This window comes from Streptomyces sp. NPDC090083 (genome assembly GCF_044747445.1).
GTDB lineage: Bacteria > Actinomycetota > Actinomycetes > Streptomycetales > Streptomycetaceae > Streptomyces.
In genome coordinates this window covers 459,976-917,545 of the sequence record NZ_JBIVED010000004.1, presented here as the reverse complement: position 1 = coordinate 917,545, position 457,570 = coordinate 459,976, and the positions used below count along the sequence as shown (strand labels likewise).

The following is a 457,570-nucleotide window of genomic DNA, read 5'->3' as shown; positions in this document are numbered from 1 at the left end:
GCAGCGGTCCGGCGGGGCCGAGGAACGACTCCATGACCGCCCGGTGTTTCTCCCGCAGCAGGTGGTTCGCCTTGTACTCCTCCGCGGGCGAGCGGATCCGGCGCCGGATCTCCCGCACATACTCGGCGGCCGTCTCCTGGGGCAGCCGCACACTGGCGTGCGCGAACACGTCCGTGTTGCCGCCGGTGAGGTTCTCGCCGTCCGAGCCGGACTCGTCGCAGGCGATCTCCGTGACCACGCCGTTCTCAGGACTCCCGGTCATCGCACATCCCCTCGGTCGTGCCTCATGACCAGCATCCCGCAGGACCCGACCGGTGAACCGGACCGCCGCCGCGCCCACCGTGTCATGGACATCCGGCCCGGCTGCCATGATGACCTCATGCGCGTGCTGATGCCGGTCCCGGACCACGACTTCGACGTCACCGAGGTCGCCGTGCCCTGGCGAGTGCTCACCGACGCCGGGCACGAGGTGGTCTTCGCGACCGAGCGGGCCGGGACCCGGCCCGCCGCCGACCCCCGGCTCCTCACCGGCGTCCTCTTCGGACAGCTCGGCGCCGAGGACGAACCCCAGCGGTTCTACCAACAGCTCACCCGGGCACCGGAGTTCGGCGCCACCGTCGCGTGGGCGGACCTGGACGTCACCGGCTTCGACGGGCTGCTGCTGCCCGGCGGACACGCGCCCGGCATGCGCCAGTATCTGGGTTCGCCCGAACTCGCCGCCGCAGTCGGGGAGTTCTGGACGCTCGGCCGCCCGGTCGGCGCGATCTGCCACGGCGTCCTCGTGCTCGCCCGCACCCGGGACGCCGCCACCGGCCGCAGCGTGCTCGCCGGACGCCGTACGACGTGCCTCCCCAAGTACATGGAACGCACGGCCTACGTGACCACCGCCTGGCGTCTCGGCCGCTACTACCGCACCTACCCGGCCTACGTCGAGGACGAGGTGCGGGCCGCCCTCGACGACCCGGGAGCACAGTTCGAGCGCGGCCCCAGGGAGCTGACCCGGCGCGGCACCGCGAGCGACGACACCCACGCCTTCGTCGTCCAGGACGGCGGCTATCTCTCGGCGCGGTGGCCCGGCGACGCCTACCTTTTCGCCCGTCGGTTCCTCGATCTGCTGCGGGACCCGCCGGGTGCTTAGACTGCCGACCATGGACGAGACCCCGCTGGACCGGCTCGGCGCAGGCCAGTACCTGCTGATCACCAGCTACCGCAAGAACGGCACCCCGGTCGCCACCCCGGTATGGGTCGTGCGGGACGGAGACACCCTCGGGGTGTGGACGGTCGCCGACTCCTGGAAGGTCAAGCGCATCAGGGCCCGCGCCGACGTCCTCGTCGGCCCCTGCGACCTGCGCGGCAACCCCACGGGCAGCCCGGTCTCCGCCACCGCCGAGATCGTCGACGCCGGGACCACCGCCCGCTACCGCGCCCTCATCAAGCGGAAGTACGGCGTCACCGGCCGGATCACGCTCCTCGGCAGCCGTCTGCGCCGGGGGCTCGACGGCACGGTCGGCATCCGCGTGACCCTCGCGCCCTGACGGCGTTGCCCTCACCCACCGACAGCAGGGAGCGGTCGTGGACCCCGCGCTGAACCCGGACAACCTGCGGCTGCGGCAGGAGCGCGTCGTCTTCGCCCGGATGCGCGGTACCCAGGACCGGGTCGCCGACGCGATCACCGCCTTCGCCGGCACCATGCTCTTCGTCTACATCCACGCGTTCTGGTTCGCTGTCTGGATCGCCCTCAACGAAGGACTCCTCGGGCAGGCCGGGATCTTCGACCCGTACCCCTACGGGCTGCTCACGATGATCGTCAGCCTGGAGGCGATCTTCCTGTCGACCTTCGTCATGGTGAGCCAGAACCGTCAGGCGGCCCGCGAGAACGTCCGCGCCGACCTCGACTTCGAGACCAACGTCCGCTCCGAGGTGTGGTCTGCCCACATCGGTGCCGCGCTGGGCCTGGACCCCCGTGAGATCGAACAACGCGTCCAGGAACTCCTCACCGAGAACCGGGCCAAGATGAACGGCGGCCCGCAGAAACCGGGTTGAGCACGGACGCGCCGAGGCCGGCCGCACGGCGAAGGGGCCGCGGCACTCACGCCACGGCCCCTTCACTTCCCACGGCGTCCCGGCGGACGATCCGCCACGACCTTCCGCTACGACGCGTCGAGCACCGTTCCGGTCAGCTCCGGTCCGCCGCTCTGCGGGTCGCCGTTCTGGTCCACGGCCACGAACCGTACGGACTCGGGCTGTTCCGTCACCTGGTCCGTGATCGTGGGCACGCTGATGTCGCTGCTGAGCCGCCCCGCCGGGACCGACGCCCAGAGGTACAGGCCCGGCACCCTGGACAGGGCCCGCTCGGGGGCGGGTTCCTCACCGGAGGTCTCGCTGAACCACGTCGGGTCGACGTCCAGGGTCGACAACTCCGGCCCCGGGGTGACCGGTTGGACGACGAACGACGGGTTCAGCTCCACGTCGGCCGGTGCGGACAGCGTCACCTTCCACATGAGGGGCCGGCCCTCGGTGACCCGGTCCGCGACCGGGGCGACCTCGAACGTCGGCATCGGGTCGTCGTTCTCGGTGGTCACCCCGCCCCGGTGGGCGCCGACGACCGCGCCGTGCACCGCCTTCACGAAGATGTCGTGCCGGACGCCGTAGTCGAAGCGGGTGTTGCCCCGCACCGTCACCGGTACGTCGATGGTGTCGTGGCCGGGCCGCACGGTCACCAGCCGTGACGTGTCCTCGTTCGTGAGCGGGTCGCTGACATACAGCCGGACCTGGCCGCTGCCCCGGCCGGAGACCCGGACGGGGACGCGGTACGTCCTGACGCCCGAGTCGCCCTCCTTGACGGTGAGCCGGCCGATGTCGACGCGGGGGAGCGGAGCCGGGACGGCCGCCGGGGTGCCGGGGCGCCAGCCCCAGGCGTCCATCAGCCAGGCCCGGCCCGAGCCCGAACGCGCCGTCAGATCAAGGGACATGACGTGCCGCAGGTCGAGCCCGGCGCGGGTGGCGGCGGTCAGCGGCACGCGGACCTCGCGGGCCCAGTACGAGGCCGTGCGCTCGGTGCCGGGGAGGCCGTCGACACGGACCCGGCCGAGGGTCGCGCGGTGTCCGGCGGTGTCGGTGACGGACACGTCGAACCGCGTGCCCGTCGTGTTCGGCGGCACGATCACGCGCAGGGCGAGATCCCTGTCCCCGCCCAGGGAGACCGGCGTGCCCGGACGCACGGTCGCCTTCGAACCCGCGGCGGACCAGCGCAGGGCCACCGCCCGGCGGCCCGCCTCCTTCGAGGTCTCCCAGGTCGCGAAGTGCGGGGAGCCGCCCCTGGTGTCGGGGCCGAGGCAGGCGACGGCCGGGTCGGGGTCCACCGCGGAGCACAACCTGCCACCGGAGACGGCGACCCGGTCGTCCGGCAGGAACCCGGCGTCGCGGTGCGCGCCCACGGCGTGGGTGAGGACCCGCGCGGGGTCCGCCGAGGGGGCGCGGCGGCCGGAGCCGTCCAGCAGCTCGCGGGCGCGGTCGTCCCCGGCGACGAACAGCCGTGCCGCCGTGGCGATGTAGGTGGAGCCGGCCCGGTGCTGCTGGTCGGCGGTCAGCCGGGTCGCGGCGCCCGGCGAGCACACCGGGTCCCGCTGGTCGGGGTCGTCGTAGAAGTCGTCGGACGCGGGCGCCTGGGCCTGGCCTGGCGTCCACTCGGTGTTGAAGAAGTTGTGGTCGGCGCCTTCGACGTAGACCGCGCTGTGCAGGGCGGTGCCCTTGCTGACCCCGCGCGTGCCGTCGACGTACACCTCGCCCTGGAGGTCGGAGACGTCACCGTCGCAGCCGGGCAGGATCGTCGCCGACGGGACGTCGGCCACCGGGTTCTGGCCGAAGATCGTGGGGCCGATGAGGACGGTGCCGCGGATCTTCCAGCGGACCGGGCCGCGGTAGCCGTCCTGGGCGGCCGGCGGCGGGTAGAGGCTGTCCATCGCCGCCCGGTTGACGCCCTCGCCGCCGCGCGAGTGGCCGACCAGCAGGACGCGGGAGAGGTCGGCGCGGGGCGCGCCGCGGACGACCGCCGGGGCCGTCCCCGGGTGCGCGGACCACGCGGCCCAGCGGGCCAGGTGCAGCCGGACCAGCGAGGAACGGGCCTGCGCGCCGGCGTCCTCGACGTCGGCGTCCTGGGCGTTGATGCCGTTCGCGGAGATCGACACCGTCACATAGCCCTGGGAGGCGAGGAGTCGCTGGTCGCGCAGGTAACCCCGGTAGCTGGGCACCGACGTGAGGCCGGCGGGGCAGGGCCAGTCACCGGTGACGTCCTCGGTGCCCGGCTTGTAGCAGGTGTAGTGGCGGCCGTGCAGGAACAGGGCGAGGGGCCGCTTGCCGGTGGCGCCCTTCGGCGCGACCACGACGGCCCGCATCTCGACGGGTGCGGGGAACCCGGGCAGTTTCACCGGGTCGAGCGTGTACTCGCCGGTCGTCGTGCGGTACGAGCCGGGCCTGCCGGGGTCGATCGCACCGGCCGGGAGCGGGGCCGCGGGCCGTGCGACGGCTCCTGAACGTCCCGTGCCGGAGCCGGTGTTGTCACCGGCCGCGTCCAACCGGCGGCCCGCGGACAGGACATGAAGGTCCGTCAGTTTTTTCGGCGGAACGGCGCCGAGGCCGAGCCGGAACGTGTGTCCGTCCTTCGCCGGTCGCGGCACACCGAGGAGTCGGTCACCGGCGTGGAACTCCACCCGGGCGTCCCCGATGGGAATCCGGGTGTCCGAGCGCCAGACCAGTTGCTGCGCGGAAGCCTTCCCCGTGATCCGCCAACCGGGCGGGAGCGTACCGTCGGCTGCCGCGGTCGCCGTGACCGGACCGGCGTCCGAGGCAGGCACCGCCTGCGCCGGTCCGGACATCCCTCCCGCCACCGCGAGCACCGTCGCGGCCGTGACCCATATTCGCCGGGCACGGAACAAAGTGTTCTCCTCCTCTGACCCCAGGCTCAGGCGTCCCGTCGATCACGGGAGCCTCTCGCGCCCCGGAGGACGGAGCGCGGAGCCTGTGGGTTGCCTGTGAAGGAGGATCGGTCCGATCTTCGTCGGCCCGGCGTGAACTCGTCCCCGCGTCAGGGGCGTTCGGGGCGCGCCCGTGGGGCGACGCGGACCGGGGCGGTCAGTGCCAGGCCCGGTACGGCTCGTCGATGAGCTGGAAGACCGGCTCGCCCCGCACCGGGTCCTTCGCCGTGGACAGCCGGACGCGGTCGCCGCTGTGGATGCCGATGGGCGGGCCGATGACCCGGCCGCGCACCACGAAGCCCTCGGCCATCTCGACCAGCGACACGTTGCGGGCGGCCGGGGTGTTGCGGTGCACGATCGTGGAGTGGCGGACCGTGCCGGTGCCCTCGCTGCGCTCCGTGTGCAGGTCGCCGCCCTGACAGACCGGGCACAACAGTCGGTGGTACATGGCCGTTCCGCACCAGGTGCAGCGCTGGAAGTGGATGGTGTCGTCCGCGGTGTGCGCGTCGAGCACGCCCGCCGGGGAGCCGCCTGCCGGACGGGTCGCGAATCCTGAGTGGTGGTACACGCTGTCAACTCCCTGCGCTCGGCCGGAATCCCGCGTGCGCGGCCGAGCCGGGCACGTAGGTGCGCGGTACGCCGTGCGACCGTGCACGACCTCAGCGTATGGCACTCAGTGCCAGGCGTAAAGATACTGCGTACCCTTGGATGTTCCGATTCCGGCCGCTCTCTAGGGCTGGTCGAGCGCGGTCTCCAGCTCCTGGACGACCCGCCACAGCGGGGTGCCGCGCCGGGAGACGACCACCACGACGTCCTCGGGGCCCTGTTCGGCGACGACGGGCGGTGCCGCCCGCTGTCCGAAGGCGGACTGCACGTACCCGAGCGCGTGGTCCACCTCGGCGCCCGCGTCGCGCTCCCCGTCCGAACGCAGCCAGGAGCGCAGGGCGTTGTTGTGCGCGGCGACCACGGCGGCGGCGACCACGTCGGCGTGCAGGGTGCCGTCCGGCCGCCCGGCGAAGCGTCCGCGCAGATAGTCGGCGAGGGCACGCTCGTAGCGCCAGACGACCGAGAGTTCGTAGGCGCGGAGCCCCGGCACCTTCTTGGTGAGGCGGTACCGCTGTACGGAGAACGTCGGGTTCTCGTTGTACATCCGCAGCACGAGCCGGGCCGCGTCGCAGACCCGGCGCACGGGTTCGTGCTCGTCGCCGGAGGAGGACAGGAAGGCCGTCATGTCGGCGAGGCAGCGTTCGTGGTCGGGGAAGACCACGTCCTCCTTGGAGGGGAAGTAGCGGAAGAACGACCTCCGGCCGACCCCGGCCAGCGCCACGATGTCGTCGATGGTGGTCTGTTCGTAGCCCCGTTCCAGGAACAGCTGGAACGCGGCCGCCACCAGGGCGTCCCGCATGGGCGGCTTGGAGCTCATGGACGGGAACGTAGCACCAGGATGACACGGATGGCACTGAGTGCGCCGGCGTCGGGGAACTGAGTTCCCTCGGAGGGGCCTGGCGGTAGCTGATCGACGGGTCGAAACGATCGAGACGGTCGATACGATCCGCGGCATAGAGTGACCGCGACCGGCACGGCTCTCAGGGGGACCCATGCGACTCCACGTCGACCAGCGCCATGAACGGGTGCTCGCACTCGTCCGCGAGCGCGGCAGCCTGCGCGTCGCCGAACTCGCGGCCGAACTCGGCGTCTCCGCCGTCACCTTGAGGCGGGACGTGGAGGCGCTGGCCGGCCAGGGCCGGGTGCGGCGACTGCACGGCGCGGTGGTCTGGCCCGGCGACGGGACCACCGCGGAGACGCGGGCGCGGCGGGAACCCGCCGCGGAGAACGCGGGAGCCGCGCGGTCCGGGTCCGTCGCGGGCGTCGTGATCGGAATGATCGTGCCCACCACCGCCTCGGCCTTCGCCGACCTGGTGCGCGGCGCCCGCGAGGCCGTGGCCGCGCAGGGCGGCCGGCTCGTCCTCGGGGTCTCCGGACACGTCGACACGGAGGACGCCGTCCAGGCCGGGCATCTCCTCGCGGGCGGCGCCGAGGGACTGCTCGTCGCGCCGAGCTGGTCCACGGGCGCGCCCGTCGACGGCCAGGAGCGGTGGCTCCTCGAAAGGGAGGTGCCCGTCGTCCTCGTCGAACGCGCCGCCCCGCCGGGCAGCCCCGCCGCCGCCCTCGACCGGGTGCGCACCGACCACGCCCACGGAGCCGCCGTCGCCGTCGGCCACTTCGCCGCGCTGGGCCACCGCAGGATCACCGCCGTACTCCAGGAGGGCCCGCACGCCGACCGGATCCTGAAGGGCTACCGGTCGGCCGTGCGCTCTCTCGGTCTCGACGACATCCGGGACGCCCCCTCCTTCCCCGAACACGGCGACCACGAATCCAGCGTCGAGCACCTGGTCGACGCGGTGCGCGGACGCGGAGTCACCGCCGCCCTCGTGCACGGCGACGAGGACGCGATCGTGCTCGTGCCCCGCCTCCAGGCCCGCGGCATCCGCGTCCCCGACGACCTGGCGCTCATCGCCTACGACGACGAGGTCGCGGGCCTCGCCGACGTCCCGCTCACCGCCGTCGCCCCGCCGAGGCGGTCGGTGGGGGAGGAGGCCGCGAAGCTCCTGCTGCGCCGCCTCGCCGAACGCGGCAGCGGACAGGCGCCGGCCCCTCGTCAACACATCGAGCTCCTCCCCGAGTTGAGGATCCGCTCGTCCTGCGGAACAGGATCACGCGCCCGGTGACCACGGGCCGACCGTTTTGATCATTCCGTTCTGATCATTCCGCGCGAACGCTCTCGACCAAGGAGAACCGGCATGCCCACCAGACCCCCCGCCCGCCCCCACGTCCTGTACGTCACCGACCTGGCCTACCCGGCCCGCGGGCGCCGCTACTGCGACGAGGACATCCACCTGGCCTCCCGGCTGCGCGAGGACTTCGACCTGGCGCTGTGCCATCCGCTCGACGCCGCCGCGCTGATGGACGGCTTCGACGCGGTCGTCGTCCGCAACAGCGGGCCCGTGCTCGGATACCGGGCGGAGTACGAGGCGTTCCGCGAGCACGCGCTGCGCACCGGAGCCCGCGTCTACAACCAGCTGTCGGGCCGCGCGGACATGGCGGGCAAGCAGTACCTCCTCGATCTCACCGCCGCCGGGTTCCCGGTGATCCCGACCGTCGACCGGGCCGAGGACCTGGACCGGCTGCCCCGCACGGACCGCTACGTGGTCAAGCCCAAGCTGGGCGCCGACTCCATCGGCCTGGAGATCGTCCCGGCCGGCCGGCTGGCCGCGTCCGCCGACGGAAGCGTCCTGATCCAGCCGTGCGTCGACTTCTCGTACGAGGTGTCCTTCTATTTCGTCGACCACGACTTCCAGTACGCCCTCCACGCCCCGGACACCGAGAAGCGCTGGCAGCTCGAACCCTATGAACCCGGCCCCGGGGACCTGGAGTTCGCCCAGCGGTTCATCGACTGGAACGGCATCGGCCACGGCATCCAGCGCGTCGACGCCTGCCGCGCCCCGGACGGTGAGCTGCTCCTCGTCGAACTGGAGGACCTGAACCCGTACCTCTCCCTAGACGCCCTCGACGACGTCCGGCGGGACGCGTTCGTCGCGGCGCTGAAGGCGTCCCTGCACCGGTTCGTGCGCGGGTGACGCCGCACTGAACCACCGCGGCCGTCCGCGCGTATCTCTTGCGGGGGACCGTGGACGTCCGTGCGCGCGGAACGGAAGGAGAGCAGTGTGTCTACACCGCCCGAACCGGGATCCTCGTCAGGCGGCCCGGTCCTGGAACCCGCCCGAGTGCTGCGCCGCCGCCGCTCCGACAACCTCGCGGCGCTGATGCGGGAGCCCCGCCGGGACTCCTCCGTCTTCGAGTCGGTGCCGGTGCACAGACCGTTGTTCGGCTCGGAGGCCGAGACACAGGAACTGCCGCCCGTACCCGCCGAGTCGCACCCGCTCCCGACCCCGACCGCCTTCGGTCCCGGGCTGCGCCGGGCCGCGATCGTGGTCGGGGTGAGCGCCGCCGCGCTGGTCGGCTTCGCCTGCGCCCTGCTGCTGCCGGGCAGGGGCGAGGCCAGCACGGCGCAGCCGGTCGGCACGCCCACTCCGGTGACCTCCGCCCCGGCCGCCGGCCCGGCCACCACCCCGGGGACCACCGACCCGGACGGCCCCGGCACCCTCCGCGAGGGCGACAGCGGCCCCCAGGTGACGGAGCTGGAGCAGCGCCTCCTGCGCATCCCGAACGTCTACGAGAACGGCTCGACGAGCGGCCGGTACGACGCGACGCTCACGGCGGCGGTCGCCCGCTTCCAGCTCTGGTACGGCATCCGGGGTGACGAGAACGGTGTCTACGGCGACGACACCCGCAAGGACCTGGAGTCCCGCACGACGCTGGGCGACGGCCAGTAGGCGACCGGGGTCCCGACTGCGTGGCAGGGCCTGGCCAAAGCCGCTGCCGGAGGGGCGGTGAAGCCTCATCATGGACAGCGCGGCGCCGCAGGTCGGCGGTGTCGTGCCCGTTCCGAACCGAAGGCCACGCCGATGAGCGGCTCGCGCGTCCCGGGTCTGATCCTGCCGGGAGTCCTTCTGCTGGCCCTCGTCGTGGGCGTGTTCTGGTACTGGCGGCACCGCGACGACGACTGACGTCGACCGGAGCCGGGTCAGCGTCCGGTGCTGTGTCCGACCAGGGCCTCGGTCACCGCGCGGACGCTGCGCGCGATGTGCTGGAGCTGGAGGACCTCGGCGGCGTACAGCTTGATGGTGTGCTCGATGACCGACTCGGGGAGGCCGATGCCGGGCAGGTCGGCGCGTGCGGTCTGGAGGGCGGTGCGGGCCACGCGGATCTCGTGCTGGACCTGGATCTGCGCGTGCCGGGCGAGCAGGACGGGGTGGCGGATGAACGCGGGGTAGCTGGCGTAGCGGGCCGGCACCAGCTCGCGCAGCCACTTGGCCGCCGAGCGCTCCCAGTCGTAGCTGCCGGGTGTCTTGACCTGACAGGGCCAGTCCTGGCTGATGCGCGTGGTGGTCAGTTGCATGTCATCGCTTCCCGGGGTGCGGCGTCGCGGGGGTGGGTCGACGGTGTGAGGCGGCCCCGGCCCAGGGGATGACCGAGGCCGCCTTGGGCGCTCGCGGAGGCGATGCCCTACCGAACACGCCCGGCGCCGAGGCGGGTAGGAATCGACGGCGGGGAGTGTTCGTGCGAGAGCCCCGGGAGGCGGTGGTCGCCGGCGCGGCGGGTCGAGCGGAGATGCGCATGGGCGGACCGGGCTTTCTCGGGGCGGGTGCGATCCGTGAGCAGTATTTATATATGCCGTCCGCTTTGCAAGGCGTATGAAAACATTCATGCGCGCAATGGGTGGAATCGCCCCCATGCGTATCTGTATGAGGGGGGAGTGGCGGGTCAGTCCCGCATGAAGAACTGGTGCTGCTCGGCGATCTGCTCGTAGTCCTCCAAGCGCGCCTGCGTCCGCTCGGGATCGGCGTCCGTCATGGCCTGGAGCAGGGCGGAGGCCATCATGCCGGGGGCCGCGTACGAGTCGAAGACCAGGCGGGAGCCGGTACCCGTGGCAAAGGTGACGTCGGCCTCGTCGGCCAGCGCGCCCAGCGCCAGATCGGTCACGAGGGCCACCTTGAGCCCGGCGCTGCGCGCCACCCGGATCGCGGTGAGCGTCTCGTGCGCGTGCCGGGGCATGTCGAACGCGAGCAGCCAGGTGCCGCCCGCCTCGCGGGACTGCAGGATCGCGTCGTAGGCGACGCTGCCGCCCCGGGTCACCAGCCGTACGTCCGGGTGGATACGGCGTGCCGCGTACGCGAAGTACTCGGCGAGCGAGACGGAGATGCGCAGGCCGAGGACGGTCAGCGGGGTGGACGCCGACAGCTCGCGGCCGACCTCGATCAGCCGGTCGGGGTCGGCGAAGTCCCGGCGCAGGTTCTCCAGGTTCTCGATCTCGGCGTCGACCGCGGCCTGCAGTTCGTTGCTGCGGTTCACCTCGGCCGCCGCCGGGCCGCCCGCGAGGGTGCGCAGGGCGATCGCCTGGAGCCGCTCCCGTAGCGCCGGGTAACCGCTGAAGCCGACCGCCGCCGCGAACCGGGTCACCGAGGGCTGGCTGACGCCGACGCGCTCCGCGAGATCGGTGATGGAGAGGAACGCGGCCTCGGTGATGTGCTCGATCAGGTACTGGGCGATGCGCCGCTGACCCGGTGACAGCCGTGGCCTGTCGAAGAGTTCCCTGAGTTGGGACGTCGGTGCCGCGCCGACTTCCGGGTCGGTTCTGCCCGAGGTGATCGCCGATGCCTGGGCGCGTGCCTGCTGCGGCGATGGCACCGGTGCGCCTCCTTTGTCTCCCACAGCCACTCAACATAGCTCACAGAGCGTTGTGACCAGAGAGTGATCAGCGGCGGTAGATGGTGATCGAATGACCGACTTGATCGATCGGACGACTGCTGTCGATCAACTCGGCCAGTTTCCCCTGTGCCTTGTCGATCGCGGTGTCCGAGACGACCAGCAGCCCGTGCACCTCGCGCGCTCCCGCCCTGCGCGGATCGGACGACTCGATGCCGTAGTACGACGGCACCCCGCTGCCCTTGTAGACGAGCCAGACCCGCTCGCCCGGGTACCGCTCGCGCAGCCGGTCGGCGAGGCGGCCGAGGTCCTGGCCCCAGTCCACGTTGGAGTCGTGCAGCCGCAGATAGGTCTTCGAGGGGCCGCCGAACGCCTCGTTGGAGTACGGCAGGTAGTAGGGGAACGTCCGCAGCGAACTGACCGCGACGAACGCCACCAGCAGCCCCGTCGACAGCGGAGCCCACCGCCACCACGACCGCAGCGCCGGCACACAGGCCGCCGTGACCGCGAGGAACATCGGCACGAAGATCGCGTACCGCGTCCCGAAGTCCCGCGAGCCGTCCATCGCCGTGGCCAGCAGCACGGCCGTCGGGACCAGCAGATACGGCGCCGCGGGCCGCGACCGCCGCACCGCCACGACCGCGACGGCACCCGCCGCCCACAGCGCGAGCATGCCGAGCGGTGTCTTCACCAGCAGGGCCGCCGGGAGGTAGTACCAGTGCGACCCGGTGTAGAGGTGCCCGAACAGGAAGCCCTGCCACGGGTAGTCCTCCATGCCGAACTGGATGAGCATCCCGTCCCGGAACGGCCGCGGGAACGGCAGCAGCGGCACCAACTGCCCGCGCAGCCCGTGGATCACGGGCACCGCCGTCGTGGACGTGAACCGCAGCCGCGGATCGACGACGAGATACGACGCCCATACGACGGCCAGCGCGACCACGGCCACGACGGCCGCGCCCGCCGTCCCGAGCGCCAACGCCCTGAGCCGGGTGGCGCGTTCGGCCGGGCGGCGGGCGGACCACACCGACGCGACGGCGAGCAGCATGAGGACGGGCACGGCGGGCAGGGCGCTCATCTTCGTCGCCACGGCGGCCCCGAGCGCGGCCCCCGCGAGCGGCAGATACAGCGTCGGCCGCCCTCTGGCCCGCCACAGCAGCCACACCGACGTCAGCAGAAAGCCCGCCTCGGGCACGTCGAGCGTGGCCAGCGAGCCGTGCGCGATGATGTCGGGCGAGAACGCGTACAGCGCGAGCGCGATCAACCCCCGGGCGGGTCCCACGAGTTCCCGCGCGAAGGCGAACACGACCAGCCCGAAGAGCAGGGTCAGGACGATCACCGGCAGACGGGCCCAGAACATCAGCCGCCAGGGGTCGTTGCCCGACTCGTAGAGCAGATGGCGCCCCAACGCACCTTGATTTCCTTGGTAGTCGGCGTCGAAGTGCGGGTCGGCGACGGCGATCCCGGCCGCGATCACCAGCTTCCCGAGAGGCGGGTGCTCGGGGTTGTAGTCGAGGCTGTGCTCCCGCAGGTAGACGGTGGCCGTGGCCACGTACACCGGCTCGTCGATGGTCGGTGTCTGCTGCACGGCGGTCGTGATCATCACGGCGGCCATCTGTGCGAGGAGCACCACCACGAGGAGCGGCAGCAGCCATCGCTTGCGGTGCCGCAGCCCGGCGTACAGGCGTGCCGACCGGGAGCCGACGACGCGTGGCGGAGCGTCCCCGCCGCCCGTGTCGTCGAGCGTGCCGGGGTCGAGGACCGAGTGCTGTTCGCGCGCCATCATCCGCCCTGCGGTGAGGCCGGCCGCGTGGTGGCGGGAGCGAAGCGGAGCCGGGGCATGGCCCTACTGTCGCACCGCTCCCGCCACCTGGGGCGTCACCGCTTCAGGAGTCGTACCGACAGACCTTCCGCCGTATACAGCGGTACGGCCCGCAGCGTGTCCGAGTTCACCGTGACGCGGTCGAACTGGCCGCGCAGCGAGGAGGCGCCCAGGACCCGCACCGTGGAGCCCGCGGCCGGCGGGTGTCCGGCGTCGAACCGCAGGGCCAGCACGCTGCCCCGGCCGAGCGTCGCGCGCCGGGTGACCTCGACGGCGGGCTGGTGGCCCGAGCGGAGCGTGACCTCAAGGGTCGCGGACTGCTGGGTGTAGGAGCCGTGGATCTGCGCGGACTCCGCCACCCGCAGCGAACCGCCGAGCACGCTCACGTCGCCGTGGCCCAGCGCGTGTGCCGAACCGGCCACCAGGACACCGGACGTGAGGAGGGTCCCGCCGGTGTACGCGTTGTGGCCGGTCAGGGTGAGGGTGCCGGAGCCCTGCTTGGTGAGGCCGCCGCAGCCGTCGATGTCGTTGCGCCAGGCGTCGGCCGCGCCGAAGCCCCCGGCCGCCGCGTCGAGGGCGACGACGACATCGGAGTCGAAGGAGCCGTAACCGTCCGCGGCGGCGAAGAGGTTGAGGCGGCCCCACTGCTCGAACCCGTCGAGCAGGACGTACCCGGACGGCAGCGCGGTGGTGCGCAGCACCTCGCGGCGCTGGGCCGCGGAGAGGTACGGCAGCCGGGTCTCCAGCAGCACCTCCGCGCCCTTGGGCACGGTGAGCGCCTTGTCACGGCCGCTGCGGGGGAGCACGTAGGTGAACTTGTCGCGCACCAGACGGGAGTTGGCGGTGCGGTCCGCGTACGGGTCGGTCGCGGTGGTCGCCGCGTGGGCGTAGGCGTACAGGGTGTCCGCCGTCGTGCCGGTCCGCGCCTCGAAGTAGGCGAGTGCCTGGGCGCGCGCCGCGGTCTTGAGCGCCGCGTTGGCCGGGTCGGCGAGCGTGGCGGCGGCCAGCGCGGTGGCCATGACGCGGCCGCCGATGACGTCGACCGTCGAGTGCATGCCGGCCATGATCCGGGTGTGGCTCAACTCGAAGGTACGGGTGACCAGTTCCTGGAAGCGCTCCGGTACGGCGTACGCGTAGGCGAGGCCCGCCAGGTGGAAGGCGTTGGTGTGACCGCTGGGGAAGCCGCCGTCGTCGACCGGTGACGTGCTGCGCTGGCGCAGGAGTTGAGGGGCGACGACGACCTTGGAGTCGTAGACCGGGTAGCCGAGCGAGTCGACCTCGCCGGTGTCGACGACCTCGCTCCGCTCGTTCATGCGCCACGGACGCGGGTACTGGTAGGCGTACTTGGCGGGGTTGCCCGAGGCGTAGTTGCCGCGCACGGTGTCGACCAGTTCGGCCACCTTGCCGAGCACCGAGTCGTGCGAGCCGGCGCCGAGCGCGGCACCGGCGGGCGCGTCGGCGGGGACGGCGTCGCTGATGGTCGTCGCGGGCGTCCCTTCGGGGGCGCTGGTGATCGAAGTGACCGCCAGGGCACCGGACTTGTAGAGGTCGGCCAGCGGACCGAGGCCCGCGATCATCGCGTAGCTCTGGTGCTGGCGGTCGTAGAGGAACGCCTCCTTCGCCTGTGCCTGGGTGCGCCGGGTGGTGAGGTCGGCGCAGTACCGCATGTTGGCGCGCAGGATCTCGGGGCGCAGCGGTGTGCCGGTGTTCCAGGCGGCGCCGGTCTTCCATGTCAGCGCCATGCCGCCGAGGACGCGGACCACGGCGTTGGTCTCGGGCGTGAGGTTCGTGCTGACGTTGCTCTTGTAGTCGTCGACGAAGGGCAGCGGGGACGTGCCGGCCTTGGCGTCCGCGGCGGCCAGCCAACTGACCAGCGTGGGCGCGGCGACCACGGCGGCCGAGGCGCCGAGCGAGGTCTTGAGGAAACCACGTCTGTTCACGGCGGGTCGAACGTCGTTCGTGCGCTGCCCGGCGGGTGACGGCATGGGTGTGCCTCTCTTGAGGTCTGCGGCGGTGAGGCCGGTGGGGTCGTGCGATCGGCTGTGGTGCGCGGTGCGACGCGAGAAAGCGCATACGTCGGGTGATGCGTACGTGCGAAGATTTGCGGCGGGCCGTGTCCCGTTGGAAGGGGTTCGGCGTCCGTCACATGGCCCCCGGGTGAACGGGGGCCGTGCGGTTCACAGGATCGATCGGGCCAGCGCCACCGCGCCCTCGACGGGCGGCACTTGGATCGGCTGGGGTCGCGCCCCCGGCAGCCGCTCGGCGAGCGCGGCGGTGACCGCGTCGTACAGCCTGGGCTGGGCGAGGATGGTGCCGCCCGAGACCACCACGTCGTCGACGGGGACGCCGCGTTCGGCGAGCCGTACGACGAGTGCGGCGAGGGACCGGCCGGCCTCCGCTATCACCTCGCGCGCGAGGAGCGAGCCGGCGTCGGCGGCGGTGAAGACGACGCGGGCGTGACGGCCCCAGTCGGCGGAGACGTCGGAAGCGCTTTCCAACGCGTCGCCCAGCGCGGGGACTTCGGCCACGGCGAACGCTTCGACGAGTCCCTTGGCGAGGTGGTCCGGGGCCTCGCCCCGGTCGTGCGCGGCCCAGGCGGCGCGGGCCGCCTCGCGGACGAGTCCCGCGGCGCCGCCCTCGTCGCCGAGCACCGCGCCCCAGCCGCCGACCTGGAGCCGGCCGCCGTCCGCGAGCAGGCCCACCGCGACGGAGCCGGTGCCGGCCACGAGGCCGACACCCTTGTCCAACCCGGCGGCGGGGACGAGGAGTTCGGCGTCGCCCACCACGAGGACGGGAGTCCCGAGACGGTCCTCCAGCGCGGCACGGATCCCGGCGCACTGCCGGGGTGTCTCGCAGGCGTGTCCGCCCACGGCGACCGCGGCCGGGCGCGTGTGCGCGGGCAGGACGTCGTGGACGACGGCGGTCAGCCAGTCGGCGGCGGCCACGGGGTCGTGCGGCCGCCAGCCGCTGCTGGTACGGATGTGGTCGGCGACGACATCCGTACCCGCGCAGGCGCGCAGATGTGTCTTGGTGCCACCCACGTCGATGCCGACCACGAGGGGCGTGGAGTCCTGCACGGAACCTCTTTCGTCGTTGCGCGTGCTGCGACGGTGGGCGAACCGTGTCCGCGGGAGCGGTGGTTGGAGCACTAGGGAAGCCCCGGGACGGGCTTCTGACGGACCACGGCAGGCGAGTACCGTGACGTTCGTTAGGAAGTTAACTAACGAAGTACAGTGCGTCAAGAGTCATTGCGAACTCGGTCACGGGCACCGCCGCCCGGGCCCGCGTGACGTCAGGACATCCCATCGCCGCGCCCCACGGACACCCCGCCGGGCGCGGCCAGCGAACTGGGGGAAGCGTGGAACACGTCGTGGCGCAGGAGTCCCGGCTGACCGAGAGCGCGAGCGCGGTCTTCGAGGTGCTGGCGCGAGCCGGCAGTGCCACCCGGCCGCAGCTGGCCAGCCTGGCCGGCCTGTCCAAGCCGACGGTGTCCTCCGCCGTCGTGGAGCTGGAGCAGGTCCGGCTCGCCGCCCACTCCGGCACCGCCTCCGGCGGCACGGGACGCAACGCGGCCGTCTACCGGCTCGGCCCGGCCGCGGGCGCCGTACTCGCCGTCGATCTCGGCCCGGCCCTCACCCGGGTCCGCGGCTGCGCCCTGGACGGCACCCCGCTGGCCGAGGCGACCGGCTCCCGGGAGGACGCGGCCGATGCCGTCCGGGAGGCCCTGGACGCGCTGCCCGCGGGCACCCCGCTGCGCACGGTCGTCGTCGCCGTCGGTGATGTCGCCGCACGCGACCGCGCGGGCGCCGGCATGCGCCCCGCGACCGCCAAGGCGGGCCCGGTGTTCGACGCCATGACGGTCGCCCTGCCGCCGGGCGTGCCGGTCCACCTGGAGAACAACGTCAACTGCGCCGCCCTCGCCGAACTGCACGAGGGCGCCGCCCGGGGCCGCACCACCTTCGGCTATCTCCGCATCGGCGTCGGCATCGGTCTCGGCATCGTCGTCGGCGGCCATGTGCTGCGCGGCGCGAACGGCGCGGCCGGTGAGCTGGCCCGGCTGCCCTACCCCTGGCACGACGCCGTGGAGCCCCGCCGTGAGGCCCTGGAGGAGTACGTGGGCGCCCGCTCGCTGCTGCGCCGGGCCGCCGCGGCCTGGCAGGACACCGACGGGCCGCGGCCGGGCAGCGCGGACCGGCTCTTCGCGCTCGCCCGCCAGGGGCACGGCACGGCCGCCGCGCTGGTCGGCCGGCACGCCGCCGACGTGGGCCGGCTGGCCGCCGCGGTGGCCGCCGTACTGGACCCGGGACTGATCGTCCTCGGGGGCAGCACGGGCACGGACCCGCAGCTCCTGCCCGGTGTGCGGGCCGAGCTGGAGCGGCTGAGCTGGCCCACCGAGGTGGTCAGCAGCACGGTCGGCGAACTGGGCACCGTGGTGGGCGCCGCCCGGCTCGCGGTGGCCAGAGGAGTCCAAACCGTGACCGATGGTGCGGGGGTGAAGGATTGACGGCCTCCGACTTGGTCTGCCAATGTCCGGACAAGCGCTTTCTAAGTCGGCCGGGACGCCGACTTGGGGTGAGCCTCCCAGCCCGTACGCGACGTACGGCAACCGCATGAGGGTGTGCTCGTGCGGTGACGGCCACGACGGCCGGGGACCTCGCCCCGTGCGGATGACACGGCCGGGCGAGGCCGCGCCCCCGGAAAGCGAACTTTCTTGCAAAATGCACCCGTGCCGCATCGGTCGGCGCCGTGCTCCGTCCCCTACGACGAAAAAGGGATCGAAGATGACCACTGTGGGTGTGCGGCGCTCCAGCCGACTCGGCCGCGGCGGCATGCGCCGCCTTGTTCCCCTCGCTGCCGTTGCCACGGCAGGTGCCCTGCTGCTCTCCGCCTGCGGATCGGGCTCCGAATCGGGCGGCAACGCGAAGTCGCTGACGTTCTGGATCTCCACGGTCCCCGGACAGGACGCGGGCTGGAAGAAGCTGGTCGCGCAGTACAAGAAGGAAACCGGCGTCAACGTCAAGCTCGTCAACATCCCCTACGACGGGTACCCGACGAAGCTGCACAACGCGGCGCAGGCCAACTCGCTGCCCGACGTGGCGGACGTCCCGGCGCTGGACCCGATCTGGTCGAGCAAGCTGATCGACCTCAGCTCCATCGCCAACAACAAGAGCTACAACATCAACTCGAACTTCCTCGCGAAGGACTCCTCGGGGAAGGTGCTGTCCATTCCCTCGGACGTCACCGCCTCCGGCCTGTTCATCAACAAGTCGCTCTTCGAGAAGGCCGGCGTCGCCGTCCCCGCCACGCCCACGGACACCTGGACCTGGACCGAGTTCATCGCCGCGGCCAACAAGGTCCGCGAGAAGACCGGCGCCAAGTACTCCCTGACCTTCGACCAGTCGCCGTCCCGGCTGCGCGCCATGGTGTACGAGATGGGCGGCAAGTACGTCCACGCGGACTCCTCCGGCAAGTTCTCGGTGGACGACGCCACCAAGAAGGCCGTCAAGTACTTCGTCGGTCTGAACGACGACAAGGTCATGCCCAAGTCGGTGTGGACCAGCGGCGCCGACCCGTCCGCCATGTTCCAGAGCGGTGACGTCGTCGCCTACTGGTCCGGCGTCTGGCAGGTCGCCTCCTTCGCGGACAGCGTCAAGAAGTTCGAGTGGGCGAGCGTCCCCACCCCGGCCCAGCCGGTGCAGGCCAGTGACGTCAACAGCGGCGGCATGATGGTGGGCTTCAACAACAACAGCGCCGCGGCCACCGCCGGGAAGAAGTTCATGTCCTGGGTGTACGAGCCGAAGAACTACACCGAGCTGGTCGAGACCTCCGGCTTCCTCCCGGTCGAGAGCGGCCTGAACCCGAAGTACCCGTTCAAGTCGGCGGCGGCCCAGGCGGCGTTCAAGCTCTACAACCAGGAGATCCCGCTGTACGCCCCCATCTCGGGCTACTTCAACAACGCGCAGACGGCCTGGGTGCTGAAGGGCAAGAGCCTCACCACCGACCCGACCAAGACGGAGCTCGGCAAGGCGATCAACGGCCAGCAGTCGGTCGACAAGGCCCTGCAGAACATCGTGGACGGCTACAACCAGGCGGTCGGCGGCTGATCGTGGGCCACGGGGCCGGGCGGCGGGAGCCGGACGCCGCCGCCCGCCCCGGGCACCCACGTCATGCCGGGCTCACGGCGTGAGCCACAGCGATCCATTCCACCAGTACGGAAGTCAGGAAGATGACACATAGCGCCGCGGACGTGTCCGTGAGGCCGCCCAGGAAACGACGTAGCACCTACACCCTCGCGCCGCTCGTCCTCATCGCGGCCAATGTCGTGCTCTTCGCGCTGTTCTTCGTGTGGCCTGCGGTGATCGGGCTCGTGTACTCGTTCACGAACTACACCGGAGTGGGGGCCTTCCAGTTCATCGGACTGGACAACTACCAGCACCTGTTCGGGGACTCCACCTTCTACGACGCGCTGTTCCGGACGCTGCTGTACACCGTCCTCGTCGTCCCGCTGAACTTCGTGCTGTCGCTGTTCATCGCCAACCTGGTGGTGAGCAAGCAGGCCAAGGGTGCCTCCGTCGCGCGTGTCGTCTTCTTCGTCCCGTGGCTCATCTCGCCCATCGTCGTCGGTGTCCTGTGGCGGTGGCTGTTCGGCGAGAACTTCGGACTGATCAACTACGTCATCGAGAAGCTCGGCGGGCACGCCATCGCGTGGCAGTCGAACGCGGACCTGTCGCTGGGCGTCGTGGTCATGGCCGGAGCCTGGTGGGGAACCGCCTTCTCGATGCTGCTGTTCATCGCCGCGATCAAGAACGTGCCGGTGTCGTACTACGAGGCGGCCTCGCTCGACGGCGCCGGTCCCTGGCGCCAGTTCAGGAGCATCACGCTGCCGAGCATCGCGCCCACCTCCTTCATCGTGATCCTGCTCAACACGATCAACGCCATGAAGGAATATCCCCTGTTCGTCTCCCTCAACAACGGCGGACCGGGCACCTCGAACAACCTGCTGGTCCAGTACATCTACGAGACCGGCTTCAACCGGGGCCAGATCGGCTACGCCAGCGCCGCGTCGTTCGTGCTCATGCTCATCCTGATGGCCGTCGCGATCATCCAGCTGGTCGTCAACCGACGGGTGGAGAACCGATGACAACCACCGACACGCCGCGTCCGGTCGACCCCCGGCCCGTCCGGACCCGCACCAGGAAGCAGCGCCGCAACGGCCGCGACGGCGGACTCCGGAGCGCGGTCCCCGCGACGACACTGCTGTGGATCCTGGCCGCCCTCTACGGGCTGCCGGTCGCGTGGTTCGTCCTCAGCTCCTTCAAGCCGGCCGGGGACCTGTTCTCCCTCCCGCTGACGGTGCTGCCGCACCACCCCACCGTGTCGGGCTACAAGGCGGCGTGGGACAGCGCCAACTTCTCCCAGTACTTCATCAACACGGCCCTCGTGTGCGTGATCACGACCATCCTCACGGTGGGCGTCAGCTGCTGCACCGGGTACGCGCTGGCCAAGTACGACAACCGGTGGCTGAAGTTCTTCTTCCTCTGCATCCTGGCCACCACGATGCTGCCGTCCGAGGTCATGCTCGCCCCCGAGTTCCTGGTGGTCCGCGACCTCGGCCTCTACAACTCGTTCGCCGGCATCATCCTCCCGGCCGTGCTCACCGCCACCGGCTGCTTCATGTTCCGCCAGTTCTTCCTGACGGTCCCCGACGAACTCGTCGAGGCCGCACGCATCGACGGCGCCCGTGAACTGTCCATCTTCCTGCGGATCATGGTGCCGATCTCCCGGCCGATCATGCTGACCCTCGCCATCCTGTCCTTCCAGTGGCGGTGGAACGACTACATCTGGCCGCTGCTGATGCTGAACGACCCGAACAAGTTCACCGTCCAGATCGGCATCCAGAGCCTCGTCGGCGCGCAGAACATCAACTGGTCGGTACTGCTGGGCGGTTCGGTCATCTCGATGATCCCGCTGATCGCCATCTTCCTGGTCTTCCAGCGGTACGTCATGAGCGCCGACATCAACGCGGGACTGAAGGACTGACTGTGCCCACCGCGCTCGACCACGCGTTCGTCCGGTCGGTGGCCCGCGCCGCCGACCGGACGGCCGTCCCCCTGGCGGCCGTCCCCGACGAGGAACCCGCCGGTGTCACCCATCGCGTCCTGGCGCGCCGGGTGAAGACCCTGGTCGCGGCGTACCGTTCGCCGGACTCGGCCCTGCACGGCAGCGGTCGGGCCGTCGCCGCCGCGCTCACCCACCTCCGCGCCCTCCGGGCCGCGCAGACCGGCACCGGTCTGTTCGCGGGCGGCGACAACGTGCAGTCGCCGCCGGACTCCGCGTTCACCGTCAACGACGTGTGCGACGCCCACGTCCTCGCGGTGGCCGCCGGTCCGGAACTGCGCGCGGTCGCCGCCGCCCTGGCCGAGATCGCCGGCGCCGCCTCCGGGAGCCTCCTGACCGGCGGGGTGCACACCCCGAACCACCGCTGGGAACTGAGCGCGGCCCTGGCCCGGCTGCACCGGTCGTTCCCCGACGGCCGGCTCCTCGACCGCGTCGAGCAGTGGCTCGCCGAGGGCATCGACATCGACGCGGAGGGCCTCTACTCGGAGCGCAGCGCCGTCTACGCCTCCCATGTGTCCAACCCCTCGCTCCTGCTGCTCGCCGACGTCCTCGGCCGCCCCGCCCTGCGGGACGCCGTGGAACGCAACCTCACCGCGACCCTGGACCTCATCAGGCCGGACGGCACGGTGGAGACCGTCCACTCCCGGCGCCAGGACCAGAAGCACCCGTTCCCGCTGGCGCCCTATCTCGCGCACTACCGGCTCCTCGCGATCCGCACCGGCCGAGGCGACCTCGGCAGGGCGGCCCGGCAGGCGGCGGCCGACGGCATCGACGACCCGAACCTCCTCGCCGAGACCCTCCTCGCCCCCGACCTCTGCCGCGAGCTGCCGCCGCCGGAGCCCGAACTCCTGCCCCGCGACCGCTACTTCACCACCGCACGCCTCGCCTCCCACGCCTCCGCCACCGCGCACAGCGTCCTGTACGGCGGCTCGGACGTGCCCGGACACCGGCGCATCCGCTCGGGCCTGGCCTGCAACCCCACCTTCCTGCGCCTGTTCGCGGGCGCCGCCGTCCTCGACGCGGTCCGCCTCTCCCGGGGCTTCTTCGACCTGGGCCCGTTCCGCGCCGCCGACACGCAACGCCTCGCGGACAACCGGTACCGGCTCACCGAGACCCAGTCGGCCGCCTACTACCAGCCCCTCCCGCCGGACCAGCGACGCTACGACGCCGTCTACCGCCTGGAGGACGAGGGCCGCTTCTCCGCCGCACTGTCCTTCGCGGACCGCCCCCGGGAAGAGGTCTCCCAAACGACCCGCGTCGACGTGGAGTTGCTGGACGACGGCGCCGACCTGCGGATCGACATCAGCGGCCCGCGGGTGCCCTGGTCCCTCGAACTTACCTTCCGCCCCGGGGGTGTCGTGGACGGGGCCGCGCCGATCGGCGACACCCGCTGGTGCCTGACGACCGGCCCGATGACCTACCGGGCCGGTGACGACGAGATCCGCGTCGAGGCCACCGTCGAGGCGGGCGAACCACTAGCGGGACCGGACCGGGAGGACGTACTGCGGTACGACCCGGGGCAGGACCTCACCGTGGTCGGCGGCACCGACGCGACGTCCGGGAACCGTGTCCACCTCGGTGGACACGGCCCGCAGACCCTGACCGTCGCCCTGCGTGCCCGCCGTCCCGCACCCGCCTCCTGACCCGACGACCCACGCCATGGCCACCTCAGGCACGAAGGGCTGACCCACCCGTGCACCTCCTCCACCAGCGCGGCCCGCTGCACCACCTCCCCGACACCCCGGAGGCCTACGACGCGGTCCTCGCCGACGTCGCCGAACAGGCCCTCCGCCGCATCACCCCCGAGGGCAACCTCGAACACCCCGACTGCCAGGACGACATTGGGGACACCTCGCTCGGCCTGACGTCCCTGCTCGCCCTCGCCTGGCAGCGCGGCAAGGACCCGCGGCTGCCGGAGGCGGTACGGCGCAGCCTCGCCTTCCACCTCCGCGAGCGCGTCTACACCGAGGACAACCCCGGCTATCCGAACCTGAAGGTCCGCGACTCCGGCCTGCCGTACGCCCGTTACGTGCTGGAGGCGGGCGCGCACCCCATCGGCGACTGGCCGAGCACGGCATGGGCGCTGCTCCAGGCGGTCAACGTCCTGGACGCGACGGACGGCCTCGTCGACGACGAACAGCGCACCGCCCTGGCCGAGTTGGCGCACGGCTACTGGCGCTGGCTCACCGAGGCGACCTTCTTCAACCCGCAGGAGGCCGGCAACCAGGCCATCGGCTGCGTGGTCGGCGGCCTGATGCTGGCCCGCCATCTCCCGCCGGAGGAGGGCGAGTCGGTCCGCGCGCGTGCCCTCGGCGTGTACGCCGACGAGATCCGCGCCCACCGCGTGAGCGACCGCGGCGCCCTCCTCCCGCCCGAGCACGGCGGCGCCTACGACAACAACTACGGCCCGATCTCCCTGTCGTTCCTCGCCCAGGCCCACATCGTCAGCGGCGAGGACGTCTTCGCCGAGGACGGCGAGGCGCTCGCCCGCTACATCGACGCCCGCCTCACCAACGGCGGCTTCGACAACGGCGGTCCGCGCTACAGCGAGCAGCACTCCGGCTTCGAATCCGTCCTGGGCCTGCGCTACTTCGGCAGCCGGATCGGCTCGGACATCGGCCGCTACCGGGGCGACAGCCGCTGGGGCCGGCACGCGGTCAAGCCGGACGGGGGAGTGGACGGCCACTTCGCGTGGATGCTGGTCTGGCAGATCCAGGACGGCACACCGTGGCACCGCACACCGTCGACGGTGCCGGCCCGCCACCAACTCCGCGCCGGTACCGTGTCCGTGGCCTTCGACGACAGGATGACCCCGGCGGTGGTCGAGGCGGACGGCACGTACTACCTGCCCGCCGCCGTGAACCGGCAGCACGGCTTCGGCCCGGTGCTCGACGGCTTCCTGCTGTGCCGTCCGATGGGCGAGGTGCGGGTCAGGGACGTCCGGGCCGACGGCCTGACCGCCAAGCTGGTCACCAAGCCGGTCGTCGGCCGCGACCACGTCCTGCGGCACATCCGGTCCCTGTACGTCACCGACGGCACCCGGCTCTGGACGACCGTGGCGGTCGAACGGCTCGACGGCGCACCGTACTTGCTGGCCGGGCTGCCCTACGCGGCGGACGACGGCGAGCGGGTGCGCAGGACGGCGGAGGGCGACGTCACCGCCGCGGGCACCCTGCGCCTCACCCACCCGACGGCCGAGGACGCCGAGCACTTCGACGCCCGGTCCGAACTCACCCAGGAACAGGCCGCGTTCGCCCTCGCCGCCGACCCGCGCGGCTACGGCAACCCCGACGAGGGCTGGCGCCACCTGGTCGGCTCCTCGGCACTGGAGGCCGGACCGGCGCCGGGCGCTCCCGAGGACCTGCACGTGTTCGCCGTACGGTACGGACCCGGCGACGCCGCCTTCACGCCCGCGTTCGAGCCGGGTGAGGACGGCCTGACCGTGCGCACCGAGGCGTTCACCGCGGTGATCGGGCACGTGGCGGGCGGCCCCGACGCCGAGCCGGAGCTCACCCTGCGCGCCTGAGGGTCCTCAACCGCCTGCCCGCGCCGCCGAGTTCCGCTCCGGCGCGGGCAGCGCACCGGCCGGCACGACCAGCTCCGCCCGTTCCCGTGTCGTCGCCACCAGGTCGGCGTTGTGCTGGTCGGTGCCCGCCACCCATGCCACCGCCGTGGCGTGGTCCTTGCCGAACTCCTCGTGCCGGGCGACGAGTCGGCGGACGCGCTCGTCCTCGTCGACCTCGCAGAACCACACCTCGTCCAGGCACGGCCGTACCCGCGCCCATGAACCGGCGTGCAGGAGCAGGTAGTTGCCCTCCGTCACCACCAGCCGGGCCGTGGGCGGCACCGGGATCGCGCCCGCGATCGGCTGCTCCAGCACCCGTTCGAAGCCCGGCGCGTACACCACCTCGCCGGTCTCCTCGCGCAGCCGCCGCAGCAGCGCCGCGTAACCGGCCGCGTCGAAGGTGTCGGGCGCGCCCTTGCGGTCGCGGCGGCCGAGGCGGTCCAGTTCGACGTCGGCGAGGTGGAAGCCGTCCATGGGGACGTGCGCGACCCACGGCACCCCGCTGCCGTTCAGCTCCCGCACCAGGCGCTCGGCGAGGGTCGTCTTGCCCGCGCCGGGACTGCCGGCGATCCCCAGGACGGCACGCCGGCCGGGGGCGGTGAGCGCGGTGGCGCGGGCGAGGAGGTCGTCGAAAGTCAGCGGCACACGGAGAGTGTGCCATCCGTCCCGGCCGTCCGGCCGGGGCGATGGTGTGCCGAAGATCGGGAAGGCGACCCGGCGGAGAGACCATGGACTGGGGGACAGGAACAGGAGCCGACGCCATGTCCGACGACGTGACACAGATCCGTACCCTCATCACCGGCTGGGCCGAGGCCGTCCACCGCGGCGACCTCGACCGCGTCATGGCGGACCACGCCGAGGACCTGGTGATGTACGACGTCCCGCCCCCGCACGCGGGCATCCACGGCCTCGCGGCCTACCGCGCGACCTGGCCGCCGTTCTTCGAGTGGCAGGCCCAGGGCGCCCGCTTCGACATCGACTCCCTCGACATCACGGCCGGCACGGACGTCGCCTACGCCCATGCCCTGCTCCGGTGCGGCACTCCCGAGGAGTTCGCCGAACACCCCACCCTGCGGCTGCGGCTGACCTTCGGCCTGCGCAAGGAGCGGGGCCGGTGGCTGGTCGCCCACGAGCACCACTCGTTCCCGCACGACTGACCCGCTCAGCCCGCCTCGCGGACCAGCTCGTCGGCGACCCAGTGCGCCACCCCGTCGGGGTACGGCGAGGGGAGCCCGAGCACGATGTGGGGGAAGCCCGCGTCGAGCGCCTCGCGGATCGCCGCGCGGGTGGCCTCGGGGCGGTCGTAGGAGACGGAGAGGTGGATGGAGCGGGTGATGGCGGCCGGGTCGCGGCCGATGTCGGCGCAGTAGCGGTCGAGGAGGGCGCTGCGGGCGATGGCGTCGGTGATGTCGCCGCCGGGGATGTTCCACAGGTCGGCGTGCTCGGCGACCACGCGGAGCGTCGCGGCCGAGCGTCCGCCGATGAGGATCGGCGGGTGGGGGCGCTGGACGGGTTTCGGATTGCCGAACGCCCCGGTCAGCCGGTGGTGGGTGCCCTCGAAGTCGAACGGCTTCTCCTCCGTCCACAGCCGGCGGATCAGCGTGCAGGCCTCGGCGAGGCTCGCCACGGCGTGCGCGGAGTCGTGGAAGGGGAGGCCGTGTGCCGCGTACTCCCGCCGGGCCAGCGGATGATCCGGGCGTGAGCCGACGCCGATGCCGAAGTCGAGCCGTCCGCCGGAGACGATGTCGACGGTCGTGGCGATCTTCGCCAGCAGCGCGGGCGGCCGGAAGCGGTTGCTCGTCACCATCACGCCGAGCCGCAGCCGCCGGGTCTGCGCGGCGAGGGCCGACAGCAGTGTCCAGCCCTCGAAGGCCGGACCGTCCGGGTCACCGCCGATCGGCATGAGGTGGTCGAAGAGCCAGGCGTGCTCGATCTCCGGGACGGTGTCCGCCTCGCGCCAGACACGGAGCAGGTCGTCGTAGCCGACCTGCATGGGGGCGGTCATGATTCCGAAGCTGGGGCGGGGGGCGTCGGGCATGGTGTCGTCCGTTCCTCGACAAGGCGGGCGGCGGGCACGGCGTGGTCGGCCGGCCTCCGCTCTGGCATCATGGGCAAGCGGAACCTTGTTCCGGAAACGATACGGAACGCTGTTCCGTTTTGGCAAGTCGCGAGATGGAGGAGTTGCGCGGTGAGTGAGAGCGGTGCGGACGCGGGACCCATGGCCCCGGCGAAGGCGGCGGACGGCCCGTCCAGGCGTGCGGACGCCCGGCGCAACAAGGAGACCCTTCTCGACGCCGCCGCCAAGGTCTTCGTCGCGTCGGGCGTCGACGCCCCGGTGCGTGACATCGCACGCGAGGCCGGAGTCGGACTCGGCACCATCTACCGGCACTTCCCGACCCGCGCGGATCTCGTCATCGCCGTCTACCGCCACCAGATCGAGGCCTGCGCCGAAGCCGGCCCGGCGCTGCTGGCGAGCAGCGCGACGCCGTACGCCGCGCTGCGCGAGTGGATCGATCTCTTCGTCGACTTCCTGGTCACCAAGCACGGCCTCGCCGCCGTGCTGCGGTCCGACACGGCCGGTTTCGAGGCGCTGCACGGCTACTTCCTGGAACGCCTGCTGCCCGTGTGCGCCGAGCTGTTCGACGCGGCGGTCGCCGCCGGCGAGGTCCGGTCCGACCTGACCGCCTACGAGATCATGCGCGGCGTCGGCAACCTCTGCGCCGGCGTGGAGGGCGACGACCGCTACGACGCGCTCCGGCTGGTCGACGTCTTCGCCGCGGGCATGCGTCTGCCCCGCTGACGGGTCGCCGCCCGCGTTCATGGACGGGTCGCCGGAGCGTCGTCTCCCGGCCATCCGGCGCTGAGACGTTCCCTCTGTCGATAAAGTTGGCTATACAACTTGGCGAGAGAGTGATGGCGATGTCACCGTCCGTAGAAGAACTGCCGCTCACCTGGCTGCGGGACAACTGTCCCTGCCCCCGGTGCCGCGACCCGCGCAACGGCCAGAAGCTGTTCCAGATCACCGACCTGCCCACCGACCTCGCGCTCGGCGCCGTACGGCCGGCCGCCGACGGCGTCGAGGTCGACTGGGCACCCGACGGACACCGGTCCGTGTACCCCACGCGCTGGCTCACCGCCCACCGCCCCGGGACCGGCGGCGACCCCGGTGACCGGCGCGGCGAGAACGGCAAGACCCTGTGGACGGCCGCCGACCTGAACGGCCGTCTCCCCGAGGCCGGTTGGGCCGAGTACCAGGGTGATCCGGCGGTCAGGGCGCGCGTACTGGAGTCGGTCGTCGGGCTCGGCTTCGCCGTGCTCCGCGACGTACCGTGCCGCCCGGGACAGGTCCTGGAGGTGGCGGAGACCTTCGGGTACGTCCGCGAGACCAACTACGGGCGGCTCTTCGACGTACGGGTCGAACCGGACCCCAGCAACCTCGCCTTCACCGGCGCCCGGATCACCCCGCACACCGACAACCCGTACCGCGACCCCGTCCCCACCCTCCAGCTCCTGCACTGCCTCACCAACGCGGCGACCGGCGGGGGCTCCGGACTGGTCGACGGGTTCAAGGCCGCCGCACTGCTGCGCGCCGAGAACCCGGAGGCGTTCGGCGTGCTGACCCGCACCCCCGTCCCCTTCCGCTTCAGCGACGCGCACACCGCGCTGGCCGCCGACCGGCCGCTGATCGACGTCGACGGACACGGCCGGATCCGCGAAGTGCGCTTCAACAACCGCTCCATAGGTACCCTGTTGCTCCCCGCCGCCGAACTGGAGGCCTTCTACCGGGCCTACCGCGCCTTCGCCGAGATCACCCTGCGCCCCGAACTCCAGCTGGAATTCAGGCTGTTGCCCGGCGACTGCCTGATCTTCGACAACGTCCGGCTGCTGCACGCGCGCACCGCCTTCGAGGAGAGCGGCGCCCGCCACCTCCAGGGCGCCTACGCCGACATCGACGCACTCGCCGGCACGCTGGCCGTCCTGCGCCGCGAACGAGCCGTGGCCGCGGGGAAGTTCGTGGACGAACTGGCCGGACTCTTCGCGGGCGAGGGCGCGAGCGCCTACCTGGGGGAGGAGGTGACGATGGCCCAGCACATGCTCCAGTCGGCCGCGTGCGCCGAACAGGCCGGTGCGCCCGACGCGTTGGTCGCCGCCGCACTGCTGCACGACCTCGGACACTTCCACGGACCGGTCAGCGGCGAGGAGTTGATGCAGGGCACCGACAACCGGCACAGCCACACCGGGGCGGACCGGCTGGCCGAGTGGTTCGGACCCGAGGTCACCGAGCCGATCCGGCTGCACGTCGCGGCCAAGCGGTATCTGTGCGCGGTCGAACCCGGCTACTTCGACCGTCTCTCCCCGGCGTCGGTGCACACACTGGAGGTGCAGGGCGGCCCGATGTCCGAGGCCGAGGTCGCCGCGTACGAGGCGAACCCCTACGCGGCCGACGGGGTCGCGGTGCGCCGCTGGGACGACGAGGGCAAGGACCCCGAGGCGCCCACCCCGGACTTCGGGCATTTCCGGCCGCTGCTCACGGCCCTGCTGCGGACCGGCTGAGGTCAGGCTCCGTCGGCCGGGCGGCGGGCCAGCGAACCGGCGGCGGCCGAACTGTGCACCGTGAAGGCCACCGTCTCCGGGAGATACCGGTCCTCGGACCACTCGACCGGGATGCCCGCCGGATCGGTGCTGCACCGGCGCTCCCGCAGCAGCGGATCGCCGGGCCGGCAGCCGAGCAGCCGGGCGTCCTCCTCGTCGGCCCGGCACAGGTCGATCGTGTGCTGGGCGTCCGCGATCAGCACGCCCGACTCCTCCAGGGCGACGGTGTGCGACACGGTGTCGGTCGGCAGCCCGGCGATCAACTCGCCCACGGCGGGCGGATACACGGTCCGCTCGATCATCACCGGCCGCCCCGAGAGCGTGCGCAGCCGCCGTACCTCGTACACCTCATCCCCGGCCGCCAGCCGCAGTTGTTCGCGCTCGGCCGGGTCGGCGGGTCGGGTCTCCACGGCGACGGTCCGGCCGCCGGGCTCCTCGCCCGTCGACCGTGCCCAGCGGGTGAAGCTGAGGAGTTCACCGAAGCTCTGCGGCCGGGGCGAGCCGATCACGACCCGGCGGGTGCCGCGCCGGGAGGCGATCAGGCCCTCGGTGCGCAGCAGCGCCATCGCCTGGCGGACCGTGCCCCGCGAGACGCCGTAGCGCTCGGCGAGTTCGCCCTCGGCGGGCAGCCGGCCGCCGGAGCCGTAGCGGCCCTCGCCGATCTCCCGGCCGAGGTCGGCCGCGACCTTCCGGTACATCGCCGGGGGTCTCCCCGTGCCGGCCGGGCCGTCCGTCACCGCGTGGCTCTCCGTCCTGAACGCTTCGGTCCCGCGGCCGTCAGCCGTTGCCGGCGTTCCCGGCGCTCTTCTTGTTCCTGATCCGCTCGGCTTCCTTGCGGACCCCGGCCTGGGTGGCGCGCTCCTTCTCCAGCCACTCGGGCCCGTCCGTCTTCAGCGCCTCGATCTGCTCGGTGGTGAGCGGCTCGGTGACCCCGCCGCGCGCGAGACCGGCGATGGAGACGCCGAGCCTGGAGGCGACGACCGGGCGCGGGTGCGGGCCGTTGGCGCGCAGCTCGCGCAGCCACTCCGGCGGGTTGGCCTGCAGCTCGTTCAGCTCGGTGCGGGAGACGTCACCCTTCTGGAACTCGGCGGGGGTGGCCTCGAGGTACACACCCAGCTTCTTCGCCGCCGTGGCGGGCTTCATGGTCTGGGTGGTCTGGTGCGACTTCATGCGGTCAAGAGTATCGACCGCGTTCGAGACCGCCGACCACGGCGGGTAACCTTGCGGGGTGACAGGCTCGGAGGCATCCCCCACGTTCCGGCTCGCGTACGTCCCCGGGGTGACGCCCGCCAAGTGGGTGCGGATCTGGAACGAGCGCCTGCCCGACGTCCCCCTCGTCCTCGTCCCGGTCCCGGCGGCGGACGCGTCCGACGTGCTGCGGCGCGGCGAGGCCGACGCCGGACTCGTACGGCTGCCGGTCGACCGTACGGTCCTCAGCGCGATCCCCCTCTACACCGAGGCGACCGTCGTCGTCGCCCCGAAGGACCATGTCGTGACGGCGGCCGAAGAGGTGTCCCTCGACGAACTCGCCGACGAGACCGTCCTGCACCCCCTCGACGACGTCCTCGGCTGGGAACAGCCGCCGGGGGAGCCCGCGTTCGAGCGTCCCGCGACCACCGAGGACGCCGTCGAACACGTGGCGTCGGGCATCGGCCTCCTCTACGTCCCGCAGTCCCTGGCCCGGCTGCACCACCGCAAGGACCTCACCTACCGGACCGTCCTCGACGCCCCCCAGTCGGACGTCGCCCTGTCCTGGCCGGAGGACGCGACCACCGACCTCGTCGAGGACTTCATCGGCATCGTGCGCGGGCGCACGGTCAACAGCACGCGGGGCCGTACACCGACGCCCCCGCAGCCGAAGACCAAGGCGAAGCGGCCCGACACCCCGGCCAGGCGCAAGCCGGCGGCGGGGAAGGCGGGTGGCAAGACGGCCGGCAGGAACCCCCGCGGCTCCTCCGGCGGCGCGAAGGGCGCCAAGCGCGGCAAGCCTCGCGGCCGCTGACAGGGACGTGTCCGCGGTCCGTGGACCGGCCGACCGCCGCTCAGCCTCCGGCGAGCAGATCGCGCAGGGCCCGTTCCTCCTCCGGGCTCAGCCCGGTCACGAACTGCTGCAGCGCGGCGATCGGATCCGGACCCCGGTCCAGCGCCTCGTGCATCGCCTGGGCGGTCGACTCGGCCGCGTTCTTCGCCGGCCGGTACGCGCCGCGCCGCCCCTCCGCGTCCCGCAGGACGAGCCCTTTGTCGTAGAGCCGCTTGAGGATCGTGTGCACGGTGTTGTACGCGAGGGGTCCGTCGATCCCGGACTGGATCTCGGCGGGTGTCAGAGGGCGGTCGGTCGCCCACAGCGAGGCGAGGACCTCGCTCTCCAGCGCACCGGCGCTGCGCCGCTCGGCCCGGGTCCGCGGGTCTGTGCCAGCCATGCTCCTCACCTTACAGCGTGTAGGGCGGGGCTTGACCAGCATCTCCACTCTGACCAGGGGTTTTGCCCTGGTTGGGGCCCGAACCGGCCTGTCCTGTCAGACCGACTCGCGGGCGACGACCCGCGCGGGCCGGGGCTCCAGGGTGCTGGTGTCGAGTCCCAGAGCGAGTCGGGCGCTGAGCCGGCCGTGGACCTCGCCGTCGACGTCGATCGTGGTCAGCGAGGGGACGACGTGTTCGCCGTAGCCGTTGTCGTCGAAGCCGATCACGGCGGTGTCGGCCGGTACCCGTCGGCCAAGGTCGCGCAGGGCGGTGAGGACGCGCAGGGCCACGTCGTCGTTGAAACCGGCGATGGCGGTCACCTGGGGATCCTGGGCGAGGAGCGCGGCGACGGCGTCCGCGCAGGCGGACCGCGGGCGAGGGGCGACGAAGGACACCGGAGCCGGGATGCCGAGGCCGCGCGCGGCGTCCCCGGTGAAGCGCAGGCGGGCCTCGGCGAGCGGTGACCCGGTGTCCGGCAGCGCGAGGGCGATGCGGGTGTGACCGTGGTCGACGAGGTGGCGGAGCTGGAGGGCGGTGTGGGCGGCGAGACCGCCCCGCCAGCCGCCTCCCAGGTCGTCGAGGACGTGACCGGTCAGGTATGTCTCGCCGAAGCGGATCACCGCGCGGGGCACGATGGCGTCGAGGACCTGCTGGGTGGACTGCGCGGTGTGCCGACCGTGCCGGACCAGCAGGACGTGGTCGTGGGCGGCCAGCTCGGTGTCGAGTCCGTGGATGTAGCCGCGGGAGTACGCGCCTTCCATGCCCGCGTCGATGTTCAGGACGACGACCCGCGAGGTTCCCTCGCGCAAGGCCCGTGCCACGCCGTGCGGAACGTAGCCGAGCGTCCGGGCCGCTTCCTTGACCCGGTCACGGGTGGCGGCGGAGATGGTCTGGTGAGGGTCGTCGTTGAGAACGAAACTGACGGTGGCGCGAGAGACACCGCTCGCCGCGGCCACGTCGTTCAGCGTGACTCTTCTGGACGTCCCCATCACCTCTGCTCCGACGCTGTCGTGCCCACCCGAATCCCAGGGGGCACGGCGTCCGGCCATTGTAAGGAGGCTGAGGACGCCCAGGAGGCGGACGGGAGCCGAGTCGTCCCGGGGAAAGGCGCCGCACGGGTCTCGCCAAGCTCCGATCCTGTCTGCTAGCTTGCGCTAGATCGTTCTAGTGATTCTGGCGATCTCCTTTTCCTCCCGAAGTGCGTCGACTGGGACGAGCCGCGTCACTAGATCGATCTAGCGCTTCAGGGGATGGCTTTGAGAGGAGCCGCAATGGCAACCCCCAGTCTTCAGGACGGCATCGACAAGGCCGGTTCGCCCATCGGTCTGCTGTGGCGGCCGAACGCCGAGCCGTGGACCCCGGAGGTGATCGACCGGGAGTACGTCGGCTGGCGCCAGGAGCAGGCGGCCTGGCACGAGGGCGTCGCACTGCTCAACCTCTCGCACCACATGTACGACATGTGGATCGAGGGCCCCGACGCCACCCGCGTACTGGCCGATTACGGCGCCAACAACTTCGAGAAGTTCGCGATCGGCCAGGCCAAGCAGTTCGTGCCCGTCACCCGCGACGGCAAGATCGTCACCGACGGCATCCTCGCCCGGCACGCCGAGAACAAGTACCTGCTCAGCGGCGTCCCCGCCGCCCAGCACTGGGTGCGGTACCACGCGGAGAAGGGCGGCTACGACGTCGGCTTCGAGACCGACGCGTCCTCGGCGTTCCGCCCCGGCGGCGGTGACCCCAAGCTGTTCCGCTACCAGATCCAGGGTCCGCTGGCGCTGGAGCTCATCGGAAAGGTCTTCGGCGGTCCGCTGCCGGGGACCAGGTTCTTCCACTCGACGCCGGTCACGCTCGACGGCCGCTCCTTCGAGGCCCTGCGCCACGGCATGGCCGGACAGGCCGGCTACGAGTTCATCGGCCCCTGGGAGCACGCGGCGTACGTGCACGAGGCATTCCTCAGGGCCGGCGAGCCGCTGGGCCTGGTCCAGGTCGGCGCGCTGGCGTACGCCACGCCGAGCGTCGAGAGCGGTTGGATCCCCTCCCCGGTGCCGGGCATCTACCTCGACCCCGACCTCGCGGAATACCGCGCATGGCTGCCCCTGTTCGGCATCGAGGGGAAGCGTCCCCTCAACGGCAGCTACTTCTCGGAGGACATCGCCGACTACTACGTCTCCCCGTACGAGCTGGGCTACGGCAGGCTGATCCACTTCGGCCACGACTTCCACGGCCGTGACGCCCTGCTCAAGGCCAAGGACGAACCCCGTCGCACCAAGGTCACGCTGGTGCTCGACGCGGACGACGTGCGCCGGGTCGTGGGCGGGGGAGAGGACCCCGGCTTCGTCCTCACCTACGCCCGCCACCGGGTGGAGACCTCGGCCGGACTGGTCGGTACGACCATGCAGTCCGCGTCGATCGACCCCGTCGGCTCGGTCCTGGCGCAGACGCTGATCGACTCGGCCCACGCCGAGCCCGGCACCGAGGTGACCGTCGTCTGGGGCGAGCACCCGGGACCGGGTACCGACCCCGAGGCCGACCTCGGGTTCCCGCGCATCCGCGCGACCGTCCAGCCGAGCCCGTTCGACCGGCACGCGCGCACCGAATACCGGCGCGGGTAGCCCCGCCGGCTGCCGGTGAGCCGGCTGCGGGTCCGCAGGGGCCGGTCGCGCGGTTCCCCGTCCCGTCGGGGTGCGACGGACATCGCCGGAACTGCTTGCGCACCGCCCCTGCCCCGCCCGTTTCCCTCTTTCCCCATCGACTTCCCCATCGACGAGGAGCACGATGAACCCCCTCAGCACGGCCCCGGCGGCGGTGAGCACATCGCTGCTGGAGGACTTCTCCCTGGAGATGACAGGCAAGGACGTCCCGAAGCTGGAAGAGGCCCGGGACACCATCCCGCAGGGCACCCGCATCAACGTCACCTTCCTCGGCAACGAGAACCTGGAGATGCGCCTGGCGGCATCCCGGGCCGTCAAGCGCCTCGGTTTCGTGCCCGTGCCGCACATCTCCGCCCGCCGGCTCGCCTCGCGTGGCGAGTTCGAGGAGTTCCTCGCCGCCCTGCGGGCCGACGGCACCGGAGCGAACGTCTTCACCGTCGGCGGAGATCCCACTCGGCCCGAGGGCCCGTACGAGGACTCGCTCGCGCTCATCGAGACGGGACTGCTGCGGGAGTTCGGCGTCCGGCACGTCAGCATCAGCGGTTACCCCGAGGGGCACCCCGCCATCGGAGGCGACGCGCTGTGGTCCGCGCTGCGCGACAAGAGCGCGTCCATCGCCGGGCAGGAACTCGACGGCGGTGTCATCACACAGTTCGGCTTCGACGTGGACCCCGTCCTGGACTGGCTGGAGCAGGTGCGTGCCGAGGGCATCGCGCTTCCCGTCCGGATCGGCGTCCCGGGCCCAGCCGGTGTCCGGCGACTGATGTCGTACGCCGCCCGGTTCGGCGTCGGCACCAGCGCCTCGATCGCCAAGAAGTACGGCCTGTCCCTCACCAACCTGATGGGTACCGCCGGTCCCGACAGGTTCCTGCGGGCGCTCGCCGAGGGATACGACCCGGCCCGCCACGGAGACATGAAGATCCACTTCTACACCTTCGGCGGGCTGCGGGCCACGGCCGAATGGATCGCCCGGTTCCGGAAGGACAACCTCGTATGACCGTCACGCGGACCGCCCCCGACACCGTCACCCCGAAGACCGGGGGAGCGGGGCACCAGGCGTCACTGATCGTCCAGGGCGCCGACGCCACCGGCATCGTCGCGGCCGTGACCTCGGTCCTCGGCCGGCACGGCGCCAACATCGTCTCCCTCGACCAGTACTCCGACAACCCGCAGGGCGGCGCCTTCTTCCAGCGCACCGTCTTCGGACTGGACGGTCTGCGGGCCGAACTGCCCGGTCTGCGCGCCGACTTCGACAAGGAGCTGGTGAAGCGGTACGGCCTCGGCTACACCCTGCGCGACCTGTCCGTGCCGAAGCGGGTGGCGATCTTCGCCTCCAAGTCCGACCACTGCCTGCTCGACCTGCTCTGGCGCCACCGGCAGGGTCAACTCCCCGTCAGCATCGCCATGGTGATCTCCAACCACCCCGACACGGCCGAAGAAGTACGGTCGTTCGGCATTCCCTTCTTCCACGTGCCCTCCATGGGCCCGGACAAGTCGGCCGCCGAGGCCGAACACCTGCGGCTGCTCAAGGACAACGTCGACTTCGTCGTCCTGGCCCGCTACATGCAGATCCTCTCCGGCGACTTCATCGAGCGGGTCGGCGTGCCGATCATCAACATCCACCACTCCTTCCTGCCCGCCTTCATCGGCGCCGGCCCGTACGCCAAGGCCAGGGAACGCGGCGTGAAGCTGGTCGGCGCCACCGCCCACTACGTCACCGAGGACCTCGACGAGGGCCCGATCATCGAGCAGGACGTGGTGCGCGTCAGCCACGCCCACACCGCCGCCGACCTCACCCGCCGCGGCGCCGACGTGGAACGCGCCGTCCTCTCCCGCGCGGTGCTGTGGCACGCCGAGGACCGGGTCATCCGCGACGGCAAGCACACCATCGTCTTCGCCTGAGGCGCGCGTCGGCCCAACGCCCGCACCGCGAAAGGCGGTTGTGCCGGAGCTGGTGCCGGACAGCCAGCCGCATTCCGCTGATCCATCCGTCCGCACGTCCGCACGTCCGCGCGTCCGCCCGTCCCCCCGTGCATCCGCCGGCCCTCACGTCCGCGGTCGGTCCGCCACGACCCGGCGGGCAGTCCTTCGCGCCGGGTGAGGAGTCCACCAGCAGAGAGCGGTTCACCATCATGACAACCACCATCGACGGGGCCCGGATCGCCCGTGACATCCGGGCCCGGGTCGCTCAACGGGTCGCCGAGGCCGCGGCCCGCGGCCGGGTACCGGGGCTGGCGACCCTCCTGGTCGGCGACGATCCGGCCAGCGCCGTCTACGTCGCGGCCAAACGGCGCGCCATCCGCGAGGCCGGCATGCGCGACTTCCACCGCCACCTCCCCACGCACGCCCGCCACGAGGAAGTCGCCTCGCTCATCGACGAGTTGGCGGCCGACCCGGACGTCTCCGGCATCCTCCTCCAACTGCCGCTGCCGGCAGGCCTGGACGCAGCGCCCCTGATCGACCGGATCCCCGCCGCCAAGGACGTCGACGGACTGACCACGGCCAGCGCCGGCCGACTGGCGCGCGGGGAAAGGGGGTTGCGCCCCTGCACCCCGAGCGGGGTCGTCGAACTCCTCGACGCGGAGGGCATCGGGATCAAGGGCGCGCGCGTCGCGGTCGTCGGCTGGGGCGAACTCGTCGGCCGTCCTCTGGCCCACCTGCTGCTGAGGCGCGGCGCCACCGTCACGGTCGCCCACGAGTTCACCGCCGACCTGGCGGCCGTCACCCGCCCCGCCGACATCGTCGTCGTCGCCACCGGCGTACGGGGACTCGTCGGCCCCGAACACGTCAAGCCCGGCGCCACCGTCATCGACGTGGGCATCCACCGCACCGCCGACGGCCTGACCGGCGACGTCCGCGCCGCCGAACTCGACGGCATCGCCGGCCGCATCACCCCCGTACCGGGCGGGGTCGGCCCGATGACCATCGCCATGCTGATGGTCAACACCCTCCGCGCGGCCGAGTGGAACACAGAGAAGGAGCTGCCGCCTCATGTGCGAACCCCTCGGTGAGCCGCCGTCCCGCCGGACGATGCTGGCCGCGATGACCGCTGCCGCTGCCGCTGCCGCTGCCGCTGCCGCCGTCGCCGTACCGCTGCCCGGCGCGGAGCAGGCCGCGGCCGTGACGGACACCGGACCCGCGCCCTCGGCGACGGGCCTGTCCGTGACGCTGCTCGGCACCAACGGCGGGCCGCCGCCCCTGCCCGACCGCTACGGCATCTCGTCGGCGCTGACGGTCAACGGCCGGACGTATGTCGTCGACTGCGGACGCGGAGCGGTCACCCAGTACCTGCGCGCCGGTCTGTCGATGCCGTCGCTGGCCGGGATCTTCCTCACCCACCTGCACGCGGACCACGTCGTCGACTACTACTCCTTCCCGCTGCTGTCGGCGGGCGCCGCGGGCACGCAGGGCTTCCAGAACCCGATCGAGGTCTACGGCCCCGGTTCCGCCGGTGTCGCGTCGACCGTCGCCGGGGCTCCCGGGACCGTGCCGGGCACCGTCGGGATGACGAGGCTCGCGGGTCGGGCGTACGCGGCGTCGCCGACCTTCTTCATGGCCGAGCACGCGGGCATCGACCCGGCGACCCTGCTGCGCGTCCACGACGTACTGCCACCGTCCGGCACGGGCGCGTCCGCGACGGACCCCGCGCCGGCCATGGCGCCGTTCACCGTCATGGAGAACGACGACATGAAGGTCACCGCCGTCCTCGTCCCGCACGGCGCGGTGTTCCCCGCCTACGCGTACCGCTTCGACACCGACCACGGCAGCGTCGTCTTCTCCGGCGACACGGCACCGACCCCCAACATCATCAGGCTCGCGGCGCACGCGGACGTCCTCGTCCACGAAGCCCTCTACCCGGCGGGCCTCGCGCGTCTCGGTCTGCCCCGGACGCTGATCGACCACATCACCTCGGCCCACACCGACGTGGCCCGACTCGGCCGGATCGCGGCCGAGTCGGAGGCCGGGACGCTGGTGGCGACCCACCTCGGACCGGGCCGGCAGGCCGTGGTGCCCGACGCGACCTGGCGGCGGCTGCTCCACGACAGCGCCCGCCGCGCCGACTTCGGCGGACCGACGGTGCTGGGCACGGACCTGATGCGTCTGCCGGTACATCGGCGCGGGCCCCGCCGGTCCTGAACCACCCGGTGTTGCGCGGACGTTCGGCATTGCTTGCGCCCTGGGACCGGTCTCCGGTCCGGCACGCCTCTCGCCCCGACCCGGAACGCCTGTTACCGTCCGACTTAATCGATCTAGCCCAAGTTGCCGCTCCAGACGGCACCCTGGACGACCGCCACTCGACGGAGAGTGAAATGGACCTTCTCTCACAGCAGCGCGGTACCTATGAAGCGGTCCTCCGGCTGCACGACGCACCGCTCGTCACCGAGCGCCCGGCGATGTTCAGCCCGGCCGCCGCGGCCCAGGACGAGGGCAACACGCGGGGCACCTACGGTCGCTTCGCGCAGATACTGCTGCCCGAGGAGTACTCGGACTGGGCCGAGGAGAGCGCCGCCCATGTCGGCTCGTGCTACCTCGGCGACTGGACCTCGCTGCACAAGGTGAAGGTGCACGGCCCGCAGGCGCTCGCGTTCCTGAGCCGGCTGGGCATGCGGGACCTGTCCCGCTTCGAGGCCGGGCAGATCAAGCACCATGTGCAACTCGACGACAACGGCTGGATCGCCTCCGAAGGCGTGCTGTGCCGGCTCGGCCCCGAGGAGTTCGTCTACACCGCGGGCAGCTGCGACTGGCTGCTGTGGCAGCTGAGCCGCGGCGGTTGGGACGCGGCGGCGACCGACATCAGCGCCGACCGGTTCGTCTTCGGCGTCCAAGGACCGGCGTCCCTGGCCGTGTTGGAGAAGCTGACGGGCGACGACCTCCGCGACATCGGCTTCAGCCGCAGCCGCATGACGACGGTCGACGGGGTCCCGGTACGGGTCCTGCGCACCGGCATCTCGGGTGAGCTCGGGTACGAACTGCACGGGCCGACCGAGCATGCCAACGAGATCTGGGCGGCGGTCGTGGCGAGCGGCCAGGACGCCGGTCTGCGTCAACTCGGCTTCCGGGCCCAGCCTGTTCAGCACATCGAGGCCGGGATCGCGACCAACGGCCTCGACTATCTGCCGGCGTCGATCCTCACCCCGGGTGCGCCGAGGCAGTTCCGCAAGGGCGTGCCCACCGGAAGTTACGTCCCGACCGGCGGGATCACCGACTACTTCCGCAAGCCGGCGGAACTGGGCTGGGGCTTCCGCAAAGGTGTACCCGACCGCGACTTCATCGGCCGGGACGCTCCGCTCGCGGACGCCGAAAAGGGCGCTCCAGGACGGCAGTTGACGGGTCTGCGCTGGAACAGTCAGGACGTCGCCGCCGTCCTGACCTCGCTCCTGAGCGAGGCCGAGCTGCCCGACCAGATGGAGTTGCCGCGCGCCCGCGGCCCCCACTTCGACCAGGTGCTGGTGGCCGGCGCTCCGGTGGGCGTGGCGACGGGCCGCACCGTGAGCCCGACCCTGCGGGCGATGATCTCCCTCTGCGTGCTCGACCTCGCGCACACGGCGCCCGGCACCGAGGTCACCGTCCTGTGGGGCCGGCCGGGCACCCCGCAACGGGAGATCCGCGCGACGGTCACCGCACTGCCGTTCAAGCCGGACAACCGCCGCACCGACGTCACCGCACACTCCTCGCTCCACCCTGTGCGCCCCCGCCCTCAGCGGTAAAATCCAATCAAACCGGACAGGTGCGGGATCCTCGGCGCACGCGCGTCGACGGCCGCCGCAGGGACAGCGAAGGGCAGCACCATGGAGCGCTCGGAATCCGGAGACCGGCCCGGGGGCGACCTGGGACGAGGGGCGCCGGGGGTCGCGGCGCGCGGACGGGGGCCCAACCGGCCCGGGGACATCTCGCAGGAGGACGACACCGCGCCCTCGGCGGGGTGGGGTGCGGCGCGGAGTGTGACGCGGGTGCTGGCCAGGACGCGCGAGCCGGTCAGCGGGCCGCGGGCGATCATGAGGATGAACCACGAGAACGGCGGGTTCGACTGCCCGGGGTGCGCATGGCCGGACGACCGCAAAGGCCTGCATCTGGACATCTGCGAGAACGGGATCAAGCACGTCACGTGGGAGATGACCCGCAAGAAGGCCGGCCGGGAGTTCTTCGCCGCGCACACGGTCACCGAGCTGGCGGGCTGGTCGGACCACGCGTTGGAGGACCAGGGCCGGCTGACCGAGCCGATGGTCTACGACGAGGCCACGGACACGTACGTCCCGATCTCCTGGCCGGACGCGTTCGCGCTGGTCGGGCGGACACTGCGTGACCTGGAGAGTCCCGACCGGGCCGCGTTCTACACGTCCGGGCGGCTCAACAACGAGGCGACGTTCCTCTACCAGCTGTGGGTGCGCGAGTTCGGCACCAACAATCTGCCGGACTGCTCGAACATGTGCCACGAGGCCTCCGGCCGCGCGCTCCAGGCCGCCCTCGGCACCGGCAAGGGCACCTGCGACATCGCCGACTGGGACGCGGCGGACCTGCTGTTCGTCATGGGCGTGAACGCGGCGTCCAACGCCCCGCGGATGCTCACCACCCTCGCCAAGGCGCACCGGCGCGGCGCCCGGATCATTCACGTCAACCCGCTCCTGGAGGCCGGCGCGCGGCGGACCATCGTGCCGCACGAGTTCGCCGCCATGGCCGCCTTCCACGCCACCGCGACCGGCGACCAGAACGTGCAGGTCGGCATCGGCGGCGACCTCGCCCTGCTGCGCGGGGTCGCCAAGGCGGTGTTCGAGCGGGCCGAGGAGGATCCGGCGGCGCTCGACACCGACTTCATCGAACGCCACACCGCGGGCTTCGCGGCGTACCGCGACCTGGTGCGCGCCACCGACTGGGCCGAGCTGGTACGGCAGTCCGGGGTGAGCGAGCGCGAGATCCGCCAGGTCGCCGACCGCTACCTGGCCGCCGACCGCACCGTCATCTCCTGGTGCCTGGGCGTCACCCAGCAGGACCACGGCGTGGACACCGTCCGCGAGATCGTGAACCTGCTGATGCTGCGCGGCAACCTCGGCCGCGAGGGCGCCGGCCCCTCGCCGGTGCGCGGCCACAGCAACGTCCAGGGCAACCGCACCTGCGGCATCGACCACCGCCCCACGCCCGAGTTCCTCGACGCGCTCGACGAGGTGTGCGGGATCTCCGCGCCCCGGGAACACGGACTGGACACCGTCGGCACGATCAAGGCGATGCGGGACGGCCGGGTCGAGGTGTTCGTCGCGATGGGCGGCAACTTCGTCCTCGCCGCCCCCGACACCGACGCGACCGCCGCCGCGCTGCGCACCACCGAACTGACCGTGCAGGTCAGCACGAAACTCAACCGCAGCCATCTCGTCCACGGCCGCCGCGCCCTCATCCTCCCCTGCCTCGGACGCACCGAGAAGGACACCCGGGCGACGGGCGAGCAGGGCGTGAGCGTCGAGGACGCGATGAGCGAGGTGCATCTCTCCTTCGGCATGCGCAGACCGCCTGCCGAGACCCTCAGGTCCGAGTGCGCGATCGTCGCCGGCATGGCACGGGCGACCCTGCCCGACTCCGCGACACCGTGGGAGTGGTACGTCGAGGACTACGACCGGATCCGCGACACCATGGCCCGCGTCCTCCCGGGCTTCGAGGACTTCAACCGCCGCGTGCGGGAACCGCTCGGCTTCCGTATCGCCCAGCCCGCCCGCGAGCGCGCGTTCCGCACCGCCTCCGGCCGCGCCGAGTTCCACGCGAGCGAACTCCCCGACGTGCGACCGCCGGAGGGCATGCTCGTCCTCTCCACGATGCGCTCGCACGACCAGTGGAACACCACCGTGTACTCGGACGACGACCGCTACCGCGGAATCAAGAACCTGCGCACGCTCCTCTTCATGAACCTTGAGGACATGGACGCGCGGGGTCTCGTCGAGTTCGACCTGATCGACATCACCAGCCACGCCCGCGACGGCAGCACCCGCTCGGTCCACGGCTACCGCGTCATCGCCTACGACATCCCGGCCGGCAGCGTCGCGGGCTACATGCCCGAACTCAACATCCTCTGCGGGCTCGACGACTACAGCAGACAGAGCGACCAGCCCCTGATGAAGCACCAGCTCGTCACCGTCACCCCGGCGCAGGGCGGTTGAGGAGCGGCTGACCGCGCGGCCGGTGGAAGCGGCGCCGGGCGAACACTATGAACTCAATGATCGACGGGTGGTCACCGCACGCGGCGGTTCCTAGCATCACGGTTCGCAGGGCAACCTCGCACAGCGAACGCACAGGAGCCGCTCCCATGACGACACCCGACGCGCCCGAACCGGTACGCAGGAGACGCCCGGCCATCCGCCACCGCCGGGCCGTACTCGCCGCAGCCGTGGCCGCGGCACTGCTCGGCACCCTCGGCAACGCCCCCGCGCCCGGGGCGCGCACCGAGCCGCCCGTCGTGGCGCCGTGCCCGCCCGACCTGCTGGGGAAAGCCACGTGCTACACCGGCAAGGACACCAACGGGGCGTACTACACGATGGCCGTCCCGACCCGCTGGAACGGATCCCTGGTCGTGCACGCGCACGGCGGACCCGACCTCGGCGACTCCTCCGACCCGGCCCGCAGCACCGACGATCTGAACCGCTGGGCGGTGATGGTCGAGGAGGGCTACGCCTGGGCCGGCTCGTCGTACCGCCGCGGTGGCTACGGCACGCGGATGGCCGCCGCCGACACCGAGAACGTACGGAAGCTGTTCGTCGCGGAGTTCGGCAAGCCGAAGCGGACGTACGTGCACGGCCAGTCCTGGGGCGGCGACGTGGCCGCCAAGGTCGCCGAGACCTACGGCCGGCGCCCCGGCGCCTACGACGGCGTGCTGCTCACGAGCGGTGTCCTCGGCGGCGGGTCACGCGGCTACGACTACCGCGTGGACCTCCGGGTGGTCTACCAGTACTACTGCCACAACCACCCCCGTCCGAGCGAGCCGCAGTACCCGCTGTGGGAGGGCCTGCGCGCGGACTCCACCATGACGAGCGCCGGTCTCCGCGCCCGCCTCCAGGAGTGCACGGGATTCTCCTCCGCGCCCGCGGAGCGGACCGCGCTCCAGCAGCGCAACCTCGACGACATCCTCGCCGTCACCCGCGTCCCGGAGCGCGCCCTCGAATCACATCTGCGCTTCGCCACCTTCACGTTCCGGGACATCGTCTCGACCCGCCTCGGCGGCCGCAATCCCTTCAGCAACCAGGGCGTGCGGTACTCGGGTTCACACGACGACAAGGCGCTCAACGCGGGCGTCGAACGCTTCTCGGCCGACCCCACCGCACGCCGGGACCTCTCCTACGACAGCGATCTGACGGGCAGGGTCTCCCTCCCGGTCCTCACGCTGCACGCGATCGACGACCCGACGGCGTTCGTCGAGCACGAGGCGGCCTACCGCGCCACGCTCCAGGGCGCGGGCCGGGGCGGCAACCTCGTCCAGACCTTCACGAAGGAGACCGAGCACAGCGCGCTGAGCGACTCCGAGTACGCCAACTCCCTCGCGGCGCTGGACGCGTGGGTGCGCCACGGGCACAAGCCGACCGCGCCCTCGCTCGCGGCGTCGTGCGCGGCCTTCGACCGCAAGTACGCCGGAGGGTGCTTCTACGACCCGGCGTTCCACCCCGCGCCGTACGCCTCACGCGTCCGCCCCCGGCCGGGCGGGCTCGTCTGGCCCGCCATGACCGCGGCGCAGGAGCGGGCGTGGAGCCGGATCCCGGGGGTGGGGATCGCTCCCTAGCGGCCGGCCGGGACCGGGCTGGTCCTGTCGGACCAGCCCGGGAGGCTCACTGGGTGTAGGTGTAGTGCGGGCTGTCGTACTGGGGTCCGTTCTTCTCGTAAGTGAACCAGTAGGTCAGGGTGGAGCCGGCGGCGAGGGAGACGTTCTGCGTCCAGGTGCCGCCGCTGTTGGTCATCCGGAAGTTCTGCTGGCCCGCGCCGTTGACGAGGTAGTGCACGTCGACGTAGGCCGCGGGTGTGGTCGGGGTGAACGTGATCTGTGCCTGACCGGCGCTCACCCGCGTCACCCCGGCGGTGTAGTCCGGCGTCGTCGTGGTCCCGCCGGTGCTGCCGCCCGTCGTACTGCCGGTGGTACTGCCGGTGGTGCCGCCGGTCGTCGTGCCGCCGGTGGTGCTGCCGCCCGGGTTCTGCTGGTAGACGGCGAACCAGTCGACACTCATCGCGGCACCCGATGTGATGCTGCCCGCCTGCGCGGCCGAGCTGCAGCCGCAGACCTTGTCCGGATAGGAACCGGCGATCGCCAGGTCGAAGATCGCCATGAACCCGTGGTCGACGGCCGCCTGCCAGGTCGCCACCGACACCTGGTTCTCGTTCACGGTGAAGGTCAGGGTGCCGTCGAGGTAGAAGCGCAGCTGCTCCGCGGCCGTGTTCGTGCGGTCGATGATCGCGGAGTACGTGTGGTAGCCGGTCTGACAGCCCGCACACGGCTGGAGGTTGCTGGTGATGCCGTCGGGGTCGTGGCACTCGCCCGCCCACACACCGCAGTGGAAGGTGGTGGAGTGCTGGCTCAGCGCGTTGACGTCCTCCATGATGTCGAACTCACCGATGCTCGGCCAGTTCGTCGCGCCGACCGGCCGGGCCGCGCCGCCCATCGCCCAGAACGCGGGCCAATAGCCCAGTCCGCTCTGCGGGTTGGGCTGCAGGATGGACGCGCTCATCTCCAGCTGTCCGCCGGCCGGGGCGGCGAAGTCGGTGCGCTGGGTCTCGATGCGCCCCGAGGTCCAGTGGCCCGACCCGTCCCGGATCGCCTTGATGACCAGGTGGCCCTGGCCGTCCTGGTAGACGTTGTTGGTGGAGTCGGTGGCCGATTCGATCTCGCCCGTGCCCCAGTTGGCGGCACCGCCCGCGTAACCGGTGCCCAGGTCGTACAGCCAGTCGGACCGGTTCAGCGCGCTGCCGGACGCGCCGTTGAAGTCGTCGGAGAAGACGGTGGTCCAGCCGGTCGGAGCGCCCGGCACGGCGGCCGAGGCGCTGCCGCTGGTACCGATCAGGCCCGCGAGAGCGCCGATGAGCAGCAGCAGGGCGCTGCCCAGGACGAGGGGGACGGTTCTCTGTCGGCCGGCCGGCGCGAGGGCGGGCGGCGGGGAGGTGGTCATCGTGGTGGTTCTCCCTGTCAGGCTGGCGGGTGGGGAGTGCCGCAGGGGCCTGGCTCCTGGTGGGGCCGGGGGTCAGGTCGTCTCCGCCGTTCGTCGAGTGCCCCGGGACATGCGGGCGATGGCGTCAGCGGGTCCTGTCGGCACGGTCTGCCGATGCGTGTGAGAGCGCTCTCAGGAGGATCATGGGTTCGCGGTGTGCGCTGTCCTCCTCGGTGTCGGTGCCGCCGCACGGTGGATCCCGGTGGTGCGCGCGGCAGAGTGCCGACGATCCGTCATCTCGTCCGGGAATGAACCGAGTTGGCCGTTCGCCGGGCAGGGATCGCCGTGTCAATGCAGGAGTGTCCGGCGCGGTCGTTCATGCGTCAATGGCTTCAACGTGATCCGTTGAACCGCGGACCCACTGGCGACGTCCTTTGGAGCCCCGGAGCTGGTCCGAACCGGGCTCCGCCGCGTCGCGGAGCGCTCTCAGGAGGCCGGTCGGGCGCGGCTCCGTCCGGTTGAGCTGCGGTTCTGCGCAGAGGGTGCCGGAGAGCGGGTCCGGCCGCCCGGCCGACGGCCGTCGCTGCCGCCCGCGGATCTCGCGCGGCGGCTTCAGGAGTCGAAGATGGGCGGGCGGCCCGGAGTCCGGCGGACCGCGGGAGACCGCCCCGGGAACGCGTCGCCGTCGTCGGGGGCCGTCATTCGCTTGGCCGAATCAGAGCCCCCGGCCCCGCCCGTCGCGCGGTAATTTGTCCGTGTTTCCACAGGCTCCCGACGTCGCCGCTCCTACGCGCTGTAGGGTGCTGGAAACCCTACAAACTGTAGGGGGAGGGGTGGGCAATGTCCGGCAGTGCGTACGCCACACTCGCCGGGACGCGACGGATCGGACCGCCGACCGCGTCCCGCCGATCGGAGTACCCGCGCGTCGCGGGCCCCCTCGCGGCGGTCGCCGGAGCCTTCACCCTCGCCCAACTGGTGCTCGTACGCCCCGGACTGGGCCTCGGCTGGGACGAGACGGTCTACGTCAGCCAGCTCAGCGCGCACGCCCCCGCCGCCTTCTTCAGCGCACCCCGTGCCCGAGGCATCTCCCTCCTGGTCGCCCCCGTCACCTCCTGGTCCTCGTCCACCCCGGTGCTGCGCGTGTACCTCGCCGTCCTCGCGGGCCTGGCCCTGTACCTCGCCCTCCGCGCCTGGCGCGGCCTGTTCCCCGTCCGCGTCCTCGCCCTGGCGGGCGCCCTGTTCGCCTCCCTCTGGGTGACCCTCTTCTACGGCCCGCAGGCCATGCCCAACTACTGGGTCGCCGTCGGCGCCCTGGCCGCGACCGGCTGCTGTCTGCGCGCCTGGGCCGACCGCTCCGACCGGGCCGCGCTGTGGGGCCTCGCGGCGAGCGCGTCGCTGATGGCGTGGATGCGGCCGACCGACGCGGTCTGGGGGACGCTGCCCCTGCTCGTCCTCGCCCTGACCGTCCGCCACTGGCGCCTGCTCGTCGCCCTCCTCGCCGGGCTCGCGTCCGGCGCCCTGGAATGGGTGATCGAGGCGTACGTCAGTTACGGCGGCCTGACCGAGCGCCTGCACGCGGCCTCGGCGATCGAGGGCGGTCTGGGCTGGCATGTCGCCGTCGTCGACCAGCTGCGCAGCCTCGGCGGACGTGTGCTGTGCCGCCCGTGCACCGGGGCGATGCCCCACCCCGCGGTCGACCTGTGGTGGCTCGCGCTCCCCGTGCTCGCGGTCGTCGGCCTCGTCGTGGCGGTCCGCGCCCGGCGCACGGCGGCCACCCTCGTCCCGCTCGCGGCCGCCGCGACGGCCGCCTTCCCGTACCTGTTCATGATCGGCTACGCGGCCCCGCGCTTCCTCCTGCCCGCCTACGCGCTGGTGGCGATCCCGGTCGCCGACGGCCTGGTCCACCTGGTCACCGCGCCGGCCGGGGCGTGGCGCCGGGTCGCCGTGCCCCTGCTCGTGGTGGGTCTCGCCGGGCATCTGGCGGTCCAACTCGCCGTCCTGGAGCGCACGGTGAGCCGTGCGAACGCCCAGCACCGCGCCTGGTCCCGCACCGCCGCCGAACTCCACCGCCTCGGCGTGCGCAGACCCTGCCTCCTCACCGGCCAGGACGCCATCCCGATCGCCTTCTCCGCGGGCTGCGCCTCCGCCGCCGTCGGCGGACACAACGCCAACACGACCCGGACGGCCATCGACCGCACGGCCCACCGCATGCCGGTCGCCGACCTCACACCGGCCGGCAGCCGCCCGCCCGCCTACGCCCACGACTGGCCCGCCCACCGCTACGACGGCCTCGACCTCCGCGTCGCCCCGCGCACAGGGGGCGGTGACGGCGGATGACCGCAGGCTCCCTCACCGTCCCGACGCCGGCACACGGGCATCCCAGCCCCCACGGCATCACCCCCGCCCCGGCGAACGGCGGTCGCGCATGACGGCGCCGCCCGCCCTCACGCCCGCATCCACCCGCAAACGCGCCTACTGGCAGGCCGCGTTGACGCTGGCCGTCCTCGTGACCGTGGTCTGCCTGGTGCGAAGGCACTGGCCCGTTCTCGCGAGCGGGGCCGGGCGGCTGGCCGCCGCCGACCAGGGATGGATGCTGGTGGCGGCGACGGCCGCGCTCGGGACATGGGTGTCGTCGGCGCTCGCCCAGCAGGGCGCCGTGCCCCAACGGCTGCCCGGTGGACGGCTGGTGGCCGCACAGCTCGCCGCCTCGGCCGCCAACCACGTGCTGCCCGCAGGACTCGGCGCCGGTGCCGTCAACCTGCGGTTCCTGATGCGCTGTGGGCTGCCGGTCGGCCGCTCGGCCAGCGCCCTCGCCGTCAAGGCGACGGCAGGCGTGGTCGTCCGGATCGTGCTCATCGGTGTCCTCGCCGCGGTCTGTCCCGGTGTGCTGCGCGTCCCGCCCGTCTCCGTGGGCGTGCTGGGTGCCGTCCTCGCGGTCGTCGTCCTCGTGACCGTGCTGCTCAACTGCCCGCTGTGGCCCCGCTGCCGGCGCGCGCTCGGCACCGTCCTGGGCGACATCCGGGCCGTGCACGCCCGGCCGCACCGGGCGGTCGCCCTGTGGGGCGGCTCGCTGGCCTTCGCCGCGCTGCACTCCCTGGTGCTGATCTGTGTCACACAGGCCGTCGAACTCCCGCTGTCCCCGGCCCGGGTGGCGCTCCTGTACCTCGCCGCCAGCAGCGCCGCGGCCCTGCTGCCCACGCCGGGCGGTATCGGCTCGCTCGACGCCGCCCTGGTCTTCGCGCTCACCGAGTCGGGGACCACGGCGTCGGCCGCCGCTTCCGTGGTCATCGGGTACCGGCTGCTGACCGTGTGGCTGCCGCTGGTCCCGGGCCTGCTGGTGCTCGGGATGCTGGTCCGGCGCAAGTCGCTCTGACCTCCGCCGCGTTTCCGGTGCGGCGGGTTCAGGTAGGACTCCGGTATCCGTCCACGGGCGAGGGGGAGTCGCATGACAGAGCACGACGACAGCGGCCGGCTGCCGGACGAGTTCCTCACCCCCGGCACCTCGTCCTTCACCGAGTTCCTGGCCGCGCACCGGCCCGCGCTGCTGCCCACCCGCCGCCCCTTCCCGGCCGGTGTCCGCGCCGGAGCCGGCCAATTCCCGCACGGCACCACGGTGTTGGCGCTCACCTACCGGGACGGCGTGCTGATCGCCGGCGACCGCAGGGCCACCATGGGCAATGTCATCGCCCAGCGCGACCTGGAGAAGGTGCACCCCGCCGACGACTACACCGCGGTCGCCTTCGCCGGGACGGTCGGTCTCGCCGTCGACATGGTGAAGCTCTACCAGGTCGAGCTCACGCACTTCGAGAAGATCGAGGGCACTCCGATGACCCTCGCCGCCAAGGCCACCCGCCTCGCGGGCCTGCTCCGCCAGAACATGGACCAGGCCATGCAGGGCCTCGCCGTCGTACCGCTCCTCGTCGGCTACGACCCCGCGGCCGAGGAGGGCGCCAAGGGCCGGATCTTCACCTTCGACGTCCTCGGCGGCACCTACGAGAAACCGGACTTCCACGCGGAGGGCTCCGGTTCCCCCTACGCCCGGGGCGCCCTGAAGAAGCTGTTCCACCAGGACATGACCCGGCGCGACGCGGCCCTGACCGCGCTCCAGGCGCTGTACGACGCGGCCGACGACGACTCGGCCACCGGCGGCCCCGACATCAACCGCCGTATCTTTCCCATCGTTTCGGTCATCACCGAGGACGGTTTCGAACGGCTCCCGGAGTCGGAGACCGAGGCCCTGACCCGGGAGATGGTCGAACACCGCCGCAGCCGTCCGGACGGACCGACCGTCGCGCCCTGAACCCGGTCGACGGCGTGGGACCGGGTGGTACCGAGGTGGCGAGGATGTCCCGGAAGGGGAGAGCGCGTTGACCGGTGTCGTAGGAGCGGTCGAGGGGTCCCGTATCTGGTCGCACGCGGCGCTCGGACTGCACGCCGTCGTCGATGCCGCCGGAGCGGTCCGGCTGGGCGCGCCCGGCCGGGACCGGGGCAGTCTGGTGCCGCTCGTCGAGGTCACCGCCACGGGACACGGACGCCTGTGGTCGGGGGAACGGTTCGTCGAGACGGCCATCGGTGACCGTCTCGCCTATCGGGACCACGAGACCGTGCGGGACGGGGACGGCGACCGTACGACGATCCGGCTCACGGACCCCGTGACCGGACTGCTCGCCGAGGTAGCCCTGGAGACCCGCGTCGGCGCGGGCCATCTGCGCTCACGGGTGCGGCTGGTCAACGAGGGTGTGGAGCCGCTCCGGCTGGAGAGCGTGACGACCCTGACGCTCGGCGGGATCACCTCGGCCACCGCCGAGGACGGGCTCGACAGATGGACCCTGCACTGGGCGGACAACGACTGGCTCGCCGAGTGCCGGTGGCGGCGCGCCGAACTCCGCGACCACGTCGTGCCGTTGAGCCGGTCCGCGCACGGGCACGAGGGCCGCGGCTGCTTCGAGCGCCACTCGCAGGGGAGTTGGTCCACCGGCCGGCACCTCCCCGTCGCCGCCCTCACCGACCGGGAGGGCGCCGCCTGGCTCTGGCAGATCGAGTCCAGCGCGGGCTGGCGCTACGAGATCGGCGAACGCGACGGCGCCGCCTACGTCGCCCTGTTCGGCCCGGACGACGCCCACCACCAGTGGCACCAACTCCTCCACCCCGGGGAGGAGTTCACCACCGTCCCCGCCGTCCTCGTCCGGACCGGGAGCGGCGGCCTCGACGCCGCGTTCGGCGTCCTCACCGACTACCGCCGGAGCATCCGCCGCGACCACCCCGACCACCGCGCTCTCCCGGTGATCTTCAACGACTACATGAACACCCTGATGGGCGACCCCACCACCGAACGGCTCCTGCCCCTCGTCGAGGCCGCGGCGGCCGCGGGCGCCGAGGTCTTCGTCATCGACGCCGGATGGTACGACGACGACGCCCAGGGCTGGTGGGACTCCGTCGGCGCGTGGGAGCCCGCGGCCCGCCGTTTCCCGGGCGGCATCCAGGAAGTCCTGGACGCCATCACGAAGCACGGCATGACGCCCGGCCTCTGGCTCGAACCCGAAGTCGTGGGCGTCCGCAGCCCGTTGGCCGACACCCTGCCGCCCGAGGCGTTCTTCCGGCGCGGCGGCCTGCGCGTCACGGAACACGGACGACACCATCTCGACCTGCGCCATCCGGCCGCCCGCGCCCACCTCGACGAGGTCGTGGACCGGCTCGTCGGGGAGTGGGGCGTCGGCTATCTGAAGCTCGACTACAACATCAACATCGGCCCGGGCACGGAGAACGGCACCGAGAGCGCGGGCGCCGGACTGCTCGGGCACCACCGCGCCCACCTCGGCTGGCTGGCAGGACTCCTCGACCGGCATCCCCGACTCGTCCTGGAGAACTGCGGCTCCGGCGGTCTGCGCATGGACTACGCCCAACTCGCCGTGGCCCAAATCCAGTCCACCAGCGACCAGCAGGACCTGCTGCGCTACCCGCCCATCACCGCGTCGGCCGCCACCGGCGCGACGCCGGAGCAGGCCGCGGTGTGGGCGTATCCGCAGCCGGACCAGACGCTCGACGAGATCGCCTTCACCCTCACCGGCCCGCTGCTCGGCCGTGTCCATCTCTCCGGCTTCCTCGACCGCATGGACGACGCCCGGTTCGCGCTCGTCCGCTCGGCGGTCTCCGTCTACAAGGAGATCCGGGGCGGGATCGGCACGGCGCATCCGTTCTGGCCGCTGGGTCTGCCCGGGTGGGAGGACGGCTGGATCGCGCACGGGCTGCGGGGCGACGACGTGTCGTACGTGATGGTGTGGCGACGGGGGTCGGACGACACCGGTCGCCGGCTCACGATCCCCCATCTGCGGGGTGCCGCCGTGCACGCGACCGTGCTGTATCCGGGGACCTCGGACGCGGGCGCCGAATGGGATGCGGCCGAGGGGCGGTTGGCGGTGTCGCTGCCCCGCGCGAACACCACCGCGCTGGTCCGTCTGAGCGCCGCCTGAGTCGCACATCCCGGCTGAGTCGTACGGCCGGTGGAGTCCTGCTGCCCGGTGGGCCGGGGGACTCCCGTGCCGTGGGTGCACGCCTGATCCATGGGTGATCGTGGCGCGACGGATTTCGTGCATGTCCGGTCGGAAAAGTACCTTCAGGTGGCAATGCCAGGCTGCGGATGCTTCGTCCGCGTCCCGCGCCTACAGTGCACGGAGTCCACTTTCGGAGGCGGGACCGATGGCGCGGGTATCCGTGACAAGGCAGCGCGTCGGCCCACCCGTCAGGCTGGCGCGTTTCGCCGGCCGCCGTCGGGAGAGCGCCGAGGCGGGGCGGCCGGCGGTCGCCCGCCGACTGGTGAGGCACGGCCGGTGGACGGGCTGTGGCAGACCCGTGAGCGCCACGAGTTCGTGGAGCCGCGGTCCGGTGACGGTCCGAAGGCGGGGTGGACCGTCCGGACGAAGACGGCTCTCGCGCCGGCAGGTCGACGAACCGGCCCACGCATTCGGGTAATTCCCCCCGCGCCCCGAAGGGCAGGGCGGACGCATGGTGGATACGAGGCCGGGTCCTACGGCGGAGCCGGCCTCGCCTCTCGCGAGTCGAACGCCCCAGGGCCGAAGGGAAACGACCATGCCGAACGACCGTCCACGAGGCCTGCCGCCCGTGGGCGAGAGCCGCACCGCGATCCTGGGTCCGGGAGAGTCCTCGGTCCGCCGGGCCAGGCGACTCGTCCGCGAATGGTTCGCCGAGTACGGCCTCCACGACTTGGTCGACATCGCCGAACTGCTGGTCAGCGAACTCGCCACCAACGCCGTCGTGCACGCGGGCGGACGCTACCGGCTCACCCTGTCCCTCCGCGCCGCCACCCTGCGCTGCGGGGTCGCCGACGAGCGCCGGCGCCTGCCCCGGCCGCCGCACCGGCAGTCCGGCGACGACGACCGCCTCGACGTCGACCCCGACAGCGAGAACGGCCGTGGACTGCTCCTGGTCGACGCGCTCGCCCATCGCTGGGGCAGCCGCCTCGTCGACGACGGCAAGGAGGTCTGGTTCGAGCTGGACCGCGGCACACCGGACGGCACCGGCGAGACGGCGGAGGACGTACACCTTCCGGCCCCGCCCCGGTCACGGGCCCCGGAGCCGCACGGTCGCACCGAGCCACCTCCTGAGCGGGCCGAGGCCACCGAGCGGGAGCGTGCGGGCCGTCGGTCACCGTCTCCCCTTGAACTCGGCTACAAGTGGGCGCGGTCCCCCGATATTCGGGACCCCTCGGACATCAGGCGCGTCGGCACCCACCAGGCCGCCGCGCACAGGCACACGCCGAGCCAGCCGACGGCGAACAGCCAGCCGCCGACGACGTCCGTGAACCAGTGCACGCCCAGATACACCCGGGTCAGCCCCACCAGTACGCCCCAGCAGCCGACGGCCAGACAGAGCGGGGTTCTCCCGTGCGGGGAGCGCACGCGGATCGCGAGGATCACCAGTCCGGCGGTGAGGGCCGCCGTCGTGGTGTGGCCGGAGGGGAAGGACCATCCCGAGGCGCTCCCCGCCCAGTCGCTCACCGGCGGGCGCGGGCGGGAGATCAGGGTCATCACGCCGTAGCGAAGGGCCTGGCCGGTGGCGAGGCAGGCCGGGGCCAGGGTCGCGGCGAGGACGCGTTGGCGTGTGGTGCGGCCGGTGAGGAGGGCCGCGAGGATCACCAGCGCGTACGGGACGACGCCCGTGCCGGTCGCGGTCAGGCCCCGGGCCAGCGCCGGCGCGATGTCCGGGCGGTGTGCGACGGACCAGGACAGCGCGTCCTCGTCCCCGAACAGCGGGGTGCCGTCGTGTCCGATCACGACCATGCTCAGTACGCCGAACGCGGTCCAGGCGCCGAGGCCCACGCTGCCCGCCAGCTCGGAGACGTCCTTGCGCTTCATGACACCAGCAGGGGTCGCAGCCGGCCGGCCGTGATCCGCCGGGCCAGGGACTCCGGTCGCCGTCCGAGCAGCGTCATCGCGCCGAGAGCCAGGAGCGCGCCGACCGCCAGGCCCGCGACGACGTCGTGCGGATAGTGCACCCCCACCCAGACCCGGGAGAGCGCCATCGCGAGCGCGGCCACGGCGGCGACCGCGCCGAGGCGGCGGGAGACGAAGAACAGGGCGACCGCCGCCGCCGCGGCGATCGTGGCGTGGTTGCTGGGGAAGGACCAGTCGCCCGACGCCGGGCACGCCTCCAGTGTCACCACCCGAAGACTCTGGCAGGGCCTGCTCTCCCGCACCGCCGACTTGAGCAGCGAGTCGATGCCGTACGCGGCGACCACGACCACCGGCACGGCCAGCGCCGTCACGGCCGCCTCCGCGCCGGTCCGGCGCGCCCGCCACCAGCCCACGACCATCAGCACGGCGAACACCGCGAGCCCGTACGCCGACCACACCGACACCGTGCTGTCCAGCCAACCGGGCGCCCGGTGGGCCGAGTCGACCAGGTCCGTGTAGGCCTCGCCGTCGATCGACGACCCCTGGAAGGCGACGAGGATCATCCGCACACCTCCCCGCCGGGCGCGCCCGCCGTGGCCGCGACGAGCAGGGGCGCCGGGTCCAAGAGTGTGGTCATCGTCGTGAACCCCTTCGCCAGTATGACTACAAATCTGTAGACGGTCTACTCAACTGTAGACGATGGGCGCGAGAGGAAAGTTCCGCGGTTTTGCCCGTCCGTTGCCACTTCATGACTGACCGACTACACGCATGTAGTCATGATGGTCCGCGAAGTAAGGCATGCCTGCACTAACCAGGAGGGGTCGCACCCGATGTGGGACGACGCGTTTCCGAGTTTTCTGATCGGGCTGCGGGAGGGGCTGGAGGCGGGACTCATCGTTTCCATCCTGATCGCCACCCTCGTCCGCGCCGACGCCAAGTCCCGTCTGCCGCAGGTGTGGACGGGCGTCCTGGCCGCGATCGCCCTCGCGATGAGCTTCGGCGCCGTCCTCACCTTCACCGCGGCGAACCTCACCGCCACCGCTCAGGAGGCCTTCGGCGGTCTCCTCAGCGTGATCGCGGTCGCCTTCGTCACCGCGATGGTGTTCTGGATGCGCCGCTCGGCCCGCACCTTCTCCGGTGAGATCAAGGAGAAGGTGACCGGCGCGCTCACCATGGGCGCGGGCGTGCTGATGCTCACCTCGTTCCTCGCGGTGGGCCGCGAGGGCCTGGAGACGGCCCTATTCCTGTGGACCACCGCCCGCGCGGCGGGCGAGTCCTCCGGCCCCCTGACCGGCGCCGCCATCGGCCTCGTCCTCGCGACGGTCCTCTGCTGGGGCCTGTACCGCCGGGTCCTCAGGATCAACCTGACGAAGTTCTTCACCGCCACCGGCGCCGTCCTCATCGTCATCGCGGCCGGTGTCCTCGGCTACGGCCTGCGCGACCTCCAGGAGGGCGGCGTCCTCCCCGGCCGGACCGCCTACGCCTTCGACCTCGGCAGCAGCGTCGACGCGGGCTCCTGGTACAGCACCCTCGTCCAGGGCGTCCTGAACCTCATGCCCACGATGACCTGGCTCCAGGTGATCGGCTACGTCGGCTACCTCGCCGTGGTGATGCCCCTGTTCCTCCGCGGGGTGAAGGCCGAGCCGGCCGAGCCCGCGGCCTCCGAGGCGCGCGAACCCGTCCCGGCCCCGCGCGGTCGCCCCGTCTGGGTGCTCCCGGTCGCCGTGGTCGCCGTACCCGCCGTCGTGGCCGGTCTCGTCGTCGCCGTCTCCCGCCCCAAGCCCGCGGGTTCGCAGACGGTGGCCGTCTCCGAGACGGAGTGCGGCAAGGGCTTCACCGCGCCCGACACCGGGCGGCAGACCTTCCAGATGCACAACACCGGCGACAAGACCGCCGAGGTGTACCTCATCGACCCGACGACCAGCGCCGTCTACGGCGAGGTCGAGGGCCTCGCACCCGGCACCACCCGGGACCTCGTCGCCACCGTCGCGGGCGGCTCGTACGCCTGGCGCTGCGTGCCCACCGGGGCGAAGGCCGTCACCTCCGCCACGGTCCACGTCAGCGGCGCGGGAGGCGCGGTGAAGGCGGTCGTCCCCGTCTCCGAGAGCGACCTCGCCGCACCGCTCAGGACCTACAAGGTGTACGTCGACCAGGGCCTCGCCACCCTCGTCACCCAGACCCGGCGGCTCAGCGCCGACATCGCCGGCGACCACCTCGCTGCGGCACGCACCGACTGGCTCACCGCGCACCGCACCTACTCCTCCCTCGGCGCGGCCTACGGCACCTTCGAGGACTTCGACCAGAAGATCAACGGCCGCGCCGACGGGCTGGCCGGGGGAGTCCAGGACAAGGACTTCGCCGGGTTCCACCGCATCGAGTACGGGCTGTGGCACGGGCGGTCCGCGGGCGAGTTGACGGCGCCCGCGCAGCAACTCGCCGCCGCTGTCGTGGGGTTGCGCAAGGCGTTCCCCACCCAGGACTTCGACCCCGGTGACCTGCCGCTGCGGGCCCACGAAATCCTGGAGAACGCCCTGCAGTTCGAGCTGACCGGTGACACCGACGAGGGCAGCGGCACCAACCTCGCGACCGTCGACAGCAACCTCGCCGGCACCCGCGAACTGCTCACCGTACTCGCGCCGCTCCTGACCAAGGAGTCCCCGAAGCTGCTCCCCGGCATCGACGCGGACATCGCCCGCCTTCAGAAGCTGCTCGACTCGGCGCACCGGGGCGGGAGGTGGACACCGGTCGAGCGACTGGACGGCACCGCGAAGGCCCGACTGGACGGCGCCACCGGGCAGTTGCTGGAGGATCTGGCGCCGGTGCCGGACCTGCTGGAGATCAGGAAGTCGGCCTGATGGGCACCGAGAACACGAGTGGCGCCCAGAGCACGAGTGGCGCCGACCGCACGCCCGGCGCCGGGAACACGCGGAGTGCCGACAGCACCCGCGTTCCCCACCCCCACCCCACCACCCAGAACCCCCGCAGTGAAGGGACCCCTCCGATGTCGTCCGCCGAAACCCCTCGCTGTCCTGCCGGAGCCGGTCGCCGTTCGTTCGTCCGGACGGCGCTCGGTGCCGGGGCCGCCGGGGCGGTGCTGGCGGGCGGGGCGTTCGCGCTCGCCGAGACCGGCGGGAGCACGCAGGCGCGCGCGGCGGACACGGCGAACGCCGGCGAGATCCCCTTCCACGGCACCCACCAGGCCGGCATCCTCACCCCCGCCCAGGCCGCCGCGACCTTCGTCTCCCTCGACGTCATCGCCGACAACCGGGCCGAACTGACCGACCTGCTGCGGACGATCACCGAACGCGCCCGCTTCCTCACCTCCGGCGGCACCCCCGCCGACCTCGGCGTCGGCGCACCGCCCGCCGACAACGGCATTCTCGGGCCGGACGTACCCGCCGACGCCCTCACGGTCACCGTCGGCGTGGGCGCGTCCCTCTTCGACGACCGCTACGGACTCGCGAAGGCGAGGCCGCGCCGGCTGACCCCGATGAGGACCTTCCCGAACGACGACCTGCGCGCCGCAGAGTGCCACGGCGACCTGTCGCTCCAGGTGTGCGGCGCCCGCCAGGACACGGTGCTGCACGCGCTGCGCGACATCGCCCGGCACACCCGCGGCGGCATGCAGATCAAGTGGCGCGTCGACGGCTTCCAGAACACCCCGCGCCCCACCGGCACCCAGCGCAACCTGCTCGGTTTCAAGGACGGCATCGCCAACCCGGACGTGAAGTCCGCCCGCGAGACCGGCCGGCTGATCTGGGTCGGCGACGGCCAGGGCGAGCCGGCCTGGGCGAGCGGCGGCAGCTACCAGGTGATCCGGATCATCCGCATGCTCGTCGAGTTCTGGGACCGGGTCTCGCTGAGCGAACAGGAGCTGATGTTCGGCCGCCGCAAGGACACCGGCGCCCCGCTGGACGGCGCCCGGGAGACGGACATCCCGCACTACGCGGCGGACCCCAAGGGCACGGCGATCCCGCTCGACGCCCACATCCGCCTCGCCAACCCGCGCACCGCCGCCACCGACTCCTCGCGCATCCTGCGCCGCGGCTACAACTACGACCGGGGCGTCGACGCCGTCGGCAACCTCGACATGGGCCTGGTCTTCTGCTGCTACCAGCAGGACGTGAAGCGGCAGTTCGAGGCGACCCAGACCCGGCTGATCGACGAGCCCCTCGTCGACTACATCTCCCCGACGGGCGGCGGCTACTTCTACGCGCTGCCGGGTGCGAGGGACGCCAAGGACTGGCTCGGCCGGGGAATGATGGCGGTCTGACCAGTCGCTTTTCCCGTCTTTGGGCAAGACCTGCCGTGGACTTTACCGACCGTTACTGCGAACGGGTTGCAGGTACGGGAGGATGGCACAAGGTTGCTCCCGGCAACCGCGCAGCCACCCCCGTACCCGGAAGAAAGACCCTCCCAGATGACGGCCGCCCCTGAATCCACGCCGACCCTCCCCGCCACGGCCGGCGCGAAGCCCTCGCTCTGGTTCCGCGTCCGTACGTCCATGACGCGCCAGGAGTGGACCAGGGTCGGCGGGATGGCGGCCTTCGTCCTGGGCCTGCACGTCATCGGCTGGTTCACGCTCGTGTGGATCGTCGCGCCGGGGCACTACAGCGTCGGCGAGAAGTCCTTCGGCATCGGCATGGGCGTGACCGCGTACACACTCGGCATGCGGCACGCGTTCGACGCGGACCACATCGCGGCGATCGACAACACGACCCGGAAGCTGATGAGCGAGGGCAAGCGCCCGCTGTCGGTGGGCTTCTGGTTCTCGCTCGGCCACTCCAGCGTCGTCTTCGGCCTGACCCTCCTGCTCTCCCTCGGCGTCAAGGCCCTCGCCAACCCGGTCCGCGACGACGACTCCCAGCTCCACGACGTCACCGGCCTCATCGGTACGACCGTCTCGGGCACCTTCCTCTACGTCATCGCCGGCATCAACCTCGTCATCCTGGCCGGCATCTGGAAGGTGTTCCGCGAGATGCGCTCGGGGCACTACGACGAAGCCGCGCTGGAGGAGCAGCTCAACAACCGCGGCTTCATGAACCGCATCCTCGGCCGCTTCATGAAGTCGATCACCAAGTCCTGGCAGATGTATCCGCTGGGCCTGCTGTTCGGCCTCGGCTTCGACACGGCGACGGAGATCGCGCTGCTGGTGCTCGCCGGTTCCGGCGCCGCGTCCGGCCTGCCCTGGTACGCGATCCTGTGCCTGCCGGTCCTGTTCGCCGCCGGAATGTCGCTGCTCGACACCATCGACGGCACGTTCATGAACTTCGCCTACGGCTGGGCCTTCTCCAAGCCGGTCCGCAAGGTCTACTACAACCTCACGATCACCGGCCTGTCCGTCGCCGTCGCCCTGATCATCGGCACGGTCGAACTCCTGGGTCTGTTCGCCGAGAAGCTCGACCTGCATGGCTTCTTCTGGGACTGGGTCGCGGGCCTCGACCTCAACATCATCGGCTTCGTCATCGTCGGCCTCTTCTTCGCGACCTGGATCGTCGCCCTCCTGGTCTGGAAGTTCGGCCGCATCGAGGACAAGTGGACGGCGAGCCTGGCCCGGCCGGCGGAACAGCCCGCCGAATAGGGCTCCTCAGGCCCGCATCCCCAGGTCCTTCCGCCACTTCACGATCTGCTTGCCCGCGTCCCCCGTGTACGACCACGGAGTCGGAGTCGCCCGGCGGCCCATCATCCCCAGCACCGCCGACGAGATGTCCGTGGTGCCCGCGTGACACGCCGCGTGGGCGAGGTGGTTGAGGTCGCGGAGCTCGCCGGGTTCGACGGGGCCGTCCGCGCGGCCCGCGATCCAGCGCTGCCAGGTGCGGCGGACGTCGCTGACCGCAGCGTCGTGGATCCAGTGCTGGCCGAGGCCGACCGCCGCCTGCCTGCCCTGCGCGGCGTCGAGGGCGTAGCGGTACTCCTCGACCCGGGCGTACTGCACCAGGACCGGCAGGGCGCAGCCGGGTGGTGCGACGCCCGCCGCGTCGCGGGCGAAGTCGTACATCAGGCCGTGGCTGCCGTGCCAGCGGGACGAGTAGTAGTGCAGGACCTGGAGATGGCCCTCGACGCTGTACGGGTCGCGCCGGTGCAACTCGTCCCACCAGCGGGCGAGTTCCTGGCGTCGTACGCCCGACGGATAGAGGCGGGCGACGGAGATCAGGGAGATCCAGGGGGTGGGGTCGTCCGGGTAGGACTCCGACGCCTGGAGGCAGGCCATGACGGCCGAGTCGATGCGGTTGCGGTCGATCGGCACGCCCCGGCCCGCCGCGATGGCCATGGTGAACGCCCGCGCCGTCTCCGTCGCCGCCCGCAGGGTGAGCGCGTCGGCGCTGTGCGGTTCGGCGGCCAGCCAGGACTCGACGGTCGAACTGCCCGCGCAGGCCTGGGCGAGCGTCCGGACCCGGTGACCCCGGCCCAGCCAGTGGGCGCCGGTGTCGCGCAGCAGATCCCGCAGGCCCTGCCAGCGGCCGATGACGATGTCGTGGCGGGTCGAACTGAGGGGCGCGTCCCCGCAGTCGGGGTCGAAGTCGGGGGTGAAGCGGTCTCGCGCCATCGGGTGCCCCTCAGAAATCGGTCGGGAGACCCTGATGGACCCGGGACCCTTCGGCCACGAAGTCGTCGGGGACGTAGTCCGTCTCGACGGTGTGCGCCGCGTCGAGGCGCGAGGGCCGGTAGTAGTCGCTGCCCCGCTTCCAGTACCAGAGCATCGGGATCAGCCCCACGGCCAGGCCGCCGATGCCGATGGTGATCGCCGCGTCGCTCAGGTCGCCCAGCGACTCGACGAAGATCCAGAACATGAACAGCGCGCCGAACAGCGGCCACAGCCCGCCGAAGAGGAAGTTCCCCGCGGACTTGAAGAGCATCCTGCGGTAGGCGACGACGACCGCGAGGCCCGCGAGGCCGTAGTACACGGCGATCTGCAGACCGATCGCCGAGATCGCGTCGGAGAGGATCTCGCCCACCGAGCCGAGCGCGTTGGAGGCGATGAACATCGCCAGGGCGACTCCGCCGACCACGGTGATCGCGACCCAGGGCGTGTTCCAGGTGCGGTGCACCCGGCCGAGCGCGGCCGGCATCGTACGGTCGCGGCCCATCGCGAACAGCGAGCGCGTGACCTGGATGAGGGTCGTCTCCAGGGTGGCGATGGTCGACAGCATCACCGACACGATCAGCAGCCTGCCGCCCCAGCCCGGCCAGATCTCGTCGCCGAGCACGGCCAGTACGTTGGCGTCGTTGCTCTCGATCTGCCGCGAGGAGAGGATGACGTTCACCGCGATGGTGAACACCTCGAAGAGCAGGAAGACGATGCCGACGCCGATCAGGCCCGCGAGTCCGGTCGTACGACGGCTGTTGCGGGTCTCCTCGCTGAGGTTGCTGGTGACGTCCCAGCCCCAGTAGTAGAACGCGGCGATGAGCGCGCCCGACGCGAAGCCCGACACCCCGTCGAAGTGACTGAGGCCCAGCCAGGACCAGTCGAAGGCGCGGGCGTTGCCGGTGTGGACGACGGCGAGCACGGCGAACAGCGCCAGGATCCCCAGCTCCACGCCCGACATGAGGATCTGCGCACGGACGGTGAGCCGGGCCCCGCCGAGCACCACCAGCAGCATGACGATGAACCAGGCCGCCCCGACCACCGTCGACAACGCCGTGTCGTCCGCGAGTCCCTCGTCGAAGAGGGACAGCGTCATCGACCCGGCGGGCAGCGACCCGGCGACCATGAAGATGGTCGCGGAGACCACCAGGGCCCAGCCGCTGATGAAGCCGAGGAAGGGGTGCAGGGTGCGGCCCACCCAGGAGTAGCTCGCCCCCGCGTTCACGTCGATCCGGCCGAGATAGCTGAAGGCGAGCGCGATGCCCAGCATCGGTATCGCGCAGTAGAGGAGGGCGGCCGGACTGGCCAGTCCCACCGCGCCGACCAGTACCGCGGTGGTCGCGGCGATCGAGTACGCCGGGGCGCTGCCCGCCACGGCCATCACCACGGTGTCGAACGTACCGAGGGCATTGGCCTGCAGCCCTCTGCCCCTGTTGTTGCTCATGGATGCGCTGCTTTCCGTCGTGCACGACGTGGGGGGTTGAGCGGACCGGCCCCGGACCCGGAGAGGGATGGCCTCGGGACAGGGACCGGTCGGAACAACACCTAGGGACGGGTGGACACCCGTTCAACCGCTGCGTCGGCGGACGGTCACACCGTGTGTGGGTGTGATGATAGCCGTACCTTTTGGCCTTTCAAGATTGACCAGCCAGTAATCTCCTGTGAACGGTCAGTCGCCGAGTCGGTCGATCTGCCGCAGTTTGTTCGTCGCGTCGAGGGCGGCGACCTTGTAGGACTCGGCGAGCGTCGGGTAGTTGAAGACCGCGTCGACGAGATAGTCGACCGTTCCGCCGCAGCCCATCACGGACTGGCCGATGTGAATGAGTTCCGTCGCGCCGGTGCCGAAGCAGTGCACGCCGAGCAGGGTGCGGTCCGTGGGGGAGACCAGCAGCTTCAGCATGCCGTGCGAGTCACCGATGATCTGGCCGCGCGCCAGCTCGCGGTAGCGGGAGATCCCGACCTCGAACGGCACGCACTCCTCGGTGAGTTGGTCCTCCGTCTTCCCGATGAAACTGATCTCCGGGATGGTGTAGATGCCGATCGGCTGCCGGTCGTCGATCCGGTGCACCGGCTCACCGCAGGCGTGGTACGCCGCCGTACGGCCCTGCTCCATCGAGGTCGCCGCGAGGGCCGGGAAGCCGATGACGTCGCCGACGGCGTAGATGTGCGGCACGGAGGTGCGGAAGTTCTCGTCCACGTCGATCCGGCCGCGCCGGTCGGCGGACAAGCCGGCCTTGTCCAGGTCGAGTTCGTCGGTCAGCCCCTGCCGGCCGGCCGAGTACATCACGGCGTCGGCCGGGATCTTCTTGCCGCTCTCCAGCACGGTCAGCGTGCCGTTGGCGTGCCGTTCGACGGCGGCCACGGTCTCGCCGAAGCGGAAGGTGACGGCGAGGTCCCGCAGGTGGTACTTGAGCGACTCGATGACCTCCAGGTCACAGAAGTCGAGCATCCCGGCGCGCTTCTCCACCACGGTGATCTTGCTGCCGAGCGCCGCGAACATCGAGGCGTACTCCATGCCGATCACGCCCGCGCCGACGATGACCATGGACCGCGGGACCTTGGGCAGGTCCAGGACGTTGTCCGAGTCCATGATGGTCCGGCCGTCGAACTCGACGGTGTCCGGGCGGGCGGGGCGGGTGCCGGTGGCGATGACGATGTTCTCGGCGGTCAACAGCCGTTCGTGACCGGTGATTTCCGTCAGCGCGACGGTGTGCGGGTCGACGAAGCGGCCCGTGCCGGCGAACAGGGAGACCTGGTTGCGGGACAACTGGCTGCGGATGACGTCCACTTCACGGCTGACCACGTGCTGCGTGCGCGCGGTGAGGTCGCCGACGGTGATGTCGTCCTTGAGGCGGTAGCTCTGGCCGTACAGATCGCGCTGGGTGAGGCCGGTGAGATACAGCACCGCCTCGCGCAGCGTCTTGGACGGGATGGTCCCCGTGTGGATGGAGACGCCGCCGACCATGTCGGGGCGGTCGACGACGGCGACCCGGCGGCCGAGCTTGGCCGCCGCGATGGCGGCCTTCTGGCCACCCGGTCCTGAACCGATGACAAGCATGTCGAAGTCGGGCACCTCCGGAGTCTGTCAGCCGGGGTGCCGTCTCCGAAAGGGTGAACGGGTAACCAGGTGCCGACAGAACGCCTAAGGCAGCAGTCTGTCCAGCGCGGCAGCCCCCTCCGCCGCGATCCTCCGCCGGGCCCACTCCAGACTCTCCGGCGTCACGTCCCGCCCGGCCGCCAGCACCACGTCCTCCGGCGTCACCTCGGTCCCGGTCCGGGCGTGCAGCAGGTCGTCCGGGGTGGCGCGGTCCTCGGGCGGTACGGACGCGTCCGACTCTGACATCGACATGGAGCCTCCTCCTCGGGACCGGACCCTTCGGGACCGGCCGGCTCACCGGCACCGCACGAGTGCCGTGGGTCCCACTCCCACGATTCCCCGCCCGGCCCTTCGCTGCATCCGGAAGAGTGGCCGATCCAGAACCTGAACCTAAGCTGGAAGCGGCCCCCGCGGGCCGAACCAGGGAGGCTGCCGCGATGGTCGAGACCCCGCCCCAGCAGGACACCCCCACCGGACCCGGATATCTGCCCATCGCCGAGCACGGACTGATCGGTGATCTGCGGAGCGTGGCGCTGGTGGGGACGAACGGCACGATCGACTGGTACTGCTGCCCGTCCTTCGACGCCCCCAGCGTCTTCGCCGCCATCCTTGACGCCGAGCGAGGCGGCTCCTTCGAACTGGCCGCCTCCGTGCCGGCCCGCACGAAGCAGTTCTACTTTCCCGACACCAACGTCCTGATCACCCGGTTCTTCACCGAGGACGGCGTCGGCGAGGTCCAGGACTTCATGCCGGTGACCGGCGAGTCGGACGAGTCCGCACGGCACCGGCTGATCCGGCGCGTGGTGTGCGTGCGCGGCTCGGTGCCGTTCCGGACCCGGGTCGCCCCGAGGTTCGACTACGGCACCTCCCCGCACACCGCGCGGATGACCGGCGACGTCGCGCTCTTCGAGTCCGCCGACATGTCCCTCGCGCTGACCGCGACCGTCGCCCTGGAGTGCGACGACGTCGACGTGTGGGCCGACTTCAAGCTCGACGAGGGCGAGTCCGCGGTGTTCGCCCTCGACCAGGTCGACGGCGAGGTGACCTCCCGCCCCTGCGCCCGGCAGGAGGCCGAGGACGAGTTCGCCGCCACGGTCGCCTACTGGCGGCGCTGGGTCTCCCAGTCCCGCTACCGGGGCCGCTGGCGCGAGATGGTCCACCGCTCCGCCCTCACCCTCAAGCTGCTGACGTACGCGCCGACCGGCGCGATCGTCGCCGCCCCCACCACCAGCCTCCCCGAACAGCTCGGCGGCGAGCGCAACTGGGACTACCGCTACGTCTGGATCCGCGACGCCGCCTTCTGCGTCTACGCCCTGCTGCGCCTCGGCTTCACCGGCGAGGCCGAGGCGTTCATGAAGTTCGTGACCCGCTACATCAGCCCCGGCGACGGCAACCCGTCGGGCCCGCTCCAGATCATGTACGGCATCGACGGCCGCACCGCACTCACCGAACGCGAACTCCCGCACCTGGAGGGCCACCGGAAATCCGCCCCGGTCCGCGTCGGCAACGCGGCGGCCGATCAGCTCCAACTCGACATCTACGGCGCCCTGATCGACTCCATCTACCTCTACGACAAGTGGGCCCAGCCCATCTCCAGCGCCCAGTGGGACGACGTGTGCGCCCTCGTCGACTGGGTCTGCGCGCACTGGGACCAGCCCGACGAGGGCGTCTGGGAGACCCGCGGCGGCCGCAAGAACTTCCTCTACTCACGGCTGATGTGCTGGGTCGCGATCGAGCGCGCGATCCGCCTCGCCAACCGCCGGGGCCTGCCCGCCGACCTTCCGCACTGGCTGAAGGTCCGCGACACCATCTACCGCCGGATCATGGACCGCGGCTGGTCGGTCAAGCGCCAGGCCTTCGTCCAGTACGAGGGCAGTGACGTCCTCGACGCCGCCCTGCTGATGATGCCGCTGGCGAAGTTCATCGCCCCCACCGACCCCAAGTGGCTCTCCACCCTCGACGCGCTGACCGAGGAACTCGTCTCCGACTCCCTCGTCTACCGCTACAACCCGCAGGCCAGCCCCGACGGCCTGCGCGGCGACGAGGGCACGTTCTCGATCTGCTCCTTCTGGTACGTCGAGGCCATGGTCCGGGCCGGCCGCGTCGACGAGGCCCGCCTCGCCTTCGAGAAGATGCTCACCTACGCCAACCATCTCGGCCTGTACGCCGAGGAGATCGGCCGCACCGGCGAGCAACAGGGCAACTTCCCCCAGGCGTTCACCCATCTCGCCCTGATCAGCGCCGCGTTCAACCTGGACCGCGCCCTGGGCTGACCGGCCCGGGTCCGTGCCGGTCCCGCGACAAGTGTCACCGCGGTGTCACAGCACACCGGGGCACCACAACTCCCGCCCCGCGTCCCGTGTCGAACCCCCTGACCGCACCACCTATGCAGCACGGGGGAACACACCATGAAGAACGTGTCACGCAAGAAGGTCTCCACCGCCGTCGCGTCCGCGGCCTTCCTGCTCCTGGCCGGCGCCGGCATCGTCGCCGCACCGGCCAGCTACGCGGGCGTCCCCGGCGGCACCAGCGCCGTCGACCGCAACAGCGACTTCAACGGCGACGGCTACGACGACGTCCTCATCGGCGCCCCGGACGGCACCGTCGACGGCAAGCAGGGCGCCGGCTACGTCACCGTCCAGTACGGCGCCCCGAACGGCATCGCCACCAACACCACGGTCCCCAAGGGCCACACCGCCGTCATCAGCCAGTCCACCCCGGGCGTCCCCGGCGACTCGGTGGCCTACGACTCCTTCGGCCAGGCCGTCGCCACCGGTGACGTCAACGGCGACGGCTACGACGACGCGCTCATCGGCGCCCCGGGCAAGGACGAGGGCGGCGCCGAGAACGCCGGGCGCGTCACCGTCCTCTACGGCTCCAAGGCCGGACTGGGCGCCGAGGCGAACACCTCCTTCGCCTCCACCAGGCCCACCGCGGGCGCCCGCTTCGGACAGGCCCTGGCGGCGGCCCGCTTCACCGGCGCCACCGACGCCGACGAGATGGCCGTCCTCGACAACGACGGCGCCCAGATCTTCGCCTTCCACACCGACATCCTGCACCTGATGGGCACCCTGAACACGACCACCCGGCCGGGCGGCCACCGCATCCAGCCCGCGTACCTCACGACCGGCGACTACGACCGCAACGGCTTCGCCGACCTGGTCGTCTCCGGCTACAGCCCCGACGACGACTACCAGCAGGGCTGGTCGGCCCTCTACGCGGGCGGCGACACCCAGTTGACGTACCGTCAGGACCTGAACGGCGGCCTCGGCACCGCCTCCGGGGACATCAATGGTGACGGCTACGACGACCTCGTCGTCGGCCAGCGGAGCAGCGCCGACGACCAGGCCGAAGGTGACGACGGCGGCAAGATCGCCGTCTACTACGGCAGTGCGCGGGGCGCCACCGGCCCGGCGGACTGGTGGTCGCAGAACTCCCCGGGTGTCCCCGGAGCGGCGGAGCACGGCGACGCCTGGGGCAACGACCTCTCCGTCGGCGACGTCGACGGCGACGGCTGCGCGGACATCGCCGTCGGCGCGCCGGGCGAGGACATCGGCACCGTCCGGGACGCGGGCGCCGTATGGCTGTTGCGCGGTTCGCGCGCAGGCGTGACCGTGACCGGCGCCCAGTCCTTCGACCAGAACACCGCAGGCATCCCCGGCACCGCCGAGACCGACGACGCCTGGGGCTCCCAGGTCCGGCTGGCCGACACGGACGCGGACGGCCGCTCCGAACTGGTCGCCTCCGCCCCGGGCGAGAACTCAGGTGACGGCTACGTCTGGCTGCTCCCGGCCGGTCCCGACGGCCTGCTCGCCCAGGGCTCCTCGCTGTACGGCGCGGCGGACCTCGGCGGTGCGCCGAAGGGGGCGCGCTTCGGGGCCGCGATTGACGAGTAGAAGGCAGGGCGGCGCCCGTACCGGCTCGACGGCCGGTGCGGGCGTCTCCCGTGAACGGGGCCGCTCACAGCGCCTGTTCGGCCCAGATGACCTTGCCCGCCGGGGTGTACCGGGTGCCCCAGCGCTCCGACAGCTGGGCCACCAGGAACAGGCCCCGGCCGCCCTCGTCCGTCATCGCCGCGTACCGCAGATGCGGCGAGGTCGTACTGCCGTCGTAGACCTCGCAGATCAGGGTGCGGTCGCGCAACAGGCGTACGCGGACGGGGTCGTTGCCGTAGCGGATGGCGTTGGTGACCAGTTCGCTGAGGACGAGTTCGGTGGTGAACGTCAGCTCGTCCAGCCCCCAGTGGGTGAGCTGGCGGGTGACCGAGGAGCGCATGTCGGCGACGGCCGCCGGGTCGGACGGGACGCTCCACTCCGCGATGCGGTCGGCGCCGAGTGCGCGGGTGCGGGCGACGATCAGGGCGATGTCGTCGCTGGGCCGTACCGACAGCTCCGAGTCGAGGACGGCCCGGCAGGTGTCCTCGGGGGAGTCGCCGGAGCGGGTGAGCGCGGTGCGCAGCATCTCCAGGCCGACGTCGATGTCCCGCTCGCGGTCCTCGACCAGACCGTCCGTGTACAAAACCAGCCGACTGCCCTCGGCCAGCTCCAACTCGGCCGTCTCGAAGGGGAGTCCGCCGAGACCGAGCGGAGGTCCCGCCGGGACGTCGGGGAAGTCGACGGTGCCGTCCGGCCGGATGACCGCGGGCGGCGGATGTCCGGCGCGGGCGACGGTGCAGCGCAGGGTCACCGGATCGTAGATCGCGTACAGGCAGGTCGCTCCGGTGACCGGGGAGACGCTGTCCTCGGTCGTCTCGTCCTGGTCGATCCGGCCCACCAACTCGTCCAGCAGGCCCAGGAGTTCGTCCGGGGGAAGGTCGAGCGACGAGAAGTTGTGGACCGCCGTGCGCAGGCGTCCCATGGTGGCCGCCGCGTGCAGACCGTGGCCCACGACATCGCCGACGACCAGGGCGACCCGGGCGCCGGACAGGGGCAGGACGTCGAACCAGTCGCCGCCGACCCCGGACTTCGCGGGGAGATAGCGGTAGGCGACGTCGAGGGCGGTCTGTGCGGGCAGGCGGCGCGGGAGCAGGCTGCGCTGGAGGGTGACCGCCATGCCGTGTTCGCGGGTGTAGCGGCGGGAGTTGTCGATGGAGACGGCCGCGCGGGCCACCAACTCCTCGGCCAGGGCGAGTTCTTCGGTGTCGAAGGGGTCCGGCTTGTCGGCGCGCCAGAAGTTGACCACGCCGAGGACGAGGGGACCGGCCCGCAGCGGCACGGCGATCAGCGAGTGGATGCCGTACTCGACGACCTGCGCGGTGCGTTCGGGGTCCTGGGTGAGCCAGCCGGGGGCCTCGCTGAGCCGGGGTTCGACGACGGCCTCGCCGGTGTCGAGGCTGCGGGCCTGCGGGGAGGACGGGATGAACTGGATCTGCTTGCCGACGGGATAGAGCGGGACGTCGTCCCGGACCCCGCTGGAGGCCGTGCGCCGCAGCTCGGTGCCGGGCTGGGGCTCCTCGCCGCTCAGGACCGCTTCGTAGAGGTCGACCGTGACGAAGTCGGCGAAGCGGGGGACGGCCAGCTCGGCGAGTTCCTCGGCGGTGCGGGTGACGTCCAGGCTGGTGCCGATGCCCACTCCGGCGTCGTAGAGCATGTCGAGGCGTTCGCGGGCGACCTCGGCGCGGCCGGAGAGGGCGCGGAGCTCGGTGGAGTCGCGGAGGGTGGTGACGCTGCCGGGCGGGCCGCCCTTGAGGTCGGTGGGGCGCTGGTTGACGGCGAGCAGCCGGTCGCCGACGCGGTGCACCTCGTCCGTCGCGACCCGCGCGGAGGCCAGCAGCGCGGTCATCTCGGCGTCCAGTCCGAGATCGAGGACGAGGAGTCCCTCGGCGTTCTCGGGCAGGTCGAGCAGCTGGCGCGCCTCGTCGTTGGCGAGCAGCAGCCGGCCCTCGCCACCGACGATGATCACGCCCTCCCGCACGGCGTGCAGCACCGCGTCGTGGTGCTCGTACATCCGGGTCATCTCGTTCGGGCCCAGGCCGTGCGTCTGGTGCTGCAGCCGTCTGCTGACCAGGGCCGTGCCTCCGGTGGCGAGGAGCAGCCCGGCCGCCGCCGCGGTCAGCAGGAGGGGCAGCTGCTGGTCGGCGGCGCCTCCGACGTTCGCCTTCGTCACGCCGGCCGAGACCAGGCCGACGATCTTGCCGCCGGTGCCCCGGACGGGGACCACGGCCTGCACCAGCGGGCCGATGGTGCCGGTGAGCTCCTGGGTGACGACATGCCCGGCGAGCGCGGGGGCGATGTCTCCGACGAACTTCTTGCCGATGCGGTCCGGCTTGGGGTGGGTGTAGCGGATGCCGTCGGTGTTCAGGACGACGATGAAGTCCACCTTGGACGCCTTGCGGGCGGCCTCGGCGCGCGGCTGGAGGATCGCCGTCGGGTCGGGGCTGTGCAGGGCGGCAGCCGTGCCCGGCGCGTTGGCGAAGGTCTCGGCGACGGCCACCGACCGGTTGCGGGCCTCCTGCGTGCTGTCGCGCCGCACCTGGAGGACCTGTGCCACCACGGCCGACACGACCAGCAGCAGCACGATCACCACCTGCAGCATGAACACCTGCCCGGCGACGCTGCGCCCGCCCAGCCTGCCGCCCAGCGGGACGCGCCGGTGTCCGCGCGCCCGACGGGCACGGTCGTACGGGCGCTGCGCACGCAGACCGTCGGGGCGGTGGGTCGGCCGGGCCCCTCGCCGACCCGTCAGGCGGACCATGAGCCCATGTCTACACTGCCCGACCTCTTGAGGCGAGGGCCGTCACAGGCGGTGACAGGCCGTGCCCCGCCGCGGGTCACGGGTGCCGTCCGGGCTTGGTGCGCCGGGCGGCGAGCAGCAGCGCGATGTCGTCGGGGCGGTCGGCCGCGTGCCGGGCCGCCGTGGTGAGCCGGTCGGCGACACCGGCCAGGGACCGTCCTCCGGCCCGTGCGGGCCCGGCCGCTTTGGCGAGGGCGACCCGCAGGGCGGCGATCCCGTCGTCGATGTCGACACCCGGGCGCTCGACGAGACCGTCGGTGTAGAGCGCGAGGATCGAGTCCGGCTCCAGCCGCAGTTCCGCGACCGGGTACTGGGCGTGCGGGTCCACCCCGAGGACCACCCCTCCGGGGATGTCCCAGACCCGGGTGCGGCCGTCCGGGGTACGGATCAGCGGCGGCGGATGCCCGGCCCTGGCGACCCGGACCAGCCCGCTGGCCGGGTCCAGCCGGAGGTAGCAGCAGCTCGCGAACTGGCCCGGATCGAGGTCGATCAGGAGGTGGTTCGTGCCGCTCATCACCTCGTCCGGCGGTCGGTCCCCGAGCGCGAACGCCCTGACCGCACTGCGGAGTTGGCCCATCGTGGCGGCGGCCTGCACGCCGTGCCCCTGGACGTCGCCGATGACCAGCGCGAGTCCGTCCCCCGCCTCGACGACGTCGTACCAGTCGCCGCCCACCTCCATGCCCTGGGTCCCCGGCAGATAGCGCCCCGCGGTGTCCACCTGCGGGTGCGCGGAGAGCCGGCGGGGGAGGAGGGCCTGCTGGAGGCCACGGGCGAGGGCGGCCTCCGAGTCGTAGCGCTGGGCCTTCTCCATCGCGTGGGCGATCAGGCCGGCGAGGGCGGTGAGCACCGCGCGTTCCTCGGTGCTGAAGCTGCGGGAGCGGTCGAAGCCCAGGATGCAGGAGCCGACCGGACGGCCGGACGCGATCAGCGGCAGGAACGCGCGGGCGCCCTCCTCGGCGTCCAGGGGAATGCCCGGGTAGGCCTCCGCGAGCTGCTGCATGGAGTCGAAGAAGAGCGGGCGCCCGCTGGTGAGGGTCTCGACACCGGGGATCCGCGCGTCGAGGCCGACGCCGTCGAAGGGGGTGAGGAAACCCTGCGGGAAGCCGTTCTCCCAGGCCAGGTACAGATGCCGGTCCTGGAGCAGGTAGATCGCGAGCCGCCGGCCGCCGAACGCGGGCAGCAGCTCCTTCATCACGACCGCCGACACCTGCCGGGCGGTGACCGCCTCGGTCAGCGCGATGGCGAGCACGATCGGCCGGTACAGCGGGGCCAACGAGGTGACACCGTCCGCCGCCGCGCCGTTTCCGTCGGCGTGCGCGGGCAGCACCGGCAGCGGCGGCCCCGACACACGGTTCGACGGGGCCACCGTGCAGGTCAGACCGTCCCGGCCGGGATGGACGGCCATCGAGAGCCAGTCGCCCCCGTACGGCTCTGTCCGCCGCCCCGGGTCGTCCGGGCGCCGGACGTGGAAGTGCACCGGCTCCAGCGACAGCAGGGCGCCGCGCAGCTGGTCCTCGCAGCCGATCTGGTTCAGCCAGGGCACGCCCTCCCACAGCGGGCGGCCCAGCAGTTCGTCCCGGTCCCGGCCCAGCAGCCGGGCGGCGCGCGGATTGGCGTAGGTGACCAGGCCCATCCGGTCCAGGCAGAACACCCCCTCCGGGAGCAGGTCGGCCGCGCTGTCGTACGTCGACGCGGCGCCCGGGTCGAGGACGACACCGCTGACCGGAGGACCGGCGCCGGGCGGGACCGGGCCGGTCGCAGGCGTCCACAGGTCCAGCAGCCGGATCGAGCCGTCCGCCGCCCGCACCCGCAGGGGCAGCGGCGGCGGCTTCCCGGCGGCCGTGGCCCGCAGCGCGGCCATGACCTGGTAGGTGTCGCCCGGTGCCACGATGTCCGCGATGGCCTGCGCGCTGTCCAGCGCCGTCGCGGGCTCCACGCCCAGCAGCGCGTGCAGGGCACCGTCCCCGGTCACGGCCGTCGTCACCGGATCCCAGACGAACCGCGCCATCCGGCCCTCGGGCCGGTACGTGGCCGTCGCCTGGACGCACACGGCCTCGCCGTCCCACACGACGAACGGGCCGTCGCCGTCCTCGCGGTCCTTGTGCTCTTCCTCCAGCTCCCGCAGCGCCGTGCCCAGCTCCTCGGCCAGCCGGGTCATGCGGTCCAGGCCGGCCAGCACCTCGGTGGCGTCCGGGGCGGAGGGGCGCAGCACGGTCAGCACGCCGTACGTCGTCGGGCCGCTGCTGACGGGCACGTACAGGGAGCCGAACTGGAAGGGCAGGCTCGCGGCGAACTGGGGGTAGCGGCGCATGCACTCCGTGGCGTTCGGCAGGACCACGTGGACGCCGAGGCGGTAGGCGTCGGCGACGGGGAACTTGCTGTCGGCGTGCAGCCGGCCCCAGGGGCGGAACAGCGGCCCCGGCAGCCCCGCCAGCACGGCGAGCCGCAGCAGTCCGGGCGTGTTCGATCGCAGGTAGACGCCTCCCGAGTGGCCGCCGGCCGCGTCGATCGCCTCCGTCGAGGCGTCGATGAGCAGCTCGGCGAGCCGTCCGGGCGTCCCCTTCTCGCGCTCGGCACTCCCTGTCATCGGGGCCCTACCTCGTCCCTGTGGCACCTGGTGGGTGACACAGCAAGAATGCGCCAGGACGCGGCCGGGGTCACCTGGGCGGACGGGACGGACTGGAGAGGCACGGGTATCGCGGGGCCGCCGGTGTCTGATGAAGTGATCAAGAGTGACTCAAGGGTCGATGTCGGGTGCTGGGTGCGGTGCGGTGTCGCCGGCTCAGGACGAAGGCCCCTCGGCGCGGGTGCCGGGGGCTTCTCGTGGGTCAGGCGACGAGAGCGAGCGGACCGGCACCGGAGCGGTGCGCGGGTCCGCCGGAGGCGGTCCTGCCCGGGAGGCCGCCGGCCCCCGCGCGGTCGGTGAACCCATGGCCGGTCGTCCCCGGTCCGGCGGAGCCGACGGAGCCGGCCGTGCCGGTCGCCGCGCCGCGGTCGTGCGTCGTCCGGCCGGTGCGTTCGTGCACGGCGAACGGCCTCCCGGCGGACTGGGATGTGGCCATGGGACGGTGCCCTTTCGGAACGACGCGTCGAGTGGGCAGGCGGAACAAGGGAGTTGAGGCCGACCCGCGTCCGTGGTCGGTCCCCGCCCCGTGCCGTTCAGGATGGCGCAAACTATGCCTCTCGCGGGGCGAATTCGATCTGTTGCCCTCACCGATCCCGGCCGCCCGCCCACCGGACCCGGCGACCGCACCCTGCTCACCGGCACCCCCGGCCCGATTGTTAGCCTCGCTCATGGCCACGTTCCCCCCGCCCCGACATGGAGTAGTGCGATGAGCACGGTCGCCGCCGCCTCCTTCCCGCTCGGTGCGGGGACGACGCTCGCCGAACTCGCCCAGGACCCGCACGCACGGCTGGCGCGGCTCCGGGAGAGCGAACCCGTCTCCTGGCTGCCCGAGTTGAACGGCTGGCTGGTGACCCGGCGCGACCTCGCGCTGGGCGTGATGCGGGACGCGGTCACCTACACCGTGGACGACCCGCGCTTCTCCACCGCCCAGGTCGTCGGCCCGAGCATGCTGTCCCTCGACGGAGAACGGCACGCCCGGCACCGCGAACCCTTCACCGCCCCCTTCCGGCCACGCGAGGTGCACGACGGCTTCGCCTCGTTCATCGAGCGCGAGACCGACCGCCTCGTCACCGCGCTGCGCCCGGCCGGCGCCGGTGAACTGCGCCGCGCCTTCGCGGGCCCGCTCGCGGTCGCCGTCGTCACCGAGGCGCTCGGCCTCACGGGCACCACCCCGGACACGGTCCTGAACTGGTACGACGCGATCGTACGGTCGGTCTCGGACATCACCGCCGGGCACGAGGCCGGAGCCGCCGGCACCCGGGCCTACGCCGAACTCCGCGCCTCCGTCGAAGCCACCGTCGCCGACCGCACCGCGGCCTCGCTCCTCGTCTCCGCCGCCGGACAGCTCACGGTGCCCGAAGTGGCCTCCAACGCCGCCGTGTTGATGTTCGGCGGCATCGAGACCACCGAGGCGATGATCACCAACGCACTGCTGCACCTGCTCCGGCACCCCGGCCAACTCGCCCTCGTCCAGGCCGACATGGGCCTGCTGGACGGCGCGATCGAGGAGTCGCTGCGCCTCGAACCCGGTGCCGCCGTCGTGGACCGCTACGCCACCCGCGACACCGTCCTCGGCGACGCGACGATCCGCGAGGGCGACCTGGTCACCGTCTCCCTCACCGGCGCCAACCGCGACCCGGCCGTCTTCCCCGACCCCGACCGCTTCGACGTCCGCCGCGCGAACGCCCGCCTCCAACTCGCCTTCGCCCACGGCCCGCACTACTGCCTCGCCGCCCACCTGGCCCGGCTGGAGACCCGTATCGCCCTCCGGCACCTCCTCGACCGCCTCCCGGCCCTGCGCCTCGACCCGGACCACCCCACCGCCCCGCACGGCCTGGTGTTCCGCAAGCCACCGACGCTGCACCTCCTGTGGGACGCCACGGCCTGACCCGCACGCGACGCGACGGGCGCCGATCCGAGCGGAACGGGAGGTTCAGGTCAGGGCCGGCCGGGGCGTTCGGCAAACATGGCGCGAGGGCGGGCTGAAACCCGAAGTCGGGGGCACTCGGTCTGTGCGGCACCGATGGGCGTCGCTCCCCGAAGGAAAAGAGATAACCGTGTACATCGGTCTCGGTACCGTCGTCCTCATCATCGTCATCGTCGCCGTCGTCATGATGCTGCGCCGCGGCTGACCCGCGCTCCTCGCACAGCACGCACGGCATGCTCAGCCATGACCACAGCCCGCCCTGGATCGCCTGTTCCGGATCCCGTGGCGGGCATGGGCACATGCGGCGCGGCACGCGCCGGGTGTCGGGATCGGTCGGGAAACCGCCGTCATCCGCCGCTTCGGTCAGGGAAGAAACACAGAAACCATCACATCCGGGATGACCCGGATTTTTCCTCCGCTCTGCCCCTAACTTCGATCCCTCGGCGCCGAGGCCGTACCGGCACCGGCGCGAGGGGGGCGAAAGAACAGTGGGCGAACGGCTCCACGGGATGGACCCGTTGTTCGACGGGTTGGTGCCCGACCTGGTCGGCCTTGACCGGAACGGCGGCCGACGCACCCGCGCGGCCACCCCCGGCGCCATCCCCGTCATCGAACTCGTCGGCGGCCGGTGCAGCGGCAGGACCACCCTGCTCGCCACCCTGTCCACCGACTACACCCCCCTCGTCCCGCTGGCGCGCGCGGACCTCGCCGAGCCCGGGTTCGGGGACCCGCTCCTCGCCGATCTGCCGGATGACCGCCCCGACGGCTCCCATCTCACCGACCTGCTCTACCTGCTGTCGTACCGGCTCGGCCTGCGCGTCCGCAGGACCGTCCAGCCCCTGCGGTTCCCCCGGCTGTCCCTGGGCCTGCTGGTGGTGACGGCATGGCGCGCGGACGAGACGTCCACCGCCGCCACCGCGGTGCCGCCGCAGGACCTGCGCCGCGCGGAGCAGCGCCTCCGCGAGGTCATCAGCGGCAACGGCGACGGCGAGACGGAACGCCGGGTACGGCTCGCCGAGTGGATCGAGGCCCACGAACGGGACCTTAGCGACGGGACGTCCCGGCGCGGCCCGCTGAAAGGTGAGGGCCGGGCCGCACTCAGGACCTCGGCCCCCCGCCTGCTGCCGTCCCGGGCGAACCGCGGCGCACTGCGCTGGTGGGACGACCGCCTGCGGCACGAGCAGGGCGACGCCGTACAGAAACTCTTCGGATTCGTACGGGACTTCCGCCGCCCCGGCGGCAACCGCCTCCCCCTGGAGGCGAGCCTGATCGCCGCCTTCCTCGCGGACCTCACACACCACTACGGCCGCCTGCGCCGCAGGAACGAAGTCCCCCCGCCCCTGATCCTCCTCGACAACACCCACGCACCCATCGGCGCCCGCCTCCTCGGACCGCTGCGCCGCGAGGCCCTCGGCAAGGACGCGATGGGCCCGGTCGTGGTGGCCGCCCGGCTCGGTGACCCGACGGCCCACAGCGCACTGCGCGAGGTCGGCGACACATCGGACGCCTTCGGGCAACTGGCCGACGGCGTCCTGCGGTTGGGCCTGCCCACACTGGAGCGCGGGGACATCGACCGCGTCCTTGGCACCGCGGACCGGCCACCGTACCTGCCGCTGCTGATCGACCGGTTCGCAGGCGGCCGGCCGGGCAGCGCCCGGACCCTCGCCCGGGCGGCGGCAGCCGTGGCCCCCGACCACGCGCCCGACGCGCACCCGGCGGCTCCGCTGCTCGACGCCGTCCGGGCGGACGGCGGCGGTTCCACGGTGGACGGACTGCTGGCCGCGCTGCTGCCCGAGCCCGCCCAATGTGACCGGCTGGTGGAGCTGGCCCCGGCACTGGACATCGCCGCCGCGCGCCGGCTGTGGAGCGGACTGCACCCCGAGGACCCCCTGAAGGGGCGGATGGAGGAGGCGCTCGAACTGCTGGAGGGCATCTGCTGGGCGCCCGGGTCCTGGCCGGGCACCGCCGGTTCCGTGCCCCTCATCGCCGACCCGGCCCTGCGGATCCTGCTCCTCCACCGCCTGCGCACACGGACCGCGCCCGAAGAGTGGCGCGAGATCCATCAGTACCTGCGGAGCGGCTACCCACCGGACGGCGCGGCGGGGTCGGTCCCGGCCGCGTACCTGCACCACACCCTCGCCCTGGGGCTCACCGACGAGGTCGTCCGCTCCCTGCACCACTGGCTCGCCCACAGCACACCGGCCGTGTGGCTGGCGTCCCTCAACATCGTCTGCGCCGCGCCGCATCCGCCGGCGGCATTCGAGGCCGTACCCGTCGACGGACCGTGCGGCGGCTGCCGTCAGGACGCGTCGCCCGCGCGGGCCGAGGTCGTCCACCGCGCCGTGGCCCGGCTGCTGGAAGCCCTGTGGGAGCAGTCCGACCCGCTGAACGCGCCCTGCCCCGACCGTATCGACCAAGTGGAGTCCGCGTTGCGCACGTTGTACGACCACGAACCCACCGACGCCTACCGGCAGGCGTTCCGGCACTGGTCCGCGCGGCTGGGCGAGGGCGTCCAGGCCCCGCACCTGACCGTGCGGGAAGGGACCGGCCGATGACGTTCCGCAGGCCGGGCCGCCTGACCCGCCAGGCACTCTTCGTGGTGCTCCTCCTCGTCGTCTCCCTGGGCGCCTGCTACGGCTACCGCGCCTACCGGGACGACTCCTGCGGCGCCGGGGTGCACGAGGCGTCGCCCGGGCACGAGTGCGTCGGCGTCACCGACGGCAGCGTCAGCTTCGACCCCGCGCTGGACCAGGTGTCCGCCCGGATCAAGGCCGAGAACGACAGGGTGGCCCACTCCGGTGACCCGTACGCCACCATCGCGCTGATGATCCCGATGGACTTCGCGGAACAGACGAGCGCGGTCGACCGGAAGCACGCCCTGTGGGAGGTGCAGGGCGCCTACTTCGCCCAGTACCGCGCCAACCACCAGGAGAACCGCAGGGCACCCGCGATCCGCCTGATGCTAGCCAACCCCGGTGTGGGGGGCCTCCATTGGCGCCGCGTGGCCGATCAGCTCGCGGACATGGCGGCCTCGCCCGCGCACCGGCTGCGCGCCGTCTTCGGCTTCGACATCAGCATTCCCACCACCGAGCGGACCGTCGCCCACCTGACGAACGACCGGAAGATCCCCGTCGTCGGCGGCGCCCTCACCGCCGACGACATCGCCAACACCCCCCGGCACCCGCACGCCTACGAGGGGCTGGTGCGGGTCAACCCCAGCAACACCGACCAGGCCGCCGCGCTCGCCCACGCCGACCGGGGTGTCGAGGCGCGGCAGACGGTGCTGGTGGAGGACGCCCGGGACGACGACAACTACATCACCAGCCTCCGGAAGGTGTTCGAGGCACGGACCGCGGGAGCGCCCCTGGCCCCCGAGCAGTACCGGTCCCCGAAAGACATCGGCGCGGCGGGCACGACCTCGAACGACTTCCGGCAGATCGTCGCCAACATCTGCGAATCCCCCGCCAAGGAGATCTACTTCGCGGGACGGCCGGTCCAGCTGCGCCAGTTCCTCAACGAACTCGGCCGCCGCGGCTGCCACACCCACTCCTACACCGTGATCACGGGTCCGGCCGCCAACGCCCTGCCCCTGGACGACCAGCTGGAGTGGGACACCCTGCGCCACGGCGTCACCCTGGAGTTCACCGCGTCCTCGCACCCGGACGCCTGGACCGGCCCGCACGTCCCGTCGACCGGCGGCTCACCGGAGGCCTTCCGGACACTGGCCCGGCTGACGAACCCTCAACTGACCGGCCCTGTAGGCCCGGTGGACCTGACCGACTCCCGCGCCATCATCACCTACGACTCGGCCTGGACCGCCATCCAGGGCATCCGCGACGAGGCCGTCGAAGGCCACGCCGTCCCCTCCACCGACGCGGTCCGCGACGCCTGGCTGCATCTGCACGGCACCGGCCGCGTCGAGGGCGCCAGCGGCTGGATCTGCCTCGACAACCAGGGCAACCCCTACGACAAGGCGGTGGCCGTCGTCCGCCTCGACCCCGCGACCCGCACGGACCGCTTCGTCACCCTGTCCTGGCCGACGGGCCGGCCACCGACGGCGAACTGCACGGCACCGCGCACGCCGACGCCCTGACCCCGGTCCGGCGGAGGACATCGTCAACAGCCCTCCGCCGTCCGGGACATCTGCCTCTCGGCCTCACGCCGGGTGTTCGGCGCACAGGCAGCCGACTCCCTTGTCGATCCAGTCCCGTTCGGCCCAGTCCGGATGCCGCTCGATCATGACCGCCCTGACCTCCTCGACGATCGTCTCCTCGCTCATCGCCGAGTCGCGCCGCACCCAGGTCTCGTCCCGCAGCAGCCTCAGGTAGTCGCCGACGTCCGCGAGCAACTCCGGCCCGCCGACGGCACCGTGGCCCGGTACGACGACCCGCGCCCCCTCACCCGCGAGCCGCTCCATCACCGCGATCCAGCGCGTGCCGGAGACGTCGGTGTCGTACGGCGGGAACCACGGGAAGATCGCGAACTGCCCCGCCTCCACCAGGTCCCCGGTGAACAGCACGCCCGCGTCCGGCACCCGCACCACCTGGTCCCCCTTGCTGTGCGCCCGACCGGTGGCCCTCAACTGCACGACCCGGCCGCCGAGTTCGAGGTCGTAGGCATCGTCGTAGACAAGGTCGGGCTCCGGCAGGACCACCCCTTCGAGCTGTCGGGCGACCGGTTCGCCGAGCCCACGGAACATGTCGAGATAGCCCGAGCCCTTCACCTTCAGGTCCTCGGCCTGCGCGCGGTTCACGAGGAACGTCGCCTCGCCCGCGAACTCCTGCGCCCCGAAGGCGTGTTCAGGGTGGAAGTGGGTCATCGTGAGATAGATCCGGCGGCCCTTCGCGTACTCGGACGCGAACGCCAGGACCTTCTCCGCGTTCCGCGGCCCCAGACCCGTCTCCACGACGAGCACCGCGTCCCGGCCGCCGATGACCCCGATATTGGGCACCAGCTGCACTCTCCGGTCCGGTACGACCACCAAGTCACGGTCCAGTTCCCGGACTTCGGTGATGCGCACGACAGGGTCGTGCGACACGCGGTCGGCCATGATGACTCCTCAGCGGTACGGCGGTCTCGTCCGCCCACCACTCCACCGCCGCACCCCCGAGGGTGTCCAAGACCGATCCTGTACGGCCGATACCGGGTCGGTATCATCCCCGGTCATGGAGCTACGCACGCTGCGCTACTTCGTGGCGGTCGCCGAGGAACTCCACTTCGGCCGGGCCGCCGCACGGCTGCGGATGACCCAGCCGCCGCTGAGCCGGGCGATCAGACAGCTGGAGACCGACCTCGGCTGCGTCCTGCTGCTCCGCTCGCCGACCGGGGTGGCGCTCACCCCGGCCGGTGTCCTGCTGCACGAGGAGGCGTGCGCGCTGCTCGCGCAGGCCGACCGGACGCGCGAGCGCGTGGCCGAGCTGGCCGGACCGGTCACGCTGACCCTGGGCACCCTGGCCGACAGCGCGGAGTGGTTCGGGACCCGGCTCGCCGCCGCGTACCGGCAGCACCATCCCGCGGCCCGCGTCCTCATCCGCGAGTCCGACCTGACCGATCCGACCGCGGGACTGCGCGCCGGGCTCGTGGACGTGGCGCTGACCAGGGCACCCTTCGACGACACCGGTATCGCCACCCGCACCCTGCGCTCGGAACGCGTCGGCGTGGTCCTCCGCAAGGACGACCCCCTCGCGCACCGCGACAGCCTGCGCCTGGCCGACCTCGCCGGGCGCCGCTGGTTCCGCTTCCCGGACGGCACGGACCCGGTGTGGCACGCCTACTGGACGGGCTCGGCGGACGGCGGCCGACGCCGTGACGGGCCCGTCGTACGGACGGCCCGTGAGTGTCTCCAGTCGGTGCTGTGGAACGACTCGGTGGGGCTGATGCCGCTCGGGCACGATCTGCCGGACGGGCTGACGGTGGTGCCGTTGACCGACATGGCACCGAGCCGGTTCGTCATCGCCTGGCGCGCCGCCGACACCGGTCCGCTGATCCGGTCCTTCGTCCGGATCGCCGAGAGCGTCCACCGCGGCACCGGTCCATCGGCGTCGGCCTCCTGGAGTCCGCCGCGGGGCACAGCGGGGTGACCCGTTCCCGGTCTCCGGGATGTCCGGTGACCGGGACTCCCGCATTCACCGGAACGCGTGCACCACCCGGATCTGCCCGACGATGTGGGCGTTGAACTCGTCCAGCTCCCCGGCCGGGACCCACAGCTCCAGGATCGTCCGGCCGCCCGCCTGCTGGACGGGGTAGCGCGTCACGAACTCCGCGTCCACGTCCAAATCGGATTCGCTCTCTGCGGAGGGGCCATGCGACCGGATCGGTGGATTGGTTCGGGGGACCGGATCAAGGGTCCGGATCAGGGGATCGAACCGGACGGTATCGGCGGTGCGCGCCACCCGGCCACGGATTTTCGCCCTCCCCGGAACCAGCCCCTCGCGCCGACCGATCCCGTCTCACCACGGGTCGCTACCGCCCGAACGCCCGCGCGGGTGCTGGGATGGGGGCGGCAGAAAGGGACGGCTGTGGACGGCGACAAAGTTGACGGGTCAGAGGAGGGTCAGGCGGATCGGTTCGTGCTCGCGGAGCGGGCCGTCTCCGCCATCGGGTCGACGCTCGACGAACGCAGGACGGCGGCGGAGTGCGCGCAGTTCCTGGTCGACGGGCTGTGCGACGCGGCGGCCGTCGACCTGTTCGCGCAGGACGAGGCCCGCCCGGCCCCGCACGGCATGCTGCACCCGATGGCGGGCGAGGGCGACAAAGAGCTGCTCGACAGCCTCCGCACCGCGCCCCGCGAGGACGTCATGGTCCGCGCCCTGGACGCGGGCCACCCGATCACCACGTCGTTCACCACGAGCGACCACGGTGTCATCGCCGCCCTCTCCGTCCCGCTGACCGCCTGGGGCAAGGCCTACGGCGCCCTCCTGGCGATCCGCGCCGGCCGCGCCTTCACCGACGCCGAGGCCGCCGCCGTGCACTACGCGGCCCGCCTCACCGCCGCCCATCTGCACCACGCCGTCGAACACCACCGGCTGCGCACCACCGCCCTCAACCTCCAGCAGGTCCTGCTCACCGAACCCAGCCGCCCGCACCCCAACGTCGACATGGCCACCCGCTACCTCCCCGCGGGCACCGGAACCCTCGTCGGCGGCGACTGGTTCGAGGCCGTACGGCTGCACTACGGCCGCACCCTCCTCGTCATCGGCGACGTCATGGGCCACGGTCTCGACGCCGCCGTCGACATGAACGCGTACCGCTCGATGCTGCGCTACGTCGCCTCCACCGACCTCCCGCCCCACCGCATCCTGCGCCAGATGGACACCGCCATGTCCGAGGAGCACAACCGCCGCCCCGCGACCTGCCTCCTCGCCCTCCTCGACCCGGATCGCGGCACGGCGGCCTTCGCCAGCGCAGGCCATCTCCCGCCCGCCGTCTTCCACCGCGACGGCACCGGCGAACTCATCCCCGTCCCCGTCGGACCGCCCCTCGGCACGGGCCTCGCCGACTTCGAGATGACCACGCTCACCCTCACCCCCGAGGACACCCTCGTCATGTTCACCGACGGCCTGGTCGAGCGCCGGGGCGAGGACATCGACGTCTCCCTCGCCCGGCTGGCCCGGCTCCGCCTGCACCCCGGCCAGGGCGTCTCCCGCCTCCTCGACGACATCGTGCTGCGCCTCCACGTCCAGGAGGCGGAGGACGACGTGGCGGCCATCGCCGCCCGCCTCCGGCCGAGAAGTCCGGCTTAGCGCCCGGTACGGGCCGCTTCCCGCCGATCCACCCGATCTTTCCGTACGTGCATCCGTCTCCTCGTACGGCCGTGCGCGCGGGGGCGGTTCGCGGTGGCCGGCGGACTTCGCACACGGGAAACGATTCCGGCGCCGGAACGGCCGGGTCCGCCGGCTCACGCAGGAGCCACCCGTCCCTCAAGGTTTGGCAACACCCGGGCAACGCCCCGGTGTTGCCGGTCACGGCTTGGCCAACCCCTTTCCGCACGTTGGCCGCAAATTCACCGCACGCCCCTGACAGCCCCTACCGAATTGGGCGGAGAGTGATCCGAGGTCTGGTCCGCGAGATCCCTCGAAGCTCTTCAAGAAGGGGCAATCATGGCCGAGTTGACACGTCGCAGACTCCTGGGTTCCGCCGCGGGCGCGGTGGGCGGCGCCGCGGCACTCTCCCTCCTCCCGCCGAGCGTCCAGAAAGCCGTCGCCGCCGAACCGCCGAAGAACGGCTCGCTGCGCGACATCGAACACGTCGTCATGCTGATGCAGGAGAACCGGTCGTTCGACCACTACTTCGGCACCCTGTCCGGCGTTCGCGGCTTCGCCGACCCGCACGCCCGCAGGCTCGACACCGGGCGCAGCGTCTTCTACCAGCCGGACGCGGTGAACCCGAAGGGCTACCTCCTCCCGTTCCACCTCGACACCCACACCTCCAGCGCGCAGGCCATCCCGTCCACCAGCCACGCCTGGTCGGTGCAGCACCAGGCCTGGAACAACGGCAAGATGGACCAGTGGCTGCCGGCCCACCGTGCGGCCGACGGCGTCAACGGCCCCTACGTGATGGGCTATTACACGCGCGAGGACATCCCGTTCCAGTTCGCGCTCGCCGAGACCTTCACGATCTGCGACAACTACTTCTGCTCGGTGTTCGGGCCCACCTGGCCCAACCGGCTGATGTGGATGACCGGTTCGATCGACCCCGGCGGCACGCAGGGCGGCCCGATCATCAGCAACGTCGCGCCGACGCCCTACCGCTGGACGACGTACGCGGAGCGCCTCCAGAACGCCGGCGTCAGCTGGAAGGTGTACCAGGAGGAGGACGACTACGGCACCAACATGCTGGAGCAGTTCGCCTCGTTCAAGAACGCGCAGCCCGGCTCCGACCTGTACGAGCGGGGCGTACGCCCGCAGCCGCACGGGACGTTCGAGGACGACGCGCGCAACGACCGGCTGCCGACGGTGTCGTGGATCTGCCCCACGAGCTACCAGTCCGAGCACCCCGACTACCTCCCGGCAGCCGGAGCCGACTACGTCGCGTCGAAGATCGAGGCCATCGCGTCCAATCCGAAGGTGTGGCGCAAGACCGCGTTCATCCTCAACTACGACGAGAACGACGGCCTGTTCGACCATGTCGTGCCGCCGACGCCGCGCGCGGGCACGAAGGACGAGTTCATCCAGGGTCTCCCGATCGGCGGCGGCTTCCGCGTCCCCGCGATCATCATCTCGCCCTGGACCGTGGGTGGTTGGGTCGCATCGGAGGCCTTCGACCACACGTCGGCACTGCAGTTCCTGGAGCGCTTCACCGGCGTCGAGGAACCGAACGTCACCGACTGGCGCCGCGAGACCTTCGGCGACTTCACCTCCGCGTTCCGCTTCCGCGACGCCCGCCCGCGCTCGCCCCGGCTCCCCGACGACACGGCGGAACAGCTGGAGAAGGCGAAGGAGGAAGTGGCGACCCTCCCGAAGCCCACCCTCCCGGGCGCGGACCAGAAGTTCCCGCACCAGGAACGGGGCCGCCGCCCGCACGTCTGATCCGAGGGCTGTGGTGGGCGGCCCCGGCCGGGTGCATCCGGCCGGGGCCGCCTCAGCCCGAGAGAGCCCCGCGCGCCGCGGCCACCGTCCGCTCGGCATAGCCCCGCCCGAACAGCACCACATGCACGAGCAGCGGAAACAGCTGGTGCAGCCCGATGCGGTCGGCCCAGCCGGGGGCGAGCGGGGCGGCCTCCTGGTAGCCGTCGAGCACGTCGGACAGGTGCGGGCAGCCGAAGAGGCGCAGCATCGCGAGGTCGGTCTCCCGGTGGCCGCCGTGTGCGGCCGGGTCGATCAGCCGGACGTGGCCGTCCGCGCCCCAGAGCACGTTGCCGTCCCACAGGTCGCCGTGGAGTCGCGCGGGCGGCTCGGCGGGACCGGCCAGTCGGGGCAGCCGTTCGCAGACCGCCTCCACCGCGGACGCCTCGGCGGGCCGCAGGGTGCCCGCGTCGACCGCGCGCCGCAGGTAGGGCGCCACCCGTTGCCCGGCATACCAGGTGGGCCAGTCGTCGGCGGGCACGTTGCGCATCGGCGCGAGCCCGATGTACGCGTCGGAGGGGCCGCCGGGCGGGGGCGCCCCGAACGCGGGTGCGCCCGAGGCGTGCAGCGCGGCCAGGTCACGGCCGAATCGGACGGCCGCCCGCGCACTCGGCGGCCCGGTCCGGACGAGGTTGGTGACCAGCCAGCGATCGTCCGCCCCGCGCACGGCGGGGACGCGCACCGCCCCGGCGTCCGCCAGCCAGCGCAGCCCGGCCGCCTCCGCGGCCACCGCGCCCGGCGCGACATCGCCCTTCACCACCACCGACTCCCCACCGTCGAGGGCGACTTCGGTGACCGACCCGGACAACGGACGCTCACCGCTCACCGCACCCCCGGTGAGCCGGGCAGCCGCGCCACCCGCGCTCTCGCCGTCGATCACGATGCCGGCGCGGGAGCGGACTTCGGGCGTACGTGAGCGCACGGTGCGGCGCGGAGCCCGGACTCGTGCAGCACCCGGTCGACGGTCTCCTCCGGCGCGCTCGCCGCCGGGACCACCGTCTCGACACCGCCGGGCAGCAGGTCCAACGGCGTGCACCACTCGCGGAGTTGGTCCTCGGTGACCTCGTCGGCGATGGGCTTCGTGGCGTGCCGGGCCAGGGTCTCCTCGAACGGTACGTCGAGGTAGGAGCAGTGCGTGCGGCCCGGGTGGTCGGCGAGGAGACCGGCCGGCATCCCGCCGTAGTGACGGAAGCAGGGGATGCCTTCCAGCACGGTATGGAAGCCGTGCGCCAGGGCGTGCCGGACGGTCAGCCGGGTCGGGGAGGGAGGCGAGGTCACCGAAGTACCCTATCCGCGATGTGGCACTGAGTGACCGGATGACCGCAAAGTGGCCCCTGAGGTGCATCCGTTCTGTCTGTATCGTATGAAAATGATGCGATAGTGGCGATTGGTGGCAGGGCCATGACGGACGCGGAGATCGACTACGCGGCGGTGTTCCAGGTGCTGCCCGGCATGGTGGCCCTGCTCACCCCCGGCCTGGTGTACGCGGACGCCAACGAGGAATTCCTCCGCATGTCCGGCCGCACCCGCGAACAGGTCGTCGGCCGCTACCTCTTCGACGTCTTCCCCGACAACCCGAACGACCCGGCCGCCACCGGCATGCGCAACCTGGAGACCTCGCTGCGCCGCGTCCTGTCCACCGGGGAACGCGACGTCATGGCCCTGCAACGCTACGACGTCGAGTCGGCGGCCCGTCCCGGGGAGTGGGAGCAGCGCTACTGGAGCCCGGTCAACGTCCCCGTCGTCGGCCCGGACGGCAAGGTCGTCCTCCTCGTCCACCGGGTCGAGGAGGTCACCGAACTGATCCGGGCCCGCGCCGGATCCGGCGGCGGACGCACCCGCGTGCTGGAGGCCGAGCTGTACACCCGCGCCCGCGAACTGCAGGAGGTCAACGACCGGCTGCGCAGCGCACACGCCCGCGAACGCGAGGTCGCCCTCGCCCTCCAGGACGCGATGCTCCCCACCCGCCGCCAGCGGGCCCGCCACCGGATCGCCGTCCGCTACCGGCCGGCCGTCGGCTCCCTGAACGTCTGCGGCGACTGGTACGACGTCGTCGACCTGGTCGGCGGCAACCGCATCGGCGTCTCCGTCGGCGACGTCGTCGGCCACGGCCTGGCCGCCGCCGGAGTCATGGGCCAGCTGCGCAGCGCGCTGAGCGCCACCTCCCGCGTCGCGGACGGCCCGGCCGAGGCCCTCGACGTCCTCGGCCGCTACGCCAACGTGGTCGACGGCGCCGAGTCCGCCACCGCCGTCACCACCTTCGTCGACTTCGACCGCCTCACCATCACCTACAGCAGCGCCGGCCACCCACCGCCCGCCCTGGTGCACCCCGAGGGCCGCGTCGAATTCCTGGACCGGGCCACCGACCCACCGCTCGACGCCCGACCCGACCCGATGCCCCGCCCCCAGGCCCACACCGCGTTCTCCCGCGGCTCCACCCTGGTCCTCTACACCGACGGCCTCGTCGAACGCCGCCACGAGGACATCGACACCGGGCTCGCCCGCCTCGCCGACTCCCTCCTCCGCCACCTCGACACCGACCCCGAGATCCTCGCCGACGCCGTACTCCTCGAACTCCTCCCGCACGGAGGCGCCACCGACGACACGGCCCTGATCATCGTGCGGCTCTGAGCCGCGCAACGACGGAGCGGGTCATACGACGATGGAGGTGATCGCCGCCCACAACAGCGGCGCGTGCTCGACACGGCCCTCCGCACGCCAGCGGTCCAGCTGCGCGCGCTGCCAGCCGCCGAGGCTCAGCACCGGGTCCTCGTGCTCGTGCGCGGTGTCGACGGCGATCACCGCCTCCGTCAACGGGCGCACGGAATCGGGCAGTTGAGCCAGCCGGTGGAAGGCGAAGCTGGTCGGCAGGGCCCAGCGGGTGGCGGTGACCAGTTCGGCGCCGTTGTGCAGCATCGCGGTGGCCAGGCCGAACGACTCGGCGAACCGCAGATCGCCGCCGCTCTCGCAGCCGATGAGGGCGACCCGGGACGGCGCGGGCCAGATCCGCGCCCCCGGCTCACCGTCCGCGCGCAGCGGGAGCGAGCCCAGCAGGAGGTCCTTGGCGGAGAGCGGGCGGTGGGTACGGAGAGGTTCGGCGAGCCCGGTGGAGTCCGCGTCGCAGCACAGATGCAGGGTGCCGTCCTCGCTCTGGCCGCCCTCGACCGGCGCACCGCTGACATGGCCGACGTACAGCAGCCTGCGCGCACCCCCGCGCAGCACGTCGCCCAGCCAGTCCCGGTCCAGATCGGTGCGGCGGAAGGCCTCGGCCGGGGTGGCGACGGACGGGACGACGGGCCCCGCGTCGAGACGGGTCCGGACCATCGACGACAGCGCCGGGTCGGAGCCGGGCGGCCCCAGGACCGAGCCGAGCGCGGAGTCGGCGCGGAAGCCGGGGACCCGGGGGTCGAGGACGAGGACGACCGGGCCCGCGTCGGCGCCCGGGGGCCGAGGGGCCGCCGGAGTCCGTGGCCGCAGGGACGCCGGTGCGGTGGTCACCACATCCGCGAGATCGATGAGCCGTACGTCCGTGTCGGCATCGACGGCGAGCAGTTCCCAGGGGATCTGCGCGACCCGGGGCGAGGGCTGGATCCGTACCAGGGGACGGCCCGCCCGCTCCGCCACCTGGCGTATCTGGTCGGTCAGTTGCTCCGGCCACAGCGCCTCGGCCAGCGCCCGCGCGAGTCGGCGCTCCCTTCCGCGATCGGTCAGCGCTCCCGTGCCGAAGGCCCGCCGCATGCCCTCGGCGCCGTCGCCCGCCCCCGGCAGCGCGTCCGCCAACTCCCGTACCGCCTGGTCGACTTCGGCGCCCGGACCGTGACCGGTGCCGAAACCCCTGGCCCCGCCCGCCCACGTCCAGGTCATGAACAGATCGCCTGCGTCGACCAGCCGGACCTGGACCACCGGGCGGCTCGTCATGTCGTCGGTGATCCAGAACGGCACCTCCTCCTCGTGCACGATCCGCCGGCGGTACCGGAACTCGGCCGCCGCGATGTACTCCTGGAGCGCCACACGGCCCGGGCCCGACGGCGCCGGCATCCGCACCTTCGTCGGCGGCGCGACCCGCAGCCCAGCCGAGGCGGCGGCCTCCGCCGCGACACCGCCGAGCGCCGTCGCGCTCTCGTGCCCGGGGTGCCCGTACGCCTTCATGGCCGCGCTCGGGAAGACCGACGCCGGGTCGTCGGACGGCCGGGCGGGCGCCGTGTGGTGCAGCGCCAACGAGGCGCCCGCGCAACGGTGTTCGGCCAGTTCGAAGAGCAGGCCCTGATCCTGGCGGCGGACCGCCAGGCGGAACACCAGCCGCATCGCCTCGTCCGTGAGGTGGAGCCACTGGCTGCGCGCGTGGGCGGTCGTGAAGTCGTAGCGCGCCGCCTCCAGGGTCAGGGCGGCGGGCAGGGCGAGGGAGAGTGCGGTGTCGACGGACCTCCGTTCGTGGTCGCCGTGGTCGGCCCGCCCGAGACTGTCCTCAAGGGCGCGTGCGAGCATGAGGTCGACCTGCGCGCACCGCTCGTACACCTCCCGCTCCTGGTACACGTCACGGGCGCCCTGGGCCAGCCGCTTCATCTCGTCGATGTCGCCCCGGTCGTACGCGTGCTGGGCGCCCAGCAGCATCGTGTCGGCCGCGGCGATCGAGGCACCGAGCCGCTCGAACCGGGCCAGGCTCGCCGCCAGCAGGTCCTCCGCGCCCAGCGCGTCACCGCGCCGCCCGGCGAGGAAGGCGCGGGCCTGTTCGCACACCGCCAGATCGCCGAACCACCGCTGCCGTTCGAAGAACGCGGACGCCTCCGCGAACAACCGCTCCGCCAGGCCGAGTTCACCCCGGTGCAGCGCAGCGTACGCCCGGTGCGCGAGCAGGGTCCGCTCGCCGCCGGTGTCGCCGACCGCCCGGAAGTGGTCCTCCGCGCGGGCGAAGTAGTCCTCGGCCGCGTCGAACCGCGCGGTGGAGGAGCAGATCAGTCCCAGGGCCACCAACAGCCTCGGGACGGTCTCCGCGGCGGTCGTCGGCGTGGTCGACAGCAGCGCCGACGCCTGGTCCTCGGCGGCGCCCCACTCACCGCGGTCCATCAGCAAGTGCACGCGGTTCAGGCCGAGTTCGGAGGTCCGCAGTCCGTCGGGATCGTCGAACCCGGGCAGTCCGAGCGCCGCTTCGTCGAGACAGGCCAGCGCCTCGTCCAGCCGTCCGGTCCTGCGCAGGAGGTCGGCCCCGGCGATCAGCGCGCGCAGCAGCATCTCCCGCCACAGCTGACGGCCGCGCGGGCCCATCGGAGCCGAAGCGACGCCGTCGAGCAGGGCACGGGAACGCCGGTTGGCGTCCTCCGCGCCCACCAGGTCCGACGTGGTGAGGCGGACACTGGTGATGTCCGACAGGAGGTGCGCCCGCAGGAACCGGACGTCGGGGGAGTCGTCGAACGACTCGGCGAGAGCGAGCAGTTCGTCGAGGACGGCGAGCGCGGCGGTGAGGTCGGCGGCCAGCTGGAGCCGCCCGGCGCGGGCGAAGCCGCTGTCGAAGGGCTCTCCGTAGAGATGCGTCACCCCGGCGGCCGTGGTGGGATCCGCCGCCTCGTCCGCCGTGCGGTCAGCGCCGTCGCCCACCGCGCTGTTTCTCTCGTCCGGCATCCGTCAGTAGTCCTCGTCGGTGGTGGCGGCGGCGAGTTCGGCGAGGAACGGTGCCGAAGTGCCGTCCCGCGGCGGTGCGTCGGGTGCGTCGGGCCGGTCTGCCACTGCCGCTGTCGCGAGGCGTCGCCGGACCAGGGCCCGGACCGCCTCGCGTTCGGCGCCGCCGTCGGGACCCGGGCCCGGGTCGAAACCGGGCAGCAGCAGGCCGAGTCCGACGCGCGGTCCGGTCGCGCCGGCCGGGAGATCCAGGTCCGCCCGACCGGACCACATGTCGACCCGGCGGGAGAGGTGCACCCGGCTCAGGGGACCGTCGTTCACCCGGACCTCCGCCGCGAGGGGCACCGCGGTGACCGGTGCCGCGATGTGCGCGACGACCTCCACCTCGATCTGTCGCCGCGCGCCGAGCGCGCGGGCGGTCCAGGACACGGCGCTCTCGGAGGCGTCGACGAAGCCGGGCGGGTAGCGCCGCCAGTCGTTGGTGCCCGTGCCCCGTGCGAGCACCCGGCCGCCCGTGACGAGAGGTTCGCCCGCGGCGAGGGCGTAGTCGCCGTGCCGTGCGAACAGTTCGGTGACCTCGGCAGGAGTGCCGTCCGGGCGCGGCCGATCCAGAGCCGCGCGGAGGTGGCGCAGCGCCTCACCGTCCAGCCCGGCACTGTCCGCCGCGTCGTCGACCGTCCGCAGGACGCTCTCCAGCCGGCGTGCCGTGCCACTCGATGCCGGTGCGCTGTGCCACCACCGGATCAGCGCATCGAGGGCGGACCCGTGGTCGCCGATCAACTCGGCCGCACAGTCGTCGGGTTGATCGTCCTCGGCGTCGAACAGCTGCTGGCAGATGTGGGTGAGCGCGGCCAACTCCAGTCCGAGCACGTCCGGTCGGAGCGCGGGGATCCCGTCCAGGTGCGACGCGGGCCACCACCGCGCCGCCCAGTGCCCGAGGCCGAGCCGGGCGGCGCCGCCCGCGAGCGGGGCCGGCTCCGCGACCACCCGCGCACCGGCCGACTCGCCGACCGCGCAGGCGTGCACCGCGGCGGCGACCTCCTCGCCGTAGAGCGCCCACAGCCACTGTTGCGCCCGCCGCACGTCATGGATCTCCGCCGTGGGCAACGGCGCGTCCCCGAGAACGGGCCAGGCGAGCACCGCCCCGGCGACGTCGAGGACCGCACGGGTGACGTCGGGGACGGCGGCACCACCGTCGGAGTCGCGGAACGGTGACTCGGAGCCGACGGCAGGATCACCGATGACGCGAACCGTGCCGTCCGCGCCGCGCGAGACAACGACCTCGGCCTCGCGCCCGTCCTCGTCGGCGCCCGGCGCCATCACGCGCTCCTCGACTCGGCCGCAGGCTCAAGATCAGGCGCCACCACCGGCCCCACCGACCCGGCCGACAAGGACCTCAACGCCGCCCGCACCCGGGCCCGATGGTCCATCATCACGGACCGGGCCACCCCGTCGAGCACGGTCCAGGCCGCCTCCGCGTCGTCGAGCGCCGCGTCCCGCACGTCCCGCCCGTGCAACCGCACCCAGAGCCGCCGCATGTACGCCGTCCAGGGCGTCCGGAGATCCTGGGCGAGCGCGTCCAGGGCGCCGCCGTCCGGATCGGGGCGCGGTGAGACGGTCATCCGGCGGGCGCGCAGGACCGAAGCCTCCCTGCGCCAGCGGCTGTTGACGGCCCGGTGGGCCGAGGTGAGGTCCGGTGCGGGCTCCTCGATCCCCAACGGATCGAGCCCGACGGCGAGTCGGCCGCCGAGGAGGACGGCGACGCGCAGACTCTCGTCGTGCAGCCCGAGCGGTGCGCACCCGCGGCCGACCTCACGCCCGACGAGTTCCGGCACGGTGGGCAACTCCTCGCGCCGGGCGGAGGATTGGAGGACGACGAAGAGCCGCTCGAAGAGCGTGCGGTCCAGCGGAGCGGGCAGCGTGGCCGTCGAGGCACCCCGGCCGACCCGTGGACGCGGCGGCAACCGCCGTTCGGTCAGCCCGAGAGGGGACGGAAGATCGGCACGCCCCCAGAACCCGTCCATCTGCGCCCACAGGGCCCGCCCGAGCAGCCCGCCGTGTCCCGCCGCCACCATGGACGCGTACGCCGGTGAGTCCCGAGGCCCCTCCGCCCGGCCGCAGGCCTCCAGAACCTCACCGGCCAGCGCGACCGCAGTGGCCGCACCGGCGACCGGAGCCGAGGTCCGCCCGGACCACGCGACCGCCAACTCCCGCTCAAGCCGGTCAAATTGCTCCGCGTCGGCGAGATACCGCTTCAGCGCGTCCACCGTACGGCCGCCGTCCGCGTCCGCGACCTCCTCGACGACCGCCCTGGCCAGCGCGCCCGAGGCGGGGCCGGGTCCGCCGTGCTCGGCGGCCAGTTCGAAGCACCGCTGGAAGTACAGATCCTGGGGATGGCCCGCGACGATGCCCAGCGTCCGGCGGGTCCGCTTGAGCAGGGTGAACCACTGCGCCGTCGCGACGAGCCGCGCGCCCGACTCCCGTATCAGCGCGTCGAGACGGGCGGTCGGTTCCGGTCCGAGGAAGTCCGCCGCGAGGTCGGGGTGCAGGGCGGGCCGCACGACCAGCGGCAGCAGGATCAGCTTGACCGTCCGGGTCAGTGGGGCGCCGCCGGGGCCGCTGAGCGATTCCAGACCGGGGCCGAGCGCTCGCCACGCGCCGTCGATGACCATGGCGCGCGGTCGGCGCTCGCCCGTCGGCTGGCTGAGAAGCGGCATGTCAGGAGCGTACGTCGTCCGAGTTCGGGCGGGCGAACCTGGGATCGGTAGGCGTTCTGTGCCGCCTAGCGTCCACAGGGACAGCGGGAGACACAAACATCCGCCCTCACCAGAAGGAGCAGTCGTCATGGGAATCTTCGGGCGCCGCAAGAGCCGCGAGGAGCGGGCTGCCGAGATCGCGGGCCAGGTCGCCGACGGCAAGGGTTTCTACGGCCGGGCCACCCGCGCGTTCCTCGGCAGCGAGGACTTCGCGAGGGTCCAGCAGTCGCTCGGCGCCTACAACTCGGGCCTCGCGGTACAGCAGTTGCTCGCCGCCGGAGCGCCGACCATCACCGCCGTCGTCGTCTCGATCGGTGACACCGGTCAGCTCGTGAACCACGACCCGGTCGTCGACCTGGTCGTGGAGCCGGCCGGGCGGACCGACCGGATCGCCCTCCGGACCGTCGTGTCGAAGCTGCGCATCCCCCGGACCGGCGACCAGGTGCTGCTGGTGGCCGACCCGGCCCACCCCGGCGCCTACCTCTACGCAGGCGACGGAGTCACCCCGTGACCCGGCGTCCGCGGAGATCACCGACCTGACCGGCTTCGACCGGAACGGAGAGGAGTCCGGCGGCCGGTTCCGCGTCGACCTGTGAGCGAGCCCTTGAGGGAGAGAGGGAGAAGGAGAGGGCATGCGTAGCTATGCGAGGGTGTTGGTGGGCCAGTTGCTGCTCTCCACGGTCTGCTGTGCGGCGGGCCTGTTCTTCCTCCTCGTCGGTTTCTCCGCGTGGAGCGACGCTCCCGGCTGGAGCGGGTCGGCGCTCCTGCTGGCGTCCGGGCTGGTCATCACGGTCGTGATCCCCGTCGCGGCCACCATCGCGACGCGCCAGATGTTCCCCCGGATCACGCGCAGGGACCGCGTGAAGGGCGGGCGCACCCCGTACCGGGACGACACCTTTGTGATGTGGGCACCCACGTCCCGACAAGGCACCGCGCAGGCGCGGTTGGCGCGGGCGGATGTGCTGGAGGCGTCGCTGTCCCGGTACAGCCCCGACGGCGAGTCGACCTTCACGACCCACTACGGCGACTACACCCCCGACGAGTTCACGCCGTTGATCAAGCTGAGACTGCGGGTGCACGACCCCGAGGACACCGACCCGGCCACCGGCTTCGAGGTCACGGGGGAGTCGCGGGTGCCGTCCCTGTGCCTCTCGGCGATCACGGCCGGCCGTCTGGTCGTCCGCGTCGGCCCCGCCGCTCCCGAAGGCGGCCGGACGGCCATACCGGACTGGCCGGGCAGCGCCCTGCTCGCCGGTACGCGCACCTGCCGGGTGACCGGCCTCGACGGCCGAACGACGGTCGTGACAGCCCGAGTCGACCGCCAACTCCGGCAGCTGCGCATCTCCCAGGAGGCCGGAGGGATCGCGATGAACGGCGACACCATCGACCTCCGGCGCCTGGACCCGCACACGGCGTCACGCTACGCCGCCCTCGCCGACCGGGACCGTACCCACCCCGAGGAGCGGGCGCCGGTGAGCGAACCGGCCGAGGAAGCGCGCCGACTGGCCGACCGACTCCCGGGTGAGCAGGGGGCGTTCGGCTCGGTCGGCCGGCGGTGGTCGCGGCGCGGCGGTGTCCTGGTCCGCGCCCGCTTCCTGGAGATGCGGGCCAGGACCACCTTCCAGGACCACGGCCCCGTCCTGGACACGATCCTGCGCATCCAACCCCCGGACGGCTCACCCCCGTTCGACGCGGCCCGCCGTCTGACGGTCCCGATGAACTACCTGACCGCCCTCCACCGCACCAAGGAGGTGGTCCTCGGCGTCAGCCCCGACGGCGCCTCGTACGACGTCGACTGGGCCCGCACGAACCTCCTCGCGGGCGTCACCGAGGCCAAGGTCATCGCCCCGGACGGCAGTGAACTCCCTCTGGAGAGAGGCTCCGACACCATCTGGGCGCTGATGAACCTGCTCGTCTCCCACGGCCTGTCGAACCCGGGTCCGGTCCTCGATCTGCGCCGTCGCCGGATGAGAGCGGCGGCGGGCATCCTGATGGACGCGTGTGCATGATGGCGCTGTGGACGGTGAGAACGGACAGCGACAGACCAGAACGGGCCGACCGCCCGCCACCTCGCGCGCCGCGCTCGAACGGGTGGGCTTCGAGCTGTTCGCACGGCGGGGCTTCGACCGGACGACCGTCGACGACATCGCCGCCGCGGCCGGCATCGGCCGCCGTACCTTCTTCCGCTACTTCGCCTCCAAGAACGACCTGGTGTGGGGCGACTTCGAGACCGAACTCGTCAAGCTGGAGCGCCTGTTGGCGGCGGCCGACCCGGACGTCCCGATGATGGACGCGCTGCGCGGCGCGGTCGTCGAGTTCAACCGCTTCGACCCGGCGGCGGTGCCCTGGCACCGGCAGCGCATGGCGCTCATCCTGCGGGTCCCCACCCTCCAGGCCGACTCGACCGTGCGCTACGCCTCCTGGCGGACCCTCGTCACGGAGTTCGCGGCACGACGTACCGGCCGGGCGGCCTCGGACCTGCTGCCCCGGCTGATCGGCCACACCGTCCTGGCCGCGTGCATCGCCGCCTACGAACACTGGCTGACGGACGAACAGGCCAGCCTGGGCGGCCTGTTGGACCGTGGCCTGCGGCAACTGGCGATCGGCTTCGACGGCCCCGCCCCGCCCTGACACGAACCGGGCCGCTTTACCACGGGCGGGATCGCGTCACTTCAGGCCGCGCCGCATGGCGTCGGCGACGAGTTCGCCGATCAGGACGGCGGTGGCCGCGGGACCGCGCGACGGCGGAGTCGGCAGGATCGACGTGTCCGCGACGCGCAGCCCGGCGACACCGTGCACGCGCCCGTAGTGGTCGACAGCGGCCCCGGGATCGTCGGCGGGACCCATCGGCACCGTGCCGCAGGTGTGGTGCGAGGTACCGAGCCGCGCCTCGATCCACCGGTCGAGCAGCCGGTCGTCCGACAGCATCTCCGGTCCCGGTTCCACGAGCCCGCGCGAGACCTCCGCGAACGCGTCGGTGGCGACCAACTCGGCCGTGGCACGCGCTGCTTCACGCAGGAGACGCCGGTCGGCGGCGGTCTCCAGATAGCCGTAGTCGATACGCGGGGGAGTGGCCGCGTCGGCGGAACACGTGCGCAGGCGTCCGCCGAGCCGGGGTGTCAGGACGGACGTCAGGAACGCGAGCGGCGCGCCGGGCACGGACACCGTTCCGCCGGCCAGCCCCGCCATGGGGACGAGCGACTGAAGGATCTCCAGGTCACCCGCCTGGTCACCGTCCGAGGACGACAGATGGAGCACACCGCCCAGCCAGGAATCCGCGGGCTCGGGCAACGGCCGCCGGGGCTGCCACTCCAGCACCAGCTGCGGATGGTCACCGAACCGGGCTCCCACCGCGGGAGAGTTCACGACCTCCGGAAGTCCCGCGCGCCGCAACTCGCCGCAGGGGCCGATGCCGGAGAGGTGCAGCAGATGCGCGGAGCCGAACGCCCCGGCGCACAGGACGACTTCGCCGCACCGGAGCGTCGTAGGGCGTCCCGCGCGCTCGACGACCACACCGGTGGCCCGGCCGCGCTCGATCACGACCCTGCGCACCGAACATCCGCCCTCCACGGTGAGGTTGGGCCGGGGGAGTGCGTCCAGGAGATAGCTGACACCGGTGTTGACGCGTGTCCCGTCGACGGAGTTGGACGGCACGGGCCCGAACCCCGGCACGCCCTGGGCGTTCTTGTCGGCCTCCTCGGGATGTCCCAACTCCTTTGCCGCCGAACGGAAAGCCCCGGCGGCGGGGTGCCGCAGACCCACCCGCCGGATCCGCACCGGACCCCCGCCCCCGTGCACCTCGTCGGCGCCGTGGTCGAGATCGGTCTCCAGCGAACGCAGCAGCGGTAGCACCCGGTCGTACGACCAGGCGGCGCCGCCCGCGACCGACCAGCGCTCGAAGTCCGCCCGCCGGGCCCGTACGAAGGAGCCGCCGTTGACCGTGGTCGACCCGCCGAGGCAGCGACCCCGTACGACGGTGTACGGGTGCCGCGGGGTGAGATGTACCGGGTACGGCCGGACGGCGGGATGGCCGGGCTGCGCGCCCGGGACGCGTCGCGCGTCGAGCAACTCCGCCGTGAAAGAAGCGCGTTGACGCGGAACGGGACCCGCTTCCAGCAGCAGCACACGGCGGTCGTAGTCCTCGCTGAGCCGTGCGGCCAGCGGGGCGCCGCTGCCGCCCGCACCGACGACGATGACGTCCGGGCGGCTCAAGCCGACCCCGGAAAGCCCTTGGACCGAACGGTCGAAAGAATCATGGTGGCTCCCTCTTCACTTTCGGCACCGGGTGCCATTAATGTCGGGCGCGCAGTCACCCGTGTGCCCCGCCGGATGCCCAGGGAGAGTCGCATGAACGAACTCCGGTCCGCACCGACCGTCCCGGCCAACGAGAACGCTGCCGAAGAACCCGTCACGGAACAGCAGTTGATCGAGGCCGACGACCTCATCGAGGAGATCTCCATCGACGGCATGTGCGGCGTCTACTAGGCCACCCGCGTGACCGCGCGGACGCTCGACCTCGCCCTCGGCCTGCATCCCCAGGTGTCGGTGCGGCCCGAACCGTTCGGGGCGCTCCTCTACCACTTCGGGACCCGCAGGCTGACGTTCCTCAAGGACCGCAGACTCCTCGCCGTCGTCCAGTCCCTCGCGGACGCCCCCACGGCCCGTGCCGCCTGTGTCGCGGCCGGTGTCCAGGAGGGCGAACTGCCGCGCTAAGAAAGGGCGTTGGCCGCGCTCGCCGAGTCGTCGATGCTCGTCGGAAGGACCCCATGACCGCCACCGCCGGCACCGCACGGCTGGTCGACCTCTTCGAGACCGGACTCGACGCGCCGATCTGCCTCACCTGGGAACTGACCTACGCCTGCAACCTCGCCTGCACCCACTGCCTGTCCAGCTCCGGCCGCCGCGACCCGCGCGAGCTGAGCACCGCCGAAGCCAAGGCGGTCATCGACGAGTTGGAAGCCATGCGGGTCTTCTACGTCAACATCGGCGGCGGAGAGCCCACCGTCCGCGCCGACTTCTGGGAACTCCTCGACTACGCCACCGCCCACCACATCGGCGTGAAGTTCTCCACCAACGGCGTCCGCATCACGCCCGAAGCGGCCCGCCGACTGGCCGCCGACGACTACGTGGACGTCCAGATCTCCCTCGACGGCGCGACCGCCGACGTCAACGACCGCGTACGCGGCGCCGGTTCGTACGCGACGGCGCTACGGGCGATGGAGAACCTCGCAGCCGCCGGCCTGCGCGGCTTCAAGCTCTCCGTGGTCTGCACCCGCCACAACATCCCCCAACTCGACGCCTTCAAGGCCCTCGCCGACCACTACGGCGCCCAGCTCCGTCTGACCCGGCTGCGTCCCTCCGGCCGCGGAGCCGACGTCTGGGACGACCTCCACCCGACCGCGGCACAGCAACGCCAGCTGTACGACTGGCTGTTGGCCCACGGTGACAACGTCCTGACCGGCGACTCCTTCTTCCACCTCGCCGCCTACGGCGAACCGCTGCCGGGCCTCAACCTGTGCGGCGCCGGGCGCGTCGTCTGCCTGATCGACCCGGTCGGCGACGTCTACGCCTGCCCGTTCGCCATCCACGACGACTTCCTCGCCGGCACCGTCCGCGCACCCGGCGGCTTCACCGAAGTGTGGCGCGGCTCGGACCTGTTCGCGCGCCTGCGCACCCCGCAGCACGGCGGAGCCTGCGCCTCCTGCGCGTTCTACGACACCTGCAAGGGCGGCTGCATGGCCGCCAAGTTCTTCACCGGACTCCCGCTGGACGGCCCCGACCCCGAGTGCGTTCAGGGCTACGGCGAGGAACGGCCGGCCCGGCGCTCCGAGGCCGGGGCGGACCTCCCCAAGCCGTCCGGGGACCACTCCCGCCGCCGGCCCGTGGACCTCGTCCTCACCCGGCGCCCGGACCTGGAACGCCCCCCGGCCGGCGACTGCGTGGAGGACCCCCTGGCGGGCCCGCGCCGCGGCCGGCCGTGACACGACAGCATCGACGAAGGGACACGGCACATGGGCGGGAACCCCTGGTTCGAGACGGTCGCCGAGGCACAGCGCCGGGCCAGGAAACGACTGCCGAGCACGGTCTACGGCGCGCTCGTCGCGGGCTCGGAGCGCGGCCGTACGATCGACGCCAATTCGGCGGCCTTCGCCGAACTGGGCTTCGCACCCAGGGTCGTGGGCCATCATGCGGAGCGCGACCTCTCCACGACCGTGCTCGGGGTGCCCCTCTCGTTCCCCGTCCTCATCTCGCCGACCGGCGTCCAGGCCGTGCACCCCGACGGCGAGGTCGCCGTGGCCCGCGCCGCGAAGAGCCGCGGTGTCGTCATGGGCCTGAGCTCCTTCGCCGGCAAACCGGTCGAGGAAGTGGCCGACGCCCAGCCGGACTTCTTCCACCAGCTGTACTGGAGCGGCACCCGCGCGACGATGACACAGCGGATGGACCGGGCCAGGGCGGCCGGTGCCAGGGCGCTCATCGTCACCCTCGACTGGTCCTTCTCCCACGGGCGGGACTGGGGCAGCCCCGCCATCCCCGACCGGCTGGACCTGAGGACGATGCTGCGGTTCGCGCCCGACGTGCTCCCGCACCCCCGATGGCTGCTCAGGTACGCCAAGTCCCGTACCCTGCCCGACCTTTCGGTCCCCAACCTGCGGCCCCCGGGCGGCGAGTCCCCCACCTTCTTCGGCGCGTACGAGGAGTGGATGCGGACCGCACCGCCGACCTGGGAGGACGTCGAGTGGCTCCGCAAGGAGTGGGGCGGCCCCTTCCTGCTCAAGGGAGTCACCCGCGTCGACGACGCCAAGCGGGCCGTCGACGCCGGGGTGTCGGCGCTGTCCGTCTCCAACCACGGCGGCAACAACCTCGACACCACCCCCGCCACCGTCCGGGTGCTCCCCGCCATAGCCGACGCGGTCGGCTCACAGATCGAGGTCCTCCTCGACGGCGGCGTCCGCCGGGGCGGCGACGTGGCCAAGGCACTCGCCCTCGGCGCCCGCGCCGTCCTGATCGGCCGCGCCGCCCTGTGGGGTCTCGCGGCCAACGGGCAGGCCGGCGTCGAGAACGTCCTGGACATCCTGCGCGGCGGCCTCGACTCGGCGGTCCTGGGCCTCGGACACTCCACCGTCCACGAGCTGACGCCCGACGACCTGGTCATTCCGCCTGGTTTCCCGCTCGTCCTGGGCCGCGCCGCCCCGGTCGCCTGACCGCCGTGCGGGACGACCCGGCGAACGAACTCGCCTACGCCGCCTGGCCGGACGTGCCGTCCGGCGCACTGGTCCTGCTGCCCATCGGGTCCACCGAACAGCACGGCCCGCATCTGCCGCTCGACACGGACAGCGTCATCGCGCACGCGGTCGCCCGCCGAGCGGCGGTCGCGCTGCCCACGGCGCTGGTCGCCCCCGTCCTGCCCTACGGCGCCAGCGGTGAGCACGCGGGCTTCCCCGGCACCGTCTCGATCGGCCACGAAGCACTGCGCGCGGTCCTCGTGGAAGTGGTGCGGTCCCTGTCGCTCTGGGCCGGACGGATCGTCCTCGTCAACGGCCACGGCGGCAACACCGCCACCCTCGACACCGCCCTCCGCCTCCTGCGCGCGGAGGGCCACGACGTGGCCTGGACCGACTGCTCCGTCCCCGGGGCCGACGCACACGCCGGCCGTACCGAGACCTCCGTGATGCTCCATCTCGCCCCGGAGCGGGTGGAGTCGAAGGCGATGACCGTCGGCGACACACGGCCCCTGGCGGTCCTGCTCCCGGAGCTGATGGCGCGCGGTGTCCGCGCCGTCTCCCCGTCCGGAGTCCTCGGCGACCCGACGGGCGCCTCCGCAGAGGAGGGGCACAGGACGACGGACGCGATGGTGTCCTCCGTCGTCGCCCGGATCACCGCGTGGACGGTGGACGGGCGGTGCCGTCTCGTCGACCCCGAACACCAGCCAGGGACAAGGCAGTTGGACGACGAGGCCGTACGGTCATGACCCTGCCCGTCGGCTTCGAGGTCGCACTCGACCGGTACACCCGGATCGTGGACGGCGGCCGAGCCCTGGTCGGAGGGTTCCCGACCCGGCTGGTCCGACTGACCACGCGGGCCCAACGCCTCCTCACCGGGCGGACGTTGCGTGTGCGGGACACGGCCGGCGCGCTCCTCGCGGACCGGCTGCTCGACCTCGGCATGGCCAATCCCGTCGTCCACTCGCTTCCCCCGCCCGCCGACGCCCGGTACACGGTGGTCGTGCCGGTCCGTGACCGTCCGCGCCAACTCGCCCGCCTGCTCGGCAGCGTCGGCGGGACCCATCCCGTGATCGTGGTCGACGACGCGTCCCGGCACCCGCGGGCCGTCGCCGCTGTGGCCGCCGCACACGGTGCCTCGCTCGTCCCCCTGACCACCAACATCGGCCCGGCCGGCGCCCGCAACGCCGGACTCCGCCTCGTCACCACCCCCTTCGTGGTCTTCGCCGACTCCGACATCGTGCTCGCTCCCGACACCGTCCCCACCCTGCTGCGGCACTTCGCCGACCCCGCCGTGGCCATGGCCGTACCCCGCATCACCGGGCTGCCCTCGGCCGCCCCGACCTGGATCGAGCGGTACGAGAACGCCCGCTCCTCCCTCGACCTGGGCGCCCACCCGGCCGGAGTGCGCCCCGGCAGCCCCGTCTCCTGGGCCTCCACGGCATGCGTCGTGGCGCGCGTGGACGCCCTGGGCGACGGCTTCGACCGGCTGATGCGGGTCGGCGAGGACGTCGACCTGTGCTGGCGGCTGCTCGAACAGGGCCGACGGGTGCGCTACGAACCGGCGGCCGAGGCGGCACACGAGCACCGGGCACGCCTCGGCGACTGGCTGCTCCGCAAGGCCGTCTACGGCACCGGCGCGCATCCCCTCGCCGCACGCCACCCGACGTTCATCGCCCCGGCCGTGTTCGCCCCCTGGAGCGTCGCCTTCGTGACCGCGCTGCTCGCCCAGCGCCGCTGGTCGGCACCCGTCGCCGGGGCCGTCCTCGGCTGCGTGACCCTGAGGATCGGCCGCAGACTCCACGGCACCCGGCACCCCCACCGGCTGGCCGCGCGCCTCACGGCCAACGGCGCCCTGGCCGCCCTGGCCCAGACCTCCGCCCTCCTCAACCGGCACTGGTGGCCCCTCACGGTCGTCGGCTGCGTGACCTCCTGCCGGGTGCGCCGGGCAGCGGCGCTGGCCGCGCTGACCGACATCGCCCTGGAGTACCGGCGCGACCGCGCCCACCTCGACGCGGTCCGCTACGGCGTCGCCCGGCGCCTAGACGACCTCGCCTACGGGTCGGGCGTGTGGCTGTCCGCTCTCCAGGGCCGTTCCACCGCGGCCCTGAGGCCTCGCGTCACCCGCTGATCCGCAAAGGTCCCGGTCAGCGGAACGCGCCCAGCGGCCGGCCGCCCCGGAAATGACACTGGGGATCATCCCGCCGCGGTGCGCGGCACATGCTCGGAGACACTCAGCAGGAGGTGTGCGGCGTGACGCACGAAGTGGTCAACCGTGTCGGGGACCTCGGGTCCGAACTGGCCGCACTCGCCGAACAGAACGAGAAACTCGGCAGGTTGAGCGACCGGACCGTCGAACTGCTCCGCTCGGCGGGCGTGATCCGCCTCCTCCAGCCCAAGGAGTTCGGCGGCCACAGCGCCCACCCCCGGGACTTCGCGGAAGCGGTGATGGCCGTGGCGGCGCACGACGGGGCCGCCGGCTGGGTGTGCGGTGTCGTCGGCGTACACCCCTGGGAACTGGCCCAGTTGGACCCCCGGCTCGCCCATGAGGTGTGGGACGAGAACCCGGACACCTGGATCGCCTCGCCCTACATGCCGAACGGCATCGCCGACCCCGTGGACGGCGGATACGTCCTCAGCGGGCGCTGGCCCTTCTCCTCCGGGAGCGACCACTGCGAGTGGGACTTCCTCGGCGCACTCGTCGGCGACGGCAGAGGAAAGCCGGCCGGCCCGATCTCCGTGCTCCACGTCGTACTGCCGCGCTCGGACTACGAGATCATCGACGGCACCTGGGACGTCATCGGCCTGGCGGGCACCGGCAGCAAGGACGTCGTCGTCGACAAGGCGTTCGTCCCCGCCTACCGCACCATCCGGCAGGAGGCGGTCCAGGAGGGCACTGCCGCCGAAGCGGTCGGACTCACCGACACGCTGTACAAGCTGCCCTTCAGCTCCATGTTCCCCCTCGGCATCACGGCCGCCGTCATCGGCATCTGCGAGGGCGCGCTCGCCCTCCATCTGTCCCAGCAGCGCGACCGGGTCGCCGTCACCGGGGTCCAAGTACGCGACGACCCCTACGTGTTGTACGCCGCCGGTGAGGCCGCCGCCGAGATCGCCGCCTCACGGGTCCAACTCATCGACGGCATCAGCCGGTTGTACGACCAGGTCGAGGCCGGAAAGCCCGTGTCCGTCGAGGACCGCTCCAACGTCCGCCGCAACCAGGTCCGTTGCGCGTGGCGCGCCGTCTCCGCCCTGGACGAGATCTTCGTCCGGTCCGGCGGGAACGCGATCCGCCGCGGCAATCCGATCCAGCGGTTCTGGCGGGACGCGCACGTGGGCCTTCAGCACATGATCCACGTCCCCGGGTCGGCGTACCACGCCAACGCCCTTGCCCGGATGGGACTCGAACTGCCCGAGGCGATGCGCGTCCTGATCTGACGGGTCGTGAAAGCGGGTCGTCAAAAGGGCGCGAGAACAAGGAGGGGCTGTGACGGACGCGGTCGACGGGCGCACCTTCCGTGACGTACTGGGGCACTTCCCCACGAGCGTGGTCGCCATCACCACGACGGACGCCGGCCGGGAACCCCGGGGAATGATCGTCGGAACCTTCATGTCGGTGTCCCTGGAACCGCCCCTGGTGTCCTTCCTGGTGGACGGTTCCTCCCACACCCTGCGGACGGTCCGGACGGCCGGGCGATTCTGCGCCAACGCGCTCGCGGGCAACCAGGAGCGCCTCTCCCGGCAGATGGCCGGCGGTCCGCACCGCTTCGAAGGCGCCGTATGGCAGGAATCCCCGCTCGGCAATCCCGTGCTGAACGGAATCGTCGCGTGGGTCGACTGCACGGTCGAGAAGACCGTCGAACTCGGCGATCACCACCTGGTCGTCGGACGCGTCCGCACCCTGCGCGTCGAGTCGATGAAGACCCCACTGCTCTTCTTCCGCGGTGGCTACGGCGACTACCTGGCGAGCGCGACGCTGCTGCTGGACAGGCTCGTCGGCTGGTAGCGGGGACACATGAGCCGCGAGATCACGAGATCGAAGGAGAACCGTTGATGCGACAAGACCTGCACTTCAGACTGGAGCGCGTCTCCGCGTGGTGCGGATTCGTGCTGCTGCTGGGGTTCGCCGTGGCCTTCTCCGTCGGCCATCTGATCACGCCGATGGACCCGACGGAGAACGCCCAGGGCGTCGTCCGATTCCTCACCGACCACCGGAGCGGCATTCTCGCCTGTGCCACGATCATGGTCCTCGTCGTGCCGTTCGAGTACCCGTTCGTCGTCGTGACCAGCATGCAGATGCGCCGGATCGAAGGCGGCTGGGGCCTGCTGTCCATGATCCAGCTGCTCACCGGTGTCGTGGCCCCGATCGGCTTCTTCTTCCCGATCGCGATCCTCGCCGCGGCGGCCTACCGGCCGGAAAGCCACTCGCCCGACGTGCTCTATGCCATGTCGGACGTCTACTGGCTCATGCTGGTCGGCAACGCCTGCATATTCGTTCTCCAGGTCTGGTCGATCGGATACGCGGCCCTCGTCGACAACCGGGCCAAGCCCGTGTTCCCGCGCTGGTTCGGATATCTCAACCTGGTGCTCGGAGTGCTGCTCGTTCCCGGCGCCTTCGTCTTCCTCACCAAGACCGGACCGTTCGCCTGGAACGGACTGCTCGCGAACGTGCTCCCCACGGCCGTCTACTTCATCTGGAAGATCGCCACCCCGATCGTGCTGCTGCGCGCGGTGACCTCCGAAGAAGAGGAGGCCCGGACGGAGGCCGTGGCGCCCTCCGAGCCGGCCCGCACCTAGCATCGTCTCCTCGGCGGAGCCGCCCGCCCCGGCGGCATGCGTCCGGCGGCCACGCGATCACCGTGGCCGCCGGAGAGACGCTAGACCGACAGCGCGAACCCGCCCGTCACCCGCAGCGTCTCGCCCGTGACGAACGACGACCGCGACGAGACCAGATAGAGCAGCGCCTCGACGATGTCGCCCTCCTCGCCCTCTCGTTGGAGGATCTGCTCGCCCAACACCCGCTTCGCCTCGGCCTCGTTGAGGTCGGCGCGGACCGTGTCGGTGAGGATCAGCCCCGGGGCGATGGCGTTGACGCGGATGCCGTCGGCGGCGAACTCGCGCGCGAAGGACACCGTCAGACCGCGCACCGCGAGCTTGGAGACGCCGTAGACGCTGCGGTTCGCGTAGGCCGCCGACGAGGAGATGTTGACGACGGCGGCACCGGGGCGCCCGCGCATGGCCCGCTGAGCCGCGAGGGAGCAGATGACGACGCCCATGACGTTGACGTCGAGCACCCGTCGCACCTTGGTGAGGCCGAGTTCGGCGAACGGCTTGTTGTACGCCGCGTGCAGGCCCGCGTTGTTGACCAGGATGTCGAGGCCGCCGTGCCGCTCCGCGACCTCGTCGACGACCGCCTGGACCGCCGTCTCGTCGGCCACGTCACAGGTCACTCCGGTCACGCTGCCGCCCGCGGCGGTGAGTTCGGCGGCGGCGGCCTCCGCCGCCGCGCCGTCGATGTCGGCGAGCACGACGTGCGCGCCCCGCGCCGACAGCGCGGCGCCGAACGCCCTGCCGAAGCCGCGTCCCCCTCCGGTGATGAACGCGACCCTGCCCTGGTGCTCGTCGTGGTCCGGCATACGGTGCTCCCGTCGTCGTCCTGCTTCCAAGAGGCGCCCCGCACCGGTCACTTGGGGGCGAAGCGTTGTCCCGCGTCGAGCCGCAGGCACTGGCCGTTCAGCATCGGGTTGTCGACGACGGCGAGCGCCAGCTTCGCGTACTCCTCCGGCCGGCCCAGGCGCTTGGGGAAGGCCGCGTCCTTGACCAGGACGGCCCGCGCCTCGGCCGGGATCTTCTCGACCGCCCCGGTGTCGAACAGGCTCGGCGCGATGGCCAGGACCCGGATGCCGAGCGTGCCGAGGTCGCGCGCCATGGTGAGACACATTCCGGCGATCGCCGCTTTGGCCGCCCCGTAGGCGACTTGGCCCACCTGGCCCTCGAACGCCGCGATCGAGGACGTGTTGATGATGACGCCCCGTTCGCCGTCCGCGTCCTCGGGCTCGTTGCGGCTCATGTGCGCGGCGGCGAGGCGGCTGACGTTGAAGGTCGCGACCGTGTTGAGGTCGAGCACCCGGCGGAAGGTGTCGAGGTCGTGCGGCCCGCTCCTGCCGAGCGTCCGCATCACCGTGCCGCCGCCCGCGGTCGTGATCGAGACGTGCAGCCCGCCCAGGGACTCCACGGCGGTGGCGAGCGCACGCGCCGTCGCCTCGAAGTCGGTGACGTCGACCGGCTGGAAACGCCCGCCCAGCGCCGCCGCGACCTCGGCACCGGCCGACGCGGGACGATCGAGTACGACGACGTCGGCACCGCGCGCCGCGAGCAACTCCGCGCTGGCGCGCCCCATTCCGGAGGCTCCGCCGAACACGACGGCCTTCTTGCCCTTGATCTCCATCGGTCGACTCCCTTTCGCTCGGCTCAGGCGGACACGGACGCCCGCTCAAGGAGGGCGCACAGCCGCTCGCGATGGACGGCCGTATCGCCGTGGAGCACCCGGTCGGCCCGGGCCCGGCGCAGATGGAGATGGAGGTCGTGCTCCCAGGTGAAACCGATGCCGCCGTGCAACTGCAGGGCCCGCGCGCCGACTTCGCCGGTGCCGGCCGTGGCGTAGGCCGCGGCGGCACAGGCCGCACGGGCGGCGTCGTCGGTGCCGGCATCGGCGGCCATCGCCGCGTGGTAGGTCGCGGCGCGGGTGCCGTGCACGATGAGGGCCATGTCGGCGCACGCGTGCTTGACGGCCTGGAATCCGCCGATCGGCTGCCCGAACTGCACCCGGTTCGTGGTGTGTTCGACGGTCAGCTCCAGCATGCGCTCCATCACGCCGAGCGCGTCGGCGCAGCGCAGGACGGACGCCTCGTCGAGGAGGGCCTGAATGGCGGCGGGCCCGTCGTCGAGACGGGCGTCCGGCGGAACGCGTACGGCATCGAGACGCACCTCGTGGAACGCGCGGGTGAGGTCCAGGACGCGCTGTCGCCGGACCCTGACCCCGGGAGCGGCGCGGTCGACGACGAACGACGCCGGTTCGCCCTCGTGGCAGGCGGTGACGAGGAGCCATCGTGCACCACCGGCGTCCTGCACCGCCGTCTTGACACCGTCGAGGACGATCCCGTCGCCGTCCGTACGGGCGGTGGCGCGGACCCCGTCGAGGGTCCAGGGCGCGTGCGGTTCGGCGAACGCCCAGGTGGCCCAGCCGTCCCCGGCGGCGAGCGCGGGCAGCATCTCCGCGCGCAGCCGCGCGGAACCGCCGTGGGCGACCGCCCGGCCGACCACCGCCGTGGGGAGGAACGGGCCGCGGCCGAGCGCGCGGCCGATCTCCTCGGCGAGCAGGGCGAGTTCGACCAGTCCCTGACCGGATCCGCCGTACTCCTCGGGCAGTGCGAGGCCGGGCCAGCCGAGGTCGGACGTCAGTCGCCACATCTCCGGGTCGATGTCCTCCGAGCTGTCCGCCGACGCTCGTACGACGGTCATCGGGGCGCGGCCGGACAGCAGGGCGCGCGAGGCCTCGCGGAGCATGGCCTGCTCCTCGCTGAGTTCGAAGTTCACCAGCCACCACCCGGTCCACGGCGCTTCGACGACAGATCAACAGCCGGTCCATCACACAGGAAGAAGGTATCCTCTATTCGGCGATCGGTCGAGATCCAGGCCCGGATACGGGCATTTTTTCGCACCCAACCGCTAGTTGAGTATCATTAATTGCATGACCGATGCCCTTCTGCTCGCCGCCTGCCGCACCGCGATCGGTACCGCCCGGAGGGGAACGCTGCGGGACACCAGCGCCTTCGACCTCGCCTCCGTCGTCGTGGGCGAGGCGGTGCGGCGCTCCGGGGTTCCGCTCGACCTGATCGACGACGTCGTCCTCGGCGAGACCCTGGCCGGCGGCGGGGACATCGCCCGCCACGCGGCCCTGGACGCGGGGTTGACGCATGTGCCCGGCCTGGCCCACAACCGGCACTGCGCCTCGGGTCTGGCCAGTGTGGCGACGGCCGCCGCGGGCGTACGCGCCGGGATGGACCGCGTGGTCGTGGCCGGCGGGACCCAGTCCTCCTCCACGGCACCCGTGTCCCGGCGCAGGATTCCCGGCACCGACGACTGGCAGGACCCCTGGATGTCGCCCTCGCACACCCCGACCCGCGAGGCGCCCCACGACGACATGGCCACGCTCGTCGGCTGGAACACGGCCCGGCTCACCGGCACCTCCCGTCAGGAGATGGACGGATGGGCGCTGCGGTCGCACCAGCGGGCCGTGCGGGCGATCGACGAGGGGCGGTTCGCCGACGAGATCGTCCCCGTGACGGTCGTCGGCCGCGACGGGACGACGTCGGTGTTCGCCGCCGACGAGCATCCGCGCCGCGACACCAGCGCCGAGAGACTCGCGGCCCTGAAGGTGCTGCACCCCGAGATCGAGGGCTACTCCATCACGGCGGGCAACTCCAGTGGCGTGAACGACGGTTCGGCCGCGGTCGTCGTCGCCTCCGCCGAGGTCGCCGCCGCGCACGGACTCACCCCGCTCGCCACCGTCCGTTCGTGGGCGAGCGTCGGCGTCGACCCCGTGCGGACGGGACTGGCGCCGATCGCCGCCATCCACAAGGCACTTGACCGCGCCGGGCTGCGGATCGAGGACGTCGACCTCTTCGAGATCAACGAGGCCTTCGCGGCGGTGGCCGTCGCCGCCACCCGTGAACTGGGCCTCGACCCCGAGCGGGTCAACCCGTTCGGCAGCGGCTGCAGCCTCGGCCACCCCATCGCCACCACCGGCGCGCGCATGGTCGTCACCCTGGTGCACGAGCTGCGGCGACGCGGGGGAGGAGTGGCGGTCGCGGCCCTGTGCGCGGGCGGCGGGATGGGATCGGCCATGGTGCTCACCGCGTGACGGGCGGGACACGCCTCAGCGCGCGGCCCAACTGACCGTCTTCGTCTGCAGATACTCGTCGAGCCCGAACCCGCCCCACTCCCGGCCGAGTCCGCTCTGCTTGTAACCGCCGAAGGCGGCACGGGGGTTGACACCGGCGCTGCCGCCGTTGATCGTGACCCCGCCGGTGCGGAGCCGGGCCGCCATCTCGTACGCGGCCACGGTGTCGGCGCTCCAGACGGCGCCGCCGAGGCCGTAGGGACTGTCGTTGGCGATGCGCACCGCCTCCTCGTCGGTGCGGAACGGGATGACGACGCCGACCGGTCCGAAGAACTCGGTCCGGGCGATCGTCATCGCGTTGTCCACGGCCGCGAAGAGCGTGGGTTCGAGGAAGTAGCCCCTGCCGAGGCCGTCCGGTCGCCTGCCGCCGCGGACGATCCGCGCGCCCTCCTCCTCTCCGATCCGGATCAGCTTCTCGACCTTGTCGCGCTGGGCCGCGCTGATCAGCGGGCCCATCGTGGTGGCCGGGTCCGTGGGGTCGCCGACCCTGACCCCGGCGAGGGCCGCGCTCAGCCGGTCGACCACCTCGTCGTGGACGGACTCGTGCACGAGGGTGCGGGTCAGCAGGGAACAGCCCTGTCCCGCATGGGTGGTCATCCCCGCCAGCGCGGAGCGGACCGCGCCGTCGAGGTCGCCGTCGGCACGCACGATGTTGGCCGACTTGCCGCCGAGTTCCAGGACGACCTTCTTCATGGAGGCCGCGGCCTGCGCGTACACCGTGCGGCCCACCGTGTCCGACCCGGTGAAGCTGACGAGGTCCACCATCGGGTGGGTGGTCAGCTCCCGGCCGGCCTCGACATCACCGGTCACGATGTTCAGCACGCCCGGCGGCAGCCCGGCCGCGTCGGCGAACTCGCCGAGCAGCAACGAGTCGAGCGGAGTCTGCGGCGCCGCTTTGAGGACGGCGGTGCAGCCCGCGGCCAGCGCGGGGATCACCTTCATCATGCTCAGGAAGAAGGGGAAGTTGTACGCCGAGATCAGCGCGCACACCCCGAACGCCTCGCGGCGCAGCACCCCTTGGAAGATCCCGATGCCCGGCGTGACCGTGGGATCCATCGGGCGCTCCCAGGCGAAGGCCGGGATCACCCGCTCGGCCATGTCCCGCAGATGCGCCACCGGGACCCGGGTCTGGAGCGTCTCCGCCAGTGCCCGCACCGAACCCGCCTCGGCCATGTTGACGGCGACCAGCTCCGGCAGCCGCCTCTCCAACTCCTCGGCCAGGCGCAGCAGAACGGCACCGCGCTCGGCGGGCCTCATCCGCGGCCACGGCCCCTCGTCGAAGGCCCGCCGCGCCGCTTCGACCGCGCGCCGCACATCCGCGGGCGAGGAGTCGGGAACCTCGGCCAGGACCTCCTCCGTCGCCGGATTGCGTACGACGATCCGCGCGTCCGAGGTGCCGTCGGTGTGCAGCCCGTCGATGTAGAGCCGGGAAGAGAGCGAGTACGTCGTCGTCATGTGCCGTCTCCTCAACAGTGTGATCCGTGTTGAGTGTACTGAATTAGGGATGCCGGGTCATGAGTGTGCGTCTTTTATTGACTCGACCGGTCGGTACAGCTAACTTCGCAGATATCTGGGGGTCGGCCTTCTGGCTACGGACGACGGAGTTCGAAGAGAGGTACCGCCTGTGTTCAAGGAATTTGTCGTGTCCGGCGATTCGCACATCATCGAGCCGGTCGATCTGTTCAAGACCCGCCTGCCCAAGCAGCTCCGTGAACGCGCGCTGTGGGAAGAGGAGTTCACCCTCGACGAGCCGATCGTGCCGGGCGGGCACACGGAGTTCAAGAAGCTCCACACCATCGGGTTCGACGGCTGGACCATCTCCAAGTACCGCCAGACCGGCGGGGAGACCCCGGACGGCGATCCCGACCACATCATCCGGGACATGAACTTCGACGGCGTCGACGCCTCGGTCATGTTCCCCAACCTGTCGCTGTTCGTCCTGTTCACGGACGACCACGAGCTGTCGATGGCCCATGCGCGGGTGTGGAACGACTACCTCGTCGAGCGCTACCTCCCCTACAAGGACAGGCTGCGCCCCACGGCCGCGATCCCGATCACGGACGTCCCCGCGGCCGTGGCCGAGATCGAGCGGATCGCGAGGCTCGGCCTCGGCGCGATCCTCCTCCCGGAGATCCCGCCGATGCCGTACTACGCCCGTGACTACGACCCGATCTGGGCCGCCGCCCAGGCGCACGGCCTGCCGGTCTTCATCCATGTCGCCACCGGCGGGGTCAAGGTCAAGCAGGAGATCTCCGGCACGGCGCAGACCGTCCGGGGCCTGATGACGTCCATGAACATGGGCAAGGGCAACCTGACCGACGACATGGTGGCGGGCCGGACCATGGGCTTCGCGGCCGGCGCCGGCGTGGCCGGTCCGCAGGGCATCATCGCCAGCCTGGTCGGCGGTGGAGTCTGCGAGCGCTTCCCCGACCTGCACTTCAACCTGATCGAGTACACCGCGGGCTGGCTGGTCTCCTTCATGGGCTACATGGACAAGGCGTGGAAGACGGGCACCGGCCAGGACCCCGACTGGTGGCTCGGCTTCTGGGACGACAGCCGTCCGGCGACCGAACAGCCCTCCATGGGGCGGCTGTTCGCGATCAACGACAAGTGGCCCTACCCGCTCAAGCCCACCGAGTACGTCCGGCGCCAGATCCACGTGCAGTTCGCCGACGACCCCACGGCCGTCAAGGCCCGCCACATCACCGGCCTGTCGACGGTCATGTGGGGCAACGACTACCCGCACGCGGAAGGCACCTTCCGCAGCAGCGCCGAGTGCATCGCGGAGAACTTCGAGGGCGTGAACGACGAGGACCGGGCGGCCATCCTGGGCGGCACCCTGGCCGACGTCGTGCACTTCGACCGGAGCAGGAAACTCGCCCCGGTCACCGAGAGCGCCTGACGGGAGAAACGGCGTTTCAGGGTACTGAAACGCGACGGCAGCGGCGGGCGGCCCGAGGGTGCCGCCCGCCGCTCCCGCTCATGGCGCGGGCAGTTCGCCGATCAGGGCGAGCGAGGCGCGGGCGTAGGCGGCCCGGCGCCGCGGGCTCACCAGGAAACTCGGGGGCGCGAAATAGCCGACGTCACGGGGCAGCGAACCGGCGCGACGGGCGAGCGTGCCCTTCGCGTCGGCCGTCGTCCCGCACACGGCGATCTCCGTCAGCATCTCGTCGGTGACGGCGGCGGCCATCGCGTCGGTGTCCCCGGCCCGGAACGCCCTGCGCAGCCGGGCCACCGGTCCTTCCCAGCCGTGGTGGGCCACGAACGGGTCGTACGTCCGCACCGTCAGATAGAACGCGATCATGCGCCGGGCGTCGGCGACGGCCCGCTCGGGGGCGGTGTCGTCGACCGCCGTGATGACCCAGCCGTGCTCCAGGAGGGGCTCGGTCCGGCCGGCCTGCGCCGTCCCGTGCCCGGCGGAGGGGCGGACGACGTCCTGCCACCAGGAGCGGGTGAAGAGGCCGTGCCCGATGACGCCGTCGGCCACCCGGCCCGCGGTGGCGGCCATGCGGGTGTTGAACGCGGCGAGCAGGACGGGGATGTCGAGGCGCCCGAGCACGGGGGCGCGGACGTCGGCGTCGATCGAGTGGAACTCGCCCGCGTAGCGGACCTGCTCGCCGTTCTCCGCGCGCAGCCAGGCGCGCACGGCGCCGACGGTCTCCGCGATCCGGGCCACGGGCCGGTCGGCGGGCACGTCCAGCCAGTCGCGGTTGATGCGGAACGCGGCGCTGCCCAGGCCGAGGAAGAGCCGTCCCGGCGCCTGGGCGTGCAGGTGACGCAGCGCGGTGGCGTGCGCGTACGGGGTGCGGGCGAAGGCGTAGGCGATGGCGGGCCCCGCCAGGGCGTGCTCGGAGTGGGCGACGATCTCGGCGAGGGTGAGGTAGGCGTCGTGGTCCACGAACTCGCCGGCGCAGAAGGCGCCCGCGCCGGCCTCCTCGGCCTCATGTGCCACATCCCGGCCCGGCCAGGGCATGCCAAAGCGCATCGGAGCCAGCCCTCCATGGAACTTCGTAAAAAAGGATACTGTTTTATGGAGCGTAGGGGAGCGTCAGCGCAGTGTCCACCGCCCGCGGGGCACCGCCGCGCGGTCCACCTCCGCCTTGCCGACCGGGTTGCCGATCTGGGTGTACGACAGCCCGGTGCGCAGCGCCTGGGTGCGGGTCGCGTCCAGGGACTCCCAGATCGCGCGGACCGTGCCCTGGATCGCGGCGGGCGGCTTGGCCGCGATCATGCGCGCGATCTCGTCCGCCCGGTCCCAGAGTTCGCCGGCCGGCACCACCTCGCTGACCAGGCCGATCTGCAGGGCGCGCGCGGCCGACAGGCGTTCGTCCAGGCCGAGCAGCGCGATGCGCAGGGTCTCGCCGAGCGGGATGCGGCGGGCCAGCCCGATCGGTTCGAGCGCCGCGGTCAGCCCGTAGCTGACGTGGGGGTCGAAGAAGGTCGCGTCCTGCGAACAGATCAGGATGTCGGCCTCGTTGAGCCAGTAGAACGCGCCGCCTGCCGCCATCCCGTGCACCGCACAGACCAGCGGTTTCCACACCTGGTTCAGCTTCGGCGACAGGAACGCGCCCGGGTCGGTCTGCGACCACGCGTTGGGATGCCGGTCGATGCCCTCCTTCACGTCCATGCCGGTGCTGAAGGCCCGGTCGCCCGAGCCGCGCAGTACGACGACACGCACCTCGTCGTCGGTCCTGACCCGGTCCCACAGTGCGGAGAAGTCGTCCAGCATCGGCTGGTTGAAGCTGTTCATGGCCTGCGGCCGGTCCAGGGTGATGGTGGCCACATGATCGGTCACCTCGAACAGGACGGTCTTGAGTTCCATCCGTCGACTCCGTTCCTCATCTCGACGCGATCGAGGTAAGTAGTATACTTTTTTCTGGTCTTCGGGCGCCCTGGACGGAACGAGATCCGCGGAGGAACCTGCGATGAGGCCACGAGTGGGACAGATGCTCGCCAGCACGGTGGACACCACGGCGGTGATCGTCGTGCGGTGCCCGGACGGCGAGGTGGACATCGCCTGCGGCGGTGCCGCGATGACCGAGGCGACCGCGCCGGGCACCGCCACCGGCACCCCCGACCCCGACCTGATGGACGGCACCCTGCTCGGCAAGCGCTACGCCGACGAGGAACTGGGCCTCGAACTCCTCTGCACGAAACAGGGCGAGGGCACCCTCGCGGCCAACGGCGTCCCCCTGCCGGTGAAGAGCGCCAAACCACTGCCGGCCTCGGACTGACGGACGGAAAAAGCGACCGACGGGAAGCGGGAAGCGCGCCGATGAACGTCTCGATGATCCTGGACATGGCCGCCGACGGATTCGGCGACCGGGTGGTGATCGGACCCGCACAGGACGGCCTCACCCCCGTACGACTCCGCGAACTGGCTGTCGGCGGGGCCCGGTTGGTGCGTGCGGCCGACGCCGACGCGATCCTGTACCTGGCCACGAACGGCCCCGCCTTCGCGGTCGCCCAGTTCGCCGCCGCCCGCGCCGAGGTCCCCCTCGTCCCGGTCAACTACCGCCTGGGCGACGAACAGTTGGACGCCCTGCTCGCCAACCACCCGCACGCCCTGGCCATCGCCGCCCCCGACCAGGACGCGGCCCTGCGCCGAGCCGGACTGCCGGTGCACCGCCCGGCGGCCTGGCTCGCGGAGGCCGCCGCGCACACCCGCGGCGACGGCGGCCACGAACCGCCGCCGTCACCCGGCACCCCGGCCGTACTGATCTACACCAGCGGCACCACCTCCGCCCCGAAGGGCGTGATCCTCCGCCACCACAACCTCGTCTCCTACGTGCTCGGCACGGTGGAGTTCGGCGCGGCCGACCCCGCCGAGGCGGCGCTGATGTCCGTGCCGCCGTACCACATAGCCGCCGTCTCGAACGTGCTCACGAACCTCTACGCCGGGCGGCGCACCCTCACCCTCGACCGGTTCACCCCCGAGGGCTGGCTCGCCCTCGTCCGGGAGCAGCGGATCACCCACGCGATGGTGGTCCCGACCATGCTCGCCCGGATCATGGACACGGACGGCCTCGACCGCTCGGTGCCCGCACTGCGCTCGCTCGCCTACGGCGGCGCCAGGATGCCGGTGCGGGTGATCGAGACGGCGCTGCGCGCCTGGCCGGCGGTGGACTTCGTCAACGCCTACGGCCTGACGGAGACGTCGTCCACCGTCGCGGTCCTCGGCCCGGACGAACACCGGGCGGCGGTCGCGAGCGGCGACCCGGTGGTGCGCGCCCGGCTGGGCTCGGCGGGGCGGCCGGTGCCGGGCATCGAGCTCGAAGTCCGCGACGGGAGCGGCGCGTTGCTCGGCGCGGGCGAGACCGGGCAGATCTGGGTGCGCGGCGAGCAGGTCTCGGGGGAGTACGCGGGACAGGGCTCCGCGGTCGACGAGCGGGGCTTCTTCCACACCCGCGACCGGGGCCGCCTCGACGCCGACGGCTTCCTCCACGTCGAGGGCCGGTCCGACGACACGATCATCCGGGGTGCGGAGAACATCGCGCCCGCCGAGATCGAGGACGTCCTGCTGCGGCACCCTGACGTGCTCGACGCCGTCGTGGTCGGCGTGCCGGACGAGGAGTGGGGACAGCGCGTCGAGGCCGTCGTCGTCGCACGCGACGGAGCCGAGACAGACGCCGGAGCACTGCGCGCCGCCGTACGCGGCACCCTGCGCGGTGCGAAGACCCCGGACCGCATCACGTACTGGACCGAACTCCCGCGCACGGTGACCGGCAAGCTGATCCGCCGCGACATCGTGACGGCACTGACCGCGTCCGCGGACGGGACGAAAGGGCAGCCATGAGCGTCGCCGCCACCAACAGCCCCTCCCCGACAGGAGAGTTGGCGGAGCGCACGGCCGCCGCGGTCGGCGGCTGGATTCCCGGGGCCACGGTGGACGGCGTCGAACCGCTCACCGGCGGTACGTCGAGCCTGACGTACGTCGCCGCTCTCTCGGGTGTCCCGGCCGGCTACGAACGCGTCGTCCTCAAGGTGGCTCCTCCCGGACTGCCCCCGGTCCGCAACCGGGACGTGCTGCGCCAGGCCCGGCTGATGGCGGCCCTGGCCGGACAGCCCGGCGTACGGGTACCGAAGGTGCTGTTCCGCGACGCGGGCGCGCCTCCGACGGTCCAGCCCTTCGTGGCGATGGAACTCGTACCCGGCGCATGCGTGGAACCGGTGCTCGTGCCCCGCGGCACCCTCCCGCCGGACCAGGTGCGCTCCCGCGCCCTCGACGCCGCCCGGATGCTCGCCGACCTGCATCGCGTGGACCCCCGGCGCACGGCGCTCGCCGCGGAACCGGCGGTCACCCTGCACGCCGAGATCGACCGCTGGACCCGCGCGTTCGGCACCGTCCCCGACGATCTACGCACCGGCCACGAGACGGTCGCGGAGCGGCTGCACGCCACGGTGCCCGCCGCCCTGACACCGGTGTTCACCCACGGCGACTACCGGCTCGGCAACACCCTCTGCGAGGCCGGCGCGGTGACGTCGATCATCGACTGGGAGATCTGGTCGCTCGGCGATCCCCGGGTCGACATGACCTGGCTGACCTTCTTCACCGACGAGGCCCGCCATCCCGCCGCCCCGTCGGACGAGCCGACCGGTATGCCCTCCGGGGCCGAACTCGTCGACGCCTACGAGCGGGCGCGGGGCGAACCGCTGCGGGACCTGTGGTGGTTCGAGGCGCTCACCCGGTACAAGGAGTCGGCCGCGACCGCGCTGCTGATCAAGCGGGGCCGGAAGGCCGGGCAGGTGACCGACATGCACCGTCGGATGCTGCCCGCGCTTCCCGAACTGCTCGACGGGGCACTGGAGTTGCTCGGCTAGTACAGTCCGCCGTCCACTCGGATCAGCGCCCCCGTCGTATAGCTGGACGCGTCGCTCGCCAGGTACAGCGCGGTGCTGACGATCTCCTCCGGCTGCCCGGGGCGGCCGATCGCGCTCCGCGCGGTCCGGCGTTTCTCCGCCGCCCAGGACGTGGAGACGTCCGTGAGGAAGGGACCGGCCGAGATCGTGTTGACCCGGACGGCCGGGCCGTACTCCAGGGCGAAGACCGTGGTCAGGGCGTTGAGCGCGGCCTTGGCGCCGGCGTAGGGCCCGAAGCGCGGCTGGGGCATCAGGGCACCGGAGGAGGAGACGTTGATGATCGAGCCGCCGTCCCCGTCGGCCATCCGCCGCCCGATCAACGAGGCCAGGCGGAACGGGCCCTTGAAGTTCACGCCGATCACTTTGTCGAACAGTTCCTCGCTGGTGTCGGCCGAGGACGGGGCGAGCGGGGACATGCCGGCGTTGTTGACCAGGACGTCGACCTTCCCGAACTCCTCGTAGGCCGCGTCGGTGAGGCGCGCCAGGTCGTCCCAGTGGCCGACGTGCGCGGGGACCGGCAGGGCGCGGCGGCCGAGGGCGCGGATCTCGGCCGCCACGGTCTCGCACGCCTCGCCCTTGCGGCTGGCGATCACCACGTCGGCGCCCGCGGTGGCGAAGGCGCGCACCATCGCGAGGCCCAGGCCCCGGCTGCCGCCGGTGACGAGGGCGACCTTGCCGGTGAGGTCGAACAGGTCGGCCGGGGCAAGGGACTTGGTGTCGCGCCCGGCGCTCATGCCTGCACCCGGCCCGTGAGGCTGTCGTCGTCGATGACATGGGCGTAGCGCTTGCGGGCGGCCTCCAGCTTCGGCGGGATGTGCTCACTGGGGAACAAGCCCTCGGCCGGGCGCCGGTTCCTCAGCAGTTGTCTCGCGATCGTGGTGCGGTGGACCTCGGTGGGGCCGTCGGCGAGGGCGAGGTTCGGCGCGGCCATCCACCAGGCCGCGAGCGGGAGTTCGTTGGTGGTGCCGAGCGAGCCGTGCAGATGCAGGGCGCGCTGTATGACGTCGTGCAGCACCTTCGCCGTCTGGACCTTGCACATCGCGATCTGGGTGCGGGCCGCGCCGTGCGGCTGGGTGTCGATGATCCAGGCGGTGTGCAGCACCAGCAGCCGGAACTGCTGCAACTCCACCCAGGAGTCCGCGATGAACTGCTGCACCGCCTGCTTCTCGGCGAGAAGAGTGCCCTGAGTCCGGCGGGACAGCGCACGCTCGCACATCATGTCGAAGGCGCGGGCGCACTTGCCGACGGTCCGCATCGCGTGGTGCACCCGGCCTCCGCCGAGCCGGGCCTGGGCGACCTGGAAGCCCTCGCCGGGGCCGCCGAGCATGGCGTCGAGCGGGACCCGCACCTGGTCGTAGCGGATGTAGGCGTGGATGCCCTCGTCGAGGGAGTCGCGCTCGTCCATCGTGCCGACGTTGCGCTTGATCTCGATGCCGGGCGTCTCCGCCGGGACGATGAACATCGACATCCGGGCGTGCGGCGCGGCGTCCGGGTCGGTGACGGCCATGACGATGAGGAAGGACGCGTACCGCGCGTTGGAGGAGAACCACTTCTCCCCGTCGATCACCCACGCGTCCCCGTCGCGCCGGGCCCGGCACACGAACTCCTTCGGATCGGCTCCGGCCTGCGGTTCCGTCATCGAGAAGGTGGAGACGATGTCCCCGTCGAGCAGGGGCCGCAGATAGCGCGCCTTCTGCTCGTCGGTGCCGAACATCGCCAGGATCTCGGCGTTTCCGGTGTCCGGGGCCGCGGTGCCGAAGACGGTCGGGGCCCAGTAGGAGCGGCCGAGGATCTCGTTGAGGTAGGCGAGCTTCACCTGGCCGTAGCCCGCGCCGCCGAGTTCGGCGCCGAGATGGCAGGCCCACAGGCCCTGGGCCCGGACCTGTTCCCGGAGCGGTCGGAGGATCGCGCGCGCCTTCTCGTTGCGCGTGTCGTACGGGTCGCCGCTGTGCGGGAACAGCAGATCGAGCGGCTCGACCTCCTCCCGTACGAAGGCCGTCGCCCAGTCCAGCTTGGCCTGGAACCCGGGTTCGATCGAGAAGTCCAGCATCGGCCCTCCGGAAGGTGCGGGTCGGTCGGTGACGGCAAAACAGTATACTTTTTAGCGGGGTTCGGTCCATACTCGGAGCGCGTGACGGCGGAATGAGTATGAGGAGTTGGTCGATGCGCAGGCCGATGGAGGGCGTACGCGTTCTCGAAGTAGCCCAGTTCACCTTCGTCCCGGCGGCGGGCGCCGTGCTCGCGGACTGGGGCGCCGACGTGATCAAGATCGAACACGCCGAACGCGGCGACGCCCAGCGCGGGTTGGTCCGGGTCCTCGGCTACGAGGCCGCCAGCAAGGGGTCCTCGTTCTTCCCCATAGTCGAGGGCCCCAACCGGGGCAAGCGCAGCGTCGGCCTCGCCCTGGAGAAACCCTCCGCCCGCAAGGTGTTCGAGGACCTCGTCCGCGCCAGCGATGTCTTCCTCACGAACTTCCTGCCCGAGGCACGCGTGAGACTGCGCATGGACGTCGAGGACATCCGCGCGGTCAACCCGGACATCATCTACGTGCGCGGCAGCGGCTTCGGACCTCGGGGTGACGAGGCCACCAAGGGCGGCTACGACAGCACCGCCTTCTGGGCACGCGGCGGCAGCGCCGCCGGCGTCACCCCGCAGGGCGCGGACCGGATGACCCGCATGCCCGCCGGAGCCTACGGCGACTCGATGGGCGGGATGACCATCGCCGGTGGCATCGCCGCCGCCCTCTACTCCCGCGCGACGACCGGCGAACCGTCCGTCGTGGACGTGTCGTTGCTCGGCGTCGGCGCCTGGGCCACCCAGTTCACGGTCAACCTGGCGCTGATGAACGGCGGCCCGCTCCCGGTGAACGTCCAGCCCCGGCACGGATCGCGCACCAACCCGCTCATCGGCGCCTACCTCACCGCGGACGGACGCTGGATCGAACTGTCGATGCTCCAACCCGGCCGCTACTGGGCCGAGTTCTGCAAGCTCGCCGGCCGCGAGGAACTGGGCACCGACGAACGCTTCGACAGCACCGAGAAGCTGATGGCCAACGCGGCCGAGGCCGCCGGCATCGTCGCCGGTCTCCTCGCGTCCCGCCCCTACGCCGAGTGGGTCGAGATCCTCTCCCGGGGAGAGGGCCAGTGGGCGGCCGTGCAGAACGCCTGGGAGGTCGGCCAGGACACCTCGCTGCGCGCCAACGGGCTCATCGCACCGGTCGTCGACGCCGACGGCGTGGACCGTGAACTCGTCGCCAGCCCTGTCCAGTTCGACGAGACACCGGTCGGCCTGACGAGGGCGCCCCAATTCGCGGAGCACACCGACGAGGTCCTGCGCTCGCTCGGCCTCTCCGACGAGGAGCTGATCGCGCTGAAGATCGACGGTGCGGCGACATGAAGGCCGCAGGACACGAACGGACCGTGCGGAAGGAGCCGTCATGAGCGCGCCCCTCGAACCCGACGGGACCCACCGGGGCGTCCCTGCCTACGACTTCGACAACCGCCTCGGCGGCCCGGTCCTCAGCCATCAGGAACGCTGGGACGAGATGGCCCGCACCCACACCGGGTTCCGCAGCACCATCGCGCGCGGCTACTGGGTCGTCACCGAGGGCGAGGCCGTGCAGAAGGCCCTCCAGGACTGGCGGACCTTCTCGAACACCTCCGTGACGGCGCTCGACCCCGACCCCGCGTTCCTGTGGATCCCCGAGATGCTCGACCCGCCCCGGCACACCGCGTGGCGGAAGCTGCTGGGCAGCGCCTTCTCGCCCAAGACCGTCGCCGCCCGGGAACCGGAGATCCGGGAGGTCGCCTCCGGTCTCGTCGACGAGCTGAAGGACAGGGGACGCGCCGACGTCCTCGACGCGTTCGCCCGCCGCTTCCCGACCCTGATCTTCATGCGTCTGATGGGACTGCCCGAGGAGGACCTCGCGCGGTTCCTCGACTGGATCCACGAGCTGCTGCACCTGTCCCACCGTGAAGACCCGCACGGCGAGCGGCAGTTGAGCGCCATGCGCGCCGTGTCGGAGTACTTCGACGAACAGATCGCCGTCCGGCGCGACGCGCCACGCGACGACCTGCTGTCCCGCGCGATGACCTGGACGATCGACGGCGAACCGATCAGCGACCGGGACATGCACGCCTTCTGCGTCCTGCTGTTCCAGGCCGGCTTCGACACCGTCCCGATCTCCATCGGCTGGGCCCTCTACCACTTCGCCACGCATCCCGAACAGCGAAGGGCGATCGTCGGGAACCCCGCGCTGATCCCCACCGCGGTCGAGGAGATCCTGCGCGTCTACTCGTTCGTCGTGCCCGCCCGCAAGGCGACCCAGGACGTCGAGATCGGCGGCTGCCCGGTCAGGGCGGGGGAGATGGTGATGCTCCCGCTCGCGGTCAGCAACCGCGACCCCGAACGCTTCGAGCGCCCCCTCGACGTGGACCTGGGACGGAAGGCCGGCAACCACATCGCGTTCGGCTCCGGCCCGCACCGCTGCCTGGGCTCGCACCTCGCCCGCCTCGAACTCACCGTGGCCGTCGCGGAATGGCACCGGCGCATCCCCGACTACCGGATCACCCCCGGCCAGGACCTCGAACAGCACGGCAACATGTACGGCATCAAGCAGCTCCGGCTGGAGTGGTGAGCGCCCCCATGACACCGCCGCTCAGCCCGACAGACCTGTACCACACGGGAATCGTCGTCCCCGACATCGAGGCCTGGAAGACCCGGCTGACCGAGGTCGCGGGCCACCGCTGGACCGACACCATGGCCGCCGACCTCCCGGTCCGTCTCGCCGACGGCGAGCGTGTGCTCCCGCTGCGCTACGCGTACTCACTCGACGCCCCGCACATCGAACTCGTGCAGGAGATCCCGGGGACACCGTGGACACCCGCCGCACATCTCGCCACCCACCACCTCGGCTACTTCTGCGACGACCTGGAGACCACCTCCGCACGGCTGGAGAAGGCGGGTTTCCCGCTGGAGGCCTGCGCGACGGCCGACGGCTCGATGTCGGTCTTCGCCTACCACCTCGACCCCTGGGGCGTCCGCATCGAGATCGTGGACCGTACCCGCATCCCCGACTTCCCCGCCTATCTCCGCTCCAAGGCACCGCAGTGGCACTGACGTTCACCGAGGAGCAGGAACAACTCCGCGCGACATTGCGGCGGTTCCTCGCCGACAAGGCGCCGAGTGCGGCGGTGCGCCGCGCGATGGACTCCGCCGAGGGGTACGACCGCCGGCTCTGGCGACAGATGGCGGACCAACTGGGCCTGCACGCAGTCGCCTTGCCCGAGGCGTACGGCGGCTCCGGCGGCGGCCCGGTCGAGTTGGGCATCGTACTGGAGGAACTGGGACGGGTCCTGCTGCCGTCGCCGTACTTCGCGACCGTGGCCCTCGCCGGCCAGGCCCTCGCGGCCTCGAACGACGAGACGGCGAAGGCACGTTGGCTGCCCAGGATCGCCGACGGCTCGATGACGGCCACGCTGGCGCTCACGGAGATGAGCGGGTCCCCGCATCTCGACGACGTGGAGACGACGGCCGCGCACGGGACCGTGTCGGGCACCAAGATGTTCGTCGTCGACGGCCACACCGCCGACCTGATCCTCGTCGTGGCGCGCACCGGCCCCGGCATCGGACTGTTCGCCGTCGACGCGGACGCTCCCGGGGTCGGAATCACCCGGCTGGAGACCCTCGACCCGACCCGGCGGCTGGCACGCGTCGACCTCGACGCCGCCCCCGCGTACCGGGTCGGCCCCGACGGCGACGCGTCCGCCCGGCTGCGGACCGTGCTCGACCTGGCGGCCGTGGCACTCGCCGCCGAGCAGGTCGGCGGAGCGCAGGCCTGTCTGGACGCGGCCGTGGCGTACGCGAAGGTCCGGGTCCAGTTCGGGCGGCCGATCGGGTCGTTCCAGGCGGTCAAGCACATGTGCGCCGACCTGCTGGTCCAGGTCGAGGGCGCCCGCTCGGCGGCCTACCACGCGACGACCGTGGCCGCCGAGGGCTCGTCCGGACTCCCGGTCTCCGCCGCGCTGGCCGCGGCCTGCTGTGCGGACGCCTTCACCCACGCGGCCCAGCAGAACATCCAGATCCACGGCGGCATCGGCTTCACCTGGGAGCACGACGCGCACCTGTATCTCAAACGCGCGAAGTCGTCGGAGCAGTTGTTCGGGGGACCGGCGACACACCGGGCCCGGTTGGCCGACCTGGTCGGAATCTGAGACCGGCGTCCTGTCGAAAGGCTGATCACGTGGGAATCCGCGACCGCCTGTCCCGCCTGCTGGCCGAAGCGCCCGCGGCCGCCGAGGCGATCGAGTACGACCAGTGCTGGTGGACCTGGGGGCAGGTCCAGCGGACCGCGAAGGAGCTCCACGAGACGCTCGACGCGATGGGCCTGCACGCCGGAGCCCGCGTCGGCGTCGTCCTGGAGAACCGGCCCGAACACGTCGCCGTGGTCGCCGCGGTCATCGCCTCCGGACGCTGCCTGGTCATGCTCAGCCCGCTCCAGCCCGCCGCACGCCTCGCAGCAGACCTCACCGGCTGCGCGCCGCCCGTCGTGGTGGCCGGAGCCGAGGTTCTGGCCCGCGAGGGCGTCCTCGACGCCGTGACCACGCACGGAGCAGCCCTCGAACTCGGCGCCGACGGCACTCCGCGTCCCCTCGGCGGCACGGCACCGGCCGAGGCCTCCGCCCGCCCGGGCATCGCGGTGGAGATGCTCACCTCCGGCACCACCGGCCCCCCGAAACGCGTCCACCTGCGCATCGGCCAGCTCGACCAGGCCCTCGTCTCCGGCGGGCAGACCCCGAAGCCGACCAGGCTGCTGTCCGAATCCGCGTCCCTCGTGGCCACACCGCTCGTGCACATCGGCGGACTGTGGCGCGCGCTGGCCTGCCTCGCCACCGGACGCCGCATGCTGCTGATGCCGAGGTTCGCCGTCGAACCCTGGGCCGCTGCCGTCGAACGCCACCGGCTGCGCGCGGCGAGCCTGGTACCGGCCGCGCTGCGCGCCGTACTCGACGCGCCCGTACCGCGGGAACGACTAGCGACCCTCCAGGTCGTCACCTCGGGCACGGCACCCTGCCCGCCCGAACTCGCCGACGCCTTCTACCGGACCTACGGCATCCCCGTCCTGATGACCTACGGCGCGACGGAGTTCGCCGGGGCCGTCGCCGGCTGGACCCTGCCGCTGCACGACCGCTGGTGGCGGCGCAAGGCGGGCAGCGCCGGACGCGCCTTCGCGGGCGTCGAGTTGAGGGTGACCGGCGACGACGGAGCCGAACTGCCGGCCGGTCGGACCGGACGCCTCGAAGTACGCACCGAGCAGAGCACCCACGGCGGTCGCACCTGGGTGCGGACCAGCGACCTGGCCCGGATCGACGCCGACCGCTTCGTGTGGATCGAGGGCCGCGCCGACGACGCGATCATCCGCGGCGGCTTCAAAGTACGGCCGGAGACGGTCAAGCGCGTCCTGGAGACCCATCCGGCCGTACGCGAGGCGGCGGTCGCCGGGCTGCCCGACCCGAGGCTGGGCGAAGTGCCGGTCGCCGCCGTCGAGTTGGGGCCAGGACAGCCCGCTGTCGACCCGGCCGAACTGACCGCCCTGTGCCGGGGTCGGCTCACTCCGTACGAGGTGCCGGCCCACATCGTCGTCGTCGACGAACTGCCCCGCACACCGTCGAGCAAGGTGAGCCGCGTCGAACTGCTCGACCTCGTAAGGGCACGGAGCGCCGAGCAGGCCGAGGCCCCACCCGGCGAAGAACGAACTGCCATGAGCAGCACAGAGGTTGAGCGGTGAGCGGCACCGGAGAGAAGGCGGCCGAGCGGTTCGGCATGCTGACGGACGAGGCGGTCGAACGCTCCCGGCAACGCCTCGGCGTACCCCAGCCGCAGCACAACCCGCCCCACAACCACGAGGTCACCTGGGACGGCTCGCGCCACTTCGCCTACGGCTACGGCGACGCCAACCCGCTCTACTGCGACCCCGCGTACGCGGCGGAGACCCGCTGGGGTGCCCTCGTCGCACCCCCGACCTTCCTCTACACGATGGGGGAGGACGCGGCCCCGGCACCGGACCCGGAGACCAGGGCACTCCTCAAGGGCGACCCTTTCGCGGGCCTCGGTTCCTACCAGGCGGTGATGGAGTTCGAGTGGTGGCGACCGCTGCAACTAGGCGACCGCTGCCGGGTGTTGCAGACCCAGGTCGGGGTGCGGCTCAAACAGAGCAGCTTCGGCGGACGCACGGCACACGTCGTCCGCGACTACCTCTACGCCAACGGGCGCGGCGAGATGCACGCCCTGCGGCGCGGCACCTGGATCAACGCCGAGCGGCACACGTCGAGGAAGCGGGCCAAGGAGGCACGCGAACAACCGCCGTACACGCCCGGCCAACTCGCCGAGATCGACGCGGCGTACGCCGCCGAGACCCGGCGCGGCGCCGAACCCCGCCACTGGGAGGACGTCGAGATCGGCGACGTCCTGCAACCCCGGGTGAAGGGCCCGCTGACCACCACGGACGTGATCGTCTGGCATCTCGGCTGGGGCATGCAGCTCACTCCGCCCGGCGCGTTCGGCATCGCGGCGGCCGTACGGCGCAAAGCGCCCGGACTCTACCCGCCCAACCGGCTGGGCGTCCCCGACACCGTGCAGCGCCTGCACTGGGAACCCGAACGGGCCCGCGAGCTGGGCCTTCCCCATCCCTACGACTACGGCGGGATGCGCGAGACCTGGCTCTGCCATCTGCTCACCGACTGGATCGGCGACGACGGCTGGCTGTGGCAACTCCGCTGCGAACACCGCAAGTTCAACTACCTCGGCGACACCACGTGGGTGCGCGGCACGGTCGTCGACAAGCGACGGGTGGACGGGCGGGCCGAGGTGCACATCGAGGTGCGCTGCGAGAACCAGCGCGGCGAGGTCACCACACCGGGAACGGCGGTCGTGCTCCTGCCGACCAGGGACCGCGCCGTCGAACTCCCCGTGCCACCGGCCGAGGACCTGGACGGCATGGTCGCCCACGAACTGGAGCGGTTCGCGGTCGGCGGCAGGTGAAGGGCAATCGAGGATGACGACTCAGGAGGCAAGGGTGTCGGACGAGGTGCTGGTGGAACGCCGGGGCGCGGTCCAGGTCATCACGATCAACCGTCCCGCGGTGAGGAACGCGCTGGACGCCGGGGTGGCCGCGGGTGTCGCCGCCGCCGTGGACGAACTGGACGAGACGGACGACCTGCGGGTCGGCGTGCTCACCGGCGCGGGCGGCACGTTCTCGGCGGGGATGGACCTCAAGGCGTGGCTGCGCGGCGAGAGCCCCGCGATCGAGGGCCGCGGACTGTGCGGGATCACCATCACCCCGCCCCGCAAACCGCTGATCGCCGCCGTCGAGGGCTGGGCGCTGGCCGGCGGCTTCGAGCTCGTCCTCGCCTGCGACCTCGTCGTGGCGGCCCGCTCGGCGCGGGTCGGCGTGCCGGAGGTCAAGCGGTCCCTGGTCGCGCGGGCCGGGGCCGCGCTGCGCCTGCCCGGGCGCATCCCGTACGCCGTCGCGCTGGAGCTGCTGCTGACCGGCGAGCCGATCACCGCCGAACGGGCGGCCGAGGTCGGACTGGTCAACCGGCTCACGGACGAGGGCGGCGCGCTCGCCGGCGCCCTGGAACTGGCCGGCACGATCGCGGCGAACGGCCCGCTCGCCGTCGCCGCGACCAAGCGGATCGCGCACTCCGCCGCCGACTGGACGTCGGAGGAGGGCTGGACCCGGCAGGCCGAGATCGCCTCGCCGGTGTTCTCGTCCGAGGACGCGCGGGAAGGGGCCGCCGCGTTCGCCGAGAAGCGCCCGCCGGTCTGGCGCGGACGCTGAGGACGCCGCAGCGCGATGAGTGACCTCGATGGGGGCCGTCAGGGAGGGTGTCGATGACCTCAGGACCGCTGGCCGGATGCCGTGTGGTCGAACTCGGTGGCATCGGTCCGGGACCGTTCGCCGGCATGTTCCTCGCCGATCTCGGCGCGGAGGTCGTCCGGGTGGACCGGCCCGAGCGGGCCGACGAACCCGACGCGGGCGGCCCCGCGGACGTCCTCAACCGTGGCAAGCGGTCGGTCGTCCTCGATCTCAAGCACCCGGCAGGACCCGCCGCACTCCTCGAACTCGCCGCGCGCGCCGACGTGTTGATCGAGGGCTTCCGGCCCGGCGTGACCGAACGGCTCGGCATCGGACCACACGCCTGCCTGGCCCGCAACCCCCGGCTCGTCTACGGCCGGATGACCGGCTGGGGCCGGACCGGACCCCTCGCGGAGACCGCGGGACACGACCTCACCTACATCGCCCTCACCGGCGCGCTCGGCGCGATCGGGGACGCGGCCGGTCCACCGCAGATACCGCTCAACCTCGTCGGCGACTTCGGAGGCGGCGGCTGCTACCTCGTGATCGGTGTGCTGGCGGCCCTGCATGCCGTAGGACGCACGGGAGTCGGCCAGGTCGTCGACGCGGCGATCGTCGACGGGACCGCCCACCTTCTCGCGAGCACCTTCGGCAAGCTCGGGCGCGGCGCGTGGACCGACGAGCGCGGCATCAACCAACTCGACGGCGGCTGGCCGTTCTACGCCGTCTACGGGACCAAGGACGGCCGCCACATGGCGGTCGGCGCCCTGGAACCGAAGTTCTACCGGTGCCTGATCGACCTGCTGAAGCTCGACGTCGACCCGGAGCGCCAGCACGACCGGACCACCTGGCCGGACATGCGCCGCCGGCTGACCGAACGCTTCGCGGAACGCACCCGTGACGAATGGGCCGCCCTGTTCGCGGGGACCGACGCCTGCGTCGCCCCCGTCCTCGGCCTCACCGAGGCGGCGGCCCATCCCCAACTGGCCGAACGTCGCAGCCTGTTCACCCGCGACGGGGTGGTCCAGCCCGGCGCGGCACCGCGCTTCTCGGCGACACCGTCGAGCCCCGGACCGGCAGCACCGCCCGTCGGCGCCGACACACGCGCCGTCCTCCGGGACTGGCTGATCGCCGGTGCCGACGAGTTCGTCGAGAGCGGCGCCGCCGTCCAGTTCCCCCACTGACCCGAGAGGACCCTGCCATGCCCGAAGCCGTCATCGTCGACGCCGTCCGCACCCCCATCGGCAAGCGCAACGGCTCCCTGGCCGCGGTGCACGCGGCGGACCTGTCCGCGCATGTGCTCACCGCCCTTGTGGAGCGCACCGGCATCGACCCCGGCACCGTCGACGACGTGATGTGGGGCTGCGTCACCCAGATCGGCGATCAGTCGAGCAACATCGCCCGGTTCGCCGCACTCGCGGCGGGCTGGCCCGAGCATGTGCCCGGAGTGACGATCAACCGGGCCTGCGGTTCGAGTCAGCAGGCCGTCGACTCTGCCGCGCACGCCGTGATGGCCGGGCAGTACGACCTGGTGGTGGCGGGAGGCGTGGAGACCATGACCAGGGTCCCGCTCGGCTCGCACCGCACCACCGGACAGCCGTACGGACCCGCGGTGCTGGCCCGCTACGACGGGTTCCGGTTCAGCCAGGGTGTCGGAGCCGAGCTGATCTCCGAGCGGTGGGGGCTCAGCCGGACCCGGCTCGACGAGTTCGCGTCCGCGTCGCACGCCAAGGCCGCGGCGGCGATCGACTCGGGGATCTTCGACGACCACGTGGTGCCGCTCGTCGTCGACGGCACCAAGGTCACCGTCGACGAGGGCCTGCGGCGCGGCACGTCGGTCGAGACCCTCGCGAAGCTCAAGCCGTCGTTCAAGGAGGACGGCGTGATCCACGCCGGGAACGCCTCGCAGATCTCCGACGGCGCCGCCGCCCTGCTCATCACCACCCCCGAACGGGCCCGGGAGCTGGGCCTCAGGCCGATCGCGCGCTACCACTCGGGCGCGGTGAGCGGCGCGGACCCGGTCATGATGCTCACCGGCCCGATCCCCGCGACCGAGAAGGTGCTGCGCCGCTCCGGCCTGACCATCGACGAGATCGGCGCGTACGAGGTCAACGAGGCGTTCGCGCCGGTGCCGTTGGCGTGGCTGGCCGAGACCGGCGCCGACCCGGAGCGGCTCAACCCGCTCGGCGGCGCCATCGCGGTCGGTCACCCGCTCGGCGGTTCCGGCGCCATCCTGATGACCCGGCTGCTCGCCCGGATGCGCCAACGGAGCCTGCGCTACGGCCTGCAGACGATGTGCGAGGGCGGCGGCACCGCGAACGCCACCGTCATCGAACTGCTCCTGTGACGTGTTCCGGAAGGTGGGATCACCAGGCCACCGGCAACTCGTAGATGCCGTAGGCCTGGGAGTCCTCCTTGAACGTCAACTCCGAGACGTCCGCGGCGAGTCGGAGGGTCGGGACCCGGCGGAACAACGTGCTGAAGACGACGTGGAGTTCGATGCGCGCGAGCTGCTGCCCCACGCACTGGTGCGGGCCCCAGCCGAACGCGTGGTGGTGCGCCGCGGGGCGGGTGAGGTCAAGTGTCCCGGGGTCGGGGAAGGCCTGCGGATCCCAGTTGGCGGCCGGCAGTGAGGCGATGACACCCTCGCCCGCGCGGATGACCTCGCCGTCGATCTCGATGTCGTCCAACACCGCGCGGCGGGCCAGCAGATGGGGGATGGTGAGGTAGCGCAGCAGCTCCTCGACCGTGCTCGTCACATAGGCGGGGTCGTCCGAGTGCGCGCGCAGGCCCGCGAGTTGGCCTGGGTTCTCCAGCAGCAGCGCGGTGCCCAGCGTGATCATGTTCGCGCTGGTGTCGTGCCCGGCGACCAGCAGGATGTGTCCCAGGGGCGCGGCCTCCTCCATGGACAGCTCGCCCGCCTCGATGCGCGCGCCGAGGTCGGAGAGGACGTCCTCGCCGGGGTCGGCCATCTTGGCCTCGATGAGCCCGGCGATGTAGCGACGCACGGTCGCGGTGCTCTCCGCCGCCTTCTCCGGGGTCTTGAAGCGCGCGTTGGTGACGCCCGCGTGCTCCTGGAAGAAGTCGTGGTCCTCGTACGGCACCCCGAGGAGTGCGCAGATCATCAGGGACGGCAGCGGGAGCGACAGCGCCTCGTTGAGTTCGGTCGGGTTGGGGCCCGCGAGCATCCTGTCGATGAGGTCGTCGGTGATCCGCTGGATCTCCGGACGGATCCGCTCCATCCGGTGCCGGGTGAACGAACTCGTCAGCATCCGGCGCCAGCGGGTGTGTTCGGCACCGTCGGTGTTGTTGATCGACGGCTGGATATGGGCCGCGTGCGCCTTCATGGCCTCGGTCGTGTGCGGATATCCGGGGGCCCCGATGTTCGCGCTGAGCCGGGGATCGGTCAGCAGCTTCCGCTGGGCCGCGTGCGTGGTGACCACCCACGGGGTCGTACCGTCCCAGGTCCGCGCCCGGACGACAGCCCTGCCCGTGTCGTGCAGTTCCAGCAGCCCCGGCGGCGGAGCGAACGGACACGCGCCCGATCGGGGCGAGGGGTACTCCGGCAGTTCCTCGGAGACGTCGGTTCCGGCCACGCTCTCGGTCATGGTTCTGTCGTCCTCTCGTCGGGCCCGCACCTGACGAAACCATACGTCGACCGATCGGTACAATCAATCGTCCGGAAAGCGCGCGAAGGCTTTCCGGCGTTCGGGTGGGAAGCGTGGGGTGTACGTATCGACCAAGTGGTCTATTTGTGTTTCGGGGCCGGTCCGCGAGGCTCGCGCGGCATCCCGAGCCCCCGTTCCGCGACCTGGGTGCGCAGCACCTCGTTCGCCCCGCCCGCGATCGTGTACGCCCGCGAGTACAGATGCGCGTCCTGCCACCAGCCGTCCGCCACGGCGTCCTCGTCGCCCTCGACCAGCAGCCCGTCCGTGCCCTGCAGGCCGAGGCCGAAGTCGACCAGGTCGTGGTTGAGTTCGCTGAAGAAGATCTTGCCGAGGAGGGCGTCGGCGGGCTGCTCCGTGCCGTGCAGCATCCGTGACTGGGCGAGACCGAGCAGTGCGGCGTTCACCTGCACCCGCGCGGCCAGTTCGCCGATCGCCTGCCGCGTCGCCGAGTCGTCCAGCGCGGGCCGCCCGCCGACCGGCGCACGAGAGGCCAGCCGCACCAAGTCGTCGAGTACGGCGAAGAGTTCGACCCCGCGTGCGCCCACGCCGGAACGCTCATGGCCCAGGCTGCTCATCGCCACCCGCCAGCCGTCGTTCACACGGCCGATCACCTGTGTGGCGGGGATGCGGACGGCGTCAAGGAAGACCTCGTTGAAGTCGGTCGTGCCGGTGATCTCCCGCAGCGGCCGGATGTCGACGCCCGGGGTGCGCAGGTCGAGGGCGAACGCCGTGATGCCCCGGTGCCTGGGGGCCTCGTGATCGGTGCGGGCGAGCAGATAGCCCATGTCGGCGTGCTGGCCGTTCGTCGTCCACACCTTCTGGCCGTCCACGACGAACACCGCGTCGTCGCCCTCGCCCTCACGGACCGCCCGGGTCCGCAGCGCGGCCAGGTCGCTGCCCGCCTCGGGCTCGCTGAACAGCTGGCACCACACGTCCTCGCAGGAGCGGATGCGGGGCAGGAACCGCGCCCGCTGCGCTTCGGTGCCGAACTCCAGCAGGGCGGCCGAGGCGAGCGACGCGGCGCCGATCGGCTGCCAGGTCCGGGCCCGCGCGATCTCCTCGGCGACGACGAACGGCTCCAGGGGATGCGCGTCGGGCCGGCCGCCGTACTCGGCCGGCCAGTCGATCCCGAGGAACCCGGCCTCGTACAACCGGGCGGTCCACGCGCGGATCGCGGGCATCAGTTCCGGCTCCGGCGCGCGAACCCCCGCATGGGACTTGGTGCCCGGGGCGTGCTCCGCGACGAAGGCGCGCACCTTCCTCCGGAACGCGTCGAGCTCGGGCGTGGACTCCGGTCGCATCGCTGGCGGCTCCCTGCTCTCGTGGCACGGCCCGGAAATGAGGTCACTTTAACCGGATCGGTCGTCCTACAGCCAGTGCCGAACCGCCTAAAAAGTGACCTCATCTGGGTGCTGAGAGGGTGAAGCGCCCGCCTCCGGGCCTGGTGGCGAATAGACTGGGGATCCGCAATATCCGCCCCAGAGGAGTTGGCCATGGCGACTGCCGTCGACCGCGAGCCCGCCGACGGCGAGACCGGTGTCCCGGTCGGCAAGCTGGCCGCGCAGACCGCCCGCCGTATCGAGGCGACCGTGATCCGCCAGGGCTGGCCGGTGGGCGAGTCACTGGGCTCCGAGGTGGACCTGCGGGAGCGGCTGGGCGTGAGCCGGGCCGTGCTGCGCGAGGCCGTACGGCTCGTCGAGCACCACCAGGTCGCCAGGATGCGGCGCGGCCCGAACGGTGGCCTGATCGTCTGCGCGCCCGACGCCGGCCCGGCCACCCGCGCCATGGTGATCTACCTCGAATACGTCGGCACGAGCGTCACGGACCTCCTCCAGGCGCGCCTCCTCCTGGAGCCGATCGCCGCCGGACTCGCCGCCGAGCGGATCACCGAGGAGGGCATCGAGACCCTCCGCACGGCACTTGAGGCCGAACTGGCCCACTGGGACGACCCGGGCGTCCACTCGCAGGACCCGCTCCACCCCGTGCTCGGCCGGCTGTCGGGCAACCCGGTGCTGCACCTCTTCGTCGACGTGCTCACCCGGCTCACCGCACGCTACGCGCACACCTCCCGACGGATCTCCAAGTCCGAGATGCACGCGGCGAAGGACACCTCGCACCGTGCGCACCAGGCCGTCGTCGACGCCGTGATCGCCGACGACGGAGCGCGCGCCCAGACCGAGTTGACCGCGCACCTGGAGTCGGTGGCCGGCTGGATCGAGAAGCACCGGGTGCGGCGCGGACAGCGGATCGCCGGCACCGTGGTCGAGCCCGAACTGGTCGAGGGCCCGCGGGCCAAGCTCGCCGAGGTGGTCGCCGCCCGGATCCACGACGACATCGCCGCGCGCGGCTGGCAGACCGGCATGGTGCTCGGCTCGGAGGCCGATCTGCTCGCCCGCTACTCGATCAGCCGGGCCGTACTGCGGGAAGCCGTGCGGCTGTTGGAGTACCACTCGGTCGCCCGGATGCGTCGCGGACCCGGCGGCGGACTGGTCGTCACCGAGCCCGAACCGCAGGCGAGCATCGACACCATGGCGCTGTTCCTGGAGTACCAGGGCGTCACGGCCGACGACCTGCGGATCGTCCGCAACGCCATCGAACTCGGCATCGTCGCCCGGGTCACCGCCCGGGTAGCGGAGGGCGACACGGAGGTGGCCGAGCGCCTGGGCCGGGCCGTGCGGTGGAGCACGGAGGGTCCCGCCGACGACCCGCGCAAGGCCGACCTCTTCCACACGGAACTGGCCGCGCTGTCCGACAATCCGGTGCTGTCGCTGTTCCTGTCGATCATCACCGAGCTGTTCCGCCGGCACGCCTCCGGCCATGACCGGCCGCTGCCGGGCGACACGGCGGCGCAGGAGGTCCAGCACGTCCACCAGCGGATCCTGGACGCCATCGTCGAGGGCGACGCCGGGGTGGCCCGGCACCGGATGCGCCGGCACCTGGACGCGCTCATCCCCTGGTGGCACTGATTCCCTGACACTCGACCGGCAGCGCCCCGTGCGGCATTCCGCCTCACGGGGCGTTCTGCTGTACGGCGCGTTCTGCCGTACCGGGCTCTGGCGCGCGAGGCCAATTAGGTATACTAAATAGGTCGAGCCGAAGGAGATCCGATGCGCCGGGCCCTGTTCGAAGAGACCCACGAGGACTTCCGTCTGCTGGTCCGTGGCTTCCTCGCCCGCGAGGTGGTCCCGTCGTACGAGGACTGGCGGCGCGCCGGGCTCGTCCCACGCGACCTGTTCACCGCACTCGGCGAACTGGGCATCATCGGCACGTCGATCCCGGAGGAGTACGGCGGAGGCGGCCAGGACGACTACCGCTACAACGTCGTGCTCCAGGAGGAGTGCGCACGCGCCGGCGTCACCCTCGGCGGACTGCGCACCCATCTGGACATCGTCGTCCCGTACTTCACCGGCCTGGCCGACGGCGGACAACGGGCCCGCTGGTTACCGGGGTTGGCCTCGGGCAAGCTGTACACCGCGATCGCGATGAGCGAACCCGGCACCGGCTCCGACCTCGCGGGCATCACCACCCGGGCGGTCCGCGACGGCGACCACTTCGTGCTGAACGGCGCCAAGACCTTCATCACCGGTGGCCACCACGCCGACCTCGTGATCGTGGTCGCCCGCACCGCCACCGACCCCGCCGACCGGCGTGCCGGGCTGTCCCTCCTCGTCGTCGAGAAGGGCATGCCCGGCTACACGGTCGGGCGCAGGCTGGAGAAGATCGGCCTGGCCGTCCAGGACACCGTGGAACTCGCCTTCACCGACGTCCGCGTACCCGCCGCCAACCTCCTCGGCGAGGAAGGCGCGGCCTTCACCCTCCTCGGCCGCAACCTCGCCCAGGAACGCCTCGCCATCGCGGTCGGCGCGGTCGCCCAGGCCCGTATCGCGATCGACCTGACCGTCGCCCAGGTCCGCGACCGGACCGTGTTCGGGAAACCGCTGGCCCAGTTCCAGAACACGAAGTTCGAACTCGCCGCCCTGGACGCCGAGTCGACCGCAGCCCAAGCCCTGCTCGATGCCTCGGTCACCGCGCTCGTCGCGGGCGAACTGGACCCCGCGGACGCGGCCAGGACCAAGCTGTTCTGCACCGAGACACAGGGGCGCGTCATCGACCGCTGTCTCCAACTGCACGGCGGCTACGGCTACATCCTCGAATCCCCGATCGCCCGCCTGTACGCGGACGCCCGCGTGACCCGCATCTACGGCGGCACCAGCGAAGTCATGAAGCTCATCATCAGCAAGTCCCTCGGCCTGTGATTCCCCGGGCCTGTGATGTCCCGGGCCTTCGAGTCCCCGTAGACCATGAGGAGTTGGGTGTGAACATCGACGGTTCAGCGGCACTCGTCACCGGCGGCGCCTCCGGGCTCGGCCTAGCCACCGCGCGCCGCCTCATCGAACGCGGCGGACGTGTCGTCCTCGCCGACATCTCCGAGGAACAGGGCGTCAAGGCCGTCGCCGACCTCGGCGAGGCCGCACGCTTCGTGCGCACCGACGTCACCGACGCGGCCGAGGTCGGTGCCGCCCTCGACACCGCCCAGCGGCTCGGCACGCTGCGCCACGTCGTGCACTGCGCCGGACGCGGCGGCGACCGCACCCGCATCATCGACCGCGACCGCAGGCCCGGCGACCTCGACTCCTTCGCCGAGGTCGTACGGGTCAACCTGATCGGCAGCTACAACGTGCTGCGCCTCGCGGCCGCCCGCCTCGCCGCCAACGACGTCGTCGACGGCGACCGGGGCGCCGTGGTGCTCACGGCGTCGGTCGCCGCGTTCGACGGCCAGATCGGGCAGACCTCGTACACCGCGGCCAAGGCCGGGGTCCACGGCATCACCCTCGTCGCCGCCCGCGACCTGGCCAGCTGGCAGATCCGGGTGAACACCATCGCCCCCGGCATCATGGACACCCCGATGCTCGGCCGTCTGCGCGCCGACATCCGCGACGGGCTCGCCGCCACGGTGCCGCACCCCAAACGCCTCGGCGACCCGGACGACTTCGCCCGCCTCGCCGTCGAGATGCTGGAGAACCCGTACCTCAACGGCCAGACCGTCCGCCTCGACGGCGCCATCCGCATGGCCCCGCGATGACGCCGGACGACACCGACGAGCGGTTCCGCGCCCGCCTGCGGACCTTCCTGACGGAGCGTCATCCCGGGCGCCGCCCCAAGGACCCCGTCGAACGGATCGCCTGGCAGAAGAAATGGCTCGCCACCCTCTACGACGCCGGGTACGCGGGCCCGGGTTGGCCGCGCGCGTACGGCGGCATGGACCTGTCCTTCGCCCGCCAGGTCGTCTACCAGGAGGAGTACGCGCGCGCCCGTGTCCCCGGCCCCCTCGGCACCGGAACGGGCATCGCCGCCCCCACCCTCATCACGTACGGCACGCCCGGGCAGAAGGAGCGGCACCTTCGCCCCATGCTGCGCGGCGACACGGTGTGGGCGCAGGGCTACTCCGAACCGGAGGCGGGATCGGACCTTCCCGCGCTGCGCACGACCGCACGGCGCGAAGGGGAGGAGTACGTCGTCAACGGGCAGAAGGTGTGGAACAGTTCGGCCGACATCGCCGACATCCTCTTCACCCTCGTCCGCACCGGCCCGCCCGACTCCCGCCAGGACGGCATCAGTTACCTGCTGATCGACGCGCACGCCCCGGGCGTGACCGTACGGCCCCTGCGCGATCTGACCGGCGACGCGCACTTCTGCGAGATCTTCCTCGACGGCGTCCGGGTGCCGGTGGCCGACCGGATCGGCGAGGAGAACGGCGGCTGGCCGCTGGTGCGGACGAGCCTGGGGCACGAGCGCGCGGCCGGGGCGATGAACCAAGCGGCCCTGTACCGGCGGGTGTTGGACGAGCTGATCCAACTCGCCCGGGAACGCGGGGCCACGGCCGACCCGATCGTCCGCGACCGGCTCGCGGACTTCGAGATCCGGGTGCGCGTCATGCGGCTCACCGGCATGCGCACCATCGCCGACATCATGACCAAGGGTGAACCCGGACCGGCCTCCTCGACGGCACGGCTGTCCATCGTGACCTTCGAGCAGGAGCTGCACGAGTTCGCCCTCGACCTGCTGGGACCCTACGGAATCCTCGGCCGCGGCGACCCGCATGCCGTCCAACGCGGGCGCTGGGTGTGGGGGTTCCTCCGCACCCGGGCCTCGTCGATCGGGGCGGGCACCGCCGAGATCCAGCGCAACACGATCGCCGAGCAGGTGCTGGGCCTGCCCCGTGACCCGGCGATGCCGACGACCGCGGAAAGGGCGCGATGAGGGCCGCACGCTGCACGGAGTACGGTCCGCCCGGAGGCCTCTCGGTCGTCGAACTCGACGATCCCCGGCCCGGTCCGGGCGAGGTGCTGGTCCGGGTGCACGCGGCGGCGGTGAACTTCCCGGACGTGCTGATCGTGGCCGACCGCTACCAGGTGCACGCGCCGCCGCCGTTCACGCCCGGCAGCGAGTTCGCCGGTGTGGTGGCCGAGTTGGGCCCGGGCGTGGCCGGCCCGCCCGTCGGCTCGCCCGTCGCCGGAGCGGTGCTCACCGGCGCCTTCGCCGAACAGGTCGTCGTACCCGTCGCGAGCCTGCGCCAGGTGCCCGAGGGCCTCGACATGGTGCACGCCGCCGCGTTCCACGTCACGTACGCCACCGCCTACCACTCCCTCGTCACCGTCGGACAGGGCGGCGCGGGGGAGTGGGTGGCGGTGCTCGGCGCCGCGGGCGGGGTCGGTTCGGCCGCGGTCGACATCGCGACCCGGCTCGGGATGCGGGTGGTCGCCGCCGCGTCCGGCCAGGAGCGGCTGGCCGTCGCCCGCGAGCTCGGAGCCGAGGCCGGCGTCGACTACGTCCGCGAGGATCTCAAGCTCCGCACACGGGAGTTGACCGGTGGCGAGGGCGTCCACCTCGTCGTCGACCCGGTGGGCGGCGACCACGCGGAGGCCGCGCTGCGGGCACTGCGCCGGGGCGGCCGGTTCGTCACGGTCGGGTACGCCGACGGGAGGATCCCGCGGATTCCGCTGAACCTGGTCCTGCTCAAGGACCTGGTCGTCCGGGGCTTCGAGATCCGTACGGTCCGCCAGTACGCCCCGGAGGCGGTGGCCACCGCCGACCGCGCCCTCGCCGCGCTGGTCCGGGACGGGATGCGCCCGCTGGTCTCCCGCGTGCACCCGCTCGACGACGTCGCGACCGCCCTGACCGACGTCGCCGGGCGCAGGACCACCGGCAAAGTGGTCCTGGACCTCGTCTCCTAGGAACGGCCCTCAGAACGTGGGGAGTTGGGGACGCTTGCGTACGTAGCCGCCCGCGTCGACCCGCATCTGCATCCCGGTGACGTAGCGGGACTCGTCGGAGACGAGGAAGAGCACGGTGTCGGAGACGTCCTCGGGCTCGACGTAGGGGATGTCCATGCCGGTCGTCGCGGGGAACGACAGCAGGGCGTCCTCGCGGGTCGGGTTGTCGAGGTCGGGCCGGAACGAGCGGTACATGATGTCGCTGTTCAGCATGTCGGTGTTGACGTTGGTGGGGTGCAGCGCGTTGACCCGGATCCGCCTGGACAGCAGCACCGTCGCCAGGTCGTGCACGAAGGCGGCGACCTGTCGCTTGGCGAAGGAGTAGCCGAGGCCGCCGGGGCCGTTGGAGGGGTTGTCGACGGTCGCCGGGGTCAGCGCCGCGATGGAGCCGGTCGCCACGATCGAGGCGCCGTCGGGCAGATGGGGCAGCGCGGCCTCGATGGCGTGGACGACCCCGTTGAAGTCGACGGTGACCGCGTCGATGAAGGCCTGGACGCCCTGCCGAGGGCCCAGCGGGGCGATACCAGCCTGGGCGACGACCGCGTCGAGCCGCCCCAGTTCGGCCACTCCGTCGGCCACGGCCGCCTTGAGCGCCGCCGGATCCCGCACGTCCGCCGTGCGCGCCACGACGCGACGGCCGAGCTTCTCGACCCGGCGCGCGGTCTCGTCGAGATCGTCCCGGGTGGCCAGCGGATACGCGTTCGTGGCGATGTCCTCGCACAGGTCGACGGCGATGATGTCGGCGCCCTCCGCGGCCAGCCGGAGCGCGTGGGCGCGGCCCTGTCCGCGCGCGGCACCGGTGATGAAGACGACCTTGTCCTGTACTCGGCCCATCGGGGGACTCCTTCCGCCGGAGATAAAAGAGTAGCCTGAATATTGCTGGAGAAGGCTGCTCGCGGTCCATGATCGGGGTCAACTGGGGCAGTGGGTGGCCTGTTTCCGTTCAGTGGGACACGAACAGTGCACACAATTCAGCCGATGCTAGAGAGTCCATGAGATCGAGGGAGCGCATCGATGCCATTGCAGCCATGGATGAAGTTGCTGTCGACCGACGACCACCTGATCGAGCCGCCCCGTCTGTGGGCCGACCGCCTGCCCAGGAAGTACCGGGACGTCGGACCGCGGATCGTGGAACAGCCGCGAGGGGAGGGCCAGGCCCCGGCCGAGGTGTGGAACTACGAGGACCGCATCTACCCGTACATCGGCCTGAACGCCGTCGCGGGCAAGACGCCCGAGGAGTTCGGCCTCGAACCGACCCGCTACGACGAGATGATCCCGGGCTGCTACGACCCGAAGGCCCGGCTGCGCGACATGGACCTGGACGGTGTCTGGGGAGCGCTGTGCTTCCCGTCGTTCCCGCGCTTCGCCGGCACGGTCTTCCTGGACGGCCGGGACCGCGAGCTGGCCCTGCTCTGCGTCCGGGCGTGGAACGACTTCGTGCTCGACGAGTGGTGCGCCACCGCACCCGGCCGGCTCATCCCGCTGGTCATCCTGCCGCTGTGGGACGTCGACGCCTGCGCCGCCGAGATCCGGCGCACGGCGGCCAGGGGCGCCAAGGCGATCTCGTTCCCGGAGAACCCGGTACCGCTGGGGCTGCCGTCCTTCCACACCGGCCACTGGGACCCGGTGTTCACCGCCGCCGTGGAGACCGGCATGCCGTTGTGCCTGCACTTCGGCACCTCGGGCGCCGCACCGAAGACCGCCCCGGAGGCGCCGTTCGCGGTGACCATCTCGCTGTTCGGCTGCAACTCCATGTACGCCACCGCCGACCTGATCTTCTCCCCGGTGTTCCACCACCACCCGGACCTCAAGGTGGGGCTGTCGGAGGGCGGCATCGGCTGGATCCCCTACCTGCTGGAGCGGATGGACGGCACCTGGGAACGGCACCGCTTCTACCAGAACGTCAACCAGACCGTGCGGCCCTCGGAGCTGTTCCGCCGGCACATCCACGGCTGCTTCATCGACGACCGGTTCGGCGTGGACGTACGCCACCACGTCGGCGTCGACAGGATCACCTGGGAGTGCGACTACCCGCACTCCGATTCGTACTGGCCCAAGAGCCGAGAGTACGCGGCCGAGGTCCTCGCCGACGTACCGGACGACGAGGTCCACAGGATCGTGGAGCTGAACGCCCGCCGCCTCTACAACCTCCCCGCATGAGCGGGCGCCCGGAGTCCGAGCGCTCCGACTGGACCGACCTGGACCTGCTCACCCGCGACGAGGCGTACGGCCGGCTCCAGGAGGAGATCGCCCTGACCGGCCGACGCCTCGCCGCACTCGGCGCGGACGACCGGGCCGAGCGCGACCTCCTCGACACCCGGCTGCGCGCCCTGCGCGAGGCCGCCGAGGACCTGAATGTCGGCTGAGCGAAGGGGAGTCGGCGTGGGACGGGTGCGGGACAAGGTGGCGCTGGTCACGGGAGCGGCCCGGGGTCAGGGGCGCTCCCACGCCGTGCGGCTGGCGGAGGAGGGAGCCGATGTCGTGGTCACCGACGTGTGCCACGACATCAGCGACGAGCTGCCCTACGCGCTGGCGTCGAAGGAACAGCTGGAGGAGACCGCGGAGTTGGTGCGCGGGACGGGCCGGCGGTGCGTCGCGGTGCAGGCCGACGTCCGGTCGGTGGCCGAGATGCGGGGTGCCGTGGACGCGGCCAGGGACGCGTTCGGGCGGCTCGACACGGTCGTCGCGAACGCGGGCGTGATGAGCATCGGCGCGGCCTGGGAGCTGACCGAGGAGGCCTGGGACGTCGTCATGGACGTCAACCTCAAGGGTCCCTGGAACACGGTGCGCGCCGCGATCCCCTGGATGATCGAGGCCGGGCGGGGCGGGTCAGTCGTCATCACCAGTTCGGCCGCCGGTATCCGCGGCCATGTGCCGTACGCCCACTACGTGGCCGCCAAGCACGGTGTCGTGGGCCTGATGAAGGCGCTCTCCAACGAACTCGCCCCGCACCGCATCAGGGTGAACACCGTGCACCCGACCGGCGTCAGCGACACGGGCATCACCGTCGGCGTACCGATCGAGGAACTCGCCGCGCGGGAACCGCTGTTCGCGCTCGCCGCCATGAACCCCCTCGCCCCGTACGTCGAACCGCGGGACGTGTCGAACGCCGTGCTGTTCCTCGCCTCGGACGAGGCGCGGTACGTCACGGGTCTCCAGTTCACCGTCGACGCCGGCTCGACGAACAAGCCCTAGAACGGAGTTGCGCATGAAGATCACGATCGACTCCTCGCTGTGCTCCGGGCACGCGAGGTGCGCGGCGGCGGCACCGGAGGTGTTCCGGCTCGACGACGACGGTTATGCGCTGCCCTTCGACAGTGAGGTGCCGGCCGAACTGGAACAGGCCGCCAGGGAAGGGGAGTTCGCCTGTCCCGAGCGGGCCGTCACCGTCGAGCGCTGACACGGAGCAGCCCCACGGCCGGACACCGTGGGGCTGCTCTCGCGCGTGGCCGGTTCAGCCGGCGGGCTGCGGCGGCGGGGTGAAGTGGTGGCCCCAGAACGCGCCGTCGGTGATCTCGTAGACCGGCACCGGCTCGGGCACCTTCAGGCCGTTCCAGCCGAACTCGACGGCGTAGTTCTCCGGCGACCACACGTAGAACGACACCATGTGGTCGTTCGTGTGCTTGCCGAGCGAGTGCATCATCGGGACATCGAGCTTCGCGGCCCGGTCCAGGGCACGCCCCACGTCGTCCAGGGTCTCGCCCTCGACCATGAAGTGCAGCAGCCGCCCGGGGCCCGGCGCCGGGGTGACGCCCAGGGTGTGGTGGCGGGGGTTGCAGCCCATGAACCAGGTCGTCCCGCCCGGTGACCGCATCGTGTTGCGCTCGACGAAGCCGAGGACGCCGACGTAGAAGTCGAAGGTGCCGCGCGCGTCCTCGGCGGAGACGATGGCGTGCCCGAAGCCCATGTCGCCGGTGAGGAACTTCGACACCAGGGGCGTGTGCACGGGGACGTGGTCGAGGATCGCGCCGTAGAACAGCTCGACCGGGTTGCCGCCCGGGTCGTTGAACCTGACGAAGCCGGTGACCCGGCGTTCCGCGGCCTCCTCCTCCGTGCCGGGGGTCACCTTGATGCCGGTCTTCTCGACGTCGGCGACCAGCCTCGCCAGTTCCCGCTCGTCGATCACCTCGAAACCGAGGGCGGTCATCCCGCTCTGTGAGCCGGGGGAGACCACGATGCGGGCCGGATAGTCGTCCATCCGGAAGTACAGGGACTCCGGGTCGCCGCCCTCGACAGGCATCAGGCCGAGGAAGTCCGCCCCGAACACCTTCCACTTCCCGATGTCGCCGGACTCCAGCCGTACATACCCGAGTGAGCGCACACCCATCAGGTTCTCCCCTCAATGTCGTCAACTCCTGGCAGCCCGACGCTAATCAGCACCGCTGACCCGGGTCCGGGAACGTCCCACTGATCGGGAACGGCACGGCACCCCGGCCGGGCCCGGTGGCACGGTGACAGTCGCCTGTCACCCCGCGACCGGAGGCCACGCACCGCCATGACACTCACCGCTGAGGACACCCTGCGCGAACTGCGCACCGACGAGGGCACGTTGCGCTATCACGAGGCGGGCGACGGGCCGCCCCTGCTCCTGCTGCACGGCTCGGGTCCCGGGGTCACCGGCTGGCGCAACTACCGGGGAAACCTCCCGGTGTTCGCGAAGCACTTCCGCTGCCTCGCCCTGGAATTCCCGGGGTTCGGGGTCAGCGACCCGACCGACGAGAACCCGATGGCGGCGGCCCCCAAGGCCGTCCTGCGCTTCCTCGACGGCCTCGGGCTCGACCGCGTCGACGTCATCGGCAACTCCATGGGCGGCTTCGTCGCGGCCGGACTCGCCGTCGCCCACAAGGAGTTGTTCCGCCGGGTCGTCACCATCGGCGGCGTGGGCCGCACCATCCTCTCGCCCGGCCCCAGCGAAGGCCTCAACCTGCTGGTCGAGTTCGCGGAGAACCCGACCCGCGCGAACCTGGTCCAGTGGCTGCGGTCGATGGTCCACGACCCCGCCCTCCTCACCGAGGAACTCGTCGAGGAGCGCTGGCGGACCGCCACCGAGCCCGCGACACTGGAGGCCTCCCGCCGGATCTACGGCCGGCAGGCCATGGCCGCCCTGCAGGCCGCCCAGGCCCACTCCGACCAGCCCCTCTGGGCCGCCCTGCACAGGATCACCGCGCCCACCCTGCTGACCTGGGGCCGCGACGACCGGGTCACACCGCTGGAGAGCGCGCTGATCCCGATGCGTACGATTCCGAAGGCCGAACTGCATGTGCTGCCCGACTGCGGACACTGGGCCATGATCGAGCAGAAGGAGGCCTGGGAGAGCACCGTGCTGGCCTTCCTGACCCGCCCCGAGGCATCCTGAGCGTCGGCGGGAGCACCGGACGACATGGGGGACGACGTGGCGAGACCCGCTGAGGGACGGCAGCCGGCGGCCCCGGTCTCGCGCGGTCAGGTCGCCCGCCGGGTCCGCATCCTCCGCGCCGCCTCCGAACTCGGCGCCCGCGAGGGCCTCGCCAGCGTGCAGATGCACGACGTGGCCAAGGAGGCCGGCGTCGCCATCGCCACCCTGTACCGCTACTTCCCGTCGAAGCCCTACCTGTTCACGGCGGTCCTGGAGTGGCACATCGAGCAGTACCTCGGCGGCCACCACGACGGTCGCACGGACCCCGCGGGCGCCGGACGGACGGATGCCGCCGCCGGACGGACGGACGCCGCCGCCGAGGTCGCGGACCTGCTCATCACCCTCAGCGTGAAGCTGCTGGACAGCCCGCTGCTCGCCTCGGCCGTGGCGCTGTCCTCGTTCACCGAGTACACGACCGCCGTCCCGGCCCGCATCGACATCGTCGACAGCGCCCTCGGCCGGGCCATCCTGCGCCTCCTCGGCGCCGACCAGGCGTCGGAGACCGACCGCGGCAGGGCACGGCTGCTCATCTACGGCTGGTGGGGCCTGTTCGTGGCCATGCTCACCGAGGAGATCTCCACCGCGGAGGCGGAGACCAACATGCGCCTGGCCGCCCGGCTGCTCCTCACGCCGTAGCGGGCCGGTGCCCGCGACCAAATGTGATGCATTCCTTACGTCCTCCCGTCGAGCGGTTATCCCCCCGTCTCCCGTAGGTAAGTTGGTTCCGTCGGCGGCGGCCAGTTCCCGTTGCCGCCGAATCCAGTGGAATCAAGAAGAGGAAGATGTGGCATGCGGAAAATCGGGTTTGCCGGCGTTGTTCTCGTTGCTCTTTCCTTCACGCTCACGGCGTGCGGCGGCTCCGACAGCAAGGACTCCTCCTCGAAGGCGGCGGCCTCCATGCCGGCCTCCCAGCAGGCGATGAAGTCGGCAGACAAGACGGGTATGTTCGCGGGGCTCAACGGCAAGAAGGTGACCGGCTCCGCGAAGGTGGGCGCCTCGGGCGTCACCCTGTCCGGTTTCTCCTCCGACGAGGGCCCGGACCTGCATGTCTACCTCACCAACGGCACCGATGAGGCCGCCGTGTCGGCGGGCAAGCAGCTGGGGGCCGTCAAGTTCGACGAGAAGTCCCAGATGTTCGCGCTCAACGGGGCCGACGCGGCGATGTACAGCACGGTCGTCATCCACTGCGACAAGGCGAAGGCGGTATTCGGCGCCGCGAAACTGTCATGAAAAGGTTCTTTTCCCGGCCGACCCTGATCGCGGCTCTCGTCGGCGCGATCAGGGTTTCCCTCGGAGTTCTCTGGCTCCATGAGGGCACGTTGAAATACCGGGCGCATTTCGGTGCCGCGGACATTCTTCTGGTGGCGAACAGTGCGAAGTCGAACAGTCGAGTTCCGGGGTTCTTCAAAAGCTTCGCGGATGTCGCTCTCGCGAGCTGGCCGCATTTCTTCGGCTTCGCGATGCCGCTGCTGGAGACGGCACTCGGGGTCGTTCTCGTGCTGGGGGTGCTCTCGCTGCCCGCGTCCCTGATGTCGGCCTTCACCCTGCTGACGTACTGGAGCGCGGACCAGCTCATCACCGAGTATCCGGTGATGGCCGCCCTCTCGATGGCCGTCATCGCCTGGCCGCTGCCGGCCGCACGCTTCTCCGTGACGACCCTCGCGGAGCGGGCGGTGGGCCGGAGGCGTCCCCAACCGGTGCTGTTCCAGGAGCCGTTCCGCCGCTGGCTCTGACGGGTCAGTCCGTGCCGCCCGCGATGTCCAGCACGGCCAGACAGGAGAACGCGACACTCGAACCGATCGGTGTTCCCGCGCCCGGGTACACGCGTCCCGACATCGCGGCGGCCGTGTTCCCAGACGCGTACAGGCCCTCGATCGCGGTGCGGTCCGGGCGCAGCACGCGCGCGTGCTCGTCGATCCGCAGTCCGCCCTTGGTGCCGATGTCGGAGGGGAGGATGGTCGCCACGTAGTAGGGCGGGGTGTCGAGCGGCAGCAGCAGGGGGTTGGGCCAGTCCGGGGTGGGCGGTGCCGGGTGGTTGAGTTCGGGGAGGGCGGGGAAGCCCAGCACATGGTGGGCGATCCGGTCCCACGGTGTCTCGCCGCGGTGGAACCGCTCGTCGACCCCGGTGTGCGCGTAGCCGTTGAACTCCTCGATGGTCCCGCGCAGGGCGTCGAGCGGTACGTCGATCAGCTTCGCCAACTCCTCAAGGGAATCAGCCCTCTTGAGCGCGCCCGACGCGAACCACTCGGCGCGGACCGGCTGGTCGTGGGGTCCGCCGAAGCCGTCCCGGTCCAGCTGCCGCTGGTCGATGATCCAGTGGGCGGGGATGTGCGAGACCCCCGTGGTGGTGTGCAGGCGGACGATCTCGCGGCCCGCTTGGTCGTAGGGCCGGGCCTCGTTGACGAAGCGTTCGCCCGCCGCGTTGACCCAGATGCCGCCCCGGGTGCCCGTGTGGAAGAGCGGGAGGCCGTCCGGCCACACGAGGCCCGGCACGCACCAGGCCGCGTCGAGCAGGTCGGTCGCGGCGCCGACCGCGATCCCGGCCCGGAGCGCGTCGCCCGTGTTCCCCGGCGCGCCGTGGCTCCACTCGCTCGCGCGCTCCGGGACCGGCTGGTGTTTCGCGCGCAGCTCCTGATCGCGCTCGAAGCCGCCGGCCGCGAGGAGCACCCCGCCCGTGGCGCGGAACGTGACCCGCTCGCCGCCGCTGACCGCCTCCACGCCGACGACCCTGCCGTCCTCGACGACCAGGCTGTCGAGCGCGGTGCCGAGCCGGAGCGAACCGTGGCCCGTCTCCAGGAAGGCCGCGAGCGTCCGGCCGATCAGCGCGCGGCCGCCGCTGAGGACCGGGCCCTCGTCACGTCCCCATCGCTCGGCGGGCAGGCAGGTGCGCACCAGCGGGGCGAGCTCGCCGAGTTCGGCGACGGTGACCTGCGGCGGGAAGACGGTGTGGCCCGCCGTGGAGGCGCCGGCGGCTTCCGGGTAGTAGTCGGGCACCGGTCCGTACGTGAACGACCGGAACCACGGGTTCTGCTCCAACTCGTCGATCACCTGCGCCCCGGCCCGCAGATAGGCGTCCTGCAGAGGCTCCCGTGACGGGTCGTCGACGGTGGCGCGCAGATACGTCCTGGCGTCCTCGACGCTCTCGTCCAGACCGGCCCGCCGCAGCGGAGCGGAGCCGGGAAACCACAGACCCGCGCCGGAGTAGGCGGTCGTGCCGCCGACCCGGTCGGTCTTCTCGAGGACGAGCGTGCGCAGGCCGCGTGACGCCGCGACGTAGGCACCGACCAGACCCCCGCCCGACCCGACCACGATCACGTCGTAGACGTCCTCGTTGCTGGTCATCCTGACCTCCTCAGGTGTGCTGACGAACTCGACGGCCGAGCGCGGCTCGACGCCACCACCTCTCGCGATGTGCCGGCGACGGTATCGAGCCACATCGACGGCTCCCGCCGGTCATCTCGCTGAGCGAGACCCGCTGTCCACGCCCGGAGCGAGTCCCGGTGAGCGGAACGCGCGGGACCGCGATCGGGCACGGATGCCCAGGCTGGAGGCCATCACGAGGTGAGGATGCGCATGACCGACGTTGGGGAACCGAGAACCGTGGCGGACCGTGAGGCGGCGGTGGCCGAAGCGGTCGTACGACTCACCCGTGCCGCCCGTGAGCGCAGGCCCTGCCCGCCCGTACGGGACGTGCTCGGCGCGAGCGACATCCGCCTCGCCTACGCCGTCCAACAGCGCGTCGTGGCCGACCGGATCGCGGCCGGAGCACGGGTCGTCGGCCGCAAGATCGGACTGACCTCCGAGGCGGTACAGCGCCAAGTGGGCGTGGAGCGGCCCGACTTCGGGGTGCTCCTCGCCGACATGGACGTCAGCGCGCTGCCGGCCGTGCCGAGCGGGCGGCTGCTGCAGCCCCGGGTCGAGGCGGAGATCGCGTTCGTCCTCGCCGCCGACCTCGACGACGACGGCCTCGACATCGAGCGGGTCCGCTCCGCGGTGGCGTACGCGGTCGCCGCGCTGGAGATCGTGGACAGCCGGGTCGCCGGATGGGACATCGCGATCACCGACACCGTGGCCGACAACGCGTCCAGCGGTCTGTTCGTACTCGGCGGCCGGCAGGTCGGGTTGACCGCGTTCGAACCCCGGGACGTGACCATGCGGCTGTACGCCGACGGGCAGCTCGCGTCCACGGGCGACGGCACCGCCTGCCTGGGCGACCCGCTCGCCGCGCTGCTCTGGCTGGCACGCACCGCCCGCGAGTTCGGCGACCCGCTGCGGGCCGGCCAGACCGTGCTCTCCGGCGCGCTCGGTCCGCTCGTCCCCACCCCGCCAGGAACCACCGTACGAGCCGAACTGACCGGCCTCGGAACGGTGTCCGCGACCTTCTCACCCAAGGACCGAGGATGACGAAGACCAAGGTGGCCGTCATCGGCTCCGGCAACATCGGAACCGACCTGATGATCAAGGTGCTACGGCTGTCCGACAGCCTGGAGATGGCCGCGATGGCGGGCATCGACCCGGAGTCGGACGGCCTCGCCCGCGCCGCGCGGCTGAAGGTGCCCACCACGTACGAGGGCGTGGAGGGGCTGATCCGGATGGACGGCTTCGACGACATCGGGATCGTCTTCGACGCGACGTCCGCGAAGGCGCACGTCGAGAACGCCAAGCGCCTCGCCCCGTACGGCAAACGACTCGTCGATCTCACTCCCGCGGCCGTCGGCCCCTACGTCGTGCCGCCGGTGAACCTCGACGAGCACCTCGCCAACGACGTCGGCAACCTCAACCTGGTCACCTGCGGCGGCCAGGCCACCATCCCGGTCGTGCACGCGGTCAGCCGGATCACCCCGGTGCCCTACGCCGAGATCGTCGCCTCGATCGCCTCGAAGTCGGCCGGTCCCGGAACCCGTGCCAACATCGACGAGTTCACCGAGACCACCTCCGCCGCGATCGAGAAGGTGGGCGGTGCCCGTCGGGGCAAGGCGATCATCGTGCTCAACCCGGCCGAGCCGCCGCTGATCATGCGGGACACCGTGTACTGCCTGATCGGCGACGCGGACCAGGAGCAGGTCCGGGCCTCGGTCGAGGGCATGGTGGACGCGGTCGCCGAGTACGTGCCCGGCTACCGGCTGAAGCAGACGGTGCAGTTCACCCCGGTACCGGCCGGCGATCCGGTCCACACGCTCGTCGCCGGGGACGTCTCCGAGGTCACCACCAAGGTGTCCGTCTTCCTCGAAGTGGAGGGCGCCGCCCACTACCTGCCCGCCTACGCGGGCAACCTCGACATCATGACCTCGGCCGCCCTGCGGGTCGCCGAGCGCATCGCCCAGCGCTTCGCCACGGAGGTGACCCGGTGACCCCGAGGCTCTACGTCCAGGACGTCACCCTGAGGGACGGCATGCACGCGATCCGGCACCGGATCACGCCCGCGAACGTGGCCGCCGTCAGCGCGGCCCTGGACCGGGCGGGCGTGGACGCCATCGAAGTGGCCCACGGCGACGGCCTGTCGGGCGGCAGCCTCAACTACGGCCCCGGCAGCAACACCGACTGGGAGTGGATCGAGGCCGCGGCGGGCGCCGTCCACCGGGCGACCCTGACCACCTTGCTGCTGCCCGGCATCGGCACCATCGCCGAACTCAGGCAGGCGTACTCCCTCGGCGTCCGCTCCGTCCGCGTCGCCACCCACTGCACCGAGGCCGACGTGGCGGCCCAGCACATCGCCACCGCCCGGGAACTGGGCATGGACGTCTCCGGCTTCCTGATGATGGCCCACATGACCGAACCCGCCGAACTCGCCCGCCAGGCACGGCTGATGGAGTCCTACGGCGCGCACTGCGTCTACGTCACCGACTCCGGCGGCCGGCTGACCATGGACGGTGTGCGTGACCGCGTCCGCGCCTACCGCGACGTGCTCGACCCGGACACCCAGATCGGCATCCACGCGCACGAGAACCTCTCCCTCTCGGTCGCCAACTCGGTGACGGCGGTGGAGGAAGGCGTGACCCGGGTGGACGCGTCCCTGGCCGGACAGGGCGCCGGCGCGGGCAACTGCCCGATCGAGCCGTTCGTCGCCGTCGCCGACCTGCTCGGCTGGGAGCACGGCTGTGACCTGTTCGCCCTCCAGGACGCGGCCGACGACCTGGTGCGCCCGCTCCAGGACCGCCCGGTGCGCGTCGACCGGGAGACCCTGACCCTCGGCTACGCGGGTGCCTACTCCAGTTTCCTGCGGCACGCCGAGACGGCGGCCGGACAGTACGGCCTCGACGCCCGCACGATCCTGCGGGAGGTCGGGAGGCGGGGCCTGGTCGGCGGGCAGGAGGACATGATCGTGGACATCGCGCTCGACCTGACACGCGGCTGCTGACCGCACATCCGCGCGGTGCCGCCCCCGGTCCCTGGACCGGGGGCGGCACCGTTGCGCATTGTTTGGACCGGGCGTACCAATAAACTCGTGCACGCCTCTTGGCCGGCCTCCGATGCCGTTGATACGTTGACGCAGGCGCCGAACTAGAATTGATTTCAGTTTGAGCAGAGAGGCATCGACGATGACGTCTGCCCTTCGCCTGGACCCCCGACCAGAGGCCGAACGGCACGCGCTGCCGCCGTCGATGATGGAGCGCGTGACGCTGATCATGGACCTCTTCGAGCGGCCCCAGACGCATCTCACCCTGGAAGTGGTGTCCCGCCGGACCCGTCTCCCGCGCTCCACGACCCACCGGATCCTCGACCAACTGGTGCGCCTGGACTGGCTGCACCACACCGTCGCCGGGTACGCGCTCGGGCCGCGCGCGCTCGGCCTGGGCGGACGGGAGATCGGGCACGGCACGCTGCGTGCCGCGGCGGCGCCCCAACTCCTCGACCTGGCCGTCCGGACGAAGATGGTCGTCCATCTCGCCGTCCTCGACGGTCCGGAGATCTACTACCTCGACAAGGTGGGCGGCCGGGCCGCGGTCGACATCCCCTCCCGGGTCGGCGGGCGGGCGGTCGCCCACTGCACCGGCCTCGGGAAGGCGATGCTGGCCTGGCTGAGCCCGGAGGAGATCGACACCCGCTACCAGAAGGCGATGGAGTGCCGCACCTCGCACAGCATCGGCCGACTCGACCTCCTGCACCGGGAGTTGGGCACGGTACGCCGCCGCAACGGGCTGGCGATCGACCGGGGTGAGTGCTTCCCCGACCTGGGATGTGTGGGTCTCGCCCTGCGCGGTCCCGACGGTCCGGTCGGCGCGATCTCGGTCGTCGGGGACGGCCGCGCCCCGCTGGAACTGGTCGCTCCGCTGGTCGTCAACGCCGTCCGGGCCGTGTCCGAGGAGTTGTTCGGGGGCGGGGAGGCGTACCGGCGCGAGGTGGTGGGGGCGGTGACCTCGTAGCCGGGCGGGCGGGTCAGGCCGCTGCGGGGTGCGCGGAGAGCAGGTCCGTGAGGCCGACGCGGGTCAGGAACTCGCGGCGGATGCGGTCGGCCACGACGGAGACCACCTCGGAGCCGTCGTCGGCCGGGTCGATGTGCACCCGGTACGGACGCTGCCCCGGGGGAAGCGCGACGATGCGGGCGATCTCGTCCGAGACCGACGAGGCGTCCGCGCCCTCGGGCGCCAACGCGGCCAGTTTCTCGGCGACTTGGCTCATCAGACCGGTGTACCGCGTCTCGTACTCCGCCTCGACCGCGGCGTCCGCCGGGTGCCCGGAGTGGGCGAAGTGGTTCGTGCCGCTGGTGAACGAACCGGGCACCACGATGGACGTCTCCACACCCCAGCGGGCCAGCTCGGCCGCGTAGCTCACGGCCAGGGAGTCCATCGCGGCCTTGGCGGCGAAGTACGGCGCGAGATAGGGCGGGGTGCCGCCCTTGACGCTCGAACTCGACACCCAGATCACCAGGCCCCGGCCGGCCTCGCGCAGATGGGGCAGCGCGGCGCGGTTGACCCGCTGGGTGGAGAGGACGTTGACGTCGTACAGCTCGGCGAGCTGTTCCGGCGTGAAGGCCTCGGCCGGTCCGGTGGCCATGTGGCCGGCGTTGTGGATCAGGACGTCGATACGGCCGTGCGCGGAGACGATCTGGTCGATCGCCGCGTCGACGGAGGCCTGCGCGTTCACGTCGAGTTCTATGGAGCGCAGGTCGACGCCGTGCTCCTTCGCGTACGCGGCGGCGGCCCGGACCTGGGGCGCGTTACGGGTCCCTGTCTCACGCATGCCGGCGTAGACGGTGCCGCCCCGGTGTGCGAGCGTGCGGGCGGTGAGGGCGCCGAAGCCGCTGGAGGCGCCGGTGATCACGACGATGTCGGGCATGGGGTTCTCTCCTTGAAGAGGGGGTGGCTCAGGCCAGCCCGCCGTTGGCGTACAGCACCTGGCCGTTGATCCAGCGGGCCGGGCCCGCGAGGAAGGCGACCGACTCCGCGATGTCCTCCGGGGCGCCGAGGCGCTCCAGCGGGGCGGCCTTGGCGAGGTTCTGGATCGTCGCCTCGTCCTTGCCGTCGAGGAAGAGGGGCGTCGCGGTGGGGCCGGGGGCGACCGTGTTGACGGTGATGTCCTTGCCGCGCAGCTCGCGGGCCAGGACGAGGGTCATCGCCTCGACGGCGGCCTTGCTCGCCACGTAGCCGCCGTACGTCGGGAACTTGGTGCGCATGACGGTGGTGGAGAAGTTGATGATCGCGCCGCCCGCGCGGACCCGGCGGGCCGCCTGCTGGGAGACGACGAACGTGCCGCGGATGTTGGTGCGGTGCATGCGGTCGAGGTCGTCGAGGTCCATGGTGGCGATGGGGGAGAGGACCATGATCCCGGCGGTGTTCACGACCACGTCGACGCCGCCGAACTCCGCCTCGACCGCGTCGAAGGCGGCCGCCATCTCCTGCTCGTCGGCCACGTCGCCGCCCACCGGGAGAGCCCGGCCGCCGGCCGCCGTGATCGCGGCGACCGTCTCGTCGGCGCGGGACTTGTTGCCCGCGTAGTGCACGCCGACGGCGATGCCGTCCTGGGCGAGGCGCTCGGCGACCGCGCGGCCGATGCCGCCGGAACCGCCGGTGACCAGGGCGACGCGGGTGGGGGTGTGGGTGTCAGTCATGGTGGGGGCCCTTCGTGGTGGTGGAGGTGGGGATCTGCGTGAGCCACTGCCCGAGCAGGGCGGACTCCGCGGAGGTGAACGGGTCGGGGGTGAGGTCGTCCAGCGACGCGAGCAGCGTGGTCGCGGCCGCGGCGCGGGTGTCCGCGGCCGTGGTGTCCGCCGCGGGGTCGAGCAGGATCGCCTGGTGGATCGCGTCCCGGACCAGCCTCGACAGGCCGGCGTCCGGATACAGCGTGGGACGGGTGATCAGGGCCAGGGACACGCCGGTGTTGGCCGACATGACCATGCGGGCCGCGATCTCCGGTGCGATGCGGAGACGCCCCTGCGCCGCGAGCCGTTCGAGGTCCTCGCGGAGGATGCGCATCGCCTCCTCCGCCGCCGCGGGCACGGAACGGAGCGCCGGGGCGAACATCAGCTTGTAGGCGTTGGGGTGTGCCAGCGCGAACGCGGTGTGACTGTCCCAGCCGGCCCGGAGGTCCCGCAGCGGGTCCTCGGACTTCTCGGCGGCCCGCTTCGTCTCCAGGTACTGGTCCCAGACGTGGTCGACGGTCGCCGCCAGCAGTCCGTCCTTGTCGCCGAACAGCCGGTACAGCACGGGCTGTTGGACCCCTGCCGCCTCGCACACCGCACGCGTCGAGACCTCGCCGCCCGGCGACTGGGCGATCAGCTCCGCCGCCGCCTCGATTATCAGCGATCTCGTGTTCATGTAATCGACGATAACAGGGATTCGTATCGCTGACAACAGTCATATGTTATCGGTGACAACGCAGGCGGAAGCGGAGAAACGAAGGGGCGCCCCCGCCGTGTCTCGTGGACACGGCGGGGGCGCCCCTCGGCGCCGTGCGGACTCAGGACTGCACGGCGAGCTGGAAGGACTGCGCGGTGGAGCTGTCACAGGTCCGCTGGGTGAGCTGGACGCTGTTGGTCGCCGCCGTGGGTGCGGTCAGGCACTTGCCGCTGTGCCGGGCGACGAAGTGGTAGCGCCCGCTGCTCTCCTTCACGGGCTGCCACTGCTGGTTCGTGCCACCGGAGTAGGCCCACAGCTGCAACGGCGCGTTGTCCGCCGTCGAGCGGTCGGTCACGTCGATGACCTGTGCCGGGTTGCCCCGCGCGGTGATCTCCATGTACCCGCTGTCGGTGGAGCGGAACTGGTACTGCTGCGCCGCCGTGCCGTTGCAGGCGTACTGCTGGATCGCCGTCCCGTTGGCCGTGGCCGCCGAACGGGCGTCGACGCACGTGCCGTTGCCGCCGTTCTGCACGGAGTACCAGGAGGTCTCGGAGATCGGGGTGTCCGTCGGAGGCGTCGACGTGCCGCCTCCGCCCAGCCACTTGAGGCCGTTCAGCAGGAACTGGTTCTGGGTCGCGCTCGCGAACGTCGACGACAGGCGCGTGTTGGTCGTGTAGTTCATCGCGTTGTGGCCGAAGTTCGCGTACAGCATCTTGTACTTCGTGTTGGTCCAGATGATCGGGTAGTACCCGCTGTACCAGGACTGGTTGGGATCCGTGCCGACCGGGAAGCTGCTCGGGTCGATCGACGCGAGGATCTTGATGTCCGGGTTCTTCCGCAGGTCGTTGGACCAGCTGTACCACTCGCTGACCGACGAGGTGAACGTGGCCGGCAGACTGGCGGTGGGCGGGATCGAGTGGTCCTCCACCTTCAGGGTCACCGCGGTGGGACCCCAGGTGTTGGACACGAAGTTCCCCGAGCCGAGGAACGTGTTGTGGTACCAGGACCAGCTGGCCGCGTCCGTGGTGAAGGCGGAGACATGGAAGCCCATGAAGCCGCCGCCGTTCCTCATGTACGTCTCGAAACCACTGCGTTGGGCGGAGGTCTGCGGCAGGTCGTCGAGGAACAGCACGACTTGGTAGGCGTTGACCCCGCCGTTGGCGAGCAGGTCCCAGTTGGTGCTGGACGTGTAGGTGAACCCGTTCGCCGCGGCCTGCTGCGGGAACCAGACGTTCGCCTCCTTCTCGAAGTCGATGTGCGCCGCGTCATACGTGCCGCTGTACAGGCCGAGAACCTTGAACGGCGTGGCCGCGGCGCTCGCGTGGGCGGCGGGCGGTGCCACCGCGAAGCCCAGCACCGTCGCGAGGAGGAGCAGGACCCGCAGCGCCACGCGGGTGGAACCGGATCTGATGGTGGTGTTCATGGGGCGGTCGATCCTTTCCGTGCGGTCTACGGGAAGTTGGTCAAGTAGGCGACGTTGTTGCTGGAGTTGGACGGTCCGCCGGTGTTGTTGATGACGTGGCTGATCGTGCCGACCCCGCCCAGCGAGACGGTCACCATGTCGTGGAACTTGACCCCGGACACGCTCGGCACCTCGAAGGAGCGGTCGGCGACCACGCTCGAATTGCTGCTGAAGTAGCAGTAGCTGCCCAGTCCCCACGCCTCATGACTGGTCACGCCCGCGGCGACCTTGTAGGCGGGGTAGCCCTTGCCGCTGCCGTTCATCCACGCGGCCTGGTTCGGCGGGTCGTAGGGCATCTCGTTCTGGAAGAAGTAGGTCCGGCCGCCGTTGCCGTTCCAGACGACCTGGGTCTTCTGGAAGTGCTCGACGAACAGGCCGTACGCCGTGACGTTGGCGCCGTTGACGATCAGCCCGGTGTCGGCGGTGTTGGTGGTCCAGCCGACCGTGCCGGAGTTGCCGTGGTCGGCCCGCCAGATCCAGGTGTGGTCGATGATCGTGTTCGAGCTGTTGACCACAAGGGAGTTGGTGGCCTTGCCGACGGTGGCGCCGCCGATGCGGACGAAGACGTCGGACAGCTGCGTCGGGTCGGACGCGTGGGAGGCGGTCGAACCGGACGGGCCGATCTGCACCAGCGTCCCGGAGTTGGTGGTGCCCGCGTCGACCAGCAGGCCCGCCAGCTGGATGCCGTCCACGTCGGCGGTCGAGATCGCGGTGATCCCGCCGTCCGGCACGAGGGTGGCGAGGCCCATGCCCAGCACGACCGTGTCGGGGCGGGTGATGGTGAGCGTCTGGTTGAGGTGGTAGACGCCGGGGGTGACCAGCAGGTTCTTGCCGGCCGCGAGGGCGCTGTTCATGTCGGCCGCGGTCGCGCCCGGCTTGACGATGTAGAACTGGTCGATCGGCAGGGACTTGCCCGCCGGGGTCTTCCCGCTCCACGTCGTGCCGACGGCGTTGGACTGCAACCCCGGTACGAACACCTGGTAGTTGCCCGCGCTGTCGACGTACAGGAAGGGCTTCTCGCGGATCGTGGGGGAGCTGGCGACGGTGGTGTACGTCGGGAAGGACTGGGCGGGTGCGCCCTGGTCGCCGACGAAGACCATGTTCCAGTTCGAGCCGGACCAACTGCCCATCGTGGAGTTCCTGGTGAGGAACTGCTGCTGGGAGCCGGACTGGATCTGGCCGTCGACCTTGGTGTCGGAGATGAAGCCGCCGCTCGACCAACCGCCGTCGTCCAGCGCCAGGTTGCCGCGCACGTGCATGCGCCGGTACGGGGCGGCCTGCGAGACGGCCCAACGGTCGGTGCCGCCCGTGGGGTTGACCGACAGGTTCTCGGCGTCGCGCCAGAAGTTCTGCGTCGCGTTGCCCTGGAACCAGTCGGCCTCCGCGTGCACCGCGCCGTTGATGGTCACGTCGTCCGGCGAGAGGCCGAGCCCGGCGACCTGGGTGTAGAAGCCGACGTTGGCGTTCGCGCTGTACGTGCCCGGCTTGAACAGCAGGGCCTGGCGGGCCGAGCCGAACTGGTTGGTCTCCTGCTGCGCGAACACCGAGTTGAGCTTGGACTGGATGCTCGACGCCGACATCGACGGGTCGAACACCGTCACGTTGGGGCCGAAGTCCGGGGTGCCCGGCGGGTTCGTCGTACCGCCGCCGCCCAGCGTGAACGACTGCGCGGCGGTGCCGTTGCAGGTGTACTGCGCGAGCTGCACGCTGTCCGCGGTCGACGCGCTGGGCACGTCGAGGCACTTCCCGCTGTTGCGGTTCACGAAGTGGTAGGAGCCGTCGGCCTCGGCGACCGGCAGCCACTGCTGGTTGGCGCCGCCGGAGTAGGTCCACAGCTGGACGGGCGCGGAGTCGGCGGTCGAGACGTCGGTGACGTCCCAGGCCTCGGCGCCGTTCAGGTTGCTGTTCACGCGGTAGTAGCCGCCGCTGGTGGCCGTCAACTGCCAGTTCTGCGCGGTGCTTCCGTTGCACGCGTACTGCTGGACGACGGTGCCGTCGGCACTCGCGGCCGAGCGGGCGTCGACACACTTGCCGCTGCCCTTGTTGATCACGGTGGTGTAGCCGGTCGGGAGCGCGGCGGCCGCGGTGCCCGCCGCGCTCGCCGAGGCCTGTGCGGCGAACTCGATGCCGGTCACGGTGGTCGCCACGAGCGCGATCGCCGTGAGCGCTCTCGGAACGGGATGGCGTACGGACAGTCTCTTCCGTAGGGGCACGGATTCTCCTGTGGGGATGGGGGGTTGGGGCAGGAAGGTCGGAGGGGGCGTCCGTCAGCCGGTGTACTTGGCGAAGATGCTGGTGAACTGCCAGTTGCTCTGGCTCACGCCCGAGCACGTGTCGTCGTTCGGGTAGGCGCCGGGGCAGGGCCGGTCACGGTTGGCCGACCAGAACGTCAGCCGCGCGAGGTGGTGGGCCTGCGCGTAGCCGAGGATGGTCTGGAAGTCGGCGGTGGTGACGGTCTCGTTGTCGTCGGTGATGCCGTTCATGGACGAGATGCCCATGTCGCGGTAGGCCGCGTCATCGCTGTAGCCGTACGCGTTCTTCAGCGCCGTCTTCAGGCCCTCGGCGGCCCGCTGGGTGAGCGTGCCCATGTTCTGGCCGGCGCCGCCGAAGTCGAACGGCATGATCGTCCAGGCGTCCACGGTCAGCCCGGAGGACGCGGCGCGGTTGATGAGGCTCGTGTCCGGACCGCTCTGGCCGGTGCCGATGGTGACGTACACCTTGATGCCCGGGTTGTTGGCCTTGACGGTCTTCAGCGCGTCCACGGTCCGCTGCTGCACGGTCCCGTTGCTGTACGCGTCGGCCTCGATGTCGATGTCGATGGCCTTGAGCGAGTAGGCGTTGATGACCTTCTGGTAGGCCGCCGCCAGTTCGCCCGCGCTGGAGCAGGAGCTCTCCAGCTTGTTGCCGCTGTAGCCGCCGAAGGACGGGACCACGTCACCGCCGGCTGCCCGCACGGTGTTGATGGTCTGCTGGTCGACACCGCCGGTCAGCGCCCGGCCGCCGTCCCACTGCGGGTTGCAGTAGCCGTTGCTCAGCACGAACGCCAGCGTGAACCACTTCACGCCGGTCGCGTTCATGACAGTCGTGGGGCTGGGCGGGTTGCCCCAGCCGTTGTACAGGTAGGGGGCCACGGCCATCGGGGAGTTCGCGGGCGGGGTCGTGCCGCCGCCGGAGGGAGCGGTCCACTTCTGGTTGGCGGCGCCCGTGCAGCTCCAGATCTGGGTGCGGGTGCCGTTGGCCGTGGAACTGCCCGTGACGTCAAGGCACTTGTTGGCGGCTGGGTTCACGATGTCGCGCGCGGCGGACACGGTCCACTGCTGGTTGGCGCCGCCGCCGCAGGTCCACAGCTGGAGCTGGGCGCCGTTCGCCGTCGAATTGCCGGTGACGTCGAGGCACTTGCCGAGGGCTCTGATGGTTCCGTCGGACCCGACCGTCCACTGCTGGGCGGCCGTTCCGTTGCAGTCGTAGGTCTGTACGGCGGTTCCGTCGGCGGAGCTCGCCCCGGCGACGTCGAGACACTTGCCGCCGAGGCCGGTGATGGTGCCGGTGGCGGCCGAGGCGGAGGGTGCCGCGAGGGTGCCGACGGCGGTGAGGCCGAGGGAGAGCGCGAGGGCGCAGCGCAGGGCGAGGCGTTGCATGACGAGGGGCCTTTCGTCCTGGGGTGGGGGGTGGACGCCGCCGGCTGGAGGGCGGTGAGAGGTGAACACGGTTGTTCACGTATGTGATCGCGATGTGCATTCATGGGAGGTCCGCTGGCTGGTGAACCTAAAGGTCTGCACCAAAGCCGTCAAGAGATGCGACCGGATAAGTCCTTGAGGGCGAGGGTGAGTTGAGAAGTTGTAGGCGAAGGAAAAGAAATCACCAGGACCATTGAGCGGCCGGTTCCCACAGGTCACACTGTGCAGGCTTCGCGATGATCGTCGGGACGTGCGGGGGAGGAACCATGAGCGCAACGGGGACCGCGGAGGTCGCGGTCCGGCACATACTCAGCGACCAGGTCACGGGCGGGCTCCTGAAGCCGAGGACGCGCACGATCACCTGGTCCGCCGCGCACTACACGGTGAAGCGGCCCCCGTCGGGCAAGCACACGGTGGAGCTGACCTGCACCGAGTGCTCGGCGTCCCTGCTGGCCGAGGTGCGCGACCAGGCCACCACCCGCAGGCTCGGGACCGTCCTGCGCGTCGTCGCGGCCGTGTGGTTCGTCGCCTTCTTCGCCGCCCTCGCCTACGCCGTCCACGAGGGCGGCAAGACCCTCCCCGAGGGCCAGTCCCTCCCCGTCCTGTTCCCGATCAGCGTCATCACCGTCTTCGTGGCCTTCGTCGCCGCGCCCACGTTCTGGGTCCACGGCCGGAACTACAACGGCGTCAGCATGCTCGACGCCCCCAAGCCACGCCGCGGCCACCAGATCAGGCCCGTGCGGGCGGGACGGTCGCGCGTACGAACTCGCCGATGAGAGAGGCCAGTTCGGCGGGCTGGTCCAGCGGGAGCAGCGTGTAGCCGTCGGCCACCTCCACCAGCCGTGCCTGGGGCAGGAGTTCGGCCAGCCGGTGCCCGTGACCGGGTGGCATCACGCGGTCCTCGCTCGCCCACACCACGAGCGCGGGACGGTTGAACTCCGGTAGCCGCAGGGCGGTCTGCTCCAGCAGGCGGCGCCCGTCCGCCGCCGCGGCCCGCAGCATCCGTACGGCGTCACGGCGGATCTCCGGCTGCCGTCGGACCGGCTCCGTCCAGCGCGCGGTGACCGCGTCCCCGCGTTTGGTCAGCCACCCGAACGCGAGCGGGAGGCGGCGCAGCGCGCGCACCCGCAGCTGCCGCATGAACTGCCCGAACAGCCACGGCGAGAGGCGCCCCGCGAGCACGAGCGTGCGGCCGGTCGCCCCCGGCGGGAAGTTGTCGAACGCCTCGGAGGAGACCAGCACCGCCCGGCCCACCCGCGCGGACCCCTCCGCCATCAGCAGCTGCACCAGCGCGCCGCCGGTGTCGTTCCCGACCAGCGTGACGTCCCGCAGGTCCAGCCGGTCGAGGAGTTCGGCGACGAGCCGGGCCACCCCGGGCAGGGACAGATCGGCGTCCGCGCGCATGCCGTGGCGGTGTGCGCCGAGCGGGAGGGTGGGGGCCACGCACCGGTGTGCGGCGGCCAGTTCGGCGATCGGGGCCGCCCACAGCGAGGCGTCCATCAGCAGCCCGTGCAGCAGTACCAGGACCGGTCCGTCGCCGCCCGTGTCCTCGTAGGCGACGGGCCCGGCCGAGAGTTCGATCAGGTGCTGTGCGGTCGTCCCGGCCGGTTCGGTCCTGGTCATGCGCGCCTCCCGTGAGTGTCTGCACTCAAGAGGGGCGCGGAGGGCGGAAGTGTGACACGGGCGCCGGCGGGTGACCCGCCGACGCCCGCGTCCGGGCGGGTGTCACGCGTTGGGGTCGAAGGAGATGCCGGAGGGCTTCGCGATGGACAGGGCGTAGTTGAAGTCGACGTCCCTGATCTTCAGGGTCGCCGAACCGAAGTCGGCGGCCAGCAGCTTGTCCTTGAGGCCGGCCGGGTAGCCGTTCCAGCCCACCAGGCGCGGGAAGAACCAGTTGCCGGTGGCGTTCTCCGCGGGCTCGTCGTTCGTGTTGGCGAAGCGGAAGTCGTGCGAGCCGATGCCGTCCTTGTGGTAGACGATCTTGGGGTGCGTGCCGTCGAAGCGCACCCCCGAGGCCGCCGACACCTGGTACGAGGAGTGCTGCGACACCGACACGTACTGGACCGTGTTGTCCTTGATCCACACCACGACGTGCTCCCAGTCGTGGGTGTGCCCGATCGCCGCCGGACCCAGGGTGACCTGGTCCTTTTCGAAGTAGCTCGCGTACATCACCGCGCACCAGTCGTTGTTGCACTTCTCGCGGGAGTACGTGTTCGAGTTGTTCAGCTGCGCCAGGTCGTGGCAGTGCCCGTTGACGTCGCCGCCGAGCTTCAGCCCGGGGTTGAGGGTGCCGTCGGTGCCGATGGCGGCCGTGGCGTAGCAGCCGTCGCCGTCGTAGTCGTAGGCCGGGGAGAAGGTCTGCTCCAGGCCGTCCGCGTTCTGCGGGAGCGCCGTCAGGACGGAGGCCTGGGCGGCCGTCGCCTGTCCGACCACGAGGGCCAGCGCGCCGAGGACGGTGACGACGGCGGAGCGGCGAAGGCGCCGGCTCCGGGGCTTCGCGGTGCTGTCGGTGGGGGGTGTCAGTTCAGGCACGCCGACTCCAGTTCTTGGCTGTGGGGGCGCTACTGGATGCGCCAGGTCCAGACCTTCGCAGGCGGGTGTGTGCACGTCAACACCCGCGCGGTGTACGGATCTTGGCCCATCGCTGAATTCTGCCGCGCCCCCGCGCCGCCCTCCGGAAACGGCTCGTCAGCCGTCCGCGGAGGTCACCCGGCCGATCCCTCGGGACGGTCCGGGAGATCGTCGAGGAAGTCCGCGGAGGGGACGTGGAAGAGACTTCCGGTGACGGCCGTGGAGAAGTCCAGGATGCGGTCGTGGGACGCGGAGTCGGTGCCCAGGAACATGTTGCGCAGCATCTGCTCGGTGACCGAGGGCGTCCGCGCGTACCCGATGAAGTAGGTGCCGAACTCGCCCTGGGCCGCGCTGCCGAACGGCATGTTGTCGCGGAGGATCTTCCGCTCGGTGCCGTCCGGGCCCGTGATGACGTTCAGCGAGAGGTGCGAGTCGGCCGGCTTGACGTCGTCGTCCATCTCCATGTTGGTCAACTTGCTGCGCCCGATGGCCCGTTCCTGCTGCTCCACCGGCAGCGCGTTCCAGGCCGCCATGTCGTGGAGGTACTTCTGCACGATCACATAGCTGCCGCCCGCGAACTCCGGGTCCTCGCCGCCGATGACCACCGCGTCGCGGGCCGCCTGCCCGGACGGGTTCTCCGTGCCGTCGACGAAGCCCAGCAGATCCCGCACGTCGAAGTACTGGAACCCGGACACCTCGTCGCGCACGACGACCGCGTCGCCCAGGCGGCCCATGATCGCGGCGGCCAGCTCGAAGCACAGGTCGGCCCGTACGGCCTTGATATGGAAGAGCAGGTCGCCGGGGGTGGAGACGGCGCGGTGGCGGTCGCCGACGAGCTCGCGGAACGGATGCAGCTCGGCGGGGCGCGGGCCGGCGAACAGCCGGTCCCACACCTCCGAGCCGATGCCGGTGACGCAGCTGAGCCGTCCGTCCGGCGCGCGGAACCCGACGGACCGCGTCAACCCGGCCAGATCCTCCAGGAGGTGGCGCACCGTGTCCTCGCCGCCGGGCTCCACGGTGACGACGAGGAAGGTCGCGCTGGGGGTCAGCGTCTCCAGTACCGCCTGCGTGGTGGGGGTGGTCCCGTCGTCGCCGACGCTGCCGTCCGTGCCCTCGACCGAGCTGTCAACTGTCATGTACTCCACGCCTCCGCTGTGTCCTGGGAGGTGCCGTCCGGCACCTCCGGCGTCAGCCGAGTTTCCCAGTCCGCGCGTCCTGCCACAGATCCACCCCGCCGTCGACGGCGTACGAGTCGATCTCCGCCAGCTCCTCCTCGCTGAACTCGAGGTTGTCCAGCGCGGCCACGTTCTGTTCGAGCTGCTCGGTGCGGGAGGCACCGATGACCAGGGAGGTGACCCGCTCGTCGCGCAGCGCCCAGGCGAGCGCCATCTGGGCGAGGGTCTGCCCGCGCCGGGCGGCGATGTCGTTCAGCGCGCGCAGCCGGCGCACCATGTCCTCGGTCAGCCAGCCCGCGTCGAACGACGTGCCCTGCGCGGCCCGCGACCCCTCCGGGATCCCGTCCAGGTACCGCCCGGTCAGCAGCCCCTGCGACAGCGCGGTGAACCCGATGACCCCGAACCCCTCGTCCCGCGCGGCATCGAGCAGCCCGTCGTCCTCGATCCACCGGTTGAGCATGTTGTACGACGGCTGGTGGATGAGCAGCGGTGTGCCCAGGTCGCGGAGGATCGCGGCGGCCTCGCGGGAGCGCTCGGCGTCGTAGGACGAGATGCCGACGTAGAGCGCCTTCCCCTGGCGGACGGCGGTGTCCAGGGCGCCCATCGTCTCCTCCAGCGGGGTGCCCGCGTCGAGACGGTGGGAGTAGAAGATGTCCACGTAGTCCAGGCCCGTGCGCTGCAGCGACTGGTCGAGCGAGGCGAGGAGGTACTTGCGGGAGCCGCCGCCCTGGCCGTACGGACCGGGCCACATGTCCCAGCCGGCCTTGGTGGAGACCACCAGCTCGTCCCGGTACGGCGCGAGGTCCTGCTTCAGCAGCCGTCCGAAGTTGGACTCGGCGGAGCCGTAGGGCGGGCCGTAGTTGTTCGCCAGGTCGTGGTGGGTGATGCCCAGGTCGAAGGCGCGCAGCGCGATCTCCCGCTGGGTCTCGAACGGCCGGTCGTCACCGAAGTTGTGCCAGTAGCCGAGCGACAGCAGGGGCAGGTCGAGCCCCGAGCGGCCGGTGCGGCGGTAGCGCATGGTGCCGTTGTAGCGCTCAGGATCTGCGACGTGGTTCATCGGGGGCTCTCCGCGAGGTGCATGAGGGGGCGGTGCGGCCGGGGTGGCCGACACGCCTACTGTGCCCCCGCGCGAATTCCGCGTCCAACCGTTCCCCGCCATCGGATTCAGCAGCGCCGTCGCTGAATCCGGCTTCGGATCGCCCCCGGCCCCGCCGCACCGGCACCGCCGGGGACCGCTTCACGGCGCCCGCCCCGGCTCGACACCAAACTTGAACCGTTTGTTTTCTTGAATCACTCGTGTTTATGGCTGTAGGTTGATCCGCATGACCGCATCCCAGCCACCGACCACCGCTGAGGAGCTGCGCGGTGCCGGCCTGCGGGTGACGGCAGCCCGCGTCGCGCTGCTGGAGACCGTCCGGCACGGCGACCACCTCGACGTCGAAGGGGTCGCCTCCGGGGTCCGTGACCGCGTAGGACACATATCGCTCCAGGCCGTCTACGACGCGCTCCACGCGCTGACGTCGGCCGGACTCATACGCCGTATCGAACCGGCCGGCAGCCCTGCCCGCTTCGAAGGACGCGTCGGCGACAACCACCACCACCTCATGTGCAGGTCGTGCGGTGTCGTCGCCGACGTCGACTGCGCGGTCGGCGAGGCACCCTGCCTGACCGCCGCCGACGACCAAGGCTTCTCGATCGACGAGGCCGAGGTCATCTACTGGGGCCTGTGCCCCGCCTGTACCGACGCCCCCCGTAGCTGAACCACGTGTACCCCCAGTTCGGAAGGATCCCCATCCATGTCTGAGAACCACGACGCAATCGTCACGGACGCGAAGTCGGAGGAAGCAGGGGGCTGCCCCGTCGCGCACGGGCGCGCCGCGCACCCCACCCAGGGCGGCGGCAACCGTCAGTGGTGGCCCGAGCGCCTCAACCTGAAGATCCTCGCCAAGGACCCGGTCGTCGCCAACCCGCTCGGCGCTGACTTCGACTACGCCGAGGCGTTCGGCGCCCTCGACCTGGCGGCCGTCAAACAGGACATCGCCGAGGTACTGACCACGTCGCAGGACTGGTGGCCGGCGGACTTCGGCAACTACGGCCCGCTGATGATCCGGATGGCCTGGCACAGCGCCGGCACCTACCGCATCAGCGACGGCCGCGGCGGTGGCGGCCGCGGCCAGCAGCGCTTCGCGCCGCTGAACAGCTGGCCGGACAACGGCAACCTGGACAAGGCCCGCCGCCTGCTGTGGCCCGTCAAGAAGAAGTACGGCCAGTCCATCTCCTGGGCCGACCTCATGATCCTCACCGGCAACGTGGCGCTGGAGACGATGGGCTTCGAGACCTTCGGCTTCGCCGGCGGCCGGGCCGACGTCTGGGAGGCCGACGAGGACGTGTACTGGGGTCCCGAGACCACCTGGCTCGACGACCAGCGCTACACCGGCGACCGCGAGCTGGAGAACCCGCTCGGCGCCGTCCAGATGGGCCTCATCTACGTCAACCCCGAGGGCCCCAACGGCAACCCGGACCCGCTGGCCGCGGCCCGCGACATCCGCGAGACCTTCCGCCGCATGGCCATGAACGACGAGGAGACCGTCGCCCTCATCGCCGGTGGCCACACCTTCGGCAAGACCCACGGCGCCGGCCCGGCCGAGTCGGTCGGCGACGACCCCGAGGCCTCCCCGCTGGAGCAGCAGGGCCTGGGCTGGAAGTCCTCCTACGGCACCGGCAAGGGCGGCGACGCGATCACCTCCGGCCTCGAGGTGACCTGGACCACCAAGCCCACCCAGTGGAGCAACGACTTCTTCGACATCCTCTTCGGCTACGAGTGGGAGCTGACCCAGAGCCCCGCCGGCGCCAACCAGTGGGTGGCCAAGGACGCCGAGGCGATCATCCCCGACGCCCACAGCGACGCCAAGAAGCTCCCCACCATGCTCACCACCGACCTCTCGCTGCGCTTCGACCCGATCTACGGCGAGATCTCCAAGCGCTTCCACGAGAACCCGGACCAGTTCGCGGACGCCTTCTCCCGCGCCTGGTTCAAGCTGACCCACCGTGACCTGGGCCCGAAGTCCCTGTACCTCGGCCCGGAGGTCCCCTCGGAGACCCTGCTGTGGCAGGACCCGCTGCCGCAGGCCGAGGGCGAGGCCATCGACGCCGCCGACGTCACCGCCCTCAAGGCGAAGATCCTCGCCTCCGGCCTGACCGTCCCGCAGCTCGTGTCCGCCGCCTGGGCGTCCGCCTCCACCTTCCGCGGCAGCGACAAGCGCGGCGGTGCCAACGGCGCCCGGATCCGTCTGGAGCCGCAGCGCGGCTGGGAGGCCAACGACCCCGACCAGCTCGCTCAGGTGCTGCGGGTCCTCGAAGGCGTCCAGCAGGAGTTCAACACCGGCGCCAAGAAGGTCTCCCTGGCCGACCTGATCGTCCTCGGCGGTGCCGCCGCGGTCGAGAAGGCCGCCAAGGACGGCGGCGTCGACGTGGAGGTTCCCTTCACGCCCGGCCGTGTTGACGCGACCGAGGAGCACACCGACGTCGAGTCGTTCGCCGCGCTGGAGCCGAACGCCGACGGATTCCGCAACTACCTCGGCAAGGGCAACCGCCTGCCGGCCGAGTACCTGCTGCTCGACCGCGCCAACCTGCTCACCCTGAGCGCCCCCGAGCTGACCGTCCTCGTCGGCGGCCTGCGCGTCCTCGGCGCCAACCAGGGCCAGTCCGCGCACGGTGTCCTCACCGACAGGGTCGGCACGCTGACCAACGACTTCTTCGTGAACCTGCTCGACCTGGGCACCGCGTGGACGTCGACGTCGGCCGACCAGCAGACCTTCGAGGCCCGCGACGCCTCCGGCGCCGTCAAGTGGACCGGCACCCGTGCCGACCTCGTCTTCGGCTCCAACTCCGAGCTGCGCGCGCTCGCCGAGGTCTACGCGAGCGACGACGCGAAGGAGAAGTTCGTGAAGGACTTCGTCGACGCGTGGGTCAAGGTTTCCGACCTGGACCGGTTCGACCTCGTCTGAGACCGGACAGCCGTCTGGCACCACTGACGTCCGGGTCGGCCCTCACGGGCCGACCCGGACGTTTCCCGTCTTTCGAACTCGGTGCACGGGGGCGCACGTTCGTCCCCCGAGATCCACCGCAGCCGGAGCAGCGCAGCCGACCTGGCTCAGTTCATCGCCGGGTGCCGCATCCCGGGCAGAACGCCGCGCCGTCCGGTACGGGGCTGGAGCAGGACGCGCACAGCGTGGACTGCGCGAGGTGGTGACCGCAGCCGGAGCAGTAGGCCGCGCCGCGGGTCTCGGTCCGGCACTGCGGGCAGACCAACTGGCGTGGTGTGCTGGGGTCGTAGCCCTGGCCGGTCTGCTGGCCGGCGGCGTAGGCCCGCAGTGAGGCGGCGTCGTTGAGGCCGCGGTGCTGGGCGGCCATGGCCTCGGCTGCGGTGTCCGGCGCGCAGTGCAGACACAGCCCCTGTGCGGGGTTCCAGCAGCGTCCGCAGACGTAATCGGTACAGCGCGCACAGCGGTTGAAATGGCCCTGCGCGTTGTCGATCGCGCGCTGAAAGGCCGCGTCGCGGGCCTGACCCCAGCCCGCTCCGGCGAGCCCGTCGGCCGCCGAGGAGACCCCCCTGCCCGCGCTGCCCAGCATGTTCCAGGCCATGTCGACACCCTTGCCGAGCCAGGAGGCGGCGCGCTCACCGGTGTACGGCTCGAACGGTGAGCGCCAGGTGTCGTAACAGCGGGAACAGGAGAACTCGAACTGGAAACCGGCCCCCGTGCCGTTCCGTTCGCAGAGGTCACGATGGTTGTTGCTGAAGTAGATCTCGCTGCTCATCCAGCCCTCACGATCCGATCCGCCGGACACCCCCTGCGCCGCGACGATAGCCTCAGCGTACTATTTCCCGCCAAGTGTGCGGTAGCTGGCCTGTATTGACCCGACGCCGGGGTGGCCGGAGCCGGGTGGGAGGGGCCGGGCTGCCCTGGCCCCGGTCCGCCTCGATGGCCCTGACAGAGTCCACGTCAGCGACGTCCGCGGGCTCAGCTTGACGCTCCTCATGTCCGAGGCGCGCGGGGACATTTCGGAGCACCTTTTCGGACAGGGAAGCGCCCGCGGTGCTCTGATCGACCACGCGCTCGGCGGTGCCGTCCGGTGACGAGGCCGACCCTCACGGGCGGGCCGACTCGGCCGCGGCGCATCAACGAAACGTTGATGCCGTCTCAGCGAATCCGAGGTCGCTCCCGCCCGCACCGGTCCGTATCTTCGTGGCTGACCCTCCGTGACAGCCTGGACGGAGGCCGCCGGGCTGTGCACACGGAGGTCGGGTACCGGGAGCCGGCCGGTGCATGCGACAAGGTGGACGTCACAGCCAGCCGTGCTGTGCGGCCTTCACTCCCGCCTCGAACCGGCTCTGTGCGCCGAGGCGTTCCATGATGACGGACATCTGACGGCGGACCGTGCGCAGTCCGATGCCCAGTCGTTTCGCGGCGGCCTCGTCGGTCATGCCTTGGGCCAGCAGGGTCAGCAGCTTGCGCTGCGCTCCGGTCAGGCCGTGCTCCCGATGCATGGACTGGTCCCTCGCGTAGGGAACCGCACCGAACCAGGCCTGTTCGTAGGTGGCGACCAGCGTGGCGACGATCCCGGGCTCGCGGGTGATGAGCGCGCCGGCCCGTGAGTTGTCCGGGTCGATCGGGACGACGGCCACTTTTCGGTCGAAGATGAGCATGCGGGGCGGGGGCACGGCGGTGGTGCGCACCTGGCCGTTCCGTTCGCCGAGCCACTCCGCGTAGCTGCGGGTGGCCTCGTCATGGCGCATGGTGTCCTGGTAGAGGTTCAGGAGTGCGACTCCGCGTTTCAGCGCTTCTTCGTCGAGTGGCCGGGACGCGTCGAGACTTGCCTGTGACTGGGCTCCGCCGGGGAGCACCGCGAGGCATTCGTACTCCACCTCCTGCGCGAGCGTTTCGAGGCGTGCCTCAATGGCGTCGATGCCGATCAGCCGTTCCGTGCCGTCGTTCAGGAGGCTGAGCGTGGAGGCGGCCTCCGCCACGGCGGCCCGCTTGGCGGTCAGTTCCTTCACCTGCCGGGACAGTGCGAGCTCCTGGCTGCGCAGCAGCGTGGTGAGGGCGACGGGGAGACTTACCGCGCGGACGGACTCGGGGTCTTCTCTGGAGCTGCGGACAAGAGACAACTCGGTGAGTTCTTCGAGAGCGGTCGCTATTTCTTCCGCTGTGAGACCTGTTTCTTCCTGGATTTCCGTAGGACGGGACTGAGGCTGTTTTGTCAGGGCCGTGTATACTGTTTCGGCTTCAGGGCTGAGCCCCAGAACGCTTAACATCGTCACCGCGCTTTTTTACTCCTGTCCGGTGGCCTCCCCCGACTCGCAGTCAACGCGCCGATTCTGCCAGCCGGTTGGCCCTTCATCAACCACGTGTCGGGTGGCCGACTCGTTGACCAGGGATGTGGCACCTAGGTGCCGGGCACGTAGGTGCCACCGAAGGGGTGTTCCGTCGACGCGGGACTTTCGAGCAGACTGCTGATCGCAGGCGACCGCCGCACTGGACGGATTGATCCTCCACCAAACCCGAGTTCGGGATCTTTTGTCCGGGGAATCAACGGAACGCATGTATGCGTCATCGACGAGGAGTGTCCCCCATGCCCAAGATCGCAGGCCTTGTGGCCACCGTCATTCTCGCCGTCGCTTCTCTGTCCGCCGTCGGAGAAACGGCATCCGTGGCTTTAGCTGATGACGGTATCGGCTGGGACAGCACGGGAGGGGTCGCGGCGCTCCATGCTCCCGGCGAAGCCGCTGTGAGCTTGGATAACGTTGTCAGCTCGCTCTGAGGCCGGACCGGTCGGTGCCGAGTCAGAACCGCCCCGTCCGCCCACTCGTCCCAAGGAGCGCAACGTGACCCTGACGGACAGCCAGACCACATTGCTCCCCGCCGGCCGCGCGCTTCGCACGACGGACCGGCCCGTCCATCTGGTCGTCCTCGACGAAGATCCGATTCTGCGTGCCGGGATCCGGGCCATCCTCGACTCCTTCTCGCGGATCGAGATCATCGCCGATTTCGCCTCGGTGAGACAGGCGTTCGCCCAGCCCCTGCGGGCACGGCCCGACGTGCTGCTCATCGGGGGCGACTGCCTGCAGGACAGGTCCGGGGCGTCGCTCACGGAACAGTTCTCGCCCGGCGCGAGTCCGGCCCTGGTGATCCTCATGCAGCCTGACGACGCCGTCACCCTGCGCAGGGCGGTGAAGTACGGCGTCCGCGGCTTCGTGGACCGCAACACCAGCCAGCGGGACCTGGGTACCGCCGTCCTGGAGGCCCATGAGGGGCGAACCTATCTGTCCGCCTCGATCGCCGAGGTCCTGGTCGATTGGACGGCGGACGGCTTGCGGCGTGAGCACCTCTCCCTGCCGCAGGTCGAAGACGTCCTGACGGAGCGGGAGTTGGAGGTGCTGGAGGCGCTGGGCCACGGCGTCACCAACACGGTGATCGCGCATCGGCTCCACGTCCAGGAGGCCACTGTCCGCAGCCACGTCTACCACATCCTCACCAAGCTCAACCTGCGCACCCGCACCGAGGCGGTCCTGCTGGGCCACAGCTACGCGAACACGCGTCCGGCCCTCCGGTCCCCGGACTGAACCGCCAGGACGTGACGAAGCCGGTGGCCCCTCCCGCACGGGAGGGGCCACCGGCTTCGTCGTGGGCGCGAACTACCGCGCGGCGGCGCCGAGCGCGGCCGCGGCCCGTGCGGGCCGCAGAACCATGGCGGCGAGCAGCGCGAGGACCGCGGTCACCGGGCCCAGCAGCAGCATGTGGTGGACACTCACCACGGCGAGGAGCCCGCCGGCGAACGAGTACCCGATGCTCTGCGTGGCGACGAGCACGCTGAAGGCCTCCGACATCCGCGACCGCGGCACCACATAGCCGGGTGCCTCGGTCATCACGGAGTTCAGCGGCGCGGCGCACAGCCCCAGCATGGCGAAGGCCCCGACGAGCGCCCACCAGCCCGAGGCCTCGGCGATCACCAGGCAGCCCGCCGTCATCGTCAGCAACAGGGCGACGGCGCGCATCGAGAGCGAGAGACGGATCCGGGTCACGTACCAGGCATAGACCAGGCCCGCCGCGGCACTGGACGCGCCGAGCACCCCGGTGAGGATCGCGGCTTCGGTCGTGCCCCCGCCGCTGAGCGCCACCCGGGGCAGCGCGCCCACTTCCGCCGTGCCCAGGAAGTGGCCGAACGCCATGGTCACCAGGGCCCAGAAGAGGAAGGCCGGATTGCGCCAGACACCGGCCGACTCCGGCACGTCCGGCGCGATCCCGTCGTCCTTGTCCGCCTTGGCCGCCTCCTTCGCGGCGGCCTGCCCTCCGGCCTCGGAGACCGGTTTCGGCCTCGGCCACAGCAGCACCGCGTTGGTCAGCATGGCCGCGCCCATGATGAACAGGGCGTACGCCGGGCCGAAGAGCGCGCAGACCACCACCACGAACGGGGCTCCGACGACCACGAGTTCGACGAGCACCGCGTCCAGGGACAGTGCCGAACCGATGAGCCGCTGCGGGACCGTCGTACGCAGCAGGGTCCTGATGGCGCCGCCGACGCCGAACGTGGCCATGTTGCCGACGAGGGACAGCGCGAACAGGACCGGGACCGGCGCGTGCGCGACGAAGCCGCCGGCCACCCCGAGCCGGGCCGCCCCACCGAGGGCCAGGACACGAGGGGTCCACCGCTCGCGGCCCCACCGTTCCAGCAGCCGACTGAACAGCGGTGCCGCCAGGATGCACGGCAGGGTGGCGAAGCCGACCAGCAGGCCGCCGACCGCGGGACTGCCGGTGTAGTGCGTGCTGGCCCAGATCAGTGCCATCGGCGCCATGATCGGCGGGAGCCGGTGCAGCATGGTGGCGGCCACCCACCGCCAGTAGGCGGCGTTGCGCACCAGTTCGGCCACTGGCCGGTCAGGGGCCGGCCGCTGGGGTGCGTCGGTCGCGTCGGTCGTCATGGTTTCTCCACGGTGGTGCCAGGGTGCGGGGTGCGGGCGCCGATGTCCGTCCGCTGGACGACGGGCCGGTCCGGATCGGCGGTGTACTCGGTGAGGAGCTTCTCGTAGGAGGCGGCCAGGTCGCGCACGGTGGCCTCGTCGAACTGGCTGGTGCGGTAGGTGAGTCCGACCTCCAGCTGGTCGCCGTGGTCCTCGACCACGCAGACCAGTTCGAACTTCGCGAAGCCGTTGGGCAGGATGACGTTCCGGTCGAGGGTCATCCCCGAGAAGGACCGCTCCAGCGCCTTCTCGTCCTCCAGCGCGAACAGCACCTGGAAGTAGGGACTCCGGCCGGGATGCCGGGGCGGTGCCAGCTTCTCCACCAGCTGGTCGAAGGGCAGGTCCTGGTGCTCGTAGGCGCCGAGGCAGGTGTCGCGGACCTGGGCCAGCAGGTCGTGGAAGCACACGTCGGACGGGACCCGCTGGCGTAGCACGACGGTGTTGTTGACACAGCCGATCAGACGCTCGGTCCCGGGGCCGCCGCGGTTGGCGACCGGTGTGCCCACGGACAGGTCCTCGCTGCCCGAGCGCTCGTGCAGCAGGAGGTAGAAGCAGGTCAGCAGCACCATGAACGCGGTGACGCCCTCCTGCTTGGCCAGTGCGTGCACGGCCTGGCGCAGGGCGGGCGGGAGGTCCAGGGCCAGCCGCCCGCCCCGGTAGTCGACGCTCTGGGGTGCCGGACGGTCACTGCCCAGTTCCAGCGGCCGGGGCGCGGCGTCGGCCAGCCGGTCGCGCCAGTAGTGCAGCAGCCGGTCGAGGTTCTCGCCGCGCAGATGGCTTCGCTGCCACAGCGCGTAGTCGCCGTACTGGAACGACGGCGGAGGCAGTTCCGGTGTGTCGCCGGTGTGGAAGGCCGTGTAGCAGGCCGCCAGTTCGTCCATGAAGACGTCCACGGAGACGAAGTCGACGATGAGGTGATGGGCGGTGAACACGGCGATGTGCTCGGTCTCTGACCGGGACAGGACCAGGACCCGGAGCAGGGGTGACCCGGCCGGGTCGATCGGTTCGCGGAGCTCGGCCTCGCGCAGCTTCGCCTCGTCGTCCGGCACGGCCGAGACGTCGACGTACCGTACGGGGATGTTCACGTCCGGTGCGACGAACTGGACCGGGCTTCCACCCAGCAGGCCGAACGAGGTACGCAGTGCCTCGTGCCGCCGGGCGATCTCCTGGATGGAGCGGCCGAGGACGTCGCGGTCCAGCGAGCCGGTCAGTCGGCACTGCCAGGACTCGTTGTAGAGCGGGATGTCCCGGGTGAGTTGGCCGAGGACGTACAGGCCCTGCTGGGAGGGTGAGATGGGAGCGGCGCGGCGTCCGCCGGAGTACCGGGCCAGGGAGGCCTCGACGGCCGCGCGCTTGCGGGCCCACTGGGCCGTCTCCCGGCTCTCCGTCCCGCCTGCGGGGCGCGTTGCGTCGGGCGCCTGCGGTGCGCTCGCCCGCTGGCCGTCGATGAGGGCGGCCAGCTGGGCGACGGTGCGGGAGGCGAGGAGGTCGTTGGGCAGGATGTCGAGGCCGAGTTCGCGGTGCAGCCGGGCCGCGATCTTCACCGCCTGGAGCGAGTTGCCGCCGAGCGCGAGGAACTCGTCGTCCGCGCCGACATGGTCCAGTTTGAGGACCGACCGCCAGACGCCGGCCAGGTCCGTCTCCGTGCCCGGCCGCAGCGGCCTGCCTGTCGCGGTGTCCTGGGACCGGGTGGGAAGAGCGGCGAAATCGACCTTGCCGTGGGGTGTCAGGGGGATCGTGTCCAGCACGGTGACGGTGGACGGCACCAGATAGGCCGGAAGCAGCCCCGCGAGGTAGTCGTGCAGCTGGCGGCCGCGCGGATCGTCGGGCTGCACCGGCTCCTGGCCGTGAGCCGGAGTGACATGGGCGTGCAGGACCGCGTTCTCACTTCCGTCGTCCCGCCGTTCCACGGTGACCAGGGCCTGCCGGACGGCGGGATGCTGCTGGAGGACCGTCTCGATCTCGCCCGGCTCGACCCGGAACCCGCGGATCTTCACTTGGTTGTCGGTGCGGCCCAGGAACTCCAGCTGGCCGTCCGGGAGGCGGTGGGCGAGGTCACCGGTCCGGTACATGCGGCTGCCGGGCGGTCCGTACGGGTCGGGCAGGAACCGCGCGGACGTCTCACCCGGTGCGCGATGGTATCCGCGGGCCAGGGACCGGCCCGCGACGAACAGCTCTCCTGGGCCGTCGTCGGCCACGGGACGCAGGTTCTCGTCCAGGAGGCGGACGGCGGTGTGGTCGATGGCGGTGCCGATCGGCAGGATGCCGTCCGTGCGGGGCCCGCCGCGGCCCGAGTGGTGGTAGGTGGCGGTGGCGGTCGACTCGGTGGGCCCGTACACGTGGATGAGGGGGATGCCCGACCGGTGCCAGGCCAGCACCCGGTCGGGCCGTGCCCGGTCGCCGCCCATGACCGTGAAGCGGACGGACTCGGGCAGTCGGCCGCCCGACTCGGCCAGTTCGTCGCCCAGTTGGTGCCAGTAGGCGGTGGTGATCTCGAAGCCGGTGACGGCGTACCGCTCCAGGACGCCGAGGAAGTGCCGGACCGTCGGCAGCGCGCGCGGGTAGCCGGCCATCAGCAGGGTCGCTCCGCTGAGCAAGGGCGGGAAGATCTCCTCCAGTGCGGCGGAGAAGCTGACGGAGGCGAGCTGGAGGAAGCGGTGGCCGGGTTCCAGCCCGAAGGTGTCGGCCGCGGCCTGCGCGAGGTTGGTCAGACCCTGGTGGGTGATCAGCACGCCCTTGGGGGTGCCGGTGGAGCCCGAGGTGTAGATGACGCAGGCGATGTCGTCCGGTTCCACTCCGGACGCCGGCGCCGGTGTGGGCCCGTGGTCGGGCAGGGCCGTGAACTCCGCGTCCAGCAGAAGGGGTTGGGCGCCGTCGCGCGGGAGCCTGCCGACGGTCTCCGCCTGGGCGACGACGACGGCGGAGCCCGAGTGCTCCAGGAGGTGGCTCAGCCTGGCGGCCGGATACTCCGGGTCGAGCGGCACGAAGGCGCCGCCCGCCTTCATGATGCCGAGCATCGCCACCGCCAGTCGGACCGACGGCTCTAGACAGACACCCACCCGGGTGCCCGTGCCGACTCCCAGCCCGGTCAGCCGGACCGCCAGGCGGTCCGCCAGGGCGTCGAGTTCGGCATAGGTCACCTGCTCGGCGCCGGCCGTCGCCGGGTCGGAGCCGGTCACCGTGACGACCGCGGTGGCGCCCGGGTGTTCGCGGGCCCGCCGGGCGAACACGTCGTGCACGCCGGCGCTGTCGTACGTCGTTCCGGGGAACTGCCCCGGTGCGAGGAGGTCTTGAGGCGCGCTCATGCGGTTCCATCCTTGTGGTTCGGCGCTGCCGGGGAGACGGGGAGGGGACGCGCCGCGAGGCGTGGCCCTGACGTTCAGGCCTGGAGCGCCAGGGCGGGCGAGGCGTCACGTCGGGCCGGCGGAGCGAACTTGCCGGTGATGTGCGGCGCGTTGTCGAACACGTGGTACATGCGGTCGATGAGCTCAGGCGCGGGAGCGGCATCCGAGCGGTCGTTGAACTCCATGATCTGCCGGGCCACCCGGTGGAACTCGATGATGTCCGGCATCTGCAGGCCCTTGCCCATCAGATAGGGCAGCGCCCAGAAGTCGAAGTTGTAGCCCGGCATCCACAGGGAGTTCTTCACCTCGTCGAACAGGGCGTGGCAGGCGTCCACGGCCCCGTTGATGTCCATCGTGTTGTGGCTCCATTCGTACTCCCGGCCGGTGAGCCCGAACTCGGCCGCCTGCTTCTGCACCGGCGCGCGGTGGTTGTACCACCAGGGTTCGGTGCGCCAGAAGGTGGGACCGACCTCGTTGATGAACTTGATCGTGTTCTGCACGGTCTTCTCGGTCTCGCCCGGGAAGCCGGAGATGAAGGAGGCGAAGGTGTCGATGCCGCGGGCGTGCAGCCGCTCGATGCCGACCCGGTAGCGGTCGAGCGTGGCCACCTTGGACATGTTCTTGAGGATGCCGTCGTCACCGGCCTCGATGCCGAGGAAGACCGCGCGGCACTTGCTCTCCGCCATGAGGTTGTACGTCTCCTCGTCGCGCGCGGTACCGGCGCGGAAGAAGGAGTACCACTGGAACCCGAAGTCGTTGCGCGCCATCATCCGGCACAGTTCCTTGAACCGGGGGCCGGGCACGTTGAAGGTGTCGTCGATGAACACCATCTGCTTGACGCCCATCCGGTCGAGCTGGCGCAGCTCGTGCTCCACGACCTCCACGCTCGCCAGCGTCAGCGCTCCGGCGCGGATCGGGTAGTCGCAGAAACTGCACTTGAAGGCGCAGCTGCGGGCGGTACGGGTGTGCACGGTGGCGCCGAGGGTGTCACCGAACCTGGCCCAGTCGATGGCGCACTCGTCCAGAATGTTGGCCTCTGCCTTGATGCCCGTGAGTTTGAAGTCGCCGGAGCCGGTGGGGAGCAGCAGGTTCGGTACGTCCTTGAGGTCGCTGCCCTCGCGCAGGGCTCCCGCGATCTGGGTGAGCGTCGTCTCGCCCTGCGACTCGTTGATGTAGACGTCGGCGTCCATCCAGGTCAGAACCTCGGCCAGCTCCTCCCGGTCGAGGTCCTTGAGGAGATTGCCGACCAGCGGGCCGCCCACCACGATGGTCGTCTCCGGGAGCACCTCGCGGATGAAGCGAGTGATCTCCACGACCGGGTTGGGGATGATGTAGTAGGTGGTAGTGATCGCCACGATCCGCGGACGGCGGGTCAGCAGGATGTCGCGGATGCGGTCCTGTTCGCAGCCGAAGAGGCTGGTGCACTCCGCCGAATAGCCGCGCTGGATCAGGTAGTTGGCCAGGTAGTGGGAGGCGAGGTTGGGCGTCTCGCCGCCGTGGATGTAGACGTTGTCGTCCAGCTTGCCCGCGCGGCGCAGAACCTTGTTCATCACGTCCATGTACGGAAGCCGTTCGCCGTCGAACAGCAGGTGGTCGCGCATGAACATGAGGCGCTCGGGATCGCGCGGGCCGCGGTTGCTGACGCGGTTCCACTGCTGCGAGAACGGCACGTCGTTGTAGCCGATGATCAGGCAGTCCAGGTCGGATGTGGTGGCCATGGCTGTGCTCCGGTCTCTTCGGGTGGGACGGGCGGCGTACGGGGCGGGAGGGTCAGCGCACGGGTTCTGCCTCCCCGGTCAGCTCCAGCAGGCCGGCGGAGAACGTCTCCACGGTGGGCAGCCGCAGCAGGACGTCGAGCGGCACCTTCCGGCCGAGCGCCTCCTGTACGGCGCCCATGACCTGTACCGCGCGGAAGGAGTCCCCGCCGATGTCGAAGAAGTCCTCGTCGTGGGAGAGCTGCGGCACGCCCAGGACGGTGCGCCAGATGCCGGACACCAGGTCCTCCATCCCGCCGGTGGTGGTGGCGCGGTCGGAGGCGGCCGGGGGAGCGGCGGGTTCGGCCCGGTGCTCGACCGGGGCCTGCTGCGCGAGCGACTGCCGGTCCAGCTTGCCGTTCTGGGTCAGCGGCAGCGCGTCGAGGACGCGCACGGCGGAGGGCAGCATGGCCTGCGGCAGCCACTCCCGCAGCCGTTCGCGCACCTCGGCCGGCAGCGCCTGACGGTCGGTGCCCGGTTCCGGTACGACGAACGCGTACAGCCGCTTGTCGCTGCCGGAGCCCGCGGCGACCACGGCGGCCTGGCGCACCCCGGGACAGCGCATCGCCGTCGCCTCGACCTCACCGGTCTCCACCCGGACACCGCGGATCTTCACCTGGTGGTCGAGCCGGCCCAGGAACTCCAGGGCGCCGTCCGGGTGTCGGCGGGCCAGGTCACCGGTGCGGTACAGGCGGCCCTCGGCGCCGGCGATCCCGGTGACGAACCGTTCGGCGGTCAGCTCGGGGCGGCCGAGGTATCCGTCGGCGACCCCCACGCCGCCGATGAAGACCTCGCCGGGCTGCCCGTCGGGAACGGCCAGCCGGTTCTCGTCCAGAAGGTGCACGGTGGTGTCGGGCACCGGGGGACCGATCAGCACCAGGTCCGGGTCCGGGTCGCGCGGGCAGGTCCACGCGGTGGCGAAGACCGTGCACTCGCTGGGCCCGTAGATGTTGGTCAGCGAGGCGGTGGAGCGTGCGTGGAAGCGCCGGACCAGGTCCGGGCTGAGGGCCTCGCCGCCGACGATGACGTACTTCAGGCCGTCGTAGCGTTCGGTGCTGTCGCGGTCGAGGAGGAACAGTTCCAGCAGTGAGGGCACACCGCAGAACGTCGTGACGCGGTCGTCCTGGATGAGGCGCGCGAGGTGCGCGGCGTCGCGCTGCCGTCCCGGTTCCGCGATCACCACGGCCGCGCCGACCAGCAACGGCCAGTACAGCTCGGCGAGATAGAGGTCGAAGGTGCAGGCGGTGTGGTGCAGGACGCGGTCGCCCGGGCCCATGGGGTGGCCCTTCTGGAAGGCCGCCATGCGGGAGGCCACTGCGGCGTGGCTGATGACGGAGGCCTTGGGGCGGCCGGTGGAGCCGGAGGTGAACAGCACGACCGCGGGTGCGGCGGGTGCCGTACGGGGCGGCGCGGGCTGTTCGAGGGCCGGCCGCCGGTCGTCGTCGATCAGCAGCGCCGGTACCGGCGGGGCGAGCCTGGCCGCGCCCTCCCGGGTGGTGACGACCAGCCGGGGGGCGCAGTCCACGATCTCGTGCCGGGTGCGCTCGGGCGGGTCGCCGACGTCGAAGGCGACGTGGGCGGCGCCGGCGAACACGACGGCGAGCACGGACACCACGAACTCGATCGAGCGCGGCTGGTAGACCGCCACGAGGTCGCCGTCCACCACGCCCCGCTCGCGGAGAGCGGCGGCCGACGCCAGTACCCGGTCCCTGAGTTCGCCCGCGGTGACGACGCTGTCGCCGCGGATGAGGGCCGGCAGGTCCGGTTCGCGCTCCCACTGCTGGAGGAGGAGGTGGTCGAGCCGCTGTTCGGCCGCCGCCCGGGTTGATTCCATCACCGTGCGCCTTTCTTGTCGGATGGGGCTGTGCGGGCCGGCGGACAGGAACGGCGCGGGCTCACCGGAAGTGGTCCAGATTGGCCGTGACGGCTGCCACCAACTCCGCCGGGCGTTCGACGAGCAGCATGTGGCCGCCCGGGATACGGACCTGCCGGGTCCGCTTGGCGAACGGTCCCCAACCCGCGACACGCTCCTGCGGGCACAGGGGGTCGTCCTGGCCGGAGACCACCAGGAGAGGGGAGGTGAGCACGGGCTCGGGTCCGCTGCGGTAGTCCTGGACGGCCCGCATGTCGGCGACGATGAGCGGCAGGTAGGTGTGCGCCATGTCCTCGTCGGCGACGTGCTGCGGGACATAGCCGAAGCCGCGTACCGCGGCCATCAGCTCCTCGGTGTCGTCGCCGTCGGGCAGCAGCCTGGTGGTGTGCGGCGGAAGATCCACGGACCAGTAGGAGACGGTGACGAGACCGGCCACCAGGCCCGGATCGGAATCCTGGAGCGCCCGCACCGCCTCCAGGGCGATGACGGCGCCCGCGCAGACCCCGACGATCAGCAGCGGCGCCGTGCCGGGCAGGGCGCGGGCCGTCGCCGCCACGTCGGCGGCCAGGCTGTCCAGGTCCCCGACCGGCTCGCGGATGCGGGACTCGCGGCCGGGGAGCCGGGCTGCCGCCAGTTGCCAGTCCGGCGGCAGGTGCGGGAGCAGGACGCGCGCGTTGGACGCGCCGGCTCCCGAGTGCGGGACCAGCAGGACGCGCCACGAGGCCGTGTCCGGGTCACCGCCGATCACTACATAGGGTTTTCCTGCCACGGTGGCTGTCTCCGTTCGCTGTCGTGGTCCGCCCGTGTCACCGGGGCGTTCCGTCGAAGTGATCGGCCCGGTCGATGTGTGCCGCCAGCCGCGGGCCGATGTCCGCGAGGACGTCCGGGCGGGTCATCTCCTCGTGGGTGCAGTCCGCCGTGTGCAGCACCAGTTCGCCGCCGACGTACGGCAGCCACAGGTCCGCCACGAAGGCCCCGCCGTCGCGCCGGTCGGCGGCGGCGACGTGGACCAGGTCGCCGTCGTAGCGGTCCGGTACGTGTCGGCGCGCTCCCCGGGCGACGGCCGTGTAGACGTCCGCCAGCCGGGACCGCAGGTCGTCCGGGAGGTCGAGTCCGGCCGTCTCCAGACGGAGATCGGCCGCTTCCTGCTCGCGGGAGGGCAGTGCCTCGGCGCGGCCGGCCAGCGGATAGCCGTCGAGCACCGCCACCATGCCCACGGGTTCGCCCCGGGCCCGCATGCGGACGGCGATCGCCTGCGCGATCAGGCCGCCCGAGGACCAGCCGACGAGGTGGCACGGACCCTGGGGGACGAGTTCGCGGATGTGACGGAGGTAGAGGTCGGCGGTGGCGTCGACGGTCTCCGGCACGGCGCCGGGGCCTTCGGACAGACCGGGGGACTGCAGCGCGTACACCGGGTGCCGGGGGTGCAGATGGCGGACGAGTCCGGCGAAGGACCAGCCCAGGCCCATGCCGGGGTGGACGCAGAACACCGGTGTGCCGTCGCCTGCGGGCCGCAGCGGCAGTACGACGTCGAGGTCGCCGTGGCCGTCCTGGCGGGGTTCCTCCGCGCGGGGCAGGGCGCGGGCGAGTTCCGCCACCGTCGGTGCCTCGAACAGGGTGCGCAGTCCCATCTCGACGCCGAGCACGTCGCTCACCCTGGCGATCAGCCGGGCCGCCAGCATGGAGTGGCCGCCGATGTCGAAGAAGTCGTCGTCGAGTCCGACCGAGGGCAGGTCGAGGACGTCGGCGAAGAGCTTGCGCAGCACCGCTTCGCGGGGCGTGTCCGGATCCCGGTCGGCCGGCCCGGACTCGGGCTCGGGCGCCGGCAGGGCGGCCCGGTCGAGCCGGCCGTCGGGCGCGGTGGGCAGCCGGTCCGTGACCCGTACGGCCGCGGGCACCATATGGGCCGCGAGCAGGCCCGCGACGTGCCTGCGCAGCTCCTGAGGTTCGACGGTCGCATCCGGGGCCGGCACCACGTGCGCGACCGGGCGCGGACCGTCGGCGCGGTCGGCGATGGACACCGCGGCCTGCGCCACGTCCGGATGGGTCCGCAGCGCGGTTTCGACGGCGCCGGGCCGCACGGGCAGTCCGTGCACCAGGACGCCGTGGTCGGCACGGCCGAGGACGGTGACGCGTCCCTCGTCGTCCAGGCGGGCGAGGTCGCCGGTGCGGAACATCCGTGCGCCGGGCGGGCCGTAGGGATCGGGAAGGAACCGCGCCGCGGTGGCGCCGGGACGCCCGTGGTAGCCCAGCGCGGGCGCCGCGCCGCCGAGGAACAGCTCGCCGTCCAGCCCCGGGGGAAGCCCGCGCAGGTCCGCGTCGAGGACCCGGACGGCGACCCCGGTGACGGGGGTGGCCGGGAGAAGTCCGGACGGGGCCGGCGGGTGCTCGGCGGTGAGGGCGAGGACGGAGGTCTCGGACTGTCCGTAGCCGATGAGCGGCGCGGTCACGCCGTCGTGCCGGGCGCCCGGATCCGCGGGTCCCTCGGCGGTGAGGGCGAGGGCCCGCACGTCCCCGGAGTCCGGGGAGAGGCGCGTGAGGTGGTCGTGGGCCGGTTCTCCCGCGGGTCCGGTGACCAGGCGGGCGCCGGTGGTCAACGCGGTGAAGGTCTCCCACAGGGCGAGTCCGGTTCCGGGAGCCGCGTGCTGCAGGACGGTGCCGCCCGGTGTGGCGTGCAGGGTCTTGGCCGTGGGATGCAGCGCGTTGGCGAGTCCGTGATGGGTGATCAGCACGCCGTGCGGCACGGCGTCGTGCGCGGCGGTGTACAGCAGGAAGGCTGCCTGGCCGGGGAGGGCGAGGGCCGACGGCGTACGGGGGAGTGCGGCGGTGTCGGAGTCGTGTTCCTGGTCGTCGAGGAGGAGGACGGTCCCGTCGTCCAGCGGCTCGCGGAGCGTCGCCCGGCCGGTGATCACGAGCGCCGGGCGCGCGTCGGCCAGCATCGCGCGCAATGTGTCGTCCGGCGTCTTGGGGTCCAGGGGCAGGCACACGGCGCCCGCCCTGAGGACCGCCAGGACGGCCAGGACCTGGTCCGGTGACGGGGGCAGGGCCACGGCCACGACCGCTCCCGGGGCGACGCCGCGCGTACTCAGCCGCTGGGCGAGCCGGGTCGCGCCGGTGTCGAGGTCGCCGTAGGAGAGGGTGTGGGTCCGGTCCGAGACGGCCGGGGCGTCGGGGGCGGCGATCGCGTGCAGCCGGACGAGGTCGTGCAGGCAGACGGGGCCGACCGCGGGTGCCGGCGGCCGGGTGAGCAGCAACCGCTCCTGCGGAAGGAGCATCTGGAGCTCGTCGACGGGCGTGTCCGGACGCGCCACGGCGCTCTCCAGCAGCTGCCGGTAGTGCGCGATCATGCGGGCGACGCTCGGCTCGTCGAACAGATCGGTGGCGTATTCCACGGTCACGTCGATGGTGCCGTCGCGCTCGACCGCCGACACGTTCAGGTCGAACTTCGACCGGCCCAGCTCGATGGGCAGGAGCTGTCCCGTCGTCAGCCCGGTGAACTGGGTGCGTTGCCGCCATTCGTCCTCGTCGTGGGACTCGAAGACGACCTGGACGAGCGGGTTGTGGCTGAGGCCCCGGTGCGGTGCGAGCTCCTCCACCAGGCGGTCGAAGGGCAGGGCCTGGTGGTCGTAGGCCGACAGGAACGCGGACCGGGTGCGGTGCAGGTGCTCCCGGAAGGTCGGCTCCCCGGTGAGGTCACCACGCAGCACCAGCGTGTTGACGAAGTAGCCGATCATGTCCTCGAACTCGCTGCGGACCCGGCCATGGACCACGGTCCCCACACTGAGGTCGCGCCGGCCGCTGTAGCGGGACAGGACGGCCTGGAATCCGGCCAGCAGGACGGTGTACAGGGTGCAGCGTTCGTCGCGGGCCAACTCCCGCAGCCGGTCGCCCAGTTCGGCCGGAAGGATGGCGGTGTACTCCGCTCCGGCGTGCGACTGCTCGGCTGGGCGCGGCCGGAGTGTCGGCAGGGCCAGCAGACCCGGTGCGCCGGCGAGCTGCCGGCGCCAGTAGCCGATCAGCCGTTCCAGCCGTGGACCGGTGAGGTGCTCGCGCTGCCAGCGGGCGAAGTCCGGGTACTGGGGCGCCGGCGCGGTGGGCGGCGGCTGTTCGCCCGCGACGAGCGCGTTGTAGACCCGGGAGAGGTCGCGCAGGGCCACGTCCACGGAGACGGCGTCGAAGACGATGTGGTGGACGACCATCGTGAGGACGTGTTCCTCGTCCGCCACGCGAATCAGCCGGAAGCGTGCCAGCGGGCCCTTCTCCAGGTCGAAGCCGATGGCGACCTCGGCCGCGCACAGTGCTTCCGTCCGCCGCCGGCGTGCGGGCTCCTCCAGCGCCCGCAGGTCGTCGACCGGGACGGGGACGCTCAGCCGTGGCTGTACGGCCTGGAGCGGGCGCCCGTCCTCGACGGTGAACGTGGTGCGCAGGGCGGCGTGCCGGGCGACCAGCGCGTTCACCGCCGCGGTCAGTGCCTCGGGGTCCAGACGGCCGTCGAGGCGCAGCTGCCAGCCGATCGTGTAGAGCGGGTCGGCGGGCGCCATCCGGTCGATGAGCCACAGTCCCTGCTGGGTGACCGAGGTCTCGCAGGTCTGCGGGCCGCTGCGGTCGCGCAGTGCCTTCTCCACCAGGGCGCGTTGCGCGGCGGGCAGTTCGTCGAGCCGGGCGAGGAGGTCGGTGACATCCATCAGAGCGCCTCCCGTCGTTCAGTCAGTGCTGTGCGCAGACGGGTCAGTCCCTCGTCGAACGCGTCCTCGGCCCCGCCGAAGCCGAGCCGGACGCGGTCCGGGTGGCCGAAGCCGGCACCGGGCACCAGCAACAGGTCGTGTCGGGTGCCCAGTTCGCGGCAGAGGTCCTCGGTGTCGGCGATCCCCGTGAAGGCGGGGAAGGCTGTGACTCCGCCCGCGGGGCGGGACCACGACACCAGGTCGTCGTTCTCCTTGGTCCAGGCATCGAGCCGGTCGAGGTTGCGGGCCGCGCCGGCACGCCGGTCGGCGAGGATGCGGTCGGCCCCTTCCAGGGCGCGCGCGGCCAGGTGCTCGGTGAGCGGTGACAGGCAGATCGTCAGAGCGTCCCGGAGCGGGACCAGACGGGCCAGGATCTCCGGCGCCGCCAGACACCAGCCGACCCGGGTGCCGGGCAGCCCGTAGGCCTTGGACATCGTGCCCAGGCCGACGCACCGCTCGTGCAGCGTCGAGGGATCCGGCAACGGCTCGCTGTCCCATACGAGTTCGGCGAACGCGGCGTCCCACACGAGGTGCAGGTCGTGGCCGTCGACCAGGGCCAGGAGGTCGTCGAACTGGCGGCGGGTGAGGTGGGCCCCGGTCGGATTGTGCGGGAAGTTGACGACGATCATGCGGGTGCGCGGTGTCAGCAGGGTCCGCAGTTCGTCGAGGTCGGGCGCGAAACCCGACTCGGGGCGCAGCCGCCAGCGCACCAGGCGGCAGCCGATCGACTCGGCGACCGATGTCAGCGAGTGGTAGGCGGGATCCACCACGACGATCTCGTCCCCGGCGGACAGCAGCGCGTTCATCACGACGAAGATCGCCTCGGTGGAGCCGTGGGTGGCCATCACCCGGTCGACGTCCCCGGCGGTGAAACGGTCGGCGACGGCCCGGCGAAGGCGCGCGCCGCCGTAGGAGGGAGCGTCGTCCAGCGCGATGCCGTCCAGTTCCTCGACGGTGATGCCGAGGAGCCGGCGCAGTTCCGCGAGGGACCAGGTCCGCACACCGCTGCTGCCCAGGTCGATCGAGGTGTCGAAGTAGAAGTCACGCATCCAGTCCTCCAAGGCGGCGCGTGGCAGATGCATGGCGTGCTCCTGATTCGTGGGGTGGGACGCGGTCCTTCGGCGGCCTTGGTGAACGAGCGGGCGGTGCGGGGTCCTGCGGGCTGTCAGGGCACCGGCTGTCCCTCCCGTGCGAGACGGGCCGGGGAGCCGGCGGTCGCGCGGTGCGGGGTGTCCCGGCCGTCGAGGCGGTGCAGCACGGCGAGGCCTGCGGTGACACCGCTGCCGGGACGGACGGGATGGCCGGCCTCGGCCAGCCCCAGTTCGACGGCGGCCAGTGCGGTCAGGACGTCGAACTCGTCGACGAATCCGCAGTGCCCGATGCGCAGGACACGACCGTCCAAGGGAGCCTGCGCACCGGCGAGTTGCAGGGCGTAGCGGTCCAGGACCCGGTCGACCAGCGCGGTCGCGTCCACGCCTTCGGGCAGCTCGGCGGCGGTGACCGCGCTGTGGCGGTCCTCGTCCGGGGAGAACAGCCGCAGTCCGAGGCCCAGGACACCCGCGCGGGCGATCCGGCCGAGCCGCACATGCCGGTCCAGGACCTGGTCCAGGCCCTCGGCGTGAATCTGCCGCAGGGCCACGTCGAGCTGGCTGATCAGCGAGATCGCCGGGGTCCACGGGGTGCGGGGGATCTCGGCGCGAAGTGCCTCGCGGCTCTCGTCCCAGTCGAAGTAGAAGCGCGGCAGCCGGGCCTGCCCGTGCTGCTCCCAGGCCCGGGTGCTGATGCTCGCGAAGGCCAGGCCGGGCGGGGTCATCAGCGCCTTCTGGCAGCCGCCGACGACGACATCGACACCCCAGTCGTCGGTGCGCAGTTCACAGGCGCCGACCCCGGACGCGGAGTCGACCACGGTGAGCAGGGGTGCGCACGCGGACACGAACCCGCGGATGTCGTTGACCATCCCGGTCGAGGTCTCGCAGTGGACGGCGATCGCGGCCTTCAACCCCGGGGCCGCGGCGGCCGCGGCGATGCGGCCCAGGTCCAGCGGTTCGCCCCAGGCATGACGTACTTCGGTGACCTCCAGACCGAAGGCGGCGGCCAGCCGGCTCCAGCGCTCGCCGAAGGCACCGTTGCTGATCACCAGGACGGCGTCGCCCGGCGAGAAGAGGTTCTGCAGGGTGCCCTCGAACGCACCGGTCATGCTGGAGGTGAAGAGCAGCACGTCGTTGCTGGTGCGCAGGGTCCGCCGGAGATTGTCGACGACCCGCGAGAACACGTCGGCGTAGGCCCGGGTGCGCTCGTCCTCGACGGGGAGCACCGCCGCGGCGGTGACTTCGGGCGGGGTCGGTGTGGGACCCGGGACCATCAGCCGGTATTTCCTCATGAGACGGTCATGCCTTTCGCTGGGCCGGGCACGGACGGGGGAGGGGACGGGGGAGCAGGCGCGGCAGGGCCTCAGAAGATGACCCGGGAATCGGCACGCACCCGGGCGTCCCGGGACTTGCGCAGGTCGCGGGTGATGTTGACGCGTCGAAGCCAGCGGTCGCGTCCGTCGTAGCGCGCCCGGTAGGGGTTACGGCCGTGCACGGCCTTGTAGTTGTCGATGAAGAGCACGTCGCCGGGGCGCAGGGCGACGCCGGTCAGCCTGGCGTCGATCTCCCCGACGAGGGCGTCGAACGCGTCCGCCGCCTCCCGCCCGTCGGCGCAGCGGTCCATGAAGTACGGGTCGAGCCGGCCGTAGGGGCTCCGCGGGTCGCCGAAGAGCACGGGCACCTTCTCGGGTGCTGTGGTGAGCCGGTCGATCCTGCGGATGCTGCGTTCCAGGAGGTCGGCCGGCGCCTCGATGCCGCTGTGCGCACCGCGGTTCTCCGGCTGGTGGGAGTTGTCCGGGCGGATGACGTAGTGCGCGCCGGCCAGTGTCCGCCGTGTCCCCTCGTCCAGCCGCACGTCGTCGAAGAGCGCGTAGGTGGTCTCCACCGCGTCGGGGTTCCGCAGGCACATCAGGCCGACGTACTCGGCCCGGTAGGGATGGAAGGCGTCCTCGGTGTGCCAGGTCAGCGGCTCGGCCGTGGAGGAGTTGAGCTGGGCGTGCTCGTGGCCCCTGATCGGGACGACGTCGTGCAGGAGGCGCCCGTCCTGCTGGGTGGCCCAGGCGATGGGGTCGCCGAGCAGGGAGGCGCACATGAGCAGGAACATGTCCTCGCGGCGGGTGCGGCCGTCGGCATCGGCCTCGCCCCACCGCGCGGGTGTGGCGCCGATGCGGGTGTCGTCCACGTCCAGACCGCTGATCACGCAGCCGCCGGAGGGCTCTTCGAGGCGGAAGGTGTTCACCTCGGCCCGCAGCGGGCGCGGCAGCTCCTGCGCGCGCAGCGCCACGGCGTGGAGCAACTCCTCGTCGGACGAGGGGCGTTCGCGCAACAACTCGTCGACGAGGACCTCGGCCGTCTCGCGGTCGGCGTCCGTCAGATCGATCCGGTACATGCTCTCTCCGTGGGCGGGTCCGGGTGCCCGGCCGAGCCGGGCCTGTGCCGATGGTCAGCTGCGGGCGGAGTCGTCGCCCGGTGAGGCCTCCAGCCCCAGCAGGGCGAGCGCCTGTTCCTCGGAGAGCTGGTCGACGTCGGCGAGGAGGTCCTCCAGGCTCAGCTCGTCCGCCGCGTGCGGTGCCACCTCGGCTGCCGTGGGGCTCGCTCCGAGTTCGACGAGGCGGTGTGCCACGTCCAGCGCGGTCGACAGGTCGAAGAAGTCGGCCAGGGGCAGGTCGACGCCCCATCGGTCGGCGACCCGGCCCACGAGCCGTACCGCGAGCATCGAGTAGCCGCCGAGCGCGAAGAAGTCGTCGTCCGGGCCGATGCCCTCGTGGCCGAACGCCTCCCGCCACAGGGGCAGCAGACCGCCGAGGACGCCGTACACCGGCAGCAGCGCGTGGTCGACGCCACCGCCCTCGGTGCGCGGGAGCTCCGGCACCTGGACGAGCGCGGTCCCCTCGGGCAGCGGGTCCGGCTCCTGCTGGAGGATCCGGCGCAGTTCGGCCGCGTCGAACGCGTGGCCCTCCGCGGGGAGGACGTACACGACCGGCTCGCCGTCACCGTGCGTCGTCGCGATGGCTTCCCGCACCGCGGGGTGGCGGTGCAGCACAGCCGCGCAGGTGTCCAGCACATGCTTGGTGCGATCCATTCGTCGACCCAGACTCTCTGCTCGTCACGTCGTCACGTCGTCGCCGCCTCCGGTGCGGACCCGTGGCGGTCTCCGTAATGCGTCCAGCCAGGAAAACCCTAGGAACAACCGGGGAGAAGGGTCAATGAACGGTCGGATCAAAGGGCGGCAGAGATTTGCGGAAGCGTCTCAACAATCCGCTGACGGCCTTGGTGCGCCGACGCTGGCGACAGCAGAAACACGGTGAATAGAATCCTGGGAGGTTCTCTGTTTCCGGCCTTCGTGTACCGGATATCCGTGTACCGGAAGAATTGAGAGAAGGAATCCCGTGACATCAATTCTGGACAATGCGGAGCGATTTTCCGTGGTCGTCAACGACGAGGAGCAGTACTCGATATGGCCGGCCGATCGCCCGCTGCCCGAGGGCTGGCGTGAGGCGGGCCACGCCGGCACGCGTGCGGAGTGCCTCGCCCACATCGACGAGGTGTGGACGGACATGCGCCCGCGCAGCGTCCGCGAGCGCGCCGCGGCACGCGGCTAGTGACCGGGCGGCAGGGCGACGGCCTGGCGTTGTTCGGGCCGTCGCCGCGGGTCCGCGAAGCGGTCGCCGCGTCGTGGCCGGGTGTGGTGGCGGAAGCGGGCCCGGGGCGTGGCCGCTTCGCCGGCGCTCTTCTCTGGCAGGGCGACGAGGCCGAGGTCGCGGCGTTCCTGGGTACGCACCCGGAGTGCCGCTGGCTGCACACCGTCGCCGTGGGCGTGGCGCCCGAGGTGCTGCGCCGCGCCGCCGCCACCGGACTGGAGGTGACCAACGGGGCCGGGACGCACGGCAGCGCGGTGGCGGAACACGTCCTGGCCGTGCTGCTCGCCCACGTCAAGGGGCTGCCGCGGACGCTCGCGGCGCAACGTGAGCGGAAGTGGCAGGTGCCGAGCGCCTCGGAACTCCGGGGCCGGCGAGTCGGTGTGCTGGGCCTCGGGGACATCGGCGGTCGTACGGTCCGGCTTCTGGAGGCGTTCGGCGCGCGGGTGACGGGCTGCCGGCGGGGTACGGGCGATCCGGCCGGGTCCGGAGCCGCGGAGCGGGTGCCGCGGGCCGTGTACGGGCGCGACCGGATCGGGGACTTCCTGGACGGGCTCGACGTACTGGTGGTGGCCGTGCCGCTGACAGCGGAGACGCGTGGACTGATCGGTGCCGCGGAACTCGCGCTGCTGCGTCCGGGCGCGCTGCTGGTGAACGTCGGAAGGGGCCCGGTGGTCGACGAGAGCGCGCTGCTGGCCGCGCTGCGTACGGGGCGGTTGGGCGGGGCGGCACTGGACGTGTTCGATTCCGAGCCGCTGCCCGCGTCGTCGCCCCTGTGGTCGGAGCCGGATGTCCTGATCACACCGCACAGCGCGGACGCCACGGCCGAGACGGATCAGCGGTGTCTGGACCTGCTCCTGGACAACGTGGCCCGCTTCCGGGACGGCCTGCCGCTGCGCAATGTCGTCGATCCGTCCAGGGGGTACTGAGGTCACCGAGGAACAGGGGATGCCGAGGTCACCGAGGAAGGGGGCTTCGACGGACATGGAAGCGGGGGCCGCACCACGGTGTGCGGCCCCCGCTTCCGGCTGTCGCGCTCACCCTTCCTGCGCGTTGATCTGTTCCTGGTCGTACCCGTGCTCCTGGCGCTCGCGGGCGGGCCGCGGCCGGGGTGAGCGCACCAGCACGCGCTTGAGCCACCGGTCCGTGCCGTCGTAGCGAGGAGTGAACGCGAGCCTGCCGTGCACGGTGGCATCGTTGTCGATGACCAGCAGGTCGCCCGGTTCCAGCGGAACGATCCGGCCGTTGTCCTCCAGGGCGTGACCGAGCCGGTCGTACGCGGCACCGAACTCGGGGTCGTCGCTGAGCCGGCGCGTGTAGGAGGGGTCGTAGCGGATGCCCAGCGCGTCGTCGCCGCGGTGCCAGAGCGTGGCGACACCGACCGGCGCACGGTGCCCCGCCTCCTGGTCGGCATAGCTGTCGTCGGGCAGCACCGCGGCCAGCGGCTGTTGCAGGCACTCGATGTCCGCGGCGGACAGGGACGCACCGGTGGCGCCGGAGAGCCTGCTGCCCACGTCGTCCGGATTGCGCACACAGGCCAGCAGCAGGAGGTCGGCCCGGTGCGGATGGAAGGCGTCCTCCGTGTGCCAGGCCAGCGGAACCACACTGCTGGCACCGACCTGGAGACGTTCCTGACCTGGGCTGGGCAGGATGTTGTGGACGATGCGCCCCTCCTGCTGATTGCGCCAGCCGAACACCCGGCCGAGCCGGGAGGCGACCAGGGCCAGGGCGATGTCCAGCGCCGCGCCGCGCCGGGGATCGCTCTCCCGCCAGTGCAGCGGGGTCGGACCCGGGTCGCCGAGGGCGAGCAGCCCTTTGACGACCCGGTGCCCGACGTGCGGATCGGGGGGTCGGACGATGCCGTCGAGTTCTGCGGCGAGGCTCACGGGGAGCCGCGCGCCGGGATCGGACAGCACGGTGTCGCCGGTGGCGCCGTCGGCGGCCAGCGTCCGCGCCGCCCGTAGGAGGTCTTCTCCGAAATCCCGGTCCACGCGACTTATTTCCTGCACCGGCATGCGGTCTACCTTTCGGGGACCTTTCGTAAAGGGAGATCGATGCGGTAAGGCCGACCGGGCGAATACACCGACGGCGAGACCGGATCGACCTTGTTGCAGGGACACCATCCGGTTTTCACGAGAGGCCGGTCAAGGGTTTGGTGACTATTCCGCACTTTGGTATCCGGGCCTTCACGTATTCAATGCGGCGGTGCCAACGGGATGCTGACGCGGGCTCAACAGGAAACGGGGACGACAGTCGTTCGTTCCACGGATTTCCAGAAGGGCGGCGGCGCCTAGTGTCGTTCCGCGGAAGCCGGATCCACGGGAACGGCATCACGCCGTCCCACGGACGGACCCGCTCCTCCGAGGCTGAGAGGTGGTCTGGAGTTGATCGACAGCACTGTGGCCGATGCCCCTACGGAGTCGCACTCCGTGTCCGGTCGCCCCGGCCCGCACACGGCCGGCGACGACGGGGTGCTGCTCCACGAACTGATCGCCGGGCACGCCCGCAGCCGCCCGGACGCCCCGGCCGTGACCTGTGGCGGGCGCACGCTCACCTACCGCCGACTCGACGCCGAGGCCGAGCGGCTGGCCGCCGGCCTGCGGGCCCGCGTGCACGGCGAGAACGCCGTCATCGCCGTCCTCATGGACCGTTCGACCGAGCTGGTCGTGACACTGCTCGGCATCCTCAAGGCGGGCTGCGCCTATCTGGCGCTGAGCACCACCGACCCGGACCCGCGGCTGGCCGAACTGGCCGCCGACGCCGGGGCGCGGCTGGCGGTGACGACCCCGGACCTCGCCGGCCGACTGCCCGGCACGCTGGAGATCCTGACATCCGGCACGGCACCCGGCGGCACCGGACCGGCGGAGAACGATCCGCCCGCTGCTGGGACCGGCGACGCCCGGCCCGCGGCCCACGGTGCCCGGACGGCCGACGACCTGGCCTACGTCTGCTACACGTCGGGCTCCACCGGCGCACCCAAGGGCGTGGGCGTCACCCACCGCGGAGTCCACCGTCTCGCGGTGCTCCAGGACTGGCTGCGGCTGACGCCGCAGGACGTCGTCCTCCAGGTCTCCTCGGTGTCCTTCGACGCGTCCACGCTGGAGATCTTCGGCGCCCTGTGCGCCGGGTGCCGGCTCGTGGTCCACCCCGGTGGCGGGCCGATCGACCTCGACGCCCTCGCCGCGACCGTCACCGGTCACGAGGTGACGGTGGTCAATCTGGCGACAGGCCTGCTGCACCGGCTGATCGAGAGCCGGCTGTCCGTCTTCGCGGGGCTGCGGCACGTCGTGACCGGCGGTGACGTGGCCTCTCCGGCGCTCGTCACCCGGCTCCTTCGGGCGTGGCCCGCCCTGACGTTCACCAACGGCTACGGGCCGACCGAGAACACCACGTTCACGACCCGGTGGACCACCACCGGGACCCCGCCACCGGGACCCGTTCCCCTCGGGAGGGCCGTCAGCGGTACCGCCGTCGCCGTGCTCGACGACGCCATGGACCCCGTGGCGGCCGGCGGCACCGGCGAGATCTACACCTGGGGCGAGGGACTGGCCCGCGGCTACCTGGGACGGCCCGCCGCCACGGCGGAGCGCTTCCTGCCCTGTCCGTTCGGCCCACCCGGCTCGCGCATGTACCGGACCGGAGACCTGGCCCGGCTGCCGGCGGACGGCGAGCTGGAGTTCGCCGGGCGCACCGACCGGCAGGTCAAGGTGCGCGGATACCGGGTGGAACCCGGCGCGGTCGAGGCCGCCCTGGTCCGGCAGCCCGGAGTCGACCGGGCGGTCGTGGTGGTGGAACGCGATGACGCGGGGCACACCCGGCTGGTCGCCCACGTCGTACCCGGCGACACGGCGGACACAGAACTCGGGCCACGGCTGCGCGCGGACCTGGCCGCCGGACTTCCGGCGTACGCCGTCCCCGACGCCGTGCTGGTCCACACCACGCTGCCGGTCACCGCGCACGGCAAGGTCGACCGGGACGCCCTGACCGGCAGAGGGCCCCGGCCGCGCACCGTGTCCAACGCGTACATCGCTCCGCTCACACCGCTCCAGCGACGCCTGACCGAGCTGTGGAGCGCGCTGCTGGACACCGCGCCCGTGGGCATCGAGGACGACTTCTTCGACCTGGGCGGCCATTCCCTGCTGGCCGCCGAACTGCTGGACGTCATGCACCAGGAGCTGGGCGTCGAGATACCGGCCACCGCGCTGTATCTGCGTTCCACCGTGGCCGAGTTGGGCGAGGCCGTGGGCGAGGCCCTGGCCGGACGGGAGAAACGACCGTGACCGTCTCACCGCACCAGGCGCAGGTGCCGCCGATCGCCACCGGATGCCCGGCCCACCAGGCCGGCGGGGCCGGGGAACCGCTCGCCGACCTGGCCGACCCGGGGCTCTACAGCGACCGGGATCCGCACGCCGTATGGACCGAACTCCGCCGTACGGCACCCGTCACCCTGCATGAGAAGGACGGCCACCCGTACTGGTCGGCCACCCGGTACGCCGACGTGGATCACGTACTGCGCGATCACGCGACGTTCACCTCGCAGCGCGGCACCCTGCTGTACCTGCTGGGCCGCGGCGACCCGGCCGGCGGTCACCAGATGGCGGCCACGGACCCGCCGCGCCACACCTCCCTGCGCGAACCGTTGCAGCGGGCACTGGCCGTCAAACCGACCATGGAACGGCGCGAGCAGATCCGGACGGTGGTCACCGACCTGCTGGCACCGCTGGCCGACGGAGGGTCCTACGACCTCGCGGCCCACGCGAATCGGCTGCCGATGGCCGTGGCCGGCGTCCTGATGGGACTGCCGAAGGGGGACTGGGACCGGCTGGTGGACCTCACCACCGCGTCCGTGGCACCGGAGGACCCGCGCTACCGGGACGAGCGGGGCATCGACCGGGTGCTCAACATGGCGCACCGCGGCCTGTTCGCCTACTTCCACGAGATGGTCCACGAGCGACGCGCCCACCCGGGCGACGACCTGATCAGCCTGCTCCTGCGGATGGAGATCGACGGCCGCCCGCTGACCGCCGGCGAGGTCATCTCCAACTGCTACAGCCTGCTGCTCGGCGCCAACGTGACCACCGCGCAGGTCCCCGTGAGCACCCTCGCCGAGCTGATGGGCACCCCGGCGCTCGACCACTGGGCCGACCGGCCGGACCTGCTCGTCAGCGGGGTCGACGAGGCGCTGCGCTGGGCCACGCCCACCACGCACTTCATCCGCTACGCCACCCGGGACGTGACCCTGAACGGCACGCGGGTGGCGGCCGGTGACGCGGTGGCGGTGTGGCTGCCCTCCGCCAACCGTGACGAGGACGTCTTCGCCGACCCCTTCGTCTTCGACGTCGCCCGGCGCCCCAACAAGCACCTCGCGTTCGGGATCGGCCCGCACTACTGCGTCGGCCACACCGTGGCCAAGGTGACGCTGCGGCTGTTCTTCGCCGAGCTGTTCAGCCGGTTCAGCGACATCGTCCCGGTCGGCCCGGGCAAGCGCCTGTACTCCAACACGATCTACGGGTGGACCGAGATGCCGATCACCGCCCGTCCCCGGCCGAAGGTCCGCCGGGCCGCCTACTGACCCGAGGCCGCCCGTCGGCGGGCGGCCGTCCACCCTCACCGAAGGCGAGGTCCGCCAGCCGATGCCCACCGCCGGTCGACCCCCACGATGGTTCCTGCGAGATCCCCTCCCCGACGCGCCCGCCCGGGTGTTCCTGCTGCCCTACTCCGGCTGCGGCGCGTCGATGTACCGCCAGTGGCCCACCGAGTACCAGGGCGTCAACTTCGTGCCGGTGCAGTTGCCGGGGCGGGAGAACCGGCTGCGCGAGAAGCCGTTCGAGACGTACCAGGAACTGGGCCGCACGCTGGCCGAGGTCCTGGAACCCCATCTGGACCGTCCCTACGGGCTGTTCGGCCACTGCAGTGCGGCACTCGCCTCCTACGAGACCGCCCTCCAGGCCGTCGGCCGCGGGGCACGTCCGCCCGCGCGTCTGTACGTCTCGTCCGAGGTGGCCCCCCAGGACGGGCCGTACGGCCGCCACCTCCAGATGGACGACGAGGAACTCACCGAGGAACTGCGCGGCCTGATCGTGCAGTTGGGCGGGAATCCGCTGCCCACGTTCGTCGCGATGACGCTGGGTGTGCTGCGCGCGGACATCGAGGTCAACCGCCGCTACCACCTGCCCGACCCGCCGTCGCTGCCGTGCCCGATCACCTCGATCGGCTGGAGCGGTGACGTCGGGATGGAACCGGAACGCATGACCGGCTGGGCCGCGTGCGGCGACACCGACCAGGTCGTCCTCGACGGCGGCCACTACGGCTTCATCGAGGGTCCCGAGAAACTGCTGCGGCTGCTGGCCGACGGCGTCACCCCAGAGCGGCCGTCCGACGGACCGGCCGGCGGAAGGAGTGCAGGAAGATGCTGATCCTGTCGTTCAAAGAAGGACACGACAGCGCGGTCACGGCGATCGACGACGGCCGCCTGCTGTTCTCGCTGGAGGCCGAGAAGGACTCCTTCCCGCGCTACGACTCGCTGACCGCGGAGGTGCTGCTCGCCGCGGTCGAGCGGCTGGACCGGCTGCCCGACGTGGTGGCGGTCGGCGGCTGGGTGAAGGGCACGTATTCCGACGAACCCCCGTCGAGGACCGGCTACTTCGGTGTCGGCGAAGGGTCGGTGTCCGATGAGCCGGGCCGGTTCTTCGGCAAGGACGTCCGGGTCTTCTCCTCCACCCACGAACGCTCGCACATCATGACCGCCCACGGGCTCTCGCCCTTCCCCGCGGGGCAGCCGTACTACTGCCTCGTGTGGGAGGGCAACATCGGCTCCTTCTACCGGATCGACGAGGGCGGCGGCGTCACCCACCTGCGGCACGTCCTGTCCGATCCGGGCAACAAGTACGCCTACCTCTTCGCGCTGGCCGACCGGGGATTCACCGCCAACAAGGGTGTCCTCAGGCTCCAGGACGCCGGCAAGCAGATGGCCCTGACCGGATTCGCCCGGCGCACCGCGACCACCGCCGAGGAGCGCGAGCTGATCGACTTCCTGCTGGCGCAGGAACGCATCATCACCACCCTGGGCAAGGACGAGATGGGCTGGACCCCGTTCCGGAACATCGGCGTCGAGTCGCAGGAGTACAAGGACCTCGCGGCGAAGTTCTCCGACGCTCTCTTCGACCGGTTCCACGCCTACGCCGAGGAACACCTGACCGAGGGACTGCCGCTGCTCATCTCGGGCGGCTGCGGGCTCAACTGCGAGTGGAACCGGCGCTGGGCCGAATGCGGCCTGTTCCCCGAGGTGTTCGTACCGCCGTGCCCGAACGACAGCGGCTCCTCGCTGGGCACCGCCATCGACGCGCAGCTGCACTACACGGGCACGGCGAAGATCGAGTGGGACGTCTACGCGGGCGACGCCTTCGTCGAGGACGTCTCCTTCGACCCGGAGCAGTACGAGACCCGACCGCTCGACTACGCCGAGGTGGCGCGGTTCATCGCGGACGGCGGCATCATCGGCTGGGCCCGGGGACGCTGGGAGATGGGTCCCAGGGCGCTGGGCAACCGGTCGATCCTGGCCGCGCCCTTCAGCGAGGAGACCACCGCCCGGCTGAACAAGATCAAGCAGCGTGAGGGATACCGCCCCATCGCGCCCATCTGCCTGGAGGAGGACGCCGGGCAGTGGTTCGAGGGCTCCGTCCCGGACCCCTACATGCTCTACTTCAGCACGGTCCGCTCCGAGGCCCTCAAGGCCGTCACCCACGTGGACGGCACGGCCCGCGCCCAGACGGTGACCCCTGAGCAGAACCCGGCCATCGCCGCGCTGCTCACCTCCTTCCGTGACGTGACCGGATTCAGCGTGCTGTGCAACACCTCGCTGAACTACTCCGGCCGCGGCTTCATCAACCGCACCAGCGACCTCATCCGCTACGGCGAGCAGCACGACCTGGACGGCTACGTGGTGGGGGAGACCTTCGTGACCCGACGGGTGCCGCGGCCCTGAGCCGCAGCCCGCGCCCCGGCCGCCTCCCCGTCCCCGTGACAGCAGTGGTGTACGTGTGAAAGAGAGAGAACCGATGCAGCAGAGCAAGGTACGGCTGAGCGGACAGCAGGCCGATCCGGAGTTCTTCCGCTTCGAGGAGCGCGGCGAACTGGACTACGAGCTCGTTCTGGACGTCCTCCACGGCCGCAGACTGGGAGTGATCTTCCGGGACGTCATCCCTCCGGCGGCGCGCAAGGACCTGACCCAGCGGTTCTGGGCCAGTCCTGCCCGGCAGCACCGCGAGGGCGAACCCTCGCACTACGTCGGCGCCTACCACTGGAACAAGCACGCCGACACCTACCTCGAGGAGTCCGCCGAGGTCGCCGACCACGTCCGGGGGGTGATCGACGCCCCGGGTTCGCCCTGGCACTTCTTCCGCGCGGGTGTGGACGCGGCACTGCGGCAGGAGGGGGCGTCCCTGCGCCTGGCGCGGATGAACGGCCGCCCGGCGTGCGCCGCGCTGATCCGCGCCTGGGACAAGGCAGGCGACTTCTCCCTCGACCCGCACGAGGACGAAGCACAGTGCAAGGACCCGCGCCAGGCCGGCTTCGAGATCCAGCAGGTCCTGAACCACCAGATCTGCGCGGTGAACATGTGCACCGAACACAGTGCCGGTGGACGCCTGGTGATCTGGAACATCCGTCCCGACGACGCGACCCGGCGCTCCCTCGGCATCGAACTGACGGGCCTTCCCTACCCGGCCGAGGCGCTCGCGGACTTCGAGGAACTGCGCCTGGACATCCGGGAGGGCGACGTCTACGCCTTCAACGGTGCCTTCGTGCACGCGGTGGACGCCAACACCGGCAACCGTACGACCGTGTCCTTCATCATGGGGTTCACCGACCCCCGGACGGTCGTCAGCTGGACCTGACGACGACCGGACCGATGGCCGTCACCGGCCGTCGCAGATGTCCAGGGCCCGCCTCCCGGAGCTTCGCCGATCCCGTGCGACGCCGTCGATGCCCCGATGCGGGAGGCGGGCCCTGGCAACGCCCACGGCGCTGCGCTCAGGACCGAGGGGAAGGTGGACAAGTGGTGGACGTGAACGACCCGACCAGGTCGCCGCGGCACGACCGGCCGGACGCGGAGAACCGTTCCGTGGAAGCGGCGGGCGGCGGATGCCCCTACGGCGGCGAGACCGGGACCGGCAGCACGGGCGGCCCACGGGTGCCCGCGACGACGGCCTCCGGCACCGCACACGTGGAAGACACCGAACGCACCGGGGACTTCGACAGCCACGACCCCGCCCTGGCCGAGGACCCCTTTCCCGCCTACGCCCGTCTGCGGTCCCGGTGCCCCGTGTCCTGGAGCGAGGCCTGGGGCGGCTTCTGGGTCGCGGCCGGCCACGCGGAGGCGTCACGTGCGGGACGCGAGGGAGTCTTCCGCACCGGGCACCTCCTGCCCGACGGGACCATCCAGGGGGTGACGATCCCTCCGCTGGGACAGACCGGCAGGCTCGTGCCGCTGGAGGCGGACCCGCCGCGCAACCTGAAGTACCGCAAGCTGCTCTCCTCCTTCTACTCGGCCGGCCGGGTCCGCGCGCGGATGCCGGAGTTCCGGCGGTTGGCCCGGGAGAGCCTGGACGCCGTGATCTCCCAGGGCACCGGCGACCTCGTCACCGCGCTGACGCTGCGCGTACCGGGCATCGTCACCATGCGCGACCTGGGCCTGCCCGACGACCGCTGGTTCGAGATGGACTCGCTGGTCCACCGGGCGCTGCTGGCCGCACCGCACGATCTGCCGGGAGCCCGCGCGCACGCCCAGCAGATCACGATGGCCCTGGTGGAGGAGCTGGACGTCCGCCAGGAACACGGCAGCGACAGCGCGGACCGCAGCGTCCTGCCGGCCCTCATCGAGGCCACGGTGGACGGCGAGCCGGTGTCCGACGAGGACATCCTGTCGATGCTGTACCTGATCCTCCTGGGCATCGACCCGGTGTCCTCCCTGACCGCGACGGCTCTCCTGCACCTGGCGGAGCATCCTCGGCTGAGGGACCGTCTGATCGCCGACCCCTCCCTCGTCCCGCGTGCCGCGGAGGAGTACGCCCGGTGGATGTCACCGGTGCAGGGCACCAGCCGGACCGCGGGCGAGGACACCGAGCTGGGCGGGCGCACGCTGCGGGCCGGTGAGCGGGTCTTCGTCAGCTGGGCCTCGGCCAACCGGGACGAGGCGGTCTTCCCCCACCCCGACACCGTCGACCTCGACCGGGACACCGCGGGCCATCTGGCGTTCGGCGCCGGCCCGCACTACTGCCTGGGCGCCTCGCTCGTACGCGCACTCTTCACGGTAATGCTGGAAGAAGTGCTGACGCGGATTCCCGATTACCGGGTGAGCGACCGGGATGCCGTTACTTGGTTTCCCGACATCACATCGTTCTACGGTGTCACCTCGCTGCCCATTCAATTCACTCCGCAGCCTGCAAGAATTGCATGACATGCCTCCTCACCTGTGAGGACGTGCTTCAACAGAATTCTGACGGTCCACCTGCGAAATTCCGATCCCTCTCTCATTGGGTGGCGATTGACGCTCCTGTGAGAGGCCTGTAGAAAAGAAATCCAAGCACTGCCGACCGGCATATTCCGGCGATGGTGAAGAACGGCATCTGAGCCGCCTGCCCGGAGGCCGAAACCCCTGATCTGCTCCCTCGACCCCTCCACAAGGACGGCCATGACCGAACTGATGAGCAGGACGGAAGCACCGCAGACCGTGACAGCGCCGCAGGCCCTGGCCGCCTTCGCCGCGGTGATCCACCGGCACACCGGCCAAGACGACGTGGCTGTCTCCTGCCGTGTCCGCGGCGACGCCGCGGTCACCTCCGGCACCGTCACCCTGGCGCTGGGCGACGACCCCGCGTTCCGCGAGCTGACCGAGCGGGCGGCGGCAGCCCTGGCCGACCTCCCGGCCGTCCCGGCCTCCGATGCCGGCGACGAACCCGGGACGCCAGCAGGCGGAACGGACGCCGACCACCTGCTGCTGCACGAGGGCGACACCACGGCACTGCTCGTCCACGGTGCCCGCGCCCCGGGCATCGAGGCCGCCGCGCGCGCCGCGTCACTGAGCGCTGCCCACGACCCCGACCGCCGGATCTCGGCCCTGGACCTGGTGACGGAGGCGGAGGGCCCCGGTCTCGCGTTACTCGGCCACGGTGACCGGACACCGCCACCGGCCCGCTGTGTGCACGAACTGGTGGCCGAGCGTGCCGCCGCCACACCCGACGCGCCGGCCGTCGGCCGGGGCGATCGGACGCTGTCCTACGGAGAACTCGACGCGCGGGCCGACGGACTGGCCGGACAGCTGCGCGCGGCCGGGCTCGGCCCGCACCGGCTGGCCGCCGTGCTCCAGCAACGCTCCCCGGAACTGGTCGTCACCCTGCTCGGCATCCTCAAGACCGGCGGGGCCTACCTGGTTCTCGACCCGCAGGACCCGCCCGAGCGCCACGCGCGGCTCGTCCGCGCCGCGGGCGCCCACCTCCTGGTGGCCGGGAGCGACCTGGCCGACCGTGCCCCGGCGGGCCTTCCCGTGATCGATCCGGCCGCGCAGGACACGGACCGGGCCGGCATACCGAAGACCCCGGTGGCACAGGACCCGGACGCGGTCGCGTACGTCAGCTTCACCTCCGGGTCCACCGGTGAACCGCGTGGTGTCGCGGTGTCCCACCGGGCCGTGTCGCGCCTGGTGCGCGAACCGAACTGGATGGACATCAGGCCCGAGGACGTCTTCCTGCAACTGGCCCCGGTGGCGTTCGACGCCTCGACCCTGGAGATCTGGGCACCCCTGGTGCACGGCTGCAGGCTCGCCGTCGCGCCGGAGGGGACGCTGGAGGTCGGACAGCTCGGCGACGTACTGCGCCGCGAGCGGGTCAGCGTCCTGTTCCTGACGACCGGTCTGTTCCACCAGCTCGTCAGCAATCATCTGGACGCCTTCGCCGGCCTGCGGCACCTGATGGCGGGCGGTGAGGTCATGTCGCCGGACCATCTGCGCCGACTCCTGGACGCCCACCCGGACCTGACGTTCACCCACGCCTACGGGCCCACCGAGAACACGACGTTCACGACCTGCTGGACCGGCCGGGACCTCGCCGGGACGGACGCCGTCCCCATCGGACGCCCCGTCACCGGCACCCGTGTCGCCGTCCTCGACAGCCTGCTGCGCCCGGTGCCGCCCGGTGTGCGCGGTGAGCTGTACGCGGCCGGGGACGGCCTCGCCCAGGGCTATGCCAACCGCCCGGCTGCCACCGCGGAACGGTTCGTGCCGGACACGTTCTCGGGAGTGCCGGGAGCCCGGATGTACCGGACCGGGGACCTGGCCCGCTGGAACACGGACGGCGACCTGGAGTTCGTGGGCCGGATCGACGACCAGGTGAAGATCCGTGGCTACCGGGTCGAACCCGTCCAGGTGGCGGCCGAGTTGAAGGCGTTCGACGAGGTGCGCGACGCCGTCGTCGTCGCGCAGCCGGACGAGACCGGCGGCAAACGGCTCATCGCCCACGTGGTGCCCTCGTCCGGCGTCGGGGACCGGGCAGCGGAGGGCGGCGACGGCCTCGGCGCTCTGCTGCGCGAGAGGCTGCGCGCCACCCTGCCGCCCTATCTGGTGCCGTCGGCCGTCCTGGTCAGCGCCGAACTGCCGCTGAGCCCCAACGGAAAGGTGGACCGCCGTCGGCTGCCCGAACCGTCCCTCGGCTCCCGTACCGTGCGCACCCCGTTCGTGGCCCCGCGCACCGAGATGGAGCGCCGGCTCGCGCAGCTGTGGGGGTCGGTTCTGGAGATCGACCCGATCGGGGTCGACGACAACTTCTTCGACCTCGGCGGACACTCCCTCACGGTCGCGGAGGTCCTCGCCACCCTCAAGCGGTCCCACGACATCGACGTCCCCGCCCGGCAGTTCTACCTGCGGCCGACCGTCGCCGAGTTCGCCAAGGAGCTCGGTCAGTGAGTGCACCGGCCGCGGTGGTGACCGGCTGCCCGGCACACGCCGGGCGGCTGGACCCCGCGGATCCGGCCCTGCACACCGACGACGGCCGCGAGGCCCACGCCGTATGGCGCGAACTGCGCCGGCACCGCCCTGTCGACCGCCGCACGACCGAGTCCGGCCGGGACTACTGGTCGCTGACCAAGTACCGCGACTGCGACCGCGTCCTGCGCGACCACACGGCGTTCACCTCCGAGCGCGGCAACCTCCTGCGCATGCTCGGCACGGAGGACCCCGCCGGCGGCCGGCAGATGGCGGTCACCGACCCGCCCCGGCACGCCCGGATGCGCGAGCCGCTGCAACGGGCCCTGTCGATGAAGTCGGTGGACGCCCACCGCGAACGTATCCGCGGCACCGTGACCCGCCTCGTCGAACCGCTCGCCGACGGCGGCGTCTTCGACTTCGGGCGGGCCATGACGCTGCTGCCGATGGCCGTCACGGGCGTGCTGATGGGCATCCCGGAAGCCGACTGGGAGTCGCTCACCGGCTTCACCAGCGCCTGCGTGGCGCCGGACGACCCCCAGCTCATGCTTGCGGACGGGCCCGTCGCCACCCTGGAGACCGCCCATCGCGAACTCTTCGCCTACTTCCAGGACCTCGCCCACGAACGGGAGAAGAACCCCGGCGACGACCTGCTCAGCTTTCTGCTGACCCTCGACCTCGGCGGCCGCACGATGTCACCCGGCGAGATCATGTCCAACTGCTACAGCCTTCTGCTCGGTGCCAACGTGACGACCGGCCATGTCGCCAGCAGCGTCCTGGCCACCCAGACGGACACCGGCGTGTTCGAGGACTGGGCCGCCCATCCGGAACTGACGGTCCGGGGCACCGAGGAGGCGCTGCGCTGGTCCTCGCCCGCCGGCCACTTCCTCCGCTACGCGACCCGCGACGTGCGCCTGCGCGGGACCCGGATCCGCGAGGGCGACGCCCTGGTCACCTGGCTGAACTCGGCCAACTTCGACGAAGACGTCTTCACCGACCCGTTCACCTTCGACATCCGGCGCCGTCCCAACCGGCACATCACCTTCGGCGCCGGAGCCCACTTCTGCGTCGGTCACACCGTGGCCAAGGTCACGCTGCGCCTGCTGTTCGCGGAACTCCTCAGCCGCTTCGAGTCCTTCGAGGTATCCGGTACACCCCGCCGGCTGTACTCCGCCTTCGTGCACGGATACACCCACCTGCCGATCACCGCACGGGTACGGGCCCGGCGCGGACCCGTCGGCTACTGACCGGTCGCTCGACCCAGGGAAATGGTTGCGATGCCGAGCCCACCACACCAGCACGACACCCCGCCGACAGAGCGCCCGAGCAGCAGCCCGTGGCTGTTGCGCGAACCGTCCGCCGACGCGCCCGCCCGGCTGTTCTGCGTCCCGTACTCCGGCTGCGGAGCGAGCATGTACCGGCGATGGCCGCGGTTCGCGGACGGCGTCGAGATCTGCCCGGTGCAGCTCCCGGGCCGCGAGAACCGGATCAGGGAGCGGCCGCACGAGACGTACCAGGCGCTGGCGGACGACCTGGCCGACGGTCTGCTTCCCTACCTCGACCGGCCCTACGGTCTGTTCGGCCATTGCGGGGCCGCCCTCGCCGCGTACGAGACCGCCGTACGCCTCGTGGAGCGCGGGTACCGGCTGCCGACCCGGCTGTTCCTCTCCTCGCAGGTCGCACCGCAGGACGGTCCGCGCGGCCGGTTCCTCGGCTTGACGGACGCCGAACTGCGCGAGGAAATAGGTCAGTTGACGGTCCAACTCGGCGGTGAACCGGTGCCGAGCCTGATCGACCTCACGCTCGGCATCCTCCGCGAGGACATCGAGGCCAACAAGCGCTACCACCTGCCCGATCCGCCCCGCCTGCCCGTCGCGCTCACGGCCCTCGGCTGGAGCGGGGACTTCGAGGTCCCGCACGCGACCATGGGCGGCTGGGACCGCTGCGGCGACACCGTCTTCGACGTGCTGGAGGGCGAGCACTACACGTTCACCGAGGCACCGGCCGCGCTTCTCGACCGGTTCACCGCCGGCCTGCTGCCCACGACCGCGGATCGGCCGCGGTGACCGGCACGGGGCGACGCGACCGCTGGCTCCGGCGGTTGAGTCCCGGCGAGTCACCCCGCTGCCGGCTGATCTGCCTGCACTGCGCCGGCAGCGGACCGGGCATGTTCCGCAACCTGCCGGATCACCTGCCGGCCGACGTCGCTGTGGAAGCCGTGCTGCTGCCCGGCCGCGAGAACCGGATCGCCGAAACCCCCTTCGACCGGATGGGCCCCCTGGTGGAAGCGCTGGCCGAAGCGCTCGGTCCGCGGCTGGACCTGCCGTACGCCTTCTTCGGATACAGCATGGGCGCCCAGGTGTCCTACAACCTCACGCACGTCCTGCGCACCCGCGAACTGCCGCTGCCCTCCGCCCTGTTCGTCGCGGCCAGTCCGGGACCGTATCTGCAGCGCGAGGTGCCGGCCTGGAACGAGAGCGACGAGCGGCTGGTCGCCTACCTGCGCGATCTCGGCGGCACCGCACCGAACGTGCTGGACGATCCGGACCTGCTCGACCTACTGCTGCCGACGCTGCGGGCCGACCTCACCGCGGTGGCGACCTGGCCCTACCGCTCCCGGCCGGTGCTGCCCATGGCCATCCGTGCGTTCTCCGGCGCCGAGGACGGACCGGCCTCACCGGAGCGGATGGGCGCGTGGCGGATGGAGACCCACGGCACGTTCCGCCAGAGCGTCCTGCCGGGCGGCCACTTCTTCATCAACGACTCACTGGCGACCGTGGCGGACGTGATCGCCGCCGACCTGCTGGAGCTGTTCCCGCGGCGCGCCGACACAGCCGTCCACTCCGGTGCCGGCCGGACGGCCCGTCCCTGAAGCCCGCCCGTCCTTCCCCCACCCGTACCGCCTCTGGAGACACCATGAACCCGCAGTCCTCCGACTTCTCGTTGTCCGCCACGGAACTGGAGCAGTTCCGCCGCGACGGCTACCTCGGTCCCTTCGACCTGTACGAGGAGGACGAGATGGAGCAGCACCTGCGCAGGCTCCGCGCCGATCTCCTCGACACCGACCTGGCCATCTACAGCTCGGACAACAGCGCCTCCGGGACCACCAACCTCGCCAACTACGACCGCCACCTGGACGTGGACTTCCTGTCCGAGCACATCACCCGGCCGGAGATCGTCGACCGGGTCTCCTCCGTCCTCGGGCCCGACACGCTCTGCTGGCGCAGCGAGTTCTTCCCGAAGTACCCGGGCGACGAAGGGACGGACTGGCATCAGGCCGACAACTTCTCCAACGTCGCCGGTTCCAAGCACCCACAGATCGTCTGGCCCGAGGACGCCGGATTCGGCGGCACCGTCACCGTGTGGACCGCCTTCACCCCCGCCACCGTCGAGACGGGCTGCCTCCAGTTCATACCGGGCTCGCACCGCACGATGAACTACGACGAGTCGAAGACCATGACCTACGACCCGACGGCGATCAACCGGCGCGAGAAGGACGGCGTACGCCGGGGCTTCTTCGGCTACGACTACCGGCAGTTGCAGAAGGACCCGGAGTGGCGGCCCGACGAGTCCGCCGCCGTCTCCCAGGTGATGCGGCAGGGACAGTTCGTGATCTTCTGGTCGACGCTCATGCACGCCTCGCACCCGCACGCCGGTCTGTCGAAGCAGATGCGGCTCGGTTTCGCCGGCCGGTATCTGCCCACCTCCGTCCAGGTGTACCCGCACTCCTCGGCGCTCCAGGAGTTCGGCGGCAGCGCGTCCCTGGAGAAGTTCGGCAACGTCCTGGTGTCGGGCCGGGACGTCTACGGCCACAACCGCTTCGTGGAGACCTCGCAGCGCGGCTACCCCTTTCAGGTCCGCAGCCGCGTCGGCGCCGAATAGGCGGAAGAGGAGGACACCGGAGGGAATGACATGCCGACACTTGGCGCCGCCGCGGCACCGGGGATCCCGCACGACCAGATGCTCCTCCTGCTCACTCAGATCGGTGTCCTGCTCGCACTGGCCACCGTGCTCGGACGGCTCGCGGCACGGCTGGCCCTGCCGCCCGTCGTGGGCGAACTGGCCGCTGGAATCGTCATCGGACCGTCCGTACTGGGCCACCTGACCCCTGGCCTCTCCCACCGGCTGTTCCCCGCGGACCCCGGCCAGGCGCACCTGCTCGCCGCGGTCGCCCAGCTGGGAGTCCTGCTGCTGGTGGGCATCACCGGCGCGCACGTCGACCTGGCGTTGCTGCGCCACCGACGGGCCGCCGTCGCGGCGGTCAGCGCGGGCAGTGTGCTGCTGCCGCTCGTGGTGGGCGTGGGCCTCGGATTCCTGCTGCCGGCGGCGCTGCTGGGGGAGCGGGGCAACCGTACGACCTTCGCGCTGTTCATCGGGGTCGCCGTCGCGGTCAGCGCCCTACCGGTGATCGCCAAGACACTGCTGGACATGAAGCTCCTGCACCGCAACGTCGGCCAGGTGATCATCGGTGCGGCGGCCGTGAGCGACATCGTGGGCTGGCTGCTGCTGTCCGTCGTGTCCGCGACGGCGACCGCCGGGTTCGGGGTGGGCACCGTGGCCGAGTCCGTGGGCTGGCTGCTGGTGATCCTGCTGGTGACGGTGTGGGTGGCGCGGCCGGTGATCGGACGGCTGCTGCGCCTGGTCGAGAGATCGGACAACTCCGACGGCGTGGGTGCCGCGACGGTCGTCGTCCTGCTCGTGCTGGCGGCGGCCGGCACCCACGCGCTGAAGATGGAGCCGATCCTCGGCGCCTTCCTCTGCGGCATCGTCATCGGCGCCTCCGGCGCGGCGGGGCGACGGTTCCTTCATACGGTGAGGCCGTTCGTGATGGCGGTTCTCGCCCCGCTGTTCCTCGCCACCGCGGGACTTCAGGCCGACCTGTACGCGCTCGCGAACCCCTCGGTGCTGATGGCGGCCCTGGTCACGCTGGTCGTCGCGGTCGGGGCGAAACTCGCGGGCGGCTATGCGGGAGCACGGCTGAGCGGATCGAGTCACCACGAGTCGCTGGCCGTCGGCGCCGGACTGAACGCGCGCGGGGTGGTGGAGATCGTACTGGCCTCGGTCGGCCTGGGCATCGGACTGCTCAACACGGCCTCGTACACCGTCATCGTGCTGGTGGCGCTGGTGACATCGGTCATGGCACCGCCGATCCTGCGGCGGACCACGAACCGGATCCCGTTGGCGAGCACGGAGATCGAGCGGGAACGCCGGTTCGTCGGTGATCCCGTCACCACCTGAACTTGCCCGGCAGGACCGCCGGCACCGGCACCCGAGAAGACAGCCCCGGAAGGAGCGAGACACCATGACGACGCACGACGTGTCGCACATCGAGATCTACGCGCGGGACAAGATTCCTGTCATCCGCCGTCTCGTCTCCGCGCTCGGCTTCACGCGGGTGGCCGACTCCGTCGAGGTGGACCGCAGTTCGGTGCTGCTCCGGCGCGGTGACGTCCGAGTGGTCGTCACCTCAGGCTGGGCGACGTGCCCCTGGGGATCCCGTCCCGCGGAACGCGTCGCGGAGATCGCGGTCCTCTGCGAAGACGTGAACGCCACGCGGGACGCTGCGCTGGCGGCGGGAGCCACGGTCACCCGGTCCGCGCAGGGCCACCCGATCGTCTCCGGCATCGCCGACGTCACGTGCACCCTGCTGCCGGCGGGCACGCGGACCGGATTCCCTTCCGACGGCCGCAACTGGGTGCCCAACTCCCCGCAGACGACGCACCGGGACGCGCCGGGCGCCACCCATGTGGCGCTGCGGTTCGACCCGACGGTCCCGGATCAGCAGGCCGCGTTCTACCGGGACGTCCTGAACGTCGCACGCCCGTCGTCCGCCTCGCTGTCCCCACTCGCCGGGGCGGATGTTCTCGCACCGCAGAGCGCGTCGGGACGCGTGTCGGTGGTGCTCGTCGCCGGTGACCGTACGGGGTGACCTCCCGGTGTCGTCGCCGCGGCGGGCCCACATCCGTTCCGTCCGCACTCCGTGACACGTGTCGCGGACGCCGTATGACGTCTCTCGAAGGGAATCAACCATGCCGCGCCTTCTGCGGGTAGCCATCGTCGGAGCCGGCCCCGCCGGGATCTACGCCGCCGACGCCCTGCTCAAGTCCGAGGTGGCCGCCGAACCCGGCGTCTCCATCGACCTCTTCGAGCGCATGCCCGCGCCCTTCGGCCTGATCCGCTACGGCGTCGCCCCCGACCACCCCCGCATCAAAGGCATCATCACCGCCCTCCACCAAGTCCTGGACAAGCCCCAGATCCGCCTCTTCGGCAACGTCGACTACCCCACCGACATCAGCCTCGACGACCTCCACAGCTTCTACGACGCCGTCATCTTCTCCACCGGCGCCACAGCCGACCGCGAAATGTCCATACCCGGCACCGACCTCAACGGCTCCTACGGCGCAGCCGACTTCGTCTCCTGGTACGACGGCCACCCCGACGTCCCCCGCACCTGGCCGCTGGAGGCGGAGAAGGTCGCCGTCCTGGGCGTCGGCAACGTGGCCCTCGACGTGGCCCGCATCCTCGCCAAGACCGGCGACGAACTCCTCCCCACCGAAATCCCGCCCAACGTCCACGCAGGCCTCAAGGCCAACAAAGCCCTGGAAGTCCACGTCTTCGGCCGGCGCGGCCCCGCCCAGGCGAAGTTCTCCCCGATGGAACTGCGCGAACTGGACCACTCACCCACCATCGAGGTCATCGTCGACCCCGAGGACATCGACTACGACGAAGGCTCGATCACCACCCGGCGCACCAGCAAACAGGCCGACATGGTCGCCAAGACCCTGGAGAACTGGGCGATCCGCGACGTCGGCGACCGCCCGCACAAGCTGTTCCTGCACTTCTTCGAGTCCCCCTCCGAGATCCTCGGCCAGGACGGGAAGGTCACCGGTCTGCGCACCGAGCGCACCGCGCTGGACGGCACCGGCAACGTCAAGGGCACGGGCGCCTTCACGGACTGGGACGTCACCGCGGTCTACCGGGCGGTCGGCTACCTCTCCGACAAGCTCCCGAAGCTGCCCTGGGACATCGACTCGGGCACCGTCCCCGACCAGGGCGGCCGGGTCATCCAGGAGACCGGCGAACACCTCCAGTCGACCTACGTCACCGGCTGGATCCGCCGCGGCCCCGTCGGCCTCATCGGACACACCAAGGGCGACGCCAACGAAACCGTCACCAACCTCCTCGACGATCACATCAACGGCCGTCTGCACACGCCTGTCTCGCCGGAACCGGAGTCCGTGGACGCGTTCCTCGCCGAGCGGAACGTCCGCTTCACCACCTGGGACGGCTGGTACAAGCTGGACGCCGCCGAGAAGGCGCTGGGCGAACCGCAGGGCCGCGAACGCGTGAAGATCGTCGAGCGCGAGGACATGCTCGACGCCAGCGACGCCTGAGGGGCACTCTGAGAGGACGCTGGATCGAGATGGATTTCCCCTTGTCCTTTAGACGGACCGAGTCGGGCGGCAGCCTTCTCTCAACGCGAAGGATTCTGGCGCCGAGCCGAGACCGGGCCGAAATGCCTCAGGAAACTGGTCGTCAGTCCCCGCTCCCGTCCTCCTCTTCGGGACAGTACCGAGGTTCGGTCGCCGCGGGTCCGGGCACGGATATGACGGGCATGCGATCCGGGCGGATGGCCCAGATGCCCTCGGCCGCGCCTGTCCCCCAGACGATGCCACCGCCCGGGGAAAGCTGTTCGATCGCTGGAAAGTCGTCACAGATCCAGGGAAGAGTCTCCTGGGCCACCAGGTCGTCGGCGAGCAGCGAGCTGGTGGTGGGTGTGCCACCGCCCTGGGTGCGCAGCCGGACCACTCCGGTGCCGGAAGGCGTCCAGACCTCGTAGCGCCGGGTCAGCATCGGGTTGGTCAACGTGTGTGACGTTCCCGGCAGGGGCTGGTCGACGTTGTCGACGAGATCGAGAGTCCTCGCATCGAACCGGGCCACGGTGTAAGGGAGCTGGTAACCGGATGTCTGAACCAGAAGGCTGCCGCCGAGGAATGCCATGTGGCCGGGTGCCCCGACCGCCTCGTCCTGGCCGACCGGATCCGTACGGGCGGTGACCTGAAGTGTGCGGGGGTCGAGTGCGACGATGCCGTCCGATGTGGGGAAGTAGAGGTGGTCGGGTCCCACGACGATCTCGCCGATGCCGTACTCGCCACCCACCAGGAACTCGCCGACGATCCGGTTCTTCTCAGGGTCCACGCGCAGCAGCCGTTCGCCCCGGTGCCGGTGGCCGGTCTTCCCGCTGTCACGGTCGCCTGCGTCCGGTTCGGTCGGCGCCGTCACCCAGACTGATCCGAACGCCTCGACCAGCGGGATCTCGACCATGGAGGACTGGTCAATGGGTGTGCCCGTCAGTTCGATCTCAGTTTTAGGGGCACCGTCGGGATCGGCCAGTGCCCGGCGCGGGTCGTATCGCCGTAGGTGTGTACCGTCCGTCGTCCACAGTGAACCGAAGGCGCCCAGCAGTGCGCCAGCGGGGTCGCTGAGCACGGCTCGAGGTACGACCTTTTTCTCCGCGCGAGTTTGGACGCGGGTGATGGGCTGAAGTGTGTCCAGACCACGACCGGTGATGGACGACGTCGCTTTGCTCTTCCACCACAATGCGCCGCCGACGACGACCACTGCGCCGTCCGCCTCGGCCGACTCCACCAACTCGACCGCCTGCACAGGCCGGTAGGATCCGACTGGGGCAGGTTCGTCCTCGTTGGAGCAGCCGGTCGTCCCCCACCACAGGGCCGTGAGCGCGAGCAGGAGACGGACGCTCGGGAGCAGTCTCAACGGCCCGGTCCCTCGCACCCGTGGGACAGGTTGGCCAGGAAGAGACCGTCTTCTTTCCATGTGCACACGGCGGTCCGCTTCGTCGCTGCGGTCGCGCGGAAGGGTTTACCGTGGTCGTCGATGACCAGGGTGCCGTGCTCACCTGCCGAACTCCACCGGATCTCGATGTGCCAGTCCACGTCGTTGCGGGTCGTCAGAGCCCGCGCGGCGAAGAATTCGGAGTCGGCCAGGGTCACTCGGTAGGGGAAGTCGATGGGCCTTCCGTCGGCGTCGGCGCCTACCGGTTCGAGCTTGGGGTGCTCCTGGTCCAGATCGATCTTTACATGACGGAACGGCTTCGTACCGCCGCAGGCGACCTTGGCCTGTGTGCCCTGGAGCGGCGGCCGCCGCTTGTCGATCACCACTTCCGGATCGCTCAGCACCACCTCGGCCGAGGACGTTCCCTGAAGGTGGAAACTGATCAACTGGGGGGCTGCGCGGACCACTTCGTTGTCCTGAGCCCACTTCGGCCACTCGACCCCCTCGGGGACACGCAAGGTGGCCGCTTTCGCCGGCACCATCCAGCTGAGGCCGTCGCAGTACATCCCGGCCCCGTTGTCCGTGACCACTGTGGGCGGATCCTGCTTCTGCGGACCGAGGCCTGGCACGTGGTCGGACGCCCGGTCCGCGACCTTCTCCCCGAACGGACCCAGGAGGGAGGTCACGACGGCCAGCGCGACCGCCGCCAGTGTGAAGCCGCCAGCCACGAGTGTGCGCCGCAGAACACTCATCCGGTCCCACGCTCTGCGCAGCCACCGCAGCAATCGCTGCCGTCTGTTTGCCGGGGTCCCGGGATTTCCGGAACCACCGCCGCCTCCGGCCGCACCCCCTCCCGTACCTCCCGGGCTGCTTCCGCTTCCCGAGCCCGTTCCGGCTCCTGCTCCCGTTGCCCCCGACGTGGCCGTCATCCTGTGCTCTCCCCAGGGTGTTCGTTGGTGCACGTTCGATCGTGTGAATGCGGACTAGCAGTCGTTCACAAGTGCCTGGGGTGCGTGGAGGGCCGTGACTCGGTCTTGGGTCAACTCGGCCACGACACCCGCTCCCGAATGCGGCTCCCCCTCGGCCAGGAGGACGGTGAGGACGCCGTCGTACTCGAACGACCCAGTGTTCGGCGCCGCTCGGTCCACCTCGGTCCTGGGTGTGCCGAGCCCGATCCCCTTCGGACCGCGCACCCTGCGAAGGTCGTCCTCGACCGCCCAGGTCAGATCGTGGGTGACATGGAATGAGGTGGCGGTGGACGGGTCCTCTCCGGGGAACATGACACTCAGCCCGTCCCAGTGCAGCACCGTCTCGTCGCGTGAGCACATGCCGTCGCCGAGGATCTCACGCCGGTCCGCGGGCGGTCCGAAGCGGTCTCTCAGCCATTTGGTGAGCGCCAGGGGACCGTGGTCGTAGGCGAACGCCCTCGTCGTCTCTCCCTTCACCGGCACGGTCCGTAGAGCGTCGGCGTCTATCCGGAGCGCGGCATCTGCACGGGTGCCGGTGGGCCGCCCTGTGCCGGGTGGCGTCGCCCGGGGGTCGAACACGGTGACGTCGCGCACGGGCGCCGCCACGCTGCCGGCTGGGGTCCATGTCCGCAGATCGCGGCTCGACCACATTCGGACGGAAGCCCCGTCGATCGATGCCTGGGGGGACCCGTCCCCGGCCTCGCCCACGTCTGCGGGACCGGCCGCAGCGACCCAGAGGCCGTGCGAGAACGTCGCCGCGGTGAGCACCGGTAGATCGGGGCTCCCTTTCGTCTCGGTCCACACATGGCCGGTCGGACTCGTGCTCATCCTGCCGCGAGTCTTGCGGCTCGTTCCTTCTCCGCCTGTGGGGGCGGAGGTATTCGCGCCCGCAGAGGGTTTGGGCCTGGGCCGCTGCGGTCCGACCACCGCCCATCGTTTTCCGTCGTGGGCGATGCCCAGCGGACCTGCCATGGCAGCCAGCCCCAGCGGCACCTCGCCGTCCAGGCCTCGCTGGGGTCCGGGGTCGTCCGTCGTCGGATGCCATTGGCGCCCCTGATCGACGCTGGCCAGAGGACGGACGCCGCACAGAGCCGCCCCGGCGCAGTCCCATACCAGCATCAACCAGCGACCGCCGCCGTGTGCGAGGGCCAGGGGACGCAGACTGGAGCGGGAAGACTCGTAGACCGAGACCTCTTCCCAAGAGCGACCGTCAGTGCTGCGATACACCGGGATCTGTCCGTGGGTACCACCGTCCGAGCCGATCGCCAGCCAGGTTCCGCTGGCGCCGAGCGCCACGTCGGCTAGGGGATTCGGGAGGACTGCGGTCCGCTTCCATCGCAGACCGTCGTCGCTGGCGTACACCACTCCGCGGCCGTTGCGGTCCATGCCCACGGCCAGGGCCCGGTCCCGGGACGCCGCCACCCCGTACATGGACGCGGGCAGGTTCGCCCGACGCTGCCAGGAACCTCCGTCAGTGCTGCTCCACACCGCGCCGGACCGGTCTCCCGGACCCCAGCTCCCGTACGGCTTGTCCCCTGAGACGGCGAGCGTGATCCGCGCTCTGTGTCCCAACGGTGCAGCGTCGTCCGGGGCGTCCCCGGAACATCCGGCGACGCCCACCGTCAGAACGCCAACTGCTGTCAGAGCGATAACTTTTCGGCACCACGAACGAACCACGGATCCCCCTTGCCGCGGACGAGAACTCCCCGTCACGAAGCATGACGATCCGTCACCTTGCTCGCACTCCTACCTGATGGCCCGATGCCCAACCGTGACCTTTCACGGGAATGGCGAGGTGGTCTGGCGGAGCGTACGGTCCCACCCGTGGTGGCGCAGGAGGTCCAGCGCGATGGGGTCGCGCCGCACCCCGGCGCTGCCGGACTCACGCCGCTTGCTCTGGCTGGCTGGGGTCACCTTCCATGCGTCGGCGTTGTGCAGGCTCATGGCACCTTCGGTGCCGTTGTGGACGATGAAGACCCGGTTGACCATCTGCAGGGCCCGCGGCTTCACCAGCTGCGCATCGGCGTCCTCGATGTCGTCCCGGTCGGGCCCGGCGTTGACCGGATCGGCCGCGAACGGATAGCTAATTGATCCGCGCGAGGCGGCGAGAACGTTCTGGAACAGCAGCAGCGTTCGCACGGGATCGGCCGGGTCGATCGCCGCCTCGATCATCTTCCGGCCCAGTACGGGATCGAATGGCTCGGCCAAAGCCTCCTCTCCTCTGCTGGCGACGGCCTGCAGGTAACGGGCCAGGGGCGAGTCGGTCACGGCCGGATGGGGCAGCGGCTTCGTCGGGGTGGAACCTGCATGGCATGCCAGCGTCCCGCCGGAGGCGGTGATGATCGCGCTGTCGGCGACACTCCGGTCATCGCTGGGCGACTCCACCTGGAGCCGGTTGTTGGAGTCGTTGCTGATGAGGAACATCAGCTCCGGTTCGATGTCGATGCCGATGACGACCTGCTGATCGGCGAGCACCCGGTTGTTGGTGGTCTCTTCGAAGCTGTTCTCGCCGCCGACGACGGAGTAGAGGCCGTCAGTGTTCGTCGTCCGGCCTGCCGACCATGACGGTCAAACCGCGGCTCGCACGCTCGCCCAAGTCACCTCTACACCACTTGACCTGGTCACCTTCTACGAGAGCATCGGTGATGTCATCTGGGCGGACGTCGGCGACGGCTACTTCGTCGATGCGGCCGGTGAAGTCCTGCTGCGGCTCCAGGAGTACGGCGTTGTCGGTGTCGGCACGGACCAAAAGGCCCATGGCCTGGTCATCGGCTCGAACAGTGGCGGCCTGATCTATGCCGCGGGGCCCGATGGGGCCGTTTACCGGACGCGGACGGCGTCGCCGGACGAACCGGAGTTCGACAAGGTGGCCGATGACCTACGGCATTTTCTGGAGCTGCTGGAGCGCTCCCTGACAAGGTTCAACGCCGACGGCGATCCGGGAGACCTGTAAACGCCGGCCCCAGCGCCCATGGCTTTCGGCTTCAGCCCCGACGATGTCAACGACGGGGCCATGATGGCCCACGTCCGCCGCCAACTTCAGTAGACGATAGACGGGAAGTCCTACTTCAAGCTGCGGAAGGGGAGGAAAGAGCGGGACGTCCCACTCTCGTACGGGCTCCTGGACCGCATCAACGCACATCAGAGCGAGTTCCCGGCCGTCGAGATCACGCTGCCCTGGGTAGGTCCCAACAACAACGGTCGCCGGACTGCGACGGTCCGGCTGCTGGCCACACCTCATTGAGGGAACCGGCTCAAGCCGAACTCCTACAACACCACCGTGATGAAGCCGGCGCTTGTAGAGGCCAGCCTCATCGCGGCGAACGATGGGAAGACCTGGGGGTGGGAGGCTTCCCGCGAGATGATGCACCACCGGTGCTGGCAGACCTATGCAGGCGTCCAGCTAGGCGCCGGTGAGGATCCCGTATCGGTGTCGCACTGGATGGGTCACGCGTCTGTGGTCATCACCCTTCAGATCTATGTGCACTTCATGACGGAAAATGGCGAGCGCGGGCGAACGGCGGTGGGCTCCTGGCTGGAGTCCGGTCGGCTGAAGGCCGTGAAAGCCGTTGATCTACGAGGCGTTGAGGTCCTCGACTTCAGCACGGCGGCAGAGCTGGTGCTCCCAGCCAGCGATGTGACGGGTCCCAGGGAAGTCGTCGTTGTGGGTGCACGGTACGGCGGCACGTGGGCCGTGGGGGTGCGGCTTGAGACAGAGGGTGCGCTTGTGGGAGAGATTCGTACAGGGGCGGGTACTGACCCTGACCGGGTGCGCGGACGTTCCTTGCTCGCGCCGGACGACGGAGGGTCTCAGCCTCCCACCGAAACCCCCTCAGAACTCCCCGAGCCGTACGAGGGCCGTCATCGATCTTGGATGACGGCCCTCGCTACTGTCTCGTCGGTCAGTAGTTCCTTGCCTCTTCTCACAGGTCATGCCCGGTATGGGAGACCGTGGACCATCTGACCGGTCCGGTTGTCACCATGGGGGCTCACTTGTGAATGATGTCCGAAGGCGTGTTCGTCACATAAGCTCCTCCGCATGAACGAGGGGGAGCCCGGCAGACGGGTCGTGGACGGCCGCTTCGAGCTGGAGTCCCGGCTCGGCGGCGGTGGCATGGGCACGGTCTGGCGCGCCCAGGACCTGCTGCTGCACCGCTACGTCGCGGTCAAGGAGGTGCGCCCGCCGGACATCGACCTCGCCGAGTACGACCCGGCCGCGGCCGAGATGCTGCGCCAGCGGGTCCTGCGCGAGGCACGGGCACTGGCCCGGGTCGAGCACCCGAACGTGGTCACGATCCACCACATCGTCGACGGCGGCCCGGGCACCTACCCCTGGCTCGTCATGGAGCTCGTCCAGGGCGGCTCGCTCGCCGACAGGCTGGCCCGCGGCCCCATGTCCCCGGCGGAAGCCGCCCAGTTGGGCATCGGCGTGCTCGACGCCCTGAACGCCGCCCACCAGGCGGGTGTCCAGCACCGTGACGTGAAACCCGCCAACGTCCTGCTGCGCACCGACGGCCGACCGGTCCTCACCGACTTCGGCATCGCCGCGATCCGCGACGCCACCGCCCTCACCGCGACCGGCTCCATCATCGGCACCCCCGACTACATGGCCCCGGAACGCGTCTCCGGCCAGAGCGGCGGCCCCGCCGCCGACCTCTGGTCGCTGGCGATGATGCTGTACGTCGCCGTCGAGGGCCACCACCCGCTCCAGCGCGCTACGACCCTGGCCACGCTGGCCGCCGTACTCCAGGAGGACGTGCCGCCGCCGACGCGGGCGGGCTCGCTGACGCCGGTGCTGTCCCTGGCGCTGGTCCGCGATCCGGAGGCCCGGCCCGACGCCGGGACGGTGGGCCGGATGCTGGCCGCCGCCGCGGCCCGGCCCGAGGACCGGCACCCCGAGGCCACCTCGTACCGGCTCACCCCGCCGATGCCGCCGTCGCTGCCGCCCACGAACGGCATGCCTCCCATGAACGGCATGCCGACGACGACCGGTATGCCCACGTCGGCCGGGCGGCGGCGCCCGGCGGCGAAGCGGTTCCGAGGAGTCGCGGTCGCCTCCAGCGTCGTAGGCGTCCTGCTGGTGGGGACGCTCGCCTGGAAGGTGCTGCCGGGCGGCGACGACAAGAACGACACGCGCGCGTCGTCCTCGGGGTCCACCGGCCCGACGCGGCAGCAGTCCGACACACCCACCGCGTCGGCGAGCCAGAGCAGTGCCGCCGTGAAGACGCAGGACATGCTCACGCCCGCCGGTATCCGCACCGCGATCAAGGCCTTCGAGGAGAAGACCGGCAGCGACCGTTTCGCCGACTTCTCCGTATACCCGGGGTACGTCATCGCGGATGTGATGGTGAAGGGCAGTCAGACGAAGGTCCAGAGCTACACCTACCGCTCCGGCAGCGGGTTCGACCCGGGCGACAGCAAGGGGCTCGTGCCCGACGGCGATCAGCCGGTGACGCTGGACGACTTCAACTGGGACGCCGTACCCGCGCTGTTGAAGACCGCGAAAAAGGAACTGAAGGTCGACAAACCGACGAGTCAATACCTGCTGCTGCGGGTGCCGAACACCTACTTCGACTCTGAGGCCGGCATGGCGATCTACCTGAGCGACGACTACGGCGCCGGCGGCTACATGGAGGCCAACACCAAGGGCGTCGTGACCAAGGTGATGCCGTCCGACGGGTAGGTTCACCCCGTGCCCACCCTGCTGATCGTGCATCACACGCCCTCGCCCACCTGCCAGGCGATGTTCGAGGCCGTCGTCTCCGGGGCGACGGCACCGGAGATCGAGGACGTGCGGGTCGTACGGCGAGCCGCGCTGTCCGCGACCGCGTCGGACGTGCTGGCGGCCGACGGCCTGCTGCTGGGCACGCCCGCGAACCTCGGGTACATGTCCGGGGCGCTGAAGCATTTCTTCGACCAGATCTACTATCCGTGCCTGGACGAGACCCGCGGCCGGCCCTACGGCTACTACGTGCATGGCGGGAACGACGTGACCGGAGCCGTGCGCGGCATCGAGTCCATCACGACCGGGCTGGGCTGGCGGCGGGCCGCGGAGCCGGTGACGCTGACCGGCGAGCCGGACCGGAAGGGCGTCGAGGCGTGCTGGGAACTCGGGGCGACGATCGCCGCCGGGCTGGCGGCCTGAGCGGGCGCCGCCACCCGTTTGGACCCCGAGGAGTGTCGTGACCCCCCGGAGAACCCGCAGCGTGGAGGGACATGCCCCTCTGAGTGACAGGAGTTCTTCATGAGGAAGCGTCTGACGGCCGCGGTCGGTCTCGCGGGTGCGGCGTTGCTGCTGTGCGCCGGTACGGCGAGCGCGGACCCCGACCCCACCGGTGCCGCCGTCGACAGCCCGGGCGTGCTCTCCGGAAACGTCATCCAGGTGCCGGTCGACCTCGATCTGAACCTGTGCGGCGACTCGATCGACGTCATCGGTCTGCTCAACCCCGCACTGGGCAACCAGTGCCAGAACTCGGACTGACGACCCGAACCGTGGACGAGCCGTGGGCCTTGCCGCCCGCGGCTCGTTCCGTGGGTGAACCCGCTGTCAGGGGACGTCGGTCAGCCGGTGCAGGGGAGTGCCGTGGGCCCAGCGCCGCAGGCGTGAACCGTCGATCAGCTGGATGCCGCCCTGCCGCCGCGCCCACAGGACGTCACGCCGGCTGAAGGTGCCCCGGTGGACGACGAGCCGGAGGTGCGGTCCTTCGCCGGGAGTACGGGCGGAGGGCGTCGGCGACTCCTCGCCGGGCAGCGGTTCCGCGACCGGCCGGAAGGCCACGTCCAGGCGGTGACCGAGCCGGTTGCGCGCCCGGACCCGGGGCAGGCCCTGCTCGTCGGACCTGGCCTGCGCCCGCCAGCCGTCCCGGCGCAGCATCCGGGACACGGCCAGGGCGAGCCCCTCCACATCCAGGTCGGCTATCTCGTCGGGCGTGTAGTAGCCCAGACGGCGACGGGCCGACGGCCGGTTGTGCCGGACCACGGCCGCCGTGATCACCGCCAGCAGCGCCAGGCCGCCGGCGAGCGCCCCGGCGCCGAGAGTGCGGTACGCCTCCGCGAGCCCGGCCACGATCCCGCACACGACGACCGCGACCAGGAGCAGGGCGGGCAGCACCTCGTGCAGTGCGGGGCCGTAACGCCCCTGGGCGCGCAGCGCACGGATCGCCGCCCGTCGACGGGAGCGCTGCGACGCACGCTTCTCGGGCCTCCGCAGCCTCTGCGGCAACAGAGCCAACTCCCCCCACCCCCCCCAGCGCGTCGACGCCTGCGGTAGGGATACCCGCCGGACGTGGTCCACGTGCGCGGGGACGGGAACCGGCCATCAAACCGGCCGAACTGTTTCGGCGGGGTGCCATGACCCTTCGGGCAACGAACTCGTCCCTCCAGACCTCTGGCCCCCGGGACTTACCGACCGGTATACAAGGCCAGTTGAACGAGAGACGACCGCCACGGGTGGGTCCCGTCGCGCCGTCCGGACCTGGGGGAGGAACTCCATGAAGCGTGAGACGCATCAGGCCACGACGGCACACCAGCGCGGCAGGGCCGTGGCGGTCGCGGCGGCGGTCAGCGGCTGCGCCCTCGTCGTCGCCTCCGCGGCACCCGCGGCCGCGCACAACTCCGGCCAGGGGCACGGCCGTTCGACTCAGTACGTGGCGCTCGGGGACTCCTACACCTCGGGCCCGTACATCCCGACCCAGGTGGACGCCAACTGCGCCCGCTCCGACCACAACTACCCCTCGCTGGTGGCGGCCGACCGCAGAGGAACCGTCCTCAAGGACGTGAGCTGCAGCGGGGCGACGACCGCCGAGATGTGGAAGGCGCAGGGCACGAACGGACCCCAACTCGACGCCGTGCAGCGGAACACGGACCTGGTGACGCTTCAGATAGGCGGGAACGACATCGGGTTCAGCACCATCATCGGCACCTGCGCCAAGCTCAGCGCCACGGACCTCACCGGCAACCCCTGCCAGCGCTACTACAACTCCACCGGTGCCGACCAGTTGGTGCTGAGCATCCTCAACACCGCGCCCAAGGTGACCAAGGTGCTGCGGGCCGTGCACAAGAAGGCACCGCACGCGCGCGTGGTCGTCGTCGGCTACCCCGACCTGCTGCCCGACGACGGCAGCGGCTGCTACCCCTCGGTCCCGTTCGCCGCCAAGGACTTCCCCTACCTGCGCGACACCGGCAAGCGCCTCAACCTGATGCTCCGGGTGGTCGCCGCCCTCAACGGCGCGGAGTACGTCGACACCTACGGCCCGACCGTCGGCCACGACATGTGCAAGGCGCCCGCGGACCGCTGGATCGAACCGCTGCAGCCCGCCTCCCCGGCGGCCCCCGCGCACCCCAACGCGAAGGGCGAGGCGGCCATGGCCGGCGCGGTCCTCAAGCAGCTGGACCGGCGCCACCGGTACTGACGGACAGCGGCGGCCGGGGTTTTCCACAGGCGGAGGGGGTGTACTCGCTAAAGACGCCCCTGACGAGGAAAGATGGGGGCCGTACGCGAAGCGGTTCGACACGGAGGAGCGGGCACATGCCACACGAGCGAGCGGGCGAACAGGCCCGACCCGAGGATCTCGTCGACGTGGCCCGCCTGGTCACCGCCTACTACGCGCTGCACCCGGACCCGGCCGAGTCGGGGCAGCGCGTCGCGTTCGGCACCTCGGGGCACCGGGGCTCGTCCCTGGCGACCGCGTTCAACGAGGACCACATCGCGGCCACCAGCCAGGCCATCTGCGAGTACCGCGCGGACCAGGGCACCGACGGGCCCCTCTTCCTCGGCGCCGACACGCACGCGCTGTCCGAGCCCGCGAAGGTCACCGCGCTGGAGGTGTTCGCCGCCAACGGGGTCACGGTCCTGATCGACACCGCCGACGGCTACACGCCCACCCCGGCGGTGTCCCACGCGATCCTCGCCCACAACCGCGGCCGCACCTCGGGCCTCGCGGACGGCGTGGTGGTCACCCCGTCGCACAACCCGCCCGCCGACGGCGGCTTCAAGTACAACCCGCCGAACGGCGGCCCGGCCGGCTCCGAGGCCACCTCGTGGATCCAGGACCGCGCCAACGACATCATCGCGGGCGGCCTCAAGGACGTGCGCCGCATCCCGTACACCCGCGCGCTCGCCGCCCCCGGCACGGGCCGCTACGACTTCCTCGGCGGTTACGTCGCCGACCTGCCGAGCGTCCTCGACCTGGACGCGATCCGTACGGCGGGGGTGCGGATCGGCGCCGACCCGCTCGGCGGGGCGTCCGTCGCCTACTGGGGGCGCATCGCCGAGGAGCACCGGCTCGACCTGACCGTGGTCAATCCGCTCGCGGACCCGACCTGGCGGTTCATGACGCTGGACTGGGACGGCAAGATCCGCATGGACTGCTCGTCGCCGTACGCGATGGCCTCGCTGATCGCCCAGCGCGACCGGTTCGACATCGCCACCGGCAACGACGCCGACTCCGACCGGCACGGCATCGTGACCCCGGACGCGGGCCTGATGAACCCGAACCACTACCTGGCCGCCGCGATCGCCTACCTGTACGCCCACCGCGAGCAGTGGCCCGCCGACGCGGGCGTGGGCAAGACGCTGGTGTCCTCCTCGATGATCGACCGGGTCGCCGCCGACCTCGGGCGCCGGCTGGTCGAGGTGCCCGTCGGCTTCAAGTGGTTCGTGGACGGACTGGTCGACGGCTCGCTCGGCTTCGGCGGCGAGGAGTCGGCCGGCGCGTCCTTCCTGCGCCGCGACGGCTCCGTGTGGACCACCGACAAGGACGGCATCATCCTGGCGCTGCTCGCCAGTGAGATCACCGCGGTCACCGGGAAGACCCCGTCCGAGCACTACAAGGGCCTCACGGACCGCTTCGGCTCGCCCTCCTACGCCCGGATCGACGCGCCCGCGAGCCGCGAGGAGAAGGCGCTCCTCGCCAAGCTCTCGCCCGCGCAGGTCACCGCCGACACCCTGGCGGGCGAGCCCGTCACCGGCATCCTCACCGAGGCACCGGGCAACGGCGCGGCCCTCGGCGGCATCAAGGTGACCACCGCCAGCGCCTGGTTCGCGGCGCGGCCCTCCGGCACCGAGGATGTCTACAAGATCTACGCCGAGTCCTTCCAGGGCCCCGAGCACCTCGGCCGGGTCCAGGAGGAGGCGAAGGCCGTGGTCGGGGCGGCGCTGGGCGGCTGACACGGTCCGCCGGTACCGGCTGTCACCGGAATGAACCGTGTGGCGGCCGGTGTTGGGCGACACGTGAGTGACGACGCAAGGTGGATGTGAGCCCCGTATGTCTCTGGAACCGACCGACTACACGGGGCAGACGTCGTGCGGGGACGACACCCGTTCCCCGCTGCGGGACTTCCTGCGGACCGAGACCGGAAGCGCCGCCGTGCTCGTCGCGGCGGCGCTCGTCGCGCTCGTGTGGGCCAACGCGGCACCGTCGGCGTACGAGACGTTCTGGGAGACCCACCTCTCCGTGCGGCTCGGCTCGCACGGGATCTCGCTCGACCTGCGGGAGTGGGTCAACAGCGGGCTGATGACGCTGTTCTTCCTCGTCGTCGGTCTTGAGGCGCGCCGCGAGTTCGACATGGGCGAGCTGCGCGAACGGCGCCGGCTGGCCCTGCCGATGGTCGCGGGCGCCAGCGGGATGCTCGTACCGATCGCCATCTACCTCGCCATCAACAGCGGCCACGGCACCGCGAACGGCTGGGGCGCGGTGATGTCCACCGACACCGCGTTCGCGCTGGGCATGCTCGCCGTCGTGGGCCGCCACATGCCGCCCGGACTGCGGGTCTTCCTCCTCACGATCACCGTCGTCGACGACTTCCTCGCGCTCGTGGTGATCGCTGTCTTCTACAGCGACCACATCGCGGTACCGGCCCTCCTGGTCGCCGTGGCCTTGTTCGCCGTCGTCGTGGCGCTCCGGCGGTTCCGGGTGCGCAGGGGGCCGCTGTACGCGCTGCTCGGGGTCGTCGCCTGGGCCGCGCTGCTCAAGTCGGGTGTCGACCCGGTCGTCATCGGACTCGCCATGGGCCTGATCACCTACGCCTACCCGGCGGGACGCGACGACCTGGAGCGCGCCACCGGACTCTTCCGGCTCTTCCGCGAACAGCCCACGCCCGAACTGGAACGCGACGTACGGGCCGGCATCGCCTCCGCTCTCTCCCCGAACGACCGCCTCCAGCGCATGTACCACCCGTGGGCCAGCTACGCCGTCGTCCCGCTGTTCGCGCTGGCCAACGCCGGTCTCCAGCTCAGCGGGGAGCAGCTCGCCCGGGCCTTCACCTCACCCGTCGCGCTGGGCATCCTCATCGGGTACGTCGTCGGCAAACCGCTCGGCATCGTCGCCTCGACCGCGCTGACCAGCGCTCTGTCCCGGGGCCGCATCCGGCCGCCGGTCGGCTGGGGCGCGGTGACCGCGGGCGGGACGCTGGCCGGCGTCGGCTTCACCGTCTCACTGCTGATCGCGACCCTCGCCTTCGACGGGACCACCCTGGAGGACGCCAAGACGGGCATCCTCAGCGCCGTCGTCTGCTCGTTCGTCGTCGGCCGGCTGGTCACCGGGGCGATCGGACTGCTCCCGCCGCAGATCCGGCCGCGGGTCCTGTTCGGCCGCGCGGAGACCATCGTCGACCTGTCGGTGCCGGTCGATCCCGACCGCGACCACCTGCGCGGCCCGCGCCACGCGCCGGTGACCGTCGTGGAGTACGGCGACTACGAATGCCCCTACTGCGGGCAGGCCGAGCCGGTCGTGCGCGAGCTGCTCGGCGCGTTCGGGGACGAGGTGCGGTACGTGTGGCGGCACCTTCCGCTCACGGACGTCCACCCTCATGCCCAGCTCGCCGCAGAGGCGTCCGAGGCCGCCGCGCTGCAGGGCGGCTACTGGGAGATGCACGACCTGCTCCTCAGCCATCAGGGCGCCCTGCGCGTCAACGATCTGCGGGACTACGCCGGCCGGATCGGCCTCGACGTCGCCCGTTTCGCCCGGGACATGCGGGCCCATGCCGGGGCGGGCCATGTCGCCGAGGACGTCGAGTCGGCCGACCTCAGCGGGGTCGCGGGCACTCCGACCTTCTTCGTGAACGGCCGCAGACACCATGGCGCGTACGACATCGACGGCCTCTCGGAGGCGGTGCGGGCGGCTAGGGAGCGGGCGGCGGTGGCGGTGCGCGTGTCCTGACGGCGGGGGTCCGGCGGGGGTCCGGCGGGGATCCGGCGGGGGTCGGGCGGCGGCGTCGGTCCTGTTCGGCGAGGGTATCGGGCGGCGGGAATGGACCGCCGGGTGCCGGTGTTGAGACGCATATAGCTGACATGCTCGGGACAAAGTCCCGGGATGTGGGCGGAAGGAGGTCCTCATGGCACGCACCACGAACCGTCCCGTCGTCACCCTGAAGTCGACGGCCGGAACCGGCGTCACCTACGTGACGCGCAAGAGCCGTCGCAACGACCCCGACCGGCTGGTCCTGCGCAAGTACGACCCGGTGGCGGGGGAGCACGTCGACTTCCGCGAAGAGCGCTGAGTCGAGCACGGCGGCTGTCCCGCGAGGCCGGCGCGGCGGTCGTACCGCGAAACCGGCCGAGCGGTTGTCCCACGAACGCAGCAGCAGAACGGCCGTCCCGGGGCGGACGGCCTGAGGAAGGAAGCACCATGAGGTCTGGCATCCACCCCGTGTCCCGTCCGGTCGTCTTCCGCGACCGCGCGGCGGACACCGCGTTCCTCACCACCTCGACCGCGCGGTCGGCGCGCACGATCGAGTGGACGGACGGGAACACGTACCCGCTGATCGACGTGGAGATCTCGTCGGCCAGCCACCCGTTCTACACCGGCAACACGCGCGTCGTGGACACCGCCGGCCGTGTGGAGCGGTTCGAGCGCCGCTATGGGAGGACGTCATGAAGGTCCGCAACTCGCTTCGCTCACTGAAGTCCAAGCCCGGCGCCCAGGTGGTACGGCGTCGCGGTGTGACCTTCGTGATCAACAAGAAGGACCCGCGCTTCAAGGCCCGCCAGGGCTGACGCGCGGTGGAAGGACCGACGGATCGGCCGGCCCGGTTCCCGCTTCGTGCGGGGGCCGGGCCGCTGTCGTTCCCGCAGCCCGTTCCGTAGCGGGAGAAATCCTTTCTTTATGCTTATAGCGGTACTGACCCCTTGGAGTGGTAGATGTCCCGCATGCGCCCCACGGACGACGGTGACGAGCTGCTGGCCAGACTCGGGACGCTGACCGCCCAGGCCCGCGAGCGGGCGGAGCTCCAGCGCTCCCTGCTCGAACTGGCCGTCGCCCTGCAACGGGGCATGCTGCCCGGCGACATGCCCGTGACCCCGCGGTTCCACCTCGCGGTCCAGTACTCGCCCGCGAACCACGGCCTCAACGTGGGCGGCGACTGGTACGACGCCTTCACGATGCCCGACGGCCGCATCGGCCTGTCCATCGGCGACGTCCAGGGGCACAACATCGAGGCCGCCGCCTTCATGGGCCAGGTCAGGGTGGGACTGCGGGCGCTCGCCTCCGTCACCAGCGAGCCCGGCGAACTCCTCTCCCTGACCAACGACCTGCTGCTGTCCCTCGGCTCCGACCTCTTCGCGACCTGCACCTTCATGCGCCTGGACCCGGTCACCGGAGTGCTGGAGAGCGCGCGGGCCGGACACATACCCTCCGTCTGGGCTACCGCGGACGGCCGCTCCGGCATCACCGACGACGAGGGCGGACCGCCCCTCGGAATCGTCGCGGGCCAGCGGTATCCCGTCACCGAGCACCGCCTGACCACCGGCGGCGTCTTCGTCCTGGTGACCGACGGAGTGGTCGAAGGCCCCTCGATGAACGTCGACGAAGGCCTCGACCAGGTGGTCCGCCTGGCCGGAGTGGCCGCCGTGGCGGGCATGGACGCGGGCTCCCTCGCGGCGGCCGTGATCAAAGGAGCCGAGCGGGTGGGCCACGAGGACGACGCGGCGGTGCTGGTCGTGGGCCACGACGCACCCGACGGCGAGGCACAGGGCCTGCCCGGCGGGCGATGACCCGCCTGCACCAGCCACCCCCTCCCGGCCACCCTCCCCGCCCCGCTCGCCTCGCAGACACAGCCCGCTCAGTGTCTGATGGCTGCTGTGGTGGGTTTCGAGGATCTGCGGCGGCCGGGCGGGTACGTCCTCCTGACCCTGGCCGTCGCCGGGGGCTACTTCGGCGCGGGGCGGCTCGGGCTGCTGCGGAAGCTGGTGGTCGAAGGCGCCGTGTTCACACCCGTCTGGCCGCCCACCGGCGTCGCCGTGGCCTGTCTGCTGATCTTCGGGCTGCGGGTGCTGCCCGGCATCGCCCTCGGCGCGCTCCTCGTGATCATGTCGATCACCTCGCTCCAGCCGACCGTCCTCGTCGTCCTCCTCGGCAACACCCTCGCCCCCGCCTGTGCCTACCTCATGCTGCGCCACGTCGGCTTCCGCACCGACCTCGGACGGCTGCGTGACGGCCTCGCCCTGGTGTTCCTGGGCGCCCTGTCCGCGATGCTGATCAGCGCGAGCTGCGGGGCCGGACTGCTCGTCCTCACCGACAAGCTGGCCGCGCACTCCTTCTGGCCGGTCTGGCTCGGCTGGTGGGTGGGCGACGCGATGGGCGTCCTGATCGTCACCCCGCTGCTGCTCCTGCTGCGGACCGTACGCCTGCCCCTGGACCTGCACCGGTGGAAGGAGGCCACAGGGCTCGCGGTGACCATCGGCGTGATCGTCCCCCTCGTCACCCACAACCGCGTCAGCCTGCTGTTCCTGATCTATCCGCTGCTGATCTGGGCGGCCCTGCGCTTCCGGTTCGCTGGCAGCATGCTGTGCGCCCTGTTCGCCTCCGTCATGGCCACCATCGCCGCGACCCAGGAGACAGGCCCGTTCACGGACCTGACACACGTCGAGGTCATGATGAAACTCCAGGCCTTCAACGGCACCATGGCCCTCACCGCCCTGCTGCTCTCCTCGGTCATCACCGAGCAGCGCAACACCCGGCTCTCGGTGGAGAAGGCCTGCCAGGAACTGGCCGAGGTCCTGGAACACCTCACCGCGGGCGACCCCCGCCAGGGCGGCCGACCGTGACCGTCCCGACCCGGCCGGCCCCTCCGCCCGGTCAGGGCAGGCCCGCGTCGCCCCGCCTGCGCAGCACCAGCAGCGCGGTGTCGTCACGGGGCGTGCCCGCCGTGTGGCGGCGCAGATCGCCGTAGACGGTGGCCGGCACGTCCTTCGGGAGGACCTCGCCCCAGGCCGCCGCGCGCTCCTCTAGCGGATAGAACGCGCCCGACGGAGCGCGCGCCTCGGTGACCCCGTCCGTGCAGAGCAGCAGCGTGCCGTCCGCCGGGAAGTCGAACCATTCGACGGTACGCGGCTCAGGGGCCAGCGCGTCGAGGCCCAGCGGGACGCACGGTTCCTGCCGGAGCACCGGCGTGGCCCGCTCCTCGCGCAGCAGCAGCGGCGCCACATGACCGCAGTTGATCGCCTGGACCTCGTCCCCGCCGTCCACACCGAGCACGATCGCCGTCACGAACCGCTCCCGCTCACCGGTCTGCGCCGCGAACGAGTTGTGCCGTAGCACCGCCTCCTCCAGGGCGTCGACCACGGCGGTGAGGGTCGGCTCGGCGACGGCCGCCTCGCGGAAGGCGCTGAGCACGGCGAACGCGGCGCTGATCGCCTGGAGTCCCTTGCCCTGGACGTCGGCGATGAACACGCGGCTGCCGTACGGCGAGGAGACCACCTCGTAGACGTCACCGCCGACCCGGCTGTCCTCCTCCACGGGCTGGTAGAGGCCGTGCACCAGGAGCTGGTCGGTCATCAGGGGGAACGGGCGCAGGATCTGGCGCTGGAGAGCGGCAGCTGCGGAGCGCAGCCGGGCGATCTCGCCCTCCCAGCGGATCCGCTGCGCCGCCCGCGCCACGCTGAGGCCGTTGAACACCAGGGTGAAGGCGATGACGGCCGCGTCGGCGCCCGCCGTGCCCAGCGGGGTGTCGACCAGGGAGCCGGCGATGACGAGCGTCACCCACGCGGAGGCGACGACGGTCTGCCGCACGGTGCCGCGCCCGGCGATCAGCGCGGGCAGCACCACGAGAAAAGGGGCCGGCCGGGTGTCCCGGCCGAGCACGACACCGGTCACCGCCACGAGCAGCGTCACGACGACCAGCCAGAACACCACCACGGCCCAGCTCAGTGGAGGCGTGGAGCGCTGTCCTGCGTCTACCACGGTGGAACCGGCCGGATCTCTTGAGGCGCCCACCGGTCCTCCGCTTCCTTCAGTCCTCGAACAACCGTCGGGAAAGCTTCCCACTCTTCAATATCAGCCCCATGCGTACCGTCCGCGAGCTGCGACAACGGCTCCGGCGGCCCCGGTCCACACAGGACCCGCACAGGGGGGCTACATTCCGATCCGTATGTTCGACCGAGGTGGGGAGTTGGGGACCGTTGTTCATCTGGCGCACACTGCGCGGTGAATGGCAGGGCATTGTCGTCGATCCGGTACGACAGCTGATGCGGCGCGGGCTGATGGGGGTGTCCCTCGCGTTCGTCGCCGCTTTCGGCGTGATCTTCTTCCACGCGGTCGCGCAGAACCCGACCGGCGCCCGGATCGTCCGGGACGTCGGCGGCGTCCAGGGCGACCTGCCCCTGTGGCTCGCCCTGCTGCGCACACCCATATCGCTGTACGTCCCCGCCCTCGACCTCCCCGTCTGGGCCGGCATCACCCAGCTGTTCCTCGCCTTCGCGCTCGCCGAGCTGGCCCTGGGCCGGGCCCGCACCCTCGTCGTCGCCTACGTGACCACGCTGGCCGGCACGCTCACGGTGCGGGTGATGCTCCTGATCGGGCCGGACTGCTGCGGCGGGATCGGGCTGCGGCCGGAGATCGGGCACGTCCTCGACACCGGACCGTCGGCGGCGGTCGTAGGACTGTTCACGTATCTCGCGGTCGTCCGGCGGGCGCCCGTGGTGTTCTTCCTCACCGGGGGATCGATGGTGTGGGAGTCGATCGTGAAGCCGAATCTGGCCGGGCGGGAACACCTGGTCGCGGTGGCCGCCGCCGTCGTCCTGGGCCTGGTCCACGAACTGCGGCACCGGCGCCCGACCGTCACGACACTGCTGCCGCAGTACGACGCCGAGCAGCCGGTCAGGGCCGAGACGCGCTGCCCATCTCCGCACTGAATCCGGCCGGTCCGCTGTCGAACCCCCGCACCATCGGGCGGAACTCCCAGGCGCCGGAGGCGTCCTTGGTGAACTCCGCGACCGTGGCGGCGGTGGATCCGGCCACCCCTGTGAAGTCGTCGGACAGCAGCTCCTTGTACCCCTCCACGACCAGCGTCCTGGCGTGCGACAGTTCACCGAACGTCCTGGCCCCGCCGTTCTGGTGGATCGCCACCCCGACGACCACCCGGGCGAACGACCCGGCGAGACGGTCGAGTTCGAGGACCATCACCTCGATGTACCCGTACCCCTGGCCGCTCTCGCTGTGCCGGCTCATGTTGATCGTGCCGTCCGGCGAGCGGGTCTCGGCGTTGACCACGTACACCGGCCGTCCGTACGGGGCGTCCGCGGAGTAGGTCGCCGCGACGATGTCCAGATGCCGCGGCTGCTGCCCCCAGGGGCTCGGATCCCAGCGGAGCCGTACTTCGACCTTGCCCGCGACTGTGCTGACACTGCTCACTGATCGCCGCTCCCGAATCAGGCCATCACGGGACAAGCCCCCGCATGGTCGAGTATCGCTCTCCGACGGCCTGTTGATGCCGCCCGGACGGGCCCGACAAACCCGGGGTCAGGCGCTCCGGATCGCGTCCGCCAGCCCGGCGACGAGACCCGCCCGCTCGGCCATCGACCCGACGAGCAGATACTCGTGGTCCGCGTGCGCCCCGCCGCCGACCGCGCCCAGCCCGTCGAGCGTCGGCACCCCCAGCGCCGCCGTGAAGTTCCCGTCGCTCCCGCCGCCGACCGCCCGCCCTTCGAGCCCGGGCAGCAACCGCCGTGCCACCGCGAACAGTCCGGCCGCGGCCGACTCGGGCATCGGCGGCCGGCCGACACCTCCCTCCACGGTGATCACGGCCTTGTCGAGACGAGGGGCGAGGGCGGCGAACGCCGACTCGACGCGTTCCTTCTCGGCGGCCGACTCGACCCGGACGTCCACGACGACGGTCGCCCGCGCGGGCACCACGTTGTCCAGCGTTCCGGCGGACGCGACGGTCGGTGTGACCGTGGTGCCGATCTCGGGACGCGCCAGCGCCGCGATCTCCAGCACCTGGTGTGCCGCCTCGATCAGCGCGTTGACCCCGGCGGCGGGTTCGAGCCCCGCGTGCGAGGCCCGCCCCGCGACGGACACCTCGAACGTTCCGCATCCCTTACGGCCGGTCTTCACGGCCCCGCCGTCGGCGGCGCCCTCGGCCACGAGCACGGCACCGCAGGCCAGGGCACGTTCCTCGATGAGCGCGCGGGAGAAGTGGGAGCCGACCTCCTCGTCCGCGGTCACCAGGATCTCGACGCCGGACCGGTCCTCCAGCGCGGCCAGCCCGTGGATCGCCTGCACCAGACCGCCGAGCATGTCGAAGACACCGGGCCCGGTCGCCCGGCCGTCCTCGACCAGGAAGGGGCGGCGCGCGAGGGTGCCGAGCGGGAACACGGTGTCGTGGTGCCCGAGGACCAGCACCCGGGGCGTGCCTCCGCCGGACCAGTGGACGTGCGGCCCGCCCCCGCTCTCGACGAGCACGGCCCGTCCGCCGAGTCGCGTCTCGATGACCCCGGCGACGCCCTCCGCCGAGGTCCGCAGGGCGTCCAGGTCACGGGAGGGGGACTCGACCTCGACGAGGGTCCGGAGGTCTTCGAGCATCGCTTCGACGCTCACGGCGATGGCGGGGTGCGTGGTCACGGAGGAAGGCTACGCGGGGAGCGGGGAGCGGGGAGCGGGGAGCGGGGAGCGGGGAGCGGGGAGCGGGGAGCGGGGGAGGACGGAGGGGCGGGCGCGGCCGGTCGGCGGTCCCCCTCGGCCCCAACGCCGAAGGCCGGTCCGACGGCGAACGCGTCGGACCGGCCCGGCGACCGTGCACAGGGGCCGAGTCGATCAGTCGGTGCCGGACTCCATCGCCGCGCGGTCGAGCAGCGCGTCGTCCTCGGAGACCTCGCCGCGGGAGGCGATGGCCTCGGCGCCGCCCTCGGGCATGCTGCCGATGAGGCCGGTCGCGGCGGCCTGCGCGGCGCCGATCGCGGCGTTGCCGGTGCCGATCAGGCCGAGGCCCGCGTACTGCTCCAGCTTGGCGCGGGAGTCGGCGATGTCGAGGTTGCGCATGGTGAGCTGGCCGATGCGGTCGACCGGGCCGAAGGCCGAGTCCTCGGTGCGCTCCATGGACAGCTTGTCCGGGTGGTAGCTGAACGCCGGGCCCGTGGTGTCGAGCAGCGAGTAGTCCTCGCCGCGCCGCAGCCGCAGGGTGACCTCACCGGTGATCGCCGAGCCGACCCAGCGCTGCAGGGACTCGCGGACCATCAGGGCCTGCGGGTCCAGCCAGCGGCCCTCGTACATCAGCCGGCCCAGGCGCCGGCCCTCGTTGTGGTACTGGGCGAGGGTGTCCTCGTTGTGGATCGCGTTCACGAGCCGCTCGTAGGCCGCGTGCAGCAGGGCCATGCCGGGGGCCTCGTAGATACCGCGGCTCTTGGCCTCGATGATCCGGTTCTCGATCTGGTCGGACATACCCATGCCGTGCCGGCCGCCGATGGCGTTGGCCTCCATCACCAGGTCGACGGGGGAGGAGAACTCCTTGCCGTTGATCGTCACCGGGCGGCCCTGGTCGAAGCCGATCGTCACGTCCTCGGTGACGATCTCGACCGACGGGTCCCAGAAGCGGACGCCCATGATCGGCTCGACGGTCTCGACGCCCGTGTCCAGGTGCTCCAGGGTCTTGGCCTCGTGGGTGGCGCCCCAGATGTTGGCGTCGGTGGAGTACGCCTTCTCCGTGCTGTCGCGGTACGGCAGCTCATGGGCGAGCAGCCATTCCGACATCTCCTTGCGGCCGCCCAGCTCGGTCACGAAGTCCGCGTCCAGCCACGGCTTGTAGATCCGCAGGTGCGGGTTGGCGAGCAGGCCGTAGCGGTAGAACCGCTCGATGTCGTTGCCCTTGAAGGTCGAGCCGTCGCCCCAGATCTGGACGTCGTCCTCCAGCATCGCCCGGACCAGCAGCGTGCCGGTGACGGCACGGCCCAGCGGGGTGGTGTTGAAATAGGCGCGCCCGCCGGAGCGGATGTGGAACGCCCCGCAGGTCAGCGCGGCCAGGCCCTCCTCGACCAGCGCCGCACGGCAGTCGACCAGGCGCGCGATCTCGGCGCCGTAGGCCTGCGCGCGGCCGGGCACCGAGGCGATGTCGGGCTCGTCGTACTGGCCGATGTCGGCGGTGTAGGTGCAGGGGACGGCACCCTTGTCGCGCATCCAGGCGACCGCGACGGAGGTGTCGAGTCCGCCCGAGAAGGCGATGCCGACGCGCTCGCCGGTGGGGAGGGAGGTGAGGACCTTAGACATAGGAAGATTATGCACCCTCGCGCATGGTCATGCAAAGTCCCTCTTCTGGCCCCTCGTGTGCGAGGGCGGTGCGGCAGGGCGCGCCCCTCTCCTCGACGCGGTGCTTCCGTCTTCTCGACGCGACGCTTGCCACTCCCGGACGCGGCGCTTCCCACTCCCCGACGCGACGCTTCCCTCTCCCGGACACGGCGACGCCGGGCGCCCGTGACACGGACGGGCGCCCGGCGGCGACAACGGGGGAGTGCGCTCAACACCCCGACTTGTAGAAGTACTTGCTGATCTCGGGCTGGTTCATGTTCGCCTTGGTGATGGCGACCATGTTGGTGCCGATCGACTTCTGGACCGACTTGCCCTCGAAGGCGTCGGCGAGCTGGTCGACGGCCTCCTTGCCGATCGCCGCCGGGTCCTGCGCGACCAGGACCTGGAGGGTGCCCGCCTTGAGCGAGGCGATCTCGTCCGGCTCGGCGTCGAACGCGGCGACCTGCACCTTGCCCTCCTTGCCCGCCTGCTTGAGGCCGGTGGCTATGCCCTGACCGGTGTTGGTGTTGCCCGCGAACACACCGCCGAGGTCCGGGTGGGCCGCCAGCGTCGACTGGATCTGCGAGGCCGCGGTGGCCGGCAGGTCGTTGTCGTAGAGGGTCGGCAGCATCTTGATGTTCGGGTACTTCTTCATCTCCTCCGTGAAGCCCTTGATGCGCGCGTCCGTGGTGGAGACACCGGGCTTGACGCTGATGACGATGGCCGAGCCCTTCTCGTTCATCAGCTTGGCGAGCGCGTCGGCCGCGACCCGGCCGCCCTTCTCGTTGTCGGACGAGATGCGGGTCATGCCGATCGAGTCGTCGGTGACCGTGGTGTCCACCAGCGCGACCTTGGTGCCCGCCGACTGGATCTGCTTCAGCGACGGGGTGAGCGCGCTGGTGTCGACCGGCGAGATCAGCAGCCCGTCCGGCCGCGACGCCGCCACCGAGTCGAGCAGGGGCCGCTGCACGGAGACGTCCCACTGCGCGGAACCGTCCGCCGAGAAGTCCATGCCCTTCGCCTTGGCCTCGGTCTGCGCCGCGCACGTCATGGTGATGTAGAAGGGGTCGCTCTTCACACCGGTGATCAGCCGGACCTTCTTGCCGGAGGCCCCTCCTTTCGACCCCGAACTGCCGCTGTCGCTCGACGAACTGCAGGCGGCGGCGCCGGTCAGGACCAGCACGGTGCCCGCGGCGACCAGTACTTTGCGGGTGAGGCGGATGTTCGACATAAGGCTGTCCTCCTGGGTGGTACGAGGGTCTGGGCGAGAGTCGGGGAGGGGAGCGGGGCGGCGGTCACGCACGCTCTCGGGTCTTCCTGCGCATCTGGTCGATGTAGACGGCGGCGACCAGGACGACACCGACGGCGACGTCCTGCCAGTACTGCTGGACGCCGATGACGATCAGCCCGGTGGTCAGCACCGCGGGAATGAACACACCGATCACCGTGCCGAGGACCGAGCCCCGCCCGCCGAACAGGCTGGTGCCGCCCAGGACCACCGCGGTGATCACCTTCAGGTTGTCGGTGGAGTGCCCGGCGATCGACGTCGTGCCGTACGACGCCAGCCACATCACCGCGCCGAGACCGGCGAGGAGGCCCATCAGGCCGTAGACCTTGATCAGATGGCGGCCCACCGAGATGCCCGCGCGGCGGACGGCGGTCGGGTTGGAGCCGATCGCCAGGGTGTGGCTGCCGAACCGGGTGGCGCCGAGCACCGCGCCGAACAGGGCGGTGACCACCGCGGCGAGGATCACCATCCAGGGGATGCCGAGCAACTTGCCGAATCCCAGGCTGTTCTGGAGATGCGCAGCGGAGGCGCCGGAGGGGTCCTGGCCGCCGGTGGCGAGTTCGGCGATGCCGAGTGCCGCGCCCAGACCGCCCAGGGTCACGATCAGCGGCGGCACCTTCCCGGTCGCCACCACCGCGCCCTGCAACGCGCCCCAACCCGCCCCCACCGCAAGGGCGATGACCACACAGACCGCGACCGTGAACCAGCCCGCGGTGGGCCCGCCGTGGTGGATGTTGTACTCACCGGCGGCCACCGCCGCCAGCACCAGCACCGAGCCGATCGACAGGTCGATGCCCGCGGTGATGATCACGAACGTCATGCCGACGCCGAGCACCAGGTAGATGGCCGCGTTCACGGCGATCTGCGTGATGTCGTACGTGGTGAAGAACTTGCCCGGCGCCGCGATCGTGAAGAACGCGACCAGCGCGACGAGGATCACGAAGGTCCACAACTCGCTGATGCCGGCGGCCCGTCGGAGCCACGGCGGGATCGTGAGGCGTCCGTCCGCGGCCGGGGGCGGCTCCTGCGCCGGGGCGGCCGGCTTGATGTCCTGGCTGTTGGCGCTCATCGCCCGTCCTCCGCTTCCGTCGCGCCGACCGGGTCGTGGTTCCCGTTCTGCGCGGGCTCGTCCAGCGATCCGGTCATGGCGCCGACGAGTTTCTCGATCGTGGCGTCGGCCGCGGTGAACGACGCGACCCGGCGGCCCAGCCGCAGGACCTCGACCCGGTCCGCGACCGACAGCACCTCGGGCATGTTGTGGCTGATGAGGACGACGCAGATGCCCCGGTCGGCGACCCTGCGGACGGTCTCCAGGACCCGGGCGCGCTGGACGACGCCCAGGGCGGCGGTCGGTTCGTCCATGAAGATGACCTTGTTGGCGAACGCGACGGCGCGCGCCACGGCCACGGACTGCCGCTGCCCTCCTGACAACGTTGTCACAGGAGCCGTCACATCTTTCAGTTCCACGCCGAGTTCGGCGAAGGCCGTGATCGCCTCCCGGCGCATGGTGGGCCGGTCGAGCACGCCCAGCCGGCCGAGCAGGCCTCCACGCACAAGTTCCCTGCCGAGATACAGATTTGACGCCGCGTCAAGATCCGGTGCCAGCGAGAGATCCTGGTACACGGTCTCGACCCCGTGCCGTTGCGCGTCCATCGGCCCCGCGAAGCGGACCGGCGTCCCGTCCAGGCGCACCTCGCCCTCGTCCGGGGTGAGCACGCCGGAAAGTACGTTCACCAACGTCGACTTGCCGGCGCCGTTGTCACCGATCAGTGCGACGACCTCACCGGCGTACGCCGTGAAGTCGGCGCCCGAGAGCGCCTGGACATGGCCGAAACGCTTGACCACACCGTGTGCCGCGAGAAGCGGTTCTCTTGCAGAGGCCATGTTGTGCCTTCTGGTTGGTATCGTTAACAGCTCGTCGATTCTGGGAGGCCCGTGAGTGGGCGTCAAGGGTCGTGAACGAACGGGGATTTGGGCGGACACCGTCGGCCCGCCGGACAGGCTCTGATCCGGTCGCGCTGGATGACCTCGGGAGGACACGGCGTGACCAGTCGTCCCAGCCGACCCAGGATGAAGGACGTGGCCGCGGAAGCGGGCGTCAGCGTCATGACGGTGTCCCGCGTGGTTAACGGCGAGGCGGGCGTGGCACCCCGTACCGCCGCCCGGGTGGCGGCCGCCGTCCGCAAGCTGGGCTATCAACGCGACGACGTGGCACGGCAGTTGCGCCGCGCGGACCGGCTGAGCCAGACCATCGGACTGATGGTGGACAACGTTGCCGACCCCTTCATGGCCGCCGTCGCCTCGGCCACCGAGGACGTCGCGCACCGGCGCGGCAACATGGTCCTCATCGGCTCCAGCCGCGCCGACCTCCACCGTGAACGCGAGGTCATCGCGGCCTTCACCGCGCGCAGGGTCGACGGGCTGATCCTCGCCCCGGTCGCGGGCGACCACCGCGTGCTGCGCTCGGCGCAGGCGCGGGGCACGAAGATCGTGTGCGTGGACCGGGTGGCACCGGGCCTCGACGTCGACACCGTGGTGGTGGACAACTTCGGCGCGGTACGGCGGGCCGTGGGCCATCTGATCGCGCACGGCCACCGCCGCATCTGCTACCTCGGCGACAGGCCGGAGATCTGGACGTCCGGCGAACGCCACCGCGGCTATCTGGCGGCCCTGGACGCCGCGGGCATCGCCGCCGATCCGGCGCTCGTCCGGCACGACGTACGGTCCGGCGCGGACGCCGCCCGGGCCGTCATCGCGCTCCTGCGCGCACCGGAGCCGCCCACGGCCGTCCTCGCGGGCAACGAGGTCCTCGCGTTCGGGGTGCGGGCGGTGCTGCCCGCCGGCGTCGCGTTCGTCGCCTTCGACGACTTCGCGCTGGCCGCGCAGCTGACACCGCCGGTCACGGTCATCGCGCAGGACCCGGTCGCCCTCGCGACGAGCGCCGCGCAGCTGCTGTTCGACCGCATCCACGGGGACACGTCACCGCCGCGCAGGGTCGTCATGCCGACCGAGCTGATCCCCCGCGGGTCGGGGGAGATCCCGGGCCCCGGCACGCCGCTCACCCGGCCTCGGCGCTGAGGCGTCCCGTCCCCCGTCCCGCGTACGGTGTGGGTGTTACGCGCGAGGCCGCTCGAAGGTGAGGAGCAGGCCCTCGACCGCGCCGGGACCTATGCGGCCCTTGACGTCGGCGGCGGTGATGGCCTTGAGGCCCCAGCCGTCCTCGGCGTGCTTGTTGAGGACCTTCTCCAGCTTGTCGCTGTCCAGCGCGTCGCCGATCAGCGACTCCCGGAAGGTGACGACCTTGTACTCGAACGTGTAGGCATTGCTCATGGCTGCGGTGTCCTCCTGCTGCGTGCGCACGGTGTGCGGCGGGCGGGGTCAGCCAATCATGGGGGGACCTTCCCGCGCAGGCCGGGGGTGGTTTCGTGGCACCGCCGTCAACTCCGGCCGTGGGCCCGGCTGTTGTCCGGGCCGGTCGTCGACGGAGGGTTCGCGGGCAGGCCGTCACGGCACGCGCGGCCGTCGTGTCACCCGGGGTGCGGTGGGGCCAGGACGTAGCGTGGCCGGTGATCAGTGGACGCGGACGGACCCGTGGAGGTGCCATGTGCTGGAGTGCGAAGGCCGACCTCGTGGCGGGCGCGGCGGTCGCCGCTGTGGGAGTGGCGTGTGTGGCACGGGCCAGGCGGCGGACCGATCTGCCGCTCGCCGCACTGCCGTTGCTGCTGGGCGCCCATCAGATCGTGGAGTCGGCGGTGTGGGACGCCGACGGGGGCTCGGGGCCCGCCACCCTCGCCTGGGCCGTCATCGCCATGCCGCTGCTGGCGGTCTGGGTCCCGGTGGGCGCCTGGTGCGCCGCGTCCCGGCGGGCCAGGCCCCGGCTGAGCGTCTTCGTGGTGATCGGCGCGGTGACGGCGGCGGCACTCGGGCACGCGCTCGCCGCCCACTCCGTGACGGCCGAGATCCGCGGTCACACCCTCGGCTACGTCGTCCATCTGCCGCACCCCCAACTGGTCATCGCCGGCTACCTGGTGGCGACGATCGGCGCGCTGCTCCTGTCCGGTGAGCGCGGCCTCGTGGTGCTGGGCGTGCTGGTCGCGGTCGGCGCGCTGATCTGCTGGACCTTGTGGGAGCTGGAGTTCGTCTCCACCTGGTGCGCGGTCGCGGCGCTGTCCTCGGTGGTCCTGTTCTTCTGGGTACGCGGCCGGGACCGGGAGCCGGGCGTGCGGCCCCGTGCCACGGCTGGGCGCGGCGGGTCCGCCGCGTGACGTCGCCGCCCGAGCCGGGCGCGTTGACGGCGGCCGGGTGCCGGTGCTGCTGTGCCGTGTCCAAGGTCCTTCGCGGACAACGTCGTTGAAGTCGGGCGGTGCTGTCGGGTTGGATGGCTCCATGGAGCGTATAGACGCAGAGCTGTTCACTGACGGCGGGAACGACGCCGTGGTCCGTCTGCCCGGCCGCCGGTTCCCCGGCGTGCTCATCCAGGGCGACTCGCTTCAGATCCTCCGCCGCGATGTGGCCGAGGTGGTCGAGGCCTGCGAGCGGGGCGACCTGACCGAGGCGGGGGAGGCGGCGGGACTGCTGCTGGCGGGGTTCGACGCGCTGCTGAGCCGGTACTCGGGGGCGTTGGAGAAGCACCGGATCACGTTGCCGTACTGAACCGGCGGGGTGCCCTCCGGGCGGCTGCCGGGCCCGCGCCCGGCGTGAACGCCCGCTCCCGGCAGGGCCCGTGCCCGCGCGCACCGCCGTCCTCACGCCTCCCGGTGCTCGATCCCCAGCAGACTCGCCGCGGCCCGGAAGTCCGCCGCGTGATGCCCCAGGGCGAGGGACCAGTGGTGGCCCACGCCCGTCGCGCTCCACGCGTCGACCCACTCGCCCGGATCGCGGCCGAAGTCGACGCGGCTGGTGGTGTTGCCGATGGCGAGGTGGGGTCCGGGGACGACGGTGCCCTCCGAGGTGACGAAGGAGAGGCTGCCGTCGGCGTCCTGGCCGAGGCCGAGCAGGGTGACGGGCCCGTGCCGGACGTCGAACTCGACGCTGACGCCCCAGCCGCGCTTGCCGTGGTAGACGCCCAGGCCGCGCAGGAGCGGATCCCGGGCGCTGACCGCGAGGTGGGCGGGCCCGTCGTGCCCCATCTCCACCACGCCGGCCTCGAAGTCGAGGGCCTGGATCTCGGTGAAGGAACCTCCGGCGCCGATGCTCTGGGTCGCCAACTGGGCGAGGCTGGTGCGGAGTTCGTACTCACCGGCGGCCGGCACGCCCCGGGCGGTGAGCAGGGAGGCGCCCAGGATCATGCCGGCGCCGAGCCGTTCGTGCAGCTCGCCGTCGAGGCCCCGGTGGTAGTAGGCGAGGGTGTCGAGGCCGAAGTCCTCGACGAGCCGGTCCAGGGCGACGGACACGGTCGCCCCCCACGCGAAGTCCTCGTCCACCACGCTGTCGTCGACGGCGAAGACCCGCCGGGCGAGGGCCGTGCGCTCCCGGGTCTCGGCCTCGCCGACCTGCTCCACCCGGTGCCGCAGATCGTCGAACTCCAGCACCTCGACGTGCGAGCCGAACGTCGCCGGGAGCAGCGTCAGGTCGGTCGACACGTCGAGCATGCCGGGATACAGATGCCCCATCAGTCCGTGCCGCGCGTGCCGGAGCGAGGCGCGTACATGGGCGGCCCGGATCCACTGCTCGATGCGCCGCCAGGCCGACTCCTGGCGCAGCCAGCCCGACACCGACCGGAAGGGGATGCCCGCCCGCCGGAACACGTTGCCGACCTCGGGCACCGGGCACTGCCCGCAGTAGGCGAGCCAGGCGCCCGTGTCGAAGGAGGCGTGGTCCATGCGCTCGGACGGCTGGAGGTCGATGACCAGGACCGGGGTGTGCGAGCGCCGGGCGATCGGCAGCACCATCGACGAGGTCAGGTAGGTCGTCAGGAACAGCACGATCAAGTCGCAGTCCGCGCGCCGCAGTTGCTCGGCCGCCGCCGCTCCTTCTACCGCGTCGGAGATGAAGCCGACGTCGGTCACCTCTGCGTCCATCCGCTGGAAGCGCTCGGCGACGTACGCGGACGACTCCTTCAACTGCGGCAGCAGGTCCGGGAACTGGGGCCAGTAGGCGCCGAGGCCGCCCGCCACGAGCCCGATCCGGGTGCGGCGGCGGGGTGCCGGGGAGAGCAACTCGCGCAGGGCGGCGGCGCGTTCGTCGGTCACGGTGACGGTCGTGGGGTCGGGCGTTGTCATGCGTGGTGTCCTTACGGTGTCCGGGGTCCGGTGTGCGGTCCGGGGGCCGGTGCGGGACTCAGGTCCGGGCCACGCCCAGATTCGCCGGGGCCACCGCGGTGTCGGGGGAGCGCCGGATGAGGACATGGATGACGTACACGCCCGCGATCCCGGACGCCGCCATGCAGAGGGTGATCAGCCACAGCAGGAGCGACGCGCTGTAGTCCATCAGCGCGGGCGTGACGAACGCGACGCCCGCGAAGACCCCGCGGGAGAGGGCGTAGGTGAGGCCCTGGGTGGTGCCGCGGGTGTCCGGGGGCAGGGTGAGCTGCGACCAGACCTTGTAACTGGCCTCGCCCGCGAAGGGGTTGGAGATCTGGTACAGCACGAAGAAGACGAGCATGCCGGCGAGCGCGCCCGCCGTGAGGGACGCGATGCTGAAGGCCACGACCTGCACGACGGTGAAGACGTAGAACAGCCGGTCGCGCCAGGGGGTGTCGGCGACGCGGACGAACACGAAGGTCAGCACGAGTGCGATGGGCAGGAAGGCCAGGTTGATGCCGGTGGCCAGGCTCTGCGAGGCGCCGCTGACCGTGACCAGGAGGTAGGTGCCGAACTGGCCGAAGGTGTTGGCGCCGATGCCCCAGGTGACGTAGTAGACGAAGGTCGCGATCATCGGCAGCAGCGCGGCGCGGTTCCACACGTTCTTCAGCTCGATGCCGCGCGGGGCGGCGAGCGCGGCCGCTTCCTCCCGCTGTGCCGCCTCGGACGGCTCGGCCAGTTCGAGCCGGGCGCGGAGCAGGAAGGTGACCAGCGCGGCGACCACCAGATGGCCGGTGATGAACCGTGCGCCGGTCATGCCGGTGTCCGAGAGGAGGTAGCCGAGGAAGATGACGACGACGATGCCCAGCACCCACATGACCTGGGTGAACGACACGAGGCGCGCCCGGCCGTCGGGGGGTGCCGCGTCCGAGACCACGGCCAGGGAGGTCGGCAGGTCGGCTCCGGCGGCCAGGCCCGCGACGAGCACGCCGACGAAGAGGACGATGTCGTTGGGGGCGAGGGTGATGACGATCGCGCCCACCGCGTAGCAGAGGATGTCCAGGTTGTAGACGCGGCGGCGCCCGAACAGGTCGGCGAGGCGGCCGCCGACGAGGGAGCCGACGGCGATGCAGCCGGTGACGATCGCGCTGATCGCACCGGCCATCCACACGCCCATGTCGTAGTGGTCGCGGTAGATGGCCAGGTTGACGGCGATGCTGACGATGAGCGCGGCGTCCAGGTAGGACGCCATGCCCGACAGGGCCGCCACTTTCCACAAGTGCCTCGGGATGGGCGGCTGTTCCGCGTGTTCCGGTGGGGACGGGAATCGGATCATGATGCGGCTCCTCGCGGCTCTGGGCCGGGGTCGCAGTGAATATAGGGTTCGAAAAACGTTCCAACAAGCCCTCTCGCACGTATCCGAGGCAATCTGCGGCAAGCCGAGCGGGCCTCCTTCCCGAGTCCCGGATCCGATGCCAACATCGCAGGTGACGGACGACGGAGCCGACATAAAACGTTTTTTGATCCGTGAGGGTGACCGAGCCGCACCCGGAAGGACCAACACCGTGATCTCATCCGCGTTGCAGCAGCTCTTCGACTCCCCGCCCCGGGACTTCGGCCCCACCCCGCTGTGGTGGTGGTCGGGCGCCAGGGTCACCCGCGAGCAACTCGACTGGCAGCTGCGCCGGTTCGCGGACGGCGGCGTCCACAACCTCGTCGTCATCAACCTGGCCCCGGCCGGACCGGCCTTCGGCGCCCGCACCGACGACCCGCCGTGGTTCGGCGAGGAGTGGTGGGACCGCTTCACCGACACCTGCCGCATCGCCCGGGACATCGGCACCCGCCTGTGGTTCTACGACCAGATCGGCTTCTCCGGCGCCAACGTCCAGGGCGCGGTCACCCGCCGCCACCCGGAGGCCACCGGCCTCGCCCTGCGCTCGCGGAGAGCCACCGTCACCGGCGGCACCATCGCCCTGCGCGGCGCCGAGACCCTCGTCGCGGCCTACGACAGGGAGGGCCGCCGCCTGACCGCGCCTCCCGAGGGCACGGACGTACAGCTCGTCGTCGCCGTCCCTACCGCCTTCGACTACCTGGACCCGCACGCGGTGAGCCTGCTGCTGGACACCGTCCACCACGAGTACGACCGGCGCGTCCCCGAGTACCTCGGCAATGTCGTCGCGGGCAGCTTCCAGGACGAGCTGCCCGGCACCAACTCCTGGAGCCACCGCTTCCCCCGCGAGTTCCGGGCCCGCCGCGGCTACGACCTCCTCGACCATCTCCCCGCCCTGTTCGGCCCGTTGACCGCCCGCGCGGCGAAGATCCGCGCCGACTACTACGCGGTCCGGGCCGAACTCACCGAAGAGGCCCTCTTCAAGCCGCTCGCCGCCTGGCACCGCGAACGCGGCATGCTCGTCGGCGCGGACCAGAGCCATCCCGCGCGGGCGGGCTTCCCGGCCCAGTCGACGCAGATCTACACCGACTACTTCCGCACCCACCGCTGGTACGGCGCCGCGGGCAGCGACCACCACGGCGACTCCAAGGTCCACTCCTCCATGGCCCACCTCTACGGCCACGAGCGCGTCTGGATCGAGGCGTTCCACTCCTCCGGCTGGGGCGGCACCCTGGCGGACACCTACGACTGGCTCCTGCCGTTCCTGCGCAGCGGCGCCAACTTGTACAACCCGCACGCCAGTTACTTCGGCACGGCGGGCGGCTGGTTCGAGTGGGCGCCCCCGTCCACCGACTGGCGCCAGCCCTACTGGCGGCAGTACCCGGCGTTCTCCCGTGCCGTCGCCCGGATCTGCTCGATCATGTCCTGGGGCACCTACAGCGCCGACGTCGCGGTCCTGCACCCCACCGCCACCATGCAGTCCCTCATCCCGCTGGACGCCCCCGTCCAGCACTTCGGCGACGGCCGCCTCGGCGACGGGCATGCCGACGTCGACGGGACACAGCGCGACTACCTGGACCTCTGCGGCACGAACAACTGGCGTGACCCGCACGTCGGTTCATTGGACCGCCACCGCATCGCCTTCGACGTCGTCGACGACGCGTCCGTCCAGCGCGCCACCGCCGCCGACGGAGCCCTGCGCGTCACGGACCTGGCGTATCGCGCGGTGCTGCTGCCGTCGGCGAGCGTCCTGGAGGAGGAGACGGCCCGTCGGTTGACCCAACTCCTCGACGCGGGCGGCCGGGTGGTGGTCGTGGGCCGTCCGCCCGCGACGGCGGCCGGGACGACCGGGGACGACTCCGTCGTCGCGGCCCTGCTGAAGCACCCGCGCCTGGAGCGGGCCAGCGACGCCGAAGAGGGCGCGACGATGCTGGCCGACACGGCCGGACACGCGACCGGAGAGGTGCCACTGCTGGTCAGGAGAGAGGGAGTCGAGGCGGTCGCCCTCGTGACGGGCGCCTTCCCGGACGCCCGCACGCTTCCGGGAGACGTCGACCACGAGGCGGACCCGGCGCGTTACGCCCGCCGTTCGACCGTCACCGTCCGTGCCACGGTCACCGAGGCCGAGATCTGGAACCCGGCCAGCGGCACCCGGGTCCCGGCCCGCGTCGCCGTGGCCGACGGCCGATCCACCATCGAGGTACCGCTCGAAGGCGCCCCCGCCGTCCTCGTCGTATGGCGCGAGGGCACCCCGGAGACCCACCCGACCACCGTGCCCACCCCCTTGCCGGAACGGGCGGTCGACATCTCGACCGGCTGGGAGGGCCGCCTGGTCCCCACCATGGACAACACCTGGGGCGACCTCGCGCTGCCCGCCGGTTCGTCCGTCACCGCACCCCGGATCTGGACCATGCGGTGGACCGAGACCGAGGACTCCGACACCGACTGGCAGCGGACACGGGCGACGTACGGCAACCGGGTCCGCGTCCTCGCGCCGGTGCCGTCCGCCCAGGCCCCCGATCCGCTCGACGCGTCCGCCGTCGAACAGGTCCTCGCCGGTGACCTGCCCCTCGCCTCCGCCGACTGGGGCGTCTCGCTGTACTCCTCCAGCCGGGGCATCCCGGACCCGGACGGTCTGCTCGGCAACAAGGGCCTGGTGGCGGAGGAGTTCGTCCGCGTCCCGGTGCCCGAACCCCGTACGGTCGCCCGGGTCCGCGCGATCGTGGAGACGGACCACCGGGGCCCCGCCGAGCTGCACATCGGTGCCGCTGCCACCAAGCGCGTGTGGTGGAACGGCGCGCGCCTGGACACCGGCACCGGGTATCGCGCGACCGCCCCCGTGGAGATCGGCAGGACCCGCAACGTCCTCGAATACGAGCTGGGGGACGCCCAGGACCGGCCGCTGCTGATCTCCGGCGCGGCCGACACCCCGTTGGGCAGCTACTTCTGCCTGAGCCGCCCGGACGCGTTCGGTCCGCGCCCGCAGTTCATGTGCCTGCCGGAGGACGTACGGCCGTCCGGCGGAGTGACCTACCGGGGGCGGCTGAACGCCGTCGGCCGGGCGGTCCTGATCGTGGGCGCCGCGGTGGGCGTCACCGTGCTGCTCGACGGCGCGGTCGTCGCCCGGCAGGAGAAGGTGGAGTACTACGCGTCCGACTGGGGCGCGGTGCCGATGTTCTTCCGGCACGAACTCGCCCTGGGCGACGGCGAACACGTGCTGGAGGTGGTGGCCGACGCCGTCGACCCGCGCGAGGCGGTGTTCGTCGACTGCGTGGCCGACCCGGTGAACCACGTGGTGAGTGGCGCGGGGTGGGAGGCGGAGACGGGGGAGTGGCACGGCCGTACCGTCGAACATCTGGGCCGCTGGGGGGAGTTGCAGCACTGCTACGCGGTGGTACGACCGCACCCGCTGCCGGACACCGAGTGGCTCACCGGCGCGCCGGTGCTGGGGAGCGCCGTACTGCCGCTGCGGGCCACGGACTCCGTGCGCGCACGCGCCCAGCGGTTCCGCTTCACCGTTCCGGCGGGGACCGTGTCGCTTCACCTGCCGCTGGAGTCGGCGGCCACGGTACGGGTCGGTGACGGCGCCGAGACGCAGCTCGACGGCCCGGTCCTGACCCTGGGCCGGCCGCTTCCCGAGCCCACGGAGGTCGACGTCGTGACCGTGCCCACGGCCGTACTGCGAGGCGGATCCGCGTGGCGTGGACCGGTGCGCGTCCGCACGGTTCCCGCTCAACTCCCCCTGGGCGACTGGCAGTCGCTCGGCCTGGGCGGCTGGAGCGGCGGTGTGACCTACGCACGGGAGGTGGAGGTGCCGCCCGGCTCGGACCCCGTGCTGGATCTGGGGCGGGTGCGGGGCAGCGTGTCGGTGGCCGTCGACGGGACGGAGGTCGGCGAGGCGTTCTGTCCGCCGTATCGCTGTCAACTCCCGGGCACCGCGGGGCGGTTGGTGCGGGTCGAGGTGACCGTCAACAACACCCTGGCGCCCTGGTTCGCCGAGACGACGCCCACCGCCTGGGCGTTCCCGGCGCAACTGGCGTCGGGACTGCTGGGGCCGGTGACGCTACGGGTTCGGGACGGGCAGCGGGCGGGTGGAGTCGCGTAGGACGAGGTCCGGGGCGAACACCCTTGTCTCGTGGGCGTGTTCGGCGCGGGCTTCCACCTCGTCGAGGAGCATGCCGACGGCGGCTCTGCCGAGTTCCTCGACGGGTTGGCGGACCGTGGTGAGCGTCGTGCCGACGAAGCTGGCGATGTCGAGGTCGCCGTAGCCGACGACCTGTATCTCCTCGGGGATGCGCACGCCCCGCTCGCCGAGGCCGCGGCAGAGGCCTGCGGCGAGGAAGTCGTTGGTGCAGAACACGGCGTCGGGCAGCTCGTCGAGGGTGCGGGCGATCTCCAGTCCGTGGGCGACCGTCATCTCGTCGGCGACGACCTGGCGGACGCGGGCCTCGCGGCGGGTGCGGACCGCCTGCCGGGCGCCCTGGTAGCGGTCGGCGCACTGCACGATGCCGCGCTCGCCGTTCACCACGAGGATGTCGCGCGCCCCGCAGTCCAGCAGGTGCCGCACGGCGACCCGGCCGCCGGCGATGTCGTCGACGGAGACGGAACAGCCGTCCTGGGCGGACAGCGCGCGGTCGGCCAGGACGAGCGGGATGCCGCGTGCGCGGAGCCGGGTGAGGCGGGTGGGGTCGGCGCCGAGCGGTACGACCACCGCGCCCACGGCCCGCTGCTCGATCAGCATCGTGAAGTAGCCCTGCTCCCGCTCGGGGGCGTCCTTGCTGTCGCAGAGGACGAGGGCGTAGCCGTGCTCGTAGGCCGCGTCGGCGGCACCGCGCGCGATGCGGGAGTAGAAGGAGTTGGCCACGTCGGGGAGGACCAGGCCGATGGAGGAGGAGTGGCCGGTGCGCAGACCCGCGGCTCCGGGGTGGGGGACGTAGTCGAGTGCGGCGACCGCGTCGCGGACCCGCTCGGCGGTGCGGGCGTTGACCCGCTCGGGCCGGTTCAGGACGTTCGAGACCGTGGACACCGAGACGCCCGCGGCGGCTGCGACGTCCTGGATACGGGCGGGGCGAACCTGAACGGCGTCCACCCCCTCGCTGTGACAGCCGTGCGACCAGGCACGACGCGGTTCTCCTGGGCGGCGTCAGTGTACCCCTGTGGTGGTTGCAACGTTTTCCGCGGGGTGCCGTCGGGAGGGGCGCGGATCGGCCGCACCGGCCTCGGAGCAAGGGGGTCGGCCGCGAGGTCGTCGTAGCGGTCCGCGTGGGTGCGCCAGGGCCCCGTGCCCGCGGGCCCTGGCGCCGCTCCGTCCGCTCGCGTCACTGCTCGACGAGCGGGCGGGGCAGATCAGTTGATGGTGTAGCTGTCGCCGTACACCTTCCAGGTCAGCGGGGTGTTGAGGTCGAAGTTGCCGTTGCGGAGGAAGACGCGCTGCTCGGTGTCGACCCGGGTGGTGTCACTGTGGGCCTCCTCCTGCTTCATGGCCCACACGCGCGCGTCGAGGAAGGCGTTGAGGTACGTCGTCTCGTTGCCGCCCTGGGCCGGCGGCTTGGCCGAACGCAGCGCGCGGGCACGGATGTTGCGGAAGCTGGTGGGGTCGTCGCCGTCGCCGTGCATGACGATGGCGTCGTAGTAGGTGAACTGCCCCAGCGCCCGCAGCCCGTCGGTCTTGCCCTGGCTGACGGCCGGGTTGAAGTACACCCGGTCGCGTTCGTCGTTCTGCGCCTGCTGGAACACCGTGTCCTGGGCCGCCGTGCGCCAGTCCTTGGGGAAGTTCGGGTCGAGTCCGGAGTGCGAGTCGGTGCCGTTGACGTTGCGGAGCGCGGGCAGGTACTTGGCGAGGACGTTGCCGGGCTTGCGGGTCGCGTAGAGCTGGACGAGGTCGAGCATGTCGCCGGTGCCCGAGCAGAAGCCGATGATCCCGGCGGTGTAGCCGCGGCCGTCGCCTATGTCCTCGATGTACTTGTACTGGGCCTTCCAGTCGAGGGAGGAGTTCTCGGCGCTCGACACCAGCTTCATGGCGATCTCCTTCTTCGCCGGGTCGTCGAGGCCGACCGCCGCGGCGGTGACGGCGGGGGCGGCCGAGGCCTGCGGGGCGCGCAGCAGGGGTGCCGCCGCGACCGACACACCGATGAGGGCGAGGAGCGTCCGACGCGAGGGGTTCGTCGGCTCGGAGGGCGCAGCGTCGTGGAACAGGTGGGCCACGGGGACTCCAAAAGGTGGTGGGGGGTGGGGAGTTGGTCGTCACGCGAACTGACAGGAAAGTTAACTATCAGAGGTTCGACGCCGACGGCACCCACCGGGAGTCAAGTTCGTAGCTATGAACGAGAGTCGTATGACTGTCCGAGGGTGATGGTTGACGGTTTGCCCGTCCTTGTCGCCCCGGCCGCAACGGCGAACCCCGTTGCGCCGACGGCGTGCGCCGGCGGCATCACCCCCGTCGTGTCGCTCACCGCACACCTGCCCGGTCTGGAGCTCCCTCCCCGGTGTGCCCGCATGGCGCGGATTCCGCGCGAAGTCTTGACGCGTCCAGCCCTGTTGCGTAGATATGACTGCGCAGTCATGACAGCGCAGTCATAACCCGGAGCCGGGCTAGGATGCGGCTGCCGGAGATCGGGAGACACCATGACACCAGTGGCAGGACGTGGCGGCGGAGCCGCACCGCGCAGCGTGGACGTGGCACGCCTCGCGGGCGTCTCGCAGAAGACGGTGTCCCGGGTCATGAACGACGAGCCGTACGTCTCCGAGGACGTACGCCGTCGAGTCCTCGCGGCGGCCGGAGAACTCGGCTACCGCTCCAACAACGCCGCCCGCGCACTCGCCTCCGGACGCACCCGGTCCATCGGCGTCGTGACGCTCGGCACCGCCCTGTACGGCCCCGCCTCACTCCTCATGGGCGTCGAACGGGCCGTACGGGACACCGGATACGCCCTCCGTGTCGTCAACACGATGGAGGGCGAGGCGGCGGGCATCGCCGGTGCCGTGGACTCGCTCCTGGACCAAGGCGTGGACGGCATCGTCATCTCGGAGCCCATCGACGAGGAGGGCGGAGCGGAGCTGTCGGCGCGGGTCGACGTGCCGGTCCTCGTGCTCGGCGCGCCGCCGCCGTTCGCCGCGTCGCATGTCGTGACGGGCGGGATCGTCTCCGGGCAGATGGCGCGGGCCGCCACCGAACACCTGCTGGAACTGGGGCACCGCACGGTCCACCATCTGGCCGGACCGCAGCGCTGGTGGTCGGCGCGGGACCGGCTCGACGGATGGCGTGCCGCGCTCGCCGCGCACGGGCGGGCGGAACCCGCGGTGGTCGAGGGGGACTGGTCGGCCGCGTCCGGTCACGCGGCTGGCCGTGAACTCCTCGCCGACCCCGCCGTCACCGCGGTGTTCGCCGCGAACGACGACATGGCGATCGGACTGATGCGGGCGCTGGCGGAGGCGGGTCGGCGCGTTCCGGAGGACGTCAGCGTGGTCGGGTTCGACGACACCCCGGTCGCCGCGTACGTGACTCCGCCGCTGACGACCGTGCGGCAGCCGTTCGACGCCATGGCGCAGGACGGTCTGAAATTGCTGGTGCATGCCATCGAGAACCCCGGGTCGGATCCGTTGCCGATGACCGATCCGCCGGTCGAACTCGTCGTCCGGGCGTCTTCGGCGGCGCCCCGGTAGCTGTTCCGCCGGGTTCGCGAGTCCGTTGACCGCGGGCCCGGTGGGGGCCGGCCGTGCCCACGCGGCCGAGCCGCGCATCGATCCGGACCCGTGCCCCTGAAGGGGCGTCCGCGGCACCGGTGACGCCCGGTTCCGCCCTCCCCTCCACGCCGTCCCCACCTCACCTTCAGCACGCCCTCGTTCCCGGTGTGCCGGTTCCTCGTACCCTCTCGCGGGAGTTCACCATGTCCGGACCCTTCCTCAACTCGCCCTCCTCCCTTGGCCGTCGGAGCTTCCTCGTCGCCGCCGGAGCCCTGTCGCTGGCCGCCTGCGGCGGAGGCGGCGGCGGTACGAGCAGCTCGTCCAGCGCTCCGGTGGCGCAGGCCGACATCGACAAGGCGATGAAGGCCCCGACCCAACTGACCTTCTGGACCTGGGTCCCGAACATCGACAAGGAGGTCGCCCTCTTCGAGAAGAAGTACCCGGCCGTCAAGGTCAAGGTCGTCAACGCAGGCCAGGGCACGCCCCAGTACACGAAGCTGCGCACCGCACTCAAGGCGAACAGCGGCGCCCCCGACATGGTGCAGATCGAGTTCCAGGCCATCCCGACCTTCACCATCACGGACAGCCTGCTGGACCTGCGTCCCTACGGCGCCTCCGCGCTCAAGTCGACGTTCGTGGACTGGACATGGGCGCAGGTCAGCGGCAGCGGCGGAGAGATCTGGGCCATCCCGCAGGACACCGGACCGATGGGCATGCTCTACCGCAAGGACATCTTCGACCAGCACGGCATCCAAGTCCCCACCACCTGGGACGCGTTCGCGGACGCGGCGCGCAAGCTGCACAAGGCCGACCCGGACGTCTACCTCACCAACCTCGCGGCCAACCAAGTCGCCGCCTGGCACGGCCTGTTGTGGCAGGCGGGCGCCAAGCCATACATCACGTCAGGCAAGAGCGACATCACCGTCAGCGTCGACGACGCCGTCTCCAGGAAGCTCGGCGCGTACTGGGGCACCCTCGCCGAGGACGGCGTGATCGGCGTGGAGCCCGACTTCACCGACGCCTGGTACGCGGCCCTGAACAAGGGCCGGTACGCGACCTGGTTGACCGGCGCATGGGGACCGGCCTTCCTCTCCGGGTCCGCGAAGGCCACCTCCGGCACGTGGCGCGCGGCCCCGCTCCCGCAGTGGGACGCGGCCAAACCCAGCTCGGGCAACTGGGGCGGCTCCACCACCGCCGTCATCCGCTCCACCAAGAACCCCGTCCAGGCAGCGGTGTTCGCCCAGTTCCTCAACAGCGACCCCACCAGCGCCAGGATGTTCGCCACCGAGCAGTTCTTCTTCCCGGCGACCAAGCCCCTGCTCGCCGAGGCGGGCTTCCTCGCCGACGCCCCCGCCTTCTACGGCGGCCAGAAGGTCAACCAGGTCTTCGCCGACATCAGCGCCCAGGTCGACCCGGCCTTCCAGTGGCCGCCGTTCCTCGACCGGGTGGCCACGGACTGGACCGAGACCGTCGGCAAGTCCCTCGCCGACAATACCGACACCGTCCGCGCGCTCGGCTCCTGGCAGTCACGCATCACGACCTTCGCCAAGAGCCAGGGCTTCACCGTCAAGGGAGGCTGACGATGGCCACAACAGCCCCCTCCCGTAAGGAATCCCCGCCCCGACGACGCCAACCCGCCTCAGCGGGAGCCCTGTTCGTCGCCCCGTTCATGGTGCTGTTCCTGCTGCTCTTCCTCGCCCCGCTCGGCTACGCCGCCTACCTGAGCCTCTTCCAGGAACGCCTCATCGGCGGCTCGACGTTCGTCGGCCTCGACAACTACGCCACCGCCCTCAAGGACCCCCAACTCCTCAAGGGACTGGGCCGGGTCGCCCTCTTCTTCGTCATCCAGGTCCCCGTGATGCTGGTGCTCGCCCTGTGCTTCGCGCTCGCCCTGGACAGCGGCCTCCTCCGCCTGGCCCGGGTGATCCGCCTCGGCATCTTCGTCCCGTACGCCGTCCCGAGCGTGATCGCCACCCTGATGTGGGGCTACCTCTACGGCCCCGACTTCGGCCCCTTCGCCCAGATCAGCCACGACCTCCACCTGCCGGCCCCGCACTTCCTCACCGACGGCTGGATGCTCGGCAGCCTCGCGAACATCGTCACCTGGGAGTTCGTCGGCTACAACATGATCATCCTGTACGCCGCGCTACGCACCGTCCCCGCCGAGCTGTACGAGGCCGCCGCCATGGACGGCGCCGGCGCCTGGCGGATCGCCTGGTCCATCAAACTCCCCGCGCTGCGACCGGCGTTGACCCTCACCGTCCTCTTCTCGGTGATCGGCAGCTTCCAGCTCTTCAACGAACCGAAACTGCTGATGAGCGTCGCCCCGGACGTCATCGACAGCTCCTACACCGCCAACCTCTACGCCTACTCCGTCGCCTTCATCAGCCAGCAGACCAACTACGCGGCCACCGTCTCCTTCATCCTCGGACTGGTCATCGTGATCGTGTCGTACGCCTTCCTGCTCACCGCGAACCGCAGGAGGACCGCATGACCACCGTGACACCCGCCGCCTCGACCACCGCCACGGCAAAGCCGGTTGGCACCGGGCCCCGCCCGTCGCGCCGTGCGCCGGCCCGCCGCCGCAGCACCCCGCTGACCATCGCGATGCTGGCCGTCCTGGCCTACTTCCTGCTGCCTCTGTGCTGGCTGCTGATCGCCTCGACCAAGAGCACCCAGGACCTGTTCAACACCTTCGGCCTCTGGTTCTCCCACGCGCCGCAGCTCCTGTCGAACATCAGGGCCACCTTCACCCAGGACGACGGCGTGTTCGGCCGCTGGCTGCTCAACACCGTCCTCTACGCCGGGGCCAGCGCGCTCGGCGCCGCACTCCTCGCGGCGGCGGCCGGCTACGGCTTCGCCAAGTACCGCTTCCGCGGCCACGGCGCCGCGTTCAACCTGGTCCTCGGCGCCATCATGATCCCGACCACCGCCCTCGCCATCCCCACCTATCTGCTCTTCGCCAAGGCGGGCCTGGTGAACACCCCTTGGGCCGTCGTCCTGCCGTCCCTCATCAGCCCGTTCGGCCTCTACCTCATGCGGATCTCCGCCGAGGACGCCGTCCCCGACAGCCTGATCGAGGCCGCCCGCGTGGACGGCGCCGGAGAGCTGCGGATCTTCTGCACGATCGCACTGCGTCTGCTCGCTCCCGGCCTGGTGACGGTCATCCTCTTCACGCTCGTCGCGACCTGGAACAACTACTTCCTGCCGCTGATCATGCTCAACGACCCGAACCTGTACCCCATCACGGTCGGGCTCTCCTCCTGGGCCGCCCGGGCGCAGAACGGCGGCGCCGGAGCCAGCAGCGACCTGCTCGCCCTCGTCGTGACCGGCTCCCTCATCTCGATCGTTCCGCTCGTCCTGGCCTTCCTGCTGCTCCAGCGGTACTGGCAGAGCGGCCTGGCCACAGGCGGCGTCAAGCAGTAAGTCCCCTCATCCACCGGAGGTTTGTCCATGGCGGATCTGCCCGCCCGCGTTCTGTTCGGTGCCGCCTACTATCACGAGTACCACCCCGCCTACGGCCCGGACGTACGGCCCGACGAGCAGCTCAAGACCGACCTCGACCTCATGGCCGAGGCACACTTCACCGTGATCCGGGTCGGCGAGTCCGTCTGGTCGACCTGGGAACCCGAGAACGGACGCTTCGAACTCGACTGGCTGCGCCCGGTGTTGGACGGTGCCCACGAACGCGGCATCTCCGTCGTCCTCGGCACCCCCACCTACGCCGTACCGCCCTGGCTGGCCCGCCAGTACCCGGAGATCACCGGTGAGCGGCGCACCGGCGAGCGGATCGGCTGGGGCGCCCGGCAGGAAGTCGACTTCACCCACCCGGCGTTCCGCTTCCACGCCGAGCGGATCATCCGCGAGGTCGTCGCCCGGTACGCCGACCACCCGGCCGTCATCGGCTTCCAGGTCGACAACGAACCGGGCCTGGAGCTGCTCCACAACCGCGGTGTCTTCCAGCGCTTCGTCGACCACCTGCGCGCGACGTACGGCGACGTCGAGACCCTCAACCGCGAGTGGGGCCTGGTCTACTGGTCCCACCGGCTGTCCACGTGGGCCGACCTGTGGACCCCGGACGGCAACGTCCAACCCCAGTACGACGTCGCCTGGCGGGAGTTCCAGGCCCGCCAGTGCACCGAGTTCATCGGCTGGCAGGCCGACATCGTCCGTGAGTACGCCCGCCCCGGGCACTTCGTCACGACCTGCATCTCCTACACCCGCCCGGCGGTCGAGGACGACCGGCTCACCGACCGACTCGACATCGCCTCCGGCAATCCGTACTACGACATGCAGGACGGCCTGCTCTTGCCCGACCCGACCCCGGACACCCACGAGCAGAAGTGGAGAACCACCGGCGTCTGGTCCCTCTACCAGACCGCCGACTGGATGTTCTCCTCCCGCCAGGCACCCTTCCTCGTCACCGAGACCAACGCCCAGTCCATCGGCATGGCCTGGGACAACCGGCCCGCCTACGACGGCCAGTGGCGCCAGGCCGCCTGGGCCCTCGTCGGCCGCGGTGCCCGCATGATCGAGTACTGGCAGTGGCAGACCCTGCGCTTCGGCGCCGAGACCTACTGGGGCGGAGTGCTTCCGCACAGCGGGCGCCCGGGCCGCACCTACGCCGAACTCGCCCGGCTGGGCCAGGAGTTCGAGGCGGCGGGCCCGCTCGTCGCCGGTCTCGAACCCGACGCCGACATCACCCTCGTCTACTCCACCCCCAGCAAGTGGCTGATGCAGAAGCACCCGCCCCTCGCGACCCCGGACGGCGAACCGGACCCCGCCGCCTACCACCGCATCCTCGACCCCTTCTACCGAGGCGTCTTCGACGCCGGACGCCAGGTCCGCGTCGTTCACGCCCGCCAACTCCACGACCCGCGCGGCCGGGGGTCCTCCCCGAGGGGGAGCGAAGGCATGGCCCCTGAGGAGGCCGCCCGCCGCCACCCCGTGCTCGTGGTCCCCGCCCTGTATCTCGCCGACGACACCACGCTCGACTGGTTCGCCGCCTACGCACGGTCCGGCGGCCACCTGGTCCTCGGCCCGCGCACCGGCTACGCCGACCACGAGGCCCGCGCCCGCCGTGAACCGGCCCCCGCCCGGCTCACCGACGCGGCGGGAGTCTCGTACGACGAGTTCAGCAACCTCGTGCGGCCCGTGCCCGTACGGTCCGCGCCCGACAGCCCCCTGTCGCTGCCCGAGACCGCGACCGCCACGTACTGGGCGGACGGCCTGACCGTCACCGACGCCGAGATCCTCGCGACCTACGACCACCCGCACTTCGGACGCTGGCCCGCCGTGACCACCCGCCGTCACGGGGAGGGACGGGTCACGCACGTCGGCACCGTGCCCGGCCGCGATCTCGCCCGCGCACTGGCCGAATGGCTGGCGCCGGTCGCCGGCAGTGGATGGGGCGATCTCCCGGCGTCCGTCACGGCGACGACCGGGACCTCGCCGGACGGCCGTCGGGTGCACATCGTCCACAACTGGAGCTGGGAGCGGACCCGTTCGACGGTGCCGGCCGATCTCGTCGACGTCCTGGACGGCACGGCCCTCGCCGCGGGCGCGGTGCTGGAACTGGGTCCGTGGGAGGTGCGCGTACTCGTCTCCCCGACCGACGTGAAGGAGTAGCGGTGCGAAGAAGCAGAGCGGTACGGGCGCTGGGTACGTTCGTCGGGGCCGCGGCGATGCTGGCGGTCCCCATGGCGACCGGAGCGCAGGCGTACGACCCCACGGGCGGAATCCTCTATCGACTCGGCAGCGAGCCGTGCCTCAAGGGGCGGGGCAACTGCGCCGTCTACCCGAAGTCGGCCCAACTGCCCGGCGGGCGCCTGGTCGCGTCGTTCGAGAAGTCCACCGTCGTCCCGGCCACGGGCAGTGCCGACGGGCAGACACTCCCGGTCTACGCGAGCGACGACCACGGGACGAGCTGGCGACCGCTGTCGGAGGTCGAGGCTCCCGCGTATCTGTCCAAGGACCCCAAGTACGCGAAGTACACGAGCAATTGGACCAACCCCTACCTCTACACGCTGCCGCGGGACGTCGGCCGGCTGCAGCGGGGCACCCTGCTGCTGGCGAGTGTCGTCTCGGGCGACGACGCGTACTACACGGAACACAAGGCGGCCGACCCGAACTGGACGCCCACCAACGACGGCGACCGCGGCGACCTCGCCATCGCGCTGTACTCCAGCACCGACGGCGGCGCGTCCTGGAAGGTCCTCGACGTCATCGCGACCGGCGGCCCGCAGGGCGGCAGCGCGGGCGCGATCGGACAGAACATCGCCACCACCAACACGCACCGGCAGGTGGACCCCGTCTGGGAGCCGTACCTGATGGTCTACAAGGACCAACTCGTCTGCTACTACTCCGACGAGAACGACTACTCCGGCTTCGATCCGACCACCGGCTTCGCCGCCCTCGACCCCGCCAATGACACCGCCACGGACTCGCACGGGCAGATCCTCGCCCACCGCACCTGGAACGGGCGAAGCGCCCGGTGGAGCGCACCCGTCGTCGACGTCGCGGGGCTGACCCGGACCATGGGCGATGGCAGGACAGTGATCGGCGGCGGACGGCCGGGCATGACGAACGTCGTGCGGACCTCGGACGGCAAGTGGCTGCTCACCTACGAGTACTGGGGCGGCGGGGCGGACACGCGGTACGTGCTCGCCGACAACCCGCTGAAGTTCTACCGGAGTTCGACGACCGGAGGTGCCGTCACCGCGCTGCCGGTCGACCCCGGATCCCGTCCGCTGGCCACGGGCGGCAGTCCCGTCGTCATCAGGCTGCCCGGAGGAGGACTGGTCTACAACTCGGCAGGCAGCGGTGACGTCTGGGTCAACAGGAGCGGTCGTGCCGACGGGGTGTGGAAGGAGTACCAGACGACGTCGCGGGCCGGGTACAGCCGCGACCTCCAGTACGTCGACGGCACCGGCCGTATCGCCATCCTCAACAACCAGGACACCTCGACGATCGCCTATGCCGAGGTCGACCTCGGGCGGTCGAAGGGCGCCTACTACCGGTTGGTGAACCGGAGGACCGGCCAGGTGATCGGCACGGGCGGGACGTCGAACGACGCGAACATCGGCAACGGAAACGTCCCGGATGTCGTCCTGGAGGCCCGGGGTTCCGCCGCGGACCCGGACACCCAGTACTGGCACGTGGTGTCCGAACCCGGCGGCGGGGCAACGCTGTTGAACAAGTCGGGCGGCCGGGCGGCGGCCATCTGGACCGGCAACGCGACAGCCGGGCAGCGGATCGGCCAGTGGGTCGACAACAGCACCACCGGCAGCTGGAACCTGGTGAGGACCGGCGACGGCTTCTACCGCTTGCAGGCGGTCAGGGATCCGAGCCTGTACCTGACCGGAGTGTCCGACGGGGCGCCGCTGACCCTGCGGAACAGGGCGGCGGACGGTTCGCAGGAATGGCGGCTCGTGCGGTAGCGCGGTGGACGGGCCGACCGACGTCCGGGGCGAACTGCCGTTCGGTACACTACCGTTGGGGACATGAGGGTTCGTCACAAAGCGCGGGCCGTGCTGCTCGACGGCGGTCATCTGGTGTTCCTCCAGCGGGGCTGGCCCGGTGGTGATCCGTACTGCACGACCGTCGGCGGGAGCGTCGAGCCGGAGGACGCGGATCTGGAGGCGGCCTTGCGCCGCGAGGCGCTGGAGGAGATCGGCGCCACGATCGGGTCGGCCACCGAGTTCCTGACGCTGACCGAACCGCGCGGGACGGGCACGGTCGTCCAGCACTACTTCCTCGCCGAACTGGTCGCCATGGACCTGGACCTGCGTCACGGTCCCGAACTCGACGACCCCGACACGGGCTTCTTCGAACCGGTCCGGGTCGCCCTGAGCCGTCCGGCCGTGGCGGCCCTCAATCTTCAGCCCGCCGAGCTGGTCGACTACGTGCTGGGGCATGTCGATGCCTGGAGCGCCCGACCGTCGCACGGGGTCACAACACCTTGAGCTGGGTGAGGAGTTGGAGGGTGTCGGTGTTGACCCAGTACTCCACGAACCGGCCGTCGCGCATCCGGAGGGTGTCGGTGCCGGTGAACGTGACCACCGTCCCGGGTTCGGCCTTGGCGCCGGGGAAGCCGCCCGCGTAGGTCCCGGTGGCCGTCCACCGCACGGACGCGTGCCGGCCGTCGACCAGCGGGGTGACCTGCTCGGTGAAGCGGAGGTCGGGGAAGGCCGCGCGGGTCTGCTTGATCCAGGCGACCAGGCCGTCGGCACCCCGGATCGAGCTGCCGTCACCGCCGTCGAGGAGGGCCGCGTGGACGCGGAAGGCGGGGGAGATGATGCCCGGCGCCCGGTCGTAGTCGCCGTTCCAGAGGCGGAGCCAGTTGTCGAGCAGCACGGTCGGCCGCTGGACGCCGTCGTGGCTTCGGGCGGTCGTGACCGTGGTGGTCGTGGTCGTCGTGGTGGTCTGCGGGGACGCGTCCGAGGCGGTGGCGGTCATGGCCGTGCACGCGAGGGCGGCGAGTGCCGCCGGGACGAGCAGCCGGGCGCGGTGGCTTCGGGTGGTGCGGAGTCGGCTGGCGCGGAGCCGTGTGGTGCGGGCGGGCGGGACGGTGGTCATGTCGGGGCCTTTCGAAAGGGGTGGGGAAGCGGGGAGGGAGGTGCGCGTCACGGGGTCAGGACGACCTTGCCGGCGACCGTGCCGGACTCGGCCAGGCGGACGGCGTCCGCGACGCGGGCGAGCGGGAGCCGGGCCGCGATTCTGGCGTTGACCTCACCGCGCGCGAGGGCCTCGAAGACCTGGGTGAGGTCGGCGCTCAGCTGGGCGCGGAACTTGTTCTTGTTCAGCGCGCGCCCGGCCCAGACGTTGAAGAAGTACGCGTGGCGGCCGTTCGGCAGCGCGTTCCACGTCCAGACGCGGCCCAGGATCTTGAGCACGGGCAGCTGCTTGGAACCCTCGTCGTCACGGGTGGAGGCGCTGCCGTAGGAGACGAGCGTGCCGCCGGGAGCCAGGAGGTGCCAGGAGCGGACGACGCTGGGGCCGCCGACGTGGTCGAAGACGGCGTCCACACCGCGCGGCGAGAGCTCGCGGACGCGGGCCGCGAGGTCCGGGGTGCGGTAGTCGACGGGCTCGACGCCCTGTTCGCGGAGCGCGTCGTGGTGGCGCGGGGAGGCCGTGCCGATCACGTGCACCCCTGCGGCGTGGGCGAGTTGGACCAGGACGGTGCCCACCCCGCCGTTCGCCCCGTGCACCAGGATCGTCTGGCCGGCGCGGACGCGGGCCTTGCGGTGCAGCATCTGCCAGGCGGTGATGCCGTTAACGACGACCGTCTCCGCCTCGGCCGCGCCGATCCCCTCGGGCACGGGCACCACGTCGGCCGCGTCGACCAGCACATGGCTGGCCCAGCCGCCGACCTTGACCAGCGCGGCCACCCGGGTGCCGACCAGGCCCGCCTCGACGCCCGGGCCGGTGCTCTGGACGGTGCCCACCAGGTCGTAGCCGGGGACGAAGGGGAACGGCGGCTGGTCGTAGTACTTCCCGCGCCGCATCTGCTGCTCGGCGAAGGAGACCCCGGTCGCCTCCATCTTGACCACGACCTGGCCGGGGCCCGCGACGGGGACCGCTCCGTGCCGGACCTCCAGGCCCTCGGGCTCCACCTTGCCCGGCAGGACGACCTCGACCAGTGCCTCGGTGGTGCTGTCCATGGGGCGCGTGCTGTCGGTGTTGTTCATGGTGACCTCCACTGCGATCCGCTGCGAGCTAGGTGTCTTCGTGTTCGTTATAAGTTGTAACGCACGTGAGAAGGGGTCGTCAATAGCGATCGTGATAGCTTCTAACTGAAGCTTCAGTCTGTAGTCGAGTGGGAGCGGAAGGCGGCCGGTCATGGCGGAAGCAGGCACGAAGACCCCGCGGGAGCGCTATCGCGACCAGGTCCGCGCGGAGGTCAAGGAGCACGCGCGGGAGCAGATCGCCACTGCGGGCGCCTCCGCGCTCTCCCTCAACGCGATCGCCAAGCGCATGGGCATGAGCGGCCCCGCCCTCTACCGGTACTTCGCCAGCCGCGACGACCTGATCACCGAACTCATCAGGGACGCGTACCGCAGTCTCGCCGACGTCTTCCGCACGGCCGCCGGGTCCGGCACCGACCTGCCCGGCCTGGCCCACGCCCTGCGCGACTGGGCCCTCGCCGATCCGCAGCGCTACTTCCTCGTCTACGGCACACCGGTCCCCGGCTACCACGCGCCCGACGACATCACCGGGATCGCGTCCGAGATCATGGCGTTCCTGCTGGACGCGAGCACGGATCTGCCCGCGGACGGTCCATCGAGCGCGTTCGAACTGGATCTGCAGGCTCACCGGCACTGGGCGGGCGACCATCCCGCCCCGCCCGCGGCCCTCCACCGCGCCCTGACCTTCTGGACCCGCCTGCACGGTGTGCTGTCCCTCGAACTCGCCGGTCACTTCAACGGCATGGGGTTCGATCCGGCGATCTTCTTCGACTCGGAACTGGCCGGGCTCACGGAAGGGTAGGCGGTTGCGTCCCGCCGCCGGTCAGATGGTGAAGCGGTCGGGGTCGGCGGCCTTCCAGTCGGCCGCCCAGTCCGCCGGGGGCTCGACCAGGAGTTGGCCGGGGGAGAGCCAGTCGTACAGGACGTCGTAGGAGCGCACCGTCTGCGGGTCGATGCGGCGGCGGAGCATGTGCGGCCGGAGCTGTGCGGGGTCGGTGACCCCCATGGAGGCCATGATCTGGAGGGCGCTGCCGACGGTCGCCTCCTGGAGGCGCTGCACGCGGGCGGCCTTGTCGCCGACGTCGAGCGCGCGGGCCCGCCGCGGGTCCTGGGTGGTGACGCCGACGGGGCAGGTGTTGGTGTGGCAGCGCTGGGCCTGGATGCACCCGACCGCGAACATCATGGCGCGGGCCGCGTTGCCGTAGTCGGCGCCCTGGATCATGCGTTTGACGAGGTCCGCGCCGGTGGCGATCTTGCCGCTCGCGCCGATCCGGATCCGGTCCCGCAGACCCGCGCCGACCAGGGCGTTGTGGACGGTCATGAGGCCTTCGGTGAGCGGTGTGCCGATGTGGTCGGCGAACTCGAGCGGGGCGGCCCCGGTACCGCCCTCTGCACCGTCGACGACGATGAAGCCGGGCGCGGTGCCCTCCTCGATCATCGCCTTGCACACGGCGAGGAACTGCCGCCGCGACCCCGGGCACAGTTTGAAACCGGCCGGCTTGCCTCCGGACAACTCCCGCATCCGCGCGACGAAGCGAACGAGCTCACGAGGCGTCGAGAACACCCGGTGATACGGCGGTGAGACCACCGTCTCGCCCTCCGGGACGTCCCGCACCCGGGCGATCTCCGCGTTGACCTTGGCGCCCGGCAGCACCCCGCCGATACCGGGCTTGGCGCCCTGCGACAGCTTGAGGGACACACACCGGACGCTGTCGCCGGACGCCTTCTCGGCGAACTCGCCGGGGTCGAAGTCCCCGTCCCGGGTCCGGCAGCCGAAGTACCCCGTGCCGATCTCCCAGACCAGGTCGCCACCCGGGCGCAGGTGGTACTCCGAGAGCCCGCCCTCACCGGTGTCGTGCGCGAAACCGCCTGCCGCGGCACCACCGTTGAGCGCGAGTACGGCGTTGGCCGACAGCGAGCCGAAGCTCATCGCGGACACGTTCAGCAGGGCCATGTCGTAGGGCCGGGTGCAGTCCGGGCCGCCGATCCGGACCCTCGGCGGGTCCTCCGGCACCGGGCGCGGGGCCATCGACGGCACCAGGTACTCGTAGCCCGTCTCGTAGACATCGCGTTCGGTGCCGAACGGCTCCTCGGCGGCGGTGCCCTTGGCGCGCTCGTAGACGATGCTGCGGATGTCCCGGTCGAAGGGGCGGCCGTCGAAGTTCCGCTCCACGAAGTACTGCTGCAGTTCGGGCCGGACGCGCTCCAGCAGGAAACGGGCGTGCCCGAGCACCGGATAGTTGCGCAGCACCGAGTGCCGCCGCTGGACCAGGTCCCCCACCCCGACCGCGCCGAGCACGGCCGGCGGCACCGCCGCGCACCACCACCAGGGCGACACCGCCACGGCCAGACCGGCCGTCGCGAGGGCGGCACCTACGACCACGGCGACCATTCCGATTCTCAGCACGGCCCTCGGGTAACCCGCATGACCCCGCTCATGCGGGCCGATCGGGCCAGGCGAGGCGGACGGGGGGTCTGGGGGTGTCAGCAGGTTCCGGGATATTGGAACAAGGCCGGGAAAAGCCCGAATGGTATTCGGCGAAGCGGGTATCGCGGCCTTTTGGAAAGAGTGACCAGCATGGTCGCGTCGATTCGTCCGCGCCTCATGGCGCTGATATTGGGCGGCACCGGAAGCGGTGGGCGAGGGGACGTTCATAGCGGTTCTGACCTGCTGTGGAGCGGACCCGGACAATAAAATTGTGTGGGACGGAAAACGGTGGGCACTCGACCTGCCGAGGGACGCTCACCGGAATATCCGGACGGGCTTCCTCGGTATTCACGCACTGCAAGGGGAGGTTTCGCATGACGGACAACGTATGGGGTTACCACGCCGATTCGGGCCACAACCCGGGCACTGACCTGACCGGATTCAAGGTCGAGGCGACGGACGGCAGCATCGGCAAGGTCGACAAGCACTCCGACGAGGTCGACGACTCCTACCTGGTGGTCGACACGGGTGTGTGGATCTTCGGCAAGGAGGTCCTGCTCCCGGCGAGCACGGTCGTGAGCATCGACCCGAACGAGAAGAAGGTGTCCGTCGGCCTCACCAAGCAACAGATCAAGGACGCCCCGGAGTTCGACCGGGAGAAGCACCTCGGCGACCGGGGTTACCACGACCAGGTCGGCACGTACTACGGCACGGACCGCGGCGGTCCGTTCGGCGGACCGATGGTCTGATCCGGCCGTCGCCGCGAGCACCACGGCCCCGGGACTCCGCAGGGAGTCCCGGGGCTTTCGCGTGCCGTCCGCGAGGTCGCGCGACGCCGGGGAAGCGGTGGCAACTCCCGGGAGCGGAAAGAGCGTGCGATCGGATCGGGTGGCGCGAACATGAGGTGCGTCGGGCCGGGTAGGCGACGGCCGACGACGGGAACGGAAGGTGACACGGAGTGGAGCCTGCCGGCAACAACAGCGACGGAGAGCTGAACCCCCGTCACCTGGCCGTCTCCGTCACCCTGAGCGGCGACGGCACCCGCATCGCCGAGGCACGCGATCTCGCGGCGGACTTCCTGGTCCGCGTCGGCAAGGTCCACGGGGTGGCCGTCTCCGCCCGCGCCGTGGACCTCACGCGCCTGGTCGTCAGCGAACTGGTCACCAACGCCGGCAGACACGCGCCCGGCCCGCTGCGGCTGGAGCTGCGCATCCTGGACGACACGGTGGAGGTGACCGTACGGGACACAGCCAGGGTGCAGCTGCTCGCCCGCCCGGTCGATCCGCGAAGGGTCGGTCAGCACGGCCTGGAGATCGTCATGGCCGTGGCGCAGGCTTTTCAGGTCCGCCTCGAACCGCACGGCAAGGCCGTCACGGCCCGTATCGCCCTGGCCGACGGGGCACGCGGAACCGGCTCCCCGCTCGGCACTCCGTGAGACGGTGTCCGGCCCGCGTACGGCCCGCCGTACCGGGGACTACCAGCGGTACCAGCGCCCCCGGCTTCCGCTCGCGCTCGTCCCGCGCACCAGGAATCCCAGGAGCCAGAGGACGAGGACGACCAGCGCGACCCACCAGAGGACCTGGACCGCGAAACCGGCGCCGAAGAGGATCAGCACCAACAGCAACACCAGCAGAATGGGAACCATGATTGCGCCTCCTGATCGCCGAGTGCCCTGAATCGGGCAGATCAGGCGCTTCGACGGCGGCGGATCTCGGCGGCCGGAACGTCCCGTCTAGGGCAGGGGCAAGGACCGCAGGATGTGATGGACCATCGTCTCGACGACGGCGTAGTCCGGGTCCCCGCCCGGCAGGACGAGCGCCGGGTACGCGCTGCCCGTGGTCTCCGGGTAGGCCGGTGACCTGCGCGGCGCGGCCTCGCCTGTCGCCTTCGGGCCGGCGTGCAGGTCGATGCTGATCATGCGACCGCGGGTGGGGTCGTAACGAGGGGTGAAGGTCACGAAGCGTCCGCCGATCAGGGCGCCCTGGTCCGAGCTGGTGCTGTAACTCCACAGTTTCCTGGGGTGGTTGAGGTCGTAGGCCGTCCAGTCGCCGGCGCCCGGGTCCTCCGCGCTGTCCTCGAAGAGCATGAGCACTCCGTCGGCGGAGATCAGCCCGCGTTCGGGCTTCTGGCCGCTGTCCTCGGCGGTGGGGAGCGGCCGGAGGCCGACCGGGTCGAGTCGCCGGAGGGCGGGGAAGGTGTCCTCGGCCGTGTTCGAGACGCCCGAGCACACGAGGTAGTCGCCGCCGGCGATGAGGTGCGGGCACTCGGTGCCGGAGGCGCTGGTCGCGAGTGCGTCGCCGGTACGGGCGTCGCGCGCCGTGACCTTCGAGGAGCCGGTCGTGTAGACGCGCCCGCCGAACGCGACCGGGCTCTCGTAGCGGTCGGCGTCCACGGTCCGGTGCCACAGCGTCCTGCCGTCGGACGCGCGGTAGGCGCCGAGCGCGACATCGGGCTCGCGCGTGAAACTGCTCCAGGTGTCCAGCGCGTAGACGATGCCCTCCGACGCGACGAACCCGGCGTACACCCGGTCGGCGGGCATCCGGAGGGTCCAAGCCGCCCTGCCGGTACGGAGGTTCGCGGCACGCAGGGTCCGACCGCCGCTGGTGACCGTGCGTTCGTCGGCCTTGTCCACGACGAGTCCCAGGTTCTTGCCGGTGCCGGTGGCGGGCACGGACCAGGTGACCGCGCCGTCGGTCCGGGACCGTCCGACGACACCGTCCGCACCCGTGGCGCACACCACCTGGTGGGACGTGGCACCGCAGACCTTCACCCCCTCCGAGCCGGTGAGGTCCTTGGTCCAGCCGCGCCATGAGCCCTGGACGGCCGTCATACCGGAGGTCGACGCGGTGTGCCGCGAGGACGCGGTCGTATGTCCCGTGTCGGCGGACCGCGCGTCCCCGGAGCCGGTGCAGCCGACCGCCGTCACCCCGAACAGGACCGCGCCCAGCACCCCGCGCACCACGTGAACCCGTCGCATCGGCCACCCCCCGGTGTGTGAGGCGTCCATGCTTCCAGACGCCCCGCGTCCGGCACCATGCCCACGTCACCCACCGTCGGCGCGCGACCGGCGGGGAAATGATGACCCGACCGGTTGGTCCTCGCGGCCGGACGGTGTGGCGGCACGGAAGCGGAGGCCGCGTTGGGGAGACTCGCGGTCCGGCGCCGCGCGGGCGACGGGTTCCCTGTCTGGCTGGAGGAAAGTGGTGCGACTTCCCCTGTTCCGGGCCGTGCTGGCGGCCTCGGTGCTCGTGGCGTCCGGAGCGGCCGCCGCCCCGGTCCGGGCCGACGGGGCGTCCCGGCCCCGGGCCGTCGACGATCTCGCGCGGTACGTCAACCCGTTCGTCGGCACGGCTCCCGGCGGCCCGGACTTCGGCCACGGCGGCGGCGCGGGCAACACCTTCCCGGGCGCCTCGGCACCCCTCGGCGGGGTGCAGTGGAGCCCCGACACCGTGACGTACCAGCACGGCGGCTACTCCTACGGCGACAACCGCATCCGCGGCTTCAGCCTCGCGCACATCTCCGGAGCGGGCTGCGCCGCCTACGGCAACGTCCCCTTCATGCCCACGCAGGAGACCGCACCGCCCGCGTACGCCACGTTCTCGCACACCAACGAGCAGGCGGCGCCCGGCAGTTACCACGTCACCTTCGACAACGGCATCGGTACCGACCTCGCCGCCACCCAGCGCTCGGGCATCGCCCGCTTCACCTACCCGGCGTCCGACACCCGTCCGGCCGCCGTGAGCATCGACGCGGCCAAGGCGTTCACCGCGGCCACCGGATCCGTCGACATCGGCACCGACACGCTCTCCGGGTACAGCGACAGCGGCGCGTTCTGCAAGTCCAAGAACCGCTACCGGCTCTACTTCCACGCCACCTTCGACCAGCCCTTCGCCCAGGCCGTCCACCCCGACGGCAAGGCGGGCTCGGCCATGGTCACCTTCGCCCCCGGCGTGCGCACGGTGACCGCCCGGGTCGGCGTCTCCTTCGTCGACGTCGAGGGCGCCCGCCGCAACGCGCTCACCGAGCAGAAGGCGCAGTCGTACGACACGATCCGGCAGGACGTGCGCGCCGACTGGAACCAGTGGCTGAACCGGATCACCGTCGGCGGCGGCACGGACGCCCAGCGCCGGGTCCTCTACACCGCGCTCTACCACGCCCTCCTGCACCCCAGCGTGTTCAGCGACACCGACGGCCGCTACACCGGCATGGACGGCGTCGTCCACCGCACCGAGGCCGGGCACGTCCAGTACGCGAACTTCTCCGGGTGGGACGTCTACCGCTGCCAGGTCCAGCTGCTGGCGCTGCTCGCCCCGCGCGAGGCCTCCGACATCGCGCAGTCCGTCCTCAACCAGGGCCTCCAGGCAGGCTACTTCGACCGCTGGACCCTCGCCAACGGCGGCAGCGGCGTCATGGTCGGCGACCCGCTGCCCGCCATCGCCTCCGCGATCCACGCCTTCGGCGGCACCGGCTTCGACGCCGCCACCCTGCTGCGCACGGCCCTCGCGGACCGCCAGGACAACCGCCAGCGCCCCGGCCACGAGCAGTACGACACCCTCGGCTACGTCCCCGCCGGCACGAAGGGCGTCTGGGGCTCGGTGTCCACCACCCTGGAGTACGCGATCGCCGACTACGCCCTCGCCCAACTCGCCCACCGCCTGGGCGACTCGACGTCGTACGCCACCCTGCTGCGCGCCTCGGGGAACTGGCGCAACCTCTTCAACCCCGCCACCGGCTACATCCAGCCCCGCAACGCCGACGGCAGCTGGCCCGCCTTCACCCCGGCGCAGAAGACGGAGTACGTGGAGGGCAACGCCGCGCAGTACACGTGGATGGTGCCGCAGGACCTGCCCGGGCTGTTCGCGGCGATGGGCGGGGACGCAGCCGTCACCGGACGCCTCGACACCTTCTTCACCCACCTCAACGCGGGCGCCGACCAGCCCTACGCCTACCTCGGCAACGAGCCCTCGTTCGGCACCCCTTGGGCCTACGCCTCCGTCGGGCACGCCGACCGCGCCGCCGACGTCGCCCACCGCGCGCTGGCCACGCTGTTCACCGACGCGCCCGGCGGACTGGTCGGCAACGACGACCTCGGCGCCATGTCGTCCTGGGCGGTGTGGGCGAGCCTCGGCCTCTATCCGGAGGTCCCCGGCACCGCCCAACTCGTCCGCACCGAGCCCCTGTTCAGCACCGCCACCGTCCACCGCGGCGACGGCACCTCGCTCACGGTCGGCGCCGGGACGCGCGGGCACTCACTCCGCTAGCACGGGGTGCACGGGACGGGCCGCCGGTCCGGGAGCGGCCGTCACCTCGGTCGGCTTCAGGGCGCCGTGCGGCCCGTCGCACTCCACGACCACCCGCACCGGCGCTCCGCACGCGGTGTGCCGTACGTCGAGAACCGGCCCCTCGGGGTCGGCGGCGTACGTCTCGCCCCACTGGCGCAGGGCCATGAGGACCGGCCACAGGTCGCGGCCCTTGTCCGTCAGCCGGTACTCGTGCCGGGTCCGGCTGCCCGTCCGCTGGTAGGGCACCGTCGTGAGGATGCCGGCCGCCACCAGCTTGCGGAGCCGGTCGGCGAGCACCGCGTCCGAGAGCCCGATGTGGCGCCGGAAGTCGTCGAAGCGGCGGACCCTGATGAAGGCGTCCCGCAGGATCAGCAGGGTCCACTTCTCGCCGACGAGGTCGAGCGTGCTCTGGACCGGGCAGTTCTCCGTGCTCACGTCGAGCCATTCCATGCCGCCAGCGTAGCCACCTGGCTCTGTCATTGACAGTCAGCTGTCACGAGATCTAGCTTCGCTTCAAGAAGCCAGCTGGGGAGGTATCGCCGCAATGGGACGGTCACGCACGTACGAGTGGGACGATCCGGGCGTCTCGGCAGCCGCCGTAGGACAGACCACGGGGCTCGAATTCCTGCGGGAGCTGATCGGCGGGCGGCTGCCCACGCCGCCCATCGGGGCCACCCTGAACTTCGCCCTCGACGAGGTCGAGCACGGACGCGCGGTGTTCTCGCTGGTGCCGGGGGAGGAGCACTACAACCCGATCGGCAGCGTGCACGGCGGGGTCTACGCCACCCTGCTCGACTCCGCCGCCGGGTGCGCGGTGCAGTCCACGCTGCCGCAGGGCATGGGGTACACGTCGCTCGACCTGACCGTGAAGTTCCTGCGCCCGATCACCGCCGACACCGGGCGGGTCCGCGCCGTGGGAACCGTCCTGAACGGCGGTCGGCGCACCGCGCTCGCGCAGGCCGAACTCCTCGACGACAAGGACCGGTTGCTCGCGCACGCCACGAGCAGCTGCCTGCTCTTCCCCGTCCCGGGGGCGTGACCCCGGGACGGCGGAAATCCGCCTGTCCCCCGCGCAGGCGGATCCGTACCGTCAACTCCCCCGATCCCCGAGGACGAAGGCGCTGCCGGAACGCTGTGCAGTTTGCCGGGCGCCGCGGCCGTGGTGGTATGGGGAGAAGTACGTACGTGGACGTGACACACGCGGGATCGTGAGGACGAATGACGGGCGGGCCTGCCGGGGCTTACGAACGCATGCTGGCGGTGGCGGTGGCGGCGCTGCACGAACGGGACCCCGAGCGGCTGTGGCCGCTGGTCGCCGCCTCCCTGCCGGAGCTGTGCGGGGGCGAGGCGCTGATCTACAAGCTCGGCGAATGGACGGACCGCACCGGATCGATGGGGCTGTCGCCCGCCGCCGCGGCCCACCTCGGGCGGATCGACGACGACGCGATGGCGGTCCTGCGCCGGGGCTACCCCTTCGCCGACCACTACGCCACCGCCGGTGCCGCCCGGCGGCCCGGTACCGCGCACCGGATGGCGGGCAGGGGATGGGCGCGCAGCCGGACCGCGGGCACGGTCAGCCGACTGCTGGACGCCGACCACGTCCTCGCGATCCCCCTGCCCGGCACGTCCACGCCGGTCACCGGCTGCCTCGTCTACCGCGCGGGCGGCGACTTCACCGAGGACCACGTCCGCGCCGCCGAGCAGTTGCAGCCCCTGCTGGCCGGGGTGGAACAGCAGCGGCAGCTCCTCGAACGCTGGCGCGCGACCACGGAACCGGCCCCTGTACCGGAGCTGCCCGCCGACTCCCGGCTCACACCCCGCCAGGTCACCGTCCTCCTGCTCCTCGCGGACGCGCTCACGGCGTCGGCGATCGCACACCGGCTGGGTATCTCCGTGCGGACGGTCCACAAGCATGTCGAGGGCCTGTACCGGAAGCTGGGCACGCGGGACCGGGTGAGCACGGTACTGCGGGCCCAGGAGATCGGGCTCCTGCCGGGGCGGGCCGGGCGGTGACGTGAAGGGCGGCTGACCTCCGCGGGCTCGCCGCAGCGCGGATCGGGCCGGACACCGAGGCCCCCGCCCCCTGCCCCCGGCTCCGCCGATGTCCGATGATCGTCGTGGACACCCGGGTCCCCGAGACCCGCACTCGGCACCGACAGGAGCACACCCCCGTGACGTACGACATCACCGCCCTGCGCGCCCTGTTCCCCGCCCTGAGCAGCGGCACCGCCCACTTCGACGGGCCCGGCGGCACCCAGACGCCCCGGCCGGTCATCGAGGCCATCACCGGTGCACTGGCGAATCCGCTCTCCAACCGCGGTCAGGTGACGGCGGGGGAGCGCAACGCCGACGCCATCGTCACCGGAGCCCGCGCCGCCATGGCCGACCTCCTCGGAGCGCTCCCCTCGGGGATCGTCTTCGGCCGCAGCGCCACCCAGCTCACCTACGACTTCTCCCGCACCCTCGCCGCCACATGGGCGCCCGGGGACGAGGTCGTCGTCACCCGCCTCGACCACGACGCGAACATCCGCCCCTGGGTACAGGCGGCCGAGCGGGCCGGCGCCACCGTGCGCTGGGCGGACTTCGACCCCGCGACCGGCGAACTGGCCCCGGACCACCTCCGCGCCGTCCTGTCCGACCGCACCCGGCTGGTCGCGGTCACCGCCGCCTCCAACCTGATCGGCACGCGCCCCGCCGTCGCCGAGATGTCCCGCTCGGCACACGAGGCCGGCGCCCTGTTCTGGGTCGACGGCGTCCACTACACCGCGCACGCCCTGGTCGACGTCGACGCGCTCGGAGCGGACTTCTTCGTCTGCTCGCCGTACAAGTTCCTCGGCCCGCACCACGGCGTCCTCGCCGCGCGCCCCGAACTGCTCGACACCCTGCGACCCGACAAGCTCCTCCCGTCCTCCGACGCCGTACCGGAACGCTTCGAACTCGGCACGCTGCCCTACGAGTTGCTCGCCGGCACGCGCACCGCCGTGGACGTCCTCGCCGGCCTGGACGCGGACGCCACCGGCAGCCGCCGCGAGCGCTTGGCCACGAGCCTCGCCGCGCTCCACCGGCACGAGGAGACCCTGCGCACGCTCATCGACCACGGGCTCGCCGACCTGGACGGCATCACCGTCCACTCCAGGGCGGCCGAACGCACTCCTACCGTGCTCCTGACCTTCGACGAGACCTTCGGCGAGCACGGCACGCGGGACGCCTCCCGCTTCCTCGCCGAACGCGACGTGCAGGCCCCGTCCGGCACCTTCTACGCCCTGGAGGCCTCCCGGCGGCTGGGCCTGGGCGACTCCGGCGGCCTGCGCGCCGGGCTCGCGCCCTACACCGGCACCGACGACGTCGACCGCCTCCTGACCGGACTCGCGCAGTTCCTGAAGCAGGCCGCCCGCTGACCGCCGGGACCGGCCGTGCCGGCGGTTGAGGAGAAAAAGACGTGTCCGATGACGGGTTTTTGATGGATTCGACCCCTTCAACATTGCCCCGCCCTCCCTCTAGCGTTGCGCCCATGTGAACGGCCTGGCCGTCGGCTGATCAGTGCTGCTGCGGCCGTGACGGTCTCTGGAGGGAGAAGGCGATGGCGCCTGCGGTACCGGTCGTCGGAGCCCCGCCCCTCGGCGACGCCGCCCGCCGTGTCGCGTACGTCCTCGCGGGGCGGCCGCCGGCCGCGGTCGCCCACCCCCACTGGAAGCCCGGAAAGGCCCTCGCATGACCACCTCACCCCTGAACAGGATCGCCGGCGCTCCCATCTCCTGGGGTGTGTGCGAAGTACCCGGCTGGGGCTACCAGTTGACGCCCGAGCGGGTCCTGAACGAGATGCGCGAGGTCGGCCTCGCCGCCACCGAGTTCGGCCCCGAGGGCTTCCTGCCCAGCGCGCCGGACGCCATGGCCCGCACCCTCGCCGACCACGACCTGCACGCCGTCGGCGGCTTCACCCCGCTGCTGCTGCACGTCCCCGGACACGACCCGCTGCCCGAGGCCGAACAGCTCCTCGCCGGCTACGACGCCTCCAAGGCCGAGGTGCTCGTGCTGTCCGCCGTCACCGGTCAGGACGGCTACGACTCCCGCCCCGAACTCGACGCCGACGGCTGGAAGCTGCTGCTCTCCAACCTCGACCGGCTGGCCTCGCTGGCCGCCGAACGCGGTGTCCGCGCGGTCCTGCACCCGCACGTCGGCACGATGATCGAGAACGGCGACGAGGTCCGCCGCGTCCTGGAGCACTCGGCGATCTCGCTCTGCCTCGACACCGGCCACCTCCTCATCGGCGGCACCGACCCGGCCGAGCTGACCCGCCAGGCACCCGAGCGCATCGCCCACACCCACATGAAGGACGTGGACGCCTCCCTCGCCGCCAAGGTCCAGGACGGCAGGCTCAGCTACACCGACGCCGTCCGCGAGGGCATGTACCGCCCGCTGGGCGCGGGCGACGTAGACGTCGAGGCGATCGTCACCCACCTCAGCGCGCGCGGCTACGACGGCTGGTACGTCCTGGAGCAGGACACCATCCTCACCGAGGAGCCGACGGCGAAGGGCCCGGTCGAGGACGTGTGGGCCAGCGCCGAGCACCTGCGCTCGGTGCTGCGCGGTGCCGCGTAGCCCCGAACCCGAGGAGTCCAGGAGGGACGGACATGACCGCTGACCGATTCCTGGCCACGTGCTGGACCACCGCGGGCGACACCGCTCCCGACGAGGAGGACCAGCGCAGTCCGCTGAGCCTGCGGGACCGGGTGGAAGCGGCGCGGGACGCCGGGTTCACCGGCTTCGGGCTGCTGTACGCGGACCTGGTGGAGGCCGAGCGCGCGTACGGGACCACCGGTGTCCGGTCCCTGTTCGAGGACAACGGAATCGACCACGTCGAACTGGAACTCCTCACCGACTGGTGGACCGAGGGACCCCGGCGGGCCGCTTCGGACGCCGTCCGCACCGGCATGCTGAGGGCCATCGAGGCGCTCGGCGCCCGCACCTTGAAGATCGGCCCCGACGTCACCGACCAGCCCTGGGAAATCGACGTCTGGGCACAGGAGTTCGCCGTACTGGCCGCCCAGGCCGACGGCGTCGGCGCCCGCCTGGGGGTCGAGCCGCTGCCCTGGTCCAACCTCAGGACCGTGCACGACGGGCTACGGCTCGTCGAGGCCGCCGGTCACCCGGCGGGCGGGCTCATCATCGACGTCTGGCACGTCGAGCGCGCCCACACCCCGCCGGCCGAACTGGCGGACGTACCCGGGTCACGGATCGTCGGCGTGGAGCTCAACGACGCCCACGACGACGTCGTCGGCACGCTCTTCGAGGACACCGTGCACCGCCGACTCCTGTGCGGGGAGGGCTCGTTCGACCTGCCGGGGATCGTCGCCGCGCTCCGGACGGCCGGTTTCCGCGGCCCCTGGGGCGTGGAGATCCTCTCCGACACGCACCGCGCGCTGCCGGTGCGCGAGGCCGCTGCGGCGGCCTGCCGGAGTGCCGCGGCACTGGTGAACTGACCCGAAGGGCCACAGGGGTGGCGGGAGCGAAACCACGGTCGCTCCCGCCACCCCTGTCTCAGCTCTGGCGGCGTTCCGCGGCGGCCCGCAGTTCCCCGCGCAGCCGATCGGGGGCCCACTCCTCGGCGACGGCGCGGCGGAGGGTGTCCGCCTGGGAGGGCGGGGCGAGACCGGCCACCGGCGGATCGAGGTCGAGGTTGGTGGGGAAGGGGTAGCCCTCGGCGGTCGCCGCGACGACTCGGCGCAGCCAGTCCTCGGTGACGCCCTCGGCCTTGCGCTGGAGCAGCACCGGGAACAGGGCGTTCGACATCGCCTCGCGGTCCACCGTCTCCATGGCACGGCCGAAGGCGGAGGAGATCTGGAGCAGGTTGGCCATGCGCTTGATGTCCGCCGAGCGGTTGTGGCCCGCGGCGTGGAAGAGCGCCGGGTTGAAGAACACCGCGTCGCCCTTCTCCAGGGGCAGTTGCACGTGGTGCGTCTCGAAGTACTCGACGAACCGAGGGAGCCGCCAGGCGAGATAGCCGGGCTCGAACTTCTGCGAGTGCGGCAGATAGAGCGTCGGGCCGGACTCCACGGGCATGTCGACGTGAGCCACGGCGCCTTGCAGGGTCAGTACCGGGGAGAGCCGGTGGACGTGCGCCGGGTAGGACGCCGCCTGTTCCTGGGAGAGGAAACCGAGGTGGTAGTCACGGTGCACGCTCTGCGCCGCGCCGCCCGGGTTGACGACGTTGACCTGCGAGGTGACCTGGTAGGCCGAGCCCAGCCAGGCCTCCGAGATCAGCTCCAGGACGTCGTTGGCGTAGTAGTCGGCGAACGTCTCGGGCGCCCGTACGGCCATTTTGTCCAGGGCGTTCCACACGCGGTCGTTCGCGCCGGGCTTGGCGAAGTGGTCGCCGCGGGCCGTGCCGCTCGCCCGCTCCTCCTCGATCAGCTCGCGGAAGGCGTCGGACGCCCGGTCCACGATCGCCCCGTCCGGGAAGGCGCCCTTGAGGACGACGATCCCGGGTCCGTCGAGCAGCGCGTGCACCAGTTCGCTCTGCACGTCCCTGCGGCCTTCGGCAGTGGCCGCGAGGGAGCGCAGCCGACGGCTGTCGTAGAGCGGGACGTTCTGTTCGACCTGCTCGGACAGGGGATGGTTGGCGGGGTCGGTGGTCTGCTCGACGAGTGAGCGGAACGCGTCGAGATCGCAGTCCGCCTCGGTCAGCCACGTCCGCGTCCTTGCGGTGATGGGGGACATCCGGGTCCTTTCGCCGGCAGTGCGTCCCTGCCAGTCTTGAGAACCCAAATCCATCATTCAAGGCTTACTGTTACATCAAAAGTGCATCATCGGTCCGAGGGATCACTCATGCGGCATCAGTACCCGATCAGGGAGATCGCCCGGCAGGCCGGGCTGAGCACGGCCACGGTCGACCGCGTCCTCAACCAGCGGGGCAACGTCACCGAGCACACCATCAGGGAGGTCCGGGAAGCCATCAAGGACCTAGACCGGCAGCAGAGCCAGGTCCGGCTGGGCGGCCGCACCTTCATGATCGACATCGTGATGCAGACACCGGAACGGTTCTCGACCGCCGTCCGGGACGCCCTGGAGGCCGAACTGCCCTCCCTGCACCCCGCGTTGGTGCGCTCACGCTTCCACTTCCGGGAGACCTGCCCGCCCGCCGAGCTGATCGGGACGCTGGACCGGATCGCGAAGCGCGGCACACAGGGCGTGATCCTCAAGGCGCCCGACGAGCCGGGGATCGCCGCAGCCGTCGGCCGGATGGTCGCGGCCGGCATCCCCGTCGTCACCCTGGTCACCGACCTGCCGCACAGCGCCCGCCTCGCCTACGTCGGCATCGACAACCGCGCGGCCGGCAGCACCGCCGCCTACCTGCTGGGGCAGTGGCTGGGCCGGCGGCCCGGCAATGTGCTGACCACCATCAGCCGGGGCTCCTTCCGCGGCGAGGAGGAGCGCGAGATGGGGTTCCGCAGCGCGATGCGGCTCGCCGACCCCCGGCGCTCCCTGGTGGAGGTCACCGACAGCGACGGCTTGGACGCCACCCAGCACGAACTCGTCCTGGAGGCGCTCAAGCGGGACGAGGACATCATCGCCGTGTACTCGGCGGGCGGCGGCAACCTCGCCACCCTCGACGCCTTCGACGCGCTCGGCCGGGAGTGCGCGGTGTTCATCGCCCACGACCTCGACCACGACAACACCCGCCTGCTGCGCGAGCGCCGCCTGTCCGCGGTCCTCCACCACGACCTGCGCCAGGACATGCGCCGCGCCTGCCAGATCATCATGCGCGCCCACAAGGCACTCCCCGAGGACGGCCCGTCACTGCCCTCGGCGATCCAGGTGGTCACACCGTTCAACATGCCGCCCGACGCGCCGTCCGTACCGGTCGGCGACTGATACGGAGGCGCGTCGAGCCCGGGGTCAGCGTTCGTGGACCCCGGTCAGCCGGCCCCGGCCGAGGACCGGCGCGGTGACGGTCGGCAGGAAAGCGCGGGGCCGGGCCCGGTCCAGCGGTGCGGTGCCGGAGGTGTCGGCCCCGGGCGCCGCCAGGGCGAACAGCTCGAAGACGTAGCGGTGCGGGCCGTGGCCCTTGACGGGTGCGGGGCCGTGGTAGCCGCGGCCGATGGTGGACCGGAGGATCCGCACCCCCGGGCCGGGCTGCCGAGCGGCCAGGGCGCCGGACTCCAGGTGCGCGGTGTCCGGGTCGATGAGGGCCAGGCAGTGCACGGCCGGCTTGGCCATGGGGACGTCGATGTCCTCGACGACCAGGAGGAGTTGGGCGGTGCCGTGCGGAAGCGCGGACCAGGTCAGCTCGGGGGAGAGGTCGGCGCCGCCGATCTGCTTCGCGCAGTGCTTCAGCGCCAGGGGGTCGCCGTCGTCGAACTCCTGGCTGGTGAGGGTGAGTTGTTCGGGTCCTTGGAGGTTGGGCAGGTGCCACGCCATGTGCGTCTCGCCCGCCCTGCGGTTCTTCAGGAGTCGGCCGAGCAGGCTCATCGGGTCGCCTCCACCATGGCGGCGACCTCGGCGCAGGTCGCGGTCTCGCCGAGCTTGGGGAAGACGCGCCCGACGCTGTGGCGGTGCGCCTCGGGGTCGGGATCGGCCATGGCGTCGGTGGCCAGGACGACGTGGTAGCCGTGGTCGACGGCCGAGCGTGCCGTCGACTCGACGCCCGAACTGGTCGCGACGCCGGTGAGCACGACCTGCGTGACGCCCAAGTCCCGCAGCAGCGTGTCCAGTCCGGTGTCGTGGAACGCGCTGCGCCGCCGCTTGGTGATCAGATGGTCGGTCGGCTGTACGTCGAGTTCGTCGACGAGGTCGGCCCAACCGGCGGGCGGCGCCAGGGTGTTGGCGGACCCGCCGGTGCCGATCCGCACCCGCGCCGGGCTGTCCGTACGGCCCGGCGCGCGGCCGGTGACGTTGACCAGGACCACGGGGAGACCGTGCCGCCGGAACTCGGCGGCCAGGCGGGCCGACTGCTGGACGGCGCCGGCGACCGGGGTGTCGGTGAGGGCGGAGACGATGCCCTTCTGGAGGTCGACCACGACGAGCGCGGCGGTGGGGTCGATGGTGGTGAGTGGCATGGGAGTTGGTGCTCCTGTGGACGGCTGGTGATGTCTTGGACGGCGGTGTCGCTTGTCCGGCGGTGTTACTTGTCCGGCCGCGCGAGGGCGTCGCCGGGGAGGGCCGTGCTCGGTTCCGGTTTCCTGGCCGCCGGGCGGGTGCCGGTGCCGCGCAGCATGGACGCGACCGCGGCGAGGAAGGCGAGACCGGCGCCGAAGGCGAACACGACGACCAGACCCGAGTGGAACGGCCCCGATATGAGACTCGGGAAGAACTCGCTTCCGGTGAGGGTGTGTTGCTGCGCCGCCGTCAGATGGGTGAGGACACCGCTCGGCTGGAGCAGGTGCTGGATCGGGTTGACGCCCAGCTGCGCGGCGAACAGGGAGGAGACCGGGGGCAGTCCGGCCACCTGGGTCGCCACGTGGGCCGGTACGCCCTGCTGTTGGAGCCCGGTGGTGAGGCTGGCCGGGAGCGTGCCGGCCAGTCCGGCGATCATCAGGGAGAAGAAGACGCCGATGGAGACGGCGGTGCCGGAGTTCTGGAAGGTGGCGCGCATGCCGGAGGCGACTCCGCGCAGCCGTGGCGGCACACTGCCCATGATCGAGGAGGAGTTGGGGGAGGCGAACATCCCGCTGGCTATGCCGTTGAGCGCGATCAGCAGTGCGAAGACCCAGTAGCTGAAGTCGATCGGCAGGCACATCAGGCCCAGGAAGCTCGTGCCGAACAGCACCGCGCCGCCGGTGGCGAGACCCCGTGAGCCGAGCCGGTCCGACAGATACCCGGAGACCGGGCCCGCCGCGAGGAAGCCCGCGGTCAGCGGCAGCATGAAGATGCCGGCCCACAGCGGGGTGTCGCCGTAGTCGTAGCCGTGCAGCGGGAGCCAGATGCCCTGCAGCCAGATGATCAGCACGAACTGCATGCCGCCCCGGCCGATCGAGATGGCCAGGCCCGCCAGGTTGCCGAAGGTGAAGGCCCGTCGGCGGAACAGGCTCAGCTGGATCATCGGCGCGGAGACGCGGTTCTCGATGACGACGAACGCCGTCAGGAGCAGCACTCCGCCCGCGATGAGCACGTCGACCAGGGGGTTGGTCCAGCCCATGGTGTGGCCGCCGTAGGGCTGGAGGCCCGCGGTGATCGCGATCAGGGCGGCGCTGAGGCCGACCGCGAAGGTGATGTTGCCCCACCAGTCGATGCGTCCGCCGTCGCGCCGGGCGGTCTCGCGGAGGGTGCGGTAGGCCCATACCGTGAAGAACACGCCGACGGGCACGTTGACCCAGAACACCGCCCGCCAGTCCCAGGCGGACAGCAGGCCACCGGCGACGAGACCGATGAACATGCCGCCCAGCGCGGCGACTTGGTTGATGCCCAGGGCGAAGCCGCGCTGTTCCTCGGGGAAGGCGTCGGTCAGGATCGCGGCGGAGTTCGCGGTCAGCATCGAGCCGCCGACGGCCTGCAACAGCCGCCAGGCGATCAGCCACATGGCGCCGTGGCCGCCGTCGAAGGGGTCGAAGGAGAGCAGGATCGAGGCGCAGGTGAAGACCGCGAACCCGGAGTTGTAGATCCGGACCCGGCCGTACATGTCGCCGAGGCGGCCCACCGTGACCACGAGGACGGCCTGGACCAGCCGGTAGCCCATGATCATCCACAGCAGGTATGCGATGTTGCCCGGCGCGAGCGGGTCCAGATGGATGCCCCGGAAGATCGCCGGGAGGGCGATCAGCACGATGGAACCGTCCAGCGCGGACATGAAGACCGCGGCGGTCGTGTTCGTCAGCGCGGTCCACTTGTACCGGTCGTCGGCGGCCGGGCGGCGCGGGGCACACGCCGTGCGAGGGTCTGTCATCGCTCTGTGTTCTCCTGGCTCCGTCGCCGCCGTCAGATGTGCTGGGCCAGTCGCTCCAACAGCGGTGCCACCGCGGCGAGTTGCTGCACCTCGGCGGGGGTGAACGCCCCGCTGGTCAGGGCGCGGGCGAGCAGCTCGGCCCGCGCGTTGCGCTTGTCCTTCAGTGCCTGCCGGCCGGCGTCGGTCACCGTCAGCACCACGCGACGCCCGTCGTCCGGGTCCGGCCTGCGTTCGACCAGGCCGCGGTTGCGCAGCGCGGTGAGCGTCGCCCCCATGGCCTGCGCGGTGATCTGCGCCTCGCGGGCCATCGCCGAGGAGGTGGCGGGGCCGCCGCGGTCGAGCCGTGCCAGCGCGCTCCGCTCGGGCATCGTCAGCCCGCCCTCGACCGGTACTTGCCGGGCCCGCCGCACCAGCACGCCGAAGCTCGCGAGCAGGGCGGAGGCGACGGCGTTCGGATCCAGATCCTGGTCGTCGTTCATATGCTAAGGCTACTTTATCAGTCTGCCTTAGTAAATCGACCGTCCGCCGTCGGTCGACAGCGGCCATCGCCGGGTGCCGGCGGTCCTGCGGTTCCTGAGCGCCGGACAGGCGATGCGCGCTCCCGGGGAGGGGCGTCAATTGCCTTTCGCGCGAGGCCCTCCACGCGTTAGGTTCGCCGTCGTCCCTGAACGCCGAGAAGCTGGAGCCCGGAGATGCCCGGTCGTCCGGGCGCGCGTTGACGTCGTGGACCGTGACCGGTCCGTCACCGCGTGCCGCCCCTGAGAGCGCGGCAGAGTCAAAGGGTTCCCCGTGTCCTCCTCCGCTTCTTCGTTTTCTTCGTCCTCTTCGTCCTCTTCCTCCGTGTCCGCTCCGCCGAGCCTGTGGCGGGACCGCGACTTCCGCGGACTGTGGCTCGGCCAGACCCTCTCCCAACTCGGCGAACAGACAAGCCTGGTGGTCCTCCCGCTGCTCGCGGTCCTGGCGTTCGGCGTCGGGTCCGGCGAACTGGGTGTCCTGCGTGCCGTGGGCCAGGCGCCGACCCTGCTGCTCTCGCTGTTCGTCGGCGCCTGGATCGACGGCTGGCGGACGCGGACCGTGCTGGTCCTGGCGGACGTGGGCCGCATGGTCCTGCTGGCAGGCGCGGCCGCCGTGGCCTGGCTCGACTGGCTGGGGCTGCCCGCGTTCTTCGTGGTCGTCTTCGGCGCCGGGGTCCTGTCCGTGTTCTTCGACGGGGCCTATCAGGTGTCCCTGGCACGGTTGGTGACACACGATCAGCTGGTGCGCGGCAACAGTGCGTTGGAGGGCAGCCGGTCCGCCGCTCAGATCGGCGGGCCCGCCCTGGGCGGCGCGCTGGTGTCCCTGCTGTCGGCGCCGGCCGCCATCGCCTCCGGCGCGCTGTTCTTCACGCTGTCGTTCCTGCCGGTACGCCGGATCCGCCGTACCGAGACGATCCCGGAGCGCCCGGGACGTTCCCTTCGCGTGGGGCGCCGGATCAGTGAGGGCCTGCGATTCGTCGCCGGTGAGTCCCTGCTGCGCACCGTCTGCCTGGCCTCCGCCGCGTTCCAGTTCTTCTTCGCCGCGACGATGACGGCCTATCTCCTCTTCCTGCCAAGGGAGTTGCACCTCTCCGGCGCCGCCGTGGGCCTGGCTCTCGCGGCGACCGGTCCGGGCGCGCTCGTCGGCGCGCTGCTGGCCGCGCGGCTGCCGGCCCGCTTCGGACACGGCCGGGTGATCGTGGTCGCGGCGGCACTCGGCGACGGCGCGTTCCTGTGCGTGCCCGCGCTGCACGGTCCGTCCGCGATGACCATGTCCGCACTCGTCGCGGTCAACGTCGTCTTCGGGATCGGCGGTCAGCTGGTGAACGTCACGCTCATGGCCGTGCGGCAGGCCGTGACCCCGCACGGGATGCAGGGACGTGCCGCCGCGACGATCATGTTCGTCGGCATGGGGTCGTCCCCGCTCGGATCGCTCCTCGGCGGCCTCCTCGCCCAGGAGTCGGGGCCGCGCACCGCTCTCCTCGTGACCGCGGTGGGCATGCTGCTGTCCCCGGCGCTGATGGCCCTGTCTCCCCTTGTACGACTGGGGCGTGACCTTGGCTAATCTGCACCGGTGACCATTGACCTCACCCTGCTGCCGCGAGTCGCCTGCCGAAGACAGGAGGTCACCGCGCCCCGGCTGCGCGGGCTGCTCGCGCTGCTCGCCGGGGACCTGAGGACCGGGTGCAGCACCGAGCGGCTCGTGGAAGGCCTGTGGCCGGACGAACTGCCGGAGCGGCCGGGCAAGGCGCTGCAGGTCCTCGTGTCGAGGGCACGGGCGCAGCTCGGCGCCGACCTCATCCTCAGCACGCCGACCGGATACCGGCTCGCCCTCGCCGCGGACCAGGTCGACAGCTCCGCCCTGCTGCTGCACGCCGCCGCGAGCGCGGACCGGGCCAGGGCGGGCGATCAGGCGGGTTCGCTGGCCGCCGCCGAGGCCGGGCTCGCGCTCTGGGAGGGCACCCCCGACCAGGGCGCCGACAGCGACGACCCGGTGGCCGCGCTGCGTGCCGAACGCGCCCCCGTCCGCGACACCCTCGTCCGCGCACGGGCGCTCGCGCTCGCCCGCCTCGGGCGCCACGCGGAGGCGGCGGAACCGCTGGCCGTCGCCGCCGCGGCCCACCCGCGCGACGAGGAGGTGCTCGGCGAGGTGCTGCGCGGGGAGGCCGCGACGGCCGGTCCGTCCGCCGCTCTGACCCGGTACGAGGCGTACCGCCGTGAGCTGCGCGACGAACTTGGCACCGACCCGGGGCCCGGACTCAAGGCCGTGCAACAGGAGTTGCTGCGCGGCGAGGCGCCCGTGGCCAGGCACGGGGTACCGCACGAACCGAATCCGCTGCTCGGCCGCGACGACGACATCGCCGCGGTGGAAGGGCTGTTGCGGGTCTCGCGTGCCGTCACCGTCGTAGGACCCGGCGGACTCGGCAAGACCCGACTCGCGCACGCCGTCAGCCGCAGGGCCGAACAGCGGCTGGTGTACTTCGTGCCGCTCGCCGGTGTCACCGAGGACGCGGACGTGGCCTCCGAGGTCGCCTCCGTGCTCGGTGCCGGTGCCCTGAACGGGCCCGCCTCCGGCGACCCGGTGGCCGGCATCCTCGGCGTGCTCGGCCCCGGGCCCGCGCTGCTGGTCCTCGACAACTGCGAGCAGATCGTCCGGGGCGCCGCCGACCTCGTCCAGGCCCTGGTCTCGTCCTCCAAGGACCTGCGGGTGCTCGCCACCAGCCGCTCACCGCTCGGCCTCACCTCGGAGGCCGTCCACGCGCTGCCCGAACTCGGACTCGCCGTCTCCGTCGAGCTGTTCACCCAGCGGGCCCGCGCCGCCAGGAGCGGCGTGGACCTCCCGTCCGACGCGGTGGCCGAGCTGTGCCGCCACCTCGACGGGCTGCCCCTCGCCGTGGAACTGGCGGCGGCACGGGTGCGCGTCCTGTCGGTGCCCGACATCGCCCGCCGCCTCGGCGACCGGTTCGCCCTGCTGCGCGGCGGCGCCCGGGACGTGCCCGAACGGCACCGCACCCTGCACGCGGTCGTCGAGTGGAGCTGGAACCTCCTCGACGAGGACGCCAGGGCCGCCCTGCGCATCCTGTCCGTCTTCCCCGGCGGCTTCTCCGGCGAAGCGGCCGAACAGGTCCTCGGCGAGGACGCGTTGCTCCTGCTGGAGCAGCTGGCCGACCAGTCGCTGCTGACCGTCGCCGACACCCCGGCCGGTGTGCGGTTCCGGATGCTGGAGACCGTACGGGAGTTCAGCGCGGCCCGCCGCACGGAGGCGGACGAGGACGAGCGAGCCGTAGACCGATTCCTGGACTGGGCGCGGGAGTTCGGGGTCGTTCATCACGATGTGCTGTTCGGGTCGGACTCGCAGGCGGCGTGGGAGCGGATCCGGGCCGAGCAGGACAACCTCGTGGCGGCGCTCCGGCATGCCCAGGCACGGCTGGACAATCCCGCCGTCGCCGCGCTCACCGCCGTCCTGGCCGGCCTGTGGTCCACCGGCACCAACTACCCCCGCCTCCTCGCCCTCACCGCCGACACCGGCCCGGCGCTCTCGCACTACCACCCCGAGCCCGCCTACCTCGAAGTCGCGCGCACGGCGGCGGTGTTGGGCACGGTCACCGTGTTCATGGGCCAGGGCCCACGCGCCGTACGCCAGCTCGTCACCCTGCGACGGCTCCCGTCGGCCCCACCGGACTCGCTGATGCGGGCCGCGTCGATCGTGCTGAGCGCGATCCCCGAGATACGCCCGCCCGGCTACGACGTGCTGCGCGAACTGAGCGAGGACGGCAGGCCGTTGCTCTCCGGCATCGCCGAGTGCGTGGCCTGCTACGTCTGGGAGTTCGAGCACGACATCGAGCGCGCCCTCGTCTCGGCCCGCCGAACGGTCACCGGTCTCAGGGCGGTCGACAATCCCTCCGTCCAGCTCATGGTGCACTCCCGGCTGAGCGAGCTGTGCCTGCGCACCGGGCGGGGCGAGGAGGCGTACGAGCATCTCCAGGCGTCCCTCGCCGTGTTGCCGCGGCTCGGCGACGGGCACGACCACATCGGCATCCGGTCGCTGCTCGCCCTCGCGTGCCTTCAGCGCGGGGAGGCCGACGAGGCCGAGTACTGGCTGCGGCAGACGGAGAGCGACAACCCACCGCCGGAGGACGACTTCTACCGCCCCGATCTCGGCGCCCGCGCCGAGATCGCCCTCGCCCGTGGGCTGACGGAGGTCGGACTCGGCCTGTGGCGGGGCGCCGTGGACCGTATGCTCGCGGCCGGATCGTCGCGCGGCGACGAAGTCCGGGCCGATCCCTGGGCGTTCATGGTCCAGTCGGTGGCCGTGACGGCCCACGCGCACGCCGGTCGGCAGACACTGGTCGCGGACACCGTCGACCGGCTCCGCGCAGGGCTGCGCGACCTGCTCGCCGCGTCGTACGGCTCGCCCTCTGAACTCCCCTTGCTGGGCACGATGGTGCATGCCCTCGGCACGGTCGGCTGCACGGAGGGCGACCCGACGGCCGTCCGAATGATCGCGCTGGCCCAACGGCTGGGCGTCATGCGGGAGTTCCAGCCCACGATGTCCGCGGACCTCGCCCGGCGGACGGCCGAGGACGCCGACAGGGCGGCGTACACCGACGCGGTGTCGGAGTACGCCGCCCTGGGACGGGACGAGTTGCGGGACGCCGCCCGCGTTGTCATGGCGACTACTTCGGGTCGCGGTTGAACGCGGCGGTGGACCAGCGGTAGCCGAGCACGGTGAGCCCGAGGCACCAGGCGAGGGCGATCCACCAGTTGTCGCCGATCTCCGTGCCGAGCAGCAGGCCGCGCAGGGTCTCGATGGCCGGAGTGAAGGGCTGGTACTCGGCGATCGGCCGGAACCATCCCGGCATCGTGTCGGCCGGGATGAACGCGCTGGAGATCAGCGGGAGGAGGATCAGCGGCTGTGCGCTGTTGCTCGCCGCCTCCGCGGTGGGGCTGGCCATGCCCATCCCCACCGCGATCCAGGTGAGCGCCAGCGAGAACAGGACGAGCAGCCCGAACGCGGCCAGCCACTCCAGCGCGGTGGCGTCGGTGGACCGGAAGCCGATGGCCACGCCGACGGCGCCGACGAGCACCACACTGGCGACGCACTGCAGCACACTGCCGACGACGTGCCCGACGAGCACCGAACCGCGGTGGATGGCCAGGGTCCGGAAGCGGGCGATGATGCCCTCGTTCATGTCGGTGGCGACGGAGACGGCCGTGCCGATCACGGTGCCGCCGATGGTCATCATCAGGATGCCGGGGACGATGTAGGCGATGTAGTCGGAGCGGTCGGTGCCGCCGATGCCCGTGCTCATCACGTCGCCGAAGATGTAGACGAAGAGGAGCAGCAGCATGATCGGGGTGAGGAGCAGGTTCAGGGTGAGCGACGGGTAGCGGCGCGCGTGCAGCAGGTTGCGGCGCAGCATCGTGGACGAGTCGCGGACGGCGAGGGAAAGGGTGCTCATCGGACGTTCTCCTTGGGCTGGTGGGGGACCTTGGCGCCGCCGGTCAGGGCGAAGAACACGTCGTCGAGGTCGGGGGTGTGGACGGTGAGTTCGTCGGCCTCGATGCCGGCGGTGTCCAACCGGTCGAGGACGGCGCGCAGTTCGCGCTGGCTGCCGTCGCTGGGGATCTGGAGCGCGAGCGCCTCGTCGTCGCGGCCGGCCTCGGGCAGGGCGGTCGCGGCCGATCGGTAGGCGTCCGGGTCGGTGAAGCGCAGGCGTACGTGTCCGCCGGGTACGAGTCGTTTCAGTTCGTCGGCGCTGCCTTCGGCGGCGATGCGGCCGTCGTGCAACACGGCGATGTGGTCGGCGAGTTCGTCGGCTTCCTCAAGGTACTGGGTGGTGAGGAAGACGGTCGTACCGCCGGAGACCAGCTCTCGGATGATGCCCCACATGGTGTGGCGGCTGCGCGGGTCGAGGCCGGTGGTGGGCTCGTCCAGGAAGATGATGCGGGGGTTTCCCACGAGCGTCATCGCGAGGTCGAGTCGGCGCTTCATGCCCCCGGAGTAGGTGGACGCCGGTTTCTTGGCCGCCTCGGTGAGGTCGAAGCGCTCCAGCAGTTCGGCGGCGACCTGGCGTCCCTCCCGTTTGGGCAGGTGGTGGAGGTCGGCCATGAGGAGCATGTTCTCCTCGCCGGTGATCAGGCCGTCGACGGCGGAGAACTGTCCGGTGACGCCGATCGCGGCCCGTACGGCCTGCGGGTCCACCGCCAGGTCGTGACCGCCGACGCGCAGTACGCCGGCGTCCGCGGTCACCAGGGTGGAGAGGATCTTGACGGCGGTGGTCTTGCCCGCGCCGTTGGGTCCGAGGAGGGAGAAGATGGTTCCGGTGGGGACGGTCAGGTCGATGCCGTCGAGGACTGTCCTGTCGCCGTAGGCCTTCCGCAGCCCGGTCGCTGAGATCGCGGCTTCCTGGGTCGTTGTCGTCATGCCGCAGAGCGTGCGGCAGAGCGCATTCAGCGCGGTTTCACCGTGGTTTCAGTGCCCTGGAACCGCGTCGGGGAGCAGGGGCGCAGCCGCGCCGATAGGCTGGTGGTGCTCGGCGCATCAGGGCACACCCAGCGAAAACTCCCCCCGCGGCACAGGAGGAATCGTGGCCGGACAGTTCGAGGCGACAGCCGAGATCAACCGCCCCGTCGAGGAAGTCTTCGCCTTCCTCGCGGAGGGCACGAACGACCCCAAGTTCAGCCCCCGGGTCCAGAAGATCACCAGGACTCCCGAGGGCCCGACGGCCGTGGGCACCGTCTTCACGAGCACCGTCAAGGACGCCGGAATGAAGACGGGCCGGACCTTCCGGATCACCGAATTCGAGGCTCCCCACCGCATCCGCTGGGCGGAGACGTCCAAGAACAGCGTGACGGCCACCGAGGGCGGCTACGACCTGGAATCCACCGGCCCGGGATCGACCAGGGTCCGGATCTTCAACGTCCTCGAAGGCCACGGCGTCGGCAAGCTGCTGGTGGGCTTCGCCCTGGGCGCGGCCCGTAAGGACGCGCCCGCTTTCGGGCAGCGCATCAAGACGGCGGTGGAGGCGTCCTGACGGACCGTCGCTTACGAACTCGCGGTCGCGGTACGGCTGTTGTACGCCTCCACTTCCAGGAGCGGACGACCTGAGGCGAGGGCCCGGGTGGGCCAGGACAGGGTGACGGTCTGGGACTCGCCGGGCAGCAGCCAGAGGTAGTTGTGGCTGTACAGCGTCGGCAGCACGCGCCGGCCGGTCGCGGCGTTCTTCAGCGAGAGCCGGACCATCGCGGCGACGGCCGGCCCGTGATTGCGGACGGTGGCGGTCAGTTCGGTCCGGTCTCCGGAACGGGACACGCGCCCGAGCGTCGCGGAGACCTTCGTCCTCGGCGCCGTGTCCAGTGCCCGCATGGCGGCCGGTGTGCGATAGCGCCAGTAGGTGTTGCGGGACAGGACCCGGCCGTCGCCGCCGGTCAGCGTCAGACGCAGGAGATGGAGGTCCGGCAGGTCGTCGGTCCAGGCCGCGGTGAACGCCTTCGCGGTCGCGGCCGGTGCGACGTCCAGCCGGGCGCTCTTGCCCGTGCCGAGCCGACGCCCCGTCAGATCCGTCAACTGCGCGGTGATCTCAGCGTTCTTCAGGGTGTCGCGAGTGTGGTTGACCGCGATGACCCGCCCCTCGGGATCGGCCTGCACATGCAGCGGCTCGCAGGCCGAACGGGCGCCGTAGTACGTGCCGTTGACGTCGAAGTCGTAGTCGTAGGTCTGCCAGACCGTGCTGTGCCAGGCCGGGTGGGACATCCACAGCATGAGACCGCTGGCGTTGTCCCACAGGTGCGCGTTCCACGCCTCGAACATGGCCCGCGTGTTCTCGTAGTTGACGAACTGCGCCTTGCGCGCGAAGTCGTCCAGGCCGTCGGTCGCGCCGAGACGCGCTTCTACGGCCGCCTTGTAGGTCTGCGGCGCCTGGTTCCCGCGCTCGCTCCAGTCGTGGTAGTACCACGCGCCCCGGATCGGCCACTCGGGCTCGTCGCCCGTCATGTTCCGCATGCTGGCGGCGGTGGAGACGACGGGCATCCCGATCTCGGTGTGGAACCCGAAGTCCTTGCTGCCGTAGGTGGTCGGGTCGAAGTACTTCTGCGGCTCGACCCAGCCGTACGGTCCGCCGCCGGTGATGATGCCGCCCGCCGAGTTGTTCTGGTAGAGGATGCCGGGGGCCTGGTCCTGCACGGCCTCGCGCATGCCCTGGTCGATGGCGGCAGGCGGGTTGCCCTCGTTGGCGCCGCACCAGATCACCACGCTGGGGTGGATGCGGTAGCGCAGGACGGTGTCCCGGGCGATCGAGTTGAAGGCGTCGTGGTCCGGCGGGTCCATGCCCCACGCGTTGGGGAAGTCGTTCCACACCAGGATGCCGTGCTCGTCGCAGGCGGCGAAGAACTCCTCCCGGTCGGACGTGCCCACCCAGTTGCGGATCATCGTGAAGTTCATGTCGCGGTGCATCCGCACGGCCGCGTCCATCCGCTCCGGCGGCATCCGGCGCAGCAGTTCGTCCCAGCCCCAGTTGCCGCCGCGGGCGAACACCCGCACCCCGTTGACGCTGATCTTCAACGGATCGGGCGTGTTGGACACCGACTTCACGTCGGTCCAGGTGTCCGCGTCGTCCGACACCTGGATCACATACGTCTTCGGATAGGCCGACTCCCAGAGGAGGGCGACCCGGTCGAAACGTTTCGCGGCCCCGAGGTCGACCTGGATCCACTGGTCGTCCTGGTATTCCGAGGACCAACGGGTGCTCGTGTCGCCGTCGGTGGCGTGCGCGGCCGGGTGGTCGGGGTCCTCGGTGGACGCGGTCGTCCTCTGGTGCAGGGCCAGGTCCGTCGCGGGGGCGGCGCTGTCGACGACACCGAGCGACCACAGGGAGTTGCCCCAACTGGTGTTGCGCAGCCCGCAGGAGATGCGCAGGTAGCGGGCGGTCCGAGCGGTGAAGTCCTCCACCTGGAGGCTCGCGTTGGCGTTGCCGAACGGCAGCGGCACCGCGCTGTTGTCGACGGACGCGGCATCGGTCCAGGTGGAGCCGTCGGTGGAGACCTGTACCGCGTAGGTCTTCGCGTAGGCCTGTTCCCACACCAGGTCGACCCGGTCGAAGGACTGCGCGGACCCCAGGTCGACCCGGATCCACTGGTCGTCCGTGTAGGCCGAGGACCAGCGGGTGTCGGAATCACCGTCGGTCACGTTGGCGGCGCCGTGGCCGTCGCCGTCCGTGGACGACGCGTCGGCCGGGGCGTGCAGGGCCAGGTCGGTGCCGGCCCGCGTGCTGTCGCGTACGGCCAGGGTCCACAGGGAGTAGCCCCAACCCGACGCCCGCGTAGCGCACTTGACGCGCACGTACCGTGCCTGTTGCCGGTCGAAGGTCACCGTCTGGGTGTACGCGTCCCCGGTGTCGGCGAAGGGCAGCGGCACCTCGTACTCGTAGCCGAACTGACGGATGCCGAACCGGGTGGTGCGCCGGTCGCTCTCGGCGCCGTCGAGCGTCGCGACCAGGGTGAGTTGATGGAGTGTGGGATCACCGAGGCCGTTGGGCCACCACAACTTAGGTTTGCGCAGGCGTAGTTGACCGAACGCGTCGGGGCTGAAGGTGACGTCGACGCTCTCGCCCGCGGGCACGGTGACGGCCTTGCTCACCCGTACGCCGTCGAAGGCCGCGGAGACCGTCACCTTGTGGGCGCTGGTGTCGGCGTTGCGGACCGGGACGACGACGGTCAGTTCGGCGACCGACACCTCGGGCAGGTTCGGCAGCGCGGTGTCGACGCGCGGGTCGCCGATCACGACATGGCCGGTCGATCTCAGCCGGACATGGTTCCATATCCCGGCGGCCCGGTCGCGTACCGCCGGCATCCAGTCCCAGCCCGAAGAGGCCAGGTACGTGGGGGAGTTGAGGTTCATCTGGTTGGCGCCCGCATCCACCCAGGACTCTCCGGCGGGGCCCTTGTCGCCGGGGCTGCCGGGCACCGGCATCGGCGTGATCCTGACGGCGAGCGCGTTGGCACCGCGCGTCGCGAGGAGGGCGGTGACGTCGTGGGCCGAGCGCGCGAAGGGGTAGGTCAGGCCGCCCACATGCCGGCCGTTGAGCCAGATGTCGGCGGTGTGGTTGATGCCGTCGAACTCCAGCCAGATCCGGCGCCCCGACCCGGTGCGCAGACCGTGCGGCAGCTCGAAGTCCCGTTTGTACCACCACGCGTGACGTGACAGGGCCTCGGGGATGCGGAGGTTGTTCAGTCCGGCGACGGGGTCGGGCAGCTTGCCCTGGTCGACGAGGGAACCGAGGACCGTGCCGGGGACGGTGGCCGGGAGCCAGCCGCTGGTGTCCACCGTCGTCCTGGACAGCTTCGCGCCGTCGCCGTCGGCCCAGTCGTCGAGCGTCAGCCGCCAGCCGGTCTCCAGCGGGACCGTGCCGTCCCCGGCCACCGTCAGCTTCGGCGCCGGTCCGGAGCGGGTGCCCCAGTCGGTCCAGCCCGCGGCCGACGGCCGGTGCCCCGGGGCGGTGCCGTAGACCTCGAAGCCGTTGAGGCCGAGGGGGTTGGGGCTGGAGCGGCGGGTCGAGGTGAGGCGTATCCAGCGGGCGGTGACCGGGCGGGCCGGCTGGATGTCCACGACGCCGCCGGTGCCCGCCGTGGTGCGGTACACGCTGGTCCACGAGGTGTGGTCGGTCGAGGCCTCGACGACGTACTCGACCGGGTAACTGGACTGGATCTCCTTGCCCGTTGTGCCGTCGGCCGGGTTGCCCGTGGTCGGCGGGGTGAACACCGGGTCGCTCGCGTCGCCCTCGAAGGTGAGGCGGACCGAGGTGACATGGCAGGCGGCCTGGAGGTCGATCGAGATCCACTGCGGGTCGCCGGGCCCGGCACGCCAGCCGCTGCCCCGTACGCCGGGTGAGGCGAGCCGGTCCACCACGAACGAACCGGGGGTGGGCGCGTAGGCCGTCGAGGAGACCGACACCGGCCGGTGGAGGGCGAGTTCACCGGAGGAGGAGGGTGCGGCCGACGGGGTGGAACCGGCGGCGGTGGCGGTCGGCATGGGCAGGACGGCACCCAGGCCGAACCCCGCAAGCAAGGTCGAACCCGTGGTGACCAGGGCGCGGCGCGACAGGCGTGGCGAACCCGATTGATCTGTCATGAGCGTGATGTCCCATCAAGAACCAGCGGCACTGACAACGTTGCCAAAGGCTGTGACGCGTGGTGGACTCTGTCAACCCCTGAGGCGCCCTTCTAATAAATTAGGAATTAATATTGACAGGGGTTTCGGCCACACGCCACAGTCGTCGCCGTGACGCCGGAAGCCCCTGTCGCAGTGCGGCCCGGGTCACGTCCTCCTGCTTCCCAACCTCCGGGAGAGGCAAGTGACTTCACATCCGCAGGTCCGCACGCCCGCGGCATCGAGACTGACCCGCCGAGCCACCGCGATCGCCGTCGTGACCGTCCTGGCGGCGACCACGGCCCCCGCGGCCATGGCCCGCACCGGCACCGACCAGGGAGCCCCCGCCTACTACGACAGCGGCCTCGCGCCGACGCCCTACATGGGCTGGAACACCTACTACGGCCTCGGCGCCCCCACCGAACAGCAGGTGCGCGCCGTCGCGGACAAGCTGGTGAACAGCGGTCTCCGGGACGCCGGTTACGACATCGTGTGGCTCGACGGCGGCTGGCAGGCCGACAACCCACTTGACGCGCAAGGGAGGTTGGTCGCCAACCCGGACCGCTTCCCCTCCGGCATCCCCGCGTTGGTGTCCTACCTGCACAAGCGCGGCCTCAAGGCGGGCATCTACACCGACGCCGGCACCTACGACGGCGGCAAGAGCTGCGGTCTGGGCAGCAGGGGCCACTACGACGCCGACGCGCGGCAGTTCGCCGGCTGGAAGATCGACGCGATCAAGGTCGACTTCCTGTGCGGCATCGGGGCCAAGCTCGATCCGGGCCCGGCGTACAAGGAGTTCAGCGACGCGGTCGCCAAGTCCGGCCGCAGGATGCTGCTCAACCTGTGCAACCCGCTCACCGACGACTGGGGCCTGCCCCACACACCCGAGCAGGACGCGCACAACACCTACGTCTACGCCCCGACGATCGCCGACTCCTGGCGCACCGGCACGGACATCGCCTGGGGCACTCCGAGCCCCGGACAATGGCCCAACATCCTGCGCAACATGGACGCCAACGCCTGGCACCCCGAGGCGCAGGGACCCGGGCACTACAACGACCCCGACTACCTCATCCCCATGCGCCGCATGACCGACGGCACCCTGGAGCTGACCCAGGAGGAGTCCACCACGCAGTACGTGATGTGGGCCGAGATGGGTTCGCCGCTCGTCCTCGGCTCCGACCCGCGCACGCTCTCCGACTCGATGCTCGCCACGCTGCGCAACCCGGAGATCATCGCCGTCGACCAGGACCCGCTCGCCGTCCAGGGCGTCCGCGTGGCCAGTGACCCGGTCGGCGACGTCTACAGCAAGGTGCTGGAGGGGCAGGGGCGGCGCGCGGTCGTCCTGCTCAACCGGTCCGACCAACCCGCCCTGCGCACCGTGCAGTTCGCGGACGCCGGGCTCGGCGGACCGGTCCGGGTCCGGGACCTGCGGGCCCGCGCCGACCGGGGCACGCACACCGGGTCGTACACCGTCGAGGTCCCGGCGCACGGTACCGCGCTGCTGAAGCTCACCGGGACGGACGCCGTGCCCGGCACGAATCTCGGCCAGAGGACCACGGCAGGTCCCGCTGTCGTACGGGACGGCGACACGCTGACCACCTTCCTGCGCGGACCGCACGGCTCGCTCGTCCAGCAGGCCGGCGGCAGGACGCGGGACCTGGGCGGACCGGCGAAGGGCCGGATCCTCGGCCAGCCCGCCGCCTACGCCTCGGCCGGCGGCCGGATCGACGTCTTCGTCCGCGGCGCCGACTCCCGGGTGTACCGGCGGGTCTACGCCGCCGGTCGCTGGAGCGGGTGGCAGAGCCTGGGCGGCCGGGTCGCCGACGCGCCCTCGGTGGCGTTCACCGACCCCGGGCACTGGACGCTCTTCGCCACGGGCACCGACGGGCAGGTCGTGCAGCGCGGCCCGTCCACCGGCTGGTCCTCGCTCGGCGCACCCGGCGGCAGAGCGGTGTACGGGCGGCCGTCCGCCGTCGTGGACGCGCGGGGCCGGGTCCAGGTCGCCGTACGCACCGCGGCCGACGACGTGTGGACCCGGACCCGGGAGACGTCGGGGGAGTGGTCGTCCTGGGCGTCCGTCGGCGGGACCGTCAGCGGCAGCCCGACGCTGGTCGCCGTGGGGGACGCCGTGGTGCTGTACGCGCGGGCCGCCGACTACACGCTCTGGCAGCAGCGGTACGAGAACGGTGCCTGGCAGGGCTGGACCAAGCAACAGGCCTTCCCCAGCGCGGTGTTCGACGGCGCACTCGGTGCCGTGGCCGGACCGGACGGGAGCGTCGACGCGGTGTTCCAGGGCGTCGACGGCTACGTACACCGGACTCAGTTCAAATAAATTAGTAATTATTCTTGACGTGGTGGGGACGCCACGTGAACCTGGATCCGCGCGGGATCCACAAGGAGCCATCCATGACGATTCACCAGCCAGACCGACGCCGGTTCCTCGCCGGACTCGGCGCCGCAGGGGCGACGGCACTGCTCAGCGGCTGCGTCACCTCCACCTCCACCGGCAAGAGTTCCTCCAAGGGTGCGGTGACCCTCCAGTCCAACCTGTCCGCCCCGCAGGCCAAGGCCGCGATGGAGGACCTCGTCGCCGCCTACGCCAAGAAGGGCGCCGACCGGGCGAGCCTCAACACGGTCGCCGCGGAGACCTTCCGCACCCAGCTGCCGACCTACCTCACCTCGGCCAACCCGCCGGACGTGTACACCTGGTACCCCGGCTCGGTCGCCGACGCCTACGCCAAGAAGAACCTGCTGCTCGACCTCGACCCGGCGTGGACCTCCTCGCCCGACCTCAAGCGCTACTCCAAGGCGCTCAACTCGCTGTGCACGTCCACGAGTTCCGGCAAGAAGGTCTTCGTGCCCACCACCTACTACTGGTGGGGCATGTTCTACCGCAAGTCCAACTTCGCCAAGTGGGGCGTGAGCGAGCCCAAGAGCTGGGACGACTTCCTGGACCTGTGCGACAAGCTCAAGAGCAAGGGCGTCACCCCGATCGGCCTCGGCGCCGGCGGCGGCACGGCCTGGGTCGCCTCGGCCTGGTTCGACTACCTCGACATCCGCATCAACGGAGCCCAGTACCACCGCGAACTCCTCGCCGGAAAGCACCGGTTCGACGACCCCGAGGTGCGCAAGGTCTTCGACCGCTGGCAGGAGGTGCTGCCCTACATCGACCCGAACGGCACCGCCGTCGCCTTCCAGGACGCGTCGACCTCCCTGCTCAACGGCCGCAGCGGCATGATGCTCATCGGCACCTTCTTCGCCGACGCGGCACCCAAGAACGCCCTCGACGACGTCGACTTCTTCCGCTTCCCGATCATCGACCCCAAGGTCCCGCTCGCCGAAGAGGCGCCCACCGACGGCTACTTCGCCAGCGCCCGCACCGGACGGCACGACCAGGTGATCGACCTGATGAAGTACCTCGCCACCGCCGAGGCCCAGGAGATCTACATCAAGGGCTCCTCCGGCACCGTCCTGCCCTGCAACCCCGACGCGAAGGACGCCGGCACCGCTCTGGTGAAGAAGGGCCGCAAGCACGTCGACGAAGCGGCCGAGGTCACCCAGTTCTTCAACCGCGACTCCAGCGACGCCCTCCAGCCCACCGCCGACAACGCGCTCACCAAGTTCCTGGCCAAACCCAAGTCGATCGGCAGCATCCTCACGGAGTGGCAGCGCGACGCCGAGAAGATCTGGAACGCCTGACATGGCCGTCCTGACCGCGCCCGACCGGACATCCCCGGCCCCGACACCCGCCAAGGGCAAGCGGGTCCGGGGCCCCCGGCGGACACCCCCGCTGGTGCTCGCGTTCGTCCTCGTCCCGCTGCTCGTCGAGGCGGTGTGGGTGTTCTGGCCCGCCGTGCAGGGCTTCTACCTGGCCCTGACCAAATGGGACGGTGTCTCCCCACCGCAGTTCATCGGCCTGGACAACTTCCGGGAGATGGCCCACGACGACGTCTTCCGCAGCGCGACGATCCACACGGTCCTCTGGCTCGTCCTCTTCGGCGGCCTGTCCGCCCTGCTCGGCCTCGCCGCCGCGCTGCTGCTCCAACAGGAGCGCCGCGGCGTCGGATTCTACCGCGCGGCCCTGTTCCTGCCCGTCGTCTTCTCCCTGGTCGCCACCGCCCTCGTCTGGCAGGCGATCTACCAGCCCGACGGCGTCCTCAACCAACTCCTCCAGTCCGTCGGCCTCGGCAGCCTCCGCCACGCCTGGCTCGCCGACCAGGACACCGCCCTGTACGCGGTGATCGTGCCCGCGCTGTGGCGCCAGATCGGCTACGTGATGGTCCTCTACCTGGCCGGCCTCAAGGGCATCGACCCCGCCCTGTACGAGGCCGCGAAGGTCGACGGCGCGAGCGCCCTGCAACGCCTGCGGCACATCACCCTGCCCCAACTGCGCAGCGTCAACGCGGTCGTTCTGTCGGTCATCGTCATCGACTCGCTGCGCTCCTTCGACGTCGTGTGGTCGCTGACCCGCGGCGGGCCCTACCACTCGTCGGAGCTGCTGAGCACCTACATGTACTCCACCGCCTTCCAGTCCCTGCGCCTCGGCTACGGCTCCGCACTCGCCGTCGTCATCTTCGTGCTGGCCTTCGGCGTCATCTGCTCCTACCTCGTCCGCGCGTTCCGGGAGGCCGACTGATGTCCGCCAACTCCACGGCCCTGCGCCGCAGGCGCGCCGCGACCGCCGGATTCCACCTGGGCGCGGGGGCGTTGGCCGTCCTGTGGCTGCTGCCCATCGTGCTCGTCCTGGTGACCAGCCTGCGCTCCTTCGACGACATCGCCGCCAACGGCCTGGGCAGTTGGCCGCACTCGTTCACCCTCGGCAACTTCCGCCAGGCCTGGGTCGACGGCGGCCAGCAGCGCGCCCTCATCAACAGCCTGGTCGTCACGGTTCCCTGCGTCCTGATCACGCTGGCCCTCGCCGCGATGGCCGCCTTCGGCCTCAGCCGCTACGAACTCCCCTTCCGCCGCGCCCTGTTGCTCCTCATGCTCGGCGGCAACCTCCTCCCACCGCAGATCCTCCTCATCCCGGTGTCCAAGCTCAGCGAAGTCATGGGCATCTACGACACGCTGCCGGCCCTCATCGGCGTGCAGATCGGCTTCGGCGTCGGCTTCTACGTCTTCGTCCTGCACGGATTCATGCGGTCGATCCCGCCCGAGATCCAGCAGGCCGCGGTCGTCGACGGCGCGGGCCCCTGGCAGATCTTCTGGCGGATCATCCTCCCGCTGACCCGCCCCGCCCTCGCCGCGCTCAGCGCACTGTCCTTCACCTGGATCTTCAACGACCTGCTCTGGGCCATCACCGTTCTGCGCAGCGACACCAAGATGCCGATCACGGCCGCCCTCATCGGACTCCAGGGACAGTACGTGTCGATGTGGAACGTCATCGCGGCCGGCTCCGTCATCGCCGCCGCCCCCACGGTCGCCGTCTTCCTGCGCTTCCAGCGGCACTTCGTCGCCGGACTCAACCTCGGAGCGGTCAAGTGACCCACGAGCGCTGGACATTGCGCACGGAGAACACCAGCTACACCGTGCGCCTCTCCCCGGACGGCCCCTGGGCCGAACTCGACGCCTGGGGCCCGCTCGGCGTCGAGGACGGCCCCTCCGCCCTCGACTGGTCGCGGCGCACCCACTTCATCACGCCCGCCGACGCGGCCCCGGCCGAGTATCTGCCCTACGGACTGCGGCCGTTCACCGGCTCGGAGCTGGTGGCATCGCGTCCGGACGGCGACGACCGCGGCACGTGGTGGGAGTTCGCCGGAGCCGAGACGGACGAGGGGTCCCTGCGACTCGCCTTCCAGGACGAGCGGTCGGGCCTGCGGACCGTCCTCCACTACGAGACCGTCCCGGGCACGGACGTGGTCCTCCGCTGGACGGAGTTCACCGCCACCCGCGCACTCCGCCTGGAACGGCTCGACTCGGCCGCCGTGAACATCCCCGTGACCGGAACCGCCCGCCTGACCTGCCTCACGGGCCAGTGGTCGCAGGAGTTCCAGCGCACCCAACTCGACCTCCCCAGAGGCACGTTCACCATCGGCAGCCTGCAAGGTGCGCCGGGGCACGCGTACGCGCCCTGGCTCGCCGTGCAGGACGGCGAGGCACAGGCGGCCTACGGCATCGCCCTCGCCTGGTCCGGCAACTGGCACATCACCGCCGAGGCGGAACCCGGAGGCCTGGTACGGGTCCGGGCGGGCCGGGTCCCGCACGAGGGCGCGTTGTTCCTCGCCCCCGGCGAGACTCTCGCAACCCCCCAACTCGCCTGCGCCTTCAGCCCGGACGGCCTCGACGGACTCTCCCGCGTCTGGCACCGCTACGAGCGGCACCTCACCGGCGACCGCCTGCACCGCCCGCGCAAGGTCCTCTACAACTCCTGGGAGGCCACCGGCTTCGACGTCGACGCGGCCGGGCAGCTGGAGCTGGCGAAGACGGCCGCCGACATCGGGGCCGAGCTGTTCGTCGTGGACGACGGCTGGTTCACCGGGCGCACCGACGACACCGGGGGACTGGGCGACTGGTGGCCCGACCCGGCCGCCTTCCCGCTGGGCTTCGAGCAGTTCGTCGCGGACATCAGGGCGTTGGGCCTGGACTTCGGGCTGTGGATCGAGCCCGAGGCCGTCAGCCCGGGGAGCCGGCTGCACGCCGAGCACCCCGAGTGGGTCTACCGGATCGAGGGCCGCCCCGGCCGGCTCGTCCGCAACCAGCTCCTCCTCGACCTCGGCCGGACCGACGTCCAGGACTTCGTCCTCGGCACGCTCGACCGGCTGCTCGGCACCTACGACATCAGCTACCTCAAGTGGGACATGAACCGCCCGCCCACCGAGCGAGGGCGCCCCGGCGCAGGCCGCGTCGACCTGGACGCCGAGCACGTCGCCGGCTACCTGCGCGTCCTCGACCACCTCCGTACCGCCCACCCCGACGTCACCGTCGAGGGCTGCGCGGGCGGCGGCGGACGCATCGAGCACGCGACGATCGCCCGCACCGACGTGGTCTGGCCCAGCGACAACACCGCACCCCTGGACCGGCTCGCGATCCAGCACGGCTTCCTGCACGCACACGCCCCGCACGTCATGAGCTCCTGGGTCACCGACGCCCCCGGCGTCTTCGACCCCCGCCCGCGCAGCCTCGCCTTCCGCTTCGTCAACGCCCTCTGCGGAGTGCTGGGCATCGGCGCCGACCTGCGCGCCTGGACACCGGAGCAGCGGGCCGAGGGCGCCCGGTGGATCGCCCGGTACAAGGAGGTACGGGACGTGATCCACCACGGTGAGGCCCGGCTCCTCGGAGCGCCGGACGCGCCGAGCTGCGGGGTGCAGTACGACGCCGGGGACCGGACCGTCGTCGCCGCGCTCAGCACCGGCCGGCTCGACGGCGCCCCGCTCCTGCCGGGGCGTGCCGACCGGCTGCGGCTGCGCGGACTCGAACCGGCGGCGCGCTACCGGGACACGGCGACGGGGACGACGTACAGCGGAGCCCATCTGCTGCACCACGGGCTGCCGTTCGCCTGGAGCGCCGCGCACGACGCCGACCTGATCGTGCTCCTGCGGGAGTGAGCCCCGTATGTTTCCGGTAAGCCCTTTCTCGCGAGAAACGCGCAGGACGCGAAGGAGTCGAACCCCGATGGACCAGTCCGTACGACGGCACGGCGCCCGATTCACCGGACGCACGGCCGTGGTCACCGGCGCCGCCTCCGGCATCGGAGCCGCCACGGCCGTACGCCTCGCCGAGGAGGGAGCCGCCGTCGTGCTCGCCGACATCGCCGAGGAGCGCGGCGAGGCGGTGGCCGAACGGATCCGGAAGGACGGCGGGCGGGCCGCGTTCGTGACCGCCGATGTCGCGGCCGAGGACGACTGGACGCGGATCGTCACCGCCGCGCACGCCTTCGGGCCCGTCGACGTCCTCGTCAGCAACGCCTTCACCGTCGACGTCACACCCGCTCACGAGATGACCGTGCCGTCCTGGCAGCGGCAGCTCGACGTCAACCTGACCGGCAGCTTCCTCGGCTTCCGGGCGGCCCTGCCCGACCTGGAGGAGCGGCACGGCGCGGTCGTGCTGACCTCCTCCGTGCACGCCCACAAGGGCATCCCCGGGCACCCCGCCTACGCCGCCGCCAAGGGCGCGCTGCTCTCCCTGTGCGGTCAACTCGCCGTGGAGTACGGCCCGCTGGTGCGCGTGAACGCCGTCCTGCCCGGGCCGGTGCTGACCGGCGCCTGGGACCGGGTGCCGGCCGGGGAACGGGAACGCAGCATCGCCGAGACGGCCGTACGCCGCTTCGGCACTCCCGAGGAAGTGGCCGCGGCCATCGCGTTCCTCAGCGCCGAGGAAGCCTCCTTCATCACCGGGACGAGTCTCGTGGTGGACGGCGGCTGGAGCGTCGTCAAGGCCTCCGCATGACCACGCTCCCCAACCAGCAGAAAGGCTCTACGACATGACGCCCTATGCCCGACGCGGCGTGCACGGCCAGACCGTGGAACTCCTCGCCCGCCGCATCCTGGGCGGCGAGATCACCGAGGGCGCCACGCTCGATCTGGTGGCGCTGCAGAGCGAGTTGGACGTGAGCCTGACGGCGCTGCGCGAGTCGCTCAAGGTGCTCGCCGCCAAGGGGATGGTCGACGCCCGGCAGCGGCGCGGCACCTTCGTACGCCCGCGCGCCGAGTGGAACCTCCTCGACGCCGACGTCCTGCGCTGGCAGTTCGAGGGCGCCTCCACGGCGGAGTCCGACCGCGCGCTGCTGCACAACCTCGCCGAGGTGCGCGCGATCATCGAACCCGCCGCCGTACGGCTGGCCGCGCAGCGCCGCACCGACGCGGACCTGGCCGCCCTGGACGGTGCGCTCGACGCGATGGGGGAGCAGGGCACCGACGCCGCCCACGCCGTCGAGGCCGACCTCGCCTTCCACCGCGCGCTGCTCGCCGCCACCCACAACGAACTCCTGGAACGCATGGAGATGGTGATCGAGTCCGGCCTCGCGCACCGCGACCGCATCGTGCACAGCGCCCCGCACAGCGAGGACCCGGTCCCCGCGCACCGGGCCGTCCTGGACGCCGTACGCGACCGGGACCCGCAGGCCGCCGAGGCCGCGATGCGCGCCCTGCTCGACCAGGCAGGACGCGACCTGGACCGGCTCGGCGACTCCGAAGAGGACGGCCCGGCAGACTCCCCGCTGGGCTCCGAAGAGACGGAAGGTTCCCGCTCTCAGTGAAGATCACCCGTGTCGAGACCTTCCTCGTCCCGCCCCGTTGGCTGTTCTGCCGCGTCGAGACCGACGAGGGCGTGGTCGGCTGGGGCGAACCGGTCGTCGAAGGACGCGCCGAGGTCGTCCGCGCCGCCGTCGACGTCCTCTCCGAACTCCTGCTCGGCCAGGACCCGTTGCGCATCCAGGACCACTGGCAGGTCCTGTCCAAGGGCGGCTTCTACCGGGGCGGCCCGGTCCTCTCCAGCGCCGTCGCCGGCCTCGACCAGGCGTTGTGGGACATCACGGGGAAGACCTACGGCGCCCCCGTGCACGCCCTCCTCGGTGGCCCCGTGCGCGACCGCGTCCGCGTCTACGCCTGGGTCGGCGGCGACGAACCCGCCGAGCTGAGCGAGCAGATAGCCGCCCAGGTCGAGGCCGGTTTCACCGCCGTGAAGATGAACGCCGCCGGTGCCACCTCACCGATCCCCACCCCCGCCGAGACCGCCGCGATCGTCGCCCGGGTCGCCGCCGCCCGCGAGGCACTCGGCCCCGGCCGCGACGTCGCCGTCGACTTCCACGGCCGCTTCACCGCGGCCGGCGCCCGCCGCGTAATCGCCGAACTCGCCCCGCTGCACCCGCTGTTCGTCGAGGAACCCGTCCTGCCCGAGCACAGCCACCAGCTGGCGGGCCTCGTCGCGTCGAGCCCGGTCCCGCTCGCCACCGGCGAACGCCTCTACGGCCGCGCCGAGTTCCTCCCTGCGCTCGCCGCAGGCATCGCCGTCGCCCAGCCGGACCTCTCGCACGCCGGAGGCATCTCGGAGGTCCACCGCATCGCCTCCCTCGCGGAGGCCTACGGCGCCCAGCTCGCCCCGCACTGCCCGCTCGGCCCGATCGCGCTCGCGGCGAGCCTCCAGGTCGCGTTCGCCACCCCCAACTTCCTGATCCAGGAACAGAGTCGGGGCATCCACTACAACAAGGACGCCGACCTCCTCTCCTACCTCGTCGACCCGGCGCCCTTCAGATTCGTCGACGGCCACGCCCTGCGCGGCGACGCCCCCGGCCTCGGCATCACCGTCGACGAGGACGCCGTACGCGCCGCCGACCGCAACGGCCACGCCTGGCGCAACCCCGTCTGGCGGCACCCCGACGGCTCCTTCGCGGAGTGGTGACCGTGCCGCTCGACATCGTCACCGACCCTGCGCACGGCGGGCGTTGGACCTCACTGAGGTCGGCGGAGCGGGAGTGGCTGTGGCGGCGCGACGCCCCGGAACGCGACAACGTTTCCCCGGGTGACGCCTTCGTGGACGCGGGAGGACTGGAGGAGTGCGTCCCCACGGTCCGGGGCACTCCCGACCACGGGGACGCCTGGGCCCGGCCCTGGACGCGGGAGGGAGAGGCGGACGTCGTGCACGGCGACCGCTTCACCCTGGCCCGTACGGTGCGGAGCACGGCGGACGGGGCGGTGGCCGACTACGTCCTCTCGGGCGACCCGGGCTTCCGCTTCGTATGGGCCGCGCACGCCCTGCTCGACCTCTCCGACCGTGCGTCCGCGCACATCCGGGACGGAGCGCGGGCCCGGCTGTTCCCCGAGGCGGCAAGGTTGTTGGACCGGGCGTGGCCGGAGGACGCCACCTGGGTGGAGGGCGACTGGCCCGCGCCGTGCGGGCTGCGCCTGGACCGGTTCGGGCCGGACGACGGGACCGCCGTAGGAGCTGTCGTGGACGCTTCCCGGTGCTGCGTGCACGACGGGGGAGACCGGCTCTCCTTCGCCCTCGAAGCCGAGGGACAGCCCGTGTCCGTCGCCCTGTGGCGCAACCTGGGCGGCTTTCCGGACCGGCGCCCCTACCGCAGCACGGGTGTCGAACCCCTGCTCGGCCGCGTCTTCGACCTCGCCGAGGCGGGGCCCCGCGACGCCGCCCGGGTACCCGCGTCGGGCGAGGCGCGGTGGCGGCTGACGCTGACCACGAACTGCCGGTGTGACTGAACCGGCTTGTACAGAAAGGGAATTCGTCCCATGGATCGTCGAGGCACGCATCGTGGAGGCCTGGACCTTCGAGCGGCGCTGGCCGCCCACCGCCTGGTCGCGATCGTCCGCGGCACCGACCCCGAAGCCGCCGTGCGCACCGTGCTGGCCCTCGCCGAGGAGGGCGTCGAACTGATCGAGGTCTCCCTGAGCGGCACCGACGCCCTCTCCGTCATCGAACGGGCCCGCAAGGAACTCGGCCCCGACCGGCCGCTCGGCGCCGGTACGGTCCTCACCGCCGAGGACGCCCGCGCCGCCCACCGGGCCGGTGCCGACTTCGCCGTCACCCCCGCACTCGGGGACGGCATCAGCGAGGCGCATCGGCTCCAACTCCCGGTACTGGCCGGGGTGATGACCCCCACCGAGATCCTCGCCGCCCGCGGCTACGGAGTCGCCGCGCTCAAGATCTTCCCGGCCGCCCAGGCCGGTGGCCCCGCCTATCTGAAGGCGTTGCGCGGCCCGTTCCCGGATGAGCTGTTCGTGCCGGTGGGCGGTGTCGACGCGGTGGCCGCGCGGGAGTATCTGAACGCCGGGGCGACCGCCGTCGGCGTCGGCTCTCCCCTGGTCGGCGACGCGGCCGACGGCGGCGGCCTGACCGCGCTGCGGGAGCGAACTCGCGCTCTGCTGACCGTCGTCGGAGAAGCCCCGGCCGTGCGCGAGGTGTCATGACCGGCGGCGGGCAGCCGGTGCGGGCAGGATGGCTGCCTGCGAAGGGCGGGGTCGTCTGCATCGGCGAGACCATGGCGGCCCTCGCCCCCGACCCGTCCTCGTCGCTGGAGCACGCCGACGAACTGCGGGTGTCGGTGGCCGGTGCCGAGTCGAACGTGGCCATGTATCTCGCGGACCTCAAGGTCCCCGCCGCGTGGCTCTCGGCGCTCGGCGACGACCCGTTGGGACGGCGCGTGCTCGCGGAGGTCGGGGCCGCCGGGGTCGATGTGAGCGGGGTGAGGTGCGATCCGGGTCGGGCCACGGGACTCCTCCTGAAGGAGCCCACCGGTTCGCGGACCCGCGTGCACTACTACCGGCGCGACTCGGCGGCCTCCGCGATGGGACCCGACGTCCTCGCCGACGACAGGCTGAGATCGGCCGCCGTCCTCCACCTCACCGGGGTGACCCCGGCGCTGTCCCCGTCCTGCCGGGACCTGGTGACCACCGCGCTCACCGTCCCGGCCGCCGAACGGCCGTACGCCACCAGCTTCGACGTCAACCACCGCCCCGCCCTGTGGCCGCCCGGCACGGCCGCGAGCGTGCTGCGCGATCTCGCGGATCTCGCCGACATCACCTTCGTAGGACTCGACGAGGCACAGGAGTTGTGGGGTGCGGGCCTCCGGCCGGCGGACGTGCGCGCGCTGTTGCCGCGACCGCGGCTGCTCGTGGTGAAGGACGGTGGGGATTCCGTCATCGCCTTCGGCGACGAAGGGGTGCTGACCGTGCCCGCGCTGGTCACGGACGTGGTGGAACCGGTCGGCGCGGGTGACGCGTTCGCGGCCGGGGTGCTGGCCGGGCTGCTGCGCGGGGAGGGCCTGGAGCGTGCGCTCCGGCTCGGGCACATCACGGCGGTGTCGGCTCTGAAGGTCACGGCCGATCGTGGTCCCCTGCCTGACGCTGCCCGGATCGAGCGACTCCTCGCGTGGACGACGGACGAGTGGGCGGCAGGGAGCGGTCCGCGCGGATGATCCCGGTGCGTGCGTGGCGCCCTGTTTCCGTACGGGGCGGGCGTGCCGTGCCTACATGTCCAGCACGATGTCCGTGTCGGGTCGCGCGCAGCAGATCAGGATCTCGCCCTCGGCCGGTGGCTCCAACGGGTCGGGGGAGTAGGCGATCGTGCCGGACAGGAGGGGCGTGACGCAGGTGTGGCAGACGCCGGTGCGACAGCTCCAGCGGGTGGGGACGTCGCAGGCGTCGGCGAGTTCGAGGACGCTGCCGTCGGTGCCGGTGTCGAAGGGGACGGCGATGCCGCTGCGGGCGAAGGTCACCAGCGGGCCGGTTCCGGGCGGGCCCGGGGGCCGGTGCGGGGTGTGGGTGGCGCGGTCGGTGAGACCGGGGTTGACCGCGCCCAGCGTGCCGAAGAATTCGGTGTGGATGCGACCGGGGTCGACGCCCGCCTCGGTGAGGGCCTGGCGCATGGCGGCCATGAAGGGGCCGGGGCCGCAGACGTAGGCGGTCGCGTCGGGCGGGACGGACAGCGCGATGAGCCTGTCCTTCGTGAGGCGTCCCGGGGTGGCGTGGGCGTTCCGCAGTTCCTCGGGTGTGGCGGCGCTGTAGAAGACGTGCTCGTGGGCGTCGGGGAGCGCGGTGAGCAGGTCGTGCGCCTCGGCGGCGAGAGGGTGTTCGCGGGGGCCGCGGGCACCGTGGATCCACCAGACCTCCCGTTTGCTGCCCTGCGCGGCCAGTGCGTGCAGCATCGACAGCACCGGCGTGAGGCCGATGCCGGCCGAGACGAGGAGCACCGGTCCGCTGTCCTCGACGTACACGAACTCCCCACGGGGCGCGGCGACGTCGAGTTCCGCGCCCGGCCGCAGCCGCGTGGTGAGGTAGCCGCTCGCGGTGCCGTGCGGTTCGTGTCTGACGCTGATCCGGTAGCTGCCGGCGTCCGGTGCGGAGGACAGCGAGTAGCTGCGCACGGGGGCGGGGCCGGTCGTCGCGGGGACGCGCAGGGTGAGGTACTGGCCGGCGCGGGCGGCGGGGAGCGGGGTGCCGTCCGGGGCGGTCAGCCGGATCGAGGTGACCGTCGTGCTCTCGGGCACCACCTCCGTCACCCTCAAGGCGCGAAAACCGGCCCAGGCCGGGTGCGCGGTGGGCGTCGTACCGTCGGCCTGGGCGAGCAGCTCACGGAACGATCCCTGCCAGCCGGGACTGAGGGCGGGCACGTCCAGCGCGAGGCGGAGCTTGGCGGGGTCGCGGCCGGGGAGGTACAGCAGGGCGTCGGTGTCGGCGACGCTCAGTGCGCCCGGGCCGGTCCTGGTCCGTACGATCCGGTCGCCGGCCTGCACCCGTCCCTCGCGCACGACCCGCATGTAGAACCCGGGCCGGTGGTGGCTCACCAGCAGTGCCGCCAGCTCGGGCTCGCCGAAGCGCATGCCGACGCGGTAGCAGGTGACGCGGGGCTGGGTGACCTCGAACTCGGCCTCGCCGATGCGGTACCGGTCGCCGATGCACACCTCGTCGTCGAGCAGGCCGTCCACGGTGAGGTTCTCGCCGAACTGGCCGTAGCCGAGGTCGTCGCGGCCGAAGTGGCGCTGCCAGTGGCGGTACGACTGGATCTGGTAGACGAGGACCGCCCGCTGCTCGCCGCCGTGACCTGCGGTGTCGCCCTGGCCGTCGCCGTCGATGTTGAGGCGGCGGACCATCGCCGGGCCGATCACCGGAAATTTCCATACGCCCGTGTACACACTCTTGCCCTGCCACGGAACGTTCTTCGGCATGCCGACATTGACCGACAGCAGGGTGGGCATCGGAGTGCTCCTTCCCGCGGGGACGGCCGGTGCGGTCGCCAGCCGGGGCAGTCGTCTCCTTCCATACTGAGGGTGCGGCCGTCGCCGTGCGAGACCGCACCCTCAGCGTGTGGGTCTACTCCGGTGCCGTGATGCGGAGCCTGATCGTGCGGGACTCCGGGCGCAGCGCGAACTCGGGCCACACGTCCGGACCGCAGGCCCGGGAGCCGAGACCGTGCTGGGCCGCGTCGACGAAGAGGCGGCTCGTCCGGGAGACCGGCAGTTCGTGCGGGTGTCCGGCCTGGGCGACCTCCTGCGGAGTGTGGCGGCTGAGCGTGAAGCCGGGACGGCGTCCGTGCGTGTCGGGGAGTGCTTCGACACGCAGGACCGTGGCGTCTCCGCTGGTCAGGGCGAGCCGGCGGAGGGCGGAGCGGTGTCCGGTCTCCTGGGGGCGCGCGTAGTCGACCGAGAGGTCACCGACGGTGGCGGTGAAGCGGCCGGTGCGGGCCGCGCGGACACTGTCGGGGTAGGACTCCAGCGGTCCGAGGCCGAACCACTCGGCACCGTCGACCGGGGCCGTGCCGTCGGGCAGGTCGAAACGGACCCCGATCCGCGGCCACACCGTCCGCCACCCGTGCGAGGGCTGGATCTCCACCCGCAGCTCCACCTCGCCGTCGGCCGTCAGCGACCAGACGGACTCCACCAGCACCGACAGACCCGAGTCGGCGGCCGACACCTTGTCGACCGTGCGCAGCGCGTCCGCGCCCTGTTCCACGGAGACCCGGCGCGAGGTCAGCCGGTCGAGGCCGTCGCGGAGCCACAGCTCGGCGTTGGACACTCCGGAGACGCTCGCGTCGCTCTCGTCGACCTCGCCCCACGCGCCCTTGTCGTTGTCGGTCGGCGCCCGGAACAGCTCCAACCGCGGCCCCGCCACGGCCCGTTCACCGAGCCGGACGAGCGACCCGCCGACGAACTCGGCGATGCCGAGGGTGAGGGTGCCGTCGCCGCGCCGCCAGTCGAACCGGCCGCGCGCGGCGGGCACGGGACGGCGAACCGAGCGGTCGAGCTGGGCGGTCGCCACGACATGGCCTTCCTCCGCCCACGCGGTGCCGGTCGCCAGCACGGCGTCGACCGTCAGCCAGGTCTCGGCGTCCGGCGACACCGCGACGGCGGGCAGCGAGACCCGGCCCGAGTCCCCGGCGGCCACGAACGGGACCTCCAACTCCCCTGATTCCACGGTCACTCCGTCGTGCTCGACCCGCCAGTGGAAGCGCAGGTCGGACGTGTCGGCCGTGTGCCGGAGGTTGGTGATCGCGACCTTGCCGCCGTCGAAGGCGAACTCCACCGGTGCCACGACCGCCTTGAACTCGTGGAGGCTCGGCGTCGGCGAGCCGTCGCTCAGCACCATGCCGTCCATCACGAAGTTGCCGTCGTGGACGACCTCGCCGAAGTCGCCGCCGTACGCGTAGTACGGCGTCCCGTCCGGCGTCCTGGTCAGGATGCCGTGGTCGCGCCACTCCCAGACGAACCCGCCGTGCAGGCGCGGGTGTTGGCGCACCAGTGCCTCGTACTGGTCGAACGCGCCCGGTCCGTTGCCCATCGCGTGGGCGTACTCGCACAGCAGGAACGGCTTGGTGCGCTGCCGGGCGCCCTGCGCGGGCGTGCAGTTGAGCAGCGGGGCGCGGGAGCCGTCGGTGCCGATCTGCTCGGTCTCCAGCACGGACGCGTACATGCGCGAGTAGATGTCGGTGTACTCGCCGGTGTAGTCGCCCTCGTAGTGCACGGGGCGTTCGGCGTCGCGGGCGTGCACCCAGGCCGACATGGCGGCGAGGTTGCTGCCGGTGTCCGCCTCGTTGCCGAGGGACCAGATCACGATGCTGGGGTGGTTCTTGTCCCGCTCCACCGTGCGCTCTATGCGGTCGAGGAACGCCTCGCGCCAGGCCGGGTCGTCACTGGGGTTGCCGGCCCAGTCGACCTTGCCGAAGCCGTGGGTCTCCAGGTCGCATTCGAGGATCACCCAGAACCCGAGCTCGTCGGCGAGGTCGAGCAGCCGGGGGTGCGGCGGGTAGTGGCTCGTGCGGATCGCGTTCACGTTGAACCGCTTCATCAGCGCCAGGTCCTCGCGGGCGTGCGCCTCGTCGAAGACACGGCCGCGCTCGGGGTGCGTCTCGTGCCGGTTCACCCCGTGGAAGACGACCCGGCGTCCGTTGACCAGGAACTGGTCCCCGCGGATCTCCACGGTACGGAAACCGACCCGCAGCGAGACGGTCTCCGCGGCCGACGACACCGTGGCGTCGTACAGGCGCGGCAGCTCGGCCGACCAGGGCTCCACGGTGTCGATGTCGACGGCCGCCACCTCGTCCGGCGTCGCCCAGACCCGCTCGACACCGAGTTCGGGGATGCGCAGGGTGACCGGGAACGCCGTCGCGTCGGCGGTGACTTCGGCCTCGACCCGGCCGCGCCCGTCGTCGAAGCCGGTCCGCAGCCAGACGTCCTCGATGCCGCCGGCCGGGCGGGCGGTCAGGGTGACGTCGCGGAAGATGCCCGGCAGCCACCACTGGTCCTGGTCCTCGACGTAACTGGCCGCCGACCACTGGTGCACCCGCACGGCGACGACGTTCTCACCGGCGCGTACGGCGTCGGTCACGTCGAATTCGTGGGCGAGGCGGCTGCCGCTCGCGCTGCCGACCTCGACCCCGTTGACCCAGACACGGAACAGCGACTCGACACCGTCGAAGCGCAGCACGACCCGCTCGGCCTCCGACCAGTCGGCGGGGACGGCGAAGGCGCGGCGGTAGTCACCGGTCGGGTTCTCGTCCGGGACGTGCGGAGGGTCGATCGGGAAGGGGAACTGGATGTTCGTGTAGATCGGGCGGCCGTGGGCGCCGTCGCCCTCCAGCACCCAGTGGGCGGGCACGGGGATGCTGTCCCATCCCCGGTCGTCGAAGCCCTCGGCCGCGAAGTCCTCCGCCGCCGACGCGGTGGGGGACAGGCGGAAGTTCCAGGACCCGTTCAGGGAGAGGGACTTCGCGTCGGAGTGCAGCCACGAGCGCGCCGGCCGGAGCGCGCCGCGCCCGGGTGCGAGGTCGGAGACATGGGGGGAGAACTCGGGAAGCAAGAGGTCACAACGCTTTCGTGAGGGTGGAACGGGTGCATTGCATTCGATCATGGCGGTCTATCGGAGTACGACGGTGCGGATCTCCCAGGGGCCGAGGGCGAGTTCGAGCTCGTCCCGGACCTGGACGCGGGAGATCGGCCGGCCCAGCAGATCGACGGTGGCGGCCTCGGCGAACGTGCCCGTCACCCGGACCGTCGACCCGGTGTCGCTCATCGCCGTCAGCCGGACCTCGGTGCCCGGTCCGTGCTCGGCGTCGGTGATCCGGCGGACGGCCGAGACGAGGACGTCGTCGCCGTCGACACGCAATCCGGCCCGGTCGGCGGGCAGTTGCCCTCCCGCGGCTGCCGTGCCCCGGGTGACCAGGACGTCGTTGCGGAACTCCTCCGCGAGCGCCACCGCGTCCGCGCCGCGCCAGCCGGTGGCCGACGGGACGACGGCGAACCGGTTCTCGATCCGCATGCCGAGGTCCTGCGCCCCGGGTACCGGGATCTCGCTCGCCGCCGGTTCGTCACGCAGGGGGTGGATGTTGACGCTGATCGAGCCGATCGCGCGCAGCAGGGTCACGGCCAACTCGGTTCCGTCGCCGACGAGTTCGTACTCGCTGGAGTGGTCGAGCAGGACGGTGGCGGCACCGGCCGCCACGAACGAGCCGGCCGGGAAGGTCGGCAGCGGGTACTCGCCCCAGCCGCCCTCGGCGGTCAGCCCGCGCTCGGTGACGGCGAACTGACCGGCCGACGCGGACGTGCCCACCGGCTCGGGCAGCGGCACATGGAAGCGCAGCCGGTGGTCGGCGGACTGGTTGAGGAAGGACGTGGCGACCCGCACGAACGGCTCGCCCGCCCGCACCTCCACCAGCGTCTCCACCGGCGTCGGCACGGTCCGCGCGGCGCGCACGTCACGGTCGTCGGAGAGAGCGGCCGGCCACGCGTAGACGCGGGTGACCCGCAGCCGTGCGCGCAGCGGGCCGTTCTCGACGACCTCGACGGCGACCTCCGCCGGCTCCGACACGAGGACGTCGTGCGCCGGGGGAGCGTAGTTGTAGCTGTCGCCCCGGTCCCCGCCGTCGACGAGCCGCCCGACGCCGTGCAGCACGGTGCCGTCCCGGCCGGTCACGTCCAGGGTGCCGTCGGCGGTGACCGATACCGCCACCAGGCCGTTGGCGAGGGTGCGCTCCGTCGCCGTGGCGGGCGCGTGCGACGGTACGGCGGGGGTAGCGCCGGCCTCGGTCGGCCCGACCCGGAAGGACGCCAGCCCGGATGCGGGAACGTGCACAGGGACAAGCGCGGTGGCCCGCGCCTCCTCCAGGGTCAACACCCGCCACTCGCCCGGGTGGCCGGCGGCTGCCTCGGCGACCTCGCGGCGCAGGATCAGCAGGTCGAAGGGGCCGGCGGTCGGTACCTCCGCGAGGTGGAACACCAGGGCGCCCGGGGTGAGTTCGTAGTGGTCGATCTGGCGGCCGAAGAGTTCGCGGCGATGGATGCGGCGCAGGACGCGTTCGAGCTGCGAGGCGTCCATCGTCTCGTCGCTGAGCACGGTCGGTGCCTCGGAGATCAGCTGCACGGGAGCCGTCGTACCGTCGGCGGCGGTCGCGACGAGCGCGGTCCCCTCCTGCGGGGCCATGACGTCCACCTCGACCAGCACCGAGCGGTCGAACGGCAGCGGGTTGGCGGCCAAGTGGGCGTCAGCGGGCACGAGTCCGGCGGGTTCGGCGAGCGCCGCGTCCCGTACGGCACGCGCTGTCTGCGCGGCCTCGGCCAGGCGGGCGGCGACCTGGTCGCAGGTCTCGTCCGTCCCGGAGCCGACGACCGAGTCGTGCGCGGTCGACTCGATGATCTTGTGCCAGGCCAGGTCGAGGAACGGCGAGTCGTCGCGCCGCGACCACTGGGCGTTCACCCGCTCCGCGTGGTCGATGGTGCGCTCGGCGAGGGCCATCCGCTGCTTGAGGCCGAGCCGCACCGAGAGCACGCCCGGAAGGATGTTGCCGCGCACATGGCTGCGCAGCTCACCGGTCACGGTGGCGGACACCTCGTCGCGGACGTGCTCGCGGAGGTACTCGTCGAGGGTGGCGATGGTGATCGGGCGACCCTCGGCGGCTGCCTGCCGCAGCCAGGAGGCGAGCTGCGGGTCGGGCGCGTTGTGGTCGGTGCCCGCCATCGCCAACACCGGGTCCGTGCCCCAGCGTTCGGCCGTCATCTCGGCGTAGTCGCCGAGCGCGCGGCCGATCCGGTCCGGCACCAGCAGGACGTCGAGGCCGTTGTCGTAGCCGTCGAAGAGGAACTCGGTGCGGACCTGGGAGCCGTCCGGCGCACGCCAGACGAAGGCGTGGCCGTCGACGGAGCCGGGCACCCCGCGCCACAGCGCCGCGTGCTCGATACCGGCGCGCGCCAGGATCTGCGGCATCTGCGCGACATGGCCGAACATGTCCGGGAGATAGCCGATCGGCATCGCGCCGCCCAGCTCGGCGGCGGCGGCCCAGCCCATCTGGAGATTGCGGACGATGGTCTCGCCGGAGCAGAGGAACTCGTCGAGCAGGATCAGCCACGGGCCGACGGCGAGCCGGCCCTCGGCGACCAGGGCCGCGACCCGCGCGCGGTTCTCCGGCCGCATCTCCAGGTAGTCCTCGACGGCGGCCATCTGGCCGTCGACGGTGAACCGGAAGTCCGGGTCCGTCTCCGCCGTCTCCAGCACGGTGTCGAGGGCGGCGACGAGCCGGTGCCGGAACACCTGGAAGGGCTCGTACCACTCCCGGTCCCAGTGGAAGTGGGGTACGAACACAGCGGGGTTGGGCATGGCGTGAGACACCTTCTGTGCGGGGACGGTCACTTGAGGGAACCGGCGGCGAGTCCGGTGCGCCAGAACCGTTGGAGCAGGATGAACACGATGATCACGGGCACGATCGACACCAGCGAGCCGGTGATCACGGACTCCTGGAGCAGCGGGGCGCGGGCCGTCTGGCCGTTCCACTCGTACAGGCCGAGCGTGATCGGGAAGAGGGACTCCTTCTGGAGCATCACCATCGGCAGGAAGAAGTTGTTCCAGATCGCGACGAACTGGAACAGGAAGATGGTGACCAGCGACGGCGACATCAGCTTGAACGCCACCGAGAAGAACGTGCGGAACTCCCCGGCGCCGTCCAGTCGCGCCGACTCCAACAGCTCCTGCGGAACGGCGGAGTTGGCGAAGATCCGGGCGAGATAGACGCCGAAGGGACTGACGATGCTCGGCAGGAACACCGCGAAGTACGTGTTCACGATCCCGGTCGCCGAGAACAGCAGGAACAGCGGGAGCGCCAGCGCGGTCGTCGGGACGAGGACACCGCCGAGGATCACCGAGAACAGGAACTCCCGGCCCCGGAAACGGAACTTGGCGAGCGCGTATCCGCACAGCGCGGAGATCAGCGTGCCCACGAGCGCCCCGAACACGGCGTAGATCACGGTGTTGACGATCCACCTGCCGAAGACGCCGTCGCTGCGGGTGAACAGGACCCGGAGGTTCTCGAACAGGTTGAAGTGCGAGAACGTCAGGCCGTTGGTGGCGGCGAGGTCGCCCTGCGGCTTGGTGGCCGCGACGATCAGAAAGTAGATCGGCAGCAGGAAGTAGATCGCCAGGAGCAGCATCAGCGCCATGGCCGCCGTACGGCTGACCTGGCTCTCACGGTTCACGGAACGCCTGCCCGCGGCACGGGTGGTGACGGATGGGTTGTTCACAGGCCGGCCCTCTTCGACGTCAGTCGCATGAATCCGAAGCTCAGGACGAAGGTGATGACGGCGATGACCACGGAGATCGCCGCGGCCTGCTGGTAGTTGTTCCCGGAGGCCACCGCGTAGGCCAGCATGTTCGGTGTGAACGTGCTGGAGATGTTCGAGGAGATCTGCCGCAGCACCGCGGGCTCGGCGTAGAGCTGGAGGGTGCCGATGATCGAGAACACCGTGGTGAGCACGATCGACGGGGCGATGATCGGGACCTTGATCCGCCAGGCGATGGTCCAGTTGCCGGCGCCGTCGAGCCTGGCGGCCTCGTACAGCTCCTGCGGGATCGACTGCAGCGCCGAGAACATGATCAGCATGTTGTAGCCGGTCCACAGCCAGGTCGAGATGTTCGCCGCCGACCACAGCACGGCACCCGGGCCGAGGAAGTCCGGCTTGAGCCCGATGCCGTTCAACAGGTCGACGACGGGGCTGAGTTGGGGCGAGTAGAGATACGACCACATGATCGCGGCGATCACGCCGGGCACCGCGTACGGCATGAACGCGGTGATGCGGAAGACCGACTTGAGCTTCAGCAGCGGAGTGTCCAGGAGCAGCGCGATGATCAGCGCCACGAACAGCATGACCGGCACCTGCACGATGCCGAACAGGCCGATGCGGCCGACGCTGGACCAGAACTCGCTGTTCTGCAGCACCTTCTCGTACTGCTCGAAGCCGCCGAAGGTCGTGTACGAGGTGCCGTACTGGCCGCCGGAGCGGCGGACGACGCGGACGCTCTGCCACAGCGCGTAGCCGACCGGGACCAGATAGAAGAGCACGAACGGGAGGAAGAAGGGGATCACGAAGGCGGCGATGGTGCCGGCCCGGGGGCCGCCGCCGTTGAGACGGCGACGGCCCCCGGGCGATGCCACCACACGCGTCGCGCGGGGTGCGATGTCGGTCATTGCGCGGTCACTTGCCCGCTTCGGCCGGGATCGCCTGGTCCTTCATGGACTTCAGCGCGGTCGCCTGCGCCGCCGACAGCGCGTCGTAGAGCGTGCCGTCACCGGCCGCGGCCTTGGCCATCGAGTCCTGCAGCGCCAGGTTCACCGTCTTCTGGGTGGGACCCCAGGCGAAGCTGGTGTTGATCTTCTTGGACGAGTCGGCGAAGACGTCGAAGATCTTCTCGTTGTCGTAGTACGGAACTCCCTTGGACAGCGCGGGCAGTTGGAGCCCCGCGTTCGCCGCCGGGTAGAGACCGCCGAGCTGGTTCTCCAGGGCGAGGGCCTCCGGGTCGGTGTTGAGCCAGGTGTTGAACTTGACCGACTCGTAGAGGTGCTTGCTGCCCTTCATGAACGCGACGGTCGAGCCGCCCCAGTCGCCCGAGGCGCCGTCGGAGCCCCATGTCGGCATCGGGACGATCGACCACTTCCCGGACTGCTTGGGGAGGTTGTCGCGGAACATGCTGTAGCCCCAGGCGGCGCCGACGTAGCTGGCGATCTGGTCCTTCTGGTACGCCGCGTACATCTGCGTCGAACCGTTGGCGAGGTCGGTGCGCACGAGCTTGCCGGCGATCAGCTTCTGCCAGTAGTCGGCGACCTGCTTGCTCTGCTTCGAGGCGACCGTGACCTGCCACTTGTCACCGGAGTAGCTGTACATCTGCGAGTTGTTCTGCCAGAGCAGGCCGTTGAACCACTCGGCGTTGTTCGGGTCGAAGAACGTGATGTCCAGATTGGGGTCCGCCTTGTGCAGCTTGGCCGCGGCGGCGGCGTACTCGTCCCAGGTCTTGGGGATCGCGATGCCGTGCTTCTTGAAGATGTCGCTGCGGACGTAGAGCGCCATCGGCCCGGTGTCCTGCGGCAGGGCGAAGACGCCGGTGTCGCCGAAGCTGGCCTGCGACCACGTCCACGGTACGAACTTCGACTTGGCGGCGGTGGCCGCCGAACAGGCCGAGGCGTCCACGAACGCGCTCTGCGTGCGCAGGTTGGGCAGCTCGTCGTAACCGACCTGGGCGAGGTCCGGCGCCTTGCCCGCCTTGAGGGCGTTGCCGAGAGTGCCGTACTGGTCGTTGGAGATGTTCTTCGTCTCGACCTGGATGTTCGGGTTGTTCTTGTTCCACAGGGCGACCACCTTGTCCATGCCCGGAACCGTGTTCCAGTACTGGAGGGTGACCTTGCCCTTGGCGGGTGCGCAGGAGGCCGCGGAGGTCTTCGTCGACGGCGAGGACGACGAGCATCCGGCGAGTACGGCGACACTGGCGGCCACGGCTACGGCGCCGAGGCGGATGCGCGTGATTGTGCTGCTCATGGTTTCCGTTCCAGACAACGACTAGCGGCGGTGCTAGGCGGCTCGATGCTGATCCCTCGGGCGGGATGCCTTCTGGGTGGAAGGGACGTGGGGCACACCGTTTTCCTGGGGTCTAAGAGCGTCCCGTGAGCGCTCCCGTGAGCGCTCACGGGACTGCTTGCAGATAGACCTCGACATGCGTTTTGGAATGTTCGGAAGTCTGCGCTCCGGTGCGGGGGAGTGTCAAGACATTCGGGCATGACGGGTACCGGTCGGGTCAAGCCGACCCGCTCAACCGCAGTTCACCGCGGACCACCAGATCGTCGGCGGCCAGCTCCTCCAGCCCCGACAGCAGCCGCGCCACCTGCTCGATGGCGAGCGCGCCGAGCCGGCGGGTGTCCAGCGCCACGCTGGTGAGCGGGGGCTCGACCAGCGCCCCGAGCTGGAGGCCGTCGAAGCCGATGACCGCCAGCTCCTGCGGGACGCTCCGGCCGAGCCGACGGGCCTCGCGCAGCGCTCCGATCGCGATGATGTCGTTGAACGTGAACACCGCGGTGATGCCGGGATGGGCGCCGAGCAGTTCACGGAGCGCCGCTCCGCCGCCGTCGGCCGTCTGGTCCGCGCCGACGACCATGCCGCCGTCGATCCCGTGGGCCGCCGCCGCCGTGGTGAACCACTCGTGGCGGATGCTCGGCTCGGCCCGGGTGTGGTGGTCGAGCATGCCGATCCGGGTGTGCCCCTGCGCGACCAGGTGGGCGACGGCCGCGTGGACGCCCGCCGTGCCGTCGATCCGGATCGCGCTGAACCGCGTGCGCTGTTCCCGCCCGATGAGCACCACCGGCATCCCGCGCGTGAACTTCTCCAGTTCGCTTTCGGGACAGCTGAAGTAGCCGATCACCGCGTCCACCTGCGAACTGATCACCTGGAGCGTGCCGCGCTCCTCCTCGGCCCGGTCGCCGGTGTCGTACACGACGACCTGCCAGCCCCGGGTGCGGGCTGCCTCCAGGGCCGCGGCGGCGACCTCGGTGAAGAACGGGTTCAGCAGATCCGGGATCACCAGCCCGATCGTCATGGTGTCCTGCCGGACCAGCCCGCGGGCGAACCGGCTCGGCCGGTAGCCCAGGGCGCGGGCCGCGTCGAGCACCCGCTGTTTGGTGTCGCTGTCGATCTCGTCCTTGTCGTTGAGCGCCCGTGACACGGTCTGCCGGGACACCCCGGCCGACTTCGCGACGTCATTGATCGTGATTTTCCGGGGTTCCGTCCCGGCTGCCGACGGCACCACCATCGCCCACCTCCCGCTTCTCGCGAACGCAGGTGCGCGCGCAGAGCCCCGAGTATGCATGTACGAGGGCGGCCGTACGAAGCCACGTCCCGGGATTCCGGCGTCATTCCGCACGCGGGCGGCGGATTCGGTCGCTACGGCAAAGGCGCGACGACCGGCGCCGGAGGGGCCACCGGAACGCCGGTGGGACGCGGGACGCGGCCCCGGAAGTCCGCCGACCCGCTGAGTGCCGAGCGGTGCATCCGGACCACGCCGTGAAGCGGCTCAGCGTCCGCCGCCGCGAGCGGGTGCCTATGCTGCGCTGAGGCGGGGCGACAGGAGGCGGGTATGCGCGGGCCCGGCGTTCAGGTGCCGGTCAGAGTGACGGCGGCCGTGGCGGTGGTGGTCGCCGCGGTGGCATGCGGCGGTCACCCGGACCCGGCGACCACGGCTCCTTCGGCGAGCGCATCGCCCAACATCCCTGCCTACACAGCCGAGTTGGAGAAGAGCGACCTGCCCTGGAGCGGCAGCCCGAGCCCGTACGACGCCGTGGCGACACTCGACGACGGGCGCCGCGTCGCGCTGCACTACCGGCGCGGCACGGGCCTCGTCGAGCAGCACTACAGCCCCCGTGCGAAGGCGTGGACCCGGCCGAAGGTCATCCACCGCACCACGACCGACGCGTGCCAGGGCATCCACCTGCGCACCAGCAACGGAACCGTCGCCGCGACCGCCGACTTCGGCTCCTACTACTACGACGGTGAACCGCCGACCGAGTCCCTCGCGGTGGTCGGCACCGGCAGCCTGGCCGCGTGGAGCGTCAACGTCACGAAGAACTTCGACGGTTGGGAGCGGGCCGCCGTCTCCGCCGACGGGCGGCGGGTCGTCTTCGGGAGGGGCGCCACTCTGCGGTGGAGCAGCGCGCACGGGTTCGAGCGCCGGTAACCGGCCTAAAGGCAGGCGGGGTTGGGTGGTGCGCATCGGCAGCCCTGACAGCACGGTGAGGCCCCGTCTGTCCCTCGACTACGCTCCTGGAGAAAGGGCTTGCCGCTCTTCTGCCGAGGCTGGCACGCTCGCCTCCTCCGTCACTCCGAGCGACGGACGGTGGCCATCAAGGAGGTCCGGTGTCCAAGCGGTGGCTGTTCCTGTCGGCGGCCTCGGTACTCATCGTCGTCTCCCTGGCGCTGGTGGTGCTGCCAGGCCGCAAGAGCGACGGCGAGGACGTGACGTCGGCGGCGGCGAGCGCCGCGACCGCACCGTCCGCCACCACCTCCATCCCGAACTCGCCGTCCCCGAGCGGTACTTCGAGTCCTTCCCCGCGGGCCGCCGTCACCTCGAAGAAGCCGTCCCCGACACCGACCACGCACGCGGCGACCACCCCGGCGGCCACGAAAGCACCGCAACCGGCTTCCGGTACCGCCTCGTTGGCCGGCCGCATCCGCCCCGGCGTCACCTACCGAGGTCTCGCCACCTTCTACGACGCGGACGGCGGCGGCGCCTGCATGTACGACCCGAGCGGAGACGTGCTGACCGGCGCGATGAACACCACGGACTACGAGTCGTCCAAGGCGTGCGGGGCGTACGTCTCCGTCCACGCGGCCAACGGCGCCACCGTCACTGTCCGTATCACCAACGAATGTCCGGGGGACTGCGCCGTCGGCCAGATCGACCTCAGCGCCCAGGCCTTCGCGAAACTCGCCGCGCCTTCGGCCGGCCGGATACCGATCACCTGGAACCTGGTGAGCCCCAGCACCACGGACACGCTCTCGATCCGCTACAAGACCGGGTCCACCCGCTACTGGTGCGCGATCCAGGCGATCGGCCACCGAAATCCCCTCGCCCGCCTCGAAGTTCGCGCGGGCAGCGGCTGGCGTCAGCTCCAGCGCGCCGACTACAACTACTTCCTCTCCGAGGACGGCAGCGGCTGCGGTGGCGCGCTCAGGCTCACCGACATCTACGGTGAGCAGCTCACCGTCCCGCCGCTCGCGGTCCGCGCCGACGTCACGCAGCCGACCCGGGTCCAGTTCGCCCAGCACTGACCCGTCCCGGTCGGGACAAGGGCCCGCGCGAGCCGGCGACCCGTCAGGTGCCCGGCGGCCGGTCCTGGAACCGGTGCTCGAAACACGGCCGACACAGCTTGGTTTCCCGGGGTGCTACCGGCGGTAACAACAGGGGTGTCGCGGCACGTTCCACGTGTCGGACACATCTCCCGCACCTCCCGTACTGACCCGGAAGGCACCCCCATGGAGAATTCGGCCCCCACCACGATCAGCCGACGAAGAGCCCTGACGGTGGCCGGCGGTGTCGCCGCAGGCGCCGCGCTCGCGGCACACGCGGTACCGGCGTTCGCGGCCGGCACCTCGGACGCCGACGCCATCGTCGTCGGCCACGGCCTCGCCGGTCTCGTCGCGACCTCCGAACTGGTCGCAGCCGGAAAGAAGGTGCTGCTCCTGGACCAGGAACCCGAGTCCAACCTGGGCGGCCAGGCGTTCTGGTCCTTCGGCGGTCTGTTCCTGGTCGACTCCGACGAGCAGCGGCTCATGGGCATCAAGGACTCCCAGGAGCTGGCCTGGCAGGACTGGCTGGGCACGGCGGGCTTCGACCGGGGTGTCGACGACCCGACCGGGCAGGACTACTGGGCCCGCAAGTGGGCCGAGGCGTATGTGGACTTCGCGGCCAACGAGAAGCGGTCCTGGCTCTACGGCCTCGGCATCCGCTGGTTCCCGATCGTCGGCTGGGCCGAGCGCGGCGGCGGCCTCGCCGACGGCCACGGCAACTCGGTGCCCCGCTTCCACGTCACCTGGGGCACGGGACCGGCCGTGGTGGAGCCGTTTGAGAAGCAGGTGCGGGCCGGGGTCGCCGGCGGCAAGGTGACCTTCAAGTTCCGCTACCGCGTCGACGAGATCGTCCGCACCAACGGTGCCGTGACCGGCGTGCGCGGCGCGATCCTCGAACCCAGCACGGCCCAGCGCGGCAAGGCCACCTCCCGCACCGTGGTGGGCGACTTCCAGCTCAACGCCCCCGTGGTGATCGTGACGTCGGGCGGTATCGGCGCCAACCACGACCTCGTACGCCAGAACTGGCCGGCCCGGCTCGGCAACCCGCCCAAGACGATGATCACCGGAGTGCCCGCCTACGTGGACGGCCGGATGCTCGGCATCACCGCGTCGGCGGGCGGCCGTATCGTCAACCCGGACCGGATGTGGCACTACACCGAGGGCCTCAGGAACTACGACCCGATCTGGCCCAACCACGGCATCCGCATCCTCCCGGGCCCGTCCTCGATGTGGTTCGACGCCACCGGCAAGCGGTTCTCCGCCCCCGACATGCCGGGCTACGACACCCTCCACACCCTGGGCTCGATCACCGCGAGCGGCTACGACTACTCGTGGTTCGTCACCACGAGCAAGATCATCGCGAAGGAGTTCGCGCTCTCCGGCTCGGAGCAGAACCCGGACCTCACCAACAAGGACATCCTGAAGCTGCTCTCGCGCATCTGGCAGACGCCGGAGCCGATCGAGAAGTTCAGGAAGAACGGCGTCGACTTCATCACCGCCACCACCCTCTCCGAACTCGTCCTGGGAATGAACAAGCTGACCGGCGACGGGCTGATCAAACTCCCCGACCTGCAACGGCAGATCGAGGCCCGGGACCGCGAGATCGACAACGCGTACTCGAAGGACGCCCAGGTGATGGGCATCCGCAACGCCCTTTCCTACCCCGGGGATTCGCTCAGCCGCACGGCCGCGATCCACAAGATCCTCGACCCGAGCGCCGGACCCCTGATCGCCGTCCGCCTCAACATCCTCACCCGCAAGACCCTGGGCGGCCTGCAGACCGACCTCTCGGGCCGCGTCCTGGACGCCACCGGAAAGCCGGTTCCCGGTCTCTACGCGGCCGGTGAGGTCTCCGGCTTCGGCGGCGGCGGAGTCCACGGCTACCGCTCGATGGAGGGCACCTTCCTCGGCGGCTGCCTCTTCTCCGGCCGTCAGGCGGGCCGCGCGGCGGCCGCCGCGCTCTGACGCCCACCACCGCTGTCCGACCCTCGGCAACTCGGGTGCCCCAGGCCCGAGTTGCCGAGGAGGCGTGGGCGTCTCAGGTGTCACCGCCGTCCGGTTCCACCTGCTCGGGTATCCGCCGGTGGATGTCCGCGAGCAGGTTCCGCATGGCCATGCGGAAGATGTCGGCCTCGTGGCCGCCCAGGAACGCCGTGTGCCCGAAGACCTCCAGGGCGACGAGACCGTGCAGATGACCCCACGCGCTCATCAGCAGCGCGGTCGCGGGGGCGGGCAGGGAGCCCTGTCCGTAGTGCGGCAGCCGTTCCAGGTAGTCCCGGAGGGCGGGGGAGAGCACGGGGACGTCGATCGCGGCCAGTTGCTCCGTGCTGTACCCCGCGAACAGTTCGCGCTCGAAGATCTCGCTCATCCGGCGTGAGGCCTGGGTGGTGGGGCCCTCGGCCGGTGCCGCGTAGTCCCGCAGCGGTGTGCCGTAGAGGAGTTGGAAGCGTTCGGGATGGGCGATGGCCCACCGGCGGTAGCCCTCGGTCGCGATCACCAGGCGGGGCAGGTCCGGGTCCTCCGGCGCGCTGTCGACAGCGGCCTGGACGGCATCGGCCAGATCCTCGTACCCCTTGGTGACGAGCACCGTCACGAGGGCGTCCCGGTTCGGGAAGTAGTGGTAGAGCGCCTGCACGGTCATGCCGAGACTCCGGGCGACCGCGCGCAGGGACAACGCGGCGGGACCGTGCTCGGTGAGGTGGCGCTCGGCCGCGTCCACGATCTCCCGCGTGGCGGCGGCCCGGCGCCGCTCGCGCAGCGAGGGCGGGGCGGTGGTGCGTTCCTCGACGGCCATGCGACGACCGTACGACGCCAACTCGGCCCATGGGCACCGAAGTTGCAAGGTGTGAGGAAAATCTAACACTGCCAAATATTCTTGCTCCTCACTAACGTCGGGCCCGGCGAGGAAGAGTGCCCCGTTCACCGACTCCGGCTGTTTCGCGCCTTTTTCACCATATGGACGGCTCATTCATGGATATCCAAGGAGATCAGGCGTGTTCGAACGCATAGCCGAACTGGCCATCCGCCGCTCCCGGCTGGTGCTGGTCGTCGCCGTCGTGGCCGTGGCCCTCATGGGAGTCCTGGGCGCGGGCGCCTTCGCCAAGCTGCTGGGAGGCGGCTACGACGACCCCGCCTCCCCGTCCTCCCGGGCAGCGAAGGTCATCGACCGGAAATTCGGCGGGGAGACGAACCTGGTCCTGCTGGTCAGCGCCTCGGACGGCCGCGTGGAGGCCCCGGCCGCACGGCGGAGCGGCGAGGACCTGGTGGCCCGCCTCAAGAAGGACCGGCACGTCGAGAACGTCATCTCGTACTGGGACACGGGCAGTTCGGACCTCCGCTCCACGGACGGCCGCGACGCCATGGTGCTCGCCCATGTGAAGGGCAACGACACCGAGCGGGACGAGAACACCAAGAGCGTCATCGACGCCTACACGGGGACCCACGAGAAGACCCTCACGGTCCGGGCCGGCGGTGGCGCCGCCGTGACCAGCGACATGGGCACCCAGTCGGCCAAGGACCTCGTCCTGGCCGAGTCCATCGCCGTACCTCTCACCCTCGTCCTGCTGCTGCTCGTCTTCGGCAGCGTTGTCGCGGCCCTGCTGCCGCTCGCCGTCGGCACCATCGCCATCGCGGGCACCTTCGCCGAGCTGTACCTCCTCGGCAGCGCCACCGACGTCTCCGTCTTCGCGATCAACCTGACCACGGCTCTGGGCCTCGGCCTCGGCATCGACTACGCCCTGCTGATGGTCAGCCGGTTCCGCGAGCAGCTCGCGACCGGGGCGAGTGTCGACGACGCCGTCCGGCGCACGGTGAGCACCGCGGGCCGCACGGTCGCGTTCTCCGCGGCGACCGTGGCTGCCGCGCTCGCCGCACTGCTGGTGTTCCCGCAGTACTTCCTGCGTTCCTTCGGCTACGCGGGCGTCGGGGTCGTCGTCATCGCCGCCGTCAGCACCCTGTTCGTCATGCCGGCCCTGTTCGCCGTCCTCGGCCACCGGGTCAACGGCGGCCGGCTGCCCTGGGCGAAGCGCGAGCGCTCCGCCACCCGCGCACCCTTCTGGGGACGGCTGGCCGCCACGGTCATGCGGCGCCCCGCGCTCACCGCGCTGCCCGTCCTCGCTGTCCTGCTGGTCGCCGCGTCCCCGCTCCTCGGCATCACCTTCGGCACCCCGGACGAACGCGTCCTGCCCGAGAACGCCGCAAGCCGCCAGGTCTCCTCGATCCTGCGCGAGAAGTTCCACGGCAGCGACGACTCCGCCGTCCACATCGTCATCGACACGGCCGTCGGCACGACCCCGCTGGAGTCGTACGCCACCGAACTCGCCGGCCTCAAGGGCGTCGCCCGCGTCGAGACCAGCACCGGCACCTACGGCGACGGACGGCCCACGGCCACCGGCCCCGGCATCGCCGCCCTCGGCCGCCCCGACGCCCAGCAGATCAACGTGGTGAGCACCCTGACCCCGAAGTCCGACGCCGCCCAGGACCTGGTCCGGGACGTGCGCGCGGTCGCCCCGCCCGCCGGAACCCACGCCCTCGTGGGCGGAGTCGACGCCGTCCTGGTCGACTCCAAGCACGCCGTCGGCAGCCGCCTCCCGCTCGCCGTGGCCCTGGTCGCCCTCACCACCTTCCTGCTCCTCTTCCTGTTCACCGGCAGTGTCGTCCAGCCGCTGCGCGCACTGTTCCTCAACCTGGTCAGCCTCGGCGCGACCCTCGGAGTCATGACCTGGATCTTCCAGGACGGCCACCTGTCCTCGCTGCTCGGCTTCACGGCCCAGCCGATGGACGTCTCCATGACCGTGCTGATGTTCTGCATCGCCTTCGGCCTGTCCATGGACTACGAGGTCTTCGTCACCAGCCGGATCAAGGAACTCCACGACCTCGGCGAGGACAACCGGTCCGCCGTCACCAACGGCCTCGGGCACACCGGCCGCATCGTCACCGCGGCCGCCTGCCTGCTTGCGGTGAGCTTCTTCGCCTTCGGCACGGCCCAGCTCAGCTTCATGCAGCTCTTCGGCCTGGGCAGTGGGCTGGCGATCCTCATCGACGCCGTCGCCGTACGCGGCATCCTCGTCCCCGCCGCGATGCGCCTGCTCGGCCGCGCGGCCTGGTACGCGCCCGGCTTCCTGCGCCGGTTCCACGACCGGTTCGGCCTGAGCGAGGGCGGCCCGGCGCCCGCGACCGTGCCGGGCCCGGCGGCCGAGCCGTCGTACGGGAAGGACTCGACGCAGGTCTGACCGCGACGGAGCGTGGCGGATCACGGCGGAGCGCAGCGAGTGTGCTGCCGCGCTTGCGGACAAGTGCATTAGGGCTAATATGATTAGCGCTAATGCACTCGGTCGACTCTCCCGGAAGGACTCCCGCCCGTGGACCTACGACAGCTCTTCGACGACCTGGTGCGCTTCGAGACCGACCTGTGGAACGGGATCGACGCCCGGCTCCGCAAGGACCGAGGAGTGACCCTGGGCGGGCTGAACGTGCTGCTGGTCGTGGAGCGTGCGGGGTCCTGCCGGGTGAACGACATAGCCGCCGCCCTCTCGATCACGGTCGGCGGCGCCAGCCAGGCCGTCGACCGGCTGGAGAGACTCGGCCACTGCACCCGGCGCCCCCATCCCGCCGACCGCCGCTCCTCGATCGTCGAACTGACCGAGGGAGGAGCGGAGTTGGTGCGCGAGGCGGGACCGGTGTTCGACAGCGAGCTGACGGCGAGACTGTCCGCCCCGCTCCCGCCCGTGGCACTCGGTCATCTCGCCGACGCGCTGGCCGTGCTCCGCGCCACCACCCCGCGCGCCCCGGCCGCGGACCCGACACCCCTGACGAAGGAGCCCTGATGAGCCCCGCACCCGTACGAGCAGTGCGCTTCGACGCGTACGGCGACCGTGACGTCCTCCAGGTCGCCGAGATCCCGATGCCCGTCCCCGCCGCCGGCGAAGTCCTCGTCGAGGTACGCGCGGCGGGCATCAACCCCGGTGAGGCGGCGATCCGTTCGGGCGCGATGCACGAACGCTTCCCCGCGACCTTCCCGTCCGGCCAGGGCAGCGACCTCGCCGGCGTGGTCACCGAACTGGGCGACGGCGTCACGGAGTTCGGCGTCGGCGACGAAGTCCTCGGCTTCTCCTGGCAGCGCTCCAGCCAGGCCACGCACGTCGCCGTGCCGGTCTCGCAGCTCATCCTCAAGCCGGCCGGGCTGAGTTGGGAGGTGGCCGGGTCCCTCTACGTCGTCGGCTGCACCGCTTGGGCCGCCGTCGAGGCGGTGGCTCCCGAGCCCGGCGAGACCGTCGCCGTCTCGGCCGCGGCCGGCGGTGTGGGTACCGTCGTCGTCCAACTCCTCGCCGTACGCGGCGCGAAGGTCCTCGGCATCGCCTCTCCCGCCAACGCCGACTGGCTCACCGCGCACGGCGCGACCCCGGTCCCTTACGGCGACCGGCTCGCCGAGACCCTCACAGCTTCGGCACCCGCCGGAATCGACGCCTTCATCGACCTCTTCGCCCCCGAATACGTCCAACTGGCCGTGGACCTGGGCATTCCCAGGGACCGCGTCGAGACGATCATCTCCTTCCAGAAGGCCCAGGAACTCGGCACCAAGAGCGCGGGCAGCGCCGACGCCTCCACCCGGGAGGTCCTCACGGAGATCGCCGGCCTGGTCGCCTCGGGCCGCATCGAGATTCCCATCGCGGCCACCTATCCCCTCGACGAGGTCCGCGACGCGTTCGCCGAGCTGGAGCGGCGGCACACGCGGGGAAAGATCGTGCTGATTCCCTGAGGACGGGGGACTCCGGGGTCAGCGGCGCAGGCCCAGCGCCGCACGCCCCGCGTATCGCGCCTGGTCGCCCAAGTCCTCCTCGATGCGGACCAGTTGGTTGTACTTCGCCGTGCGGTCGGAGCGGGACAGGGAACCGGTCTTGATCTGGCCGCAGCCGGTGGCGACGGCGAGGTCGGCGATGGTGGTGTCCTCGGTCTCGCCGGAGCGGTGGGACATGACGACGGTGTAGCCGGCGCGGTGGGCGGTCGCGACGGTGGCGAGGGTTTCGGTGAGGGTGCCGATCTGGTTGACCTTCACCAGGATCGAGTTGGCGATGCCGTCGCGGATACCGGCGCTCAACAGCGTCTCGTTGGTGCAGAAGACGTCGTCGCCGGTGAGCTGGCAGCGCTCGCCGAGGCGGGCGGTCAGGGCCTGCCAGCCGGCGTGGTCGTCCTCGGCCATCGGGTCCTCGATCGACGCGACGGGGTAGCGGTCGACCAACGTCGCGAGGTAGTCGGCGTGTTGGGCCGGGGTGCGGCGGACGCCCTCGCCCGAGTAGTCGTAGACGCCGTCGTGGAAGAACTCGGACGTGGCCGGGTCCATGACGAGGGTGATGTCGGTGCCGGGCTTGTAGCCGGTCTTCTCGATGGCCTGGACGACGAAGTCGAGGGCCTCGTCGGCGGTGCGCAGGTCGGGGGCGAAGCCGCCCTCGTCGCCGACGTTCACGCTGTGGCCTGCGGCGACGAGGTCGCGGCGCAGGGTGTGGAAGACCTCGGAACCCATCCGGACGGCCTCGGCGAAGGTGGCCGCGCCGATGGGCGCGATCATGAACTCCTGGAAGTCCAGCGGGTTGTCGGCGTGCGCACCACCGTTGACGATGTTCATCATCGGCACCGGCAGCAGCCGCGCGTCGACACCGCCGATGTAGCGGTACAGAGGCAGTCGGTGGGTGGCCGCGGCGGCCTTGGCGGTGGCCAGCGAGACTCCGAGCAGGGCGTTGGCGCCGAGCCTCGACTTGGTCTCCGTACCGTCGAGTTCGATCATCGTGCGGTCCACGGTCGCCTGGTTCTCGGCGTCGAGCCCGATCACGGCGTCCGCGATGCTCTCGTTGACGGCGTCGACGGCGCGCCGAACTCCCCTGCCGTGGAAGCGGGTCGGGTCTCCGTCGCGGAGTTCGACCGCCTCCCGGGCGCCGGTGGAGGCCCCCGACGGTACGGCGGCCCGGCCGAGCGAGCCGTCCTTGAGCACCACGTCCACCTCGACGGTCGGATTGCCCCGGCTGTCGATGATCTCGCGTGCGACGACCCGGCTGATGACGGTCACGGTGCAGCTCCTCACGCTGGGCCCGCTGAGCCGCGGGCGGTAAGTTCCACTGAGAAACAAAGTGAGTCCTGAAAAAGAACTTACTATGGGCGCATGAGGATGCACAACGCAGACGAGACCTGCGGAATCGCCGGGGCCGCCGTGGTCCTGGGGGACTGGTGGAACGTCCTGGTGCTGCGGGAGATCGCCCGCGGACACGTCCGCTTCGACGCCCTCGCCGCCGAGATCGGCCTGTCCCGCAACGTCCTGACCGAGCGGCTCGGCCGCCTCGTCGCCCACGGCGTCCTGCGCCGCAGCCTCTACCAACGACGTCCGGTGCGCTACGAGTACGTCCTCACCGACGCCGGACGCGCACTGCTGCCCCTGCTCGTCGCCATGCAGGACTGGGGCGACCGCTGGATCCTCGGCGACGGAAGCCTCACCGCCACGGCCCGCGCCGACAGCGCCGAACACGCCCGCGTGCACGCCCTGACCGGCACCCGCCTGCCCGAAGGCCTCCAACTCCCCGGCACCCAGGGCACGGACGTGCCCGTCGTCTCCCCGGACGCCGCCGCGACCGTGCTGTTCACCTACCCCGGCACGGGAGTCGAGTGGACCGAGGAGATCCCCGGAGTCCACGGGTGCACCCTGGAGAACCGCCTCTTCCGCGACGCCTGGCCCGCCTTTCGCCGGGCGGGCGTCGACGTACGCGGCATCAGCACCCAACTCCCGCACGAACAAGCCGAGTTCGCCCGCGCCGAGGACATCCCCCACCTCCTCCTCTCCGACGCCCGCCACCAACTCGACGCCGCCCTGCGGCTACCGACCTTCCGTGGTGCCGGCCGCCTGCGCCACAAACGCCTGATCCTGGTCGTCGACGCCGAACGGGCCGTACGGCACGCGCTGTTCCCGGTCGACGACATCCCGCATGCCGTCGAGGAGAGTCTGCGGCTGGCGGAGGAGTGCGTCCAAGGTGCCTGAGAGGGCCGGCCGGCCAAGCCGCCCTCCACCGGCGCGGAACCCCGCCCGCGGCCCCGCGCGCATCAGCGCACCGAACCCTCGGTGACCTCCCGCGCGGGCAGGTCCGCTCCGTCGTCGTCGGCCCGCTGCGCGTACCGGGCGAGAGCGATCATGACCGCCGGGATGAGCACGTCGTACACCAGCACTCCTCCGGTGTTGCCCGGCTCGTGGTCGCCGCTGGCGAACCACTGGTAGAGGTGACCGATCACCGCGCCCCAGAGGAACATGCCGGCGCCCAGGCCGATGGTGACGCGTTCCCTCGCCGTGGCCCTCGGGGAAGCGGCCCGGAAGCCCATGACGGCGAGCCCGAGGTTGGCGAAGGCGATCTCGAACTCGAACGGCGTCCGTTCGAAGCCGATCGCCGTGGCCATCACGTCCGGGATCGTGACGAAGGAGATCGTCATCCAGAGGCTTCCGAGCCCCAGCGCGCACATCGCCCACCACCGCTGCCAGATCTCCAGCCGGGCCCGACGCGAGGTGCTGTGCCGGCTGCGGATCGACGCGCCGAGGACTGCCACCAGCAGCCAGATCATGGGGAACGCGGACTTGGCGACGTACGAGATCGTGTCCATGCTGTCGAGTGTTGCATGGTTAATATTAACGACGCAACATTGAGGTACGCTGCACCCATGGACGACGGACTCTCAGACCTGCTGCACCGAGTGGTCTCACAACTGGGCGATCTCGCACGCCGGGAGGTCGGCCATGACGGTGATCTCACCAACAGCCAGATCCGCCTCCTGGGCGCACTGGAGGACGTGGAACCGGCGACGCAGCATCGCCTCGCCCAGGCCCTGGGAGTCTCCGACCCCGCGATCAGCCGGGCGCTGCGACCGCTCGAAGAAGGCGGACTGGTCCGCATCACCCAGGACCCGCTGCACGCGCGGCGCCGACTCGTCGAACTCACCGCCATCGGCCGCGAGACGTACCACTCCCACGGAAAACCCCTCGCCGAGACCCTCCGCCGAGGCCTGCTGAAGCAGGACTTCCCTTACGACCGATACCTCGCCGACACCCTCAGGCTGGCGGAGATCCTCGAAGCCGAACGCGCTGAGCGCCGCTGAACCCCGCTGAATTCCGCGCCGGGAACCCGCCTCCCTGCCGGGCGTCCCTCGCCGGACGGACCGCTCAGGACGCGAACCCCCCATTGCTCATGAGGAGTTGGCCGTTGACCCACTGCCCCTCCGGTGAGCACAGGAAGCCGACGAGGTGGGCCGTGTCCTGCGGGGTGCCGAGGCGCTGGAGCGGGGTCTGGCTGAGGACCTGTGTGCGGACTTCGTCGGTCATCCAACCGGTGTCCACCGGGCCCGGGTTGATGACGTTCGCGGTGATACCGAGGTGGGCGAGTTCGTGGGCCGCGGCCAGCGTGATGCGGTCGAGGGCACCCTTGCTGGCGCCGTAGGGCAGGTTGTTCACGGTGTGGTCGCTGGTGAGGGCGATGATCCGGCCGGTGCCCGGGGTCGCGGTGAACCGGCGGCCGAACTCGCGGATCAGCAGCCAGGTGGCGCGGGCGCTGACCGCGAAGTGCCGGTCGAAGCTCTCCACGGTGGTGTCGAGAAGGCCGGAGTCGACCGACTCGCAGTGGCACATCACCAGGGCGGTCACCGGTCCCAGGTCGCGTTCGACCTCGTCGAAGACGCGGGACGGGGCGTCCTGGTCGGCGAGGTCGGCCTCAACCGCCTTGGTGGCTGCGCCGTGTTGGGTGAGGGTGTCGCCGATGGCCGAGGTCGCGCCGGTCTCCGGTCCCCAGGCCATGCGTTCGTCGTAGGGCGTCCAGTAGGTGAAGGCGATGTCCCAGCCGGAGGCGGCCAGCCTGCGCGCGACACCTGCGCCGATGCCGACGGTCCGGCCGACTCCGGTGATCAGGGCGAGGGGGCGGGCGGGTGGACGGGCCGGGGTCGTCGTCATGAACCGAGATGGTTCATGAGCGGGGGAGGGGCGGCAACCGCCTTTTCGTGCCGCGCGCCGACCCGTGTAAAGGAATCCTTGACGCCGATCGCCTTGTAAAGGCATCCTTTACGTGTGACCGATACTCCTCAGACGCTCACCGGCCTCAGCGGCCTGCTCGCTGACCAGGCCGCGGTTCTGGCGCGGACGATGGGCAGCCCGATGGCGGCGCCCGACTATCTGGACCTGGTGCGCCGGGCCCGGGATGTCGCCGAGCTGGCGGCACAGGTGCTGAAGCTGTCCGTGCAGCAGAGCCGCGACGCCGGTCATACCTGGCAGGAGCTAGGGGACCTGCTCGGAGTCACCCGCCAGGCCGCATTCCAGCGGTTCGGCAAACCCATTGATCCCCGGACGGGAGAACCCATGGACAAGACAGTGCGCATGACCGACGCGGCCGAGCGGGCGACCGCGATCGTCACGGCCGTTCTCGAAGGACGCATGGAGGAGGCCAGGCGGTCCTTCAACTCGCAGGTGCTGGAAGCCTTCACCGATCAGGTCAGGGGTGACGGGCTGGCCGCCGTCACCGGGCTCGTCGGGGAGTTCGAGGGCCTCGGCGACGGTGAGCCGTTCGTCCGCCGCATCGGCGACCACACCGTCGTCGACATCCCGCTGAACTACGAGGCCGGAGAGATGAAGGCCCGAGTCGCGTTCGACACGGACGAGAAGGTCGCGGGCCTCGTCGTCGTCGCTCCCGACACGCCATGACAGCCACCGTGGGAGGCCTGGTCGCGGGACTGTCCGTGTTCGCCGGTCCGCCGGTTGGTCCGGGGGTGTCGCCGTCCGGCCCGTGGGTCGCGATCGTGCCGCTGATCGCGGTCCTCCCCGCCGTCCTCTGCATGGTCGACATCGCACGCCACCCACGCACTCGTCAGTTCCCACCGCGGATCTGGCTCGCGATCTGCGCCTTCGGGAACGTCTTCGGGCTCTTCGCCTACGTCAGGTTCGGGCGTGGCGAGGACGCATGACGGCGGCGGTGTCGACCGGACATGACAGTGGCGGCGTCGGCCGGATACGGCGGTGGCGGTGGCGGCCGGAGCGGATCAGTCGGCGGGCGGATCGTGCTCGGCCGTGACGACAGCCGCCAGGTCCGCGCCCGCTCGCAGCAACTCCACCGACCGCAGGGCGATGTGATCGAGGCGTTCACGCAGGACGCGCAGCGCCTCGGCCGTGCCGTCGAGTCGGTGCAGGGAACCCACGATCTCCCGCACGGCCGCAATGCCGTAGCCCGCGTTGCGGAGGGCCGCGACGATGCGGGCCGTTCTGATGGCGGAGAGGTCGTAGCGGCGGGCTCGCAGCGAGGTCACCCGCTCGGGGGTGACGAGGCCTTCCTGTTCCCAGAAGCGGAGGGTCGACGGGCGGACGCCGAGTGCTCTGGAGAGTTCGGTGATCGTCATCGCGTCGCTGTCCTGCTCGGACTCCCGGGCGTCCGCCTCGGTGTGGATCGCGCGCAAGGCCTGTTCGGCGAGCAGCGCCTCCTCGCGTTCCCGCGCGAGACGGACATGGACCTCGTTGATCGCCGAGGCTGCCTCGGCGATCGTCCTCGTGCGCAGTCCGGCGAGCAACTGCCGTGCCACGACCGGCCCGACGGCACCCGCGAGTCCTCGATAGGCGCGCAGGGCGTGAAGGTGAAGGGGCCGGTAGGAGCGGTAGTCGTTGGCCGTCCTGGCCGCCGCCGGAATGACTCCCAACTGCTCCAGATCGCGCACCTGTTGGACCGAGTACCCCGACGCGCGCGCGACATCGGCGGTCCGCAGGGCTCCCCGCCGCCCACCGCTCGTCGGCTCGTTCATCCGCCAACCCCACATAAGCACTTGAAGGTCATGCTCGAACCATGAGTATGGAACAGATCATCGCGACCGTACGAGATTTCCCGGGCGCCCTCGTGCTCGTACCGGAACCGGGCGGCGACTTCCCCGAACTCGCCTGGGGAGACGCCTTCTTCTACTACGCGCCCGACGGTCGACTGCCTCGGAACACCCAGCCGTACGGCACCGTCGTCACCAAGAACTATCCCGACGACACCGCGTCCGATCTCGACCTCCCGGGCCGCTGGCGGGTGAACATCCACGTGGACCGGACGACGTTCCGCGCACTGACGGGGCAGGAACCGGGCCGTGTCGACCGGGACCACGACCGCACCATCACCGACAGTGTGTTGCCGCATCCGGTGTACGGCGCCCTCGGGTGGATCTGCGTCATCAACCCCGCCGAGAAGACGGGGGAGTTGGTGGTGGAGTTGTTGCGTGGCGCGCATGACGACGCTCGGGCGAGATTCACGCGGCGAGAGGGACACGGACGGTGACTCGCCTGTGTCGCCGTGTTCGGAGAGCCGTCACGCGCGCTGCTCGCGGGATCTCGCGCAGCGTGTCTCCAGGGTCGCGGCGGTGACGGCGGCCGATACGGCCAAGAGGCCCACGACGAGAGGGAGCCTGACGGTGACGCCGGTCAGGGAGCCGGCCACCGCCGTGCCCGCCGAGCCGGCCGTGATCTTCAACGCCGCCACCCAGATGAAGACTTGGCCGCGGGCCGTGCTCGGCGCGTACTCGGTGCGGGCCGCGAGGGTGGAGGCGAAGAAGAAGGAGTTGAGGATGCCGGTGAGCGCGTAGGCGGCGACGGAGATCGCGAAGGAGGGGCTCGCGGTGACGGCGAGGAGGCCGAGGACGACGCCGAGGGCGAGGCGGCGCATCAGCCGGTCCGGGGCCCCGGTGAGCGGGAAGACCATGACGGCCGTCGATCCGGTGAGGTTGCCGAGGCCGTAGGCGGCGGTCAGTACGGCCGCCGTCGCCGGTTCGACGCCGAGGATCCGCGTCATGTGGACCGCGGTGATCGGCAGCGCGGCGACGCTCAGGGAGACGATCATCGTCAGGTAGACGGTGCGCCGGAGCTGCCCGGTGCGGGCGATCAACGCGAGGGTCGCGCCCGGCTTCAGGATCGCCGTCCGGTCGCCGCCGTGCGCGGGCTCTGCGAAGGGCAGGAGCAGTACGGCGCCCGCCGCCGCGAGTGTCCCCATCGCGAGGGCGAGCGATGCCGCGGTGGGGGAGACCCAGGCGGAGAGGGCCGCCACCAGGGAGGGGCCGACGGTGCCGCCGATGCCGTAGGTGGCCACGTCCCAGCCCTGCGCCCTTCGCTGCGTGCGCAGCCGGGGTCCGACGATGGCCGGGAGGCGGCTGCTGATGCCGCCGGTCAGCAGAGGGCCGCAGGTGCCGGCCGCTGCCAGCAGCACACCCGTCACCAAGGTGGGCGCGTGCTCGTACGTCAGCACTCCTGCGGTCAGTGCGGTGGCGTACAGGAGACAGGCTGCCGCGAGGACCTTCCGCCCGTCCCGCGCGAGGTCCAACGGCCTTGCCACGAAAGGGCCGAGGAGGTGCGGGGCGGTGATGCAGGCGCCGAGTGTCCCGGCGAGCGTTCCGGAGCCACCGGACGAGGTGACCAGGAGGACGACGGCCACCACGGCCCCGCCGTCGGCGGTGCGGGCGAGGGCCGCGGCGAGGACGTAGCGGGCGAGGCCGTGGTCGCGGTCGCCGAGTGCGGGTGAGGGCGGGACCTCGCGTGCCTTCGGGATTCTCTGGGCGCGCCTGAGTCGCTGGACACCCTGGAATCCCTCAACGTCCCTACCGTTAGGCGTGTTTGACGTGTGCTGTCGGTTCATGGGGTGGGTGTTCAGGAGGTGAGTCCGGCGGCTGCCAGCGCTGCCACGACGTTCTGGCGCGCGGCCTCGTCCAAGCCCCGCAGGGGAAGCGGGAGGTTCGGCTCTCCGACCAGGCCGAGGTGTGAGGCGGCGGCGGAGATGACGCGCAGGCTGCCGTGGCGGCGGAACAGGGTCCACAGCGGTTCGAGCCGGGCGGAGAGTTCGGTGGCCTGGTCCGCGTGGCCGGCCTGGGCGGCGCGGGTGATGGCGAGCGCTGTCATCGGGAAGGCGCCGCCGAGGACCGAATACCAGGCGTCGCCACCGGAGTTCAGTCCACGGGCCGCCGTCCAGTCGCCGCTCACCCCGATGGTGACGGTGTCGGGGATCAGCGCGCGCAGTGCCGCGACACGGAGTTCGGCCTCGCGCGGGTCGTCGGGCACGCCGGGAATCTTGATCGAGCCGATGTTCGGCAACTGGGCGATACGGCCGTGCAGTTCGTCGCTGAAGTGCACATGTGTGGTGCCCGGGTTGTCGTAGACGCACAGCGGCACGGAAAGTTCCCGCGTGACGTCCTCGTACAGGCCGAACACCTCGTCCTCGGTGAGGAGTTGGTACGTCATCGGGGCGAGCAGCAGTCCGGAGACGCCCGCCTTCTGCGCGTCCTCGGCCAGCTCCAGCACCTGCGAGGTGCGCAGCGCGCCGATGCCGACCATGACGGGAACCCCGTCGGCGGCGTCGACGGCGATCTTCGCGACCCGGGCGCGCTGTTCCCGGGTGAGGTAGGCGTAGCCGCCGGTGGAGCCGAGCGCGCCGATGGAGTCCACGCGGGCGGCGGCGAGGCGGGCGACGAGTGCCGCGTACGCCGCCTCGTCGACGCCCTGCTCGGTGGTGGGGGTGAGGGGGAACGCGCTCAGGCCGCGGAACATGACGACTCCTTCAGTGGGCGGGCCGGGACTCGGGTCGGTCGGCTTGTCGGTTCGCTTGTCAGTGCCCTGGTCGGCTGGGCGGAGGACCGGTCGCCGCATCCGCCGTCCTCGCCGCATCCGCCGTCCTCGCCGCGTCCGCCGTGCTCGTCGTTGAGCGCAACTCCGCCACGACCTCTGCCAGTTCGGCGGCGAACTCCTCGGCCTGGGGTTCGGTGACGGTGGAGGAGGTGATGCGGATCGCGCCCTGATGGGCCGCCGGGTCGGGGGCGAAGAGATGGCCGGGCCGTACCGCCCAGCCCCGCCGCGCCAGGGCCGCGACCGTGGCACGGCCGTCGACGTCGAGCTCGACCCATACGTTCAACCCGTCCGGCTGGTACGGGACGTCGATGCCGTGGGCGCGGAGCCGCCCGACGAGGAGGGCGCTGCGGCGGGCGTAGAACTCGCGGGCCCGTTCGTGGAGTTCGTGGACGCGGGGGTCCGTCAGGAGTTCGCGTGCGGTGTGTTGCAGGAGGTGGCTGACCCAGGTGGTGCCGACGCTGAGCCGTGCCTCCAGGCGCGCGGTGGTGTCGGCGTCGGCGGCGACGAGGGCGAGACGCAGATCCGGTCCGAGGAACTTGGACACGGACCGCACCAGCGCCCAGCGTGCGCTGCTCGGTGGTGTGACGCGGTGGTACGGGCGCGCCGAGACCGCCGAGAAGTGGTCGTCCTCGATCACCAGGACCTGGGGGTGTTCGGTGAGGATGGCGCGCAGGTCGGCGGCCCGTTCCTCGGTGAGGCCGGCGCCTGTCGGGTTGTGGGCGCGCGGGGTGCAGACGACCGCACGGGCACCGGCCTCCAGGGCGGCCCGCAGCGCGTCGGGGCGCATGCCCGCGCCGTCGACGCGGACGGGTGCCGAGCGGTAGCCGCTCAGTCGCAGGGTGCCGATGCTCGCGAGGAAACACGGGTCCTCGACGGCGACCAGATCCCCGCGGGTGAGATGGGCGTTGAGCAGCCGCTCGGTTGCGTCCACCGCTCCGTGCGTGACCAGCGTGCGGAACGCGTGGTCGACGTCCTCGGCGAAGTCGGCGCGGGCCCAGGCGTCCAGCCCGGCATCGAGAGCGGGGGCGCCGTACAGCGGTCGGCTGTAGCTGCCGCTCCGGGCGGCGGCCAGGATGTCGGGCAACAGACTGGGGTCGGGGTTCCCGCTCGCCAGGTCGACGCAGTCGCCGCCGGCTCCGACGCCTTCGCGTGCGAGCTGCGGTACGGCCGCGACGACCGTGCCGCCGCGACCCCGGGTCTCGGCCACCCCCGCCTCGACCAGCCGCCGGTACGCGAGCGCGACCGTGTTCCGGTTCACCCCCAGTTCGGCCGCGAGTGCCCGCACCGGCGGAAGGCCCGCCTGCGGCGCCAACTCGCCCGAGGCGACCTGATCCCGCACGCTGCCGGCGATCTCGGCCGCGGTGGTGCCCTTGATCCGCACGATATGCATCTCCGCCCGAACTGAAGCTTTCGTCCTATGCCAAAGTTTGTCCTAGGCCAAAGATAGATCACGCGCCGGGATGAAGCCAGAGGGTTGTGTGCGGCGCCGCGCGGAGGCGGGCTCCGCTCTCGCCGGGACACCGTGCACTCGGCCGCGCTCAGCGGTGCGGACCCGCTCTGCCGCGTGTTCCTTCCGGCCGCGGATCCTCAAGTGCTAGGGCGTGCGCGCCAGTTCGGCGATGGCCTCGACGGCCAGGGCGATTTCGGCCTCGGTGTTGTAGTAGTGCGGGGACAGCCGCACCAAGGGGTGAACTCCCCGGTTCTCGGTGTCGAGTTGGGAGTGTTCGGCCACGGTCGTGGAGACGTTGATCCCCCGCTTCGCGAGCGCGGCGGCGACCTCGGCCGTAGGAACGGCGTCGACCTTCATGGTCACGATGGCGCAGCGGTCGCGGCCGAGGTCGTAGGTGGTGACGCCGGGCAGCGCGTCGAGGCGGTCGCGCAGTTCCGCGCCGAGGGCGACGGCGCGTCGGCCGATCTCGTCCATGCCGAGTTCCAGGGCCTGTTGGACGGCTTCGCTCAGACCGAGGACGTTGGAGTAGCTGACCTCCCACGTCCCGAAGCGCCGGGCACCGTCGTGCCAGCGGAAGCCGCGCTCGCCGTCCCAGGTCGCGGCCTCGATCTCGGTGACGTGCGGGTCCAGGTACTCCAGGGCCTCGGGACGCACCCACAGAAAGCCGGTGCCGCGCGGGCCGCGCAGGAACTTGCGGCCGGTCGCGGTGAGCATGTCGCAGCCGAACTCGGCCACGTCGACAGGGAATTGGCCCACGGACTGGGTGGCGTCCAGCAGGAAGGGGACGCCGGCCGCGCGGGTGATCCGGCCGATCTCGGCCGCCGGGTTGACCAGTCCGCTGCTGGTGGGGATGTGGGTGACGCCGACGAGTCTGGTCCGTTCGTCGATCAGGTCGGCGAGGGCCGCGGTGTCGAGCTGTCCGTCCTCGTCGTCCGGTACGACGACGATCTCGGCGCCGTGCCGCCGGGCCGTCTGCAGATAGGCGAGCACGCTGCTGCCGTACTCGTCCCGGCCGGTGAGGATGCGGTCGCCGGGCTTGAACGTCATCGAGTAGAAGGCCGCGTTCCACGCGTGGGTGGAGTTGTCGAACAGGGCGATCTCGTCGGCCCGACCGCCCACCAGCCGGGCGATGTGCGCGTGGGTGGCGTCGATCCGGTCCCGTTCCTGGTCGGCGGCTTCGTAACCGCCGATGGCCGCCTCCAGCTCCAGGTGGGCGGTCATGGCCCCGAGCGTCCGGCGGGAGAGGAGCCCGGCCCCCGCGTTGTTGAGGTGCACGCGGTTCGCGGTGCCCGGGGTGTCCTGGCGGAGCGCGTCGATGTCCATGTCGTCTGCTTCCCGTCTGTCCGAAGAACCCTTGCCTTCACGGTCTCAAGCCGCACCCGATCAGTGAAGTGAGTCTTCCCGGACGCGAGAGGCCGGGGTCCGATGAATGCGGCGGCCCGGCGAGGAAAGTCCGGAGCGGGGACGCTCCCCGGCACCGGCGCACGTGGTCCCGGGTGTCCCTGACGCCTCCCGCGGCTTTCGTCTACGACCCGGCCGTCGGCGTCTCCTCGTCGTGCGCGTGGGTGCGCCGGGCGCGCAGGCGGGTGACGAGCGGGCCGCCGTAGGAGGCGGCCAGCGGTGCGAGGAACCACAGGACGTAGGCGTAAGGGAACACCCAGGCGAGACCGAGGCTCAGGACGAACCACAGGCCCACGGCCCACGAGGCGTCGGCGTGCCGGCGGGCCCGGGCGACATCGCCGATGACGAGACCGGCGTCGGCCGAGACCTCCTTGAGGGCTACCTCGCAGAAGACGACGCCCGCCATCGTCCCGGCGAAGAGCGTCTGCGCCATCGGATTGGTGATCGAGGAACCGATGACGGCCGTCGGGAACGGCAGGAACGCGACCAGCAGCAGGAACGGCGCGTGCCAGAACACGAAGGTCCGTGACAACACCCGGATCTGGTCCGTGAGTTGGTGATGCCGCCGCCACACCGACCACAGCAGGACGAACGCCAGCGCGAACGCCAGATACGAGTTGCGCTGGTCCACCAGGAAACGGCCCAGCGCCTCGGCCGACGCCCGCTCCTGCTCGCCCGGGCGGTCCAGTTCCACGGCCAGCAGCGTCATCGCGATCGCGAAGATCGCGTCCGTGAAGAAGACCAGCCGCTCCGGCGAGAGCCCGGGCTCCGGTCGCACATCCTCGCTCATCCGCACTCCTGAAGATCAAGATCGTGCCCTGATCCTAGGGAACGCGGGAGGCGGAGTCGTCGAGCGCGCCGGAGCCCGGCCTCGCGGCGGTCAGCTCGCGGCGGATGCCGTGCAGGTGCGAAGAGGTGGAGGCCGGCGACATGGATCGCGTCTGGCATGGACCGTCGGAACACCAGGCCCGGCCGCCGCTCCGACCGGCGGCCTCCGCTCCGCTAGGCCGCCCCGACCGTCGTACGCCACAACTCCCCGGTCTCCGCCGCCGCGTCCGGCGCCACGAGCAGCAACGGCTCGCCGTAGGAAGGGAGTTGGGGGATGGCGACCGCGCCCGCCTCGGTGGCGATGAGGAGGGCGGGCAGGCCGTCCACCGGGTGGAACTCGCCGATCGCGGCGGCTGTCGCCCGGCCGGCCGCCACCTGGACGAGGGACAGCGCCGTCGATCCCATCACGCGGGCCGTGCAGTGCCGTTCGGACAGTCGCGCGAGAAGTGTGTCGAGGCCCGGCCAGTGCGCGTGGGCCGCCCACTCGGTGAGGAAGACGTGGCCGGTGAGCGTGGTGTGGTCGGCCGCCCGGATCGGGGTTCCGTTCAGGTGCGCGCCCTTGCCCCGTACCGCCGTGAAGACCTCGCCGCGCCACGGGTCCGCCACCAGGCCGAGCAGCGGGGAGCCGTCCGGTTCCGCGAGGCCCAGGGAGAAGGAGCACCAGCCGAGTCCGTGCGCGTAGTTGGTCGTTCCGTCGACGGGGTCGATCACCCAGTGCGGCGCGTCGTCCGAGGTGCCCTCCTCGGCGCCGTACTCCTCGCCGTCGATGCCCCAGTCCGGGAACTCCCGTCGCAGCACCGCGCGTACGTGCCGTTCCACGGCCTCGTCCGTGTCGGTGACGATGTCGGCCGGGCTCTCCTTCTGCCGGACAGGACCCGCGCCTCCCCGGTTCCCGCCGCGGATCGCCTCCGACGCCCACTCGGCCAGCTCCACGGCCACCCGCAGAGCACCGTCCAGGTCAAGCTCGTCCGTCACAGCTCTTCACCACCCCGTTCACGTCGTTGCTCATGATCGCGTCCACACCCCAGGAGACCAGTTCGGCACGCCGGTCCGCGTCCTCCACCGTCCGGCAGCTCGCCGGCAGACCCCCTGCGTGCCGGTACGCCTCGGTCCGGCGCACGATAGGCAGGCGTGCCGGTCGGGTTCGGGAACAGTCGGGTGAACGCGGACTTTCCTCCGGGCGACACTTCTATGGGACGGGTGGGGCGGCGGGGCCGTACGGGGGCCGGGGCCAGTGGTGGGCGTGCGGGTTCGGTGGGGCGCCTGGAGCGTTGACTAAAACGAACGAGGCGTTCATTAATCCTCCCTGGTTCGGTATAGTGAACGCATGGTTCATTCGATCGTGGATTCACGGGTCGGCGCGCAGATCAGTGCGTACCTCGACGACACCTACCTGGAGCAGCTCGACACGCGTGTGATCGCGGTCGGTGAGAGGGGCGGCGCGCCGTGGGCGGCCGTGGAGGACTGTCTGTTCCATCCGCAGGGCGGTGGGCAGCCCGCCGACCGGGGGTGGGTGGCCGACGTGGAGGTCGTGCCGGTGCGGGAGTCCGGGTTGGTCGTGGTGGTGGCCGCCGAGGGGGGTGTGCTGCCGGAGTTCGCTGTGGGGGAGCGCGTGCGGGCCCGGATCGATCTCGCGGTGCGGACGGCGCATGCCGCGCTGCACACGGCCGGGCATCTCGTCGAGGCGGTCGGGCGGGCGCGGGGGTGGGAGATGGCCGCGAGCAACCACTTTCCCGGGCAGTCGCGGGTCGAGTTCCAGGCGCCGGACGGGGATGAGCGGCTGGCGGATCCGGAAGGGCGCGAGGCGGTGACCGCCGAGCTGCGTGCCGCCGTGGCGGCCGCGGTCGCCGACGATCTGCCGGTCGGCGCACGGTGGTTGCCCGGCGGACGGCGCGAGGTGAGTCTCGGCGCGCTGCACTCCGCGCCCTGCGGGGGCACGCATGTGCGCCGCCTCGGAGACCTCACCGACGTGGTGCTGCCGACGCTGAAGGTGAAGAAGGGCCGTGTCCGCGTGTCCTACAGCGCGGCCCACCGGAGTGTCCGGTGACGCCCTCGCCGTCCCCGCGTCGGCCGGTGAGCAGTACCGCCGCCGCCGTCGGTGCGAAGATCCGGCTGCGCCGGCAGCAGCGCGGGATGAGCGCCGCGGAGATGGCCCGGCGCGCCGGGCTGAGCAAGGCCACCCTGTCGCAGCTGGAAGCCGGGAACGGCAACCCCACGATCGACACCCTGGACGCGATCGCGATCGCCCTGCGCATCCCGATCGCCGACCTGCTGGCGCGCGACGCCGACACCGGGCCCGTCTTCCGGCCCGGCACCGACATCGAACCCGGGGAAGTCGCCCGGGAGTTGCTGCGCCGGATCAGCAGCGGCAACAGCCTGGAGATCTGGCGGCTGCGCATCCCCCCGGAGACGGAGCTGGCCGGTGTCCCGCACGCCACCGGCACCATCGAGCATCTGCTCGTCGCCACCGGACACGTCACCGCGGGACCCGTCGACGCCCCGCAGGACCTGGGCCCGGGCGACATGCTCGCCTTCGCCGGGGACGCCCCGCACTTCTACCGCACCGGCGCCGAGGAAGTCGACATCACCGTCGTCTTCGCCTCTCCCATCAGCACCTGACACCGAGGAACGCCCGACCATGAGCACCGTCATCGCCACCACACCCTCCAGCCGCGCCTTCAGCAGCGACAACATGGCCGGAGCATCCCCGCAGATAGCCCGCGCCGTCGCCGAGGCGGCCGAGGGACAGGTCCTGCCGTACGGCAACGACCCCTTCACCGAGAGCGCCCGCCGCAGGCTCGGCGAGATCTTCGAGCGGGACGTCGACGTCTTCCCCGTCTTCACCGGGTCCGCCGCCAACGGACTGGGCCTGGCCGCCCTCACCCCGCCCTGGGGCAGCGTGCTCTCCCACCCCGACAGCCACATCAACACCGACGAGTGCGGTGCGCCGGAGTTCTTCACCAGCGGGGCCAAACTCGTGGGTGTCGCTGGTGACGACAGCAAGATCGACCCGGACGCACTGCGGGCGGCGGTCCGGCGCCGGGTCGGTGACGTGCACAGCGTGCAGCCGTCCGCGGTGAGCATCAGCCAGGCCACCGAGAGCGGCAGCGTCTACACGGTCCCGGAGATCCGGGAGGTGTCCGCCATCGCCAAGGACGCGGGGCTGCGCGTCCACATGGACGGGGCGCGGTTCGCCAACGCCCTGGTCCGGCTCGGCGTCACCCCGGCGGAGATGACGTGGAAGGCGGGCGTCGACGTGCTGTCGTTCGGCGCCACCAAGAACGGCGCGATGACCGCCGACGCCATCGTCTCCTTCGACCCCGCGCTCGCCGCCGAACTGGCCTTCCGGGCCAAGCGCGCGGGCCAACTCGCCTCCAAGATGCGCTTCCACACGGCCCAGATCGACGCCTACCTCACCGACGACCTGTGGCTGCGCAACGCCCGCCAGGCCAACGCGATGGCCACCCGCCTCGGCGAAGGACTCACGTCCCTCGCCGGAGCGGGTCTGTTGGCGACTCCGCAGGCCAACATCCTCTTCTGCCGGCTGCCCCAGCAGGTCATCGACGGCCTCCTCGGCGAGGGCTACGCCTTCTACCACGACCGCTGGGAACCGGGCGTCGTCCGCTTCGTCACCGCGTTCTCGCACAGCGCCGACGACATCGACCAACTCCTCGACGCGGTACGCCGGCACACCCGCTGAGGGGCGTACCGGCGTACCGAAGGGCGTGACGTCACCGGGTGACGGGACGGCGGCCGGTCACGGAGACCGCGCCGCCGTGCGGAGGTGTCAGGTGGCGACGAGCGGCTTGATCAGCGGCGCGAGGGACGGCCGGACGGTGTGGAGGCCGCGGGTGACCTCGGTCAGGTCGGCGATGAACATGGCCGCGAGCTCGGCGGTGAACCCGGTGCGCACCACCAGGCGCAGCACGGAGACGTCCTGGCAGGGGGCGGGGAAGTCGTAGGCGGGCAGGTGCCAGCCGCGGGCCCGCATGGCGTGGGAGACGTCGAACACCGTGAAGCCCTGCGTGCCGGGCGCCAACCGGAAGGCGAACGCGGGGAGTTCGGAGCCGTCGGTGATCAACTCGTAGGGGGCGATGGTCCGGATGCGGGCGGCGAGGGCGCGGGCCGTGCCGCGGCTCTGGTCCGCGAGGTCGCGCAGCCCCTCGAAGCCGTACCGGAGGAAGCTGTAGTACTGGGCGACGACATGGGCGCCCGGGCGGGAGAAGTTGAGGGTGAAGCTGGGGGAGCTGCCGCCGAGGTAGTCGACCTCGAACACCAGGTCGTTCGGGAGGGCTTCGGCGTCGCGCCACAACGCCCAGCCCAGCCCGGGGAAGACGTGGCCGTACTTGTGGCCCGAGGTGTTGATGGAGGCGACGCGTTCGAGCTGGAAGTCCCACATCAGGCCCGGGTCGAGGAACGGCGCGACCATGGCGCCGGACGCGCCGTCGACGTGCACGGGGATGTCGGTGCCGGTGGCCGCCTGGTAGCCGTCCAGGGCCATGCAGATGTCCGCGACGGGCTCGTAGGAACCGTCGAACGTGGAGCCGAGGATCGTCACGACGCCGATGGTGTTGTCGTCGCAGTACGCGGTGAGCGTGTCCGGCGTGAGGTGGTAGCGGCCCGGCTCCATCGGGACGTAACGCGGCTCCACCTCGAAGTAGTTGGCGAACTTCTTCCAGCACACCTGGACGTTCGCGCCCATCACGATGTTCGGGCGCGAGGTGTCCTTGCCCTGGGCGCGGCGGCGTTCCTGCCAGCGGCGCTTGAGGGCGAGCCCGCCGAGCATCGCGGCCTCGCTCGAACCGGTGGTGGAGCAGCCGCGGACCTGCTCCGGCTGCGGCGCGTGCCAGAGCCGGGCGAGCATCCGCACGCACCGCTCCTCCATCGCCGTGATCTGCGGGTACTCGGCGCGGTCGGCGAGGTTCTTCTCGGCGGTCTCCGCCATCAACTCCCGTGCCTGCGGCTCCATCCAGGTCGTCACGAAGGTGGCGAGGTTGAGGCGGGCGTTGCCGTCGAGCATCAGCTCGTCGCGTACGCGACGGCTGACCAGGTCGGGGGAGGAGGGCAGCGCGGGCAGTTCGTCGACCGGTGTCAACAGGTCGACGGCGGGCGGCTGTCCGACGTCGTGGGCGACGGCGAAGGTGTCGAACTCGGCTTCGGGCATGACGTCGGTATGCGGGATGGGCATGAGTGTCTGGATGCCTTTCTGATCCGTGCGGCCCCGTGCACTCAGACGCTAGATCGCCAAGAGGTGCGGTGTTTGTGCTGATTACACCGATCCAGTGATCGATTTGCGGACTGATGAACTGGATTTTCCCTTGTACATACTGGGCATTACTTTTTGCAGGAAAAGACGGGTATGCCGACGGTGCTGACCTGGCCCTTTCGCCAGTCGCCCGCGACCGGCCCCGGCGTGCGGGTCCCTGGACCCAGTCGGGCGCGCCCGGCGGAGCGGCTGGTTAGGCTCGGCGGCATGACGTCACTTCTGGCCGGCAGTGCCTTCGACTCGCTCCGCCCCGACGCCGTACGCGACCAGGACACGCTGCGCCAGGTCTACGGACTTCCACGCGAGACCGCCGTACGGAAGCAGATGACCGAACTCACCGAGCAGACACGGCGGTTGATCGGCTGCTCGTCACTGGTCCTGGTCGCGAGCGCGGACGCCGAGGGCAACTGCGACGTCTCCCCGCGCGGTGGCCCCGCCGGATTCGTGGCCGTCCTGGACGAGCGGACGCTCGCGATCCCGGACGCGACCGGCAACAAGCGGCTCGACACCCTGCGGAACGTCGTCGCCACCGGGCGGGCCGGGCTGCTGTTCGTCATCCCCGGCCGCACCACCACCCTCCGGGTCAACGGCCGGGCCTGCGTCTCCACCCGCCCCGACCTCCTCTCCCAGCTGACCGCCGTGGGCAAACCGCCCGCCAGTGCGCTGGTGGTCGGGATCGAGGAGGTCTACCCGCACTGTCCCAAGGCGCTCCTGCGCGGCGCGGCCTGGAAGCCGGACCAGTGGCTTCCGGCGGACGCCCAGCCGACCTCGGCCGAGGTGACCCTGGCGCAGCTGCGGATGCCGGAGCTGACGATCGCGGACGTGGAGCAGGCGGAGGCGGATTCGTTGAAGTACCGCTACGAGTGACGGGGTGGGCCGTCGGCGCGGTCAGCCGGTGCCGGCCGCCGCCGAGTCGAGGAGCGGCCCGAGTTCGCGGGCCACGGTCGTCAGGGCGCGGACGTCCTGCTCGGCGCGGGCGATCAGCACGGCCCCCTCCAGGGCGCTGATCATGAGCGTGGCGAGCGAACCGGCCCGTTCGGCGGGCACGCCCATGCCGGCCAGGGCGCGGGCCACCGGACCGGACCAGGTGGCGAACGCGTCGGCCGCGGCCTGCCGCGTGGAGGCGCTCGTCTCCGCGCAGTCCACCGTCGCGGCGGCCACCGGGCAGCCGCCCGCGAAACCCGCGCTCTCGTATTCGTCCGTCCACTGGCGCACCATCTCGCCGAACAGTCCGCCGGGCGTCGGCTCCGGCAGCGCGTCGAGGAAACGGGCGACGCGCTTGCCGGCGTAGCGGCCCGCCCAGCCCACCGCCTCGTTGACCAACTGCTCCTTGCCGCCGGGGAAGTAGTGCTGGAGCGAACCGCGTGGCGCGCCCGCGTGGACGGCGACCTCGCGCATGCCGGTGGAGGCGACCCCGTCGCGCCGGATGAGCTGCGCCGCGCTGAAGACCATCCGCTCGCGCGGACTGTGTCCCGACACCTCTGTCATCGCTCTCCCGACCTCCTCGACCGTTCCGGACGCTGTCCTCACGCTGTCCTCGGGTCACTCTATGACGGCCGTCATGGAGTGGATTACCATGACGGCCGTCATAGTCAGGAGCGGCGGGCGGGCCACGGCTCCGCCGCCGGACGGGAACGGTGGTCCATCGTGCGGTACGCGGGTTTCGTCGGCCTCGGGGTCATGGGGCAGCCCATGGCGCTCAACCTCGCCCGCGCGGGCACGCCGCTCGTGGTCTGGAACCGCACACCGAGCCGCTGCGAACCGCTGTCCGCCGCCGGGGCCGAGGTGGCGGCGGACCCCGCCGAGGTCTTCGACCGGGCCGAGGACATCGTGTTCCTCATGCTCGCCGACGAGACGGCCATGGACCTGGTGCTCGGCCGCGGCACCCCGGGCTTCGCCGCCCGGGTCGCCGGACACACCGTCGTCCACATGGGCACGACCTCCGCCGAGTACTCGGCCGGCCTCCAGGACGACATCCGCGCCGCCGGCGGGAGATACGTCGAGGCGCCGGTCTCCGGGTCCCGAGTCCCCGCCGAGCAGGGGCAGTTGGTGGGCATGCTGGCCGGGGACGCCGACGCGGTGGACGCCGTACGGCCGCTGCTCGCGCCCGTCTGCCAGGAGACGTTCGGCTGCGGAGCGGTACCGGGTGCCCTGCTGATGAAGTTCTCGGTGAACCTGTTCCTGATCACGCTCGTCACCGGACTGGCCGAGGCGTTCCACTTCGCGGACCGGCACGGGCTCGACCAGCGCCTGCTCCGGGACGTGCTGGACGCGGGACCGATGGCCAGCTCCGTCTCCCGGGTCAAGGGGCCCAAGCTGGTGACCCGCGACTTCACCGTCCAGGCCGCGGCGGCGGACGTACTGAAGAACAACCGGCTGATTGCGGACGCCGCCCGCGAGGCCGGCCTCGCCTCACCGCTCCTCGACATCTGCCATGCCCTCTACGGCGAGACCGTCGCGCAGGGCCACGGCGCCGAGGACATGGTGGCCGTCCTGCACGCGATCGAGGCCAGAACCGAGGAGGCGGCGCGGGGCTAGTCCCCCTCGCACTCCCCGTCACGCGCTCGACCCGGTGCCGATCGGTCGCCGGGACTGGATTTACTAGGACGTCCAACTATATATTCGTGGCCAAGGTCCGCGGTGCAGGGAAGCCGGTGTGAATCCGGCACGGTCCCGCCACTGTGACCGGGGAGTTCGCCGTCGAGCAGGACGCCACTGACGAGCTGGATGTCGGGAAGGCGGGCGGCGCGCGCTGATCCGGGAGTCAGGATACCGGCCGCGGTGTGTTCCGTGTTGTCCACGAGGATGGAGCAGACACGCATGGCACCGGTATGCGTTCACGATCCCGGCAGGCGCCCGCTTTCGGCCGGCGAACCTGACGAACATCGCACCGTCATGAGCTGACGGCCCCGCGCCATACGCGATCCCGCGCAATCCCCGCACACGTGCGCCTCCCGGCGCCCGTGCCGGTGGCGAGCGTGCCTCCCTGGACCCACCTGACGAGAGCAGGCAGTCATGGTCCGTGCACAAGACCGCGCCCCCGTGCGCGAGTTGACCCATTTCATCGGCGGCAAGCACGTCCCCGGCACCTCCGGGTCCTACGGCGACGTGTACGACCCCAACACCGGCGAGGTCCAGGCACTCGTGCCCCTGGCGAACCGCGCCGAGACCGAGGCGGCCGTCGCCGACGCCGTCCACGCCCAGCGCGAGTGGGGCGAGTGGAATCCGCAGCGCCGCGCCCGCGTCCTCCTGCGCTTCCTCCAACTCGTCGAAGGAGAGCAGGAGTCACTGGCCCGGCTGCTGTCCTCCGAGCACGGCAAGACCGTCGCCGACGCGCACGGAGACCTCCAACGCGGCCTGGAAGTGGTCGAGTTCGCGGCCGGTATCCCGCACCTGCTCAAGGGCGAGTTCACCGACAACGCCGGTACCGGCATCGACGTCCACTCCCTGCGCGCGCCGCTGGGAGTCGTCGCCGGGATCACCCCGTTCAACTTCCCCGCGATGATCCCGCTCTGGCAGGCCGCCCCCGCACTGGCCTGTGGGAACGCCGTCATCCTCAAGCCCTCCGAACGCGACCCGTCCGTCCCGCTCCGGCTCGCCGAACTCTTCCTGGAGGCGGGCCTGCCGCCCGGCGTCCTGAACGTGGTCAACGGCGCGCGGGAAGCCGTCGACACCCTCCTCGAAGACCCCCGTGTCGCCGCCCTCGGCTTCGTCGGCTCCACCCCGGTCGCCGCGCACGTCTACGCGACCGCCGCCGCCCACGGCAAACGCGCCCAGTGCTTCGGCGGCGCCAAGAACCACATGATCGTGATGCCCGACGCCGACCTCGACCAGGCCGTCGACGCCCTGATCGGCGCCGGATACGGCTCGGCGGGGGAGCGCTGCATGGCGATCTCCGTCGCCGTCCCGGTCGGCGAGGCCACCGCCGACGCGCTCGTGGCCCGCCTCAGGGAACGCATCGGCTCGCTGCGCATCGGCCGCAGCGACGATCCCGAGGCAGACTTCGGCCCCCTCGTCGGACCGGACGCCGTGGAACGGGTGCGGTCGTACGTCGATCTGGGCGTGGCCGAGGGCGCCGAACTCGTGGTGGACGGAAGAGACTTCGTCCTGCCCGGCCACGAGAACGGCTTCTTCGCCGGAGCCTCGCTCTTCGACCGGGTCACCCCGGCCATGCGCATCCACCAGGAGGAGATCTTCGGCCCGGTGCTGTGCGTCGTCCGGGCCGCCGACTACGAGGAGGCCCTGCGCCTGCCCAGCGAACACGTCTACGGCAACGGCGTCTCCCTCTTCACCCGGGACGGCGACACCGCCCGCGACTTCACCCGCCGCGTCGACACCGGGATGGTCGGCGTCAACGTGCCCATCCCGGTGCCCGTCGCCTATCACACCTTCGGCGGCTGGAAGCGCTCCGGCTTCGGGGACCTCAACCAGCACGGACCGGACGCGATCCGCTTCTGCACCCGCACGAAGACCGTCACCTCACGCTGGCCCGCCGGTCTCCGCGAGGGCGCGAGCTTCACCATCCCGACGATGGGCTGAGCGCGATGACCACCACTCTGCTCACCGAGGACCAACAGGCCCTCGTCGAAGCGACACTGGACTTCGCCCAGGACCATCTCGCCCCGCACGCCGTGGACTGGGACCGCGACAAGCACTTCCCCGTGGACGTCCTGCGCAAGGCCGCCGGGCTCGGCCTCGGCGGTGTCTACGTCCGCGAGGAGGCGGGCGGATCCGCCCTCACCCGCGCCGACGGCGTCCTCGTCCTCGAAGCACTCGCCTCCGGCTGCCCGTCCATCGCCGGGTATCTCTCCATCCACAACATGGTCGCCTGGATGATCGACCGCTACGGCGACCGGGCCCAACGCGAGCGCCTGCTGCCGAGGTTGTGCGCCATGGACGACCTCGGCAGCTACTGCCTGACCGAACCCGGCGCCGGATCGGACGCCGCCGCCCTGCGCACCCGCGCGGTCCGCGACGGCGACCACTACGTCCTGACCGGCGTCAAGCAGTTCATCTCCGGCGCGGGCGCCTCCCAGGTCTACGTCGTCATGGCCCGCACCGGCGTGGACGGCCCGCGCGGCATCTCCGCGTTCCTCGTCGACAAGGACGACCCCGGTCTCTCCTTCGGCCCCGACGAACGCAAGATGGGCTGGAACGCCCAGCCCACCCGCCAAGTCGTGCTGGACGGCGTGCGGTTGGGCGCCGACCGGCTGCTCGGCGCGGAGGGCGAGGGCTTCCGTATCGCCATGAACGGCCTCAACGGCGGCCGTCTCGGCATCGCCGCCTGCTCGCTCGGCGGCGCCCGCAGCGCCCTCGACCGCAGCCTCGTCCACCTCGCCGACCGGGAGGCGTTCGGCGGCCGGCTCCTCGACGCGCAGGCACTGCAGTTCCGCCTCGCCGACATGGCCACCGAACTCGCCGCCGCCCGCGCGCTGGTCCACCAGGCCGCCCAGGCCCTGGACCGCGGCGACCCGCAGGCACCCCACCTGTGCGCGATGGCCAAACGCTTCGCCACCGACACCGGATACTCCGTCGCCGACCGCGCCCTCCAGCTGCACGGCGGCTACGGATACCTGAGCGCATACGGTATCGAGAAGATCGTCCGCGACCTGCGGGTCCACCAGATCCTGGAAGGAACCAACGAGATCATGCGCGTCATCGTGGCCCGCGGCCTGACGGAGGCATTCGGATGAGCGACGTCCAGTTCCACACCACGGGCCGGGCCGCCCACATCACCCTGGACCGGCCCAAGGCCCTCAACGCCCTCACCCACGACATGGTGCTCCGCATCGACGAGGCACTCACCGGCTGGGAGCAGGATCCGGCCGTCGAGACCGTCGTCATCAGCGGTGCGGGGGAGCGGGGCCTGTGCGCGGGCGGCGACATCCGCGCCATCCACGACGACGCCCGCGACGGCGACGGCTCCGCCTCGGCCGCCTTCTGGCGCGACGAGTACCGCCTCAACGCCCGGATCGCCCGCTACCCGAAGCCGTACGTCGCCTTCATGGACGGCATCGTCATGGGTGGCGGCGTCGGCGTCTCCGCGCACGGCAGCTTCCGCATCGTCACCGAACGCTCCCGCGTCGCCATGCCCGAGACCGGCATCGGCTTCGTGCCCGACGTCGGCGGCACCTACCTCCTCGCCCTCGCACCCGGCGAACTCGGCACCCATCTCGCCCTGACCGGCGCGCAGTTGGGCGCGGCCGACGCCCTGCACTGCGACCTTGCCGACCACTACGTACCGTCGCGGTCACTGCCGGAACTGCTCGCCGCGCTCGCCCACGCACCGGCACGCGAGGTCATCGGCCGGTACACCCGCGAGGCACCGCCCGGTGAACTCGCCGCCGCCAAGGCCTGGATCGACGACTGCTACCGGGCGCCCACCGTCGAAGGCATCGTCGAACGCCTCCTCGACCACGGCGACAGCGCGGCGAAGCAGACCGCCGAGACGCTGCTCACCAAGTCGCCCACTGCACTGAAGGTCACCCTCGCCGCACTCCGCCGCGCACGCCGACTCGGGCCGCTGGAGAACGTGTTGGACCAGGAGTACCGCGTCTCCTGCCACGCCCTGACCGCCCCCGACCTGGTGGAGGGCATCCGCGCCCAGGTCATCGACAAGGACCGCGATCCGCGCTGGTCGCCGCCCACCCTCGCGGAGGTCACCGACGCGGACGTCGAGCGCTTCTTCGCGCCCCTCGGCGACCGCGAACTCGGCCTCGCCGTACCGGACATCACCCAGGAGGTGCAGTGGTGAGCAGGACCGTGGCGTTCATCGGACTCGGGCACATGGGCGGCCCCATGGCCGCCAACCTCGTCAAGTCGGGCCACCGCGTGCGGGGTTACGACCTGGTCGCCGAACTCCTGGACACGGCCGGCGGCGCCGGCGTCGAACCCGCCGCATCGGCTCCGGAGGCCGTCACCGGCGCCGACGTGGTGATCACCATGCTGCCCGCCGGACGCCACCTCCTGGCCCTCTACGACGACATCCTCGCCGCAGCCCGCCCCGGCACCCTCTTCGTCGACTGCTCCACCATCGACGTCGCCGACGCCCGCACCGCCCACGAACGCGCCGTGGCCGCCGGGATGCGGGCCCTGGACGCCCCGGTCTCCGGCGGAGTCGTCGGCGCGGAGGCGGGCACGCTCACCTTCATGGCGGGCGGTGGGCCCGGCGAGTTCACCGAAGCCGAACCCCTCCTCGCCGCCATGGGCAGGAAGGCCGTCCACTGCGGCGGCCCGGCCGCCGGCCAGGCCGCGAAGATCTGCAACAACATGATCCTCGGCGTCTCGATGATCGCCGTCAGCGAGGCGTTCGTCCTCGCCGAGAGCCTCGGCCTGTCCCACCAGGCCCTCTACGACGTGGCGTCCACCGCGTCCGGACAGTGCTGGGCGCTGAGCGTCAACTGCCCCGTCCCCGGGCCCGTTCCGGCCAGCCCCGCCAACCGCGACTATCGACCGGGCTTCGCCGCCGCACTCATGGCCAAGGACCTCGGCCTGGCGGCGAACGCGGCCCGGGCCGGGGGCGTACGCGCCGAACTCGGCCTGCGTGCGGCCGAGTTGTACGCAGGCTATGCCGAACGGGGCGGCGCGGGCGAGGACTTCTCGGGCATCGTACGAACGATCAGGGACCGGAGCGGGGAGCGGCGGGCATGAGCACCGAGTACGAGACGATCCTCGTCGAACGCAAGGGCCGTACCGCCCTGTTGACCCTCAACCGGCCGAAGGCCCTCAACGCGCTCAACCTCCAGGTCATGACCGAGGTCGTGGCCGCCGCCGAAGGGCTCGACTGGGACCCGGACTGCGGGTGCATCGTCATCACCGGGTCGGCGAAGGCGTTCGCCGCCGGCGCCGACATCAAGGAGATGCGGCCGATGGGGTACATGGACATGTATCTCGCCGACTGGTTCACCACCTGGGACCGCCTCGCCCAGCTGCGCACCCCGACCATCGCGGCCGTCTCCGGCTACGCCCTGGGCGGCGGCTGTGAGTTGGCCATGCTCTGCGACATCCTGCTCGCCGCCGACACCGCCGTCTTCGGCCAGCCCGAGATCAGACTCGGGGTGATCCCCGGCATCGGCGGTTCCCAGCGGCTGACCCGGGCGGTGGGCAAGGCCAAGGCCATGGAGATGTGCCTGACCGGACGGACCATGGACGCGGTCGAGGCCGAGCGTGCGGGGCTCGTCTCCCGCGTGGTGCCCGCCGACGAACTCGTGGCCGAGGCGCTGGCCGTCGCGGAAACCGTCGCGGGCATGTCGCTCCCGGTGGCGATGATGGCGAAGGAGGCGGTCGGCCGCGCCTTCGAGACCACCCTCACCGAAGGCGTCCGCTTCGAACGGCGGCTGTTCCACGCGGTGTTCGCCACCGCCGACCAGAAGGAGGGCATGGGCGCGTTCGTCGACAAACGGCCGCCCGAGTTCCGGCACCGGTGACCTGCCATCTCCCGCTCCGCGCCGCTGCCGCTTCGACCCACGTCTAAGTGTTTCCGTGCCGTCTGCCACGGTGGGAAACTGAACACATTCGACTCAAGAATGAACTCATGAGCACTTATTGCTCTGAAGTAGTCGATACGCAGACGAATGGAAAAGTGGACAGTCGAGCACGGGGGAAGAAATGAAGATGCTGGAATCGGGGAAATGCCGGACGTCGACGACCGCGGGGTCCGCGAGCGCGTTACGGCGGCGGCCGTGACGGCCCGGGTGTTCGTCGTCGACGGCCATCCGCTCTTCAGGGCCGGAGTACGGCAGGCCGTCGAGGACGCGGCCGACCTGGAGATGGCGGGAGAGGCGACCACGGGGGAAGAGGCCGTCGTGGCCCTGCGGGACGGCCATGTGGTCGCCGATGTCGTCCTCATGGACCTGCTGCTCCCGGGCTGTTCGGGCATCGAGGCGACCCGGGCCATCGTCGCGGACGCCCCGGCCGGGCCCGACGCGCCGAGGGTGCTCTTCATCTCGGGGTCCGCCGAGGACGACGCGGTCGTGGCCGCCCTGCGGGCGGGCGCGCGGGGCTACATGGTCAAGGGAGCCCCGGGCGAGGAACTGGTGCGAGGCGTACGCACGGTGGCGCAGGGCGGGGCGGTGTTCAGCGCGGCCGTGGCCGACCGCCTCGGCCGCTACTTCTCCGCCGTCCACGAAGTGCCCTTCCGGGCCGCCTTTCCCGACCTCACCGAACGCGAGCGCGAAGTGCTCGACCTGGTCGCCCGGGGCCTCAGCAACCGCCGTATCGCCCGCGAACTGGTCCTTTCGGAGAAGACCGTGCGCAACCACGTCTCCCGGGTGTTCGCCAAGCTCCGGGTGGCGGACCGGGTGGAGGCGGCGATGCGGGCCCGGGACGCGGGACTCGGCACCTGACGAGGCGCCCACGGGGCGATCACGGGGCGCATGCGGGACGAGACCGGGACCGGGCACCCAGGCGCCCGGGACCCGAGGCCTCCTAGCGTGAACGTGTTCGGGGAGAAGCGGGGCGGGCCCGGGGGCCGTACCTCCCGACGTCCCTTCTCCTCCCTCGTGATCGCGCCAAAGGGAGCAGGTGAAAGAGATGGACAAGGACGACACCTACGAGCCGCCCGCGCTGGAAGAGATCGGCGGCTTCGCGGAACTGACCATGGCCTTCGGGCCGTGCGTCGAGAACGACTGGTTCGCGGGAACCGCCTGGATCTGCTGATCCGACGGACCCACGACAGGAGACGGGCCGCCGTGCCCGCCGCGGCCGGTGGTGGAGGCGACGTTCCTCCGCCACCGTGCCGCACCTGTTCCCGCACGGGCACCGCTCGCCGTGCGGCCCGCACCGCACGAAGGGACCTGCCCCGCCATGGAATTCGTCGTGTTGCCCGACAGCCCGGCCGCGCCGACGGTGGCCGAGCCACTGACCCGTGCCGCGGACGTCCGGGTGGTCCACCACGCCTCGGGACGGCCCTGGCTCGTGGGCCGCTGGTCGGACGAGGAACTGACGCTGGTGAGCGCCGGCGCCCGACGTCTGGCCGTCCTCGGCCGCTCGACCGTGGACCGGCACCGCACCGAACGCGCACTGGCCCAGGCGCGCTCCCTGAGCCGACTCGACGACGTGGCCCGCTCGCTGCCCGGCTGCTTCCACCTCGTCGCCTCCTTCGACGGATGGACGCGGGCCCAGGGAAGCCTGTCCACCGCACGGCAGATCTTCCACGCCGACGTCGGAGGCGTCACCGTGGCCGCCGACGGGCCGCGCCGCCTCGCGCAGCTGGCCGGCACGCGGCGCGGCGGCGATGCCACCCCGGCCGTCGACCGGGACATGCTGGCGCTGCGGCTGCTGGCCCCGGCCCCGCCCTGGCCGCTCTCCCTGCGCCCGGTGTGGTCGGAGGTGTCGGCGCTCGGCGTGGGCCACCGCCTGGAACTGGGCCCGGACGGCAGCGCGCGCGAAGTCCGCTGGTGGCGGCCACCGGAGCCCGACGCGCCGACGGAACAGGCGGCCGAACGCGTACGCCGAGCCCTGCTCGCGTGCGTCGGAGCACGCACCGCCGCCACCGTCAGCGCCGATCTGTCCGGTGGCCTGGATTCCACCAGCCTCTGCTTCCTGGCCGACGCGGCGGGCGCCGATCTCGTCACCCACCACTGGACACCGGCGGACCCGGCGAACGACGACACCGAATGGGCCGCACGCGCCGCACACCACCTGCCCGGCGCCCGGCACCACGTCGGCGGTGACCACAGCACCCCCAGCTGGTACGAGACGACGGCCACCGTCGACTCCGGCCACGAGGAAGGACCCCTGCCCTGGGCCCGCACCCGCGGTCATACGCGCCGCCTGCTGTCCACCGTGGCCGCCGACGGATCACGCTGCCACCTCGTGGGAGTCGGCGGCGACGAACTGTTCGGTGTCCTGCCGACCGCCCTGTGGTCGCTGGTCCGCAGCCACCCGCTCGGCAGCCTCCCCAGGATCCACCGCTTCCGGGTCCTCAACCGCTGGACCCTGACGTCGACCGTGCGCGGACTCGCCGACAGCGCCTCCTTCACCGCGTGGCTGCGCTCCACCGCCGACCGGCTCACCGAACCGGCGCCCGGCCCCGGGGACGCGCTGCTCGGCTGGGGCTGGGAACCCCGGCTCCCGCCCTGGGCGACCGCCGACGCCGTCGACGCCGTACGAGGGCTGCTGCGGGAGACCGCCGAACAGGAGCATCCCGCACCGCACCACCGGGACCGGGCCCAGCACCAGATGCTCGACATCGTCGTCCAGTCCGGCAGTGCCATGCGCCAACTCGACGCCGCCCTCGGTGACATGGGGGTCGCGTGCGAGGCGCCGTTCCTCGACGACCGGGTCGTCGAGGCGGCCCTGTCCGTGCGGATCGCGGACCGGCTGGTGAGCGGGGACTTCAAGCCCGTGCTGCGGCGGGCCGTGCGCGGCATCGTGCCCGACGAGATCCTGGCCCGCCGCAGCAAAGGAGAGTTCAGCGCGGAGGCGTTCCAGGGCATGCGCCGCAACCGCGCGGATCTGCTGGACCTCTGCGACGATCTCCAGCTCTCCCGGCTCGGCCTGGTCGACCCCGACGCGCTGCGCACCTCACTGCTCGGCCTCAAGACCCAATCACGGCAACTCGTCCCGTACGAGAACACGTTGGCCTGCGAGAGCTGGCTGCGGTCCGCCGCGGCGCCCGCGTCCGGTGTCGCGGCCCTGGCTGGAGAGACCCCATGACCCTCGCCCTGAAACCCGACGTCACCGCCACCGACACCGAGGACGGCCTCGTCCTGCTCGACCAGCGCAGCGGCCGGTACTGGCAGCTCAACCGCTCCGGCGCGACCACACTGCGGGTGCTCCTCGACGGGCACACCCCCGAGGAGACCGCCGACCGGCTCACCCGGCACCACCCCGATGCCGCGGGCCGCGCCCTGACCGACGTACGGACACTCCTCGCCGCCCTGGACAGGGCCCGGCTGGTGGTGACGGCATGAGCATGCAGGTCGTCGGAGAGACCGGGACCCGGCTGCCCCGGCACCGGCAGCTGGGCGTGCGGGCGGCCGTGGCCGCGGCCCGCGTGCTGGTGCTGCTGCCGCCGCGCCGACTGCGCCAGGTGCTGACGGTGGCGGCCCGCGGATCCCGCCCCGCCGACCATGCGCAGGCCCTCGACGCCCGCCGGGCGGTGGTCACCGTGAGCGCCCGCTGCGCGGGCCGGGGCTGTCTGCAGCGCTCGGTCGCCACCGTGCTGCTGTGCCGGCTGCGCGGCCGGTGGCCCGACTGGTGCACCGGATTCCGCACCCAGCCGTTCCGCGCCCACGCCTGGGTGGAGGTCGACGCGCAGGCCGTCGGCGAGTCCGGGGACGTGGCGCTCTTCCACACCGTCATGAGCGTCCGGCAGCGCGACGGGAGCCGTCGATGAACCTGGCCGCCGCCCCGAAGAGCGCCCGTAGTGCGGCAGTTGACGACAAAGGCGTCGCCGTCTTGGCCGACGGACTGACCAGGACGTACGGCAGCCGCCAGGCGGTCGGCGGCCTGGACCTCACCGTCCCCACCGGCCAGACCTTCGGCTTCCTCGGCCCCAACGGCGCGGGCAAGAGCACCACCATCGGCATGCTGTCCACCCTGCTGCGTCCCACCTCCGGCCGGGCACTGGTGGCCGGGTACGACGTGACACGCGAGCCCCACGAAGTACGCCGCCGGATCGGCCTCGTCTTCCAGGAATCCACCCTCGACGTCGACCTGACCGCCATGGAGACCCTGCGCTTCCACGCCGACCTGTTCGGCATCCCCCGCGCACAACGGGTCGACGTCATCATGGACATGCTGGAACTGGTGGAGCTGGCCGAACGCCGCCACGCCCCGGTACGCACCTTCTCCGGCGGTATGCGAAGGCGCCTGGAGATCGCCCGCGGTCTGCTGCACACGCCCCGCGTCCTCTTCCTCGACGAACCCACCACCGGCCTCGACCCGCAGACCCGCGCCGCCATCTGGGACCATTTGCGGCGGCTGCGCCAGGAGCGGGACGTCACCGTCTTCCTCACCACGCACCAACTGGAGGAGGCCGAACACTGCGACCGGATCGCCGTCATGGACGAGGGCGAGCTCGTCGCGGACGGAACTCCCGCCGCCCTCAAGGCCGTTGTCGGCTCCGACCTCATCACCCTGCGCACCGCCGACGACCCGGCGGCGGCCCTGGCCCTGCGCGAACGCCTAGGCCTGGAGGCGGAGTCGGGCCCGGAGGGGCTGCGTGTCAGGGTCGCAGACGGAGCCGCCTGGGTGCCCAGGATCTGCGACGCCGTCCCTCTGACGGTGCACTCGCTGACCGTGACACCGCCGACTCTCGACGACGCCTTCCTGCACTACACCGGCCGCACCATCCGGGAGGCCGACAGCGAGCCGACCGGGTTTCCCGCACCCGCTTCGAGGAGGTGACCATGAGGACGACAGAGACCGCGGCCACAGGGGACGCGGCAGAGACCGCAGACGCGGCAGACAGGGCAGACGCGACGGACGCGGTGACCGACGCCGGCATGGCGGACACCGGGGCCCGGCCCGGCACTACCGAGAGCGCCGCCCGGCCGGGACGTCTCGTCGCGGATCTGCGCGCGGTCCGGGTGCTGTGGGAACGGGAGGTGATCCGGTTCAGCCGCAACCGCCTGCGGATCGCCATGAGCGTCATCATGCCGATGATGTTCCTGTTCGTCTTCGGCACCGGCCTCAACTCGGCGGTGTCCGGCCAGCACGACGCCATGAGCGACTTCCGCGCCTTCTTCTTCCCGGGCGTCCTCCTCATGGCGGTGCAGGCGCCGGCCATGGCCGCGGGCGCGTCCATCGTGTGGGACCGGCAGGCCGGATTCCTGCGCCAACTGCTCGTGGCCCCCGTCCGCCGCGCCCCGCTGCTGACCGGAACCTGCCTCGGCGGTGCGACCGCCGGCGTCGGGTACGCGATCCCCGTCCTGTGCCTGGCCGGACTGGTCGGCGTGCCCTACCGGCCCGAACTCGTCCTCGTCCTCGGGGAATTGGGCCTGATCGCCTTCGCGTTCACCTCGCTGGGTGTCCTGGTCGCCGTCTGCGCCAGGCGACCCGAGACCTTTCAGATCGTCATCGGGCTGTGCATGATGCCCCTGCTGTTCCTGTCCGGAGCGGTGTTCCCGGCCGACGGACTGCCCGGCTGGCTGGGCACCGTCGTACGCGTCAACCCCCTCACCTACGCGGTCGACGCGCTGCGCCGCACCCTCCCCGGAGCGGGCGTCACCGGACTCGGCGGCCGGGCTGCCGGGCCACGGTGGGGGGACTGGACGCCTTCCGTGGCAGCGGAGTTGGGGTGCGTGGCCGCCCTGGCGGCGCTGGCGCTGGCCGTCGCCACGTACCGCTTCTCCCGCAGCGAGTGAGACGCGCCACCGGCCGGGGCACCACGGCGCGGAAGGGCGGTGGAGGTCAGCCTCCACCGCCCTTCCGCGCCGTCATCGGTCGCGTCAGCCGATCCCTCGCGGATACGGGTAGGACTGGAAGTCGGCGTCGAGCCTGCGCGGACCGCGCGGCAGCCACGAGGCGGCGAACCGTACGACGGTCTCCCGGGGCAGCGGTGAACTCGGCGTCTGCGTCGAGGGCTTGGCCACCGACTGAAGCGCCCACGCGTACGCCATGAGCGGAGCGAACGCCGTCCAGCGACGGCGGTCGATGTCCAGCAGCATCATCGCCCGCATGTAGGCGAACCACGTGTGGTACCCCGGAGGCGGAACGGTGGGCAGCGAGTCCATCGTGTGCACCGGGGAGTGGACGCTCTCACGGCGCGGGTCGTACAGCACACCCTGGCCGAAGGAAGCGAAGGCGCCCACCAACTGCGGGTCGCAGGGCCGGTACAGGCTGTCGAACACTCCGAGCTGGATGTCCGAGATCACCTGAAGGGGTTCCTTGACCGGTGCCAGGAAGTCCCGGTAATTGCCCGGATAGTCGGGGGACTTGCTCATCTGCTGCCACAGTCCGCGCATCCCGCCCTCGATGTTGCCCCCGACCTGCTGACCGACGGCCTTGTAGGCGGCGATGAGTTCGGGCGACGCGTGATAGAGAGCGACCTCGTCGAGCTGGTACCAGACCTCGTTGGCCCGGCGGTCGCCCAGCATGCCGGGCACGGGCGGCAGCTCCTGCGTCCGCCGCACGTCCGCGCCGGCGGCGGCCCGCGCCGGGGCCGCACCCGCCATCGCCAGACCGGCCAGGGCGGTCGCGCCGAGGGAGGCGCGGAGCAGTTGCCTGCGGCCGAGAGACCGGTCGGGCGGCGGGTCGAGCGGTCGGTCGGGCGAGGAGTCGCGTGGTCGGTCGGGTCGGTTCGCCATGGAGTATTGCCCCGTTTCCGGTCGTGTTGCGCCCGCGTGGGCCGGGCATGTCGCCGCCCACGGGCCGCCACGCTAGGACGCCGTGCGTCCCGGGCACCTGGGCCGGGAGTCCTCTCCGTGTCCCGGCCATCGGGCTCCTCACGCCGGTGCCCGCACGCGTGGACCGACGGATCGGGCCGCGCACGGTGAGCGCCGGCCCGGACCTCGGGATCCGCGCGGTCCTGTGCGACCGTGTGCGGGCACGGGGAATGCCGGATACTCGTGATCGGCGGGGCACGTGGGTGCTGCGCCGACAGGAGGTGCGCGAGCGCATGGAGAGATCTCGGCGCGTCCTGGACGGGCGGGTCCCCACCTGGTTGCGCGACCACGATCCGGGACTCGCGGCGACCCGCCGTGCCGCGCGCACCGCGCTGGTGATGCCCCTCCTGTTCGCCGTGTGCACTCAGGTGCTGCACTCCGCGACGATGGCGACCTACGCCGCGTTCGGCTCGTTCTCGATGCTCCTGCTGGTGGAGTTCACCGGCCCCATGGTGCAGCGGCTGCGCGCCCACGTCGGCCTGGCCGTGGCCTGGGCGGTGCTCATCTGCCTCGGCACCCTGGTGGCGCGGACGACCTGGCTCGCGGTCACCGCCATGGTCGTGGTCGGCTTCCTGGTCCTCTTCTCCGGTGTGGTCAGCTCCGTCCTCGCGGGCGCGACGACCGCGCTGCTGCTGGCCTTCATCCTCCCGGTGACCTCGCCCGCCCCGCTGTCCCAACTGCCCGAGCGGCTCGCCGGAGCGGGCCTCGCGGCGGCGGCCGCCCTGCTCGCGATCTCCCTGCTGTGGCCCCGGCCCGCCGCGGACCCGCTCAGCGCGCCCGCCGCCCGGGTCTGCCGCGCCGCCGCCGCGCAATTGCGTACCGACGCCTCCTGGCTGGCCGGCGGGACGGACGCGCCCACCATCCGGCAGTGCGAGGTCACCGCCGGTCAGGCCGCGGCAGCGGCGGCCGACCTGCGCACCGCCTTCGACGCCACGCTCTACCGGCCCACGGGCCTCTCCGCCGGGTCCCGTGCCCTGGTCCGGCTCGTCGACGAACTGACCTGGCTGAGCGCCATCGTGGCCGACAGCGGCCCGCCCCTCGACGAGCGCCAGGCCTGTGACGCCGACGCGCACACCGTCCGGCGCGCGGCGGCCACGGCCCTGGACGCGGCGGCCGACATCCTCGAAGCGCCCCGCACTCCGCCCGACGCACTCCGCGCCGCCCTCGCCGAGCTGCGCAAGGCCATGGACGGCATGGAGGTCCGCGCCACGCACCGACTCCCCGTGCACCTGCCCAAGCCCGGCACGGAGTCCGAGGTCCGCGCCTTCATCGAGACCCTCGATCTGTCCTTCCGCGCCCAGGAGTTGGGGTTCGCCACCCTCCAGATCGCGGCAAACGTGGACCTGGCCGCGGCGGCCGAGCGCCGCAGCTGGCCCGAACGGCTGCTGGGCACCGAACCCGGCGCACTCACCCAGCCGCTCGGATCCGCCGTGGAGCGCGCCGCCGCACACCTGGAGCCGCGCTCCGTCTGGCTGCACAACAGCCTCCGGGGCGCGCTCGGCCTAGGCATCGCGGTGGCGCTGGCGAACGAGACCGGCGTCCAGCACTCGTTCTGGGTGCTGCTGGGAACCCTGTCCGTGCTGCGCTCCAACGCGCTCAACACCGGGCAGAACGCGCTCCGGGCGCTCGGCGGCACGCTCGTCGGATCGGTCATCGGGACCGTGCTGCTCCAGCTCATCGGGCACCACAGCACCGTGCTCTGGTTCCTGCTCCCGGTCGCCGTGCTCATCGCCGGGATCGCGCCCGCCGCCATCTCGTTCGCCGCGGGTCAGGCGGCCTTCACGGTCACCCTGGTGATCCTGTTCAACATCGGCCAGGATCCCGACTGGCACATCGTGCTGCTGCGGATCGAGGACATCGCCCTCGGCTGCGCGGTGAGCGTCCTGGTCGGCCTGTTCTTCTGGCCGCGAGGCGCCGCGGCGGCCGTGGACCGGGCCTTGTCGGCGGCGTACACCGAGAGCGCCCGCTACCTGGCCGACACGGTGGAGTACGCGGCGAGTCGCTGCAGCATCGGCTGCATTCCGACCGACGCCCCGGTGGAGGCCGGACGGCAGGCCGCCGCCGCGGCCCGTCGGCTCGACGACGCCTTCCGCAGCTACCTCGCCGAACGCGGCGCCAAGCCGGTCAGCCTGTCCGACATGACCACCCTGGTCACCGGGATCGTAGGACTGCGTCTCGCCTCGGACGCGGTGCTGGAGCTGTGGCAGCGCAACGGGGGTGAGGAGCGGATGGAACCCGACCGTTCCGAGGCCCGGCTCACGCTGCTCGACACGGCCGACCGGGTGGCCGACTGGTACCGGGGTCTGGCCGAGGGGCTCAGCCGGCACACCGCCGTGCCCGTTCCGCTGTCCCGCGACCCCGAGGAGGAGGCGCGGCTCGTCCACTCGCTGCGCCGTGACCTGCGGGGGGACGACGGACACGCCACGGCCACCGCCGTCCGCATCATCTGGACCGCCGACCACCTGAACGCCGCCCGCCGCCTTCAGTTCAGCCTCGCGGCCGCGGCGAAGCCCGGCGTTCCGGCCTGACGTCGGCACGCGGAGGGCACTCGGCCGGATACCGGTGACGGCGGAGCGAGGGCCGGAGTCGGGCGGGGCGCGGAGCGAGGGTCAGAGCCGGGCGGCCGTACGGACCAGTTCGGCGAGGGCGACGGAGCGGCTGTGCGCGGGCCAGGCGATGTGGGTGACCACGGGCGGTGCGTCCACCACGGGGACGGCCGCATGCTCGGCCCACAACCAGGCACGGGCGGACTCGGGGAAGACCGCCATGGTGCGGCCGAGGGCGATCAGCTGGGCCAGCTGCGTCTGGTCGTGGATCTCGGGGCCCGGGCCGGGCGGATATCCGCCGTTCCGGGGCCAGCGGGCGTGCGGAAGATCCGGAACATCGGTGATCTCGGCCATGGAGAGGGTCTTCCGCGCGGCGAGCGGGTGCCCGGCGGGCAGGACCGCGATCTGGCCCTCGGTCATGAGTTCCTCGCTGTCGAACCCGGCGAGGGAGTTGAACGGCGCGTGCATGAGGGCCACGTCGGCGCGGCCGTCGCGCAGCATCTCCTCCTGCTCGCACATGCCGCTCGGCAGCACCTCCACCTCGGCGGCGCCGGGCTCGGCCGCGTAGGCGGCGAGCAGCTTCTGCAGCAGCTCGTGGGACGCGGCGGCCTTCACCGCGAGCACCAGACGGTTGCGGGAGCCGCCCGGCCCGCCCGCGCCACCCGCGCGACGCGTACGGCGAGCCGCGGCGGTGGCCGCGTCGAGGGCCGCGCGTCCCTCGTACAGCAGCACCTCTCCGGCGCCCGTCAGGGAGACGCCTCGCCGGTCGCGGTCCAACAGGCGGACGCCGAGGCGCCGTTCGAGCTGCTGGATCGCCCGGGACAGGGGCGGCTGGGCCATGCCGAGGCGTTCGGCGGCCCGGCCGAAGTGCAGTTCCTCCGCGACGGCCATGAAGTACCTCAGCTCGCGGCTCTCCAAGGTGTCCATGGCGACAACCTACCTCTGTGATACCCGCCGGGTATGACAGGGCACCGTATCGGTGTTGGCCGCGCCCCGCCCCCGCGGGCGAACATCGACGGCATGAGCGAAACGAAGACCGCGCTGGTCACCGGCGCGAACAAGGGAATCGGATACGCCATCGCCCTCGGCCTGGGCGACCTCGGACTGCGCGTGGGCGTGGGAGCCCGCGACGAGGTCCGGCGTGAGACGGCGGTGGAGAAGCTGCGCGCCGCCGGGGTGGACGCGTTCGGGGTGCCGCTGGACGTGACCGACGACCGGAGCGTCACCGACGCCGCGGACCTGATCGAACGGCAGGCCGGGCGGCTGGACGTCCTCGTCAACAACGCCGGAATATCCGGGGAGATGGACCCGGGATGGGTGCAGGACCCGACCACGCTCGACCTCCGTCTGGTCCGCACCGTCGTGGAGACCAACGTCCTCGGCGTCATCCGCGTGACCAACGCGATGCTGCCGCTGCTCCGGCGCTCGGCCTCGCCCCGCATCGTCAACGTGTCCAGCTCCGTCGCCTCCCTGACCCGGCAGGCCGACCCGGACATCCAGATCGGCCCCGTCATGGCGGCCTACGCGCCGTCGAAGACGTTCCTCAACGCCGTCACCGTGCAGTACGCCCGGCAGTTCGCCGGCACGGGCATCCTGATCAACACCGCCTGCCCGGGCCTGGTCGCGACGGACTTCACCGGCTTCCAGGGACCCCGTACCCCGGAGCAGGGAGCGGCCACGGCGATCCGGCTCGCCACACTGCCGGACGGCGGCCCGACCGGCGCGTTCTTCGAGGACGCCGGGGTCGTCCCCTGGTGACAGGGCTGAGTCGGCGGGGCCGGGGTAGGCGGGAGAGTGACGAACGCGGCGCGATGAACGCGGTGCTGTGAGGAGAGGGGCGTCATGTCGAGCGTGATCGAGCGCGTCAAGCGGTTCGCGAGAAGTCCACAGGGCCGGCGTACGGCCGAGCAGATACGCCGGGCGGCGGCCGACCCGCGCCGCCGGGCCCAGGCCCAGCAACTGCTGGGCAGACTGCGCGGACGCCGCTGAGCACGCCCGCTCCACGGGGAAGTGGGGCGAGCGGCGCACACTACCGAAGGAGGACCGATCGACATGGACAACTCGTCACTCCGGGCAGTGGGCTGGGCCCGCACGCTTCCCTTGAACAGTGAAGTGAAGTCGGCCCGGGACTGGGCGCGTCAGCACTTGGACGCGCTCGGCTGGACCACCTCCGCGCCGGAAACCGCGGACGCCGTGGTGCTCACCGTCTCGGAACTGGTGACCAACGCGCACCGGCACGCCCACAGCAGCGCCCAGCTGGTGATGACGTGCGACGACCAATGCCTGCACGTCTCCGTACACGACAGGTCCAGTGAGATGCCGACTCCCCGCGACGCCGACATGGAACGTCTCGGTGGACGCGGCATGCTCCTCGTCGACGCCGTGGCCGATACGTGGGAGACACGGCCGTGTCCGCACGGCAAGTCGGTCAGCGCCTGCTTCCACGCACCCGAGGCGAAGCCGCAGAAGGCGGGCTCGCAGCGGACACCGCGGGACTGAATCCGTCCAGAACGCCGATCGGGCGGAGCCGACGGACTACTGGAAGCGGCCATCGCGCGGTCGTCGAGCACTGCGCGCCCGCCGGGCCGAATCACCTCATCCGGTTCCACCGCCCAGCTCCTGGGCAGTCCACAGGACGACGACTGCACACGGCGGCGGGTCACCCCCTGTCCGTCGCCGGCCCGACACGACCGAGTCGCCGCCGGGACCGCACCACCCAGAAGCCGGACGAAGGAGTCGCGAGCGCATGACCGACACCGTGACCGATGTGGTCGAACAGGTGCTGAGAAACACCCCGGTCTTCGACGGCCACAACGACCTGCCCTCGGCGCTGCGCGCCCGCTCCGGCTACAGCGTCGAGGGGCTGGACGAGGGCCGCCCCGACCTCCACACCGACCTTCCCCGGCTGCGCGCCGGAGGGGTCGGCGCGCAGTTCTGGTCGGTGTTCGTCCCCTCGAACCTGCCCGAACCCGAGGCAGCGGTCGCCACGTTCGAGCAGATCGACTCCGTGTACCGGCTCGTCGCCCGCTACCCGGACACCCTGCGGATCGCCTACACCGCCGACGACGTGGAGAGCGCGCACGCCGACGGACGCATCGCCTCCCTGCTCGGCATCGAGGGCGGCCACAGCCTCGCCGAGTCCCCGGGCGTCCTGCGGTCGTACGCGCGCCTCGGTGTCCGCTACGTGACCCTCACCCACAACGACAACACCGCTTGGGCGGACTCCGCCACGGACGAACCGGCCGTCGGCGGCCTGAACGACACGGGCCGCGCGATCGTCGCCGAACTCAACCGCACCGGCGTGCTGGTGGACCTCTCGCACGTCGCCGACTCCACCCAGCGCGCGGCCCTCGCCGCGTCGACCTCACCGGTGCTGTTCAGTCATTCCTCCGCACGCGCCCTCAACGACCATCCACGCAATGTCGCCGACCCGGTCCTGGAGCTGCTGCGGGACAACGGCGGTGTCGTCCAGCTCACCTTCGTCCCGTACTTCATCTCCGCCGAAGTCGCCGAGTGGGGACAGGAGTTGCGGGCCGAACGCGAGCGTCTCGGGCTGTCCGCCCAGTCCTGGACCTGGCCGCGCGCACCACGGCCGGGCGAGGACCCGGCCCGGGTCGCCAAGGAGTTCGAGACGGCCCTCACGGCGGCCGAGGACGACCGACTGCGGCGCTGGACCGAGCGGCACCCGCACCCCGAGGTGACGGTGGCGCAGGTCGCCGATCACGTCGAGCACGCCCGGGAGGTCGCGGGCCGGGATCACATCGGCCTCGGCGGGGACTACGACGGCGTCGACCACCAGCCCGTCGGCCTCGCCGACGTCTCCGGCTACCCGGTGCTGCTGCGCGAACTCGCCGACCGGGGCTGGTCCCGCGCCGACCTGGAGGCACTGACGGGCCGTAACGTCCTGCGGGTCCTGCGCGAGGCCGAACAGCGCGCGACGGAACCGCTGTGGCCCACGGTTCCGCTGCGCTGACACACCGGTCGCCCCAGCCGCTGACAGTCCGGCCGACCTCGCGTGCCGACCGGCGGAGTGGTTCAGGGCTGGGACACCGACGGGGAGGTGCTCGCCGTGCCGGACGGATCCGCTGACGGAGTGTCCGCCGAGCTGTGCGCGGGGGAGAACCACGCCATGCCGATGAGCAGCGCGGCGAGGAAGACCACCACGGCGGCGACCGTGCCCACCGTCCGCGACCGCTTCCGGGCGACGCCCCGAACTCCCGTCGGCTGTTTGCGTCTTGTGCGGTGGGACGGAGCGGTGCTGCCGGAGGAGGTCGGGAAGGCGTAGACGGTCGCGGCGCCGGGGGCGGGGGCCGGGATCGGTGAGGATGTCGACGGCGCGTCCCAGGAGGCCGCGCGCGGTCCCGGCCGAGGGTGCGGCGCGATTGCCGGGAGCGGCTCGGGACGGCCGCGCCAGCTGCCCGCCGCGAACCACTCGGCGGCCTGGTGTGCCGTAGGACGGTCCTCGGGTCTCTTGGCGAGGAGTCCGAGTAAATAGTTCTCGAAGGCCGGCGGGAGGGTGATGCCGAGTTCACGGGGCGGCACCGGGGCCGTGTCCAGGTGGTGGTGGAGGACGGCGATCGGGCTGCCGGCCCGGAACGGCGGCTGCCCGGTGAGGAGTTGGTAGAGCACGCAGCCGAGGGAGTAGACGTCGGACGGTGGTCCCGCGGGCTGTCCGAGGGCGCGTTCGGGGGCGATGTACAGGCTGGTCCCGACGATCTGGCCGGTCGCGGTGAGCGCGCCGCTCGGGTCGTTCATGAAGTGCGCGATGCCGAAGTCACCTATCTTCAGGGACCCGTCGGCGTCGAGGAGAAGGTTGCCGGGCTTGATGTCCCGGTGCACGATGCCCTGTTCGTGCGCGGCGCCGAGTCCGGCGGCCGACTGGGCGGCGATCCGGGCCACGTCCTCGGCCTGGAGGGGTCCCCGCTGTGCGAGGACGCGGGCGAGACTGTCGCCGTCGACCAGTTCCATCACCAGGAACAGCCGCCCCTCCTGCTCCCCGAAGTCGAGCATGCCGACGACATGGGGGTGGCTGAGCAGGCCCGCGGTCTGCGCCTCCAGGCGGAAGCGGGCGGCGGCGGTGGGCTCCGAGTTCTGGGCGTGCAGGAGCTTGACGGCGACCGGCCTGCCGGCCAGCTCGTCGTACGCCCGCCAGACCTCGCCCATCGCACCGCGCCCGATGGTGTTGTTCAGCCGGTACCGGCCCGCTATCAGCACCTGTTGTTTCATCCTCACGCAGGGAGACGACTCGACCGCTGCGGGCCATCTCCCTTGGAAGCAACGGGTGTTGGTGGGGTGGCGCAGCCACCCTCAGCCTACTGCCGGGCGGACGGCGACCGACCCCGATCCGCCATCGTGCTGCGGCGGAAGGATGCCGGCACCCGGACATTGGCTTGTCGATTATTTGCGTAATCTCTGCAAGTAACTTGCATGGCCTCGCGCGACTCATTTTCCGCCTCGTCGGAATCTGGCAGGGCGGATGCGCTCTGCATGCAGTCTCGGCGTGGTCGAGGCGCCGGTCTCCTCAACCTCAACTCCGCGCTCTCGGCAATCTGGTCGCCCCTTTCGACCGGCCGTGCTGTCACATGTATCGGTACCCGGGATCTTGCGGGATGCATTTTTGTTTGTTGCAAAGCTCTGTCTAGATATTGCGTGATCATGTCACGGATATTACGGTCCCCCGTGCATCGTCACCAACCCCTGCCCCGCCCCCGTCCCTGACGATGCCAGTCGAACAGTTCCGGCATTTCGCCATGTAAGGAGTGGTAAGTGCTCCATTCCATCCGAGATCTGAGACGCGCCCTCGTATGGTCGGTCAGCACCGCGATGCTCGCCGCCGTCGGCGCCCTCGCCCTGCCCGTCACCACCGCTTCGGCGGCGGCCGCCGCGACCGCGGCCACCGGCGGCAGCGGCGCGAGCCTGCCCTACGTCGAGGTGCAGGCGGAGAACTCCGCCACCAACGGCTCGGCCATCGGCCCGAGTTACGCCCAGGGCCAGCTCGCCGACGAGGCGTCGTACCGCAAGGCGACGACGCTCAAGGGCACCGGCCAGTACGTCACGTTCACCACTCCGGTGGCGACCAACTCGATCAACTTCCGCTACAGCATCCCCGACACCTCGAACGGCTCGGTCTACACCGCCCCGCTCTCGCTGTACATCAACGGCACCAAGCAGCCCGACTTCACCCTGACCAACGCCTACAGCTGGTACTACGGCAGCTATCCCTTCACCAACACCCCGGGCAGCAACCCGCACCACTTCTACGACGAGGCCCACCGCCTGTTCTCCACCACCTATCCGGCGGGCACGACCTTCAAGCTCCAGGTCGACGCGGGAGACAACGCCTCTTCGTACACGATCGACTTCGCCGACTTCGAGCAGGTCGGCGCCGCGCTCACCGCACCCTCGGGCGCGGTGTCGGTGACCAGTAAGGGCGCCGACGCGACCGGTGTGGCCGACGCGACCAGCGCGTTCAACGCGGCGATCAGCTCGGCGGGCCCCGGCGGCACGGTGTGGATCCCGCCGGGCACCTTCAACATCCCCGGCCACATCAGCGTCAACAACGTCACGATCGCCGGCGCCGGCATGTGGTACTCGACCGTCACCGGAACGGCCCCCGGCTTCTACGGCAACTCCGCGCCCAACGCGAGCACCAATGTGCGCCTGCAGAACTTCGCGATCTTCGGCAATGTCCAGGAACGCGACGACAGCGCCCAGGTCAACGGCATCGGCGGCGCGATGAGCGACTCGACCGTCTCGAACCTGTGGATCGACCACATGAAGGTCGGCGCCTGGATGGACGGGCCGATGGACGGCCTCACGTTCACCGGCATGCGCATCCGTGACACCACCGCCGACGGCATCAACTTCCATGGTGGCGTCACCCATTCGAAGGTGACCAACAGCGACATCCGCAACACCGGCGACGACGGCATCGCCACCTGGGCCGACTCCGCCATCGGCGCCGACGCCAACGACACCATCTCCGACAACACCGTGTCCCTGCAGATCCTCGCCAACGGCATCGCGATCTACGGCGGCCACGACAACACCGTCAGCGGCAACCGCGTGGTCGACAGCGGCCTCGCCCAGGGCGGCGGCATCCACGTCGGCCAGCGCTTCACCTCGACACCGGTCGGCACCACCACCATCTCCGACAACACCATGATCCGCGACGGCAGCCTCGACCCGAACTGGCAGTTCGGCGTAGGGGCGTTGTGGTTCGACGGCAGCCAGGGCGCGATCACCGGCCCCATCAACGTGACCAACGCGCTGATCCAGCAGAGCCCCTACGAAGCGGTCCAGTGGGTCGAGGGCACCATCAGCGGGGTCAACCTCGACAACGTGACCATCGCGGGCACCGGCACCTTCGCCCTCCAGGAACAGACCGGCGGCGCCGCCAAGTTCACCAACGTCACGGCCACCGGCGTCGGTTACTCGTCCCCGGTCTACAACTGCTCGGGCGGCAACTTCGCCATCACCGACGGCGGCGGCAACTCCGGCATCAGCGGCACGCCGTACTGCGGCGGCTGGCCCGCTCCGGTCTTCCCGCCCTATCCCTCGGAGGGCGTGACGGCCACCCCGGGCGCGCTCAACTTCGGTTCGGTGGCGACCGGTTCGACCAGCGCGGCGCAGACGGTGACGGTCTCCAACCCGACCAACACCGCCGCGGCCGTCTCGTCGATCTCGGCCGGCGGCGACTACGCCCAGACCAACACGTGCGGCTCGTCGATCGCGGCGAACGGCTCGTGCACCGTCAGCGTGAAGTTCACACCGACCGCGACGGGCAGCCGCAGCGGATCCCTGACCGTCAACGCGGGCGGGACCACCAGCACGGTCAGCCTCTCCGGAACCGGCACCGCACCGGGCCCGGTGCTGAACACCGACCCGGCGAGCCTCTCCTTCCCGGCCACGGTGGTCGGCTCCTCGGCCACCGCGCAGACGGTGAAGGTGACCAACTCGGGCACCACGGCGGCGACCGTCTCGGCCGTCGCGGCGAGCGGCGACTTCAGCCAGACCAACAACTGCTCCACCCTCGCGGTCGGCGCCTCCTGCACGGTGACCGTCGGCTTCAAGCCCACCAGCGGCGGAGCACGCGCGGGCAACCTGACCGTCACCAGCAACGCCAACAACAGCCCGACCACCGTCTCCCTGACCGGCAGCGGCATCGACAGCACCACCAACATCGCCGCGGGGCGTCCCGCGTCGGCGAGTTCGGGCAGCAGCCCCTACGTCGCCTCGAACCTCACCGACACCGACGCGTCGACGTACTGGGAGGGCACCCTCGGCTCGTTCCCGCAGTGGGCGCAGGTCGACCTCGGCCAGAACTACGCCGTCGGCAAGGTCGTCCTCAAGCTCCCGCCGGCCACGGCCTGGTCGGCCCGTACCGAGACCCTGTCGGTGCAGGGATCCACGGACGGCTCCAGCTTCTCCACGATCAAGGCCTCGGCCGGCTACACCTTCGACCCGAGCGCCAACAACAACACCGTGACCATCACCTTCAACTCCGCCACGGCACGCTACGTGCGGGTCAACATCACCGCCAACTCGGGCTGGAACGCTGCCCAGTTGTCGGACTTCGAGGTGTTCCCCAGCGGCGGCGGCTCCTCACCGGCGACCCTGTCGGCCGACCCGGCGTCGCTGACGTACCCCACTCAGGCGCTCAACACCGACAGCGCCGCCAAGACGGTCACGGTGACCAACACCGGTACCGCTGCCGCGACCGTCTCCGGCATCACCGTCACGGGCGACTTCGCGCAGACCAACACCTGCGGGTCGTCGATCGCGGCGAACGCCTCCTGCACGGTGAGCGTCACCTTCAGGCCCACCGCGTCCGGCACCCGCGCCGGTGATCTCAGCATCGCCAGCAACGCGTCGAACGGCACCACCACCGTCGCACTCACGGGCGTCGGCGCCGGCACGGTGAGCAGAAACCTCGCGGCGGGCGCGGCCACCACCGAGTCCAGCCACGCCGACGTGTACGCCTCGTCGAACGTCACGGACGGCAACCAGGGCACCTACTGGGAGAGCGCCAACAACGCCTTCCCGCAGTGGGCGCAGGTGGACCTCGGCTCCGCACAGAGCGTGAGCCGGGTCGTCCTCCAGCTCCCCGCCACCTGGGGCGCCCGCAACCAGACGCTGTCCCTGTCGGGCAGCACCGACGGCTCCTCCTTCAGCACCCTGAAGTCCTCGGCGACCTACTCCTTCGACCCCACCACCGGCAACACGGTCACCATCACCTTCACCGCGAGCACCCAGCGCTACCTGAGGGTCAACATCACGGCGAACAACGGCTGGCCGGCCGGTCAGCTCTCCGAGTTCCAGGTCTGGAACACCTGACCCGGCGGTGCCGCCGGGCGTACCCGCGCCCGGCGGCACCGGCCACCGAAAGGAGTCGAGATGGGTGTCACACGCAGAGACTTCCTGAGAGCCGCGGTCGCGGCCACCGCGGTGGGAGTGGTGGGAACCACCGGGACCATGCTCGCCCCCACCGCGTCGGCGGCCGGCGCGCCGGGCGACGTCGTCGGGAAGATCACCGTCGGCTACCAGGGCTGGTTCGCCTGCATCGGCGACGGCGCGCCCATCGACGGCTGGTGGCACTGGACCCAGAACTGGGGTCAGTCGCCGTCCCCGAGCAACACCGGCATCAAGTGCTGGCCCGACACGCGCGACTACACCACCACCTACCAGACGTCCTACGCCGCCCTCGGCAACGGCCGGCCCGCTACCCTGTTCTCCTCGTACGACCAGCAGACGGTCGACACCCACTTCCTGTGGATGCAGCAGAACACCATCGACACCGCCGCGCTCCAGCGCTTCAACCCCACCGGCGGCGAGGGCCCCACCCGCGACGCCATGGCGACCAAGGTGCGCTCCGCCGCCGAGTCGCACGGCCGGAAGTTCTACATCATGTACGACGTCTCCAACTGGACGAGCATGCAGTCCGAGATCAAGACGGACTGGACGAACAAGATGTCCGCGCACACGGCGAGTTCGGCGTACGCGAGGCAGAACGGCAAGCCGGTCGTGTGCATCTGGGGCTTCGGCTTCGCCGATCCCAACCATCCCTTCAGCCCCGACGCCTGCCTCGACGTCGTCAACTGGTTCAAGGGACAGGGGTGTTACGTCATCGGGGGCGTCCCGCGCGAATGGCGCACCGGCACCGGCGGCTCCCGGTCCGGCTTCCTCGGCGTCTACCACGCCTTCGACATGCTGTCGCCGTGGATGGTCGGCGCCATCGGCACCGTGGCCGAGGCCGACAACGCGTACTCCACCTACACCGTCCCCGACCAGGCCGACTGCGACGCCAACGGCATCGACTACCAGCCCTGCGTCCTGCCCGGCGACGTCTCCGCCCGGCAGCGCGCGCACGGCGACTTCATGTGGCGGCAGTTCTACAACACGGTGCGGGCCGGGGCGCAGGGCATCTACATCTCCATGTTCGACGAGTACAACGAGGGCAACCAGATCGCCAAGACCGCCGAGACCCAGGCCTGGGTGCCCGCCGACTCCGGCTTCCTCGCCCTCGACGAGGACGGCACGCCCTGCTCCGCCGACTACTACCTGCGCCTCACCGGCGACGGCGGTCGCATGCTCAAGGGCCAGCTCGCGCTGACGCCGACTCGCCCCACCCAGCCGGTGGTTCCCACCGGCGGAGACACGGCACCGCCCACCGCGCCGGGCGCCCTGACCGTCACCGGGCACACCAGCGACTCCGTCTCGCTGCGCTGGACCCCATCGACCGACAACGTCGCCGTGACCGGCTACCACGTCCTCCGGGTGTCCGGCTCCACCAGCACCCAGGTGGGCACCACCAGCTCAACCGCCTTCACCGTCACGGGACTCGGCGCGTCCACCGCGTACACCTTCGACGTCGTGGCCTACGACGCGGCGGGCAACGTGTCGCAGCCCTCCAACCAGGTCACCGCCACCACCGACGCCCCGTCCGGCACCACCGACCTGGCCCTGCACCGCCCCACTTCGGAGAGCAGTCACACCCAGACCTACGCCTCGGCCAACGCGACCGACGGCGACGCCGCCACCTACTGGGAGTCCGCCAACAACGCCTTCCCGCAGTGGATCCAGGTCGACCTGGGCGCCGTGACCGGCGTCAAACGGATCGTGCTCCGCCTTCCGCCGGCCACCGTGTGGGCCGCCCGCACACAGACCGTCTCCGTCCAAGGCAGCCCGGACGGCGGCACGTTCACCCCGCTCCTCGCCTCCACTGGCTGCACCTTCGACCCGGCGACCGGCAACACCGCGACCCTGACACTCCCGTCCACCGTCAGCACCCGCTACGTCCGGCTCACCATCACGGCGAACAACGGCTGGCCGGCCGGGCAGGTGTCCGAGTTCCAGGTCTACGGAGCCTGACCAACTGACGCCAGGGGCGGGGGAGTCGGTCGGTGAACCACCCTGATCGCCCCGCCCCGCAACCCCGCCCGGTCACACGGCCCGGACACACCGCGCTCTCACCAGGTGCCGAAGACCGCGCCCGGGTGGGTCCCAGCGAAGTGCTCGGGCCGCGGCGCGATGCCGGCTATCAGGCAGGCGATCTCCAGCGGCGGCGGAAGGAAGGCGGCCTCGTCCTCGCGGTACACGCCCAGCCCGATCTGCTTCATGAACGGCAGCATCGCGTCCGGTTCGGTGCCTTCGGGGGCCGGTCCGCCGCCGTGCAGGAGGTCGTGGTCGTCGTCCTCGTACACCGCGACCGGTGCGCCGTCCCGGAACCAGGAGAGGAGGAGTTCGCCGTCGAAGCCCTCGTGCCAGACGATGGTCTGGGTCCCCTCCGACATGGCCTGCGCGCGCTCCATGCCCTCGACGCCGCCCGGTTCGACCAGTATGACCCAGTCGTCGACGGGCACGGCCAGCGCGCACTTGACCGGCCGGCCGTCGGGGTCGGAGAACGCGGCGGAGTCGACGTCCTCGTAGGTCATCGATCCGATCGTCCCGGGACCGGCGCCGAGTCGTCGCAACGCCTTCCGTCCGTCGACGTGTTGCACCCAGGTGATCGTGAAGGGCCCGGAAAGGTCAAGCAGTTCGAACCAGTCCGTCGCCAACCCGCTGTCCGCAGGGCGGGCGGGCCTGGCCGCCTCCCGGGTCTCCCGCCGGGCGAACTCCCGCTGGAGCGCGGCGAGTCGGGCCTCCTCTGCGGCGGTCCCGCTGGCATGGATCTGGGCGCCGTCCTCGCCCAGCAGCACCACGTCGCCCTCGTCGCGCACGAGCACCTCGGAGACCACGACCGACATGGGGTCCAGCCCGTAGCGCCCGGTCCATCGCTGGAGGACCGTGGAGTCGGTACCCGCACGCAGCACGCCGTCCGTGCCGAGGGAGAGCGCCGCACCGGCGTCACCGGCGGTGCCCTCCCAGACGGACCGCTGGGTGCCGTGGTCGCCCGGTGCGCGGAGCTGGGTCCGGCCGGCGGAGGTGTGGGTCAGCGTGTAGCGGCCGTCCGGCGACACGATGGAGTCCGCCAGCACCTCGCCCCGCCGCAGACGGTCCCCGTTCGCCGGCCGCAAGGCCGCCAACTCCGCTGTGGACAGCGGGTCGCGGCTCCACCGCACCCATCCGCCGGGATCCACCAGGACGAGCCGCCCGTCGTCACGCACCATCGCGGCGGACACCCGGCGGTCCACACCGCCCGAGGACCACACGGGAACACCGGGCGGTCCCTGCAACACGAGGAGTCCCTCGGCCAGCAGCGTGAGCGCACCCGGTGACGACACCGGTCTGCCGATCTGCCACACGTCACGGCCGGCACGCTCGTCCCGCAGCGCCAGTGTCCCGTCCCGCCGGTGCTCCAGCGCGTACGCGCCGTTCGGCGACACAAGGGACTGCACGAAGAGAGAATCCCCGGCCTCCAGCACAGCCCTGCTGCGGTTGTCCATCACGACCTCCGGTCGTCACGCGCGTCTGCTCCACGGGGCGGACCTCGCCGCCGCCACCGGTCATGCGCGCAGACGATGCCACACGGCACTGACAACCAGCCGGGCGATGCACAGGCGCGGTGGACGACGGAGGCGCATGCCTCGCCGTCGCCACCAACACGCGTGCCAGGCAGAGGAGTTGATGCCGGTGTCGCGGTCAGGGAGGAGCCTCAAACAGAATCAGGATTCTGCTAACGTCTCCCATAAGCAGAATGACCATTCTCTTTACGGGAGGTGTGATGCCTCGGCTCACCGACGCGCGCAAGGAACTCCGGCGTACTCAGATCGCCGAGGCCGCCGTGCGCTGCTTCAGCCGCAACGGCCTGGAGCGGACCTCGATCGCCGACATCACCGCCGAGTCCGGCCTCTCGGCCGGTTCGATCTACGCGCACTACCGCAACAAGGCCGACCTGATCCGGGTCACCGCCCGCGAGGTCCTCGCCAAGCGTGCCGATGTCCTCGGCGAGTACGCCGCGGCCGACGCTCCGCCCGACCCCGACGAACTGCTCTCCCGCCTGTGCGCCGCGATCGACCCGGCCGAGGCCCGGGTCGGCGTGCAGACCTGGGGTGAGGCGACCACCAACCCGGCCGTCCAGGACATCGTCGTCGACATGACCGACCGGATGCGCGCGATGCTGCACGACTGCCTCACGGCCTGGCTCGTCAAGGTCGAGCACGAGGAACCGGCCCTCGCCCGGGAGCGCGCGGCTCCGATCGCACACCGGGTCATGGCGCTCTACCAGGCCGAACTGCTCTACACCGCCCTGCGCACACGGACAGAGGAGACCCCGCAGTGATCACCCCGACCGCTTCGTTGGCCGACCGCACCGTCTTCCGGATCGGCTACGGCGCCCTGCAGCTGGAGCGGCTGCACGGCCGCCGTGACGAGGCCGTCGCGCTGCTGCGTCGCGCGGTGGAGCTGGGCGTCGACCACGTGGACACCGCCGAGTTCTACGGCTTCGGTTTCGCCAACGACGTGATCCGCGAGGCGCTGCGCCCCGAGGACGACGTCTTGGTCGTCACGAAGGTGGGAGCCGACCCTGACCCCGGCGGGCCCATGCCGCTGCGGCTGGCACAGCGTCCCGAGCAGCTGCGCGCCAGCGTCGAGGACAATCTGCGCAGCCTCGGCGTCGACCGGCTCGCGGTCGTCAACCTCCGCCGTCTGGACACCGGCCCCGGGCTGCGTCCCGAGGGGGACCAGGTCGTCGATCTCGACGACCAGCTCGCCGTGATGACCGCCCTGCGCGACGAGGGCAAGATCGGCGCGATCGGCCTGAGCAGCGTCACCCTCGACGGCCTGCGCCGGGCCCTGCCCGCCGGTGTCGTCTGCGTGCAGAACGCCTACAGTCTCGTCTCCCGCGACGACGAGGACATCTTGCGGCTGTGCGCGGCCGAGGGCATCGCCTGGGTGCCGTTCTTCCCGCTGGGCGGGGCCTTCCCCGGCCTGCCCAAGGCGACCGACGAGCCGGCCGTGCACGCGGTGGCCGAGTCCCTGGGCGTCACGGCCGCGCAGGTCGGCCTCGCCTGGCTGCTGCACCACGCCCCGAACGTGCTCCTCATCCCCGGCACCGCCGACGCCGCCCACCTGGAGGCCAACATCGCGGTCGGCGAGATCGCGCTCGACGCCGAGAACCTCGCCGTCCTGGACGGCATCGAGTCCCGCTCCAACGACCTGCCCATCGGCTGACCGGAACCGACGGCCGACCGCGGCCGACGGCCCACCGGAACCACCGCTGCCCGGAATCAGCGCGGCCCGGACCGCGACCACACCCCACGCCGGACGCCCCGGCGAACCGCCGGGTCACCTCGGGAACCCCGCTCCACCAGGCTCCAAGGACGGATCATGAAGGCCATCATCTACCGTGACAACGGCACCCCCGACGTGCTGCGCCTCGTCGACCGTGACCTGCCCGCGCCCGGACCCGGCGAGGTGCGCGTCCGCGTCGCGGTGTCCGGGGTCAACCCGACCGACTGGCAGGCACGCGCGGGTGTCGGCCACCCCAAGCACTTCCCCGAGGTCACCCCGCACCTCGACGGCGCCGGCACCGTCGACGCCGTCGGGGACGGTGTCGACCAGGGCCGGGTCGGTCAGCGGGTCTGGCTGTTCATGGCCGCCGCCGGGCGGCCCACCGGCACCGCCGCCGAGTTCACCGTCCTGCCCGCCGAACAGGCCGTGCCGCTGCCCGACGAGATCGGCTTCGACGTCGGAGCCGCGCTCGGTGTCCCCGCGCTGACCGCGCACCGCGCGCTCACCGTCGCCGAGGACGGCCCGCGTCGGCTGGCGCCCGGAGCGCTCGACGGGAAGGTGGTGCTCGCCGCGGGCGGGGCGGGAGCGGTCGGGCACGCGGTCATCCAGCTCGCCCGATGGGCGGGCGCCACCGTGATCAGCACGGTCAGCGGCCCGGAGAAAGCCCGGCTGGCCACCGCCGCCGGAGCCCACCACGTGATCAACTACCGCGAGGGCGACCCGGCCGCCGAGATCCGCGAGACCGCCCCGGAGGGCGTCGACATCGTCGCCGAGGTGGACCTCGGCACGAACCTCGCGCTGGACCTGGCCGTCCTGCGGACCCGTGGCACGATCTCGACCTACGCCAACGACGGCGGCAGGCCGGTCGAACTGAACGTGGTGCAGAACATGGTGCTGAACACACGCTTCCAGTTCCTGGTGCTCTACACGGCCGGTACGGAGGCGCGTACCGCGGCCGTCCAGGACGTCGCCGCCGCGGTGCGTGACGGCGCGCTGCCGGTCGGCGAGCGGCACGGCCTGCCGCTGATCCGCTTCCCCCTCGACCGCACCGCCGACGCGCACCGGGCGGTCGAGAACCACGCGGTCGGCAAAGTCCTGGTGGACGTGGGCTCCTGACGTCCCGGTCGGGCACCGCGGCCCGCGGCGGCGCCTACGCCGCGACCGGCTCTTGCGCGGAGCGGAGGACGAGCAGGGTGATCTCGCTGGGGGCGAAGACACGGAACGGCGGGCCCCAGAAACCCGTGCCCCGGCTCGTGTAGAGGAGGGTGCGGGCGCCGTGCCGGCTGAGGCCGGCCAGGGCGGGCTGGTCGAGGCGGACCAGGTGGTGGAAGGGCCAGATCTGGCCGCCGTGGGTGTGTCCGGACAGCTGGAGATCGACGCCGGCTGCCGCCGCACGGTCGACGAACTTCGGCTGGTGGGCCAGCAGCAGGACGGGCAGGTCGGGATCGGCGCCGTTCAGGGCTCCGTCGAGGTGCGCGCGGTGGCCCGCCAGACCGGAGGACTCGGCGGTGACGTCGTCCACACCGGCGACGACGAGGGTGTCGCCGCCGCGTTCGAGCAGCAGATGGCGGTTGCGTAGCGGCTCCCAGCCCAGCTCGCCCATCAGGTCGACCCAGCCCTGGGCCTCGCTGTAGTACTCGTGGTTGCCGGTGACGTACACACGGGCCCGGGTGGCCCGGACGGTGCCGAGCGGGGCGGCCTGGGCGCGGCGGCGTTCGGCGGTGCCGTCCGCGATGTCACCGGTGTGGCAGACGACGTCGGCGTCCAGGGTGTTCACGGTCTCGCACACCCGCGCCGACCAGCGGGCCCGGTCGAGCGGGCCGTAGTGGGTGTCGGTGATCAGAGCGACCCGGAGACCGTCCAACCCGGCGCCCAGGCGCGGGAGTTGAACATCCAGACGGCGTACGCGCGGCACGCGGCGGGCTTCGGCGTAGCCCCAGACGAGCAGGACGGCGGTCACACCGAGCACGGCCCACGTGACGATGCGGGCGCGGTCCTGGCCGTCACCCACACCGGCCAGGGTCAGGGCGAGCCGCAGCACGATGCCGAGCAGCACCGACCAGGTGAACAGCACCCAACTGGAGCCCAGCAGGCTGTCACCGAGGATCGCCGCCCCGTCCTGCTGGCGCCGGCCGTGACCGCGCCCCATCGCGAGCGGCATGACGACGAGACCGAGGACGAACAGCGCGGTGCCGGCCAGCGTGACGGGGAGCGGCCAGTGCTGGCCGGCGTAGAGGAGCACCCAGCAGGGGACCGCCCACAACAGGACGGGGGCGATCAGGGGGAGGTAGCGCATCAGGCGCTGGAGTGGGCTCTTCCGCGAAGCTCGCGCCTCGCTGTCCGCGGGTCGGGTGTTGCTCGTGTCGGTCACGCTTCCCCTTTCCGGCCGGGCTGCCGTCCCGCGCACTTTACCGGTCGTTCCCGGGCGGTCGGGCGGGCGTTCGACGCTGCGGCAGGGCGGACGGTCGTACCGGTCCCGGTGGTCCGGGAAGTGTGGGTGTCCTCACAAATCGGTCCGTTACGGCCTTTTCGTGGCACTGGTCACGTCGCGGAACGGCCCCCTCGTCTACGTTCGCAGGTCTGCGCCCCCGACCCCGAGACCACCCGAGGCCCCATGCCGAACCGCCCGAATCCCCGACCGACCGCACGGACCGCGAGCACGCCCGGCCGAGACGGCAGGCGGACCGGTCTTCGTGCCGCGCTGTTCACCGGCTTCGTGACCGCCGCCTTCGCGGCGGCTGCGGTCGGCCCGGCCGCGGCGGCAGGCACCGGCACCGCATCCGGGACCGCACCGGCGACCGCGCGGAGCCAGGCGCGTGTGACGACCGCCGTGCTGGACCTGGACCACCCCACCGCGAAGCCGCAGGTGCGCGGTAAGGACGTCGCCTACGACACGGCCAGCATCGTCAAGGTCGACATCCTCTCCGCCCTGCTCGTCCAGGCGCAGGACGCGGGACGGGGGCTCACGCAGCAGGAGCGCACCCTCGCGGAGGCGATGATCGAGCACAGCGACAACGACGCGGCGAACGCGCTCTGGCGGGAGATCGGTCAGGCGCCGGGCCTGAAGGCGGTGAACAAGCGCCTCGGACTGTCCGCGACCGTCGGAGGGACCGGCGGCAAGTGGGGCCTCACGCGCACCACGGCGTCCGACCAGATCGGCCTGCTGCGCGCGGTGTTCGCCGCCGACGGGACCGCCACCGCGACCACGTCCGCGCTGAACACCACCTCCCGCACCTACATCCGTACGCTGATGACCCGCATCGCCACCGACCAGTCGTGGGGCGTCTCGGCAGCCGCCGACTCCGGCTGGGCCCTCAAGAACGGCTGGCTGCAACGCAGCACCACCGGCCTCTGGGACATCAACAGCGTCGGACAGGTCACCTCGGGGACGCACCACTACCTCGTGGCGGTCCTCTCTGACGGCAACACCTCGATGGCGGGCGGCATCAGGACGGTCGAGAACGCGGCCCGCACGGCGGTCACCTCGGTGCGCGCGGCCGGCTGACGGCGACACGAAGCCAGGCCGGGCGCGGCGGGACGACCACCGTGCGGTGCTCGTTCAGGCGGCCGTCGGCTGGACCGGGAGGACGTGGTCGCCGACCTTGTCCGTACTGAGGCACAAGGAGCAGACCTGGGCGTCGTGGGTCGCGCAGGCCGCCAGGTCCGGGCGCTCGTACGGCTGGTGGCAGACGTGGCAGTTGTACGTCGTGGCGCTCGGGTTGCCCTCCGGGTCGAGCAGGGGCTCGTCGATGCCGTCGTCGGTGCGGCGCAGGTAGTACCTGCCCTTGGTGACGATCGCCATCAGCGGGGTGAGGACGAAGGCGATGACGGCCGCGGCGACGGGCGAGTACGGCTGGAGCGTGTCGCCGAGCGCGTGGAAGTACAGGGCGATCGAGAGGCCCGACGCGGCCACGAACGCGACGACGCCGACCGGGTTGACGGCGTACAGCATGCCGCGGCGGAACTCCGGCTGGAGCGGGGAGAGCTTCAGCAGGTACTTGTTGACGCCGATGTCGGTGGCGACGGTGACGATCCAGGCGATGGCGCAGTTCGAGTAGAAGCCCAGGATGTTGTTGAGGAAGCTGAACATGTCGGCCTCCATGAGGGCGAGCGCGAAGCCCAGGTTGACCAGGACGAAGACCATGCGGCCGGGGTAGTGCTTGGTGACGCGCGTGAAGGAGTTCGTCCAGGCGAGCGAACCGGAGTACGCGTTGGTCACGTTGATCTTGATCTGGCTGATCACGACGAGGGCGACGGCCAGCGGGATGACCAGCCAGGACGGCATCATCGCGTCGAAGGCGCCCTTGAACTGCTGGATCGGCTCGGGCGCGACGTCCGGGCCGACCTTGGCCAGGATGTACACGGCCAGGAAGACCCCGATGGTCTGCTTGAGCGCGCCGAGCACCACCCAGCCGGGACCCGCCATGACCACGGCGGTCCACCAACTGCGCTTGCTCGCCTCGGTCTTGGGCGGCATGAAGCGCAAGTAGTCGATCTGCTCACCGATCTGTGCGATGAGGGACAGACACACGCCCGCGCCCAGCAGCACGGAGGCGGTGTTGACGCCGCCGTCGCCGTCGGTGCCCGCGTAGCTCAGGAAGCGGTCGACGGTACCCGGGTCGGTGGAGATCAGGTAGGCCAGCGGCGCGATCATCAGCAGCAGCCAGACCGGGGTGGTCCACACCTGGAGCTTGCTGAGCGCCTTCATGCCGTAGATCACCAGCGGGATCACCATCAGCGTGGAGATCAAGTAGCCCAGCCAGAGCGGGAGTCCGAGGCCCAGCTTGAGGCCCTGGGCCATGATCGAGCCCTCAAGGGCGAAGAAGATGAAGGTGAAGCTGGCGAAGATGACGCTGGTGAGGACCGAGCCGTAGTAGCCGAAACCGGAGCCGCGGGTGATCAGGTCCAGGTCGATGTTGTAGCGGGCGCCGTAGTAGGCGAGGGGGAAGCCGGTGACGAAGATGACGACGGCGGCCACGGCGATGGCGACGAGCGCGTTGCCGGTGCCGTGCGCGAGGCCGATGCCGGCGCCGATGGAGAAGTCGGCCATGTAGGCGATGCCGCCGAGGGCGGTGGTGGCCACGACCATCGGGGTCCAGCGGCGGTAACTGCGGGGCGCGAAGCGGAGGGTGTAGTCCTCCAGCGTCTCCCTGGTGGCCTGGCTGGTTGCCTGGCCGGTCGCCTCGCTCGTCGGAGGGCCCGGCTCGGCGGCTGTCTGTGGGGACTCGGTCGTACTCATCGGCGGCCCTTCGGGGGTGCGGTGGAGGGGGATGAGGGTGAGGGGAGCGGGTGCGAGGATGCCGGGCGTGGGGGAGTGGTTCCGGATCCGGTCTTCGGAGGTCGCGTGCTCTGCTCAGTGGCCGCACGCTAGGAATCGCATGTTTCCCGGAAGTCTTTCGGCCCGTGAACGGCTCGTTAAATACTTCCTGGGGGAAGGAAATCTCCCAACGAGGCGCGTACGGAACCCCGTTCACCACCTACAGGGGAGGGGTCGGACACTCGTAGTCAGACCTTTCCCTGGAAAGTAGTGTGCGGGGAACGTGTGGTGTCGCCGCGGTGCGTCGCGTGTGGAGGAGGGAATGGCTGTGGCTCCGGAGTTGCCCCGGGATCTCCCGCAACTGCTGAGCAGTGTGGAGCGGTTGATGACCCGTCAGCTGGCCGCCGCGCTGGAGGCCGAGGACTGTTCCGTCGAGGAGTGGCGGGTGCTGTCGCTGCTCTCGGACGGGCGCGGGCACACGATGTCCGACGTCGCCGAGTACGCCCTGATGCCCGCGCCGAGCCTCACCAAGCTGGTCGACCGGCTGGTCTCGGGCGCCTTGGCCTATCGCCGCAAGGACCCCGGGGACGGGCGGCGGGTCCTGGTCTATCTCTCCGCCCGGGGCCGCAGTCGGCACCGCGCCCTGGCTGTCCCGGTGGAGCGGGCCGAGACGCGGATGTGGGAGGGGCTGACCGGCGCGCGTGACCTCGCGGACGAACTGGCCCGGCTCAAGGCGCAGTTGGTGCGGGGGCCTGGGGCCGTGCCATTGCGTGTACCGGAGTCGGGATCGGATTCGGATTCGGATTCAGGGTCGGTCAGTGCTCGGCGATGACGTCGAGGGCCGGGGTGTCGGCACGGACCGGTGGCCGCGATCCGCGATAGGCGCCCCAGGGGGCGATGCCGTGGTCCCGGACGAGCAACTCCGGCCCGCTCGCTGACGGGGGTGCCGTTGACGGACAGGGCGACCGGTCAGCTCAGGAAGCGGCCGGCCGCGGTGAAGGCGGCGAGCAGGAGCAGGAGCGCGTTGACGGGCAACGGCCGGTGCTCGTGGCGGACCAGGTGGACGCGGAGCGCGAAGATCTGGACGACGGCCAGGCCGGTCGCGGCGATCGGGGTGAGGATCGGGGCGATCCCGGTCAGCCAGGGCAGGATCACGCCGAGCGCGCCGAGGATCTCCACCAGTCCGACCGCCTTCACCGCGGCGTCCGACGAGTCCTTCATCCAGTCGAAGTCTCCCGACGCGACCAACTGCTCGCGTGGCCGCACGAGTTTGAGTCCGCCCGCGGCGACTTAGACCAGTGCGAGCAGGCCCTGGACGATCCACAAGGCGTTGTTCATCGAATTCCCCCGTCGCTGTCGCTCGCGTGTGGATCCGATGGTCCGTGCGCACGGGGTCGGCTGCAAAAGGCACATCGCTGTATGTATCCAGGAAGGACGCTCAGGTATGGCGAAGGTCACACGTGCGACGGTCGGCCGGGCGCCGCGCATCCCGGAGGGCGGTGCGGTCCGCGAGGTGCTGGACCGGATCGGAGACAAGTGGAGCCTGCTGGTGATCGGCACCCTGCGGTCGGGCCCGCTGCGGTTCGGCGAGCTGGAGACGGCCATCGGCGGCATCTCGCAGCGGATGCTGACACGGACGCTCAAGCACCTTGTCGAGGACGGACTGCTCGTGCGTACCGCCTACGCGGAGGTACCGCCCCGGGTCGAATACGAGATCACCGAGTTGGGGCGGGGTCTGGTGCCCTTGGTGATGGCACTCGCCGAGTGGGCGATGGCCAACCACGAGCAGATCAACGCGAACCACAGGTCTGCCACGTACCCCTGACGGTGCTCGGGCGGACAGACGGGCACGGGGGCTGGTCGAGGCAGGCGTCAGTGCGTTTCCGCTTCGGCGATCAGTGTGTCAAGTGCCGTGCGTAGCAAGGTCAGTTCGGCCGGGGTGGGGTCGGAAGGTTCGTGCGGGACGAGGGCGGTGGGGTTCGCCGCAGGAGTCGTGCCGTCCGGGCCGGACTCGGCCGCGACACGGGCGAGCAGCGGGCCGTTGTCGGGAGGCGGGGTGCCGAGGCCGTCGGCGAGACTCCGTAGCGCGGGCGCCAGCCGGGGCCGGGGAAAGGGGAAGTCCGCGGGGAGCAACCCGGCCTGCTGGGTGTGGTCATCGCCCCGGAAGTCCAGGTCCCAGTTCTCCCAGCGCGGCAAGGGCCAGTCGTGGATGCCGGCCACGGTCCGTACCGCCCAGAGCGAGACGGTGCGGGCCTGCGGGTCGAAGTGGACGCCGCCTTCGGGCATGTCGGTGGGCGCGGGTGTGGGCGGAGACGCCACGACCAGGTCGATCAGTCCGGGGCCGCCCGCGAGGTTCTCGACGGGTTCCCCGTCGCTGCCCCACGCGCGCACGCTACCGTCGGGCAGGCGCACGGAGACGACGGAGCTGGGCTCGGCGTACTCGGTGTACGGGAACCCGGCGGGCTCGAAGATCTCGAACCAGCCCGGCGAGCGGGTCAGGTCCCGTCCGAGACCCAGGTGATGGGTCAGGTCGCCGAGGCCGTCGTGTGCGAAACGGACGTCCCAGCCCGGCCAGGTCAGGGCCAGTACGGCGCGGGCGGCGAGATGGTCGGCCCAGTCGCCCACGTGGGCGAACCAGAGCAGGACCCGGCGGTCGTGGTCGACCAGCGCGGCGCCCTCGCACCACACGTCGTCGAGCCATTCGTCGACCTCACGGTTGGCACGGAAGCAGCGCGTCGCAGCGGCCGGGCCGGGCAGCAGGTCGGCCGCCACCCGGTTGGCGGCCCAGTGTGAGTAGTACCGCTGCCAGGTGCCGTTCTCGACCACCACGTACTGCGCTCGGGCTCCCATGACCTGCGAGATTAGCGCCGCTCGACGACTGGCGACGAACCCTTTTCGGTGACCGACTCGGCCTGGTCAACGGCGTCGGTGTCGATCGGTCAAGGTGAAGAACACGTCGTCGAGGTCGGGGGTGTGGACGGTGAGTTCGTCCGCCTCCACGCCCGCCGCGTCCACCCAGTCGAGGACGGCGCGCAGTTCGCGCTGGCTGCCGCCGCTGGGGATCCGCAGGGCCAGTGCGTCGTCGTCCCGGGTCGCATCGCGCAGGGCGGTCGCGGCGGACCGGTAGGTGTCGGGGTCGGTGAAGCGCAGGCGTACGTGTCCGCCGGGTACGAGTCGTTTCAGTTCGTCGGCGCTGCCTTCGGCGGCGATGTGGCCGTCGTGCAACACGACGATGTGGTCGGCGAGTTCGTCGGCTTCATCGAGGTACTGGGTGGTGAGGAAGACGGTGGTTCCGGTGGAGACGAGGTCGCGGATGATGTCCCACATGGTGTGGCGGCTGCGGGGGTCGAGGCCGGTGGTGGGTTCGTCGAGGAAGATGATGCGCGGGTTGCCGATCAGGGTCATGGCGAGGTCGAGTCGGCGTTTCATGCCGCCGGAGTAGGTGGAGGCGGGCTCCTTGGCGACGTCGGTGAGGTCGAAGCGGTCCAGGAGTTCGGCGGCGACCTGGCGGCCTTCCCGTTTGGGCAGGTGGTGGAGGTCGGCCATGAGGAGCATGTTCTCCTCGCCGGTGATCAGGCCGTCCACGGCGGAGAACTGTCCGGTGACGCCGATCGTCGTCCGTACGGCTTGGGGGTCGTTGGCGAGGTCGTGTCCGCCGACTTGCAGGCGGCCGGCGTCGGCGGTGACGAGCGTGGAGAGGATCTTGACGATGGTGGTCTTGCCCGCGCCGTTGGGTCCGAGGAGAGAGAAGACGGTTCCGGTCGGGACGGTCAGGTCGATGCCGTCGAGGACTGTTCTGTCGCCATAGGTCTTCCGCAGTCCGGTCGCTGAGATCGCGAGGTCCTGGGTCGTTGGTTCCAGGGTCGTCGGTTCCTGGGCCGTCGGTTCTTGGGGCGTTGTCCTCATGGCGCAGAGCGTGCGGTGGCGCGCATTCAGCTCGGTTTCACGGTGGTTTCAGTTCCGCCGGACGGCTTCCGGAGCCCGCGTCGCATCAGCCTGCCGTTCCTGTCCGTGCGTGCTCGGGGCGTGACTTGTAGAAGGACTCCTCCAAGTAGGCGGCCTCGTGCGGCTGGTAGGGCTCCTGCACATAGGCGGCTTCGTCGTCGTCGAGTTCGACGTCCACCGCGGCGACGGCGTCGGCCAGTTGGGCCGGTTTGGTGACCCCGACGACGGGTGAGGTCACCGTCGGGTTGCGCATGACCCAGGCCAGGGCGATCTGGGCCGGGGACAGACCCCGCTCGCCCGCGATCTCGTGGACGCGCTCGGCCACCGCCTGGTCCTCGTCGCGGTACAGGATCCTGCCGCCCGCGTCGGTCTCGGCACGCGCCGTGGCGATGCCCCGGGCCCGCGTCAACCTGCCCCGCGCCAACGGGCTCCACGGGATCACGCCGATGCCCTGGTCGGCGCAGAGCGGGAGCATCTCCCGCTCCGCCTCCCGGTGGATGAGGTTGTAGTGGTCCTGCATCGACACGAACCGGGTCCAGCCGTTCAGGTCCGCCAGGTACAGGGCCTTGGCGAACTGCCAGGCGTACATGGAAGAGGCTCCGATGTAGCGGACCTTCCCGGACCTGACCGCGTCGTGCAGCGCCTCCAGAGTCTCCTCGATCGGGGTGTCGTAGTCCCAGCGGTGGATCTGGTAGAGGTCGATGTAGTCGGTCCCCAGTCGCCTCAGGGAGGCGTCGAGCTCCGTGAAGATCGCCTTGCGGGACAGCCCGGCGCCGTTCGGGCCGGGGCGCATCCGCATCCAGACCTTGGTGGAGAGGACGACGTCCTCGCGGCGGGTGAAGTCCTTGACCGCCTGTCCGACGATCTCCTCGCTGCTTCCGGCGCTGTAACCATTGGCCGTGTCAAGGAAGTTGACGCCGCTCTCAAGGGCCTGCCTGATGATGTCCCGACTGGCGTCCGCGCCCAGTGACCAGGGTTCGCCGCCCCGCTCCGGCTCCCCGAAGCTCATGCAACCGAGGGCGATGGCGGAGACTTCCAGTCCGGTCTTTCCGAGTGTGCTGTATCGCATGCGTCCGAACCTAGGAGTCGGAGTGCGCTCTAACGCAACCCGTCTCGGTCCGGAACGCGCGGCGGTCTATGTCTACGTCTGCGCCCGGTCAGGCGGTGCTCCGTGTCGCCCTCGTCCGCACGGCATCCTTGACGAACACGACGCCGTCCACGTCTGCCAGATGGGCCGGGTCGAGCGGGGCGTAGCCGAACCAGGGGGACACGCGGGGCGCGGTGCGTCGGCTGCCGAGGGCGGCGGCCAGGCCGGAGGCTTCGACGAGGTACTGGTCCTCCGGGCGCGCGTACAGGAGGCCCTCCACGGTGTCCGGCGGCGGTATGTCCACGCCCTGGTGCGGGATCGTGCCGAGGGCTGTGGCCAAGAAGCCGTACTGGTCACCGAGTCGGGCTTGAGCCATGGCACCGGCGCCCCACCACTCCAGCAGCGCCCCGCCCATGCGCATCGTGCTCTTCCCGCGCTGGAGATGGGAGTTGTGGGCGTTGACGAGGACTGGACCCCGTCCGGCGAGGGCGAGGAGGTTGTGGGCCATCATCTGGTCCCGTATCTCGACCAGCCGGGTCAGGCGGGCCGGTGAGGTGTCGGCCATCCAGTGGTGATAGCGCAGCAGACCGGTCGCGGTGCGCGCGTACAGGTGGGCGCGGTACAGGTCGTCGGGGGAGGCCACCGCGAGCAGGTGTGGCGACCGGGTGTCGAGCAGTGCCGCCAACTCGTCTGCCAGCAGCCGTAGTTGAGCCGCTTCGCCGGACTGTCCGACGGACCTGGCCGGGTCCGTCATCGCGGCCGGCTCGGTCCAGCGGTCGTCGGCGCCGAGGAGTCGGTCGAGGGATTCGGCGGTACAGGGCAGCAGATCCGCGCTCACCCACGCCGACAGACCGCGGTGAAGGGCGACGAGGGCCTGTCGGGGACTCGCGGCGCCCGTGATCTCCAGCGGGCCGTCGACACCGGCGAAGCGGAGCCGCTCGGAGGCGGGTCTTCCCTCGTTGTCGGCGCGGACGTTGTGGGCGCGCATCCAGCGCACGAGGTCACGGTTGCCGGCGAAGGCACCCCAACCGTGGCTGAATCCGCGGTCCATGGCCTCGTCGAGCGTGCCCCTGCCCGACGTGACGTAGTCGTCGACGACCAGACCCGTCAGGCAGTCGCTCTCCATCGCGATCGTGCCGAAGCCCTCCTGCTCGACGAGCTGGCGGAAGAGTTCGTTGCGGAGGTCGAGGAGCGTGTTCTCGCCATGGGTCGGTTCGCCGAGCGCGAGCACGCGTGGTCGGCCCGGAAGGAGCCGCATGACCGCGGACGCCTCGACGGCGTGGACGATGTCCTTGATGTCGGTAGCCATGCCTTCAACGCTATCGTTGAACCTTCGGTTGAAACTTTCCCGCGATATCGGCAGGCTCATGGCTAGAAACCTTCAAAACGGCGATCGACTCAGGCCGGTCGACCTCGCGCGCGGACACGGCCTGTCGACACAGGCGATCAGGAACTACGAGGAGGCGGGCATCCTCCCCGCCGCCGATCGCACGCCCCACGGCTACCGCACCTACACCCCACTCCACGCACACGCCCTGCGTGCCTTCCTCGCCCTGGTGCCGGGCCATGGCCACGGGACGGCCACGTCGATCATGCGGGCCGTGAACGAGGGTGCCGTGGAGGAGGCCTTCCGCCTCATCGACGAGAGTCACGCCGAACTCCTGGACGACCGGCGGACCCTTGAGGCGGTGGAGCGGGCCCTCCGCGACCTGGACGCGGGCGAGGCGACGCCGATCCGGCCCAAGCCGACCGCAGAACCCGGGCCCAGGCCCGGGGTTGGGCCCGGGGCTGCGTCCGGGTCCGCCTCCGGCCGCGCCACCTTCATCGGTCCACTGGCGGAGAAGCTCGGCATCCGCCCCGCGACGCTGCGCAAATGGGAGCGCGCCGGACTGGTACGCCCCCACCGCGACCCGCTGACCGGCTACCGCGTCTACGACGAGGCCGACGTGCGCGACGCCCGCATGGCCCACCAACTCCGGCGCGGCGGTTACCTGTTGGACCAGATCGCCCCGCTGCTCGCCCAGGTGCGGGCGGCGGGCGGACCGGAGCCCCTGGAGGCCGCGCTGAGCAGCTGGCGTGATCGGCTGTCCCGGCGGGGGCGCGCGATGCTGTCCGGGGCCGCGGAGCTGGAGGCGTACCTCCGGTCCGGCGCCGAGACGGTGGCGTCGGCGCCCTCGACAACTGTCGTAGCCGATAGGTGACTTGGGTCGCGATGCTTTCGGACCGAAGGGTCGGACCCTACCGGCCCGACCGGCTCTCCACCGGCAGGGAAGACGGCGGCTTCGCTCATCGGCCGCCTCCGCCGCCGCACAGCGCATGGTTGATCAGCGAACTGGCCGTGTTCTCCTGGGCCATGATGTGCTCCATCGTGTCCCCGCGTGCCTCCGACATGGAGACGACGGCGCTCCGACTGCCGTCGTCCGTGGCGCCGTTGAGGGTGATGTAGCCGCCGTCGCCGCCTTCGTGGCTCCAGTAGGTGCCTCCGCAGGTGAGGGGGCGTTCGGCCAGCCCGAGGCCGTACCGGCCGCCGGGCCACAGCTGTTGGACCTCCTCGCTCACGGGGACGGTCCGCTTCATCTCGGCCAGTTGGCGCGCCGGGAGGAGCCGGCCCGAGAGCAGGGCGCGGAAGAGGGTGTTCTCGTCCCGTGTCGTCGTGACGAACGACAGGTTCTCGTGGTCCACCGGTACCTGGTCCGTGACGTCCACCAGGGCTTCGGGGCCGAAGAGTTGGTAGGCCTTGGCGTGCGGCCGGGGAAGCGTGGGCGATGTGCCGACCCAGCGGGTGTGGTCGAGGGCGAGCGGGCGCAGGACGCGGTTCGCGATCTCGTCGTGCGCGGGGTGGCCGGTGGTCCTCTCGATGATCGTGGCGAGCAGGACGTAGCCGGTGTTGGAGTACGCCCATCCCTCACCGGGCGCGAAGTCCGGCGCGTGGGCCATCGCGCGGGCGATCAACTGGCCGGAGCTGTAGACGTCGTAGCGCTGCTGGTAGTACTCCTCCGGCGTGGTGTATCCGGGCAGGTCGTCGTGGATTCCGCTGGTGTGCTGGAGCAGTTGCCGGATGGTGATGCGGCGGCCGTCGTTGCCTTTGCCGCGCACCACGCCCGGCAGCCAGTGGTCGACCGAATCGTTCAGGGAGAGCCTGCCTTCGGCCTCAAGCTGGAGTACCACGACGGCCACCAGTGTCTTGGACGTGCTGGCCATGCGGAAGTAGCCGCCGGAGGCGACCGGTTGGCCGGTGTCCAGGTCGGCCGTGCCGCTGGTGGCCACCGATTGCCGGCCGTTCGGCGCGATCACGCGGGCCTGCACACCGCTGACCCCGAGGGCGTGGATAGCCTCGGTGTCCTGGCGTAACTGCCGTGTGGAGTAAGGGTCTTGGGGCTGCGCGACGGCGGTGGTCACCTCGGCGGTGAGCAGCGTGGCGACACCGATGGCCAGGGCGAGGTGCTTGCGCAGGGTCGGAATCATGGCTGAACGCTAGGTTCGGCCGCCGACGCGGCGCGATCCGGCCAACCCGAGGACGGGGATGGGGGACAGCCCCATGGGCGGGCGGGTGCGGCGTGCAGCACGGTGGTGGACTCGCGGATCTGGGACACGCTGCCGCCGCAGAGCAGAGGCCACTTCGGCTACGGGCGCGTGGTGATGCCCGTGAGAATGAGGTCGATGCCCGCGAGGAACTCGGCGCGGTCGTCGTGGACGCGGAGCTGCTCCGCGACGTTCCGGGTGAACACGAACTCCTCGGGGTCGAGGTTTGCCCACGCGTCCGAGACGGTGTTGAGGAACTGCGTGCGGTCCGTGTCCGGTGGGCACTGCCGGGCGTTGGCCGCGTTCTGGCCGGCGACGCCGAGGATGTAGCTCAACAGCGAGGACGCGGCCGTGAACTGGGCGGCCTCGGGAACGCCGAGGGCTTGGACCTGGCGTCCGAGGTGTTCGAAGACCCGCAGCATCGGGGACTGCGGCGGAGCCCCGGAGAGTTGTGTGCCGACCCACGGGTGGGCGTCGATCGCGTCGAACACGCCGAGCGCGAGCGCGCGGATCGCCTCCCGCGGTGCCGGATCGGCGGTGCCGGTGGTCGTCGTGCGGGAGAGGACGGCGTCGGTGGCGGCACCGAGGAGTTCGTCCTTGCCGGTGACGTGCCAGTAGATCGCCCCGGGACCGGTGGCGAGCCGTGCGGCCAGCGCGCGGAACGTGAGGCCGCCCTCGCCCGCCGTGTCGAGCAACTCGATCGCCGCGTCGACGACACGCTCCCGGGAGAGCGGTTCCTCTCGTCGCTCCGGGCGACGCGTCCTGGGTGCCATGCGTCCATCCTGGCACATGCCTGGAACGCCGTTCCAGCTTGACAACCGTGGAACGCCGTTCCAGTCTGGTCGTGGAACAACGTTCCAGAGCGGCCCGGCGGACGACGGCCGGACCGGCGCCCCGACCGAGAGCCCGGCCGGGCCGGCGTACGACACCACACCACCCGAGGAGTCACCATGAACACCGACATCACCACCACCGGCGACGCCGCGACCACGAACGTCACGATCATCGGCGCCGGACTCGGCGGTCTCCTGCTCGCCCGGGTCCTGCACGTCCATGGCATCCAGGCCACGGTCTACGAGGCGGAGGCGTCACCGACGGCTCGCGCGCAGGGCGGGATGCTCGACATACACCGGGCCACCGGCCAGTCCGCGCTGGAGGCGGCGGGCCTGACCGACGAGTTCCGCGCCCTCATCCTGGAAGGCCGCGAGGCGACCCGCATCCTCGCCTCGGACGGGACCGTACTGTTCGACGACGACAGTGCGGGCGAACGCCCCGAGGTGCAGCGCGGAGAACTGCGCCGGATCCTGCTCGACTCCCTCCCGCCCGGCACCGTCCGGTGGGGGCACAAGGTCAGCGGGGTGCGCGCGCTCGGCGACGGCCGCCACGAGGTGACGTTCGCGGACGGCACCTCCGTCGACACGGGCCTGCTGATCGGCGCGGACGGCGCGTGGTCACGGGTCCGGCCGCTGCTCTCCGACGCCGTCCCCGAGTACATCGGGATCTCGTTCGTCGAGACCTATCTGTACGACGCCGACACCCGGCATCCGGCGACCGCGAAGGCCGTCGGCGGTGGAGCGCTCTTCGTGCCCGTGCCGGGCAAGGGCATCCAGGCCCACCGGGAGGGCGACGGTTCCCTCCACACCTACGTCGCGCTCAGCAGGCCGCAGGACTGGTTCGCCGCCATCGACTTCACCGACACGGCCACGGCCACCGCACGGATCGCCGCGGAGTTCGACGGCTGGGCGCCGGAACTCACCGCGCTGATCACCGACGGCGACACCGCGCCCGTCCTGCGCACCCTCAACGCCCTCCCGATCGACCACCGTTGGGACCGGGCGCCGGGCGTGACCCTCCTCGGCGACGCCGCCCACCTGGCGGCCCCGAACGGCGAAGGCGCCAACCTCGCCATGTACGACGGCGCGGAACTCGGCAAGGCCATCGCCGCCCACCCCGACGACATCGAGACCGCGCTCACCGCGTACGAGGAGGCCCTGTTCCCCCGTAGCGCCGCGTCCGCCGCCGACGGCACCGAGTTGCACGACCTCCTCTTCGGGGCCGAGGCGCCGCACAGCCTGGTCGCCATGTTCACCGGACACCAGCAGCCGTGACGAGACGTCCGCGGGCGGAGGCGGCTGTCGGGAGGGCGGGGTCGAGCTACGGCGCCGGGGTGCGCGTCAGGCGCTCGGCCAGCGTGACCGCGAACTCCTCCGCACGGGCCAACTGGGTGCGCAGGTCCGCCACCCGCTCCTGCGCGGCGCGCTCGAAGCCGCGGATCCGCTCCAGCAACTCCGCGCGCTCGGCGGCCGGGAGCGTCTCGCCGGAGTCCAGTCGATCCGTGGCGTCCAGCAGGGCGCGCATCTCGTCCAGGGTGAAGCCGAGCGGTTTCATCCGGCGGATCACCATGAGACGGGTGACGTCGGGTTCGGTGTAGAGGCGGAAGCCGCCCTGGGAGCGGGCGGACGGGGTGACGAGGCCGGTCTCCTCGTAGTGGCGGATCGTGCGCAGCGACAGCTCGGTCCGTGCCGCGACCTCGCCGATCTGCATGTGCTCGCTGCTCACGCGCGGGGCGCCTCCCTCGTCTCTCGGGGCGGTTCCGGAGGGCCGCCGCCAATCTCTACCCTAACGTTAGGGTAGAGTTCCCCGCTGTTGCGGGGGTCGGAAGGGACCGTACCCCTTCCCAGAAGTATGTCGGGGCCGACGAAGCCCCCGGTGAAGCCCTTGCCGGAACACCGCCCACCGCCTCGTGAGCCGCAGCCCGGCCGTCCACACCCCCGCCGCACTTCCCAGCGCGCCCACCGTGACCCCGGGTGTGCCCGACCACGACAGGGTCCTCTCCTCTTGTCCTCCTCCGCACCGTCCCCGCTGTCTCCCGCCACCTGGATGCGCGGTCCCCGGCGCCCCTCATGGCTGTCGCCGAAGATGTTGCGCACCGAGGTGCTGGCCGGGCTCGTGGTCGCGCTCGCGCTGATCCCGGAGGCCATCTCGTTCTCGGTCATCGCCGGGGTCGACCCGGCGATCGGTCTGTTCGCGTCGTTCACGATGGCCGTGACCATCGCGTTCGTCGGCGGCCGGCCCGCGATGATCTCCGCGGCCACCGGTGCCGTGGCCCTGGTCATCGGCCCCCTCAACCGCGAGCACGGCTTCGGCTACCTCGTCGCGGCGGTGATCCTCGCGGGCGGATTCCAGATCGTCCTCGGCGCGCTCGGCGTCGCCAAGCTCATGCGGTTCGTACCACGCTCGGTGATGGTCGGGTTCGTCAACTCCCTCGCCATCCTCATCTTCATGGCGCAGGTGCCGGAGATGTACGACGTGCCCTGGGCCGTCTACCCGCTCCTCGCCGGGGGCCTCGCCCTGATGGTGCTCTTCCCGAAGGTCACCAAGGCTGTCCCGGCGCCGCTGGTCTCCATCGTCATCCTCACGGCCATCACCCTCGCCGCCGGGATCGCCGTACCGACCGTCGGCGACAAGGGCAGGCTGCCGTCCTCGTTCCCGGTGCCGGGGCTGCCGGACGTGCCGTTCACCGTGGAGACGCTGAAGATCGTCGCGCCGTACGCGTTCGCCATGGCCCTGGTCGGCCTGATGGAGTCGCTGATGACCGCCAAGCTCGTCGACGACATCACCGACACGCACTCCGACAAGACGCGCGAGTCCGTCGGCCAGGGCATCGCCAACATCGTCACCGGCCTCTTCGGCGGTATGGGCGGCTGCGCGATGATCGGCCAGACCATGATCAACGTACGGGTCTCCGGCGCACGCACCCGGCTGTCGACGTTCCTGGCCGGCACGTTTCTGATGCTGCTGTGCGTCGTCCTCGGCCCGGTCGTCTCCGACATCCCGATGGCAGCCCTGGTCGCCGTCATGGTGATGGTCTGCTTCGCGACCTTCGACTGGCACTCCATCGCGGCCAAGACCCTCAAGCGGATGCCGGCCGGGGAGATCACCGTCATGGTGATCACCGTCGCGTGCGTCGTCGCCACCTCGAACCTCGCCATCGGTGTCGTCGTCGGCAGCGTCACGGCCATGGTCATCTTCGCCCAGCGCGTCGCCCACCTGGCCGACGTCACGTCCGTCACCGACCTCGACGGAACGCGCGTCGTCTACACGGTCACGGGCGAACTGTTCTTCGCCGCCTCCAACGACCTCGTCGGCCGCTTCAACTACGCCACCGACCCCGACGATGTCGTCATCGACCTGTCCGCCGCGCACATCTGGGACGCCTCCTCGGTGGCCGCGCTCGACGCCATCGAGACGAAGTACGCCCAGCGGGGCAAGACCGTCGAGATCATCAGCCTGAACGAGCCCAGTGCCCGCCTGCACAAGAACCTCAGCGGCGAACTGACCGGCGGGCATTGACCGTTGTGGGTTGGTGCGGCGCCAACCACCGCCCGCTGCCTGGGCGGTTCACTGTGCGGCCATGCCAACGCCCCTGACGGGTGACTGTGCCGCCCGTGCCGCCCATGCTTCGAATATCCCGGCCAATCCCGGACAGCCAGGGCCAGTTGAACCTTTCGAAGCCGACGCAACGTGAATTCATCACGTTCAACACGTTCACTCCTCTCCCTCTCGACCGGCTTTCCGTGGTGAATCGGCGTAGGTCAGGGTGAAGTGGTTCGGTGAGTGCTTCCACGGCATCGGTTCGCGCCCTGCAGGGCATCGGGTGAAGCGGGCAGTCTGACGGAAGCCGACCGTTTTCGCGGACAACGCGGAAAGTCGGCGAACTCCCGTGCCGCGCCCGTCTTTTGGAGGTACCAGGTGTCCCCAGCGCCGAACATCGGCGTCCTCGCCACCGGCTCATGCTTACCCGGCCGCATCCTGGCGAAGGACGAGGCCCCCGACGCGGCCGGGGCCGATCCTGACTGGATCGTGCGGCGCAACGGTGTGCTGGGCCGGCGCATCGCGGAGCCCGAACAGGCCGCTTCCGATCTCGCCGCCGAAGCCGTGCGGAACGCGCTGGCCGAGGCGGGGCTGTCCGCGTCCGCGCTCGGTCTGCTCATCCTGGCCACCACCACCCCCGACGAATTCGGCCCCTCGACCGCGTGCCGGGTCCGGGCCCTGGTGGGGGCGGACAGCGCGCTCGCCCTCGACGTGATGGCGGCCCGTTCCGGCTGGCTGTTCGCCGCCCGGGTCGCTCGCGACTGGCTCCGCTCCGGCACCGGCGAACGGTACGCGGCCGTGGTCGGTGTCGAGGTCTACTCCCGTTTCGCCGACCCGGCCGACCGCGCCGCCGCCGTGCTGTTCGCGGACGGAGCGGTGGCGACGATCCTCGGGCCCGTCCCGCCCTGGACCGGGTTCGCCCCGACCCGGCTCGGCACCGACGGCACCGGCGCGGACGACGTCCTCATACCGGTCGGCGGCAGCTGACGGCCCGCCTCCCCACACACCCTGGGCGTGGGTCGGCGCACGGTGCGCTAGGGCGGGCGGGCCGTACGGGACTTCACTCCGACCCCCTCCTGCTCCGGCTGCGCCGAGCCGCAACCGACGCCGGACTGCCCGAGCGACGGGCTGCGGATGCCGTATCCGCCCTATGTCGTTTTCAGTACGTCGAGGTCCCGGGCCGTGTCGGTGATTGTGCGGTATTCGGTGCTCTTCGTGGCGGACGCCCGCCCCGTTCATCGAGCGGGCAGGCGTCCACCAAGGGTCAACAGGCCTGTCCGTGCGGGTGAATTACGCTCTCTTCGTGAACGAGAGTGTGCCGGTGGCGGTCGGTTCGCCGTCCTGTGTGACCTGGAAGGTCCAGCCGTCCTCGGTCGGCGCGCACGCGACGTGGACGGGGGAGTCCCATTCGGTGAAGCGCAGGGCGTCCAGGTGGCAGCCGTTCAGCCGGCCGGGGGCGGCCCCCGCCAGGCAGGCCGCCTGTCGCGCCGCCTCCAGGAGGACCATGCCGGGGACGTGGTCGCTGGGGTGGTCGAAGAAGCGGGGGTGGCGCAGGTCGGCGGGCGCCACCAGCAGGGCGCCGGAGGCAGCGCGGCCGAGCATCACGTCGCCGGGGGACGGGACCGACACCTCGGTGGGCGACGGGCGTCCGTGCACGGTGCCGGGGACGGGAGCGGCGGCCGCGTTCGGGCCGCGGAACCTCGTGTACTCCCGGTCGGACAGGACCCGGACGCGTCCGACGACCGAGCCGAACTCCCTTCCGGCGGCGGAGAGTTGAAGCCGCACGCTCAGTGCGGCCGGACAGGGGGCGCCGGACACGTGACGTACGTCGAACACCTCTGCCTGGCACAGGACGTTGGTGGCGCCGTAATCGACCACCGGTTCCGCGCTGTTGTCGATCCGGAAGCCGACGTTTCTGATGACGAACCTGCTCGTGCTCGGGGCGCCGAGGAACTTCTGGCAGATGTACAGGCCGACTTGGCGAATGGTCTCGGCGGCGAGCATCGGGTCGTGGTGTTCGGTGGAAGCGGAACCGGAACCGGAATCGGACGTGGCGGACGTGGTGGTCCTGGCGGACGTCGAGTACGAGCGCGGCCACTGCGCGGCGAGGAGGAAATGGCCGTCGGACAGCGCCCGGGCGTCGGTGAGCAGGACCTCCGCGACCGCGTTCCGGTGCACGAGGGCCCGTGACACGCATCTGTCCCAGCTCAGCGCGAGGGGTTCCTGCTGTGGTTCCGGGGCTGGGCTCAGATCTGGGTTCAGGCCTGGGTTCAGGCCTGGGTTCAGGTCTGATTGCGGGGCGGCATCGGGCGGTGCGGGAAGGCTTGATGCGGTCATAAAATAATAGAAGCTACGGCTCTTCGGTATGCGTACGGGAAACGGGTGCCTGTCGGCTAGATTCACCGGAAAAGGCGATCCGGAACGCAGGACAGGGGCGACCGAGAAAATGCAGGAACGTGCGGAAGCCACTCGGCGGGCTGTTCTGGCGACGGCCGCAGTTCTGTTCGAACAGCATGGGTACGTCGGTACGAGCATCAGCGATGTGGCGCGTACGAGCGGATACACCAGCGGGGCGATCTATTTCCATTTCGGCAGCAAGGAAGGGCTGGCTCGGAGTGTTCTCGAAGCCCATTTCGCCGAATGGCCGCGCTATGTGGAGCGTTGGGAATCCCTGGACGCCCCCGTTCTCGACCGCCTGGTGGGTCTGAGTCTCGCCGTGGCCCGGGAATTCCGCGACAACGTGATCGTCCGCGCGGGCAACAGGCTCTGGAGCGAGCGCAGGACGATCCCCGTGTCCCTGCCCCGGCCCTTCGTCGGTTGGATCGAGGCGACCGGGCGCATGCTGACCGCCGCCGCCGAAGCGGGCGAACTCGCCCCCGGTACGGACCCCGAGCGCGCCGCACGCGTCCTCGTCTCCAGCTTCTTCGGCACCCACACCGTCTCCGACGCGCTGAACGACCGCCGCAACGTCGAGGAGGCGGTGACCGACCTGTGGATGATGCTGCTCCCCGGACTGCAGGCGGCTCCGGCGGATCCGGTGAGATGTCTGGAGGGCGCGAGAGAGCTGTTGGACGGCGCGCGGGGGCGGATCGCGCCGGTGTGAGGTGACGGTGGTGGAAGGACCCCAGGGCGTGTGCGCCCGGTCGGTTCAGTCCTCCGAACCCCGTTGCGCCGTAAGGCTCTTGCGTGCGTCGATCGCCGAGTCGATGAGCGGCACCACGACCCAGCACGCGTACGCCCAGTGGGTGGCCAGCGAGACCGGGATCGAGATCAGGAAACCGAGGGCCACCATGCCGATGCGGCGGATGGAGCGGGAGAATACCTCGGGCGGGGTGCCGGGGCGGGCGAGGCCTTCGCGGGGGAGTTCGCGGACCATCAGGATGAACAGGAGGCAGGCCGCGAACTGCACCGCGGCGTAGAAGGCGAAGCGGGCCTGGAAGGCTCCACGGCCGCCGATCACGTCGGTCGCGAACGGAGTGATCACCAAGGTGAGCAGCCAGTACATGGTGTAGGACGTCAACCGGCTGTTCGTCGCCGTGACATGGCGGAACACGCGGTGGTGCGCGCGCCAGTGCGCGGCGATCACCACGAAGCTGATCATGAACGCCAGGTAGCTCTCGCGGTGCGACGTGGCCGAGTGCCACAATTCGGAGTTGGTCGAGCCCTCCGGCACCGGAAGCTCCAGGGCCAGCAGGGTGAGGGCGATGGCGACCACCGCGTCGCCGAAGAACGTGAGCCGCTCGGCGGACACCGCGCGGACCTCCATCTCCTCGTCCGCCGACGGCAGTTCGTGATCAGTCGAGACATCCATGGCAGCAGAGGATGCCACAGCCGGACGGCGTCCCGGACCCGTGGTGCGCCTGGGGTCCGGCCGGGGAGCGGTACTGCTGTTCCTACCTGTGGCGCTGGCGGTCGGCGGCGGGCGATGAGGATCATCGAGAGGGCAGGGCACGGCCCCTTCCGAAGGCAGGGCGCGGCCCCTTCCGGAGGCAGTGGGACGAGCGCGCCCGTTCGTCGTGACACGTACAACTCCGTTACGTGGAAGTCGAGTTCACCGACCGCGCGGAACGGACAACCACATGAGGCGGTGGCCGGGCCGAAGAGCCGGTGGGGGCGGGGAGCATCAGGTGGTCGGTTCCTCTCGGTCGCCGCTCGGGGCGGTCGGCCAGGTCAGTGTGCCCGTGCGGATGTCGTCGATGACGGAGTCGATCCACGTGGTCTCGGCGCGTGCGAGGGACAGCGCGTACTCGGCCTCGATGACGAACAGGCGGGGAGCGCCGGCCGCGAGGGCCTCCGTCAGGCGCCCCTCGTCGGTGACCGTCCGCTGCCGGAGGCGTTCAGCTCGCTCGGTCAGTGCCTCCACCGCGCCGCTCGGGCCGAGGGCGCCGAGGTAGGCGACCGCTCCCAGAAACTGTGTGAACTCCCTTTCAGGAGTACGGATCTGGTGGTCGAGGCGGCGGACGAGTTCGTCACGGCCCGTCTGTGTGAGGGCGTAGACGGTGCGTTCGGGGCGGTTGCCCGAGCGCTCCTGACCCTGCGAGGCGATCCACTCCGCCTCGGCCAGGGCGGCGACCGTGTTGTAGAGCGTGCCGCGGGTGATCGCGGCGGCGTGGTGCTCGCTGCGGGTGCGGAGCTCGGTGAGCATCTGATGGGGGTGCGAGGGCTGTTCGAGCAGGAGGCCCAGCACGGCGAGAACGATCGGGTTGTCGAGAGCGCGTCGAGGCATAGTCGAACTCTATCAGTCCAAATAGACTAATGGGAGGGTGTGGTTCGGGGTCGGGTGCGGTCGGCCCGAAGTGTGCCGTGCCGTGTCGTGCCGGTCCGTGCCAGGTCCTGCCGGACCGTGCTGTGCCGTTTGTTAGGCTCCCCTTGCCTCCCGCGGGGGAAGTCCGGTGAGAGTCCGGCGCTGACCCGCAACGGTGTGCGTGACGATCCCGGTCGTCGCGCGAGTCCGATCGCCCGTGGGTGGCGCGACCCGTTGACTGCTCGCCGTGGACTGCGAGAGGGGACCGAGCGGCCGACGCGGTCGTCCGGGCTGTCTCCTCGATCGAGGCTCATCAGGCGGCCCCAGGTGAAGGACCGCCGCTCGTGTTCCGTCGTCCGAAGGTCGGCTCCGGCCGTGGCCGGTGGCCAGGGCGTGACCCCCGCCGCAAACCCCAACCGCTGCTGCTGAGCGGGCTGTTGCTCCTGCTCGGCGTCTCCCTCGTGTGCGGCGTCGGTCTCGGCGCCGCCGGAATCGGTACGGCAGATATGTTCCGGTTCCTCTGGGCCGGGGCCACCGGCGGCACCGTCCACGCCTCCGACGCCGCCGCCTACACCATCGTCTGGGAGATCCGGTTGCCCCGGGTCGTCCTCGCGGCCGTCGTCGGCGCCGGACTCTCCGCCGTGGGCGTGGCCGTACAGGCCATGGTCCGCAACGCGCTCGCCGATCCGTTCGTGCTCGGCATCTCCTCGGGCGCGGCGGTCGGCGCCAACGCCGTCATCCTGCTGGGCGCGTTCGCCGGCCTGGGGGTGTGGGCACTGTCCGCGTCCGCGTTCGTCTCGGCACTCGCCGCCATGGTCCTCGTCTACGCCGTGGCCCGCTCGCCGCACGGCCTCACCCCGCTGCGGCTGATCCTGACGGGCACCGCGCTGGCCTACGGCTTCGAGGCCGTCACCACCGTGATGGTGTTCGGCGCGGCCCGGGGCGAGGCGGCCCGCTCGGCGATGATGTGGCTGCTGGGGAGCCTCGGCGGTGCGACCTGGGCGCAGGTGCCCCTGGCGGCCGTCACCGTGGCGGCCGGCTGGGCGTGGCTGCGATGGCGCGCGGAGCCGCTCAACGCCCTGGCCATGGGCGACGAGACCTCTGCCGCGCTCGGCGTCCAGCCCGCCCGGCTGAGGCGGGAGTTGTTCCTCGTGACCGCCGGTGTCACCGGGACCGTGGTCGCCGTGAGCGGCGCCATCGGTTTCGTCGGCCTGATGGTGCCGCACCTCGTGCGGATGCTCGTGGGAGCCGATCACCGTCGGGTCCTCGCGGTCGCGCCGCTGGCCGGAGCGGTGCTGCTGGTGTGGGCGGACGTCCTGTCCCGGCTGCTCCTCGCGCCCGCCGAGCTGCCGGTCGGCGTGATCACCGCGGTCGTCGGAGTGCCCGCCTTCCTGCTGCTGATGCGGCGCGGCGGCTATGCGTTCGGAGGGCGTTGATGAGGCTCGACATCGAAGGGGTGTCGGTCGACGTGGGCGCGGTGCGGCTCGTCGACGACATCCGGCTCACTGTCGACAGCGGTGCCTTCGTCGGGCTCGTCGGCCCCAACGGTAGCGGGAAATCAACCCTGTTGAGGTGCGTGTACCGGGCGCTGCGACCGGCCCACGGCGCCGTGCGGCTCGACGGCGACGACGTACACGCCATGGAACCGAGAGCCGCGGCGCGGCGGTTGGCCGCGCTGCCGCAGGAGTCGTCGGCCGAGTTCGACTTCACCGTCGCCGAAGTGGTCGCCATGGGACGGCTGCCGCACCGGGACCGCACCGCCGCCTCGGACCGCGAGATCTGCGCCGGAGCCATGGCGCGCACCGGCGTCACCCACCTCGCCGACCGAGGCTTCCTCGCCCTGTCCGGCGGCGAGAGGCAGCGTGTCCTGATCGCCCGCGCGCTCGCCCAGCAGCCCCGCGTGCTGGTCCTCGACGAACCCACCAACCACCTGGACATCGCCCATCAGTTGGACGTGCTGTCCCTGGTCCGAGGCAGCGGTCCGACCGTGCTCGCCGCCCTGCACGACCTGAACCTCGCCGCCGCCCACTGCGACCTGCTCTACGTGATCTCCGGGGGCCGGATCGTCGCCTCGGGGCCACCGCACGACGTCCTCCGACCGGCCCTGCTCGCCGAGGTGTTCGGGGTCCGCGCGCATCCCGTACGGCACCCGGAGACCGGCGCCGTCCAGCTTCTGTTCGATCTGCTCCCGCCCACCGTCTGAAGGACAACTCCCGCCATGCGCAAGCTGCTTGCCGCCGCCCTCTGTCTCGCCGCGACCGCCACCGCGGGGTGCGGCGCCACCGTCGAGTCCTCGCCGAAGGCCGCGAAGCCGACCGCCGTCACCCTCACCAACTGCGGGCAGAAGGTGACCTACGAGAAGGTCCCCGAGCGGGTCGTCACCAACGACGTCGGCATCACCGAGCTGATGTTCGCCCTCGGACTGGAGAACCGCATGGCCGGGTTCGCCATGCCGGACGACAAGGGCGACCTCACCGACGTGCCCTGGAAGAACGGCTACCAGAAGGTGAAGTGGCTGTCCAAGGACCAGCTCACCAAGGAGAACGTCCTCGACGCCCGCGCCGACCTGGTCTTCGCCGGCTGGAACTACGGCTTCAGCGAGGACGGCGGCTTCACCCCCGACGCCCTCAAGAAGCTCGGCATCCCGTCGTACATCCTCACCGAGTCCTGCCGCAACGGCCGTACCGACAGCTCGCGCGGCATCATGCCGCCGCTGAGCGCCCTCTACACCGACCTCACCAACCTCGGGAAGCTCTTCGGTGTCGAGAAGCGCGCGGCCACGCTGATCGCCGACTTCAAGAAGCAGATCGCCGCCGTCCACAGCAAGGCCCCGGCGAAGAGCCCCAAGGTCTTCCTCTACGACAGCGGCCAGGACTCCCCGTTCACCTCCGGCCGCTACGCCGCCCCGGACCAGATCATCAGCGAGGCCGGCGGTGCCAACGTCATGCACGACGTCGCCGACTCCTGGACCACGGTCGGCTGGGAGAGCGTGGTGCAGCGCGACCCCGACGTCATCGTCATCTGCGACTACGGCGACGTGAGCGCCGAACAGAAGAAGAAGTTCCTCCTCTCCTACGCCCCGCTGCGCGGCGTCTCCGCGGTCAAGCACCGCCGGATCTTCGTCCTGGACTACGTCGACCTCGTCGAGAGCCCCCGCAACCCGTCGGCCATCGCCCGTCTCGGCGCGTATCTGCGGACGGTGGCCGCCGGATAGGGGTCCGAGGCGGCCCGGGGGTCCGATTGGCCATCCCACGCGGGGGTACCCGGCCCCCATGATGATCGCCGAGCAAGAACACACGGAGCTCGCCCTGTCCGGTGCCGCCGTGGGCCTGATGGTGGCCGTGGCCTGTGGTCTCGTCATCGTCGCGGTGCTCGTGTGGGCCGTGCGGCTGGGGATCACCGTACGGGAGCGGGAACCGGATCCGCCGCTGCCGGAGGAGCAGCCCGGCCTGCCGGAGACCGGTGCCGTCCGGGAGGTGCGGGAGCGGCGGGAGCCGGACGAGGTGCCGCGGACCGGTGACGGCGGCGAGCGGCTCCGCCCGCACGAGATCCACCGGTCCGGCAGCAGGCGCAGCGACAACCAGGACCGCCCGCGCTGGGACACGGGGTCCGGCGACTCCTGATGGTCGGCACCCGGACCGTGCGTGCGGGGCGCCGCAGCCTCACCAAGGAGCACACGAAGGGCGACCTCGTCTTCACCCGCCGTACGCCAAGCCGCTCTGCAGCTAAGGGAGTTGCTTGACGGACTACGGATGCCGGCCACGCTGATGACCACCGGATCGCGCGGCCTGCACCTGGTCGTTCTCCTCGACGGACGGCAGGACTTCGACGCCGTACGCGCCTTCGCCCAGGATGTCGCCGACCACCTCACCACCGCCGCAGGGAAGAAGGACCGCGGGGAGCGTCTCTACCTCGACGTCCAGCGCAACGGTTACGCGCAGACCGTCGTCGCCCCCTTCGCCGTCCGCGCGAGACCCGGGGCCCCGGTCGCCGTCCCGATCGGCTGGGACCAGCTCGACGACCCGGGCACCGACGCCCGCCGCTGGACCATCGCCGACGCCGTGGCACAGGTCCGCACCTTCCAGCAGCTGGCCCGGCTCTGCGGTGCCGCTCCCGGTCGTCAAGGTCCTTTCGTGGAACGGCGGTTGGCGCGCGCGGACGTGCGGGCCGGTCTCGACCGGCTGGCCGCGCCGGCGCCCGTCGGGAGGTAGGGGAGAGCGGGCCTCCCTTGCTACGCCGGGCGGGAGATCTCCGCGACCGCCAGGGAGATCCTCCGCTGCAGATGGTCCGGCAGCGGCGCTCCGTTGACCGAGTCGACGAGTTCCTCGGCCAGTTGATGGAGTTTGGTGTTGGTGTGCTGGGAGACGGAGACCAGAACGTTCCAGGCGTCCTCGGGGCTGAGGCCGAAGGAGGCCATCAGGACTCCGCGGGCCAGGTCGATGACCGACCGGGTCAGCATCGCGCGCTTGAGCTGCACGACTTCGACGCGCAGTTCCTCGGCCTCGTCGGACACCCCGTACTCCTCCAGCGGATCGTGCGTCGTCGCGGAAGCTCCGCGCCGGGCGTCGGCCACCGGGTCGGCGGGCCGACGGCCGGGGGCGAACAGCGATGACGTGTCGGTGAGTTGGAACAGCCGGTCGACCCCCGCGCTGAGCGCCCGGACGGCGACTGTCTTGCCGTCCGCCAGCGCGAGCCGGCGGACGCGCAGCAGGGCGTTGAGTCCGGAGCAGTCGCAGAGACCGACCCCGGCCAGATCGAGGTCCAGACCGGCGGACGACCGGGCCAGTGCCTGCCGCAGGGCGGTCTCCACCGTCTGTTCCGTGTCGATGTCGATCTCCCCGGACACCACGACGACCGTCCGGGGCCCGGTCGGTCGCGTCGCGATCCTCAGGGAGGCGGAGGCCGGGAGGGGAAGGGAGAACGGCGGAGGTTCCGGCGCGGGTGCGGAGGTCACCGCGCAGACCGTCCGGACCTTGCTCCCGGAGGAGACGCACCGCTCGTGTTCCGCCATGGCTGCCGCTCCCGAGGCATCCGCCCTCTTGTCCACCCGGTCAAGTCTTGCCCGGTGCAGGTGACCCGTCAAGATATACACGAAATATATTTCGTGTCTCGGGATACGTGAATGACGGGGCCTATGCTGGGGTCATGGACGGAGTATCCGAGACGCATACGGGATGGACGTTCCTCACCAGCCACGCCCGTGTGCTGGCCGCGATCGCCGACGACCAACGCACCCGCATCCGTGACATCGCGGTGCGCTGCAGACTCACCGAGAGGGCGGTCCAGAAGATCATTTCCGATCTTGAGCAGGACGGCTATCTCACCCACACGCGGGAGGGCCGGACCAACGCGTACCGCATCCAGCCCGGGACCATCCTGCGGCACCCGGCCGAGGCCGGTCTGACCGTCGAGGCGCTGTTGTCCGCCCTCGCACAGCACGACGACCGGCGCGACGACCAGCGCGGGCACCCGACCGCGCCGGCGAACGCGCCGAGCGACGGCGAGGGCTGACCCGCACCGCGATCTTCGCCGGTTCCGGCCGGACCGCGGTCACCCATTCCTCACCATTCGTCACCGTATGGCGGCTGGGAGTCATCGACTTCGCGCAGGTGTTTGAGGTCGCCCGGCGCGGGCAGGCGACCTAGGAGTGCTTCGGACAGGAGGCACGTCCGTGGGGACCGGTGTACGCCGGATCGCGGGTGTGTTCCACCTGTCGAGGCGTGCTCACCACCCATGGGGACCGTCCGTTCGACACCCCCCCGAGGGAGTTGTGAGCACCATGGACACAGCCACCAGGAAGCACCACCCGCACGACGACGCCCCCCGCACCGCGGCGGACTTCGACCGCCTCTCCCACCTGCCCGCAGGCGCCGAACGAGCCGCCCTGCGCGACGAACTCGTCCGGGTCTGGCTCCCCATGTCCGAGCGCATCGCCGGCCGCTACCGCGGAAAGGGCGAGCCCTACGAGGATCTGCGCCAGGTCGCGGCACTCGGTCTCGTCAAGGCCGTCGACGGCTACGACCCCGAGCGCGGCCACGCCTTCGAGAGCTACGCCGTGCCGACCGTCACCGGCGAGATCAAACGGCACTTCCGCGACCACATGTGGGCCCTGCACGTCCCGCGGCGCGTACAGGAACTCCGCAACAGGGTGCGCGTCGCTCTGCGGGAACTGTCCGCCACGGGTGCCGACGGGCGCCCGAGCGTCGCGGAGATCGCCGCGTACGCGCAGCTGAGCGAGGAGGACGTACAGGCCGGTCTGGAAGCGCTGGACAGCTTCACCGCGCTCTCGCTGGACGCGGAGGCACCCGGTGGTGAGGACGCCGGCATGACGCTCGCCGGGCTGCTGGGGGAGTGCGATGCCGGGTTCGACCTGGTCGTCGACCGCGAGGCCGTCAAGCCCGCCCTCCAGCGGCTGCCCGAGCGGGAACGCGTCATCCTGTACCTCCGCTTCTTCCGCGGCATGACCCAGAGCGGCATCGCGGAACGGCTCGGCGTCTCCCAGATGCACGTGTCGCGGTTGATCAGCACGTCCTGCGCCACGGTGCGCGAACGCGTGCTCGCCGACGCCGCCTGACCTCGCCGGGAAGGGGCGGCCGGCCGCCCCGCGGGGCTGGCTCCCGGGGCGGCCGGTGGCGGGCTCACTGCCGAACCCTCCCGGGAGCGGCTGGGCAGTCGGCCGTCCTCTTCGGACTACCGGGCTGGGGCCGGTTCAAACAACATCCGGCCCAGGCGGACGTCCAGGTAGCCCGGAGTGCCGGCCGCGCCCGTCCTGTGGCGGGGTGTGAGCGCTTCGTGACAGGGTGCTGAGGAAGGGGGTTCCTCGCGCTCGCGCAGGACTCCGTCGTACCCTCAACAACGCTGAGTCCAGGGCGTGTTGGGGAGTCCCGGTCGCGGTCGTGAGGAGCGCGTACGGGACGTACCGGCGTACCGGTATGCTCTCGAATGTTGTCTGACGGCAACTATGGTCTCGAGGAACCGTGCGGTGGGGAGGGCAGGACCATGGTGGTGCCACAGCCGCGGGCCGACGACCTGCTGTCGGTGGGCGGTGAAGGGGTCGGCCCGGAAGCCTGGGTGGCCTGGCAGCCCGCGGTCCTGCTGGTGGAGGACGATGCCGGTGACGCGCTCCTCGTGGAGGAACTGGTCGCCGACAGCGCGCTGAAGATACGTCTGCAGTGGGTGCGGTCGATGGCCGAGGCCGCCGAGGCGCTCGCGGTCGACGTGCCGGACTGCGTGCTGCTCGACCTGCATCTGCCGGACGCCCAGGGACTCGAAGCGCTGTCCCGGGTACGGGCGAGCGCCGATCGGGCGGCCGTCGTCGTCCTCACCGGGCTCGCCGAGGAGGAGACCGGCCTCGCCGCCGTCGCCGCCGGCGCACAGGACTACCTCGTCAAGGGCCGCGTGGAGCCGGGCCTCTTCGGACGCGCGGTGCGCTACGCGATCCAGCGCAAGCAGGCCGAGCGGGCGGCCGTCGCACTCCAGGCCAGCCGCATGCAGGCCCAGGAGAACGCCCGCCTGGAACGCGGCCTGCTGCCCCGCCCCCTGCTGCGCGGCGAGGGCGTCGAAGCGGTGACCCGCTACCGCCCCGGCCGCGCGCAGGCGCTGCTCGGCGGCGACTTCTACGACATCGTGCAGAGCGTCGACGGCACCGTCCACGCGGTCGTCGGTGACGTGTCGGGACACGGGCCCGACGAGGCCGCCCTCGGGGTGGCCCTGCGGATCGCCTGGCGCACGCTGGTGCTCAGCGGGGTCACGGGCGCCGAGCAGGTGGCCCGGCTCGAAGAGCTCCTGGTCGCCGAGCGCGCCCGGAGCGAGGTCTTCGCCACCCTCGTCAGCCTCTCCGCCGCACCCGGCGAACGCACGGCCAGCGTCGTACGGGCCGGACACCACGGGCTGCTGCGGAGGCACGGCGGCAACGTGGAGTGGCTGGAGGTCGCGGGCGGCCCGGCGCTCGGCGTGGTCCCCGGCCTCGCGGCCTGGCCGGTCGAGGAACTGGCCGTGCCCCGGGACGCCGCCGTGGTGCTGTTCACCGACGGGTTGTTCGAGGGCCACGTCGGCCGCGGCTCCGAGCGGCTGGGGGAGGACGGACTGCTGCGTCTCGCGCGGGAGAGGGCCGCGCTCGCCCCGGAACCGTTCGTCGACGAACTGATCGCCTCCGCCGAGCGCCTCGCCGAGGCGCAGGGCGGGCTGGCGGACGACGTGGCCGTGATGCATCTGCACTGGATGTGATGCGACCGCCCCGGACGTGATTCACTGCGCCGGGACCGAGCAGGCGGGACGAGAGGAAGTCGGGACGACGAGAACGGTGAGGGACATGACGCGCGGAACTGGGATCGGGCGCCGACTGACAGTGCAGGGGTGGTTCTTCCTCACGCTGTCGCTGATGGTGCTGCTGGTGGTGGTCGGCACCGTGATCGGCGCCGACCTGCTGAACCGGACCGCCCAGGTCACCGACGACCTGCTGCTGCGGGTCCAGCCCTCCCAGACCGAGGCGTACCGGCTCCAGGCCGCGCTGGTCAACCAGGAGACCGGCATCCGCGGCTACGCGATCGCCGCCGACAAGCAGTTCCTCGCCCCGTACACCGCGGGCAAACAGGACGAGGCCCGTTCGGCCGCGCGACTGCGCGCCCACCTCCGTGACCGGCCCGATCTCCTCGCCGATCTCAACGCGGTGGAGCGCGGCGCGGCCGAATGGCGGCAGAACTACGCCGAGCCCCTCGCCGCCGCCGTCACGCCGGGCCGGGCGGGAGCCGTCGACCGGGCCACCGTGGACAGCGGCAAGCACGAGTTCGACCACCTGCGCGCCCTCTGGGCGAAGCAGAACACCGACCTCGCGAAGGCCGTGAAGCAGGGCCGGGCACACCTCGTCCACCAGCGGACGGTTCGCGACAGCGTGCTCAGCGCCATGATCGCGGCCTTCCTGCTGACCGGTGTCGCCCTCGCCGTCCTCGTCCGCCTGCTGGTGACCCGCCCCCTGGAGGCGCTGAGCAAGGCCTCGGAACGGGTCGCGGGCGGCGACTTCGCGTACCACATCACGGGGGAGGGCCCGGCCGACCTCACGTCGGTGGCCGGAGCCGTCGAGGGCATGCGCCGACGGATCGTGGCCGAACTCGACGCCTCCCGCGACCAGGAGGAGATCCTGAGTCGGCAGGCCGTCGCACTGGACGCGCAGGCCGTCGAACTGCGCCGGTCCAACGCCGAGTTGGAGCAGTTCGCCTACGTAGCCTCGCACGATCTCCAGGAGCCGCTGCGCAAGGTCGCCTCGTTCTGCCAGCTGTTGGAGAAGCGGTACGGCGACAAGCTCGACGAGCGCGGCGTGCAGTACATCGACTTCGCCGTCGACGGCGCCAAGCGCATGCAGGTCCTCATCAACGACCTGCTCACCTTCTCCCGCGTCGGACGCCTCGACGACACCCGGGAGAAGGTCGCCCTCGGCCCGACACTCGACAAGGCGCTGCGGAACCTCGCGACCGCCGTGGAGGAGTCGGACGCCCGCATCGACCGGCCCGAGACCCTGCCCGACATCGTCGGCGACCCCACCCTGCTGACCATGCTCTGGCAGAACCTGGTGGGCAACGCCCTCAAGTTCCGCCACCCGGACCGCGCCCCGCACGTGTCCGTCACCTGCGAACCCGACCCCGACAGCCCCGGCATGTGGCGGCTGAGCGTCGCCGACAACGGCATCGGCATCCCCGAGGAGTTCGCCGACAAGGTCTTCGTCATCTTCCAGCGGCTGCACAGCCGCGACGCCTACGGCGGCACCGGCATCGGACTCGCCCTGTGCAAGAAGATCGTCGAACACCTCGGCGGCCGGATCTGGATCGAATCCACGGTCGGGGAGGGCACCCGCTTCCGCTTCACGCTCCCGTCCGCCGAGGAACCCGCCGCCGCGGCCCGTGCCGCCGCGGACATCGAAGCCACCGAGGCAGCCGAACCCGCCGACGGGACCGGTACCTCCACCACCACCGACGAGAAGGCCCTCACATGACCCTCCCCGGCGCGACCCCGATCGACGTCCTCCTCGTGGAGGACGATCCGGGCGACGAACTGATGACCCGCGAAGCCTTCGAGGACAACAAGATCGGCAACACCCTCCACGTCGTCCGCGACGGCGAGGAGGCCCTCGACTTCCTCTACAAGCGCGGCGACCACACCGAGGCCCCGCAGCCCGACCTCATCCTCCTGGACCTCAACCTCCCCAAGTACGACGGCCGTCAGGTCCTGGAGAAGATCAAGTCCGACCCGGAGCTCGCGCACATCCCCGTGGTCGTCCTGACCACCTCCTCGGCCGAGGAGGACATCCTGCGCAGCTACAAACTGCACGCCAACGCCTATGTCACCAAACCGGTCGACCTCGACCAGTTCATCGCCGCGGTCCGGCAGATCGACGACTTCTTCGTGCAGGTCGTCCGGCTGCCCCACCGCTTCGGCTGAGGCGTTAGGGTCTTCGTACGAGGTGACGAGACGGGTGTCGGGGTGGTGAGGAACATGGAGTCCGAGGACGACCGCACGGACGAGATCACCGGAGTGTTCCTGCACCGGCTGCCGGAGGACACCTGGTGGTGGTCGGACGAGATGTTCCGGCTGTTCGGCTACGAGGCCGACGCCGTCACGCCCACCGCCAAACTGCTCCGCGGCCACATCCACGCCGAGGACCAGCCCCGCCTCGACAGCGCCCTGGAACACGGCAGGACCACCGGGAACCCCTTCAGCTGCTACCTCCGCGTGGTCGGCGCGACGGACACCGAACGCAGTGTCGTCCTGGTCGGCGACGGCCGTGCCGGAGACGACGGCGAGGTGGTGGTGCTGCGCGGGTTCGCCGTCGACGTGACGACCTCCGTACAGGAGGAAGCACGGCGCACCGCCGACTCCGACATCGACCGGGCCCGCGTCTCCCAGCAGGACATCGACCTCGCCCGCGGAGTGCTCATGGCCCTCTACGGCGTCGACCCGGACATCGCGATGCGCGTCCTGCGCCGCCACTCCCAACACGCCAACGTCAAGCTCCGCGCCCTGGCCCGTTCGGTGTGCGAGGCCGCGCCCACGGCACCCGGCCGCCCCCAGCACGACCTGCACCAGCGGATCGCGTCCGTGCTGTATCCCGACCGCGACTGACCAGCCGGTCAAGCTCTTGCGGAAGGGGTCGCTTGGGGGTGGGAATCTCGGGTAGGCCCATCCCATGAGCGGCGAATCACCACACTGCCGATTTCCCTGAGGCGATCTCTTGGCTGCACATGGGGAGGCGGACAGAACACCGGCGCAGGCGGACGGCAACGACGTCGTCGCGGGTCGGATCGCCGATGCCGTGGACGGCCTGGCCGAGCTGTGGACCGCGGCGGCGGCCGAGGCGTCGGTACGGCTCTCCCCGCACCAACTGCGCGCCCTGCACGCCCTGGAGGCCGAGCCCGGCGCGAACCTGACCCTGCTGGCCGAGCGGCTCGACGCGGGCCTGCCCACGGTGAGCAGGCTCTGCGACCGGCTGGAGGCGGCCGGACTGCTGCGCCGGGAGGCCGCGCCGCACAACCGCAGGGAGATCCAGCTCTGGCTGACCGCCCACGGCAGGGACGTGCTCGCGGAGGTGGCCCAGCTGCGGTCCACGGCGCTGACGGACGTCCTGAGCGGCATGGCGGCGGACGACCGCGCGGCCCTGGAACGCGGGCTGCTGGCGTTCGTCGCCACACTCACCGGGGGCGGGTGAGCCCCTCGGCTCACGACGGGGTGGCGTCGCGTCCGTTCCAGTCCAGGCAGACCACGGCCGCGTCGGCGGTCAGCTCCGTGCTGCCGAAGTGCTCGACGAGACTCGACACCACCGAACGCGCGACCTCCTGCGGGGCCTGGGTCGGCGCCGTGTCCAGGGCCCGGCGCAGCGCGTCCTCGCCGAACAGGGCGCCCTCCGGCGAGCGGGCCCCGTGCACGCCGGTGCTCAGCGCCACGAGCCGGTCCCCGGGCCGTACGGTGAAGGTCTGTTCCTCGTAGGCGGTCTCCTCGAACATGCCGAGCGGGAGCTGTGCCTCCAGTTCGATCCGCCGCACCGTGTCGCCGCGCCTGCGGTAGAGGCGCGGGGAGCCCGCGTCGACGGCCTGGACGGTGCCGGTCGCGAGGTCGAAGCGGAGCAGCAGCGTGGAGGCGTACACCTTGCCGCCGAACTGGGCGTATACCGCCTGGTCGGCGAGCCGGGCCTGGTCGGCGAGGCTCACGCCGGCGCGGCGGGCGTTGCGCAGGGCGCCCACCGTGACGCTGGTCAGCAGGGAGGCGTCGATACCGCGGCCCATGCCGTCGGTGACGGTCACCGTGAGCTGGCTGCCGTCGGTGCTCCAGTCGAAGTTGTCACCGCCGACGGTGTACGCGGGCTCCAGATGGGCGCCGATCACGAACTCCGGGCGCCCGCAGCCGCGCCCCGGCAGCAGCTGCCACTGCATCTCGGCCGCCAGGGTGAGGCGCCGGGTGCGGCGGGCCAGGATGTACAGGTCGGTGTCGCGTTCCGCCGCGGCGATCTCGTGGCCCAGCGCGGTGGCGAACTCGGCGAGCCCGCGCACTCCGGCCGGATCGGCGCCGGCGGCGGGCAGCCGGGCGGAGAGCACGCCGTGCCGGTCGCCGCGCACGGTGACGGGCACGTAGACGGTGGCCGTCCCGTCCCCTCCTGCCCCTCCCGCCCCGTCCGCCTCGTCGGCCCTTCCCGGCTCGACGACGGGCGTCTGGAGGGTGAACGCGCGGCCCGCGGGGCCGTCGTAGGCGGAGACGGGTTCGCCGGTGGTGTCCGGCGGCGGGGAGACCGGGCGCAGCACCCGCAGGCCGTAGTCGGCGAGGAAGAGGCTGACCTCCCGGGCTCCGGCCCGGTCGGCGAGCAGGCGGCGGGCCGTCCCGACGAGAGCGTTGGGCGGGACCGACCGCAGCTCGCTCTCCACAGAGGGGAGCGACTCAGAGGTGCTCACGGCGTTCACCCTTCCGGCTCAGTGTCTTCACACTAGCGCCACGCGAGTGGGAGCGGGGGACGACGGGGCACACGTCACCGCCCCCGCCAGTCCAGGCACACCACCAAGGCGTCGTCGTCCGGGGTCGCTGTGCCGCGGTGGCCGGTCAGCTCACGGAGCACGGCCCTCGGCACCTCGGCGGCGGGCAGCAGCCTGGTGTGCTGGATCGCCCGCGCCAGCGCCGCTTCCCCGTACGCCTCACCCTTCGGCGAGGCGACGGCGTACACCCCGTCGCTGACGAAGAGGAGCCGGTCGCCGGGCTCGACCCGGAAGTCCTGCTCGACGTAGTCGGTCTCCTCGAACATGCCCAGCGGCAGCTGCGCGTCGAAGGAGACCCGTTCCACCACGCCGTCCCGCAGCCGCATGGTCTGCGGCGAACCGGCGTCCACCACTCTGGCCCGCCCGGTGGTGAGGTCGAAGTCGAACATCAGCACCGACATATGGCTGTGGCCCTGGTAGTGCGCGTACACCGCCTGGTCGGCGAGGGCCGCCTGGTCGCCGAGGGGGATGCCGGCCCGGCGCGCGTTGCGCAGGGCGTTGATCGCCAGGTTCGTCAGGAGCGACGCCTCTATGCCCTCGCCCATGCCGTTCGAGACGTAGAGCGTGAGGTGGTCGGCGGTGGCGGACCAGTCGAAGTTGTCCCCGTGGATCGCGTACGCGGGCTCCAGCTGCGCGCCGAGGTCGAACTCGGAGCGCGAGCACGAGCGGCCCGGCAGCAGCTGCCACTGCATCTCCGCCGCCAGCGTGAGCCGGTCCTTGCGCCGGGCCCGCAGATACAGGTCCGTGTCCCGCTCGGCGACCAGCACCTCATGGCCCAACACCTCGGCCAGGTCGGTCAGTTCGGGCAGGCAGTCGCGTACGTGGTCGCCGCCCGGCAGGGTCACCGAGAGCACGCCGAGACGGTCCCCGCGCACGCTGATCGGCAGATGGACGCGCACGCTGCCGTCCCCGAGGTTCCCCTCCACGAAGGGTTCCTGGGCGCCGAAGGCGCGGCCCGCGGGGGTGTTGTGCACGGAGACCGCCGGCAGGGTGTGCGGCAGTTCGGTCACGGGCTGGAGCACGGTCAGGCCGTAGTCGGCCATGAGCAGGTCCACCGTGTCCGCCTCGTACAGCCGGCCGAGTTCGCGGCCGACGACGTCGGGCAGTTCATGGGGGGCCGCCGTGCGCAACGCACGCTCGACAGCCAGGAATCTGTTCACGATCGTAGGTATGCCAATCTCTCACCCGAGGCACGCGTAGCCCGCTTCTGCGGTGGGCCGTACGGCCCCTGTGCCGCGTGTCGTCTCGTCCATCCGTGTCCGTTGCGCGCGCCTAGTAGGCTGGGGCCCGTCCCTGTGCCTGCGAGAGTGTGACTGTGACGTCCTTCCACCCCCGCCCCGAGCCCGACGAGGTCGCGCGCGTCACCTCTACGGCCGCGGAACTGCTGGAAGTCCTGTGGGGGCGTGCCTCGACGGCGCCCGCGTCCGCCTCCCAGCTGCGTGTGCTGTTCATCCTGGAGCACCACGAGGGCATCAACCTGCGGACCCTCGCGGACCATCTCGCCTCCACCCCGCCGTCGACCAGCAGGCTGTGCGACCGGCTGCAGGCGGCCGGGTTCGTCGACCGCGAGGTGAGTCCCACGGACCGGCGCGAGGTGCGCCTGTACCTCAGCAGCCTGGGGCGGGCCTTCCTGTCGGACCTGCGGGCCCGGCGCGAGGAGGCGCTCGGGGCGGTGCTCGAACAGATGCCGACCGCCGGGCGCAACGCGCTCCTCACCGGCCTGGAAGCGTTCTGTGCGGTGGCGGCGGCGCAGATACACGACCACGACGACTCCTCGGGCAGCCGTACCGCCTGACCGAGCCGCCCGACAGCCGCCCGCCGGGCGGCTGTTCGTCGTTCGTGGTCGGCGCGGCGAGTGGCCTCCGCCGACCGCGACATCCCAGATCCTTCCCCTGCTGCGATGACACCCGCTACTTTGTTGCCTCATGGCCATAGTTGTCAAACGGCAAGTTTTGCGGGTGCCAGCGGCGATATGTGGTCGAGCAGGGGAAGTTGGGTGGAGACTCCGGGCCGGTCAGCCCAGTTCGGCGCCCTTCGCGGCGGCCTCGGACTCGGAGTGCGCGTCGCCGGTGACGAGGCTGCCGCCCGCGCTCTCCAGGTGCGCCCGCACGAACCACTGGAACTGCTCCAGGTCGCGCAGCTGCCCGATCAACAGGTCCTCGGTGGCGGGATCGATGTCGGCCGCCTCCTTGACCGCGGCCCGGACGTCCTCGATCAGCCCCGTGTAGACGAGGTTGAGCGCGCCGAGGTGGGCGATGGCGTCCGCCCGGCCGATGGAGTAGTCGTCCCAGGTGCGCTCGGCCACCAGCGTGCCGGGCGTGCCCGGTGCGATACCGCCGAGGGCGGCGATGCGCTCCGCCACGTCGTCGGCCATCTCGCGCACCTGGTCGACCTGCGGGTCGATCATCTCGTGCACGGCGATGAAGTGCGGTCCGACGACGTTCCAGTGCACGTGCTTCAGCGTCAGATGGAGATCGTTCAGCGAGTGGAGCCGCTGCCGCAGGACACCGATCAGCCGGCCCGCGGCCTCGCGCTCGACTCCGGGAACGGTGTACTCCGGGGTCAGGTCCTTGATCTCCTTGGTCATGGTTCACCTCTGGTCATCGGTGGGGCGTGCGGTTCCTTACCTGGTCACGAGTGCCCCTGTCCGGCGAGGTCAGACATCCCGTTTGTGCGGGATACGTCACGATCGGCCCGTGGGCCGGCCGCCGGGCAGCAGATCCTGGATCTTCGCCTTGAACCCCTGCCTGACCATGGCCGCGCGATCGCTGTCGCCCTTGAGGACGGAGGACGCCGCGGCCTCGATCTGCTCCAGGGAGGCGTGCGGCGGGATCGGCGGCACGGCGGGGTCGGTCACGAAGTCCAGCACGCACGGCCGGTCCGCAGCGAGCGCGCTCTCCCAGGCGCCGGTCACGTCCTCCGGCTTCTCCACCCGGATGCCGGTCAGGCCGAGGGAGCGGGCGAAGTCGGCGTAGGCGACGTCCGGGATCGACTGCGAGGGCAGGAACTGCGGGGCGCCCTCCATGGCACGCATCTCCCACGTCACCTGATTGAGGTCCCGGTTGTTGAGCACGGCGACGACCAGCCGCGGATCCGACCATTCCCGCCAGTACTTCGCGACGGTGATCAGCTCGGCCAGGCCGTTCATCTGCATCGCGCCGTCCCCGACCAGCGCGATGGCGGGCCGGTCGCCGTGCGCGAACTTCGCCCCGATCGCGTACGGCACCCCGGGTCCCATCGTGGCGAGCGTCCCCGACAGCGAACCGCGCATCGCGCCGCTCAACTTCAGGTGCCGGGCGTACCAGTTGGCGGCCGAGCCGGAGTCGGCGGACAGGATCACGTCGTCCGGCAGCAGCCCGCTGAGCGCGTGCACGACGTGCTCGGGGTTGACCGGATCGGCGTCGACGGCGGCCCGCCGCTCCATGACCTCCCACCAACGGGCCACGTTCGCCTCGATCTTGATCCGCCACGACGGGTCGTCCATCTGCTCCAGCAACGGCAGCAGCCTGCGCAGTGTCGCGCCGGCGTCACCGACGAGATTGACCTCGAAGGGGTAGCGCAGCCCCACCATGTGCGGATCGATGTCGATCTGCACGCCCCGCGCCTTCCCGAACTTGGGCAGGAACTGCGCGTAGGGGAACGACGACCCGATCACCAGCAGCGAGTCGCACTCCCGCATCATCTCGTACGACGGCCGGGTGCCCAACAGGCCGATGGAGCCGGTGACATAGGGCAGGTCGTCCTCCAACGCGTCCTTGCCCAGCAGGGCCTTGGCGACCCCGGCACCGAGCCGGTCGGCGACCGCCTTCACCTCCTCGCGGGCACCCCGGGCGCCCTGACCGATCAAGATGGCCGTCTTCCCACCGGAGTTGAGGACATCGGCCGCCCGCCGCAGATCGTCCTCGTCCGGCACCGCCGTGTAGTGCGGCATGCCCAGACTGGAGGGCACCATCTTGAAGGCGTGCTCGGGCGGTGTGTAGGTCAGCTCCTGGACGTCCAGCGGGATGATCACGGCGGTCACCGAGCGGCGGGCCATGGCGGTACGCATCGCCCGGTCGAGGACGTTGGGCAACTGCTCGGGGACGGTGACCATCTCGCAGAAGTCGGAGGCGACGTCCTTGTAGAGGCTCAGCAGGTCGACCTCCTGCTGGTAACTGCCGCCCATGGCACTGCGGTTGGTCTGCCCGACGATGGCCACGACGGGCACGTGGTCGAGCTTCGCGTCGTAGAGACCGTTCAGGAGATGGATGGCGCCGGGGCCCGAAGTCGCCGCGCAGACACCGACCTTGCCGGAGAACTTGGCGTAACCGACGGCCTCGAACGCGGACATCTCCTCGTGCCGGGACTGGACGAAGCGCGGGTTGTCGTCCGCGCGGCCCCACGCGGCGAGCAGGCCGTTGATGCCGTCGCCCGGGTAGGCGAAGACATGGGTCACGTCCCACTCGCGCAGGCGCTGGAGGACGTGGTCGGAGACTGTGGTCGACATGGGGGAGAGGTCCTTCCGGTGGGGTGTCCGTCCGGTACGGGCCTACGGGTACCCCGGAAGGGGGCTTTCCTCGCCGTCTCTCCCGGGTGACGACATGCCGCGGGCCGGAAGCCCATGGCATCCGGCCCGTCCGTCGGCGCTGTTCCTCCGGCTCGTCGGTCGTCCTCGTCAGTCGTCCCCTCTGACGATGTTGCCCTCGACCAGCGTCTGCGGGGGCGGTGTCGCGCCGCTGTCGTCGACGGGCGGGACACAGGTCCTCACGGCCTTCCCGCCACGGCGGCGGGCCTTCGCCCAGCCGGTCTCGGGCGGCAGGTACAGGTCTTCCTTCTTCGCGGTGCGCGCGGTCACAGCGCTTCAACTTCTCTCTCTGCGTCAGAAATGTGCGGTCCCTGGTGCTGGTGTTCGGGTCCCCAGGGGGCGGGGACTCAAACGCTTTCCGGAACATTCGGGCACCGGGACACCGGGATATTCGGCATCGGGACATCCGGCACCGGGGACCGCCGCGGTCAACTCCGTGCGAAGTCGAGGAGATCGGCATTGAAGCGTTCGGCGAACCTCGGCACCATCGACAGACCGTGCGGAGCACCCGGATAGACCTTGTAGACCGCGTCCTTGACGAGTTTCGAGGATTTGTCGCCGGAGGCCACGATCGGCACGATCTGGTCGTCGTCGCCGTGCACGATCAATGTCGGGACGTCGATCTTCTTGAGATCCTCGGTGAGATCCGTCTCGGAGAACGCCTTGATGCAGTCGTAAGCGCCCTTGATCCCCACGGTCATGCTCCACAGCCAGAACTCGTCGCGGGTTCCCTGGGTGACGGTCGAGTCGTCGCGGTTGGCGCCGTAGAAAGGCGCACTGAGGTCCTTGTAGAACTGCGAACGGTCCGTCTCCACACCCTTGCGGATCTCGTCGAAGGCCTCGATCGGCAGGCCCTCCGGGTTCGCGTCCGTCTTGAGCATGAGCGGCGGGATCGCGCCGACCAGCACCGCCTTCGCGACCCGGCCGGAGCCGTGCCGGCCCAGGTAGCGGGTGACCTCGCCGCCGCCCGTCGAGTGCCCGACGAGGATCACGTCACGGAGATCCAGGGCCTCGATGACCGACGCCAGGTCGTCGGCGTACGTGTCGAGGTTGTTGCCGTCCCAGGGCTGATCCGAGCGCCCGCCCCCGCGCCGGTCGTGGGCGACGGCCCGGAAGCCGTTGTCCACCATGAATTTCAGCTGGGGATCCCATGCGTCGGCGGTCAACGGCCAGCCGTGGGAGAAGACGACGGGCTGCCCGGATCCCCAGTCCTTGTAGAAGATCCGTGTGCCGTCCGAGGTCGTGGCGAAGGGCATGGTGATTTCCTCTCCAATCGAGTGCTGGTACCCACGCCGGACGGTGAACACAACGCCACGAAACCAGTAGGGGACGTACGACGGGAAATCGACGGAAAAGGTCAGCAGCGAGAGGCGACCGGAATGAGCACGTCGTCGACGTCACTCTAGTCGAAGTGGGGCACTTCAGCGTGTCGAGCGGATTCCTCCGCCGCTTCCACCGTAACCCGGCGGGCGGGCCGAAAACGTCAGTCTGCGGTTCGTTCTTCGGCCCGCCTGTGATGGCTACCGTTTCGGCCATGCCAGAACTGACAGCACGCAACGTCGGCCCGTCCGGAATCGACATCGCCTACGAACGCCTCGGCGACCCCGGGGCTCCGCCGGTCCTCCTGATCATGGGAGCGGGCGCCCAGTTGATCAACTGGGCGGAAGGCTTCTGCCAGGAACTGGTGGACCGGGGCCTGCACGTGATCCGCTTCGACACCCGCGACGCCGGCCGGTCGACCCACTTCCCCGACGCGCCCGTGCCCGACTTCCCGGCGGCCCTGGCCGGAGACTTCTCCTCGGCCGCCTACACGCTCTCCGACCTGGCGGCCGACACCGTCGGCCTGCTCGACGCGCTCGGCCTCGGCGGCGCGCACCTCGTCGGCTCCTCCATGGGCGGGATGATCGCCCAGATGATCGCGATCGAGTACCCGGAGCGGGTCCGTTCGCTCACCTCGATGATGTCGACGACGGGCCGACCCGGCGTGGGCGAGGCCGACTTCTCCGTGTTCGCCGAACTGGGAGCGCCACCGCGGGACCGCGTGGCCTTCGTCGACTGGCAGGTACGGGCCCTCCGCCTCGCCGCGTCGCCGTCCTTCCCCTTCGACGAGACCGCGGCGGCCGAACGCTCCGGACGCGTCTTCGACCGCGGCTACGACCCCCTCGGCATCCAGCGCCAGGGCCTCGCGGTACTGGCCACCGGCGACCGTACCGAACGCCTGCGGTCCCTGCGGGTGCCCACTCTGGTCGTGCACGGCACCGCCGACATCGTCTGCGACATCAGCGGCGGCCACGCCACGGCGGAGGCCGTCCCCGGCGCGCAGCTTCTGATCCTGGAGGGAATGGGCCACGGGCTTCCCGAGGAACTGTGGCCGGAACTGGCCTCTCATATCGCCGAGTTGATCCACCACGCGGAGACGGTGACGACCTGACACCGCGCCCGCGGCGGTGGGCACGAGGCGGCCCCGGGCGTCGAGGGACCGGAAAATCGGTCGACAACTCCTCTCCCGGCAGCCAGCGTTGGCGCAATGCAGCAGGAGCAGATGTGGAACTCCGACGTCGCCCGGCGGTACGACACGCCCGGCACCGGAATGTTCGCGCCCGACGTGCTGGGGCCGACCGTGGAGCGGCTCGCGCAACTCGCCGGGAACGGCGCCGCGTTGGAGTTCGCCGTCGGGACCGGGCGGGTGGCCGTGCCGCTCGCCGAGCGCGGAGTCCCCGTCGCCGGGATCGAGCTGTCACGGCCAATGGTGGAGCAACTGCGCACCAGGGCCGACGAAGCGACGATCCCCGTCGTCATCGGCGACATGGCGACCACCGTCGCGCCCGGGACGTACAGCCTCGTCTATCTCGTCTACAACACCATCTCGAACCTGCTCGCCCAGGCCGAGCAGGTCGAGTGCTTCCGGAACGCCGCCCGCCATCTCACGGCGGGCGGTCGGTTCGTGATCGAGCTGTGGGTGCCGGAGCTGCGCGCCCTGCCGCCGGGGCGGACGGCCACCGTCTGGCAGACCGACCGGGACTACATAGGCCTGGACACCTACGACGTCCTCGACCAGCTGGTCGTGTCGCACCACTTCCACTTCGACGACACCGAGCAGGCGCGGTTGTACCGCAGCCCGCACCGGTACATCTGGCCGGCCGAACTCGATCTCATGGCGCAGCTCGCTGGGTTCGAGTTGGAGAGCAGGCACGGAGACTGGTCCGGCGGCGCGTTCACGGCGACGTCGCGCTCGCATGTCTCCGTCTACCGGATCCCGCCGACTTCGTAGCGGTATCCACCTCAGACGTCCGTCAGAGCTATGCGGGCGGTGATGCGCTTGCCCACCGGTTCGCGTCGGGCCTCGAAGCCGTGCGCCACCGCTCGGACGATCTCCAGGCCGTGCTGTCCCACGCGTTGCGCGTCCGCGCCCTGGGCGACCGGGAGCCGGGGGTCGGAGTCCCATACCTCGACCTCGACCAGGCTGTCGACGATCCGCAGATCCATCAGCACCGGACCGGGCGCGTACTTACGGGCGTTGGTGACCAGCTCGCTGACCACCAGCTGCGTGAGATCCATGGCCCGGGCCGACACGGGCAGCCCGAACTCGGCGCGGGCCCGGGTCAGGAACATGGCGGCCAGCCGACGGGCCTCGGCGATGCACGAGCCGTCTCCGTCCAGTGCCGCGGTGGACCGTATGGCCCGGTCCCGGGCCTGCGGTGCCGTGTCGTCCTCGTCCGATGAATCTGGTTCCATCAGGATCGTTTCACCGCCTTCCGCGTGCCCCGCGCATACCCCGTGAGGTAGCGCGCACTCGTCCATGTCCATAGGCTCCACCGAGCCTGGGCATCAACCGTACGATGCGGGGCAGCACTTCGGATGAAATCCTGATCCGTAGCGCTCACCGACTTGCGTATGAGGACAGATGGTGGACACCGAACAAGCGGGGCAGCCGGGGCGGTTGTCGGTCAGGACCGACGTCGTCGACGGCACCTTGGTCGTGGCCCTGACCGGAGAGATCGACCATGAGACGGGCGGATCGCTGAGGGAGGCGCTGGACCTGCCGGACGGCGCCGCACCGCGCGCCGTCATCGACCTGCGCCGGGTCACCTTCATGGACTCCAGCGGCATCAACATCCTCATCGCCGTCCACCGCACCCTCGCCGACGCGGGCGGCTGGCTGCGGCTGGCCGGGGCCGCGCCGCCCGTGCTGCGGATCATCCGGCTCGTGGGCATCGACGGCGTCATCAAGTGTCACCCGACGGTCCAACAGGCCCTCGGGAACTGACCGCCGGGGTGACCGGGATATTCGCTGTCGGGTCGGCCGGGCACGGTGGTAGACAGTCCGCGTGACAGAGATCCCTGAGTTCCCCGCCCTGCTGCGCCTGATCGACGAACGGTCGGCCGCGTTCCGGGCGGCCGTGGCCGCGGCGCCGAGCCTCGACGCCCAGGTGCCGACCTGCCCCGAGTGGACCCTCCGGGATCTGGTCGAGCACTTGGGCGGGGTGCACCGCCGCTGGGCCGCCAACGTCGCCGCGGGACCCGCCGACGGCCCGTCCGGCACCGTCCCCGAGGCGCCGAAGGACCCGGAGGCCCTGCTCGCCTGGTCGGCGGAGTCCACGGAGGAACTGCTCGGCACACTGCGGGAGTTCGGCCCGGACCGCGCATGCTGGACGTGGTGGGGCGGCTCGCAGTCGCCGCAGACCTCCGGCGCCGTGGCCCGCCACCAGGTCCAGGAAGCGTCGGTGCACACCTACGACGCCCAGCTCACCCTGGGCGCCTCGCAGGCGCGGGCGCTGCCCGAGGAAGCGGCGCTCGACGGCGTCGACGAGTTCCTGTCCACCTGCTGCGCGGGTCCGGACCCCTGGCCGCACGCGCCCGCCGTCGTCGATTACCACGCCACCGAAGGCCGCTCCTGGCGCCTCACACTCTCCGCCGACGGCGCCCACGCCACCCGTGTCCCCGCGGACGCCCCCGGGGCCGACGCCTCCCTCCGGGGCACGGCCGGCGAACTGGTCCTCGTGCTGTACGGCCGTATCCCGGTCGGCTCGCTGGAGGTGGACGGCGACGGCAACCTCTTCGACCTGCTCCTGGCCTGGGACCCGAGCGCCTAGGCACGGACAGGGGAGCCGGGGGATCTCCTGAGCGCGGGACGGTCGGGCGTGCCGTCGGGGAACGGCCTGGCCCGGGGTGCCGTGGCCCGCTGAAGAGGCGAGGGTGGGATGCATGGTCACCCTGCCGCCGATCGCGCCCATGCTCGCGTCACCCGGCCGCCTGCCGCTGCCGGGCGGTGACGACCGGTGGGCGGTCGAGACCAAGCAGGACGGTCAGCGGGTCCTCGCCCGTCTTCCCGGGGACGGGACGGCGCTGTTCCGGTCCCGTTCGGGCGAGAACATCACCTCGGCGTACCCGGAGCTGCAAGCCCTGGGAGAGGAGTTCCGGGGCACGCCGGCGATCCTGGACGGCGAGATCGTCGCCCTCGACGAAAGCGGGCGCGCGGACTTCGGGCGGCTGGAGTCCCGGATGGGGCTGGTCCGGTCACCGGCCGCCGTGGTCGGCCGGGCCGCCCGGCGCGCGCCGGTTCACCTGGTCCTGTTCGACGTTGTCTTCCTCGGCACCGACAGCCTCCTGTCGGCCCCGTACGCCGAGCGGCGGCACGCGCTGGAGTCGCTGGAACTGTCCGGAGCGTGCTGGTCCGTGCCGGCCGCGGTCGTCGGCAGCAGTGCGCGGGCACTGGAGGCGACCCGTGCGGCCGGGCTGGAGGGGATCGTGTGCAAGCGCCTGACGTCCCGATACGAGCCCGGGGTGCGCTCACGGTCGTGGATCAAGATCAGGAACCTGGTCACCACCGACGCGGTCATCGGCGGCTGGACGCCCGGCAGAGGGCGGTTGACCGGCCTGCCCGGAGCGCTGCTGCTCGGGCAGCGGCACGAAGGACGGCTGCGGTACGTCGGGAGCGTCGGCACCGGCTGGAGCGAGCGCGAACGGGCGGACCTGTCGGCACTCCTGAGCGTCGCCGCCACCACGGACTGCCCCTTCACCCCGGTCCCTCCGATCACCGGCGCCCACTGGGTGCTGCCCCGCCTGGTCGGCGAGGTCACCTACGCCACCCGCACCCGGGCCGGCTACCTCCGCCACCCCTCCTGGCACCGGCTGCGCCCCGACCTCGCACCTGAGGACATCGCGTAGCCCCGTGACGTGGTGCAGGCCCCTCCGACTCGGCCGACGCTAACCTCCTAGGCCTGGTTCTTGCCGAACAGGGCTTTGTCCAGGGCGCCTTGGACGTTGCCGCGGGCCAGATCGGTGGTGGCGGCCGGGAGCAGGGCGAGGGCTCCGGAGGCGAGCAGGAGGATGCGGACGCTGTCGCCGGGCACGGGTCCGACGCCGGGCAGGAGCGGGATGACCAGCCCCGCCGCGACGAGCACGACCGGGCCGGTGAGCCTGTTGGCGGCGCGCCGAAACTGCGAGGCGGCGGTCAACTCGGGCGCGTGGCGCAGCAGTTCGTCCCAGTCGGAGCCGACAGCGGCGAGCAGCCCGGCCCGCAGGGAGTCGCAGACACGGTCGTAGTCGGCGAGGGAGTGGACCTGAGCGAGAGAGCGACTGTGCAGCCGGAGCTGTTCGGCCAACTTGCGGTGCCTGTGGCGTATTTCGGTGCGCAGACCGCGCTCACGGAAGCGGACCGCACGGAGCGGCACCCGGTTGGTCTCGACGCGACGGGCACCGGCATCGATCTGGTAGCGCAGGAAGGAGATCTCCGAGGGTGCGTCCCAGCCGCGGCGTGAGCGGTACAGGTTGACGGTGCTCAGGAAGAGGGTCCGGATCGCTTCGTCGTCGCTGCGGTTCCACGGGGCCGGGCGGACGGACTGCATCCAGCTGTCGACGACCACCATCAGGCGGACCAGGACCGCGCCCAGCACGAGGGCCAGGACGATGAGGATGTTCCACCCCGTGGGCCAGGAAGCGTAGACGTCGGAGATCGTCGCCGCGGCCCAGGGGCAGCCCACAAGGATGACGGCCAGCTGCGGGACCTTCGCGTAGGGCAGGCCCCAGGCGACCCGGCTGCCGTCGCCGAGGGCGGAGCGCAGTAGGCGCAAGGAGGTGGGGAAACGGATGAGGAGGGCCCCGAGGCCGATGAGCGGGACGGTGATCAGGGCCTGGGTGCGGACGGACGTGACCAGGCCCTCCGCCGGCACATGGGACACGAGCCAGCTGCCCAACTCGGTGCGGACGCCGCGGTTCACGAACCAGAGCAGTCCTGCGCAGCCCGTGAGGGCGGACAGCAGGGTGAGCGCGAGGGCGGCGGCAGCGCGTCGTTCCCAGCTCCACACCGGGAGTTGTCCGTCCGAACAGGCGTGGTAGGCGGCCGGGATGATGGCTCCGCGCTCCTGTGCGGTGAGTCCTGGGATGTCGTGGACGCGCAGCAGGACGTAGCGGCGCCAGGAGTTCTCGTTCTCGGTCTCCCGGTCCGCCTGACGACGGGTGATGAAGCGGGACCAGATATCCATGCCCTGATGGTGGCGGACGCGGTGTCCGCCCTGCTGGCACGGTGCCCGGGTATGAGGGTCCGGGTGACTTCCGTGCCGTCCGGCCCGACCGACTCCAGCCGTACGGCGGGTCAGTCGTCGGGCCGGTGTTCCGACTCTGTGGCGTCGAGCGAGCGCTTCTCAGTCGTCCTTCAGGACACCAACTCCCTTTCCTCGGAAGCGGTTTCGCCGGAGGGGCCACGCGAGCCCAGGGAGACCGGAGAAGCCGGCGCGAGGGTGAGGGGCCGCAGGTGTGCGGGGAGGGGTGCCGCGGTGCGTGAACACAGGCGTTCCACGGCGGTCATGGCCTCCTCGACCGTGCGGGTGCCGGTCAGCACGCACAGGGTGTAGGCGGCGTTCTGCAGGGGGACCGCGCAGGCGGTGTCCCCGTCGGCCGCGAGGGCCCGGTAACGGTCGACCGCCTGTTGCAGGACGGCGGGGTTCGGCACGATCACGTCAGACCTCCACGCTCTCGGCGGAAGCCGCACACGTCGGCTCGCTGTCGGGACGGGACGAAAAGGGCACGGTGACGCTCCTCGAAGGGGAAGAAGGCGTGCCTGCTGACCGAAGCACTGGACTGTGATCGCTTGTGCCCCGTCCGGACACTCCGAAACGGCGGCTTTACCCGGCCTCGTCCCGGTCAGGAGCCGTTCACCGTCCGCCCGTTGAGGTGCCACAGGGCCGGACGTCCACGCGAAGTCGACCGCGCGTGGAGAGGGCGTCGATCAACGTGCGGAAACGGGTGCGGGGCCTGTCCACCGGCCGTGCGGACCGGTGGACAGACCCCGCGTGGTGCTAGCCGCGACGACCCGCCGGACCGGGCGTGACCGGGTCCTCGTCACCCGTGCCGGCGGCCGGGCCCGAGGTGCCGGAACCATGACCGTCCGGGGTTTCCTGGATGCGGTCGGCGTGACCGGGCCACCAGGCCGCGTGGCCGATCAGGGCCGTGAGGCTCGGCGTGAAGAACATCGCCATCACGAACGCGGCGATGGCGATGCCGAAGGAGACCGCGAAGCCCATCTCCGTGAGCAGGGCGTTGCCCGCCAGCATCATCGTGGCGAAGGTCGCCGCGAGGATGAACCCGGCCGCGGCCACGGTCGGTCCCGCGTGCCGCAGCGCCATGCTGGCCGCCTCGCGCGGGTCGCGGCCCTCGCGGGCCTCCTCGCGGAGCCGGGCGATCATCAGGATGTTGTAGTCCGTGCCGATGGCGACCACGAAGAGATACATGATCACCGGGAGCATGAACATCAGCCCCGGATGCCCCTGGGCGTCCTGGAAGATCCAGACCGTGGCACCGAGCGTGGCACCGAAGCCGAGACCCACCGAGGCGATGAGGTACCAGGGCGCGACCACACTGCGCAGCAGCAGTCCCAGGATCAGCATGATCAGCAGGGCGGCGACTGGGAACACGGTCCGGTAGTCGTGGTTGACCGCGGTGTTGATGTCCTTGTAGATCGAGGACATGCCGCCGACCAGCGCCTTCGTGCCGTCGGGCGCGGAGGCGTGCGCGACGTCCCGCACCCGGCCCACCGCGTCGATCGCCTTCTCCGTGGACGCCTCGTACTTCAGCGTGACCGTGAAGTCCGCCGTCGTACCGTCCTGGTTGACCTGGCTCATCTTCGCGCTCGCGACACCGTCGACGGCGCCGAGCTTCTCGGCGTAGGCCGGGAAGCCGGACTTGTCGAGCGGCTTGCCGTCGGTGCTGGAGAGATAGACGTCGGTGGGAGCCGCCGCGCCCGCCGAGTACGCCTTCTGCATCTCGTCCTGGACGACCATCGACTCCTTGGTCTTGGGCATGGAGCCCGAGGCCAGGTCGAAGGTGGCCTTGTAGCCGAGCGTGCCGAGCGACAGGGCGACGAGGACGAGCCCGGAGAGCGCGGCGGTCAGCGCGGGCCTGCGCTGCACACCGCGGCCGAGCGCGGCGAACCGGGCGTTCTGCGGCTCCTGCTGCCACGACTTCGACGGCCAGAAGACCTTCGGCCCGATCAGCGACACCACGGCCGGGATCAGCGTCAGGCCCGCGATCAGGGTGACGGTGACCGAGATGGCCAGCGCCGGACCCATCTGCTTGAGGAAGCCCAGCGTGGACAGCACCAGCGCGAGGAACGCGATGATGACCGCGCCGGCGGCCGAGGCGATGGCCTCGCCGACCCGGGCGACCGCGTTGATCATGGCCTGCTTCGGTTCGTCACCCGCCCGCAGGCGTTCTCTGTACCGGAACATCAGGAACAGGAAGTAGTCCGTGCCCACGCCGAACAGCACGACGATCAGGATCGACGACACGGAACTGTTCGCCTGGAGCCCGAACAGCTTGGTGGCGTACGCGATCAGTCCGTTGGCGATGGACGCCACCACGCCGATCAGGACCAGCGGGAGGACGGCGAGGATCGGCGCGCGGAAGATGATCAGCAGCGTCACCAGGATGATGAGGAAGGTCCCGATGCCGATCAGCGCCTCGCCGCGCTTGGACGAGTCCTGCTGGTCGAGCGCCTGCGCGGCGGAACCGCCGAGCTTCACGTCCAGATCGGTGCCCTTGGCCAGCTGTTTGACGTCGTCGCGCAGTACCTTCGCGGCATCCGCCTGGGCCGGCTGGCCGGCGTTCTTGCTGTCCATCTGCACCAGGGTCATGGTGTACCTGCCGTCCTTGGACGGCGGGCCGGGGACCACCTTCTGCACCTGGTCGATGTGCTTCTTGCCCAGCTCGGTCGTGATCCGGGCGACGTCCTTCTGGTCCGCGGCGGTGAGCTTGCCGCCGTCGGAGCGCTGGTACAGCGCGATGGCGGACGGAGTGAAGGCGCTGGGGAACGCCTTCGCCTGGAGGTCCGCCGCCTTGATGGACTCGTAACTCTTGGGGAGGAAACTGCTCTCGTCACTGTTGGAGGGCAGGCTGGGCGCCGTGGCGACAATCGCCACGGCCGCGATCAGCCATGCCACGATCGTCCAGACGGGATGTCTGACGACCCCACTGCCAATACGTCGAAACATGCGGGAGGTCCTCCTGGGAAGGAAGATCACCGCAGCCCGGGGAGCGGACCCCGGCATCGGCGACCCCGACCGGTCCTCACCCGTGGGGCCGGTCGAACGGTTGTCTACGTGCTTTTCCTATCGGTCATACGGAAAGATTCATAACACACGCACAGACGGCGCGAACCCGCGGTAGCCCCGGGGCGTCCCCGCAGCCCTCCGGCCCACGTTCGAGTGGTTGCCTGTGACCCGTCCTCCACCGCCACGTTGACCCCGCTGGGCAGCACATCCGCTGCCACCGGAGAGTGCGAGGAGCGTGCGTCATGGGAACTGCCAAGTGGTCTACGGCCCTGGGGGCCGCGGGGTTGGCCCTCGCCGCCACCACGACAACCGTCGCGACACCGGCGTCGGCGCACGCGCTCCGCGCCGGGCGCGTCGTGCTCACGAACGCGGACAACGGCCGGACGGTCGCCGCGAGCGTCGGCGGTGACGTAGAAGTCCGGCTCACCCACTACCGCGAGCACGGGCTCACCTACTCCTGGACCGCACTGGACTCCAGCGACCGGACCGTGCTCGGGCACAGGTCCGACGCCACCTATCCGGCCGGAGACTCCACGGCCGTCTACCGGGCGGCAGCCGCCGGCGCCGCCACCGTCAGCGCACAGCGCCACTGCGTTCCCGACCCCGGCCGCCTCTGCCCCCTGATCGTCGAGACCTGGAAGGCGACCATCCAGGTCAAGTGACCCGGCGGTGCGGCGCTCCGCGTCGGTAGGGTGATTCCGGAGGTGGTCAAGTGACCGACAGTGTGCGGGAGTTGAGCGAGCCCGCGGAGTCCGTGACCGTGGTGGTGATCGGTGCGGGTCCGGCCGGGCTGACCGTCGCGAACCTGCTGCGGAGCGCCGGGATCGACTGTGTCGTCCTGGAACGGCAGTCCCGGGAGTACGTGGCACAGCGCCAGCGCGCGGGCATCGTCGAGACCCGCGCGGTCCGTATGTTCGACTCCTGGGGCCTGGCCGACCGCGTCCTGGGCGGCGTCCCGCACGACGGCATCCTGGAGCTCCGCGTCGACGGCGAGCCCCACCTCGTGTCCGACTCCGACGGCTCCGAGGGCCCCACGGCCCGTATCTGCCCCCAGCAGATGCTGGTCCAGAAGCTCACCGCCGCCTACCTGGAGGACGGCGGCGACCTCCGCTTCGAGGCCGCCGACGTCTCCCTGCACGACCTGACCAGCGAACACCCCACCGTCCGCTACCGCACCCCGGACGGCGCCCTCCACACGCTCACCTGCTCCTTCGTCGCGGGCTGCGACGGCGACCACGGCATCAGCCGCAGCTCCGTCCCCGACGGGACCCTCACGCCGTACACCTTCGACCACGGCATCGGATGGCTGACGGTCCTGGCGGATGCCCCGCCGCCGGCCCACCCGCTCCTCGCCGTCAGCGAGCAGGGCTTCGCCGCGCACTTCCCGCGCGGCCCGTACACCAGCCGCTACTACCTCCAGTGCCCGCCCGACGACGAGCCCGGCGCGTGGTCCGACGCCCGTGTCTGGGACGCGCTGCGCACCCGGCTCGGCGATCCGGCCCTCGTCTCCGGCCCGATCACCGACCGCGAGACCTTCCGCCTCCGCAGCCTCGTACACGACCCGATGCAGTACGGCCGCCTCCACCTCGTCGGCGACGCGGCGCACATCGTCTCCCCGATGGGCGGCAAGGGGATGAACCTCGCGCTCTACGACGCCGACCTCTTCGCCCGCGCCGTACGGGACGCCGTCCACGACCACGACGACACGGGTCTGCGGACGTACTCCGCGCGGTGTCTGCGCCGGGTCTGGAACGACCAGGAGTTCTCCCACTGGATGACGCGCATGCTCCACGACGCCGGTGACGCCTCCGACTCCGGCCCTTTCCGACGGAACTTGGCGCGGGCTCGACTCGACCGGCTCTTCACGTCCGCCGCCGCGGGCGGCGCCTTCTCCGAACTCATGACGGGCATGGACTTCGGAGCGGGCACCGGGCCGCGCTCGCGCTGAGGGACCGGCGCCCGGCCGACGGCCGGACGCCGGTGGCCGTCAGGCTGCCCCGGGAACGTCGGCCCGGCTCAGATGCCGGGCGAAGAAGCGGGCCGCGCTGTCCGCCTCGAACCGCGGAAGCTCCTTGTGGCGGCCCGAGTTGACGTGCAACGACTTCTCCTTCGAGCCGAAGGCGTCGAACAGCGCGAGACCGGACGCGCGCGGGATGTGCTCGTCGTCCCACTGCAGCGCGAACTCGATCGGCACGGTGATCCGCCGCGCCGTCTCCGCGAGGGCGTCGTCGTACCAGAACTGCCCGAACACCGCGGCGGCGATGCGGGGTTCGGCCGCCGTCAGCGGGACGCCGATCGCGGTGCCCATGTTCAGGCCGTAGTAGCCGACGGGTCCCTCGGTGCCGATCTCCGGGAGTGCCCGGAGGGCGTCGAGGACCGTCAGCCACTCGGGTACGGCACGTTCGGCGAGGTGGGCGTTGTAGCGGACGACGATCTCGCCGACCGGTTCGCCCGCCGCCATCGCGTGCCGCATCGCGGCGATCTCGCGCTCGTCGTGTGCGGTGCGCGGCCGGTCGCCGTGGCCGGGGGCGTCGAGGGTGGCCACGTGGAATCCGCAGCCGTTCACGAGCCGGTCGGCGCGGCCCGCCATGGCCGGGGCCTTGCTGTCGGTGCCGCCGCCGTGGCCCATCAGGACCAAGGGGGCGCTTACGGAAGGGGATTCGGCGGGGGACCAGAGTGCTCCGGTCAGGCCGCCGACGGTGAAGTCGCGGACGAGGACACCGTTCGACGATGTCTGCGCGGTGAACCGCACTGGTGTGGTGGAGAGTTCCATGGTGTTGCCTTTCGGGATCGCCTTGGTGCGAGGCGCTCCCGGCGACACCTATGCCGCTGGCCCGACCGTGGCGAAAAGGGGGAGCACCCACCTGGATACTGCGTTCATGGGTCCCACCTCCTCGCGGTCTCTCACGGCTCAGGGAAGGTAGCAGCACGGTCACCGTCACAGCCAACGCTTTTCCGACCCGACCCGACCCGACCCGACCCGCCTCCGCCGCATGCGCGTACATCTAATGTTCTTGACATCTTCCGGTGGCGGCGACCAAGGTTGAGGCGACCGGTCCCGGACGGGTGGAGGCCCCGATGCGTGCAGGCGACGCCGCACCTCGTGGCACCGGTCCGGGCGCACGGCTGATCATCCGCCGGCACGTCGACTACTGCCGCACCGCATCCGCCGTCTGTCCTTCCGCACGCCCCTGACCCATGCCGGCCCCGCGGGCCGGCCGTCTCGACGTGCTCTCGGAAGGAACCCCCATGTCCGGCCCCGCCCTGCGGCTCGCCCTCGAAATCGACGGTGACGGCGCCCATCCCGCGGCCTGGCGCCGCGCCGCCCACTCACCCGACCACCTGCTGACCCCGCGCCGGGTGGCCCGCGTCGCCGCCGCCGCGGAGAACGCCGGGTTCACCCTGCTCACACTGGACGACGGCGCGCTCCCGCCCGGCGCCGCGCCCGAGGTCGTCGGCCGGATCGGCGCGGTGGAGCGGGCCGCGTTCCTCGCCGCGTCGACGAGCGTCGTCGGCATCGCGCCCGTCGTGCCGCTCACCTACGCCGAACCCTTCCATGTCTCAAGCCAGTTGGCGTCCCTGGATCACATCGCGGGCGGGCGTGCCGGGTGGGTGGTGAGCGAGGAGGCACGGCCCGAAGCGGCTTCCGCCTGGGGGCGTCCGCCCGTCGACGGCGAGGCGGCCCGCGCCCGCGAGTCGCGGGACGGAGTCGACGTCGTCCGCCGGCTGTGGGACTCCTGGGAGGACGACGCGGTCATCCGCTCCGTGGCCACCAGCCGCTATCTCGACCGGGACCGGCTGCACTACGTCGACTTCACCGGCGACACCTTCGCGGTGAAGGGCCCGGCGATCGTGCCACGTCCACCGCAGGGCCAACTCGTCGTGCTCGGCAGCCCGGAGCGGGTCCCCGGCGATCTGCTCGACGTCGCCCTCGTCGAGGGCCGGGACCTCGCGGCCGTCACCGCGAGCGCGTCCGCCGCCGGAACACCGCGTACGTTCGCCGAGGTCGACATCGCCCTCGACACCGCCGACGCCACGGCCGAGGAACGCGTCGCCGACCTCGAACGGCACGCGCCCTGGAGCGACCGGGGATGCCTGCGCCACATCGGCTCCGCCGCCGGACTCGCCACGCTGCTGGGGGAGTTGAGGGGAGTGGTCGACGGAGTCCGTCTGCACCCCCTGGTGCTGGACGAGGAACTCCCGGAACTGTCCCGGCTCGTCCTGCCCCACCTGGTCGAACGACGCTGCGCCGTACGGCCGTTGCCCGGCGCGTCGCTGCGCACCCAGCTGGGCCTGGACCGGCCCGCCAACCGCTACGCCGCCGTGGCCGCCCAGGAGGACGTCCGATGACCCGCACCGACCCCCTCGACGTGCCCCGGCCCGAGGCTCAACTCCACTTCGGTGTCTTCTTCCAGGGCGTCAACCACTGGACGGTCTGGTCCGATCCGGCGAGCGGTTCCCAGATCGACCCCGCCAACTTCCGGCGCGTCGCCCGGACCGCCGAACGCGGCCTGTTCGACGCGTTCTTCCTGGGGGAGGGGCTGAGGCTGCGCGAGGTCGACGGACGGATCCACGACCTCGACGTCGCCGGACGGCCCGACGCGATCACCCAACTCGCCGCGCTGGCCGCCGTGACGGACCGGATCGGCCTGGTCAGCACGTCCAACACCACCTTCAACGAACCCGCCGACCTCGCCCGCCGCCTGTCCGGCCTCGACCTGCTCTCCGAGGGCCGCGCGGGCTGGAACGTGGTCACGACCGACAACGCCTGGACCGGTGCCAACTTCCGTCGCGGCGGCTACCTCGACCACGCCGACCGCTACCGCCGCGCCGAGGAGTTCCTCACCGTGGCCCGCGCCCTCTGGGACAGCTGGCAGGACGAGGCCGCCTCCGGTTCGGCCGGCGCCCCGGCCTGGGCGGCACCCGGCGCCGTACGCCACGTCCGGCACCAGGGACCGCAGTTCGACGTCGACCTCGCACCCACGCTGCCCCGCAGCGCCCAGGGACACCCGGTGATCTTCCAGGCCGGGGACTCCGGCGAGGGCCGCGACTTCGCCGCGCGCAACGCCGACGTCATCTTCTCCGCGCACGGCAACGACTTCGACGACGCGCTCGCCTTCGCCGACGACCTGCGGCGCCGGCTGCGGGCCGTCGGCCGACCCGACGACGACCTGCGCATCCTCCCCGGCACCGAGATCATCATCGGCGCCACGGAGGAAGAAGCCCTGGAGAAGAAGCGCTGGATCCGCCTCCAACAGGTCACCCCGGCAACGGCGTTGGGGATCGCCGGACTCCTGTGGGGCATCGACCTCTCGGGCCGTGACGCCGACGGGCCGCTGCCCAAGGAGGACCCGGTCGTCGCCGAGAACGACGGCTCCTTCGGCGCACGGCGCATCGCCGACCCGCGCCAAGTGGTCGCCGAATGGCGGGAGAAGGCCGACGCGAACCGCTGGTCGTTGCGTGAGACCGTCATCGCGCTCGGCCCGCAGCGCGGCCATGTCGGCACCCCGGAGGGACTGGCGGACAAGTTCGCCCACTTCGTCCGGCACGGCGCGGTCGACGGCTTCAACGTCACGCCGTACCTGATCCCCGACGGCCTGGACGACATCGTCGACCTGCTCGTCCCCGCGCTCCAGGAACGCGGCGTCTACCGCACCGAGTACACCGGCACGACCCTGCGCGAGCACCTGGCCCTGCGCGAGCCCCTCACCCACCGCGCCGCGGCGGACCGGCGCCGGGCGGGCTGACCCGGAGACGGCGCGCCGAAGGCGCGGCGGCCACCGTCCCCCTGTGAACGGTGGCCACCGCGCCCGATCGCGCCATGCCCCGGCCACCCCCTGCGCGTGATGGCGTGGTCGGCGTCGGAGGCGGCGGACTGGTCGGGTCCGCCGCCGGCAACCGCCCACGCCCGTCGGTCCAGTGGGTGGTGCTCATGTGCCCGATCGACCTCTGCGGTGGTCGGGTGCGGTCCACACCAACGATGGTCGTGCGCGTCGTGTGACGGCAATGAATTCGAAGCCGTTCGAAGTGGCGCCGGGCGAGGTGTGCGCGGCGCCGCTCCGGCGATGCGTCCGTCCTTCACCGGTCAAGCAGGCGCAGCCCCAAGGGTGTTGCCGAGTGCCGTACGAACTGGCCCTCCCGGTGGCTGGCGACCAGACCTCCGTCGCGCAGCACGCCGAGCTGGTAACTGGCGCTGGGCAGCGCGATGTTGGCGGCCGAGGCGACCTCGGACGTGGTCCGCGCCCCATGGTTGGCGAGGTGTGCCAGGACGACCGTCCGGGTGCGGCCCAGCAGTCGTTCCAGACCGTCCTTGCTCGCGCGGGCGACCTCCAGCGGCTGCTTGGCGACCGGGTAGACGAGCACGGGCCCGAGCGTGGGATCCGCGAGCGCGGTGGGCCTGCGCCAGCAGAAGTAGGAGGGGACGAGCAGCAGACCGCGCCCTTCCAGGTACAGCTCGCGGTCGACGGGATAGTTCACCTCCAGCACGGGAGCGTTCCAGCGGGCGTGCGGGCGCAGCGCGTCGAGCAGCGCGGAGGTGCCGCCGTCGAGGAGGGCCCGTGAGCGTAACTCGACATCGTTGCCGATCGCCGTCTGGATACGCGGCCAGTACGGCTCCAGCAGCGTCTTGCAGGACAGCTCCAGCGCCCGCGTCAACGTCCCCAGCGCCTTGGCGCCCGGCCGGTCGAGGCTGGACACCCAGGACGGCAGCGGACGCGACTCCGCGAGCCGGGACAGCTCACCGCTCAGCCGGGTGCGGGACGTGGACCGCACCTCGTCGAGCCCGACGGCCAGCCCGCCACCGGTGACCGACGGGGTGAGGAAGTCGGGGATGTAGCCCACCGGCGGAATCAGCGTCTGCAGCGGCAGCAGCGCCCGCCGGGCCCGCGGATTCCTCTCCAGCCCCTCACGCACGGACCGGCGCCAGTGCCCGAACTCGAGCGCCCCCTGCCGGGTGTCCAACCGGCAGACACCGCAGACGAGTTCCCAGAGAGCATGGGGCTGACGGGCGACCCGGACGCTCTGCAGATCCTGCGACGTGAAGTGGATACGGAGCATGCGGCCTCTTTTCTGCGCATCGTCCGTGCGCAGTGTCCGTGGGGGGTGCGACCGCGCGGAAACCTGCGCGCATTAAAAGGGACGACTCAGAGGCGCGCATGGTTGTCGGGATCGGGGCCGGGGACCGAACGCCGAACCGGGCCGGCGGCGCCGCTGGGGCGCCGGTGCCGGCCCGGTCACGTCAGGCGCGGGAGTCAGGCCGCTCCGCCCCGCTCGCGGGGGATCTTCTGGCCGGCCTCGACGGACACCGGCAGCCGGTTCTCCGCCGGCGGCAGCGGGCAGGTCGCGAGGTCGGTGTAGGCGCACGGCAGGTTCGTCGCGCGGTTGAAGTCCAGGACGACCGTGCCGTCGGCGTCGGGCGCGGGGAGCGTGAGGGAGCGGTTGGCGGCGTAGGTGGTCACCCCGGAGGTGGCGTCCGTGAAGAGCACCATCAGCCCGCCCGGTCCACGCCCGGGGAACGCCGTGAGGGCCAGTGCCTGCCCGTCCAGCTCGAACTCGACCCGGCCCGGCGCGTCGTAGACGTGCTCAAGACCCTCGACGGAGGCGCCCACGGTCGTCGGCCGCGGCGTGTCGAACGCCGTGTAGCGTCCCTGGACCACCCAGCGGGGGTCCGGCGCGTAGGCGGGCGTACCGGCGAACGCGGTGCGCAGCGGGGCGTCCGGGTGCCGGGGCCGCACGATGTCGTTCCCGCCGCGCTTCGCCACCTCGATCACGGCATCGCCCCAGACCGCGTCGACACCGCCCCGCTCGGGCAGTACGCCGAAGCGGTGCTCACCGCGCACGGTCTTACCCGCGACGACGAGTTCAACGCCCTCGTCGAGCGCCACGGCGACCCCGTCGGCGTCGGTCCACCAGGCGCCGGGGGCGTCCGGGAAGCGCTGCGGACGCTCGTCCAGCCAGTGCAGGCCGGTGATCGCGAGGAAACCGTGCGGAGCGGCGAGCCGTTCCTCCTGCCCGCGGTACCACTCCAGCCAGTCCTGGGTGAAGGCCTGCTGGTCCGTCGTGGTCAGGTCAACGGTCATGGTCACTCCTTCGTCGCACGAGGACGGGCCTCGCAACGGGGTCGTGCCTGTACCAACCGCGACGGACGGGTGGGGGATTCCGGTCCGTATGTGACAGGTTCTTTTCAGGAATGCGAAGCCGCGGGCCCCGGGGACGACGTTCCGTCCCCGGGGCCCGCGGCGCTGTTCCCGACCCGCTGGGGGTGTCGGTCAGGCCTCGACGACGCCGGACGCGGCGATCTCGATCTTGGCCTTGGTGGCGCCCGAGTCCGAGCCCAGGGACTCGATCTTGTCGATGATCTCCTGGCCCTCGACGGCCTCGCCGAAGACGACGTGCTTGCCGTCGAGCCACGAGGTGACGACGGTGGTGACGAAGAACTGCGAGCCGTTGGTGTTGCGGCCGGCGTTCGCCATCGACAGCAGGTACGGGCGGTCGTGCTTCAGCGTGAAGTTCTCGTCCGCGAACTTCTCACCGTAGATGCTCTTGCCACCGGTGCCGTTGTGGTTGGTGAAGTCACCGCCCTGCAGCATGAACTGGGGGATGACGCGGTGGAAGCCGGAGCCCGCGTAGCCGAAACCGTTCTGTCCGGTGGCCAGCTCACGGAAGTTGCGCGCGGTCTTCGGGACGACCTCGTCGAAGAGGTTGAAGACGATGCGGCCCGCGGGAGCGCCGTCGATGGTGATGTCGAAGTAGACGTTACTCATGATCAATTCTTCACTTTCGCTGTGTCGCACACTCTGCCTGGCGTCCCTGAACTCTATCCACAGACCGGGGTGCTCACGGTCGGTGGCGGGGGAGCACGCCTGCCGACGGACCCCTGTGGCGCGGAAACCCCCGTGGTAGCGTCGGTATACAAACTGTATGCGATGTCTGGGGGTTGCCGTGGCGTCCGGTCGGGAGAAGGCCTACGCGTATCTCAAGGACACGGTTCTGACGGACCCGGAGATGCAGGGAGCCTTCCTGTCGGAGCAGGACCTCGCCGATCGTATCGGTGTCTCCCGCACCCCCATCCGCGAGGCGCTCCTGATGCTCGCCGCGGAGGACCTGGTCGAACTCGTGCCCAAGCGCGGCGCCCGCGTGGCGTCGCTGACGGGCCGTGAGGTGCGCGAGCTGATGGAACTGCGCGGCATGGTCGAGCGGTACGCGGCCGAGCGCCTCGTCGCGGCCGGGCGGGTCCCCCTGGACGAACTGCGCGCCCTCCTGGACGAGCAGCGCGCGCTCACCGGCGAGCAGGAGGCCCGCGAGTTCATCGCCGTGGACCACCGCTTCCACGCCTCCCTGGTGTCGGCCGTCGGCAACACCCTCCTGGACCGGCACTACGACGGTCTGCGCAGCCGCCAGGTCCGCGCCGGGGTCGTCGCCGTCTTCAACCAGCGGGGCCGGCAGAAAGCGGTGCTCGACGAGCACGAGGCCATCGTCGACGCCCTCGCCGCCGGTGACGCGGGGGCCGCGTGCGCGGCCATCGACCACCACCTCCAGTCGACCCTCACGGTGCTCCTCGACGGCTGAGGCGACGCGCCGGACTCAGGGATACGTGATCACGAGCATCGTCACCCCGTCCGGCGCGGTCCACGGCCCGTGCGGCATGCCCGGCGGACGGCAGGCGTACATGCCCGCGGTGAACGTGCGGTCCAGCGTCAGGTCGTGCATCGCGCCCTCGACGAGGTAGACCTCCTCCCACACGTCGTGCAGGGCCACGCCCGACGCCGAACTGTCCGTGCCCGGCGCCCACCGGACGAGCGCGGTGCGCCGGCCGCTCTCGGGGTCCTCGGCCAGCACGCACTCCTCGACACCGGGCCCGGCACCCGCCGGAGCGCGCCAGGGCCCGTCGGGACGGTGGAACTCCAGCTCGGGCCCGCTCATCCCCACACCTCCGGACGCCGGTTCGCCAGCACGGACGTCTTCTCGCGGACCGCGCCGACCTCGTCGACGTCCAGCTCCGTCACCAGCAGCTCCGGCTCCGCGCCCAGAGCGGCCCGTACGGTCCCGTCCGGGCCCACCACCAAGCTGTGCCCGATACCGGTCGGCACCGGGCCGGGACCGGTCCCGGGATCGGCCTGCCCCACCGCGGCGACCCACACGGTCGCGTCCAGCGCGCGGGCCCGCACCAGCAGCTCCCACTGGTCGAGCTTCCCGGGCCCGGCGCCCCAGGAGGCCGCCAGCAGGGTGCCCACCGCCCCGGCATCGGCGTGCGCCCGGAACAGCTCGGGGAAGCGGACGTCGTAGCAGGTGGCCAGACCGAGCCGGACACCGTCCACGTCGATCAGGGCGGTACGGGAACCCGGGGCGACGGTCTCGGACTCGCGGAAGCCGAAGGCGTCGTAGAGATGGATCTTGTCGTACGACTCCTCGACGCCGGGGCCGGTGGCGAGCAGGGTGTTGGCCACCCGTCCTCCGGCGGCCGGGGTGAACATGCCGGCGACGACGACCGTGCCGGTCGCGCGGGCGATCTCGCGGACGCCGTCGGCCCAGGGGCCGTCGAGGGGCTGCGCGAGCGGGGCGAGGGGGGTGCCGAAGCAGGCCATCGACGCCTCGGGGAAGACGACGGCGCGGGCTCCGGCGTCCGCCGCGCGACGGGTCCACTCCTCGATCAGGCGCAGGTTCTTGTCGGGGTCGGGGCCGGTGGTGAGCTGGCTGAGGGCGATCCGCATGGGCGGTGCCTCCTTGTCTGGGGCCGTGGTCAGTGGGACAGGGGGAGGTCGGCCGCGGCCGGGGTCTTCGGCGCGGCGAGCTGTGCGTCCTCGTCGACGGCGGCCTCGGGGTCGCGGCCCAGGAGGACGCCGACCAGGGAGATCGCGGAGGCGAGGGCGATGTAGAGGGCCAGCGGCACCCAGCTGTCGTAGGCGCTCAGCAGGGTGGTGAAGAGCAGCGGGGCGATGGCGCCGCCGATGATGCCGGCCAGGGTGTAGGCGAGTGAGGAGCCGGTGTAGCGCAGCCGGGGTGAGAACTGTTCGGCGATGAAGGCGGCCTGCGGGCCGTAGAGACAGCAGTGGATCACCAGGGCGACCAGGACTCCGGCGGCGAGCGGCAGCCAGGAGCCGCCGGACGCCATCGGGAAGAACACGAACGGCCACACGGCGGCGGCGACCGCCGAGACGCCGTACAGCAGGCGCCTGCTGACGCGGTCGGAGAGGGCGCCTGCCAGGGGCATCAGGAAGACCTGGACCGAGGAGCCGATGAGGACGGCCGCGAGGGCGGAGCCGCGTGACATGTCGAGTTCCTGGGTGGCGTACGTCAGCACGAAGACGGTGAACATCGCGTACAGCACGTCCGGGCCGACCCGGCACAGGATCGCGGCGGTCAGCGCGCGCGGCTGGGTGGTGAAGACCTCGCGGATCGGGGTCTGGGGTCGGGACTGCTCGGCCTCCATCGCCTTGAAGACCGGGGTCTCCTCCAGCTTGGCCCGGATCCACAGGCCGAAGCCGACCAGGACGCCGGACAGCAGGAACGCCACCCGCCAGCCCCACGACTCGAACTGCGCCTCGGTGAGCAGGGCGCCGAGGGCGGCCAGCACACCGTTGGCGAGCAGGTTGCCGGCGGGCGGGCCGACCTGGGCGGCGGAGGCGTAGAAGCCCCGGCGGCGCGGGTCGCCGAACTCGCTGGACAGCAGGACGGCGCCGCCCCACTCGCCGCCGACGCCGACGCCCTGGGCGAAGCGCAGCACGACCAGGGCGATCGGCGCGGCCACGCCGATCGTGCCGTAGGCGGGCAGCAGGCCGATGGCGAACGTGGCCACGCCGATCAGGACGAGTGTGGCGATCAGCACCTTCTTGCGGCCGATCACATCACCGAGCCGGCCGAAGACGAAGCCGCCGAGGGGCCGGGAGACGTAGCCGACCGCGTAGGTGGAGAACGCGAGGAGCGTTCCGGTGAGCGGGTCCTCCGAGGGGAAGAACAGATCGCCGAAGACCAGCGCGGCGGCGGCGGAGTAGACGGCGAAGTCGTACCACTCCAGGGCCGTGCCGGTGAGGCTCGCGACGAAGGCGCGGCGGACGCCGGAGCGCCTCTCCGCGGCTCCCGTGTCGCTCTTCGGGGTGTCGTGCATGGTGCCCATCCTTGCTCGGGGACATCGACCTTCCGGCATACTTCTTGTATACAGGTCGTATGCGCAAGCCCTGCGCCGGAAGTTAACCGCGGAGAAATCAGGATCCGCAGGGGCACGTTCCCTGTGCCCCGGCCTCCGTGTCCCGTGACTTTTCCCCCGTTCCCCGATCCCTGGGAGTGCCCTCATGGCCGTGCTGACCTTCGAACTGCCCGACGGATCGACCCGCGAGGTCGATGTCGTCCAGGTCCTCAACGCCGGATACGCCGGACGCAGCCAGGACGACGTCGCCGCGCACGTCGCGGAGCTGGCCGAGCTGGGTGTGCCGGGACCGTCCGTGACGCCCGCGCTGTACCCGGTCTCCCCGTACCTCGCCCAGCAGACCGCGCGCGTCGCCGTCCAGCACGGCCGCACCTCCGGCGAGGCGGAGTGGGCGCTGGTCGTCGCGGAGGGCGGGGAGCTGCTGCTGACCGCCGCGTGCGATCACACCGACCGTGACCTGGAGGTGCACGGGGTGGCGTGGAGCAAGAACGCGGGCCCCGACGTCCTGGCCCGGCGCGCCTGGCGGCTGGCCGACGTGGAGTCCCGTATCGACGAACTCACCCTGCGCGCCTGGGTGAGCCACGACGGCACCGAGACCGAGATCCAGACCGGCACGCTCGCGGAACTCCTCACCCCGGCCTACTGGGTGGACGTGCTGCGGTCCCGCGGAGACCTGGTGCCGGGGACCGTGCTGATCTCCGGCACCATTCCGATGGCCGCGGGTGTCGACCAGTTCGCCGACGGCTGGCGTGTGGAGCTGGCCGATCCGTCGGCCGGGAACGTCATCGGCCTCGCCTACGACGTGCTGCCGATGCCGGAACCCATAGGGTGACGGGGTGTTGGCGGCGGCGCGGCCAACGGGGATGAAGCTGCGCCTAGTTGACGGCGAGTGGGCGGCGCGGGGCCGGGAGGTCGGCGCTCCCCGCTCGCCAACGGCGGCTCCGGGGCGGCCCGTTGCTCACCTCGTTACGGGAAGTACAGCGCCGCCTTCTCCAGGACGTGCCCGGTGAACATCCCGCCGTACATGCTCCCGCCCCGGTACATCGTGACCCGGGTGACTCCCGATCCCGTGGTCTCCACCGTGATGGGCCGCCCGATCAGGGACGTCCCGAGGACCCGGGCGTCCTGGGCGGCCCAGGTCCGCGCGGCCGGCTGGGCGCTGGGGGTGACCAGCGCGGGCAGGATCAGCGCCGCGTTGCGGGCGCCGGCCAGGCCGCCCCGCAGGTTCTTCGCGTAGTCCAGTGCCCACCCGGTGAACTCGGTCAGCAGGGCCTGGTCGACGCCGGGGACCGCGGCGGCGAGGACGAACAGTTCCGCCTTGGTGCCGAACCACCGCGCTCTGCGGTCCGACCGGCTGCCTATCGTCACGGGGCGGTCGCGCCAGGTGGTCGCGGTCACCGTCGTCCCGTCGGCGGCGAGCCGGTCACGGAGTGCCGCGAGGTAGACGTCGGCCGCGCCGGTCGCCGGTGCCGGGTCGCTCTGATGCTGTGTCATGTGCGGATCTTCCGTCACAACACGGCCCGGGCACACGCGAATTCCTGAACTCGGGCATCCGGAACAGCCGCGGCCGTCGAGTGAGCTACCGCCGACACCTGGCAGGAAGTCACCGTCGGAAGCGTCGGACACGCGACGATCGGTCACACCGGCCGTCCGGGCCGCCCCACCCACCAGGGAGCAACCGTCATGAGTACGTTCTCCACCGCGCAGGACGTCAGGACCACCCCCGAAGGACTCCTCTGGGAGCCCAGCCCCCGCTGGGTCCGCGGCCGCAAGCACGACATCACCGTCGTGGACAGCCGCCGTCCCGTCCTCGTCTGGGAACCCGGCGTCCCCGTACCGCTCTACGCCTTCCCGCACGACGAGGTCCGCGAGGACCTCCTCCGCCCCGCGAAGAACCCGCCGACCGGCACGCACACCGGCTCCCGGATCTTCTACGACCTCGTGATCGGCGGCGAGTTGTCGGAGAACGCGGCCTGGACCTATCCCGCCGACGACCTCGCCGGGCACATCGCGTTCGAGTGGTCCCGGCGGGTCGGCCGAGGGCTCGACCACTGGTACGAGGAGGAGGAAGAGATCTTCATCCACCCCCGTGACCCGCACAAACGCGTGGACGCCCTCCCCAGCAGCCGTCACGTCCGGGTCGAGATCAACGGCACGGTCGTCGCCGACACCCACCGCCCGGTCCTGGTCTTCGAGACCGGCCTGCCCACCCGCTACTACATCCCGCGCGAGGACGTCCGCCTCGACCTGTTCGAACCGACCGACCACAGCACCGGCTGCCCCTACAAGGGCACCGCCACCTACTGGTCGTGGCGGGGCGGGGCCGGTGTTCCCGCCGTCCCGCCGAACATCGTCTGGAGCTATCCGCAGCCGCTGCCCGCGGTCGGCGCCGTCAGGGATCTCCTCGCCTTCTACAACGAGGTGGTCGACATCGTCGTGGACGGCGATCTCCTGGAGCGGCCGGTCACGCCCTTCACGAACACGCTTCAGGCGTGAAGTCCGGCCCTGTTCCGGCCAGTTGAGGTGAAACCGCGCCGACAGGGCAGTCGACACCTTGCACATGCCTCTTCGGCGGCGCGCGTGCTCCAGGACTGTCAAAGGACATTGAAGGACGTTGATGGAGAGTCACACAAAGGACGACAAGAAAAATGACAAGAAGGACGAAAAGAAGGACGAGACGAAGGGCGACAAGAAGCGGGAGCCCAAGCGCAAGGTGCTCGATCTGACCGCCGTGCAGGTGGTGGCCAGCGCGCTCGCCACCGTGGTGGGCGCGGTGCTCGCGTCCCTGCTGGGGGTGACCGGGACGATCGTCGGCGCCGCCGTGGTCAGCGCCAGCGCGACCACCGGCGCCGCGGTCTTCCAGCACGCGTTCCGCCGGACGGGAGAGGGGATCCGCAGAAGAGTCCCGTCGGTGGCGATGGCGCTGACACCGGGCGAGGCACGGGCGCTCCAACGCGCGGACGCCCGGGCGGCGTTCGGGGCGCAGGACGGCTCCTCGGACGACGCCACGAGATCGCCCGCCGATGCCCCCGGTCGCCCCGCGGACTCCTCCGGTTCCTCGGATTCCTCCGACTCCTCACTCGGCGGAGCGGAAGCGGTCGGCACCCACCGGACCGGTTCGTTCTGGAAGTCCATCGGCTGGAAGAAGTACGCCTTGGCGACAGGCCTGATCTTCGCCCTGGCGATGGTCACGGTGACCGCGGGGGAGCTGATCATGGGCAAGCCGCTCGCGGCCGCGGTCAGGAACGAGTCGGGTACGGGGACGTCGTTCGGCGGCGGTTCGGCCGGAACGCACCACGCTCCCGCGCACAGCCCGACGCCCACGCCGCTCACGTCGAGCAGCGCGGGATCGCATGCGGGCGGTACCGCCTCGCCGTCCGCGAGCGCGGAGCCGGGGACCAGCCACAGCGCCGGTGCAGGCCCGAGCCGGAGCGCCGCCTCCAGCTCCGAGGCCTCGGCGTCGAGCGTGCCGACCGCGAGCGGTGACGCCGAGAACGACTCCGGCGCCACCGCTCACTGAGCGGAGCAGGCCCTACTGGGGCGACCGGCCCGCGTCGGCCAGCGCCCGGCGATCGGGAAGCCCGGCCAGGTCCAGCTGCCTGCCGAACCTTTGCGACGCCAGCAGCGCGAGCAGGGCCGTGAGCGCCGCGAGCGCGGCGAGTACGGCCATCAGCCCGGCGAACCAGGACGGCGCGGCGGTGATCCGCAGCGCATCGGAGACGCGCGAGGAGTGGAACCGCCCGTCGAACAACTGCAGGGCGGCCAGCGCGGCCGGCACCACCACGGACACGGCGAGCACGGGCAGACCGCCCTGGAGCACCAGCGCCGGTGCCAGCAGGACGCACAGGATCGAGACCCCGAGCGCGGACCCGTAGGCGGCGGCGGAGGCTCCGTCGCGGTGCAGCGGGAAGTACGACAGCCCGCACAGTACGAGTGCCACCGCCGCGATCAGCCTCGGCCAGACCGGGGGAGCGGTGCGCCGTGCCGCCGTCCGCGGACGGCGTGGACGGTGCTGACGCGCGGGACGGTCGTCGGCCGCGGGCTCCGGCGCGTTCGCCGCCTGGTCGCGGCCGGGCAGCTCGTGGTCCGCGGCGGTCGCGGCGACGGTCCCGCTCGTGGCCCGGGCGGTCGGGTCCTGATCCTCGGCCAGGCGGCCGATGAGCTGGACGAGTTCCTCGACCGGACGGCCGGCCGCGGCCCGTAGCGCCTCCTCGCCGCAGTGCGGTTCCAGCGGAGGCCGGTGCAGCAGGGCCATCAGCCGGGTGACGTCCTCCACCGGGCGGTGCTCGGCCGCCGCGCGGATCGCCTCGTCGGCGCTGTCGGGGTGGCGCGGTGGCTGGGTCAGCAGGGTCACCAGGCGGGTCACGTCCTCCACGGACCGGTCCACGCCGACCGCGCGGAGGGCGTCGACGGTGGCCTGCGCGTACTTCGGTGACTGCTCCAGCATGGTGATGAGCTGGAGCACCTCCTCCAGCGGCCGGTCGGCGACGGCGGCGTGCAGCAGGCCGTGCATCGGATCGGCATACTCGCTCTCGGGGCCGAACAGGGGTGGAGCCGCCTGCGACGGACGTGGTGTCGGCGGCGTTTCGTCGGCCGGTCCTCCGTCGGAGGACGAGAGCGGCTGCGGTGCGGCGCCGTGAGGTATCTCGGGTTGGTCCGGGCTGGGCGGGAAAGAGCGGGTGGTCATGCTCGGCTCCATGAAGAGGCTGATCCTGCTATCGCCCCCCGAAGCGCGATGAACAAGCTGATCCAGTCCATTACTAGGTGTCCGCACTCCGTCACGCCACGTGAGTACGCCACCCGTGTGACCCCGGCCCGGCGCCCCGACGGCCGCCGCGGTCCGCGCCCTCATCCGTTCGGTGGCCGTCTGCTCGCACACCGCACGGGCCGCGCGTCAGATGGGAGCGACCCGTGTCGGGGGCCCCGCGTGAGAAGCGGCGGACGACGGGTACCTGGGAAGTCGCCGGAGAACGGCCGAGCACGCCGGAGGCCGTTCCCGAGTACGGAGAGAAGGAGGGCACCGTGCCCCGAGGATCCAGCGCGAAGCGCGAGCGCCAGTACGAGCACATCAAGGAAGGTGCCGAGAAGCGAGGTGTCCCCGAGGGCAGGGCGAAGGAGATCGCCGCGCGCACCGTGAACAAGGAGCGGGCCCGCGCCGGTGAGTCCAGGACCGCGAGCAGGACGTCCACCCGCGACCCCAAGTCGGCCTCGCAGCGCGGCGGCCAGCGCTCGCATCGCGGCGCGCAGGGACCGACGAGGGACCAGCTGTACGCGGAGGCGAAGAAGCGCGGCATCGACGGCCGTTCGTCGATGAACAAGCAGCAACTGGCCCGCGCCCTCGGCCGCTGACCCGCCCGATCGCCCCCGCGGCATCACCTCAAGGAGAACCCCCATGGCCACCGTGTCCCTCACCGGAGCGTCCAAGGAGGACGCCGCGACCGTCTTCGGCGTCCTGCGCGCCGCGTTCCCCACCGACCGCTCCTTCGACGACGTCCCCCAGGAACAGCCGGGTGACCGCACCGCCGTGTGGACCGCCGAGTTCGAGCCGACGCAGGAGTGGATCCCCACCGAGCCCCTGCCGTTGGAAGGTTCGGTCTCCGCCACGATCCAGGGCGGCTACGTCGCCGTCGACCAGCTCCGCGAAGCCCTGAACGTCACGTTCGCCGTGGACGAGCGGGGCACCGCGTCGGGAGACCAGGAACAGGAGGTCGACCTGCGGCTCACGACCAAGCGGTGAGCATCGCAGGCGTGATTGACGGTGCGGAGAGACGCGCCGTACTCTCACCGTGTAGTGAAGGCATAAGGAAGCTGGTGGAATTCCAGCACGGTCGCGCCACTGTGAGCCCGCCGCCGAGAGGTGGCAGGCGAGTCAGACACTGAGCCCTCACTCGCCCGTACACGCAAGGGACGCACGATCCCGAAGGAGGGCTCACTGTGAGCAGCAGCATTTCCACATCCCGTCCGGTGTCCACGCCGGTCGTCCTGCCGGTGTCCAAGTCGATTCTCTGGCTGGTCGGCACGGCCCTGATCGCGCTGGCGGTCTACTACTTCATCGGTGTGGACCAGGGTGCGGTGTCGGTGTTCGGCAACGACATGCACGTCCACGAGTTCGTCCACGACGCCCGGCACTTCCTGGGCTTCCCCTGCCACTGACCCTCCGCCGGCACCTGGACGTACGGACAACCCGACATGGAAAAGAAGCTCATCCTGCGCGGCATACTCGCCGGCGCGGTGGCGGGCCTGCTCGCGTTCGTGTTCGCGCGGATATTCGCCGAACCGCAGATCGCGAAGGCCATCGACTACGAAAGCGGCCGTGACGCCGCGCAGAACGCCCTGGACAAGGCGGCGGGCATCCCCGTCGAGGGAGCCGACCCGGACCTGTTCAGCCGCACCATCCAGGCCAACGTCGGCATCGGCGTCGGCATGGTCTTTTTCGGCATGGCGATGGGCGCCCTGTTCGCCGTCGCGTACACGGTCTGCCTCGGCCGCACGGGAGGCCTCCGGGCCCGCAGCCTCGCCCTCCTCGTCGCGGGCGGCGGCTTCCTCGGCATGTACCTGGTGCCGTTCCTGAAGTACCCGGCCAACCCGCCCGCGATCGGCCACGAAGAGACCATCAAGCAGCGCAGCGCCCTGTACCTGATCATGGTCGTCTGCTCGATCGCCTTCCTCGCGGGCGCCGTCTATCTCGGCAAGTACCTGCAGAAGCGCTACGGCAACTGGAACGCGACCCTCCTCGCGGGCGCCGCGTTCGTCGTCGCGATCGGCATCGTGATGCTGCTCCTGCCGCAGCTGGGCCATCTCTCGTACAACAAGGCCAACTTCGGCAACCAGGCCACCGAGACCCCGCTCCCGCTGAAGGACTCCAAGGGCAACATCGTCTATCCGGGCTTCCCGGCGGACGTGCTCTTCAGCTTCCGCTTCTACTCGGTAGCGGCGCAGTTGATCCTCTGGGCGGCCCTGGGCCTGATCTTCGCTCCCCTCGCCGAGCGCCTCCTCAACCCCGCCCGACCGGACGCGAACGCTCCCTCACCGGAGCAGGATCCCGTCCCCGCGTGACCAACTCCCCTCCACGGCGGGCGCGGTGATCGACGAGATCACCGCGCCCGGTCCGTTTTTCGCCGCAGACTCAGCCGGAGCGATTCCTCGAACGGGGCCCAATAGTCCTACGGCTTCCGGTCCTACGGCTTCCGGGCCACCCCCGCGTACAGCGGGATCAGGTCGGTCCGGCCGGGGTGTCCGGTCGGCTCGGGGTGCCAGTCCGCGGCGAGTGCTATGCCCGGTTCGATGAGTTCAAGTCCCGTGAAGAAACCGGCGAATTCGTCGCGCGAGCGTACCTGCGCGGGCGTGCCGCCCTGGCGGTAGACCTCGACGACGCGCTGCCAGGTCTCCGGGTCGAAGTCTCCGGTCGCGTGGGAGAGGGCCACGTGACTGCCGGGGGACAGGGCGTCGAGGAGTTCGGCGACGATGCGCCGGGGCTCGTCCTCGTCGGCGACCAGGTGCAGGAGCGCCACCAGGGACAGGGCGATCGGCTGGTCGAAGTCCAGGATGTCCCTGGCCGTCGCGAGGATCTTTCCCGGCTCGCGCACATCGGCCTGGATGTAGGTGGTGCTGCCCTCCGGGGTGCTGTGGAGGAGCGCTTCGGCATGGCGGAGGACGATCGGGTCGTTGTCCGCGTACACCACGTGGGCGCTGGGGTTGATCCCCTGGACCACCTGGTGGAGGTTCGGCCGGGTCGGTATTCCGGTGCCTATATCCAGGAACTGGCGGATGCCCCGCTCAGCCAGCGACCGGGAGGCGCGGTGCATGAAGTCCCGGTTCGTCCGCGCCATCTCCCTGACGGCGGGAAACAAGGAGATGACCTTCTCGGCGGCGGCCGCGTCGACCGGGTAGTTGTCCTTGCCGCCGAGGAAGTAGTCGTACATACGGGCCGATTGAGGCTTGCTGGTGTCCACATCGGCCGCGCTGAAGCCTGCGTCTGTCACGTCGGTTCTCCCGTGAGCTAGCGAACCAGTTCCCGCGTCCCAGCGACCGTACCGCCGAAGGCCCCGGCCGCGGACCTCCTTGGTCCCTCCGTGCCCGCCGGACCCCGTGACGGGTGCCGGTCATCGATCTTGATACGTTGTACGCGCCAGTCGTGCCACAACCGAGGCCAGGGAATCCGGTGCGAATCCGGAACTGACGCGCAGCGGTGAGGGGGACGGGCGGGGCACTCGACGCCACTGGTGCGGCGCGGGCCGGCCGAAGAGGCCGGACGTGACACACCGGGAAGGCGCCCCGTCCGGACGAACCCGAGTCCGAAGACCTGCTGGCGCCTTCCCGCCCTCGGCGAGGGGGAGTTCGTAGGCAAGGCTCCGCGTTCGAGCCCCGACAGGCAAGGTGTGCCCGTGATCCGTACCACCCCCGTACCGCTGCGTCGCCGTACCGCGGCCCTTCTCCTCGCCCCCGCCCTGCTGTTGACCGCGTGCGGCGGATCCGAGGAGGACCGCGCCGACGGCGAGAGGGAGAAGCCCGCGGCCGGATTCCCGCTCACCCTCACCGACTGCGGGCACAAGGTCACCCTCAAGTCGGCCCCTCAGCACGTCGTCTCGCTCAACCAGGGCACCACAGAGATCCTGCTCTCCCTCGGCCTCGCCGACCGCATGGCCGGCACGGCCACCTGGACCGACCCGGTGCTCAAGGGCCTGGAGAAGGCCAACGCGACCGTTCCGCGCCTCGCCGACAACGCCCCCTCCTTCGAGAACGTCCTCGACGCCGAACCCGACTTCGTCACCGCCTCGTTCGTCTCGACACTCGGCAAGGGCGGAGTCGCCACCCGCGAACAGTTCGAGAAGCTGGGCGTACCGACGTACGTCTCGCCCGCCGACTGCGCGGGCAAGGACAACGACAGCGGCGGCGACGGCTCGCGCAGCACACCGCTCACCCTCGACACCGTCTACGGCGAGATACGCGACCTGTCCCGGGCGATGGGCGTCGAGGCACGCGGCGACCGGCTCGTGACGCGACTGAAGGCGCGGGTGACCAAGGCCACCAAGGGACTTGACGCCTCCGACACCTCCCTCATGTACTGGTTCGCCAACTCCCAGTCGCCCTACCTGGCCGGCTGCTGCGGCGCCCCCGGCGCCATCACCCGGGCGGTGGGCGTCAGGAACGCCTTCTCCGACACCCACGACGAGTGGCCCCAGATCAACTGGGAGACCGTCGCCGACCGAGACCCCGACGTCATCGTCCTCGGCGATCTGACCCGCAAGTCGCAGACCGCCGAGACCGCCCAGGCGAAGATCCGCTTCCTGGAGACCAACGCCGCCACCCGCAACCTCACCGCCGTCAAGAAGAAGCGGTACATCCTGCTCAGCGGCCAGGCGATGAACCCCTCCATCCGCACCGTCGAAGGGATCGAACAGGTCGCCGCCGGCCTGCGCGACTTCGGACTCGCCAAGTGACCCTCCGCACCCTGCTGTTGACGGGCGGCGGACTGGTCGCGCTGGTGGTCTCCGTCGCCGTCGCGGTGACCATCGGACCCGCCGACATCTCCACGGCCGACGTGTGGGCGGCGGTCGCGTCCCACCTCGGCGGCGGCCGGAGCACCCTCGCGCCGCTGCGCGACGGCATCGTCTGGGACCTGCGCATGCCCCGCACGCTGCTCGCCGCCGTCTGCGGTGCCGGGCTGGCGCTGTGCGGCGCGGTCATGCAGTCGCTGCTGCGCAATCCGCTGGCCGATCCGTTCGTGCTCGGCGTCTCCTCCGGGGCGTCCACGGGAGCGGTCGCCGTCGTGGTGCTCGGCGTGGGCGGCGGAGCCGTGTCGCTGTCGGCGGGCGCCTTCGCCGGTGCGCTGCTCTCCTTCGGGCTGGTGATGCTGCTCAGCCACAGCCTCGGCGCGAGCATGGACCGGGTGGTGCTGTCGGGCGTGGCCGCCATGCAGCTCTTCTCCGCGCTGACCTCGTTCACCGTGCTGACCTCGGCGGACGCCGAGACCACCAAGGGCGTGCTGTTCTGGCTGCTCGGCTCGCTCTCCGGCGCGGACTGGGGCCAAGTCCTGCTGTGCGCCGTGGCGTTGGCCCTCGTCCTGGTCGTGTGCCTCGGCCATGCCTCCACCCTGGACGCGTTCGCCTTCGGCGAGGAGGCGGCGGCGGGCCTCGGCGTGAACGTCGCCCGGGCCCGGCTGATCCTGCTGTGCGCCACGGCCCTCCTGACCGCCGTGCTGGTCAGCTGCGCCGGGGCGATCGGCTTCGTCGGCCTGGTCCTGCCGCACGTCACCCGCGCGCTCACCGGTCCCGGTCACGTACGACTGCTGCCCGTCACGGCGCTGACCGGGGCCGTGTTCCTGGTGTGGGTGGACACCCTCGCCCGTACCGTCGTCGACCCGCAGGAGGTACCGGTGGGAGTGGTGACGTCGCTGATCGGCGTGCCGGCGTTCGTGGCCGTCCTGCACCGAGGCCGGAGGACGGCATGAGCATCCCCGCTCCGGGCACCGGCCTGCACGCGGACCGGGTGGTGGCCCGCCTCACCGACGGGCGGCTCATCGTCGACGGCGTCACCCTCGCCCCGCGCCCCGGCGAGACCGTCGGTCTCCTCGGCCCCAACGGGTCCGGAAAATCAACGCTGTTGCGCCTCCTGGCCGGTGTCCTCCCGACCTCCAGCGGTGTCGTCACACTGGACGGCCGGCCGCTGCCCGAGACGGGCCGCCGCGCAACCGCCCGCCGCATCGCCACCGTTGAACAACACGCCCACACCCAGACCGAGTTGACCGTCCGCGAGGTCGTCGCCCTCGGCCGCATCCCGCACCGCCGGGCCTGGTCGCCTGCGTCGGCCGCCGACGCGCGCGCCGTCACCGAGGCCCTGGAGCGCACCGCCCTCACCGACCGCGCCGCCCAGTCCTGGCACACCCTCTCCGGCGGCGAACGCCAACGCGCCCAGATCGCCCGCGCCTTGGCCCAGGAACCCCGCGAACTCCTCCTCGACGAGCCGACCAACCATCTGGACATCCAACACCAGTTGGACCTCCTCGACCTGATCGCCGGCCTCCCGGTCACCACCGTCATCGCCCTCCACGACCTCAACCTCGCCGCGATGTACTGCGACCGCCTCCTCGTCCTCCACACCGGCCGCACCGTCGCCGAGGGCACCCCGACCGAAGTCCTCACACCCGCCCTCATCAAGGACGTCTACGGGGTCAATGCCGAGGTGACCCACGGGCCGGGACATCCGGTGGTCCGGTTCCTGCGGCGGCGGAGCGGGACGGTGTAGCCGAGGCCCAGTGCGCGAGCCCCTACGCCGGGGCGGTGCGCAGGAAGTGCAGCGTGGGCTCGCGGTCCAGGAGCGATCTCCAGGCGGTCGCGATGTCAGGGGCTTCGGACACGGGGCACATCCTTCACGTCCGGCGGAGCCTTCCGGGCCCGCGCTGTTCTCAACAGGCTTCAGTGCGCCAGGTGTTGGCGTGCGCGGCTTCAGTGCGCGGAGAACCCGCCGTCCACGAACACCGACTGCCCTGTCACGTACGCCGAGGCGCGGCTCGCCAGGAACACGGTCGCGCCCGCGAAGTCCTCGGTGAGGCCGTTGCGGCCGATGAGAGTGCGGGCGGCCAGGGACGCCACCATGTCCGGGTCGGACGACAGCCGTTCGTTGAGCGGGGTCATCACGAAACCCGGGACCAGCGTGTTGCAGGTGACGCCGTGCGGGGACCAGGCCTCGGCCTGGGAGCGGGCCAGGGATTCCAGCGCGCCCTTGGAGACGCCGTACGCGCCGCTCCGGGCGAACGCGCGGTGTGCCTGCTGGGAGGTGATGTGGATGATCCGGCCGAAGCCGCGCTCGGCCATGCCGGGGCCGAAGCGCTGGCTCAGCAGATGGGGGGCCTCCAGGTTCAGGGACATCGTGGTGTCCCACACGTCCTCGCTCAACTCGCCCATCGGCGGGCGCAGGTTGATGCCCGCGCTGTTCACGAGGATGTCCGGCTCCCCGAACACCTCGGCCGCCGCGTCCCCCGCCGCCCGGACGCCCTGGCGGGTGCCCAGATCGGCGCTCACCCACGCCGCCCGGCAGCCGTCCGCCGTCAACTCGTCGACCGTGGCGGCCAGTTCCCGCTCCTTGCGCGCCACCACGACGACACTCGCCCCCGCCCGCGCGAGCGCCCCGGCGGCGGCGCGTCCGATGCCGGAACTGCCGCCGGTCACGACAGCGACCCTGCCGTCGAGCGAGAAGAGTCCGGAGAGGTATTCGCTGGAGATCATTCCCGCAGCCTAGGCGGCCGGGCGCGCGGGCGGCCCCGGCCCCCGGCGGAATGGTCCCGCCGCCCCACCCCTCCCCCCGGTGGCACCAACTAGGTACCATCGTCGTATGCCATCGCTGAACGTGTCCTTCACCGAAGAGGAACTAGAGGGAGTCCGGGCCGCCGCCGCGGCCGAGGGGAAGAGCCTCAAGCAGTATCTGCACGACCTCGGCGTGCGGGAGATGCAGCGGGGCCGGTTCGTCGCGGGAGCGTCCGCGTGGGCCGAGCGGCTGCGCGGGGAGTTCGACGACGCGTTTCCCGACGAGGTGCCGCCCTCCGAGCGTGGCGGGGCCGCGGCCGCCTGATGCAGCTGTACATCGACGTCTCCTGGCTGCTCGACGTCCAGGAGGCGGCCCTCGGCCACGAGGACATGTCCGTGTCGGACTACTCCGCGCTCGTGGCCGCCGTGTCCCGGCACAGGACGAAGCTCCCGACCCTCGCCGCCGTCGACCCGGACGCCGCCTGGCGGGCCGCCGCCCTCATGCACACCATCGTGCGCCTGGAGCCGCTGCCGCACCGCAACAGCCTCTACGCCGCGTTCGTCGCCGCGCAGTACATGGGCCAGTCCGGCGAAGGCATCGACCCGCCCTACGGCGCCCTCTCCGACCTCGTGCGCAAGATCCGCGACACCCGGGTCGGAGTGCTCGCCGTCGCCGACCAGCTGCGCTCGTGGAAGGTCTGACCTGCGGCGGGGCGGTACGGCCCGGCGGGCGTCCTGCGTAGGCTGTCCCCGTGTCCACCGCCCGTCTGCGTCGCGTCGCCGTCCTCGTCCTCGAAGGCGCCAAGCCGCTCGACGTCGGCATCCCCGCGCAGGTCTTCACGACGCGGGCGAGCATGCCGTACGAGGTGCGGCTGTGCGGCGCGGCCCCGGGACTGGTCACCGGGGGAGACGGCCTCTCGTACCACGTCGCCCATGGTCTCGACGCGCTGACCTGGGCCGACATCGTGTTCCTGCCCGGCTACCGGTTCCCGGACCGGGAGGACCCGCCGGAGGCCGTCCGCGACGCGCTGATCGCCGCGCACGAGCGGGGCGCGCGGCTCGCCGCGATCTCGACCGGTGCCTTCGCGCTCGCCGCCACCGGCCTGCTCGACGGCAGGCGCGCCACGACGCACTGGCACTACACGCGGGCGCTCGCCACGAAGTACCCGCTCGTCCGGGTCGACGAGAACGTCCTGTTCGTCGACGAGGGCAGCGTGCTCACCTCGGCCGGCGCCGCCTCCGGCATCGACCTGTGCCTGCACATCCTGCGCGGCGACCTCGGAGTGGCCGCCTCGAACCACGCGGCCCGGCGCCTGGTCGCGGCCCCCTACCGCAGCGGCGGTCAGGCGCAGTACGTGCCGCGCAGCGTGCCCGAGCCGCTCGGTGAACGGTTCGCCGCCACCCGCGAGTGGGCCCTGCGCAGGCTGGGCGAACCCCTCACCCTGGAGACGCTGGCCCGGCAGGCCGCCGTCTCGCCGCGCACCTTCTCGCGCCGCTTCGTCGACGAGACCGGCTACACCCCGATGCAGTGGGTCATGCGCGCCCGCGTCGACGTGGCCCGCGAACTGCTCGAACGCTCCGAGCGCAGCGTCGAGCAGATCGCCGCCGACGTCGGCCTCGGCACCGGCGCGAACCTGCGGCTGCACTTCCACCGGCTCCTCGGAACGACGCCGAGCGAGTACCGGCGAACCTTCGCCCAGGGGGAGTAGCCGCGCCCTGTCCCGAGCGTGGCGGGATCCTTGTGAACCATGGCGATCACGCCACTGTCCGGCCCGGACGCCGTGCGCGAGCCTGGTGGCATACCGAAGGGACACCACTCATGACTCGCATCGCCATCAACGGATTCGGCCGCATCGGACGCAATGTGCTGCGCGCCCTGCTGGAGCGCGACAGCGCCCTGGAGGTCGTCGCCGTCAACGACCTCACGGAGCCCGCGACGCTGGCCCGGCTGCTCGCCTTCGACACGACGTCCGGCCGGCTCGGCCGCCCGGTGACCGTCGACGGGGACACCCTCGTCGTCGACGGCCGGCGCATCAAGGTCCTCGCCGAGCGCGAGCCGGCGGACCTGCCGTGGGCCGAGCTGGAGGTGGACCTCGTCCTGGAGGCCACCGGCCGTTTCACCTCCGCGAAGGCCGCCCGCGCCCACCTCGACGCGGGCGCGCGCAAGGTACTTGTGAGCGCGCCCTCCGACGGCGCCGACGTCACGCTCGCGTACGGGGTGAACACCGACGCCTACGACCCGGCCACGCACACCATCGTCTCGAACGCCTCCTGCACCACCAACGCGCTGGCCCCCCTCGCCGCCGTGCTCGACGAACTCGCCGGTATCGAGCACGGGTTCATGACCACGGTGCACGCCTACACGCAGGAGCAGAACCTCCAGGACGGCCCGCACCGCGATCCCCGCCGGGCCCGTGCCGCCGGGGTCAACATCGTTCCGACCACGACGGGCGCCGCCAAGGCGATCGGCCATGTGCTGCCGAACCTCGACGGCAAGCTGTCGGGCGACTCGATCCGCGTGCCCGTCCCGGTGGGCTCGATCGTCGAACTCAACACCACCGTCGCCCGCGACGTGACCCGCGAGGACGTGCTCGCGGCCTACCGCACCGCGGCCGAGGGTCCCCTCGCGGGCGTCCTCGAGTACTCCGACGACCCGCTGGTCTCCTCGGACATCACCGGCAACCCGGCCTCGTCGATCTTCGACTCCGCGCTCACCCGCGTCGACGGCCGCCACATCAAGGTCGTCGCCTGGTACGACAACGAGTGGGGCTTCTCCAACCGGGTGATCGACACGCTCGAACTCCTCGCCGCCGGCTGACCGGCCGCAGGGCCGCACGCATCGTCAGGGCACGGGTGGCGTCGCCCCCGTGCCCCCACTCCGTAGCCGGGCCGGTCAACTCGCTCTCGGAACAGGCGACTTGGCGACAGGGGCGGGCGACCCGTCCTCCGCCTGCACGTCGCGCTGGTACCACGTGCCCTGCTTGCCGCCGATGTCGGACGGGTCGGCGGCGCCGACCGGGGTGAAGCCGGCCTTGGCCAGCACCTTCTGGGACGCGATGTTGTCGTGGGAGGTGGCCGCCCTGAGCGTGCGCAGGGCGTGCCTGGTGGCCGCGAGTCGGCACAGTTCCCTGACCGTTGACGTCGCCACGCCCTGACCGGTCACGCGCTGCGCCACCCGGTAGCCGAGATCCGCGGTGTGCTCCTCGCCGATGTCGTACAGGTTGAACCTGCCGAGGACCGAACCGTCCTCGGCGACGAGCACGTAGAAGGCGCAGACACCGGCCTCCTGCTCGGCCAGCAACGCGTCGAACCGGGCGGTGAACTCGTCGAAGTAGGCGTCGCCGCGGTCGGAGATCGTGGTGGCGAAGTAGGCGCGGTTCGCGGACTCGAAGGCCAGCACCGCCGGGGCGTGCTCGGCGCGGAGCGGCTGCAGTTCGGGCATCTTCCTCACCTGTCGGGGGAGTTGGTCACCAGCACACCACGCCGGGACCGACCGGGCGTACCTCGCCGGAATCGCCGGTGCCGAAGGCGTTGGTGCACTGCGGCCATTCGGCTGCGTGGCACACGTGGGCCATTGAAGCCCGCCCACCCCTTGAGCCACATCGGCCTGAGGTCGGAGAGGGCGCAAGGGCCGTAGACCGTAGGCCTTGACGAGGTCGATGGTCATGGCGAAGGCGACGGTTGGGGGCCGGCCCGGCGGGGCGATGAGCCCCGACGCGGTTCCCGCACCGCAGCTTCGTCTGGATGCGGCTGACGTACGCCGTCGCCTCGCTGACATGGATCCGCTCGCCCGCGTCGGCGTTCGACAGGCCCTCGCCGAGCAGGGCGAGCACCTTGGGTTTCCCGGGTGCGGCCTGGCCCGAGGCGAGCTGGTCGACCACATGGCGCGTGGCCGCAGGGGACAGATAGGCGTCCCCGGCGGCAGCCGCCCGTACCGCCTACCGCCGAAGTCAGCAGCGGACAGCGGCTGTGTCGGATGGGGGACGGACAGCCCGGTGTAGAGGAGATAGGCGGCCGTGAAGCATCCGAGGGCCCGGCGCGTCCTCTCGATCCGCGCGCCTGCCGACCAGCTCACCACGCGTCACGCGCCCCGTCGTTCCGGACGGAACGCATCGGGAACTACTTCTGTCCCAACGCTGTACGGGCATCCGGTGTTCGAGATACCGTCACCACGCAGCTGCCGAGTGAAACGATTCAATCCACCGCCACTCAAGGGGACAGCATGGCGTCGAGCAACACACCGGACAAGGGCATCTCCCGTCGCGTGGCCCTGGCCGCCGCGGGCACCGCGGGACTCACGGCGGTGTCCCTCTCCACCGGACTCCCCGCGGCGGCGGCGCTCCCCGCAGCAGCAGACTCCGCTTCCGTCACCGGCAACTCGCCGCGCCGCTCCGGAGGTTGGCACCGATACGTGCAGGGGCCGTCCTCGCGTACGGTCCGCCCGGTGCGGATCGCCGCGACGACCGGGGACGTGAAGAACGCCGACGGGCTGCTGAAGCCGGGCGGGGCGAGATCCGTCCTGCGGCGCCCGCAGCCCGCGCCGGCTCCGGCCTGGCCCGCCGGCACCACGGCCGAGGCCTCGTCGGCGCACGCGGGCAACAACGGCAACGACGGACAGCCGCGCACCTACGACGCCTCCAACGCGATCGACGGCAACCCGGACACCTTCTGGAACGACGACACGCTCGGCGTCTTCCCCGACGTCCTCACCATCACCGCACCGCAGGTCACGGACCTGCGTGGCATCACCGTGATCTCCAACAGCGACGGCGTCCCGACCGACTGGACCGTCGACGTGTGGACCGACGGCGACTGGCACACCGTCGCCACGGTCACCGGCAACGACGCGGTGCAGAAGGCCGTTCCGTTCACGTCCAAGGTCAGTACCGACCGCGTCCGCATCACGGTGACGCACGCACAGGACACCTCGCACGGCAACTTCACCCGGATCAACGAGGTCTGGCCCGCGCCGGTCGAGCCGATACCCGTGCCGAGCGTCACCGTGGACTTCGGCAAGGTCGTCGTCGGCTACCCGCAGATCAAGTTCACGTCTGCCTCCGCCAACTCCCCAGGTGTACGCGTCGCGTTCTCCGAGACCCGCCAGTTCCTCACCGACCGTTCGGACTTCACCCGCTCCGACCAGGCGGGCGGCGCAGGACAGGGCACGGACCAGTTCGCCGTACCTGCCAAGGGCGCCAACTGGACCGACCACAAAGGCTTCCAGGCCGGCGACAAGGTCTTCGCGGACGGCCTGCACGGATTCCGCTACCTCAAGATCAGCCTCGACGCGCTCGCCGCGGACACCCCTGCCGCCCAGCCGTGGGGCACGGTCGAAATCGACTCCGTCGCCCTCCAGTTCACCGCGTACGTCGGCACCCCGAGCACCTACCGCGGCTGGTTCCTGTGCTCCGACGACGAGTTGAATCGTTACTGGTACGGCGCCGCGTACACCAACGAACTCGTCACCGACACCTTCCGCCAGGACGACGTCGACCCCCGCAACGCGTGGAGCGCCACCCTGGAAGGGAAGTTGGTCCTCCAGGACGGTGCCAAGCGTGACCGCGACCCGTATGTCGGCGACCTCGCCGTCTCCGCGCGCACCCTCTACCTCACCCACGACGACGCGGCGGCCGCGTCCCGCAACGTGCTGGCCGACCTCGCCGACCACCAGCGCGCCGACGGCTGGATCCCGCCGGCCTCCATCGGCAACTACACCCTGCCGCTCTTCGACTATCCGCTGTACTGGGTCACGTGCAGCTGGGACTACGTCCTCTACACCGGGGACCGGCAGTACGCGACCCGCTACTACCCGAACCTGCTGAAGGTGCTGGACACCTGGTACCCGAGCGTCACGGACGACGCCGGTCTGCTGAGCAAGGGCCTCAACGGCACCGACGGCTACGGCGACTACGCCTTCCTGGGCCGCACCGGCCGCGTCACCTACTACAACGCCCTCTACGTCCAAGCCCTCCAGAACGCAGCCCAGTTGGCCCGCCTGCTCGGACAGAAGGCCGACGCCGCACGCTGGAGCACCCGGGCCGACAAGGTCGCGCAGGCCGTCAACTCCCTGCTGTGGGACGCGGATGCGGGCGCCTACCTCGACTCCGGGACGGGCGCGGTACGGCACGCGCAGGACGGCAACTCCCTGGCCGTCGTCACCGGCATCGCCGACACGGCCCGCGCCACCGCCGCGCTCGCGCATCTCGACGCGACGACGAAACGGCCGTACGGCAACGCCTTCATGGACAACGACACCCTCTTCGACCAGGCCTCCCAGCGGGTCTACGCCTTCACCTCCTACCCGGAGATCGAGGCCCGCTTCCTCAGCGGCCAGGGCGAGTCCGCGCTCGACCAGATTCGCCGGATGTACGGCTGGATGGACAAGAACGACCCCGGCATCACCCACTGGGAGGGCATCGGCCCAGGCGGCTCCCTGTACGAGGACGCCTACACGAGCATGGCCCACGGCTGGTCCACCGGTGTGCTGCCGGCCCTGACCAACAACCTGCTGGGCGCCCGCCCAGCCTCACCCGGATTCGCCACCTGGGAGGTGCGCCCGCGGCCCGCCGGCGTCGACTGGGCCACCGGTCAACTCCCCACTCCGCACGGCCCCTTGGGTGTCGAGTGGGAGAACGGTGCCCGTGTCTTCCGGCTCACCGTCAAGGTGCCCCGGAACACCGAGGGCTCGGTCGTGCTTCCCGGTGACGCACACGGTCTGCGTGTGAGTGCCGGCCGGCGGACGCTGTGGGACGGGCGGCGGGCGTCGAGCCGTGCCGTGAGCGTGCTGGACGGAGTGGTCACCGTCTCGGGACTCGGCGCGGGCGACCACGGCTTCGTGGCCGAGCGGCGCGGCAACTGACCTTGTCCGCCTGATGCCTTGATGCGCTCGCTTCCGGCGGGCGCATCAGGCTCGATCCTGCCGGTCCGGCCCCGTCCGTGAGGACTTGGCGTGGGACCTGTGAACAGGGTGTTCCTTTGGGCGATCGTGGCGGGTGTTTTGCCTGTCCTTGCGTTGCCCGCCCCTCCGCGCGCTCCTAGCCTGACCCGCGGACCGAGGGAGGGCCGGGATGCTGGACACCGTCAGGGCGCAGGCAGCGGGACTCACCAGGGATCAGCGCAACGCCTTCGTCGCCGCCTATCTGGGCTGGGCGATGGACGCCTTCGACTACTTCCTCGTCGTCCTCGTCTACAGCGAGATCGCCGACGACTTCCATGTCTCCCTCACCGACATGGCCTTCCTCACCACGGCCACCCTGGTGATGCGACCGGTCGGCGCCCTCCTCTTCGGCCTGTGGGCCGACCGCAAGGGCCGCCGCACCCCACTCATGGTCGACGTCGCCTTCTACTCGGTCGTCGGCTTCGCCTGCGCCTTCGCCCCGAACTACACCGTGCTGCTCGTCCTGCGCCTGCTGTACGGCATCGGCATGGGCGGCGAGTGGGGTCTGGGTGCCGCGCTCGCGATGGAGAAGATCCCCGCCGACCGGCGCGGTTTCTGGTCGGGTCTGCTGCAGAGCGGCTACTCGCTGGGCTATCTGCTGGCCGCCGTGGCCTTCTTCGTCATCGAACCCGCCTTCGGCTGGCGGGGGTTGTTCGCCTTCAGCCTGGTGCCCGCCCTCGTCTCGCTGTGGGTGCGCTCCCGGGTGGAGGAGAGCGAGGTGTGGGAGAAGAGCGTCAAACTCAATCGCACCCCGGCCCACCAGGTGTTCAGGAACCCGGCCGTCCTCCGGCGGTTCGTGTACCTGGTGGCGCTGATGACCGCCTTCAACTGGATGTCCCACGGCACCCAGGACATCTACCCGACCTTCGTGAAGAAGGGCCTGGGCCTGTCCCCGGACACCTCGATCGCCATCGCCGTGGTCTACAACGTCGGCGCCATCATCGGCGGCATGGTCCTCGGGGCGTACTCCGAGCGGCTGGGACGCCGCCGCACGATCATGATCGCGGCGGCGGCCGGCCTGGTCGTGGTTCCGTTCTTCGTGCTGTCCACCGCCGTGGGCTGGCTGATGCTCTCGTCCTTCCTGATGCAGGTGTGCGTGCAGGGCGCGTGGGGTGTGATTCCCGCGCATCTGACCGAGATGAGCCCGGACTCGATCCGCGGCTTCTATCCCGGGGTGACCTATCAGCTCGGCAACCTGATCGCCGCCCTCAACCTGCCGATCCAGGAGGCCATCGCCGAGCACCACGGCTACCCGGTGGCGATGGCGTGGACCGTGACTCCCGCGCTGGCACTGGTGATCGTGCTGAGCGCGATCGGCAAGGAGGCCAAGGGCATCAGATTCGGCAGTACGGGGACGGCGGCACCGAGCACTGCGGCGGCGGACCCGGCGTAGGCCGCACGGCCGCCGCGGCGAGGTCCGCCTTCACGGCGCGGGAGGGCCGGCCGCGTCGTAGCAGAGGCCGTTCGACGAGGGCGTACGAGGCGAGGGCCGCGGCGAGGGTGACGACGAGACCGAGGGGGAGCAGGGCGTCGCCGACCACACCCACGTCGTGCAGCAGGCGGATGACGGGGTAGTGCCACAGGTACATCCCGTAGCTGAGGTTGCGTCCGATCCAGACCGGCGCCGAGAGCGACAGCAGGCGGGTGGGCCACGAGCCGGGGCACAGGTCCAGCGCCGCGACGACGCAGGCCGTCAGCACGGCGGCGACGAGGAAACCGACCGTGTACCAGACCGGGTTCCAGGCGCTCACCTCGGTGATCGGGACCTGCCAGACGATCAGCCCCAGCACCGCGAGCGCGGGCCAGCAGAGGCGCCCCGCCCAGCGCCGGAGCGCGGCGAGACGGGGGTCGTCGGCGCGCAGCCGGGCCAGGACGAGGGCCAGGAGGGCGCCCACGAGGAGCTGGTCGGCGCGGGTGTCGGGGCCGTTGTAGATCCGGTGCGCGGCCGACGGGTCCCACAGCATCGTCCGCCAGAGCACCGGCACGACGCACAGCACCCCGACCCAGACGAGCACGGCCCGGGCGCTCGCGCGCCGCAGCAGGAGGAGGAGCAGCAGCGGCCAGGCCAGATAGAACTGCTCCTCCACGCCCAGGGACCAGGTGTGGCTGAGCGGCGCGGTGAGATCCGAGTACGTACCGGAGTTCCCGGCGCGTACGAGATTGACCACCGACCCCGCGGCTAGTGCCGCCGCGACCCAGGCCCCGCGGAACAACGGCAGGGCGAACGCCACGGACAGCAGGGCGGTCACGGCGCACATCACCAGCAGGGCCGGCATCAGCCGCTGCCAGCGGCGCTTGTAGAACGACCACAGTCCGATGCGGCCGGTGCGGGCGTACTCGCCTATCAGCACCCGTGTGATGACGAAACCGCTGATCGTGAAGAACACGTCCACACCGACCGAGCCGCCCGGGATCAGCTCCGGCCGCACGTGATAGACGATCACCAGCACCACGGCGACCGTCCGCAGTCCGTCGACCCCCGCCACCCGCCCGCCACCGCGCGGCACCGACGAGAAGCCCCGCCCGCCCCCTCCGCCCCGGTCCGCCGGCTCGGGCGCGAGCGGCGGCGCCGACCGCACATCAGGGCTGCGCTCCGTGACCTCGTCCGCCGTGCTTCGCTGGAGGGTGCTCATATCGGCCGCGTCTGCCCAGGTCTGCTGGGCTCACACAAATTCTCATGCTGCGCTCAGACTCGGACGGTTTTTCCGGACGGTGCGGTGCCGGTCAGGCCGCGCCGTCGCGCAGGGCCGGGAGGGTCGCCGACGTCAGGGGGCGCGGTGCGGTGTCGGGGGCGACGAGGACGACCGTGCAGGTGGCCGCGTGGGTGAGGGCGGTGGTGAAGCTGCCTTCCGCGAACTGGGTGAGAGGGCCGTGCGGTGAGCGGCCCACGGCGATCGCGCGGGCGCCGGTGTCGGTGGCGTGCCGGGCCAGGACGCGGCCCGCGGCGGTGTGGTCGCCGACGCTGGTGAGGATCTGGCCGGTCGCGGTCATGCCCTGCGCGGCGAGACGGTCGAGGTGGGCGGTCACGGCGGCGCGGGCCTCGTCCTGGGTCTCCGTGTCGGAGGCCTGTTCCTCGACGACGGCGGTCAGCTGGACGTGCACGACCTCCAGCGGGCTGTGCGTGTCCCGGGCGAGCCGGGCCGCGGCGTCGACGATGGCGGCGGCCCGCTCGTGCCCCGCGACGGCGACGACGACCGGCGGCGCCGTGGCCTCGGCGGCGCGGCCGACGGGGATGAGCGTCGGGGCGACCGACTCGCCCTCGCCGCCGCGCTGTTCGGCCTGCCGGAGCAGCCCGTGCCCGCTGGCCAGCACCGGTACGGCGAGCAGGAAGGTGGCGGCGCCCAGGTAGAAGGGGACGCTCAGGTCGGTGGCGTCGGCGAGCTTGCCCGCCGCGTACGGGGCCAGTCCGCCGCCGATGAAGCGCAGGAAACCGTACGCGGAGGAGGCGACCGGGCGCTCCACCGGCGAGACCAGCATGACGGCCTGGGTGGTCAGGGTGTTGTTGATGCCGATGAACGCGCCGCTGACGATGACCGCCACGATGACCACGGCCGGCGTCGAGACACCCGCCGCGATCACCGCCATCACCAGGGCGAGGCCGACCAGATTGACGTACAGGACGGGCGCGGTGCCGAACCGGGCCTGCAGACGCGGGGCGAAGAACACGCTGAACGCGGCCACGAGCAGACCCCACCCGGTGAAGACGAGACCGAGCCGGTGGGCGTCCAGCTCCATGGGGTAGGGGGCGTAGCCGAGCATCGTGAAGAAGCCCCAGTTGTAGAGCAGCGCCATGATGCCCATCGTCAGCAGGCCGCGGTGGCGCAGGGCCTTCAGCGGGGCGAGGGGCGAGGTGACCCGTGCGGGCTTGGGCAGGTCCGGCACGAACAGGACGGTGGCGATCAGCGCCACGGCCATGAGGACCGCGACGCCGAAGAACGGGCCGCGCCAGCTGATGCCGCCCAACTCGCCGCCGAGCAGCGGCCCTACGGCGATCCCGAGGCCGAGTGCCGTCTCG

At 71.4% G+C, this 457,570-nt stretch carries 399 protein-coding genes, 4 pseudogenes and 4 riboswitches (2 of these 407 running past the window's edge); of the genes and pseudogenes, 240 read left to right on the top strand and 163 right to left on the bottom strand.

Annotated elements, in window-relative coordinates; all coding sequences use genetic code 11:
• Positions 1-262: the 5' end (the start) of a hypothetical protein gene (locus ACIPTO_RS19285; protein WP_401193574.1), read on the bottom strand. 734 nt of this gene lie to the left of the window's left edge; the window shows 262 of its 996 coding nt (coding positions 1-262); the start codon lies at positions 260-262; its stop codon lies off the left edge, out of view.
• 24 nt (positions 263-286) lie between these two features.
• Here ACIPTO_RS19285 and ACIPTO_RS19280 point away from each other — a divergent pair, with 24 nt between their 5' ends.
• From ACIPTO_RS19280 to ACIPTO_RS19270, 3 genes are read left to right on the top strand one after another with little or no spacing between them, the layout of a single operon-like run.
• Positions 287-1,138 (top strand): type 1 glutamine amidotransferase domain-containing protein, encoded by an 852-nt coding sequence (locus ACIPTO_RS19280; RefSeq protein WP_401193572.1) that lies wholly within the window; start codon positions 287-289, stop codon positions 1,136-1,138.
• A gap of 10 nt (positions 1,139-1,148) precedes the next feature.
• A complete protein-coding gene (locus ACIPTO_RS19275) occupies positions 1,149-1,535 on the top strand; it encodes a PPOX class F420-dependent oxidoreductase (RefSeq protein WP_366317191.1) in 387 nt (128 codons plus the stop codon).
• A 37-nt stretch (positions 1,536-1,572) separates the two neighbouring features.
• The gene (locus ACIPTO_RS19270) at positions 1,573-2,043 is read left to right on the top strand and encodes a DUF1003 domain-containing protein (RefSeq protein WP_401193569.1); all 471 of its coding nucleotides are present in this window, start codon (positions 1,573-1,575) and stop codon (positions 2,041-2,043) included.
• Between the two features lie 107 nt (positions 2,044-2,150).
• On the opposite strand, the gene ACIPTO_RS19265 is transcribed toward ACIPTO_RS19270, so the two are convergent.
• From ACIPTO_RS19265 to ACIPTO_RS19255, 3 genes are all read right to left on the bottom strand, one after another.
• Positions 2,151-4,874 (bottom strand): hypothetical protein, encoded by a 2,724-nt coding sequence (locus ACIPTO_RS19265; protein WP_401193567.1) that lies wholly within the window; start codon positions 4,872-4,874, stop codon positions 2,151-2,153.
• A gap of 256 nt (positions 4,875-5,130) precedes the next feature.
• A complete protein-coding gene (locus tag ACIPTO_RS19260; protein ID WP_366317197.1) occupies positions 5,131-5,541 on the bottom strand; it encodes an OB-fold domain-containing protein in 411 nt (136 codons plus the stop codon).
• Between the two features lie 162 nt (positions 5,542-5,703).
• The gene (locus ACIPTO_RS19255) at positions 5,704-6,378 is read right to left on the bottom strand and encodes a TetR family transcriptional regulator (RefSeq protein WP_366318277.1); all 675 of its coding nucleotides are present in this window, start codon (positions 6,376-6,378) and stop codon (positions 5,704-5,706) included.
• Between the two features lie 193 nt (positions 6,379-6,571).
• Between ACIPTO_RS19255 and ACIPTO_RS19250 the strand changes: the two genes are divergently transcribed.
• The 3 genes from ACIPTO_RS19250 to ACIPTO_RS19240 all read left to right on the top strand — a co-directional run bounded on the left by ACIPTO_RS19250 (position 6,572) and on the right by ACIPTO_RS19240 (position 9,367).
• On the top strand, positions 6,572-7,702 hold the full coding sequence (locus ACIPTO_RS19250) for a substrate-binding domain-containing protein (protein ID WP_401193564.1): 1,131 nt from the start codon (positions 6,572-6,574) through the stop codon (positions 7,700-7,702).
• A 72-nt stretch (positions 7,703-7,774) separates the two neighbouring features.
• Entirely contained in the window at positions 7,775-8,611 is an 837-nt protein-coding gene (locus ACIPTO_RS19245; RefSeq protein WP_366317201.1) for a hypothetical protein, read from the top strand.
• An 87-nt stretch (positions 8,612-8,698) separates the two neighbouring features.
• Positions 8,699-9,367 carry a peptidoglycan-binding protein gene (locus ACIPTO_RS19240; RefSeq protein WP_401193562.1) on the top strand — a complete coding sequence of 223 codons (669 nt, stop codon included), beginning with the start codon at positions 8,699-8,701 and terminating at the stop codon, positions 9,365-9,367.
• Positions 9,368-9,618: 251 nt separating this feature from the next.
• Here the strand turns inward: ACIPTO_RS19240 and ACIPTO_RS19235 are convergent, their stop codons facing one another.
• From ACIPTO_RS19235 to ACIPTO_RS19215, 5 genes are all read right to left on the bottom strand, one after another.
• Positions 9,619-9,993: a hypothetical protein gene (locus ACIPTO_RS19235; RefSeq protein WP_019064417.1), complete on the bottom strand. Its 375-nt coding sequence runs from the start codon at positions 9,991-9,993 to the stop codon at positions 9,619-9,621.
• A 365-nt stretch (positions 9,994-10,358) separates the two neighbouring features.
• A complete protein-coding gene (locus tag ACIPTO_RS19230) occupies positions 10,359-11,282 on the bottom strand; it encodes a MurR/RpiR family transcriptional regulator (protein WP_366317205.1) in 924 nt (307 codons plus the stop codon).
• A gap of 67 nt (positions 11,283-11,349) precedes the next feature.
• Entirely contained in the window at positions 11,350-13,083 is a 1,734-nt protein-coding gene (locus ACIPTO_RS19225; RefSeq protein ID WP_401193557.1) for a phospholipid carrier-dependent glycosyltransferase, read from the bottom strand.
• Between the two features lie 92 nt (positions 13,084-13,175).
• A complete protein-coding gene (locus ACIPTO_RS19220) occupies positions 13,176-15,104 on the bottom strand; it encodes a phosphatase PAP2 family protein (RefSeq protein WP_401193555.1) in 1,929 nt (642 codons plus the stop codon).
• 192 nt (positions 15,105-15,296) lie between these two features.
• Complete coding sequence (locus ACIPTO_RS19215) at positions 15,297-16,196, bottom strand: N-acetylglucosamine kinase (protein ID WP_401193553.1); 900 nt, start codon at positions 16,194-16,196, stop codon at positions 15,297-15,299.
• 281 nt (positions 16,197-16,477) lie between these two features.
• On the opposite strand from ACIPTO_RS19215, the gene ACIPTO_RS19210 reads away from it, so the two are divergent.
• The 6 genes from ACIPTO_RS19210 to ACIPTO_RS19185 all read left to right on the top strand — a co-directional run bounded on the left by ACIPTO_RS19210 (position 16,478) and on the right by ACIPTO_RS19185 (position 24,763).
• Complete coding sequence (locus ACIPTO_RS19210; protein WP_401193551.1) at positions 16,478-17,623, top strand: ROK family protein; 1,146 nt, start codon at positions 16,478-16,480, stop codon at positions 17,621-17,623.
• A 277-nt stretch (positions 17,624-17,900) separates the two neighbouring features.
• Positions 17,901-19,223 carry a sugar ABC transporter substrate-binding protein gene (locus ACIPTO_RS19205; protein ID WP_366317215.1) on the top strand — a complete coding sequence of 441 codons (1,323 nt, stop codon included), beginning with the start codon at positions 17,901-17,903 and terminating at the stop codon, positions 19,221-19,223.
• Positions 19,224-19,345: 122 nt separating this feature from the next.
• Positions 19,346-20,260: a carbohydrate ABC transporter permease gene (locus ACIPTO_RS19200; RefSeq protein WP_401193548.1), complete on the top strand. Its 915-nt coding sequence runs from the start codon at positions 19,346-19,348 to the stop codon at positions 20,258-20,260.
• Positions 20,257-21,159 (top strand): carbohydrate ABC transporter permease, encoded by a 903-nt coding sequence (locus ACIPTO_RS19195; RefSeq protein WP_366317219.1) that lies wholly within the window; start codon positions 20,257-20,259, stop codon positions 21,157-21,159. The genes ACIPTO_RS19200 and ACIPTO_RS19195 overlap by 4 nt, the downstream gene beginning before the upstream one ends.
• A 2-nt stretch (positions 21,160-21,161) precedes the next feature.
• Complete coding sequence (locus ACIPTO_RS19190; protein WP_401193545.1) at positions 21,162-22,880, top strand: hypothetical protein; 1,719 nt, start codon at positions 21,162-21,164, stop codon at positions 22,878-22,880.
• Between the two features lie 50 nt (positions 22,881-22,930).
• Positions 22,931-24,763 (top strand): hypothetical protein, encoded by a 1,833-nt coding sequence (locus tag ACIPTO_RS19185; protein ID WP_401193543.1) that lies wholly within the window; start codon positions 22,931-22,933, stop codon positions 24,761-24,763.
• A gap of 6 nt (positions 24,764-24,769) precedes the next feature.
• Here the strand turns inward: ACIPTO_RS19185 and ACIPTO_RS19180 are convergent, their stop codons facing one another.
• A complete protein-coding gene (locus ACIPTO_RS19180) occupies positions 24,770-25,447 on the bottom strand; it encodes a nucleoside/nucleotide kinase family protein (RefSeq protein WP_401193540.1) in 678 nt (225 codons plus the stop codon).
• Between the two features lie 116 nt (positions 25,448-25,563).
• On the opposite strand from ACIPTO_RS19180, the gene ACIPTO_RS19175 reads away from it, so the two are divergent.
• Positions 25,564-25,959, top strand: a complete 396-nt coding sequence (locus tag ACIPTO_RS19175; RefSeq protein ID WP_401193537.1) for a YybH family protein — start codon at positions 25,564-25,566, stop codon at positions 25,957-25,959.
• Between the two features lie 5 nt (positions 25,960-25,964).
• Here ACIPTO_RS19175 and ACIPTO_RS19170 read toward each other — a convergent pair whose 3' ends face one another.
• A complete protein-coding gene (locus ACIPTO_RS19170; RefSeq protein ID WP_401193535.1) occupies positions 25,965-26,840 on the bottom strand; it encodes an LLM class flavin-dependent oxidoreductase in 876 nt (291 codons plus the stop codon).
• Positions 26,841-27,020: 180 nt separating this feature from the next.
• Here ACIPTO_RS19170 and ACIPTO_RS19165 point away from each other — a divergent pair, with 180 nt between their 5' ends.
• Together ACIPTO_RS19165 and ACIPTO_RS19160 are read left to right on the top strand one after the other, a co-directional pair.
• Positions 27,021-27,602 (top strand): TetR/AcrR family transcriptional regulator, encoded by a 582-nt coding sequence (locus tag ACIPTO_RS19165; RefSeq protein ID WP_401193671.1) that lies wholly within the window; start codon positions 27,021-27,023, stop codon positions 27,600-27,602.
• A 119-nt stretch (positions 27,603-27,721) separates the two neighbouring features.
• Entirely contained in the window at positions 27,722-29,356 is a 1,635-nt protein-coding gene (locus ACIPTO_RS19160) for a phosphonate degradation HD-domain oxygenase (RefSeq protein ID WP_401193532.1), read from the top strand.
• Between the two features lie 2 nt (positions 29,357-29,358).
• On the opposite strand, the gene ACIPTO_RS19155 is transcribed toward ACIPTO_RS19160, so the two are convergent.
• Both ACIPTO_RS19155 and ACIPTO_RS19150 read right to left on the bottom strand, forming a co-directional pair.
• Positions 29,359-30,093 carry a GntR family transcriptional regulator gene (locus ACIPTO_RS19155; protein WP_401193529.1) on the bottom strand — a complete coding sequence of 245 codons (735 nt, stop codon included), beginning with the start codon at positions 30,091-30,093 and terminating at the stop codon, positions 29,359-29,361.
• 79 nt (positions 30,094-30,172) lie between these two features.
• A complete protein-coding gene (locus ACIPTO_RS19150; protein ID WP_401193526.1) occupies positions 30,173-30,565 on the bottom strand; it encodes a DUF5997 family protein in 393 nt (130 codons plus the stop codon).
• 58 nt (positions 30,566-30,623) lie between these two features.
• Here ACIPTO_RS19150 and ACIPTO_RS19145 point away from each other — a divergent pair, with 58 nt between their 5' ends.
• Positions 30,624-31,397, top strand: coding sequence for a LysR substrate-binding domain-containing protein (locus ACIPTO_RS19145; protein WP_401193524.1), 774 nt, complete (start codon positions 30,624-30,626; stop codon positions 31,395-31,397).
• A 40-nt stretch (positions 31,398-31,437) separates the two neighbouring features.
• Here the strand turns inward: ACIPTO_RS19145 and ACIPTO_RS19140 are convergent, their stop codons facing one another.
• Together ACIPTO_RS19140 and ACIPTO_RS19135 are read right to left on the bottom strand one after the other, a co-directional pair.
• Complete coding sequence (locus ACIPTO_RS19140; RefSeq protein WP_366317239.1) at positions 31,438-31,815, bottom strand: BlaI/MecI/CopY family transcriptional regulator; 378 nt, start codon at positions 31,813-31,815, stop codon at positions 31,438-31,440.
• A 96-nt stretch (positions 31,816-31,911) separates the two neighbouring features.
• Positions 31,912-32,844 (bottom strand): LacI family DNA-binding transcriptional regulator, encoded by a 933-nt coding sequence (locus ACIPTO_RS19135; protein ID WP_401193521.1) that lies wholly within the window; start codon positions 32,842-32,844, stop codon positions 31,912-31,914.
• A gap of 282 nt (positions 32,845-33,126) precedes the next feature.
• On the opposite strand from ACIPTO_RS19135, the gene ACIPTO_RS19130 reads away from it, so the two are divergent.
• The 8 genes from ACIPTO_RS19130 (at position 33,127) to ACIPTO_RS19095 (ending at position 44,257) form a co-directional block, all read left to right on the top strand.
• Entirely contained in the window at positions 33,127-34,467 is a 1,341-nt protein-coding gene (locus ACIPTO_RS19130; protein WP_401193518.1) for an aminomethyl transferase family protein, read from the top strand.
• 163 nt (positions 34,468-34,630) lie between these two features.
• Positions 34,631-35,503 (top strand): methylenetetrahydrofolate reductase, encoded by an 873-nt coding sequence (locus ACIPTO_RS19125; RefSeq protein WP_401193516.1) that lies wholly within the window; start codon positions 34,631-34,633, stop codon positions 35,501-35,503.
• Complete coding sequence (gene purU, locus ACIPTO_RS19120; protein WP_401193514.1) at positions 35,500-36,408, top strand: formyltetrahydrofolate deformylase; 909 nt, start codon at positions 35,500-35,502, stop codon at positions 36,406-36,408. Before ACIPTO_RS19125 ends, purU begins: the two co-directional genes overlap by 4 nt.
• Positions 36,409-36,638: 230 nt before the next feature.
• Positions 36,639-37,517 carry a bifunctional 5,10-methylenetetrahydrofolate dehydrogenase/5,10-methenyltetrahydrofolate cyclohydrolase gene (locus ACIPTO_RS19115; RefSeq protein ID WP_401193512.1) on the top strand — a complete coding sequence of 293 codons (879 nt, stop codon included), beginning with the start codon at positions 36,639-36,641 and terminating at the stop codon, positions 37,515-37,517.
• Entirely contained in the window at positions 37,498-38,643 is a 1,146-nt protein-coding gene (locus ACIPTO_RS19110) for an MBL fold metallo-hydrolase (protein WP_401193509.1), read from the top strand. The genes ACIPTO_RS19115 and ACIPTO_RS19110 overlap by 20 nt, the downstream gene beginning before the upstream one ends.
• Before the next feature lie 173 nt (positions 38,644-38,816).
• The gene (locus tag ACIPTO_RS19105; RefSeq protein WP_401193506.1) at positions 38,817-40,214 is read left to right on the top strand and encodes an aminomethyl transferase family protein; all 1,398 of its coding nucleotides are present in this window, start codon (positions 38,817-38,819) and stop codon (positions 40,212-40,214) included.
• An 81-nt stretch (positions 40,215-40,295) separates the two neighbouring features.
• Entirely contained in the window at positions 40,296-42,647 is a 2,352-nt protein-coding gene (locus ACIPTO_RS19100) for an FdhF/YdeP family oxidoreductase (RefSeq protein WP_401193504.1), read from the top strand.
• A 146-nt stretch (positions 42,648-42,793) separates the two neighbouring features.
• Positions 42,794-44,257, top strand: a complete 1,464-nt coding sequence (locus tag ACIPTO_RS19095; protein ID WP_401193502.1) for a DUF6351 family protein — start codon at positions 42,794-42,796, stop codon at positions 44,255-44,257.
• A gap of 46 nt (positions 44,258-44,303) precedes the next feature.
• On the opposite strand, the gene ACIPTO_RS19090 is transcribed toward ACIPTO_RS19095, so the two are convergent.
• Positions 44,304-45,632 (bottom strand): glycoside hydrolase family 16 protein, encoded by a 1,329-nt coding sequence (locus tag ACIPTO_RS19090; RefSeq protein ID WP_401193500.1) that lies wholly within the window; start codon positions 45,630-45,632, stop codon positions 44,304-44,306.
• 819 nt (positions 45,633-46,451) lie between these two features.
• Between ACIPTO_RS19090 and ACIPTO_RS19085 the strand changes: the two genes are divergently transcribed.
• The 5 genes and pseudogenes from ACIPTO_RS19085 to ACIPTO_RS19065 all read left to right on the top strand — a co-directional run.
• Entirely contained in the window at positions 46,452-47,948 is a 1,497-nt protein-coding gene (locus ACIPTO_RS19085) for a hypothetical protein (RefSeq protein ID WP_366317261.1), read from the top strand.
• A gap of 88 nt (positions 47,949-48,036) precedes the next feature.
• Positions 48,037-48,984: a YbhN family protein gene (locus tag ACIPTO_RS19080; RefSeq protein ID WP_401193498.1), complete on the top strand. Its 948-nt coding sequence runs from the start codon at positions 48,037-48,039 to the stop codon at positions 48,982-48,984.
• A 72-nt stretch (positions 48,985-49,056) separates the two neighbouring features.
• Positions 49,057-49,911 carry a proteasome subunit beta gene (gene prcB / locus ACIPTO_RS19075; protein WP_366317265.1) on the top strand — a complete coding sequence of 285 codons (855 nt, stop codon included), beginning with the start codon at positions 49,057-49,059 and terminating at the stop codon, positions 49,909-49,911.
• Between the two features lie 67 nt (positions 49,912-49,978).
• Positions 49,979-52,081, top strand: a complete 2,103-nt coding sequence (locus ACIPTO_RS19070) for a glycoside hydrolase family 36 protein (RefSeq protein ID WP_401193494.1) — start codon at positions 49,979-49,981, stop codon at positions 52,079-52,081.
• A 532-nt stretch (positions 52,082-52,613) separates the two neighbouring features.
• Positions 52,614-53,105, top strand: a pseudogene (locus ACIPTO_RS19065) (ATP-binding protein); the annotation flags it as partial.
• Between the two features lie 191 nt (positions 53,106-53,296).
• Here the strand turns inward: ACIPTO_RS19065 and ACIPTO_RS19060 are convergent.
• Together ACIPTO_RS19060 and ACIPTO_RS19055 are read right to left on the bottom strand one after the other, a co-directional pair.
• Positions 53,297-53,983, bottom strand: coding sequence for a phosphatase PAP2 family protein (locus ACIPTO_RS19060; RefSeq protein WP_366317269.1), 687 nt, complete (start codon positions 53,981-53,983; stop codon positions 53,297-53,299).
• Positions 53,980-54,585, bottom strand: coding sequence for a phosphatase PAP2 family protein (locus ACIPTO_RS19055; protein ID WP_401193491.1), 606 nt, complete (start codon positions 54,583-54,585; stop codon positions 53,980-53,982). The genes ACIPTO_RS19060 and ACIPTO_RS19055 overlap by 4 nt, the downstream gene beginning before the upstream one ends.
• Positions 54,586-54,852: 267 nt before the next feature.
• Here ACIPTO_RS19055 and efeU point away from each other — a divergent pair, with 267 nt between their 5' ends.
• The 3 genes from efeU to ACIPTO_RS19040 all read left to right on the top strand — a co-directional run bounded on the left by efeU (position 54,853) and on the right by ACIPTO_RS19040 (position 59,603).
• A complete protein-coding gene (gene efeU / locus ACIPTO_RS19050; RefSeq protein WP_401193489.1) occupies positions 54,853-56,877 on the top strand; it encodes an iron uptake transporter permease EfeU in 2,025 nt (674 codons plus the stop codon).
• 146 nt (positions 56,878-57,023) lie between these two features.
• Positions 57,024-58,295: an iron uptake transporter deferrochelatase/peroxidase subunit gene (gene efeB, locus ACIPTO_RS19045; protein ID WP_401193487.1), complete on the top strand. Its 1,272-nt coding sequence runs from the start codon at positions 57,024-57,026 to the stop codon at positions 58,293-58,295.
• Between the two features lie 147 nt (positions 58,296-58,442).
• Entirely contained in the window at positions 58,443-59,603 is a 1,161-nt protein-coding gene (locus tag ACIPTO_RS19040; protein ID WP_366317273.1) for a HoxN/HupN/NixA family nickel/cobalt transporter, read from the top strand.
• A 6-nt stretch (positions 59,604-59,609) separates the two neighbouring features.
• Here ACIPTO_RS19040 and ACIPTO_RS19035 read toward each other — a convergent pair whose 3' ends face one another.
• From ACIPTO_RS19035 to ACIPTO_RS19020, 4 genes are all read right to left on the bottom strand, one after another.
• Positions 59,610-60,569: a hypothetical protein gene (locus ACIPTO_RS19035; RefSeq protein WP_401193484.1), complete on the bottom strand. Its 960-nt coding sequence runs from the start codon at positions 60,567-60,569 to the stop codon at positions 59,610-59,612.
• A gap of 10 nt (positions 60,570-60,579) precedes the next feature.
• Positions 60,580-62,052, bottom strand: coding sequence for an APC family permease (locus ACIPTO_RS19030; RefSeq protein ID WP_401193481.1), 1,473 nt, complete (start codon positions 62,050-62,052; stop codon positions 60,580-60,582).
• 225 nt (positions 62,053-62,277) lie between these two features.
• Complete coding sequence (gene sthA, locus ACIPTO_RS19025; protein ID WP_366317279.1) at positions 62,278-63,681, bottom strand: Si-specific NAD(P)(+) transhydrogenase; 1,404 nt, start codon at positions 63,679-63,681, stop codon at positions 62,278-62,280.
• A gap of 69 nt (positions 63,682-63,750) precedes the next feature.
• A complete protein-coding gene (locus ACIPTO_RS19020; protein ID WP_366317281.1) occupies positions 63,751-63,957 on the bottom strand; it encodes a hypothetical protein in 207 nt (68 codons plus the stop codon).
• Positions 63,958-64,142: 185 nt separating this feature from the next.
• On the opposite strand from ACIPTO_RS19020, the gene ACIPTO_RS19015 reads away from it, so the two are divergent.
• Positions 64,143-65,978: a glycoside hydrolase family 15 protein gene (locus ACIPTO_RS19015; RefSeq protein ID WP_401193478.1), complete on the top strand. Its 1,836-nt coding sequence runs from the start codon at positions 64,143-64,145 to the stop codon at positions 65,976-65,978.
• A 135-nt stretch (positions 65,979-66,113) separates the two neighbouring features.
• Positions 66,114-67,601 (top strand): esterase, encoded by a 1,488-nt coding sequence (locus ACIPTO_RS19010; protein WP_401193476.1) that lies wholly within the window; start codon positions 66,114-66,116, stop codon positions 67,599-67,601.
• 64 nt (positions 67,602-67,665) lie between these two features.
• Here ACIPTO_RS19010 and ACIPTO_RS19005 read toward each other — a convergent pair whose 3' ends face one another.
• The 3 genes from ACIPTO_RS19005 to ACIPTO_RS18995 form a co-directional block, all read right to left on the bottom strand.
• Positions 67,666-70,398, bottom strand: coding sequence for a SpoIIE family protein phosphatase (locus ACIPTO_RS19005; RefSeq protein ID WP_401193474.1), 2,733 nt, complete (start codon positions 70,396-70,398; stop codon positions 67,666-67,668).
• A 76-nt stretch (positions 70,399-70,474) separates the two neighbouring features.
• Positions 70,475-73,024 carry a SpoIIE family protein phosphatase gene (locus ACIPTO_RS19000; RefSeq protein WP_401193471.1) on the bottom strand — a complete coding sequence of 850 codons (2,550 nt, stop codon included), beginning with the start codon at positions 73,022-73,024 and terminating at the stop codon, positions 70,475-70,477.
• A gap of 241 nt (positions 73,025-73,265) precedes the next feature.
• On the bottom strand, positions 73,266-73,499 hold the full coding sequence (locus tag ACIPTO_RS18995; protein WP_401193468.1) for a hypothetical protein: 234 nt from the start codon (positions 73,497-73,499) through the stop codon (positions 73,266-73,268).
• A gap of 270 nt (positions 73,500-73,769) precedes the next feature.
• Between ACIPTO_RS18995 and ACIPTO_RS18990 the strand changes: the two genes are divergently transcribed.
• The 3 genes from ACIPTO_RS18990 to ACIPTO_RS18980 all read left to right on the top strand — a co-directional run bounded on the left by ACIPTO_RS18990 (position 73,770) and on the right by ACIPTO_RS18980 (position 79,083).
• Positions 73,770-74,951 (top strand): cytochrome P450, encoded by a 1,182-nt coding sequence (locus ACIPTO_RS18990; protein WP_401193466.1) that lies wholly within the window; start codon positions 73,770-73,772, stop codon positions 74,949-74,951.
• A gap of 527 nt (positions 74,952-75,478) precedes the next feature.
• Complete coding sequence (locus ACIPTO_RS18985) at positions 75,479-77,545, top strand: hypothetical protein (RefSeq protein ID WP_401193463.1); 2,067 nt, start codon at positions 75,479-75,481, stop codon at positions 77,543-77,545.
• On the top strand, positions 77,542-79,083 hold the full coding sequence (locus ACIPTO_RS18980) for a hypothetical protein (RefSeq protein ID WP_401193461.1): 1,542 nt from the start codon (positions 77,542-77,544) through the stop codon (positions 79,081-79,083). Before ACIPTO_RS18985 ends, ACIPTO_RS18980 begins: the two co-directional genes overlap by 4 nt.
• 63 nt (positions 79,084-79,146) lie before the next feature.
• Here the strand turns inward: ACIPTO_RS18980 and ACIPTO_RS18975 are convergent, their stop codons facing one another.
• The gene (locus tag ACIPTO_RS18975) at positions 79,147-80,040 is read right to left on the bottom strand and encodes an MBL fold metallo-hydrolase (protein WP_401193459.1); all 894 of its coding nucleotides are present in this window, start codon (positions 80,038-80,040) and stop codon (positions 79,147-79,149) included.
• Positions 80,041-80,155: 115 nt separating this feature from the next.
• Between ACIPTO_RS18975 and ACIPTO_RS18970 the strand changes: the two genes are divergently transcribed.
• On the top strand, positions 80,156-81,070 hold the full coding sequence (locus tag ACIPTO_RS18970) for a LysR family transcriptional regulator (RefSeq protein WP_401193457.1): 915 nt from the start codon (positions 80,156-80,158) through the stop codon (positions 81,068-81,070).
• A gap of 45 nt (positions 81,071-81,115) precedes the next feature.
• Here the strand turns inward: ACIPTO_RS18970 and ACIPTO_RS18965 are convergent, their stop codons facing one another.
• Positions 81,116-81,259, bottom strand: a complete 144-nt coding sequence (locus ACIPTO_RS18965; protein WP_401193674.1) for a hypothetical protein — start codon at positions 81,257-81,259, stop codon at positions 81,116-81,118.
• A gap of 300 nt (positions 81,260-81,559) precedes the next feature.
• Here ACIPTO_RS18965 and ACIPTO_RS18960 point away from each other — a divergent pair, with 300 nt between their 5' ends.
• The gene (locus ACIPTO_RS18960) at positions 81,560-82,732 is read left to right on the top strand and encodes a PP2C family protein-serine/threonine phosphatase (protein WP_401193454.1); all 1,173 of its coding nucleotides are present in this window, start codon (positions 81,560-81,562) and stop codon (positions 82,730-82,732) included.
• A gap of 357 nt (positions 82,733-83,089) precedes the next feature.
• Positions 83,090-84,517 carry an alkaline phosphatase family protein gene (locus ACIPTO_RS18955; protein WP_366317303.1) on the top strand — a complete coding sequence of 476 codons (1,428 nt, stop codon included), beginning with the start codon at positions 83,090-83,092 and terminating at the stop codon, positions 84,515-84,517.
• 52 nt (positions 84,518-84,569) lie between these two features.
• On the opposite strand, the gene ACIPTO_RS18950 is transcribed toward ACIPTO_RS18955, so the two are convergent.
• The gene (locus tag ACIPTO_RS18950) at positions 84,570-85,433 is read right to left on the bottom strand and encodes a fructosamine kinase family protein (protein ID WP_401193669.1); all 864 of its coding nucleotides are present in this window, start codon (positions 85,431-85,433) and stop codon (positions 84,570-84,572) included.
• Complete coding sequence (locus ACIPTO_RS18945; RefSeq protein WP_401193451.1) at positions 85,430-85,831, bottom strand: hypothetical protein; 402 nt, start codon at positions 85,829-85,831, stop codon at positions 85,430-85,432. Before ACIPTO_RS18945 ends, ACIPTO_RS18950 begins: the two co-directional genes overlap by 4 nt.
• A gap of 123 nt (positions 85,832-85,954) precedes the next feature.
• Here ACIPTO_RS18945 and ACIPTO_RS18940 point away from each other — a divergent pair, with 123 nt between their 5' ends.
• Complete coding sequence (locus ACIPTO_RS18940; RefSeq protein ID WP_401193449.1) at positions 85,955-87,184, top strand: PP2C family protein-serine/threonine phosphatase; 1,230 nt, start codon at positions 85,955-85,957, stop codon at positions 87,182-87,184.
• A gap of 21 nt (positions 87,185-87,205) precedes the next feature.
• Here ACIPTO_RS18940 and ACIPTO_RS18935 read toward each other — a convergent pair whose 3' ends face one another.
• Genes ACIPTO_RS18935 through ACIPTO_RS18925 form a run of 3 tightly spaced genes read right to left on the bottom strand, consistent with a single transcriptional unit; the run spans position 87,206 to position 92,883 of the window.
• The gene (locus ACIPTO_RS18935; RefSeq protein WP_401193446.1) at positions 87,206-90,169 is read right to left on the bottom strand and encodes a hypothetical protein; all 2,964 of its coding nucleotides are present in this window, start codon (positions 90,167-90,169) and stop codon (positions 87,206-87,208) included.
• A gap of 3 nt (positions 90,170-90,172) precedes the next feature.
• Positions 90,173-91,486 (bottom strand): hypothetical protein, encoded by a 1,314-nt coding sequence (locus ACIPTO_RS18930; RefSeq protein ID WP_401193443.1) that lies wholly within the window; start codon positions 91,484-91,486, stop codon positions 90,173-90,175.
• Positions 91,486-92,883: a hypothetical protein gene (locus ACIPTO_RS18925; protein ID WP_401193440.1), complete on the bottom strand. Its 1,398-nt coding sequence runs from the start codon at positions 92,881-92,883 to the stop codon at positions 91,486-91,488. The genes ACIPTO_RS18930 and ACIPTO_RS18925 overlap by 1 nt, the downstream gene beginning before the upstream one ends.
• 127 nt (positions 92,884-93,010) lie before the next feature.
• On the opposite strand from ACIPTO_RS18925, the gene ACIPTO_RS18920 reads away from it, so the two are divergent.
• The 3 genes from ACIPTO_RS18920 (at position 93,011) to mftR (ending at position 95,553) form a co-directional block, all read left to right on the top strand.
• A complete protein-coding gene (locus tag ACIPTO_RS18920) occupies positions 93,011-93,433 on the top strand; it encodes a hypothetical protein (protein ID WP_401193437.1) in 423 nt (140 codons plus the stop codon).
• 121 nt (positions 93,434-93,554) lie between these two features.
• On the top strand, positions 93,555-94,931 hold the full coding sequence (locus ACIPTO_RS18915; protein ID WP_401193435.1) for a hypothetical protein: 1,377 nt from the start codon (positions 93,555-93,557) through the stop codon (positions 94,929-94,931).
• A 7-nt stretch (positions 94,932-94,938) separates the two neighbouring features.
• A complete protein-coding gene (gene mftR, locus ACIPTO_RS18910) occupies positions 94,939-95,553 on the top strand; it encodes a mycofactocin system transcriptional regulator (RefSeq protein ID WP_401193432.1) in 615 nt (204 codons plus the stop codon).
• 36 nt (positions 95,554-95,589) lie between these two features.
• Here mftR and mftG read toward each other — a convergent pair whose 3' ends face one another.
• Positions 95,590-97,134, bottom strand: coding sequence for a mycofactocin system GMC family oxidoreductase MftG (gene mftG / locus ACIPTO_RS18905; RefSeq protein ID WP_401193430.1), 1,545 nt, complete (start codon positions 97,132-97,134; stop codon positions 95,590-95,592).
• A 135-nt stretch (positions 97,135-97,269) separates the two neighbouring features.
• Between mftG and mftA the strand changes: the two genes are divergently transcribed.
• From mftA to ACIPTO_RS18860, 9 genes are all read left to right on the top strand, one after another.
• A complete protein-coding gene (gene mftA, locus ACIPTO_RS18900; RefSeq protein ID WP_366317321.1) occupies positions 97,270-97,407 on the top strand; it encodes a mycofactocin precursor MftA in 138 nt (45 codons plus the stop codon).
• A 9-nt stretch (positions 97,408-97,416) separates the two neighbouring features.
• Positions 97,417-97,635, top strand: coding sequence for a mycofactocin biosynthesis chaperone MftB (gene mftB, locus ACIPTO_RS18895; protein WP_401193426.1), 219 nt, complete (start codon positions 97,417-97,419; stop codon positions 97,633-97,635).
• A 53-nt stretch (positions 97,636-97,688) separates the two neighbouring features.
• A complete protein-coding gene (gene mftC / locus ACIPTO_RS18890; protein WP_401193423.1) occupies positions 97,689-98,903 on the top strand; it encodes a mycofactocin radical SAM maturase in 1,215 nt (404 codons plus the stop codon).
• A 30-nt stretch (positions 98,904-98,933) separates the two neighbouring features.
• Entirely contained in the window at positions 98,934-100,124 is a 1,191-nt protein-coding gene (mftD, locus tag ACIPTO_RS18885; protein ID WP_401193421.1) for a pre-mycofactocin synthase MftD, read from the top strand.
• Positions 100,125-100,129: 5 nt separating this feature from the next.
• The gene (gene mftE / locus ACIPTO_RS18880) at positions 100,130-100,891 is read left to right on the top strand and encodes a mycofactocin biosynthesis peptidyl-dipeptidase MftE (protein ID WP_401193419.1); all 762 of its coding nucleotides are present in this window, start codon (positions 100,130-100,132) and stop codon (positions 100,889-100,891) included.
• On the top strand, positions 100,888-102,273 hold the full coding sequence (mftF, locus tag ACIPTO_RS18875) for a mycofactocin biosynthesis glycosyltransferase MftF (RefSeq protein WP_401193417.1): 1,386 nt from the start codon (positions 100,888-100,890) through the stop codon (positions 102,271-102,273). Before mftE ends, mftF begins: the two co-directional genes overlap by 4 nt.
• Before the next feature lie 122 nt (positions 102,274-102,395).
• Entirely contained in the window at positions 102,396-103,577 is a 1,182-nt protein-coding gene (locus ACIPTO_RS18870; RefSeq protein WP_401193414.1) for a hydroxylase, read from the top strand.
• A 49-nt stretch (positions 103,578-103,626) separates the two neighbouring features.
• Positions 103,627-104,145 (top strand): flavin reductase family protein, encoded by a 519-nt coding sequence (locus ACIPTO_RS18865; protein ID WP_401193412.1) that lies wholly within the window; start codon positions 103,627-103,629, stop codon positions 104,143-104,145.
• Positions 104,146-104,192: 47 nt separating this feature from the next.
• Positions 104,193-104,936: a hypothetical protein gene (locus tag ACIPTO_RS18860; protein ID WP_401193409.1), complete on the top strand. Its 744-nt coding sequence runs from the start codon at positions 104,193-104,195 to the stop codon at positions 104,934-104,936.
• Between the two features lie 80 nt (positions 104,937-105,016).
• Here ACIPTO_RS18860 and ACIPTO_RS18855 read toward each other — a convergent pair whose 3' ends face one another.
• From ACIPTO_RS18855 to ACIPTO_RS18845, 3 genes are read right to left on the bottom strand one after another with little or no spacing between them, the layout of a single operon-like run.
• Complete coding sequence (locus ACIPTO_RS18855) at positions 105,017-105,775, bottom strand: SDR family NAD(P)-dependent oxidoreductase (RefSeq protein WP_401193406.1); 759 nt, start codon at positions 105,773-105,775, stop codon at positions 105,017-105,019.
• Between the two features lie 47 nt (positions 105,776-105,822).
• Positions 105,823-106,587: an SDR family NAD(P)-dependent oxidoreductase gene (locus ACIPTO_RS18850; protein ID WP_401193404.1), complete on the bottom strand. Its 765-nt coding sequence runs from the start codon at positions 106,585-106,587 to the stop codon at positions 105,823-105,825.
• Between the two features lie 23 nt (positions 106,588-106,610).
• Positions 106,611-107,735 (bottom strand): acyl-CoA dehydrogenase family protein, encoded by a 1,125-nt coding sequence (locus ACIPTO_RS18845; protein ID WP_401193401.1) that lies wholly within the window; start codon positions 107,733-107,735, stop codon positions 106,611-106,613.
• 154 nt (positions 107,736-107,889) lie between these two features.
• Here ACIPTO_RS18845 and ACIPTO_RS18840 point away from each other — a divergent pair, with 154 nt between their 5' ends.
• Positions 107,890-109,062: a thiolase family protein gene (locus ACIPTO_RS18840; RefSeq protein ID WP_401193399.1), complete on the top strand. Its 1,173-nt coding sequence runs from the start codon at positions 107,890-107,892 to the stop codon at positions 109,060-109,062.
• Between the two features lie 15 nt (positions 109,063-109,077).
• Here ACIPTO_RS18840 and ACIPTO_RS18835 read toward each other — a convergent pair whose 3' ends face one another.
• Complete coding sequence (locus tag ACIPTO_RS18835; RefSeq protein WP_401193396.1) at positions 109,078-110,556, bottom strand: aldehyde dehydrogenase family protein; 1,479 nt, start codon at positions 110,554-110,556, stop codon at positions 109,078-109,080.
• Positions 110,557-110,743: 187 nt separating this feature from the next.
• Between ACIPTO_RS18835 and ACIPTO_RS18830 the strand changes: the two genes are divergently transcribed.
• Positions 110,744-112,003, top strand: a complete 1,260-nt coding sequence (locus ACIPTO_RS18830; protein WP_401193394.1) for an amidohydrolase family protein — start codon at positions 110,744-110,746, stop codon at positions 112,001-112,003.
• A 78-nt stretch (positions 112,004-112,081) separates the two neighbouring features.
• On the opposite strand, the gene ACIPTO_RS18825 is transcribed toward ACIPTO_RS18830, so the two are convergent.
• Complete coding sequence (locus ACIPTO_RS18825) at positions 112,082-113,086, bottom strand: LLM class flavin-dependent oxidoreductase (protein WP_401193391.1); 1,005 nt, start codon at positions 113,084-113,086, stop codon at positions 112,082-112,084.
• A 63-nt stretch (positions 113,087-113,149) separates the two neighbouring features.
• Positions 113,150-113,923 carry an enoyl-CoA hydratase/isomerase family protein gene (locus tag ACIPTO_RS18820; protein WP_401193388.1) on the bottom strand — a complete coding sequence of 258 codons (774 nt, stop codon included), beginning with the start codon at positions 113,921-113,923 and terminating at the stop codon, positions 113,150-113,152.
• A gap of 103 nt (positions 113,924-114,026) precedes the next feature.
• Here ACIPTO_RS18820 and ACIPTO_RS18815 point away from each other — a divergent pair, with 103 nt between their 5' ends.
• From ACIPTO_RS18815 to ACIPTO_RS18805, 3 genes are read left to right on the top strand one after another with little or no spacing between them, the layout of a single operon-like run.
• Entirely contained in the window at positions 114,027-114,335 is a 309-nt protein-coding gene (locus ACIPTO_RS18815) for a hypothetical protein (RefSeq protein ID WP_366317354.1), read from the top strand.
• A gap of 41 nt (positions 114,336-114,376) precedes the next feature.
• Complete coding sequence (locus ACIPTO_RS18810; RefSeq protein WP_401193385.1) at positions 114,377-115,897, top strand: fatty acid--CoA ligase family protein; 1,521 nt, start codon at positions 114,377-114,379, stop codon at positions 115,895-115,897.
• Complete coding sequence (locus ACIPTO_RS18805; protein WP_401193382.1) at positions 115,894-116,922, top strand: phosphotransferase family protein; 1,029 nt, start codon at positions 115,894-115,896, stop codon at positions 116,920-116,922. The genes ACIPTO_RS18810 and ACIPTO_RS18805 overlap by 4 nt, the downstream gene beginning before the upstream one ends.
• Here ACIPTO_RS18805 and ACIPTO_RS18800 read toward each other — a convergent pair.
• Both ACIPTO_RS18800 and ACIPTO_RS18795 read right to left on the bottom strand, forming a co-directional pair.
• Positions 116,919-117,695, bottom strand: coding sequence for an SDR family NAD(P)-dependent oxidoreductase (locus ACIPTO_RS18800; protein ID WP_401193379.1), 777 nt, complete (start codon positions 117,693-117,695; stop codon positions 116,919-116,921). The two genes, ACIPTO_RS18805 and ACIPTO_RS18800, sit on opposite strands and share 4 nt — an antisense overlap.
• A complete protein-coding gene (locus ACIPTO_RS18795; RefSeq protein ID WP_401193376.1) occupies positions 117,692-119,011 on the bottom strand; it encodes an acyl-CoA dehydrogenase family protein in 1,320 nt (439 codons plus the stop codon). Before ACIPTO_RS18795 ends, ACIPTO_RS18800 begins: the two co-directional genes overlap by 4 nt.
• 113 nt (positions 119,012-119,124) lie before the next feature.
• Between ACIPTO_RS18795 and ACIPTO_RS18790 the strand changes: the two genes are divergently transcribed.
• Genes ACIPTO_RS18790 through ACIPTO_RS18750 form a run of 9 tightly spaced genes read left to right on the top strand, consistent with a single transcriptional unit; the run spans position 119,125 to position 129,164 of the window.
• Positions 119,125-120,357 carry a CaiB/BaiF CoA transferase family protein gene (locus tag ACIPTO_RS18790; protein WP_401193373.1) on the top strand — a complete coding sequence of 411 codons (1,233 nt, stop codon included), beginning with the start codon at positions 119,125-119,127 and terminating at the stop codon, positions 120,355-120,357.
• Positions 120,358-120,397: 40 nt separating this feature from the next.
• Positions 120,398-121,597, top strand: a complete 1,200-nt coding sequence (locus ACIPTO_RS18785) for a cytochrome P450 (RefSeq protein WP_401193370.1) — start codon at positions 120,398-120,400, stop codon at positions 121,595-121,597.
• An 8-nt stretch (positions 121,598-121,605) separates the two neighbouring features.
• Positions 121,606-122,079, top strand: coding sequence for a VOC family protein (locus ACIPTO_RS18780; RefSeq protein WP_401193367.1), 474 nt, complete (start codon positions 121,606-121,608; stop codon positions 122,077-122,079).
• Positions 122,070-123,173: an acyl-CoA dehydrogenase family protein gene (locus ACIPTO_RS18775; RefSeq protein WP_401193364.1), complete on the top strand. Its 1,104-nt coding sequence runs from the start codon at positions 122,070-122,072 to the stop codon at positions 123,171-123,173. The genes ACIPTO_RS18780 and ACIPTO_RS18775 overlap by 10 nt, the downstream gene beginning before the upstream one ends.
• A gap of 29 nt (positions 123,174-123,202) precedes the next feature.
• A complete protein-coding gene (locus ACIPTO_RS18770) occupies positions 123,203-124,747 on the top strand; it encodes a class I adenylate-forming enzyme family protein (RefSeq protein ID WP_401193362.1) in 1,545 nt (514 codons plus the stop codon).
• On the top strand, positions 124,744-126,000 hold the full coding sequence (locus ACIPTO_RS18765) for a MaoC family dehydratase N-terminal domain-containing protein (protein ID WP_401193359.1): 1,257 nt from the start codon (positions 124,744-124,746) through the stop codon (positions 125,998-126,000). Before ACIPTO_RS18770 ends, ACIPTO_RS18765 begins: the two co-directional genes overlap by 4 nt.
• 34 nt (positions 126,001-126,034) lie before the next feature.
• On the top strand, positions 126,035-126,799 hold the full coding sequence (locus tag ACIPTO_RS18760; RefSeq protein ID WP_401193667.1) for a crotonase/enoyl-CoA hydratase family protein: 765 nt from the start codon (positions 126,035-126,037) through the stop codon (positions 126,797-126,799).
• A 53-nt stretch (positions 126,800-126,852) separates the two neighbouring features.
• Positions 126,853-128,001, top strand: coding sequence for a CaiB/BaiF CoA transferase family protein (locus ACIPTO_RS18755; RefSeq protein ID WP_401193356.1), 1,149 nt, complete (start codon positions 126,853-126,855; stop codon positions 127,999-128,001).
• 17 nt (positions 128,002-128,018) lie between these two features.
• Positions 128,019-129,164: a thiolase family protein gene (locus tag ACIPTO_RS18750; RefSeq protein ID WP_401193354.1), complete on the top strand. Its 1,146-nt coding sequence runs from the start codon at positions 128,019-128,021 to the stop codon at positions 129,162-129,164.
• 19 nt (positions 129,165-129,183) lie between these two features.
• Here the strand turns inward: ACIPTO_RS18750 and ACIPTO_RS18745 are convergent, their stop codons facing one another.
• Entirely contained in the window at positions 129,184-130,425 is a 1,242-nt protein-coding gene (locus ACIPTO_RS18745) for a cytochrome P450 (RefSeq protein WP_401193352.1), read from the bottom strand.
• Positions 130,426-130,565: 140 nt separating this feature from the next.
• Positions 130,566-131,786 carry an acyl-CoA dehydrogenase family protein gene (locus ACIPTO_RS18740; RefSeq protein ID WP_401193349.1) on the bottom strand — a complete coding sequence of 407 codons (1,221 nt, stop codon included), beginning with the start codon at positions 131,784-131,786 and terminating at the stop codon, positions 130,566-130,568.
• Between the two features lie 192 nt (positions 131,787-131,978).
• Here ACIPTO_RS18740 and ACIPTO_RS18735 point away from each other — a divergent pair, with 192 nt between their 5' ends.
• From ACIPTO_RS18735 to ACIPTO_RS18715, 5 genes are all read left to right on the top strand, one after another.
• A complete protein-coding gene (locus ACIPTO_RS18735) occupies positions 131,979-133,451 on the top strand; it encodes a FadR/GntR family transcriptional regulator (RefSeq protein WP_401193347.1) in 1,473 nt (490 codons plus the stop codon).
• 141 nt (positions 133,452-133,592) lie between these two features.
• On the top strand, positions 133,593-134,741 hold the full coding sequence (locus tag ACIPTO_RS18730; protein WP_401193344.1) for an acyl-CoA dehydrogenase family protein: 1,149 nt from the start codon (positions 133,593-133,595) through the stop codon (positions 134,739-134,741).
• 59 nt (positions 134,742-134,800) lie between these two features.
• On the top strand, positions 134,801-135,568 hold the full coding sequence (locus ACIPTO_RS18725) for an SDR family NAD(P)-dependent oxidoreductase (RefSeq protein WP_401193341.1): 768 nt from the start codon (positions 134,801-134,803) through the stop codon (positions 135,566-135,568).
• Complete coding sequence (locus tag ACIPTO_RS18720; RefSeq protein WP_401193338.1) at positions 135,565-136,746, top strand: acyl-CoA dehydrogenase family protein; 1,182 nt, start codon at positions 135,565-135,567, stop codon at positions 136,744-136,746. The genes ACIPTO_RS18725 and ACIPTO_RS18720 overlap by 4 nt, the downstream gene beginning before the upstream one ends.
• Positions 136,743-137,720, top strand: a complete 978-nt coding sequence (locus tag ACIPTO_RS18715; protein WP_401193335.1) for an NADPH:quinone oxidoreductase family protein — start codon at positions 136,743-136,745, stop codon at positions 137,718-137,720. Before ACIPTO_RS18720 ends, ACIPTO_RS18715 begins: the two co-directional genes overlap by 4 nt.
• A gap of 9 nt (positions 137,721-137,729) precedes the next feature.
• On the opposite strand, the gene ACIPTO_RS18710 is transcribed toward ACIPTO_RS18715, so the two are convergent.
• A complete protein-coding gene (locus ACIPTO_RS18710) occupies positions 137,730-138,593 on the bottom strand; it encodes a mycofactocin-coupled SDR family oxidoreductase (RefSeq protein WP_401193332.1) in 864 nt (287 codons plus the stop codon).
• Between the two features lie 180 nt (positions 138,594-138,773).
• Between ACIPTO_RS18710 and ACIPTO_RS18705 the strand changes: the two genes are divergently transcribed.
• Genes ACIPTO_RS18705 through ACIPTO_RS18690 form a run of 4 tightly spaced genes read left to right on the top strand, consistent with a single transcriptional unit; the run spans position 138,774 to position 141,159 of the window.
• A complete protein-coding gene (locus tag ACIPTO_RS18705) occupies positions 138,774-139,919 on the top strand; it encodes an amidohydrolase family protein (RefSeq protein ID WP_401193330.1) in 1,146 nt (381 codons plus the stop codon).
• The gene (locus tag ACIPTO_RS18700) at positions 139,916-140,125 is read left to right on the top strand and encodes a hypothetical protein (RefSeq protein ID WP_366317398.1); all 210 of its coding nucleotides are present in this window, start codon (positions 139,916-139,918) and stop codon (positions 140,123-140,125) included. Before ACIPTO_RS18705 ends, ACIPTO_RS18700 begins: the two co-directional genes overlap by 4 nt.
• 16 nt (positions 140,126-140,141) lie before the next feature.
• The gene (locus ACIPTO_RS18695) at positions 140,142-140,954 is read left to right on the top strand and encodes a mycofactocin-coupled SDR family oxidoreductase (protein WP_401193327.1); all 813 of its coding nucleotides are present in this window, start codon (positions 140,142-140,144) and stop codon (positions 140,952-140,954) included.
• Positions 140,955-140,967: 13 nt separating this feature from the next.
• Positions 140,968-141,159, top strand: coding sequence for a ferredoxin (locus ACIPTO_RS18690; protein ID WP_366317401.1), 192 nt, complete (start codon positions 140,968-140,970; stop codon positions 141,157-141,159).
• 54 nt (positions 141,160-141,213) lie between these two features.
• Here the strand turns inward: ACIPTO_RS18690 and ACIPTO_RS18685 are convergent, their stop codons facing one another.
• A complete protein-coding gene (locus ACIPTO_RS18685) occupies positions 141,214-142,086 on the bottom strand; it encodes a VOC family protein (protein ID WP_366317403.1) in 873 nt (290 codons plus the stop codon).
• Positions 142,087-142,254: 168 nt separating this feature from the next.
• Between ACIPTO_RS18685 and ACIPTO_RS18680 the strand changes: the two genes are divergently transcribed.
• The 4 genes from ACIPTO_RS18680 (at position 142,255) to ACIPTO_RS18665 (ending at position 144,887) form a co-directional block, all read left to right on the top strand.
• Positions 142,255-143,115 (top strand): alpha/beta fold hydrolase, encoded by an 861-nt coding sequence (locus ACIPTO_RS18680; protein ID WP_366317405.1) that lies wholly within the window; start codon positions 142,255-142,257, stop codon positions 143,113-143,115.
• Positions 143,116-143,139: 24 nt separating this feature from the next.
• Complete coding sequence (locus tag ACIPTO_RS18675; RefSeq protein ID WP_401193322.1) at positions 143,140-143,790, top strand: TetR family transcriptional regulator; 651 nt, start codon at positions 143,140-143,142, stop codon at positions 143,788-143,790.
• A 153-nt stretch (positions 143,791-143,943) separates the two neighbouring features.
• Entirely contained in the window at positions 143,944-144,384 is a 441-nt protein-coding gene (locus tag ACIPTO_RS18670) for a DM13 domain-containing protein (RefSeq protein WP_401193320.1), read from the top strand.
• Positions 144,385-144,515: 131 nt separating this feature from the next.
• Positions 144,516-144,887 carry a hypothetical protein gene (locus ACIPTO_RS18665; RefSeq protein WP_366317411.1) on the top strand — a complete coding sequence of 124 codons (372 nt, stop codon included), beginning with the start codon at positions 144,516-144,518 and terminating at the stop codon, positions 144,885-144,887.
• 4 nt (positions 144,888-144,891) lie between these two features.
• On the opposite strand, the gene ACIPTO_RS18660 is transcribed toward ACIPTO_RS18665, so the two are convergent.
• Positions 144,892-146,496, bottom strand: a complete 1,605-nt coding sequence (locus ACIPTO_RS18660) for an FAD-dependent oxidoreductase (RefSeq protein WP_401193318.1) — start codon at positions 146,494-146,496, stop codon at positions 144,892-144,894.
• A 231-nt stretch (positions 146,497-146,727) separates the two neighbouring features.
• Between ACIPTO_RS18660 and ACIPTO_RS18655 the strand changes: the two genes are divergently transcribed.
• The 4 genes from ACIPTO_RS18655 to ACIPTO_RS18640 all read left to right on the top strand — a co-directional run bounded on the left by ACIPTO_RS18655 (position 146,728) and on the right by ACIPTO_RS18640 (position 150,518).
• On the top strand, positions 146,728-147,558 hold the full coding sequence (locus ACIPTO_RS18655) for a 2-keto-4-pentenoate hydratase (RefSeq protein ID WP_401193315.1): 831 nt from the start codon (positions 146,728-146,730) through the stop codon (positions 147,556-147,558).
• Positions 147,555-148,505, top strand: a complete 951-nt coding sequence (locus ACIPTO_RS18650) for an acetaldehyde dehydrogenase (acetylating) (RefSeq protein ID WP_401193312.1) — start codon at positions 147,555-147,557, stop codon at positions 148,503-148,505. Before ACIPTO_RS18655 ends, ACIPTO_RS18650 begins: the two co-directional genes overlap by 4 nt.
• On the top strand, positions 148,502-149,512 hold the full coding sequence (gene dmpG, locus ACIPTO_RS18645) for a 4-hydroxy-2-oxovalerate aldolase (RefSeq protein WP_401193309.1): 1,011 nt from the start codon (positions 148,502-148,504) through the stop codon (positions 149,510-149,512). The genes ACIPTO_RS18650 and dmpG overlap by 4 nt, the downstream gene beginning before the upstream one ends.
• 244 nt (positions 149,513-149,756) lie before the next feature.
• Positions 149,757-150,518 (top strand): IclR family transcriptional regulator, encoded by a 762-nt coding sequence (locus tag ACIPTO_RS18640; protein ID WP_366318289.1) that lies wholly within the window; start codon positions 149,757-149,759, stop codon positions 150,516-150,518.
• Positions 150,519-150,531: 13 nt separating this feature from the next.
• On the opposite strand, the gene ACIPTO_RS18635 is transcribed toward ACIPTO_RS18640, so the two are convergent.
• From ACIPTO_RS18635 to ACIPTO_RS18610, 6 genes are all read right to left on the bottom strand, one after another.
• Positions 150,532-151,431, bottom strand: coding sequence for an SDR family oxidoreductase (locus ACIPTO_RS18635; RefSeq protein WP_366317421.1), 900 nt, complete (start codon positions 151,429-151,431; stop codon positions 150,532-150,534).
• A gap of 28 nt (positions 151,432-151,459) precedes the next feature.
• Positions 151,460-152,203, bottom strand: a complete 744-nt coding sequence (locus ACIPTO_RS18630; protein WP_401193307.1) for an SDR family oxidoreductase — start codon at positions 152,201-152,203, stop codon at positions 151,460-151,462.
• Positions 152,196-152,909 carry a TetR/AcrR family transcriptional regulator gene (locus tag ACIPTO_RS18625; RefSeq protein WP_366317425.1) on the bottom strand — a complete coding sequence of 238 codons (714 nt, stop codon included), beginning with the start codon at positions 152,907-152,909 and terminating at the stop codon, positions 152,196-152,198. Before ACIPTO_RS18625 ends, ACIPTO_RS18630 begins: the two co-directional genes overlap by 8 nt.
• Before the next feature lie 142 nt (positions 152,910-153,051).
• Positions 153,052-154,353, bottom strand: coding sequence for a ThuA domain-containing protein (locus ACIPTO_RS18620; protein ID WP_401193305.1), 1,302 nt, complete (start codon positions 154,351-154,353; stop codon positions 153,052-153,054).
• A 26-nt stretch (positions 154,354-154,379) separates the two neighbouring features.
• Complete coding sequence (locus ACIPTO_RS18615) at positions 154,380-156,605, bottom strand: RICIN domain-containing protein (RefSeq protein WP_401193303.1); 2,226 nt, start codon at positions 156,603-156,605, stop codon at positions 154,380-154,382.
• A 54-nt stretch (positions 156,606-156,659) separates the two neighbouring features.
• Positions 156,660-158,030, bottom strand: a complete 1,371-nt coding sequence (locus tag ACIPTO_RS18610) for a ricin-type beta-trefoil lectin domain protein (RefSeq protein WP_401193301.1) — start codon at positions 158,028-158,030, stop codon at positions 156,660-156,662.
• Between the two features lie 305 nt (positions 158,031-158,335).
• Between ACIPTO_RS18610 and ACIPTO_RS18605 the strand changes: the two genes are divergently transcribed.
• Positions 158,336-158,845, top strand: coding sequence for a hypothetical protein (locus ACIPTO_RS18605; RefSeq protein WP_366317433.1), 510 nt, complete (start codon positions 158,336-158,338; stop codon positions 158,843-158,845).
• Here the strand turns inward: ACIPTO_RS18605 and ACIPTO_RS18600 are convergent.
• From ACIPTO_RS18600 to mgrA, 4 genes are all read right to left on the bottom strand, one after another.
• Positions 158,799-159,692, bottom strand: coding sequence for an alpha/beta fold hydrolase (locus tag ACIPTO_RS18600; protein ID WP_401193298.1), 894 nt, complete (start codon positions 159,690-159,692; stop codon positions 158,799-158,801). The genes ACIPTO_RS18605 and ACIPTO_RS18600 overlap by 47 nt on opposite strands.
• Before the next feature lie 102 nt (positions 159,693-159,794).
• Positions 159,795-160,502: an NPP1 family protein gene (locus tag ACIPTO_RS18595; protein ID WP_366318291.1), complete on the bottom strand. Its 708-nt coding sequence runs from the start codon at positions 160,500-160,502 to the stop codon at positions 159,795-159,797.
• 272 nt (positions 160,503-160,774) lie between these two features.
• Positions 160,775-161,776 carry a Dyp-type peroxidase gene (locus ACIPTO_RS18590; RefSeq protein WP_401193295.1) on the bottom strand — a complete coding sequence of 334 codons (1,002 nt, stop codon included), beginning with the start codon at positions 161,774-161,776 and terminating at the stop codon, positions 160,775-160,777.
• 52 nt (positions 161,777-161,828) lie between these two features.
• Positions 161,829-162,872 (bottom strand): L-glyceraldehyde 3-phosphate reductase, encoded by a 1,044-nt coding sequence (mgrA, locus tag ACIPTO_RS18585; RefSeq protein ID WP_366317439.1) that lies wholly within the window; start codon positions 162,870-162,872, stop codon positions 161,829-161,831.
• Between the two features lie 265 nt (positions 162,873-163,137).
• Here mgrA and ACIPTO_RS18580 point away from each other — a divergent pair, with 265 nt between their 5' ends.
• Both ACIPTO_RS18580 and katG read left to right on the top strand, forming a co-directional pair.
• Positions 163,138-163,575 (top strand): Fur family transcriptional regulator, encoded by a 438-nt coding sequence (locus ACIPTO_RS18580; RefSeq protein WP_366317441.1) that lies wholly within the window; start codon positions 163,138-163,140, stop codon positions 163,573-163,575.
• A gap of 36 nt (positions 163,576-163,611) precedes the next feature.
• Complete coding sequence (katG, locus tag ACIPTO_RS18575; protein ID WP_366317443.1) at positions 163,612-165,822, top strand: catalase/peroxidase HPI; 2,211 nt, start codon at positions 163,612-163,614, stop codon at positions 165,820-165,822.
• Positions 165,823-165,973: 151 nt separating this feature from the next.
• Here katG and ACIPTO_RS18570 read toward each other — a convergent pair whose 3' ends face one another.
• Both ACIPTO_RS18570 and ACIPTO_RS18565 read right to left on the bottom strand, forming a co-directional pair.
• The gene (locus ACIPTO_RS18570; protein WP_401193291.1) at positions 165,974-166,633 is read right to left on the bottom strand and encodes a zinc ribbon domain-containing protein; all 660 of its coding nucleotides are present in this window, start codon (positions 166,631-166,633) and stop codon (positions 165,974-165,976) included.
• A gap of 526 nt (positions 166,634-167,159) precedes the next feature.
• Positions 167,160-168,131, bottom strand: a complete 972-nt coding sequence (locus tag ACIPTO_RS18565; protein ID WP_401193664.1) for a LuxR C-terminal-related transcriptional regulator — start codon at positions 168,129-168,131, stop codon at positions 167,160-167,162.
• 317 nt (positions 168,132-168,448) lie between these two features.
• On the opposite strand from ACIPTO_RS18565, the gene ACIPTO_RS18560 reads away from it, so the two are divergent.
• Together ACIPTO_RS18560 and ACIPTO_RS18555 are read left to right on the top strand one after the other, a co-directional pair.
• A complete protein-coding gene (locus tag ACIPTO_RS18560; protein ID WP_366317447.1) occupies positions 168,449-168,637 on the top strand; it encodes a hypothetical protein in 189 nt (62 codons plus the stop codon).
• A gap of 64 nt (positions 168,638-168,701) precedes the next feature.
• The gene (locus ACIPTO_RS18555; RefSeq protein ID WP_401193288.1) at positions 168,702-169,439 is read left to right on the top strand and encodes a LuxR C-terminal-related transcriptional regulator; all 738 of its coding nucleotides are present in this window, start codon (positions 168,702-168,704) and stop codon (positions 169,437-169,439) included.
• A 72-nt stretch (positions 169,440-169,511) separates the two neighbouring features.
• On the opposite strand, the gene ACIPTO_RS18550 is transcribed toward ACIPTO_RS18555, so the two are convergent.
• The 10 genes from ACIPTO_RS18550 to ACIPTO_RS18505 form a co-directional block, all read right to left on the bottom strand.
• Complete coding sequence (locus ACIPTO_RS18550) at positions 169,512-170,795, bottom strand: MFS transporter (protein ID WP_401193285.1); 1,284 nt, start codon at positions 170,793-170,795, stop codon at positions 169,512-169,514.
• Entirely contained in the window at positions 170,792-174,139 is a 3,348-nt protein-coding gene (locus ACIPTO_RS18545; protein ID WP_401193282.1) for an amino acid adenylation domain-containing protein, read from the bottom strand. Before ACIPTO_RS18545 ends, ACIPTO_RS18550 begins: the two co-directional genes overlap by 4 nt.
• Positions 174,140-174,213: 74 nt before the next feature.
• Positions 174,214-175,896: a PhpK family radical SAM P-methyltransferase gene (locus tag ACIPTO_RS18540; RefSeq protein ID WP_366317455.1), complete on the bottom strand. Its 1,683-nt coding sequence runs from the start codon at positions 175,894-175,896 to the stop codon at positions 174,214-174,216.
• Between the two features lie 52 nt (positions 175,897-175,948).
• Positions 175,949-177,766, bottom strand: a complete 1,818-nt coding sequence (locus ACIPTO_RS18535; RefSeq protein ID WP_401193279.1) for a non-ribosomal peptide synthetase — start codon at positions 177,764-177,766, stop codon at positions 175,949-175,951.
• 61 nt (positions 177,767-177,827) lie between these two features.
• Positions 177,828-178,574, bottom strand: a complete 747-nt coding sequence (locus tag ACIPTO_RS18530) for an alpha/beta fold hydrolase (protein ID WP_366317459.1) — start codon at positions 178,572-178,574, stop codon at positions 177,828-177,830.
• A 37-nt stretch (positions 178,575-178,611) separates the two neighbouring features.
• The gene (locus tag ACIPTO_RS18525; RefSeq protein ID WP_401193276.1) at positions 178,612-182,490 is read right to left on the bottom strand and encodes an alpha/beta fold hydrolase; all 3,879 of its coding nucleotides are present in this window, start codon (positions 182,488-182,490) and stop codon (positions 178,612-178,614) included.
• Positions 182,490-183,611, bottom strand: coding sequence for a capreomycidine synthase (gene vioD / locus ACIPTO_RS18520; RefSeq protein ID WP_401193273.1), 1,122 nt, complete (start codon positions 183,609-183,611; stop codon positions 182,490-182,492). Before vioD ends, ACIPTO_RS18525 begins: the two co-directional genes overlap by 1 nt.
• 83 nt (positions 183,612-183,694) lie before the next feature.
• On the bottom strand, positions 183,695-184,909 hold the full coding sequence (locus ACIPTO_RS18515; protein WP_401193271.1) for a pyridoxal-phosphate-dependent aminotransferase family protein: 1,215 nt from the start codon (positions 184,907-184,909) through the stop codon (positions 183,695-183,697).
• 71 nt (positions 184,910-184,980) lie between these two features.
• A complete protein-coding gene (gntD, locus tag ACIPTO_RS18510; RefSeq protein WP_401193268.1) occupies positions 184,981-186,006 on the bottom strand; it encodes a guanitoxin biosynthesis L-enduracididine beta-hydroxylase GntD in 1,026 nt (341 codons plus the stop codon).
• 54 nt (positions 186,007-186,060) lie between these two features.
• A complete protein-coding gene (locus ACIPTO_RS18505; protein ID WP_401193265.1) occupies positions 186,061-186,699 on the bottom strand; it encodes a phosphopantetheine-binding protein in 639 nt (212 codons plus the stop codon).
• Positions 186,700-187,018: 319 nt separating this feature from the next.
• Between ACIPTO_RS18505 and ACIPTO_RS18500 the strand changes: the two genes are divergently transcribed.
• Both ACIPTO_RS18500 and ACIPTO_RS18495 read left to right on the top strand, forming a co-directional pair.
• Positions 187,019-187,219: an MbtH family protein gene (locus ACIPTO_RS18500; RefSeq protein WP_366318295.1), complete on the top strand. Its 201-nt coding sequence runs from the start codon at positions 187,019-187,021 to the stop codon at positions 187,217-187,219.
• A complete protein-coding gene (locus ACIPTO_RS18495; protein WP_401193263.1) occupies positions 187,219-188,184 on the top strand; it encodes a D-2-hydroxyacid dehydrogenase in 966 nt (321 codons plus the stop codon). Before ACIPTO_RS18500 ends, ACIPTO_RS18495 begins: the two co-directional genes overlap by 1 nt.
• 108 nt (positions 188,185-188,292) lie before the next feature.
• Here the strand turns inward: ACIPTO_RS18495 and ACIPTO_RS18490 are convergent, their stop codons facing one another.
• Complete coding sequence (locus ACIPTO_RS18490) at positions 188,293-189,246, bottom strand: TauD/TfdA family dioxygenase (protein ID WP_366317473.1); 954 nt, start codon at positions 189,244-189,246, stop codon at positions 188,293-188,295.
• Between the two features lie 438 nt (positions 189,247-189,684).
• Between ACIPTO_RS18490 and ACIPTO_RS18485 the strand changes: the two genes are divergently transcribed.
• From ACIPTO_RS18485 to ACIPTO_RS18420, 14 genes are all read left to right on the top strand, one after another.
• Positions 189,685-191,535 (top strand): amino acid adenylation domain-containing protein, encoded by a 1,851-nt coding sequence (locus ACIPTO_RS18485; RefSeq protein ID WP_401193261.1) that lies wholly within the window; start codon positions 189,685-189,687, stop codon positions 191,533-191,535.
• A complete protein-coding gene (locus ACIPTO_RS18480) occupies positions 191,532-192,827 on the top strand; it encodes a cytochrome P450 (RefSeq protein ID WP_401193259.1) in 1,296 nt (431 codons plus the stop codon). The genes ACIPTO_RS18485 and ACIPTO_RS18480 overlap by 4 nt, the downstream gene beginning before the upstream one ends.
• A gap of 61 nt (positions 192,828-192,888) precedes the next feature.
• Positions 192,889-193,671 (top strand): thioesterase II family protein, encoded by a 783-nt coding sequence (locus ACIPTO_RS18475; RefSeq protein WP_401193256.1) that lies wholly within the window; start codon positions 192,889-192,891, stop codon positions 193,669-193,671.
• Positions 193,665-195,239 (top strand): carbamoyltransferase C-terminal domain-containing protein, encoded by a 1,575-nt coding sequence (locus ACIPTO_RS18470; protein ID WP_366317481.1) that lies wholly within the window; start codon positions 193,665-193,667, stop codon positions 195,237-195,239. Before ACIPTO_RS18475 ends, ACIPTO_RS18470 begins: the two co-directional genes overlap by 7 nt.
• A gap of 73 nt (positions 195,240-195,312) precedes the next feature.
• Positions 195,313-196,149 carry a hypothetical protein gene (locus ACIPTO_RS18465; RefSeq protein WP_401193253.1) on the top strand — a complete coding sequence of 279 codons (837 nt, stop codon included), beginning with the start codon at positions 195,313-195,315 and terminating at the stop codon, positions 196,147-196,149.
• A gap of 161 nt (positions 196,150-196,310) precedes the next feature.
• Positions 196,311-197,711: a cytochrome P450 gene (locus ACIPTO_RS18460; RefSeq protein WP_401193251.1), complete on the top strand. Its 1,401-nt coding sequence runs from the start codon at positions 196,311-196,313 to the stop codon at positions 197,709-197,711.
• A gap of 234 nt (positions 197,712-197,945) precedes the next feature.
• Positions 197,946-200,210, top strand: coding sequence for an amino acid adenylation domain-containing protein (locus tag ACIPTO_RS18455; protein WP_401193248.1), 2,265 nt, complete (start codon positions 197,946-197,948; stop codon positions 200,208-200,210).
• Positions 200,207-201,475, top strand: a complete 1,269-nt coding sequence (locus ACIPTO_RS18450; protein ID WP_401193246.1) for a cytochrome P450 — start codon at positions 200,207-200,209, stop codon at positions 201,473-201,475. Before ACIPTO_RS18455 ends, ACIPTO_RS18450 begins: the two co-directional genes overlap by 4 nt.
• A 30-nt stretch (positions 201,476-201,505) precedes the next feature.
• A complete protein-coding gene (locus ACIPTO_RS18445) occupies positions 201,506-202,294 on the top strand; it encodes a thioesterase domain-containing protein (RefSeq protein WP_366317491.1) in 789 nt (262 codons plus the stop codon).
• A complete protein-coding gene (locus ACIPTO_RS18440; RefSeq protein WP_401193243.1) occupies positions 202,291-203,100 on the top strand; it encodes a thioesterase II family protein in 810 nt (269 codons plus the stop codon). The genes ACIPTO_RS18445 and ACIPTO_RS18440 overlap by 4 nt, the downstream gene beginning before the upstream one ends.
• Positions 203,101-203,144: 44 nt before the next feature.
• Complete coding sequence (locus ACIPTO_RS18435; protein WP_401193241.1) at positions 203,145-204,110, top strand: chlorinating enzyme; 966 nt, start codon at positions 203,145-203,147, stop codon at positions 204,108-204,110.
• 30 nt (positions 204,111-204,140) lie between these two features.
• Positions 204,141-205,466, top strand: coding sequence for a cation:proton antiporter (locus tag ACIPTO_RS18430; protein WP_401193238.1), 1,326 nt, complete (start codon positions 204,141-204,143; stop codon positions 205,464-205,466).
• Positions 205,467-205,530: 64 nt separating this feature from the next.
• Positions 205,531-206,157, top strand: coding sequence for a hypothetical protein (locus ACIPTO_RS18425; protein ID WP_401193235.1), 627 nt, complete (start codon positions 205,531-205,533; stop codon positions 206,155-206,157).
• A 100-nt stretch (positions 206,158-206,257) separates the two neighbouring features.
• Entirely contained in the window at positions 206,258-207,622 is a 1,365-nt protein-coding gene (locus ACIPTO_RS18420; RefSeq protein ID WP_401193233.1) for an FAD-dependent oxidoreductase, read from the top strand.
• Between the two features lie 142 nt (positions 207,623-207,764).
• Here ACIPTO_RS18420 and ACIPTO_RS18415 read toward each other — a convergent pair whose 3' ends face one another.
• The 4 genes from ACIPTO_RS18415 to ACIPTO_RS18400 form a co-directional block, all read right to left on the bottom strand.
• Positions 207,765-208,895, bottom strand: coding sequence for a hypothetical protein (locus tag ACIPTO_RS18415; RefSeq protein WP_401193231.1), 1,131 nt, complete (start codon positions 208,893-208,895; stop codon positions 207,765-207,767).
• Between the two features lie 107 nt (positions 208,896-209,002).
• Positions 209,003-209,776 (bottom strand): hypothetical protein, encoded by a 774-nt coding sequence (locus ACIPTO_RS18410; protein WP_401193228.1) that lies wholly within the window; start codon positions 209,774-209,776, stop codon positions 209,003-209,005.
• Positions 209,777-210,007: 231 nt separating this feature from the next.
• On the bottom strand, positions 210,008-210,586 hold the full coding sequence (locus ACIPTO_RS18405) for a hypothetical protein (protein ID WP_401193226.1): 579 nt from the start codon (positions 210,584-210,586) through the stop codon (positions 210,008-210,010).
• A gap of 1,185 nt (positions 210,587-211,771) precedes the next feature.
• Complete coding sequence (locus ACIPTO_RS18400) at positions 211,772-212,467, bottom strand: hypothetical protein (RefSeq protein ID WP_401193223.1); 696 nt, start codon at positions 212,465-212,467, stop codon at positions 211,772-211,774.
• 61 nt (positions 212,468-212,528) lie between these two features.
• On the opposite strand from ACIPTO_RS18400, the gene ACIPTO_RS18395 reads away from it, so the two are divergent.
• From ACIPTO_RS18395 to ACIPTO_RS18375, 5 genes are all read left to right on the top strand, one after another.
• Positions 212,529-212,945 (top strand): SMI1/KNR4 family protein, encoded by a 417-nt coding sequence (locus tag ACIPTO_RS18395; protein ID WP_401193220.1) that lies wholly within the window; start codon positions 212,529-212,531, stop codon positions 212,943-212,945.
• Positions 212,946-213,272: 327 nt separating this feature from the next.
• A complete protein-coding gene (locus tag ACIPTO_RS18390) occupies positions 213,273-213,956 on the top strand; it encodes a hypothetical protein (protein ID WP_401193218.1) in 684 nt (227 codons plus the stop codon).
• A gap of 75 nt (positions 213,957-214,031) precedes the next feature.
• Positions 214,032-215,675, top strand: a complete 1,644-nt coding sequence (locus ACIPTO_RS18385) for a serine/threonine-protein kinase (protein ID WP_401193216.1) — start codon at positions 214,032-214,034, stop codon at positions 215,673-215,675.
• A gap of 9 nt (positions 215,676-215,684) precedes the next feature.
• Complete coding sequence (locus ACIPTO_RS18380; protein WP_366317504.1) at positions 215,685-216,137, top strand: NAD(P)H-dependent oxidoreductase; 453 nt, start codon at positions 215,685-215,687, stop codon at positions 216,135-216,137.
• 99 nt (positions 216,138-216,236) lie between these two features.
• Positions 216,237-216,473 carry a chaplin gene (locus ACIPTO_RS18375; RefSeq protein ID WP_366317506.1) on the top strand — a complete coding sequence of 79 codons (237 nt, stop codon included), beginning with the start codon at positions 216,237-216,239 and terminating at the stop codon, positions 216,471-216,473.
• A gap of 66 nt (positions 216,474-216,539) precedes the next feature.
• Here the strand turns inward: ACIPTO_RS18375 and ACIPTO_RS18370 are convergent, their stop codons facing one another.
• On the bottom strand, positions 216,540-217,214 hold the full coding sequence (locus ACIPTO_RS18370) for a hypothetical protein (protein ID WP_366317508.1): 675 nt from the start codon (positions 217,212-217,214) through the stop codon (positions 216,540-216,542).
• A gap of 268 nt (positions 217,215-217,482) precedes the next feature.
• Between ACIPTO_RS18370 and ACIPTO_RS18365 the strand changes: the two genes are divergently transcribed.
• The 8 genes from ACIPTO_RS18365 (at position 217,483) to ACIPTO_RS18330 (ending at position 225,035) form a co-directional block, all read left to right on the top strand.
• Positions 217,483-218,403, top strand: coding sequence for an SGNH/GDSL hydrolase family protein (locus ACIPTO_RS18365; protein WP_401193212.1), 921 nt, complete (start codon positions 217,483-217,485; stop codon positions 218,401-218,403).
• Between the two features lie 116 nt (positions 218,404-218,519).
• Complete coding sequence (gene pgm, locus ACIPTO_RS18360; protein ID WP_401193209.1) at positions 218,520-220,160, top strand: phosphoglucomutase (alpha-D-glucose-1,6-bisphosphate-dependent); 1,641 nt, start codon at positions 218,520-218,522, stop codon at positions 220,158-220,160.
• Between the two features lie 97 nt (positions 220,161-220,257).
• A complete protein-coding gene (nhaA, locus tag ACIPTO_RS18355) occupies positions 220,258-222,150 on the top strand; it encodes a Na+/H+ antiporter NhaA (protein ID WP_401193207.1) in 1,893 nt (630 codons plus the stop codon).
• Positions 222,151-222,325: 175 nt separating this feature from the next.
• Positions 222,326-222,490, top strand: coding sequence for a 50S ribosomal protein L33 (gene rpmG / locus ACIPTO_RS18350; RefSeq protein WP_200690819.1), 165 nt, complete (start codon positions 222,326-222,328; stop codon positions 222,488-222,490).
• Positions 222,491-222,618: 128 nt separating this feature from the next.
• Entirely contained in the window at positions 222,619-222,867 is a 249-nt protein-coding gene (locus ACIPTO_RS18345) for a type B 50S ribosomal protein L31 (RefSeq protein ID WP_366317516.1), read from the top strand.
• Positions 222,864-222,986: a type B 50S ribosomal protein L36 gene (gene ykgO, locus ACIPTO_RS18340; RefSeq protein WP_043662604.1), complete on the top strand. Its 123-nt coding sequence runs from the start codon at positions 222,864-222,866 to the stop codon at positions 222,984-222,986. Before ACIPTO_RS18345 ends, ykgO begins: the two co-directional genes overlap by 4 nt.
• A 144-nt stretch (positions 222,987-223,130) precedes the next feature.
• Positions 223,131-223,982: a PP2C family protein-serine/threonine phosphatase gene (locus ACIPTO_RS18335; protein WP_366317519.1), complete on the top strand. Its 852-nt coding sequence runs from the start codon at positions 223,131-223,133 to the stop codon at positions 223,980-223,982.
• Between the two features lie 78 nt (positions 223,983-224,060).
• Entirely contained in the window at positions 224,061-225,035 is a 975-nt protein-coding gene (locus ACIPTO_RS18330; RefSeq protein ID WP_366317521.1) for an MASE1 domain-containing protein, read from the top strand.
• Between the two features lie 31 nt (positions 225,036-225,066).
• On the opposite strand, the gene ACIPTO_RS18325 is transcribed toward ACIPTO_RS18330, so the two are convergent.
• Positions 225,067-226,170: a PP2C family protein-serine/threonine phosphatase gene (locus ACIPTO_RS18325; RefSeq protein WP_366317523.1), complete on the bottom strand. Its 1,104-nt coding sequence runs from the start codon at positions 226,168-226,170 to the stop codon at positions 225,067-225,069.
• Positions 226,171-226,388: 218 nt separating this feature from the next.
• Between ACIPTO_RS18325 and ACIPTO_RS18320 the strand changes: the two genes are divergently transcribed.
• A complete protein-coding gene (locus ACIPTO_RS18320) occupies positions 226,389-227,120 on the top strand; it encodes a hypothetical protein (protein ID WP_366317525.1) in 732 nt (243 codons plus the stop codon).
• Here ACIPTO_RS18320 and ACIPTO_RS18315 read toward each other — a convergent pair.
• From ACIPTO_RS18315 to ACIPTO_RS18290, 6 genes are all read right to left on the bottom strand, one after another.
• The gene (locus tag ACIPTO_RS18315; protein WP_366317527.1) at positions 227,086-227,619 is read right to left on the bottom strand and encodes a TerD family protein; all 534 of its coding nucleotides are present in this window, start codon (positions 227,617-227,619) and stop codon (positions 227,086-227,088) included. The two genes, ACIPTO_RS18320 and ACIPTO_RS18315, sit on opposite strands and share 35 nt — an antisense overlap.
• Positions 227,620-227,727: 108 nt before the next feature.
• Positions 227,728-228,789 carry a M20 family metallopeptidase gene (locus ACIPTO_RS18310; protein WP_401193661.1) on the bottom strand — a complete coding sequence of 354 codons (1,062 nt, stop codon included), beginning with the start codon at positions 228,787-228,789 and terminating at the stop codon, positions 227,728-227,730.
• 231 nt (positions 228,790-229,020) lie between these two features.
• Positions 229,021-230,466 (bottom strand): argininosuccinate synthase, encoded by a 1,446-nt coding sequence (gene argG / locus ACIPTO_RS18305; protein WP_366317531.1) that lies wholly within the window; start codon positions 230,464-230,466, stop codon positions 229,021-229,023.
• A 247-nt stretch (positions 230,467-230,713) separates the two neighbouring features.
• Positions 230,714-231,715, bottom strand: coding sequence for an ABC transporter substrate-binding protein (locus ACIPTO_RS18300; protein ID WP_366317533.1), 1,002 nt, complete (start codon positions 231,713-231,715; stop codon positions 230,714-230,716).
• A gap of 64 nt (positions 231,716-231,779) precedes the next feature.
• Positions 231,780-232,841 carry an ABC transporter permease gene (locus ACIPTO_RS18295; protein WP_366317535.1) on the bottom strand — a complete coding sequence of 354 codons (1,062 nt, stop codon included), beginning with the start codon at positions 232,839-232,841 and terminating at the stop codon, positions 231,780-231,782.
• Positions 232,838-233,656 (bottom strand): ATP-binding cassette domain-containing protein, encoded by an 819-nt coding sequence (locus ACIPTO_RS18290; protein ID WP_366317537.1) that lies wholly within the window; start codon positions 233,654-233,656, stop codon positions 232,838-232,840. The genes ACIPTO_RS18295 and ACIPTO_RS18290 overlap by 4 nt, the downstream gene beginning before the upstream one ends.
• A 159-nt stretch (positions 233,657-233,815) precedes the next feature.
• Between ACIPTO_RS18290 and ACIPTO_RS18285 the strand changes: the two genes are divergently transcribed.
• A complete protein-coding gene (locus ACIPTO_RS18285) occupies positions 233,816-234,850 on the top strand; it encodes a LacI family DNA-binding transcriptional regulator (RefSeq protein ID WP_401193198.1) in 1,035 nt (344 codons plus the stop codon).
• Between the two features lie 36 nt (positions 234,851-234,886).
• Here the strand turns inward: ACIPTO_RS18285 and ACIPTO_RS18280 are convergent, their stop codons facing one another.
• On the bottom strand, positions 234,887-235,102 hold the full coding sequence (locus tag ACIPTO_RS18280) for a DUF4177 domain-containing protein (protein WP_366317542.1): 216 nt from the start codon (positions 235,100-235,102) through the stop codon (positions 234,887-234,889).
• Positions 235,103-235,374: 272 nt separating this feature from the next.
• On the opposite strand from ACIPTO_RS18280, the gene ACIPTO_RS18275 reads away from it, so the two are divergent.
• Together ACIPTO_RS18275 and ACIPTO_RS18270 are read left to right on the top strand one after the other, a co-directional pair.
• Positions 235,375-236,037 carry a DUF6629 family protein gene (locus ACIPTO_RS18275; RefSeq protein ID WP_401193196.1) on the top strand — a complete coding sequence of 221 codons (663 nt, stop codon included), beginning with the start codon at positions 235,375-235,377 and terminating at the stop codon, positions 236,035-236,037.
• Positions 236,038-236,158: 121 nt separating this feature from the next.
• Complete coding sequence (locus ACIPTO_RS18270; protein WP_366317546.1) at positions 236,159-236,425, top strand: DUF6959 family protein; 267 nt, start codon at positions 236,159-236,161, stop codon at positions 236,423-236,425.
• Between the two features lie 92 nt (positions 236,426-236,517).
• On the opposite strand, the gene ACIPTO_RS18265 is transcribed toward ACIPTO_RS18270, so the two are convergent.
• Both ACIPTO_RS18265 and ACIPTO_RS18260 read right to left on the bottom strand, forming a co-directional pair.
• Positions 236,518-237,993 carry an arabinose isomerase gene (locus ACIPTO_RS18265; RefSeq protein ID WP_401193194.1) on the bottom strand — a complete coding sequence of 492 codons (1,476 nt, stop codon included), beginning with the start codon at positions 237,991-237,993 and terminating at the stop codon, positions 236,518-236,520.
• Positions 237,994-238,051: 58 nt separating this feature from the next.
• Complete coding sequence (locus ACIPTO_RS18260) at positions 238,052-239,350, bottom strand: MFS transporter (RefSeq protein ID WP_401193191.1); 1,299 nt, start codon at positions 239,348-239,350, stop codon at positions 238,052-238,054.
• Between the two features lie 229 nt (positions 239,351-239,579).
• Between ACIPTO_RS18260 and ACIPTO_RS18255 the strand changes: the two genes are divergently transcribed.
• Positions 239,580-243,509: a glycosyl hydrolase gene (locus ACIPTO_RS18255; RefSeq protein WP_401193189.1), complete on the top strand. Its 3,930-nt coding sequence runs from the start codon at positions 239,580-239,582 to the stop codon at positions 243,507-243,509.
• Here ACIPTO_RS18255 and ACIPTO_RS18250 read toward each other — a convergent pair.
• Together ACIPTO_RS18250 and ACIPTO_RS18245 are read right to left on the bottom strand one after the other, a co-directional pair.
• On the bottom strand, positions 243,468-244,493 hold the full coding sequence (locus ACIPTO_RS18250) for a LacI family DNA-binding transcriptional regulator (protein ID WP_401193187.1): 1,026 nt from the start codon (positions 244,491-244,493) through the stop codon (positions 243,468-243,470). The genes ACIPTO_RS18255 and ACIPTO_RS18250 overlap by 42 nt on opposite strands.
• A 257-nt stretch (positions 244,494-244,750) precedes the next feature.
• Positions 244,751-245,608 (bottom strand): chitosanase, encoded by an 858-nt coding sequence (locus ACIPTO_RS18245; RefSeq protein ID WP_366317556.1) that lies wholly within the window; start codon positions 245,606-245,608, stop codon positions 244,751-244,753.
• A gap of 420 nt (positions 245,609-246,028) precedes the next feature.
• On the opposite strand from ACIPTO_RS18245, the gene ACIPTO_RS18240 reads away from it, so the two are divergent.
• From ACIPTO_RS18240 to ACIPTO_RS18210, 7 genes are all read left to right on the top strand, one after another.
• Positions 246,029-247,066: a LacI family DNA-binding transcriptional regulator gene (locus ACIPTO_RS18240; protein ID WP_401193184.1), complete on the top strand. Its 1,038-nt coding sequence runs from the start codon at positions 246,029-246,031 to the stop codon at positions 247,064-247,066.
• Positions 247,067-247,290: 224 nt separating this feature from the next.
• Positions 247,291-248,667, top strand: a complete 1,377-nt coding sequence (locus tag ACIPTO_RS18235; protein ID WP_401193181.1) for an ABC transporter substrate-binding protein — start codon at positions 247,291-247,293, stop codon at positions 248,665-248,667.
• Positions 248,668-248,669: 2 nt separating this feature from the next.
• Positions 248,670-249,581: a carbohydrate ABC transporter permease gene (locus ACIPTO_RS18230; RefSeq protein WP_401193179.1), complete on the top strand. Its 912-nt coding sequence runs from the start codon at positions 248,670-248,672 to the stop codon at positions 249,579-249,581.
• On the top strand, positions 249,578-250,513 hold the full coding sequence (locus tag ACIPTO_RS18225; protein WP_401193177.1) for a carbohydrate ABC transporter permease: 936 nt from the start codon (positions 249,578-249,580) through the stop codon (positions 250,511-250,513). Before ACIPTO_RS18230 ends, ACIPTO_RS18225 begins: the two co-directional genes overlap by 4 nt.
• Positions 250,514-250,540: 27 nt before the next feature.
• On the top strand, positions 250,541-252,715 hold the full coding sequence (locus ACIPTO_RS18220; protein WP_401193174.1) for a beta-galactosidase: 2,175 nt from the start codon (positions 250,541-250,543) through the stop codon (positions 252,713-252,715).
• A 56-nt stretch (positions 252,716-252,771) separates the two neighbouring features.
• Positions 252,772-254,526, top strand: coding sequence for an RICIN domain-containing protein (locus tag ACIPTO_RS18215; protein WP_401193659.1), 1,755 nt, complete (start codon positions 252,772-252,774; stop codon positions 254,524-254,526).
• A 63-nt stretch (positions 254,527-254,589) separates the two neighbouring features.
• Positions 254,590-255,051, top strand: coding sequence for an NUDIX domain-containing protein (locus ACIPTO_RS18210; protein ID WP_401193171.1), 462 nt, complete (start codon positions 254,590-254,592; stop codon positions 255,049-255,051).
• Here the strand turns inward: ACIPTO_RS18210 and ACIPTO_RS18205 are convergent.
• Both ACIPTO_RS18205 and ACIPTO_RS18200 read right to left on the bottom strand, forming a co-directional pair.
• The gene (locus ACIPTO_RS18205) at positions 255,038-255,664 is read right to left on the bottom strand and encodes an ester cyclase (RefSeq protein ID WP_401193168.1); all 627 of its coding nucleotides are present in this window, start codon (positions 255,662-255,664) and stop codon (positions 255,038-255,040) included. The two genes, ACIPTO_RS18210 and ACIPTO_RS18205, sit on opposite strands and share 14 nt — an antisense overlap.
• Positions 255,665-255,711: 47 nt before the next feature.
• Positions 255,712-256,776: a medium chain dehydrogenase/reductase family protein gene (locus ACIPTO_RS18200; RefSeq protein ID WP_401193166.1), complete on the bottom strand. Its 1,065-nt coding sequence runs from the start codon at positions 256,774-256,776 to the stop codon at positions 255,712-255,714.
• 151 nt (positions 256,777-256,927) lie between these two features.
• On the opposite strand from ACIPTO_RS18200, the gene ACIPTO_RS18195 reads away from it, so the two are divergent.
• Entirely contained in the window at positions 256,928-257,575 is a 648-nt protein-coding gene (locus ACIPTO_RS18195) for a TetR/AcrR family transcriptional regulator (protein WP_401193164.1), read from the top strand.
• A 21-nt stretch (positions 257,576-257,596) separates the two neighbouring features.
• Here the strand turns inward: ACIPTO_RS18195 and ACIPTO_RS18190 are convergent, their stop codons facing one another.
• Positions 257,597-259,165 (bottom strand): FMN-binding glutamate synthase family protein, encoded by a 1,569-nt coding sequence (locus ACIPTO_RS18190; protein WP_401193656.1) that lies wholly within the window; start codon positions 259,163-259,165, stop codon positions 257,597-257,599.
• A gap of 410 nt (positions 259,166-259,575) precedes the next feature.
• Here ACIPTO_RS18190 and ACIPTO_RS18185 point away from each other — a divergent pair, with 410 nt between their 5' ends.
• A complete protein-coding gene (locus ACIPTO_RS18185; RefSeq protein ID WP_366317577.1) occupies positions 259,576-259,950 on the top strand; it encodes a PRC-barrel domain containing protein in 375 nt (124 codons plus the stop codon).
• 209 nt (positions 259,951-260,159) lie between these two features.
• Positions 260,160-260,636: an ATP-binding protein gene (locus ACIPTO_RS18180; protein WP_401193161.1), complete on the top strand. Its 477-nt coding sequence runs from the start codon at positions 260,160-260,162 to the stop codon at positions 260,634-260,636.
• A 39-nt stretch (positions 260,637-260,675) separates the two neighbouring features.
• Here ACIPTO_RS18180 and ACIPTO_RS18175 read toward each other — a convergent pair whose 3' ends face one another.
• Positions 260,676-260,846 carry a hydrophobic protein gene (locus tag ACIPTO_RS18175; RefSeq protein ID WP_366317580.1) on the bottom strand — a complete coding sequence of 57 codons (171 nt, stop codon included), beginning with the start codon at positions 260,844-260,846 and terminating at the stop codon, positions 260,676-260,678.
• A gap of 87 nt (positions 260,847-260,933) precedes the next feature.
• Positions 260,934-262,178 carry a PQQ-binding-like beta-propeller repeat protein gene (locus tag ACIPTO_RS18170; RefSeq protein ID WP_401193159.1) on the bottom strand — a complete coding sequence of 415 codons (1,245 nt, stop codon included), beginning with the start codon at positions 262,176-262,178 and terminating at the stop codon, positions 260,934-260,936.
• Between the two features lie 226 nt (positions 262,179-262,404).
• Between ACIPTO_RS18170 and ACIPTO_RS18165 the strand changes: the two genes are divergently transcribed.
• Positions 262,405-264,462: a GH92 family glycosyl hydrolase gene (locus ACIPTO_RS18165; RefSeq protein ID WP_401193157.1), complete on the top strand. Its 2,058-nt coding sequence runs from the start codon at positions 262,405-262,407 to the stop codon at positions 264,460-264,462.
• On the opposite strand, the gene ACIPTO_RS18160 is transcribed toward ACIPTO_RS18165, so the two are convergent.
• Positions 264,451-264,933: a winged helix-turn-helix transcriptional regulator gene (locus ACIPTO_RS18160; protein ID WP_401193154.1), complete on the bottom strand. Its 483-nt coding sequence runs from the start codon at positions 264,931-264,933 to the stop codon at positions 264,451-264,453. The two genes, ACIPTO_RS18165 and ACIPTO_RS18160, sit on opposite strands and share 12 nt — an antisense overlap.
• Before the next feature lie 94 nt (positions 264,934-265,027).
• Between ACIPTO_RS18160 and ACIPTO_RS18155 the strand changes: the two genes are divergently transcribed.
• The 6 genes from ACIPTO_RS18155 to ACIPTO_RS18130 all read left to right on the top strand — a co-directional run bounded on the left by ACIPTO_RS18155 (position 265,028) and on the right by ACIPTO_RS18130 (position 269,963).
• Positions 265,028-265,522, top strand: coding sequence for a PaaI family thioesterase (locus ACIPTO_RS18155; protein ID WP_366317588.1), 495 nt, complete (start codon positions 265,028-265,030; stop codon positions 265,520-265,522).
• 179 nt (positions 265,523-265,701) lie between these two features.
• On the top strand, positions 265,702-266,496 hold the full coding sequence (locus ACIPTO_RS18150; RefSeq protein WP_366317590.1) for a LuxR C-terminal-related transcriptional regulator: 795 nt from the start codon (positions 265,702-265,704) through the stop codon (positions 266,494-266,496).
• 158 nt (positions 266,497-266,654) lie between these two features.
• Positions 266,655-267,881: a cysteine desulfurase-like protein gene (locus ACIPTO_RS18145; protein ID WP_401193152.1), complete on the top strand. Its 1,227-nt coding sequence runs from the start codon at positions 266,655-266,657 to the stop codon at positions 267,879-267,881.
• Between the two features lie 182 nt (positions 267,882-268,063).
• Positions 268,064-268,198 (top strand): hypothetical protein, encoded by a 135-nt coding sequence (locus tag ACIPTO_RS18140; RefSeq protein ID WP_401193149.1) that lies wholly within the window; start codon positions 268,064-268,066, stop codon positions 268,196-268,198.
• Positions 268,195-269,082, top strand: a complete 888-nt coding sequence (locus tag ACIPTO_RS18135) for a sugar phosphate isomerase/epimerase (protein ID WP_366317596.1) — start codon at positions 268,195-268,197, stop codon at positions 269,080-269,082. The genes ACIPTO_RS18140 and ACIPTO_RS18135 overlap by 4 nt, the downstream gene beginning before the upstream one ends.
• A gap of 32 nt (positions 269,083-269,114) precedes the next feature.
• On the top strand, positions 269,115-269,963 hold the full coding sequence (locus ACIPTO_RS18130) for a sugar phosphate isomerase/epimerase family protein (RefSeq protein ID WP_401193147.1): 849 nt from the start codon (positions 269,115-269,117) through the stop codon (positions 269,961-269,963).
• 58 nt (positions 269,964-270,021) lie between these two features.
• Here ACIPTO_RS18130 and ACIPTO_RS18125 read toward each other — a convergent pair whose 3' ends face one another.
• Complete coding sequence (locus ACIPTO_RS18125) at positions 270,022-271,200, bottom strand: phytanoyl-CoA dioxygenase family protein (protein ID WP_401193144.1); 1,179 nt, start codon at positions 271,198-271,200, stop codon at positions 270,022-270,024.
• A 108-nt stretch (positions 271,201-271,308) separates the two neighbouring features.
• Between ACIPTO_RS18125 and ACIPTO_RS18120 the strand changes: the two genes are divergently transcribed.
• Positions 271,309-272,355: a LacI family DNA-binding transcriptional regulator gene (locus tag ACIPTO_RS18120; RefSeq protein WP_401193142.1), complete on the top strand. Its 1,047-nt coding sequence runs from the start codon at positions 271,309-271,311 to the stop codon at positions 272,353-272,355.
• A gap of 24 nt (positions 272,356-272,379) precedes the next feature.
• On the opposite strand, the gene ACIPTO_RS18115 is transcribed toward ACIPTO_RS18120, so the two are convergent.
• From ACIPTO_RS18115 to ACIPTO_RS18100, 4 genes are all read right to left on the bottom strand, one after another.
• A complete protein-coding gene (locus ACIPTO_RS18115; RefSeq protein ID WP_401193140.1) occupies positions 272,380-272,952 on the bottom strand; it encodes a YbhB/YbcL family Raf kinase inhibitor-like protein in 573 nt (190 codons plus the stop codon).
• Entirely contained in the window at positions 272,949-273,539 is a 591-nt protein-coding gene (locus tag ACIPTO_RS18110) for an isochorismatase family cysteine hydrolase (protein ID WP_401193137.1), read from the bottom strand. The genes ACIPTO_RS18115 and ACIPTO_RS18110 overlap by 4 nt, the downstream gene beginning before the upstream one ends.
• 65 nt (positions 273,540-273,604) lie before the next feature.
• The gene (locus ACIPTO_RS18105) at positions 273,605-275,362 is read right to left on the bottom strand and encodes an MFS transporter (protein ID WP_401193134.1); all 1,758 of its coding nucleotides are present in this window, start codon (positions 275,360-275,362) and stop codon (positions 273,605-273,607) included.
• 32 nt (positions 275,363-275,394) lie between these two features.
• Positions 275,395-275,841, bottom strand: a complete 447-nt coding sequence (locus ACIPTO_RS18100; RefSeq protein WP_401193132.1) for a MarR family winged helix-turn-helix transcriptional regulator — start codon at positions 275,839-275,841, stop codon at positions 275,395-275,397.
• A gap of 361 nt (positions 275,842-276,202) precedes the next feature.
• Here ACIPTO_RS18100 and ACIPTO_RS18095 point away from each other — a divergent pair, with 361 nt between their 5' ends.
• Together ACIPTO_RS18095 and ACIPTO_RS18090 are read left to right on the top strand one after the other, a co-directional pair.
• Positions 276,203-277,441, top strand: coding sequence for an MFS transporter (locus tag ACIPTO_RS18095; RefSeq protein WP_401193129.1), 1,239 nt, complete (start codon positions 276,203-276,205; stop codon positions 277,439-277,441).
• Between the two features lie 9 nt (positions 277,442-277,450).
• Positions 277,451-280,573: an ATP-binding protein gene (locus tag ACIPTO_RS18090; protein ID WP_401193127.1), complete on the top strand. Its 3,123-nt coding sequence runs from the start codon at positions 277,451-277,453 to the stop codon at positions 280,571-280,573.
• On the opposite strand, the gene ACIPTO_RS18085 is transcribed toward ACIPTO_RS18090, so the two are convergent.
• Positions 280,554-281,339 (bottom strand): ABC transporter permease, encoded by a 786-nt coding sequence (locus tag ACIPTO_RS18085; RefSeq protein ID WP_401193124.1) that lies wholly within the window; start codon positions 281,337-281,339, stop codon positions 280,554-280,556. The two genes, ACIPTO_RS18090 and ACIPTO_RS18085, sit on opposite strands and share 20 nt — an antisense overlap.
• Positions 281,336-282,304 (bottom strand): ATP-binding cassette domain-containing protein, encoded by a 969-nt coding sequence (locus ACIPTO_RS18080; protein ID WP_401193122.1) that lies wholly within the window; start codon positions 282,302-282,304, stop codon positions 281,336-281,338. The genes ACIPTO_RS18085 and ACIPTO_RS18080 overlap by 4 nt, the downstream gene beginning before the upstream one ends.
• Positions 282,305-282,467: 163 nt before the next feature.
• Between ACIPTO_RS18080 and ACIPTO_RS18075 the strand changes: the two genes are divergently transcribed.
• On the top strand, positions 282,468-282,914 hold the full coding sequence (locus ACIPTO_RS18075) for an SRPBCC family protein (protein WP_366317620.1): 447 nt from the start codon (positions 282,468-282,470) through the stop codon (positions 282,912-282,914).
• 11 nt (positions 282,915-282,925) lie between these two features.
• On the opposite strand, the gene ACIPTO_RS18070 is transcribed toward ACIPTO_RS18075, so the two are convergent.
• A complete protein-coding gene (locus tag ACIPTO_RS18070) occupies positions 282,926-287,005 on the bottom strand; it encodes a discoidin domain-containing protein (RefSeq protein WP_401193120.1) in 4,080 nt (1,359 codons plus the stop codon).
• Positions 287,006-287,228: 223 nt separating this feature from the next.
• Between ACIPTO_RS18070 and ACIPTO_RS18065 the strand changes: the two genes are divergently transcribed.
• The 11 genes from ACIPTO_RS18065 (at position 287,229) to ACIPTO_RS18015 (ending at position 299,891) form a co-directional block, all read left to right on the top strand.
• On the top strand, positions 287,229-289,358 hold the full coding sequence (locus tag ACIPTO_RS18065) for a glycoside hydrolase family 27 protein (protein ID WP_401193118.1): 2,130 nt from the start codon (positions 287,229-287,231) through the stop codon (positions 289,356-289,358).
• A gap of 74 nt (positions 289,359-289,432) precedes the next feature.
• Positions 289,433-290,725: an ABC transporter substrate-binding protein gene (locus ACIPTO_RS18060; protein ID WP_401193116.1), complete on the top strand. Its 1,293-nt coding sequence runs from the start codon at positions 289,433-289,435 to the stop codon at positions 290,723-290,725.
• A gap of 1 nt (position 290,726) precedes the next feature.
• The gene (locus tag ACIPTO_RS18055) at positions 290,727-291,662 is read left to right on the top strand and encodes a sugar ABC transporter permease (RefSeq protein WP_366317626.1); all 936 of its coding nucleotides are present in this window, start codon (positions 290,727-290,729) and stop codon (positions 291,660-291,662) included.
• Positions 291,662-292,510, top strand: a complete 849-nt coding sequence (locus ACIPTO_RS18050) for a carbohydrate ABC transporter permease (protein WP_401193113.1) — start codon at positions 291,662-291,664, stop codon at positions 292,508-292,510. Before ACIPTO_RS18055 ends, ACIPTO_RS18050 begins: the two co-directional genes overlap by 1 nt.
• Complete coding sequence (locus ACIPTO_RS18045) at positions 292,507-294,570, top strand: alpha-galactosidase (protein ID WP_401193110.1); 2,064 nt, start codon at positions 292,507-292,509, stop codon at positions 294,568-294,570. The genes ACIPTO_RS18050 and ACIPTO_RS18045 overlap by 4 nt, the downstream gene beginning before the upstream one ends.
• Before the next feature lie 67 nt (positions 294,571-294,637).
• The gene (locus ACIPTO_RS18040; protein WP_401193108.1) at positions 294,638-295,411 is read left to right on the top strand and encodes an SDR family NAD(P)-dependent oxidoreductase; all 774 of its coding nucleotides are present in this window, start codon (positions 294,638-294,640) and stop codon (positions 295,409-295,411) included.
• Positions 295,412-295,445: 34 nt separating this feature from the next.
• Positions 295,446-296,219, top strand: coding sequence for a FadR/GntR family transcriptional regulator (locus ACIPTO_RS18035; RefSeq protein ID WP_401193105.1), 774 nt, complete (start codon positions 295,446-295,448; stop codon positions 296,217-296,219).
• The gene (dgoD, locus tag ACIPTO_RS18030; RefSeq protein WP_401193103.1) at positions 296,216-297,361 is read left to right on the top strand and encodes a galactonate dehydratase; all 1,146 of its coding nucleotides are present in this window, start codon (positions 296,216-296,218) and stop codon (positions 297,359-297,361) included. Before ACIPTO_RS18035 ends, dgoD begins: the two co-directional genes overlap by 4 nt.
• On the top strand, positions 297,358-298,176 hold the full coding sequence (locus ACIPTO_RS18025) for a hypothetical protein (RefSeq protein WP_401193101.1): 819 nt from the start codon (positions 297,358-297,360) through the stop codon (positions 298,174-298,176). The genes dgoD and ACIPTO_RS18025 overlap by 4 nt, the downstream gene beginning before the upstream one ends.
• Positions 298,177-298,236: 60 nt before the next feature.
• Positions 298,237-298,884: a bifunctional 4-hydroxy-2-oxoglutarate aldolase/2-dehydro-3-deoxy-phosphogluconate aldolase gene (locus ACIPTO_RS18020; protein ID WP_401193654.1), complete on the top strand. Its 648-nt coding sequence runs from the start codon at positions 298,237-298,239 to the stop codon at positions 298,882-298,884.
• A complete protein-coding gene (locus ACIPTO_RS18015; protein WP_401193098.1) occupies positions 298,881-299,891 on the top strand; it encodes a sugar kinase in 1,011 nt (336 codons plus the stop codon). Before ACIPTO_RS18020 ends, ACIPTO_RS18015 begins: the two co-directional genes overlap by 4 nt.
• A 51-nt stretch (positions 299,892-299,942) precedes the next feature.
• Here ACIPTO_RS18015 and ACIPTO_RS18010 read toward each other — a convergent pair whose 3' ends face one another.
• The 7 genes from ACIPTO_RS18010 to ACIPTO_RS17980 form a co-directional block, all read right to left on the bottom strand.
• The gene (locus ACIPTO_RS18010; protein ID WP_401193095.1) at positions 299,943-301,670 is read right to left on the bottom strand and encodes an MOSC domain-containing protein; all 1,728 of its coding nucleotides are present in this window, start codon (positions 301,668-301,670) and stop codon (positions 299,943-299,945) included.
• Positions 301,671-301,785: 115 nt separating this feature from the next.
• On the bottom strand, positions 301,786-304,767 hold the full coding sequence (locus ACIPTO_RS18005) for a glycoside hydrolase family 2 TIM barrel-domain containing protein (protein ID WP_401193093.1): 2,982 nt from the start codon (positions 304,765-304,767) through the stop codon (positions 301,786-301,788).
• 57 nt (positions 304,768-304,824) lie between these two features.
• Complete coding sequence (locus ACIPTO_RS18000; protein ID WP_401193090.1) at positions 304,825-307,557, bottom strand: glycosyl hydrolase-related protein; 2,733 nt, start codon at positions 307,555-307,557, stop codon at positions 304,825-304,827.
• 29 nt (positions 307,558-307,586) lie between these two features.
• Positions 307,587-308,393 (bottom strand): carbohydrate ABC transporter permease, encoded by an 807-nt coding sequence (locus ACIPTO_RS17995; RefSeq protein WP_366318303.1) that lies wholly within the window; start codon positions 308,391-308,393, stop codon positions 307,587-307,589.
• 77 nt (positions 308,394-308,470) lie between these two features.
• Positions 308,471-309,418 carry a carbohydrate ABC transporter permease gene (locus tag ACIPTO_RS17990; RefSeq protein ID WP_401193088.1) on the bottom strand — a complete coding sequence of 316 codons (948 nt, stop codon included), beginning with the start codon at positions 309,416-309,418 and terminating at the stop codon, positions 308,471-308,473.
• 7 nt (positions 309,419-309,425) lie between these two features.
• On the bottom strand, positions 309,426-310,760 hold the full coding sequence (locus ACIPTO_RS17985; RefSeq protein ID WP_401193085.1) for an ABC transporter substrate-binding protein: 1,335 nt from the start codon (positions 310,758-310,760) through the stop codon (positions 309,426-309,428).
• Positions 310,761-311,016: 256 nt separating this feature from the next.
• Positions 311,017-312,024, bottom strand: coding sequence for a LacI family DNA-binding transcriptional regulator (locus ACIPTO_RS17980; protein WP_401193082.1), 1,008 nt, complete (start codon positions 312,022-312,024; stop codon positions 311,017-311,019).
• A gap of 324 nt (positions 312,025-312,348) precedes the next feature.
• Here ACIPTO_RS17980 and ACIPTO_RS17975 point away from each other — a divergent pair, with 324 nt between their 5' ends.
• The 3 genes from ACIPTO_RS17975 to ACIPTO_RS17965 all read left to right on the top strand — a co-directional run bounded on the left by ACIPTO_RS17975 (position 312,349) and on the right by ACIPTO_RS17965 (position 316,022).
• Positions 312,349-312,945, top strand: coding sequence for a hypothetical protein (locus ACIPTO_RS17975; RefSeq protein ID WP_401193079.1), 597 nt, complete (start codon positions 312,349-312,351; stop codon positions 312,943-312,945).
• 179 nt (positions 312,946-313,124) lie between these two features.
• The gene (locus ACIPTO_RS17970; protein WP_401193077.1) at positions 313,125-314,039 is read left to right on the top strand and encodes an expansin EXLX1 family cellulose-binding protein; all 915 of its coding nucleotides are present in this window, start codon (positions 313,125-313,127) and stop codon (positions 314,037-314,039) included.
• A gap of 204 nt (positions 314,040-314,243) precedes the next feature.
• On the top strand, positions 314,244-316,022 hold the full coding sequence (locus ACIPTO_RS17965) for an FAD-binding dehydrogenase (protein ID WP_366317657.1): 1,779 nt from the start codon (positions 314,244-314,246) through the stop codon (positions 316,020-316,022).
• A gap of 73 nt (positions 316,023-316,095) precedes the next feature.
• On the opposite strand, the gene ACIPTO_RS17960 is transcribed toward ACIPTO_RS17965, so the two are convergent.
• Positions 316,096-316,851 (bottom strand): TetR/AcrR family transcriptional regulator, encoded by a 756-nt coding sequence (locus ACIPTO_RS17960; RefSeq protein ID WP_401193074.1) that lies wholly within the window; start codon positions 316,849-316,851, stop codon positions 316,096-316,098.
• 199 nt (positions 316,852-317,050) lie between these two features.
• On the opposite strand from ACIPTO_RS17960, the gene ACIPTO_RS17955 reads away from it, so the two are divergent.
• The 3 genes from ACIPTO_RS17955 (at position 317,051) to ACIPTO_RS17945 (ending at position 320,814) form a co-directional block, all read left to right on the top strand.
• On the top strand, positions 317,051-319,288 hold the full coding sequence (locus ACIPTO_RS17955; protein ID WP_401193072.1) for an MMPL family transporter: 2,238 nt from the start codon (positions 317,051-317,053) through the stop codon (positions 319,286-319,288).
• Between the two features lie 129 nt (positions 319,289-319,417).
• Positions 319,418-319,882 carry a MarR family winged helix-turn-helix transcriptional regulator gene (locus ACIPTO_RS17950; protein ID WP_401193070.1) on the top strand — a complete coding sequence of 155 codons (465 nt, stop codon included), beginning with the start codon at positions 319,418-319,420 and terminating at the stop codon, positions 319,880-319,882.
• Positions 319,882-320,814, top strand: a complete 933-nt coding sequence (locus ACIPTO_RS17945; RefSeq protein WP_401193068.1) for an NADP-dependent oxidoreductase — start codon at positions 319,882-319,884, stop codon at positions 320,812-320,814. The genes ACIPTO_RS17950 and ACIPTO_RS17945 overlap by 1 nt, the downstream gene beginning before the upstream one ends.
• An 18-nt stretch (positions 320,815-320,832) precedes the next feature.
• On the opposite strand, the gene eno is transcribed toward ACIPTO_RS17945, so the two are convergent.
• Positions 320,833-322,116 carry a phosphopyruvate hydratase gene (gene eno, locus ACIPTO_RS17940; protein WP_401193066.1) on the bottom strand — a complete coding sequence of 428 codons (1,284 nt, stop codon included), beginning with the start codon at positions 322,114-322,116 and terminating at the stop codon, positions 320,833-320,835.
• Positions 322,117-322,209: 93 nt separating this feature from the next.
• On the opposite strand from eno, the gene ACIPTO_RS17935 reads away from it, so the two are divergent.
• On the top strand, positions 322,210-323,076 hold the full coding sequence (locus ACIPTO_RS17935) for a winged helix-turn-helix transcriptional regulator (protein WP_401193063.1): 867 nt from the start codon (positions 322,210-322,212) through the stop codon (positions 323,074-323,076).
• Positions 323,077-323,138: 62 nt separating this feature from the next.
• On the opposite strand, the gene ACIPTO_RS17930 is transcribed toward ACIPTO_RS17935, so the two are convergent.
• A complete protein-coding gene (locus ACIPTO_RS17930) occupies positions 323,139-323,687 on the bottom strand; it encodes a DUF6790 family protein (protein ID WP_401193061.1) in 549 nt (182 codons plus the stop codon).
• A 57-nt stretch (positions 323,688-323,744) separates the two neighbouring features.
• Here ACIPTO_RS17930 and ACIPTO_RS17925 point away from each other — a divergent pair, with 57 nt between their 5' ends.
• Positions 323,745-324,179: a MarR family winged helix-turn-helix transcriptional regulator gene (locus ACIPTO_RS17925; RefSeq protein WP_401193059.1), complete on the top strand. Its 435-nt coding sequence runs from the start codon at positions 323,745-323,747 to the stop codon at positions 324,177-324,179.
• Between the two features lie 64 nt (positions 324,180-324,243).
• On the opposite strand, the gene ACIPTO_RS17920 is transcribed toward ACIPTO_RS17925, so the two are convergent.
• A complete protein-coding gene (locus tag ACIPTO_RS17920; RefSeq protein ID WP_401193056.1) occupies positions 324,244-325,023 on the bottom strand; it encodes an SDR family oxidoreductase in 780 nt (259 codons plus the stop codon).
• A gap of 114 nt (positions 325,024-325,137) precedes the next feature.
• On the opposite strand from ACIPTO_RS17920, the gene ACIPTO_RS17915 reads away from it, so the two are divergent.
• Both ACIPTO_RS17915 and ACIPTO_RS17910 read left to right on the top strand, forming a co-directional pair.
• Complete coding sequence (locus ACIPTO_RS17915; RefSeq protein ID WP_366317676.1) at positions 325,138-325,767, top strand: DUF3887 domain-containing protein; 630 nt, start codon at positions 325,138-325,140, stop codon at positions 325,765-325,767.
• Entirely contained in the window at positions 325,764-326,027 is a 264-nt protein-coding gene (locus tag ACIPTO_RS17910) for a PLDc N-terminal domain-containing protein (RefSeq protein ID WP_401193054.1), read from the top strand. Before ACIPTO_RS17915 ends, ACIPTO_RS17910 begins: the two co-directional genes overlap by 4 nt.
• Positions 326,028-326,102: 75 nt before the next feature.
• Here ACIPTO_RS17910 and ACIPTO_RS17905 read toward each other — a convergent pair whose 3' ends face one another.
• A complete protein-coding gene (locus tag ACIPTO_RS17905; RefSeq protein ID WP_401193051.1) occupies positions 326,103-326,852 on the bottom strand; it encodes a MerR family transcriptional regulator in 750 nt (249 codons plus the stop codon).
• A gap of 47 nt (positions 326,853-326,899) precedes the next feature.
• On the opposite strand from ACIPTO_RS17905, the gene ACIPTO_RS17900 reads away from it, so the two are divergent.
• The gene (locus tag ACIPTO_RS17900) at positions 326,900-327,364 is read left to right on the top strand and encodes a DUF6194 family protein (RefSeq protein ID WP_366318305.1); all 465 of its coding nucleotides are present in this window, start codon (positions 326,900-326,902) and stop codon (positions 327,362-327,364) included.
• A 30-nt stretch (positions 327,365-327,394) separates the two neighbouring features.
• Here ACIPTO_RS17900 and ACIPTO_RS17895 read toward each other — a convergent pair whose 3' ends face one another.
• The 6 genes from ACIPTO_RS17895 to ACIPTO_RS17870 all read right to left on the bottom strand — a co-directional run bounded on the left by ACIPTO_RS17895 (position 327,395) and on the right by ACIPTO_RS17870 (position 334,348).
• On the bottom strand, positions 327,395-328,711 hold the full coding sequence (locus ACIPTO_RS17895) for an MFS transporter (protein WP_401193048.1): 1,317 nt from the start codon (positions 328,709-328,711) through the stop codon (positions 327,395-327,397).
• Between the two features lie 11 nt (positions 328,712-328,722).
• Complete coding sequence (locus ACIPTO_RS17890) at positions 328,723-329,616, bottom strand: dihydrodipicolinate synthase family protein (protein ID WP_401193045.1); 894 nt, start codon at positions 329,614-329,616, stop codon at positions 328,723-328,725.
• A gap of 58 nt (positions 329,617-329,674) precedes the next feature.
• Entirely contained in the window at positions 329,675-331,084 is a 1,410-nt protein-coding gene (locus ACIPTO_RS17885) for an aminotransferase class I/II-fold pyridoxal phosphate-dependent enzyme (protein ID WP_401193043.1), read from the bottom strand.
• 204 nt (positions 331,085-331,288) lie between these two features.
• A complete protein-coding gene (locus tag ACIPTO_RS17880) occupies positions 331,289-332,467 on the bottom strand; it encodes an aminotransferase class V-fold PLP-dependent enzyme (protein ID WP_401193041.1) in 1,179 nt (392 codons plus the stop codon).
• Between the two features lie 202 nt (positions 332,468-332,669).
• Positions 332,670-333,335, bottom strand: a complete 666-nt coding sequence (locus tag ACIPTO_RS17875; protein WP_401193038.1) for a TMEM175 family protein — start codon at positions 333,333-333,335, stop codon at positions 332,670-332,672.
• Positions 333,336-333,547: 212 nt separating this feature from the next.
• On the bottom strand, positions 333,548-334,348 hold the full coding sequence (locus ACIPTO_RS17870; RefSeq protein ID WP_401193036.1) for an inositol monophosphatase family protein: 801 nt from the start codon (positions 334,346-334,348) through the stop codon (positions 333,548-333,550).
• 352 nt (positions 334,349-334,700) lie between these two features.
• Between ACIPTO_RS17870 and ACIPTO_RS17865 the strand changes: the two genes are divergently transcribed.
• From ACIPTO_RS17865 to ACIPTO_RS17855, 3 genes are read left to right on the top strand one after another with little or no spacing between them, the layout of a single operon-like run.
• Positions 334,701-335,420 carry a metal-dependent hydrolase gene (locus ACIPTO_RS17865; protein WP_401193034.1) on the top strand — a complete coding sequence of 240 codons (720 nt, stop codon included), beginning with the start codon at positions 334,701-334,703 and terminating at the stop codon, positions 335,418-335,420.
• A 26-nt stretch (positions 335,421-335,446) separates the two neighbouring features.
• A complete protein-coding gene (locus tag ACIPTO_RS17860; protein ID WP_366317698.1) occupies positions 335,447-335,992 on the top strand; it encodes an XRE family transcriptional regulator in 546 nt (181 codons plus the stop codon).
• A gap of 19 nt (positions 335,993-336,011) precedes the next feature.
• Positions 336,012-337,073: a threonine aldolase family protein gene (locus ACIPTO_RS17855; protein ID WP_401193032.1), complete on the top strand. Its 1,062-nt coding sequence runs from the start codon at positions 336,012-336,014 to the stop codon at positions 337,071-337,073.
• Between the two features lie 87 nt (positions 337,074-337,160).
• Here the strand turns inward: ACIPTO_RS17855 and ACIPTO_RS17850 are convergent, their stop codons facing one another.
• The gene (locus ACIPTO_RS17850) at positions 337,161-338,561 is read right to left on the bottom strand and encodes a glutamate decarboxylase (protein WP_401193029.1); all 1,401 of its coding nucleotides are present in this window, start codon (positions 338,559-338,561) and stop codon (positions 337,161-337,163) included.
• Between the two features lie 285 nt (positions 338,562-338,846).
• Between ACIPTO_RS17850 and ACIPTO_RS17845 the strand changes: the two genes are divergently transcribed.
• A complete protein-coding gene (locus ACIPTO_RS17845) occupies positions 338,847-339,506 on the top strand; it encodes an MSMEG_1061 family FMN-dependent PPOX-type flavoprotein (RefSeq protein ID WP_401193027.1) in 660 nt (219 codons plus the stop codon).
• A 21-nt stretch (positions 339,507-339,527) separates the two neighbouring features.
• Here ACIPTO_RS17845 and ACIPTO_RS17840 read toward each other — a convergent pair whose 3' ends face one another.
• The gene (locus tag ACIPTO_RS17840) at positions 339,528-340,127 is read right to left on the bottom strand and encodes a TetR/AcrR family transcriptional regulator (protein WP_366317705.1); all 600 of its coding nucleotides are present in this window, start codon (positions 340,125-340,127) and stop codon (positions 339,528-339,530) included.
• A gap of 159 nt (positions 340,128-340,286) precedes the next feature.
• Between ACIPTO_RS17840 and ACIPTO_RS17835 the strand changes: the two genes are divergently transcribed.
• From ACIPTO_RS17835 to ACIPTO_RS17775, 13 genes are all read left to right on the top strand, one after another.
• Entirely contained in the window at positions 340,287-341,177 is an 891-nt protein-coding gene (locus ACIPTO_RS17835) for an NAD(P)-dependent oxidoreductase (protein ID WP_401193024.1), read from the top strand.
• A gap of 70 nt (positions 341,178-341,247) precedes the next feature.
• A riboswitch (cobalamin riboswitch) is annotated at positions 341,248-341,435 on the top strand.
• Between the two features lie 219 nt (positions 341,436-341,654).
• Positions 341,655-343,178, top strand: a complete 1,524-nt coding sequence (locus ACIPTO_RS17830; RefSeq protein ID WP_401193021.1) for a CoA-acylating methylmalonate-semialdehyde dehydrogenase — start codon at positions 341,655-341,657, stop codon at positions 343,176-343,178.
• Positions 343,179-343,183: 5 nt separating this feature from the next.
• A complete protein-coding gene (locus ACIPTO_RS17825; protein WP_401193018.1) occupies positions 343,184-344,332 on the top strand; it encodes an acyl-CoA dehydrogenase family protein in 1,149 nt (382 codons plus the stop codon).
• Complete coding sequence (locus ACIPTO_RS17820) at positions 344,329-345,393, top strand: enoyl-CoA hydratase/isomerase family protein (protein WP_401193016.1); 1,065 nt, start codon at positions 344,329-344,331, stop codon at positions 345,391-345,393. The genes ACIPTO_RS17825 and ACIPTO_RS17820 overlap by 4 nt, the downstream gene beginning before the upstream one ends.
• Positions 345,390-346,289 carry a 3-hydroxyisobutyrate dehydrogenase gene (gene mmsB, locus ACIPTO_RS17815; RefSeq protein WP_401193014.1) on the top strand — a complete coding sequence of 300 codons (900 nt, stop codon included), beginning with the start codon at positions 345,390-345,392 and terminating at the stop codon, positions 346,287-346,289. Before ACIPTO_RS17820 ends, mmsB begins: the two co-directional genes overlap by 4 nt.
• A complete protein-coding gene (locus ACIPTO_RS17810) occupies positions 346,286-347,065 on the top strand; it encodes an enoyl-CoA hydratase (RefSeq protein ID WP_401193011.1) in 780 nt (259 codons plus the stop codon). Before mmsB ends, ACIPTO_RS17810 begins: the two co-directional genes overlap by 4 nt.
• A gap of 204 nt (positions 347,066-347,269) precedes the next feature.
• A complete protein-coding gene (locus ACIPTO_RS17805) occupies positions 347,270-347,983 on the top strand; it encodes a LuxR C-terminal-related transcriptional regulator (protein WP_401193008.1) in 714 nt (237 codons plus the stop codon).
• Positions 347,984-348,170: 187 nt separating this feature from the next.
• A complete protein-coding gene (locus ACIPTO_RS17800; RefSeq protein ID WP_366317721.1) occupies positions 348,171-348,296 on the top strand; it encodes a lasso RiPP family leader peptide-containing protein in 126 nt (41 codons plus the stop codon).
• Between the two features lie 147 nt (positions 348,297-348,443).
• Positions 348,444-350,297, top strand: coding sequence for an asparagine synthase-related protein (locus ACIPTO_RS17795; RefSeq protein ID WP_401193005.1), 1,854 nt, complete (start codon positions 348,444-348,446; stop codon positions 350,295-350,297).
• Positions 350,294-350,554: a lasso peptide biosynthesis PqqD family chaperone gene (locus tag ACIPTO_RS17790; protein WP_401193002.1), complete on the top strand. Its 261-nt coding sequence runs from the start codon at positions 350,294-350,296 to the stop codon at positions 350,552-350,554. Before ACIPTO_RS17795 ends, ACIPTO_RS17790 begins: the two co-directional genes overlap by 4 nt.
• The gene (locus tag ACIPTO_RS17785) at positions 350,551-350,979 is read left to right on the top strand and encodes a lasso peptide biosynthesis B2 protein (protein WP_401192999.1); all 429 of its coding nucleotides are present in this window, start codon (positions 350,551-350,553) and stop codon (positions 350,977-350,979) included. The genes ACIPTO_RS17790 and ACIPTO_RS17785 overlap by 4 nt, the downstream gene beginning before the upstream one ends.
• Entirely contained in the window at positions 350,976-351,992 is a 1,017-nt protein-coding gene (locus tag ACIPTO_RS17780; protein WP_401192997.1) for an ABC transporter ATP-binding protein, read from the top strand. The genes ACIPTO_RS17785 and ACIPTO_RS17780 overlap by 4 nt, the downstream gene beginning before the upstream one ends.
• A 2-nt stretch (positions 351,993-351,994) precedes the next feature.
• Positions 351,995-352,951 carry an ABC transporter permease gene (locus ACIPTO_RS17775; protein ID WP_401192994.1) on the top strand — a complete coding sequence of 319 codons (957 nt, stop codon included), beginning with the start codon at positions 351,995-351,997 and terminating at the stop codon, positions 352,949-352,951.
• 84 nt (positions 352,952-353,035) lie between these two features.
• Here the strand turns inward: ACIPTO_RS17775 and ACIPTO_RS17770 are convergent, their stop codons facing one another.
• Positions 353,036-353,893 (bottom strand): hypothetical protein, encoded by an 858-nt coding sequence (locus ACIPTO_RS17770; protein WP_401192991.1) that lies wholly within the window; start codon positions 353,891-353,893, stop codon positions 353,036-353,038.
• A 311-nt stretch (positions 353,894-354,204) separates the two neighbouring features.
• On the opposite strand from ACIPTO_RS17770, the gene ACIPTO_RS17765 reads away from it, so the two are divergent.
• Positions 354,205-356,499: an FUSC family protein gene (locus tag ACIPTO_RS17765; RefSeq protein ID WP_401192988.1), complete on the top strand. Its 2,295-nt coding sequence runs from the start codon at positions 354,205-354,207 to the stop codon at positions 356,497-356,499.
• An 81-nt stretch (positions 356,500-356,580) separates the two neighbouring features.
• Here the strand turns inward: ACIPTO_RS17765 and ACIPTO_RS17760 are convergent, their stop codons facing one another.
• The gene (locus ACIPTO_RS17760) at positions 356,581-357,444 is read right to left on the bottom strand and encodes a LysR family transcriptional regulator (RefSeq protein ID WP_366317737.1); all 864 of its coding nucleotides are present in this window, start codon (positions 357,442-357,444) and stop codon (positions 356,581-356,583) included.
• 93 nt (positions 357,445-357,537) lie between these two features.
• Here ACIPTO_RS17760 and ACIPTO_RS17755 point away from each other — a divergent pair, with 93 nt between their 5' ends.
• The 4 genes from ACIPTO_RS17755 to ACIPTO_RS17740 all read left to right on the top strand — a co-directional run bounded on the left by ACIPTO_RS17755 (position 357,538) and on the right by ACIPTO_RS17740 (position 360,490).
• Complete coding sequence (locus tag ACIPTO_RS17755; RefSeq protein ID WP_401192985.1) at positions 357,538-358,275, top strand: SDR family oxidoreductase; 738 nt, start codon at positions 357,538-357,540, stop codon at positions 358,273-358,275.
• Positions 358,276-358,359: 84 nt separating this feature from the next.
• Positions 358,360-358,506 carry a hypothetical protein gene (locus ACIPTO_RS17750; protein WP_401192983.1) on the top strand — a complete coding sequence of 49 codons (147 nt, stop codon included), beginning with the start codon at positions 358,360-358,362 and terminating at the stop codon, positions 358,504-358,506.
• Between the two features lie 63 nt (positions 358,507-358,569).
• A complete protein-coding gene (locus tag ACIPTO_RS17745) occupies positions 358,570-359,016 on the top strand; it encodes an ATP-binding protein (protein ID WP_366317743.1) in 447 nt (148 codons plus the stop codon).
• Between the two features lie 247 nt (positions 359,017-359,263).
• A complete protein-coding gene (locus tag ACIPTO_RS17740) occupies positions 359,264-360,490 on the top strand; it encodes a dipeptidase (RefSeq protein ID WP_401192980.1) in 1,227 nt (408 codons plus the stop codon).
• A 62-nt stretch (positions 360,491-360,552) separates the two neighbouring features.
• Here ACIPTO_RS17740 and ACIPTO_RS17735 read toward each other — a convergent pair whose 3' ends face one another.
• Entirely contained in the window at positions 360,553-361,743 is a 1,191-nt protein-coding gene (locus tag ACIPTO_RS17735) for a serine/threonine-protein kinase (protein WP_401193650.1), read from the bottom strand.
• A gap of 540 nt (positions 361,744-362,283) precedes the next feature.
• Here ACIPTO_RS17735 and ACIPTO_RS17730 point away from each other — a divergent pair.
• Together ACIPTO_RS17730 and ACIPTO_RS17725 are read left to right on the top strand one after the other, a co-directional pair.
• Positions 362,284-365,853, top strand: a complete 3,570-nt coding sequence (locus ACIPTO_RS17730) for a choice-of-anchor D domain-containing protein (RefSeq protein ID WP_401192978.1) — start codon at positions 362,284-362,286, stop codon at positions 365,851-365,853.
• 60 nt (positions 365,854-365,913) lie between these two features.
• The gene (locus ACIPTO_RS17725; protein WP_401192976.1) at positions 365,914-367,887 is read left to right on the top strand and encodes a discoidin domain-containing protein; all 1,974 of its coding nucleotides are present in this window, start codon (positions 365,914-365,916) and stop codon (positions 367,885-367,887) included.
• A 98-nt stretch (positions 367,888-367,985) separates the two neighbouring features.
• Here the strand turns inward: ACIPTO_RS17725 and ACIPTO_RS17720 are convergent, their stop codons facing one another.
• Complete coding sequence (locus ACIPTO_RS17720; RefSeq protein ID WP_401192974.1) at positions 367,986-369,401, bottom strand: DUF6461 domain-containing protein; 1,416 nt, start codon at positions 369,399-369,401, stop codon at positions 367,986-367,988.
• A 278-nt stretch (positions 369,402-369,679) separates the two neighbouring features.
• Between ACIPTO_RS17720 and ACIPTO_RS17715 the strand changes: the two genes are divergently transcribed.
• From ACIPTO_RS17715 to ACIPTO_RS17705, 3 genes are all read left to right on the top strand, one after another.
• Entirely contained in the window at positions 369,680-370,237 is a 558-nt protein-coding gene (locus ACIPTO_RS17715) for a TetR/AcrR family transcriptional regulator (RefSeq protein ID WP_401192971.1), read from the top strand.
• Positions 370,234-371,127 (top strand): aldo/keto reductase, encoded by an 894-nt coding sequence (locus ACIPTO_RS17710; protein WP_401192969.1) that lies wholly within the window; start codon positions 370,234-370,236, stop codon positions 371,125-371,127. Before ACIPTO_RS17715 ends, ACIPTO_RS17710 begins: the two co-directional genes overlap by 4 nt.
• 156 nt (positions 371,128-371,283) lie before the next feature.
• Positions 371,284-372,303 carry an NADPH:quinone reductase gene (locus tag ACIPTO_RS17705; RefSeq protein WP_401192966.1) on the top strand — a complete coding sequence of 340 codons (1,020 nt, stop codon included), beginning with the start codon at positions 371,284-371,286 and terminating at the stop codon, positions 372,301-372,303.
• A 34-nt stretch (positions 372,304-372,337) separates the two neighbouring features.
• On the opposite strand, the gene ACIPTO_RS17700 is transcribed toward ACIPTO_RS17705, so the two are convergent.
• The gene (locus ACIPTO_RS17700; RefSeq protein ID WP_401192964.1) at positions 372,338-373,558 is read right to left on the bottom strand and encodes a metallophosphoesterase; all 1,221 of its coding nucleotides are present in this window, start codon (positions 373,556-373,558) and stop codon (positions 372,338-372,340) included.
• A gap of 243 nt (positions 373,559-373,801) precedes the next feature.
• On the opposite strand from ACIPTO_RS17700, the gene ACIPTO_RS17695 reads away from it, so the two are divergent.
• Entirely contained in the window at positions 373,802-374,692 is an 891-nt protein-coding gene (locus ACIPTO_RS17695) for a serine hydrolase (protein WP_401192961.1), read from the top strand.
• Positions 374,693-374,746: 54 nt separating this feature from the next.
• Here ACIPTO_RS17695 and ACIPTO_RS17690 read toward each other — a convergent pair whose 3' ends face one another.
• Positions 374,747-376,426 carry a purine-cytosine permease family protein gene (locus ACIPTO_RS17690; RefSeq protein WP_401192958.1) on the bottom strand — a complete coding sequence of 560 codons (1,680 nt, stop codon included), beginning with the start codon at positions 376,424-376,426 and terminating at the stop codon, positions 374,747-374,749.
• A gap of 340 nt (positions 376,427-376,766) precedes the next feature.
• On the opposite strand from ACIPTO_RS17690, the gene ACIPTO_RS17685 reads away from it, so the two are divergent.
• Positions 376,767-377,276, top strand: coding sequence for a MarR family winged helix-turn-helix transcriptional regulator (locus ACIPTO_RS17685; protein WP_401192956.1), 510 nt, complete (start codon positions 376,767-376,769; stop codon positions 377,274-377,276).
• Between the two features lie 137 nt (positions 377,277-377,413).
• On the opposite strand, the pseudogene ACIPTO_RS17680 reads toward ACIPTO_RS17685, so the two are convergent.
• Positions 377,414-377,719 (bottom strand): annotated as a pseudogene (locus ACIPTO_RS17680) (DoxX family protein); the annotation flags it as partial.
• Positions 377,720-377,888: 169 nt separating this feature from the next.
• On the opposite strand from ACIPTO_RS17680, the gene ACIPTO_RS17675 reads away from it, so the two are divergent.
• Positions 377,889-378,269, top strand: coding sequence for a winged helix-turn-helix transcriptional regulator (locus ACIPTO_RS17675; protein WP_401192954.1), 381 nt, complete (start codon positions 377,889-377,891; stop codon positions 378,267-378,269).
• Positions 378,270-378,316: 47 nt separating this feature from the next.
• Here the strand turns inward: ACIPTO_RS17675 and ACIPTO_RS17670 are convergent, their stop codons facing one another.
• From ACIPTO_RS17670 to ACIPTO_RS17655, 4 genes are all read right to left on the bottom strand, one after another.
• Complete coding sequence (locus ACIPTO_RS17670) at positions 378,317-379,294, bottom strand: hypothetical protein (RefSeq protein ID WP_401192951.1); 978 nt, start codon at positions 379,292-379,294, stop codon at positions 378,317-378,319.
• 66 nt (positions 379,295-379,360) lie between these two features.
• A complete protein-coding gene (locus ACIPTO_RS17665) occupies positions 379,361-380,350 on the bottom strand; it encodes an ABC transporter ATP-binding protein (RefSeq protein ID WP_401192949.1) in 990 nt (329 codons plus the stop codon).
• Between the two features lie 85 nt (positions 380,351-380,435).
• Positions 380,436-381,458, bottom strand: a complete 1,023-nt coding sequence (locus tag ACIPTO_RS17660; RefSeq protein ID WP_401192946.1) for an aldo/keto reductase — start codon at positions 381,456-381,458, stop codon at positions 380,436-380,438.
• Between the two features lie 88 nt (positions 381,459-381,546).
• The gene (locus ACIPTO_RS17655; RefSeq protein ID WP_401192943.1) at positions 381,547-382,785 is read right to left on the bottom strand and encodes an erythromycin esterase family protein; all 1,239 of its coding nucleotides are present in this window, start codon (positions 382,783-382,785) and stop codon (positions 381,547-381,549) included.
• A gap of 58 nt (positions 382,786-382,843) precedes the next feature.
• Here ACIPTO_RS17655 and ACIPTO_RS17650 point away from each other — a divergent pair, with 58 nt between their 5' ends.
• Entirely contained in the window at positions 382,844-383,677 is an 834-nt protein-coding gene (locus tag ACIPTO_RS17650; RefSeq protein WP_401192940.1) for a TioE family transcriptional regulator, read from the top strand.
• An 85-nt stretch (positions 383,678-383,762) separates the two neighbouring features.
• Here ACIPTO_RS17650 and ACIPTO_RS17645 read toward each other — a convergent pair whose 3' ends face one another.
• A complete protein-coding gene (locus ACIPTO_RS17645) occupies positions 383,763-384,941 on the bottom strand; it encodes a serine hydrolase domain-containing protein (RefSeq protein WP_401192937.1) in 1,179 nt (392 codons plus the stop codon).
• Between the two features lie 158 nt (positions 384,942-385,099).
• Positions 385,100-385,771, bottom strand: a complete 672-nt coding sequence (locus ACIPTO_RS17640) for a TetR/AcrR family transcriptional regulator (protein WP_401192934.1) — start codon at positions 385,769-385,771, stop codon at positions 385,100-385,102.
• 177 nt (positions 385,772-385,948) lie between these two features.
• Here ACIPTO_RS17640 and ACIPTO_RS17635 point away from each other — a divergent pair, with 177 nt between their 5' ends.
• Complete coding sequence (locus tag ACIPTO_RS17635) at positions 385,949-387,106, top strand: FAD-dependent oxidoreductase (protein WP_401192931.1); 1,158 nt, start codon at positions 385,949-385,951, stop codon at positions 387,104-387,106.
• 46 nt (positions 387,107-387,152) lie between these two features.
• Here ACIPTO_RS17635 and ACIPTO_RS17630 read toward each other — a convergent pair whose 3' ends face one another.
• Positions 387,153-387,557 carry a MerR family transcriptional regulator gene (locus ACIPTO_RS17630; protein WP_401192929.1) on the bottom strand — a complete coding sequence of 135 codons (405 nt, stop codon included), beginning with the start codon at positions 387,555-387,557 and terminating at the stop codon, positions 387,153-387,155.
• A gap of 321 nt (positions 387,558-387,878) precedes the next feature.
• Here ACIPTO_RS17630 and ACIPTO_RS17625 point away from each other — a divergent pair, with 321 nt between their 5' ends.
• On the top strand, positions 387,879-389,351 hold the full coding sequence (locus ACIPTO_RS17625) for a SulP family inorganic anion transporter (protein ID WP_401193648.1): 1,473 nt from the start codon (positions 387,879-387,881) through the stop codon (positions 389,349-389,351).
• A 399-nt stretch (positions 389,352-389,750) separates the two neighbouring features.
• On the top strand, positions 389,751-390,359 hold the full coding sequence (locus ACIPTO_RS17620; protein WP_401192926.1) for a 3-oxoacyl-ACP synthase III family protein: 609 nt from the start codon (positions 389,751-389,753) through the stop codon (positions 390,357-390,359).
• A 303-nt stretch (positions 390,360-390,662) separates the two neighbouring features.
• Here the strand turns inward: ACIPTO_RS17620 and ACIPTO_RS17615 are convergent, their stop codons facing one another.
• Entirely contained in the window at positions 390,663-391,565 is a 903-nt protein-coding gene (locus tag ACIPTO_RS17615; protein ID WP_401192923.1) for a ScbA/BarX family gamma-butyrolactone biosynthesis protein, read from the bottom strand.
• Positions 391,566-391,818: 253 nt separating this feature from the next.
• On the opposite strand from ACIPTO_RS17615, the gene ACIPTO_RS17610 reads away from it, so the two are divergent.
• Positions 391,819-392,475 carry a ScbR family autoregulator-binding transcription factor gene (locus ACIPTO_RS17610; RefSeq protein ID WP_401192920.1) on the top strand — a complete coding sequence of 219 codons (657 nt, stop codon included), beginning with the start codon at positions 391,819-391,821 and terminating at the stop codon, positions 392,473-392,475.
• Between the two features lie 45 nt (positions 392,476-392,520).
• On the opposite strand, the gene ACIPTO_RS17605 is transcribed toward ACIPTO_RS17610, so the two are convergent.
• Entirely contained in the window at positions 392,521-393,183 is a 663-nt protein-coding gene (locus ACIPTO_RS17605) for a TMEM175 family protein (RefSeq protein WP_366317797.1), read from the bottom strand.
• 312 nt (positions 393,184-393,495) lie between these two features.
• Positions 393,496-394,098 (bottom strand): PadR family transcriptional regulator, encoded by a 603-nt coding sequence (locus ACIPTO_RS17600; RefSeq protein ID WP_401192917.1) that lies wholly within the window; start codon positions 394,096-394,098, stop codon positions 393,496-393,498.
• Between the two features lie 155 nt (positions 394,099-394,253).
• Positions 394,254-394,333, top strand: a riboswitch (cobalamin riboswitch).
• A gap of 226 nt (positions 394,334-394,559) precedes the next feature.
• On the opposite strand from ACIPTO_RS17600, the gene ACIPTO_RS17595 reads away from it, so the two are divergent.
• From ACIPTO_RS17595 to ACIPTO_RS17575, 5 genes and pseudogenes are all read left to right on the top strand, one after another.
• Positions 394,560-395,552 (top strand): FecCD family ABC transporter permease, encoded by a 993-nt coding sequence (locus ACIPTO_RS17595; protein ID WP_401193646.1) that lies wholly within the window; start codon positions 394,560-394,562, stop codon positions 395,550-395,552.
• A complete protein-coding gene (locus tag ACIPTO_RS17590; RefSeq protein WP_401192914.1) occupies positions 395,552-396,319 on the top strand; it encodes an ABC transporter ATP-binding protein in 768 nt (255 codons plus the stop codon). Before ACIPTO_RS17595 ends, ACIPTO_RS17590 begins: the two co-directional genes overlap by 1 nt.
• Before the next feature lie 15 nt (positions 396,320-396,334).
• Positions 396,335-397,330, top strand: coding sequence for an ABC transporter substrate-binding protein (locus ACIPTO_RS17585; protein WP_401192911.1), 996 nt, complete (start codon positions 396,335-396,337; stop codon positions 397,328-397,330).
• A 58-nt stretch (positions 397,331-397,388) separates the two neighbouring features.
• A complete protein-coding gene (locus ACIPTO_RS17580; RefSeq protein WP_366317803.1) occupies positions 397,389-397,739 on the top strand; it encodes a DUF6479 family protein in 351 nt (116 codons plus the stop codon).
• Between the two features lie 78 nt (positions 397,740-397,817).
• Positions 397,818-398,327: pseudogene (locus ACIPTO_RS17575) on the top strand (DNA primase small subunit domain-containing protein); the annotation flags it as partial.
• A 20-nt stretch (positions 398,328-398,347) separates the two neighbouring features.
• On the opposite strand, the gene ACIPTO_RS17570 reads toward ACIPTO_RS17575, so the two are convergent.
• Complete coding sequence (locus tag ACIPTO_RS17570) at positions 398,348-399,127, bottom strand: ANTAR domain-containing protein (protein ID WP_401192908.1); 780 nt, start codon at positions 399,125-399,127, stop codon at positions 398,348-398,350.
• Positions 399,128-399,261: 134 nt separating this feature from the next.
• Here ACIPTO_RS17570 and ACIPTO_RS17565 point away from each other — a divergent pair, with 134 nt between their 5' ends.
• The 7 genes from ACIPTO_RS17565 (at position 399,262) to ACIPTO_RS17535 (ending at position 405,811) form a co-directional block, all read left to right on the top strand.
• Entirely contained in the window at positions 399,262-399,627 is a 366-nt protein-coding gene (locus ACIPTO_RS17565; RefSeq protein ID WP_366317807.1) for a winged helix-turn-helix domain-containing protein, read from the top strand.
• A gap of 268 nt (positions 399,628-399,895) precedes the next feature.
• The gene (locus ACIPTO_RS17560) at positions 399,896-400,690 is read left to right on the top strand and encodes a SigB/SigF/SigG family RNA polymerase sigma factor (protein ID WP_366317809.1); all 795 of its coding nucleotides are present in this window, start codon (positions 399,896-399,898) and stop codon (positions 400,688-400,690) included.
• A gap of 425 nt (positions 400,691-401,115) precedes the next feature.
• On the top strand, positions 401,116-402,342 hold the full coding sequence (locus tag ACIPTO_RS17555; RefSeq protein WP_401192904.1) for a PP2C family protein-serine/threonine phosphatase: 1,227 nt from the start codon (positions 401,116-401,118) through the stop codon (positions 402,340-402,342).
• Between the two features lie 85 nt (positions 402,343-402,427).
• Positions 402,428-404,101 carry an ATP-binding protein gene (locus tag ACIPTO_RS17550; RefSeq protein ID WP_401192901.1) on the top strand — a complete coding sequence of 558 codons (1,674 nt, stop codon included), beginning with the start codon at positions 402,428-402,430 and terminating at the stop codon, positions 404,099-404,101.
• The gene (locus tag ACIPTO_RS17545; RefSeq protein WP_366317815.1) at positions 404,098-404,547 is read left to right on the top strand and encodes a response regulator; all 450 of its coding nucleotides are present in this window, start codon (positions 404,098-404,100) and stop codon (positions 404,545-404,547) included. Before ACIPTO_RS17550 ends, ACIPTO_RS17545 begins: the two co-directional genes overlap by 4 nt.
• 54 nt (positions 404,548-404,601) lie before the next feature.
• A complete protein-coding gene (locus tag ACIPTO_RS17540; protein WP_401192898.1) occupies positions 404,602-405,228 on the top strand; it encodes a PAS and ANTAR domain-containing protein in 627 nt (208 codons plus the stop codon).
• Positions 405,229-405,337: 109 nt separating this feature from the next.
• On the top strand, positions 405,338-405,811 hold the full coding sequence (locus ACIPTO_RS17535; protein WP_401192896.1) for a MarR family winged helix-turn-helix transcriptional regulator: 474 nt from the start codon (positions 405,338-405,340) through the stop codon (positions 405,809-405,811).
• Positions 405,812-405,821: 10 nt separating this feature from the next.
• Here ACIPTO_RS17535 and ACIPTO_RS17530 read toward each other — a convergent pair whose 3' ends face one another.
• Together ACIPTO_RS17530 and ACIPTO_RS17525 are read right to left on the bottom strand one after the other, a co-directional pair.
• The gene (locus tag ACIPTO_RS17530) at positions 405,822-407,054 is read right to left on the bottom strand and encodes a PP2C family protein-serine/threonine phosphatase (protein WP_401192894.1); all 1,233 of its coding nucleotides are present in this window, start codon (positions 407,052-407,054) and stop codon (positions 405,822-405,824) included.
• Positions 407,055-407,119: 65 nt separating this feature from the next.
• Positions 407,120-408,283 carry a PP2C family protein-serine/threonine phosphatase gene (locus tag ACIPTO_RS17525; protein ID WP_401192891.1) on the bottom strand — a complete coding sequence of 388 codons (1,164 nt, stop codon included), beginning with the start codon at positions 408,281-408,283 and terminating at the stop codon, positions 407,120-407,122.
• Positions 408,284-408,432: 149 nt separating this feature from the next.
• On the opposite strand from ACIPTO_RS17525, the gene ACIPTO_RS17520 reads away from it, so the two are divergent.
• The gene (locus ACIPTO_RS17520; protein ID WP_401192889.1) at positions 408,433-408,918 is read left to right on the top strand and encodes a MarR family transcriptional regulator; all 486 of its coding nucleotides are present in this window, start codon (positions 408,433-408,435) and stop codon (positions 408,916-408,918) included.
• 219 nt (positions 408,919-409,137) lie between these two features.
• Here the strand turns inward: ACIPTO_RS17520 and ACIPTO_RS17515 are convergent, their stop codons facing one another.
• The 4 genes from ACIPTO_RS17515 to ACIPTO_RS17500 all read right to left on the bottom strand — a co-directional run bounded on the left by ACIPTO_RS17515 (position 409,138) and on the right by ACIPTO_RS17500 (position 412,943).
• Positions 409,138-409,710 carry a DNA starvation/stationary phase protection protein gene (locus tag ACIPTO_RS17515; protein WP_366317826.1) on the bottom strand — a complete coding sequence of 191 codons (573 nt, stop codon included), beginning with the start codon at positions 409,708-409,710 and terminating at the stop codon, positions 409,138-409,140.
• A gap of 96 nt (positions 409,711-409,806) precedes the next feature.
• Positions 409,807-411,609, bottom strand: a complete 1,803-nt coding sequence (locus tag ACIPTO_RS17510) for a thiamine pyrophosphate-requiring protein (protein ID WP_401192885.1) — start codon at positions 411,607-411,609, stop codon at positions 409,807-409,809.
• Between the two features lie 168 nt (positions 411,610-411,777).
• A complete protein-coding gene (locus ACIPTO_RS17505; protein ID WP_401192882.1) occupies positions 411,778-411,957 on the bottom strand; it encodes a hypothetical protein in 180 nt (59 codons plus the stop codon).
• Positions 411,958-412,115: 158 nt separating this feature from the next.
• On the bottom strand, positions 412,116-412,943 hold the full coding sequence (locus ACIPTO_RS17500) for an alpha/beta fold hydrolase (RefSeq protein ID WP_401192879.1): 828 nt from the start codon (positions 412,941-412,943) through the stop codon (positions 412,116-412,118).
• 278 nt (positions 412,944-413,221) lie between these two features.
• Here ACIPTO_RS17500 and ACIPTO_RS17495 point away from each other — a divergent pair, with 278 nt between their 5' ends.
• Positions 413,222-414,118 carry an alpha/beta fold hydrolase gene (locus tag ACIPTO_RS17495; protein WP_401192877.1) on the top strand — a complete coding sequence of 299 codons (897 nt, stop codon included), beginning with the start codon at positions 413,222-413,224 and terminating at the stop codon, positions 414,116-414,118.
• 96 nt (positions 414,119-414,214) lie between these two features.
• Positions 414,215-414,958, top strand: a complete 744-nt coding sequence (locus ACIPTO_RS17490) for a class I SAM-dependent methyltransferase (RefSeq protein WP_401192875.1) — start codon at positions 414,215-414,217, stop codon at positions 414,956-414,958.
• Between the two features lie 11 nt (positions 414,959-414,969).
• On the opposite strand, the gene ACIPTO_RS17485 is transcribed toward ACIPTO_RS17490, so the two are convergent.
• Positions 414,970-415,422: an ATP-binding protein gene (locus tag ACIPTO_RS17485; RefSeq protein WP_366317838.1), complete on the bottom strand. Its 453-nt coding sequence runs from the start codon at positions 415,420-415,422 to the stop codon at positions 414,970-414,972.
• Between the two features lie 169 nt (positions 415,423-415,591).
• Between ACIPTO_RS17485 and ACIPTO_RS17480 the strand changes: the two genes are divergently transcribed.
• From ACIPTO_RS17480 to ACIPTO_RS17470, 3 genes are all read left to right on the top strand, one after another.
• On the top strand, positions 415,592-415,954 hold the full coding sequence (locus ACIPTO_RS17480; protein ID WP_366317840.1) for an STAS domain-containing protein: 363 nt from the start codon (positions 415,592-415,594) through the stop codon (positions 415,952-415,954).
• 61 nt (positions 415,955-416,015) lie between these two features.
• On the top strand, positions 416,016-416,780 hold the full coding sequence (locus ACIPTO_RS17475) for a maleylpyruvate isomerase family mycothiol-dependent enzyme (RefSeq protein ID WP_401192872.1): 765 nt from the start codon (positions 416,016-416,018) through the stop codon (positions 416,778-416,780).
• 112 nt (positions 416,781-416,892) lie between these two features.
• Positions 416,893-417,855 (top strand): ATP-dependent DNA ligase, encoded by a 963-nt coding sequence (locus ACIPTO_RS17470; protein WP_401192870.1) that lies wholly within the window; start codon positions 416,893-416,895, stop codon positions 417,853-417,855.
• A gap of 47 nt (positions 417,856-417,902) precedes the next feature.
• On the opposite strand, the gene ACIPTO_RS17465 is transcribed toward ACIPTO_RS17470, so the two are convergent.
• The 3 genes from ACIPTO_RS17465 to ACIPTO_RS17455 all read right to left on the bottom strand — a co-directional run bounded on the left by ACIPTO_RS17465 (position 417,903) and on the right by ACIPTO_RS17455 (position 422,174).
• A complete protein-coding gene (locus ACIPTO_RS17465; RefSeq protein ID WP_401192868.1) occupies positions 417,903-419,171 on the bottom strand; it encodes a hypothetical protein in 1,269 nt (422 codons plus the stop codon).
• A gap of 170 nt (positions 419,172-419,341) precedes the next feature.
• Positions 419,342-419,644: a DUF5133 domain-containing protein gene (locus ACIPTO_RS17460; protein ID WP_366317848.1), complete on the bottom strand. Its 303-nt coding sequence runs from the start codon at positions 419,642-419,644 to the stop codon at positions 419,342-419,344.
• Between the two features lie 340 nt (positions 419,645-419,984).
• Positions 419,985-422,174: an MMPL family transporter gene (locus ACIPTO_RS17455; RefSeq protein WP_401192865.1), complete on the bottom strand. Its 2,190-nt coding sequence runs from the start codon at positions 422,172-422,174 to the stop codon at positions 419,985-419,987.
• Positions 422,175-422,476: 302 nt separating this feature from the next.
• Between ACIPTO_RS17455 and ACIPTO_RS17450 the strand changes: the two genes are divergently transcribed.
• Both ACIPTO_RS17450 and ACIPTO_RS17445 read left to right on the top strand, forming a co-directional pair.
• The gene (locus tag ACIPTO_RS17450; protein ID WP_401192862.1) at positions 422,477-422,896 is read left to right on the top strand and encodes a hypothetical protein; all 420 of its coding nucleotides are present in this window, start codon (positions 422,477-422,479) and stop codon (positions 422,894-422,896) included.
• Positions 422,897-422,946: 50 nt separating this feature from the next.
• Positions 422,947-424,182 carry a 4-hydroxybenzoate 3-monooxygenase gene (locus ACIPTO_RS17445; RefSeq protein WP_401192859.1) on the top strand — a complete coding sequence of 412 codons (1,236 nt, stop codon included), beginning with the start codon at positions 422,947-422,949 and terminating at the stop codon, positions 424,180-424,182.
• Positions 424,183-424,221: 39 nt separating this feature from the next.
• Here the strand turns inward: ACIPTO_RS17445 and ACIPTO_RS17440 are convergent, their stop codons facing one another.
• Entirely contained in the window at positions 424,222-425,007 is a 786-nt protein-coding gene (locus ACIPTO_RS17440; protein WP_401192856.1) for an alpha/beta hydrolase, read from the bottom strand.
• Between the two features lie 476 nt (positions 425,008-425,483).
• Between ACIPTO_RS17440 and ACIPTO_RS17435 the strand changes: the two genes are divergently transcribed.
• Positions 425,484-426,584 (top strand): LLM class flavin-dependent oxidoreductase, encoded by a 1,101-nt coding sequence (locus tag ACIPTO_RS17435; protein WP_401192853.1) that lies wholly within the window; start codon positions 425,484-425,486, stop codon positions 426,582-426,584.
• On the top strand, positions 426,581-427,981 hold the full coding sequence (locus tag ACIPTO_RS17430; RefSeq protein WP_401192850.1) for an NtaA/DmoA family FMN-dependent monooxygenase: 1,401 nt from the start codon (positions 426,581-426,583) through the stop codon (positions 427,979-427,981). Before ACIPTO_RS17435 ends, ACIPTO_RS17430 begins: the two co-directional genes overlap by 4 nt.
• Positions 427,982-428,312: 331 nt before the next feature.
• Here the strand turns inward: ACIPTO_RS17430 and ACIPTO_RS17425 are convergent, their stop codons facing one another.
• From ACIPTO_RS17425 to ACIPTO_RS17415, 3 genes are all read right to left on the bottom strand, one after another.
• Positions 428,313-429,290 (bottom strand): ArsR/SmtB family transcription factor, encoded by a 978-nt coding sequence (locus tag ACIPTO_RS17425; RefSeq protein ID WP_401192848.1) that lies wholly within the window; start codon positions 429,288-429,290, stop codon positions 428,313-428,315.
• Between the two features lie 194 nt (positions 429,291-429,484).
• Positions 429,485-430,312, bottom strand: coding sequence for a DUF1684 domain-containing protein (locus ACIPTO_RS17420; RefSeq protein ID WP_366317864.1), 828 nt, complete (start codon positions 430,310-430,312; stop codon positions 429,485-429,487).
• A gap of 189 nt (positions 430,313-430,501) precedes the next feature.
• Positions 430,502-430,996 carry a peptidylprolyl isomerase gene (locus tag ACIPTO_RS17415; protein WP_366317866.1) on the bottom strand — a complete coding sequence of 165 codons (495 nt, stop codon included), beginning with the start codon at positions 430,994-430,996 and terminating at the stop codon, positions 430,502-430,504.
• A 178-nt stretch (positions 430,997-431,174) separates the two neighbouring features.
• On the opposite strand from ACIPTO_RS17415, the gene ACIPTO_RS17410 reads away from it, so the two are divergent.
• Positions 431,175-431,801: a GntR family transcriptional regulator gene (locus tag ACIPTO_RS17410; protein WP_401192844.1), complete on the top strand. Its 627-nt coding sequence runs from the start codon at positions 431,175-431,177 to the stop codon at positions 431,799-431,801.
• Positions 431,802-431,816: 15 nt separating this feature from the next.
• Here ACIPTO_RS17410 and ACIPTO_RS17405 read toward each other — a convergent pair whose 3' ends face one another.
• Genes ACIPTO_RS17405 through ACIPTO_RS17395 form a run of 3 tightly spaced genes read right to left on the bottom strand, consistent with a single transcriptional unit; the run spans position 431,817 to position 434,337 of the window.
• Positions 431,817-432,155, bottom strand: a complete 339-nt coding sequence (locus ACIPTO_RS17405; protein ID WP_366317868.1) for a cupin domain-containing protein — start codon at positions 432,153-432,155, stop codon at positions 431,817-431,819.
• Positions 432,152-432,943 carry a carbon-nitrogen hydrolase family protein gene (locus tag ACIPTO_RS17400; protein ID WP_401192842.1) on the bottom strand — a complete coding sequence of 264 codons (792 nt, stop codon included), beginning with the start codon at positions 432,941-432,943 and terminating at the stop codon, positions 432,152-432,154. The genes ACIPTO_RS17405 and ACIPTO_RS17400 overlap by 4 nt, the downstream gene beginning before the upstream one ends.
• Before the next feature lie 29 nt (positions 432,944-432,972).
• Positions 432,973-434,337 (bottom strand): MFS transporter, encoded by a 1,365-nt coding sequence (locus tag ACIPTO_RS17395; protein WP_366317872.1) that lies wholly within the window; start codon positions 434,335-434,337, stop codon positions 432,973-432,975.
• A 184-nt stretch (positions 434,338-434,521) separates the two neighbouring features.
• Between ACIPTO_RS17395 and ACIPTO_RS17390 the strand changes: the two genes are divergently transcribed.
• A complete protein-coding gene (locus ACIPTO_RS17390; RefSeq protein WP_366317874.1) occupies positions 434,522-435,208 on the top strand; it encodes a DUF2848 domain-containing protein in 687 nt (228 codons plus the stop codon).
• 134 nt (positions 435,209-435,342) lie between these two features.
• Here ACIPTO_RS17390 and ACIPTO_RS17385 read toward each other — a convergent pair whose 3' ends face one another.
• Entirely contained in the window at positions 435,343-435,870 is a 528-nt protein-coding gene (locus tag ACIPTO_RS17385; RefSeq protein WP_401192840.1) for a hypothetical protein, read from the bottom strand.
• 189 nt (positions 435,871-436,059) lie between these two features.
• Here ACIPTO_RS17385 and ACIPTO_RS17380 point away from each other — a divergent pair, with 189 nt between their 5' ends.
• Both ACIPTO_RS17380 and ACIPTO_RS17375 read left to right on the top strand, forming a co-directional pair.
• Positions 436,060-436,872: a DUF427 domain-containing protein gene (locus ACIPTO_RS17380; RefSeq protein ID WP_401192837.1), complete on the top strand. Its 813-nt coding sequence runs from the start codon at positions 436,060-436,062 to the stop codon at positions 436,870-436,872.
• A gap of 121 nt (positions 436,873-436,993) precedes the next feature.
• Complete coding sequence (locus tag ACIPTO_RS17375; RefSeq protein ID WP_401192835.1) at positions 436,994-437,896, top strand: hypothetical protein; 903 nt, start codon at positions 436,994-436,996, stop codon at positions 437,894-437,896.
• Positions 437,897-437,908: 12 nt separating this feature from the next.
• Here the strand turns inward: ACIPTO_RS17375 and ACIPTO_RS17370 are convergent, their stop codons facing one another.
• A complete protein-coding gene (locus ACIPTO_RS17370; protein ID WP_401192833.1) occupies positions 437,909-439,063 on the bottom strand; it encodes a hypothetical protein in 1,155 nt (384 codons plus the stop codon).
• 335 nt (positions 439,064-439,398) lie between these two features.
• Between ACIPTO_RS17370 and ACIPTO_RS17365 the strand changes: the two genes are divergently transcribed.
• The 4 genes from ACIPTO_RS17365 to ACIPTO_RS17350 all read left to right on the top strand — a co-directional run bounded on the left by ACIPTO_RS17365 (position 439,399) and on the right by ACIPTO_RS17350 (position 441,432).
• A complete protein-coding gene (locus ACIPTO_RS17365; RefSeq protein ID WP_401192830.1) occupies positions 439,399-439,725 on the top strand; it encodes a plasmid stabilization protein in 327 nt (108 codons plus the stop codon).
• A gap of 43 nt (positions 439,726-439,768) precedes the next feature.
• Positions 439,769-440,113: a hypothetical protein gene (locus ACIPTO_RS17360; protein ID WP_401192828.1), complete on the top strand. Its 345-nt coding sequence runs from the start codon at positions 439,769-439,771 to the stop codon at positions 440,111-440,113.
• Between the two features lie 2 nt (positions 440,114-440,115).
• Positions 440,116-440,277, top strand: a riboswitch (cobalamin riboswitch).
• Positions 440,278-440,310: 33 nt separating this feature from the next.
• Positions 440,311-440,529 carry a CbtB domain-containing protein gene (locus tag ACIPTO_RS17355; protein WP_401192825.1) on the top strand — a complete coding sequence of 73 codons (219 nt, stop codon included), beginning with the start codon at positions 440,311-440,313 and terminating at the stop codon, positions 440,527-440,529.
• Positions 440,530-440,565: 36 nt separating this feature from the next.
• Positions 440,566-441,432, top strand: a complete 867-nt coding sequence (locus ACIPTO_RS17350) for a CbtA family protein (protein WP_366317888.1) — start codon at positions 440,566-440,568, stop codon at positions 441,430-441,432.
• Between the two features lie 122 nt (positions 441,433-441,554).
• On the opposite strand, the gene ACIPTO_RS17345 is transcribed toward ACIPTO_RS17350, so the two are convergent.
• Positions 441,555-442,358, bottom strand: coding sequence for an SAM-dependent methyltransferase (locus ACIPTO_RS17345; RefSeq protein ID WP_401192823.1), 804 nt, complete (start codon positions 442,356-442,358; stop codon positions 441,555-441,557).
• Between the two features lie 130 nt (positions 442,359-442,488).
• A riboswitch (cobalamin riboswitch) is annotated at positions 442,489-442,701 on the top strand.
• 53 nt (positions 442,702-442,754) lie between these two features.
• On the opposite strand from ACIPTO_RS17345, the gene ACIPTO_RS17340 reads away from it, so the two are divergent.
• From ACIPTO_RS17340 to ACIPTO_RS17330, 3 genes are read left to right on the top strand one after another with little or no spacing between them, the layout of a single operon-like run.
• Complete coding sequence (locus tag ACIPTO_RS17340) at positions 442,755-443,816, top strand: ABC transporter substrate-binding protein (RefSeq protein ID WP_401192821.1); 1,062 nt, start codon at positions 442,755-442,757, stop codon at positions 443,814-443,816.
• On the top strand, positions 443,813-444,826 hold the full coding sequence (locus tag ACIPTO_RS17335; protein WP_366317894.1) for an iron chelate uptake ABC transporter family permease subunit: 1,014 nt from the start codon (positions 443,813-443,815) through the stop codon (positions 444,824-444,826). The genes ACIPTO_RS17340 and ACIPTO_RS17335 overlap by 4 nt, the downstream gene beginning before the upstream one ends.
• On the top strand, positions 444,823-445,620 hold the full coding sequence (locus ACIPTO_RS17330; protein ID WP_401192818.1) for an ABC transporter ATP-binding protein: 798 nt from the start codon (positions 444,823-444,825) through the stop codon (positions 445,618-445,620). The genes ACIPTO_RS17335 and ACIPTO_RS17330 overlap by 4 nt, the downstream gene beginning before the upstream one ends.
• 200 nt (positions 445,621-445,820) lie before the next feature.
• On the opposite strand, the gene ACIPTO_RS17325 is transcribed toward ACIPTO_RS17330, so the two are convergent.
• The gene (locus ACIPTO_RS17325; protein WP_401192816.1) at positions 445,821-446,600 is read right to left on the bottom strand and encodes an SDR family NAD(P)-dependent oxidoreductase; all 780 of its coding nucleotides are present in this window, start codon (positions 446,598-446,600) and stop codon (positions 445,821-445,823) included.
• A 106-nt stretch (positions 446,601-446,706) separates the two neighbouring features.
• Here ACIPTO_RS17325 and ACIPTO_RS17320 point away from each other — a divergent pair, with 106 nt between their 5' ends.
• From ACIPTO_RS17320 to gap, 4 genes are all read left to right on the top strand, one after another.
• A complete protein-coding gene (locus tag ACIPTO_RS17320) occupies positions 446,707-446,943 on the top strand; it encodes a hypothetical protein (protein ID WP_328931106.1) in 237 nt (78 codons plus the stop codon).
• A complete protein-coding gene (locus tag ACIPTO_RS17315) occupies positions 446,943-447,320 on the top strand; it encodes a toxin Doc (RefSeq protein ID WP_401192812.1) in 378 nt (125 codons plus the stop codon). Before ACIPTO_RS17320 ends, ACIPTO_RS17315 begins: the two co-directional genes overlap by 1 nt.
• 50 nt (positions 447,321-447,370) lie before the next feature.
• Complete coding sequence (locus ACIPTO_RS17310) at positions 447,371-448,327, top strand: helix-turn-helix domain-containing protein (RefSeq protein ID WP_366317902.1); 957 nt, start codon at positions 447,371-447,373, stop codon at positions 448,325-448,327.
• 110 nt (positions 448,328-448,437) lie between these two features.
• Positions 448,438-449,436: a type I glyceraldehyde-3-phosphate dehydrogenase gene (gene gap, locus ACIPTO_RS17305; protein WP_366317904.1), complete on the top strand. Its 999-nt coding sequence runs from the start codon at positions 448,438-448,440 to the stop codon at positions 449,434-449,436.
• Positions 449,437-449,511: 75 nt separating this feature from the next.
• Here gap and ACIPTO_RS17300 read toward each other — a convergent pair whose 3' ends face one another.
• Entirely contained in the window at positions 449,512-450,060 is a 549-nt protein-coding gene (locus ACIPTO_RS17300) for a GNAT family N-acetyltransferase (protein WP_401192809.1), read from the bottom strand.
• A gap of 265 nt (positions 450,061-450,325) precedes the next feature.
• Positions 450,326-450,556 (bottom strand): annotated as a pseudogene (locus ACIPTO_RS17295) (LuxR C-terminal-related transcriptional regulator); the annotation flags it as partial.
• A gap of 284 nt (positions 450,557-450,840) precedes the next feature.
• Between ACIPTO_RS17295 and ACIPTO_RS17290 the strand changes: the two are divergent.
• Both ACIPTO_RS17290 and ACIPTO_RS17285 read left to right on the top strand, forming a co-directional pair.
• Positions 450,841-453,477 (top strand): alpha-L-rhamnosidase C-terminal domain-containing protein, encoded by a 2,637-nt coding sequence (locus ACIPTO_RS17290; protein ID WP_401192807.1) that lies wholly within the window; start codon positions 450,841-450,843, stop codon positions 453,475-453,477.
• 208 nt (positions 453,478-453,685) lie between these two features.
• The gene (locus ACIPTO_RS17285) at positions 453,686-454,948 is read left to right on the top strand and encodes an MFS transporter (RefSeq protein WP_401192804.1); all 1,263 of its coding nucleotides are present in this window, start codon (positions 453,686-453,688) and stop codon (positions 454,946-454,948) included.
• Here ACIPTO_RS17285 and ACIPTO_RS17280 read toward each other — a convergent pair.
• Entirely contained in the window at positions 454,890-456,188 is a 1,299-nt protein-coding gene (locus tag ACIPTO_RS17280) for an acyltransferase family protein (RefSeq protein ID WP_401192802.1), read from the bottom strand. The genes ACIPTO_RS17285 and ACIPTO_RS17280 overlap by 59 nt on opposite strands.
• Before the next feature lie 91 nt (positions 456,189-456,279).
• Positions 456,280-457,570: the 3' portion of an MFS transporter gene (locus tag ACIPTO_RS17275; RefSeq protein WP_401192799.1), read on the bottom strand. Its footprint extends 431 nt past the window's final position; the window shows 1,291 of its 1,722 coding nt (coding positions 432-1,722); the start codon falls outside the window, past its right edge — the gene reads right to left on this strand; the stop codon is at positions 456,280-456,282.

Excerpts from the sequence above, each read along its gene's own strand:
- ACIPTO_RS19280 (WP_401193572.1), top strand. The coding sequence starts at position 287 with ATGACCAGCATCCCGCAGGACCCGACCGGTGAACCGGACCGCCGCCGC.
- ACIPTO_RS19275 (WP_366317191.1), top strand. The coding sequence starts at position 1,149 with ATGGACGAGACCCCGCTGGACCGGCTCGGCGCAGGCCAGTACCTGCTG.
- ACIPTO_RS19265 (WP_401193567.1), bottom strand. The coding sequence starts at position 4,874 with ATGTCCGGACCGGCGCAGGCGGTGCCTGCCTCGGACGCCGGTCCGGTC.
- ACIPTO_RS19255 (WP_366318277.1), bottom strand. The coding sequence starts at position 6,378 with ATGCGGGACGCCCTGGTGGCGGCCGCGTTCCAGCTGTTCCTGGAACGG.
- ACIPTO_RS19250 (WP_401193564.1), top strand. The coding sequence starts at position 6,572 with ATGCGACTCCACGTCGACCAGCGCCATGAACGGGTGCTCGCACTCGTC.
- ACIPTO_RS19245 (WP_366317201.1), top strand. The coding sequence starts at position 7,775 with ATGCCCACCAGACCCCCCGCCCGCCCCCACGTCCTGTACGTCACCGAC.
- ACIPTO_RS19235 (WP_019064417.1), bottom strand. The coding sequence starts at position 9,993 with ATGCAACTGACCACCACGCGCATCAGCCAGGACTGGCCCTGTCAGGTC.
- ACIPTO_RS19225 (WP_401193557.1), bottom strand. The coding sequence starts at position 13,083 with ATGATGGCGCGCGAACAGCACTCGGTCCTCGACCCCGGCACGCTCGAC.
- ACIPTO_RS19220 (WP_401193555.1), bottom strand. The coding sequence starts at position 15,104 with ATGCCGTCACCCGCCGGGCAGCGCACGAACGACGTTCGACCCGCCGTG.
- ACIPTO_RS19205 (WP_366317215.1), top strand. The coding sequence starts at position 17,901 with ATGACCACTGTGGGTGTGCGGCGCTCCAGCCGACTCGGCCGCGGCGGC.
- ACIPTO_RS19200 (WP_401193548.1), top strand. The coding sequence starts at position 19,346 with ATGACACATAGCGCCGCGGACGTGTCCGTGAGGCCGCCCAGGAAACGA.
- ACIPTO_RS19195 (WP_366317219.1), top strand. The coding sequence starts at position 20,257 with ATGACAACCACCGACACGCCGCGTCCGGTCGACCCCCGGCCCGTCCGG.
- ACIPTO_RS19175 (WP_401193537.1), top strand. The coding sequence starts at position 25,564 with ATGTCCGACGACGTGACACAGATCCGTACCCTCATCACCGGCTGGGCC.
- ACIPTO_RS19170 (WP_401193535.1), bottom strand. The coding sequence starts at position 26,840 with ATGCCCGACGCCCCCCGCCCCAGCTTCGGAATCATGACCGCCCCCATG.
- ACIPTO_RS19165 (WP_401193671.1), top strand. The coding sequence starts at position 27,021 with ATGGCCCCGGCGAAGGCGGCGGACGGCCCGTCCAGGCGTGCGGACGCC.
- ACIPTO_RS19160 (WP_401193532.1), top strand. The coding sequence starts at position 27,722 with ATGTCACCGTCCGTAGAAGAACTGCCGCTCACCTGGCTGCGGGACAAC.
- ACIPTO_RS19155 (WP_401193529.1), bottom strand. The coding sequence starts at position 30,093 with ATGTACCGGAAGGTCGCGGCCGACCTCGGCCGGGAGATCGGCGAGGGC.
- ACIPTO_RS19150 (WP_401193526.1), bottom strand. The coding sequence starts at position 30,565 with ATGAAGTCGCACCAGACCACCCAGACCATGAAGCCCGCCACGGCGGCG.
- ACIPTO_RS19140 (WP_366317239.1), bottom strand. The coding sequence starts at position 31,815 with ATGGCTGGCACAGACCCGCGGACCCGGGCCGAGCGGCGCAGCGCCGGT.
- ACIPTO_RS19135 (WP_401193521.1), bottom strand. The coding sequence starts at position 32,844 with ATGGGGACGTCCAGAAGAGTCACGCTGAACGACGTGGCCGCGGCGAGC.
- ACIPTO_RS19130 (WP_401193518.1), top strand. The coding sequence starts at position 33,127 with ATGGCAACCCCCAGTCTTCAGGACGGCATCGACAAGGCCGGTTCGCCC.
- ACIPTO_RS19125 (WP_401193516.1), top strand. The coding sequence starts at position 34,631 with ATGAACCCCCTCAGCACGGCCCCGGCGGCGGTGAGCACATCGCTGCTG.
- purU (WP_401193514.1), top strand. The coding sequence starts at position 35,500 with ATGACCGTCACGCGGACCGCCCCCGACACCGTCACCCCGAAGACCGGG.
- ACIPTO_RS19115 (WP_401193512.1), top strand. The coding sequence starts at position 36,639 with ATGACAACCACCATCGACGGGGCCCGGATCGCCCGTGACATCCGGGCC.
- ACIPTO_RS19110 (WP_401193509.1), top strand. The coding sequence starts at position 37,498 with ATGTGCGAACCCCTCGGTGAGCCGCCGTCCCGCCGGACGATGCTGGCC.
- ACIPTO_RS19105 (WP_401193506.1), top strand. The coding sequence starts at position 38,817 with ATGGACCTTCTCTCACAGCAGCGCGGTACCTATGAAGCGGTCCTCCGG.
- ACIPTO_RS19100 (WP_401193504.1), top strand. The coding sequence starts at position 40,296 with ATGGAGCGCTCGGAATCCGGAGACCGGCCCGGGGGCGACCTGGGACGA.
- ACIPTO_RS19095 (WP_401193502.1), top strand. The coding sequence starts at position 42,794 with ATGACGACACCCGACGCGCCCGAACCGGTACGCAGGAGACGCCCGGCC.
- ACIPTO_RS19090 (WP_401193500.1), bottom strand. The coding sequence starts at position 45,632 with ATGACCACCTCCCCGCCGCCCGCCCTCGCGCCGGCCGGCCGACAGAGA.
- ACIPTO_RS19085 (WP_366317261.1), top strand. The coding sequence starts at position 46,452 with ATGTCCGGCAGTGCGTACGCCACACTCGCCGGGACGCGACGGATCGGA.
- ACIPTO_RS19080 (WP_401193498.1), top strand. The coding sequence starts at position 48,037 with ATGACGGCGCCGCCCGCCCTCACGCCCGCATCCACCCGCAAACGCGCC.
- prcB (WP_366317265.1), top strand. The coding sequence starts at position 49,057 with ATGACAGAGCACGACGACAGCGGCCGGCTGCCGGACGAGTTCCTCACC.
- ACIPTO_RS19060 (WP_366317269.1), bottom strand. The coding sequence starts at position 53,983 with ATGAAGCGCAAGGACGTCTCCGAGCTGGCGGGCAGCGTGGGCCTCGGC.
- ACIPTO_RS19055 (WP_401193491.1), bottom strand. The coding sequence starts at position 54,585 with ATGATCCTCGTCGCCTTCCAGGGGTCGTCGATCGACGGCGAGGCCTAC.
- efeU (WP_401193489.1), top strand. The coding sequence starts at position 54,853 with ATGTGGGACGACGCGTTTCCGAGTTTTCTGATCGGGCTGCGGGAGGGG.
- efeB (WP_401193487.1), top strand. The coding sequence starts at position 57,024 with ATGTCGTCCGCCGAAACCCCTCGCTGTCCTGCCGGAGCCGGTCGCCGT.
- ACIPTO_RS19040 (WP_366317273.1), top strand. The coding sequence starts at position 58,443 with ATGACGGCCGCCCCTGAATCCACGCCGACCCTCCCCGCCACGGCCGGC.
- ACIPTO_RS19035 (WP_401193484.1), bottom strand. The coding sequence starts at position 60,569 with ATGGCGCGAGACCGCTTCACCCCCGACTTCGACCCCGACTGCGGGGAC.
- ACIPTO_RS19030 (WP_401193481.1), bottom strand. The coding sequence starts at position 62,052 with ATGAGCAACAACAGGGGCAGAGGGCTGCAGGCCAATGCCCTCGGTACG.
- ACIPTO_RS19020 (WP_366317281.1), bottom strand. The coding sequence starts at position 63,957 with ATGTCGATGTCAGAGTCGGACGCGTCCGTACCGCCCGAGGACCGCGCC.
- ACIPTO_RS19015 (WP_401193478.1), top strand. The coding sequence starts at position 64,143 with ATGGTCGAGACCCCGCCCCAGCAGGACACCCCCACCGGACCCGGATAT.
- ACIPTO_RS19010 (WP_401193476.1), top strand. The coding sequence starts at position 66,114 with ATGAAGAACGTGTCACGCAAGAAGGTCTCCACCGCCGTCGCGTCCGCG.
- ACIPTO_RS19005 (WP_401193474.1), bottom strand. The coding sequence starts at position 70,398 with ATGGTCCGCCTGACGGGTCGGCGAGGGGCCCGGCCGACCCACCGCCCC.
- ACIPTO_RS19000 (WP_401193471.1), bottom strand. The coding sequence starts at position 73,024 with ATGACAGGGAGTGCCGAGCGCGAGAAGGGGACGCCCGGACGGCTCGCC.
- ACIPTO_RS18995 (WP_401193468.1), bottom strand. The coding sequence starts at position 73,499 with ATGGCCACATCCCAGTCCGCCGGGAGGCCGTTCGCCGTGCACGAACGC.
- ACIPTO_RS18990 (WP_401193466.1), top strand. The coding sequence starts at position 73,770 with ATGAGCACGGTCGCCGCCGCCTCCTTCCCGCTCGGTGCGGGGACGACG.
- ACIPTO_RS18980 (WP_401193461.1), top strand. The coding sequence starts at position 77,542 with ATGACGTTCCGCAGGCCGGGCCGCCTGACCCGCCAGGCACTCTTCGTG.
- ACIPTO_RS18975 (WP_401193459.1), bottom strand. The coding sequence starts at position 80,040 with ATGGCCGACCGCGTGTCGCACGACCCTGTCGTGCGCATCACCGAAGTC.
- ACIPTO_RS18970 (WP_401193457.1), top strand. The coding sequence starts at position 80,156 with ATGGAGCTACGCACGCTGCGCTACTTCGTGGCGGTCGCCGAGGAACTC.
- ACIPTO_RS18955 (WP_366317303.1), top strand. The coding sequence starts at position 83,090 with ATGGCCGAGTTGACACGTCGCAGACTCCTGGGTTCCGCCGCGGGCGCG.
- ACIPTO_RS18940 (WP_401193449.1), top strand. The coding sequence starts at position 85,955 with ATGACGGACGCGGAGATCGACTACGCGGCGGTGTTCCAGGTGCTGCCC.
- ACIPTO_RS18935 (WP_401193446.1), bottom strand. The coding sequence starts at position 90,169 with ATGCCGGACGAGAGAAACAGCGCGGTGGGCGACGGCGCTGACCGCACG.
- ACIPTO_RS18930 (WP_401193443.1), bottom strand. The coding sequence starts at position 91,486 with ATGGCGCCGGGCGCCGACGAGGACGGGCGCGAGGCCGAGGTCGTTGTC.
- ACIPTO_RS18925 (WP_401193440.1), bottom strand. The coding sequence starts at position 92,883 with ATGCCGCTTCTCAGCCAGCCGACGGGCGAGCGCCGACCGCGCGCCATG.
- ACIPTO_RS18920 (WP_401193437.1), top strand. The coding sequence starts at position 93,011 with ATGGGAATCTTCGGGCGCCGCAAGAGCCGCGAGGAGCGGGCTGCCGAG.
- ACIPTO_RS18915 (WP_401193435.1), top strand. The coding sequence starts at position 93,555 with ATGCGTAGCTATGCGAGGGTGTTGGTGGGCCAGTTGCTGCTCTCCACG.
- mftA (WP_366317321.1), top strand. The coding sequence starts at position 97,270 with ATGAACGAACTCCGGTCCGCACCGACCGTCCCGGCCAACGAGAACGCT.
- mftC (WP_401193423.1), top strand. The coding sequence starts at position 97,689 with ATGACCGCCACCGCCGGCACCGCACGGCTGGTCGACCTCTTCGAGACC.
- mftD (WP_401193421.1), top strand. The coding sequence starts at position 98,934 with ATGGGCGGGAACCCCTGGTTCGAGACGGTCGCCGAGGCACAGCGCCGG.
- mftF (WP_401193417.1), top strand. The coding sequence starts at position 100,888 with ATGACCCTGCCCGTCGGCTTCGAGGTCGCACTCGACCGGTACACCCGG.
- ACIPTO_RS18860 (WP_401193409.1), top strand. The coding sequence starts at position 104,193 with ATGCGACAAGACCTGCACTTCAGACTGGAGCGCGTCTCCGCGTGGTGC.
- ACIPTO_RS18855 (WP_401193406.1), bottom strand. The coding sequence starts at position 105,775 with ATGCCGGACCACGACGAGCACCAGGGCAGGGTCGCGTTCATCACCGGA.
- ACIPTO_RS18850 (WP_401193404.1), bottom strand. The coding sequence starts at position 106,587 with ATGGAGATCAAGGGCAAGAAGGCCGTCGTGTTCGGCGGAGCCTCCGGA.
- ACIPTO_RS18840 (WP_401193399.1), top strand. The coding sequence starts at position 107,890 with ATGACCGATGCCCTTCTGCTCGCCGCCTGCCGCACCGCGATCGGTACC.
- ACIPTO_RS18835 (WP_401193396.1), bottom strand. The coding sequence starts at position 110,556 with ATGACGACGACGTACTCGCTCTCTTCCCGGCTCTACATCGACGGGCTG.
- ACIPTO_RS18825 (WP_401193391.1), bottom strand. The coding sequence starts at position 113,086 with ATGCGCTTTGGCATGCCCTGGCCGGGCCGGGATGTGGCACATGAGGCC.
- ACIPTO_RS18820 (WP_401193388.1), bottom strand. The coding sequence starts at position 113,923 with ATGGAACTCAAGACCGTCCTGTTCGAGGTGACCGATCATGTGGCCACC.
- ACIPTO_RS18815 (WP_366317354.1), top strand. The coding sequence starts at position 114,027 with ATGAGGCCACGAGTGGGACAGATGCTCGCCAGCACGGTGGACACCACG.
- ACIPTO_RS18810 (WP_401193385.1), top strand. The coding sequence starts at position 114,377 with ATGAACGTCTCGATGATCCTGGACATGGCCGCCGACGGATTCGGCGAC.
- ACIPTO_RS18805 (WP_401193382.1), top strand. The coding sequence starts at position 115,894 with ATGAGCGTCGCCGCCACCAACAGCCCCTCCCCGACAGGAGAGTTGGCG.
- ACIPTO_RS18800 (WP_401193379.1), bottom strand. The coding sequence starts at position 117,695 with ATGAGCGCCGGGCGCGACACCAAGTCCCTTGCCCCGGCCGACCTGTTC.
- ACIPTO_RS18795 (WP_401193376.1), bottom strand. The coding sequence starts at position 119,011 with ATGCTGGACTTCTCGATCGAACCCGGGTTCCAGGCCAAGCTGGACTGG.
- ACIPTO_RS18790 (WP_401193373.1), top strand. The coding sequence starts at position 119,125 with ATGCGCAGGCCGATGGAGGGCGTACGCGTTCTCGAAGTAGCCCAGTTC.
- ACIPTO_RS18785 (WP_401193370.1), top strand. The coding sequence starts at position 120,398 with ATGAGCGCGCCCCTCGAACCCGACGGGACCCACCGGGGCGTCCCTGCC.
- ACIPTO_RS18780 (WP_401193367.1), top strand. The coding sequence starts at position 121,606 with ATGACACCGCCGCTCAGCCCGACAGACCTGTACCACACGGGAATCGTC.
- ACIPTO_RS18755 (WP_401193356.1), top strand. The coding sequence starts at position 126,853 with ATGACCTCAGGACCGCTGGCCGGATGCCGTGTGGTCGAACTCGGTGGC.
- ACIPTO_RS18750 (WP_401193354.1), top strand. The coding sequence starts at position 128,019 with ATGCCCGAAGCCGTCATCGTCGACGCCGTCCGCACCCCCATCGGCAAG.
- ACIPTO_RS18745 (WP_401193352.1), bottom strand. The coding sequence starts at position 130,425 with ATGACCGAGAGCGTGGCCGGAACCGACGTCTCCGAGGAACTGCCGGAG.
- ACIPTO_RS18740 (WP_401193349.1), bottom strand. The coding sequence starts at position 131,786 with ATGCGACCGGAGTCCACGCCCGAGCTCGACGCGTTCCGGAGGAAGGTG.
- ACIPTO_RS18735 (WP_401193347.1), top strand. The coding sequence starts at position 131,979 with ATGGCGACTGCCGTCGACCGCGAGCCCGCCGACGGCGAGACCGGTGTC.
- ACIPTO_RS18730 (WP_401193344.1), top strand. The coding sequence starts at position 133,593 with ATGCGCCGGGCCCTGTTCGAAGAGACCCACGAGGACTTCCGTCTGCTG.
- ACIPTO_RS18720 (WP_401193338.1), top strand. The coding sequence starts at position 135,565 with ATGACGCCGGACGACACCGACGAGCGGTTCCGCGCCCGCCTGCGGACC.
- ACIPTO_RS18715 (WP_401193335.1), top strand. The coding sequence starts at position 136,743 with ATGAGGGCCGCACGCTGCACGGAGTACGGTCCGCCCGGAGGCCTCTCG.
- ACIPTO_RS18710 (WP_401193332.1), bottom strand. The coding sequence starts at position 138,593 with ATGGGCCGAGTACAGGACAAGGTCGTCTTCATCACCGGTGCCGCGCGC.
- ACIPTO_RS18705 (WP_401193330.1), top strand. The coding sequence starts at position 138,774 with ATGCCATTGCAGCCATGGATGAAGTTGCTGTCGACCGACGACCACCTG.
- ACIPTO_RS18700 (WP_366317398.1), top strand. The coding sequence starts at position 139,916 with ATGAGCGGGCGCCCGGAGTCCGAGCGCTCCGACTGGACCGACCTGGAC.
- ACIPTO_RS18690 (WP_366317401.1), top strand. The coding sequence starts at position 140,968 with ATGAAGATCACGATCGACTCCTCGCTGTGCTCCGGGCACGCGAGGTGC.
- ACIPTO_RS18685 (WP_366317403.1), bottom strand. The coding sequence starts at position 142,086 with ATGGGTGTGCGCTCACTCGGGTATGTACGGCTGGAGTCCGGCGACATC.
- ACIPTO_RS18680 (WP_366317405.1), top strand. The coding sequence starts at position 142,255 with ATGACACTCACCGCTGAGGACACCCTGCGCGAACTGCGCACCGACGAG.
- ACIPTO_RS18675 (WP_401193322.1), top strand. The coding sequence starts at position 143,140 with ATGGGGGACGACGTGGCGAGACCCGCTGAGGGACGGCAGCCGGCGGCC.
- ACIPTO_RS18670 (WP_401193320.1), top strand. The coding sequence starts at position 143,944 with ATGCGGAAAATCGGGTTTGCCGGCGTTGTTCTCGTTGCTCTTTCCTTC.
- ACIPTO_RS18660 (WP_401193318.1), bottom strand. The coding sequence starts at position 146,496 with ATGACCAGCAACGAGGACGTCTACGACGTGATCGTGGTCGGGTCGGGC.
- ACIPTO_RS18655 (WP_401193315.1), top strand. The coding sequence starts at position 146,728 with ATGACCGACGTTGGGGAACCGAGAACCGTGGCGGACCGTGAGGCGGCG.
- ACIPTO_RS18650 (WP_401193312.1), top strand. The coding sequence starts at position 147,555 with ATGACGAAGACCAAGGTGGCCGTCATCGGCTCCGGCAACATCGGAACC.
- ACIPTO_RS18640 (WP_366318289.1), top strand. The coding sequence starts at position 149,757 with ATGATGGAGCGCGTGACGCTGATCATGGACCTCTTCGAGCGGCCCCAG.
- ACIPTO_RS18635 (WP_366317421.1), bottom strand. The coding sequence starts at position 151,431 with ATGCCCGACATCGTCGTGATCACCGGCGCCTCCAGCGGCTTCGGCGCC.
- ACIPTO_RS18630 (WP_401193307.1), bottom strand. The coding sequence starts at position 152,203 with ATGACTGACACCCACACCCCCACCCGCGTCGCCCTGGTCACCGGCGGT.
- ACIPTO_RS18625 (WP_366317425.1), bottom strand. The coding sequence starts at position 152,909 with ATGAACACGAGATCGCTGATAATCGAGGCGGCGGCGGAGCTGATCGCC.
- ACIPTO_RS18620 (WP_401193305.1), bottom strand. The coding sequence starts at position 154,353 with ATGAACACCACCATCAGATCCGGTTCCACCCGCGTGGCGCTGCGGGTC.
- ACIPTO_RS18610 (WP_401193301.1), bottom strand. The coding sequence starts at position 158,030 with ATGCAACGCCTCGCCCTGCGCTGCGCCCTCGCGCTCTCCCTCGGCCTC.
- ACIPTO_RS18605 (WP_366317433.1), top strand. The coding sequence starts at position 158,336 with ATGAGCGCAACGGGGACCGCGGAGGTCGCGGTCCGGCACATACTCAGC.
- ACIPTO_RS18600 (WP_401193298.1), bottom strand. The coding sequence starts at position 159,692 with ATGACCAGGACCGAACCGGCCGGGACGACCGCACAGCACCTGATCGAA.
- ACIPTO_RS18590 (WP_401193295.1), bottom strand. The coding sequence starts at position 161,776 with ATGACAGTTGACAGCTCGGTCGAGGGCACGGACGGCAGCGTCGGCGAC.
- mgrA (WP_366317439.1), bottom strand. The coding sequence starts at position 162,872 with ATGAACCACGTCGCAGATCCTGAGCGCTACAACGGCACCATGCGCTAC.
- ACIPTO_RS18580 (WP_366317441.1), top strand. The coding sequence starts at position 163,138 with ATGACCGCATCCCAGCCACCGACCACCGCTGAGGAGCTGCGCGGTGCC.
- katG (WP_366317443.1), top strand. The coding sequence starts at position 163,612 with ATGTCTGAGAACCACGACGCAATCGTCACGGACGCGAAGTCGGAGGAA.
- ACIPTO_RS18570 (WP_401193291.1), bottom strand. The coding sequence starts at position 166,633 with ATGAGCAGCGAGATCTACTTCAGCAACAACCATCGTGACCTCTGCGAA.
- ACIPTO_RS18565 (WP_401193664.1), bottom strand. The coding sequence starts at position 168,131 with ATGTTAAGCGTTCTGGGGCTCAGCCCTGAAGCCGAAACAGTATACACG.
- ACIPTO_RS18560 (WP_366317447.1), top strand. The coding sequence starts at position 168,449 with ATGCCCAAGATCGCAGGCCTTGTGGCCACCGTCATTCTCGCCGTCGCT.
- ACIPTO_RS18550 (WP_401193285.1), bottom strand. The coding sequence starts at position 170,795 with ATGACGACCGACGCGACCGACGCACCCCAGCGGCCGGCCCCTGACCGG.
- ACIPTO_RS18545 (WP_401193282.1), bottom strand. The coding sequence starts at position 174,139 with ATGAGCGCGCCTCAAGACCTCCTCGCACCGGGGCAGTTCCCCGGAACG.
- ACIPTO_RS18540 (WP_366317455.1), bottom strand. The coding sequence starts at position 175,896 with ATGGCCACCACATCCGACCTGGACTGCCTGATCATCGGCTACAACGAC.
- ACIPTO_RS18535 (WP_401193279.1), bottom strand. The coding sequence starts at position 177,766 with ATGGAATCAACCCGGGCGGCGGCCGAACAGCGGCTCGACCACCTCCTC.
- ACIPTO_RS18525 (WP_401193276.1), bottom strand. The coding sequence starts at position 182,490 with ATGGATGTCACCGACCTCCTCGCCCGGCTCGACGAACTGCCCGCCGCG.
- vioD (WP_401193273.1), bottom strand. The coding sequence starts at position 183,611 with ATGCATCTGCCACGCGCCGCCTTGGAGGACTGGATGCGTGACTTCTAC.
- ACIPTO_RS18515 (WP_401193271.1), bottom strand. The coding sequence starts at position 184,909 with ATGAGGAAATACCGGCTGATGGTCCCGGGTCCCACACCGACCCCGCCC.
- gntD (WP_401193268.1), bottom strand. The coding sequence starts at position 186,006 with ATGTACCGGATCGATCTGACGGACGCCGACCGCGAGACGGCCGAGGTC.
- ACIPTO_RS18505 (WP_401193265.1), bottom strand. The coding sequence starts at position 186,699 with ATGGATCGCACCAAGCATGTGCTGGACACCTGCGCGGCTGTGCTGCAC.
- ACIPTO_RS18475 (WP_401193256.1), top strand. The coding sequence starts at position 192,889 with ATGCCCACCGCCGGTCGACCCCCACGATGGTTCCTGCGAGATCCCCTC.
- ACIPTO_RS18470 (WP_366317481.1), top strand. The coding sequence starts at position 193,665 with ATGCTGATCCTGTCGTTCAAAGAAGGACACGACAGCGCGGTCACGGCG.
- ACIPTO_RS18465 (WP_401193253.1), top strand. The coding sequence starts at position 195,313 with ATGCAGCAGAGCAAGGTACGGCTGAGCGGACAGCAGGCCGATCCGGAG.
- ACIPTO_RS18455 (WP_401193248.1), top strand. The coding sequence starts at position 197,946 with ATGACCGAACTGATGAGCAGGACGGAAGCACCGCAGACCGTGACAGCG.
- ACIPTO_RS18445 (WP_366317491.1), top strand. The coding sequence starts at position 201,506 with ATGCCGAGCCCACCACACCAGCACGACACCCCGCCGACAGAGCGCCCG.
- ACIPTO_RS18435 (WP_401193241.1), top strand. The coding sequence starts at position 203,145 with ATGAACCCGCAGTCCTCCGACTTCTCGTTGTCCGCCACGGAACTGGAG.
- ACIPTO_RS18430 (WP_401193238.1), top strand. The coding sequence starts at position 204,141 with ATGCCGACACTTGGCGCCGCCGCGGCACCGGGGATCCCGCACGACCAG.
- ACIPTO_RS18425 (WP_401193235.1), top strand. The coding sequence starts at position 205,531 with ATGACGACGCACGACGTGTCGCACATCGAGATCTACGCGCGGGACAAG.
- ACIPTO_RS18420 (WP_401193233.1), top strand. The coding sequence starts at position 206,258 with ATGCCGCGCCTTCTGCGGGTAGCCATCGTCGGAGCCGGCCCCGCCGGG.
- ACIPTO_RS18410 (WP_401193228.1), bottom strand. The coding sequence starts at position 209,776 with ATGAGTGTTCTGCGGCGCACACTCGTGGCTGGCGGCTTCACACTGGCG.
- ACIPTO_RS18385 (WP_401193216.1), top strand. The coding sequence starts at position 214,032 with ATGAACGAGGGGGAGCCCGGCAGACGGGTCGTGGACGGCCGCTTCGAG.
- ACIPTO_RS18375 (WP_366317506.1), top strand. The coding sequence starts at position 216,237 with ATGAGGAAGCGTCTGACGGCCGCGGTCGGTCTCGCGGGTGCGGCGTTG.
- ACIPTO_RS18365 (WP_401193212.1), top strand. The coding sequence starts at position 217,483 with ATGAAGCGTGAGACGCATCAGGCCACGACGGCACACCAGCGCGGCAGG.
- pgm (WP_401193209.1), top strand. The coding sequence starts at position 218,520 with ATGCCACACGAGCGAGCGGGCGAACAGGCCCGACCCGAGGATCTCGTC.
- nhaA (WP_401193207.1), top strand. The coding sequence starts at position 220,258 with ATGTCTCTGGAACCGACCGACTACACGGGGCAGACGTCGTGCGGGGAC.
- rpmG (WP_200690819.1), top strand. The coding sequence starts at position 222,326 with ATGGCACGCACCACGAACCGTCCCGTCGTCACCCTGAAGTCGACGGCC.
- ACIPTO_RS18345 (WP_366317516.1), top strand. The coding sequence starts at position 222,619 with ATGAGGTCTGGCATCCACCCCGTGTCCCGTCCGGTCGTCTTCCGCGAC.
- ykgO (WP_043662604.1), top strand. The coding sequence starts at position 222,864 with ATGAAGGTCCGCAACTCGCTTCGCTCACTGAAGTCCAAGCCCGGCGCC.
- ACIPTO_RS18335 (WP_366317519.1), top strand. The coding sequence starts at position 223,131 with ATGTCCCGCATGCGCCCCACGGACGACGGTGACGAGCTGCTGGCCAGA.
- ACIPTO_RS18330 (WP_366317521.1), top strand. The coding sequence starts at position 224,061 with ATGGCTGCTGTGGTGGGTTTCGAGGATCTGCGGCGGCCGGGCGGGTAC.
- ACIPTO_RS18310 (WP_401193661.1), bottom strand. The coding sequence starts at position 228,789 with ATGCTCGAAGACCTCCGGACCCTCGTCGAGGTCGAGTCCCCCTCCCGT.
- argG (WP_366317531.1), bottom strand. The coding sequence starts at position 230,466 with ATGTCTAAGGTCCTCACCTCCCTCCCCACCGGCGAGCGCGTCGGCATC.
- ACIPTO_RS18300 (WP_366317533.1), bottom strand. The coding sequence starts at position 231,715 with ATGTCGAACATCCGCCTCACCCGCAAAGTACTGGTCGCCGCGGGCACC.
- ACIPTO_RS18295 (WP_366317535.1), bottom strand. The coding sequence starts at position 232,841 with ATGAGCGCCAACAGCCAGGACATCAAGCCGGCCGCCCCGGCGCAGGAG.
- ACIPTO_RS18290 (WP_366317537.1), bottom strand. The coding sequence starts at position 233,656 with ATGGCCTCTGCAAGAGAACCGCTTCTCGCGGCACACGGTGTGGTCAAG.
- ACIPTO_RS18280 (WP_366317542.1), bottom strand. The coding sequence starts at position 235,102 with ATGAGCAATGCCTACACGTTCGAGTACAAGGTCGTCACCTTCCGGGAG.
- ACIPTO_RS18275 (WP_401193196.1), top strand. The coding sequence starts at position 235,375 with ATGTGCTGGAGTGCGAAGGCCGACCTCGTGGCGGGCGCGGCGGTCGCC.
- ACIPTO_RS18270 (WP_366317546.1), top strand. The coding sequence starts at position 236,159 with ATGGAGCGTATAGACGCAGAGCTGTTCACTGACGGCGGGAACGACGCC.
- ACIPTO_RS18265 (WP_401193194.1), bottom strand. The coding sequence starts at position 237,993 with ATGACAACGCCCGACCCCACGACCGTCACCGTGACCGACGAACGCGCC.
- ACIPTO_RS18260 (WP_401193191.1), bottom strand. The coding sequence starts at position 239,350 with ATGATCCGATTCCCGTCCCCACCGGAACACGCGGAACAGCCGCCCATC.
- ACIPTO_RS18240 (WP_401193184.1), top strand. The coding sequence starts at position 246,029 with ATGACACCAGTGGCAGGACGTGGCGGCGGAGCCGCACCGCGCAGCGTG.
- ACIPTO_RS18235 (WP_401193181.1), top strand. The coding sequence starts at position 247,291 with ATGTCCGGACCCTTCCTCAACTCGCCCTCCTCCCTTGGCCGTCGGAGC.
- ACIPTO_RS18230 (WP_401193179.1), top strand. The coding sequence starts at position 248,670 with ATGGCCACAACAGCCCCCTCCCGTAAGGAATCCCCGCCCCGACGACGC.
- ACIPTO_RS18225 (WP_401193177.1), top strand. The coding sequence starts at position 249,578 with ATGACCACCGTGACACCCGCCGCCTCGACCACCGCCACGGCAAAGCCG.
- ACIPTO_RS18220 (WP_401193174.1), top strand. The coding sequence starts at position 250,541 with ATGGCGGATCTGCCCGCCCGCGTTCTGTTCGGTGCCGCCTACTATCAC.
- ACIPTO_RS18215 (WP_401193659.1), top strand. The coding sequence starts at position 252,772 with ATGCTGGCGGTCCCCATGGCGACCGGAGCGCAGGCGTACGACCCCACG.
- ACIPTO_RS18210 (WP_401193171.1), top strand. The coding sequence starts at position 254,590 with ATGAGGGTTCGTCACAAAGCGCGGGCCGTGCTGCTCGACGGCGGTCAT.
- ACIPTO_RS18205 (WP_401193168.1), bottom strand. The coding sequence starts at position 255,664 with ATGACCACCGTCCCGCCCGCCCGCACCACACGGCTCCGCGCCAGCCGA.
- ACIPTO_RS18200 (WP_401193166.1), bottom strand. The coding sequence starts at position 256,776 with ATGAACAACACCGACAGCACGCGCCCCATGGACAGCACCACCGAGGCA.
- ACIPTO_RS18195 (WP_401193164.1), top strand. The coding sequence starts at position 256,928 with ATGGCGGAAGCAGGCACGAAGACCCCGCGGGAGCGCTATCGCGACCAG.
- ACIPTO_RS18190 (WP_401193656.1), bottom strand. The coding sequence starts at position 259,165 with ATGGTCGCCGTGGTCGTAGGTGCCGCCCTCGCGACGGCCGGTCTGGCC.
- ACIPTO_RS18185 (WP_366317577.1), top strand. The coding sequence starts at position 259,576 with ATGACGGACAACGTATGGGGTTACCACGCCGATTCGGGCCACAACCCG.
- ACIPTO_RS18175 (WP_366317580.1), bottom strand. The coding sequence starts at position 260,846 with ATGGTTCCCATTCTGCTGGTGTTGCTGTTGGTGCTGATCCTCTTCGGC.
- ACIPTO_RS18170 (WP_401193159.1), bottom strand. The coding sequence starts at position 262,178 with ATGCGACGGGTTCACGTGGTGCGCGGGGTGCTGGGCGCGGTCCTGTTC.
- ACIPTO_RS18160 (WP_401193154.1), bottom strand. The coding sequence starts at position 264,933 with ATGGAATGGCTCGACGTGAGCACGGAGAACTGCCCGGTCCAGAGCACG.
- ACIPTO_RS18155 (WP_366317588.1), top strand. The coding sequence starts at position 265,028 with ATGGGACGGTCACGCACGTACGAGTGGGACGATCCGGGCGTCTCGGCA.
- ACIPTO_RS18150 (WP_366317590.1), top strand. The coding sequence starts at position 265,702 with ATGACGGGCGGGCCTGCCGGGGCTTACGAACGCATGCTGGCGGTGGCG.
- ACIPTO_RS18140 (WP_401193149.1), top strand. The coding sequence starts at position 268,064 with ATGGCGCCTGCGGTACCGGTCGTCGGAGCCCCGCCCCTCGGCGACGCC.
- ACIPTO_RS18135 (WP_366317596.1), top strand. The coding sequence starts at position 268,195 with ATGACCACCTCACCCCTGAACAGGATCGCCGGCGCTCCCATCTCCTGG.
- ACIPTO_RS18130 (WP_401193147.1), top strand. The coding sequence starts at position 269,115 with ATGACCGCTGACCGATTCCTGGCCACGTGCTGGACCACCGCGGGCGAC.
- ACIPTO_RS18125 (WP_401193144.1), bottom strand. The coding sequence starts at position 271,200 with ATGTCCCCCATCACCGCAAGGACGCGGACGTGGCTGACCGAGGCGGAC.
- ACIPTO_RS18120 (WP_401193142.1), top strand. The coding sequence starts at position 271,309 with ATGCGGCATCAGTACCCGATCAGGGAGATCGCCCGGCAGGCCGGGCTG.
- ACIPTO_RS18115 (WP_401193140.1), bottom strand. The coding sequence starts at position 272,952 with ATGAGCCTGCTCGGCCGACTCCTGAAGAACCGCAGGGCGGGCGAGACG.
- ACIPTO_RS18110 (WP_401193137.1), bottom strand. The coding sequence starts at position 273,539 with ATGCCACTCACCACCATCGACCCCACCGCCGCGCTCGTCGTGGTCGAC.
- ACIPTO_RS18105 (WP_401193134.1), bottom strand. The coding sequence starts at position 275,362 with ATGACAGACCCTCGCACGGCGTGTGCCCCGCGCCGCCCGGCCGCCGAC.
- ACIPTO_RS18100 (WP_401193132.1), bottom strand. The coding sequence starts at position 275,841 with ATGAACGACGACCAGGATCTGGATCCGAACGCCGTCGCCTCCGCCCTG.
- ACIPTO_RS18085 (WP_401193124.1), bottom strand. The coding sequence starts at position 281,339 with ATGAGCACCCTTTCCCTCGCCGTCCGCGACTCGTCCACGATGCTGCGC.
- ACIPTO_RS18080 (WP_401193122.1), bottom strand. The coding sequence starts at position 282,304 with ATGACGACAACGACCCAGGAAGCCGCGATCTCAGCGACCGGGCTGCGG.
- ACIPTO_RS18070 (WP_401193120.1), bottom strand. The coding sequence starts at position 287,005 with ATGACAGATCAATCGGGTTCGCCACGCCTGTCGCGCCGCGCCCTGGTC.
- ACIPTO_RS18060 (WP_401193116.1), top strand. The coding sequence starts at position 289,433 with ATGACGATTCACCAGCCAGACCGACGCCGGTTCCTCGCCGGACTCGGC.
- ACIPTO_RS18055 (WP_366317626.1), top strand. The coding sequence starts at position 290,727 with ATGGCCGTCCTGACCGCGCCCGACCGGACATCCCCGGCCCCGACACCC.
- ACIPTO_RS18050 (WP_401193113.1), top strand. The coding sequence starts at position 291,662 with ATGTCCGCCAACTCCACGGCCCTGCGCCGCAGGCGCGCCGCGACCGCC.
- ACIPTO_RS18040 (WP_401193108.1), top strand. The coding sequence starts at position 294,638 with ATGGACCAGTCCGTACGACGGCACGGCGCCCGATTCACCGGACGCACG.
- ACIPTO_RS18035 (WP_401193105.1), top strand. The coding sequence starts at position 295,446 with ATGACGCCCTATGCCCGACGCGGCGTGCACGGCCAGACCGTGGAACTC.
- ACIPTO_RS18015 (WP_401193098.1), top strand. The coding sequence starts at position 298,881 with ATGACCGGCGGCGGGCAGCCGGTGCGGGCAGGATGGCTGCCTGCGAAG.
- ACIPTO_RS18010 (WP_401193095.1), bottom strand. The coding sequence starts at position 301,670 with ATGCCCACCCTGCTGTCGGTCAATGTCGGCATGCCGAAGAACGTTCCG.
- ACIPTO_RS18000 (WP_401193090.1), bottom strand. The coding sequence starts at position 307,557 with ATGCCCAACCCCGCTGTGTTCGTACCCCACTTCCACTGGGACCGGGAG.
- ACIPTO_RS17995 (WP_366318303.1), bottom strand. The coding sequence starts at position 308,393 with ATGGCGCTGATGCTGCTCCTGGCGATCTACTTCCTGCTGCCGATCTAC.
- ACIPTO_RS17990 (WP_401193088.1), bottom strand. The coding sequence starts at position 309,418 with ATGACCGACATCGCACCCCGCGCGACGCGTGTGGTGGCATCGCCCGGG.
- ACIPTO_RS17985 (WP_401193085.1), bottom strand. The coding sequence starts at position 310,760 with ATGAGCAGCACAATCACGCGCATCCGCCTCGGCGCCGTAGCCGTGGCC.
- ACIPTO_RS17980 (WP_401193082.1), bottom strand. The coding sequence starts at position 312,024 with ATGGTGGTGCCGTCGGCAGCCGGGACGGAACCCCGGAAAATCACGATC.
- ACIPTO_RS17975 (WP_401193079.1), top strand. The coding sequence starts at position 312,349 with ATGCGCGGGCCCGGCGTTCAGGTGCCGGTCAGAGTGACGGCGGCCGTG.
- ACIPTO_RS17965 (WP_366317657.1), top strand. The coding sequence starts at position 314,244 with ATGGAGAATTCGGCCCCCACCACGATCAGCCGACGAAGAGCCCTGACG.
- ACIPTO_RS17960 (WP_401193074.1), bottom strand. The coding sequence starts at position 316,851 with ATGGCCGTCGAGGAACGCACCACCGCCCCGCCCTCGCTGCGCGAGCGG.
- ACIPTO_RS17945 (WP_401193068.1), top strand. The coding sequence starts at position 319,882 with ATGAGCCCCGCACCCGTACGAGCAGTGCGCTTCGACGCGTACGGCGAC.
- ACIPTO_RS17935 (WP_401193063.1), top strand. The coding sequence starts at position 322,210 with ATGAGGATGCACAACGCAGACGAGACCTGCGGAATCGCCGGGGCCGCC.
- ACIPTO_RS17930 (WP_401193061.1), bottom strand. The coding sequence starts at position 323,687 with ATGGACACGATCTCGTACGTCGCCAAGTCCGCGTTCCCCATGATCTGG.
- ACIPTO_RS17925 (WP_401193059.1), top strand. The coding sequence starts at position 323,745 with ATGGACGACGGACTCTCAGACCTGCTGCACCGAGTGGTCTCACAACTG.
- ACIPTO_RS17920 (WP_401193056.1), bottom strand. The coding sequence starts at position 325,023 with ATGACGACGACCCCGGCCCGTCCACCCGCCCGCCCCCTCGCCCTGATC.
- ACIPTO_RS17910 (WP_401193054.1), top strand. The coding sequence starts at position 325,764 with ATGACAGCCACCGTGGGAGGCCTGGTCGCGGGACTGTCCGTGTTCGCC.
- ACIPTO_RS17905 (WP_401193051.1), bottom strand. The coding sequence starts at position 326,852 with ATGAACGAGCCGACGAGCGGTGGGCGGCGGGGAGCCCTGCGGACCGCC.
- ACIPTO_RS17900 (WP_366318305.1), top strand. The coding sequence starts at position 326,900 with ATGGAACAGATCATCGCGACCGTACGAGATTTCCCGGGCGCCCTCGTG.
- ACIPTO_RS17895 (WP_401193048.1), bottom strand. The coding sequence starts at position 328,711 with ATGAACCGACAGCACACGTCAAACACGCCTAACGGTAGGGACGTTGAG.
- ACIPTO_RS17890 (WP_401193045.1), bottom strand. The coding sequence starts at position 329,616 with ATGTTCCGCGGCCTGAGCGCGTTCCCCCTCACCCCCACCACCGAGCAG.
- ACIPTO_RS17885 (WP_401193043.1), bottom strand. The coding sequence starts at position 331,084 with ATGCATATCGTGCGGATCAAGGGCACCACCGCGGCCGAGATCGCCGGC.
- ACIPTO_RS17880 (WP_401193041.1), bottom strand. The coding sequence starts at position 332,467 with ATGGACATCGACGCGCTCCGCCAGGACACCCCGGGCACCGCGAACCGC.
- ACIPTO_RS17875 (WP_401193038.1), bottom strand. The coding sequence starts at position 333,335 with ATGAGCGAGGATGTGCGACCGGAGCCCGGGCTCTCGCCGGAGCGGCTG.
- ACIPTO_RS17865 (WP_401193034.1), top strand. The coding sequence starts at position 334,701 with ATGGTTCATTCGATCGTGGATTCACGGGTCGGCGCGCAGATCAGTGCG.
- ACIPTO_RS17855 (WP_401193032.1), top strand. The coding sequence starts at position 336,012 with ATGAGCACCGTCATCGCCACCACACCCTCCAGCCGCGCCTTCAGCAGC.
- ACIPTO_RS17850 (WP_401193029.1), bottom strand. The coding sequence starts at position 338,561 with ATGCCCATCCCGCATACCGACGTCATGCCCGAAGCCGAGTTCGACACC.
- ACIPTO_RS17845 (WP_401193027.1), top strand. The coding sequence starts at position 338,847 with ATGACGTCACTTCTGGCCGGCAGTGCCTTCGACTCGCTCCGCCCCGAC.
- ACIPTO_RS17840 (WP_366317705.1), bottom strand. The coding sequence starts at position 340,127 with ATGACAGAGGTGTCGGGACACAGTCCGCGCGAGCGGATGGTCTTCAGC.
- ACIPTO_RS17830 (WP_401193021.1), top strand. The coding sequence starts at position 341,655 with ATGGTCCGTGCACAAGACCGCGCCCCCGTGCGCGAGTTGACCCATTTC.
- ACIPTO_RS17825 (WP_401193018.1), top strand. The coding sequence starts at position 343,184 with ATGACCACCACTCTGCTCACCGAGGACCAACAGGCCCTCGTCGAAGCG.
- ACIPTO_RS17820 (WP_401193016.1), top strand. The coding sequence starts at position 344,329 with ATGAGCGACGTCCAGTTCCACACCACGGGCCGGGCCGCCCACATCACC.
- ACIPTO_RS17810 (WP_401193011.1), top strand. The coding sequence starts at position 346,286 with ATGAGCACCGAGTACGAGACGATCCTCGTCGAACGCAAGGGCCGTACC.
- ACIPTO_RS17805 (WP_401193008.1), top strand. The coding sequence starts at position 347,270 with ATGCCGGACGTCGACGACCGCGGGGTCCGCGAGCGCGTTACGGCGGCG.
- ACIPTO_RS17800 (WP_366317721.1), top strand. The coding sequence starts at position 348,171 with ATGGACAAGGACGACACCTACGAGCCGCCCGCGCTGGAAGAGATCGGC.
- ACIPTO_RS17795 (WP_401193005.1), top strand. The coding sequence starts at position 348,444 with ATGGAATTCGTCGTGTTGCCCGACAGCCCGGCCGCGCCGACGGTGGCC.
- ACIPTO_RS17790 (WP_401193002.1), top strand. The coding sequence starts at position 350,294 with ATGACCCTCGCCCTGAAACCCGACGTCACCGCCACCGACACCGAGGAC.
- ACIPTO_RS17785 (WP_401192999.1), top strand. The coding sequence starts at position 350,551 with ATGAGCATGCAGGTCGTCGGAGAGACCGGGACCCGGCTGCCCCGGCAC.
- ACIPTO_RS17780 (WP_401192997.1), top strand. The coding sequence starts at position 350,976 with ATGAACCTGGCCGCCGCCCCGAAGAGCGCCCGTAGTGCGGCAGTTGAC.
- ACIPTO_RS17775 (WP_401192994.1), top strand. The coding sequence starts at position 351,995 with ATGAGGACGACAGAGACCGCGGCCACAGGGGACGCGGCAGAGACCGCA.
- ACIPTO_RS17770 (WP_401192991.1), bottom strand. The coding sequence starts at position 353,893 with ATGGCGAACCGACCCGACCGACCACGCGACTCCTCGCCCGACCGACCG.
- ACIPTO_RS17765 (WP_401192988.1), top strand. The coding sequence starts at position 354,205 with ATGGAGAGATCTCGGCGCGTCCTGGACGGGCGGGTCCCCACCTGGTTG.
- ACIPTO_RS17760 (WP_366317737.1), bottom strand. The coding sequence starts at position 357,444 with ATGGACACCTTGGAGAGCCGCGAGCTGAGGTACTTCATGGCCGTCGCG.
- ACIPTO_RS17755 (WP_401192985.1), top strand. The coding sequence starts at position 357,538 with ATGAGCGAAACGAAGACCGCGCTGGTCACCGGCGCGAACAAGGGAATC.
- ACIPTO_RS17750 (WP_401192983.1), top strand. The coding sequence starts at position 358,360 with ATGTCGAGCGTGATCGAGCGCGTCAAGCGGTTCGCGAGAAGTCCACAG.
- ACIPTO_RS17745 (WP_366317743.1), top strand. The coding sequence starts at position 358,570 with ATGGACAACTCGTCACTCCGGGCAGTGGGCTGGGCCCGCACGCTTCCC.
- ACIPTO_RS17740 (WP_401192980.1), top strand. The coding sequence starts at position 359,264 with ATGACCGACACCGTGACCGATGTGGTCGAACAGGTGCTGAGAAACACC.
- ACIPTO_RS17735 (WP_401193650.1), bottom strand. The coding sequence starts at position 361,743 with ATGAAACAACAGGTGCTGATAGCGGGCCGGTACCGGCTGAACAACACC.
- ACIPTO_RS17725 (WP_401192976.1), top strand. The coding sequence starts at position 365,914 with ATGGGTGTCACACGCAGAGACTTCCTGAGAGCCGCGGTCGCGGCCACC.
- ACIPTO_RS17720 (WP_401192974.1), bottom strand. The coding sequence starts at position 369,401 with ATGGACAACCGCAGCAGGGCTGTGCTGGAGGCCGGGGATTCTCTCTTC.
- ACIPTO_RS17715 (WP_401192971.1), top strand. The coding sequence starts at position 369,680 with ATGCCTCGGCTCACCGACGCGCGCAAGGAACTCCGGCGTACTCAGATC.
- ACIPTO_RS17705 (WP_401192966.1), top strand. The coding sequence starts at position 371,284 with ATGAAGGCCATCATCTACCGTGACAACGGCACCCCCGACGTGCTGCGC.
- ACIPTO_RS17695 (WP_401192961.1), top strand. The coding sequence starts at position 373,802 with ATGCCGAACCGCCCGAATCCCCGACCGACCGCACGGACCGCGAGCACG.
- ACIPTO_RS17690 (WP_401192958.1), bottom strand. The coding sequence starts at position 376,426 with ATGAGTACGACCGAGTCCCCACAGACAGCCGCCGAGCCGGGCCCTCCG.
- ACIPTO_RS17685 (WP_401192956.1), top strand. The coding sequence starts at position 376,767 with ATGGCTGTGGCTCCGGAGTTGCCCCGGGATCTCCCGCAACTGCTGAGC.
- ACIPTO_RS17675 (WP_401192954.1), top strand. The coding sequence starts at position 377,889 with ATGGCGAAGGTCACACGTGCGACGGTCGGCCGGGCGCCGCGCATCCCG.
- ACIPTO_RS17670 (WP_401192951.1), bottom strand. The coding sequence starts at position 379,294 with ATGGGAGCCCGAGCGCAGTACGTGGTGGTCGAGAACGGCACCTGGCAG.
- ACIPTO_RS17665 (WP_401192949.1), bottom strand. The coding sequence starts at position 380,350 with ATGAGGACAACGCCCCAAGAACCGACGGCCCAGGAACCGACGACCCTG.
- ACIPTO_RS17660 (WP_401192946.1), bottom strand. The coding sequence starts at position 381,458 with ATGCGATACAGCACACTCGGAAAGACCGGACTGGAAGTCTCCGCCATC.
- ACIPTO_RS17655 (WP_401192943.1), bottom strand. The coding sequence starts at position 382,785 with ATGGCTACCGACATCAAGGACATCGTCCACGCCGTCGAGGCGTCCGCG.
- ACIPTO_RS17650 (WP_401192940.1), top strand. The coding sequence starts at position 382,844 with ATGGCTAGAAACCTTCAAAACGGCGATCGACTCAGGCCGGTCGACCTC.
- ACIPTO_RS17645 (WP_401192937.1), bottom strand. The coding sequence starts at position 384,941 with ATGATTCCGACCCTGCGCAAGCACCTCGCCCTGGCCATCGGTGTCGCC.
- ACIPTO_RS17640 (WP_401192934.1), bottom strand. The coding sequence starts at position 385,771 with ATGGCACCCAGGACGCGTCGCCCGGAGCGACGAGAGGAACCGCTCTCC.
- ACIPTO_RS17635 (WP_401192931.1), top strand. The coding sequence starts at position 385,949 with ATGAACACCGACATCACCACCACCGGCGACGCCGCGACCACGAACGTC.
- ACIPTO_RS17625 (WP_401193648.1), top strand. The coding sequence starts at position 387,879 with ATGCGCGGTCCCCGGCGCCCCTCATGGCTGTCGCCGAAGATGTTGCGC.
- ACIPTO_RS17610 (WP_401192920.1), top strand. The coding sequence starts at position 391,819 with ATGCAGGAACGTGCGGAAGCCACTCGGCGGGCTGTTCTGGCGACGGCC.
- ACIPTO_RS17605 (WP_366317797.1), bottom strand. The coding sequence starts at position 393,183 with ATGGATGTCTCGACTGATCACGAACTGCCGTCGGCGGACGAGGAGATG.
- ACIPTO_RS17600 (WP_401192917.1), bottom strand. The coding sequence starts at position 394,098 with ATGCCTCGACGCGCTCTCGACAACCCGATCGTTCTCGCCGTGCTGGGC.
- ACIPTO_RS17590 (WP_401192914.1), top strand. The coding sequence starts at position 395,552 with ATGAGGCTCGACATCGAAGGGGTGTCGGTCGACGTGGGCGCGGTGCGG.
- ACIPTO_RS17585 (WP_401192911.1), top strand. The coding sequence starts at position 396,335 with ATGCGCAAGCTGCTTGCCGCCGCCCTCTGTCTCGCCGCGACCGCCACC.
- ACIPTO_RS17580 (WP_366317803.1), top strand. The coding sequence starts at position 397,389 with ATGATGATCGCCGAGCAAGAACACACGGAGCTCGCCCTGTCCGGTGCC.
- ACIPTO_RS17570 (WP_401192908.1), bottom strand. The coding sequence starts at position 399,127 with ATGGCGGAACACGAGCGGTGCGTCTCCTCCGGGAGCAAGGTCCGGACG.
- ACIPTO_RS17565 (WP_366317807.1), top strand. The coding sequence starts at position 399,262 with ATGGACGGAGTATCCGAGACGCATACGGGATGGACGTTCCTCACCAGC.
- ACIPTO_RS17560 (WP_366317809.1), top strand. The coding sequence starts at position 399,896 with ATGGACACAGCCACCAGGAAGCACCACCCGCACGACGACGCCCCCCGC.
- ACIPTO_RS17555 (WP_401192904.1), top strand. The coding sequence starts at position 401,116 with ATGGTGGTGCCACAGCCGCGGGCCGACGACCTGCTGTCGGTGGGCGGT.
- ACIPTO_RS17550 (WP_401192901.1), top strand. The coding sequence starts at position 402,428 with ATGACGCGCGGAACTGGGATCGGGCGCCGACTGACAGTGCAGGGGTGG.
- ACIPTO_RS17545 (WP_366317815.1), top strand. The coding sequence starts at position 404,098 with ATGACCCTCCCCGGCGCGACCCCGATCGACGTCCTCCTCGTGGAGGAC.
- ACIPTO_RS17540 (WP_401192898.1), top strand. The coding sequence starts at position 404,602 with ATGGAGTCCGAGGACGACCGCACGGACGAGATCACCGGAGTGTTCCTG.
- ACIPTO_RS17515 (WP_366317826.1), bottom strand. The coding sequence starts at position 409,710 with ATGACCAAGGAGATCAAGGACCTGACCCCGGAGTACACCGTTCCCGGA.
- ACIPTO_RS17510 (WP_401192885.1), bottom strand. The coding sequence starts at position 411,609 with ATGTCGACCACAGTCTCCGACCACGTCCTCCAGCGCCTGCGCGAGTGG.
- ACIPTO_RS17500 (WP_401192879.1), bottom strand. The coding sequence starts at position 412,943 with ATGCCCTTCGCCACGACCTCGGACGGCACACGGATCTTCTACAAGGAC.
- ACIPTO_RS17495 (WP_401192877.1), top strand. The coding sequence starts at position 413,222 with ATGCCAGAACTGACAGCACGCAACGTCGGCCCGTCCGGAATCGACATC.
- ACIPTO_RS17490 (WP_401192875.1), top strand. The coding sequence starts at position 414,215 with ATGCAGCAGGAGCAGATGTGGAACTCCGACGTCGCCCGGCGGTACGAC.
- ACIPTO_RS17485 (WP_366317838.1), bottom strand. The coding sequence starts at position 415,422 with ATGGAACCAGATTCATCGGACGAGGACGACACGGCACCGCAGGCCCGG.
- ACIPTO_RS17480 (WP_366317840.1), top strand. The coding sequence starts at position 415,592 with ATGGTGGACACCGAACAAGCGGGGCAGCCGGGGCGGTTGTCGGTCAGG.
- ACIPTO_RS17470 (WP_401192870.1), top strand. The coding sequence starts at position 416,893 with ATGGTCACCCTGCCGCCGATCGCGCCCATGCTCGCGTCACCCGGCCGC.
- ACIPTO_RS17465 (WP_401192868.1), bottom strand. The coding sequence starts at position 419,171 with ATGGATATCTGGTCCCGCTTCATCACCCGTCGTCAGGCGGACCGGGAG.
- ACIPTO_RS17455 (WP_401192865.1), bottom strand. The coding sequence starts at position 422,174 with ATGTTTCGACGTATTGGCAGTGGGGTCGTCAGACATCCCGTCTGGACG.
- ACIPTO_RS17450 (WP_401192862.1), top strand. The coding sequence starts at position 422,477 with ATGGGAACTGCCAAGTGGTCTACGGCCCTGGGGGCCGCGGGGTTGGCC.
- ACIPTO_RS17440 (WP_401192856.1), bottom strand. The coding sequence starts at position 425,007 with ATGGAACTCTCCACCACACCAGTGCGGTTCACCGCGCAGACATCGTCG.
- ACIPTO_RS17435 (WP_401192853.1), top strand. The coding sequence starts at position 425,484 with ATGTCCGGCCCCGCCCTGCGGCTCGCCCTCGAAATCGACGGTGACGGC.
- ACIPTO_RS17430 (WP_401192850.1), top strand. The coding sequence starts at position 426,581 with ATGACCCGCACCGACCCCCTCGACGTGCCCCGGCCCGAGGCTCAACTC.
- ACIPTO_RS17425 (WP_401192848.1), bottom strand. The coding sequence starts at position 429,290 with ATGCTCCGTATCCACTTCACGTCGCAGGATCTGCAGAGCGTCCGGGTC.
- ACIPTO_RS17420 (WP_366317864.1), bottom strand. The coding sequence starts at position 430,312 with ATGACCGTTGACCTGACCACGACGGACCAGCAGGCCTTCACCCAGGAC.
- ACIPTO_RS17415 (WP_366317866.1), bottom strand. The coding sequence starts at position 430,996 with ATGAGTAACGTCTACTTCGACATCACCATCGACGGCGCTCCCGCGGGC.
- ACIPTO_RS17405 (WP_366317868.1), bottom strand. The coding sequence starts at position 432,155 with ATGAGCGGGCCCGAGCTGGAGTTCCACCGTCCCGACGGGCCCTGGCGC.
- ACIPTO_RS17400 (WP_401192842.1), bottom strand. The coding sequence starts at position 432,943 with ATGCGGATCGCCCTCAGCCAGCTCACCACCGGCCCCGACCCCGACAAG.
- ACIPTO_RS17395 (WP_366317872.1), bottom strand. The coding sequence starts at position 434,337 with ATGCACGACACCCCGAAGAGCGACACGGGAGCCGCGGAGAGGCGCTCC.
- ACIPTO_RS17390 (WP_366317874.1), top strand. The coding sequence starts at position 434,522 with ATGGCCGTGCTGACCTTCGAACTGCCCGACGGATCGACCCGCGAGGTC.
- ACIPTO_RS17385 (WP_401192840.1), bottom strand. The coding sequence starts at position 435,870 with ATGACACAGCATCAGAGCGACCCGGCACCGGCGACCGGCGCGGCCGAC.
- ACIPTO_RS17380 (WP_401192837.1), top strand. The coding sequence starts at position 436,060 with ATGAGTACGTTCTCCACCGCGCAGGACGTCAGGACCACCCCCGAAGGA.
- ACIPTO_RS17375 (WP_401192835.1), top strand. The coding sequence starts at position 436,994 with ATGGAGAGTCACACAAAGGACGACAAGAAAAATGACAAGAAGGACGAA.
- ACIPTO_RS17370 (WP_401192833.1), bottom strand. The coding sequence starts at position 439,063 with ATGACCACCCGCTCTTTCCCGCCCAGCCCGGACCAACCCGAGATACCT.
- ACIPTO_RS17360 (WP_401192828.1), top strand. The coding sequence starts at position 439,769 with ATGGCCACCGTGTCCCTCACCGGAGCGTCCAAGGAGGACGCCGCGACC.
- ACIPTO_RS17350 (WP_366317888.1), top strand. The coding sequence starts at position 440,566 with ATGGAAAAGAAGCTCATCCTGCGCGGCATACTCGCCGGCGCGGTGGCG.
- ACIPTO_RS17330 (WP_401192818.1), top strand. The coding sequence starts at position 444,823 with ATGAGCATCCCCGCTCCGGGCACCGGCCTGCACGCGGACCGGGTGGTG.
- ACIPTO_RS17325 (WP_401192816.1), bottom strand. The coding sequence starts at position 446,600 with ATGATCTCCAGCGAATACCTCTCCGGACTCTTCTCGCTCGACGGCAGG.
- ACIPTO_RS17320 (WP_328931106.1), top strand. The coding sequence starts at position 446,707 with ATGCCATCGCTGAACGTGTCCTTCACCGAAGAGGAACTAGAGGGAGTC.
- ACIPTO_RS17315 (WP_401192812.1), top strand. The coding sequence starts at position 446,943 with ATGCAGCTGTACATCGACGTCTCCTGGCTGCTCGACGTCCAGGAGGCG.
- gap (WP_366317904.1), top strand. The coding sequence starts at position 448,438 with ATGACTCGCATCGCCATCAACGGATTCGGCCGCATCGGACGCAATGTG.
- ACIPTO_RS17300 (WP_401192809.1), bottom strand. The coding sequence starts at position 450,060 with ATGCCCGAACTGCAGCCGCTCCGCGCCGAGCACGCCCCGGCGGTGCTG.
- ACIPTO_RS17290 (WP_401192807.1), top strand. The coding sequence starts at position 450,841 with ATGGCGTCGAGCAACACACCGGACAAGGGCATCTCCCGTCGCGTGGCC.
- ACIPTO_RS17285 (WP_401192804.1), top strand. The coding sequence starts at position 453,686 with ATGCTGGACACCGTCAGGGCGCAGGCAGCGGGACTCACCAGGGATCAG.
- ACIPTO_RS17280 (WP_401192802.1), bottom strand. The coding sequence starts at position 456,188 with ATGAGCACCCTCCAGCGAAGCACGGCGGACGAGGTCACGGAGCGCAGC.